462 protein-coding genes, 4 tRNA genes, 4 pseudogenes, 2 riboswitches and 1 other annotated feature (2 of these 473 cut by a window edge) are annotated in these 461,373 nt (G+C 47.1%); of the genes and pseudogenes, 432 read left to right on the top strand and 38 right to left on the bottom strand.

Translation table 11 applies throughout. The features are described from left to right. The 27 genes and pseudogenes from rsmH to RQP50_RS11890 all read left to right on the top strand — a co-directional run. Positions 1-857: the 3' portion of a 16S rRNA (cytosine(1402)-N(4))-methyltransferase RsmH gene (gene rsmH, locus RQP50_RS12020; protein WP_138184891.1), read on the top strand. Its footprint begins 97 nt before the window's first position; the window shows 857 of its 954 coding nt (coding positions 98-954); the start codon falls outside the window, past its left edge; it ends in the stop codon at positions 855-857. A 14-nt stretch (positions 858-871) separates the two neighbouring features. Further along, entirely contained in the window at positions 872-1,261 is a 390-nt protein-coding gene (gene ftsL2 / locus RQP50_RS12015) for a cell division protein FtsL (protein WP_065290514.1), read from the top strand. A gap of 13 nt (positions 1,262-1,274) precedes the next feature. Next, positions 1,275-3,458: a penicillin-binding transpeptidase domain-containing protein gene (locus tag RQP50_RS12010; RefSeq protein ID WP_315745613.1), complete on the top strand. Its 2,184-nt coding sequence runs from the start codon at positions 1,275-1,277 to the stop codon at positions 3,456-3,458. A 129-nt stretch (positions 3,459-3,587) separates the two neighbouring features. After that, positions 3,588-5,522 (top strand): stage V sporulation protein D, encoded by a 1,935-nt coding sequence (locus RQP50_RS12005; protein WP_065290516.1) that lies wholly within the window; start codon positions 3,588-3,590, stop codon positions 5,520-5,522. Positions 5,523-5,534: 12 nt separating this feature from the next. Beyond that, a complete protein-coding gene (locus tag RQP50_RS12000; RefSeq protein WP_394358394.1) occupies positions 5,535-7,022 on the top strand; it encodes a UDP-N-acetylmuramoyl-L-alanyl-D-glutamate--2,6-diaminopimelate ligase in 1,488 nt (495 codons plus the stop codon). Then, positions 7,019-8,425 carry a UDP-N-acetylmuramoyl-tripeptide--D-alanyl-D-alanine ligase gene (locus tag RQP50_RS11995; RefSeq protein ID WP_315745611.1) on the top strand — a complete coding sequence of 469 codons (1,407 nt, stop codon included), beginning with the start codon at positions 7,019-7,021 and terminating at the stop codon, positions 8,423-8,425. Before RQP50_RS12000 ends, RQP50_RS11995 begins: the two co-directional genes overlap by 4 nt. Positions 8,426-8,452: 27 nt before the next feature. Further along, positions 8,453-9,415, top strand: a complete 963-nt coding sequence (mraY, locus tag RQP50_RS11990; RefSeq protein WP_021256756.1) for a phospho-N-acetylmuramoyl-pentapeptide-transferase — start codon at positions 8,453-8,455, stop codon at positions 9,413-9,415. A 3-nt stretch (positions 9,416-9,418) separates the two neighbouring features. Next, positions 9,419-10,837: a UDP-N-acetylmuramoyl-L-alanine--D-glutamate ligase gene (murD, locus tag RQP50_RS11985; protein WP_072728871.1), complete on the top strand. Its 1,419-nt coding sequence runs from the start codon at positions 9,419-9,421 to the stop codon at positions 10,835-10,837. A 47-nt stretch (positions 10,838-10,884) separates the two neighbouring features. After that, positions 10,885-11,982 (top strand): stage V sporulation protein E, encoded by a 1,098-nt coding sequence (gene spoVE, locus RQP50_RS11980; protein ID WP_021256754.1) that lies wholly within the window; start codon positions 10,885-10,887, stop codon positions 11,980-11,982. 5 nt (positions 11,983-11,987) lie between these two features. Further along, positions 11,988-13,094 carry an undecaprenyldiphospho-muramoylpentapeptide beta-N-acetylglucosaminyltransferase gene (gene murG / locus RQP50_RS11975; protein WP_065292690.1) on the top strand — a complete coding sequence of 369 codons (1,107 nt, stop codon included), beginning with the start codon at positions 11,988-11,990 and terminating at the stop codon, positions 13,092-13,094. Between the two features lie 744 nt (positions 13,095-13,838). Continuing rightward, positions 13,839-15,122, top strand: a complete 1,284-nt coding sequence (gene murA / locus RQP50_RS11970) for a UDP-N-acetylglucosamine 1-carboxyvinyltransferase (protein ID WP_065292689.1) — start codon at positions 13,839-13,841, stop codon at positions 15,120-15,122. Between the two features lie 113 nt (positions 15,123-15,235). Beyond that, the gene (locus tag RQP50_RS11965) at positions 15,236-16,168 is read left to right on the top strand and encodes a cell division protein FtsQ/DivIB (protein ID WP_072728870.1); all 933 of its coding nucleotides are present in this window, start codon (positions 15,236-15,238) and stop codon (positions 16,166-16,168) included. Positions 16,169-16,447: 279 nt separating this feature from the next. Beyond that, complete coding sequence (gene ftsA / locus RQP50_RS11960) at positions 16,448-17,692, top strand: cell division protein FtsA (RefSeq protein ID WP_021256750.1); 1,245 nt, start codon at positions 16,448-16,450, stop codon at positions 17,690-17,692. Positions 17,693-17,744: 52 nt separating this feature from the next. Further along, positions 17,745-18,878, top strand: coding sequence for a cell division protein FtsZ (gene ftsZ, locus RQP50_RS11955; protein WP_315745610.1), 1,134 nt, complete (start codon positions 17,745-17,747; stop codon positions 18,876-18,878). A gap of 238 nt (positions 18,879-19,116) precedes the next feature. Further along, positions 19,117-20,106 carry a sigma-E processing peptidase SpoIIGA gene (spoIIGA, locus tag RQP50_RS11950; protein WP_072728868.1) on the top strand — a complete coding sequence of 330 codons (990 nt, stop codon included), beginning with the start codon at positions 19,117-19,119 and terminating at the stop codon, positions 20,104-20,106. Positions 20,107-20,203: 97 nt separating this feature from the next. Beyond that, positions 20,204-20,926, top strand: a complete 723-nt coding sequence (gene sigE, locus RQP50_RS11945; RefSeq protein WP_028531271.1) for an RNA polymerase sporulation sigma factor SigE — start codon at positions 20,204-20,206, stop codon at positions 20,924-20,926. 130 nt (positions 20,927-21,056) lie between these two features. Then, positions 21,057-21,839 (top strand): RNA polymerase sporulation sigma factor SigG, encoded by a 783-nt coding sequence (gene sigG, locus RQP50_RS11940; RefSeq protein WP_005548072.1) that lies wholly within the window; start codon positions 21,057-21,059, stop codon positions 21,837-21,839. A gap of 141 nt (positions 21,840-21,980) precedes the next feature. After that, on the top strand, positions 21,981-22,268 hold the full coding sequence (locus tag RQP50_RS11935) for a YlmC/YmxH family sporulation protein (protein WP_036592529.1): 288 nt from the start codon (positions 21,981-21,983) through the stop codon (positions 22,266-22,268). Between the two features lie 49 nt (positions 22,269-22,317). Continuing rightward, complete coding sequence (pgeF, locus tag RQP50_RS11930; protein WP_072728867.1) at positions 22,318-23,175, top strand: peptidoglycan editing factor PgeF; 858 nt, start codon at positions 22,318-22,320, stop codon at positions 23,173-23,175. Further along, positions 23,174-23,564 (top strand): annotated as a pseudogene (locus RQP50_RS11925) (alanine racemase); the annotation flags it as partial. The gene pgeF and the pseudogene RQP50_RS11925, both read left to right, overlap by 2 nt. Beyond that, positions 23,564-24,016, top strand: a complete 453-nt coding sequence (locus tag RQP50_RS11920) for a cell division protein SepF (RefSeq protein WP_021256744.1) — start codon at positions 23,564-23,566, stop codon at positions 24,014-24,016. The pseudogene RQP50_RS11925 and the gene RQP50_RS11920, both read left to right, overlap by 1 nt. A 2-nt stretch (positions 24,017-24,018) precedes the next feature. After that, the gene (locus RQP50_RS11915; protein ID WP_036592436.1) at positions 24,019-24,291 is read left to right on the top strand and encodes a YggT family protein; all 273 of its coding nucleotides are present in this window, start codon (positions 24,019-24,021) and stop codon (positions 24,289-24,291) included. A 19-nt stretch (positions 24,292-24,310) separates the two neighbouring features. Next, positions 24,311-25,102, top strand: a complete 792-nt coding sequence (locus RQP50_RS11910; protein WP_315745609.1) for a YlmH family RNA-binding protein — start codon at positions 24,311-24,313, stop codon at positions 25,100-25,102. Positions 25,103-25,191: 89 nt separating this feature from the next. Then, positions 25,192-25,683: a DivIVA domain-containing protein gene (locus RQP50_RS11905; RefSeq protein WP_021256741.1), complete on the top strand. Its 492-nt coding sequence runs from the start codon at positions 25,192-25,194 to the stop codon at positions 25,681-25,683. Between the two features lie 120 nt (positions 25,684-25,803). Beyond that, positions 25,804-26,004: a hypothetical protein gene (locus RQP50_RS11900; RefSeq protein ID WP_139070715.1), complete on the top strand. Its 201-nt coding sequence runs from the start codon at positions 25,804-25,806 to the stop codon at positions 26,002-26,004. An 80-nt stretch (positions 26,005-26,084) separates the two neighbouring features. After that, the gene (gene ileS / locus RQP50_RS11895) at positions 26,085-29,177 is read left to right on the top strand and encodes an isoleucine--tRNA ligase (protein ID WP_315745608.1); all 3,093 of its coding nucleotides are present in this window, start codon (positions 26,085-26,087) and stop codon (positions 29,175-29,177) included. Positions 29,178-29,538: 361 nt separating this feature from the next. Continuing rightward, a complete protein-coding gene (locus RQP50_RS11890) occupies positions 29,539-29,826 on the top strand; it encodes a DUF5665 domain-containing protein (protein ID WP_051250047.1) in 288 nt (95 codons plus the stop codon). On the opposite strand, the gene RQP50_RS11885 is transcribed toward RQP50_RS11890, so the two are convergent. Then, on the bottom strand, positions 29,820-30,566 hold the full coding sequence (locus tag RQP50_RS11885; RefSeq protein WP_315745607.1) for a TraR/DksA C4-type zinc finger protein: 747 nt from the start codon (positions 30,564-30,566) through the stop codon (positions 29,820-29,822). The genes RQP50_RS11890 and RQP50_RS11885 overlap by 7 nt on opposite strands. 182 nt (positions 30,567-30,748) lie before the next feature. On the opposite strand from RQP50_RS11885, the gene lspA reads away from it, so the two are divergent. From lspA to RQP50_RS11795, 18 genes are all read left to right on the top strand, one after another. Beyond that, complete coding sequence (gene lspA, locus RQP50_RS11880; protein WP_072728863.1) at positions 30,749-31,261, top strand: signal peptidase II; 513 nt, start codon at positions 30,749-30,751, stop codon at positions 31,259-31,261. A 26-nt stretch (positions 31,262-31,287) separates the two neighbouring features. Continuing rightward, positions 31,288-32,250 (top strand): RluA family pseudouridine synthase, encoded by a 963-nt coding sequence (locus RQP50_RS11875; RefSeq protein WP_174807528.1) that lies wholly within the window; start codon positions 31,288-31,290, stop codon positions 32,248-32,250. 198 nt (positions 32,251-32,448) lie between these two features. Continuing rightward, positions 32,449-33,702 (top strand): LL-diaminopimelate aminotransferase, encoded by a 1,254-nt coding sequence (locus RQP50_RS11870; RefSeq protein ID WP_028531265.1) that lies wholly within the window; start codon positions 32,449-32,451, stop codon positions 33,700-33,702. Between the two features lie 26 nt (positions 33,703-33,728). After that, complete coding sequence (locus RQP50_RS11865) at positions 33,729-34,061, top strand: hypothetical protein (RefSeq protein WP_315745606.1); 333 nt, start codon at positions 33,729-33,731, stop codon at positions 34,059-34,061. After that, positions 34,058-34,600 (top strand): bifunctional pyr operon transcriptional regulator/uracil phosphoribosyltransferase PyrR, encoded by a 543-nt coding sequence (gene pyrR, locus RQP50_RS11860; RefSeq protein ID WP_021256733.1) that lies wholly within the window; start codon positions 34,058-34,060, stop codon positions 34,598-34,600. The genes RQP50_RS11865 and pyrR overlap by 4 nt, the downstream gene beginning before the upstream one ends. A 5-nt stretch (positions 34,601-34,605) precedes the next feature. Continuing rightward, positions 34,606-35,514 (top strand): aspartate carbamoyltransferase catalytic subunit, encoded by a 909-nt coding sequence (locus RQP50_RS11855; protein ID WP_315745605.1) that lies wholly within the window; start codon positions 34,606-34,608, stop codon positions 35,512-35,514. Between the two features lie 110 nt (positions 35,515-35,624). After that, the gene (locus tag RQP50_RS11850) at positions 35,625-36,899 is read left to right on the top strand and encodes a dihydroorotase (RefSeq protein WP_315745604.1); all 1,275 of its coding nucleotides are present in this window, start codon (positions 35,625-35,627) and stop codon (positions 36,897-36,899) included. A gap of 81 nt (positions 36,900-36,980) precedes the next feature. After that, on the top strand, positions 36,981-38,111 hold the full coding sequence (gene carA, locus RQP50_RS11845; RefSeq protein WP_072728858.1) for a glutamine-hydrolyzing carbamoyl-phosphate synthase small subunit: 1,131 nt from the start codon (positions 36,981-36,983) through the stop codon (positions 38,109-38,111). Between the two features lies 1 nt (position 38,112). Continuing rightward, complete coding sequence (gene carB, locus RQP50_RS11840) at positions 38,113-41,331, top strand: carbamoyl-phosphate synthase large subunit (protein WP_072728857.1); 3,219 nt, start codon at positions 38,113-38,115, stop codon at positions 41,329-41,331. 134 nt (positions 41,332-41,465) lie between these two features. Further along, positions 41,466-42,206, top strand: coding sequence for an orotidine-5'-phosphate decarboxylase (pyrF, locus tag RQP50_RS11835; protein ID WP_072728856.1), 741 nt, complete (start codon positions 41,466-41,468; stop codon positions 42,204-42,206). Beyond that, entirely contained in the window at positions 42,206-42,844 is a 639-nt protein-coding gene (gene pyrE / locus RQP50_RS11830) for an orotate phosphoribosyltransferase (RefSeq protein WP_315745603.1), read from the top strand. Before pyrF ends, pyrE begins: the two co-directional genes overlap by 1 nt. A gap of 232 nt (positions 42,845-43,076) precedes the next feature. After that, positions 43,077-43,949: an ABC transporter ATP-binding protein gene (locus RQP50_RS11825; protein WP_021256726.1), complete on the top strand. Its 873-nt coding sequence runs from the start codon at positions 43,077-43,079 to the stop codon at positions 43,947-43,949. Then, entirely contained in the window at positions 43,912-45,033 is a 1,122-nt protein-coding gene (locus RQP50_RS11820) for an efflux RND transporter periplasmic adaptor subunit (RefSeq protein ID WP_021256725.1), read from the top strand. Before RQP50_RS11825 ends, RQP50_RS11820 begins: the two co-directional genes overlap by 38 nt. Beyond that, a complete protein-coding gene (locus tag RQP50_RS11815) occupies positions 45,033-47,888 on the top strand; it encodes an FtsX-like permease family protein (RefSeq protein ID WP_315745602.1) in 2,856 nt (951 codons plus the stop codon). Before RQP50_RS11820 ends, RQP50_RS11815 begins: the two co-directional genes overlap by 1 nt. 3 nt (positions 47,889-47,891) lie before the next feature. Beyond that, the gene (locus RQP50_RS11810) at positions 47,892-48,767 is read left to right on the top strand and encodes an ABC transporter ATP-binding protein (RefSeq protein ID WP_021256723.1); all 876 of its coding nucleotides are present in this window, start codon (positions 47,892-47,894) and stop codon (positions 48,765-48,767) included. Between the two features lie 4 nt (positions 48,768-48,771). Then, positions 48,772-50,250, top strand: a complete 1,479-nt coding sequence (locus RQP50_RS11805; protein WP_315745601.1) for an ABC transporter substrate-binding protein — start codon at positions 48,772-48,774, stop codon at positions 50,248-50,250. 394 nt (positions 50,251-50,644) lie between these two features. Further along, positions 50,645-50,721, top strand: a tRNA-Met gene (locus RQP50_RS11800). Positions 50,722-50,745: 24 nt separating this feature from the next. Continuing rightward, positions 50,746-50,822 (top strand) — tRNA-Ile (locus RQP50_RS11795). Positions 50,823-50,979: 157 nt separating this feature from the next. Here the strand turns inward: RQP50_RS11795 and RQP50_RS11790 are convergent. Further along, complete coding sequence (locus RQP50_RS11790; protein ID WP_315745600.1) at positions 50,980-51,858, bottom strand: hypothetical protein; 879 nt, start codon at positions 51,856-51,858, stop codon at positions 50,980-50,982. A 298-nt stretch (positions 51,859-52,156) separates the two neighbouring features. Here RQP50_RS11790 and RQP50_RS11785 point away from each other — a divergent pair. From RQP50_RS11785 to RQP50_RS11765, 5 genes are all read left to right on the top strand, one after another. Continuing rightward, positions 52,157-52,245 (top strand) — tRNA-Leu (locus RQP50_RS11785). Positions 52,246-52,407: 162 nt separating this feature from the next. Further along, on the top strand, positions 52,408-53,079 hold the full coding sequence (locus tag RQP50_RS11780) for a uracil-DNA glycosylase (RefSeq protein WP_394358393.1): 672 nt from the start codon (positions 52,408-52,410) through the stop codon (positions 53,077-53,079). Between the two features lie 181 nt (positions 53,080-53,260). Then, a tRNA-Val gene (locus RQP50_RS11775) sits at positions 53,261-53,336 on the top strand. A gap of 440 nt (positions 53,337-53,776) precedes the next feature. Further along, entirely contained in the window at positions 53,777-53,935 is a 159-nt protein-coding gene (locus tag RQP50_RS11770) for a hypothetical protein (RefSeq protein ID WP_161627341.1), read from the top strand. Between the two features lie 99 nt (positions 53,936-54,034). Further along, positions 54,035-54,229 carry a hypothetical protein gene (locus tag RQP50_RS11765; RefSeq protein ID WP_021256718.1) on the top strand — a complete coding sequence of 65 codons (195 nt, stop codon included), beginning with the start codon at positions 54,035-54,037 and terminating at the stop codon, positions 54,227-54,229. Positions 54,230-54,317: 88 nt separating this feature from the next. On the opposite strand, the gene RQP50_RS11760 is transcribed toward RQP50_RS11765, so the two are convergent. Continuing rightward, on the bottom strand, positions 54,318-54,482 hold the full coding sequence (locus tag RQP50_RS11760; RefSeq protein WP_162833935.1) for a hypothetical protein: 165 nt from the start codon (positions 54,480-54,482) through the stop codon (positions 54,318-54,320). Positions 54,483-54,626: 144 nt separating this feature from the next. Here RQP50_RS11760 and RQP50_RS11755 point away from each other — a divergent pair, with 144 nt between their 5' ends. Beyond that, positions 54,627-55,070, top strand: a complete 444-nt coding sequence (locus tag RQP50_RS11755) for a GNAT family N-acetyltransferase (protein WP_021256717.1) — start codon at positions 54,627-54,629, stop codon at positions 55,068-55,070. A 104-nt stretch (positions 55,071-55,174) separates the two neighbouring features. After that, positions 55,175-55,408 (top strand): DUF3892 domain-containing protein, encoded by a 234-nt coding sequence (locus RQP50_RS11750; RefSeq protein WP_021256716.1) that lies wholly within the window; start codon positions 55,175-55,177, stop codon positions 55,406-55,408. A gap of 72 nt (positions 55,409-55,480) precedes the next feature. On the opposite strand, the gene RQP50_RS11745 is transcribed toward RQP50_RS11750, so the two are convergent. Beyond that, positions 55,481-56,218: an MBL fold metallo-hydrolase gene (locus RQP50_RS11745; RefSeq protein WP_315745598.1), complete on the bottom strand. Its 738-nt coding sequence runs from the start codon at positions 56,216-56,218 to the stop codon at positions 55,481-55,483. 161 nt (positions 56,219-56,379) lie between these two features. Between RQP50_RS11745 and RQP50_RS11740 the strand changes: the two genes are divergently transcribed. From RQP50_RS11740 to RQP50_RS11725, 4 genes are all read left to right on the top strand, one after another. Further along, positions 56,380-56,583: a hypothetical protein gene (locus RQP50_RS11740; protein ID WP_315745753.1), complete on the top strand. Its 204-nt coding sequence runs from the start codon at positions 56,380-56,382 to the stop codon at positions 56,581-56,583. 145 nt (positions 56,584-56,728) lie between these two features. Next, positions 56,729-57,274, top strand: a complete 546-nt coding sequence (locus tag RQP50_RS11735; protein WP_072728848.1) for an N-acetylmuramoyl-L-alanine amidase — start codon at positions 56,729-56,731, stop codon at positions 57,272-57,274. Positions 57,275-57,431: 157 nt separating this feature from the next. Next, on the top strand, positions 57,432-58,031 hold the full coding sequence (locus tag RQP50_RS11730; RefSeq protein WP_021256712.1) for a stalk domain-containing protein: 600 nt from the start codon (positions 57,432-57,434) through the stop codon (positions 58,029-58,031). Positions 58,032-58,141: 110 nt separating this feature from the next. Beyond that, on the top strand, positions 58,142-58,453 hold the full coding sequence (locus tag RQP50_RS11725; RefSeq protein ID WP_021256711.1) for a DUF1292 domain-containing protein: 312 nt from the start codon (positions 58,142-58,144) through the stop codon (positions 58,451-58,453). A 119-nt stretch (positions 58,454-58,572) separates the two neighbouring features. Here RQP50_RS11725 and RQP50_RS11720 read toward each other — a convergent pair whose 3' ends face one another. Further along, complete coding sequence (locus RQP50_RS11720) at positions 58,573-58,983, bottom strand: DUF1885 family protein (RefSeq protein ID WP_065290247.1); 411 nt, start codon at positions 58,981-58,983, stop codon at positions 58,573-58,575. A 200-nt stretch (positions 58,984-59,183) separates the two neighbouring features. Between RQP50_RS11720 and RQP50_RS11715 the strand changes: the two genes are divergently transcribed. Further along, positions 59,184-59,471: a DUF3055 domain-containing protein gene (locus tag RQP50_RS11715; RefSeq protein WP_021256709.1), complete on the top strand. Its 288-nt coding sequence runs from the start codon at positions 59,184-59,186 to the stop codon at positions 59,469-59,471. A gap of 58 nt (positions 59,472-59,529) precedes the next feature. Here the strand turns inward: RQP50_RS11715 and RQP50_RS11710 are convergent, their stop codons facing one another. Then, positions 59,530-61,005: an aminotransferase class I/II-fold pyridoxal phosphate-dependent enzyme gene (locus tag RQP50_RS11710; RefSeq protein ID WP_065290248.1), complete on the bottom strand. Its 1,476-nt coding sequence runs from the start codon at positions 61,003-61,005 to the stop codon at positions 59,530-59,532. A 208-nt stretch (positions 61,006-61,213) separates the two neighbouring features. Between RQP50_RS11710 and RQP50_RS11705 the strand changes: the two genes are divergently transcribed. Continuing rightward, positions 61,214-62,392: an MFS transporter gene (locus RQP50_RS11705; protein ID WP_072728847.1), complete on the top strand. Its 1,179-nt coding sequence runs from the start codon at positions 61,214-61,216 to the stop codon at positions 62,390-62,392. 286 nt (positions 62,393-62,678) lie between these two features. Here RQP50_RS11705 and RQP50_RS11700 read toward each other — a convergent pair whose 3' ends face one another. Further along, positions 62,679-63,308: a YktB family protein gene (locus RQP50_RS11700; RefSeq protein ID WP_315745597.1), complete on the bottom strand. Its 630-nt coding sequence runs from the start codon at positions 63,306-63,308 to the stop codon at positions 62,679-62,681. Between the two features lie 286 nt (positions 63,309-63,594). Between RQP50_RS11700 and RQP50_RS11695 the strand changes: the two genes are divergently transcribed. Continuing rightward, positions 63,595-64,191, top strand: coding sequence for a hypothetical protein (locus tag RQP50_RS11695; protein WP_021256705.1), 597 nt, complete (start codon positions 63,595-63,597; stop codon positions 64,189-64,191). 146 nt (positions 64,192-64,337) lie between these two features. Further along, complete coding sequence (gene gndA, locus RQP50_RS11690) at positions 64,338-65,747, top strand: NADP-dependent phosphogluconate dehydrogenase (RefSeq protein ID WP_072728845.1); 1,410 nt, start codon at positions 64,338-64,340, stop codon at positions 65,745-65,747. 72 nt (positions 65,748-65,819) lie between these two features. On the opposite strand, the gene RQP50_RS11685 is transcribed toward gndA, so the two are convergent. Next, positions 65,820-66,137, bottom strand: coding sequence for a methyltransferase (locus RQP50_RS11685; RefSeq protein WP_174808896.1), 318 nt, complete (start codon positions 66,135-66,137; stop codon positions 65,820-65,822). Positions 66,138-66,364: 227 nt separating this feature from the next. On the opposite strand from RQP50_RS11685, the gene RQP50_RS11680 reads away from it, so the two are divergent. Next, positions 66,365-66,880 carry a shikimate kinase gene (locus tag RQP50_RS11680; protein WP_268624482.1) on the top strand — a complete coding sequence of 172 codons (516 nt, stop codon included), beginning with the start codon at positions 66,365-66,367 and terminating at the stop codon, positions 66,878-66,880. Between the two features lie 39 nt (positions 66,881-66,919). On the opposite strand, the gene RQP50_RS11675 is transcribed toward RQP50_RS11680, so the two are convergent. After that, positions 66,920-67,237 carry a rhodanese-like domain-containing protein gene (locus tag RQP50_RS11675; protein ID WP_021256701.1) on the bottom strand — a complete coding sequence of 106 codons (318 nt, stop codon included), beginning with the start codon at positions 67,235-67,237 and terminating at the stop codon, positions 66,920-66,922. An 81-nt stretch (positions 67,238-67,318) separates the two neighbouring features. On the opposite strand from RQP50_RS11675, the gene aroA reads away from it, so the two are divergent. From aroA to ptsP, 4 genes are all read left to right on the top strand, one after another. Beyond that, positions 67,319-68,626 carry a 3-phosphoshikimate 1-carboxyvinyltransferase gene (gene aroA / locus RQP50_RS11670; RefSeq protein ID WP_072728844.1) on the top strand — a complete coding sequence of 436 codons (1,308 nt, stop codon included), beginning with the start codon at positions 67,319-67,321 and terminating at the stop codon, positions 68,624-68,626. Between the two features lie 115 nt (positions 68,627-68,741). Further along, positions 68,742-69,185, top strand: a complete 444-nt coding sequence (locus RQP50_RS11665; RefSeq protein WP_315745596.1) for a CoA-binding protein — start codon at positions 68,742-68,744, stop codon at positions 69,183-69,185. 167 nt (positions 69,186-69,352) lie between these two features. After that, positions 69,353-71,233, top strand: a complete 1,881-nt coding sequence (locus RQP50_RS11660; protein ID WP_174808893.1) for a glucose PTS transporter subunit IIA — start codon at positions 69,353-69,355, stop codon at positions 71,231-71,233. Next, complete coding sequence (gene ptsP, locus RQP50_RS11655) at positions 71,230-72,948, top strand: phosphoenolpyruvate--protein phosphotransferase (protein ID WP_021256697.1); 1,719 nt, start codon at positions 71,230-71,232, stop codon at positions 72,946-72,948. Before RQP50_RS11660 ends, ptsP begins: the two co-directional genes overlap by 4 nt. A gap of 96 nt (positions 72,949-73,044) precedes the next feature. On the opposite strand, the gene RQP50_RS11650 is transcribed toward ptsP, so the two are convergent. After that, positions 73,045-73,569, bottom strand: coding sequence for a type 1 glutamine amidotransferase domain-containing protein (locus RQP50_RS11650; protein WP_315745595.1), 525 nt, complete (start codon positions 73,567-73,569; stop codon positions 73,045-73,047). Positions 73,570-74,015: 446 nt separating this feature from the next. Here RQP50_RS11650 and RQP50_RS11645 point away from each other — a divergent pair, with 446 nt between their 5' ends. From RQP50_RS11645 to RQP50_RS11630, 4 genes are all read left to right on the top strand, one after another. Further along, complete coding sequence (locus tag RQP50_RS11645; protein WP_021256695.1) at positions 74,016-74,477, top strand: hypothetical protein; 462 nt, start codon at positions 74,016-74,018, stop codon at positions 74,475-74,477. Between the two features lie 87 nt (positions 74,478-74,564). Next, positions 74,565-74,900: a bacillithiol system redox-active protein YtxJ gene (ytxJ, locus tag RQP50_RS11640; protein WP_028531252.1), complete on the top strand. Its 336-nt coding sequence runs from the start codon at positions 74,565-74,567 to the stop codon at positions 74,898-74,900. Positions 74,901-75,023: 123 nt separating this feature from the next. Continuing rightward, positions 75,024-76,028, top strand: coding sequence for a catabolite control protein A (ccpA, locus tag RQP50_RS11635; protein ID WP_021256693.1), 1,005 nt, complete (start codon positions 75,024-75,026; stop codon positions 76,026-76,028). A gap of 120 nt (positions 76,029-76,148) precedes the next feature. Continuing rightward, a complete protein-coding gene (locus tag RQP50_RS11630) occupies positions 76,149-76,868 on the top strand; it encodes a 5'-methylthioadenosine/adenosylhomocysteine nucleosidase (RefSeq protein ID WP_315745594.1) in 720 nt (239 codons plus the stop codon). A gap of 82 nt (positions 76,869-76,950) precedes the next feature. Here the strand turns inward: RQP50_RS11630 and RQP50_RS11625 are convergent, their stop codons facing one another. Then, complete coding sequence (locus RQP50_RS11625; RefSeq protein WP_065290259.1) at positions 76,951-78,138, bottom strand: acetoin utilization protein AcuC; 1,188 nt, start codon at positions 78,136-78,138, stop codon at positions 76,951-76,953. Positions 78,139-78,161: 23 nt separating this feature from the next. Further along, a complete protein-coding gene (locus RQP50_RS11620) occupies positions 78,162-78,800 on the bottom strand; it encodes a GNAT family N-acetyltransferase (protein ID WP_021262588.1) in 639 nt (212 codons plus the stop codon). A gap of 252 nt (positions 78,801-79,052) precedes the next feature. On the opposite strand from RQP50_RS11620, the gene acsA reads away from it, so the two are divergent. From acsA to RQP50_RS11590, 6 genes are all read left to right on the top strand, one after another. Beyond that, positions 79,053-80,777: an acetate--CoA ligase gene (gene acsA / locus RQP50_RS11615; protein WP_072728839.1), complete on the top strand. Its 1,725-nt coding sequence runs from the start codon at positions 79,053-79,055 to the stop codon at positions 80,775-80,777. Positions 80,778-81,005: 228 nt separating this feature from the next. After that, complete coding sequence (locus RQP50_RS11610; protein ID WP_083189027.1) at positions 81,006-82,403, top strand: extracellular solute-binding protein; 1,398 nt, start codon at positions 81,006-81,008, stop codon at positions 82,401-82,403. A 110-nt stretch (positions 82,404-82,513) separates the two neighbouring features. Further along, positions 82,514-83,461: a carbohydrate ABC transporter permease gene (locus tag RQP50_RS11605; RefSeq protein ID WP_315745752.1), complete on the top strand. Its 948-nt coding sequence runs from the start codon at positions 82,514-82,516 to the stop codon at positions 83,459-83,461. A 40-nt stretch (positions 83,462-83,501) separates the two neighbouring features. Further along, entirely contained in the window at positions 83,502-84,356 is an 855-nt protein-coding gene (locus RQP50_RS11600) for a carbohydrate ABC transporter permease (protein ID WP_072728988.1), read from the top strand. A gap of 41 nt (positions 84,357-84,397) precedes the next feature. Then, a complete protein-coding gene (locus RQP50_RS11595) occupies positions 84,398-85,837 on the top strand; it encodes a PTS transporter subunit EIIC (RefSeq protein ID WP_315745593.1) in 1,440 nt (479 codons plus the stop codon). 59 nt (positions 85,838-85,896) lie between these two features. Continuing rightward, on the top strand, positions 85,897-86,736 hold the full coding sequence (locus RQP50_RS11590) for a PRD domain-containing protein (RefSeq protein ID WP_072728837.1): 840 nt from the start codon (positions 85,897-85,899) through the stop codon (positions 86,734-86,736). Positions 86,737-86,840: 104 nt separating this feature from the next. Here RQP50_RS11590 and RQP50_RS11585 read toward each other — a convergent pair whose 3' ends face one another. Together RQP50_RS11585 and rpsD are read right to left on the bottom strand one after the other, a co-directional pair. After that, complete coding sequence (locus RQP50_RS11585; protein ID WP_072728836.1) at positions 86,841-89,987, bottom strand: penicillin-binding protein 1A; 3,147 nt, start codon at positions 89,985-89,987, stop codon at positions 86,841-86,843. A gap of 171 nt (positions 89,988-90,158) precedes the next feature. After that, positions 90,159-90,758: a 30S ribosomal protein S4 gene (rpsD, locus tag RQP50_RS11580; RefSeq protein ID WP_021256682.1), complete on the bottom strand. Its 600-nt coding sequence runs from the start codon at positions 90,756-90,758 to the stop codon at positions 90,159-90,161. Positions 90,759-91,129: 371 nt separating this feature from the next. On the opposite strand from rpsD, the gene RQP50_RS11575 reads away from it, so the two are divergent. The 5 genes from RQP50_RS11575 to RQP50_RS11555 all read left to right on the top strand — a co-directional run bounded on the left by RQP50_RS11575 (position 91,130) and on the right by RQP50_RS11555 (position 96,190). Next, positions 91,130-93,094 carry a GGDEF domain-containing protein gene (locus RQP50_RS11575; RefSeq protein ID WP_315745592.1) on the top strand — a complete coding sequence of 655 codons (1,965 nt, stop codon included), beginning with the start codon at positions 91,130-91,132 and terminating at the stop codon, positions 93,092-93,094. A gap of 110 nt (positions 93,095-93,204) precedes the next feature. After that, complete coding sequence (locus tag RQP50_RS11570) at positions 93,205-94,029, top strand: hypothetical protein (RefSeq protein WP_021256680.1); 825 nt, start codon at positions 93,205-93,207, stop codon at positions 94,027-94,029. A 100-nt stretch (positions 94,030-94,129) separates the two neighbouring features. After that, on the top strand, positions 94,130-95,245 hold the full coding sequence (locus RQP50_RS11565; protein ID WP_315745591.1) for an aminopeptidase: 1,116 nt from the start codon (positions 94,130-94,132) through the stop codon (positions 95,243-95,245). A 111-nt stretch (positions 95,246-95,356) separates the two neighbouring features. Further along, positions 95,357-95,599: an HPr family phosphocarrier protein gene (locus tag RQP50_RS11560; RefSeq protein ID WP_021256678.1), complete on the top strand. Its 243-nt coding sequence runs from the start codon at positions 95,357-95,359 to the stop codon at positions 95,597-95,599. A gap of 300 nt (positions 95,600-95,899) precedes the next feature. Continuing rightward, positions 95,900-96,190, top strand: a complete 291-nt coding sequence (locus RQP50_RS11555) for a YlaN family protein (protein ID WP_065290268.1) — start codon at positions 95,900-95,902, stop codon at positions 96,188-96,190. 143 nt (positions 96,191-96,333) lie between these two features. Here the strand turns inward: RQP50_RS11555 and cax are convergent, their stop codons facing one another. Beyond that, positions 96,334-97,398, bottom strand: a complete 1,065-nt coding sequence (cax, locus tag RQP50_RS11550; protein ID WP_315745590.1) for a calcium/proton exchanger — start codon at positions 97,396-97,398, stop codon at positions 96,334-96,336. 198 nt (positions 97,399-97,596) lie between these two features. Between cax and RQP50_RS11545 the strand changes: the two genes are divergently transcribed. Next, the gene (locus RQP50_RS11545; RefSeq protein ID WP_021256675.1) at positions 97,597-97,986 is read left to right on the top strand and encodes an Asp23/Gls24 family envelope stress response protein; all 390 of its coding nucleotides are present in this window, start codon (positions 97,597-97,599) and stop codon (positions 97,984-97,986) included. 36 nt (positions 97,987-98,022) lie between these two features. Here RQP50_RS11545 and ftsW read toward each other — a convergent pair whose 3' ends face one another. Both ftsW and RQP50_RS11535 read right to left on the bottom strand, forming a co-directional pair. Beyond that, entirely contained in the window at positions 98,023-99,264 is a 1,242-nt protein-coding gene (gene ftsW / locus RQP50_RS11540; protein ID WP_072728832.1) for a putative lipid II flippase FtsW, read from the bottom strand. A gap of 34 nt (positions 99,265-99,298) precedes the next feature. After that, entirely contained in the window at positions 99,299-99,640 is a 342-nt protein-coding gene (locus RQP50_RS11535; RefSeq protein WP_021256673.1) for a YugN family protein, read from the bottom strand. 212 nt (positions 99,641-99,852) lie between these two features. On the opposite strand from RQP50_RS11535, the gene RQP50_RS11530 reads away from it, so the two are divergent. From RQP50_RS11530 to RQP50_RS11490, 9 genes are all read left to right on the top strand, one after another. Continuing rightward, entirely contained in the window at positions 99,853-101,043 is a 1,191-nt protein-coding gene (locus RQP50_RS11530; protein ID WP_072728831.1) for a M20 metallopeptidase family protein, read from the top strand. Positions 101,044-101,260: 217 nt separating this feature from the next. Next, on the top strand, positions 101,261-101,686 hold the full coding sequence (locus RQP50_RS11525) for a CBS domain-containing protein (protein ID WP_021256671.1): 426 nt from the start codon (positions 101,261-101,263) through the stop codon (positions 101,684-101,686). Between the two features lie 137 nt (positions 101,687-101,823). Next, on the top strand, positions 101,824-103,530 hold the full coding sequence (locus RQP50_RS11520) for a DNA repair helicase XPB (RefSeq protein ID WP_072728830.1): 1,707 nt from the start codon (positions 101,824-101,826) through the stop codon (positions 103,528-103,530). After that, positions 103,490-105,469 (top strand): helicase-associated domain-containing protein, encoded by a 1,980-nt coding sequence (locus RQP50_RS11515; protein WP_315745589.1) that lies wholly within the window; start codon positions 103,490-103,492, stop codon positions 105,467-105,469. The genes RQP50_RS11520 and RQP50_RS11515 overlap by 41 nt, the downstream gene beginning before the upstream one ends. Before the next feature lie 91 nt (positions 105,470-105,560). Continuing rightward, on the top strand, positions 105,561-105,980 hold the full coding sequence (locus tag RQP50_RS11510; protein WP_021262570.1) for a YlbF family regulator: 420 nt from the start codon (positions 105,561-105,563) through the stop codon (positions 105,978-105,980). Positions 105,981-106,010: 30 nt separating this feature from the next. Further along, positions 106,011-106,274: a YlbG family protein gene (locus tag RQP50_RS11505; RefSeq protein ID WP_021256667.1), complete on the top strand. Its 264-nt coding sequence runs from the start codon at positions 106,011-106,013 to the stop codon at positions 106,272-106,274. 207 nt (positions 106,275-106,481) lie between these two features. Next, positions 106,482-106,919, top strand: coding sequence for a hypothetical protein (locus tag RQP50_RS11500; protein ID WP_021256666.1), 438 nt, complete (start codon positions 106,482-106,484; stop codon positions 106,917-106,919). Between the two features lie 186 nt (positions 106,920-107,105). Further along, entirely contained in the window at positions 107,106-108,020 is a 915-nt protein-coding gene (locus RQP50_RS11495) for a selenium metabolism-associated LysR family transcriptional regulator (protein ID WP_315745588.1), read from the top strand. Then, entirely contained in the window at positions 108,017-108,964 is a 948-nt protein-coding gene (locus RQP50_RS11490) for a PHP domain-containing protein (RefSeq protein ID WP_394358386.1), read from the top strand. Before RQP50_RS11495 ends, RQP50_RS11490 begins: the two co-directional genes overlap by 4 nt. 137 nt (positions 108,965-109,101) lie before the next feature. Here the strand turns inward: RQP50_RS11490 and RQP50_RS11485 are convergent, their stop codons facing one another. Continuing rightward, positions 109,102-110,919 carry an Rqc2 family fibronectin-binding protein gene (locus tag RQP50_RS11485; protein WP_315745587.1) on the bottom strand — a complete coding sequence of 606 codons (1,818 nt, stop codon included), beginning with the start codon at positions 110,917-110,919 and terminating at the stop codon, positions 109,102-109,104. 330 nt (positions 110,920-111,249) lie between these two features. Here RQP50_RS11485 and RQP50_RS11480 point away from each other — a divergent pair, with 330 nt between their 5' ends. From RQP50_RS11480 to spoVM, 19 genes are all read left to right on the top strand, one after another. Next, on the top strand, positions 111,250-114,084 hold the full coding sequence (locus tag RQP50_RS11480) for a cation-translocating P-type ATPase (protein ID WP_315745586.1): 2,835 nt from the start codon (positions 111,250-111,252) through the stop codon (positions 114,082-114,084). A 163-nt stretch (positions 114,085-114,247) separates the two neighbouring features. Next, positions 114,248-115,078, top strand: coding sequence for a diaminopimelate epimerase (gene dapF, locus RQP50_RS11475; protein ID WP_315745585.1), 831 nt, complete (start codon positions 114,248-114,250; stop codon positions 115,076-115,078). 252 nt (positions 115,079-115,330) lie between these two features. Then, complete coding sequence (locus RQP50_RS11470; protein ID WP_072728825.1) at positions 115,331-117,235, top strand: bifunctional homocysteine S-methyltransferase/methylenetetrahydrofolate reductase; 1,905 nt, start codon at positions 115,331-115,333, stop codon at positions 117,233-117,235. Between the two features lie 32 nt (positions 117,236-117,267). Then, the gene (locus RQP50_RS11465) at positions 117,268-118,152 is read left to right on the top strand and encodes a YicC/YloC family endoribonuclease (RefSeq protein WP_028531238.1); all 885 of its coding nucleotides are present in this window, start codon (positions 117,268-117,270) and stop codon (positions 118,150-118,152) included. Between the two features lie 36 nt (positions 118,153-118,188). After that, positions 118,189-118,449, top strand: a complete 261-nt coding sequence (gene remA / locus RQP50_RS11460) for an extracellular matrix/biofilm regulator RemA (protein WP_005548256.1) — start codon at positions 118,189-118,191, stop codon at positions 118,447-118,449. 13 nt (positions 118,450-118,462) lie between these two features. Further along, positions 118,463-119,041 carry a guanylate kinase gene (gmk, locus tag RQP50_RS11455; RefSeq protein WP_174808851.1) on the top strand — a complete coding sequence of 193 codons (579 nt, stop codon included), beginning with the start codon at positions 118,463-118,465 and terminating at the stop codon, positions 119,039-119,041. 145 nt (positions 119,042-119,186) lie between these two features. After that, positions 119,187-119,405: a DNA-directed RNA polymerase subunit omega gene (gene rpoZ / locus RQP50_RS11450; protein ID WP_315745584.1), complete on the top strand. Its 219-nt coding sequence runs from the start codon at positions 119,187-119,189 to the stop codon at positions 119,403-119,405. 290 nt (positions 119,406-119,695) lie between these two features. After that, on the top strand, positions 119,696-121,030 hold the full coding sequence (gene coaBC / locus RQP50_RS11445) for a bifunctional phosphopantothenoylcysteine decarboxylase/phosphopantothenate--cysteine ligase CoaBC (RefSeq protein WP_315745583.1): 1,335 nt from the start codon (positions 119,696-119,698) through the stop codon (positions 121,028-121,030). Beyond that, the gene (priA, locus tag RQP50_RS11440; RefSeq protein ID WP_315745582.1) at positions 121,023-123,704 is read left to right on the top strand and encodes a primosomal protein N'; all 2,682 of its coding nucleotides are present in this window, start codon (positions 121,023-121,025) and stop codon (positions 123,702-123,704) included. The genes coaBC and priA overlap by 8 nt, the downstream gene beginning before the upstream one ends. Positions 123,705-123,792: 88 nt before the next feature. Continuing rightward, positions 123,793-124,269, top strand: coding sequence for a peptide deformylase (gene def, locus RQP50_RS11435; RefSeq protein ID WP_021256654.1), 477 nt, complete (start codon positions 123,793-123,795; stop codon positions 124,267-124,269). Positions 124,270-124,272: 3 nt separating this feature from the next. Further along, positions 124,273-125,223, top strand: a complete 951-nt coding sequence (gene fmt / locus RQP50_RS11430; RefSeq protein ID WP_090511587.1) for a methionyl-tRNA formyltransferase — start codon at positions 124,273-124,275, stop codon at positions 125,221-125,223. After that, on the top strand, positions 125,220-126,617 hold the full coding sequence (gene rsmB, locus RQP50_RS11425) for a 16S rRNA (cytosine(967)-C(5))-methyltransferase RsmB (protein WP_315745581.1): 1,398 nt from the start codon (positions 125,220-125,222) through the stop codon (positions 126,615-126,617). The genes fmt and rsmB overlap by 4 nt, the downstream gene beginning before the upstream one ends. A gap of 213 nt (positions 126,618-126,830) precedes the next feature. Then, the gene (rlmN, locus tag RQP50_RS11420; RefSeq protein ID WP_028531234.1) at positions 126,831-127,883 is read left to right on the top strand and encodes a 23S rRNA (adenine(2503)-C(2))-methyltransferase RlmN; all 1,053 of its coding nucleotides are present in this window, start codon (positions 126,831-126,833) and stop codon (positions 127,881-127,883) included. Between the two features lie 6 nt (positions 127,884-127,889). Then, positions 127,890-128,663, top strand: coding sequence for a Stp1/IreP family PP2C-type Ser/Thr phosphatase (locus tag RQP50_RS11415; RefSeq protein WP_072728822.1), 774 nt, complete (start codon positions 127,890-127,892; stop codon positions 128,661-128,663). Next, positions 128,660-130,810, top strand: a complete 2,151-nt coding sequence (gene pknB / locus RQP50_RS11410) for a Stk1 family PASTA domain-containing Ser/Thr kinase (RefSeq protein WP_021256649.1) — start codon at positions 128,660-128,662, stop codon at positions 130,808-130,810. Before RQP50_RS11415 ends, pknB begins: the two co-directional genes overlap by 4 nt. A 60-nt stretch (positions 130,811-130,870) precedes the next feature. Further along, positions 130,871-131,788, top strand: coding sequence for a ribosome small subunit-dependent GTPase A (gene rsgA, locus RQP50_RS11405; RefSeq protein WP_028531233.1), 918 nt, complete (start codon positions 130,871-130,873; stop codon positions 131,786-131,788). 1 nt (position 131,789) lies between these two features. Continuing rightward, positions 131,790-132,467 carry a ribulose-phosphate 3-epimerase gene (rpe, locus tag RQP50_RS11400; protein WP_315745580.1) on the top strand — a complete coding sequence of 226 codons (678 nt, stop codon included), beginning with the start codon at positions 131,790-131,792 and terminating at the stop codon, positions 132,465-132,467. After that, the gene (locus tag RQP50_RS11395) at positions 132,421-132,816 is read left to right on the top strand and encodes a hypothetical protein (RefSeq protein WP_315745579.1); all 396 of its coding nucleotides are present in this window, start codon (positions 132,421-132,423) and stop codon (positions 132,814-132,816) included. The genes rpe and RQP50_RS11395 overlap by 47 nt, the downstream gene beginning before the upstream one ends. 167 nt (positions 132,817-132,983) lie before the next feature. Further along, positions 132,984-133,064: a stage V sporulation protein SpoVM gene (gene spoVM, locus RQP50_RS11390; protein ID WP_019424875.1), complete on the top strand. Its 81-nt coding sequence runs from the start codon at positions 132,984-132,986 to the stop codon at positions 133,062-133,064. A 327-nt stretch (positions 133,065-133,391) separates the two neighbouring features. Here spoVM and rpmB read toward each other — a convergent pair whose 3' ends face one another. After that, entirely contained in the window at positions 133,392-133,580 is a 189-nt protein-coding gene (gene rpmB / locus RQP50_RS11385) for a 50S ribosomal protein L28 (RefSeq protein ID WP_005548278.1), read from the bottom strand. A 170-nt stretch (positions 133,581-133,750) separates the two neighbouring features. On the opposite strand from rpmB, the gene RQP50_RS11380 reads away from it, so the two are divergent. The 8 genes from RQP50_RS11380 (at position 133,751) to RQP50_RS11345 (ending at position 141,592) form a co-directional block, all read left to right on the top strand. Continuing rightward, positions 133,751-134,110, top strand: coding sequence for an Asp23/Gls24 family envelope stress response protein (locus RQP50_RS11380; RefSeq protein WP_021256645.1), 360 nt, complete (start codon positions 133,751-133,753; stop codon positions 134,108-134,110). Between the two features lie 54 nt (positions 134,111-134,164). Then, positions 134,165-135,871 carry a DAK2 domain-containing protein gene (locus RQP50_RS11375; protein ID WP_036592511.1) on the top strand — a complete coding sequence of 569 codons (1,707 nt, stop codon included), beginning with the start codon at positions 134,165-134,167 and terminating at the stop codon, positions 135,869-135,871. A gap of 23 nt (positions 135,872-135,894) precedes the next feature. After that, positions 135,895-136,773 carry a DegV family protein gene (locus RQP50_RS11370; RefSeq protein WP_072728820.1) on the top strand — a complete coding sequence of 293 codons (879 nt, stop codon included), beginning with the start codon at positions 135,895-135,897 and terminating at the stop codon, positions 136,771-136,773. An 18-nt stretch (positions 136,774-136,791) separates the two neighbouring features. Beyond that, positions 136,792-138,840 (top strand): ATP-dependent DNA helicase RecG, encoded by a 2,049-nt coding sequence (gene recG / locus RQP50_RS11365; protein ID WP_315745578.1) that lies wholly within the window; start codon positions 136,792-136,794, stop codon positions 138,838-138,840. A 169-nt stretch (positions 138,841-139,009) separates the two neighbouring features. Beyond that, the gene (locus tag RQP50_RS11360) at positions 139,010-139,297 is read left to right on the top strand and encodes a stage VI sporulation protein F (RefSeq protein ID WP_072728818.1); all 288 of its coding nucleotides are present in this window, start codon (positions 139,010-139,012) and stop codon (positions 139,295-139,297) included. Positions 139,298-139,625: 328 nt separating this feature from the next. Further along, positions 139,626-140,018, top strand: a complete 393-nt coding sequence (locus RQP50_RS11355) for a cupredoxin domain-containing protein (protein ID WP_021256640.1) — start codon at positions 139,626-139,628, stop codon at positions 140,016-140,018. An 8-nt stretch (positions 140,019-140,026) separates the two neighbouring features. After that, complete coding sequence (locus RQP50_RS11350; RefSeq protein WP_315745577.1) at positions 140,027-140,965, top strand: helix-turn-helix transcriptional regulator; 939 nt, start codon at positions 140,027-140,029, stop codon at positions 140,963-140,965. 63 nt (positions 140,966-141,028) lie between these two features. Then, positions 141,029-141,592, top strand: a complete 564-nt coding sequence (locus RQP50_RS11345; protein WP_315745576.1) for a DinB family protein — start codon at positions 141,029-141,031, stop codon at positions 141,590-141,592. 87 nt (positions 141,593-141,679) lie between these two features. On the opposite strand, the gene RQP50_RS11340 is transcribed toward RQP50_RS11345, so the two are convergent. Further along, positions 141,680-142,411, bottom strand: a complete 732-nt coding sequence (locus tag RQP50_RS11340; RefSeq protein ID WP_072728816.1) for an SOS response-associated peptidase — start codon at positions 142,409-142,411, stop codon at positions 141,680-141,682. Between the two features lie 311 nt (positions 142,412-142,722). Here RQP50_RS11340 and RQP50_RS11335 point away from each other — a divergent pair, with 311 nt between their 5' ends. From RQP50_RS11335 to RQP50_RS11320, 4 genes are all read left to right on the top strand, one after another. After that, entirely contained in the window at positions 142,723-142,908 is a 186-nt protein-coding gene (locus tag RQP50_RS11335; RefSeq protein WP_394358385.1) for a hypothetical protein, read from the top strand. Next, complete coding sequence (locus RQP50_RS11330) at positions 142,893-143,015, top strand: hypothetical protein (protein ID WP_315745758.1); 123 nt, start codon at positions 142,893-142,895, stop codon at positions 143,013-143,015. Before RQP50_RS11335 ends, RQP50_RS11330 begins: the two co-directional genes overlap by 16 nt. Before the next feature lie 65 nt (positions 143,016-143,080). Further along, positions 143,081-144,349: a DNA polymerase IV gene (locus tag RQP50_RS11325; RefSeq protein ID WP_315745575.1), complete on the top strand. Its 1,269-nt coding sequence runs from the start codon at positions 143,081-143,083 to the stop codon at positions 144,347-144,349. Beyond that, entirely contained in the window at positions 144,346-144,849 is a 504-nt protein-coding gene (locus RQP50_RS11320; RefSeq protein WP_021256634.1) for a hypothetical protein, read from the top strand. Before RQP50_RS11325 ends, RQP50_RS11320 begins: the two co-directional genes overlap by 4 nt. A 366-nt stretch (positions 144,850-145,215) precedes the next feature. Here the strand turns inward: RQP50_RS11320 and RQP50_RS11315 are convergent, their stop codons facing one another. Further along, the gene (locus RQP50_RS11315) at positions 145,216-145,653 is read right to left on the bottom strand and encodes a hypothetical protein (protein ID WP_051613960.1); all 438 of its coding nucleotides are present in this window, start codon (positions 145,651-145,653) and stop codon (positions 145,216-145,218) included. A gap of 253 nt (positions 145,654-145,906) precedes the next feature. On the opposite strand from RQP50_RS11315, the gene RQP50_RS11310 reads away from it, so the two are divergent. The 5 genes from RQP50_RS11310 to RQP50_RS11290 all read left to right on the top strand — a co-directional run bounded on the left by RQP50_RS11310 (position 145,907) and on the right by RQP50_RS11290 (position 148,530). Beyond that, positions 145,907-146,419: a Crp/Fnr family transcriptional regulator gene (locus tag RQP50_RS11310; RefSeq protein WP_072728815.1), complete on the top strand. Its 513-nt coding sequence runs from the start codon at positions 145,907-145,909 to the stop codon at positions 146,417-146,419. 169 nt (positions 146,420-146,588) lie between these two features. After that, the gene (locus RQP50_RS11305; RefSeq protein ID WP_315745574.1) at positions 146,589-147,122 is read left to right on the top strand and encodes a GNAT family N-acetyltransferase; all 534 of its coding nucleotides are present in this window, start codon (positions 146,589-146,591) and stop codon (positions 147,120-147,122) included. 197 nt (positions 147,123-147,319) lie between these two features. Then, entirely contained in the window at positions 147,320-147,637 is a 318-nt protein-coding gene (locus RQP50_RS11300; RefSeq protein WP_081677085.1) for a spore coat associated protein CotJA, read from the top strand. A gap of 2 nt (positions 147,638-147,639) precedes the next feature. Next, positions 147,640-147,909 (top strand): spore coat protein CotJB, encoded by a 270-nt coding sequence (locus tag RQP50_RS11295; RefSeq protein ID WP_065290343.1) that lies wholly within the window; start codon positions 147,640-147,642, stop codon positions 147,907-147,909. A 51-nt stretch (positions 147,910-147,960) separates the two neighbouring features. Further along, complete coding sequence (locus tag RQP50_RS11290) at positions 147,961-148,530, top strand: manganese catalase family protein (protein WP_021256628.1); 570 nt, start codon at positions 147,961-147,963, stop codon at positions 148,528-148,530. A 105-nt stretch (positions 148,531-148,635) separates the two neighbouring features. Here RQP50_RS11290 and hmpA read toward each other — a convergent pair whose 3' ends face one another. Further along, positions 148,636-149,850, bottom strand: a complete 1,215-nt coding sequence (hmpA, locus tag RQP50_RS11285) for an NO-inducible flavohemoprotein (RefSeq protein WP_315745573.1) — start codon at positions 149,848-149,850, stop codon at positions 148,636-148,638. 649 nt (positions 149,851-150,499) lie between these two features. Here hmpA and RQP50_RS11280 point away from each other — a divergent pair. The 19 genes from RQP50_RS11280 to coaD all read left to right on the top strand — a co-directional run bounded on the left by RQP50_RS11280 (position 150,500) and on the right by coaD (position 163,876). Further along, positions 150,500-151,141: a YitT family protein gene (locus RQP50_RS11280; protein WP_028531224.1), complete on the top strand. Its 642-nt coding sequence runs from the start codon at positions 150,500-150,502 to the stop codon at positions 151,139-151,141. 165 nt (positions 151,142-151,306) lie between these two features. After that, on the top strand, positions 151,307-152,098 hold the full coding sequence (locus RQP50_RS11275) for a hypothetical protein (RefSeq protein WP_021256625.1): 792 nt from the start codon (positions 151,307-151,309) through the stop codon (positions 152,096-152,098). 132 nt (positions 152,099-152,230) lie between these two features. Then, positions 152,231-152,548, top strand: coding sequence for a hypothetical protein (locus RQP50_RS11270; RefSeq protein ID WP_021256624.1), 318 nt, complete (start codon positions 152,231-152,233; stop codon positions 152,546-152,548). A 423-nt stretch (positions 152,549-152,971) separates the two neighbouring features. Beyond that, complete coding sequence (locus RQP50_RS11265; RefSeq protein WP_315745572.1) at positions 152,972-153,751, top strand: SDR family oxidoreductase; 780 nt, start codon at positions 152,972-152,974, stop codon at positions 153,749-153,751. Between the two features lie 90 nt (positions 153,752-153,841). After that, a complete protein-coding gene (locus RQP50_RS11260; RefSeq protein ID WP_315745567.1) occupies positions 153,842-154,090 on the top strand; it encodes a DUF3951 domain-containing protein in 249 nt (82 codons plus the stop codon). Positions 154,091-154,222: 132 nt separating this feature from the next. Further along, the gene (locus RQP50_RS11255; protein ID WP_021256621.1) at positions 154,223-154,582 is read left to right on the top strand and encodes a hypothetical protein; all 360 of its coding nucleotides are present in this window, start codon (positions 154,223-154,225) and stop codon (positions 154,580-154,582) included. Positions 154,583-154,780: 198 nt separating this feature from the next. After that, on the top strand, positions 154,781-155,266 hold the full coding sequence (locus RQP50_RS11250) for a cation:proton antiporter regulatory subunit (protein ID WP_065290344.1): 486 nt from the start codon (positions 154,781-154,783) through the stop codon (positions 155,264-155,266). 19 nt (positions 155,267-155,285) lie between these two features. Then, the gene (locus RQP50_RS11245) at positions 155,286-156,536 is read left to right on the top strand and encodes a cation:proton antiporter (protein WP_072728810.1); all 1,251 of its coding nucleotides are present in this window, start codon (positions 155,286-155,288) and stop codon (positions 156,534-156,536) included. Positions 156,537-156,630: 94 nt separating this feature from the next. After that, a complete protein-coding gene (locus RQP50_RS11240; protein WP_021256618.1) occupies positions 156,631-156,873 on the top strand; it encodes a hypothetical protein in 243 nt (80 codons plus the stop codon). Positions 156,874-157,025: 152 nt separating this feature from the next. Further along, on the top strand, positions 157,026-157,799 hold the full coding sequence (locus tag RQP50_RS11235; RefSeq protein WP_315745563.1) for an endonuclease/exonuclease/phosphatase family protein: 774 nt from the start codon (positions 157,026-157,028) through the stop codon (positions 157,797-157,799). Positions 157,800-158,096: 297 nt separating this feature from the next. Next, positions 158,097-158,558: a phage holin family protein gene (locus RQP50_RS11230; RefSeq protein WP_072728808.1), complete on the top strand. Its 462-nt coding sequence runs from the start codon at positions 158,097-158,099 to the stop codon at positions 158,556-158,558. Between the two features lie 323 nt (positions 158,559-158,881). Further along, entirely contained in the window at positions 158,882-159,166 is a 285-nt protein-coding gene (locus tag RQP50_RS11225; RefSeq protein WP_021262518.1) for a DUF4183 domain-containing protein, read from the top strand. Positions 159,167-159,374: 208 nt separating this feature from the next. Continuing rightward, a complete protein-coding gene (locus tag RQP50_RS11220; protein WP_072728807.1) occupies positions 159,375-159,815 on the top strand; it encodes a DUF4183 domain-containing protein in 441 nt (146 codons plus the stop codon). 251 nt (positions 159,816-160,066) lie between these two features. Next, positions 160,067-160,783, top strand: coding sequence for a hypothetical protein (locus tag RQP50_RS11215; protein WP_315745556.1), 717 nt, complete (start codon positions 160,067-160,069; stop codon positions 160,781-160,783). Beyond that, positions 160,728-161,258: an accessory gene regulator ArgB-like protein gene (locus RQP50_RS11210; protein WP_315745554.1), complete on the top strand. Its 531-nt coding sequence runs from the start codon at positions 160,728-160,730 to the stop codon at positions 161,256-161,258. Before RQP50_RS11215 ends, RQP50_RS11210 begins: the two co-directional genes overlap by 56 nt. After that, positions 161,242-161,376: a hypothetical protein gene (locus RQP50_RS11205; RefSeq protein WP_265332081.1), complete on the top strand. Its 135-nt coding sequence runs from the start codon at positions 161,242-161,244 to the stop codon at positions 161,374-161,376. Before RQP50_RS11210 ends, RQP50_RS11205 begins: the two co-directional genes overlap by 17 nt. A gap of 494 nt (positions 161,377-161,870) precedes the next feature. Next, positions 161,871-162,455 (top strand): NAD(P)H-dependent oxidoreductase, encoded by a 585-nt coding sequence (locus tag RQP50_RS11200; protein ID WP_021256609.1) that lies wholly within the window; start codon positions 161,871-161,873, stop codon positions 162,453-162,455. A 238-nt stretch (positions 162,456-162,693) separates the two neighbouring features. After that, the gene (rsmD, locus tag RQP50_RS11195) at positions 162,694-163,284 is read left to right on the top strand and encodes a 16S rRNA (guanine(966)-N(2))-methyltransferase RsmD (protein ID WP_072728804.1); all 591 of its coding nucleotides are present in this window, start codon (positions 162,694-162,696) and stop codon (positions 163,282-163,284) included. A 76-nt stretch (positions 163,285-163,360) separates the two neighbouring features. Further along, on the top strand, positions 163,361-163,876 hold the full coding sequence (gene coaD, locus RQP50_RS11190; RefSeq protein WP_021256607.1) for a pantetheine-phosphate adenylyltransferase: 516 nt from the start codon (positions 163,361-163,363) through the stop codon (positions 163,874-163,876). A 53-nt stretch (positions 163,877-163,929) separates the two neighbouring features. On the opposite strand, the gene RQP50_RS11185 is transcribed toward coaD, so the two are convergent. Further along, entirely contained in the window at positions 163,930-165,198 is a 1,269-nt protein-coding gene (locus tag RQP50_RS11185; protein ID WP_072728803.1) for a nucleoside recognition domain-containing protein, read from the bottom strand. A 46-nt stretch (positions 165,199-165,244) separates the two neighbouring features. On the opposite strand from RQP50_RS11185, the gene RQP50_RS11180 reads away from it, so the two are divergent. Then, positions 165,245-166,399 (top strand): YlbL family protein, encoded by a 1,155-nt coding sequence (locus RQP50_RS11180; protein ID WP_251486805.1) that lies wholly within the window; start codon positions 165,245-165,247, stop codon positions 166,397-166,399. A gap of 220 nt (positions 166,400-166,619) precedes the next feature. Here the strand turns inward: RQP50_RS11180 and RQP50_RS11175 are convergent, their stop codons facing one another. Beyond that, on the bottom strand, positions 166,620-167,888 hold the full coding sequence (locus tag RQP50_RS11175; RefSeq protein WP_072728801.1) for a nucleotidyltransferase: 1,269 nt from the start codon (positions 167,886-167,888) through the stop codon (positions 166,620-166,622). Between the two features lie 257 nt (positions 167,889-168,145). Between RQP50_RS11175 and RQP50_RS11170 the strand changes: the two genes are divergently transcribed. The 12 genes from RQP50_RS11170 (at position 168,146) to ftsY (ending at position 180,955) form a co-directional block, all read left to right on the top strand. After that, a complete protein-coding gene (locus RQP50_RS11170) occupies positions 168,146-168,661 on the top strand; it encodes a YceD family protein (RefSeq protein ID WP_072728800.1) in 516 nt (171 codons plus the stop codon). Positions 168,662-168,709: 48 nt separating this feature from the next. Beyond that, the gene (gene rpmF / locus RQP50_RS11165; RefSeq protein WP_019424932.1) at positions 168,710-168,883 is read left to right on the top strand and encodes a 50S ribosomal protein L32; all 174 of its coding nucleotides are present in this window, start codon (positions 168,710-168,712) and stop codon (positions 168,881-168,883) included. A 267-nt stretch (positions 168,884-169,150) separates the two neighbouring features. Continuing rightward, the gene (gene fapR, locus RQP50_RS11160; RefSeq protein WP_028531217.1) at positions 169,151-169,771 is read left to right on the top strand and encodes a transcription factor FapR; all 621 of its coding nucleotides are present in this window, start codon (positions 169,151-169,153) and stop codon (positions 169,769-169,771) included. Next, positions 169,755-170,753, top strand: coding sequence for a phosphate acyltransferase PlsX (gene plsX, locus RQP50_RS11155; protein ID WP_065290312.1), 999 nt, complete (start codon positions 169,755-169,757; stop codon positions 170,751-170,753). Before fapR ends, plsX begins: the two co-directional genes overlap by 17 nt. Before the next feature lie 10 nt (positions 170,754-170,763). Further along, positions 170,764-171,750 carry a beta-ketoacyl-ACP synthase III gene (locus RQP50_RS11150; RefSeq protein ID WP_268624568.1) on the top strand — a complete coding sequence of 329 codons (987 nt, stop codon included), beginning with the start codon at positions 170,764-170,766 and terminating at the stop codon, positions 171,748-171,750. Between the two features lie 80 nt (positions 171,751-171,830). Continuing rightward, on the top strand, positions 171,831-172,760 hold the full coding sequence (gene fabD / locus RQP50_RS11145) for an ACP S-malonyltransferase (RefSeq protein ID WP_315745540.1): 930 nt from the start codon (positions 171,831-171,833) through the stop codon (positions 172,758-172,760). Positions 172,761-172,881: 121 nt separating this feature from the next. Further along, entirely contained in the window at positions 172,882-173,628 is a 747-nt protein-coding gene (gene fabG, locus RQP50_RS11140; RefSeq protein WP_315745538.1) for a 3-oxoacyl-[acyl-carrier-protein] reductase, read from the top strand. Between the two features lie 203 nt (positions 173,629-173,831). Next, positions 173,832-174,068: an acyl carrier protein gene (acpP, locus tag RQP50_RS11135; RefSeq protein WP_005551886.1), complete on the top strand. Its 237-nt coding sequence runs from the start codon at positions 173,832-173,834 to the stop codon at positions 174,066-174,068. Between the two features lie 122 nt (positions 174,069-174,190). Next, positions 174,191-175,429: a beta-ketoacyl-ACP synthase II gene (fabF, locus tag RQP50_RS11130; RefSeq protein ID WP_315745535.1), complete on the top strand. Its 1,239-nt coding sequence runs from the start codon at positions 174,191-174,193 to the stop codon at positions 175,427-175,429. Positions 175,430-175,441: 12 nt separating this feature from the next. Continuing rightward, the gene (rnc, locus tag RQP50_RS11125; protein ID WP_021256596.1) at positions 175,442-176,140 is read left to right on the top strand and encodes a ribonuclease III; all 699 of its coding nucleotides are present in this window, start codon (positions 175,442-175,444) and stop codon (positions 176,138-176,140) included. A gap of 210 nt (positions 176,141-176,350) precedes the next feature. Beyond that, entirely contained in the window at positions 176,351-179,923 is a 3,573-nt protein-coding gene (smc, locus tag RQP50_RS11120) for a chromosome segregation protein SMC (protein WP_315745532.1), read from the top strand. Between the two features lie 15 nt (positions 179,924-179,938). Continuing rightward, positions 179,939-180,955, top strand: a complete 1,017-nt coding sequence (ftsY, locus tag RQP50_RS11115) for a signal recognition particle-docking protein FtsY (protein WP_028531216.1) — start codon at positions 179,939-179,941, stop codon at positions 180,953-180,955. Between the two features lie 141 nt (positions 180,956-181,096). On the opposite strand, the gene RQP50_RS11110 is transcribed toward ftsY, so the two are convergent. Next, positions 181,097-182,866 carry a SulP family inorganic anion transporter gene (locus tag RQP50_RS11110; protein ID WP_315745530.1) on the bottom strand — a complete coding sequence of 590 codons (1,770 nt, stop codon included), beginning with the start codon at positions 182,864-182,866 and terminating at the stop codon, positions 181,097-181,099. Positions 182,867-183,022: 156 nt separating this feature from the next. Then, the gene (locus RQP50_RS11105; RefSeq protein WP_021256592.1) at positions 183,023-183,358 is read right to left on the bottom strand and encodes an ArsR/SmtB family transcription factor; all 336 of its coding nucleotides are present in this window, start codon (positions 183,356-183,358) and stop codon (positions 183,023-183,025) included. 223 nt (positions 183,359-183,581) lie between these two features. On the opposite strand from RQP50_RS11105, the gene RQP50_RS11100 reads away from it, so the two are divergent. The 4 genes from RQP50_RS11100 to RQP50_RS11085 all read left to right on the top strand — a co-directional run bounded on the left by RQP50_RS11100 (position 183,582) and on the right by RQP50_RS11085 (position 187,347). Next, positions 183,582-184,625: an ABC transporter substrate-binding protein gene (locus RQP50_RS11100; protein WP_315745528.1), complete on the top strand. Its 1,044-nt coding sequence runs from the start codon at positions 183,582-183,584 to the stop codon at positions 184,623-184,625. 93 nt (positions 184,626-184,718) lie between these two features. Next, positions 184,719-185,732 (top strand): FecCD family ABC transporter permease, encoded by a 1,014-nt coding sequence (locus RQP50_RS11095; RefSeq protein WP_315745526.1) that lies wholly within the window; start codon positions 184,719-184,721, stop codon positions 185,730-185,732. After that, complete coding sequence (locus RQP50_RS11090) at positions 185,725-186,729, top strand: FecCD family ABC transporter permease (RefSeq protein WP_315745524.1); 1,005 nt, start codon at positions 185,725-185,727, stop codon at positions 186,727-186,729. The genes RQP50_RS11095 and RQP50_RS11090 overlap by 8 nt, the downstream gene beginning before the upstream one ends. 81 nt (positions 186,730-186,810) lie before the next feature. After that, on the top strand, positions 186,811-187,347 hold the full coding sequence (locus RQP50_RS11085; RefSeq protein WP_315745522.1) for an RNA 2'-phosphotransferase: 537 nt from the start codon (positions 186,811-186,813) through the stop codon (positions 187,345-187,347). A 75-nt stretch (positions 187,348-187,422) separates the two neighbouring features. Here the strand turns inward: RQP50_RS11085 and RQP50_RS11080 are convergent, their stop codons facing one another. Then, a complete protein-coding gene (locus RQP50_RS11080) occupies positions 187,423-188,658 on the bottom strand; it encodes an MFS transporter (RefSeq protein WP_315745520.1) in 1,236 nt (411 codons plus the stop codon). 341 nt (positions 188,659-188,999) lie between these two features. After that, entirely contained in the window at positions 189,000-189,686 is a 687-nt protein-coding gene (locus RQP50_RS11075) for a FadR/GntR family transcriptional regulator (protein ID WP_315745518.1), read from the bottom strand. Positions 189,687-189,901: 215 nt separating this feature from the next. Here RQP50_RS11075 and RQP50_RS11070 point away from each other — a divergent pair, with 215 nt between their 5' ends. From RQP50_RS11070 to RQP50_RS10980, 19 genes and pseudogenes are all read left to right on the top strand, one after another. Beyond that, positions 189,902-191,317 carry an FAD-binding oxidoreductase gene (locus RQP50_RS11070; RefSeq protein WP_315745516.1) on the top strand — a complete coding sequence of 472 codons (1,416 nt, stop codon included), beginning with the start codon at positions 189,902-189,904 and terminating at the stop codon, positions 191,315-191,317. Beyond that, a complete protein-coding gene (locus tag RQP50_RS11065; protein WP_315745514.1) occupies positions 191,314-192,681 on the top strand; it encodes a (Fe-S)-binding protein in 1,368 nt (455 codons plus the stop codon). The genes RQP50_RS11070 and RQP50_RS11065 overlap by 4 nt, the downstream gene beginning before the upstream one ends. Positions 192,682-192,792: 111 nt before the next feature. Next, a complete protein-coding gene (locus RQP50_RS11060) occupies positions 192,793-193,749 on the top strand; it encodes a GNAT family N-acetyltransferase (RefSeq protein WP_094183116.1) in 957 nt (318 codons plus the stop codon). Between the two features lie 561 nt (positions 193,750-194,310). Further along, positions 194,311-194,946 carry a PAQR family membrane homeostasis protein TrhA gene (trhA, locus tag RQP50_RS11055; RefSeq protein ID WP_072728785.1) on the top strand — a complete coding sequence of 212 codons (636 nt, stop codon included), beginning with the start codon at positions 194,311-194,313 and terminating at the stop codon, positions 194,944-194,946. Positions 194,947-195,099: 153 nt separating this feature from the next. Then, positions 195,100-195,459 carry a putative DNA-binding protein gene (locus RQP50_RS11050; RefSeq protein WP_021256580.1) on the top strand — a complete coding sequence of 120 codons (360 nt, stop codon included), beginning with the start codon at positions 195,100-195,102 and terminating at the stop codon, positions 195,457-195,459. A 19-nt stretch (positions 195,460-195,478) separates the two neighbouring features. Next, complete coding sequence (gene ffh, locus RQP50_RS11045; protein ID WP_021256579.1) at positions 195,479-196,861, top strand: signal recognition particle protein; 1,383 nt, start codon at positions 195,479-195,481, stop codon at positions 196,859-196,861. Positions 196,862-196,930: 69 nt separating this feature from the next. Further along, positions 196,931-197,203: a 30S ribosomal protein S16 gene (gene rpsP / locus RQP50_RS11040; protein ID WP_021256578.1), complete on the top strand. Its 273-nt coding sequence runs from the start codon at positions 196,931-196,933 to the stop codon at positions 197,201-197,203. 23 nt (positions 197,204-197,226) lie between these two features. After that, positions 197,227-197,457: a KH domain-containing protein gene (locus RQP50_RS11035; RefSeq protein ID WP_005551913.1), complete on the top strand. Its 231-nt coding sequence runs from the start codon at positions 197,227-197,229 to the stop codon at positions 197,455-197,457. 153 nt (positions 197,458-197,610) lie between these two features. Then, positions 197,611-198,129: a ribosome maturation factor RimM gene (gene rimM / locus RQP50_RS11030; RefSeq protein WP_065290326.1), complete on the top strand. Its 519-nt coding sequence runs from the start codon at positions 197,611-197,613 to the stop codon at positions 198,127-198,129. 1 nt (position 198,130) lies between these two features. Further along, complete coding sequence (gene trmD / locus RQP50_RS11025) at positions 198,131-198,931, top strand: tRNA (guanosine(37)-N1)-methyltransferase TrmD (RefSeq protein WP_315745507.1); 801 nt, start codon at positions 198,131-198,133, stop codon at positions 198,929-198,931. 239 nt (positions 198,932-199,170) lie between these two features. Continuing rightward, positions 199,171-199,752, top strand: a complete 582-nt coding sequence (gene thpR, locus RQP50_RS11020; RefSeq protein WP_315745505.1) for an RNA 2',3'-cyclic phosphodiesterase — start codon at positions 199,171-199,173, stop codon at positions 199,750-199,752. Between the two features lie 173 nt (positions 199,753-199,925). Beyond that, positions 199,926-201,737, top strand: coding sequence for a hypothetical protein (locus RQP50_RS11015; protein WP_315745503.1), 1,812 nt, complete (start codon positions 199,926-199,928; stop codon positions 201,735-201,737). A 140-nt stretch (positions 201,738-201,877) separates the two neighbouring features. Further along, complete coding sequence (gene rplS / locus RQP50_RS11010) at positions 201,878-202,219, top strand: 50S ribosomal protein L19 (protein WP_005551919.1); 342 nt, start codon at positions 201,878-201,880, stop codon at positions 202,217-202,219. Between the two features lie 121 nt (positions 202,220-202,340). Continuing rightward, positions 202,341-202,967, top strand: coding sequence for a signal peptidase I (gene lepB / locus RQP50_RS11005; RefSeq protein WP_021256573.1), 627 nt, complete (start codon positions 202,341-202,343; stop codon positions 202,965-202,967). A 32-nt stretch (positions 202,968-202,999) separates the two neighbouring features. Beyond that, positions 203,000-203,878 carry a ribosome biogenesis GTPase YlqF gene (gene ylqF / locus RQP50_RS11000; protein ID WP_315745497.1) on the top strand — a complete coding sequence of 293 codons (879 nt, stop codon included), beginning with the start codon at positions 203,000-203,002 and terminating at the stop codon, positions 203,876-203,878. Positions 203,879-204,021: 143 nt separating this feature from the next. Further along, on the top strand, positions 204,022-204,681 hold the full coding sequence (locus RQP50_RS10995) for a ribonuclease HII (RefSeq protein WP_021256571.1): 660 nt from the start codon (positions 204,022-204,024) through the stop codon (positions 204,679-204,681). A gap of 139 nt (positions 204,682-204,820) precedes the next feature. Then, positions 204,821-206,845, top strand: coding sequence for a DNA ligase (locus tag RQP50_RS10990; RefSeq protein WP_315745495.1), 2,025 nt, complete (start codon positions 204,821-204,823; stop codon positions 206,843-206,845). A gap of 143 nt (positions 206,846-206,988) precedes the next feature. After that, a pseudogene (locus RQP50_RS10985) lies at positions 206,989-207,273 on the top strand (EscU/YscU/HrcU family type III secretion system export apparatus switch protein); the annotation flags it as partial. 100 nt (positions 207,274-207,373) lie between these two features. Continuing rightward, positions 207,374-207,742: a YraN family protein gene (locus RQP50_RS10980; RefSeq protein WP_072728779.1), complete on the top strand. Its 369-nt coding sequence runs from the start codon at positions 207,374-207,376 to the stop codon at positions 207,740-207,742. 9 nt (positions 207,743-207,751) lie between these two features. On the opposite strand, the gene RQP50_RS10975 is transcribed toward RQP50_RS10980, so the two are convergent. Beyond that, positions 207,752-209,299: a YifB family Mg chelatase-like AAA ATPase gene (locus RQP50_RS10975; RefSeq protein ID WP_315745492.1), complete on the bottom strand. Its 1,548-nt coding sequence runs from the start codon at positions 209,297-209,299 to the stop codon at positions 207,752-207,754. Positions 209,300-209,849: 550 nt separating this feature from the next. On the opposite strand from RQP50_RS10975, the gene sucC reads away from it, so the two are divergent. From sucC to RQP50_RS10475, 100 genes and pseudogenes are all read left to right on the top strand, one after another. Beyond that, a complete protein-coding gene (gene sucC, locus RQP50_RS10970; protein WP_315745490.1) occupies positions 209,850-211,010 on the top strand; it encodes an ADP-forming succinate--CoA ligase subunit beta in 1,161 nt (386 codons plus the stop codon). 25 nt (positions 211,011-211,035) lie between these two features. Beyond that, positions 211,036-211,977: a succinate--CoA ligase subunit alpha gene (sucD, locus tag RQP50_RS10965; protein WP_044358057.1), complete on the top strand. Its 942-nt coding sequence runs from the start codon at positions 211,036-211,038 to the stop codon at positions 211,975-211,977. A 184-nt stretch (positions 211,978-212,161) separates the two neighbouring features. After that, positions 212,162-213,277 carry a DNA-processing protein DprA gene (dprA, locus tag RQP50_RS10960; RefSeq protein ID WP_315745486.1) on the top strand — a complete coding sequence of 372 codons (1,116 nt, stop codon included), beginning with the start codon at positions 212,162-212,164 and terminating at the stop codon, positions 213,275-213,277. Positions 213,278-213,309: 32 nt separating this feature from the next. Next, positions 213,310-215,403, top strand: coding sequence for a type I DNA topoisomerase (gene topA / locus RQP50_RS10955; protein WP_315745484.1), 2,094 nt, complete (start codon positions 213,310-213,312; stop codon positions 215,401-215,403). 192 nt (positions 215,404-215,595) lie between these two features. Beyond that, entirely contained in the window at positions 215,596-216,921 is a 1,326-nt protein-coding gene (gene trmFO / locus RQP50_RS10950; RefSeq protein WP_315745482.1) for an FADH(2)-oxidizing methylenetetrahydrofolate--tRNA-(uracil(54)-C(5))-methyltransferase TrmFO, read from the top strand. Between the two features lie 81 nt (positions 216,922-217,002). Then, complete coding sequence (gene hslV / locus RQP50_RS10945) at positions 217,003-217,545, top strand: ATP-dependent protease subunit HslV (RefSeq protein WP_021256561.1); 543 nt, start codon at positions 217,003-217,005, stop codon at positions 217,543-217,545. A 33-nt stretch (positions 217,546-217,578) separates the two neighbouring features. Then, a complete protein-coding gene (gene hslU, locus RQP50_RS10940) occupies positions 217,579-218,982 on the top strand; it encodes an ATP-dependent protease ATPase subunit HslU (protein WP_315745480.1) in 1,404 nt (467 codons plus the stop codon). A gap of 332 nt (positions 218,983-219,314) precedes the next feature. Beyond that, positions 219,315-219,719: a flagellar basal body rod protein FlgB gene (gene flgB, locus RQP50_RS10935; RefSeq protein ID WP_021256559.1), complete on the top strand. Its 405-nt coding sequence runs from the start codon at positions 219,315-219,317 to the stop codon at positions 219,717-219,719. Between the two features lie 9 nt (positions 219,720-219,728). Beyond that, positions 219,729-220,181: a flagellar basal body rod protein FlgC gene (flgC, locus tag RQP50_RS10930; RefSeq protein WP_021256558.1), complete on the top strand. Its 453-nt coding sequence runs from the start codon at positions 219,729-219,731 to the stop codon at positions 220,179-220,181. Positions 220,182-220,236: 55 nt separating this feature from the next. Further along, positions 220,237-220,551 (top strand): flagellar hook-basal body complex protein FliE, encoded by a 315-nt coding sequence (gene fliE / locus RQP50_RS10925; protein ID WP_021256557.1) that lies wholly within the window; start codon positions 220,237-220,239, stop codon positions 220,549-220,551. Between the two features lie 40 nt (positions 220,552-220,591). Beyond that, positions 220,592-222,178, top strand: coding sequence for a flagellar basal-body MS-ring/collar protein FliF (fliF, locus tag RQP50_RS10920; protein ID WP_021256556.1), 1,587 nt, complete (start codon positions 220,592-220,594; stop codon positions 222,176-222,178). A gap of 5 nt (positions 222,179-222,183) precedes the next feature. Continuing rightward, positions 222,184-223,191, top strand: a complete 1,008-nt coding sequence (gene fliG, locus RQP50_RS10915) for a flagellar motor switch protein FliG (RefSeq protein ID WP_005550597.1) — start codon at positions 222,184-222,186, stop codon at positions 223,189-223,191. Further along, positions 223,184-224,029 carry a FliH/SctL family protein gene (locus tag RQP50_RS10910; RefSeq protein WP_021256555.1) on the top strand — a complete coding sequence of 282 codons (846 nt, stop codon included), beginning with the start codon at positions 223,184-223,186 and terminating at the stop codon, positions 224,027-224,029. The genes fliG and RQP50_RS10910 overlap by 8 nt, the downstream gene beginning before the upstream one ends. After that, positions 224,019-225,347, top strand: coding sequence for a flagellar protein export ATPase FliI (gene fliI / locus RQP50_RS10905; protein WP_021256554.1), 1,329 nt, complete (start codon positions 224,019-224,021; stop codon positions 225,345-225,347). Before RQP50_RS10910 ends, fliI begins: the two co-directional genes overlap by 11 nt. A gap of 7 nt (positions 225,348-225,354) precedes the next feature. Further along, complete coding sequence (gene fliJ, locus RQP50_RS10900) at positions 225,355-225,801, top strand: flagellar export protein FliJ (RefSeq protein ID WP_021256553.1); 447 nt, start codon at positions 225,355-225,357, stop codon at positions 225,799-225,801. 54 nt (positions 225,802-225,855) lie between these two features. Continuing rightward, complete coding sequence (locus tag RQP50_RS10895) at positions 225,856-226,764, top strand: MotE family protein (protein WP_072728979.1); 909 nt, start codon at positions 225,856-225,858, stop codon at positions 226,762-226,764. Between the two features lie 27 nt (positions 226,765-226,791). Further along, positions 226,792-228,111: a flagellar hook-length control protein FliK gene (locus tag RQP50_RS10890; protein WP_315745471.1), complete on the top strand. Its 1,320-nt coding sequence runs from the start codon at positions 226,792-226,794 to the stop codon at positions 228,109-228,111. Between the two features lie 47 nt (positions 228,112-228,158). Continuing rightward, positions 228,159-228,698 (top strand): flagellar hook capping FlgD N-terminal domain-containing protein, encoded by a 540-nt coding sequence (locus tag RQP50_RS10885; protein ID WP_072728771.1) that lies wholly within the window; start codon positions 228,159-228,161, stop codon positions 228,696-228,698. Further along, positions 228,695-229,093, top strand: a complete 399-nt coding sequence (locus RQP50_RS10880) for a TIGR02530 family flagellar biosynthesis protein (RefSeq protein ID WP_065291895.1) — start codon at positions 228,695-228,697, stop codon at positions 229,091-229,093. Before RQP50_RS10885 ends, RQP50_RS10880 begins: the two co-directional genes overlap by 4 nt. Positions 229,094-229,234: 141 nt before the next feature. Beyond that, on the top strand, positions 229,235-230,056 hold the full coding sequence (gene flgG, locus RQP50_RS10875) for a flagellar basal body rod protein FlgG (RefSeq protein ID WP_021262460.1): 822 nt from the start codon (positions 229,235-229,237) through the stop codon (positions 230,054-230,056). A 94-nt stretch (positions 230,057-230,150) separates the two neighbouring features. Next, complete coding sequence (locus RQP50_RS10870; RefSeq protein ID WP_021256547.1) at positions 230,151-230,375, top strand: flagellar FlbD family protein; 225 nt, start codon at positions 230,151-230,153, stop codon at positions 230,373-230,375. Further along, positions 230,372-230,827 carry a flagellar basal body-associated FliL family protein gene (locus RQP50_RS10865; RefSeq protein ID WP_021256546.1) on the top strand — a complete coding sequence of 152 codons (456 nt, stop codon included), beginning with the start codon at positions 230,372-230,374 and terminating at the stop codon, positions 230,825-230,827. The genes RQP50_RS10870 and RQP50_RS10865 overlap by 4 nt, the downstream gene beginning before the upstream one ends. A 50-nt stretch (positions 230,828-230,877) precedes the next feature. After that, positions 230,878-231,876: a flagellar motor switch protein FliM gene (gene fliM / locus RQP50_RS10860; protein WP_021256545.1), complete on the top strand. Its 999-nt coding sequence runs from the start codon at positions 230,878-230,880 to the stop codon at positions 231,874-231,876. Beyond that, on the top strand, positions 231,866-233,131 hold the full coding sequence (gene fliY, locus RQP50_RS10855) for a flagellar motor switch phosphatase FliY (protein ID WP_072728770.1): 1,266 nt from the start codon (positions 231,866-231,868) through the stop codon (positions 233,129-233,131). Before fliM ends, fliY begins: the two co-directional genes overlap by 11 nt. A gap of 22 nt (positions 233,132-233,153) precedes the next feature. Further along, positions 233,154-233,516 (top strand): response regulator, encoded by a 363-nt coding sequence (locus RQP50_RS10850; protein WP_005550576.1) that lies wholly within the window; start codon positions 233,154-233,156, stop codon positions 233,514-233,516. Positions 233,517-233,520: 4 nt separating this feature from the next. Then, positions 233,521-234,060 carry a flagellar biosynthetic protein FliO gene (locus tag RQP50_RS10845; RefSeq protein ID WP_021256543.1) on the top strand — a complete coding sequence of 180 codons (540 nt, stop codon included), beginning with the start codon at positions 233,521-233,523 and terminating at the stop codon, positions 234,058-234,060. Between the two features lie 8 nt (positions 234,061-234,068). Continuing rightward, complete coding sequence (gene fliP, locus RQP50_RS10840; protein ID WP_021256542.1) at positions 234,069-234,821, top strand: flagellar type III secretion system pore protein FliP; 753 nt, start codon at positions 234,069-234,071, stop codon at positions 234,819-234,821. Positions 234,822-234,855: 34 nt separating this feature from the next. Further along, positions 234,856-235,125 (top strand): flagellar biosynthesis protein FliQ, encoded by a 270-nt coding sequence (fliQ, locus tag RQP50_RS10835; RefSeq protein WP_021256541.1) that lies wholly within the window; start codon positions 234,856-234,858, stop codon positions 235,123-235,125. Positions 235,126-235,136: 11 nt separating this feature from the next. Next, entirely contained in the window at positions 235,137-235,925 is a 789-nt protein-coding gene (fliR, locus tag RQP50_RS10830) for a flagellar biosynthetic protein FliR (protein WP_315745457.1), read from the top strand. Next, complete coding sequence (gene flhB / locus RQP50_RS10825; RefSeq protein WP_021256539.1) at positions 235,925-237,061, top strand: flagellar biosynthesis protein FlhB; 1,137 nt, start codon at positions 235,925-235,927, stop codon at positions 237,059-237,061. Before fliR ends, flhB begins: the two co-directional genes overlap by 1 nt. 32 nt (positions 237,062-237,093) lie before the next feature. Next, complete coding sequence (gene flhA, locus RQP50_RS10820; RefSeq protein WP_021256538.1) at positions 237,094-239,127, top strand: flagellar biosynthesis protein FlhA; 2,034 nt, start codon at positions 237,094-237,096, stop codon at positions 239,125-239,127. Beyond that, positions 239,124-240,509, top strand: coding sequence for a flagellar biosynthesis protein FlhF (gene flhF, locus RQP50_RS10815; protein WP_072728768.1), 1,386 nt, complete (start codon positions 239,124-239,126; stop codon positions 240,507-240,509). The genes flhA and flhF overlap by 4 nt, the downstream gene beginning before the upstream one ends. Before the next feature lie 4 nt (positions 240,510-240,513). Further along, complete coding sequence (locus tag RQP50_RS10810; RefSeq protein WP_072728767.1) at positions 240,514-241,428, top strand: MinD/ParA family protein; 915 nt, start codon at positions 240,514-240,516, stop codon at positions 241,426-241,428. A 67-nt stretch (positions 241,429-241,495) separates the two neighbouring features. After that, positions 241,496-242,854, top strand: a complete 1,359-nt coding sequence (locus RQP50_RS10805; protein WP_315745453.1) for a protein-glutamate methylesterase/protein-glutamine glutaminase — start codon at positions 241,496-241,498, stop codon at positions 242,852-242,854. A 41-nt stretch (positions 242,855-242,895) separates the two neighbouring features. Continuing rightward, on the top strand, positions 242,896-244,980 hold the full coding sequence (locus RQP50_RS10800) for a chemotaxis protein CheA (RefSeq protein ID WP_315745451.1): 2,085 nt from the start codon (positions 242,896-242,898) through the stop codon (positions 244,978-244,980). 58 nt (positions 244,981-245,038) lie between these two features. Next, positions 245,039-245,500, top strand: a complete 462-nt coding sequence (locus RQP50_RS10795) for a chemotaxis protein CheW (RefSeq protein WP_044356881.1) — start codon at positions 245,039-245,041, stop codon at positions 245,498-245,500. A gap of 4 nt (positions 245,501-245,504) precedes the next feature. Continuing rightward, complete coding sequence (locus tag RQP50_RS10790) at positions 245,505-246,125, top strand: chemotaxis protein CheC (RefSeq protein ID WP_021256533.1); 621 nt, start codon at positions 245,505-245,507, stop codon at positions 246,123-246,125. Then, positions 246,122-246,616 (top strand): chemotaxis protein CheD, encoded by a 495-nt coding sequence (locus tag RQP50_RS10785; RefSeq protein ID WP_021256532.1) that lies wholly within the window; start codon positions 246,122-246,124, stop codon positions 246,614-246,616. Before RQP50_RS10790 ends, RQP50_RS10785 begins: the two co-directional genes overlap by 4 nt. Position 246,617: 1 nt before the next feature. After that, positions 246,618-247,049: a hypothetical protein gene (locus RQP50_RS10780; protein WP_021256531.1), complete on the top strand. Its 432-nt coding sequence runs from the start codon at positions 246,618-246,620 to the stop codon at positions 247,047-247,049. A 15-nt stretch (positions 247,050-247,064) separates the two neighbouring features. Further along, on the top strand, positions 247,065-247,850 hold the full coding sequence (locus RQP50_RS10775) for a FliA/WhiG family RNA polymerase sigma factor (protein WP_021256530.1): 786 nt from the start codon (positions 247,065-247,067) through the stop codon (positions 247,848-247,850). A gap of 64 nt (positions 247,851-247,914) precedes the next feature. Continuing rightward, positions 247,915-249,321, top strand: a complete 1,407-nt coding sequence (locus RQP50_RS10770) for a DUF342 domain-containing protein (RefSeq protein ID WP_028531193.1) — start codon at positions 247,915-247,917, stop codon at positions 249,319-249,321. A 33-nt stretch (positions 249,322-249,354) separates the two neighbouring features. After that, positions 249,355-249,687, top strand: a complete 333-nt coding sequence (locus RQP50_RS10765) for a hypothetical protein (RefSeq protein WP_065291889.1) — start codon at positions 249,355-249,357, stop codon at positions 249,685-249,687. Between the two features lie 81 nt (positions 249,688-249,768). Then, positions 249,769-250,440, top strand: coding sequence for a DUF6115 domain-containing protein (locus RQP50_RS10760; protein WP_315745443.1), 672 nt, complete (start codon positions 249,769-249,771; stop codon positions 250,438-250,440). Continuing rightward, positions 250,433-250,621 (top strand): hypothetical protein, encoded by a 189-nt coding sequence (locus tag RQP50_RS10755; protein WP_072728762.1) that lies wholly within the window; start codon positions 250,433-250,435, stop codon positions 250,619-250,621. Before RQP50_RS10760 ends, RQP50_RS10755 begins: the two co-directional genes overlap by 8 nt. Positions 250,622-250,812: 191 nt before the next feature. Then, entirely contained in the window at positions 250,813-251,511 is a 699-nt protein-coding gene (gene rpsB / locus RQP50_RS10750) for a 30S ribosomal protein S2 (protein ID WP_065291886.1), read from the top strand. 143 nt (positions 251,512-251,654) lie between these two features. Further along, positions 251,655-252,308: a translation elongation factor Ts gene (gene tsf / locus RQP50_RS10745; RefSeq protein WP_021256524.1), complete on the top strand. Its 654-nt coding sequence runs from the start codon at positions 251,655-251,657 to the stop codon at positions 252,306-252,308. Positions 252,309-252,434: 126 nt separating this feature from the next. After that, positions 252,435-253,163, top strand: a complete 729-nt coding sequence (gene pyrH / locus RQP50_RS10740) for a UMP kinase (protein WP_021256523.1) — start codon at positions 252,435-252,437, stop codon at positions 253,161-253,163. Next, on the top strand, positions 253,163-253,717 hold the full coding sequence (gene frr / locus RQP50_RS10735) for a ribosome recycling factor (protein ID WP_021256522.1): 555 nt from the start codon (positions 253,163-253,165) through the stop codon (positions 253,715-253,717). Before pyrH ends, frr begins: the two co-directional genes overlap by 1 nt. 98 nt (positions 253,718-253,815) lie before the next feature. Continuing rightward, positions 253,816-254,583 carry an isoprenyl transferase gene (locus RQP50_RS10730; protein ID WP_021256521.1) on the top strand — a complete coding sequence of 256 codons (768 nt, stop codon included), beginning with the start codon at positions 253,816-253,818 and terminating at the stop codon, positions 254,581-254,583. A gap of 18 nt (positions 254,584-254,601) precedes the next feature. Continuing rightward, positions 254,602-255,402, top strand: coding sequence for a phosphatidate cytidylyltransferase (locus tag RQP50_RS10725; RefSeq protein WP_315745438.1), 801 nt, complete (start codon positions 254,602-254,604; stop codon positions 255,400-255,402). Between the two features lie 75 nt (positions 255,403-255,477). Next, a complete protein-coding gene (locus RQP50_RS10720; RefSeq protein ID WP_315745436.1) occupies positions 255,478-256,620 on the top strand; it encodes a 1-deoxy-D-xylulose-5-phosphate reductoisomerase in 1,143 nt (380 codons plus the stop codon). Positions 256,621-256,774: 154 nt separating this feature from the next. Next, complete coding sequence (gene rseP / locus RQP50_RS10715; RefSeq protein WP_072728758.1) at positions 256,775-258,052, top strand: RIP metalloprotease RseP; 1,278 nt, start codon at positions 256,775-256,777, stop codon at positions 258,050-258,052. A 74-nt stretch (positions 258,053-258,126) separates the two neighbouring features. Beyond that, positions 258,127-259,575, top strand: coding sequence for a proline--tRNA ligase (proS, locus tag RQP50_RS10710; protein WP_028531191.1), 1,449 nt, complete (start codon positions 258,127-258,129; stop codon positions 259,573-259,575). Positions 259,576-259,727: 152 nt separating this feature from the next. Beyond that, complete coding sequence (locus tag RQP50_RS10705; RefSeq protein WP_072728978.1) at positions 259,728-264,053, top strand: PolC-type DNA polymerase III; 4,326 nt, start codon at positions 259,728-259,730, stop codon at positions 264,051-264,053. A gap of 174 nt (positions 264,054-264,227) precedes the next feature. Further along, positions 264,228-264,689: a ribosome maturation factor RimP gene (gene rimP / locus RQP50_RS10700; RefSeq protein ID WP_072728756.1), complete on the top strand. Its 462-nt coding sequence runs from the start codon at positions 264,228-264,230 to the stop codon at positions 264,687-264,689. Between the two features lie 90 nt (positions 264,690-264,779). Then, complete coding sequence (gene nusA / locus RQP50_RS10695; protein ID WP_021256514.1) at positions 264,780-265,877, top strand: transcription termination factor NusA; 1,098 nt, start codon at positions 264,780-264,782, stop codon at positions 265,875-265,877. Positions 265,878-265,963: 86 nt separating this feature from the next. Continuing rightward, positions 265,964-266,275: an RNase P modulator RnpM gene (rnpM, locus tag RQP50_RS10690; RefSeq protein ID WP_021256513.1), complete on the top strand. Its 312-nt coding sequence runs from the start codon at positions 265,964-265,966 to the stop codon at positions 266,273-266,275. After that, on the top strand, positions 266,268-266,606 hold the full coding sequence (locus tag RQP50_RS10685) for a L7Ae/L30e/S12e/Gadd45 family ribosomal protein (protein WP_021256512.1): 339 nt from the start codon (positions 266,268-266,270) through the stop codon (positions 266,604-266,606). The genes rnpM and RQP50_RS10685 overlap by 8 nt, the downstream gene beginning before the upstream one ends. Continuing rightward, on the top strand, positions 266,584-269,457 hold the full coding sequence (infB, locus tag RQP50_RS10680) for a translation initiation factor IF-2 (RefSeq protein ID WP_315745429.1): 2,874 nt from the start codon (positions 266,584-266,586) through the stop codon (positions 269,455-269,457). Before RQP50_RS10685 ends, infB begins: the two co-directional genes overlap by 23 nt. Positions 269,458-269,511: 54 nt before the next feature. Then, positions 269,512-269,865, top strand: coding sequence for a 30S ribosome-binding factor RbfA (gene rbfA / locus RQP50_RS10675; protein ID WP_072728754.1), 354 nt, complete (start codon positions 269,512-269,514; stop codon positions 269,863-269,865). 70 nt (positions 269,866-269,935) lie between these two features. Next, positions 269,936-270,934: a DHH family phosphoesterase gene (locus RQP50_RS10670; protein ID WP_072728753.1), complete on the top strand. Its 999-nt coding sequence runs from the start codon at positions 269,936-269,938 to the stop codon at positions 270,932-270,934. After that, positions 270,931-271,851: a tRNA pseudouridine(55) synthase TruB gene (truB, locus tag RQP50_RS10665; RefSeq protein WP_315745427.1), complete on the top strand. Its 921-nt coding sequence runs from the start codon at positions 270,931-270,933 to the stop codon at positions 271,849-271,851. The genes RQP50_RS10670 and truB overlap by 4 nt, the downstream gene beginning before the upstream one ends. Positions 271,852-272,024: 173 nt before the next feature. Continuing rightward, positions 272,025-273,002: a bifunctional riboflavin kinase/FAD synthetase gene (locus RQP50_RS10660; protein ID WP_315745426.1), complete on the top strand. Its 978-nt coding sequence runs from the start codon at positions 272,025-272,027 to the stop codon at positions 273,000-273,002. A 195-nt stretch (positions 273,003-273,197) separates the two neighbouring features. Then, the gene (rpsO, locus tag RQP50_RS10655; protein WP_065292596.1) at positions 273,198-273,467 is read left to right on the top strand and encodes a 30S ribosomal protein S15; all 270 of its coding nucleotides are present in this window, start codon (positions 273,198-273,200) and stop codon (positions 273,465-273,467) included. Positions 273,468-273,668: 201 nt separating this feature from the next. Next, positions 273,669-275,873: a polyribonucleotide nucleotidyltransferase gene (gene pnp / locus RQP50_RS10650; protein ID WP_072728751.1), complete on the top strand. Its 2,205-nt coding sequence runs from the start codon at positions 273,669-273,671 to the stop codon at positions 275,871-275,873. 205 nt (positions 275,874-276,078) lie between these two features. Then, positions 276,079-277,071, top strand: coding sequence for a polysaccharide deacetylase family protein (locus RQP50_RS10645; protein WP_315745422.1), 993 nt, complete (start codon positions 276,079-276,081; stop codon positions 277,069-277,071). A 63-nt stretch (positions 277,072-277,134) separates the two neighbouring features. Beyond that, positions 277,135-278,409 (top strand): M16 family metallopeptidase, encoded by a 1,275-nt coding sequence (locus RQP50_RS10640; RefSeq protein WP_315745420.1) that lies wholly within the window; start codon positions 277,135-277,137, stop codon positions 278,407-278,409. After that, a complete protein-coding gene (gene dut / locus RQP50_RS10635) occupies positions 278,378-278,836 on the top strand; it encodes a dUTP diphosphatase (protein WP_072728750.1) in 459 nt (152 codons plus the stop codon). Before RQP50_RS10640 ends, dut begins: the two co-directional genes overlap by 32 nt. Positions 278,837-278,998: 162 nt before the next feature. Next, the gene (dpsA, locus tag RQP50_RS10630) at positions 278,999-279,898 is read left to right on the top strand and encodes a dipicolinate synthase subunit DpsA (RefSeq protein ID WP_021256501.1); all 900 of its coding nucleotides are present in this window, start codon (positions 278,999-279,001) and stop codon (positions 279,896-279,898) included. Further along, positions 279,895-280,488: a dipicolinate synthase subunit B gene (locus tag RQP50_RS10625; protein ID WP_021256500.1), complete on the top strand. Its 594-nt coding sequence runs from the start codon at positions 279,895-279,897 to the stop codon at positions 280,486-280,488. Before dpsA ends, RQP50_RS10625 begins: the two co-directional genes overlap by 4 nt. A 73-nt stretch (positions 280,489-280,561) precedes the next feature. Then, entirely contained in the window at positions 280,562-281,602 is a 1,041-nt protein-coding gene (locus tag RQP50_RS10620; protein WP_021256499.1) for an aspartate-semialdehyde dehydrogenase, read from the top strand. 128 nt (positions 281,603-281,730) lie between these two features. Further along, positions 281,731-282,948, top strand: a complete 1,218-nt coding sequence (gene dapG, locus RQP50_RS10615; protein ID WP_021256498.1) for an aspartate kinase — start codon at positions 281,731-281,733, stop codon at positions 282,946-282,948. 59 nt (positions 282,949-283,007) lie between these two features. After that, on the top strand, positions 283,008-283,883 hold the full coding sequence (dapA, locus tag RQP50_RS10610; protein WP_315745414.1) for a 4-hydroxy-tetrahydrodipicolinate synthase: 876 nt from the start codon (positions 283,008-283,010) through the stop codon (positions 283,881-283,883). 231 nt (positions 283,884-284,114) lie between these two features. Continuing rightward, positions 284,115-285,791 (top strand): ribonuclease J, encoded by a 1,677-nt coding sequence (locus RQP50_RS10605; RefSeq protein ID WP_021256496.1) that lies wholly within the window; start codon positions 284,115-284,117, stop codon positions 285,789-285,791. A 175-nt stretch (positions 285,792-285,966) separates the two neighbouring features. Beyond that, a pseudogene (locus RQP50_RS10600) lies at positions 285,967-286,677 on the top strand (ClpP family protease); the annotation flags it as partial. A gap of 296 nt (positions 286,678-286,973) precedes the next feature. Then, a complete protein-coding gene (locus RQP50_RS10595; RefSeq protein ID WP_021256494.1) occupies positions 286,974-287,183 on the top strand; it encodes a YlzJ-like family protein in 210 nt (69 codons plus the stop codon). Positions 287,184-287,354: 171 nt separating this feature from the next. Next, positions 287,355-290,105: an FtsK/SpoIIIE family DNA translocase gene (locus RQP50_RS10590; RefSeq protein ID WP_315745410.1), complete on the top strand. Its 2,751-nt coding sequence runs from the start codon at positions 287,355-287,357 to the stop codon at positions 290,103-290,105. 142 nt (positions 290,106-290,247) lie between these two features. Continuing rightward, positions 290,248-291,003, top strand: a complete 756-nt coding sequence (gene sleB, locus RQP50_RS10585; protein WP_021256492.1) for a spore cortex-lytic enzyme — start codon at positions 290,248-290,250, stop codon at positions 291,001-291,003. A gap of 246 nt (positions 291,004-291,249) precedes the next feature. Beyond that, on the top strand, positions 291,250-292,530 hold the full coding sequence (gene yfmF, locus RQP50_RS10580) for an EF-P 5-aminopentanol modification-associated protein YfmF (protein ID WP_315745750.1): 1,281 nt from the start codon (positions 291,250-291,252) through the stop codon (positions 292,528-292,530). A 3-nt stretch (positions 292,531-292,533) separates the two neighbouring features. Continuing rightward, entirely contained in the window at positions 292,534-293,814 is a 1,281-nt protein-coding gene (gene yfmH / locus RQP50_RS10575) for an EF-P 5-aminopentanol modification-associated protein YfmH (RefSeq protein WP_072728743.1), read from the top strand. A gap of 80 nt (positions 293,815-293,894) precedes the next feature. Continuing rightward, positions 293,895-294,641 carry an elongation factor P 5-aminopentanone reductase gene (ymfI, locus tag RQP50_RS10570; protein ID WP_315745409.1) on the top strand — a complete coding sequence of 249 codons (747 nt, stop codon included), beginning with the start codon at positions 293,895-293,897 and terminating at the stop codon, positions 294,639-294,641. Positions 294,642-294,734: 93 nt separating this feature from the next. After that, entirely contained in the window at positions 294,735-294,989 is a 255-nt protein-coding gene (locus RQP50_RS10565; RefSeq protein ID WP_021256488.1) for a DUF3243 domain-containing protein, read from the top strand. A 241-nt stretch (positions 294,990-295,230) separates the two neighbouring features. Next, complete coding sequence (locus RQP50_RS10560) at positions 295,231-295,995, top strand: DUF3388 domain-containing protein (RefSeq protein ID WP_021256487.1); 765 nt, start codon at positions 295,231-295,233, stop codon at positions 295,993-295,995. Between the two features lie 50 nt (positions 295,996-296,045). Beyond that, positions 296,046-297,011 carry a helix-turn-helix domain-containing protein gene (locus tag RQP50_RS10555; protein ID WP_072728742.1) on the top strand — a complete coding sequence of 322 codons (966 nt, stop codon included), beginning with the start codon at positions 296,046-296,048 and terminating at the stop codon, positions 297,009-297,011. A gap of 133 nt (positions 297,012-297,144) precedes the next feature. After that, a complete protein-coding gene (locus RQP50_RS10550; RefSeq protein WP_021256485.1) occupies positions 297,145-297,309 on the top strand; it encodes a hypothetical protein in 165 nt (54 codons plus the stop codon). A 128-nt stretch (positions 297,310-297,437) separates the two neighbouring features. Then, positions 297,438-297,929, top strand: a complete 492-nt coding sequence (locus RQP50_RS10545; RefSeq protein WP_036592415.1) for a YajQ family cyclic di-GMP-binding protein — start codon at positions 297,438-297,440, stop codon at positions 297,927-297,929. A 157-nt stretch (positions 297,930-298,086) separates the two neighbouring features. Beyond that, on the top strand, positions 298,087-299,415 hold the full coding sequence (gene rimO / locus RQP50_RS10540) for a 30S ribosomal protein S12 methylthiotransferase RimO (protein ID WP_021262408.1): 1,329 nt from the start codon (positions 298,087-298,089) through the stop codon (positions 299,413-299,415). Beyond that, on the top strand, positions 299,412-299,993 hold the full coding sequence (gene pgsA, locus RQP50_RS10535) for a CDP-diacylglycerol--glycerol-3-phosphate 3-phosphatidyltransferase (protein WP_021256482.1): 582 nt from the start codon (positions 299,412-299,414) through the stop codon (positions 299,991-299,993). The genes rimO and pgsA overlap by 4 nt, the downstream gene beginning before the upstream one ends. A gap of 127 nt (positions 299,994-300,120) precedes the next feature. Continuing rightward, positions 300,121-301,389 (top strand): competence/damage-inducible protein A, encoded by a 1,269-nt coding sequence (locus RQP50_RS10530; protein WP_315745403.1) that lies wholly within the window; start codon positions 300,121-300,123, stop codon positions 301,387-301,389. 252 nt (positions 301,390-301,641) lie between these two features. After that, positions 301,642-302,700 (top strand): recombinase RecA, encoded by a 1,059-nt coding sequence (gene recA, locus RQP50_RS10525; protein WP_036592478.1) that lies wholly within the window; start codon positions 301,642-301,644, stop codon positions 302,698-302,700. A 70-nt stretch (positions 302,701-302,770) separates the two neighbouring features. Continuing rightward, the gene (locus RQP50_RS10520) at positions 302,771-303,451 is read left to right on the top strand and encodes a regulatory protein RecX (RefSeq protein WP_142543640.1); all 681 of its coding nucleotides are present in this window, start codon (positions 302,771-302,773) and stop codon (positions 303,449-303,451) included. A gap of 303 nt (positions 303,452-303,754) precedes the next feature. Then, positions 303,755-305,302, top strand: coding sequence for a ribonuclease Y (gene rny / locus RQP50_RS10515; protein ID WP_021256478.1), 1,548 nt, complete (start codon positions 303,755-303,757; stop codon positions 305,300-305,302). A 133-nt stretch (positions 305,303-305,435) separates the two neighbouring features. Further along, complete coding sequence (locus RQP50_RS10510; protein WP_021256477.1) at positions 305,436-306,230, top strand: TIGR00282 family metallophosphoesterase; 795 nt, start codon at positions 305,436-305,438, stop codon at positions 306,228-306,230. Between the two features lie 251 nt (positions 306,231-306,481). Continuing rightward, positions 306,482-306,742: a stage V sporulation protein S gene (locus RQP50_RS10505; RefSeq protein WP_005550495.1), complete on the top strand. Its 261-nt coding sequence runs from the start codon at positions 306,482-306,484 to the stop codon at positions 306,740-306,742. Between the two features lie 205 nt (positions 306,743-306,947). Continuing rightward, on the top strand, positions 306,948-307,907 hold the full coding sequence (locus RQP50_RS10500) for a dipeptidase (protein WP_315745373.1): 960 nt from the start codon (positions 306,948-306,950) through the stop codon (positions 307,905-307,907). Between the two features lie 204 nt (positions 307,908-308,111). Further along, positions 308,112-309,845 (top strand): 2-oxoacid:acceptor oxidoreductase subunit alpha, encoded by a 1,734-nt coding sequence (locus RQP50_RS10495; protein WP_044357684.1) that lies wholly within the window; start codon positions 308,112-308,114, stop codon positions 309,843-309,845. Position 309,846: 1 nt separating this feature from the next. After that, positions 309,847-310,713, top strand: a complete 867-nt coding sequence (locus RQP50_RS10490) for a 2-oxoacid:ferredoxin oxidoreductase subunit beta (protein WP_021256474.1) — start codon at positions 309,847-309,849, stop codon at positions 310,711-310,713. Between the two features lie 104 nt (positions 310,714-310,817). After that, entirely contained in the window at positions 310,818-311,387 is a 570-nt protein-coding gene (gene pduL, locus RQP50_RS10485) for a phosphate propanoyltransferase (protein ID WP_021256473.1), read from the top strand. 214 nt (positions 311,388-311,601) lie between these two features. Beyond that, complete coding sequence (gene miaB / locus RQP50_RS10480; RefSeq protein ID WP_227774546.1) at positions 311,602-313,155, top strand: tRNA (N6-isopentenyl adenosine(37)-C2)-methylthiotransferase MiaB; 1,554 nt, start codon at positions 311,602-311,604, stop codon at positions 313,153-313,155. Between the two features lie 86 nt (positions 313,156-313,241). Next, on the top strand, positions 313,242-313,745 hold the full coding sequence (locus RQP50_RS10475; protein ID WP_065294129.1) for a RicAFT regulatory complex protein RicA family protein: 504 nt from the start codon (positions 313,242-313,244) through the stop codon (positions 313,743-313,745). A gap of 188 nt (positions 313,746-313,933) precedes the next feature. On the opposite strand, the gene RQP50_RS10470 is transcribed toward RQP50_RS10475, so the two are convergent. Together RQP50_RS10470 and RQP50_RS10465 are read right to left on the bottom strand one after the other, a co-directional pair. Further along, complete coding sequence (locus tag RQP50_RS10470; protein WP_072728732.1) at positions 313,934-314,941, bottom strand: electron transfer flavoprotein subunit alpha/FixB family protein; 1,008 nt, start codon at positions 314,939-314,941, stop codon at positions 313,934-313,936. 101 nt (positions 314,942-315,042) lie between these two features. Continuing rightward, positions 315,043-315,819 (bottom strand): electron transfer flavoprotein subunit beta/FixA family protein, encoded by a 777-nt coding sequence (locus tag RQP50_RS10465; protein WP_315745368.1) that lies wholly within the window; start codon positions 315,817-315,819, stop codon positions 315,043-315,045. 220 nt (positions 315,820-316,039) lie between these two features. On the opposite strand from RQP50_RS10465, the gene RQP50_RS10460 reads away from it, so the two are divergent. The 11 genes and pseudogenes from RQP50_RS10460 to RQP50_RS10405 all read left to right on the top strand — a co-directional run bounded on the left by RQP50_RS10460 (position 316,040) and on the right by RQP50_RS10405 (position 332,184). After that, entirely contained in the window at positions 316,040-318,247 is a 2,208-nt protein-coding gene (locus tag RQP50_RS10460) for a (Fe-S)-binding protein (protein ID WP_315745366.1), read from the top strand. A 212-nt stretch (positions 318,248-318,459) separates the two neighbouring features. After that, the gene (locus tag RQP50_RS10455) at positions 318,460-320,880 is read left to right on the top strand and encodes a 3-hydroxyacyl-CoA dehydrogenase/enoyl-CoA hydratase family protein (RefSeq protein WP_315745364.1); all 2,421 of its coding nucleotides are present in this window, start codon (positions 318,460-318,462) and stop codon (positions 320,878-320,880) included. 318 nt (positions 320,881-321,198) lie between these two features. Further along, a pseudogene (locus tag RQP50_RS10445) lies at positions 321,199-322,465 on the top strand (acetyl-CoA C-acyltransferase). A gap of 83 nt (positions 322,466-322,548) precedes the next feature. Beyond that, entirely contained in the window at positions 322,549-324,366 is a 1,818-nt protein-coding gene (locus RQP50_RS10440) for an acyl-CoA dehydrogenase family protein (protein ID WP_315745360.1), read from the top strand. 80 nt (positions 324,367-324,446) lie between these two features. Next, the gene (locus RQP50_RS10435; RefSeq protein WP_315745358.1) at positions 324,447-326,189 is read left to right on the top strand and encodes a long-chain-fatty-acid--CoA ligase; all 1,743 of its coding nucleotides are present in this window, start codon (positions 324,447-324,449) and stop codon (positions 326,187-326,189) included. Positions 326,190-326,350: 161 nt separating this feature from the next. Then, the gene (locus RQP50_RS10430) at positions 326,351-326,776 is read left to right on the top strand and encodes a PaaI family thioesterase (RefSeq protein WP_072728726.1); all 426 of its coding nucleotides are present in this window, start codon (positions 326,351-326,353) and stop codon (positions 326,774-326,776) included. 77 nt (positions 326,777-326,853) lie between these two features. Continuing rightward, positions 326,854-327,405, top strand: coding sequence for a cysteine hydrolase family protein (locus RQP50_RS10425; protein WP_028531167.1), 552 nt, complete (start codon positions 326,854-326,856; stop codon positions 327,403-327,405). A 51-nt stretch (positions 327,406-327,456) separates the two neighbouring features. Next, positions 327,457-328,953, top strand: a complete 1,497-nt coding sequence (locus RQP50_RS10420) for a nicotinate phosphoribosyltransferase (RefSeq protein ID WP_021256460.1) — start codon at positions 327,457-327,459, stop codon at positions 328,951-328,953. A gap of 224 nt (positions 328,954-329,177) precedes the next feature. Beyond that, the gene (locus RQP50_RS10415) at positions 329,178-330,041 is read left to right on the top strand and encodes an SMP-30/gluconolactonase/LRE family protein (RefSeq protein ID WP_315745354.1); all 864 of its coding nucleotides are present in this window, start codon (positions 329,178-329,180) and stop codon (positions 330,039-330,041) included. A gap of 303 nt (positions 330,042-330,344) precedes the next feature. Beyond that, complete coding sequence (locus RQP50_RS10410; RefSeq protein WP_315745749.1) at positions 330,345-331,364, top strand: P1 family peptidase; 1,020 nt, start codon at positions 330,345-330,347, stop codon at positions 331,362-331,364. A 106-nt stretch (positions 331,365-331,470) separates the two neighbouring features. After that, positions 331,471-332,184, top strand: a complete 714-nt coding sequence (locus RQP50_RS10405; protein ID WP_028531164.1) for a lysophospholipid acyltransferase family protein — start codon at positions 331,471-331,473, stop codon at positions 332,182-332,184. Positions 332,185-332,245: 61 nt separating this feature from the next. Here the strand turns inward: RQP50_RS10405 and RQP50_RS10400 are convergent, their stop codons facing one another. Then, positions 332,246-333,199, bottom strand: a complete 954-nt coding sequence (locus tag RQP50_RS10400) for an L-lactate dehydrogenase (protein ID WP_065292260.1) — start codon at positions 333,197-333,199, stop codon at positions 332,246-332,248. Between the two features lie 223 nt (positions 333,200-333,422). Here RQP50_RS10400 and RQP50_RS10395 point away from each other — a divergent pair, with 223 nt between their 5' ends. From RQP50_RS10395 to RQP50_RS10355, 9 genes are all read left to right on the top strand, one after another. After that, positions 333,423-333,815 (top strand): metal-sensitive transcriptional regulator, encoded by a 393-nt coding sequence (locus tag RQP50_RS10395; protein WP_083189303.1) that lies wholly within the window; start codon positions 333,423-333,425, stop codon positions 333,813-333,815. A 48-nt stretch (positions 333,816-333,863) separates the two neighbouring features. Continuing rightward, on the top strand, positions 333,864-334,064 hold the full coding sequence (locus RQP50_RS10390; RefSeq protein ID WP_021262381.1) for a cation transporter: 201 nt from the start codon (positions 333,864-333,866) through the stop codon (positions 334,062-334,064). A 137-nt stretch (positions 334,065-334,201) separates the two neighbouring features. Then, a complete protein-coding gene (locus RQP50_RS10385; RefSeq protein ID WP_315745346.1) occupies positions 334,202-336,616 on the top strand; it encodes a heavy metal translocating P-type ATPase in 2,415 nt (804 codons plus the stop codon). Positions 336,617-336,806: 190 nt separating this feature from the next. Next, positions 336,807-337,097, top strand: a complete 291-nt coding sequence (locus tag RQP50_RS10380; RefSeq protein ID WP_021256452.1) for a HesB/YadR/YfhF family protein — start codon at positions 336,807-336,809, stop codon at positions 337,095-337,097. Positions 337,098-337,309: 212 nt separating this feature from the next. Further along, a riboswitch (cobalamin riboswitch) is annotated at positions 337,310-337,500 on the top strand. A gap of 321 nt (positions 337,501-337,821) precedes the next feature. Then, entirely contained in the window at positions 337,822-340,146 is a 2,325-nt protein-coding gene (gene metE / locus RQP50_RS10375; protein WP_315745748.1) for a 5-methyltetrahydropteroyltriglutamate--homocysteine S-methyltransferase, read from the top strand. 349 nt (positions 340,147-340,495) lie between these two features. Beyond that, positions 340,496-341,002 (top strand): DUF3939 domain-containing protein, encoded by a 507-nt coding sequence (locus RQP50_RS10370; RefSeq protein ID WP_315745344.1) that lies wholly within the window; start codon positions 340,496-340,498, stop codon positions 341,000-341,002. Positions 341,003-341,149: 147 nt separating this feature from the next. Beyond that, positions 341,150-341,554, top strand: a complete 405-nt coding sequence (locus RQP50_RS10365) for a DnaJ family domain-containing protein (protein ID WP_021256449.1) — start codon at positions 341,150-341,152, stop codon at positions 341,552-341,554. Positions 341,555-341,696: 142 nt separating this feature from the next. Beyond that, complete coding sequence (glsA, locus tag RQP50_RS10360; RefSeq protein ID WP_072728720.1) at positions 341,697-342,635, top strand: glutaminase A; 939 nt, start codon at positions 341,697-341,699, stop codon at positions 342,633-342,635. A 103-nt stretch (positions 342,636-342,738) separates the two neighbouring features. Beyond that, positions 342,739-343,149, top strand: a complete 411-nt coding sequence (locus RQP50_RS10355; protein WP_315745341.1) for a hypothetical protein — start codon at positions 342,739-342,741, stop codon at positions 343,147-343,149. A gap of 82 nt (positions 343,150-343,231) precedes the next feature. On the opposite strand, the gene RQP50_RS10350 is transcribed toward RQP50_RS10355, so the two are convergent. Next, entirely contained in the window at positions 343,232-343,870 is a 639-nt protein-coding gene (locus tag RQP50_RS10350) for a nitroreductase family protein (RefSeq protein ID WP_072728719.1), read from the bottom strand. A 358-nt stretch (positions 343,871-344,228) separates the two neighbouring features. Between RQP50_RS10350 and RQP50_RS10345 the strand changes: the two genes are divergently transcribed. From RQP50_RS10345 to RQP50_RS10330, 4 genes are all read left to right on the top strand, one after another. After that, on the top strand, positions 344,229-345,089 hold the full coding sequence (locus tag RQP50_RS10345) for a DUF72 domain-containing protein (RefSeq protein ID WP_315745339.1): 861 nt from the start codon (positions 344,229-344,231) through the stop codon (positions 345,087-345,089). A gap of 72 nt (positions 345,090-345,161) precedes the next feature. Continuing rightward, positions 345,162-345,261, top strand: a riboswitch (purine riboswitch). A gap of 273 nt (positions 345,262-345,534) precedes the next feature. After that, positions 345,535-346,143 carry a xanthine phosphoribosyltransferase gene (locus RQP50_RS10340; protein ID WP_315745337.1) on the top strand — a complete coding sequence of 203 codons (609 nt, stop codon included), beginning with the start codon at positions 345,535-345,537 and terminating at the stop codon, positions 346,141-346,143. Continuing rightward, a complete protein-coding gene (locus tag RQP50_RS10335) occupies positions 346,140-347,489 on the top strand; it encodes a nucleobase:cation symporter-2 family protein (RefSeq protein ID WP_072728716.1) in 1,350 nt (449 codons plus the stop codon). The genes RQP50_RS10340 and RQP50_RS10335 overlap by 4 nt, the downstream gene beginning before the upstream one ends. A 331-nt stretch (positions 347,490-347,820) precedes the next feature. Further along, complete coding sequence (locus RQP50_RS10330; protein WP_315745335.1) at positions 347,821-348,273, top strand: DnaJ family domain-containing protein; 453 nt, start codon at positions 347,821-347,823, stop codon at positions 348,271-348,273. Between the two features lie 136 nt (positions 348,274-348,409). On the opposite strand, the gene RQP50_RS10325 is transcribed toward RQP50_RS10330, so the two are convergent. After that, positions 348,410-349,276, bottom strand: coding sequence for a DegV family protein (locus RQP50_RS10325; RefSeq protein ID WP_142543661.1), 867 nt, complete (start codon positions 349,274-349,276; stop codon positions 348,410-348,412). Positions 349,277-349,492: 216 nt separating this feature from the next. Between RQP50_RS10325 and RQP50_RS10320 the strand changes: the two genes are divergently transcribed. The 14 genes from RQP50_RS10320 to RQP50_RS10255 all read left to right on the top strand — a co-directional run bounded on the left by RQP50_RS10320 (position 349,493) and on the right by RQP50_RS10255 (position 364,316). After that, complete coding sequence (locus RQP50_RS10320; protein WP_021256440.1) at positions 349,493-349,675, top strand: hypothetical protein; 183 nt, start codon at positions 349,493-349,495, stop codon at positions 349,673-349,675. A 238-nt stretch (positions 349,676-349,913) separates the two neighbouring features. After that, positions 349,914-350,855, top strand: coding sequence for a DUF3895 domain-containing protein (locus RQP50_RS10315; protein ID WP_315745331.1), 942 nt, complete (start codon positions 349,914-349,916; stop codon positions 350,853-350,855). Positions 350,856-351,030: 175 nt separating this feature from the next. Continuing rightward, positions 351,031-351,274: a binding site (T-box leader), on the top strand. 60 nt (positions 351,275-351,334) lie between these two features. Then, complete coding sequence (gene argS, locus RQP50_RS10310; RefSeq protein WP_315745329.1) at positions 351,335-353,095, top strand: arginine--tRNA ligase; 1,761 nt, start codon at positions 351,335-351,337, stop codon at positions 353,093-353,095. A gap of 681 nt (positions 353,096-353,776) precedes the next feature. Further along, the gene (locus tag RQP50_RS10305; RefSeq protein WP_021254939.1) at positions 353,777-354,355 is read left to right on the top strand and encodes a TetR/AcrR family transcriptional regulator; all 579 of its coding nucleotides are present in this window, start codon (positions 353,777-353,779) and stop codon (positions 354,353-354,355) included. A gap of 140 nt (positions 354,356-354,495) precedes the next feature. Further along, a complete protein-coding gene (locus RQP50_RS10300; protein ID WP_315745326.1) occupies positions 354,496-354,837 on the top strand; it encodes a DMT family transporter in 342 nt (113 codons plus the stop codon). Beyond that, positions 354,837-355,151: a DMT family transporter gene (locus tag RQP50_RS10295; RefSeq protein ID WP_021257753.1), complete on the top strand. Its 315-nt coding sequence runs from the start codon at positions 354,837-354,839 to the stop codon at positions 355,149-355,151. The genes RQP50_RS10300 and RQP50_RS10295 overlap by 1 nt, the downstream gene beginning before the upstream one ends. Before the next feature lie 269 nt (positions 355,152-355,420). After that, positions 355,421-356,398, top strand: a complete 978-nt coding sequence (locus tag RQP50_RS10290) for a serine hydrolase domain-containing protein (RefSeq protein WP_315745323.1) — start codon at positions 355,421-355,423, stop codon at positions 356,396-356,398. A 132-nt stretch (positions 356,399-356,530) separates the two neighbouring features. Then, positions 356,531-356,998 (top strand): zinc ribbon domain-containing protein, encoded by a 468-nt coding sequence (locus tag RQP50_RS10285; protein ID WP_072728707.1) that lies wholly within the window; start codon positions 356,531-356,533, stop codon positions 356,996-356,998. A 333-nt stretch (positions 356,999-357,331) separates the two neighbouring features. Further along, positions 357,332-359,131 (top strand): proline--tRNA ligase, encoded by a 1,800-nt coding sequence (locus tag RQP50_RS10280; RefSeq protein WP_315745747.1) that lies wholly within the window; start codon positions 357,332-357,334, stop codon positions 359,129-359,131. Positions 359,132-359,194: 63 nt separating this feature from the next. Then, positions 359,195-359,533 carry a hypothetical protein gene (locus tag RQP50_RS10275; protein WP_021254933.1) on the top strand — a complete coding sequence of 113 codons (339 nt, stop codon included), beginning with the start codon at positions 359,195-359,197 and terminating at the stop codon, positions 359,531-359,533. 145 nt (positions 359,534-359,678) lie between these two features. After that, on the top strand, positions 359,679-360,275 hold the full coding sequence (locus RQP50_RS10270; protein ID WP_315745319.1) for a TetR/AcrR family transcriptional regulator: 597 nt from the start codon (positions 359,679-359,681) through the stop codon (positions 360,273-360,275). Positions 360,276-360,339: 64 nt separating this feature from the next. Continuing rightward, positions 360,340-362,286 (top strand): alpha/beta fold hydrolase, encoded by a 1,947-nt coding sequence (locus tag RQP50_RS10265; RefSeq protein WP_315745317.1) that lies wholly within the window; start codon positions 360,340-360,342, stop codon positions 362,284-362,286. A 104-nt stretch (positions 362,287-362,390) separates the two neighbouring features. Further along, positions 362,391-363,413 carry an FUSC family protein gene (locus RQP50_RS10260; RefSeq protein ID WP_315745316.1) on the top strand — a complete coding sequence of 341 codons (1,023 nt, stop codon included), beginning with the start codon at positions 362,391-362,393 and terminating at the stop codon, positions 363,411-363,413. 414 nt (positions 363,414-363,827) lie between these two features. After that, a complete protein-coding gene (locus tag RQP50_RS10255; protein WP_315745314.1) occupies positions 363,828-364,316 on the top strand; it encodes a DinB family protein in 489 nt (162 codons plus the stop codon). Positions 364,317-364,472: 156 nt separating this feature from the next. On the opposite strand, the gene RQP50_RS10250 is transcribed toward RQP50_RS10255, so the two are convergent. Continuing rightward, positions 364,473-364,742 carry a hypothetical protein gene (locus RQP50_RS10250; protein ID WP_315745312.1) on the bottom strand — a complete coding sequence of 90 codons (270 nt, stop codon included), beginning with the start codon at positions 364,740-364,742 and terminating at the stop codon, positions 364,473-364,475. Positions 364,743-364,979: 237 nt separating this feature from the next. On the opposite strand from RQP50_RS10250, the gene RQP50_RS10245 reads away from it, so the two are divergent. The 21 genes from RQP50_RS10245 to RQP50_RS10145 all read left to right on the top strand — a co-directional run bounded on the left by RQP50_RS10245 (position 364,980) and on the right by RQP50_RS10145 (position 380,978). Beyond that, complete coding sequence (locus tag RQP50_RS10245; protein ID WP_315745310.1) at positions 364,980-365,990, top strand: alpha/beta fold hydrolase; 1,011 nt, start codon at positions 364,980-364,982, stop codon at positions 365,988-365,990. A 305-nt stretch (positions 365,991-366,295) separates the two neighbouring features. After that, positions 366,296-368,881 (top strand): alpha-L-rhamnosidase, encoded by a 2,586-nt coding sequence (locus RQP50_RS10240; RefSeq protein ID WP_315745308.1) that lies wholly within the window; start codon positions 366,296-366,298, stop codon positions 368,879-368,881. Positions 368,882-369,017: 136 nt separating this feature from the next. Beyond that, positions 369,018-369,506, top strand: coding sequence for a GNAT family N-acetyltransferase (locus RQP50_RS10235; RefSeq protein WP_315745306.1), 489 nt, complete (start codon positions 369,018-369,020; stop codon positions 369,504-369,506). A 168-nt stretch (positions 369,507-369,674) separates the two neighbouring features. Further along, complete coding sequence (locus tag RQP50_RS10230; RefSeq protein ID WP_315745304.1) at positions 369,675-370,196, top strand: GNAT family N-acetyltransferase; 522 nt, start codon at positions 369,675-369,677, stop codon at positions 370,194-370,196. Between the two features lie 252 nt (positions 370,197-370,448). Beyond that, complete coding sequence (locus RQP50_RS10225; protein WP_315745303.1) at positions 370,449-370,793, top strand: hypothetical protein; 345 nt, start codon at positions 370,449-370,451, stop codon at positions 370,791-370,793. 245 nt (positions 370,794-371,038) lie between these two features. Next, complete coding sequence (locus RQP50_RS10220) at positions 371,039-371,443, top strand: hypothetical protein (protein ID WP_315745301.1); 405 nt, start codon at positions 371,039-371,041, stop codon at positions 371,441-371,443. Between the two features lie 66 nt (positions 371,444-371,509). Next, positions 371,510-372,022: a hypothetical protein gene (locus RQP50_RS10215; RefSeq protein ID WP_315745299.1), complete on the top strand. Its 513-nt coding sequence runs from the start codon at positions 371,510-371,512 to the stop codon at positions 372,020-372,022. 44 nt (positions 372,023-372,066) lie between these two features. Then, positions 372,067-372,282: a hypothetical protein gene (locus RQP50_RS10210; RefSeq protein WP_315745297.1), complete on the top strand. Its 216-nt coding sequence runs from the start codon at positions 372,067-372,069 to the stop codon at positions 372,280-372,282. A 391-nt stretch (positions 372,283-372,673) separates the two neighbouring features. Next, on the top strand, positions 372,674-373,246 hold the full coding sequence (locus tag RQP50_RS10205) for a DUF6933 domain-containing protein (RefSeq protein ID WP_315745295.1): 573 nt from the start codon (positions 372,674-372,676) through the stop codon (positions 373,244-373,246). Between the two features lie 159 nt (positions 373,247-373,405). Continuing rightward, positions 373,406-373,954 (top strand): GNAT family N-acetyltransferase, encoded by a 549-nt coding sequence (locus tag RQP50_RS10200; protein ID WP_315745293.1) that lies wholly within the window; start codon positions 373,406-373,408, stop codon positions 373,952-373,954. 321 nt (positions 373,955-374,275) lie between these two features. Then, on the top strand, positions 374,276-374,659 hold the full coding sequence (locus RQP50_RS10195) for a VOC family protein (protein WP_072728694.1): 384 nt from the start codon (positions 374,276-374,278) through the stop codon (positions 374,657-374,659). A 238-nt stretch (positions 374,660-374,897) separates the two neighbouring features. Further along, complete coding sequence (locus RQP50_RS10190; RefSeq protein ID WP_315745292.1) at positions 374,898-375,134, top strand: hypothetical protein; 237 nt, start codon at positions 374,898-374,900, stop codon at positions 375,132-375,134. 121 nt (positions 375,135-375,255) lie between these two features. Continuing rightward, positions 375,256-375,720 (top strand): GNAT family N-acetyltransferase, encoded by a 465-nt coding sequence (locus RQP50_RS10185; RefSeq protein ID WP_315745290.1) that lies wholly within the window; start codon positions 375,256-375,258, stop codon positions 375,718-375,720. A 23-nt stretch (positions 375,721-375,743) separates the two neighbouring features. Beyond that, complete coding sequence (locus RQP50_RS10180) at positions 375,744-376,142, top strand: VOC family protein (RefSeq protein WP_315745288.1); 399 nt, start codon at positions 375,744-375,746, stop codon at positions 376,140-376,142. 173 nt (positions 376,143-376,315) lie between these two features. Beyond that, a complete protein-coding gene (locus tag RQP50_RS10175) occupies positions 376,316-377,182 on the top strand; it encodes an alpha/beta hydrolase (protein ID WP_315745286.1) in 867 nt (288 codons plus the stop codon). Between the two features lie 8 nt (positions 377,183-377,190). Continuing rightward, positions 377,191-377,859, top strand: coding sequence for an HAD family hydrolase (locus RQP50_RS10170; RefSeq protein WP_315745284.1), 669 nt, complete (start codon positions 377,191-377,193; stop codon positions 377,857-377,859). Positions 377,860-377,883: 24 nt separating this feature from the next. Further along, on the top strand, positions 377,884-378,438 hold the full coding sequence (locus RQP50_RS10165) for a GNAT family N-acetyltransferase (RefSeq protein WP_315745282.1): 555 nt from the start codon (positions 377,884-377,886) through the stop codon (positions 378,436-378,438). A gap of 152 nt (positions 378,439-378,590) precedes the next feature. Then, positions 378,591-379,064 carry a GNAT family N-acetyltransferase gene (locus RQP50_RS10160; RefSeq protein ID WP_315745280.1) on the top strand — a complete coding sequence of 158 codons (474 nt, stop codon included), beginning with the start codon at positions 378,591-378,593 and terminating at the stop codon, positions 379,062-379,064. 197 nt (positions 379,065-379,261) lie between these two features. Next, on the top strand, positions 379,262-379,840 hold the full coding sequence (locus RQP50_RS10155; protein ID WP_268627713.1) for a TetR/AcrR family transcriptional regulator: 579 nt from the start codon (positions 379,262-379,264) through the stop codon (positions 379,838-379,840). Then, the gene (locus tag RQP50_RS10150) at positions 379,837-380,340 is read left to right on the top strand and encodes a flavodoxin family protein (protein ID WP_268627710.1); all 504 of its coding nucleotides are present in this window, start codon (positions 379,837-379,839) and stop codon (positions 380,338-380,340) included. Before RQP50_RS10155 ends, RQP50_RS10150 begins: the two co-directional genes overlap by 4 nt. Next, complete coding sequence (locus RQP50_RS10145; RefSeq protein ID WP_083545071.1) at positions 380,340-380,978, top strand: hypothetical protein; 639 nt, start codon at positions 380,340-380,342, stop codon at positions 380,976-380,978. Before RQP50_RS10150 ends, RQP50_RS10145 begins: the two co-directional genes overlap by 1 nt. Before the next feature lie 107 nt (positions 380,979-381,085). On the opposite strand, the gene RQP50_RS10140 is transcribed toward RQP50_RS10145, so the two are convergent. Further along, positions 381,086-381,790, bottom strand: a complete 705-nt coding sequence (locus RQP50_RS10140) for an SMI1/KNR4 family protein (RefSeq protein ID WP_315745275.1) — start codon at positions 381,788-381,790, stop codon at positions 381,086-381,088. A gap of 325 nt (positions 381,791-382,115) precedes the next feature. Between RQP50_RS10140 and RQP50_RS10135 the strand changes: the two genes are divergently transcribed. The 57 genes from RQP50_RS10135 to RQP50_RS09860 all read left to right on the top strand — a co-directional run bounded on the left by RQP50_RS10135 (position 382,116) and on the right by RQP50_RS09860 (position 426,826). Continuing rightward, positions 382,116-382,439: a hypothetical protein gene (locus RQP50_RS10135; protein ID WP_315745273.1), complete on the top strand. Its 324-nt coding sequence runs from the start codon at positions 382,116-382,118 to the stop codon at positions 382,437-382,439. 28 nt (positions 382,440-382,467) lie between these two features. Next, the gene (locus RQP50_RS10130) at positions 382,468-382,791 is read left to right on the top strand and encodes a hypothetical protein (RefSeq protein ID WP_315745271.1); all 324 of its coding nucleotides are present in this window, start codon (positions 382,468-382,470) and stop codon (positions 382,789-382,791) included. Between the two features lie 147 nt (positions 382,792-382,938). Beyond that, positions 382,939-383,214 carry a hypothetical protein gene (locus tag RQP50_RS10125; RefSeq protein WP_315745270.1) on the top strand — a complete coding sequence of 92 codons (276 nt, stop codon included), beginning with the start codon at positions 382,939-382,941 and terminating at the stop codon, positions 383,212-383,214. Between the two features lie 399 nt (positions 383,215-383,613). Then, positions 383,614-384,165, top strand: a complete 552-nt coding sequence (locus RQP50_RS10120) for a hypothetical protein (protein WP_072728681.1) — start codon at positions 383,614-383,616, stop codon at positions 384,163-384,165. Beyond that, the gene (locus RQP50_RS10115) at positions 384,155-385,633 is read left to right on the top strand and encodes a methyl-accepting chemotaxis protein (RefSeq protein ID WP_315745267.1); all 1,479 of its coding nucleotides are present in this window, start codon (positions 384,155-384,157) and stop codon (positions 385,631-385,633) included. Before RQP50_RS10120 ends, RQP50_RS10115 begins: the two co-directional genes overlap by 11 nt. Positions 385,634-385,907: 274 nt before the next feature. Continuing rightward, positions 385,908-386,498: a GDSL-type esterase/lipase family protein gene (locus tag RQP50_RS10110; RefSeq protein WP_315745265.1), complete on the top strand. Its 591-nt coding sequence runs from the start codon at positions 385,908-385,910 to the stop codon at positions 386,496-386,498. Positions 386,499-386,821: 323 nt separating this feature from the next. After that, positions 386,822-387,256: a GNAT family N-acetyltransferase gene (locus RQP50_RS10105; RefSeq protein WP_268627692.1), complete on the top strand. Its 435-nt coding sequence runs from the start codon at positions 386,822-386,824 to the stop codon at positions 387,254-387,256. A gap of 75 nt (positions 387,257-387,331) precedes the next feature. Further along, positions 387,332-387,754 (top strand): hypothetical protein, encoded by a 423-nt coding sequence (locus tag RQP50_RS10100; protein WP_315745261.1) that lies wholly within the window; start codon positions 387,332-387,334, stop codon positions 387,752-387,754. A 70-nt stretch (positions 387,755-387,824) separates the two neighbouring features. Beyond that, a complete protein-coding gene (locus RQP50_RS10095) occupies positions 387,825-388,367 on the top strand; it encodes a GrpB family protein (RefSeq protein WP_315745259.1) in 543 nt (180 codons plus the stop codon). Positions 388,368-388,767: 400 nt separating this feature from the next. Beyond that, positions 388,768-389,400, top strand: a complete 633-nt coding sequence (locus RQP50_RS10090) for a hypothetical protein (RefSeq protein ID WP_315745258.1) — start codon at positions 388,768-388,770, stop codon at positions 389,398-389,400. A gap of 86 nt (positions 389,401-389,486) precedes the next feature. Continuing rightward, positions 389,487-390,086: a hypothetical protein gene (locus RQP50_RS10085; protein ID WP_315745256.1), complete on the top strand. Its 600-nt coding sequence runs from the start codon at positions 389,487-389,489 to the stop codon at positions 390,084-390,086. 16 nt (positions 390,087-390,102) lie between these two features. Next, positions 390,103-390,957, top strand: coding sequence for a phosphotransferase (locus tag RQP50_RS10080; RefSeq protein WP_315745254.1), 855 nt, complete (start codon positions 390,103-390,105; stop codon positions 390,955-390,957). Between the two features lie 461 nt (positions 390,958-391,418). After that, the gene (locus RQP50_RS10075; RefSeq protein WP_315745252.1) at positions 391,419-391,895 is read left to right on the top strand and encodes a hypothetical protein; all 477 of its coding nucleotides are present in this window, start codon (positions 391,419-391,421) and stop codon (positions 391,893-391,895) included. A 56-nt stretch (positions 391,896-391,951) separates the two neighbouring features. Beyond that, positions 391,952-392,926: a phosphotransferase family protein gene (locus tag RQP50_RS10070; protein ID WP_315745250.1), complete on the top strand. Its 975-nt coding sequence runs from the start codon at positions 391,952-391,954 to the stop codon at positions 392,924-392,926. Positions 392,927-392,997: 71 nt separating this feature from the next. Next, the gene (locus RQP50_RS10065) at positions 392,998-393,201 is read left to right on the top strand and encodes a hypothetical protein (protein WP_315745248.1); all 204 of its coding nucleotides are present in this window, start codon (positions 392,998-393,000) and stop codon (positions 393,199-393,201) included. Positions 393,202-394,099: 898 nt separating this feature from the next. After that, positions 394,100-395,011 carry a serine hydrolase domain-containing protein gene (locus RQP50_RS10060; RefSeq protein ID WP_315745246.1) on the top strand — a complete coding sequence of 304 codons (912 nt, stop codon included), beginning with the start codon at positions 394,100-394,102 and terminating at the stop codon, positions 395,009-395,011. 22 nt (positions 395,012-395,033) lie between these two features. Beyond that, a complete protein-coding gene (locus RQP50_RS10055; RefSeq protein WP_315745244.1) occupies positions 395,034-395,957 on the top strand; it encodes a DUF7638 domain-containing protein in 924 nt (307 codons plus the stop codon). Between the two features lie 76 nt (positions 395,958-396,033). Continuing rightward, positions 396,034-396,741 (top strand): hypothetical protein, encoded by a 708-nt coding sequence (locus RQP50_RS10050; RefSeq protein ID WP_315745242.1) that lies wholly within the window; start codon positions 396,034-396,036, stop codon positions 396,739-396,741. Between the two features lie 13 nt (positions 396,742-396,754). After that, positions 396,755-397,177 (top strand): NUDIX hydrolase, encoded by a 423-nt coding sequence (locus tag RQP50_RS10045; RefSeq protein WP_315745240.1) that lies wholly within the window; start codon positions 396,755-396,757, stop codon positions 397,175-397,177. A 217-nt stretch (positions 397,178-397,394) separates the two neighbouring features. Then, positions 397,395-397,883 (top strand): cysteine hydrolase family protein, encoded by a 489-nt coding sequence (locus tag RQP50_RS10040; protein WP_315745238.1) that lies wholly within the window; start codon positions 397,395-397,397, stop codon positions 397,881-397,883. 454 nt (positions 397,884-398,337) lie between these two features. After that, positions 398,338-398,805 carry a VOC family protein gene (locus RQP50_RS10035; RefSeq protein WP_315745236.1) on the top strand — a complete coding sequence of 156 codons (468 nt, stop codon included), beginning with the start codon at positions 398,338-398,340 and terminating at the stop codon, positions 398,803-398,805. A 147-nt stretch (positions 398,806-398,952) separates the two neighbouring features. Beyond that, complete coding sequence (locus tag RQP50_RS10030; RefSeq protein WP_315745234.1) at positions 398,953-399,336, top strand: hypothetical protein; 384 nt, start codon at positions 398,953-398,955, stop codon at positions 399,334-399,336. After that, on the top strand, positions 399,267-399,677 hold the full coding sequence (locus RQP50_RS10025; RefSeq protein WP_315745232.1) for a GNAT family N-acetyltransferase: 411 nt from the start codon (positions 399,267-399,269) through the stop codon (positions 399,675-399,677). The genes RQP50_RS10030 and RQP50_RS10025 overlap by 70 nt, the downstream gene beginning before the upstream one ends. A 46-nt stretch (positions 399,678-399,723) precedes the next feature. Next, the gene (locus RQP50_RS10020; protein WP_315745230.1) at positions 399,724-400,380 is read left to right on the top strand and encodes a hypothetical protein; all 657 of its coding nucleotides are present in this window, start codon (positions 399,724-399,726) and stop codon (positions 400,378-400,380) included. Between the two features lie 5 nt (positions 400,381-400,385). After that, on the top strand, positions 400,386-400,802 hold the full coding sequence (locus RQP50_RS10015; protein ID WP_315745228.1) for a VOC family protein: 417 nt from the start codon (positions 400,386-400,388) through the stop codon (positions 400,800-400,802). Between the two features lie 11 nt (positions 400,803-400,813). Beyond that, the gene (locus tag RQP50_RS10010; protein WP_315745226.1) at positions 400,814-401,287 is read left to right on the top strand and encodes a GNAT family N-acetyltransferase; all 474 of its coding nucleotides are present in this window, start codon (positions 400,814-400,816) and stop codon (positions 401,285-401,287) included. Between the two features lie 116 nt (positions 401,288-401,403). Continuing rightward, positions 401,404-401,919: a GNAT family N-acetyltransferase gene (locus RQP50_RS10005; RefSeq protein WP_315745224.1), complete on the top strand. Its 516-nt coding sequence runs from the start codon at positions 401,404-401,406 to the stop codon at positions 401,917-401,919. Between the two features lie 50 nt (positions 401,920-401,969). Next, positions 401,970-402,209, top strand: coding sequence for a GNAT family N-acetyltransferase (locus tag RQP50_RS29330; protein WP_394358384.1), 240 nt, complete (start codon positions 401,970-401,972; stop codon positions 402,207-402,209). Beyond that, positions 402,148-402,669 carry a GrpB family protein gene (locus tag RQP50_RS10000; RefSeq protein WP_315745222.1) on the top strand — a complete coding sequence of 174 codons (522 nt, stop codon included), beginning with the start codon at positions 402,148-402,150 and terminating at the stop codon, positions 402,667-402,669. The genes RQP50_RS29330 and RQP50_RS10000 overlap by 62 nt, the downstream gene beginning before the upstream one ends. Positions 402,670-403,023: 354 nt before the next feature. Continuing rightward, positions 403,024-403,539: a CPBP family intramembrane glutamic endopeptidase gene (locus RQP50_RS09995; protein ID WP_315745221.1), complete on the top strand. Its 516-nt coding sequence runs from the start codon at positions 403,024-403,026 to the stop codon at positions 403,537-403,539. Between the two features lie 15 nt (positions 403,540-403,554). Then, positions 403,555-404,070, top strand: coding sequence for a GNAT family N-acetyltransferase (locus RQP50_RS09990; RefSeq protein ID WP_315745220.1), 516 nt, complete (start codon positions 403,555-403,557; stop codon positions 404,068-404,070). A 58-nt stretch (positions 404,071-404,128) separates the two neighbouring features. Beyond that, positions 404,129-404,662 carry a YfiT family bacillithiol transferase gene (locus RQP50_RS09985; RefSeq protein ID WP_394358383.1) on the top strand — a complete coding sequence of 178 codons (534 nt, stop codon included), beginning with the start codon at positions 404,129-404,131 and terminating at the stop codon, positions 404,660-404,662. Positions 404,663-404,831: 169 nt separating this feature from the next. Then, complete coding sequence (locus RQP50_RS09980) at positions 404,832-405,110, top strand: hypothetical protein (protein ID WP_315745218.1); 279 nt, start codon at positions 404,832-404,834, stop codon at positions 405,108-405,110. Between the two features lie 10 nt (positions 405,111-405,120). Continuing rightward, positions 405,121-405,930 carry a class I SAM-dependent methyltransferase gene (locus tag RQP50_RS09975; RefSeq protein WP_315745216.1) on the top strand — a complete coding sequence of 270 codons (810 nt, stop codon included), beginning with the start codon at positions 405,121-405,123 and terminating at the stop codon, positions 405,928-405,930. Between the two features lie 320 nt (positions 405,931-406,250). Beyond that, a complete protein-coding gene (locus tag RQP50_RS09970; RefSeq protein ID WP_021256424.1) occupies positions 406,251-407,489 on the top strand; it encodes a collagen-like triple helix repeat-containing protein in 1,239 nt (412 codons plus the stop codon). A gap of 93 nt (positions 407,490-407,582) precedes the next feature. Further along, positions 407,583-408,818, top strand: a complete 1,236-nt coding sequence (locus tag RQP50_RS09965) for a collagen-like domain-containing protein (RefSeq protein ID WP_315745213.1) — start codon at positions 407,583-407,585, stop codon at positions 408,816-408,818. Between the two features lie 34 nt (positions 408,819-408,852). Further along, a complete protein-coding gene (locus RQP50_RS09960; RefSeq protein WP_315745211.1) occupies positions 408,853-410,097 on the top strand; it encodes a hypothetical protein in 1,245 nt (414 codons plus the stop codon). A gap of 19 nt (positions 410,098-410,116) precedes the next feature. Continuing rightward, positions 410,117-410,986, top strand: coding sequence for a hypothetical protein (locus tag RQP50_RS09955; RefSeq protein WP_315745209.1), 870 nt, complete (start codon positions 410,117-410,119; stop codon positions 410,984-410,986). A 279-nt stretch (positions 410,987-411,265) separates the two neighbouring features. Continuing rightward, complete coding sequence (locus tag RQP50_RS09950) at positions 411,266-411,721, top strand: hypothetical protein (RefSeq protein ID WP_315745207.1); 456 nt, start codon at positions 411,266-411,268, stop codon at positions 411,719-411,721. 40 nt (positions 411,722-411,761) lie between these two features. Then, positions 411,762-411,977, top strand: a complete 216-nt coding sequence (locus tag RQP50_RS09945; protein ID WP_315745205.1) for a hypothetical protein — start codon at positions 411,762-411,764, stop codon at positions 411,975-411,977. Between the two features lie 103 nt (positions 411,978-412,080). Beyond that, positions 412,081-412,569 (top strand): DinB family protein, encoded by a 489-nt coding sequence (locus RQP50_RS09940; protein WP_315745203.1) that lies wholly within the window; start codon positions 412,081-412,083, stop codon positions 412,567-412,569. Positions 412,570-412,618: 49 nt separating this feature from the next. After that, positions 412,619-413,296: a formylglycine-generating enzyme family protein gene (locus RQP50_RS09935; protein ID WP_315745201.1), complete on the top strand. Its 678-nt coding sequence runs from the start codon at positions 412,619-412,621 to the stop codon at positions 413,294-413,296. An 89-nt stretch (positions 413,297-413,385) separates the two neighbouring features. Beyond that, the gene (locus RQP50_RS09930; RefSeq protein WP_315745199.1) at positions 413,386-414,237 is read left to right on the top strand and encodes an SMR family transporter; all 852 of its coding nucleotides are present in this window, start codon (positions 413,386-413,388) and stop codon (positions 414,235-414,237) included. A gap of 39 nt (positions 414,238-414,276) precedes the next feature. After that, positions 414,277-414,870, top strand: a complete 594-nt coding sequence (locus RQP50_RS09925; RefSeq protein WP_315745197.1) for a histidine phosphatase family protein — start codon at positions 414,277-414,279, stop codon at positions 414,868-414,870. Positions 414,871-415,006: 136 nt separating this feature from the next. Beyond that, positions 415,007-415,657 carry a TetR/AcrR family transcriptional regulator gene (locus RQP50_RS09920; RefSeq protein ID WP_175560666.1) on the top strand — a complete coding sequence of 217 codons (651 nt, stop codon included), beginning with the start codon at positions 415,007-415,009 and terminating at the stop codon, positions 415,655-415,657. 186 nt (positions 415,658-415,843) lie between these two features. Then, entirely contained in the window at positions 415,844-417,913 is a 2,070-nt protein-coding gene (locus RQP50_RS09915; RefSeq protein WP_315745194.1) for a fumarylacetoacetate hydrolase family protein, read from the top strand. Positions 417,914-418,168: 255 nt separating this feature from the next. Continuing rightward, positions 418,169-418,579 (top strand): GNAT family N-acetyltransferase, encoded by a 411-nt coding sequence (locus RQP50_RS09910; RefSeq protein ID WP_315745192.1) that lies wholly within the window; start codon positions 418,169-418,171, stop codon positions 418,577-418,579. 212 nt (positions 418,580-418,791) lie between these two features. Continuing rightward, a complete protein-coding gene (locus RQP50_RS09905) occupies positions 418,792-419,229 on the top strand; it encodes a GNAT family N-acetyltransferase (protein ID WP_315745190.1) in 438 nt (145 codons plus the stop codon). Between the two features lie 400 nt (positions 419,230-419,629). Further along, entirely contained in the window at positions 419,630-420,031 is a 402-nt protein-coding gene (locus tag RQP50_RS09900) for an NUDIX hydrolase (RefSeq protein ID WP_315745188.1), read from the top strand. 118 nt (positions 420,032-420,149) lie between these two features. Then, on the top strand, positions 420,150-420,644 hold the full coding sequence (locus tag RQP50_RS09895; protein ID WP_315745186.1) for a GNAT family N-acetyltransferase: 495 nt from the start codon (positions 420,150-420,152) through the stop codon (positions 420,642-420,644). Between the two features lie 98 nt (positions 420,645-420,742). Beyond that, entirely contained in the window at positions 420,743-421,219 is a 477-nt protein-coding gene (locus tag RQP50_RS09890) for a GyrI-like domain-containing protein (RefSeq protein ID WP_315745184.1), read from the top strand. A gap of 86 nt (positions 421,220-421,305) precedes the next feature. Continuing rightward, positions 421,306-422,127, top strand: coding sequence for a Cof-type HAD-IIB family hydrolase (locus tag RQP50_RS09885; protein ID WP_315745182.1), 822 nt, complete (start codon positions 421,306-421,308; stop codon positions 422,125-422,127). Positions 422,128-422,326: 199 nt separating this feature from the next. Beyond that, positions 422,327-423,871 (top strand): tetratricopeptide repeat protein, encoded by a 1,545-nt coding sequence (locus tag RQP50_RS09880; protein ID WP_315745180.1) that lies wholly within the window; start codon positions 422,327-422,329, stop codon positions 423,869-423,871. 237 nt (positions 423,872-424,108) lie between these two features. Further along, positions 424,109-424,765 carry a 3'-5' exonuclease gene (locus RQP50_RS09875; RefSeq protein WP_072728645.1) on the top strand — a complete coding sequence of 219 codons (657 nt, stop codon included), beginning with the start codon at positions 424,109-424,111 and terminating at the stop codon, positions 424,763-424,765. Positions 424,766-424,838: 73 nt separating this feature from the next. Continuing rightward, entirely contained in the window at positions 424,839-425,294 is a 456-nt protein-coding gene (locus RQP50_RS09870; RefSeq protein WP_021256409.1) for an 8-oxo-dGTP diphosphatase, read from the top strand. Between the two features lie 201 nt (positions 425,295-425,495). Next, complete coding sequence (locus RQP50_RS09865) at positions 425,496-426,044, top strand: histidine phosphatase family protein (RefSeq protein ID WP_315745177.1); 549 nt, start codon at positions 425,496-425,498, stop codon at positions 426,042-426,044. A gap of 398 nt (positions 426,045-426,442) precedes the next feature. Next, on the top strand, positions 426,443-426,826 hold the full coding sequence (locus RQP50_RS09860; protein WP_072728643.1) for an MFS transporter: 384 nt from the start codon (positions 426,443-426,445) through the stop codon (positions 426,824-426,826). A 123-nt stretch (positions 426,827-426,949) separates the two neighbouring features. On the opposite strand, the gene RQP50_RS09855 is transcribed toward RQP50_RS09860, so the two are convergent. After that, complete coding sequence (locus tag RQP50_RS09855; protein ID WP_072728642.1) at positions 426,950-427,747, bottom strand: CPBP family intramembrane glutamic endopeptidase; 798 nt, start codon at positions 427,745-427,747, stop codon at positions 426,950-426,952. Positions 427,748-427,975: 228 nt separating this feature from the next. On the opposite strand from RQP50_RS09855, the gene RQP50_RS09850 reads away from it, so the two are divergent. The 9 genes from RQP50_RS09850 (at position 427,976) to RQP50_RS09810 (ending at position 435,769) form a co-directional block, all read left to right on the top strand. After that, complete coding sequence (locus RQP50_RS09850) at positions 427,976-428,701, top strand: GNAT family N-acetyltransferase (protein ID WP_315745172.1); 726 nt, start codon at positions 427,976-427,978, stop codon at positions 428,699-428,701. Between the two features lie 26 nt (positions 428,702-428,727). Further along, a complete protein-coding gene (locus RQP50_RS09845) occupies positions 428,728-429,024 on the top strand; it encodes an antibiotic biosynthesis monooxygenase family protein (RefSeq protein WP_315745170.1) in 297 nt (98 codons plus the stop codon). A gap of 77 nt (positions 429,025-429,101) precedes the next feature. After that, on the top strand, positions 429,102-429,275 hold the full coding sequence (locus tag RQP50_RS09840) for a hypothetical protein (RefSeq protein WP_227774526.1): 174 nt from the start codon (positions 429,102-429,104) through the stop codon (positions 429,273-429,275). A gap of 16 nt (positions 429,276-429,291) precedes the next feature. Further along, positions 429,292-429,753 (top strand): GNAT family N-acetyltransferase, encoded by a 462-nt coding sequence (locus RQP50_RS09835; RefSeq protein ID WP_072728640.1) that lies wholly within the window; start codon positions 429,292-429,294, stop codon positions 429,751-429,753. Between the two features lie 121 nt (positions 429,754-429,874). Continuing rightward, positions 429,875-430,258: a nuclear transport factor 2 family protein gene (locus tag RQP50_RS09830; RefSeq protein ID WP_394358382.1), complete on the top strand. Its 384-nt coding sequence runs from the start codon at positions 429,875-429,877 to the stop codon at positions 430,256-430,258. 391 nt (positions 430,259-430,649) lie between these two features. After that, the gene (locus RQP50_RS09825) at positions 430,650-433,550 is read left to right on the top strand and encodes a polysaccharide lyase family 8 super-sandwich domain-containing protein (RefSeq protein WP_315745167.1); all 2,901 of its coding nucleotides are present in this window, start codon (positions 430,650-430,652) and stop codon (positions 433,548-433,550) included. 365 nt (positions 433,551-433,915) lie between these two features. Continuing rightward, entirely contained in the window at positions 433,916-434,482 is a 567-nt protein-coding gene (locus RQP50_RS09820) for a GNAT family N-acetyltransferase (protein ID WP_315745165.1), read from the top strand. 173 nt (positions 434,483-434,655) lie between these two features. Next, positions 434,656-435,081 carry a GNAT family N-acetyltransferase gene (locus tag RQP50_RS09815; RefSeq protein WP_072728638.1) on the top strand — a complete coding sequence of 142 codons (426 nt, stop codon included), beginning with the start codon at positions 434,656-434,658 and terminating at the stop codon, positions 435,079-435,081. A 151-nt stretch (positions 435,082-435,232) separates the two neighbouring features. After that, complete coding sequence (locus RQP50_RS09810; protein ID WP_315745163.1) at positions 435,233-435,769, top strand: GNAT family N-acetyltransferase; 537 nt, start codon at positions 435,233-435,235, stop codon at positions 435,767-435,769. A gap of 431 nt (positions 435,770-436,200) precedes the next feature. Here RQP50_RS09810 and RQP50_RS09805 read toward each other — a convergent pair whose 3' ends face one another. Further along, the gene (locus RQP50_RS09805) at positions 436,201-436,620 is read right to left on the bottom strand and encodes an exosporium protein C (RefSeq protein ID WP_315745162.1); all 420 of its coding nucleotides are present in this window, start codon (positions 436,618-436,620) and stop codon (positions 436,201-436,203) included. Positions 436,621-436,764: 144 nt separating this feature from the next. Here RQP50_RS09805 and RQP50_RS09800 point away from each other — a divergent pair, with 144 nt between their 5' ends. From RQP50_RS09800 to RQP50_RS09675, 26 genes are all read left to right on the top strand, one after another. Next, on the top strand, positions 436,765-437,877 hold the full coding sequence (locus RQP50_RS09800; RefSeq protein ID WP_315745160.1) for a Gfo/Idh/MocA family protein: 1,113 nt from the start codon (positions 436,765-436,767) through the stop codon (positions 437,875-437,877). An 82-nt stretch (positions 437,878-437,959) separates the two neighbouring features. Continuing rightward, the gene (locus RQP50_RS09795) at positions 437,960-438,484 is read left to right on the top strand and encodes a DinB family protein (protein ID WP_315745744.1); all 525 of its coding nucleotides are present in this window, start codon (positions 437,960-437,962) and stop codon (positions 438,482-438,484) included. A gap of 72 nt (positions 438,485-438,556) precedes the next feature. Beyond that, positions 438,557-438,985, top strand: a complete 429-nt coding sequence (locus RQP50_RS09790) for a GNAT family N-acetyltransferase (RefSeq protein WP_315745158.1) — start codon at positions 438,557-438,559, stop codon at positions 438,983-438,985. Between the two features lie 247 nt (positions 438,986-439,232). Further along, on the top strand, positions 439,233-439,634 hold the full coding sequence (locus tag RQP50_RS09785; protein WP_315745156.1) for a DUF5360 family protein: 402 nt from the start codon (positions 439,233-439,235) through the stop codon (positions 439,632-439,634). Further along, positions 439,627-440,181, top strand: coding sequence for a TetR/AcrR family transcriptional regulator (locus tag RQP50_RS09780; protein ID WP_315745154.1), 555 nt, complete (start codon positions 439,627-439,629; stop codon positions 440,179-440,181). The genes RQP50_RS09785 and RQP50_RS09780 overlap by 8 nt, the downstream gene beginning before the upstream one ends. Before the next feature lie 686 nt (positions 440,182-440,867). After that, on the top strand, positions 440,868-441,422 hold the full coding sequence (locus tag RQP50_RS09775; protein ID WP_072728631.1) for a GNAT family N-acetyltransferase: 555 nt from the start codon (positions 440,868-440,870) through the stop codon (positions 441,420-441,422). Between the two features lie 3 nt (positions 441,423-441,425). Beyond that, positions 441,426-441,965, top strand: a complete 540-nt coding sequence (locus tag RQP50_RS09770) for a histidine phosphatase family protein (protein WP_315745151.1) — start codon at positions 441,426-441,428, stop codon at positions 441,963-441,965. A gap of 142 nt (positions 441,966-442,107) precedes the next feature. Beyond that, complete coding sequence (locus tag RQP50_RS09765) at positions 442,108-442,674, top strand: hypothetical protein (protein WP_315745149.1); 567 nt, start codon at positions 442,108-442,110, stop codon at positions 442,672-442,674. 127 nt (positions 442,675-442,801) lie between these two features. Next, entirely contained in the window at positions 442,802-443,299 is a 498-nt protein-coding gene (locus RQP50_RS09760) for a DinB family protein (RefSeq protein ID WP_315745743.1), read from the top strand. Between the two features lie 268 nt (positions 443,300-443,567). Continuing rightward, a complete protein-coding gene (locus RQP50_RS09755; RefSeq protein WP_315745147.1) occupies positions 443,568-444,182 on the top strand; it encodes a superoxide dismutase in 615 nt (204 codons plus the stop codon). Positions 444,183-444,301: 119 nt separating this feature from the next. Beyond that, positions 444,302-444,964, top strand: coding sequence for a helix-turn-helix transcriptional regulator (locus RQP50_RS09750; RefSeq protein WP_175560663.1), 663 nt, complete (start codon positions 444,302-444,304; stop codon positions 444,962-444,964). A 406-nt stretch (positions 444,965-445,370) separates the two neighbouring features. Further along, on the top strand, positions 445,371-445,898 hold the full coding sequence (locus RQP50_RS09745) for a GNAT family N-acetyltransferase (RefSeq protein WP_072728627.1): 528 nt from the start codon (positions 445,371-445,373) through the stop codon (positions 445,896-445,898). Positions 445,899-446,164: 266 nt separating this feature from the next. Further along, positions 446,165-448,942 carry an S-layer homology domain-containing protein gene (locus tag RQP50_RS09740; protein WP_315745142.1) on the top strand — a complete coding sequence of 926 codons (2,778 nt, stop codon included), beginning with the start codon at positions 446,165-446,167 and terminating at the stop codon, positions 448,940-448,942. 323 nt (positions 448,943-449,265) lie between these two features. Then, positions 449,266-450,246, top strand: a complete 981-nt coding sequence (locus tag RQP50_RS09735) for an iron-siderophore ABC transporter substrate-binding protein (protein WP_315745140.1) — start codon at positions 449,266-449,268, stop codon at positions 450,244-450,246. An 80-nt stretch (positions 450,247-450,326) separates the two neighbouring features. Beyond that, entirely contained in the window at positions 450,327-452,102 is a 1,776-nt protein-coding gene (locus RQP50_RS09730) for an ABC transporter ATP-binding protein (RefSeq protein WP_315745138.1), read from the top strand. After that, positions 452,095-453,855 (top strand): ABC transporter ATP-binding protein, encoded by a 1,761-nt coding sequence (locus RQP50_RS09725; protein ID WP_315745137.1) that lies wholly within the window; start codon positions 452,095-452,097, stop codon positions 453,853-453,855. Before RQP50_RS09730 ends, RQP50_RS09725 begins: the two co-directional genes overlap by 8 nt. A gap of 340 nt (positions 453,856-454,195) precedes the next feature. Beyond that, a complete protein-coding gene (locus tag RQP50_RS09720; RefSeq protein ID WP_028532274.1) occupies positions 454,196-454,405 on the top strand; it encodes a hypothetical protein in 210 nt (69 codons plus the stop codon). A 28-nt stretch (positions 454,406-454,433) separates the two neighbouring features. Further along, positions 454,434-455,132, top strand: a complete 699-nt coding sequence (locus tag RQP50_RS09715) for a hypothetical protein (protein ID WP_072728624.1) — start codon at positions 454,434-454,436, stop codon at positions 455,130-455,132. After that, on the top strand, positions 455,132-456,322 hold the full coding sequence (locus RQP50_RS09710; RefSeq protein ID WP_315745131.1) for a glutathionylspermidine synthase family protein: 1,191 nt from the start codon (positions 455,132-455,134) through the stop codon (positions 456,320-456,322). Before RQP50_RS09715 ends, RQP50_RS09710 begins: the two co-directional genes overlap by 1 nt. Then, positions 456,322-456,996 carry a hypothetical protein gene (locus RQP50_RS09705; RefSeq protein WP_072728622.1) on the top strand — a complete coding sequence of 225 codons (675 nt, stop codon included), beginning with the start codon at positions 456,322-456,324 and terminating at the stop codon, positions 456,994-456,996. The genes RQP50_RS09710 and RQP50_RS09705 overlap by 1 nt, the downstream gene beginning before the upstream one ends. Then, on the top strand, positions 456,993-457,382 hold the full coding sequence (locus RQP50_RS09700) for a DUF350 domain-containing protein (protein WP_072728621.1): 390 nt from the start codon (positions 456,993-456,995) through the stop codon (positions 457,380-457,382). The genes RQP50_RS09705 and RQP50_RS09700 overlap by 4 nt, the downstream gene beginning before the upstream one ends. 296 nt (positions 457,383-457,678) lie before the next feature. After that, the gene (locus RQP50_RS09695; protein ID WP_315745128.1) at positions 457,679-458,494 is read left to right on the top strand and encodes an inositol monophosphatase family protein; all 816 of its coding nucleotides are present in this window, start codon (positions 457,679-457,681) and stop codon (positions 458,492-458,494) included. A gap of 57 nt (positions 458,495-458,551) precedes the next feature. Next, positions 458,552-459,268 (top strand): thioesterase II family protein, encoded by a 717-nt coding sequence (locus RQP50_RS09690; RefSeq protein WP_315745126.1) that lies wholly within the window; start codon positions 458,552-458,554, stop codon positions 459,266-459,268. Positions 459,269-459,624: 356 nt separating this feature from the next. Next, complete coding sequence (locus tag RQP50_RS09685) at positions 459,625-459,834, top strand: hypothetical protein (RefSeq protein ID WP_315745124.1); 210 nt, start codon at positions 459,625-459,627, stop codon at positions 459,832-459,834. 27 nt (positions 459,835-459,861) lie between these two features. After that, positions 459,862-460,884 carry a hypothetical protein gene (locus RQP50_RS09680; protein WP_315745122.1) on the top strand — a complete coding sequence of 341 codons (1,023 nt, stop codon included), beginning with the start codon at positions 459,862-459,864 and terminating at the stop codon, positions 460,882-460,884. Continuing rightward, a protein-coding gene (locus RQP50_RS09675; RefSeq protein ID WP_072728618.1) for a glutathionylspermidine synthase family protein crosses the window boundary here: on the top strand, positions 460,884-461,373 show its beginning. It continues 701 nt past the right edge of the window; the window shows 490 of its 1,191 coding nt (coding positions 1-490); its start codon is at positions 460,884-460,886; its stop codon lies beyond the right edge, outside the window. The genes RQP50_RS09680 and RQP50_RS09675 overlap by 1 nt, the downstream gene beginning before the upstream one ends.

Below are 461,373 nucleotides of genomic sequence, written 5' to 3'. Positions count from 1 at the left end.
GACACAGCGAGCGAATTGTTTCTCAGCTGTCATCTGCCGGAAGACTAATTGCGCTGGATCAGGACGATTGGGCGTTGGATAATGCGAAGGTTCGTCTTGCGTCTTATTTGGATCGGGTAACGCTTGTCAAAACCAACTTCCGCCATTTGGAGGAAGCATTGATTCAAGCGGGTGTGCCGCAGGTTGATGGAGTTCCGCAAGTGGATGGGATCCTATTCGATCTTGGCGTATCATCGCCTCAGCTTGATGAAGGAGAGCGCGGATTCAGCTATAACCATGACGCGCCGCTGGATATGCGTATGGATCAGAATGGCGAATTGACAGCTTACGATATTATCAATGGCTGGTCAGAAGCCGATATCGCGAAAATTCTATATCAATACGGAGAAGAGAAATTCTCGAAGCGGATTGCCAGAGAAATTGGGGCAGCTCGTGCTAAGCAGCCCATTCAGACAACCGGAGAACTCGCAGAGCTGGTGAAGGCAGGTATTCCTGCTGCTGCAAGACGAACAGGCGGACATCCTGCGAAGCGAAGCTTCCAGGCGCTACGAATTGCTGTTAATGACGAGCTTGGCGCTTTTGAAGATGCCTTGCATCAAGCGGTACGCTGCTTGAAGCCGGAAGGAAGAGTGGCTGTAATTACGTTCCACTCGCTGGAAGATCGGATCTGTAAGCATATTATGAATGAGTATGTTGGAAGATGCACCTGTCCACCGGGTTTGCCAATGTGTGCATGTGGCCACAAAAGTGTATTGTCGTTAGTGAATCGCAAACCAATTGCTCCGAATGATAACGAGTTGGCAGACAACCCGCGGTCGCGTTCGGCTAAGTTGCGTGTTGCTCAAAAATTGGGATGAGGGGGAGCAGATAAATGGCCTATGTGCGCGGCAACCTGGCGATGCGTCCAGAGAGACAGACACAACAGAAGCCTCGATATCGTCAAACGAAGAAGAAGGTAACCCGGAAATCTACTCTACCTACTCGAGAGAAGCTGCTTTATTTGGGCACAATCGGTTTCTGCGCGGGCGTAGCTCTGTTCATTATTAGTGGGTATGCCAATATTTACAACATGAATCTGAAGGTTCAAGAAACGAAACGGGCAACGGTTGCACTGACGAATGAAGTGTCGGAGCTAACGGTGGAGAAGGAGAAGCTGTCCGATTGGAATCGGATTGAACGCGAAGCAAGAAAGAATGGTTTGCGCTTCCCTGAGACATTATCTGAAATTGAAGTATACAAACAACAAGTAGGAAACGATTAAACGAGGGATGAAGATGGTCAAACGAATTAAGTTGCGCACGTTGACGATCGGGGGCTTATTCACCCTCTTTTTTATTGTCATTATTGGGAGACTGTTTTGGTATCAAGTTATTAATCAGCCATTTTGGATGGCGGAAGCCAAGCAGTCTTGGGCTGTGAAGAAGGAGATTACCCCAGTTCGAGGCACGATATATGACATGAATGGTGAAGTGCTTGCAATGGATGCACCTGCATACACAGTAGCGGTCGGCCCTAAGATCATTCAGGAACTGCGCACCTCGAAGAAGTTAGTTGAGAAGAATATTGATGTAGAGCGGCTTATCGTAGAAAAACTGAGCGTCATACTGAAGAAACCTGAGAACGAATTGTATGAGCTCGTCCGTAAGAAGAAAGACAAGGATGAGTTCTATGCGCAGGTAGAAGTTCGCAGTGAAGGCTGGAAGGTGAACGATGAGACTGCACAGAAGCTGAGAGACTTCACAGAAGAGTTGAAGAAGACGACAGAATTGAGAGATGTCGGACTCTACCTCTTGCCTGAGGTGAAGCGCTTCTACGCGAAAGAATCATTGGCGTCGCATGTGCTAGGTTATACAGATAAGCAGGGCAATCCGATCGGCGGAATTGAGAAGCTGTATGACGAGCAGCTGCGCGGAGCGGCAGGGATGCTCCAATATGAGAAAGATCGGATGGGGAATAAGCTGCCGAAGGCTTCGGAAGTATACAAGCCATCTAAGGATGGAGACAACATATACCTCACTATCGATCGTAATATTCAGCAATATATTCAAGATGCAATGCGTGAGGTGTACAATAAATACTCTCCTCATAGTATGACGGTAATAGCAGCAGATCCGAAGACCGGCGATATATTGGGGCTTGCGAATATGCCGGATTTCAATCCGAATTCATATTGGAATGCCAAGGACATTGCAGCTTTTTACAATCATGCGGTGCAGTCTCGATATGAGCCGGGTTCAACATTCAAAATTGTTACACTGGCTGCGGCTGTGCAGGAAGGCATCTTTGATCCGAATGCGAAATTTGTCTCTGGTCGGATCTATGCGGGAGGACGTCCCATCCATGACGTTAACCGAGATGGATGGGGAACAATTACGTACTTGGAGGGTCTCAAGCGTTCCAGTAACGTTGCCTTCGTTAAGCTTGGATTTGAGCAATTGAAGGAAGAGCGCTTGAAGATGTACATCGAGAAATTTGGCTTTGGCAAACCGACAGGCATTGAACTTCCCGGAGAGAATAGTGGTCTTATCCGATTTGAATATCCGGCAGACGTGGCTGCGGCTTCGTATGGACATGGTAAGGTACTGGTAACGCCTATCCAGCAAATTATGGCCGTTGCAGCTGTAGCCAATGGCGGCAAGCTTATGAAGCCGCATATTGTTCGGAAGGTTCATGATCCCGTTACAGGTGAAGTGACCGAGCGCAAGCCAGAGGTAGTGCGTCAGGTCATTGAACCAGGCGTTGCTAAACAGGTAAGCGAATATTTGGAACAGGTTGTGGCGGATCAGCAGATTGGTACAGGTAAAAATGCATACATCGAAGGATATCGCGTTGCCGGCAAGACTGGTACAGCATTGAAGGTCATTAATGGTGATTATGCCTCGACTCGTGCGATGGTATCTTTCGTCGGCTATGCTCCTGTTGAGGATCCGCGTATTGTACTTCTGGTTGTTGTGGATGATCCGCAGGATTATTGGGAAGGTGGAGGCTTTGTAGCGCCGCTCATGTTCAAGAAGATCGTATCGCAGTCGCTGCGTTACATGGGTGTTCCTTCTTCGATCTCCGGACAAGACAAGGACAATGAGAAGAAGACGGGGGCGCCAATAACCGTGAAAGCACCTGATATTCAGGGCTTGAAGCCTTACGATGCCAAACAGCGTTTGGCTGAGCAAGGCATCGTCTTCGAGACGGTTGGAGCAGGGGAGAAAGTGAAGCGTCAATATCCGGCGCCAGGCGAGCCATTGGCAATTGGCCAACGGATATACCTGCTTACTGACGAGCCTGATAAGCTGCCTTTGCCGAACTTTAAGGGCAAATCGCTGCGTGATGTCATGGAGATCACCTCCATGCTCGGTTGGGAAGTTCGAGTTGATGGAGAAGGCTACGTTACCGAACAAAAAGAAACCAATGAAAATGGGGCGCGTATCGTTCATATTAAATTGGAGCCGAAACATCCGTAAGGTGTGAGATAGAGAAGGAAAAAAGTGGTCTTGTGTAGGCTTGCGGATCATCCTCTTGAAGCTTGTTCTATCCGCTGGTTGTCCCGAATAGGTTGTTTATGAACCGATGTCGGACGAGGGAGGGTATATATGAAGGTTACAGGGGTGACGATCCGTAAGAGGTTAATCGTTGGAATGGTGCTCATATCGATTGGATTTATCGCGCTCATTGTCCGCTTGGCGTATGTGCAGCTGTGGGAGGGCAAAGAACTGGCGAATCTGGCAGAAGATTCGTGGCGGAGGGAGATTCCCATTTCCCAGAAGCGCGGTGAGATACTGGATCGCAAAGGCGAAAGAATCGCCTACAATATCAGTTCTCCAACGATATGGGCTATTCCTGTGCAAATTGAAGACCAGAAAGCCACTGCAGCACAAATAGCACCTCTCCTTGGGATGAAAACGGAAGTTGTAGAGCGCATGATTGCGAAAGGGCAGTCTGTGAAGCAGATTAAGGGCGGCGGTCGTAAAATATCGCTTGAAACAGCGGAAAAAGTGCGGGAGTTGAACTTGCCGGGGATCGTCGTGGCAGAGGATAATAAAAGATATTATCCTTATGGCGATTTGGCGGCTCATATACTCGGCTTCACCGGTATAGACAATCAAGGGTTGACAGGTATTGAACAGAGGTATGATTCTGCATTAACCGGCTTGCGAGGGAACATCGCTTATTTGTCTGATGCAAGCGGCAATCAGATGCCGAATTCCTCAGAAAAGTACATCGTTCCTCGAGATGGATTAAATTTGCAATTGACGATTGACAAGCAGATACAGACAATTATGGAGCGGGAACTTGATCGTGCGATGGAGGAATTGAAGCCGAATCAGGCGCTGGCGATTGCCATGGATCCGAATACGGGTGAAATTTTGGCAATGGCAAGCAAGCCAAGCTACGATCCGGCTCATTACAAGGACTTCCCCTCTGATGTATATGATCGCAACCTGCCCATTTGGATGACTTATGAGCCGGGTTCTACGTTCAAGATCATCACGCTTGCTGCTGCGATACAGGAGGGCAAGGTTGATCTGTACAATGAACATTTTTTTGACCCTGGACGTGTAGAAGTCGGTGGAGCGAAGCTGCGCTGCTGGAAACGCGGGGGTCATGGCAGTCAGACCTTCTTGGAAGTCGTCCAAAATTCGTGCAATCCGGGCTTTGTTGCACTTGGTAATCGACTGGGTAAAGAGACATTGTTCGATTACATACGCAACTTTGGTTTCGGACAGAAGACAGGCATTGACCTGAGTGGAGAAGCAAGCGGGATTTTGTTCAAGCTGAGCCGGGTAGGCCCTGTTGAGCTTGCCACTACTGCGTTCGGACAAGGGGTATCTGTCACGCCTATTCAGCAAATTACGGCAGTGTCAGCGGCCATCAATGGAGGCAAGCTGTTCAAGCCTCATGTGGCGAAGTCATTCATTCAGCCGGAGACAGGGATGGTTGTTGAAGATATTAAGCCGGAATTGGTCAGACAAGTCATCAGTCCAGAGACCTCAAGCAAGGTGCGTGATGCTCTTGAACATGTGGTTGCTCAAGGCACGGGGAGAAATGCTTTTATCGATGGTTATCGCGTTGGTGGCAAAACAGGTACCGCACAGAAGGTTATCAATGGCAGATATTCGCCGAACGAGCATATTGTATCGTTCGTTGGCTTCGCACCTGCTGATGACCCGAAGGTTGTTATCTATACAGCAGTTGATAATCCGCAAGGCATACAATTCGGTGGTCTTGTAGCCGCACCGATTGTGAAGCGGATTATGGAAGATACGCTCCATTATATGGGCGTTGAACCGCGGAAGGAACAAGTTTCTCGCAAGTATCGTTTCGATGAGACGCCGGTTGTTGTCGTTCCTAACTTAGTAGGGAAGACCTTGACTGATATCTACGAAGATATGAATATGAATTTTCAATTAGCCAAATCCGGTACGGGCAACACCATTATTCATCAGGCGCCTAAGCCCGGAACCCGTGTAGATCGAGGATCTACGATTCGAATCTATATGGGAGAAGAGAAAGAGACGGAGGAATAATTCATGCAACAGATGCAATTGGCTGAAGCTTGCTCACGAATGCTGACAGCGAAGTGCAAGGGAGACGAACATACAGTCGTAACAGGACTCGCGATGGATTCACGCCATGTGGCGCAGGGGGATCTGTTCTTCTGTATTTCTGGTACGGCCGAAGACGGTCATCGTTATGCAGAGCAGGCGGTTCAAGCTGGTGCAGCTGCGCTTGTGGTAGAACGTGAATTGGAACTGCCAGTTCCTCAATTGATTGTGAAGAGTGCTAGACATGCACTTGCAGTACTGTCAGATGCGTTCTATGGTTCACCTAGCCGCAGTATGAATCTAATTGGCATTACGGGAACGAACGGTAAGACAACAACCACGTATTTGATTGAAAAAATCTTGAATGATGCGAAACGAAATGCAGGTGTCATCGGAACGATTCAAATGCGTTATGCAGGCAAGGTGTTCCCAATGTCGCGTACAACTCCGAATGCCTTCGAACTGCAAAAGTCGCTTCATGACATGGTGAACGAGGGTGTAGATGCCGTGGCTATGGAGGTATCTTCCCACGCACTCGTACAGGGACGTGTACAAGGCTGCCGTTTCCGTACGGCTGTCTTCACGAACTTAACACAAGATCATCTGGACTATCACGAGACGATGGAAGCATATCGTGAAGCCAAAGGCCTGTTGTTCTCACGGCTAGGCAATATATTCTCTGACGCTGAGGAAGATCGCTCCTATGCGGTGCTCAACGCAGATGACCCGGCTTCTGAATACTTCGCAAGCATGACAACCGCTGAGACGATCATGTATGGCATGACAGAGCAGGCGGATGTTCGTGCCGAGAATATTCGGATTACGGCAAAAGGAACGAGCTTCACAGTTCATACATTCAGAGGCTCGGCAGACATTCAGCTGCGCATGGTTGGTAAGTTCAATGTATACAATGCATTAGCAGCGATTGCCGTAGGACTCATTGAAGGCATCGAACTGGATGCGATTCGTGTGAGCCTTGAAAGTGTTGCTGGAGTTGACGGGCGTGTAGAAGCTGTTGAGGCAGGACAATCCTTTGCCGTGATCGTGGACTACGCGCATACACCGGATGGACTGGAGAATGTGCTGCAGACGGTGAAGGAGTTCGCTGAAGGACGTGTCATCAGTGTATTTGGCTGTGGTGGAGACCGAGATCGTACGAAGCGTCCGCTGATGGCCAAAATCTCGGCGAAATACGCGGATTATTCCATCGTAACTTCCGATAACCCTCGTACGGAAGACCCTGATTTGATTATTAAGGATATTGTAGCGGGCCTTCATGAAGTGAACTTGGATCCAAGCCGTTATGAATGCATCGTTGATCGCCGTGCTGCCATCACGAAAGCTATTGAAATGGCAAGCCCGCACGATGTAGTATTGATTGCGGGGAAAGGCCATGAAACTTACCAAATCATCGGCAAGGAAACATTTGACTTCGATGACCGCTTGGTGGCCAAAGAAGCGATAAGGGGCAAAGTTCAGTGATTGAAACGACGTTACGAGAAGTAGCGGACTTGTGTGGAGGGACACTCTCTGATCCCTCCTATGGAGACCGCACGGTAAAAGGGGTTAGCACGAACTCGCGCAAGATCGATTCTGGTGTATTGTTCGTGCCGCTTCAAGGGGAACGATTCGACGGACATCTGTATGTGGATCAAGCCTTGAAGGATGGGGCAGCGGCTGCGATGTGGCAGTCCAATCATGATGATATGCCGCAAGGCTATCCGCTCATTATGGTGGACAATACATTAGAGGCGCTTCAGCGGCTGGCACAAGCTTATTTAGCCCAGCAGGAGGTTAGGGTTGTAGCCATTACAGGTAGCAATGGCAAGACGACCACGAAGGATATGATTGCTTCTGTTCTTGCGGAACGTTATCGTGTTCACAAGACGGATGGCAATTTCAATAATCATATTGGCCTTCCGTTAACGATATTGTCCATGCCGAAAGATACGGAAATTGCAGTTCTCGAAATGGGGATGAGCGGAAGAGGTGAAATTGAACTTCTGTCTTCCATCGCTCAGCCTGACGCAGCAGTCATTACAAATATCGGGGAAGCGCATCTGCTGCAGCTTGGTTCCCGGGAAGAGATTGCGCGTGCTAAGCTAGAAATTACTAGCGGACTACGAGAAAATGGAGTGCTCATCTGTCATGGAGACGAACCACTCGTTGACATGGCACTTTCAGAAGAAGCGACGAAGCGGCCTGAGCATATGTCAGTTATTCGCTTCGGTGCAGGTATGCAATGTGATGTTCGACCAGAGCATATCGATCTTCATGAGGCGGGGACAACATTCACAGTTGCGGCATCAGGCAGTCAGAAGGCGTTGACTGTCGAGCTTCCGCTCTTAGGCAAGCACAATGTCATTAACGCGTTGGCTGCTATTGCAATAGGCCGTTTGTTCGGTCTGGCTGACGAGCAGATTGCGCATGGTCTTGGCAATGCACAAATAAGCGGGATGCGATTTGAACGGACGATTACGTCTGGCGGATGGGTGTTGTTAAATGATGCCTATAATGCAAGTCCGACTGCGACGAAGGCGGCGCTTGACGTGCTTGCTGGACTGCAGGGCGGCAAGCGGATTGCGATTCTCGGCGATATGCTAGAGCTAGGCCCTGATGAGGCGAGGCTCCACTATGAAGTAGGAGCATCCATACGCCCGGGCAGCTTGGATCTATTGCTCACGTATGGCGAACTGGGCCGTGAAATTGGAACGGGTGCCCTGCAACATTTTGCAGAGAACGCCGTTTATTCATTTGATGATAAGGCAGCATTGAAGGCTTGCCTGCTGCAGCATGTTCAGGCGGGCGATACCGTGCTTGTGAAGGCATCCAGAGGAATGAAACTAGAAGAAGTTGTTAATGAATGGACTAGTGTCCATCATTAATGGGTTGTGTAACGGGAGGTGTAAGGATTGGACTTCAAGTTGATGTTAATGACAATCGGTGTATCTTTTCTCCTAGCCGTCATATTGGGCCCGTTAACGATACCGCTTCTTCGTAGGTTGAAGTTTGGTCAGCAGGTTCGTGACGATGGTCCGAAGGCTCATTTGAAAAAAGCAGGAACGCCAACGATGGGTGGCGCAATTATCTTACTTGCGTTTGCTCTCTCTTTCCTTAAATTTTCGGTGATGGATACCGATTTCTATGTGCTGCTTATCGCAACACTTGGATTTGGCTTAATTGGATTTTTAGATGACTATATTAAAATTATTTTTAAACGTTCGCTCGGTTTAACTGCAAAGCAGAAGCTGATTGGACAGCTCATTTGTTCAGGACTCATTTGCTTCCTGTTGTGGCAGTCCGGTCACAGTACAGTTATTTCGATACCAGGGACGTCTCTAGGGCTTGATTTCGGATGGTTCTACTATCCGTTCATCGTCCTGATGATGCTTGCCGTGAGCAACGCGGTCAACTTCACAGATGGCTTGGATGGCTTGCTTGCCGGTACAAGTGCGATTGCCTTCTCGGCATTTGCAATCATCGCGATGCAGGCATCGGAAATATCGGCTGCGGTCAGCGCAGCAGCTATGGTTGGCGCAGTACTCGGGTTCCTCGTGTTCAATGCGCATCCAGCTAAGGTATTCATGGGCGACACAGGCTCGCTCGGGATTGGTGGAGCCATTGCAGCGGTAGCGATTCTAACGAAGACAGAACTGCTCATCATTATTATTGGCGGTATCTTCGTCATTGAAATGCTGTCGGTAATTATTCAGGTCGTATCCTTCAAGACACGCGGCAAGCGCGTGTTCAAGATGAGCCCGATCCATCATCACTTTGAACTGTGCGGATGGTCGGAATGGCGAGTAGTTATTACGTTCTGGCTTGCGGGAATCGTATTGGCCGGACTTGGATTATGGATCAACAAGGGGATGTAACGAATGAATCACCCAGAAACGTATCAAGGGAAGCGCGTCGTCGTACTTGGCTTAGCCAAGAGCGGCGTCAGCGCAGCGCAATTGTTCCACAAGTTCGGTGCGATTGTCACCGTCAATGATAAGAAGGATCGCGACAAGTGCCCCGAAGCTTCGGTATTAGAAGCTTTGGGCATTTGTGTTGTATGCGGGCATCATCCAGATAACTTGATCGATGAGCAGGTAGCGCTTGTAGTCAAAAATCCGGGAATCCCCTATACGGCTCCTCCAGTAGCCCGTGCTGTGGAACTCGGCATCGAGGTCGTAACGGAGGTAGAGGTTGCGTATCAGCTGAGTCCAGCTCCGATTATCGGGATTACGGGAAGCAATGGGAAGACGACAACGACAACATGGGTAGGCAAGACGTTGGAAGCTGCAGGAATGAAGCCGATTGTTGCAGGCAACATAGGCACTCCGCTTTGTCAGGCGGCTCAGGATGCGAATGAGGACAATACACTGGTTGTGGAACTCAGCAGCTTCCAGTTGAAGGGGACAAGCGCTTTTCGCCCTCACATTGCATGCTTGCTTAACATTGCTGAGACACATCTTGACTATCATGGCTCGATGGAGGATTACGTCAATTCGAAGGCACGATTATTCGCCAATATGGGAAGCGAAGATATTGCGGTGCTGAACGCAGATGATGAGACTTGCTGTAGTCTTGCATCCGATATTCAAGCGACGAAGTGGTGGGTATCTTCGATGAAGCGCGTGGAGCGCGGCGTATTCGTAGAGCCATCCTATGAGGTTGAGGCGAAGGAAGAGGAGCGAATGATCGTCTATGCAGATGGCACAGGCCAAATGCATCGGATTCTTTCTGTCGTGGAACTCGGCATTCCAGGAAGATATAACGTGGACAACGCCTTGGCAGCGTGTGCCATTTCGATTGCTGCGGGTGCAGAGCCTTCAGCACTTGCAGAGCCTCTGCGTTCGTTCCAAGGGGTAGAGCATCGTCTTGAATTCGTATGCGAGCAGGACGGTGTGAAGTACTACAATAACTCCAAGGCTACGAATACGAAGGCTACTCTGATGGCATTGGGCGCATTTGAACGCAATATTATTCTTATTGCGGGTGGACTTGACCGAGGGCTGGACTTCCATGAGCTGATCCCCATTATGGGAGAGCGAGTGAAGGCAGTTGTTACGATGGGCCAAACGCGTCACATTATGAAACAAGTTGCCGAGAAGGCAGGTTTAACGGATATATCTGTCGTCGACAATGTAGATCATGCAGCCGACGCAGTGAAGGAAGCTGTCGATATGGCGCACGCTTATGCGAAGCCAGGCGATATCATTCTCTTGTCACCAGCATGTGCAAGCTGGGACATGTTCCCGTCTTATGAAGATCGGGGACGCATGTTTAAAGCGGCGGTGCATAGTCTGTAGTAGGGGGGTGTTCAAGCCCCTACATTGTCCTAATAGAGGTGTACCGCATGGTCAAAGCACGCACTGCGCCCGATTTGTGGCTAATCGTCTCGGTACTGTCCCTGCTATCGATCGGTATGATTATGGTATACAGCGCCGGTGCTGTTCTCGCCTTCCGGGAATATGGAGATTCGTTCTACTTCGTTAAGCGTCAATTGCTGTTTGCTCTGCTGGGGATTGCTGCGATGTTCGTTACGATGAATACGGACTATCGCGTATGGAAGCGATATGCGAAGATTGGACTTCTTATTTGCTTCGTGCTCCTGATTGTTGTTCTCATTCCGGGAATCGGCAATGTTCGGGGTGGGGCGCGAAGCTGGCTAGGCATCGGTTCGTTTGGCATACAGCCGTCCGAGTTTATGAAGCTCGGGATGATTCTGTTCATGGCCAAAATGCTCTCCGAGGAGCAAACGAGCATTACGAGCTTTACAAAGGGGTTGCTGCCGCCGCTTGCGATTATGGGAACGGCGTTCGGACTTATCATGCTGCAGCCGGATCTCGGTACAGGAACGGTCATGGTTGGTGCGGTGCTGCTTGTTATTTTTGTGGCGGGAGCTCAAATGAAGCATTTGCTGTCGCTTGCTGCAGTTGGGGTAGCTGGGTTCGTTGGACTCGTGCTCGCTGCGCCCTATCGGCTTCTGCGGATTACCGCATTTCTTGATCCTTGGCAGGATCCGCTGGGGGCTGGATACCAATCGATTCAGTCGTTATTTGCTATAGGGCCAGGCGGTCTTATGGGACTTGGCCTCGGTGCAAGCCGCCAGAAATACAGCTATGTGCCTGAGCCGCAAACTGATTTTATCTTCTCGATTTTAGCAGAGGAACTAGGATTTTTAGGTGCAGTTACGGTTTTGATTTTATTTCTTATCTTAGTGTGGCGAGGTATGCGAACTGCTCTGACGGCGCCTGATAAATTCGGCAGCCTGCTGGCGGCAGGCATTGTTGGAATTGTGGCAGTTCAAGTGATCATCAATATTGGTGTCGTAATTGGACTCATGCCAGTTACGGGAATAACGCTTCCATTAATTAGTTATGGTGGCTCGTCGCTGACCTTAATGCTGACTGCACTAGGAATTTTACTGAATATATCACGTTATGCGAGGTGAAAGTCATGCGCGTCGTGCTCAGCGGTGGCGGGACAGGTGGACATATCTACCCGGCAGTTGCCATTGCAAGGGAATGCGAGAAGCAGTATCCCGGCAGCGCTTTTTTATATATCGGAACAGAGAAGGGATTGGAGAGCCGTCTCGTTCCTGAAGAGGGCTTGGATTTTCGGGCGATTGAAATTACAGGATTTCGCCGCAAGCTTTCAATGGAAAACTTCAAGACGATCATGCGTTTCATTCGCGGTGTAGGCAAGGCCAAAGAAATGCTGCGAGAATTCAAGCCTGATGTAGTCGTTGGAACGGGTGGATATGTGTGCGGTCCCGTTGTATACGCTGCAGCGAAGCTTGGAATTCCGACCGTCATTCATGAACAGAATGTGATTCCAGGCTTGACGAATACGTTTCTAAGCCGATATACGAGTACAGTTGCGGTTAGCTTCGAGCAATCTGCTCCGTATTTCAAGAAAGCAAAAAACGTAGTCTATTGTGGGAATCCGCGAGCAACGGCAGTGATGGAAGCGGAGAAAGCACGCGGCTTCGCGACTCTCGGATTGCCGAGCGACAGCCGAATTGTCCTTATCGTAGGCGGTAGCCGAGGTGCAAAGGCAGTGAACGAAGCGATGATCGGCATGGTGCCATTACTGAAGCAATTGCCGGATGTACACTTCGTGTATGTGACGGGGCAGAACTATTATGAAAATACACGGAAGGCTGTGCTGCAGACGAGTGATGCAGTTCGCAATCATCTGCATGTCCTGCCTTACATCAGCAACATGCCTGAAGTGCTTGCGGCAACAACGCTCGCTGTCAGTCGAGCGGGAGCTTCTTCACTTGCAGAGATGACTGCTCTCGGAATTCCTTCCATCTTGATCCCGTCGCCAAATGTGACGAACAATCACCAGGAAGCGAATGCGCGCTCCTTGCAGGATGAGGGAGCAGCCATTATGATTACCGAGAAAGAACTGTCGACAGAAGCTTTGTTCGGCCATATCAAGTCGTTGATGACTGATGAAGCGAAGCGAAAAAACATGTCTGACGCTGCCAAGTCTTTTGGACAGCCAGACGCAGCTGCAAGAGTAGTAGCTGAATTACAACGATTATCGGGCAAGTAAGCTTGCCCGATTTTTTTGTGCCTAATTTACGAGCTTAAGGGGTTTGATGCAGCTATTGTCCTGAAATTGTCAGGACGTCATATAGTAGAAGAATCGGGAATGGGCTCCTGTCACACAACGTTTCGCCCGAACATAATATACTCTATACATCGTGACAGATTCCCCCAGACCGCTGCCTCGTCGTACACTCTTCAAGATTGCACGGCTTGTGAATATGAACCTAAGTATAGCTGGCGGCAGCTCACAATCCTTGTGAGATGGTGTGGCGTGGCTTTGCCACGGAAGCGAGGAAGGCAAATTGGTATGCTGGAGCGACCCTCCATTCATGAAGATGGAGCTATCCACACACAGTGTAGAGCTGTCGAGGCTTGAATATGCTGAGCGCATTCATGAACGGTCTGAAGCGCCGTATCCATGAGTGCAGGAGCGAAGGGGTCGGATGTGTCACGAATAATTGATACTGCTGAGATTGAACTGGGATAGGGAAATTGGTGAGTGAAATGACGGAACCTGTGCATTTTTCGCATACGGCCCTCTGCGCTGCTTAACAGGTTTGTCGGAAATGCGACGCTAAGCTCTTCAGCATAGGGGATGCCAATTTCATTGTTATCACCGGTCAAGCAACAGCGTCAGACGTGCTTGCCCTTATAGCGTGCATTCAACAGATGATACAAGAGATACAATCATGCAGCGTTGGTGCCGAAAATCGAGTAGTGGGTGAGCGGTAATCTCGGAGGTGACACATTGGACAAATTGGTGATTGAGGGTGGAAGGCCTCTATCTGGTACGATTCGTATCCAAGGAGCTAAAAATGCCGCTTTACCAATTATGGCAGCCTCGATTCTAACCGATGGCATCGTTAGGCTAGAGAACGTTCCGCAATTGCTAGACATCGAGGTCATGCAGCACATTATGCGAAGTCTGGGCTGCAGGACGATCCAAGATGGAGGGACGGTCTCCATTGATACGTCAGGCGCCCATTCCACGCATGTGCCGGAGGATTTGATGCGCCAGATGCGTTCTTCTATTTTCTTGATGGGGCCGCTGCTTGCAAGGTTTAAGGAGGTTCACATCTATCAGCCAGGTGGCTGTGCAATCGGTGAGAGGAAGATTGATCTGCATCTGCGTGGACTGCAGTCATTAGGCGCAGAGCTGGAGCATTGCGGCAATCGAATCACATGCCGTGCAGAACGGCTCATTGGGACAGATATTCATCTTGATTTTCCAAGTGTTGGTGCTACGGAGAATGTGATGATGGCAGCCGTTCTCGCAGAAGGAACGAGTGTTATAACGAATGCAGCAAGAGAACCGGAAATTGTTGACTTGCAGCATTTTCTGAACAGCATGGGTGCACAGGTGTCAGGAGCCGGTACAGACACAATTGTCGTTGAAGGCGTTACGAAGCTAAGAGGAAGCCAATATGAAGTGATGCCTGATCGCATTGTAGCGGGTACGCTCATGATAGCCGCTGCGGCAACCCGAGGAGCAGTAACGCTGACCAATGCGCATGCGAGCCACTTGACTTCGCTAATCCATATCCTGCGCCGCGCCGGTGTTCAGATCGCAACGAGTGATGGTATAATCAACGTAACTAGCTTTGGTAGAGCGAAGGCTGTAGAGCGAATTGTAACGTCGCCATATCCTGCGTTCCCGACTGATTTGCAATCTCAGCTGATGGTGTTACTGTCACTTGCTGATGGGGTAAGTGTGATGAAGGAGACGGTATTTGAAGGCCGTTTCCGGCATGTCGAGGAACTCGCCAGAATGGGAGCAGATATTCGGGTTGATCTGAGTAATGCATTTATCAAAGGTGTGCCAGAATTGTATGGTTCGACAGTCGAGGCAACCGACCTGCGCGCAGGAGCGGCGCTCGTTATTGCTGGGCTTGCCGCAAGCGGTCGTACCGTCGTAGAGAATGTTCATCACATTGATCGCGGATACGATAGTATCGAGCATATGTTTACTAGGCTCGGCGCGAAGATTGAACGAATCACGTCTGTGCCTAAGCTTGATATTGCCAACGGATAATGCAATAATTTATACTCGGTCCCCTTCTTTGATACGGAAGGGGACTGTAGTAATTCTCGTATTGATGTTTCTAGTTACTTTGAAATGTGTATTGATAGAAGGGGATGAATCCAGTGTCATTGAGAACGATACCCCCGCTGCCTGATAAGCCGGTGAGGAAGAAACGGATAGGTGTCAGAGTGAAATGGCTGCTCCTCTTCCTTCTAGTTGTGCTGCTTGTTGTCCTGTTCTTCAGGTCATCAATCAGTAAAATAAAAGAAGTTCGCTGGATTGGGAATCACCTCGTCAGTTATGAACAATTAAGCAGCAGCAGTGGTGTGAAGCCGGGTGAACCGTATTTCGGAACGAGTGAAAGTTCTGTTGCGGAACGAATCAAGGCGGAGTTCCCATTTGTCAAATCGGTTCAAGTGGACAAGCAGTTCCCAAGTGTCATTGAAATTTATATTCAAGAATATGCTCCAGTTGCTTATGAGTTGACGGAAGATGGGAGCATCCAAGCATGCTTGGAGAATGGTGCGGTGATCTCGCTGAAGGACAAGCAGAAGCTTGTACTGGAGAAGCCGGTTCTTACACAGTGGGAAGGTCAAGCCGAATTGAAGACCGAGCTAAGCAAGGCACTTGCGGCTACGCCAAGAGGGCTGCTGGCTGATATTTCGGAGATCCGCTACTACCCGTCCTCTTCTTATCCTGATCGGATTAAGATGTATACACGTTCTGGGTTCGAAGTGGTTACGACTGTGCCTCTACTTCCTGATAAGATAGCTTACTTGAGCGGTGTCGTGGAATCTCAGTCTCCTGGACGGATAACGATGCTGAAGGCAGACTCGTATATTCCGTATTCCAGCCTGCCAAATGACATCGAGGCTCTCGAGGGAGCCAAAGAGGACAAGGGAGAAGCTGAAAGCTCAGAGCAGAATAAGGAAGGCACCGGCTCAGAGAATACAAATGAGAAAGTACGTGGATCTGAGCAGGAAAAAGGAGCTGACGCAGAGAATGATATAAAGGAACCTGAGAAAGGCCAAGAAACAAACAAGGAAACGGAATAAGACAATGGTTCATCCATGAATGAGCAAAATATGGAGAGATAAAAAAACTCTACTCAATAAACGGAAAAAATGCTAGAATAAAACTTATGGGTATTTCCGTTCTCTCCTTCTTTTTTCTTCACGTTTTTAAGAAAGAAGACGGTTACTGCTTATATGGAAGGAATTTGTCTTCAAAAAATTTGTAGAAAAAAGAGGGAATGACTAAACTTTGTTGAATACATACAAAGTGTCCGGGGATACAAACATACCAATTGATTGGGAACTAGGAGGTGCCACGGGTTGAGCAGCAATGACATCATTGTGAGTTTGGACATCGGTACATCCAAAGTGCGCGCTATCATCGGGGAAATTAACAACGGAACGCTGCAAATTATCGGCGTTGGATCTGCTGACTCAGAAGGTATTCGCAAAGGTGCGATTGTAGATATTGATCAGACTGTCCAGTCAATTCGTAATGCGGTAGAGCATGCGGAGCGAATGGTCGGCATTGAAATTACGGAAGTGTACGTAGGCATATCAGGCAATCATATCGGCTTGCAATCCAGCCATGGAGTTGTCGCGGTATCGAATGAAGACCGTGAGATTGGCGAAGAGGATATTGAGCGTGTGCTCAAAGCAGCAGAAGTTATTGCTTTGCCACCAGAACGTGAAATCATCGACGTGGTTGCAAAGCAATATGTTGTTGATGGACTGGAGGATATTCATGATCCTCGAGGCATGATAGGTGTTCGCTTGGAAGTCGATGCCACGATTATAACTGGGGCGAAGACAGCTGTACATAACTTGTTGCGTTGTGTGGAGAAGGCTGGCTTGCATGTCAAGGATCTAATATTAATGTCTCTTGCCGGAGGGCAGTTGGCATTGTCTAAAGATGAGAAGATGATGGGCTCCGTCCTTGTAGATGTCGGTGCAGGTGCTACAACTATTGCTGTGTTCCAAGATGGAACGCTTGCTGCTACGTCTACATTGCCTATTGGCGGGGACTTCGTTACGAACGATATCGCATATGGTCTTCGAACCATGTCTGACCATGCAGAGAAAGTAAAGCTGAAGTTCGGCTGTGCATGGATTGAGGACGCGCTAGAGGATCATGTGTTCAAAGTAACGCGTATCGGCAGCAATGTGGAGAAGGAATTCAATCAAGTATTCCTTGCCAACATCATCGAACCGCGTATGGAAGAAATATTCCAGCTTGTCAAAAATGAAGTGAAGCGACTAGGCTTCACGGAGCTGCCAGGTGGGTATATTCTGTCTGGAGGCACAGTCTCTATGCCTGGAGTTCTGAAGTCCGCCCAAGCTGCCATGCAGACTTCGGTACGAATTGCGGTACCTGACTTTATTGGTGTACGCGATCCAGGATTCGTAAGCGGTGTTGGGGTATTGCATCATGTGTTGCGCTCCGTTCGTCCACGCAGTGCAGGTGGCGCCAAGAAAGCGGCAACTCGGAAGCCAACTCCAATGGAATCATCAAACAAACCTAGCTTCATTGATCGGTTAAAAAATATGTTTAGTGAATTCATTTAATAAAAGTTGACTTCAGGCCATCGGTGCACAATGAAGAGGAGATGGAGGACTCATGTTGGAATTTGAATTTGAAATGGAACAGTTGGCCCAAATTAAAGTTATTGGTGTCGGTGGCGGCGGTAGCAACGCGGTTAACCGAATGATTGATAATGGCGTTCAGGGCGTTGAATTTATTACAGTAAATACGGATGCGCAGGCGCTTCACTTTGCGAAGTCCGAGCACAAGCTGCAGATCGGCGACAAATTGACGCGCGGTCTTGGTGCAGGTGCGAACCCAGAAGTAGGGAAGAAGGCTGCGGAAGAATCCCGCGAGTTGATCAGCAATACACTGAAAGGTGCGGACATGGTATTCGTTACTGCCGGTATGGGAGGCGGAACAGGTACTGGTGCTGCTCCTGTAATTGCTGAGATCGCGAAGGAATGCGGCGCATTGACTGTTGGTGTCGTTACGCGTCCATTCACATTCGAAGGCCGCAAGCGTTTTTCGCAAGCAGAAATCGGTATCGAAGCATTGAAGGAAAAGGTAGATACGCTTATCGTAATCCCGAATGACCGTTTGCTAGAAATCGTAGACAAGAAGACACCAATGCTGGAAGCTTTCCGCGAGGTTGATAACGTACTCCGTCAAGCTGTGCAAGGTATTTCTGACTTGATCCAGGTACCAGGTCTTATCAACTTGGACTTCGCGGACGTGAAGACGATTATGACTGAGCGTGGTTCTGCCTTGATGGGGATTGGTGTTGCGAACGGTGAGAACCGTGCTGCTGAAGCTGCACGCAAGGCGATCATGAGCCCATTGCTCGAGACTTCCATTGATGGTGCTCGTGGTGTTATCATGAACATTACAGGTGGCGCAAATCTGTCCTTGTATGAAGTCAATGAAGCAGCAGAAATCGTTACGGAAGCTTCCGATGTGGAAGTAAATATGATCTTCGGTGCGATCATCGATGAGAATATGAAGGACGATATTAAAGTTACGGTTATTGCGACAGGATTCGAGAGCAAGGCGGCTGCGCCAATTCCAGGACGTCGTCCAGCTACTGGCTCGACTAGTTCAAGCTCTGGCGAATCTCAGGAATCTCGTTCCTCGTCTACATTACGCCCGTTCGGCAATCAACCAGCGTCTGATCAGCTGGATATTCCGACGTTTTTGCGTAACCGTCCACGCAGCACAAATAACGAATAATACGTACTACTTTACTATAAGCGTTTGCCCGTTAAGGGCAGACGCTTTTTGCATTTTCCATAACTGCCTCCGACGGCGACTAGCGCTGTTATCTAATGATCCTTCCCGATGAAGATTGGAATGATCGACAAAAAAAGTGCCATTCCACACCCATCATTAGACAGACTTCGAATACATCACTCTTTATACTAATTAATAACTTCCCAATAGTTGGCGGCAGAAAAAGGAGGGAAGCGCATTGACCGTCATCTATGCCGATCTTCTATTCGGCCTAAACTTAGTATTGGATTGGACGCTGCTGCGAATGACTGCGAAGATCCGCGGAATCCCGTTTTCGCGCTGGCGGATCGTTGCCGCAGCAGGCTTGGGTACTGCGTATGCAGCAGTGCTCTTTATTCCTTCTTATCCGATCCTCTATACGTATGTTGGCAAATTACTCTTATCTATACTTATGATCATCTTGGCGTTTGGATTTCAGAATGCCGGATATTTTCTTAAAAATATTGCTGTCTTTTATTTTTCGGCCTTTGTCATTGCTGGCGGGGCATTTGGGCTGCAATATTTGCTGCAGGATGCGCGGGCTTGGACAATATCCGATCGTGCGACACAATGGATGGATGCTCATCGCACTACCTTTCAAGCTGGAATCGGCTTTCTCGTAGTAGCTCTTCCTGCCTCTTACGCATTATTCCGTCTCGTATGGCGACATAGTGCAAGACAGCAGCAGGTAGTGAAGCAGCTGGTGCAATTGGATATCTATATAGGCGATACAGTTCGACATTGTACAGGACTCGTAGATACGGGAAATCATCTGCGAGACCCACTAGGAGGAGCGCCTGTAGTAGTAACGGAGTCGAGGCTGTGGGAGGGCGTTCTGCCTTCTGAATGGTTGAAGAGGCTTCGGTCAGAGCAGCCATTTGATATGCTTCAGTCTTGGAAGGGAACAAGTGAAGACGGAGGAATGCTGGACGAATCCCGGCTGCGGCTCATCCCTTATCGTGGGGTGAATCGTGACATGCAGTGGATGATGGGACTGCGTCCGGATTCGGTTCGGATACGCACAGAGAACGAGACTTATCTATGTACGAAAGTAATTATCGGGTTGGATGGCGGGACATTGTCACATGATGGTGCCTTCCAAGCTATCGTGCATCCAGATTTGCTGCAAACTTCAGAGAATGAGTCTGCCTATCATGCTATGCCGGATTCTACTCACCGCGCTTCGTAAGCGGCCTGCTAGGATGAACATTGCTATTATTCTATCGATTATACTGATGTACCTATACGAACGACCCTGTCATCACTAAGTTGTAGGAGGATTGGCGATGCGTTTGCAATGGAAACTGAGGATGCAGCTTCACTATTATCGGCTGTTATTCTGGCTAGGACTGAAGCGGGATGAGATTTATTATATTGGCGGAAGCGAGGCTCTGCCTCCACCATTAACCAGGGAAGAAGAGGAATTTTTGCTGTCACGGCTGTCGACCGGGGAGTCAGCAGTACGAGCAATGTTGATTGAGCGTAATTTGCGTCTCGTTGTTTATATTGCGCGCAAATTTGAAAATACAGGCATCCATATTGAAGATTTGGTCTCGATTGGTGCTATTGGACTGATTAAGGCTGTTAACACCTTTGATCCAGAAAAGAAAATCAAGCTTGCTACGTACGCATCGCGCTGTATCGAAAATGAAATTTTGATGTATTTGCGACGTAACAGCAAGACAAGAACGGAAGTATCCTTCGACGAGCCGCTCAATATTGATTGGGATGGCAACGAATTGCTGTTATCGGATGTGCTCGGCACAGAGAACGATACAATTTATAAAAATATTGAAGAGCAGGTTGACCGCAAACTGCTGCACAAAGCCTTGGATAAGCTAAGTGATCGGGAACGAATGATCATGGAGCTGCGCTTCGGATTGACAGATGGAGAAGAGAAGACACAGAAGGATGTGGCCGATATGCTGGGCATATCCCAGTCGTATATTTCCCGGCTTGAGAAACGGATTATTAAGCGTTTGCGCAAAGAATTTAATAAGATGGTGTAAACGTTTCACTGCTTGAACGGGTGCGGAATACGGCTCAATCGGAACTAATCAGGCGGAGGAAACGCAGGAATAAAAAAGCACCCCGGGGAGATAATGTACATTAATGTTTCATCCCTGGGAGGTAATACGAATGACCCGAAACAAAGTCGAAATTTGCGGTGTCGATACATCGAAGTTGCCCGTCCTCACGAACGCCGAAATGAGGGAATTGTTCGTGTCATTACAGGAGCGAAATGAGCTATCGGCTCGGGAGAAGCTGGTAAACGGTAATTTGAGGCTCGTATTGAGTGTGATCCAGCGATTTAACAACCGAGGCGAATTCGTTGATGACTTATTCCAAGTTGGCTGTATTGGATTAATGAAAGCCATTGACAACTTCGACCTTGGTCAGAATGTTAAATTCTCTACATATGCGGTTCCGATGATTATCGGAGAAATTCGCAGATACTTGCGGGACAATAACCCAATCCGGGTGTCCAGAAGCTTGCGGGACATCGCGTATAAAGCATTGCAAGTGCGTGACTCCTTAACCAATCAGAATTCTCGTGAACCGACGATTCACGAAATCTCGGAGGCGTTGAATGTTCCGAAGGAAGATGTCGTGTTCGCACTTGATGCGATTCAAGATCCTGTGTCCTTGTTCGAGCCAATTTATCATGATGGCGGCGATCCGATTTATGTGATGGATCAAATTAGCGATGAGAAGAATAAGGACGTGTCATGGATCGAAGAGATCGTGCTGCGTGAGGCAATGCGGAAGTTGAACGAACGTGAGAAGATGATTTTATCGATGCGTTTTTTCGAAGGCAAAACCCAAATGGAAGTTGCAGACGAGATTGGCATTTCACAAGCGCAAGTATCTAGGCTAGAGAAATCCGCAATCAATCAGATGCAGAAGCATGTTCGCACGTAAATACCTAGTTTGAACAGATAAGCCGTCCGCGGTTATGCGGCGGCTTTTTTTTATGTCTGTCAGGGCATTTTGCCCAATGCATTCATATACTAAGGTATGTACGCTGGCTACGGTCAAATTCCTGGTGGAATGGTGATTGCGATGAAAATTTCTGATTTTCAAACGAAGGATGTAATCAACATTATCGACGGCAAGAAATTAGGTCAAGTAAGCGATGTAGAGCTCGATATGAAACAGGGAAGAATTGAATCCATCGTTGTTCCCAATTACAGTAAGTTCATGGGGTTGTTCGGTGGCGGAAGCGAGTTGATCATTCCTTGGCGAAATATTGTGAAGATCGGCGCTGATGTCGTTCTGGTGAAAATGGAGGAAATGAAGCAGGCGCGAACTGAAGAATATGACAGCACTGCCTTTGTACAGAAACAATAGGCTTCACCGTACGGTTTGTGGTAAACTGTACGGTGAGGTGATTATCGTCATGGAACCATTTCAATTACAGAAGCCTGAGGCAGCAGAAGGGCCTGTCCTATTGAATGTCAAGAAATGGACAGAGGCTTATCCAGAGTTGACGGCTGGTTTCACAACAAGAAATGGCGGCGTGAGCAGTGAGCATTTTAACTCATTGAATTGTGCGCTGCATGTACACGATAATGAGGCAGATGTCATCCATAATCGCGAGCTTGTCGCCAAAGCGTGCGGCATGCCATTTGAAGCATGGACATGTGGTGAGCAGGTGCATGGAAGTCATGTTCATGTCGTTACAGAGGAAGAACGAGGAAAAGGAAGGCTGAATCGTGAAGATGCGATTCAAAATACGGATTCTTTGGTTACTGATGTTACGGGAGTTCTATTGACTTCATTTTATGCCGACTGTGTTCCATTGATGTTCTTAGATCCGATCCAGCGCGTGGTCGGTCTTGCACATGCAGGGTGGAAAGGAACCGTCAGCAATATTGGCGCTGCAACGGTACATAAGATGCAGGAGCAGTTTGGCTGCCGTATTGAGCATATTCAAGCAGCGATTGGACCATCGATTGGCTCCTGCTGCTATGAGGTGGACGAGCGCGTAATTGGCGAAGTGCGGCGTGTGCTCGCAGGCGATCCACAAGCGGAGCAAGTTCAGAATGATATCATCCGTCCGACAACATCTGGGCATGCTATGCTTGATTTGCGTGAATTGAATCGACATTTGTTGATCCAAGCAGGAATTTTGGCAACAAATATCGAATGTACTACACTGTGCACCGGCTGCAATATAGATATGTTCTATTCCCACCGAATGGAGGGCGGGACGACCGGTCGCATGATGAGTTGGATTGGCTGGAAGAAGGGATGACAGAATGACGCTGCAGCAACGAATCGAAGCTATAGGGCGGAACATTCGCTGCTTCATCCAGGTGAATATCTAGGGTGAGGAATCCAAGCATGGATTAGAACCGGAACAAGCCGCGGCATTTGTGGAGCAATTGCGCGCGTTTCCTCATATTGAGCCGATTGGACTAATGACGATGGCTCCATACGAAGCTGAACCGGAACAGACGAGACCCGTATTTCGCAGATTACGGCATATTACGTGAGTTGCGAGACGAATTTGGATCATCGTTGTCCATATCATTGCCGCACTTATCGATGGGGATGCCCAATGATTTTGAAGTCGCTGTGGAAGAGAGGGCGACATGGCTGAGATTTGGATCCGTCCTAGTTGGGAAGGAAGGGGAAACGTAATGGGTGTAATGAACCGATTTATGAATTTTCTAGGACTTCAAGAAGAAGAAGAAATCATTGAGCGTGAGAAAGTAGTAACGGATATGAACGAGCAAGAGGTAGAAGCGCCGAATTTTGACCAGCGCAAATCCTCTAAGGCTGCTAATGTAGTGAGCATACACTCACAGAAGTCCTCCAAGATGGTGCTATATGAGCCGCGTTCTTATGATGAGGCCCAAGAGATTGCGGATCACTTGCGTTCACGTCGCTCGGTTATCGTGAATTTGCAAAGAGTTCGGAAGGATCAAGCTTTTCGGATTATTGATTTCTTGAGTGGCACGGTCTATGCATTAAGCGGAAACATATCCAAGGTTGGTGGAAATATATTCGTGTGTACCCCCGAGCAGGTTGAAATTCAAGGTTCCATCACAGAAATCCTACACGACGATTACGAAAACATGCAAACGAGGTGACCTTGTTGGAGTATCAGATTGCTGAATACGTGTATTACCTGTTCAACATATACAGATGGTTAATTATTGTTTATATTTTGATGTCTTGGGTACCTAATGTACGCGAGAGCTTTATCGGCGAGATTCTAGGCAAGATTGTTGAGCCTTATTTGGCTCCGTTCCGCCGTATTATTCCGCCAATCGGCGGAATGCTGGACATTTCCCCAATCGTGGCATTGTTCACGCTTGAGTTCGTGTACAGAGGTGTAATTGCTGTACTTCAGTATTTTATTTAGCAATAGGTGAGTGCTAGTGATGACAGCAAATGAAAATATTTATACGCACTTTCACCCTGATGAGCGTGTGTTTGTCGATCGCGCTGCGGAGTGGGTGGAACGTGCGGCGCAAGTCCACGAGATCCGTCGTACTGATTTTTTGGATCCGAGACAAGCTTTTATTGTGGCTACATTGGTCAATCGGAATGCTGATGTTCAGCTGCGCTTGGATGGAGGGCATGAGCAGGCCGAACGCAAGCGTGCGCTCATTGCTCCCGATTATGTATACACAGACGGAGAAGAAATGGGGATGCAAGTCCTTCAAATTACTTCTTCCGACCGCAATTGGGGGCAGCTTGAGCATGGCGATTTCTTGGGAGCTGTGCTCGGGCTTGGCATAAAGCGAGACAAAATTGGCGATATTCACGTTAACGATGATCGTTGCCACATTGTGATCACAGAAGAAATTGGGGCTTTTCTCGATACACATCTGCGTCAGGTACATCGCGTGAATGTAATGACCGAGATTGTCCCATTATCCGAGCTTCGGACTGCTCATGCAGAGCTGAATATGATGTCCATAAGTGTTGCATCCCTTCGATTGGATGGTATTGCCAGTGATGTATTCAGACTTAGCCGAACGAAGATCGTAACCCCGATCAAGGCGGGGAGATGCAAGGTGAACTGGAAGGTAGAAGAAAATCCGTCCACCCAGCTCCAAGCGGGGGATGTTGTCTCCTTGCAAGGGTTCGGACGATTCAAAGTAATAGAAATTGAAGGCGTATCGAAAAAAGGCCGCATGCGTATTTCGGTAGGTACTTATACACGTTGAGCTCGCTGTAGTTTGTACGTTTGCAGCTAAGAGGGTTCGAAAAGACATGATTTGCCGCATGCTTTTGTAATTTTGAGGAGGTGCACACGATGCCATTGACACCACTAGACATACATAACAAGGAATTTAGCCGCAAGCTGCGCGGTTATGATGAGGACGCTGTTAACGAGTTCCTCGATCAGATTATTAAAGATTATGAAGCGCTAATTCGCGAGAACAAGGAACTGCAAAACCATGCAAACTCCTTGCAGGACAAGCTTGACCATTTCGCGAATCTTGAGGAAACCTTGAGCAAAACGATCATCGTTGCACAAGAAGCTGCGGATGAAGTGAAGAGCAATGCGAAGAAGGAAGCACAGCTTATCGTCAAAGAAGCTGAGAAAAATGCAGATCGCATCGTGAACGATGCACTGGCGAAGTCGCGCAAAGTTGCGTTGGAAGTTGAGGAGCTTAAGAAGCAATCCTCGATCTATCGTGCACGCTTCCGCACATTGGTTGAGGCTCAGATGGAGCTGCTCAATCAAGACGGCTGGGATGCGCTTGAGCGTGAAGAAGTGAAGGAAGTTAAAGAATTGTATTAGTCGTAGGGGCGGCTGATTGACATTTGCCGCAAAACACGATATAAATATGTATTAATAACGTGATATTCAATGACGGGAACGCACTGACACGCCCATCCGTTCTTCAGAGAGTCGGAGCAGGTGAGAACCGACGAACGAATCGTGTTCAGACATCATCCCAGAGAAGATATGCCGAATGCAGTTGGTTGGATTAAGGCTGGCGTAGTAAGCATATCCGGATCCCCTCCGTTATTGGGGGCTTGTATGCTTGGAGAAGCATGCATGATGAAGGTGCCGTACGACAATGTTGTAAGTCATTGTTGGACGGAACAAGGGTGGTAACGCGAGCAGAACCTCGTCCCTTTTTGGGAGGAGGTTTTTTTTGTTTCCTCAATTATGTATCGAAGAAAGGAAGTATCACTGTGAGAAAAGTTGATGTCAAAGAACGCGCCCGGGAACGGGAGCTGCGTGTATTGGCGAAATGGAACGCGGAAGATACATTTGCCAAGTCCATCGAGCATCGCGCAGACAAACCTAATTTCGTATTTTATGAAGGACCGCCTACAGCAAACGGAAAGCCTCATATTGGGCACGTGCTCGGACGTGTAATTAAGGACTTTATTTGCCGCTACAAGACAATGTCCGGCTATCGTGTCGTGCGTAAAGCGGGCTGGGATACACATGGTCTACCTGTAGAACTTGGTGTTGAGAAGCAGCTTGGCATTTCTGGCAAACAGGAAATTGAGAACTATGGGGTAGAAGCATTCGTTAAAAAATGTAAAGCGAGTGTATTCGAATATGAGAAGCAGTGGCGTGAGCTTACGGAAGCGATCGGGTACTGGACGAATCTCGATGATCCATACATCACGCTTGATAACAACTATATTGAAAGTGTGTGGCACATCCTGTCCACGATTCATAAAAAAGGATTGTTGTACCGTGGGCACCGTGTAAGTCCATATTGCCCATGCTGCCAAACGACACTCAGTTCGCATGAGGTAGCACAAGGTTATGAAACGGTGAAGGATTTGTCTGCAACTGTGAAGTTCAAGCTGCATGACAATGGCGAATATGTGCTTGCTTGGACAACCACACCGTGGACATTGCCAGCACACGCTGCACTTGCCATGAATCCGAACATGGATTATGTTCGCGTTCAGCAAGAAGACGGTGTATATATCGTTGCGAAAAATCTGGTTGAAGATGTGATGCAGGGCGAGTACACGATCTTGTCTGAGCATAAAGGCTCTGAGTTCATTGGCAAGACGTATGCTGCTCCATTCCCATATGTTGTGCCCGAGAAGGGACATCTTATCGTCGCTGCTGATTTCGTAACAGATTCCAGCGGTACGGGTATCGTTCATATGGCCCCGGCTCACGGTGAAGACGACTACAAGAGCTGCCGTGAGAATGGAATCAGCTTCATCAGTGTTGTGAATGCCCAAGGCCGCTATAACGATGAGATTACTGATTTTGCAGGACGCTTCGTGAAGGATTGCGATATCGACATCGTGAAGAAGCTGTCTGAGAACGGAACCTTGTACTCCAAGGAAAAATACGAGCACAGCTATCCATTCTGCTGGCGCTGCAAAACGCCGCTTCTCTACTATGCGACAGAATCGTGGTTCATTGAGACGACAGCGGTTAAAGATCAATTAATAGCAAATAACAGTAAGGTCGACTGGTACCCTGGTCATATTCGCGAAGGCCGCTTCGGCAACTTCTTGGAAGACTTGGTGGACTGGAATATTAGCCGTAACCGTTACTGGGGCACACCGCTAAACGTATGGGTATGCGGATCCTGTAAAGGTGAATACTCGCCAGACAGCCATCAAGACTTGCGCGATCGTGCGACGTCGCCGGTAGATGAGAACCTGGAGCTGCATAAGCCATATGTGGATGAAGTTAAGCTGCACTGTCCACATTGCGAACACGGTGTAATGGAACGTACGTCAGAAGTTATTGACGTATGGTTCGATAGTGGTTCGATGCCATTCGCTCAGCACCATCATCCGTTCGGAGATGAGAAGAAGTTCGAAGAACAGTTCCCTGCAGACATCATCTGTGAAGGAATTGACCAGACTCGCGGCTGGTTCTTCAGCTTGCTCGCCGTTGCAACGCTGTATAAAGGCATAGCGCCATACAAGGCCGTTATCTCAACGGGTCACGTGCTCGATGAAAATGGACAGAAAATGTCCAAATCGAAGGGCAATGTTATCGATCCATGGGATATTATCAATGAGTACGGTACAGATGCATTCCGCTGGGCATTGCTGTCGGATAGTGCACCTTGGAACTCGAAGCGCTTCTCGAAGCAAATCGTAGCAGAAGCGAAATCCAAAGTAATTGATACGCTTGTGAACACGCATGCCTTCTATGCGCTGTATGCTTCCATTGATCAATATGATGCTAGTGCATATGAAGAGCGTCCATCGAACAACAAGCTGGATCGTTGGATCTTGTCTCGCTTGCATACGCTGATCGCAAGTGTAAGCAAAGGACTGCAAGCGAATGATTTCTTGAATCCGGCAAAAGCTATCGAGTCTTACATCGATGAGTTGAGCAACTGGTACATCCGCCGTTCCCGTGACCGCTTCTGGGGCAGCGAGATGACAGAGGACAAATTGTCCGCCTACCAAACGCTTCGCCGTGTTCTGCTCACGTTGTCCAAACTTATCGCGCCATATGCTCCGATGATTGCAGAAGACATCTACATGAATCTTGGCGGCACAAGCGAGAGTGTGCATTTAGCTGACTATCCTGTTGCAGATCAAGCCTTGATAGATGCCGAATTGGAACGCGATATGGAAACAGCTCGTGAAATCGTTGAGCTGGCACGCAACGTACGTAATGAAACAGGCATCAAAACGCGTCAACCGCTGTCTGAACTTATCGTGTCCATGGATCGAGAGTTCCATCTGGAGGCTTATGAAGAAGTCATCAAGGAAGAGATCAATGTGAAGGAGATTCGCCTCGAGACAAGCGACTCCGGCTTTGTTGATTTTACATTGAAGCTTAACCTCAAAGTAGCCGGCAAGAAATACGGCAAAAATGTCGGTGTCCTGCAAGGCGCTTTGAAGTCGATGGCTGCTGAGGACACTCGTCGTATCGTCGAATCCGGTGTATGGAACTTCACGAACCAAGACGGTGAAAGCTTCGAGGTGACACGTGAGGAGCTTCTGATTGAGAAGCAAGCGAAATCTGGCTTCGCATCAGCATCAGGTTATCAAATTACAGTCGCATTGAATACGGAGATTACGCCGGAACTCGAGCAAGAGGGCTGGGTTCGCGAAGTTGTTCGCGGTATCCAAGACTTGCGCAAGAAGCTTGATCTGCCAATTGAGAAACGGGTCGATATCGTTCTGGATGTCGATGCGCAATTGCAAGCGGCGATTCAAGCGTTCGAGTCCACACTGCGTGATAACGTACTCGTTGCGAACTTGTCGTTTGGTTCTCAAGAGGGTATGGAATCCGTTGATTTGGGACAGAAGACGATCCGAGTCGCAATTGCGTAGCAGTTTCTGCGTATAGATGTTTCCAATTCAGGGGAGTCTATGACGAATAAGAGGGGGAGAGCGTTGACCTTGCAGATGGTTAATCCATCTGTTCGGTCACGCTCTTTTTGCGATATAAGGGGATCAGTACATCGGCTTTCACAGAGGAGGAAATGTCATGACAGCGCATGATTCGAACAATTCTACAAATCCACAGAACCCAAGTGCCGAGCGTGAACAAATAGTAATTCAACAAGGGGGCAATACTCACACAACCAAGAGTGGGCAGCAATTGACGGATTCGAGTTCATTGGATACCCAAGGAGAATCAAAAGCAGGCGTATCCATCACCACTACGCAAGATGAAGATGATGCTAAAAAAATGATGAAGAGCATTCATGATTATACGCTGCAAATTGCACAAGCGATGGAGAAGTCTAGAATTTCAGAATACAATGAATTGCTGTTCAATCCGCGCAAGCTGATCTGGGTGAACCTCATGGGTGGAGCGGCCCGCGGTGTTGGAATTGCGATTGGATTTACGCTATTTACGGCTATCATTGTCTACATTTTGCAATATTTAGGCGCGCTCAATCTGCCTATCATCGGTGATTTTATCGCTGACATTGTACGAATTGTTCAACATCAGCTTGATGCGAAGTTCTATTGATTCCCATCGTAATCGGCATCATATTCTTGATCAGGCTCGAATAACCCGACGCCCTCTTGGTTATCCATATATTGACGATATTGACGATTGCGAACGATAGTTACATGGCGTCCTGTCATATCCGTAGCGACAAAGCTCTCATAGGCTTCAACACAGCCATCGAGTTCTTCGGATGCTTCGATGTAGAGATTGCCATAATCATCGACGTCACGTTCTTCATGCATGGCAGGTGTATTGGATGTCCCCCAGGACTCGACTATTTGCCAAGCATCTTCACCGTCGAAGCCATTTTGCGTATCTTCGTCAAGGCTAGTCCTCCCGAATGGAGGCATAAGAAACTGTTCTTCGACCGGCCGACGTTCGGACACAATCTGCTCAGGGGAATGCTCGACGCAATACATCGTGGAAGGGACGGCTTCAAGACGTTCATAAGGGATGTCTCTGCCGCATACAACACACTTGCCGTATTGTCCCTTATCCATGCGGGATAGGGCAGTATCAATGCGTTCAAGCAATATTTCATCGTGCTCATTTAGTGCGATGTCCTTACCGCGCTCGAACATCTCAGTACCAACGTCCGCGGGGTGATTGTCCAGTGTAGACAGCTCTCCTGTGTTTTCACGTAAGGAATTGGACAAACCATAATGATCTCCGTGATGAAGACGGCGCTCGATCTGAGCCTTGGATTGCAGCAATTGTTGTTGCAAGCTGTTTAATTGTTCAGAGGATAGTCGATTCATTCGTGCAGAACGCTCCTTTCGCGTTGGCGTAACTTATGTCTAGCATGTGCAAGTTGAAGGACGTTCCTGCGTGGTAAATGGCGTAGGCGTTGGATTGGTTTGGGTTCGGCTCCTGTGATACAATGAGCACAGCTTCAAGTTCTTTCACACTTAATAAAAATTAAATGAGGTGACTGTGGCACGTGTGGTACTATATTATCGCCTTTATTGTTTTGCTGATTGATCAAGTAAGCAAATGGATGATCGCTACGAATTTGCAACTGAGAGAAAAAATTTCGGTAATTGGTGACTTTTTCTTGATTACGTCGCATCGGAATACGGGGGCGGCCTTCAGTATTTTAGAAAATCAACGCTGGTTCTTCATTGTCGTTACGACAGTGGTAGTAATCGGACTTGTATGGTATATGCAGAAGATTAAACATCAGAGTGGAGTCATATTGCCACTGGGACTCAGCTTGATCTTAGGTGGGGCGATCGGCAATTTTATCGACCGTCTGCTTACAGGGGAAGTTGTTGATTTCCTGCAGTTCAATTTCGGGTCGTACACGTTCCCAATATTCAATGTAGCAGATATGGGAATCTGTATCGGCGTAGGACTGGTACTGCTTGATGCGCTCGTTACCGTGAAGCGGGAGAATCAATCCGGCACGGGTACACCTGCAGAACAACAAGATCATTCATCGAACCAAGCATAGGATTAGCATAGAGGGGATTGTAAGTAATGACAGAAGAACATCGATTGCAAGAACAAGCAGGGGACGAAGGTCGAGAGCCATACATATGGACGGTCGAGTCGGCTAATGCCAAAGATCGGATCGACAAATTTATTACAGAGTCAATTGAAGAAGAGGTTTCTCGGTCACAAGTCCAACTATGGATACGTGATCAGCATGTGCTCGTGAATGGTAATCCAGTGAAGCCGAACTATAAAGTAGCAGCCGAAGATGTCATCACACTGACAATGCCTGAGCCGGAGTCTGCTGATATTGTAGCTGAGGATATTCCACTGGATGTATATTTTGAAGATAAGGACGTTATTGTAATTAATAAGCCGCGTGGAATGGTTGTCCATCCAGCACCAGGACATACCTCGGGGACGGTTGTTAATGCATTGATGTTCCATTGTCGTGATTTGTCTGGTATTAACGGCGAACTTCGGCCTGGAATTGTTCACCGCATTGATAAGGATACATCAGGCTTGCTGATGGCGGCCAAGCATGATCGCGCACATGTTCACCTAGCAGCACAGCTGAAAGAACATTCGGTTACACGGAAATATGTGGCGCTTGTGCACGGGAATGTGCCTCATGATCAAGGAACAATCGACGCCCCAATTGGGCGTGATACCCATGATCGGAAGATGTACACCGTAACCGAGAATAACAGCAAGCATGCAGTGACACATTTTAAAGTAATGGAGCGGTTCGGAGACGCGACCCTTGTTGAATTGCAATTGGAGACAGGTCGTACACATCAGATCCGTGTGCATATGAAATTCATTGGTCATCCTCTTGTCGGGGATCCAATGTACAGTCGAGGGACGCGCGGTCTGACTATGAATGGACAGGCATTACATGCCATGACGCTGGGATTCGTACATCCTGCAAGCGGGGAGACTGTGGAACTTCATGCTCCGCTTCCGGAAGACATGGAGAACTTGCTTCATTCCATTCGCAATAGATAGTTGCTGTGTAGTCGTAATTATGCAAATTAAACCATGATATTTAGTTGTAAAATAGTGTGTATTCTGATATTCGTGTGAAAAAAGTGCAAATTGTATTGGAGATCGTTCATTCCTTTCGTCGTCATTATCAAGCATAGTTAATACATTGGCATCATAACCGATGATATAAGACTGGTGCAGGAGAAGGGGCTGGATAAGATGACGACAGAATTTTATCAAAACACATATATTCAACATACATTTGCAGAGCGAATTGGTGGAGCCAATTACGGAAAAGACACGAATATCTACAAATTTGAAAAGATCAAACGAGCTAAGGCTGCTGCCAAATTACAGTTCCCTGATGTGGAATTGATCGATATGGGTGTCGGTGAACCGGATGAAATGGCTGACGCAGGTATCGTGGCTGCATTGGCAGAAGAAGCGTCCAAGCCCGAAAACCGCGGTTACGCTGATAATGGCATTGCAGAGTTTAAGCATGCTGCGGCAACCTACTTGAAAGAAGTATTTCAGGTCGAAGGAATTGATCCAGACACTGAGGTGCTTCATTCCATTGGTACGAAGCCAGCGCTTGCGATGCTGCCTTCCTGCTTCATCAATCCAGGGGACATTACGATTATGACGGTTCCTGGCTATCCGGTAATGGGTACGCACACGAAATATTTAGGAGGAGAAGTGTATAACATTCCGCTTACGGCTGACAATAACTTCTTGCCTGATTTGGATGCTATCCCTGAAGAGGTGTGCCAACGGGCCAAGCTGCTCTATTTGAACTATCCGAACAATCCAACTGGAGCAGTAGCGAGTGTTGAGTTCTTCACCAAGGCCATTGCTTGGGCGAAGCAGCATAAGGTCATCATTGTACATGATGCCCCTTACGCAGCGTTGACCTATGACGGCAACAAGCCGCTAAGCTTCTTGAGCGTACCTGGGGCGAAGGACGTTGGGGTTGAGCTCCATTCCTTGTCCAAGTCGTACAACATGACGGGATGGCGCATTGGCTTTATTGCCGGCAATCCGCTCATAGTGAAGGCATTCGGTGACGTCAAGGACAATAACGATTCCGGCCAGTTCATCGCGATCCAGAAGGCAGCTGCATACGGCCTGGCTCATCCAGAGATTACGGAAGCGATCGCTGACAAATACTCTCGCCGTCATGACCTGCTAGTTGCAGCACTTAATGAAGCGGGATTCCGTGCCGTTAAGCCGCAAGGTTCCTTCTTCCTCTATGTTGAAGCACCAAAGGCGGTACAGGGAGGGCCAGAATTCAGAACGGCTGAGGACTTCTCCCAATATTTAATTCGAGAGAAGTTAATCTCGACAGTGCCTTGGGATGATGCAGGACGCTTTATTCGGTTTTCAGTTACGTTCCAAGCCCGGGGCGAGGCGGAAGAGAAGCGTGTAATGAGTGAGCTCAAGCGCAGACTTACCGACGTTGAATATATTTTCTAAAATTTATATGAGTAGTATTACTTGACATGGATCGTGAGAAGTGGGATAATCCAGTTAATCAAATAAGACCTTTAAATCAGTCCCGTGAGACTGGCAAGGTAACGCTCGTTTACGAGAAAGAACACGTGAAGAGCGGAAGGAAGAAGCATGTCCGTCAGATGCCGAGAGCTATGATGGATCGCGAAGAGCTTCTACTTCTGCGCTGTAGCTTCATGCAGCTTCTTTCCGCGCATATCGTGAATGCAAAACTCCTTGCCTACGGGCAAGGAGTTTTTTTGTATCTGCGCACACTATCGATAAACAGCCCAGTCCTTACTCGTGTAAGGGTGGGAAAACGGAAGGAGACAAAATCCAAATGAGCACGACCGAATTCAACATCATTATGGATGAAGCAGCGATTCGACGAGCACTAACACGGATCGCACACGAAATTCTCGAACGAAATAAAGGCATTGAAAACTGTGTACTTGTCGGAATCCGGACAAGAGGGATCTTCTTCGCAAGGCGCATTGCCGAACGAATCCAACTGATTGAGAATGTGAACATTCAAGTCGGAGAGTTGGATATCACGAGATATCGCGATGACAAGAAGCGGGAAGAGCGGGAGGCGGCAGACATTAGTGAGCCATTCCCAATACAGGATAAGAAAATTATCTTGTGCGACGATGTGCTCTATACAGGGCGGACGATTCGTGCAGCAATGGATGCACTAATGGATCAGGGCCGACCGCAAATGATTCAGCTGGCGGTACTGGCAGATAGAGGGCATCGGGAATTGCCGATTCGACCTGATTATGTCGGTAAAAACGTACCGACTTCACGCACCGAAGAGATTGAAGTTGCCTTGAAGGAATTAGACGGCATCGATGAAGTGAAAATCGTACACCACAGGGGGTAGCAGTAATGACAATACAGTTGGAACGTACGGTAAAAGACCGCAGCTTACTGGGCTTAAAGTCACTAAGCAGATTCGAAATCGAATCCATTTTGAATCGAGCCGCACATTGGGATGGGCAGGATGTTAAAGTACAAGATGCATTAAAAAATAAATTTGTAGCCAACATGTTTTTCGAGAACAGCACGCGCACCCGCTGTTCGTTCGAAGTAGCCGAGAAGCGTCTGGGTGCAGAGGTTATCAACTTCTCTGCATCCTCCTCGAGTGTAGAGAAGGGCGAATCAATCTACGATACGGTTCGAACACTCGAATCTATGGGCATGGATGCAGGGGTTATCCGCTTGAAGCCGATTGGGCTCTTGGAACAAATTGCGGAACGCGTCAAGATGCCGCTGATCAACGCAGGCGACGGGAATAATGAGCATCCTACACAGGCACTCCTAGACCTGTACACAATGCGCAAGCATTTTGGACAGCTAGATGGACTGAATGTCACGATAGTCGGAGATATTGAGCACAGCCGAGTGGCACGCTCTAATTTATACGCGCTTCGCAAGTTCGGAGCGAACGTAAGCTTCTGTGCACCGGACAATATGCGTGCTCATGATTTGGATGCACCGTTTGTGACGATGGATGAGGCGCTGCAGTCAGATGTGGTCATGATGCTTCGCGTACAACTTGAGCGTCATGAATCAGAAGTGATGCACTCGACAGCGGCGTACCGGTCAGAGTACGGCATGACGCTTGAACGCGTCGCATTGATGAAGAAACATGCGATTGTTATGCATCCAGCTCCTGTCAATCGCAATGTAGAAATCGATGACGAGGTCGTTGAAGCAGAACAGTCGCGAATCTTCGAGCAAATGGCAAACGGGGTTCCCGTACGGATGGCAGTACTGGAGCGAGCACTCTCATAGGAATCACATCTTATATAGAAGAAATCGATAGATTGAAATTGAATGAAATTGAAAAATACCAACCAAACGGACGAAAACTTCACAATGGCACCGTAAGGAGAGAGAAACCGATGATCGTATTAACAAATGCAAAGATATTAAATACCGAAGGCGAATTGGTTGACGCTAACATTTGGATGGAAGAAGGCGTCATCCGTCGGATTACGAATCGCGAAGAAGCTGCTCCAGCGGGAGCAGAAGTTCATGACATCGAAGGAAAATTCGTATCGGCAGGCTTCATCGACATGCACGTTCATTTGAGAGAGCCTGGCTTTGAACATAAAGAAACGATTGCAACAGGTACTCACTCCGCGGCAAAGGGTGGATTTACAACAATCGCATGTATGCCAAATACACGTCCAGTCACAGACACACCAGAAACGGTACAACTTATACTCGATAAGGCTAAGCAAGAAGGCTATGTGAAGGTCTTGCCTTATGGCTCGATTACGAAGAGTGAGCTGGGAAGAGAGCTTACAGACTTTGTAGCCTTGAAAAATGCAGGTGTTGTCGGCTTCACAGACGATGGGGTTGGCGTACAGAATGCCCAAATGATGAAGGATGCGATGAACTGGGCCAAGGAACTGGGCATGCCGGTTATCGCACACTGTGAAGATGATTCGCTAGTTAAAGGTGCGGCAGTAACAGATGGAGAGTTCGCCCGCAAGCATGGATTGAAGGGGATTCCGAATGAATCGGAAGCGATTCATGTAGGCCGGGATGTGCTGCTGGCAGAAGCGACAGGCGTACATTATCATGTGTGCCACGTTAGCACAGAACAGTCCGTTCGGCTTATCCGTCAAGCGAAGCAGTTCGGTGTGAAGGTGACTGCAGAGATATGTCCACATCACCTGCTTCTCTCAGATGAAGATATCCCGGGATTGGATGCAGACTGGAAGATGAATCCACCGCTTCGCTCGCCTCGCGATGTAGAAGCCTGCATTGAGGCGCTGGTAGATGGCACAATCGACATTGTCGTAACAGACCATGCACCACATAGTGAAGAAGAGAAAGCCAAAGGGATGGAGCTTGCACCGTTCGGTATTGTCGGATTGGAAACTGCATTCCCTCTCCTTTATACGAAATTTGTAGCGACAGGCAAATGGCCGCTATCTCTGCTCGTCAATCGCATGACAAGCGACCCGGCAAGAACGTTCGGCTTGAATACAGGACGTCTTGAAGAAGGAGCGCCGGCTGATATTACGGTTATTGACTTGGAGACCGAGCATAAGGTGAATCCGGACGAATTCTTGACTAAGGGACGGAATACGCCGTTCACAGATTGGAGCTTGAAGGGATGGCCAGTGAAGACATTCGTAGACGGCCGTCTTGTATGGAGCAAGTAACAAGATTGATAGATAGTCCATTATAGATAGATAAGAATAGCAACGTGAAGTGCATAAGATAGAGAGCGAGGAGTGACGGACATGCAAGCAAGATTGTTGTTGGAAGATGGTACCCTCTTTACAGGAACGGGGTTCGGTGCAGACGGTGAGTCTGTAGGTGAGGTTGTATTTAATACAGGGATTACAGGATATCAAGAGGTATTATCCGACCCATCTTATTGCGGACAAATTGTAACGATGACGTACCCGCTGATTGGCAACTACGGCATTACGCGCGATGACTTCGAATCCATTCGTCCCTACGTAAACGGGTTCGTCGTGCGCAGACATGAAGAAGTTCCTAGCAACTGGCGCGCTGAGTATTCGGTAGACCGTCTTCTGAAAGAATACGGCATCGTAGGCATCAGCGGCATCGATACGCGCATGCTGACTCGCAAGCTTCGTCACTTTGGTACGATGAAGGGATTGCTGACAACGGGCAACCAATCAATAGAAGAATTGAAGGAAATGCTAGGTGTTGCGGAATTGATGCGGGATCAAGTAGCACGCACTTCAACGAAGCAGATGTTCTCCAGCCCTGGTGACAAAGAACGCATCGTACTTGTCGACTTCGGCGCGAAGAGCGGTATCGTGCGCGAGCTGACAAAGCGCGGCTGTGATGTAGTCGTCGTTCCTCATGACACAACAGCAGACGAAATTCGGCGCTTGCGCCCTGATGGAATTCAATTGTCCAACGGCCCTGGGGATCCGAAGGATGTGCCGCATGCTGTGAAGATGCTGCAAGAGCTTCTTGGAGAGTATCCAATCTTCGGTATCTGCTTGGGACACCAATTGTTCGCACTCGCTTGCGGAGCTGACACTGGGAAATTGAAGTTCGGCCATCGCGGTGGAAACCATCCGGTTAAAGAGCTCGCAACGAATCGCTGCTATATTACTTCTCAGAACCATGGATATACAGTTCTGGAGGATTCGGTACAAGGTACGGAATTGAAAGTAACTCATATCAACAATAACGATAAAACAATTGAAGGACTTGCACATGCGAAGTACCCAGCCTTCTCGGTACAATATCACCCAGAAGCGGCTCCTGGTCCGCATGACAGCAGCTACTTGTTCGACCAATTCATTGATATGATTCGAGAGCATAAACGCAATCAACCTAAGACTCCGCGCCAAGCGGAGCTCGTAGCACAGCTGAAAGGGGAACTATAAAATGCCGAAAAATAACAACCTCAAGAAAATCCTTGTTATCGGATCAGGCCCGATCGTAATCGGTCAGGCAGCCGAGTTCGACTATGCAGGAACACAAGCATGTGAAGCACTGAAAGAAGAAGGCATGGAAGTCGTTCTCATCAACAGCAACCCAGCTACGATTATGACAGATACAAATATGGCCGATAAGGTGTATATCGAGCCGATTACTCTGGAGTTTGTAACACAGATTATCCGCCAAGAGCGCCCAGATGGATTGCTTCCGACACTGGGTGGCCAGACTGGCTTGAATATGGCTATGGAACTTGCTCGTGCAGGTGTGCTTGAGCAAGAGAACGTGAAGCTTCTCGGGACGCAGCTAGATTCCATTGAGCGCGCAGAAGACCGTGACTTGTTCCGCGACCTGATGCGTGAACTGGAGCAGCCGGTACCGGAAAGTGTTATTGTCAACTCGGTACAGGAAGCAGTTGACTTCGCAAATACGATTGGGTACCCAATCATCGTCCGTCCTGCTTATACGCTTGGGGGTACAGGCGGCGGTATTTGCGCGAACGAAGAAGAGTTGCGCGATACGGTTGCATCAGGTATCCGCTACAGTCCAATCGGACAGTGCTTGATTGAGAAGAGCATCGCAGGCATGAAGGAAGTCGAGTACGAAGTTATGCGTGACGCGAACGACAACTGTATCGTAGTCTGCAACATGGAGAACTTCGACCCGGTAGGTGTCCATACAGGCGACAGTATTGTCGTAGCACCGAGCCAAACGCTGTCGGATCGCGAGTATCAAATGCTGCGCTCCGCATCGCTTAAAATTATCCGCGCGCTCAACATCGAGGGTGGATGTAACGTTCAGTTCGCGCTGGATCCACACAGCTATCAATACTACGTCATCGAGGTTAACCCTCGTGTCAGCCGCTCTTCTGCACTCGCTTCGAAAGCAACAGGCTATCCGATTGCGAAGATGGCAGCAAAAATCGCGGTCGGCTACACACTTGACGAAATCGTGAATCCAGTTACGGGGCAAACATACGCATGCTTCGAGCCTACACTCGATTACATCGTATCGAAGATTCCACGCTGGCCGTTCGATAAATTCACACAAGCGAACCGTAAGCTCGGTACGCAAATGAAAGCAACTGGCGAAGTCATGGCTATCGGACGTACATTCGAAGAGTCCATGCACAAGGCAATCCGCTCCCTGGAAATCGGCGTACATCGCTTGATGTTGAAAGGTACGGAAGAGCTGGACAAAGAAACACTGGAATATCGTCTGCAAACACCAGATGATGAGCGCATGTTCTTGCTGGCAGAAGCATTCCGCCGCGGATACACACTGCAGCAGTTGCAGGATCTCACGAAAATCGACTGGTGGTTCCTCGACAAGCTGGAAGGCATGGTCAAGTTTGAGGATCGCATTCGTGAAGAAGAAACACTGACTGAGCAAACGCTCTACGAAGCGAAGCGCATGGGCTTCACAGACCGCGCGATTGCTGAACTGCGCAGTGAAGGCCAGCCTGGCGGCACTTACACGAAGGAGGCCGAGGTTCGTGACTATCGGGTACAACAAGGCTTGAAGCCTGTCTATAAAATGGTCGATACATGTGCGGCAGAGTTCGAAGCGACAACACCGTACTACTACTCGACCTATGAAGTAGAAAATGAAGTTATTGAATCCAATAAAGAAAAAATCTTAGTACTTGGCTCTGGTCCAATTCGCATCGGTCAAGGTATCGAATTCGACTACTCGACTGTACATGCGGTATGGGCGATTCAAGATGCAGGGTATGAAGCAGTAATCATCAACAACAATCCTGAGACCGTATCAACGGACTTCAACACATCAGACCGCTTGTACTTCGAGCCGCTCTTCTTCGAAGACGTAATGAATGTTATTGAGCAGGAGAAGCCGGTAGGGGTTATCGTCCAATTCGGTGGACAAACGGCTATCAACCTTGCAGCACCGCTGGCAGCCGCTGGTGTGCGGATTCTCGGTTCGAGCTTGGAGAGCATCGATGAAGCGGAAGACCGGAAGAAATTCGAAGCTTTGCTGTCGCGCCTTCATATTGCACAGCCGCAAGGCAGCACGGTAACATCTGTTGACGAGGCAGTAGGTACGGCACAATCACTCGGCTACCCGGTACTTGTTCGTCCATCCTACGTTCTGGGCGGACGCGCAATGGAAATCGTGTACTCTGACCAAGAACTGTTGACCTACATGGAGCAAGCAGTGAAAATCAACCCTGAGCATCCGGTTCTCATCGACCGCTACATGCTTGGCAAAGAGGTTGAAGTCGATGCCATCTGTGATGGCGAGACGGTGCTTATCCCTGGTATCATGGAGCATGTTGAGCGCGCAGGGGTACACTCCGGTGACTCGATTGCGGTATATCCACCACAGCACTTGTCCGAAGAGCTGAAGCAGCAAATCGTGGATGTTACGATTCGCATCGCAAAGGAACTGAAGACGGTCGGCTTGATTAACATCCAGTTCGTCATCTACCATGACCAAGTATATGTGATTGAAGTGAATCCACGCTCCTCGCGTACGGTTCCATTCTTAAGTAAAGTGACGAACATTCCAATGGCGAATGTGGCAACGAAGCTTATCTTGGGTACGAAGCTGAGTGACCTTGGCTATCAAGAGGGCTTGTGGCCAGAAGATGACCATGTATCGGTTAAAGTTCCTGTGTTCTCGTTCGCGAAGCTGCGCCGCGTTGAACCGACACTCGGTCCTGAGATGAAATCAACAGGTGAAGTTATGGGACGCGACAAGCAATATGCGAAGGCATTGTACAAAGGCCTTATCGGTTCCGGTATGAAGATTCCTTCAACTGGCGCCATCATCTGTACAGTAGCAGATAAGGATAAGGAAGAAGCAGTTGAATTGATGCGCGGTTTCGTGGGCCTTGGCTACAAGATCATTGCGACTGGTGGAACAGCGGTTGCGCTTGAAAATGCAGGTCTGAGCGTGACAAATGTCAAGAAACTGACAGAAGGCTCGCCTAACATTCTGGATCTCATCCGCGGAGGAGAGGCGCACTTCGTTGTCAACACCTTGACGAAGGGCAAAACGCCAGAACGCGATGGCTTCCGCATTCGCCGCGAAGCAGTAGAGAACGGCGTAGTCTGCATGACATCGCTGGATACTGTACACGCGCTGCTGGGCATGCTGGAGCAAATCAACTTCTCATCCCGCGCAATGCCGGTTGTTCAGAAGTAATCACAGAAGTAATAGACGAGTATCGTCTCACAATAGAAGCAGAATCGAGGAGGCCGCAAGGCCTCCTCGGAGTATGAATAGGCTATGGACGAAGCTTGGGGCAAGGTACGAGAAAAATACGAAGAGGTGTCACGATGAACAAACGATGGAGCGAGGCAGAAGCGGCGGGCAGAATTATGGTCGCACTGGATTATCCGAATGCAGACGCAGCGAGAGAGCTGCTGCAGCAGCTGCAAGGAATCCCTTGTTATATGAAGGTAGGCATGCAGTTGTTCTATGCGGCGGGCCCAGCGTTTGTTCGCGAGCTGAAGGATAAAGGCTACAAAGTTTTTCTTGATGTAAAGATGCATGATATCCCGAACACAGTTAAGGGTGGAGCGAACAGCATCACGAAGCTAGGCGTTGATATGTTCAATGTCCATGCCGGCGGCGGTGCAGCGATGATGGCTTCTGCTATGGAGGGTGTTGAAGCGGCACTGGCTGAAAATGCGGAATTGAAGCGACCCGTCGTGATTGCAGTCACGCAATTAACGAGCACGAATGAAACGGTCATGAATGAGGAACTCGGAATTCCTGGCAAGATAGCTGACACTGTCGTACGTTATGCGAAGCTGACGAAGCTAGCAGGGCTTGACGGAGTTGTGGCATCGCCTCAGGAAGTAACTGCAATTAAGGCTGCTTGCGGAGAAGAATTCCAGACGATTACGCCTGGGATTCGTCCAGCAGGCAGTGCAAAGGGTGACCAATCCCGTGTCATGACTCCAGCACAAGCATTTGAGCAAGGAACAGATTATATTGTGGTCGGCCGCCCGATAACTGCTGCACCGAATCCACGCAACGCGATTCTATCTATTATGAAGGAGCTGTTGAACTAATGACTACAACGAACCTGGAACGCACAATTGCACAGCATCTATTAAATATCCAAGCGGTAGCGCTTCGTCCAAATGAACCATTTACGTGGACGTCAGGCATGAAATCTCCAATCTACTGCGACAATCGCTTGACGATGTCCTACCCAGAGATTCGAGATGCAATTGCAGAAGGATTTGCTTCCTTGGTGAAACAATACGCTCCTGATGCAGAAGTTATCGCAGGCACAGCTACAGCAGGCATTCCGCATGCTGCTTGGGTAGCGGACAAGCTTGGCTTGCCAATGGCTTATATTCGCGACAAGGCAAAAGGCCACGGAAAGCAAAATCAAATTGAGGGAATCATTCGTCCTGGACAGAAGGTTGTTGTCATAGAGGATTTGATTTCTACAGGTGGAAGCTCCTTGAAAGCCGCACTTGCCGTCAAGGAAGCAGGAGCTGAGCCATTGGCAGTACTGGCGATCTTCAGCTACCAATTGGAAAAAGCAACTTCTGCATTCGAGGAAGCAGGGATTCCACTTCGCACGCTGTCGAACTATACAGCACTGACGCAGACGGCACTGGATCATGGTGTTATTCAAGCCGAAGATTTGGATGTGCTCCAAGCATGGCGTCATGATCCAACGACATGGGGCAACTAAGAAGAAAAGAAGGCGAATTTAAATTTGATTTTGAATTCTATTTCTATAGATAACATTTCTTGAAGACCTTTCCTGCATCATGAGGAAGGGTCTCTTTTTTGCTAGAGTCATGAACTGACAAAAGACTACCAAAAAATAATCAGAATATTTGTCATTTTTACAGAAAAACGGTTAAGATCATTGTAACTTTTCACGCAAAACTTTCGTTTATACTTGAGGAGAGTTTGACGTCATGTCCGAGAAAGGGGCAGATATAAGGATGAAATGGCTTCGCAAACGGAAGCAGGCTGACGAGGTCGAGGCTAACGAGGCAACCCCAAATCTCGCAGTGCATAATCAGGACGAGACAGTTGCGAATAATGAGGCGAAATACATAGACGACAAAAAAACATCTTCAGAATGGCCTGAACGTGCGGTTCCTGTCGCTACAGATGAACCTATCCTCGAAGTTCGCGGTGTGGAACGAACCTTCCAAGTGGGCAGTGAGAAGCTTCATGTCCTGAAAGGCATCAATATGCAGGTTAACCCAGGTCAGTTGGTAATGCTGAAAGGTCGTTCCGGTTCAGGGAAAACGACTCTTCTTAACATGCTCGGCGGTCTGGACCTGCCTACAAAAGGCGAGATTTATTTTCGAGGAGAGGAGCTCTCATCTTGGAGCGATAACAAGCGCACCTTTACAAGACGCAATGATATCGGATTCATATTTCAGGCGTTTGCTTTGATGCCGTTGTTATCTGCATATGAGAATGTCGAGCTGTCGCTGCGTATGGCGAACATTCCGCGTCATTTATGGAAGGAACGCGTACAGCATTGTTTGGAATTGGTTGGTCTCGGAAAGCGAATGAAGCACCGTCCGTTCGAAATGTCCGGCGGTGAGCAGCAGCGTGTTGCGATTGCGAAGTCGATCGCGCATAAGCCTCTGTTGCTGCTTGCAGATGAACCTACAGCAGAACTTGATTCACAGATGGGTGCACAGGTCATGGGAGTATTCCGGCAAATTATACGTTCTGAGAAGATCGCAATCTGTATGACAACCCACGATCCTACAATTTTGGAGGTAGCTGATCATGTTTATGAAATGGTCGACGGAAAATTCATCTCATAAGGCAGTAGATAAAAGGAAGAAATGGCGCCGCTCCGCGCTGATATTGATGTGCGGGGTCATGATGCTTACCTCTGCATGTTCCTTGCTTCCAGATGAGGAACAAGAAGAGACGCTGCCGACAATTACGCCGCCAGCAATCTCGAAGAAGCCCGAATATGATGTTATGAAGGGCGAATGGATATCTGATGTGAAGGCAACAGGGAAGGTAATGTCGGAGCAGGAAGAGACGTTCTTCTTCACGCTTGATAATAAACCTGTCAAGGATGTAAAGGTCAAGAACGGCGACAACGTAAAGGCAGGTCAGGTATTGGCAGTACTTGATGTTGAAGAAATGCAAAGGGACCTGCGTTCGAAGCGGAGAGAGCTTCGCAAGTTGGAAGTGAAGATGAAAGAAACGCTCCGCCAGAAGGATGAGATGGATCCAATTCTATTCGAAGATGAGCAAATCGCATACGAAGAGGCTCTCGAAAAGATTGCGGAAGTAGAAAACGATATCGCAAAAGGATTGGTTACTGCTCCATTCGCTGGAACGGTCGTTAACGTCGCTGCGAAGAAAGGGAATATGACGAAGAAGTATGACCCTGTCGCGACAATCGCCAATACATCCCGATTGGTTGTTACGGTGGATGTACCGAAGGATGATTTGAAGAAAATTGCCCCTGGAATGGATGTTGAACTAAGCATTAATTCGACAGGCAAAATTTTAAAAGGAAAGGTTAAGGCGCTTCCTGCTCCTACATCAGACAAGGACAACGGAGGGAACAACAACAACAACAATCCGGGCGGGGGCAATATGCCTGAACAGGATCGGATTGATAAATATGTAACGGTGACATTGAATGATAAGCTGCCTTCTACAGTAACGCGTGGATCCATGCTTGGTGCGACCATTATTACGAAGAAACGGAGCAATGTTGTCTATATCCCGCCATCCGCACTTCGCACGCTTGGTGCTAGAACCTATGTTCAAGTCGTTGATGACAATGGAAAACGTGAGGTTGACGTGGAAATCGGTGAACAGGATGCAACGAGATTGGAAATCAAAAAAGGACTTGAGCCTGGACAGAAAGTAGTGGGTCGCTAATGGGCATTCCTTTGTTGCGGTTTCTATTCCGGAAAATGTGGAATACCCGCTGGCTTACGTTCAGCACACTTCTAGGGCTCATTGTGGCTGTATCCTTTACAGTCAGCATTCCGATGTATGCTGATGGCGCCTTGAAGCGGGTTGTCTCGAAGACATTGGAGGACAATAGTGCAGCGATGCCAGCCGGCTCGTTGTCAATCAAGTACCAGGCGACAGGTGGAACCAAGACGGATCCGAAAGAATTAAAGGAAGTTGATCGTTACATACGTGGGGATGTGAAGGCGCAGGTTGGGTTTCCAGCTCAAATCTTTGTCAATGCGCGTTCGCTCCGAGGAACAGAAGTTTACCCTGTAGATCCGAGCAAGGTTGATGCCAGCCGGGTTCGAACGATGACGCTTGGCTCTTTATCCGATTTGAACGACCGAGTAGAGTGGACACTGGGTAAGGAATATGAAGATGGCGAGCAGAATGGGACATTGCAGGTTGTCATGATGGAGGAAGCCATGTACCGCAATGATCTCCATATTGGTGACGAGCTTGAATACCCAGTAACCGGCACGGATACCGTGCTGAAGGTTAAGTTGGTAGGTACTTTTAAGCCGAAAGAAGATACGAGTGCTTATTGGTTCCAGGGCTTAGAAGGAATGATGAATTCCTTGTACGTCTCACCGGCAACGTTCGATCATTTGATGGAACAGAAAAAGCTGCCGATCTCTGTATCCAGCTGGTATTATGCGTTTGATCTGCGCGAGGTAAAGACAAGTCAGTTGTCCTCACTTAGCTCTATGCTGGAACGCTTGAATATTGATTTGTACCAGAAGCTGAAGGGAACGCAAGTGGAGATCTCCTTCGCGAAGGTATTGAATGAATTCCGCAGTCAGAGCGTACAGTTGCAAATGATGCTGTTCACGCTTGCTGCACCGATGATTGCAATGGTGTTCTATTATATTGCGATGAATGCAAGTCAATCGCTAGAGAAGCAGCAAAGTGATATTGCTGTGCTGCGAAGCCGTGGAGCAAGTACGCGGCAGATTATATGGCTTTATCTATTGGAAGGAATCATTCTCGGCTTGTTGGCTCTGGCATTGGCCCCTATATTCGGCTGGTTTATGGCGAAGTCAATAGGCTCAGCGAACGGCTTCCTGGAGTTCGTAAATCGGAAGTCTATTCCGGTAGGATTTACGACAGATGCTGTTTTGTTTGGCGTGGCTGCAGTTGTCATTGCCTTGTTCGCAAGCATTATACCAGCAGTAGTCTTCGCTCGTTCATCTATCGTGAACTTGAAGCAGAAGATGGCACGATCAGACCGCAAGCCTGTATGGCAGCGCTGGTTCCTTGATGTCCTGCTGCTGGGCTTGGCGGGTTATGGCTATTACCTGCTTAATGAGAGACAGTTGTTGACATTCCAATCAGGAGTGAGCTCTGATCAGCTGCAAGTACAGCCATTTCTATTTTTTGTGCCGGCACTCGCGATTTTTGCGTGCGGACTGTTCTTTTTACGATTGTTCCCGCTTATTCTTAAAATCGTGCAGTGGATTGGCGGAAAGCTGCTGCCAGTTCCGCTATATTTGACGCTTACGCAGTTGTCCCGTTCTGCCAAGACGTATTATCCGCTTATGATTCTGCTTATTCTTACACTTGGTCTTGGCGTATACAATGCGTCGGCAGCTCGCACGATTGACATTAACTCGACAGAACGCACCTTGTACAAATATGGTACGGATGTCATTGTCCAAACGGTATGGGAATCTGAACAAGAGATTATTAGAGATAAGGATAAAGGCAAAGGAAACAATGGAGGCGGCAATCCAGGGCAAGGTGGTGGTGGCAACCAACCGCCGAAGGCGGGCAAGACGATTTATACGGAGCCGCCGTTCGAGCTCTTCAAAAAGATGCCGGGTGTTGAAGGAGCCGCACGAGTGCTGAAGACGAAGGGGAATGTTATCATTTCCGGACGTTCAATCGGTCAAGGTGAGATTATGGGAATCGACAATGTCGACTTCTCGAAGGTTGCCTGGTTCCGTCAGGACTTGTTCCCAAACCATCCGTTCCGCTATTTGGATGCACTAGGGAAGTATACGGAATCCGCTGTGATTATCCCGAGCAATGTCGCGAAGCAGTATCAATTGAAGGAAGGCGACATCATCTCCATCGGATTTGGGGAGCAGTTGGTTGAATTCGTAATTGTTGGGGTACTCCCATATTGGCCGAGTATGTATCCAGACGAGAAACCGTTCTTTATTGCGAACTTAGATTATATTTATGATCAAGTACCAATCACACCGTATGAAGTATGGTTGAAAATGAAGGACAAAGCACCGCTAGGCCCTGTCATTACAGAACTGCAAAAGAAAGGGATAGAAATATTCAGCGTGACGGATGTACGAAGCGAGCTTGCAACACAGAGCAAGCATCCTACCCGGGGCGGCGTATTTGGCATTCTGAGTATGGGCTTCTTAATATCCGTCATTATCTCCTTGATTGGATATTTGTTGTTCTGGTTCTTTAACTTGACAAGACGTGTGCTTCAGTTCGGGATTTTGCGCGCAATGGGGTTGTCGCGCAGACAACTAACCGGTATGCTGCTGCTGGAACAGCTATTTACAGCAGGGCTTTCTATCCTGCTTGGCATTTTGCTTGGGAAGGTGGCGAGCCGCTTGTTCCTGCCATTCCTACAGACGGCAGAAAGCTCCAAGATGCAGGTGCCGCCATTCCGGATTGTATTTGAATCACGAGATACGATCCAACTGTACATCGTCGTTGGCGTGATGATCTTTACTGGGGCGACCTTGTTGTTCATGCATATTCGTCGTCTACGTGTCCATCAAGCCGTGAAGATGGGAGAGGAGCGTTAATCGGTGATACATTGTGAAGGGCTAGTTAAAATTTTCAAAACAGATGATATTGAAGTTGTTGCCTTGCAAGGGCTGAACTTGTCTGTTAAGCAAGGCGAGCTGATGGCGATTATCGGCAACAGCGGCAGCGGGAAATCGACACTTCTGAACATACTCGGCGGGTTGGATCGGCCATCCGCCGGCTCCGTTCAGGTAGGGAAGTGGGATCTGCTTAAAATTTCGGATAAAGAGCTTGTTGAATACAAGCGGGATACTGTCGGATTTATCTGGCAGAACAATGCGCGCAACTTGCTTCCTTATTTGACAGCGTTGGAGAATGTTGAAGTGCCAATGATGCTGGCCGGCAAGATGGATCGCAAATATGCGAAGGAACTGCTTGAATGGGTTGGGCTAAGTCATCGCATGCACAATAAGCTGCAACAGCTATCAGGCGGTGAGCAGCAGCGGGTGGCCATTGCGATTTCACTTGCGAATCGTCCACAAATGCTGCTTGCCGACGAACCTACTGGATCTGTGGATACGCAGACATCAGATATGATCATGAATATTTTCCGCCGTATGAGTAGGGAATTAGGGGTAACAGTGGTCATCGTAACCCATGATTTGTCGCTTGCAGGGAAGGTGGATCGTGTCGTTGCCATACGTGACGGCTTAACTAGCACAGAATTCATCAAGCGTAATCCGAATTTGGATGCTGGTGGAGGTGAGGAAGGATTCGGGCTTCAGGATCATCATGAAGCCTACGTGGTAGTTGATCGAGTCGGTCGATTGCAAGTGCCAAAGGAGTATTTGGAAGCTCTCGATATTCAAGACAAGGCATCTATGGAATTAGACGGAGACAAAATTATTATCCGCACACCTAAGGAATTGGAGGAGTAACCAGATGAAAAAAAACTGGGTACGTAAATTATTGACGATTACACTGGTATTGACGATGATTATCCCAATGCTGGCTGCTTGTACGAACAAAGATGAGGTTGTTCCAGGACAAGAGCGAGTATTGCGTATTGGAATGCAGTATGGAGGATACGACGACACCTATTTCCGTCAGCAATGGACTGATACATTTGAAATTACACATAAAGGAATCCGTATTGAGCTTGTTCCAGCACTTGATGGTGCAGATATGCGTTATGATAATTCCGGAGATCCGAAGAAACAGCCGGATCGCTATGAAGCGATGAAAAAACTGCTGAATTCTGCTAATCCAGTTGACATCATCGTCACGGATTCGTTCCAGTTCCGTAAGCTCGTGGAAGATGGAATGTTGAAGCAGCTTGATCCGCTTGTACAGAAGGACAGTATTGATTTGTCCGACTTTGTCCCAACGGTTATTGATGGGATAAAAGCAATGGGAGACAACAGCTTGTATGGTCTTGCGCCTACATTCTCCTCGAATGCACTGTTCTTCAACAAGAAGCTCTTCAGTGATGCAGGCATTGCACCGCCGACTGATAATATGACATGGGATCAAGTATTTACGCTCGCGGCTAACCTATCGAAAGGTGACGGAGCAGATCGCAAATATGGTTTCAGCTTCAATCGTTATAATGGCTCCGATGTGTTTAGCGATATGATGAACTTATATATTCCGCCATTAAATCTTCGTATGTTCGATGAAAAAGGCGAGAAGATGACGGTAAACACGCCGCAATGGGAAAAAGTATGGACAACGGTAAGTGATCTGGCGATCAAGAAAATCGTCCCACCTGCCAACAGTACTGAAATGCCTGTTCAAACGCCGGAAAATGAAAATCCGTTCGGACATGATAACTTCCTGTCCGGGAAGGTTGCTATGGCGATCGGAGACTATAATTACATTAATACGGAATTGTCAGATGCCATGAAGAATGCTGACAAAATCAAAGGCTTTACGAAGTTTGATTGGGATGTTGTAACCATTCCGTCACATCCAGAATCTCCTGGAGTATCTGGCGGTTCTCAGCTGTATAATATTTTTGCAATCAATCAAAAAGCAGCTAACCCAGACGATGCTTGGGAATTCATGAAGTTTATTAATAGTGAAGATTGGGCTAAGCTTCGTTCCCGCAGCAGTTGGGAAATGGTATCTCGTCAAAAGTACATTAAGCCTAAGGATGGCACTAACATTAACGTAAGTGCGTTCTACAAAACAAAGCCGGTTCCTCCTACAAAGACAGATATGGAGAAGTTCATGATGGACGGAAGCTACTGGCAGATCAATCAGCTTGGTACGGAGTTGATGCAACAAGTGATCGAGAAGAAGAAATCCGTTTCGGATGCCTTGAAGGAATGGGAAACAAAAGGGAACCAAATTTTAATTCAAGCGAAAAAGAATCCGAACGGTAATGATACTCCTCCAGGAAACGTATACAAGGGCTAATCATCGTAATGCAGGAAGAATCGGTGGCTCCAAGTGAGCTTGCCGGTTCTTTTTTGCACGATTGGGGAATAGTAGGGGGAAGGGGAGGATGCTGATGACAAGAAAAGGGTGATAAAGTGCATTGGGTCTATTGGGGCAAGTTGTACGATTCCAGATTTCAAGCTCGTTGTTTGCAGCAGCGGCTTGAGCATGATGCTTGGATTTATGGATATGAGGCAATGAAGGAGATTGAAGTATATCGATCACGTAGAGGAAAATACGGGGTGCGATTTCTTCCTTAGCCCATTATGTACAATAAATTCAAACTATTTTAATTTTTCTCTTGACTGAACATATGCAACTATTGTATAGTAATACTTGTCGCTGCTGAAGAAGTTCAGCTGTTGAATCATATCGCGGGGTGGAGCAGTCTGGTAGCTCGTCGGGCTCATAACCCGAAGGTCGTAGGTTCAAATCCTGCCCCCGCAACCAAACCTCATGAAATTGCAATGGTGAGGGCCCTTAGCTCAGTTGGTTAGAGCGGTCGGCTCATAACCGATTGGTCGGGGGTTCGAGTCCCTCAGGGCCCACCAATTCTAATTTCATAGATACATAGTTTTGTAAAGTGCATCTTTCATCATCAGTTCTAGCAGTTTGCTAGATTTGCATGAGATAGGTGTTTTTTTATTATTTAGGATCTAAGGAAGCCCACTTTGCAACGTTTCGCGGAGGGCTTCCTTTTTTGTGTCGCTATTTTCTTTTTTGCAACGCATCGTAGGCATCGAGGACATTTTGAAGTGCGGTTTTTTCTTTTTTTGTTATCGTACGGTCATCATAATAGGTATCGCCTTCATGGCGAATGATGGTTTTCTTTGATTTAATAATGGCGCGAATCATTGAGATATCTGATTCAGATGGAGAGACGTCGGCCCATTCCCAGATTCGGGTATTATTATCTCGGATGATCTCATCGCTATTTGGGTAGATGGTATAGGTCTTATCATCGACTTTCAGTGTGTATTTCTCGATGAACAGCCAATTTTCAGCTTCGTATTGAATACGCAACCGCAGCCAAGATATATTTGCTTCTTCCCCTATATATAAGAAGAAACTGTTCTCATTCGCATAGTGAGGTGAAGTTTTGTCATAATACCAGGTAATACTTTTGACTTCATCTACACTTTTTCTCATCTTAGATAGTGCTTGCGCCAAGCGCTTTTCTTCCGCCGCTTGTTTACGTTTTTTCTCCAACTGCTCGGCCTCGATCTTCTTACGCTCTTTTTCTTCAATTTGCGAAATCAATGTTTTGGCGATGCCTGCTTCCTTGCTTCCGGGATGTTTCATCATTAAAGCATTTAGTTTGTCCTTTGCGTTGCCTAATGCCCCTTTAGTAAGACTATCCTTCGCTCCGGCAAGCATGCGGTCAGCTCCATTTTTGATATCATCGATTTCTTTCTTTAACTCGTTAATTGTACCTTTCAATTGTGTATTTTCCTGTTGCAGATTTCTTACTTTAGCGGTCAGGTTCTCGTTCGCAGATACCACATCGTCATATGAGGATTGCGAGATGCTAGAACAGCCTGAAAGGAGTAAGAAAGAAACACATAGTAGGGTAGTCATTCGCTTCACTGCCCGGATCCTCCTAGATGGTAGTAGTTCTATTGTACGACAAATGCCAAATATTCCAATGAAAATAATGGTAACAAAGTTGGTGTGGAGATAATTCAATAGGAGGAAAAAGGCCAGATGATGAATGTTCAATTGCGAACATTCACATTGATAAATTTAGTGTTGACATCATATGAAGGCGTATGATATATTATATCTTGTCGGTTGCGATGTACAGTGTTTTGAAGCGAAAGTGGATGAGCAGCCTGTAGTGCGCAATGATGCAGCATATTGAACCACATGACGATGTGGCAAATATGCCGGGGTGGCGGAATTGGCAGACGCACAGGACTTAAAATCCTGCGGTAGGTGACTACCGTACCGGTTCGATCCCGGTCCTCGGCACCACGTATTGATGATGAGAACTCCTTTCCTGTTCAAGCCTTGAACAAGTGAGGAGTTTTTTGCTTTATACTCTTTTTTAATATGAAATGTGAAATGATTTGAGGATTACATAATAATCGTAATAGACTGATAGATACCAACATGGAAGGGGAATGTACAGTGGGAATGCATGTACAGAATGATTGGGCGGAATTGCTTCATGAGGAAGTTAGACAGCCATATTTCAAGCAGCTGTGGGGCTGGCTTCGAGAAGAATACGAGTGTGCAGTCATTTATCCGCCATATGAACTTATATTTTCTGCGTTGAATGCGACGTCCTATGCGGATACGAAGATTGTCATCGTTGGGCAAGATCCTTATCATGGGCCAGGACAAGCTCATGGATTAAGCTTTTCCGTTCAACCGGGTGTTAAGCTGCCGCCTTCACTTCAGAACATGTTCAAAGAGGGCGCAGCAGATGTTGGTCTGAAGATGCCGAACAACGGAAGCTTGCTGCACTGGGCCAAGCAAGGCGTCCTTATGCTTAACACAGTACTGACCGTCGAACAAGGACAAGCAGCATCACATCGGGGGAAGGGCTGGGAGAAGTTCACCGATCGTATCATTCAATTGTTGAATGAAAGAGATCGCCCAATCATATTTGTTCTATGGGGAAGCCATGCACAAGCGAAGGCGAGCATGATTGATTTGTCAAAGCATTATATTGTACAAGCGCCGCATCCAAGTCCATTGTCTGCACATCGTGGGTTCTTTGGGAGCAAGCCGTACTCGAAAATTAATAATAAGCTGCGCGAATGGGGCGAGCAGGAGATCGACTGGCAAGTCCCTAATATCTAAATAAGGAATAGGCGTCATCGTGAACTGCTTTCATGGAATAGTAAGTTGTTGTATGCTTGTAAGAAGGTGTGAGCGATAACTGTGAAAGTGGTTCATGTGGCTGCCGATCATTTTGGAAAAGTTAGCTCTAGTAATTGACATGGTAATATATTGATGTTATATTAAATTTGTTAATAAACATGATCTGTTAGCTCAGCTGGGAGAGCACCATCTTGACAGGGTGGGGGTCAGTGGTTCGAGCCCACTACAGATCACCATACTTTTAACATCAAAAGCCTTGATTCTCAAGGCTTTTTCTATTTCTATTCCTTTGAACAGTGCAAACCTGCAGCAGAATCCTCTTTGCTCAATGAAAGTGATGCGACAGATGATACAAAACCACTATATTTGTCAACATCATGCATTAAGAAAAATAAGATCAATGATATAGTTTAATATAACTCATTCACTGCCTATTTTCATTGATTTCTCTGAGGTGATCAAGTCCGTCATGCCTTGTTTGCAGGGGAAGCGAGTGTGTGTGCCTCCAAATATATATTATTACAAGACCAAGCATCTTTCATTCGTATCTAACGGGTGATGGATGCTTTTTTATTTTGTTCGTAATTGCAAGAACTAAACTTGCAACTGCTTTCATATAGTGAAGGTATAACGAATGTTTCGCTATTGAATGGGGACAAGCGGAGGAGGTTGGGTTATGGGAGCCGAATTGAGTGTATGGATAATCGGTGTGTTCGGGATCGTAGCGGTTGTCTGTTGGTTTTTATCCAAGCTTCTCATCTTTGATAGTACAAAGCATGATGAGCAATTTGTATGGCTTCGCTCAGTTGAAGAGGATACCAGCAAGAAGGAATGAAGTCATGAGCAAGGGCATGAGATGTTTAAGGGATTAACTTTACGGTGAGAATAGGGGCTATATCGTGAAGTTATTAGTGTTGTTAGCGGGGGTAGCAGCATGCGTAGACGATGGAACGTAATAGGCGTGGTAATGTTGGCCGGAATCATCACGGGCGTCCTGCTTGTTGGGCTTAGTATGAACGCTGTCGACGCAAGTCGCTTCTATCCTGGGATTGATCCTGTAGAGAAGAAGATACCGATCTATGAGGATGTGTATGGCAAGCCAATTATTGAGGAAGTGTATGAGCCCTAGAGTATAACCATACAAGTGGCCGACAGCCCTAGAGATCCTAAGGATCTCCAGGGCTGTTTTCTTCATAAATGTCGTTCATTATGCTTCATTAATCTGTGTTGGATGAATGATTGGGCTGCCTAGCTGTGCTGTCTATAGGCTCTTCTGCATCCCATTTACGTGCGTAGGCTTTCTTCGTCACGTAGAGAAGCAGAAGCACCATGCCTACTACCATGACAACAACTGCGATTACTGTAGCCAGTATCGGATCCATCGTGTACCCCCTTGCTAATGTAAGCGTGTCCGTTATTGCAACTATACATGAAATTCATTTTTTTGTATAATATAAATTCGTTTGCAGCAGCTAAGATATTATACATAATCGCTGTTGCAACATTTCATTCGGAGGTGATCGGGAGTGGCTGCTGAAATCATTGAGGTTAAGACACAGGAACAATTGGACGAGTGTATTGCGATACGAAAGGAAGTATTCGTTGCTGAGCAACATGTACCGGAAGAAGAAGAATGTGACGAGTACGATAACTTGGATGCTCCGGCCTTTCACGTCCTGCTGATGTCAGACGGACAGTACGCTGCAACAGGACGAGTGAAGCTGTTGGATGAATTCACTGCTAAGATGCAGCGTATTGCAGTAAGAAAGCCATTCCGCGGGAAAGGGATTGGAAGAGTTTTAATGGTAGGTCTGGAGCAAATCGCCCGGAAACACGGTGTGGAGAAATGCGTGCTGGACGGTCAGTGCCAAGCGGAAGGGTTCTATCATTCTTTAGGGTATGAGACAGTGTCAGAGGAGCCATTCTTGGATGCGGGTATTCCTCATATTCGCATGGAGAAGAAGCTGTAATTCGTTGTACCGATTTTCGGTTCATAAAAGTTGTGGGTTATGGACACTCTACCTAACAAACGCATCTAATGTAGGATGTATATAGTTAGGAGGATGATGTTCGCATGTCACAGCGAGAATCCATTGTAGCTGTTCAGAAGAATGGGGACGGGGATCTAACGGCGTTCCAAACGAATACAGGCCGAATCTTAAATTACGAGCAGGCTCTTCAAGCCGTGCAAAATGGAGAAATTGCGGGTGTGAATGCCTTCAAGGGAAGAGACGGCGGTACTTATCTTCGTGGAGATGCTGATGGTGATCCTAGCAACAATCTGGATAATTTGCCGACTTTCCAATAACGGTATAGAAGACATAACGAAAGAGCACTTGCAGCGGCCAAATTGGGTCGTTGTAAAGTGCTCTTTGGTGTATTATTCGATTGTATAGAGCTGGTGTTGATCGACAAAGGACATGGCGCCAGTATGCCCTTCGTACTGCGGCCGTCCATCTCCATAGTGCATGAGGAAGGTAAGCTTCTGCAGTGTATCTGGAAGCGTCAAGAGCTCTGCCAATGTCGCATGAACCTCTCCATTCCCACCTAATTGACAGTCATGGAAGATGGTGGTTACTCCACGCTGTTCAACTAAGTGGTGAAGCAGTTCCGGCTGGAACTGCATATCAGCGCTGTAGAAAAAATGATTGTTGATAAGAAGAGAGAAGCTGCGCTTGCCTTCAATATGTGGAGTCTCTAATAATTCGACGGTAAGACCCGCTGCAATGTCATATGGCTGCCCTGGCTCTATTGCATGTACATCGAATACATCCTCTAAGCAGCTTATTCCCTCTTGGGTTAGTCCACCCTTTAATGTATGCTCCCATAATACGGATACGAGTGGAGAAGCTATGTACAGTTTTGGCTTACGTCCATATTTGAACTTCATCTGGAAGGCCAATTCTTCTAATCCCCCAACATGATCAGCATGAATATGAGAGATAAGAACACCATCGATGTCAGAGAATGACTTATTCAAATGGTGTAGAGCCATCGGTGCCGTAATTCCACAATCGATGAGCAGTGTGAATCCACCAGAGTAAAGTAATCCGTTGTTATTGAAGTATGATTTGGCAAATGCACTGCCTGTCCCTAACATTTGTATGTGAAGGTTCATCTTCATCCTCCTATTGGCTGACAAGGCTAGAATTACGCCTATACTGTACCATGTCTGGGATAAATGCACAAGCAAGGCAGCGCAATCTGCATAATGTGCAATAATCAGGTTCGGCCGGAAGCGGCAGGCAACGTGAAATGCACATGAAGCGGGTGAAGGGCATGACGAAGGGGAAGGGCAAAAAGAAGACGAGTTTACAGCCTGGTCGTGAACAGTTCACGATGAAAATAGTAACTTCAGATCGGTGTGAAGTGTGTAAGACACCCTGCATGCGCGGGATGGATTATGTGGAGCGGATGTCTCAGCCAGGCGCAGTTGGAAATGGCGTTCCCTGTATATTAACCCGTACCAAACTGGGCGGCTAATTGTCTCTACCCTACAATAGGGTACATGTTCCCGGGGTGATAACATGTCTGTTGCACACCCAATCATTTCCCGGGACATAATGGATTTCCGGATCGCGCGAATCACTTACAATCGTCTTACCTATTGAACAATGGGGGGATCGTGATGCAGTTGGAGATTGTATGGAAGGGAAATGAGCATACCAATTCGAGTGATCGCAAGGGGGAGATCCCTGCAATTATTGTGAATCATATTTCTGCTCAGAGCTTAACGAGTCTAGATGCATGGTACACATGTCCTGACAACAAGATTTCTTCAGCTCATTTTGCAGTGTCCAAGAATGGGACAATTCATCAATATGTATCCATTGAGCGAATGGCATTCTCACAAGGACTAGAAGGAGAACGAATTGCCTTAGCGCCTGCTTTTGTTGTACGTGAAAAAGGAATGAATCCTAATCGATATGCGGTATCAATCGAGCATGAAGGAATGGACGGGCTGCTGACAGACGAACAGTATCAGGCATGTCTTCGTTTGCATCGTTATATACAACGATATGTAATGGAGAAGTGGGGACATTGGATCTCCTTGGATTATGAACATGTGTTGGGACATTTTCAGATCGATGCCATAAGAAAAGCGAACTGTCCAGGCCCTAACTTTCCATGGAGCCGGTTATATGAGGATTTGCGGCATATGAAGGAAGGGTGAGAGCATTGCTGGGATACCACAAGTTTTTGCGGGCGAAATAGTTCATGGCTTTGTTCATGATAGTATGAATGCACATGAGAGTTATTTGCGAATTAGGCGCAACTCTAAAGCATGATTGGAGTATAACTTTACAACAAAGAAATTTGGGGGTAACGAGATGAAATGCAGGAGACTTGCAGCATTCGTTCTGCTTGGTTCTATTGTGGGTGGAGCGTATGCATCGGCACAGACAGATGTCGCACCTAGTTCTGCGCAAGCCGCTCCAGTGGCTGAGAAGATTGATGTTGTTCTGAATGGGAATGCGGTAAATGAAGGCGGGTATATGATAGATGGACGTGCTTATTTGTCTGTACGACAAATACAAGAAGCACTTCAGGCATTTATATTCTGGGATGATGCCAATAAGAAGGTTGTAATTGACAAGCCTAATGTGGACTTGCTGCTGTTCAAGGACAATAAAACATTTGGCAAAGTCGAGACGGGGAAGACCTCCTTTACAGTATTCGTCCAAGTTGACAGTTTGCAGTCGACAGTTGATGCGATCAAGATTACGATCACAGATCCGAAAGGGAAGACAACGGAGCTTCAGGAATCGAGTGTTCCAACAAATGAAGATAATTTCTGGTTCCGTACGAATGAGCATAAGTATGATTTCAAGGCCAAGGGCGACTATATGATCTCTTGTTATTTGAGACAGAAGAATGGTGAATTCACCCTTATATCGCAGAAAAAGTTGCCTGCAATATCTAAACTTTAGCTTTTGGTTATTATACATACTGAAGCGAGTAGGCGTTCGTTGACCTCTTTCGCAGAAAGTGGTACGATACGTGAGTATAACCACTACCTGAACATAAAGGAGATTTACTCATGAGCGAACATAACCATGATTGCGGATGTGGACACGATCATGATCACGACCACGATCACGATCATGAATTGATTATTACAATGGTAGACGAAGACGGCAACGAAATCGACATGACGATGGTCGAGACGTTCAACGTCGACGAGCAGCTATATGCACTTCTTCTCCAACGCAACGATCCAGAAGCGGACGGCATTATCGTACGTCTGGAAGAGCAAGGCGAAGAAATGGCAATGCTTCCTATCGAAGATGACGCTGAGTGGGAACGCGTACAGCAAGCATACAACGAATTGGTAGCTGAGCAAGGCGAGTAATTCATTCGCTCTGCCAATATACAGGTATGGAACAAGCTCCGGAGAATTCCGGGGCTTGTTCTTTTTTAGAGCATGATTCCGTTCGGAGCGGATCAATTGGGATATTCTTATAGATGCTCTTATTTGCGTGGATTGTAATACATAATTCTACCGTTGAACAGCGTAAGTTCCGCTTTCCACTTTTTCGCCAAATATTTGCACAACTCGTTCCCTTTGGCCTTGTCTCCGTGAGTGGCATCGTCAGGCAGAACCATTTGGACGTAGCGGCGGGAATCCTCTTTCTCGCCAACACCAAATACGATATGTCGATATAATGGATTGGAACCTTTTAAATAGAACCATTCCTGCTCTTGCCCGGGCTTTGTTTCAATTGTATATGGAAAGGCAGCCTCGGCATAATCCCAGCCTAATTGTTCTCCGGTTAATTGGGTTTGTTCCCGGTAATGGAGAAGTTGGCCCTTCAATTCATCTAATGTAATGGACGCAACCTCCGAACCATCGACAAACGTAATGAATGCGCTTTGACTCATCGAATCTATCCTCCCCTTGGGACATCTTCTACTTATAGCACGAATCGCTTACATCATACCATTTGACTGAATGTGATGGCAATATTTACATGGAATGAAAGTTCGAATCTTGTTCTAGGAACGCGATTTATGTTATACTCGATCGTATAACCATTAAATGGTTTGTGTTCTTGGAAAAGGATATCCCGAGGAGGTGTGCGATGTTTGACCATTTGTATGAAGTTTCGGAGCAAGCAAATGTTACCTTTGTCGGTTGGGCCACAGAACAGATTCGTTATGATTTCGCACTCATTTATTCCGATCATTTTATCGGCAAGACATTAGTTGTATGTATGCAGACTGGTCGCTCGACATTATTATGCGCGGATGATTTGCGTCCAGAAATTCTCCAAGTCAAATTCAATTTGCCTCATGCTGAGGCGGCAAGTGAAGCGGCGCAGCTGTTGCTTACGCGAATACATCCACTCGAGGTGCAGGATCAATACTGAATGATCCTGCAGAGAATGAATACAGGGTGCCCCATATCGGGGCACCCTGTATTGTGTATTAGAAGATCGCGCGTTCCTCACGAATAACCTTAACAAATTCAATATTGCGATCTTCTGGTCCCTTGACCGGAAGCCCAATATCGACGTGATCACGAATATAGTTGATGTTTTCTTGCGAGATGACTTCGCCTGGAAGCAAGATCGGAATGCCAGGCGGATAAACGTATATAAATTCTGCAATAATTCGTCCTGCAGACTCCTTAAAAGGTATGACCTCAGTATCCGCATAGAAGGCATCGCGCGGTATGAGGGACAACTGCGGAATCTCCGGAATTTTGACGACGAGCTCCTGTACTTCATTGCGTTCATGGTGAAGACTGGACAAGTCGCGCAATGCGCGGAGCAGAATGTTGATCGTCTCCTTGGAGTCGCCCGGCGTGACGAGACAGAGAATATTGTACATATCGCTCAGTTCGACTTCGATGTTGTAGTGCTCCCGCAGCCAGTTCTCCGTTTCATAACCGGTTATCCCCAAATGGCGGACATGAATGGTCAGTTTCGTCGGATCATAGCTGTAAGTCGCTTCTCCGCCGAGAATCTCTTCGCCAAAACAGTACAGGCTAGGAATTTCATTAATTTGCTGGCGGGCAAATTCGGCCAGCTCAATGGTGTGTTCCGCCATTTCATGACCGTTAAGAGCCAAGTTGCGACGGGATGTATCCAAAGATGCCAGCAATATATAGGAAGTGGAAGTCGTTGTCAGCATGCTGAATATGGTTTGTACACGCTGATGATTCACGAGTCCATTTTTCGTATTTACATTAAGCACAGAACTCTGGGTTAGGGAACCGCCCAGCTTATGCACACTTGTCGCAGCCATATCGGCACCGGCCTGCATGGCTGACATCGGCAGCTTTTCGTGGAAATGAATAAGAACACCATGTGCTTCATCAACAAGTACAGGAATATCGTAAGAATGTGCTAAGTCGACAATCTCCTTCAAGTTCGCGCAAATCCCAAAGTACGTTGGATTAATGACGAGCACTGCTTTCGTATCTGGGTGTTTCTCCAAGGCTCTGCGTACCGAGCTGGTTGTGATGCCGTGATCGATTCCTAAATTCGCATCGCGCGCTGGCGAGACGAATACAGGCTTTGCACCGGCGAAAATAATGGCGGACATGATCGATTTATGAACATTGCGTGGAACCAGGATTTTATCTCCTGGAGAGCATACGGACATAATCATTGTCATGATTGCGCTGCTTGTGCCTTGTACGCTGAAGAGCGTATAATCGGCACCTAGTGCGTCAGCAGCAAGTTGCTGCGCCTCGGCGATGACGCTCGTAGGCTGGTGCAAGTCATCAAGCGGAGCAATGTTAATCAGATCTATAGAGAGCGCCTGATCTCCGATAAAGCTTCGGAATTCTGCATCTGTCCCTGCGCCTTTTTTATGACCTGGAATGTGGAACTGCACCGGATTATTGGAGGCATGTTCCGTAAGTGCGGTAAATAAGGGCGTCCGATGATGGTTCATCGCCGTATCACAACCTTTCATGTTGGCAATCTACTAAGCTGCGCATGGCGTGTCCTGCGCAAACAAGGTTTAGTTTAACAAAAACGACCCGGAATGCAAGATCTTTTTCCTCTATAGTAAGGGGGGGAGCATGAATAAGTATTCGCACTTTATTCATTTTCGTTTCAAGGTATGGTGTGATAGGATGTACATATCGGAGGGAATTGTCATGAAAAAGAAAATGTCCGTTGTCATGTTCATGCTGATGATGGTGTTCATTGGCTTCGGTATCGTGATTCCGGTTCTGCCTCGAATGATAACGAATGCAGGCGCCAATGAATTTCATTTGGGGCTTATGCTCTCGATCTATTCATTAATTGCGTTCGTGGTGTCTCCAATATGGGGAGCATTGTCGGAGAAGGTTGGTCGGCGTCCCATCATCCTTATCGGGACTCTCGGGTTCAGTATAAGTTATCTGCTGTTCGGATTAGCGAATGGTGAGCTTTGGATGATGTATGTTTCCCGCGCATTGGGAGGCATCTTCTCTGGTGCTGTAGCTTCAGTTATTGTTGCCTACGTCGCCGATATCACGACACCTGAGCAACGCACGAAGGGTATGGCCTTTGTTGGAATGTCGATTGGGCTAGGTTTTACATTTGGGCCAGCCTTTGGCGGTATTTTAAGCAGATACGGTTATAATACGCCCTTTTTTGCAGCTTCAGCATTGACATTTATCACATGCGTGCTAGGCTTCGTATTACTTAAGGAATCGCTGACTCCTGAGGAGCGCAAGGGAAGCCTCGAATCGGCTCCTTCACGCTGGACAGCCTTTACGGGACGAATGAAGTATTTGTATGTATTGTCCTTCTTTGTTACCTTTACGCTGGCAGGATTGGAAGCGACACTATTGTATTTTGAAGCAGCTAGAATCCCAGGAATTACAGAGGAGCAGATCGGATACATGTTCTTCTTCTGTGGCCTTTCAGGTGCGCTTGTTCAAGGTGGGGTTGTAAGACGCTACATCAAGAGTGGAGGAGAGAAGAAGGCGATTGCGGTAGGTCTGATTATATCTGCTGCAGGATTTTTGCTGCTCTTGTTGTCCTCAAGTGTTGTCGACGCAACCATTTACTTATGCGTGTTCGGTATCGGCAATGCCTTGATCCGCCCGTGTGTAACTTCATTGATCACACAGAAGACGACGGTTAGCCAGGGTGTTGCTTCAGGTTTGAATTCTTCGATGGACAGCTTTGGCCGTATTACAGGGCCGCTGCTTGCCACGGGTCTGTTCGGATGGAACATGAATCTTCCTTACATAATCGGAGCAGTCTTATGTGTTGCTGCGATTTGGCTTCTCATCCGCTTTGCTGTGCTGGATCGAAATCAGACGGCCGCGAACACAACTGCATAAACAAGAACATGTGCAAAAACTGCGCTTGGCGATTGCTGGTTACGTAATCGCTGAGCGCAGTTTTTTGTTGAGTGTCACTATATGACGTTGTATGTGCGTGTTCAAAAAGGTCGGTTTTCAGCACCGAGAAAGTTGGATGAAGCTAGGGCCTGAGGAGCGGAGCGTACGTTTTGGGTACGTGAGCACCGGAAGGCCCGGCTGAATTCAAGTTTCGATGCCGAGTCCACTTCATGATTTACTTCGTGATCAAAAGTGGACTTTTTGAACAACCTCTATATGACGTTAATTAAGCTTCGACAGCCAACCGGTACAGTGGCATTAACGTCGTGAACGTCTGCCTAGCAAGCTCCATAAAGGCCTCACCGTTCTGCAGCAGTGGATCATTCATCGGAACGTGGCGTCCAACCAGCCATTCTGCCGACTTGATATCCCGGAAGCGGGTAAGCTTGTCGGCCATCTCCATCTCACTCAGATCTCCGATTTGGTCGGCGTCTTTCTTCATATGATCCATGGACAATACATAATTATTAGGGATGATGCTTCTAAGTTGTTTTTGGTCATCAAGCATCGCCTGCGCAATGTTGCGCTTGTTCGCCACCTCATAAATGAAAGCCAGCCAAATAAAGACATGATCATCGAACAAGCCAACCTGGAAATGGGGAAGGGATTTGTATCCGCGTTTGTTCGGCCCAATGGCAAGCCATGTATCCTTCGGCGGATTAACCGTACGACGAGCATGCTTCGCAATATGGAGGAACATTTCAATTCCGCTTTGCATCGCTACATCACTAATTAGCTGTTCTCCAATGGTGCGGAATTTCGGTTGAATACGATCACGAATGGCCTCCATACGGGCATCAAGCCCCTCAATTGTAAAGGTTTCAAAATCTGAAGGAGAAAATCCAGAAAACGTCATTCATCTCTTCCTTTCTAAGCTGTTGTCATCTATACACGAGCTGGTACAGAAGTTATCGAAACTCACTTACTTACTCGCTCGGGAATTTAAACATCAAGTAATCCGTGCATGTTGCCTGTGTCGAACAAGCAGTCACCCACTCAGTATATCATAATATATTGAGAATGTTTATCAAATTATAATTATTATATTTTGATGGAACAAGCCTCTTGTTTGGAAATCCAGTCAATAATCCAAGTTGATGAATCATATGATGGAGTATACGACAAGGTAAGGAGGGATTGCCGTGAATCGCAGCGACGAGGTGGAATACTGCAACCTGGAGCTACGCTTTGACCGTCGGCAAATCCAGAACCTCATCCGTGATCTTATACAAGAAGGTTATTCCTTGTATTGGAGTGAAAATGAATCGCTATTTATCGTATCTATCCGAACAGGAAGGAAGTTGGTCAAACTTCGGTTCCAACGTATGGAGCAGCGCTACAAAATTGTCGGCGACTATACGATTCGGGATGAGAAGCTGGCTGACTTTATGGAAAAACTGATCGGCGATTCACGCGGGCATGCGGTCGTCAAACGGTTCAAAGATAGACAGATTTTTATCGAGAATATTTTGTTCGGCGAACGAATTCGTCTGGTTGAGGTCATAGGGCCGAAGCAGCGCGTATTGTATCAGAAGAGGCCTATTGTAACTACTGAGGAGATGATGCAGGCATTCTTATCCAATCGGGCAGAGCAGCGTATGCGTGTGCTGCGGCTCGAAATGGATTATGTGCTCGCGGAGCTGTTTGAGGCGATGAATGAGCAAAAAATAGCTGTTATAGAGAGATGCAAAGAGAAGCTGAATGAGCTTCGTTCCGAGATGATTCAGCTGGAATGGTAATTGTTATTCATGGTTTAATCACCCTCCCATCCGCCAAATGTATGGATGAATTGCAAGGGCGAGATGGTTGCAGGGTGTTTTGCTGTGCTGTACAATAAGCGTAATGCAAACTATATAAATTTATGGATAAAGGGTGGAACAACCATATGGCTAACAATCAAATCGGTGTCATTGGCCTTGCCGTAATGGGTAAGAACCTGGCGCTTAACATCGAGAGCCGCGGCTTCACAGTATCGGTATACAACCGTTCCCGCGAGAAGACAGATGCACTCATTGCCGAAGCAGAAGGCAAGAACCTGACTGGTACATATTCCATTGAGGAATTCGTACAATCTCTTGAAGCACCACGTAAAATTTTGATTATGGTACAAGCTGGACAAGCTACAGATGCAACGATTGAGCAGTTGCTTCCACACTTGGATCAAGGCGATATTATTATTGATGGCGGTAACGCTCATTTCCCTGATACACAGCGTCGCAGCAAGTACTTGGAAGAGAAGGGCTTCCGCTTCATCGGAACAGGCGTATCCGGCGGTGAAGAGGGCGCATTGAAAGGCCCTGCAATCATGCCTGGCGGCCAAGAGAGTGCTTATCGCTTGGTTGAGCCAATTTTGACAAGCATTTCAGCAAAAGTAGGCGGCGACCCTTGCTGTACATATATTGGGCCGGACGGTGCTGGCCACTATGTTAAGATGGTTCACAACGGCATCGAGTATGGCGACATGCAATTGATTTGTGAAGCTTATCATTTGCTTACGAATGTATTGGGTGTAAGTGCTGAGGAGCTTCACTCCATCTTCGGTGAATGGAACAAAGGCGAGCTTGACAGCTATCTGATTGAAATTACAACAGATATCTTCTCTAAGTACGATGAGGAAACAGGCCAGCCAATGGTTGATGTCATTCTTGACTCTGCCGGTCAAAAAGGTACGGGCAAATGGACAAGCCAAAGCGCGCTTGATCTTGGCGTGCCATTGTCTATGATTACGGAATCCGTATTCTCCCGCTTCTTGTCCGCATTGAAGGACGAGCGCGTTGTAGCGAGCAAAGTGTTGAAAGGGCCGAAGACCCCTGCATTCACTGGAGACAAGGAGGCATTCATCGAGAGCATCCGCAAGGCTTTGTACGCGTCCAAGATCGTATCTTACGCGCAAGGCTTCGCACAGATGCGTGCGGCTTCCGAAGAGTTCGACTGGAACCTTCGCTATGGTGAGATCGCAATGATCTTCCGCGGCGGCTGCATTATCCGTTCCCGCTTCTTGCAGAACATCAAAGAAGCTTACGACCGCGAACCAGAGCTGAAGAATCTGCTGCTTGATCCATATTTCCAAAATATCGTGGAAACGTACCAAGACGCTTGGCGCGAAGTCATCAGCACTGCGGTTGCATACGGCGTTCCTGTTCCAGGATTCGCAAGTGCACTTGCTTACTTCGACAGCTATCGTACAGAGCGCTTGCCAGCGAACTTGCTGCAAGCACAACGCGACTACTTCGGTGCGCATACATTCAAGCGTGTAGACAAAGAAGGAACATTCCATTACAACTGGATGTCATAATAGAGATCAAAAAACAACGCCGAGCCTGCTTAGGACTCGGCGTTGTTTTTGCGTACGGTTGATTATTCGCATTCATTCATATAAACCGGATACAAGTTCAGCCAAATATTTGCGAATCCGATCCGATTCTTGCCCGTAACTGCTGCTGTGCACGAGCAGAGAAGAGATTTCGGCATAGCTATGAAAGCGGCGAACCAATTGATTCGGCTCAAGCATAGCCCACTTGTCAGGATGATCTGTGAGCTGCTGCTTAACTACATTCAGCGCCCATACGATGTCTTCCCTGCACAATGGGTGATTCGAATCCATAATACGAGCCAGGCGAACAGATGTGGAGCGCTGGATGGTCGATTTGGATGGATGCGGTTCTGGGACAGGCAATTGGGGCATGTCTCATTCACTCCTACATAAAAAATGGCACTAGACGATTACTTAATTTCATTGACGATGGCAGGGCTATTATTCATCTTTATGTTGAACTTCTTCATTTTATACCTATCACCATTGTCGAATAAAAGAAACGTGTGGTATCATGTGGGAAGTTTACCGTCATATTGGTCATCATCTGACCTACTCGTTCACGATGAGCCATTTGATTTAGAGAAGCGAGGCTGGAAATGATGCAGCATATTATTTTAATCGGATTTATGGGCACCGGGAAATCGACGGTTGGGCAAGAAGTTGCCAAGAAGCTGGGCTGCAGCTTTGCAGACTTGGATGCTGCTGTGGTCGCGCTAGAGGGTCGTACGATTCCTGATATCTTTGCCTCTGATGGAGAAGCTTATTTTCGAGAACAAGAAAGTCATGTTCTAGCTGGAATATTGAACAGTCCGACAAGGCACGTCATTGCAACGGGCGGTGGCATTGTCCTCCAGGAGAGCAATCGAGAGCTGATGCGGGATGGAGGCTTCATCGTGCATTTAGCAGCAAGCAAGGAGACGATACTGTCGCGTGTGAAGCGGGATCGCAATCGTCCTCTGCTTCAAGGCGATGTGGAAGCACAGGTGTCTAAGCTCATGCAGCAGCGCGAGGGACTGTATGACTTTGCACATACAACAGTTCTGACCGACCATGAGACAGCTGTGCAATTGGCTGCTCGCATATGTAAGCTGGTCGAAGGCAAGTGTGAATAAAAGCCCCTAGCAGGAGGGGCGTGCAGATTATTTGAGGCGTTATTTAGAGGTGTGCTCCAATTGACTCCAGGCGAGCATTCCGCCTTCCATATTCACACAGCCCTCCAAGCCGATATGCTGCAAGTATTCGCATACTCGTTCGCTGCGATATCCGCTTCGACAAATGAAAATGATTTCTTCCGTCCGCTCGATTTCGTCGAGACGATCTGGGATTTCATTCATGGGGATATGCTTGGCACCGGGAATCATCCCGTGAGCGACTTCCTCATCTTCCCGTACATCTATTAAATTTAGTGCTTCGCCGCGTTCTAGGCGTTGTTTCAGCACAGCCACATCAATTTGAGCAATTGGATTCATAACGATTAGGCATCCTTTCTTATCTGGAATTCATTCGAGATAAGAGTTATTATACGTTGAAAGATAAAGGAGTGGAAGCGCATGGACGTAATCGTTCGATCAACACCAAAACTGCAAGGAGATATTCAGGCCTTATCCTCGAAAAACTATACGACACGCTATCTTCTTGCAGCTGCACTGGCAGAGGGGACAAGCACGATTTATTATCCAGCTCACAGTGAAGACAGCGATGCGATGCGCCGCTGCCTCCGTGATTTGGGTGCCCAGCTGGTTGAGGACGAAGAGAAGATTGTCATTACCGGCTTCGGTAAGCATCCAACATTGAGTAATTCCCATGAGCTGAATGTAGGGAATGCAGGAGCGGTATTGCGCTTCTTGATGGGCACAGCCTCTCTGCTGGAGGAAGTGAAGTTTGTTAATACGTATCCGGATTCCTTAGGGAAGCGTCCACACGACGACTTGATTACTGCACTTGAACAAATGGGCGTAGCGATTGAGCATCGGGAAGGCAAACTTCCGATTACGATCCGCGGTGGGAAACCACGTGGAGGAAAAATCAAGGTATCCGGCAATGTGAGTTCGCAGTATTTAAGCTCGCTGTTGTTCTTGGCTCCATTGCTGGAGGAAGACAGTGAAATTGAAGTAGTAGATGATTTGAAATCGAAGGTTGTCGTTGGACAGACGCTTGAAGTGCTTGCGGAAGCGGGCATTCGGATCGAGGCGAGAGAAGATCTGATGTATTTCAAGATTGCCGGCAACCAACAATATGAAGCGAAGACCTATACGGTGCAAGGCGACTATCCGGGCTCTGCAGCGGTTCTTGCTGCAGCGGCTGTCGTTGATTCTGATGTGATCATTCGCGGATTGACTGAGGACAGCAAGCAAGGAGAACGAGCCATAGTCGATGTGCTGCGCATGATGGAAGTTCCACTTCAGCATGAGCATTCCGTTGTTCGAGTCCAAGGGAATCGCAAGCTGAAGGCCGTTGAGATTGATGGTGACGTGGCAACGGATGCAGTCCTCGCTATGGTGGCTGCTGCGGTGTTCGCAGAAGGTACATCCCGCTTCTATAATGTAGAGAATTTACGATACAAAGAATGTGATCGGATTACCGATTATCTCACTGAACTTCGCAAGGCTGGAGCGAATGTGGAGGAGCGTCAAGCGGAGATTATTGTTCATGGACGCCCAGAAGGCGTTACAGGAGGCGTAGAAATTAACGCTCATTATGATCATCGTGTTATTATGGCATTGACGGTAGTTGGCTTGCGCGCAGAGCAGCCGATTCGAATTAAGGATGCTCACCATGTTGCCAAGTCGTATCCGCAGTATTTCGATCACCTGCGTGCGCTGGGAGCGCAAGTAGAATGGGTCGAAGAAAATGCGTAATGCATGATACTTTTGCTTGACATGTACAGCATAATGTATTGCATGATATGTAATGTATGATACACAATGATTGATAAACCAGCAGTATGCTGTCCATTGGAAGGGAGTTGTTACGATGAGTTATCAGCATCCATCGCAAGAGGCGATCAAGGAGCTGCTGCAAAGCAGCACAAACATTGCAGTCGTCGGACTATCTGACGATCCAACTCGCGTGTCCTATATGGTGGCGGAGGCAATGCAGCGCAAGGGATACCGCATCATTCCGGTCAATCCGAAGGCGGAGAGCATCCTTGGAGAACAATGCTATGCTTCGCTGCGTGATGTACCGGATCATATCGACATTGTTAATGTGTTCCGACGCAGTGAATACTGTGCGGATGTTGCTCGTGAAGCTGCGGCTGTTAACGCAGGGGCAATTTGGCTGCAGCAGGGGATCGTTAGTGAAGAAGCGGCTGCCATTGCAGAAGAGCACGGAATGACTGTCGTGATGGATTTGTGCATTAAGGTACTGGACTCGATTTTATTGCCGCATGGCAAGGGTGAGTCTGCTTCCACATAAAGTGTAAAGACGAAAGCCGGGCATTCCTAGTTGCTGCTGCGATGAAGGGGTCCGGTTTTTCGTGTGATAGGAGATAGAAGTGGCTACGAGAGAGGGACGCGGCTGTAAAATGCTTTGACAACAAAGCGTGATGCCCTTACCATTCTTGGTAGAAGGGAGGATGTGCATTGAATCAATTAGGGCGATTGCAGCAATTGTCGCGTGCGCTCATGCAGCCGCTAATCGCACTCCCCGCCGCCGCGCTTGCGATAGCAATCGGCAATTTGCTTCACAGCGCAGGCTTGACGGATACTGCGGTACTATTTGAACTGACAGGGAAGACGGTGTTTGCTGTTCTTCCTTATATTTTCGCAGTCGGGGTTGCACTTGGACTGTCTAATAATGCCGGGGTAGCTGCACTATCGTCCCTGCTCGGTATGTTTATTTTCAGGCAGCTGCTCGTCCAATGGCAAGCTACATTCGAGCCAACGATCCTCAACGGCATCCTGTTTGGGGTAATGGCAGGCTTCTTGCATGAACGGTTCAAAAACATAAAAATGCCAGAATATTTACAGTTTTTTGGCGGCCCGAGATTCGTCATTGCGATTACGATTATGGCTTCAATCCTGCTTTCATGGCTGATGAAGCTGTTCTCGCCAATTTTACAGCAAGGGGTCATGTTTATTGGCCAGGAGCTGCTTGCGATGGGGGGATTTGGGGTATTTTTATACGGGGTTCTGCATCGGGTGTTAGTGGCATTTGGATTGCATCATCTGCTTAATAACGTATACTGGTTCCAAATCGGCTCCTATACGAATAGTGAAGGAATGACCTTCACGGGAGATTTGCCGCGGTTTTTCGCTGGAGATCCGAATGCTGGCATCTATATGGCAGGCATGTATCCCATTATGATGTTTGCACTTCCGGCAGTCGCACTGGCCATCGTGCATGAATCACGAGAGGACTTGCGCCCGAAGGTGCGCAAAACCTACTTTACGGCTGCCTGTGTGTCATTGTTGACCGGGATTACCGAGCCGATTGAGTTTGCCTTTTTGTTCGCAGCGCCGTATCTATTCGTTGTCCATGCGCTGTTAACCGGAGCTGCGATGTGGCTGACCGCTGAGATTGGTGTGAGACACGGCTTCTCCTTCTCAGCAGGAGCGATTGATTATGTGATTAACTTCCACCAAGCAACGAAGGCGCTATGGATTATCCCGATTGGAATCGCATTCGGATTCATTTATTATGTGGTGTTCCGCTTTGCCATTCAGCGATTCCAAATTCCGACGCCAGGCAGAGTTGACGGTTCATTGCTTGATGATATGGCAGGAGATTTGCTGCCGAGGGTGCCGCTTATTATTCGGGCGCTTGGGGGTAAAGATAACATCATTGATCTGCAGGCTTGTATTACGAGATTGAGATTAAGGGTTAAGAACGATAAGTTGGTAGATCGTCACGCGCTTCGTGTTATCGGTGCAGCAGGGGTCATTCGTCTTGGGGGCGGGCATATTCAGGTCGTATTTGGAACCTACTCGGAGCTGATTAAGGACGAAATGGCGAAGCGCCTGCAGCGTGATCCGAATCAAATCTGGTTCGTGGCACCCGTACAGGGGCGGATGATACCAATCGAAGAAGTGCCGGATACGATATTTGCCAAGAAGCTCGTTGGCCATGGCGTAGCTTTTTATCCGGATAAGGGAGAGCTTGTATCGCCTGTGCGCGGACGCATCCGCCACATTTACCCTACGATGCATGCGATCGGCATTGAAACGCCGGAAGGGTTAGAAGTGTTGTTACATATTGGAATTGAGACGTCATCATTGAATGGCGCCGGTTTTCAAGCAGTAGTACAGGAAGGTGATGAAGTGAAACCGGGACAGCTGCTCATAAAATTCGATTTGCCGGAAGTGAAGAAGCGCTGTAAATCGCTCGCGACACCGATGGTGATTACGAACTCAGACACTGTCGCTTCGTGGAGTATAGCGCCATATGCGCCTGTTCGGAAGGGACAGACTTCAGTCATGTCAGTCATTATGCATGAACACGCGGTTGGAGGTGCAAGCCGATGACACAGAAAGTCCAAGGTATCGGTGCATCCGCAGGCATTGCCATAGGCAAGGCATTCGTATTGCCGACTTGGGAGTGGGATGTTCCTGAGGAAAAGATGGATCCAGCCGACTTAGCGCGTGAATTCGAACGATTGTATGACGGAATCCGCTCCTCGAAGCATGAGATAGAATTTATTAAGAGTGAAATTAAAGAAATGGTTGGCAGTGAAGAATCCAGCATCTTTGATGCGCACCTGGCCATTCTGGAAGATCCGATCTTCATGAATGAGATTCAAGGGATCATTCAGCGGCAGTATAAAGCTGCCGAGGTGGCGGTCAAGGAAGCGATCGATCATTTCGTAACGATGTTCGATCTGCTCGATGATGAATATATGAAGGAGCGGGCGTTGGATATCAAGGATGTCGGCAACCGACTGCTCAAGCATTTGCTGGGTGCACCGGAAATTACACTTCCGACGGACACACAGCCGTATATTCTTGTTGCGAAGGAGCTGTCTCCGTCACAGTTGGTTCATTTAAATCCGAAGAATGTGCTTGGCATTGTGATGCTTCAAGGCGGGAAAACCTCGCATTCGGCCATTATGGCTAGAGCGCTGGGCATTCCGCTTGTGCTTGGACTGGAAGGGAAAGTTGCGAAGCCGATTCAGACCGGGGATACCGTCATTGTCGATGGGGAATATGGCATCGTACATATTGCTCCGCCGCAAGATGTGATCACTTGCTATGAAGCGCGGCGTGATGCCTATGTACAGGAAGCAGACGAGCTGCAGAAGATTGTATCCCTGCCAGCTGTCACACTCGATGACTTCGTTGTTCAGCTGGGGGCGAATATCAGCTCCACACGTGAGCTGAATATTGCCGATCAGAATGGGGCGGAGGGGGTTGGTCTCTTCCGTACCGAGTTCATGTACATGGATCGTTCATATCCGCCTTCAGAAGCGGAGCAGTTTACGGTTTATCTGGAGGCGGCAGAGCATTGTAAGGATAATTCGGTGATTATCCGCACATTGGATGTAGGCGGAGACAAACCAATGGATTATTTGAATCTGCCGGAAGAGGATAATCCATTCCTTGGGTATCGGGCGATTCGCATTTGTCTCGATCGGCAGGATCTGTTCAAGACGCAGCTGCGGGCGATCTTGCGGGCAAGCGCACATGGCCCGATTATGGTCATGTTCCCGATGATTACATCGGTGAATGAGGTGCAAGCGGCTAAGTCCATATTGGAACAGGCCAAGGCAGAGCTGCGGGAAGAAGGACTTCCATTCAATGAAGGGCTGCCGGTAGGCATTATGATTGAGGTTCCTGCCGCTGCGATGATTGCCGATCAGCTGGCGAAGGAAGTTGACTTCTTCAGTATCGGAACGAATGACTTGGTTCAGTATACACTAGCCGTGGATCGGATGAACGAGCAGATTGCACATATGTATGATCCTTTCCATCCAGCGGTGCTGCGCTTGATTCGTTATACGGTTCAGGCGGCGAAGCAGGCAGGCATTATGGTCGGTGTATGCGGTGAAATGGCAGGGGATCCGCGGGCGGTTCCGATTTGGCTTGCACTTGGCGTGAATAAACTAAGTATGTCCTCACGCTCCATTCCACGCGTGAAGGCGGCAGTTCGCCGTTCGACGGTGGAGCAGTGCAAGCGTATTGCAGATAGTGTGTTCGAGTCCGGAACGAAAGAAGAGATTGAGATGGTGCTTGAACAGCGTTAATAGGAGATCCTTTCAAGGAGAAATACCATATACAAAAAGGCATGCCTTAGTACCGAAACTAAGGCATGCCTTTTTCGCATGAAGCGGGATATCCATTTACTTCTCTGCAAGCTTGTCGCAGAAAGCTTTGCCGTAGGCAGGCAAGTCAGGCGGTCTTCGTGCAGATACGAGGTTGCCGTCTACAACAACTTCTTCGTCAAGCCATGTGGCGCCTGCATTTTCCATGTCGTCGCGAATTCCCGGTGTTGACGTCACTGTGCGACCGTTCAAGATTTTTGCAGAGATAAGCACCCAGCCAGCGTGACAGATTTGTCCGACAGGTTTGCCGGCTGCATCCATTTCCTTCACTATGCGAAGGGCGTCAGCGTAACGACGGATCTTATCCGGTGCCCATCCGCCAGGGACGAGTACGCCATCATATTGAGTTGTATCAATATCTGCATAAGCATAGTCTGCGGTTGCAGGAACGCCATATTTGCCGATATAGGTCTTGCCGCGCTCTAGACCTACCAGATGCACTTCAGCGCCTTCTTCGCGCACACGGTGTACCGGATACCACAATTCTAAATCTTCAAATTCTTTATCTACAAATGCAACAATTCGCTTGCCACTTAAACGCATGAATGTTGTCCCTCCTTCGTATGGTTATAGCAGAGCTTCTCACGGAGCCTCTCCTATTTCTTGCAGTTCTCTCAGAGAATTGGGGTTTTTCCCATACAATGTCCATTGTCTCTTTTGCCATTATGACCTACGATCATAGACAACAGAATATCGCGTGTTGTCCACCTATTATTTAACCATATTGCCTGCAAAAAGCATACATGGGCATGTACGATTTGTCTTGGAAACGTGATATTCCTCATTGAAAAATGAAAAATGACAATCTGTCCGCTGTTAAAAGTGTAAAAAAATACATATCCACGCATGGAAGGAGATTGTAGAGCGTAGTCGAATATTAGGATAACCCAAAATCGAAATACAGAAAACTGCACAAATTTGCAGCAAGAAGTCATAAGGTTTATCTAGAGATATGGTAAGACTACCTTGTATGTTCAGGGGTGAATGATATGTATACAAGATGCATTTGTGATCATTACATGGATATTACCGTTCGTACCGTTGTACATGCGCGGACAATTCATATCCACCGCGTTCCGGTGGTGACTTGTGTGAGTTGTGGGCGTTCGGAACTGCTTGCTTTTGTCAAAAAAGATGTAGCCGCTCTCATACACAGCCGCATGGATATGATTGCTGAGAATCCACTTGCACTTGGGAAAGCTCCTCTGCATGTGTCCTTTGATGAGCAAAATGAGCTGGCCAGTGTCATCGTATCCTTGCTGGATGAAGAAGAAAGCGATGATATGCTGTCTCGATTGGAATGCCGCATTGCAGAGCGTGTCAATCAATTGCTTGACTTGTATTTATTTGCTCGAACATGCAATGACACGTTATGGATGGATGAGCTGCAATGTAGATTAAAGCAGATTTCCGGTTTTAGTTTTGAGTCATATCGGGTTAAAATAAGTTAAAGCGCATTTTCATAGATCATTGCTTTGAATATGAATGATCTTCTCATACATGACAGGGAATATATATCGAAGCATAGGAGGCATATGATGGAAGCAGTTACGACGATGGAAGCATTGGAATCACTAATTGAACGGTCGAAGGAGCAGACAGTTATTCTATTCAAGCACAGCACACGCTGTCCAATTAGCGCACATGCGGATGAAGAGATGGTGAAGGTAGCTGAGGATTTCGAGCCGCAAGGGATTGCTATAGGCCGAATACTGGTTGTGGAAAATCGTGATGTCTCGCTCGCGTGTGCGGATATGCTCGGCATTCAGCACGAATCCCCTCAGGTCATCGTATTGCGGGATGGGGAGCCAGCATGGAATGAATCGCATCATGCGATACGATACGACAAGCTGGAGAGCGTCCTTGGACAATAAACGGTAAATAATGACAAACGGTAGCTGATTTGCTCGTGACATTGCGAATTTTCTGAAAATAGCGTATCATTAACATAATATCAATGGTCGCAACAAATTTATCGTTAATTGGAGAGAAGGATCGTGACGGTAACTATTTATGATGTAGCAAGAGAAGCGGGCGTCTCGATGGCCACCGTTTCCCGGGTTGTCAATAACAACCCGAACGTGAAGCCGCAAACGCGTAAAAAGGTATACGAAGCGATTGAACGTTTAGGTTATCGCCCGAATGCAGTTGCACGCGGACTTGCGAGTAAGAAGACGACAACCGTTGGGGTTGTCATTCCTGATATTTCGAATTCTATCTTTGCCGAAGTAGCGCGCGGTATTGAAGATATTGCCAATATGTATCATTACAATATCATCCTGTGCAATGCGGACAAGAAGAAGGAGAAAGAAATTCGGGTTATTAATACACTGCTGGAGAAGCAGGTGGACGGACTGTTGTTCATGGGCGGAGTTGTTACGGAGGATCATGTTCAAGCATTCCGTACCGCTTCGGTGCCGATTGTTCTCTGTGCAACTACAGATGAGCATGGCATTATCCCATCGGTTGATATCGATCACGAGGCAGCAGCATTTGATGCCGTAAATACGCTTATTCGCCATGGACATCGCGATATTGCGATGATCAGCGGTACGCTTCAAGATCCTGCGAACGGGTTTGCTCGTTTCCAAGGATATAAGCGTGCATTGGAAGGCGCGGGCATCGAATACAAGGAGGACTTGGTTCGAATCGGCAACTACCGCTATGAGTCCGGCGTAGAGGCGATGAAGTACTTCCTCGGCTTGAAGAAGCGTCCGACGGCAATCTTTGCCGCAACGGATGAGATGGCTATCGGTGCAATCCACTGCATTCAAGATGCTGGCTTGAAGGTGCCAGATGACTTCTCTGTCATCAGTGTTGATAATATCCGTATGGCGTCTATGGTTCGTCCGCAATTGACAACAGTAGCTCAGCCAATGTATGACATTGGTGCGGTTGCGATGCGCTTGCTGACGAAGCTGATGAAGAAGGAAAATGTAGAACATTCACGTGTTATTTTGCCGCATGAGACAATACTTCGTTTGTCTGTAAGTGAAGTATAGGGCTATCGGTTGGTGCATGTGAATCAATAAAGATACCGTGTTGGTATATACGCAAGGCCCCATGTATTGGGGCCTTTTGTATGATTATGAAGATGATATACATACAGGAGGTAGGTCTCGATGACAAATGCGCATGAAGCGGTTATTGGTATAATTGGGGCGATGGATGAGGAAATCGAATTGCTGCTTCAGGCAGCTCAGCCTGTAGAGCAAGTAGATGTAGCGGGATTGCGTTATTACAAAGGCTCACTTCACGGCAAGTATATCGTGATCTGCAAGTCTGGAGTCGGCAAGGTGAATGCTGCTGTCACCACGCAGGTGCTCATTGACCGCTTCCATGTATCGAAGGTGATATTCACGGGTGTAGCAGGTGCGGTTCATCCAGAGCTGAACATTGGTGATATTGTCATCTCGACATCGTGCATGCATCACGATATGGATGTCACAGCGTTAGGCTTTGCTCCAGGGATCATTCCATTTCAAGAGACTTCGCAGTTTATGGCGGATACGGGTCTTATTGAACTGGCAGAACGCGCGTGTGAACAGCTTGTTCCAGGCCGTTATCGCAAAGGTGTCGTGCTATCAGGTGATCAATTTGTTGCAGATCGGGACAAAGTGCGTCAACTGCATGAGACGTTCGCCGGATCGGCTTGCACAGAGATGGAGGGGGCTGCAGTAGCGCAAGCATGCTTCATTAATGAGATTCCGTTCGTCGTTATCCGCTCAATGTCGGATAAGGCAGACGGCTCTGCTCATGTGAACTTTGCTGAATTCACGGTGGAAGCGTCGCATCGTTCCCATCAAATTGTAGACAGCATGCTGCAAGGACTCACGGTCTAATTGCGAAATCATAGCCTCCAACAGATAAATAGAGCGGCGCAAGCAGTCCCATACATCGGACCTGCCTGCGCCGCTGCTCGTTCTATCGGATATATTCAAGTGCGAGCTCTTTGGCACGTGCATTACGATCTTCGATAATGCTGCGCCTCGGCATTGGCGCCCACTCTGTGGCATCATCGTGCCAGGTATGCGGGAGAGGCACAGGCGATTGCATCGACCACTTCGCTAACCACTGCTGCGGCAATGGCTGCTGGGGGTGGTTCTGTAACGAATGAGCCAGTGGATGCTCACTCATCTCCAGCCACAGCATGCTCCAAGCCCGCGGTACGACACGCCAGATGTCATAGCCGCCGCCGCCAACGGCAACCCACTTGCCATCGCAGTATTGATGAGCAAGCCGATGAATGATACGCGGCATTTCACTGTAGATACGGGTACTGCAATGCATATGAGATAGTGGATCGAGTGCATGAGCATCACAGCCATGCTGGCTGATAATAATGTCTGGCTTGAATGCCGCGGCCGCACTTTGCACGGTTTCAGTGAAGCATTCCAGCCAAGATTCATCCTCCGTATACGGCTCCAGAGGAACATTGACACACGCGCCGAACCCTTCGCCGCCGCCACGTTCATGAACGAAGCCGGTACCAGGGAACAGAAACTTCCCTGTCTCGTGGATGGAATAAGTGAACACATCCGGGTTCGTATAGAAGCACCATTGAACGCCATCTCCGTGATGGACATCGGTATCCACATAGAGTACACGTGCTTGGTACGTTTGCTGCAGCCATGCAATTGCAACAGCTGCATCATTATAGACGCAGAAGCCCGCTCCCTTATCGCCGAACGCATGATGAAGGCCGCCGCCTAAATGCAGGGCATGCTGTGATTTTCCAGACATGACAGCCTCGCATGCAGCGATGGAGCCAGCAACTATCGCACATGCCGCTGTATGCATCCCTGTGAAGTAAGGGGTATCCTCGGTATGCAGGCCGTATTGTGCAGCACGGGCTACCCATTCGGTTGATGGGTTTGGATCGCTGAGATGCTTCACTGCGTCGATATAGTCAGCGCGATGAATGAGGGGCAGCCAGCGTTCGGTATCAGAGGCTTGCGTCTGAAGGCGAATGACAGCGCCTTCATCTATTGCTTCGGCGTACTCTAGCAGGTCATGCGTCATGGCAAGCCGCTGCTGATCGAATGGGTGATCTGCATTAAATCGATAACGGAGGGCTTCCTCATGCATGAAGTATAGGGCCTTACCTGACATGTCCAACATCCCTCTCTACAATACTAGTACATGAACCGCTGGCGGAATCGGACGCGATCGAATTGCTCCTCTGACGCTAACGGGACGTCCTTGCCGATGCGGACCATAAGGCAGTTGGCAGGGTGGGAACAAATTTCAGGATCATCCGTTGCATACCAGATCATGCCTACGGATTCCATCAATTTCTCCATCATCTTCCGATAGTCCCATACATTCATCCGGGTGCCGTCTAAATCCCAATGCCAATAATATTCAGTCGTAAATACAATATAGCGTTCCATCTGTTCATCTTCAAAAGCCGTCGATACCATGCTTCTGCCAAGGCCCAGCGAGCGATAATCCTTGGCTACCTCGATGGCGCCAAGCTCAATGAGATCATCCATTCCCCCATCTGACCAGCGCTCTAGTTCATCAGGGTAATGGAAGGTGACATATCCGACGATGGTAGAGCCTTCCCTAGCAATAATAATGCGTCCTTCCGGCAAATCCGCAATCTCGATAAGTGCTTGTTGCTGTTCTGCTGGCCTGCGGAATGCCTTCAGATCGGTGTGCATAGTCAAGGTGCGAAGAATATCGGAACGTACGGGGCCTTCGACGACGACAACTCGTTCTCGTTCCGTATGAGGAATAACATGAGCGTAGTATCTCTTCGGATGTTCCACACCGAGCAGCTCCTTTCGTCTCTTCCATTCCGTTATAGCAAAAAAAGGTTGATTTGAAAAGGAAAAGAATAGGCGAAAAAGAAAACGTATGCTATAATGATTTTGCCTTAAAGTTCATGATTTTTTCCCTTGACACCACGAACTGCATCATCGTCCTTTAGTACGGTTCTTCATGAAAGCGATTTATTGCGCTTAGGCGTGAATAGTGAAGCATGAATAAAGAATGAGAAAGACATAGGAGGATGGAACAATATGGGTAATGTGCAGGGAGAAATTATTGCTGCTATAGCAAGCAATCCGAACATGAGTGACTATGAACAATGGTCGGCCGATTTCAAATGGGAAGACGTAGAGAAGCAATTCTCATGGTATGAGACAGGTAAAGTGAATATGGCTTATGAAGCGATTGATCGGCATGTTGCGAACGGGCGTGGTGATAAGGTAGCGCTCTATTACAGCGATGCTGCGCGTGATGAGTCGTATACGTTTGCAGACTTGAGCCGCAAGACGAATCAGTTCGCGAACGTGCTGCGCAAGCTTGGCATTCAGAAGGGAGATCGTATCTTCATCTTCATGCCGCGTACGCCTGAATTGTACGTCAGCTTGCTGGGAGCATTGAAGGTCGGTGCGGTCGTAGGTCCGCTGTTCGAAGCATTTATGGAGACAGCGGTTCGGGATCGTCTGGACGACAGCGGGGCGGTTGCGATCGTGACGACGCCATCGCTCGTTCATCGTGTTCCTCGCTCCGAGCTGCCAGCATTGAAGAATATCGTTCTTGTTGGCGAGGGTGTAGAACAAGAAGAAGGTATAGTGGATTTTCATGCAGAAATGTCTACAGCTTCCGAGGAAGCTGAAATCGAATGGCTGCAGCGCGAGGATGGACTCCTTATTCACTATACATCTGGTTCGACAGGGAAGCCGAAGGGTGTATTCCATGTTCACAATGCTATGTTGCAACATTATCATACTGGCAATGTTGTACTAGATTTAAAAGAAGACGACGTATATTGGTGTACGGCAGATCCGGGCTGGGTAACGGGGACTTCGTATGGAATTTTCGCACCATGGCTGCATGGGGCTACGAACGTTATTCGCGGCGGACGCTTCAGTCCACAAGACTGGTATGCGACGATTGAGAAATATAAGGTATCGGTATGGTACAGCGCTCCGACTGCATTCCGCATGTTGATGGGTGCTGGAGATGACGTGATTGCGAACTTTAATTTATCGAGCTTGCGCCACGTCTTGTCCGTCGGTGAACCACTTAATCCAGAAGTTGTTCGCTGGGGAATGAAAGTATACAATCATCGGATTCATGATACTTGGTGGATGACAGAGACAGGCGGGCAGCTGATTTGCAACTACCCAGCAATGGCCATTAAGCCTGGTTCCATGGGCCGCCCTGTTCCAGGTATAGAAGCCGCAATTATTGATGATCAAGGCAACGTGCTGCCTCCGTTCCGTATGGGGAACTTGGCAATTCGTACGCCGTGGCCTTCGATGATGCGCAAGGTGTGGAACAACCCTGCCAAGTATGAGGAATACTTCCGTCTGACTGGTTGGTATGTGTCAGGTGATTCTGCCTATATGGATGATGAGGGCTACTTCTGGTTCCAAGGCCGTATTGACGATGTCATTAATACTTCAGGTGAGCGCGTTGGGCCTTTCGAGGTAGAGAGCAAGCTGGTAGAGCATCCGGCAGTTGCTGAAGCAGGTGTTATCGGCAAGCCTGATCCAATGCGCGGTGAGATTATAAAGGCTTTCATTTCTTTGCGGGAAGGCTATACGCCGTCAGACGAATTGAAGGCGGATATAGCGCGGTTCGTTAAGGAAGGATTGTCTGCACATGCGTCTCCTCGCGAGATTGAGTTCAAGGATAAATTGCCGAAGACACGCTCAGGCAAGATTATGCGGCGTGTGCTTAAGGCTTGGGAACTGAACCTGCCAACAGGTGATTTATCAACGATCGAGGACTAATCCCTGAAATCTTGTTGACAAATCCATAATCGTGGGATATTATCCCAATAGCGAAGCGAATCTGCAACGCGAAACGACAAGTACAATAGAATGGACATAACATGTTACCGCAAGGGCATTCGTTATGGAAGTTCAGTCGCTATGTGACTGCCTTCTTAACGTATGCCTTTTTTTGTCGTTGCACCGTTATCGCGAATTCAATCCATGTTGACGGAGAGGGGTATATCCATGAACGGAATGCATCACAAGTGGGGCAGATCCTTACTGCTGCTTATCATTAGTGCACTTGTCTTAATGACGGCAGCAGGTTGCAGCTCGGGCAGTCAGAAGAATGGGGAATCGAATAACGGAAGCAGTGGAAAGACAACGGAACAAGCACAAAACAACAACAGCGATGCTGGCAAGACAGATTCATCTGGCGGTGAGGTGTCCGGTGATTTTGAAATTCAGTATTTCGTCGGCGGATATGGGGATCAGGGCTGGAAGAAGATTATCGCTGAGTTTCAGAAGAAGTACCCAAATGTAAATGTGAAAGAGTCAGCAGGCCCGAAAATCAATGATCAGATGAAGCCGCGCTGGATTCAAGGCAATCCTCCTGACTTCGTCTACATTGACGGTGCGGGCTCAAATGCAACCCAAATGGTGCAAGATGATCAACTGATGGATTTGACTGATTACTTTAAAGAGGCCAAGAACGCAGACGGCAACAAGATTTCAGATGAACTGCTGCTGAAGCCAATCGATTACAGCGGCAAAACGTATACGATTCCATTTGTTTTCGGTTCCTGGGGAATTTTCTACGATAAGAAATTCTTTGCAGACAATGGCTGGGCGGAACCGAAGGATTTCGACACTTTTATGAGCGAAGCGAAGAAAATCAAGGAGTCTGGCAAGGTCAATGCACCATTTATATTTACAGGCAAGTATCCATACTATTTCCAAAGTGGTGTGATGGATTCCGCATTCGTCGTGAACAACAACAACGATACTTCGATTCTGCTGGACATGTTCGCTTTGAAGGAAGGCGTATTCAAGAGCGAGCCTGTGAAGAAGGCATTGGAGCAAATGGTGCAAATGCGTGATGCAGGTCTTATTGATCCTGCTTCAGCCCCAATTAACCATATCGATTCGCAAATGCTATTCTTGCAACATAAAAATGCGTTTATCCCGAATGGACTCTGGCTCGAAAATGAAATGAAGAAAGATGTTCCGCAAGGTTTTGAATTCGGTTTCATTCCATCTATAACTCAAAAGCCGGGCGGGAAATTTGTAGCCATTCCATTTACGGCTACGGTTGGCATAGCGAAGAAGGCGAAAAATCCAGCAGCCGCTAAAGCTTTTCTTGAATTTTTGTTCACGAAGCAATCCGCCATTACATGGGCGGAAGAGACAGGCGCACTGGGCAACTTGAAAGCGGATTTGGAAAAATCCAATGCGAGTGGGCTGTCCAAGACAGCTATGAAATTTTATAGCTCAGACAATACCATTGTCGCCCCTTACATTGAATTGAATGCGGATGTGGATAAGGTGCGATCAGACTCCACACTCGCGCTTATGATGGGCAGCATTACTCCAGATGAATGGATGGAGCGTATGGAGAAGGCTGCTGCGAAGGCAAGGAAGTAAAGTGTACAGCGGTTAAGAGAGGGATGCATGCGTGAACAGACGTGTGCATCCTAATCCGCATCGACAAATTGATGAATGGAGAGCGATAAGGAGGGGGCTGGTTGAACAAGATGGTGCCTGCACAAAAGACTCCTGTTAAGGGGGATGTGAGCGGACGGGTCGGCCTTTCATGGAAGCGTAAGCGCCAGATCTTCATGTTCGTATTTACCGTACCTACGTTGTTATTTTTCTGTTTATTTATGATATATCCGATTTTTCACGGGCTATATTTCAGCTTCACAGATTGGTCGGGAGGATCGGAGACGAAGAACCTAATCGGTATTGATAATTATCGCGAATTAGCGAAAGATCCGATTATCGGGAAGGCTATTCTGAATGACTATTTCTTCGTATTCTGGAAAGTAGTTGGCATTGTTGGGCTGGGGGTCTTATTCGCGGTGCTGATGACTCGCTTTCGGATCCGTGGGAGCGGGTTTTTCCGCTCGGTGTTCTTTATCCCGAATATTCTGTCTGTCGTTGTCATTGGAGTGTTATGGAATTATATATATAACCCAAGCATCGGATTCTTGAATTCATTTTTGTCATTGTTCACGGCGGATAAGGTTCAGACGCCATGGCTTGGAGACCCAAATCTTGCGATGTGGATGCTGCTTCCTCCAGCAATATGGGCGGGTGTAGGATTCGTTATGATTCTAGTTATCGCAGGAATCTTGAACATTCCGAAGGATTTATATGAAGCGGCCAGCATCGATGGCGCTCAGGAATGGCAGCAGTTCTGGCGCATTACGATGCCGCTTACGTGGGAACAAATTAAAGTATCGATTTTATGGGTTGTGATGACGACGTTAAATGGATCATTTGTTATCGTATGGATGATGACCGAAGGTGGCCCGGATAATGCGACACAGGTCATGGGCTCGTACTTGTATCAGATGGGATTCCGCCAATTCCATTTCGGCTATGCTTCTGCGATAGGCGTACTTATTCTAATTCTGTCGCTCATTACGACGTTGGCGCTTCAACGGCTATTGCGCAGAGATGCAATTGAAATGGCTTAACTATTTCGACTGGAAAAGGAGAGGGCGGCCTATGGAATCCATGCAGCAATATCCTCGTAAGCGTTCTTATATGATGGTTAGAGCTTTGATGTATGCATTACTAGGGATATGGACGTTACTCGTCATTTATCCGCTGCTGTGGTCCATCCTTGGCTCGTTCAAGACGAATCAGCAGTTCCTGCTAAATGCGCCATGGAGCTTGCCGGAGTGGCCGTTTGAATGGGCTAATTTTACAACAGTATGGAACAACTATCACCTAGGAACGTACTTCATGAACTCGTTAATTGTTACGGTTGTAAGCACAGTGTTGGCTTTACTGCTTTCTTCAACGACATCATATATTATCGCTAGATTTCCGTTTCGCGGCAGCATGGCACTGTATAATCTATATTTGTCCAGCATGATGATTCCTCTTATTCTTGGATTGATACCGCTGTTTTTTCTACTTTCCAATCTGCATCTAGATAATTCTCTCCTTGGACTGATTCTTGTTTATACGGTGACTAATTTGCCTTTTGGTGTATTTGTACTCGTGGGATTTTTCCGTTCAATGCCTAAGGAATTGGATGAGGCAGCTTCCATCGATGGAAGCTCGCATTATGGGGTCTTCTTCCGTATTATGCTTCCACTTGCCAAGCCTGGACTCATCTCTGTCGGCATGATGAACGTGTTGAACATTTGGAACGAATATATTATTGGTACAGTGCTGGTGAACGATCCTGAGAAGTATACAATTCCTGTCGGCATCGCAATCATGCAGGCAGAGATGCAGTATCGGACAGAATGGGGGCCGTTATTCGCGGGATTGTTGCTCTCAATCATCCCTGTGCTGGTTTTATATATGATCTTCCAGAAGCAGATTACAAGCGGCATGATGGCCGGAGCGATAAAATAATGCAGCATCCTAGCAGCTAGGTAAGGGGAGCGGTGTTGCGAATGAAAATGATGACGTATATGCAGCAAATTGGTCGATCGCTGATGATTCCCATTGCAGTGCTTCCTGCAGCATCAATATTAGTGCGGATTGGAGATATCAAATCCAGTATTCCGTGGGTGGACGCAGCAGCAAGTGTATGTAAATTAGGCGGGAACGCCATTTTTGATCATATGCCGTTATTTTTTGCGATTGGGGTAGCGATCGGATTAACTTCAGGCCAAGGGGTTGCCGCTTTGGCTGCTGCTGTTGGATACTTCGTATTTACCAATGTCATGAAGCATTTCGAGAATGAAATTGCCCTCGATACCGGAGTGCTTGGCGGGATGCTGTGCGGCGCAATTGTAGCAATATTGTATAAGCGCTATCATGGCATTCGGCTGCCGGCAGCACTCGGCTTCTTCGGAGGCAAGCGCTTCATTCCGATCATCTCTTCACTGGTTATGGTCATTGTAGGAGTTGGAGCTGGTCTTATTTGGCCCGCGATTCAAGAGGCCATCCGTGATACAGGTACCAGTATCATGACCGCGAAGGGCTGGGGAGCGGGCTTGTATGGCTTGTTGAACCGATTGCTCATACCTACAGGATTGCATCATATACTGAACAATATTGCATGGTTTCAAATTGGAGAATATGTAACAGATGCAGGGGCGATAGTACGAGGGGATTTGTGGCGGTTCCATGCTGGCGATCCGACGGCGGGAACCTTTATGGCAGGTTTTTTCCCTGTTATGATGTTTGGATTGCCGGCTTACGCACTTGCAATCGTCCGCTCATCTCAATTGCAGGAACGCAAGCGTATCGCTTCGATTATGCTAACAGCTTCACTGACAAGCTTCCTGACCGGAATTACGGAACCGCTTGAATTCACGCTTATGCTGACGGCGCCTGTCCTCTACGGGATACATGCGTTGTACACTGGTTTAGCGCTCATGCTTGCAGATCTCATGGCCATACGAGCAGGGTTTGGATTTTCAGCGGGCTTTATCGATATGTTCATATCGTGGACGAGCGTAAAGGATACTTTGCTCTTACTGCTGCTTGGCGTCCTCTATTTTGGATTGTATTATGCGACTGCGACTATCGCCATCCGGATGTTTCATGTCCACGCACCTGGCCGAGAGGAGGATCGGGCGAGCGGGGCAACAAGCCCGAGCCCGACTGCTAGAACGCAAGATGATGCAGATGCTCTATTGGAACGGTTGCTTGGCTATATAGGAGGAATGGGGAATATTCGCTCTGTTGATGCGTGCATTACTCGACTACGGCTGCAGCTTGAAGATGAATCCAAGGTAGATGAAGTAGGAATTATGTGTCTTGGTGCATATGGTATGATGCGTGTAGCCAAGGGTCACATTCATATTGTGATGGGGACGGATTCGGAGCTGTTGCGGGAGAAGATTGAGCGAAGATTAAGTGTATCGGCATTTATTAACGGTTAGCGGGCACATTCTCAGTTATCCATCAGCTGGGCAGTTCGATTCTTGGAAGGGGAGAGCGGATGATTGAACGAAAGATTGTTCATGTCCTGTCGCATAATGTGGTAATGGCCAAACTATCCAATGGGAAGAACTCCATTGCCTTTGGCAAAGGGATAGGCTTTCAAAAAAAGCCTGGGATGGAGGTAGATGCAGCTGATATTAAACAGGAATTTTTGCTGCACACAACGGATGTGCTGGAGCATTACGAGCATATTCTGCATGCGGTTGATTTCAAGATTATTGGTGTGGTCGAAGAGGTCATCGCTTTCGCTCAGGGGCATTTAGAAGGGGATTTCTCGGAGACGATTCACTCTGCACTCGTTGATCATATTAATTTAGCGATTGAACGCTGCAAGCGCGGGCTTGTCATCAGCAACCCGTTTATGTTCGAAATTCAGCACTTGTATCGAGATGAATACCGAGTGGCAGAACGAGCGATTGACTATTTGAATGATCAGCTGAAAGTGAACTTGCCTCAAGATGAGGTTGCCTTTTTGGCTATGCATTTCCACGGTGCACGAAGGGGCGGTAAGGGCAATAAGTCAGTTGCAGAATTGAAGATGATATCGAGGGTACTGGAGGAAGGAAAGAATTTTGGGATAGACTTTGACGAATCACTTTCTACAGTCCTGTTCATCGGACATCTGAAGGGACTCATAGATCGGGTACGGGCAGGGAAGACACTAAATAATCCGCTTCTCGTTCAGATTCGTGAAGAATATGAAGAAGCCTACGAGAAGGCTGTGTTATTAGCAGGTTGGATTGCAGAAGGGCTGGAGAAGACGGTTCCACCCGAAGAAATCGGATTTCTTACAATGCATTTGGAACGGCTTGTTCAACGGAAAAATGTAAGTATATGAAATGTGATTTTGCTTGCAGCGATGACAAGAACATACAGAATGAAAAAAGGGGGGCGTCCCAAGTCTTTTTAGACTTTTGGGACACCCCCTTCTGTATAAATTTCTCAGTTATTGACCTGGACGGCAGGAGAGGAAGTAGATTCTCCTGCACTATTTGTAGCAGTCACGTAATACCATCCGCCTGGTGTCAAGGTAATCAACTCAAAGTCCGTTGACGTTGACGAGCCGATGCGTTCGTAAGAGCCGTTCTGGCTCGCACTATAATAGATATAATATTCACTTGGATTGTTGGACGCAGCCTTCCAAGAGAGACGCACGCCCATGTCCGTTAGTGCCGTCTTCAGTCCATTTGGTGCATCAGGTACTTGAGCAGCAGCCCGTTGCGGTTCCTGTTCGCTGCCGTTGTCGACTTCATGACTGCTCTCCTCTCTACCTGAATTGCTGCTCCCTGATTCTGTTGGATCATTGGAACCCGGCGTAGGCGTTACCTCTGTGCCAGCTCCTGAACCATTAGAGCCCCACTGTACAATCTCCGATGGGATCGATTCATGACCGCCCACGTCGACAGCTGTTACATAGAAGCTGTACTGCTTGTTACCTGATACATAGCCAGTGAAACTCGTCTCTTCTCCGGTCAGAACGGTTCCGCTCTGTTGTTGGTAAGCGCCGCCGCCCATTGATCGATACAGACGGTATCCTACAACATCGGATTCTGGATTGCGCGAGAAGGTGATGCGAACGGCATCGCTCTTCAAGGCAGCGATTCGAACGCTCCGTGGTGCAGAAGGTGCCTTGCCGTCATCCTTGCGCGGATCGACCTTCGCAGGCGCGTCGTTGTTAGCATCTTCTGGCAAGTAATCCGAAAAAGAGCGTCGATTGCTGCTGGATGAGAGATGCCCCAGCGCTTTCTTCAATTCCTCCACGAGCACTTGAATCGGCTTCTCGCGTTTCAGCACTACTTTCTCACCGATCATATCGGCAGGAGTGCTGTCCTGTGGAATATAGTTGACGCCGTCATAGGTGATGTACTTCATGTGAACAAGCGCGTCTTCCTCGGTTTTCGGCACATATTTACGGTTAAAAATGTCCGTGACGAATTTGCCGCCGAGTCTCGTTAACTCATTCGGAAGCTTGCCGCTATAACCAGACACAGTCATGCTCACGATACCGTCAGGGCGTGTGAACTCCTTCGTGTGGAGCAAATTAGGCTTGGCCTTGTTCACCTCATTCATCACCTTCGACCAGATCTCTGTTGAGCGTGAACGAGCGTCGCGGTTCAGTACATGAATCGGCTTGTCGTAACCGACCCATACACCCATCGTGACATCTGGTGTCGAGCCGATGAACCACGTATCCGCATAGTTCTGGGTTGATCCGGTCTTGGCCGCAACCTCAACTTTCCCGTAGAGATCAAATTCGCCTCTCACGCGGCGCCCGGTACCTCTGGAATCCGTAATGACGGATTTCATCATATCAGTCATCAGGTATGCGCTTTGCTTCGAGACAACTGCTTGCGGATCTTCCTTGTGTTGATACACGATATTGCCATTGGAATCTACAATCTTGCTAATTAAGTACGCATCGTTGAATACGCCCTGATTGGCAATTGCTCCGAACGCGTTCGTAATTTCTTCAACCGTTACTCCATACCGCAAGCCGCCGATGACGCCAGTCTGCGCGTAATAATCTTCAGGCTGAATGGTCGTGATGCCGAGCTTCTGTACGAAGTCCAGTGCCTTCTTCACACCGAGCTTCTCAATATAGATCTTGAGCGCCGGCAAGTTGAGCGATTGACTTAATGCGCTCCGAGCAGTAACAAGACCTTGATAGCGTCCGTTGGCGTTGCCTGGAATGTGGTAACCCTTGGAGCCATCCTTGAGTACAATTGGAGCATCGTCCAATATGGATGCGGGTTGAATTAACCCTTGATCCAGTGCCGGCAAGTAAGCTGCGAGCGGCTTCATTGTCGAGCCAGGCTGCTTCAGCATCTGCGTGGCGAAGTTCATCTGCTCGATCTTGAAGTCGCGACCTTCGATCATGCCAAGAATGGCACCTGTTCTATGGTCGACCATCAGCGATGCTACCTGTTCAACACCCTTCGTCTTGCTGTCAGGGGAGAAGTTATCAGGATTAGCAGAGACTCGCTTCATTGCATCATATATTTTCTTATCAATGGTGGTATACACGAGATAACCGCCGCGAAGCAGCTGCTCGCGTGCCGACTGCAGCATTTCGTTGTTCTCGCGCTTGCGCAAGTCTGCCTTCGTAAGTCCAGGATTCTGCTGAAGTACGAGTACTTCTGCTGCGGCACGTTCTGTTTCCATCATCAGATATGGATATGTAGCGTATGCCTTCTCCCGAGGCTGGGCAATTGATTTGCGAATATCAAACGCCAGCGCTTCATTATATTGCTGCATCGTAATTTTATTTTCTTCAAGCATTCGCTTGAGAACAAGCTTCTGCCGTTCAATTGCGCGTGCAATCCCTTTTTCATTGACTTCACCTTTACCGGTAAAGGCCGAGTAAGCGGATGGAAGCTGTGGAAGGCCTGCAAGATACGCTGATTGGGCGATGTTCAACTTGCTCAGATTATCAATATTAAAAATACCTTTTGCTGCTGCTTTAATTCCGTATAAGTTGTAGCCTGTTGAACCGTTGCCGAAAGGAACCTTATTCAAGTATGCAACAATAATTTCATCTTTGGACAATACACGCTCCATACGCATGGAGAGCAGTATTTCCTTCGCTTTACGACTGTCGGTACGATCCAAATTCAAAAATACACGTCTTGCCAATTGCTGAGTAAGCGTACTGCCGCCTGTCTGCACAGATTGATTCATTACTTTCTGTACAACAGCCCGAGACAGTCCGCGAATATCAACGCCCATATGCTCATAGAATCGATTGTCTTCAATCGCAACAAGGGCATCAATGACGGATTGGGGGATATCTTTTAATGAGACGGGACGACGATCCTCTTCGGTTCGAAGCTGTCCGATCGGATTGCCGTCATTAAAAAAAGCGAATCCGGTTATGGCATTCTCCTGAATCTTCTGCTGAATCATTTCTCGTGGGCGAACCGGTTCGTCCTTGACTAAGGACGTTACATAACCGAGACCAGCGCCACCAGCAAATAAGCCGCATAGCAGGCCGAACAGCATGAGCCACTTCATAACGGACCATATCGTACGGCCAATCGACCTCTTGCGTGCTGGTCTTTTGCCGCTTTCCGTCACTTTCTCCTCAACCATGCATTATTTCCTCCTTAGTAATTGCAGCGCTTTCCATTATACCATAAAAGTGAGAGGAAAAAGAGCGTCCGTTATCGCATTTCCTGATGATAATATAGCAGGAAAAATAAAAAAATCGCCTCCCGCTAGGGAAGGCGATTGTGGTGTCGCTTCTATGCGATAGAGCGAATCTTATCGGCTGTAGAACTCGACGATTTGCTTTTCATCGATGTCTTGGGACAACTCGCCGCGCTCAGGCAAACGTACGAATTTACCTTCCATAGCAGCTTCGTTGAACTCCATGTATCCTGCCAAGTGATGACGGCCTTCAAGAGCTTCCTTGATCACTTTCAAGTTACGGCTTCTTTCGCGCAAGCCGATTACATCACCAGGAGATACGAGGTAAGACGCGATGTCTACTTTCTTGCCGTTTACAGTCACGTGACCGTGAGCTACCAATTGGCGAGCACCTGCACGGGAGTTGGAAAAGCCAAGACGGTATACCAAGTTGTCCAAGCGGCTTTCGAGCAAGAACATGAAGTTCTCACCAGCGATACCTGGCAATTTGGATGCGCGGTTGAACAGTGTGCGGAATTGCTTCTCGCCCAAACCGTACATGTGGCGCAATTTTTGTTTTTCTTGCAATTGAACACCGTAGCCGCTCAATTTTTTGCGTTGTCCTGGACCATGTTGTCCTGGAGGATACGCGCGCTTCAATTCTTTACCAGTACCGCTCAAGGAAATTCCAAGACGACGGCTCAATTTAAATTTAGGACCTGTGTAACGTGCCATGTTATATTGACTCCTTCTCAATCAAAATTATCGTTAGATTGTGGGGTGTCATTGCGTCGAAATCATCCTATGCTTTCCGATAATTCGGTCAGCTCCGACTCAGGTTTTCAGCCGCTGCCTAGTCGGTGATGATTATCGTGAGGGTGACACAACAGTTTCGCCCATATACATCACATAATATTATAAGATAGAGTACGCTCCTGTCAAGCTATATAATCAAATTGAGTTAGAATTTGATTTCTAGTTAGATCTTTTGGCATGGTTCAAATGGACCAAAAAAATAGAATTGGTTTTCGGGATATAGTACATTTTAATTGCAAAATCATGTATGATAGAAATTGAACAACCTTTCGAAAATGAAGGAGAAGAGGATGACGGAACGTCAACTTCCACAATACACAACTGAATTTGAACCCATAAAGACAGAGACAGAGGATTGCCAAGATCCTGCTCCTGTCGACGAAGAATTGGCATTAGAAGGATGGCTGCTTCAGCGTGACGTGACGACGCATGATTTCCCTTATATTGGCTCGCAATTGCAATCCGCATATCGCGCATGGCTGAAGGATATGCCGTATGAAGCCATTTCTATAATTGGAAGCAGTGCGATTTACGATTATGCTGGAGGATGGTTGGCAGGGGATGAGTCACTGCATGCGGATAGCAGGATAAGTATAGCGTTGAATGAATGCTTGCAAGAACGAACCAAGACAACAGCAGCTATAGACAATGGACAGTTGGTTATCTGCCCGCTGCAGACACGCGAGGGGCAAAATGTATTCGCAGCCGTTGCTTACAAGCTGTCGGCAGCTATGTCGAGTGGAGCCATGACAGCGCTGGAGGCGTGGACACACGCGCTTCGCTCGCAGTTCTACCTTGCATTCGAATATACATTTATTAAGGAACTTATGTACACTCAGCGCATTGTTGAACGAGAATACAAACGCAGAGATGTTCTATATAATGTGGTGCGTCACATGCATGATCGAATTGATGTTGATGCGGTGCTGACGCAAATAATGGAAAGTGTAGAGCGGCTTGTGCCGGAATCGAGCATTGAAGTGTATCTATCACAGGATCACCATAGTGTGAACCCGAAGGTGAAGACACTCGTGTTCAAGTCTTGGGGCGATCCGATTGTCATGCAGGCATTTATGAAGGGAGAGCTGTGCTACGGCCGGACGCAAGAGGGTCACACCGAAGTTGCTTTTGCGCTTTGCGGCAAGCAGGGCTCGTACGGCGTACTGAAAGTCTGCTTCCCATACGAGGAACCAGATCCTTCTGACGTACAGCTCATTCAACTCGTGGTCGAGACAGCAGGTACGGCATTTGAAAATGCGCGCCTTCATGAACAGGCCAATGAGGTCATTCAAGAGCTTCGCTTCATTAATGACTTGACGAAACGAATTAATCAGAGCTTGAGGTTGCGGGACGTATTCCGGGATGCGACGCACGAATTGCTCCGAGTATTCGGGGCTGAGTTCTGTGTACTGCTGCAGCTCAATGCTGAGAAGAACCGCTTTGAGGTTGTATCCTGCAACCTCGAAGAATTTGATGGTGCTCATATGCCAGCGGATGAAGGATTGTTCGGCTACATGATCTCATTGCGCGAGCCAATTATTGTCTCAGACAGCAAGGAACAGAGCCCTACATCCATGCACTTCTTTGAAAAGCTTGGACTGCGCTCTGTGATTGCTGCACCGTTATTTGGCGGAGGTGAGCTGGTTGGAATTGTCGTGCTGGCAGACAAGCGGCCGCAGTTCTTTACGTATGAGAATTTGAAACTGTTGCAAATGCTTGCCACTCATATCGGCCTTGCGATTGCCAATGCCACCTTGCATGCTAGGGTAAAGCATCTTGCCAACAAAGATCAGCTGACTGGTCTCTATGCTCGGCATTATTTGGATAAGCAGATTGATCGGTTGCAAAAAAACGACTTTTGCGGTTCATTGATTGTAGCGGATATCGATTACTTTAAACAGATTAACGACTCGTATGGCCATCAAATTGGCGATAAAATCTTGAACCAAGTCAGCCGGATTATTCGTACTTCAATTCGGGAGACTGATATTGCAGCTCGTTGGGGCGGTGAAGAGCTTGCAATTTATTTGCCGCAGTTGACCCTGCCCCAAACACTACGGGTGGCTGAACGCATACGAGCCCGGGTTGCGAACGAGACAGACCCGCGGGTAACAGTCTCATGCGGCATCGCGGACTGGAACTGGCAGGATGAGAAGATCAGTGTTGAATCCCTGTTCTACCGTGCGGATGTCGCCTTATATGAAGCGAAGCATGGCGGCCGCAATCAGATTCAAATGAGCAAGAAGGAGCAGTAAGCATCATTTTGATGCGCCGCATAATTCCAAAACAGACGTGACACGCTAAAAGAGGCAGGAATGCAAATTCCGACCTCTTTTTTTTGTTCATTTACAGTGGAGGTGACTTAATGACCATAGCACGATCAACATTACGGGAGAAGCGGCGCCGTGTCATATGGATGGCAACTTTGCTGATTGTTGCCCTTATTGCTCATGGATGTTCGATTGCAGACCATACTCCTCCTGATGTATTGCTCGATAGAGCGCTCAATGGAATGGTAGGCAAGGATCAGTTCCGCTTTCAGGGCATGGCCGAAATCCGAACAGGCAAAGATAAACTGCTAGCCAAGCAGCTGCGATACGAGGGAGAAATTCAACAGCATAAGGGTACCCATATGCGAATCAGTCCTCAAGCGGAGCAGACAACGACCGAGAGCAGATGGAATCCTCTGCGACAATTGGAAGAGCTTCGAATCGATGGGGCGAAGCGGGTGAAGCTGCTGACGGATTCTGATCCAGTTGTTCAGACGCATGCTGGGTTGCCCAACCAAATGCGTGTAATGAGCATCGATGCGAAGCAGCGGGCAGACCTGATTCCATTGCAAATCGTAATCGGTGCAGATCAGGCAAAGCGTCTGTATACCAAACAATTGGTTGAAGATTACGAACGGCTGATTACACCGAACGTGCAGCTGCAACAAATGAAGGGCAGCATGTCGCAGGCTGATGAGCAGAAGCTTCAGAAGGAGTTAGCAGTTCTTGCTGCCCAAGGCCGCAAGGAGCTCCATGCAAGACTGGAGGATGCAGCGGTGCAGGCGAAGTATGTCGTGTGGGTGAATAAGCGAGATTCACTCCCTGCCTATGTCGAAGGTTGGATAACGTCATCCTATAAGGAGCAAGGGGAACCGAGAGAGGAATTGGTTCACATGCAGTCTCAATTTATTTATGAGTAGAAGTCTGCTGTACCGTGCAGGAACACGCTGACTCTGCATGATCATCGTGATACAATGATAATCGTAAGTTCATGTTAACCGATCGAGGAGGAACCATAGGATGAAAGACCCAAGAATAGAACAGCTTGCGAAAAACTTGGTTGGATACTCAGTTGATGTACAGCCAGGGGAAAATATCCTTGTAGAGATGATTGGATCTGAGCGTGAATTGGTTAAGTGTATAGTGGATGAGATTGCTAAGCGCGGCGGTCGTCCATTTGTACAGCTGACGGATCGTTCTGTACTGCGTTCGCTTCTCTTGAATGCAACGAAAGAGCAGATGGAGACATGGAAAGAGTATGATCTGCTTCGGATGCAGAATATGCAGGGATACATTGGAATCCGTGCTGGTGAGAATGCGAACGAATTGGCCGATGTGCCAAAAGATAAGATGGCGTTGTACGAATCGATCTATTCCCATCCAGTACATATGGAAGAACGCGTTAAACGTACGAAATGGGTCGTGCTTCGCTATCCGAATGCCTCCATGGCTCAGCTGGCGAACACGTCGACAGAAGCATTTGAGGACTTCTACTTCAATGTTTGCAACTTGGACTACTCCAAGATGGATGCTGCGATGGATTCCTTGAAAAACTTGATGGATCGTACAGACAAGGTGCGCTTGGTCGGGCCAGGAACAGATCTCAGCTTCTCCATCAAGAACATTGGTTCTGTCAAATGCTCCGGACAACGGAACATTCCAGACGGAGAAGTGTACACGGCTCCAATGCGTGATTCGGTGAATGGCACTTTGTCCTACAACACACCGTCCATCTATAACGGGTTCACATTCGAGAACGTGAAATTCCGTTTTGAGAACGGTAAAATTGTGGAGGCAACAAGCAATGATACGGATCGCTTGAACGAAATCTTGGATTCGGATGAAGGTGCTCGCCACATCGGTGAATTTGCAATTGGCGTCAATCCGTATATTTTACACCCGATGAAGGACATTCTGTTCGATGAGAAGATTGCAGGCAGCATTCATTTCACACCGGGGCAAGCCTACGATACTGCTGATAACGGCAATCGCTCATCCATCCACTGGGACCTGGTTCTGATCCAGCGTCCAGAGTACGGCGGCGGCGAAATGTACTTTGACGATGTGCTTGTTCGCAAAGACGGCCGCTTTGTTATTCCAGAGCTGGAATGCTTGAACCCTGAACATTTGAAGTAGTCTATATTTGCCTGCTTCATCTGATGGATTTCACCTTGCGCCCAGCCTCTTATTCACGGTATGATGGAAGCGTATAAATTAGATGTGATTTACTGAGACGGAGGGATTTCAATGTCTAATAACACGGCAATTGTGGAAATCTCGCAAACAGCGAACAAATTCAGATCTTCGATTGTGTTACAAGCCGACAACAAATACATTGACGTAAAAAGTATTCTTGGTTTGTTCACGACACTCGTTGGCAATCAAGCGTATGAACTGCATGTTCATGGACCGGATGTAGACGAAGCGAAAGTAGCTATGTCTGAAGTATTCGAGAAGCATGGTCTGAATGTAACTGTTGTAGCCGAATAATTCGGATCGAGAATTGGGGGGTCGGGACGTATTGTCTCGGCTCTTCTTTCTTTTGGACAAGCACTTTCTGCTTAATATTGAAATACGCTGTTATTTTTTTGCTCTCTCAAGTTTTTCTCTATGAGATGGCAATTATGCTGACCATGCAAGGCGTCGCTTCACTTTGGTACAGGGAATTGCAGGTGGAAAAGTGCGCATTGTCACACAGAAGTTCGCGGTGCATCTTGTGTTACAGGTCATGATCGTCTAATATTAGAAATAGAACAAACGTGACTTCGGGTCATAGGGGGGAAATCAGGCATGTCTTCGTCGGATGTGGTACAACAGATCAATGATAAAGCGCTCGCTCTGCTTGAAGATGATGCGCATCAAATAGAGAAACTCATTCAAGTTCAAATGGAGAACTTGGCGACGCGTTACTGCCCTCTCTATGAGGAAGTGCTAGATACGCAAATGTATGGTTTTTCTAGACAGGTGGATTTTGCAGTTAGAGCGGGATTGGTAGAAGAGACTGTCGGACGTATGCTGGTCAGCAGATTAGAGCGGAATCTTGCTGTACTGTATGAAGCATTGAACAAAGAAGAGAAATAAGATGAATGAAATTGCTCAGTGCGTTAACGACTGAATACAAAGAAAGCTTGGGACAAGTCCCAAGCTTTTTGTGTTTTGTTGGCAAATGGAAGGAAGGGGACAACGGCAAGCTGTTTCCATACACGAATCATGAATCAGAACGCCTATACGAGGTAAAAAGATACGCCAAGAATAATATACACAGCGAGCAGCAGCAGTCCTTCGTACCAATTTGTACGTCCATCCTGAGAAATCGACTTCGCAATAAAGACAGAGACCGCAATGGCCACCATTTCAATGGTTGTAAATACGATGTCCATCGTTTGCCCGAAGAGAGCACTGACAAATACGAGTACTGGTGCTACGAACAGAGCAATTTGCAAGCTGCTGCCGATTGCAATCTCGACAGCTGCGCCGATTTTATTCTTCATCGCCATCATGACTGCTGCGCTATGCTCTGCGGCGTTACCGACGATTGCAATAACGAATGCGCCCACGAACAGTTCGGATAAGCCGAATTGTGCGGTGAACGAATCAAGGGTGCCAACCAGCCATTCACTCACGAATGCGACCATAACCGTAGCTAGGAGCAGGAATGCGATAGACTTTGATTTTGACCAAGCTGGCTCTTCTTCTGCCTGTTCCTCGCCAACCGCTGATTCATCGGTGAGCAGGTCCTTATGGGTAATCATAGAGAACACGAGCCAGAGCAAGTAAGCAGCGATCAATACGCCGGCAACAATGAGACTGAGCGTCTTCGTGCCTTCTGCACTAATCGAATGAGTGGTGAAAAATGCGGCAGGCACGAATAAGGCAATCACAGCAAGCAGCATCAGAGAACCGTTCATGCCTGCAAGCTCGATGTTGAACCGCTGCACCTTGTATTTTAAGCCCCCTACAAATAAGCTAAGCCCCAATACAAGCAGTAAGTTGCCGATAATCGCACCAGTCAAGCTGGCCTTGACCATGTCGAACAATCCTTCCCGAACAAGGAAGATTGCGATGATGAGCTCAGCTGCATTGCCGAAGGTTGCATTAAGGAAGCCACCGAGCCGCTGGCCTGCGTAGTGGGATACACTCTCTGTGGCCCGTCCAAGAAAGCCGGCGACGAAAATAATCGCGACTGCGGAGATGACGAATTGCAATGTCATATTCCAGTGAAGGTAATGACCTACCCCGCTAAGGACGAATGTGGTGCACAAAAGCGCAAAAAACAATCGGTTGCGCAAACCGATCACTCCTAACGTTCATAAGGTATGGGGCAAAACATCTGATATTTAATATAGCGAACTGATTTTCGTTTGTAAACTATGCCAATTGATCCATATCGTCGGTGCGAATTGAATCTGATTCGAGTTGAATAACACTGTTTGCTTTCATGTTCAAAAATCGACTACAATATAAGGGAGACAGAAAGGAGGATGACGATGGCTGAGGAACAATTGAACACGCAGGAAGGTAACATTCGGATATCCGACGATGTCGTCGCCACAATCGCTGGTCTTGCTGCGCTTGAAACTCCAGGTATTGCTGCTATGTCAGGCGGACTGTCCGAAGGCTGGGCGAAGCGATTGAGCGGCAAGAATGTACAAAAGGGTGTATCTGTAGAGGTAGGCCAAGTGGAAGCCGCTATAGATCTACGAGTGATTGTCATGTATGGCATGCCAATTCAGGAAGTGTGCCGCCAGTTGCAATTAAACGTCCGCGAAGCGGTTCAGAATATGACCGGACTAGGCGTCGTTGAAATTAATGTTAAGGTTGAGGGCGTCGCATTTAAAGATGAGGAACTGGAAGAGATCCAGCGAATCAGTAAATAGGCACTTATGCTTGCATGCACACCACGAAAAAAAAGACTACACGGACCTAAGAGGCCGGTAGTCTTTTTTGGTTGTTCGCTCGCGGGAATTCGGCAAGCTCCCAATTGGCTTCTTATCATGATTCATCCGATTCGCCTCGCGTGACACACTGAGCAATATGCCGATACTCGCCATCGTAATGAGCAGCGAGGAACCGCCATAACTGATGAGTGGAAGCGTGACACCGGTTATCGGGATCGTTCTCGTTACGCCTCCGATGTTAATGAAGGCTTGAACGGCGATAATCCCAACGATGCCGACACTAACAAGTGTCCCGTACGTATCTGGACACCGGAGAGCGATCATGATGCCGCGCCAGATGAACATCAAATAAACGATCAGGAATATGCTTGTTCCGATAAAGCCCCATTCCTCGGCGATGATAGCGAAGATGAAGTCATTATACGGGTAGGGCAGATAGAGCAGCTTCTGGATGCTCTGACCGAACCCAGCGCCAGTCCATCCGCCATGAGCGATCGCCTTCAACGATTGCAGGAGATTATAACTGGTATTCTGCGAATCGTGAAAAGGGTCGAGCCAGGACTGGATGCGGGCGAATTGATATCCGTCCGTCAGCTTCCCGGGCGATAACAAAAAATGCAATCCTAGAACGACAATCACACCTGTCAGTCCTACCAACAGGCAATTCATGATGTGCTTCAGGTTGGCTCCGCCTGCAATGACGATTACACCGGCGCAGAAGGCTAGAATCATGGCAGACCCAAAGTCGGGCTGCAGCATGATCAGGCCGACAACGAAGCCGACGATAATCATGACAGGGAAGAGCCCTTTTTTGAAATCTCGAAATTTCTCGCCCTTCTTGGTAATTAAGGCGGCCAGGTACAGAACAATTGATATCTTAGCCAGCTCTGCCGGCTGTACCCCAATGGTACTTCCGATGCCGAACCAGCTTCGCGCCCCGTTTCGTTCTTGTCCTATATAAGGAACGAGCATTAGCATTATAATCGTAACAATAAATAAAGGGATAAATAACTTTTTATACATCCTGTACGGGATATTCATTGCAATGAGCATTGCGATGAATCCAAGTCCAGCCCACATGAGCTGACGCTTGCCGAAGTAAAGTGCATCATGGTTGTATAAAGCAGAAACGGCAGCCAGACTAGAACTCGCACTATATACCATGACGACACCGAATCCTACTAGCAATAACGTAAGCACGAGCAAGGTGAAATCCGGCGTGCCTTTGGCTGGTGGAGACGGGGTATCTCGTTTCATGGGTTTATATGTTGTTCTACTCAAATGAGAACCACTACGCGCTAAGCGCTTCCTTCAATTGATGCAGGCGTTGGGTAGCAGTGTTGAGCTGTGCTTGCGGAATGGGTGTTTCGTAATCCAATCCGTGCGGGAAAGACGCACGTCCCATGTAGACCGCTTCGATTGCCAGAATCGCATCTGGCTTCTCCAGCTTGCCTTCCTTCACCCGTGTGTTAATACGCAAATAATAGTCTTCGCTGCCTGCTTCCAGTTTCAAGTCGTATGTAGCACGGTAATACTCCCATTGGCCGCGAAAGAAACCGAGCTTCTCCATTGCTTCATCAAGATAAGCAAGGTCGGATTCAAGCCCGATCAGGCCAGAATTTTCGATTATCATGTACCACTTTCCTCCTTCGAGTTCTCGTCTACCTTGTAAGTACAACCATCTTTACTCTCTACCATGATAGTATGTTTCCTACGCTTGCGCAAGACACCTCTAGCAGGAGCGGATATGGCTCCATATTTCAGGCAGAATCATGCAAAGATGTCTACGAAAGAATGCATGTTATGGTACAATTATGAAAATGGAAACGTAGGGGGGAGAGAAGGATGAGTGTGTCTCAGGCATCGTCCTTATGGAAGGAAGCTTTGTCAGCGCAGTTTGACCAGATGATTGCATGGCGACGTTACTTGCATCAGAATCCGGAACTGTCCTATGAGGAATCGAAGACATCCGCATTTGTAGCGGAACAGCTGCGCTCCTTCGGAATTGAGGTTGAAACCGGCATTGGTGGCAACGGAGTGGTAGGCCGCATTCGCAATGGTGATGGTGCGGTCGTTGCCCTGCGTGCAGATATAGATGCGCTTCCGATTCAAGATGAGAAGCAGTGTGAATACCGTTCACAGGTTGCCGGCGTGATGCATGCATGTGGTCATGATGGACATACGGCTACGCTGCTGTCGGTAGCTAAGGTGTTGTCAGAGCATCGAAGCCATTGGTCAGGAGAAATACGATTGCTGTTCCAGCCTGCGGAAGAGGTAAGCCCTGGCGGCGCTCAGGCTATGATCCGTGATGGCGCGCTGGAAGGTGTAGATCGGATATACGGCGTTCATCTGTGGACACCGATCCCTACAGGCATCATAGCTACGCGTCAAGGGCCGATGATGGCGGCTGTGGATGACTTCCGCTTGACGATTGCAGGGAAGGGCGGGCATGGAGGAATGCCGCATCTGTGTACAGATGCTGTATTAATCGGAGCCTCGCTTGTGCAGCAGCTGCAATCCATCGTTAGCCGCAACGTATCGCCGCTTCAGCCTGCGGTACTATCCATTGGCTCCATACAGGCGGGTACGACCCAAAATGTGATTGCAGAACGTGCAGAATTGAAGGGGACATTACGCTCGTTTGATCCGGATGTCCGCCAGCTGCTTCGTCAGCGCTTCGAGCGTATCGTAGATCTTACTTGTGCAATGCACGAAGCTGAATATGACTTAGAATTTCGAGTTGGCTATCCGGCACTCGTGAATGACAACAGCGAAGCTGAGCGTGTCTTCCGCATTGCAGCAGAAGTGGTGGGGCAGGATTGCGTTCGGGAAGCAGAGATGATGATGCCAGCCGAAGATTTTGCCTATTACGTGAAGCAGATTCAAGGCTGCTTCGTACTTGTCGGTGCTGGAAACGAGGACTACGCTCGTTATCCACACCATCATCCGAAGTTCGACTTCGACGAGTCTGCCATGTTGCCCGCTGGTCAGATGTTGATCGGATTAGCTATGGATGCATTGGCCGAGAAGAAGTAGCCATTGGCTGCCTGTGATATAGTAGTATAGAATACGTAACAGACTCCATTGGATGAGAATAAATTTGAGCCAGCTAACCTCTTATTCATCATTACATACGTGTTCGGCAATTACATACGTGGCTGAGCATTTGAGCGCACTATGCTGGGAGAATGGTTGATAACCTTGGATAATCTCCTCCATTTAGGGCAACCTATGCCTGAATAGGAGGATGCTGATGTCAACGGTACAAGAGGTAATGACGACAAACTGTGCATCATGTACAGTATTGGATAACATCTACGAGGCAGCCGTCAAGATGAAGCAATACGATACGGGATTTATTCCGATAGTTGACGGAGAACGACTCGTTGGGGCTGTAACGGATCGTGATTTGGTGCTTCGCGGCATTGCAGCCAAGCACCCTGGTTCTACGCGGATTTCGCATATTATGACAGAAGAGATCGTTAGCATATCACCGGATACGACGATTGACGACGCAGCTGCATTGATGGCTGAAGAGCAAGTTAGACGTCTTCCTGTCGTGAAGAACGGCAAGCTCGTAGGGGTCGTGTCCATCGGCGACTTAGCGAAACGGACGCCATTTGCGGATGAAGCAGGCCAGGCGCTCAGCGAGATTTCTGAATCGCCTTACACACATTAGGCAAGACATGTAACATGTATCAGTTCATCTCGTCTTCTGTTATGAGGAGGGATGGACTTTTTTGCATTTTGTGTTAAGGACAGTTCGGGGATTCTTATATAGATAAAAGTAGTAACAAGCGAAGGGAGGTGCGGCAAATGACGAAAGAGATGTTTACGCTCGCAGTTCAGCAGGACATGACGATACTGGTTAATGCGCAGTCCGATGGCTATTCAGTTGTACGCCGAGCTCTGTTAGGATTTGCCGAGTTGGTGAAGAATCCGCACGGGCTGCATACCTTTCGAATGACTCCAATTACGCTATGGAATGCTGCGGCAAGCGGCAAGACTGCGGAGATGGTCTGCTCGGTGCTGGATGCTCATGCAACCTACCCTGTTCCTGTTAAGGCCAAGCAAGAGATCGCGATGTGGATGGGGCGGTATGGCTTATTCGTCCTGCATGGGGAAGAAAAAGAATCCAGCATTACCTTGCATGCTAAGGATGCGAAAGTGTTAGAGCGCATGTTGTCAGACCGAGAGGTCGGCAGATTGTTCACAGGGAAGCCGCAGGATGGCTGTGTGGCTATATTAGCGAAGCATCGTGGACGCTTGAAGCGGGCGCTTGCTAATGCAGGATATCCGGTTGTGGATCGGGTTGGATTCAGAGATGGGGAGCCGCTAGATTTCAGGTTTCGAGATGAAGGAGGCTTCCGAGTACGGGATTATCAGCGGGAAGCCGTACGGGCTTTTATCGGCAGTGAAGAACGTGCTGCGGGAGATGGCGTCATTGTGCTGCCATGCGGAGCGGGCAAGACAATCGTTGGGATTACGGCTATGACTGAGCTGCAAAGCGAGACTTTGATTCTCACATCGAATACAACTTCAGTGAAGCAGTGGAAGCGGGAAATACTGGCGCGAACGACCCTGTTAGATGAACAGATTGGCGAATATACGGGCAGAACGAAGCAGGTACGGCCGGTAACGATATCTACCTACCAAATGATGACTTACCGTCAAGACAAGGATGGGGAGTGCCAGCATATGCACTTATTTCATGAGCGGGATTGGGGGCTTATCGTTTATGACGAAGTGCATTTGCTTCCGGCTCCTGTATTTCGCACAACGGCAGATTTACAGGCAACCAGACGGCTTGGTTTGACGGCCACACTCGTCCGTGAGGATGGATGCGAACGGGATGTATTTTCCTTGATTGGTCCGAAGCGGTATGAGCTCCCTTGGAAGGAGCTGGAGCAGGATGGTTGGATTGCCGAGGTGGATTGTGTAGAGGTTCGTGTACCCTTATCAGAGGCTGGCAGACGGTACTACCTTCAAGCCGGCGAGCGAGACAAGGCAAGAATCGCGGGAGAGAATGAATTGAAGATAGAGGCTGTAAAGCGCCTCCTTCAGCGCCATCCCGGTGTTCCAACTCTGGTTATCGGGCAATATTTGCAGCAGTTGGATCGGTTATCGCAGTCACTGAATGCCCCTGTATTGACTGGGAAGACGCCGCAAGAGGAGCGGGAGCAGTTGTATGCACAGTTCAAGCAAGGAGCGATACAAGTGTTGATTGTCTCCAAGGTTGCTAACTTTGCTGTGGATTTGCCGGATGCTACGGTAGCGATACAAGTGTCTGGCAGCTTCGGATCAAGGCAGGAGGAGGCCCAGCGGTTAGGAAGACTGCTTCGTCCGAAGGCGGATGGGAGACAAGCAAGCTTCTATTCAGTTGTGAGTGAAGATACGAAGGAGCGGGATTACGCCTTGAAGCGACAGCGGTTCCTCGTGGAACAGGGGTACCAATATGCAATTGAGCAACAGGAGGGCAGCCATGAATACGTATCAACTATGGAAGCGGACGGAACAGGATAAGGAGCATCCACCCAGCCAGCAGTGGAGAACATTCAATGACAATCCTGCTCGGATTGCCGAGGCATATGCAGCACTGTCTGAGGAGCATAGAGTCTCGTACGATGTCATGCTCGATCGAACCGCTACTCTCCCTTTCGCATTGGATTCTCTGCGTAAATGGCATGGTCCTCAGGCAACAGGAGCGATGCTGCGCGCTGCTTGCGGATCGTTGTTGAAGTCAGGTCTGTTGGCAAGTGTCCGAACATCATGGGGAGAGCGGCTTTTGTTCATTCCGAAGGACATTTACGAGCATTTGCTTGCAATGCGTCTAAACGATGCGTTCTCGAAGAATGATTACGTACCGGAAGGAGCGGAAATGGAAGATGCGTTCCTGTATTCCCTTCATCCTCTCCCTGGAGGCGGTGTAATCTCGGTAGAAGCTTCCAAGGGGATGCTGACTGATTTGTTCCAAATGCTCGTATACGCCATGAATGAAGGCCTTCCGCTTACGGCTAAAGGGAACCTGCATAAGAGGGCAATCACGCGGCTTGATTCCTTGCTTCGTTTGGATGGACAAGCACTTGCATCTTGGAACATCAAAATTCCGTTTGCAGAGTCGTTGCCCGTGCATGTAGCTATCGTGCTGGATATGGCTCTCCGGCTAGGGCTGCTGCGTAAAGACGCAACTAGCTATACAGTGCAGATTGAACAGTTGAAGTGGTGGCTCAGCTTGCCTTCGCACGAAGCACTTCGAGCTATAGCCGAAGTTGTGATTGAGCACTATTTGCCTAATGAGGCGTTGGCAAGACATATTGCTTATTCCGCACTTTACTATGGAAGTTTGCGCAAGTGGAGCTCAGAAGAGAGTGTTGTGAACGCTTGTCGGCATCTTGGGTGGCTCGAAGAAACTGAACATACATATGAGGCGGTGCGGGGGCAAATTCGGGACTGGCTGAGAACGGCCCACTCCATAGGGTTGTGCGATGTTGGTACGTCGGATGGATGCTGGATGTTCCGCAGCATACAACAGGAAGAAGGTGTACATCAACGCGTTCTATTCGTCCAGCCCGATTTTGAGATTATGGTGCCGCCTCACACCTCATTTCTCATTCGCTTCGAATTGGAGGTCTTTGCCGAACTGTGGAAGTCCGATCAGATGGACACGTATCGCTTGACTCGTGATTCGTTCGAGAACGGATTGGAGCATGGCCGCTCCGTTCAGTCGGTTCTGTCGTTTCTAGAGAACTGCTCGCTGACGGGAGTACCGGGGCATGTACGCGATGCAATCGAAATGTGGGGTCGTCAATACGGAAGAGTTCAGTTCGCAGAAGTCATTCTGCTTCGTTGTACAGATGCGGATACAGCCCAGGCTGTACAGTGCGCAATGGACAGCTCTGAGCCGCTCAAAAGATGGCTTATTCCCGTAGGTGCCCTCGATTATATTGTCGATCGGGAACATGTTGATGAAGTATCCAATCAGCTGACTCGCTTCGAGCTGCCGCCCTTGCAGCGCTGGGGTGGAGAAGAGCGGATGCGCATGCCATGCCTGTGGCAGGATGAGGTACGCGAACAAGAAGAACTGGAAGCAGATCATGAAGGTCCAGTTTACAGTCCATCCTCATTGCAGTATTATGAAATGGATACCGGTTCGATGGCGCAGGATGTTGATGAGAATAGCTACGACGACATTTCCAGCCAATGGACGAAGGCATTGCGGCCCTATCATACTTCAACGAAGCGTGATATGGTGATGGCCGCCATTCGGCATCAGACACAGCTTGAAGTCGAGGAAGAGGGGCGATCGCACGTGATTGTTCCGCTAACCTCGAAGGTGTCCGATGACAAGAGCTGGGCGGTAACAGCTTACGTATTGCCGTGCCTGTCGAGCGACAAGCCTGTCAACCTGTCTCCTGAGAAGTGGGACAAGGTTCGCTTGATCGTACCGGAGGGGCTTCTGTAGGGTTGGACTGCTGTATGCCCTCAATCGCAATACTTTCAAGAGAATTGAGCGTGATAACGTGCCAATAGAAGAAAAGCAAGATGTTGCCGATATGGCCGTTCTGCTCACCAATGCATATGAATTAGGCGACATGATCAACCAGTCGATAGAGGTTGCCGATTATGTGATGTGGAAAGAACGCATGGAAGGCAATGAGCAGGTTAAGCAGCTCGTACGCGAATTTGCCCGTAAGAAGGAACGTTTTGAAGAAGCGGAGCGATTTGGTCATTTCCATCCCGATTATCATAAGGCGAAGGATGAAGTGCTCGCTGTACAGCATGAGCTGGAGTCTATAGAAGAAGTATTTCAATTCAAGCAAGCTGAGGAAGCAGTCGATAAGCTGCTGCACAACTTGTCAGAAACAATTGCTCTTGCAGTATCTGAGACGATCAAGGTACCGAGCAATGATCCACAACCGAAAGGTGGATGTGGGAGCGGCGGTTGCAGCGGCGGCTGCAGCAGTTGTTCATAGCAGCTCGGCTAGGGGAAAGCGAGGAGAGTTATGATTCCTGAACGGACGGGGTATATCATTTGGGTAAACGATGTGAAAGCAGCGCGCAACTTGGATAAATACGGAACGCTTCACTATGTATCGAAGAAGATGCAGTATGCTGTTCTTTATGTAAATGCGGAGAAGGCAGAAGAGACGGTGAAAAATGTGAAACGCTTGAATTACGTGAAGAAGATTGAGCGCTCGTATCGAAATGAGATTAAAACGGAATACAGTAAGGATGTTCCAGACAAAACTCGTTTTTACGGTATGTAAAATCAGATTAGGGCAGAATAGCAGAACTCTCCATTCTATTTGGAGGGGGCTGCTATTTTTTTGTAATTTCTGATTTTATGTTAAAGATTTCCTAAAATGAAGGAAAAAGTTCTGTCTTGAACTTGTGAACAGTTGGCGCATCATGTAATATATTGGGTATATGTACATAGATATAAAGACCTAACATGGTGGAGAGTGGTGAAGCCAATGAGAGACAAGGTAATGAATCGATGGAGCACCTATGAACCTTTCTATGTGTTGTTAGGCGATAAGAAAGTAGCCAATGTTGTCATTACGAATCATGCACGGGCTCGCTGGAATGATCGTATCGCGAAGGAAGAGGCGGATATTGAGTCTATAGCAGCGTTTATATGGGACAGCTTGAAGCAGAATCGGATCATCTCTTACTACCGTAATGAGCAGGATGTGTTCTTAATCGATGATGATTTGGTTGTGGTAGCAGAGTTCGTGGAATCGGACACGGAGTTCGATTTGGCAGGTGATCCATTGTCTAAGATGATTATCGTTACCTTTCTCGGCAAGATGTCGGAGACGATGGAACTGCGTGATTTGAAGACATATTATTCATGGCTGCGGCATTCGCGGCGCATGACGTTGGTGAAGAATAGCCGCAAACATAGATGAATGCTTCTCCGAGTTGCATCGCATATATAATAGGCCAATCAGATTATCTGATTGGTTTTTTTGATTTGGCAACAGCATCGAGCTGAGTTGGTGTCGCAATGATATCAGTGGGAGGAGAAGTTTTATTGCATCTTACGGATTTACGCTATAATAGAGCAGAAGAGTTAGGAAAGAGGGGAAAGGCGTATGGGGTTGAACTTTCATCAGCTGCATATTTTCTATAACGTCGCAACAAGAGGAAGCTTCTCGGCTGCTGCGCAAGCGCTGCATATGACTCAGCCGGCGGTAACGATGCAGATTCAGGCATTGGAAGAGTATTTCGGAACGAAGCTGCTGCACCGTTCTACGAAGAAGCTGCAATTGTCTGAGGCGGGCCATAAGCTGTTCCCTTATGCACAGCGTTGTATGGAGCTTGTTCGTGAAACAGAGGAAATGATGTCAAATTATACACTCGACTTGCATGGCAAGCTTGTGCTTGCAGCGAGTTTGACCATTGGTGAATATATGTTGCCGCCGATCCTCGGTCATTTTGCCAAGCTGCACCCGCATTTGGACATCCATATGCGCGTGATGAACAGCTCGCAAATTGTAGAGGGGATTCGCAGTCAACAGCTGCATCTCGGGCTCGTGGAAGCTCCGGTAGCGGATAATGACATCCATGTCGAGCCGATTATGGAGGATGAGCTGCTGCTGGTTGTGCCGCGGGATCACTCGCTGGCAGCGGTCAGTGAAGTGAAGCTTGAGGATGTGCTGTCTTATCCATTTGTGCTGCGGGAAATGGGCTCGGGTACGCGCATTGTGATGGAGGAAGCGCTTCGCCAGCAGGGAGTTGACCCAGAGAAGCTCCATGTTGTGATGGAGCTAGGAAGCACGGGAGCGGTGAAATCTGCTGTAGAGGCAGGAATTGGCGTAACGATGCTGTCGCCGTATGTTGTACGGCATGAAGAAGCGCTCGGGCTGCTGAAGACTATTCGTATTCAGCAGGTGAACATGAAGCGACAATTTTATGCGGTTCATGCCCAAGCGGATCTGCTGTCGCTGCCTGCGACGGCACTGCTGACGATGCTGCGCAATCGACATGATAAGGAGCTATTACGATGAATAAGCATGAGGATGACATTCAAGTGGATGAGACGATGTTGTTTGCAAGACACGGAATGGGCGGTTCTAGTGCCGAGCCAGGCGGGGCGGATCTGCATACCCATACGATAGCTTCCGATGGGATGACATCGCCTGCCTATAATGTGCGGCTCGCTCATTTAGCGGGTCTGAAGGCTCTAGCGATTACCGATCATGACACGGTGCTTGGTGTGCCTGAAGCGATTGAGGCCGGCGCACAGTATGGCATTCACATCGTACCGGGGGTTGAGATAAGTACGGTGGAAGAAGGAATTGATATTCATGTGCTTGGTTATTTCTTAGATATTGAGGATGCGGGATTGCTGGAGCGGTTGGCTGATTTGAGAGCTGTGCGGGATCGGCGCAATGAAATGCTTGTAGCGAAGCTGACGGAGCTGGGAATTCCACTGACGATGGAGGAAGTGGTGTCCGAGCTTGGGCGGCCGCTGTCTCCAGGCGAGACGGTAGGACGCCCCCATATCGCGGATGCCTTGGTTCGCCGAGGCGTTGTTCGTAATATGAAGGAGGCTTTCGATGAGTATTTGGGTGCTGGCGGCAAGGCTTATGTGAACCCGCCGCGCATACGGCCACAAGAGGCAGTGCGGTGGATTCATGAAGCGGGCGGTGCTGCAGTTATGGCACATCCGGGCATCTACCATCGTGATGATCTGGTTATTCAGTTGCTGGATACGGCGCCATGGGATGGCATAGAGGTATGGCATTCGGATCATTCGGAAGAGGACGCGAAGCGTTATGGCGAGATGGCAAGTGCAAGAGACTTGCTGCAAACGGCAGGCTCTGACTTCCACGGTGCGCGCAAGGGGGATGTATTCCATGGGGCTTTGGGCGGACGTAGGGTTCATGAGCAAATGGTTCAGCAGCTACAAGAGCGGGCAGAGCAATATCAAGCGGAGCGAAGAAGCTAAATGAAAATAAAATAAGACCTAGCCAATTCGGGATACTCCTTAACAGGATCAACATGAACGAATAGAGAAGAAGACCTGCTGATTAGCAGGTCTTCTTCGTATGTGAGCGGGTTGGAGCATACTGTGCAAGACTGCGGTTAGCCGCCCTGCTTCACGGTCAGGCTCATGCCCTCAATGCGTTTTGCATCAGGGGTAATGAATAACGTTTTCTGACGTTCGTAGATGACGAACCCAGGTTTGGCTCCGTTAGGCTTCCGCACATGGCGGATAAGTGTATAGTCAACAGGCACCTGGCTGGAATGCTTCGCCTGACTGAAATAAGCGGCAAGCTGGGCTGCTTCCTCTAATGTCGCATCTCCGAACTGTTCGCTGCGTATGACAACATGTGATCCAGGGATATCCTTGGTGTGCAGCCAAGTATCGTTTGGCTTGCCGAGGCGATTGGTTACATATTCATTTTGCAAATTATTTTTGCCTACGTAGATTGGAATGTCTTCCGATGACGTGTAGCAATAGATGGTTGGACGTCCATCCTTCTTCTTCCGCTTGTCCTTGCGGCCCCGGTCACGTAAGTAGCCTTGGCCAACAAGCTCCTCTCGAATTTCCTGCGCATCTTGCACCGTTGCATCCTCCAACTGCTGCATAAGCGTTTCAAAATAGCGATTTTCCTCTTTGGCAGCAGACATTTGTTCTTGGACGACGGCGATGCTGTTTTTAGCTTTATTATATTTTTTGAAATAACGCTGTGCATTGTCTGAAGGAGTGAGCAGCGGATCAAGCGGTATCGTCATGGACGCACCGTTCTCATCGTAATAATTGATGAGTGTGATATCTCTATCACCCTTCGTAATCATATGCAGGGATGCAAATAACAGCTCACCCATAATGCGTAATCGATCCGCATCCTGTGCTTCATTAAGCGTTTCCTCTAATTTGTCGAGTTTCTTCGCATTCTTCGTATGCTCCTGTTGCAGGAAGCGGAACAAATCGCCAACACGCTGCTTAATCATGTCGCGCTCGGCCTTGTCCCCATAAAAGTGCTCCATACAGTCACTCATTGCATCGAAGTATCGAGCTTCCCCGTGAATGTGGGTTATATTCAGCGCTGAAAAATACGTTTTGCCGCGTTCATCTGCAAGCAGGGTAGGCTTGTACCGCTGATTAGCGACATCGTCCATTGCTTGGAGAAAGGCTTCGCTCAGGTGCTGGGCTAATGTTTCCGGTGTACGCGTCTCCTCGGTGGATTCCGTGGCGGTTGGTACAGCGTACAATCCTGTACGCCATACGATCTCATCGGCCAATCGTGGGCTTACACCCGAGAAGTGCTGGACAAGCCATTTGGACAAAAATTTGGAGTCGATGCGTTGTTCCGGTTGTTCCGCTGACTCTTCCGCCTGCTCCACAAACATGGATAGGAAGGTAGCGGGTTCCACGCTCAGCGGATCCAGTTTGTGCTGTTCAGGCGGTGCAGTATATGTGAATCCAGGCATGACGATGCGGAAGCTGCTGATGGCAGGAGTGACATGATGAATGCCGTCAATAATGGTGAATGATGACGGTTCAACAATGATAATGTTACTGTGTCTGCCTGTAAGCTCAATGATGATCTTCTTCAGTGATTCATCTCCAAGCTCATCCCGCGAACGAACGGTAATATGTACAATACGTTCCCGGCCAATCTGCTCGATCTTCTCAATAACGCCGCCCTCGCAATGTTTGCGCATGAGCATGCAGAACATTGGCGGTTCCGGCGGGTTCATGTACAAATGCTCTGTAAAATGAATGCGCGGATACGTTGGGTTGGCGGAGAGCAGCAGTTTGCGATTTTTGCCTCCCGTTCGGATATGCAGAATCAAGTCGTGTTCGGTAGGTTGATATAATTTAAGAATGCGAGCGCCTACCGTCTGTTGCAGTTCATCGACGAGGGCACGGGTTACAATTCCATCTAATGACATTATGAACTAACTCCTGTCTATCGAAATTCAATTCCTCGGCAAGCCTGCCGCAGCAAGCGGTATATCTGAGCATATGCTCTACATATACCGTGCTTCGTTCTAGTAGCGGGAACTGATCATCCTTCATTTGTGAACAAAAGCGCATATGACGGACGTCAATATGCTGTATCTCCTATCATGCCATATTTTTAATGAAAACTTAAGTGTCTCTTGGATCGTTGGGATATTTTTGGACTCGTCCGAATACCTATAGCGTAGAGGCTGTCTGCTTGGACACTTTTGCAAGGCTATCATACGGAACAATAACGGGAATGGAAAGGGGTACGAACCATGGATCAAATGAAGTGGCACCAGGCATCTTCGGAGCAATTGCTTCAAGCGCTGGGAGTCCACAGGGAAGAAGGGCTCTCTGATGAAGAAGCGGCGTCTCGCCAAACGCGTTTCGGGCATAATGAGCTGTCTGAAGGAGCGCGCATCTCGCCGATCACCTTGTTTTTAAACCAATTTAAAGATTTCATGGTACTGGTTCTTGCCGGTGCTACGCTCGTATCTGGGATACTCGGAGAGTATCTTGATGCCATAACGATTATTGCGATTATTTCACTGAATGCTGTACTCGGATTCATTCAAGAGTTTCGAGCGGAACGATCGCTTCATGCATTAAAGCAGATGTCTGCGCCTACGGCCAATGTGCTTCGCAACAAGCAAGTGCGCAGTGTGCCCGCGAGTGAGCTTGTACCCGGGGACATCGTGCTTCTGGAGAGCGGAGATCGTGTGCCTGCCGACATCCGTTGGTTTGAGACGAACAGCTTGTATGCTGAGGAATCTGCCTTGACCGGAGAGTCGGTACCTGTTGGCAAGCATGCCAAGCCGATAGATAAGGAAGATATCCCATTAGGAGATATGAAAAATATCGGATTCATGGGCACGATGGTTACCCGCGGCTCCGGCAAAGGCGTTGTTATCCGAACAGGTATGGACACCGAGATGGGGAAAATCGCCGATCTAATCGAAAACACCGAATCGATGGATACTCCGCTGCAGCATCGGCTTGAGCAACTAGGCAAAATTCTAATTATCGTCGCACTTCTGGTGACGGTAGTGGTTGTGGCTGCTGGTATTATGCATGGACAACCCGCGATGACGATGTTTTTGGCGGGTGTCAGCTTGGCCGTTGCTGCAATTCCCGAAGGATTGCCAGCGATCGTTACGATTGCGCTGGCCCTAGGGGTTCAGCGCATGATTAAGCGCAAGGCTATCGTTCGCAAGTTGCCGTCAGTGGAGACGTTAGGGTGCGCCTCTGTCATATGCTCGGACAAAACAGGAACACTTACGCAGAATAAGATGACGGTAACCCGCATATGGACAGGTGGTCGTTCACTTGAAGTTAGCGGGGAAGGATTTGAGCCGACTGGACAAATTACAGAACTAGGCAAGCAGTTGGATTTGAAGCACGATCAGTCTCTGCGCCGAGTGCTGCAGATCAGTGCATTGTGCAATAATGCTACCCTTATCGAATCTTATCCGACCGAACAACAAGCCGCTCCGTCTGAACGTAAAAAAGGGAAGAACGGTAAGCAAGCTGCGGGCAAAGAAAAGGAAGAGCTGAGGCCGATCTGGGACATTAAGGGTGATCCAACAGAAGGAGCACTGGTTGTACTGGCTGCGAAGTTAGGGATGACGCCGCAGTCATTGTCCGCCGTGTATGAACGCGTTGGAGAAATTTCCTTTGACTCGGATCGCAAGCGGATGTCTGTCATTGTGAAGCATCAGGGTGGTCGTCTCGCTTTGGTGAAGGGTGCGCCTGATGTGCTGCTGGAACGGTGCAGCTATGCACTGTGGGATGGCAAGGTCGTTCCATTCACGGCGACATTGAAGCAGAAGGCATTAGCAGCGAACGAAGCTATGGCGAAGCAGGCGCTCCGTGTACTGGGGCTTGCCTATCGTGAAATGAAACCCAGTGAAGATGCGGAGAATGAATCTGCAGTGGAATCCCAGCTCGTGTTCGCAGGATTAGCGGGTATGATTGATCCGCCGCGCCGCGAGGCAAGAGAAGCCATTGCTATCTGCAGACGTGCTGGAATTAAGACGGTAATGATTACGGGTGATCATCAATTGACTGCAGAAGCGATCGCCAATCAGCTCGGCATCATCCCGCGCGGCGGATTAACGATGAGCGGAGTGCAGCTTGCTATGATGGATGATGATGCACTGGATAAGGTCGTGGACAATGCCTATGTATATGCGAGGGTTTCGCCAGAGCATAAGCTAAGAATCGTTAAGGCATTACAGCGCAAGGGTCATGTTGTGGCGATGACAGGGGACGGTGTTAATGATGCTCCTGCCATTAAGGCTGCAGATATCGGCATTGCGATGGGGAAAACAGGTACCGATGTAACCAAAGAAGCCTCATCGCTCATCCTGAGCGATGATAATTTTGCAACGATCGTAGCGGCTATTGAGGAAGGACGCGGCATTTACGAGAATATTCGCAAATTTATACGATACTTACTAGCTTCGAACGTAGGGGAAATATTAGTCATGTTCCTTGCCATGATACTAGGACTTCCCTTGCCGCTTGTACCGATACAAATTTTATGGGTGAATCTGGTGACTGACGGGCTGCCTGCAATGGCGCTCGGCGTCGATCAGCCTGAGAAGGATTTAATGGAGCATCGGCCGAGGTCTGCAAAGGAAAGTATCTTCTCACGGAGATTGGGTTGGAAAATTATTAGCCGAGGCATCTTGATTGGGGTATGTACGTTAATCGCATTTTGGCTTACATGGAGTACGGATCCAGACAGTGCTGCACAGCTTACGAAGGCTCAATCCGTTGCATTTGCGACACTCGTACTAGCCCAGCTTATCCATGTGTTTGATTGCCGAAGCTCTCGTTCGATTTTCCATCGGAATTTCTTCCAGAACCGCTACTTGGTGCTGGCAGTTGCCTCCTCGGTTGTGCTTCTGCTTGGTGTGCTCTATATCGAGTCGTTGCAGCCAATATTCAAGACGGTTCCGCTCAACTTCAGAGATTGGGCGATTACATTTGTTATGGCTGGCATTCCAACCTTCTTGATGGGGATCGGATCAGTCCTGACCGGCAAGAAGTCGGGACGGCCAAGTGGGGCGAATCCCGCCTATACCTCCAATCGAAGAGCGGCTTGAAGTTGGTAAATGTTGAAGAATGTATTTATGCAAAAAGTGCAAATATTACTCCACTAGGTTTATAGATTAATAAGCCTTGATTCGGTAAACTTTGAGTTGTTATGAATGACTAAAATGTGGTCAATAATGCAAACTGAGTTTGCCGTATGAAAGGTTGATTGCGATGGAATTTACAAAGATGCATGGACTCGGCAATGACTTCGTTATTGTTCATGGAGAGCAGGAGCTTCCAGCTAACGTATCTGAGTTGGCGGTTGCAGTCTGTAATCGCCATTTCGGTATTGGTGCTGACGGTCTTGTATATATATTGCCTTCTGAATCTGCTGATGTGAGAATGCGAATTATTAATTCGGATGGGTCAGAAGCTGAACAGTGCGGTAATGCGATTCGATGTGTCTCGACCTATGTCGTGGAGCATGGATATGTGAAGCGAGATGAGCTTACGATCGAGACTCAGGCTGGTGTGCAGCATGTTCAGATCATTCGTGAGGACGGATGCGTCCATGCCGTGCGTGTAGATATGGGAGAGCCAGTGCTTGAAGGGCTGCAGGTACCGACGGTATTTGATAAGCCTGCTGTCATTGACCAGCCAATTGAAGCAGGCGGCCACGCTTTTACGTTTACTGCAGTATCTATGGGTAATCCACACTGTGTCATCTATGTGGATGATGCAGCAACGTTCGATATCCATGGATGGGGGCCGCTGTTGGAGAGTCACTCTTATTTTCCGCGGAACATCAATGTAGAGTTTGTCTCTATTCATACACGCGATCATGTCACGATGCGAGTATGGGAGCGGGGAGCAGGGGCTACCCTAGCATGTGGAACAGGCGCTTGCGCGACGCTCGTATCGAGTGTGCTTAATGGGTTGACGGACAGAGCGGCAACCGTATCGCTTGCAGGAGGAGACTTATTTATTGAATGGAATGTTGCGGATAATCATGTCTACATGACAGGACCTGCAACATTTGTATTTGATGGTGTATGGGAGTAAGAAACTTATAAACTGGATGAGATAAGAACATGAGGGGTCACCTGTAGTCGATGCAGCTGGCCTCTTTTTTATGCTGTGATGTACGTATAACACAGTATTTTGGTGGAAATTCTATGAGTTTTTCAAAAAAAGACGAACAAAATGGGCGATTTTACTTGATGAACCGCGGTTTCTTGATAGAATGTTTACTAAGCAAGTTACTACTATATACAGAGGATTCACCAACGATGGGAGATTGGGGTGCGAGACAGGATGAAGAACTTTCGGGAAGCACTGCACGAGCAAATCATAATTGGCGATGGTGCAATGGGGACGTATTTGTATCAACTTGGGTATCCTGTTGGTATCTCATATGAAATACTGAATGTTACCGATCCAGAGGTGATCCGCAATATCCATAAGCAGTATGTGGATGCAGGTGCGGGCCTGCTAGAGACGAATACATTCACTGCGAATCGGGAGAAGCTCTACAGACATGGCAAAGAGCATCTCGTTAAGGATATTAATAGAGCGGCTGTCCGCCTTGCCCGTGAAGCAGCAGGAAATCAAGCTTATGTGATAGGTGCGCTTGGTTCTATTCGAGCAGGTAAACGTGAGAATGTTCATACCAACCAAGTCATTCGAGATTATCATGAACAGATGTCGGCCATGCTGGAAGAAGGCGTTGACGGCATTATGTTTGAGACCTTCTACGATCTGGAAGAAATGCGTCTTGCCTTGCAAGTGGTACGTGAACTGGATCAAGATGTTCCTGTAATCTGTCAATTCGCCGTGGAGGAATCTCGGAGAACGAAGGATGGCAAGAGCTTGCTGGAAGCATTCCGCGTCTTGCGTGACGATGGAGCGGATGTAGTAGGCTTGAACTGCCATATGGGTCCGAATGGCGTGCTGCGTGCGCTAGAGGGTGTTCAAGGGCGTATCGACCTGCCGTTGTCTGCATTCCCAAATGCAGGTCTGCCTGATTATGTCGATGGACGCTACAACTTCGTTGCATCCGCAGAATATATGGCGCAAAGCGCGGTTAAATTCGTGCAGATGGGTGCTCGGATTGTCGGCGGCTGCTGCGGAACGACACCTGAACATGTTGCGGCAATCGTAGAAGCTCTTCGGGACGTGGAAGTTCCTGAGCTCCCTGTGCAGCCTGTGGAAAGCATCATTATTGAAGAGGAATCAGAATCTATGCTTTGGCATGACGGTGCTGCTTGCTACGACGGCTGTGATCATGGACACGATGCTGAGGAATCAATAGTCGATATGGTGCGATCCCGTCATACAGTCATCGTGGAGCTGGATCCGCCTCGTGATCTGGACGTATCGAAGTTCATGAAGGGTGCGCAGGTATTGAAGGAGGCGGGGGTTGACGCCCTGACGTTGGCAGATAATTCGCTTGCCGTTACCAGAATGAGCAACTTGGCTCTTGGTTACATGGCACTTGATAAAGTCGGCATTCGCCCGCTTGTCCATATTGCATGCCGAGATCGCAATCTGATAGGAACTCAGTCCCACATGATGGGCCTTCATGCACTTGGCATTGACCATGTGCTCGCTGTAACGGGAGATCCAGCCCGATTCGGTGATCTTCCTGACTCGAGCTCGGTATACGACATGACCTCTTTCGAGATCATTCGGATGATTAAGCAGTTGAATAGCGGTCTCGCATTCTCAGGCAAGCCGCTCAAGCAGAAGGCGAAGTTCGTCGTTGGCGGCGCATTCAATCCGAATGTGAAGCATCTGGATAAAGCGATTGCGCGTTTGGAACGGAAAATCGAGGCCGGCGCGGATTACATTATGACGCAGCCCGTCTATGATAAAGAGTTAATTGTACGGATAGCAGAAGGTACGAAACATCTTAATGTACCAGTCTTTATCGGGATTATGCCGCTTGCGAGCGGACGCAATGCTGAATATCTCCACAATGAGGTTCCCGGTATCGAACTGTCCGATGAAGTACGTAGTAGAATGAGCGGATTAGAAGGGGAAGCTGGGCGCAAGGAAGGGGTCGCCATCGCGAAGGAACTGCTGGATGTCGCGCTTACCCATTTTAAGGGCATCTACTTCATGACACCGTTCATGTTCTATGAAATGACAGCCGAATTGACCCAGTATGTATGGGAAAAAGCGGAACGCCAGGCAGACCCCTTGTATCGTCTGACATAATCAATTAAAATAGGGTAATGGATGTGGTGCCCGTGGTCTATAGTATGACTGGTTACGGTCAGTCTACCCGCGAGATTGGCGGGTACAAGATAACGATTGAAGCGAAGTCTGTTAACCATCGTTACTGCGAAGCTGTGCTTCGCTTGCCGAGAGAATGGACATGCTATGAGGATCGTCTTCGGCGCATCGTTCAGCAGAAGGTTAGTCGCGGCCGAATCGATGTGTTTATGAATAAGGAGCGGAACGGCGAGGTTAAGTCGGTTGTGGAATTGAATCGGCAAACGCTCGAAGCGTATCTTCAAGCTTCTGCGAAAGTTCAAAGTGAGTATGGTGTAGCGGGAGATTTGTCGGTTACCGACTTGCTCTCGCTTCCTGATTTGTTCACGGTTAGAGAGTTAACCTCTTGGTCGGAGGAGGAGCTTGCTGCTTCTCTTGAATCGGGATTGCTGGAAGCAATGGATGGATTGTGCAGGATGCGCGCCATGGAAGGCAGCCACCTCAACCGAGATTTGGCGGAACGACTGAGCCGGTTGGAATTGCTCCATTCGGAACTCACAGAATGGGCTCCGGTCGTTGTGACCGATTATCGAGCGAAACTGAATCAACGTATCGAACAACTGTTGGATGCCAGTTTTCCAATGGACGAGCATAAGCTTGCACTGGAAGTGGCACTGTTTGCGGAACGCTCCAACATTGATGAAGAACTGACGCGGCTGAAGAGCCATTTCGAACAGTTCAGACGACTGCTCGAAAGTAATGAAGCGATAGGACGCAAGCTTGATTTTCTTGTACAAGAAATGAACCGCGAAACGAACACCATCGGCTCCAAGGCGAATCATTTGGAAATAACGAACCGCGTCGTTGAAATGAAAGCGGAGCTGGAGAAAATTCGCGAACAAGCAGCGAATATTGAATAAATTGTGGAGCGCTCGAAAGTAGAGGGAGGACCTGTAATGGCGATTAAGCTAATCAATATCGGATTTGGTAATATCGTATCTGCCAACCGGATCATTTCGATTGTGAGCCCGGAATCGGCTCCAATTAAACGAATCATTCAAGAGGCTCGAGACCGTCATATGCTGATTGACGCTACATACGGCCGACGTACGCGTGCCGTAATTATTACGGACAGTGACCATGTCATTTTGTCCGCTGTGCAGCCTGAAACGGTAGCTCACCGTCTATCTACAAAGGATGACGACAACGACGAATAAGATGGAGACGAAGATGAAGAAGGGGTTATTGATTGTGCTGTCCGGCCCATCTGGCGTCGGTAAGGGCACAGTATGCAAAGCTTTACTGAAGAAAACCAACGATCTTACTTATTCCGTGTCTGCAACGACACGCGAGCCGCGTGCCGGCGAAGTAGACGGTGTGAATTATTTCTTCAAATCACGCGAGGAATTCATGCAGATGATCGAGGAAGATCGTTTGCTTGAATATGCGGAATACGTAGGTAACTATTACGGAACACCATGTGACTTCGTTGAACAGAAGTTGACTGAAGGCCGTGATGTTATTTTGGAAATCGAAGTGCAGGGTGCAATGAAGGTGAAGGAGAAATTCCCGAACGGAATTTTCATCTTCTTGCTCCCGCCGTCGCTCGACGAGCTGAAGGATCGCATTCGTGGTCGCGGTACAGAGCAGGAGCACGTAATCGATTCCCGGATGAATGTAGCCGTTGAAGAGATTGCGTTAATGGAGAACTATGATTACGCGGTCGTTAACGACGAGATTGATCTTGCGTGCAAGCGTATAGAGAGCATCATCATTGCCGAACATTGTAAGATTGGGTCTCAAGAATAAGCTGCAGCAAGGCGCACTTTCATTGGAAGTGTGCCTTGTCACGGTTGTTAGAAGAGAGCGGCTTCTACAACGTAGATAAACGGCATATATTGTCTGCTGGGCGTCTGCGTCAGAAGCGAGGATACGAAAAAAGGAGTGCTGAACCATGCTTTATCCTTCCATTGATGAATTGATGAAAAAGGTTGACAGTAAATATTCTTTGGTAGTTGCAGCTTCACGCCGTGCGCGCCAATTGCGTGAAGGCGGTCGTACGGAATTGAAAAGCCCAAAATCCCATAAACAAGTGGGCGTGGCTTTGGAAGAAATTTATGGCGATTACATTCACACAGAGCAAGACCACAGTCAGCTTCAACCAGGTGAATAAACACAACTGCAAATGCGAGCTGGAAGGCTCTTGGTCAGAGAATGAGGCACGAGTTGACCAGTGGCGCATAGCAGGACGGAAGTTCATACAAGTTTGAAAAAGGATAACAACCGCAAGGTTGTTATTTTTTTCAAGAAGAAGGAACAAGGAAGTACTGTAATAGCAATAATTCCTAAAGAATGATACGTTCGGCGGCATATTGGGCCGATTAATCGCCATGCAGTATGGTCATGAATCGCTAGCGGCTAAGGGGATTTCGGTATGTCGGCTGAACGGAAAGGCGGGATACAATGTTGCAAGGGAAAACGATAGTGCTCGGAGTTACTGGAGGCATTGCCGCTTATAAAGCTGCTGCCTTGTGCAGCAAGCTGAAGCAGGAAGGTGCAGAGGTTCACGTCATTATGACAAAATCGGCAACGGAATTCATTACCGAGTTGACTTTCCAAACGCTATCTCGTCATCTCGTATATACAGATACGTTTGACGAGAGGGATGCATCTGTCGTCTCTCATATTGACTTGGCGGATCGGGCTGATCTGATTCTGGTAGCACCTGCAACAGCGAATGTAATTGGGAAGATGGCACACGGGCTTGCGGATGATATGCTGACGACAACGCTGCTTGCAACGACGGCTCCTGTCATTGTTGCGCCAGCGATGAATGTACATATGTATGTCCATCCTGCAGTTCAGCATAACATGGGGATGCTGCGCGAGCGTGGAGTCCACTTCATAGAGCCAGAAGAGGGCCTCCTCGCCTGCGGTTATACAGGCAAGGGAAGAATGGCAGAGCCCGAGCATATCATCGAGCAGCTCAAACAGTGGATGGCTTCCAACAAGCTGCCTGAGAGATTCGGGCCGAGCAATGTGATGACAAGTGTCAAGGCGAATGGCTCTGGTGTACCGCCAGAAGCTGCTGCACAAGAAGAACTGCTTCTATATGGCAAAATGGTACTTGTCACAGCAGGTGGAACTGTTGAACGCATTGACCCCGTTCGCTATATAACGAATGATTCCTCAGGCAAGATGGGATTTGCTATCGCAGAGGCGGCGCGAAATATGGGGGCTCAGGTGGTCGTAGTAGCAGGACAAACGCAAGTATGCCCGCCAGAAGGGGTAACCATTGTCCGCGTGGAATCCACACAGGATATGTACGAGGAAGTCATGAGCCGCTATCCAGAGATTGATCTGGTTGTGAAGACAGCAGCAGTTGCGGACTATCGCCCGGTCGCACGGGCACCTCAAAAGTTGAAAAAGACTGGGGAACGTCTCATCATTGAGTTGGAACGGAACCCGGATATTTTAGAAGAGCTTGGGCGCCAAAAGTCGAAGCAATTCCTCGTTGGCTTTGCCGCAGAGACGGAGCATGTTGACCAATACGCGGCAGATAAGCTGCGCCGCAAACGGCTTGATCTCATCGTTGCGAATGATGTATCGCGATCAGAAGGTGGATTTGGATCTGATAACAATGAGGTATCGATTTATGACGCGGAAGGTCTTGTAGAACGAATTCCGCTTATGGCGAAGAGTGGGGTTGCGAAGCGTATATTGCAGTTGGCTGCATCGAGAATGAAGGATCCGACCCGGGTGCTGGCAGGTGCTGAAGAGGTGCATCCGATTGAGTAGTGAACATGACTGGATGCCTGCACATGAGCCTTTGTTCCATGCGGTGGGGGCCACAGTCTTGGATGAAGGAACTCGCTGCAACGTGGCTCAGGTCATTGTTGATGTATCTAGCAAGGCAACGAATCGCCCATTTGATTATGCAGTGCCGCAGGATATGGAGGCATGGCTCGAAATTGGCAGCAGAGTTGGGGTTCCTTTTGGCGGGAGAACCGTACAAGGATTCGTCATCGGACTGTCGGATACGACGGATGTGCCGAAGTCTAGATTGAAGCCCATCCAGCAGCTGCTCGACATTGTCCCTCCTCTGCGTCCTGATTTGGTGCAGCTTGCGAAGTGGATGAGTGACCGCTATGTATGTACTTTGACGGCAGCGCTGCAGGTTATGATTCCCGGCGCAATGAAGGGCAAACGGGAGAAGGCCGTTCAACTTGGGGAAGATGCGGTGTTGTATATGCATCACACACGCCTTCATGAAGAGCAGATGAAGGCTGACGATCCTTCAATTGTGGACACGCAGCTTCCCGATCAACTTGAGCTTATGCCGCATAAACTGCTTGCGGACAGCCTCACCGCTGAACTGCTTGCTTATGTAGAACGGAACGAGCCAATCGCTGCCGATAAGCTGCTGCAGGCATTCCCAGCCGGAGCCGCCCTAATCAAAGAGGCGATGCAGCACGGGTGGCTCGTGGAGACGGAGCGAATTAAAGATCGTATAGGCGTGAAGAAGCTGAAGCGTGTTCGCCTTGCTGTGGAACCGGATCAGGCTGAGCAAGCAGCGGTGGAGATTGGCGCTCGCGCTCGCCGTCAGCAGGAATTGCTTCGGCAGCTTCTTGAATTCGGCGGGGAACTTCCGCTTCGCTCGCTCAATGCTTCTGCGGTGAAAGCCTTGGAAGGCAAAGGATTGATCGTCGTCGACGAGGTTGAGGTTATGCGTGATCCATACGCCGACCGGCGCTTCAAGCCGACTCAGCCGCTGCCTCTAACAGAAGAGCAGCAGGGCGTTCTAAGCCGAATTACCGAAATGCTGGATGAGGGCTGTGCACAATCATTTCTTCTCCACGGCGTGACCGGAAGCGGCAAGACAGAAGTATACTTGCAGGCAATCGACCGCTGTCTCCGTTCCGGCAGACAAGCGATCGTGCTGGTACCGGAAATATCACTGACCCCTCAAATGGTAGAGCGGTTCAAGGGACGATTCGGCTCAAAGGTGGCTGTTATGCACAGTCGCCTGTCCCAAGGGGAGCGTTACGATGAGTGGAGGAAAATACGAGAGCGGCGCGTTCAGGTCGCGATTGGAGCGCGTTCTGCCATATTTGCTCCATTTGAGCATATCGGTCTTATCATTATGGATGAAGAACATGAAACCTCTTATAAGCAGGAGGAGACACCGAAGTATCATGCCCGCGATGTCGCCGTAGAGCGAGCTAGACTACATGACGCCGTTGTTGTGCTTGGATCAGCGACGCCCTCTATGGAGACGTATTACGCGGCCAAGCTTCATGGATATGAAGCTCCGCCGTCAGGGCTGGAGCCGCCTGCTTGGGATTTGGCTCCGCTGGCCATGCCAACCCGCGTTGGTGGCAGAGCGCTTCCGCCCGTGACGATTGTGGATATGCGTGAGCAGCTGAAGATAGGCAATCGCTCGATGTTCAGCGCTCCGCTGGAGAAGGCGCTGGAGGAGCGGATCGAACGGGGAGAGCAGACAGTTCTGCTGTTGAATAGACGTGGTTACTCCACATTCGTGATGTGCCGGACATGTGGGTATGTTGCCCAATGTCCTGAATGTGATATTTCGCTGACTTATCATATGAAGTCTGGGCATATGCGCTGTCATTATTGTGGGTACGCGGAACGGGCACCAGTCGTCTGTCCCTCATGCGAAAGCGAGCATATACGCTACTTTGGCACAGGGACACAGCGTGTTGAAGAGCAGCTAGCCAAGCGTTTTCCGGGCATACGTGTCATTCGGATGGACGTGGACACGACGACGGAGAAGGGATCGCATGAACGTCTGCTTGCCCAGTTCGGTGAACGCAAGGCTGATGTACTGCTGGGGACGCAGATGGTCGCGAAGGGACTTGATTTTCCTTATGTGACATTGGTAGGTGTTATCGCTGCGGATTCTGCGCTGCACATGCCGGACTTCCGAGCGGCGGAGAAGACATTCCAGCTTCTTACGCAGGTCGCAGGCCGTGCAGGCAGACATCAGCTGCCAGGCGAAGTAATTGTGCAGACGTATGCACCGGAACATTACTCTATTACCCATGCTGCCCAGCATGATTACTCGGCTTTCGCCTCAGATGAGCTAAGGCATAGAAGGCAGCAGATGGTTCCGCCTTTTTGTCGATTGGCCTTGCTCTCTATGACACATGAACAGCTGCCGCTGCTCGTGCGTGTCGCAGAGAACGCTGCCCTGCGGCTGAAGGAGCTGGCTGAGCAGCGAGGATGGCTTCATGGGCTGAACGAAGCAGCCAATGCGGTTGAAATTTTGGGGCCAGTTGCTTCTCCAATTCCGCGAATTAAGAACCGCTACCGGTTCCAATGCATTATCAAGAGCAGAGGAAATGTTGATTTGTCCTCTTTGATGGCAGATGCGATGAAGGAGTTCGACATGGTATCCAAAGAGCAGGATGTATGGTTCAATGTAGATATCGACCCGCAAATGATGATGTAGAGATGAATATAAAGCACTGGAGCATTCGTCATCAGCGTATATGGTGAATAAACTATAAATAAACGATTCAAAAAGGAAGGTGTGCCCGATGGCATTACGAATTATTGTACACGAACCAGATGAGGTTCTACATCAAATAGCAAAGGAAGTTCCTAAGATTACGCCGAATATTCAGAAGCTGCTGACAGATATGGCAGATACGATGTACCATGCTGAAGGTGTCGGACTTGCTGCACCGCAGATCGGTATCTTGAAGCGTGTCATTGTTGTAGATGTCGGCGATGAGCATGGATTGATCGAGATGGTGAACCCTGTTATCCTGTCTGCGGAAGGAGAACAGCTTGGCCCGGAAGGCTGCTTGAGCATTCCAGGAATCAATGGCGACGTACTCCGCCATCAGAAAATCACGGTAAAAGGGCTTGACCGCAATGGTCGTGAAATTACGGTTGAAGCTGAAGATTTCTTGGCTCGTGCATTCCAGCATGAGATCGACCATTTGAACGGTGTATTGTTCACCGAGATTGCAGAACGGGTATATGAGGTGCCCCGCGAAGGCAGGGAATAAATGATGACGAAGATTGTATTTATGGGGACGCCTGAGTTCGCGGTCCCTTGCTTGGAGAATTTGTTAAAGGAAGGGTACGAAGTTGCAGCGGTGGTTACTCAGCCGGATCGTCCGGTAGGGCGTAAACGTGTGCTGACGCCTACACCAGTGAAGGCTGCTGCGCTGGAGCATGGGATTCCTGTATGGCAGCCTGAGAAGCTTCGTACCTCTACCACGATAGAGGATATTCGCGCTTTGGAGCCGGATCTTATTGTTACTGCAGCTTATGGACAGATTCTGCCGAAGTCTGTGCTTGATATTCCGCGTCTCGGCTGTATTAATGTACACGGTTCACTTCTGCCGAAGTACCGTGGAGGTGCGCCAATTCAGCGTTCGATCATGAATGGCGAGCCGGTGACTGGTGTAACGATTATGTATATGGCGGAAGGCATGGATACAGGCGATATGATCAGACCGATTGAAGTGCCGATTACGGATGAGGACAATGCCGGCACGATGTTCCAGAAGTTAAGCGCTGCAGGAGCACAGCTTCTGATCGATACGCTGCCGGATCTAATCGCAGGTCGTATCCAGGCGATACCGCAGCCTCATGAGGAAGCAACTTACGCCCCTAACTTGAAGCGCGAGGATGAGAAGATCGATTGGTCACACTCTGCGCGTGAGATTTTCAATCAGGTTCGCGGCCTTGTACCGTTCTCTGGCGGATTTACGTTGTGGAACGATGAGGTATTCAAGGTGTGGGCTTGTGAGGCGCCGAGCAAGGCAGAGGCTGATGCATCCAAGGGATCGCAGGAGCCGGGAACTGTGTTGACACTTAGCCCACGCGGCATTGAGGTTCAGACAGGTGCAGGCACATTGTGGCTGACCGAGGTTCAGCCTGCTGGCAAGAAGGCAATGGCTGCTAGCGAATTCGTTCGCGGCGGCAAGATGATGCAAGGGATGGTGCTGAAGTGAGCGAGCAGCATTCGGGAGGCGCGAAGAAGCGCAAGACAGCACGCGATGTTGCGCTCGAGGTGCTTGTTCAAGTGGAGAAGGAGCACTCCTACAGCAATTTGCAATTGAACCAGGCACTCCAAGGAGCGAATTTACCGCGAGTTGACGCAGGTCTGGCGACAGAACTTGTATACGGAACGATTCAGCGATTGAATACGATTGATGGTGTGCTGGAGCAGAAGGTGCAGCGTGGTTTGTCCAAGCTTAAGCCGTGGATGCGCAATCTGCTGCGCATGACAGCCTATCAGCTGCATTATCTGGATCGCATTCCTGCCCATGCCGCCATCAATGAAGCGGTTACGATTGCGAAGCGACGCGGTGGACAGTCCATGGGCGGCTTCGCCAATGGAGTGCTGCGAGCGATTATGCGCGAGCCGAATTTATGGGATACTCCTGCTGGTTCAGATCCGGTCTCACGAATTGTATGGGAGCATTCGCATCCGGCTTGGCTTGTCTCCGACTGGGTCGATGCTTACGGGGAAGCAGACACAGCAGCGATGTGTGAGGCGAACAATCGTACTCCGCACGGTAGCGTACGTGTAAATGCGCTGCGAACGAATCGTGAGAAGCTGCTTGCCGATATGAAGGAGGAAGGCTTGAATGCAATGCCTTCTTCACTTTCGAAGGATGGAATCGTAGCTGAGGGTGCAGGGAATCTGGCGTTAAGCAAGTGGTATCGCAATGGCGAACTGTCTGTGCAGGATGAGAGCTCCATGCTCGTCGTTGAGGCGCTTCGTCCTGAGGCTGGCATGCGAGTGCTGGACTGCTGTGCAGCTCCTGGAGGCAAGACGACACATATTGCGGAGCGAATGGGCAATACGGGTGAGGTAGTGGCTAATGATGTTCATGCTCATAAGGTGGCGCTCATCGCAGATCAGGCTGAACGTCTTGGCTTGACATCAGTAGCGATGATGAATGTGGATGCGTCCACACTAAGCCGCGAACTTCCTTCTGGCAGCTTTGATGCAGTGCTGCTCGATGCACCGTGCACAGGCTTCGGTGTCATTCGACGCAAGCCGGACATTAAGTGGGCCAAGCGTCCTGAGGACGTAGCATCTATTGCTTCCCTTCAAGCTGAGCTGCTTGATCAGGCAGCCCAATTGGTTCGCCCAGGCGGACGCCTCGTCTATTCAACTTGTACGGTTGAGCGTGCGGAAAATGAGGATGTGGTTCGCCGCTTCCTAGCATACGCTGCTGAGGAAGGTTGGGAACTGGATGATACGTGGAAGGCGGCTCTTCCAGCGGAGCCCCTCGCTGCGGCACTGAAGCGGAGCCCGGAAGGCATGCTGCAGGTACTGCCGCATGATGCGGAATCGGATGGCTTCTTCATCGCTTGCCTGAAGAAGCGCAAGTAAGCATATCATCGTGCGAATCGCATGATGTTGATACCTGCATAGGGTGTGAAGCATACGCCGCAACGCTCAAGACGAGGCTTCTTGAACGTTGCGGTTTTCTTTTTCAAGCAGGGAAGATCTGCTGCTTGCAACACGCGCTTTTAGCATTTCGCCCATTTGTGGTAAAATAAATCGAACTGCATGATTGAGGAAAGGTAGAGGTTGAACAAACGAATGAAACCATTTATATACGATCTAACATTTGAACAGCTTCAAGAATGGTTGAAGGAGCAAGGAGAGCCGGCATTCCGTGCCGGACAAATTTTTGATTGGCTATACGTGAAGCGTGTGGATGACTTCCAAGGGATGTCAAACTTGTCCAAGTCGCTTCGTGAGAAGTTGGAGAACAGCTTCCAATTTGTAACACTGAAAGAAATTACACACATGAAATCGCAGGATGGAACGTATAAATTCCTATTCGGACTACACGATGATCATGCGATTGAGACTGTCATTATGAAGCATAGTTATGGGAACAGCATCTGTGTAACGACCCAAGTCGGATGCCGTGTAGGCTGTACCTTCTGTGCCTCTACGCTTGGCGGGTTGAAGCGGAACCTGACAGCGGGCGAGATTGTAGCCCAAGTCGTCGCTGCGCAGAAAATTCTGGACGAATCCGAAGAGCGCGTGAGCAGCATCGTTATTATGGGGACGGGAGAGCCGTTTGAAAATTATGATGCGACGATGGCGTTTCTGCGCATTATGATCCATGAGAAGGGGCTGCACATCGGACAACGTCATATTACGGTATCAACGAGCGGCATTGTGCCAAGCATTTACAAATTTGCTGACGAGAATACGCAAATCAACTTGGCGATTTCAATTCATGCGCCGAATGATGCTCTGCGTTCGAAGCTTATGCCCGTTAACCGCAGATTCCCATTCGAGGAAGTGATGAAGGCGCTCAAGCATTATCAAGTGAAGACTGGACGCCGTATAACCTTCGAATACGCGCTTATTGGCGGTGTGAACGATAAGGTTGAGCATGCGGAAGAACTTGCAGATGTATTGAAACGTATGGAAATGCTCGCACATGTCAACTTGATTCCGGTCAACTATGTACCGGAGCGGAATTATGTACGTACCCCTCGCAACGATATTTTTGCATTCCACCGTGCGCTTCAGGATCGAGGTATTAATTCGACGATACGCCGGGAGCAGGGGCATGACATTGCTGCAGCGTGTGGACAATTGCGAGCGAAGCATATGGAGTCTAATGCGAGGTGAACGAAAATGAGAGCTGTACAACGTTCTGATGTAGGACGCGTCCGTGCGGTCAATGAAGACCGTGCTTTCCTGTCCGAGTTGTCGAACGGCTATTACGCAGCTATCGTAGCCGATGGAATGGGTGGACATCAGGCGGGAGATATTGCAAGCCGACTTGCTGTCGAGACGGTTATATCTGAATTGTCAGCATTGCCAGGTGAGTTGGATCAGGAGATGCTGGGCAGTGCGCTTGAACAGGCGATTATCCGAGCGAACCAAACGATTTTTCATATTGCCTCTCAAGATGAGAAGTATCATCACATGGGAACGACAATTGTCGCAGCCCTCTTCGATAAATCTGATTGGAAAGGATTTATCGGGTATATCGGCGACAGTCGAGCCTATGTGATTAATCGCAGTGGAATTAAGCAGCTGACGGATGATCATACACTAGTCAATGAGCTGGTGAAGCGCGGTCAGATCGAACCACAGGAGGCAGAGCGTCATCCGCGGCGCAATGTACTTATTCGTGCGCTCGGAACGGACGAGCAGGTGGAAGTGGATCTGCTATCTGTTGAAATTTGTGCTGGAGATGTGCTGCTTCTATGCAGTGATGGATTGACGAATATGCTGAATGCTGAACAAATATGGGGAGTTGTCATTGATCCTTCGCTCCCGCTGCCTGTCAAGGCGGATCGTCTGCTCGGACAAGCGCTTGATGCCGGGGGGGATGACAACATCACGATTGTCCTTCTGGATCGTTTGGAGAACAGCGTTGTGGAAGAGGGGGGTAGCTCATGATTGGCACCATACTGTCTGGTCGCTATGAGATCATTACGCGGATTGGTGGAGGCGGCATGGCGCTTGTGTACAAGGCGCTTGACAATTTGCTGAACCGCTATGTAGCAGTCAAAGTATTGCGCCAGCAGTTCGTTCATGATGAAGAGTTTATCCGCCGATTCCGCCGGGAGGCTCAGTCTGCTGCATCGTTGTCTCATCCAAATGTAGTCAGCATTTATGATGTTGGACAGGAAGAAGATACTCACTTTATCGTTATGGAGTATGTGGAAGGGCATAATCTGAACGAGATTATTCTGGAGCGGGCTCCCCTGCAGGTTGACGAGTCGGTGCGAATCACTACGCAAATCTGTGACGCGCTAGATCATGCCCATCAGAATCATATTATTCACCGCGACATTAAACCGCATAACATCTTAATTGGCCTGAACGGCCGCGTCAAGGTGACAGACTTCGGGATTGCACGCGCGGTTACTTCATCGACGATCACACAGACTGGATCTGTGGTCGGCTCGGTTCATTATTTTTCTCCAGAGCACGCGAAGGGCGTGTCGACAGGAGAGAAGTCTGACTTATACTCGCTCGGGATTGTGTTATATCAGATGCTTACCGGCAAGCTTCCGTTCCTCGGGGAGAGCCCGATCAGCGTGGCGCTGAAGCATCTGCAGGAGCCGTTCGATGAACCAAGAGTGGTTAATCCGCATATTCCTCAGAGCGTGGAGAACGTCATTCTGAAATCGATGCGCAAAAATCCTGCTGAACGATATCAATCCGCAGCCGAGATGATGCGTGATCTGGAGACATGCTTGCTGCCTGAACGTCTGCATGAGCCCAAAATTACATTCAAGCCGCGGCCTGTCTATGATGACGATCAAGAAACGCGGGTGATGCCTGCAATTCGCTCCACGACGTCAGATCATGCAGCTAGCCCTCAGGGAAGGACGGGAAAGCCTCCTGAGCGCTCGGCATCATCTGCTGCAGCTGGAGCAAGCAAGCGCAAGTCTTGGGTAAAGCCTGCGATTTGGGCAAGTGTGACAGTTGTATTCCTAGCGATTTTAATCGGTGTAGTGTATTACGTGAAGAGTGTGCTTGTTGTGAAGGATGTTGAAGTTCCGAAACTGATCAACATGACGTTACAAGAGGCCCAGAAGGAACTGGGCGCTCTCAAGATTGAGATTGAGGATCCTGTAATTGAGGAATATAAGGAAGGCTTCGAGGCGGGGAAAATCTTCGACCAGAGCAAGCCCCCTGGATCGATGGTGAAGGAAGGCTCGACCATTCGCTTATATGTGAGCAAAGGCACCCCGCTTGTGAAGCTTGCTGATTACAAGGGGAAGTCGGTCGACAATGTCGTACAGCAGCTGTTAGATCTAGGCTTCGACAATTCACAGATTGAGAAGAAGCTCGTCTATGATGATGAGTTGGAAGAAGGTCTGGTCGTCAGCATGTCTCCTAGCCCGAATACGGAGGTCGATCCAAAGAAGACAACGATTCAGCTTATGGTCAGCAAGGGCAAGGAATCGTTCGGCATGCCGAACTTGAAAGGCATGACCAAGGAAGCGGCCATTGCCGCGATTGAATCGAGTGGACTGAAGCTGGCTAGGGACGGGGTTGTGGAAGAGCCTAGTTATGAAGAACAAGGCAAGGTAATTAAGCAGCAGCCGTACGAGGCAAATGATCCGGTGACGAAGGGTGCGGAAGTTCGTATCTACATTAGCTCAGGCTATCCGCCTGAGGCATTGCGATATACGTTCCCGTTAACGGTGTATCCGGAAGTGGAAGGCAAGTCGAGCAAGATTCGGATCTATTATACGGATGCACGCGGAGAGAAGAGGGAATGGGGAACAGAGACCATTTCGACGGCCAAAACGTTCAATGTGGAGCTTATTCTTGCACCAAATAAGGATGGAGCTGTGTCCTTTGAGCGTGACGGCAAATTCGTAGATGCTTATCCTGTCTCTTATACCGATGCGAAGCAGGGAACGGTACACATCCCACCACCTCCTGATATTCCGGCTACTACACCGCCAGGAGGCACTCCAGAACAGGGAGGCGGCCAAGGCAATGGCGAAGGGGTCACACCTCCTGCGGATGGAACAGATGGACAGAACGGAGAGGCAGGGGCAGGCGGTGAGGAAACTGGGAACTAACAGTTGGCCTCGCTGCCGTGCAATGAACAGCAGGAACGTGAAGAGCTTGGAGGAACATATATGCCAGAAGGTTTAATTGTAAAGGCGCTGAGCGGCTTCTATTATGTTCGGCCCGATGAGTCTACAGATGAAGAGGTCGTTCAGTGCCGTGCCCGCGGCATTTTCAAGAAGAAAGGCGTGTCCCCGCTTGTCGGGGATCGCGTCACCTTCTCTATGACGGATAATGGAGAAGGTACGGTAGATCAGATTGAGAAGCGGAAGACAGAGCTGATTCGTCCGCCAATTGCGAATGTGGGGCTGGCAGCGCTTGTCTTCTCGGTAGCTGAACCCGTATTGAACCGCCAATTGCTGGACAAGTTCCTTGTACATATCGAGCACGCGGGACTTGATGCGGTTATCGTGTTGACGAAGTGCGACATCATCGAAGGGCTGCCAGAGACAGAGCAGTCGGCTGCACGTCAGGAGATGGAAGAGACAATTCGTCTGTATTCCAATGTCGGTTACGACGTTATTTCTACCAGTGCCCGAGGCGGGTATGGCTATAGTGAAGTGGAGAGCAAGTTGAATCAAGACATCAGTGTATTTGCGGGTCAGTCTGGTGTCGGCAAGTCATCGCTACTTAATGCGATGCTGCCCGGCGTATCGCTGGAGACGAACCAGATCAGCCATCGTCTCGGTCGAGGCAAGCATACGACACGTCATGTGGAGCTGCTTGCATTGCCCCGTGGCGGCTATATTGCGGATACTCCGGGATTCAGCCAGCTGGATTTCTTGGAACTGGGCGTTGATCAGCTTGGAGACTGTTTCCGCGAGTTCAGAGCATATGCAGACGGCTGCAAATTCCGTGGCTGTACGCATATTCATGAACCCGGTTGTCAGGTAAAGATGGCCTTGGAGCAAGGCGATATTGCGAAATCCCGCTATGAGCACTATGTGCTATTTTTCGAGGAAATGAAAGAGAAAAAACGGAGGTACTAACATGACACAGCAGAACGACATCCGAATTGCCCCTTCCATTTTGTCCGCTGACTTTGCGAAGCTTGCGGAGGATATTCGTGACGTAGAGCGAGGTGGCGCCGACTGGATCCACATCGATGCGATGGATGGCCGCTTCGTTCCGAACTTGACGTTTGGTCCGCTCATTGTAGATGCTATCCGTCCGCATACGGAGCTGACATTGGACGCTCACCTCATGATTGTGGAGCCGGAGAAGTACGTTCCTGATTTTGCTAAGGCAGGAGCCGATGTCATCACCGTACATGCGGAAGCTTGCCCGCACCTGCATCGTGTGGTGCATCAAATTAAGGAATGTGGTGCCAAGGCAGGCGTCGCGTTGAATCCTGGCACCTCGCTGTCGGCTGTTGAGGAGCTGCTCGGTGATGTGGATTTGATCCTCATCATGACGGTCAATCCAGGGTTCGGCGGACAGAAATTCATTTCTTCGATGACGGATAAAATCAAGCGTCTGCGTACAATGCTGAACGAACGTGGCAGACAGGACGTCCATATTGAAGTGGATGGAGGAATATCGGCAGCAACAGCTGGCCTCGTTACAGCAGCGGGAGCGGATGTACTCGTGGCAGGCAGCGCGGTGTATGGGGCACCGGATCGTGCAGAAGCGATTCGTGTGCTTCGCGAAGCAGCAAGAAGAGGGTGACACGGCAACTAGATTGTGCAGCGGCATCATGGAATATGCGTGTGGGAGAACGCGCGTGATGCTGCTGAGTGGCAAAGGGGAGAAAAGCATGTGGGTAACAGCGCTAATGCTGACGCTGTACAGCTTTGTGTGCGGATCACTAATAGGATTGTATGCATTTTTGACCTTTCCGATTAACTTGGTATGCTCGGTGGGGGCTTTGTTTCTTGGATACAAGTTCTTCAAGCGGTATCAGACCAAGAGCATTCGGATCTGGTTTGTATCCTTGTCCGTATTGTTTTACTTCATCTTTTTATTCATGATGTCAGTTGTCACATATTTGAAGCAATTGCCTACGCCTGCTGCCTGAATCCTTCAGAATCGGGCTTGCTCTCCATGCATAGAGCTTGTGGGGTCGGCATATAGTGGTTACATGAGCACAGATCTCATGTAACCTTTTTTCTTATCATGACGGGTCTTTCGGACATGTCGGCGAATAGAAGTGTAGGGTAGATGAGATGACGAGGAGGGTGGAGTATGAAGTTCTATACGTTTAAGCTGCCTAAGTTCTTGGGAGGTTTCGTCAAGGCCATCTTAAATACGTTTCAAAAAAACTGACGTTCCTGGCGGCCATGATGCTGAATCCGTATCCATCATCCACCACCCGAACGTAATTGCATATAAGCTACAGCGGGAACGGGGCAAAAGGCTCAGCACAAATATGAACTTACGGCGGGTTCCGGCATGAAGCAGAAACGGTTGTTCCGTCCCGTCCGGAGGGCCGACCGTTCTCTGCAAGATGGCATAAATTCATGTCATTTCATGCAAATAAGGCAGAATCGAAAAAAAAGACTCCCCATTGAACAATGTCAATGAGGAGTTCCATTCCCATATGAAAAAAGCACCTGATCGCGTCAAGGTGCTTTTTGTATATCTTACATGGGATTAGACGCGAGTCACTTTACCTGCTTTCAAAGCGCGTGTGCTCACGTAGACGCGTTTAGGTTTGCCATCTACCAAGATGCGAACCTTCTGAACGTTAACGCCCCAAGTGCGGCGGTTTTTGTTATTCGCGTGCGACACGTGATTACCGGATCCAGGTTTCTTCCCCGTTACATAACATTTGCGAGCCATGCCTTACACCTCCTTATCCCAAAACAACCCTCATACAATTAAATACTCAAATATGATATCATATATGAAAAAGCCTCGTCAACTGAATCAAAAACTTTGTTTATTTCTGTTTTCTATTATAGTACAATGTTGATTAGTCCATAATACTCACAAAAAGGGGTGGAACAACCATGGCCATTCAATTGGATACCAATCTCGGAGCTGTGAATATTTCCGAAGGGGTCGTAGCAGTCATCGCCGGATCAGCGGCAATGGAATGTTATGGACTTGTGGGCATGGCCTCGCGCAAGCAGTTGAAGGACGGCATTGCTGAGCTGCTTGGTCGCGAAAATCTGACGCGTGGTGTCGAAGTGCGCCGGGAGCAAGATGCGCTACATATCGATTTATATATTATTGTTAGCTACGGAACGAAAATATCCGAAGTGGCGCACAACATTCAACAGAAAGTGAAATATGTATTGAATGATGTAGCTGGCCTGTCAGTCGAGCAAGTCAACATCTTTGTCCAAGACGTACGCGTATTAAGCTAGGAAGGGGAATATTCGTTGAATATACGTTCTTTAAATGGAACACAATTTGCCAATATGGTGCTAAGTGGTGCGGACAGTCTGAATCGCCACGCAGAGCATGTCAATTCATTAAATGTCTTTCCGGTACCTGATGGGGATACGGGAACGAATATGAATTTGACGATGACAGCAGGCGTTACTGAACTGAAAGCGAAGATGTCTGCATCCATCGCCAAGTCGGCAGAAGTTTTGTCCAAAGGATTGCTAATGGGAGCCCGGGGTAACTCGGGTGTTATTTTGTCTCAATTATTCCGCGGCTTTAGCCGTGGTGTTGCTGGTTTGGATGAGGTGAACTCGGTTCAGTTCGCCCATGCGATGCAGAGTGGTGTTGATACCGCTTATAAGGCTGTCGTCAAGCCGGTTGAAGGGACGATTTTGACAGTTGCGAAGGAAACAGCCAAGTACGCTGTTCAAATTGCTCGTCGTACTCCGGATTTGACGGAGTTTATGCGTGAGGTATTGGCGAAGTCCAAGGAAGCATTAGCGAAGACGCCGGATATGCTGCCCGTGCTCAAGCAAGTAGGCGTTGTAGACTCCGGTGGACAAGGCCTCGTATACATTTATGAAGGTTTCTTGGCTGTTCTGGAATCCGCAGATGGTTCTTTCCATGAGTCGACTGCGTCGTCTGCAGCCGTTCATATACCATCCGGAGCAGCGACTCCGCATGTGAATGCTTCTGCACAAGCGAAGCTGCATACGGAAGATATTGAGTTCTTGTATGATATGGAATTTTTCATTGATCGTACGCGCGGAGTATCTAAGCCGTTCGATGAAGACAATTTCAGGAAAGCGCTTGCCAAAAATGGGGATTCGATCATTGTGATTCCAGATGATGAGATCATTAAGGTTCACGTTCATTCCCGCAAGCCAGGTGAAGTATTCGATCTGGCCATGGAGTATGGCGAGCTGACGCAAATGCACATCTTGAATATGCGCGAGCAGCACCGTGAGATCATTCATGGCGAACACGGCGATGTGTCTGCTATGCCTGAATTATTCGCAGAAATTCCTGTACAGGAAGTAGCTGTAGAATCCACTTTGGTAGAGCCGCCAGCTGAAGAACTTGCACCTTATGGCTTTATCGCTGTAGCAATGGGCGATGGCATCCGGGATATTTTCAGCAGCTTGGGCGTAGACGTTGTGCTTTCTGGTGGACAAACGATGAACCCAAGTACACAAGATTTCATCGACGCTATTGAGTCGATCTCGGCACAGCATATCTTCATCTTGCCGAACAACTCTAACATCGTGATGGCTGCGAAGCAGGCTGCAGAAATCGTGGAACGTGATGTAACAGTACTTGTTAGCAAGACAATTCCACAAGGGATTGCAGCGGCATTCGCCTTCCAAGAAGACGAGAGCTTGGAAGTGAACCGCTGTGCGATGGAGGACGCTATCGCTCATATTACGTCTGGTCAAGTGACGTACGCGGTGCGTGATACGACGTTGGATGGTCTGGAAATTAAGGCCGGACATTATATGGGTATTGTAAACGGGAAGATCGTAACGACGACGGAATCGGTTGCGGATACGCTGCAGCAGCTGATGACGAAGATGTTGGAGAATAATGGGGAAGTCGTGACGCTTCTTACAGGAGAAGAAGCGAAGGACGAGGATACGGAAGCGATTGTTGCATGGCTCAGCGAGCAATATCCGAACGCTGAAGTAGAAGTGCATCAAGGCGGTCAACCGATCTATTCCTATATCATTTCCGTAGAGTAGGACAATGTGGAGGGGGATTCTGTATGAGTCATATTCGTATCGTAACGGACAGTACAGCGGATATTCCGCAAGATGTGCGTGAACGCTACGGAATCGAGATGGTTCCGCTCAAGGTGCATTTCGGTCAGGATATGTTCAAAGATTCTGTAACGATTACCGCGGAACAGTTTTATGAGAAGCTGGTGCAGGCTGACAAGCTTCCTACAACATCTCAGCCTTCGCCAGTTGAGTTTTTGGATGTATATAAGCGTTTGACTACAGAATCAGACACCCAAGTTATTTCGATACATTTGTCCGCAGCGCTCAGCGGAACGTATCAATCAGCGGTTCTCGCCAAGAGTATGATCGAGGATGAGGCGGATATTACAATTATTGATTCGATGTCAGCCTCTTATGGATTTGGATTGATTGTCGTTGAGGCAGCACGCATGGCGGAAGCAGGTCAATCCAAGGACGAGATACTGGCCATGATTGAACGTTATCAAGCGGAGCGCTCTTTATACTTTTTAGTGGATTCATTGGAATTTTTGCATAAAGGCGGACGTATCGGCAAAGCTGCTGCTATGTTCGGTACTCTGCTAAACATTAAGCCTATCTTGTCTGTAGATCGTGCAGGTGAAGTATGTGCAGTGGACAAGGTTCGCGGTCATAAGCGTGCTGTTGCACGCATCGTTGAACTGCTGGAGCGGGATCACGGAGGCCATCCAGTTCATGTCGTGATGGGCTACACGAGTGACCAATCTGCAACAGATGAACTAATGGGAGCGATTAAGGAGCGGTTTGATATTCGCTCCTTGTCATATACGGCCATTGGAGCCGTTATCGGCACCCACGTCGGAACAGGCGTAGGCGCTGTGTTCATGTGGCGCGCTGATACGGATACTGCCGAATCTATGCAATAGGGTAAGTGTGGTGCAATTATGATTGAACTTAAACAATGTCCGGTTACGATGATCAAAGGCGTGAGCGCTTCGAAACAACAAGAGCTTCACGCCTTTGGCATCTCTACCGTTGCTGATTTGCTTGATTATTTTCCATATCGTTATGATGATTTTCATCTTCGTCCGCTTAGCGAACTGAAGGATGGAGAGAAAGTAACTGTTGAGGGACGGGTGATGAGTGCTCCTGTCCTTCAGCGATTTGGGGGCAAGTCTCGCTTGTCCTGCAAGGTGATGGTAGAAGATTGGCTCATTACGGCCACCTGGTTCAACCGCCATTACTTGCGCGAGCAGCTGACACAAGGCCGGGAGATTGTATTGACAGGGAAGTGGGATCAACGCCGGCTGCAAATGACGGTGTCGACATCCGAATTCTCTGACCGTGGGGGAGGGCGTAAGAATACCTTGCAGCCGGTCTATTCGGTTGGCAGCAAGATTACGCAGACATGGATGCGCAAGACGATCACCCAAGCGCTCCAACAGTTCGGAGAAGCAATTCCTGAGCTAATGCCCCCGGAATTGATGCGGCGCTATCGGCTGATGCCGCGCAAGCAGGCAGTACGAGCGATGCATATGCCGCAAGATGCGGAGGAAGGCAAGCAAGCACGAAGACGAATGGTCTACGAGGAGCTGCTGCTATTCCAGTTGAAGCTGCATGTATTCCGTGCGGTGACTCGCGAGCGTGCCGACGGCGTTGCACATGAGGTGGATAATGCGACAATTCGCGAGTTCGTCCGCAGTCTTCCCTTCGAGCTTACAGATGGCCAGAAGAAGGCTGTAACCGATATTTTACGTGATATGCGGGCCAACACCTGCATGAACCGTCTGCTTCAGGGTGATGTTGGTTCTGGTAAGACGGTTGTTGCCGCTGTTGCCCTGTACGCTACCGTACGTGCAGGCTATCAGGGAGCGCTCATGGTGCCAACAGAAATATTAGCCGAGCAGCATATGCGTTCGCTAACGAAGCTGTTCGAACCGCATGGCATTGAGGTTGGGCTGTTAACCGGCAGCTTGACTGGACGGAAACGGAAGGATCTGCTTGCTTCCTTGCAGATGGGCATGATCGATATCTTGGTTGGGACGCATGCGCTTATCCAGGATGACGTTCATTATCGGAAGCTCGGCCTTGTCGTAACAGATGAGCAGCATCGGTTCGGTGTCAATCAGCGGAGTATATTACGGCGCAAGGGGATGAATCCAGATGTGCTTCTGATGACGGCGACGCCAATTCCGCGCACGCTGGCGATTACGGCATTTGGCGATATGGATGTATCCTCAATCCGTGAACGTCCTGCAGGACGCAAAGTCATTAAGTCATACTGGGTGAAGCATGACATGATGGATCGAGTGCTTGGCTTCATCCGTCGTGAGGTATCCGCTGGTCGCCAAGCCTATATTATTTGTCCACTTATTGAAGAGTCGGACAAGCTGGATGTGCAAAATGCGATTGATGTGCATGTGCAAATGCAGCAAGCCTTTCCGGATTTGCAGGTTGGCTTGCTTCATGGCCGCATGACGCCATCAGAGAAAGACGAGGTCATGCGCACATTCAGTACAGGAGAAACTCATGTACTTGTATCGACGACTGTAATCGAGGTTGGTGTTGATGTACCGAACTCTACGCTCATGATCGTGATGGATGCAGAGCGCTTCGGCTTGTCTCAGCTTCATCAGCTGCGTGGACGTGTCGGACGCGGCGAGCATCAGTCTTATTGCGTACTCATTGCGGATCCGAAGTCGGAGGTTGGGCAAGAACGTATGCGCATTATGACGGAAACAGACGATGGCTTCGAATTGTCAGAGCGCGATCTGGAGCTGCGCGGTCCTGGCGACTTCTTCGGAACGAAGCAGAGCGGGATGCCAGACTTCAAGGTCGCGGATATGTCGAGCGACTTCGCTGTGCTGGAACAGGCGCGGGATGATGCAGCAGAGCTTATCCGATCTGAGGCGTATTGGACATCGCTTGAATACGCTCCGCTCCGCGATGCTGCCCAGCAGGAGCAGCTATTCCAAGGGGAGCTTCTCGATTAGTCGATGGTAGTAGTGCGGATAGAATGAAAACGGGCGGATAGTAGACAAGCGGGCAAGCATATATTGGAACAGTATTCCGTTTAGAGGTTGTTCAAAACGCATGATTTTGATAACCAACCTTTTTGAACTTGCATGGATTTGCAGGATATGTTCTGGAGGTGCTGCCCGCATGAGTTATGTAAAATACGGCATTAGCCCACAGCTGGTGGAGCGAATAAAGCAGAAATTGAAAAATCCGGTGACGAAAGATCGTGTGAAAAAGCTTGTCGAGGGATTGAGCAAGGCAGATTTGCAAAATCGCCCGACAATTAAGCGCTTGATGAAGCAAATCGCGAAGGTGCTCAATGAGCCGCTAACGAGTCAGCAGGAGGATCAGTTCGCTGATTTTATCATTGCGCAGAAGATCGATCCGAACAATACGTTCCATTTATTGAAGCTATGGGGGATGTTCCGCTGATACACGCCCTTTTCTTGAAGCCTTGGTTCTATAGTTATACGCAGAAGCTCAGTTCTCTTAGGAGGACTGGGCTTCTTGTGCGTTATGCCGGATTTATGCTGGTTAATAGGGTTTGGCTTCATTGCAGCAATATAGGTCTAGGGAGGATTCTGAATAGTAGAGAATGATGATCATCGAGTACATTGCTCACGAAATGGCCTTGCAATGGTGACGAATTCGGCACACTTCGATATTTTTGCGATCCGTACATGCAAAATATGCTTATATAGGGGTATAACGTTTGTAGATGATTGACATTTCTTAATCAATTTATATGGAGGCGAATGACATGAAGAAGATGAAAATAGGCGCAGCTGCATTAGCTGCCATGCTGCTGGCTGTATCTCTTGCTGGCTGCGGCTCGGCGAAAGATTCCGCCAAAGAGTTGGAGGGGACGGCTACTTCCTCTGAAGGGACAGGTGCGGTAACCATTAAGGCAACAAATTACAAATTTGAACCTGGAACCATTAAGGTGAAGAAGGGCGATAAGGTGAAGCTGACGCTGAGCAATAAGCAGGGTCTGCACGGTTTGAAGCTGGAGGACTACAACGTAGAACTGCAGGAAGACGGCGCAACTGCCGAGTTCACAGCAGATAAGGCGGGTACATTTGAGTTCCATTGTTCGATTATGTGCGGTTCTGGTCATGATGGAATGAAGGGCGAGCTTGTTGTTGAAGAGTAAAGCTAGCGATGAATAAGACGGATCGCATGATGGCGATTGTACTGGAGCTGCAGCGCAGAGGTACGCTGCGTGCAGAAGATCTGGCATCTGTATTCGAGACGAGTGTCCGTACAATCTATCGCGATATTCAGGCGCTCTGTGAAGCAGGGGTTGCGATTATCGGAGCTCCCGGCCAAGGATACTCGCTTATGGATGGCTATTTTCTGCCGCCTGTTCATTTTACAGCGGAGGAAGCAGAGGCGATTTTGCTTGGCGTAGATTATATGGAGCAGCAGTTCGGAAGAGCTCATGAAGATACGATACAGGCCGTTCGGCGCAAGCTTGAATCAGTCATGCCACAATCGGTACGGCAGGATACGGAACGGATGCGCTCTTCCTTGAAGCTCATTGCCCATTCTGCGCATGCAGAAGGACTTGCTCTGCTGCGGCGTGCTGTAATGGAGGAGCGAAGTGTGCGCTTCCGCTATGTGAAGCCTTTTCAAGGGGACGATGGTCGTAGAGAACATGTTCGCAAGGTAGATCCCTACGGGATTGTGCATATCCAAGGAACATGGTCGATGGTGGCTTATTGTCATCTTAGACAGGGACTTAGACATTTCCGACTTAGTCGCATACAGGATTTAGAACTGCTCGATGAATCATTCACTCGTCCGCCCGACTTCTCCCTACAGTCTTATCAGCCGACAGATGATCGCCAGCTCCTTGTACGTGTGCTTCTGCACGCCGCTGCCGCTGAGCGTGTGAAGGAGCAGGGATATTTCTTTATCGATACCATGGAGGAACAACCAGAAGGGGCACTTGTGACATTGCGAGTGAGACAACCTGAAGATGTGCTTGGTTGGATTCTAGGGTGGGGTTCGGCAGCTGTTGTATTGGAACCGGAGTCGCTTACAGCCCTTGTCCGCTTTGAGGCAGAAAAAATATTGCAGCAGTTAAAACGCTACTGACATACTGTTGTCAGTAGCGTTCGCGTATAGTAGGGGTATATTCGTTCGAAGGGAGCTTTACTAATGACAAATATGACCCCGCATCAGTCACTGTTAAGCCTAGAGGAATCAGTGAAGCAGGTTGTGCAAGAGCTTGATCTTTACAGTATGGAGGAGATTACACGCAAGCCAAGCGAGGAGGAGTGGTCGCTCGGACAGGTCTATATGCATTTGATCCGCTCTGCGCTCTTTATGCAGCTTCGTCAGGTGGAAGTATGCCGCGACATGACTGCAGATGCAGCTAGCAGTGACCAGTTGGAGAAGACGCAGCAGGGCAGTATGGTCTTCGCGGCTGGGAGCATCCCTCCTATTCGTGTGAAGGTGCCAGCCTCTCCAGAATATACGCCACCTCAACCTGCCAGCAAGGAGGAGATTGTAGAAGGCATGCAGGCAGTACTGCGGCGCATGAACGAGCTTGAACCTGTTATTGCTTCGATTCCAGAGAATCGCAGAACGATGCATCCAGGCTTCGGTTACTTGAGTGCGATGGAATGGTACTTGCTTGTGGATATGCACTTCCGCCACCATGCTCTACAGCGGGGACGCCTGGCGGAATTTCTTCGGGGAACTCCATCAGCCTCGTATTGAATGAGCATCGGAGTATCGGATGCTCCAAGGTGCGCGATTGCGAGATGAAGGAGCATGGCGTGATACTGCTATATGCTAGCGATAGGTTTATAGCGTAAATAAGGTAGGGGGGACGCTGTCTGGTGTCTCCTCTTGGTGCTGCTCGCTTATCTGCTCGATACAGGAGGGATCGTCCACTCGTGTATTCCCCACCTTAGCGCTGACAGGGTAGACCTCCATTAGCTTAGACGGATAGGGAAGGAGAACGGATTGAAGCTTCCCAGTGTCGGTCATTCGGCGATCAAGCCAGAATGACAGCTGATCCTCTGGTAAAATAACCGGCATTCGATCATGAATCGGCTCCATCAGCTCGTTCGGAGTCGTCGTGATGATCGTGCAGGTGCTGATTTTCTCCCCATTGGGATTGACCCATGTGTCATATAATCCTGCCATATTGAAAATACCGCCATCAGTGCGTCTAATACGCATAGGCTGCTTCGTTCCATCTGGATTTCGTTTCCATTCATAGAAGCTGTCTGCTGGTATAATGCACCGCTTCCGCTGGAATGGGAGGCGGAAGGCGGGCTTGTCCCGAACGGTTTCGGCGCGCGCATTAATTGTTCGTGCAGCGAACTTCTCGTCCTTCGCCCAAGCTGGAATGAGGCCCCACTTAAGCGGTCCAAGCCGCAGCTTCGTACCATCATGAATCAGAGCAGGTACTTGCTGGCTCGGCGCAATATTGTAGCGCGGCTCATGGAAGGGCACGAGGGCTCCTGAATCAAGCAGATAGTGCGCCATTAGCTGTTCAATGGTCACGGTTAATGTATATCGTCCACACACGTTACGTCTTCCTCTCTTGTCCGTTCTATCCTATGGTGATCTCATCATATCACATTCTCTTCCTTCCCGTGAGGTGATCCCTCAGTCACATGAAACGACTTAAACTTTACATACATTCAGCGTGAATTTGGAGTTATACGCCATCCGCAGTAGATCCTTACCTGCTCGACGCTATTCGATCCGAATTTTCAAAATCTCCCTGTTGAAAAGAGAATGTATGTTCGGTATTCTGGATATATAAGAACAAACGTTCTCGGTGGGGTGAAGGGTGTATGGATGGCAAACCGAATAAATCATGAGAACGAGTTATTATGTTGGCAGATTGTCAACCGTTCTATGCGAGTGTGGGGAAGGTTTCACACCCTGAATACAAGGATCGTCTGCTAGTTGTAGTAGGCGATCCTGCTCGTCGTGCTGGTATCGCACTGGCAGCTGGCCCTATAACTAAGAAACATGGTGTCATACAGCGGAGTGGCTCGGCTTGGCGAAGTCATTAGTAAATGTGCAGACCTTATTGTTGTTCCGCCCCGTATGGATGAACAGCATTTGGATGTGGCGGGCAGCCTATTACTTGCATAACGAATGTACGTTCGGCATACAATAGGAATATACGTTCTTATTTTGTGATTGTGTATGTAATATGATTTATAACTATTGGAGGGCTTTAATGTGAGTCAGAAAAGGGAAAGGGTAATATTTTTGGCCGATTGCGAAAGCTTCTACGCAAGTGTAGAAAAAGCAGATCATCCAGAATATCAAAATAAAGCAGTAGCAGTAGCTGGTGACCCTACACGTCGTTCAGGGATTATTCTGGCCGCGTGCCCGATCGCTAAAAGTTTTGGTGTGACATCAGCCGAACGGTTGGGTGAAGCACTCAAGAAATGCCCCGATCTCATCATTATGCGTCCTCGTATGCAGCATTATATCGATGTTTCATTGATGATTACTCAGATTTATGAAGAGTTTACGGATCTGGTTGAAGTGTTTAGTATTGACGAACAATTTTTGGATGTGACAGCCAGTCAATCCATTTTTGGTGATCCAATCACCATTGCGAAGGAAATCCAGAAACGGGTAATGCTCCAGACAGGGGTGCGGATTCGAATCGGGATCGGTACCAATAAAATATTGGCTAAGACGGCAACGGATATTTGGGCCAAAAAAAATAAAAGCGGTATTTTTACTTTGCATCCATCCGACGTTCCGACCATGCTGTGGAAAGAGCCCGTTCATAAAATGTTCGGTGTTGGATCTCGAATGTGCAAGCATTTTACGAAACTAGGGATAGTTACGATTGGGGATATTGCGAGAACTCCATTGCCCCAGCTCAAAAATAAATTTCGAGCTCGATTCGGCAAACAGTCGGATATTCATGCCGAGGTGATGTGGCGAACTGCGAACGGCTTGGATGATAGTCCGGTAACACCGGGTACATTTCAAACACCTCCCAAATCGATTGGTCACATGATGACCCTGCCCAGGGATTATGTGCATTCTACGGAGATCGATACTATCCTGTTGGAGTTGACGGAGGAAGTCTGCCGAGATTGTCGAATAAAAGGGTACATGGGCTGGGTCGTAACCGTAAGCTGCATGTGCAGCCCGTATGAAGCGCCCACAGGATTCTCACGCCAAATGAAAATGCCGGATCCGACGAATCATACCAATAAAGTATTTGATATGGTCAAGCGAATTTTTTATCAATATTGGGATCGAATGCCCGTACGTCGTGTAGGTGTTATGCTAAGCACATTGGAAGATGACCAGCAGTATCAACTAACGCTCTTTGAAGATCAAGTCAGAGCTAGAGCGCTGGATAAGGTGACGGATATGATTAAGGATCGATATGGCAATGCGGCAATTATCAGAGCTTCTTCTCTTACCTATGCAGGTCAAGCGGTAGAGAGATCCCTGAAAATCGGGGGGCATTATAAATGAGTAAAAAGCTCGAGAAGAATGGTCTTTGGGAGTCCAGCCGGATGATGTTGCCGCAACATCGGGAGGCTCTGTTGAGAAGGCATAGTGATACGTCAAGCGGGGAGTTAAACCAGCCAAAGAGGGAAGATATTGAATTAATGCGCGATTATGTTCTACTTTCGGTGATGTGTACGATGGTAACTAAGAAAATTCACGAAATGAAGGGATCCTCTGAGACATTGAAATCTCTGTATACCAAGGCTGCTCAAATTCTTGCAAATGATATCTCTACCGACCTGTCCAAAAGAAGACAGGAGATGTTGAAAAAAGAAATTCGTATTGTAGATGAAGAGAAGCATGATAGTACAATGATATTACACTATGCGTACCATGGCTATGAGGATAGTTTTCATATAACGAAAGAGTACATGAAGATGGAGATAAGCAGAAGGTTAGCTCGATACACGGACAGACTTACCACTAAATTAAGCAACTTAGTTGAAATAGAGCCGCGTTATTAATCGAGTCAAGAGAAGAAGAAAGAGAGCACCTGAGCCTAATTTGACTTCTAAGCCTGACAAAGCCATAACGAAGAATGCCAATTTCCCCAACTCGGGACTGGTTAGCCTGTTGAGAAATCCTCAACAGGTTTTTATCTTTTCCATTGTGTATTTATCCACAGCGTTAAATAGAGAATAGACTCCAACAATCGAAAGTTCGAGGATGCAGTGAATTCTGCGGGCTGTCTCATTGACGATGCTAGGAAAGCACATGATCAGAAATGCCCCTTAGCAAGCATCAGAAGAGCGGCTGCTCCGTCCTTGCCAAGGGGCATTGTTCTGAGGAAGTGGATAAGATGAGGCAGCGGTGAATATGGGGTTGTAAACCTATTGGTGCCGAGTAAGGGGACTGCCCATACTTGTGTCTGGATTCGAAGCTTGGGAGGCGGCAATGTTCAAGTAAGCCTGCATGCGGTTCTTCACCTCTGCACGAATCAAGCCGCGCAGCATGTAGAACGAATGTTGATAGCCTCGGCATACGTATTGGACACGAATCCCATGTTCAAGCCGTTCCTCCTCATACACTTTAATGCCGCGGTTGCGAAACTGTTTGCGTAGGCGGTACAAATCGAGAGAAACATTATCTTGTGCTTGTCTTAGACATTGTGTGTAGATGTCGGCCATCTTCAAATTAGAGGCTCCAATCCGTTCAATGTCGCGTTCCAGCACATCCAAGATTAGCGTTTGAATAATATATTGCTTGACGATGTAGGCATCTTCTCCGTTGTGGGGGGGAGAGCCGTTCGATGCGAATGGTGTGCCCATGCGCGTTCTTCCTCCTTGTATATATCGCGTGTGTGCCATATGCATGGCCTCATGTCGTGTGAGGCATGAGATATCTATTTAAAAGAGCGTATAGGGAACTCTTGTTCTTATTATATCCATAATACCGAACAAATATTCGCATTTCAACAACCAAACGTGGTCAAAAGGGTGAGAAATCGGTACAATAGGTACAACATACGTGCGAATGCGGCAGCATTCATAGACGGAACGGCAATTAGGGGGGGCAGCAAAAATGATTATGACACTGCATCGGGGAGAAGTTTTATTTCGACAAGGAGATCCAGGAACGTATTTGTACCGCATTATAAGCGGGCTGTGCAAGGTTACACGCTTGCATGAGAACGGCAATATTATTTTGTTCAACCTCGTATACACGGGCGAAATCGTCCCGCATCATTCCTTAATCACGCCGAAGGAATGTCACGGAACAGCGATCGCGATGGTTAAGACGGTCGTGGAACGGATTCCGGCTGAGGAGTGGTATGAAGGCTTGAGGCAGCAGCCGGACAAGGCGCTGGATGTTGCGAAGCTGCTTCAAGATAAGCTGCGTTTCATGCAGCAGCGCATTGATCATTTGACTATCGGGACACCGAGTGAACGACTAGAGCTGTTGTCAGCATGGCTGAGAAGCTATGCGGATACGATGCCTATTACCGAATTATTGACACAAGAAGAAATCGGCCAATTTATTGGTGTGCGGCGGGAAACAGTAAATCGGCTTCTTCGTCAGGGTCAACACGGGTAGAATGGATAACACGCATGCTTAGGAATTACATAAACATGCGCGAGCTATTTGAAGCTGACAAGCGCTGTGCCGTGAGGGCTCGTGCCGGTGTAGATATAGATCTATGTAAATAAAGATATAGGATGGGATTTCAAATGCCGCCCAAGTGTGCTTTAATAGGAGGATCATTTTGAATCCTGTAATCATATCGGAGGGCTATATGTTGCTTGAGACGAAACGTTGTACACTTACCAAGCTGCAAGCAAGTGACTATGATAACGTAAGACGGCTGTATGTGAACGAGGAGGTACGCAAATATCTGGGTGGGGCATGGACAGAGGAAGAGGCGATTACAGGCAGCTTCCGCAGAATGCTTGCTTCTCAGGAAGGAGCCTCGTTCTGGATCATTAGAGAAAAGCAAACGAATGCGTTTATCGGGTTGATTTCTCTGGATACGCACCATGATGGCGTCAGTACGGAGGTATCTTATGAGCTGCTGCCTGAATGGTGGGGCTCTGGATATGCGGCAGAGACAGTTACAGCAGTGATTGATTACGCATTTCGCGAACTAGGATTGCCTGAAGTGATCGCCGAAACACAAGCTGCGAACAAGGCCTCATGCAGGCTCTTGGAACGAATCGGCATGAGCTTCCAGGATACGGTGCAAAGATTTGGCGAACAGCAAGCGATATACGGCATCACCAATAGGGAGATCGTATCGTAAGCGACAGAAATGAAGCTCAACACTCTTTCTTTATCATTTGACATTCATTCCTATACCGCCAACAAAGCCAAGGTGTACAGAGAATCAGATCTGTCACATCTTGGCTTAAATTATGTACATGGGACATTCCTACTCTCACATACAAGTAAGAGATCGAGTAAATGCGAACATGAATGCAAGGAGGCGTAAAGAGTGTCATGGAACACGAATTACAGCGAAATTTAGCTTCAGAGGATCTGCCTCCGGTTGGACAGCAAGAGAGAAGCGGCTGTTGTCCGACGGAACAGGCTGTGCCGCAGGAGCGTGTATTTTTCCCGTTCCGAAGTCCGTGTGACCCCTGTCCGCCACTGCCTTATTCCGTCTTTGTCGTACCCATCAACCAGTTCATCACGTTCCAGCCGCCTAATCTCCCACAGTTCCCACCTGCGCAGGCACTACGCTGTGGAACCTTATGGCCTGCCCTATACAGCCCGTACCATTCCCGCAGAAACCAGCGAGGGGAGGAAGAAGCTTGACGATGAGTGTACATCCTTATCAAACCGAGGAATACCGCAGAAGCTTGGAACAGCTGCAAGTAATCGACTTCGTATTATTGGAGCTGAATCTGTACTTGGACACTCATCCGGGAGATCTGCAGGCGATTCAGCAGTTCAATTACTACGTCAGTGAGCGAATGAAGGTTGCCCATCAGTTCCAAGAGCAGTATGGCCCGCTTATGAACTTCGGCCATTCTTATTCGGGCTGTCCATTTACATGGGCTACCACGCCTTGGCCATGGCAGATTTAGCAGTGCGTCGTCAGGCGGCAAATAACTTGATGGACAGGAGGGGACGCGGAATTGTGGATCTATGAGAAGAAGCTGCAATATCCAGTACGTGTCAGCAAGTGTGATCCTCGCATGGCAAAGCTGTTGATGGAGCAATATGGGGGGGCGGATGGAGAGCTGGCAGCGGCGCTGCGCTACTTGAACCAACGGTATACGATACCAGATAAAGTAATTGGGTTGTTGACGGATATTGGAACCGAGGAATTTGCTCACCTCGAAATGATCGCCACGATGGTATATAAGCTGACGAAGGATGCAACACCGCGGCAACTGGAGGATGCAGGGCTGGGGCCACATTTTGTAGCGCATGAGAAGGCGCTGTTCTACAGCAATGCGGCTGGTGATCCATGGACGGCGACCTACATACAGGCCAAGGGCGACCCGATCGCGGATCTGTATGAGGATATTGCGGCAGAAGAGAAGGCGCGTGCTACGTATCAATGGTTAATCGACATGACGGATGATGTCGACTTGCAGGATGGATTGAAGTTCCTGCGTGAGAGGGAAGTCGTGCACTCCTTGCGCTTCCGGGAGGCTGTCGAGATTTTGAAGGAAGAGCGGGAACTGAAAAAAGTATTCTAATTCCCGCAGTTGTATATAGAGAATGTTGAGAGATTCGGATAACGAACATGAAGAAGGGACACCCTTGCTGAGCGCAAGAAGTGTCCCTTCTGTCGTCATTGCGGTTTAAACTTCTAAGGAACCTGCTGGGCCAAAGTATTCGTAGTGAATACGCTCAGGAGAAACCCCAAGCTGTTTCACTGCTCGGTAGATGGCCTTCATGAATGGTTCTGGGCCGCAGAAGTAAATGTCCGCATCCTCCCATACGGAAGCGGGAACGATAGAGCTAAGCCACTGCGCGTCCACGAAGCCGGTGTGAACAGAAGCTTCTGCCTCGCTGCCTTTCTCATAACAGAAGAAAGTGTGGATATGGCTGTACTGAGCGGCTAGATCATTCATTTCTTGACCAAAAGCATGCGCCGCTTGATTGCGCGAAGCATGAATCGAATAGACATCCCGCTTCGGTTCTGCTGCCGCCAGCGTGTGCAGCATGCTGAGAAGAGGTGTCTGCCCAACACCGCCGCCAATCAGCACAACTGGGGCCGTATCTGGCTTCAATGTAAAGTCGCCAGCAGGTGCAGTCGCTTCGATGACATCACCTACTTGCACCTCGTCATGCAGATAGGTGGAGACGATGCCGGCAGGTGCATGTTCGCCGCCGCTCTCGCGCTTTACGCTAATGCGGTAAGTATCGGATTGAGGGGCTTGGGACAAGCTGTAATGGCGATAATGGGTATTTTCATGTCCCTCCGGCTGAACCCGAACCGTTAAATATTGGCCAGGAAGGAAGGAGGAGATTGGCTGTCCATCCTCGGGCTTCAAGTAGAAGGAGGTGATCATGTCGCTTTCCTCCACTTTGCGGACAACGAGGAAGCGTCGCACATCTGACCAGCCGCCGATTTGCTGTTCGGCTTCCTGGTACATTTCTGCCTCTACCTGAATAAATACGTCGGCAATAACGCCATATGCTTCTGCCCAGGCTTCAATAATGTCATCAGTAGCAGCTTCGCCTAGTACATCCTTGATAGCAAGCAGAAGATGCTTGCCGACAATTGGATAGTGCTCTGGCTTGATGTTAAGTGCCCGGTGCTTCTGGGCAATTTGGCGTACGACTGGCAAGATTGTCTCCAATCGGTCAATATTCGCTGCAGCGGCATAGACCGCATTGGCAAGTGCCATCTGCTGTTTGCCATGTCGTTGATTGGCATGGTTGAATACATTAAGCAGCTCTGGATGATTGCTGAACAAGAGCTGATAGAAGCGTGTTGTAATTTGAGAGCCGTGCTCAGCTAATACAGGAACTGTAGATTTCACAATTTCAATCGTGCGAGGTTGTAACATAAGAGTTTCCTCCTTTTAATGACGATCATATGATGCGCAGTAGATTTTGAACGAATGCATGCGGCATCACAGTGTTTATGCTGCTATTTTATAGATGTGATATTCGTCACAATGTGATCTCGCGCACACGAAATATGATAGCTTTATGAACATGATGAAAAAATAGAGGAGTAACAGAAGAGGAACACAACAACGAATAGGACAAAATTGAAAAATGAAATGTAAAAGTGTCCAATTTGTGAGTAATTCGGAGGAAATCAGGGAGGATATCGATCTTAACTAGGACTATGCCAAGCTCGGAGCAGTTCATTGCAAATAAATCCGAACGACAGCGATATTTGCAGAATGGGATTGGTTTAGAGGGAATATACATTATGGTATAATACAATCAGTAAAGCAATACAAAAGACAAAACAAGAAAGGATCAGGATACCAATGCGTCCCCGAAGGATGAAACCCCAAAGGACAGTCTGGAAACGTTATGATCTTTCTTACATCTAGCTTCTTCTCGTTGATTTGTCAATTGTCGCTATGACGGAGACTGACACGAGAAGGATGCGTGAATTATGATGGTTCGAAGGATAGGAACCCCTATCCGTCTCCTCTCGGTTAGTCGAAGGGCTACATTACGAAACGAGAGGTTACGAAGATGGGGAACGAACAATTACGTAAGATTTTTTGGATGATGGTAGGATCAATGTTGTTGGCTTTCAGTTATTATCACATTAATTTTCAGAATCATTTGGCTGAAGGCGGGTTTGTTGGTTTAGCGCTGCTTGGCAAGTATACGTTTAATTGGTCGCCGGCGCTGACCGTGTTATGCATGGATGTTCCGGTATTTATTGCTGCCTGGTTTTTGAAAGGGCGGACATTCATTATGAATACGGCAATTGCAACAGGAGTGTTCTCGTTAACGTACGAGATGTGCGAGCGCTTTTCGCCATGGAATATGAATCTAGGCGGTAATATGGTGCTTGCAGCTGTTCTATCTGGATTGTTGACAGGACTTGGGGCAGGTCTCGTGCTGCGTCATGGAGGCGCTTCAGGCGGTGATGACATTCTGGCATTATTTATGAGCCGTAAGATGAACTTAAGCATAGGTACAGTATTTATTATTTTTGATATAGCGGTATTGCTGCTGTCCTTATTCTTCCTGCCGCTTGTCGACACGCTGTATACGATACTAGCTGTCAGCATAGCAGGCAAGGTAATTACGTGGACGGTACAGATTGGCACGACACGCAGTCGTTCCATCCCGGTACGACCAGCAGTTCGGCATCAACACGGGTAATCAAGCACGAGTTTGGGATACAGAGAACCGTTCGGTTGCTTCCTGATCAGGGAGGACTGAACGGTTCTTTCTTGTTATATTCGAAAAAAATCAAAGGCAGAATGCATGTTCGCTCATTCTCCGTCATATTCTTGATCCAAGGACAGGTAAGAGAGGAGGGACGATATGGAAGCGATCATTAAAGCGATGCTTGACAAGCTGCCGGCATGGTCATATCAGCTCTTTGCTGTTGTGATTGCGGCAGGATTGGTGTTTTATTTCATTAAGACACTCTATATTAACAAGAAGTTTACCGAAGTTATTCATGAGGTGCTCAATCGGGAGGATCGAATGAAGCTGCTGCAGGATAAGGTGGACAATTTGCAAGTGACAGGAGGCCTCACGGAGCACGCATCTTCTCAAATGCTGTCCGCGCTGCGCAATATGAAGCCGTTCGCTGATGCGCTTAATGGGTTGCGGGGAATGGCAGACCCGTATGCTGTTCTTCACGAATCGAACTTCCTGCTGCAGCGGATGTTGGATATGCTCGCCGTAGATATGAAGTGCGCTCCAGGCGGTCATCATCGCTGCGGCATTTGGAAGTATGAGGAGCCCATACTAATTCTACAGCTTGCTTCGGTTGGCTTCCCGAACCATTATGTTGGACAGCGCCATCTTCATATCGATCGCTCTGTAGCGGGACGTTCCTTCCGTAAGCAGGTTACTGTCCAATGTGCAGATGTGCTGAAAGATGAGGATTGGGAACGCAATCAAGAATCGAAGAGTCCCTATCGCTCATTGATTTGCATTTCACTTGGAACGTACGGTGTATTGACGATGGATGGCTTGGAGCCGTTCAATGAATCCAGTGCGGTCATCGGTGAATTGTATGCAGCGATTATGACAGGAATTCTTGCCGAGCAGCAGGCGGTATTAGAACTTGGCGAACCTGCCCAGATTGACTCTGCCCAAGGATAAACATCAGGAACTTAGTATAAGCACCGTAGTCATTGATAAGGTGAGGTACATGAGTGCCTATGTTATAATGAAGGCAAACGCTGATGGAGCAAAGGCGGTATGTGCACCGAGTCAGTCAGAAGGGAAATTGGTATGAAAAAATGGATGTGGATTGTCCTAACTGTAATCGTACTTATTGGTGGAACCGCTGCATTTACGATTGGCTTCGTGAATTCCACGATGATCGAGCCAGGCAAGGCGGCTGTAGTCGTTCAAGAATATGAAGGCAGTGTCAAGGCAATAGAAGCAGAGCGGCTTACGATTCATTCGGGGGATCGTGAGGAAGTATTCCGCTTGACTGGATCCACTGATCTTCAGGGGGAGGAGTTCCGGAGTATTCAGCCTGGAGCAAACGTGCGCATTGGGGTCAATGAAGGAAGAGATATTGTATGGCTGCGATTTGTTCGCTAGTGGAAAATGGCGCATGATGTAATGACACAAGCATGAGAAAGAGGAGCTCGGCATTCTGCCGGGCTTCTTTTTTTGACAGTGCGCTCATCCCAAGCACAGTACGTGCAGCCCGCGGCGGATGATGGCGAGAAAACCTTGATATATTACGAATGTAGGCATACAATAGGGCATAGGAGATGTATGAGAGGGGATTCATATTTAATATGTGGACTTTGTAATGGAGCTGTAACTGAATAGATCGTACCATTCCGAACGAGATTCGATGACGGGATAGGTGTGTCTATTTATACCCATTACAAGGAACGCAAGGTTAAGTGTTATGAACTGACCAAGCAGACGCCATGGGTGTCTGCTTTTTTTGGTACATTGGCATCTCCGATAAACTTGCGATTGCCGTTCCTTACCCATAAGGAGACGATAAATATGTACAACGAGAATAGACGTAATATTGCAATTGTAACTGGAGCAAGCCGCTCCAAAGGAATTGGCGCAGCTATTTGCAGAGAGCTTGCAGCGAAAGGCGTCGATGTGTTCTTTACACACTTGTGCCACTACGATAAGGCGACCGGCTATGAGGACGCGAACGGCAGCTGGCCAGAGCGATTTGCACAGGAGATTAGGGAATACGGGGTTCGGGTAGAGCATATGGAGCTCGACTATTTCGATGCCAATTCTGCTGTTCGGCTGTTGGATGAAGTCGAGAATCGCTTAGGTAGACCCACGATCCTCATTAACAATGCTACACATTGTGTAGAGGTCGACCATCATCATGTAACGGCACAGATTATCGATCATCATTGTATCGTGAACGTAAGAGGAACGATGATGCTATCTGTGGAATTCGCGAAGCGGCTTGAGGCTGCGGAGGAGTGCGGCAGAATCGTGAACTTCGTGTCTGGGCAGGACAAGGAACCGCAGCCTGGCAACTTGGCCTACGCTGCTTCGAAGGGGGCAATATCCGCCTTCACTACTTCGTTGGCTGCGGAACTGGCCTCTCATCGAATTACGGTGAATGCGATCGATCCTGGTCCGACCGATTCCGGAATGGAAGCATTCGTGCAGGACTTCTTAAGACCGAAGTTCCCAACGGGGCGCATTGGTACACCAGAGGATGCAGCGCGCTTAGTGTCATTCCTGGTGAGTGACGAAGCAGAATGGATTACGGGGCAGATTATCCATTCAGATGGGGGCTTCCGTAATTAGACGAATGAATGATTATGAAAAAAATGAAACGTTTCCACTTGTACTGCGTAGTATCTAGTAACGCTCATTTCTGCGACTGAGGAGGATGCAATGATCTATTTCACAGTTATGATCGGCATGATTAGTTTATTTCTGATGATGATCGTAGGATGGGTTGGTTACAAGCAATTCGTGAAGCGGGAGCCGGTCGAGGTTCATTATACGCCCTTCGATTATATTACAGCGCAATCGAGCGTGGAATTTCATGATGAGAAGGAAGATCATGAAGAACAGGACGGTCATGGTGATGATAAGGATCCACAATCATCTGGCGCAATGTCGACTCGATCGTTGAAGTGAACCATTGCAGTTGAGCGGAATCGCGTTCATCCAGAGAATGGATGTTCGATCTTTCTTGCTTGATACAGATCTGCATGATAATCTTATTTCTATTAAAAAAATGTACGATTAACTAACGACAGGGGGTGCGATATGACAAGATTGAGTGTGCAGTGGGAGAAAAACAGCATACTTGGTGTTGTGTGTGTTGCCCTCCTGCTTTTGTGTTCGGTATTTTCCACGTTTATGGTCGAGGAAGATCGCGTCAACTGGAACAATCCTTCCAAGCTGACGAAGTCTTTTCATGAGCAGCAGTTTATACCGGTTTCACGGCATACCTCTGCCATGAAGCAGCTATTTGTGAAGAAGATTGTAGTGATGTTTATTCTCTTCTTCAAGGAATTCACCTTTAGTATGCCCCCTGTTATTAGGTATCTCCACAGTTGTTTCTTCGTTATACGGAAGCGTTTATTTCTCATGCCTATCAAATTCACCTCTACGTTCGTAGTGTAAATCTCTTACATTCATAAGGCCGTACTTGAAATTGAATAAGGAATAGCAGTGCAAGATGTTCTCTATGGCATTAAAAATCGTTATTTACATGGATTATTTTGTGCTGCATGAAAGATGTGTTTGACATGTATATAAAGTTCCTTATTTCACAATGTGAGAAAATAAACCTATGGACGGTTGGAGGGATTTCATTTGAATATGAAAGAAACGGAATTGCCAGGAATCGGTCGTAAATATCAGTTGGAAGCTCGCAATGGAGATCAATTGGTCATCATTGTACATGATGATGGACGCCGAGAGATGTATCATTTTGATCAGCAGGATCAAGAAGAGAGTATTTCGATGGTGACATTGGATGATGATGAGGCGCGCGCAGTTGCTGCTATCGTTGGCGGGCTTATCTATAAGCCGAAGGCGCTGGAGACGGTCAATGTTGCCTTGGATGACCTCATGATTGAATGGTACAAGGTGGAGCCTCATGCAGCCTGCGTTGGCAAGAGCATCGGAGAAATTAAAGTACGCGAAACGACAGGGGCAACGATTATAGCGATTCTTGAAAAGGATAAGAAAATAATCAATCCAGGACCTGATGTCGTGTTATCTGCTCATACAACGCTTGTCGTTGCAGGGGAAAGACAACATATTAAGCTGCTTAAGCCTTGGCTGTTAAGTGGAAGCGAATAAGCAGAAAACGGGGTGAACTATGGATACGATTATTTTCGAGGTAGGATTAGCTATTGCTTTAATTGGACTAGTGGGCGTTATTGCAACGAAGCTTCGCTTCTCTGTCATTCCATTCTATATTCTTATCGGGATGGCGGTAGGGCCGCACGCGCCGCACTTTTGGATATTTGATTTCCGTTTCATTGAGAGTTCCGTCTTTATTGATTTTATGGGTCGTATTGGGGTACTGTTCCTATTGTTCTATTTAGGACTGGAGTTCTCCGTTGGCCGCTTGCTCAAATCAGGGAAATCCATCGTGGTTGGAGGAATTTCCTATATTGCGATTAACTTCGTCTCCGGCTTGCTGATAGGTTGGCTGATGGGAATGCCGCTTGCGGAGACATTGGTCATTTGCGGGATTATGACAAGTTCCTCAACCGCGATAGTAGCGAAAGTGTTGGTCGATTTAAAACGGACGGCGAATCCGGAAACTGAAGTGATTATGGGCATGATTATGTTTGACGATTTATTCATCGCCATTCATATGTCCATTTTGTCCGGTCTTGTACTTAGCGGGGGCGCATCCCTCGGAACGGTACTGATGACAACGGGCTCTGCACTTGTATTCATTTTGTTATTCATTATTTTGGGCCGCAAGGCGATGCCGTTCATTGATCGAATCTTGAACGGGAAATCATCAGAACTGTTCCTTATTTTGGTGATGGCAACACTGTTCCTTGTAGCTGGATTTTCGGAAACACTGCATGTGGCAGAGGCGATTGGAGCTCTATTAGTAGGACTTGTACTTGCTGATTCCCAGCATGTGAAGCGGATTGAACATTATGTGATTAACTTCCGTGATTTCTTTGGAGCTGTGTTCTTCTTCAGCTTCGGCTTAACGATTGACCCGATGACATTAGGCGGAGCAGTTGGTATGGCGATTGTCGCTGTGATCTTGACAATAATCGGGAATGTCATCGCAGGGATGCTGGCAGGGCGCGCAGCAGGCTTATCGAGCCGTGCTTCCATTAACATTGGTTTCACATTGGCCTCAAGAGGAGAGTTCTCCATTATTATGGCGAATATCGGCAAGGCAGGAGGGCTGCTTCCGGTAGTCCAATCTTTTGCCGTGCTATATGTATTGTTGCTGGCGATTTTAGGCCCGCTCTTAACGAAGGAGTCCAAGCGCATATACAACCTGGTCGATAAGGGGATTCAAGGGAGTAAAGGGCTATTCGGGAAGAAGCGAGTTCGTGGCAAGGAACAGAGCGCGAACTCAGATGGTGTATAATCGGGCGGCTCATCTCTAAAAAATGGGTACGTTTTGAGAAAAATAGGTTATATTATATATTGTAAGGCATACCCATTCAAGGGAGGGATAGCGTATGAATATCACTATCGATCTCACGCAGATTGGGAGCGCTTATGAACACAAGGATTGGAAACGGGTGGATACAATCTATAGACATGCAAGGGAACGCATGATGGCGGGCGATACTGTCATCTTGCAGCGAGATGTACCTAACCGTGCTCCTATTGCGGTACGAACCTTCGAACAGCTGGATGAGCTGGAAGAATGGATTCGCCATATGGAGGACGAGTACTGTCTAGCAGAACCCTATGCGTAATGGAACATTCCATCTATGATGGTTACGAATTTGAGCCGCTGAGCATTCAGCGGCTTTTGTTTTTCTCTTAGAGGACAAGAGGGGGAATCGAGCGTTATGGAGAATGTCAGTGATAGAACGATACATCTTGTCATGTTCATCCGTAGCGGTTCATGCACGTTATGAGAGTTCGTAACCTGGGTTACTGGCTGAACTTTTACTATGATGAGGGGCACAGTATTTTGAGCCGGTATCCAATTCATCAATCGGCGCATAAGGAGTTCATTTGGGTAGAGGTTGCGCCGGACGAGGTGGCTGCCATGAGCAATGTTCACCTGTGCCACGAGCCGTATGGACCCTATGACATACGGGATGGGCTGGATGCTGCAGCTGCGTTGGCGAACGAGAACCGAATTCATATGCAAGAGATGAACAGTCGGTTCCATCTGCTCGGACAATTGGCAAGTCAAGGCGTTCCCGTGTTTCTCACAGGCGATTTCAATGCTCCATCCCATCTGGATTGGACAGATGAAGCGAAGAGCATGCACTTTGGCGTAGCTGTCGAATGGCCGGTATCCATACGATTGGAGCAGCTACAGTTTCGAGATTCCTATCGGGAAGTGCACTCGGATCCGCTCACGAAGCCGGTCGTGACTTGGACGCCAGGAGGGAATGGACATATTGAACCGGATGAAGTCCATGATCGAATTGATTTTGTTTATGCGGGAGGGCCGTCTGCTACGATTGACAGCCGTATTGTAGGCGAGAGAGGTCCCTATACTGATATTGCGATTACACCATGGCCGTCCGATCATCGGGCAGTTGTCTCTACCTTCGAACTCATTCCTGCAAGGATTTCGATGGACATTGGATCATCCATTCAAGTGAGCCATGAACGGATAGTCCAAGGTAAAGGGACAATTGAAGCGAGCCGGAATATTGAATAAGGAATAGGGGCATAGGGATACGGTACTCCGTGGGGTACCGTATTTTTCTGTTGATCAAGTGCGGGGGGAAGCGGAGGTTAGTCCATTGACTGAGTGCAAATCTTTCATTCTAGTAGATCAAAATCATCCTGTCCATTGTTGCAATGAAAGCGAGTTAGGAGGCTTGCCTTTGTCGGGCAACGAGCATGCTGCATAACATATAGTCAGGGTCTGCGAGTGCTTCGTCAATACTCTAGCAGAGGCATTGAAAGTGCTAGATACAGGCCGAAGTGTATACGACTGCAGAGGAGGGCAAGCATGGACCGATTCAATCTTCTACTCAAAACGGGTGCTGCAGCTGTTGGGGGGACGTTTTCGTTTGTATTTGGAGGATGGCCTGCGTTAGTTCAGGTTCTGTTAACGATGGTAATATTAGATTATGTGACAGGGATGTTAGCTTCCGCTGTGGAAGGGAAATTGCTAAGCCGGGTCGGTCTTATCGGGATAGCGCGCAAAGTATTCGTTTTCTTCATTATTGCACTCGCTCATCAGATCGATATCGCGTTTGACAGCAAAGAGATGATTCGAGATGCGACAACCTATTTTTATATGGCTAATGAAGTGCTGTCGATTGTTGAGAATGGAGGCCGACTCGGTGTGCCAGTCCCAAATGTAATCAAAAAGGCGATCTTTGTATTGAAGGATAAGGGCGGAAATGAAGAGGGTATCCCGAAGAAAGAATCTAAGAAAGACGATGAACAGGAAGAGGAGAAGAAATAGCATTTGCTTACAAGAAGCAAGCGTTTACTGCAGTATGGACGAGCTGTAGGTTATGCTGTCAGATAGATTGAGAAAAGGTGGTACAGAGCTTCCCGCTAGTGAAATACTAGGAAGCTCTCTTTGCATATAAAAATGTCTCATCCGGCCGGTGTCTCGTGAGGATCTATAGGTTACAAATAGGGAAGTATACGCTGTTAAATACCGTTTCATTCATAGATTTCTCGCATTTAATATAAAGAGAGAATTGCTCTACGCAGTCTCTTGAGCTATGGTGTTGTTCCACATAAGCCTGAATGATGATTTGTAATGGGAGGTGCAAGCAATTGGCAATTATTAAACCTTTTCTCGCGAGCAGAAGATTTGCGGCTACGTTATCTGCGGGTACTGGAACTGGTGCTGCGTTTGCGGTAGCAGCCACTAGCTTCACGAATGATACAGGTGCAGCTGCTACAGCGTTTCCTTCATCGTTTGCGTACTACAATCTGTATATTAATGGCGTGCTTCAAACAGGAGATACGTCTACGATCACGACAACGAATGTGACGATTCCAGGAGGAGACGCGCTTGATGGTGCAACTCCAATCTTGATTGAATTTGTTATTACGTAAGTATACTATCTTGAGAATGATGTGAGTCGCGTGCAGGTTCCCTCTATGGAGATTGATTTTTGCCTAGGGGGAGCCATTTTGTGTTGCAAAATTTAGGAGAGGAGGATGTACAGATGGCCATGAGCAGAAGGGATGTGCTTGAATAACATAATAAAAAGTGTTCCAAGGCCGGACGACAACAGATAAAGAGGACGGGTGACATAGAGTGATGAATGACGGTAATGGTGTAATTCGCCTAACAGCCAAACCATGGATTATTAAAATTGAACATCCTTACGCGGCAAGCAGTGCAACATCAAGCACCATTATGCCGCCCCAGAGCTGTGCTTCTATTTTCCCAGCTCTTCCCCCTCAGCCGCCTCCGCCAGAGAATGACAGAATACTTAAGGTTGATACTTTCCAATATGTTGCAATTTGCGATGGGTTGAAATATGAATATACGAATGCCGAGGCACAGCCTCAGTATGGAAGCTCAGACATTCTGAATCCGTTGACGGTATCTTATACGAACCTATTTCTTAATGGCATGCTTCAGCCGCTTAATGTTTACAAGGTAGAAACGGGACTACTAACGTTGAACGAGGTGCCAGTGGAGGGGACTCCGCTAACTTTGCAGTTTGTTAAAATTTATCATGTGGAGATCAGTTAATATATGAGACATACAGTATGCAACAGTGGTGTACACCTATGGGATAAGGAAAACGCACTAGTGGTGCGAAGCATTAGGGATGGAGTTATTCATGCACCCTATATGAAGGTGAAAGCAATGGGTGAGTATTAGGGTTATCTTACATGTGCTATGAAGCAAGTAAAACTTCGGATTTTTCCAGGGCTTTTTAATTCCTTTTACCACATCAAATAGTATAATAGTCATATATTATTCTAAAAGGGTGGTGCAAAGTGAGTCAGTCTTTAACTTACATATTATTTAGTACCCTCGATGCTGCAGTTGTTAATGCTTTGATCCTAAAGATATATAAGCAGCCTTTATTAAGGTACAAGTATAAAATACTTGTTTTATCCGTAGCATTAGTAATATGTTCATTTTTAATGAGGACTGTAATTAATTTACCTGCTTTGGATTTGCCCTTGCAATATATCATATTTGTAATGTTTTACTATTCCGTATTGGAATACAGGCTGCATTATGCAGCATTTATTATCGGATCAGGATTATCGGCATACATATCGATCCAAATGATTGTATACTACTGTTTGGCCACCATAGGGATAGCTGATAAATCAGTAATATTTGCATATACGGGATTCCCTGTTAACGCTATTCAATTATGTTCTATTGTTGTTGGTGCGGCCATTGCCTTATTCCTATGGATGACGGGAAGAGGATTTTCATTCATCATCGTGCCGCCTCATGATACATTCAGAATTAAGTATTCAGAGTATAGTCATCGAATTGTTGTTATTTCAGGAATGATATCGGCAGTAACGATATTCCTGACTTTATTAATAATCCTGTCTCAGAATTACATATTGCTCATGATACTTTCATTATCAAGCTTTGGCATTGCTTACTATTACTCGGATCGGGGAGATTACGAAAGTGTTAGAAGCGATATCGAGAAACATTGCAATAAAATTGAAGAAGAACAACCCTGAGAGTGATGTTGATGTAGAGGTTTTAGAATATGGAATTGCAATGAAATTAAATAAATATGGAGTAATCTTGATTACAGTTACTTTAGGGACTATCTTCGGACATCTATATGAATCTATACTAGCATTAGTGGCATTAGCTGCTATTAGAAGGTTCTCTGGAGGGGCACATTTTTCTTCACTAACTGCGTGTATGATCATATCCTCATTATTTTGTGTGATAACGCCTATGATACTCCTATCGAAAACGACTGCTGTTGTTTTGACTTTGGTATCCGTTTGTATCTATTATTTTCGAGCCCCAAATTGGTTTGAGGAACTTACTGTCCAAAAAAATGATATACTGTATAAGTACATAGCAATGTTGATAGCAAGTGGTAACTTAATCCTGCAATCTAGTGTTATAGCGATTGTTTTCTTTGTACAAGCCTTAACATTATTACCGAAAGGAGGTGTCAAGGATGAAAAAGAACATTGAAATGTTTCTAATGAAACAATTGGAGAAAAGTGCTGAAAAGGAAGCGAAAAAAGCAAAGATCGTTTTCGGTGCTAAGAAACTCCCAACAGCTTTGAAGAACGTAAAGCATGAGAATTAAAATGGTGCTTTGAAAAGTTCATCCATCCGGCAATATAATGCTTTAGCAACCGTATCATCACTTCAGTGAAATTAGAACGGTTAAGAGCATAGTTGGATATTGCTTGGACAGAGTATCCTGTTTTTGGCTAAGTCCCCATTAAGTCCTCACCAAGATAATCTCGCTGAATAAAACAACATCTAAAGAACGTTTGAAATCTTATGTATAAGGGTTTGGAGTAAATTAAAACGGGTGCCCTATTGCTAGGACACCCTCATGGGAGAGGAGAAACCGGACGAAGAGCTTATGGGGAAACGTAAGTCTTCTCCGCGGTTGTCTACGACATTCGATGATGTCGATACTTTAATGATTGCCCGATTGGGCAGAAATATACATGTCGAAAAAAATTTGTAGGGCTCGATAAATGATGCCGCTTTCTCACATCCTATAACCAAAATGAACTTGCCCAGCTGTATAAGCAGGGGTGATGGTCATATATGTAGGAGGAGATCGAGTTGAGGCATCTGATTATATACGCACATCCCAATCCGAACAGCTTCAATCATGCCATTATGGAAATGGTACAAGCTGAATTGGAGGATCAGGGACATGCCGCATTGGTTCGCAACTTGTATGAAATGGAGTTCAATCCGGTGCTGTCGGCCAAAGACTTCGAATTATTCGGACAGCATGAGCTGCCTCCTGATATTGAGGAGGAGCAGGGTCATATTACGTGGGCAGATCATATCATCATGATTTATCCAATCTGGTGGGCAAGTATGCCTGCCATTATGAAGGGGTACATCGACCGTGTGTTTTCATATGGCTTCGCCTACAAATATGGTGCAGACGGCATAGAGAAGCTGCTGTTAGGGAAGTCGGCGCTGCTCTTGTCCACACATGGCAACACACATGAGCAATATGAGCAGAGCGGCATGTATGAGGCCATGCAGAAGACGACTGATAGCGGCATTTTTGAATTTGTCGGCATGAAAGTGCTTGTACATCGGTTCTTTGCCTCCGTGACGACAATTGACGATGAAGCGCGCAAGCAGATGCTTGTTAGTGTGAAGGAACTGCTGCAGAAGCTGCATCGATAAGTTGACGTTGATAGATAAGGCTTCTTATCGGGAACCCTATTTCCGGATAAGGAGCTTTTCTTTTTATAGAGGGATTGTGCGATGAAGAAGCTAACTCTGAATGAGGACACGTTTTCCTTTTTCAAATTAGGAGAAAATGTGATACGATAAACGTCGAAATACAAGAAGTTTACCGTTACATACCATCATGATTATACGGATAAGCTGCGCTGAGGCGCATAAGAATGGGTGGAGTGAATTGAGAGTTATTTCAGGAACAGCAAGAGGTCGCTCGTTGAAGCCGGTACCCGGCATGGGGACGCGGCCGACGACAGATAAAGTCAAGGAAGCCTTGTTCAGCATGATCGGGCCGTATTTTGACGGCGGCTGTGTGCTGGATCTGTTCGCAGGAACAGGTGGACTTGGCATCGAGGCACTAAGCCGTGGTGCGGAACAAGCGATATTCGTGGACAAGGATCCCAGGGCTGTCGAAGTTGTGAAGCACAACGTTCAGGCGGCAGGGGTCGCGGAGCAGAGTGAAGTATACCGCAATGATGCCAAGCGGGCGATTAAGGCATTAACGAAGCGTGATATTTCATTTGAACTTATTTTTCTTGATCCGCCATATCGATTGAAGGATGCGGACGAACTGCTAGAAGGCATGTGGAATGACGGGTTAATCTCGGAGGATGCGACGATTGTCGTTGAGCATGACTCGAAGCATGAATATCCCGAAGAGATCGGTCCTCTCTACGTATGGAAGAAAACAGAGTACGGAGAAATTGGAATTACGGTATATCGGGTCAAGGAACAGACAGAGAAGGAAGCTGAGCTTGAACAGGACGCATAAGCTTCTAAACTATATGAGGAAATGAAACGTGCAGAAGAATTTAATCTGCTGTAGGGCATAAGGAGGATCCATTGTCATGACGGAACATACAGAGCAAGTGCATGAGCCGCGCATTGCGGTGTATCCGGGAAGCTTCGATCCGGTTACACTTGGGCATCTTGATATTATACAACGAGCGGCTAAGCAATTTGATAAGCTCATCGTAGCGGTGTTGAACAATTTGTCGAAGCAGCCGACGTTCAGTGTAGAGGAACGGAAGGAACTTCTTGGGCAGATTACTCAGCATATCCCGAATGTGGAAATTGACAGTTTCCGTGATTTGCTGGTCAATTATATGGAGCAGAAGCAGGGCCATGTGATCGTGCGCGGCATTCGCTCTGTCACAGACTTCGAATATGAGCTGCAGATGGCTTCCACGAATCAGAAGCTTAACCCACGAGTGGAGACGATCTTTATGATGACGAATCCGAAATATTCCTATCTAAGCTCAAGCATGGTCAAGGAAATTGCGAAATTCAATGGTGACGTCAGCGAATTGGTGGCACCTGAAGTAGAATTGGCACTGCGTGATAAATACAAAGATACGAAGTAAGCAGCAGGTCCATGTCGCCAGTATGAATCAACGGTCGATATGGACTTTTTTGTTTAGCCTCGGGTGAACAGCCGTCCAACGGTTTGTGCCAGTATGAATAAAGTGAATAGGAATAGACAGGCTACGGGAATGAGCATGGAAGCTTGAGCCCATATTGGCAAATGACTAATGAAAGTCAATAACGGAAGCAGGCTGCTTGAATCCGCGATCACAGGCGCATCATAGGCATTGGATGGGTTGGTTGCTAGCGTACATAATGCTGACATTGCTGAATCTGATGATTGGAGCAGGGAATGAAGTGGCGACCATAGCATATAAGTAAGCAGAAATGCACATAAGGCATGAAGCAGACGGGATAGTATAAAATGGCCGAAGCGTAGATCCGTCGTCTTCATAATGCTGTGAACTTGAAGAAGAGCACTGATGCCGCTCCAGGCAATAACGGAACTGAGCAGCGCTGCTTGAAATACAGGAGATGAGAACGCTGCTGAACCAAGCGTATACGCCGCTAAATTTACTTCAAGCAATCCGTTCAAGATATATTTGCCAAGCTCCTGCGGAATTGCGATGCGCAGCACTTGAATGATAACGGAGAATATCATCATATAGCCGCCAACCATCATTAAGGTTTGGACAGCTGAAGTAACGGACTCGCCCAGCATTCTGCCGAAGGGACGGCCATCCTGACGATGGGCGCCCTCCATCTGCCCAATGATCCGTTGGTAGAATTTCTGGTGAGATTTCGATAGTGAAGCAGATGTGCGTAATGGTTGCGACTCAGGGCGCATGCGGTGAATGAACCGCATTAGAAGTGTAGTTAGGATAGAGGAAGCCCAGTGAATAATTGCGATGATTAGCCCAAGCTCAGGCTTCTGCATAAACCCAACACCTACGACTGCTATAATAAAAAGGGGACTGCTCGTATGGGACAGACAGAGCAGCCGCTCAGCTTCCTGACGAGATAGAACCTGTTGATTGCGCAGTTGGGCAACAGCCTTAGCTCCTGCTGGATAGCCGGCCGTCCAGCCGACCGCCCACGCCCAGCCGCCAACTCCAGGCAGACGGAACAACAAACGCATCAGGGGGTCCAACAAGGAACCAAGTCCATGGACGAATCCATAAGCATAGAGCATTTCAGACAATACTAAGAACGGCAGCAATGCCGGGAATATAATGTTCCACCATATTTTCAAGCCTTGAAGTGATGCTTGGAATGCTTGATCCGGATACGATACAATGCAAATAACGAGAAGAACTGCCATACTTCCCATCAACAGCGTCGTTAACGGGTGTTGGGAAAGCGGCGTTCGAAATGAAAACATGATGTTCACCTCTTGCAACAGTATTGGAAGTAGGGTACTTCCACATATGTACGTACCAAAGACAGGCTTTAGACCAGTTTGTACAACGAAGCAGGGGCGAGCGGAAGCAGCAGGAGGGAATGCAATAATGGAAGAAGAAGCAGTACGTGACAGCCAAGGCTCGAAGCGTTGGCGATTAGGCAGTTGGAAATGGTTCTTTGCAGCACTCTTGTTCTTGTATGTGATGGTGTATATGCCAACACCATATGTGATATATACGCCGGGCAGTGCCGAGCAGGTGAAGCCAATGGTAAGTGTCCAAGCTGGAGACGACACAGAAGAAGGGACATTTATGCTTACCACGGTGCGCCGCACATATGCGAATCTTGCATTGCTATTATGGAAATCATTTGACCCGCATGCCGAGTTTGGGAAGAAGGCGGATTCCCTACAAGGAAGAAGCGAACAGGAATATGTGACTGAGCAATTGTTCAACATGAGTGATTCCCAGCTAGGCGCGGTACTGGCTGCCTATAACCAGTTGAAGATCCCGTACCAATTGAAATCCGAAGGCGTGTATGTTATTTACAACTACCCGAACCTTGCGCACAATGAGTTCGAGACCAATGATCGGATCATCGAAGTCGATGGTAAGCCGGTTAATGATTTCGAAGCATTACAAGCAGTTATGAAGGGCCGCAAAGCTGGAGAAACGGTGCAGGTCAAGGTTGAGCGTGACAAGAAAGAGAAACTTGTAAAGGCGACATTGGTGGAACTGACGGATCCGAATAAGAAAGAGGAGAAGCGAGTTGGCTTTGGTCTTCGGTACGGACAACGCAAGGAAGCTATACCTGAGGATAAAGGAAAAACCATAACCTTCAAAGACAGTGACATTGGCGGTCCATCCGCTGGGCTTATGTTTACCTTGGAGCTGATAAACCGCTTAACCCCAGGGGACTTAACTGAAGGCTATCGGATAGCAGGAACAGGAACGATTGAACCTGGCGGGAATGTAGGCGTGATTGGTGGCATTCAATTTAAGGTTGTGGCTGCTGATCGTGAGAAGGCGGCGCTGTTCCTTGCTCCAGAAGGCAATTATGCGGAAGCGAAGGCGAAGCTCGAAACGATGAATACGAAAATGAAGCTGGTATCGGTACGTACAGTGGGCGATGCACTGAACGCAATTCAGAAGTTTGGCGCCGAGCAGAAGGCTGCTCAGTAAACGTATAGAGTAAAGCGAAGGGCTCGTGGAATAAGTAGCGGCGAGCTTTAATAGCATGAAGCACAGCTTGTCTGATCATGGAGTGGGCAACTATCGTGATGCAGATATGAGGGAATACAGGCTGATATATCTTCTCAATATGAAATAAGGGCTAGATAGACAAAAGATCGAGGTGAGGGCGAGATGCTCCCATGCTCGATCTTTTGTGCTTATTCTTCCCTCAGTTTGATTGATGTCGCCGAGGTGACTCGTAATAGTCCCGATAAGCATCACGAGCATTCCAACGCCCAAAGGCGTTCGCATACAGCGATGTTGCTCGGATATCAGCTTCCAGGCCGCAATAACCTCCGAGATTGTAGTTATCGCGATTCACGCTTAACACAATCGGCAGTTCTGCGCTTTGCTTCATTCGCTTCAGCAGGGCGCGTCCTGTGTCCGTGAACCCAAGAACTCTAATGTACCAGGGCCCTTTCTTCAAGCCATCGGATCCAAAATGGAATTTGTCATGGTGAAGCAAAATATGCGCGAGCATCCGCTGCAGCTTCGTTCGGGTATAGCGCTTCGTCTTGAGCTGCTCAAGCAGGGATTCCACGCGTTGTGCTGTCATTTGGCCGAGTGCCTGTTTCACCCGGTACTCGAGCCCTTCCGTAACCTCTAGATGACGCGCAATGGATTCAGGGGACAACTGATGTAGCCGATATATCAGCTCACGCGTATAACAATCCCAGCTCATTGGTGCTCTGCCGAAGCGATGCTCCTGCTCAAGAATACGCAGTGTGCTTGGCGGCAAATATTGTGCGCATGTCTCGAGAGTGCCTTCTTCCGTCCATAATCGTCTAATGGCGGTTGCGCTCGCGATTGAGCCTTCTGGTGCTTCCGTATCATGGTAGCCGGCCTGTGTGCGAGCAATCGTGTGCGGTTTGATTGCGCTATTCAATCGGCGGAGCGCCATTACATAGTGCAGGCCAAGGGAATTGTTGGGCTGCGCCATCCAGTCTGCAGCCTCGGATGAAGAAGGGCTGGTGCGGCTTGCCGTCATTGCTTGTCCCGCTGCTGCGGCATAAGCAGCAGGGTAGGTTAAACCTGCCTTCAGATACTCCTGCAGCTGATCTGTGAAGCCCGAAGGCTCGTTAACGAGGATATCTGCTGCACGTAAGAACGGTTCAACATCACCAAGCTCGCTGCCGAAGCAGAGAGCGTCAACTACGCCTGTCGCTTGCAGGGTGGCAACAGCGCCGTAGGCGAACCATTCCGCAGGCTGAACAGCATAGGCAACAGGCAATTCGAGGACAAGGTCGACGCCATTTGCAAGTGCCATATCCGTTCGCGACCATTTATCGGTCAAGGCTGGTTCGCCACGCTGTAGGAAATGTCCGCTCATGACAGCGACCACTGCGTCGCAATTTGAAACTTTTTTCGATTGCTGGAGATGATATACATGACCGTTATGCATCGGATTGTATTCAACGACGATTCCGAGCGTTCTCATTCACGTCTCTTCCTTTCAGGCGCTGAATGCGGTAATATGGTATCTCAATAGTATCTAAAGTAGATGCATTGAATGCTTATTGACGGATCTCTTTCCCAGACAATCCGCGGGTATTGATAATCAAATCATACCATGATTGAATGGTTTTCCATAGGAAGGGGAATCGCGCTCCGGCTCTGGCAAACTGTCAAACGAATTTGGTTGACAAAGCATGACGTTAATCGCTATAATTAATTTTGTTTGTTTGGAGTGATAGTATGGAATTTCGATTTCGAGACATAGTTGCTGGTAGAGGGGAAACGCAGATTGATACGGCATTTCGTGCCGACGAGGTAGCGCGTGAGCGCTCTGATGTTGCCATTTCTGAACCGGTTCATGTCGAACTGTCGGTAAAGGCGGAAGGTGATGGGTTCGCTCGAGCTCATGGCAAGCTGACCGCTAAGATGGAACTGCAATGCTCGCGTTGTTTAACATCGTTTACCGAGACGTACGTTATTCCGTTTGATGAGCAGTTCAAGCTGAAGGACTCTACTGATCTTCCCGCTGAAGGAGAGGAGGAGGACGTCATTACGGTGGCGGACGACCTTGTCGACTTAAAGCCTTACGTGGAAGAGGCGCTCTTAATGAACTTGCCGTATGCGCCGCTATGCGACGAGACGTGCAAGGGTTTGTGCCCGACTTGCGGCACGAACCGCAACGAACATCCATGCGGATGCTCGACTGAGCGAATCGACCCGAGACTGGCGGGGTTACAAGATTTCTTTAAGAAATAGAAAGCTGACAGTAGAAATAACACGTAACTTGGGTAAGGAGGTGTAAACATGGCAGTACCTCAAAGAAGAACGTCGAAAACACGTCGTGACAAGCGCCGTACGCACTTCAAATTGTCCGTGCCGGGCATGGTAAAATGCGAACAATGCGGTGAGTTGAAATTGGCGCACCATGTATGCAAAGTGTGCGGAACATACAAAGCTAGAGAGATTATCAAACAATAATCGGATATCTATGCAGGAAAAGTAGTACTTCGTGATCTCACGGGTGCTACTTTTTTTGTTCTCTTACCCTGGATAATATTAGGGGGAAAAGAGGGGATATAAAAACTGGTGCTTTCCTTTAGACCCATTTTTATATATACTACTCTTAGTACCAGGTTCTAAATACCTTTTTTCAAATCGATGAAAATGATCTATGATATACATAAGGGTTGGACAGTCAGCTTATGCGGCAAGCCAAGCCTTTAGCATATTGGGCAAAGAGCAAAGGTGGTGCGGGACATCGAGCGTTTACCTAAGAGACAGCGTCAGCAGCAGCTGGCCGCAATCATTGAAGAGAATCCATTCGTGACTGATCAGGAATTAACCCGCAAGTTGAAGGTGAGTATCCAGACGATTCGGCTTGACCGGATGGAGCTCGGGATTCCTGAATTAAGGGAACGATTGAAGCTAATGGCAGAGCAATCCTACGATCAAGTAAGATCCTTGCCGCTACATGAAGTTATTGGTGATATTGTTGACCTGCAGCTGGATCGCAGCGGGATATCGATATTTGAAATCCGTGATGAACACGTCTTCTCAAGAACACATATCGCACGCGGTCATCATCTGTTCGCGCAAGCGAACTCGCTTGCGGTTGCGGTCATTAATGACGAGATTGCATTAACGTCATCAGCGGATATTCGCTTTCTTCGTTCCGTGAAGCTGGGAGAGAAGTGTATCGCGAAAGCGTATGTACGCTCAATTTCAGGCGAGCGAAGCAAGGCGAAGGTGGAAGTGTTTAGTTATGTGGGAGAAGAAATGGTGTTCCAAGGGAACTTTGTCATTTATCGTTCGGCAGGAACGGTGATTAGCAGCGAAGGAGGAGAACTGCATGAGAATCGCCATTGATGCGATGGGTGGAGATCATGCGCCGAAGAGCAATGTAGAAGGTGCATTGGCGGCAGCGAAGGAATGGTCGGATGTTGAACTGCTGCTTGTGGGAGACGAAGCAAAGCTCACTCCGTATATGACCACTTCCCCATCGAATGTGCGCATCATTCATGCGCCAGATACAATTGAAGCGGATGACGAACCGGTTAAGGCAGTTCGTCGCAAGAAGGAAGCCTCGATGGTTGTTGCGGGACGTATGGTTCGTGAAGGTGAAGCGGATTGCATGATATCGGCAGGCAATACGGGAGCGTTGATGACGACAGGGCTTCTCATTGTAGGCCGTATGAATGGTGTGGAGCGGCCTGCACTGGCTCCAATGATCCCGACGATGGATGGCAGAGGCGTGCTAGCGCTGGACTTGGGTGCGAACATGGATGCCAAGCCTGAGCATCTTGCGCAGTATGCCTTGATGGGCAGTATTTATCGCGAGAAGGTACATGGCATGGCGAAGCCGCGCGTCGGACTGCTGAACGTAGGTACAGAGGCGATGAAGGGCAATGAATTGACGAAGCAGGTCTATCCGCTGCTCGCGGAGCTGCCGATTCAATTCGTAGGCAATGTCGAAGCCAGAGACGTATTGGAGAGTACTTGTGACGTACTCGTGTGCGATGGATTTGCTGGCAATGTCATGTTGAAATCGTTGGAAGGAACGGCAAGCTCATTATTTGGCGTGTTGAAGCGGGAGTTCACGCGTACATGGTATACGAAGCTTGCGGCAGCGATGTTGATGCCAGCACTCAAGGGCTTGCGCAAGACGATGGATTACAAGGAACATGGCGGAGCACCGCTGTTAGGTTTGAATGGACTTGTAATTAAGGCGCACGGCTCTTCAGATGCGCGAGCCGTCCATAATGCGGTTCGGCAAGCACGTTTAGCGTTGCAAAATGATTTGATTGAGACGATTTCTATGGGAGTCGGCGGAACTAACAGTGGGAAGTGAGTGATGCGTGATGAGCTTACGGTCAGTAGGAATCATTGGGACAGGTAAGTACGTACCCGAACGTGTGTTGACTAATGCGGACATGGAAAAAATGGTCGATACAAACGATGAGTGGATTGTATCACGAACGGGAATTAAGGAGCGCCGGATCGCGGCAGAGCATGAGGCAACCTCTGACTTGGCTTTTTATGCAGCGGAGAAGGCACTGCAAGCGGCAGGCATCTCAGCAGAAGAATTGGACTTGATTGTCGTAGCTACCGTGACGCCAGATATGTCATTCCCGGCCACAGCTTGTCTTGTTCAGAAGCGGCTTGGGGCGACGAAGGCGGCAGCATTCGATTTGTCAGCAGCATGCTCTGGATTTGTATATGGACTTGCTAACGCAAGCAACTTTATTGCAATGGGCACATATAAGTACGCACTTGTAATCGGTGCAGAATGCTTGTCGCGCATTACGGATTACACGGATCGCAATACTTGCATCCTGTTCGGAGATGGTGCGGGTGCAGCGGTGCTTGGTCCAGTACCGGAAGGCCGAGGATTCCAATCCTTCGTGCTTGGCGCGGACGGCAATGGCGGTGAACTTCTGAAAATTGAAGCCGGTGGTTCGCGTATGCCTGCGTCGGCGGAGACGGTTGAAAACAAGCGCCATTATCTTTATATGAACGGTCGCGAAGTATTCAAGTTCGCTGTTCGCATTATGGGGAATGCGGCAGAAGAAGCGATTGAGAAGGCAGGCAAGAAGAAGGAAGATATTAGCTTGATGGTTCCACACCAGGCGAATACACGGATTATCCATGCAGCTCTGGAGCGGCTGAACCTGTCGGAGGACAAATGCGTTATTAATTTGCCTTACTATGCGAATACGTCGGCAGCTTCCATCCCGCTTGCACTTGCAGAGGCTGCAGAGCAAGGCCGCATTCAAGAGGGAGACACGATCCTGCTCGTTGGCTTCGGCGGCGGCTTGACATGGGGAGCTTCGGTTATCGTTTGGTAGAGGGATGTCCTTCTCCGTGATTAAGGAAAGCACAGTTCTGATTTATACTCATTCATGGATAAATTAAGGAGTGGACAATCTTGGGTAAAATTGCATTCGTTTTTCCTGGACAAGGTGCTCAAGCGGTTGGTATGGGCAAGGACGTCTATGAGGCCGTTCCTGCTGCACAGGAGGCTTTCGATACAGCTGAGCAGGTACTTGGATTCCCTCTGAAGGAGCTCGTATTCAATGGGCCGGAGGAAGACTTGAAGCAGACAGCAAACACGCAGCCAGCGCTTCTTGTTACGAGCTATGCACTGTATCGCGCGTTTGAAGCGTCTGGTGTTCGTCCAGACTTCGTCGCAGGACACAGCTTGGGTGAATATAGTGCGCTTGTTGTAGCGGGGGTTCTATCCTTCGAGGATGCAGTCGGAATTGTGCGGCAGCGCGGACAATTCATGGAGCAGGCTGTTCCGCATGGACAAGGTGCCATGGCGGCTGTATTAGGTGCAGAGCGCGAGCAGTTGGGAGCGCTCTGTGATGATATTAGCCGAACAACAGGTTCAGTAGAGATGGCGAACGTAAACTGTCCTGGCCAAATCGTTGTATCAGGTACAGCGGAGGGTGTAGCGGCGGTTGTCGAACGTGGGAAAGAGGCTGGCGCTAAACGTGTAAAACAACTGGAGGTTAGCGGGCCATTCCATTCGCTGTTAATGAAGCCAGCAGCAGAACGACTGGGCGAAGTCTTGAAGACCGTTGCCTTCCAAGATGCTTCTGTACCGGTTGTGGCCAATGTATCTGCACGTCCAGAGGAAGCGGGCGAGCGACTTCGCGATCTGCTCGTAGAGCAAGTGTTCTCGCCAGTATTGTGGGAAGACAGTGTGCGCTATATGATTGAGCAGGGCGTTGATACATTCATTGAGCTGGGTTCAGGCTCCGTTCTTGCTGGACTGATTAAGAAGATAGACCGTTCGGTGAAGATTGTATCAATCAATAGCTTGGCAGCCATAGAAGCGTATCTTGCAGAATAATAGCAGTATTCATGTAATGGATATCCTTTATCTATCTTATGTCTGCAATTATCATTCTAGTGATGCTGGGCGTAACCCGCTGCGGAATACGCCCGGGCAAGTATAAGGGAGGAACATGACCATGTCGAGCTTTGAAGGCAGAGTGGCGGTTGTCACAGGCGCTTCTCGCGGAATAGGACGAGCAATTGCGCTAAGTCTGGCTGAGGCTGGTGCAGATGTTGTTGTGAACTATGCAGGCAGCGAAGCGGCAGCTAAGGATACTGCAGCTGCGATCGAGGCAATGGGACGCAAAGCCATCACCGTTCAAGCAAATGTGGGCAAGACAGAAGAGGCGGATCTTCTTGTAAAGACAGCGTTGGATCAATTTGGCCGTATTGACATATTGGTGAATAATGCCGGAATTACAAGAGATAATTTAATTATGCGGATGAAGGAAGAAGAGTTTGATCAAGTCATTGAGACGAATTTGAAGGGTGTATTCAATTGCGTAAAGGCAGTGACTCGCCCGATGATGAAACAGCGCTCTGGCCGCATTATTAATATCTCGTCCGTCGTAGGTGTAATTGGCAATCCGGGTCAAGCCAACTATGTAGCAGCTAAAGCTGGTGTAATCGGCCTTACTAAGGCGTCTGCGCGCGAACTTGCATCCCGTGGCATTACCGTCAACTGTGTGGCGCCAGGCTTTATTGAGACAGATATGACAGATGCACTGTCTGAAGAGATGAAGGGGCAGCTGCTTAGTCAGATCCCGCTTAATCGTCTAGGTCAGCCAGAGCATATTGCGAAGGCAGTTCGCTTCTTGGCATCTGATGATGCGGAATATATGACAGGCCAGACGATCCATGTGGATGGCGGCATGTACATGTAGGAGGCTTCTCCGTTCATGGCAGCATGAACGTTAAGCGATATAATGGGTGGGTGTGCATAAGTGTTGAGCGATCAGCAATAAAGCATCTTTTCCCTAATAAGTGGAAACGACTGTGAGAGATCAGGTCGTTTCTACCAGCAAGCCGTTTTGATATGGCAATTTACAATGTTTTTTCGTATAATACCAAAGAGGAGGTGAACCGGATGTCAGCAGAAGTGTTGGAGCGTGTAAAGCGCATCATCGTTGAACGCCTTGGCGTTGATGAGGCAGAAGTAACGCTTGAAGCATCTTTCAAGGAGGATCTTGGCGCTGATTCCCTCGATGTTGTGGAATTGGTGATGGAATTGGAAGATGAGTTTGATATGGAAATCTCTGATGAAGACGCGGAGAAAATTACTTCGGTTGGAGAAGTAGTGAATTACATACAATCTCATACCTAAGTTACTGAGTCCCGTTCTTCGTTAACGGGACTTCTCCTCATTATTGCAATATCTGAATGCGGCGCTATGCCGCATTCTCCATCATATAGAAGCTTGAACTGCAGAAGTAGAGGTGATTCTGATTGAAGCACAGGGTTGTAGTGACCGGCATGGGTGTCGTGACCGCTCTCGGCTCGGATATTGAGACATTCTGGAATAACCTGTTGGAAGGGAAGTCTGGAGTATCTCACATAGAAGCGTTTGATGTTACCGATTATCCGACGCAAATTGCCGCTTCCGTGAAGGATTTCAATCCAGAAGATTTCATGGATAAAAAAGAAACAAGGCGTATGGATCGATTTGTTCAATTCGCAGTAGCTGCAAGTAAGAACGCCTTGGAAGACGCGAAGCTGGACGTAAGAGAACAGACGAATCCAGATCGTGTTGGCGTTATCGTCGGATCCGGTATTGGTGGTCTTGGCACATGGGAAGATCAGCATACGATATTGATGGAGAAAGGCGTTAAGCGCGTTAGTCCATTCTTCATTCCGATGATGATTGCGAACATGGCATCTGGCCAAGTCTCCATCACTGTTGGAGCTCGCGGACCGAATACAGCAGCTGTATCCGCATGTGCGACGGGGACGCATTCCATTGGCGACGCATACAAGATTATTCAGCGCGGCGACGCGGATGTAATGATCTGTGGCGGAGCAGAAGCGACGATCCGTCCGATCGGTATGGCAGGCTTCTGCGCGATGCGTGCGATGTCGACTCGCAACGATGAGCCAGAGCGCGCTAGCCGCCCATTCGATGTAGACCGTGACGGTTTCGTTATGGGCGAAGGAGCAGGCGTACTTGTTCTGGAGTCGCTGGAGCATGCTCTAGCACGCGGCGCTCGTATCTATGGGGAAGTGGCTGGCTATGGGATGAGCGGTGACGCTCATCATATGACAGAGCCTGACCCGACAGGAGCAGCATTGTGCATGACTCGTGCGCTGGCGGATGGCGAATTGGCACCAGAGCAGATTGATTACATCAACGCACATGGTACCTCGACTCCAGTAGGAGATCGTTCGGAGACGAAAGCGATTAAGTCAGCGCTAGGCGACCATGCTTATAAGACAGCAGTGAATTCAACGAAATCCATGACAGGGCATCTTCTCGGTGCAGCAGGCGGCGTAGAGGCAGTCATTTGCAGCTTGGTACTGCAGCATGGCATGATTCCACCGACGATCAACCTGGAAAATCAGGATCCGGAATGTGACCTCGATTACGTTCCGAACGTAGCTCGTAAAGCTGATGTACAAGTAGCGATGTCCAACTCATTTGGCTTCGGCGGACATAACGCTACAATTGTCTTGAAGAAATACGAAGCATAAGGAGTCAGACAGTTGAGTGTAGAATTGAAGCAGTTACAACAGAAACTGAACATTCATTTTCGGAACAGACAGCTGTTGAAACAAGCGTTCACCCATGCTTCCTATGTGAACGAACACCGCTTCGGCCAGCACCAAGACAACGAACGCCTTGAATTTTTGGGCGATGCTGTGTTGGAGCTGACGGTGTCAGAATTTTTGTATCACCGATGTCCGACACGGCCCGAAGGGGAGTTGACCAAGATGCGTGCTTCCATCGTCTGTGAGCCATCTCTTGTCAAATTTGCTAACCAGCTTGGTTTCGGCAAGTATGTTCTGTTAGGCAAGGGAGAGGAGCTGACGGGAGGACGTACGCGTCCCGCATTGTTGGCGGATGTTTTTGAATCGTTCATCGGCGCGCTCTATTTGGATCAAGGCTTAGAGGTGGTGCGGGATTTTCTGCGTGAGCATATCTTCCCGCAAATCACGCTTGACGGCAAGCTGCAGACGAATGATTACAAGACACAGCTGCAGGAATTGACGCAGCATCACAATTTGGGTTCGCTCGAATATCGAATTATCGAAGAGCGCGGCCCAGCACATGAACGTGAATTCGTATCTGAAGTATGTATGGGTGACGAATGTTTAGGTCGCGGAGTTGGCCGCTCGAAGAAAGAAGCGGAACAACAAGCCGCGGCACAGGCGCTCGAGCAATTAGTCATTCCGAAATCATAACGTACTGTAAGGCCGGCGCGTGCGTCGGCCAGTTTCGCAGAAAGAGCAAAGAACAGCGCGCGAAGCGAGCGGAATTGGAGCTGCTTACAGGCTGGTTTTTGCTCTTTCTTTGTCCGAAGCTACGTTACCGCGCGGAAATTTGACAGCATGTCCATGCGACGATTCGGATTCGCGATATGGTACAATAATCGTTGAGGTGATCGTAGAACGATGTTCTTAAAAAGGTTAGAACTGGCGGGCTTTAAATCGTTCGCGGATCGGACGGAATTAGAGTTCGTCCAGGGAATCACCGGCGTTGTCGGCCCAAACGGCAGCGGAAAGAGTAATATCTCTGACGCAATCCGTTGGGTGCTCGGGGAACAGAGCGCCAAGTCACTTCGCGGCGGCAAGATGGAAGACATTATCTTTGCAGGCAGTGATGCGCGCAAAGCAGTGAACTATGGAGAAGTGTCCTTAACGCTCGATAACAGCGATGAGACACTTCCGCTTGATTTCAATGAAGTGACGGTGACACGTCGTGTGCATCGAAGCGGCGACAGTGAATATTTTATTAATAAGCAAGCTTGTCGATTGAAGGATATCACCGAACTGTTCATGGACACAGGAATCGGGAAAGAAGCATATTCCATTATCGGACAAGGCCGAATTGAAGAAATCCTCAGTACTCGTTCAGAAGATCGTCGTGGGATATTCGAAGAGGCGTCTGGGATTGTGAAATACAAGTCTCGGAAGCGAGACGCGAAGAAGAAGCTGGATGAGACCGAGCAGAACTTGCTCCGCATTCACGATCTTGTGGTGGAATTAGAGGATCAGATCGGGCCGCTTAAGGAGCAGTCTGAGAAGGCTAGACACTATAAGCAGCTTCGTGAATGGTTGAAGAACAAAGAAATTGCAGTTTACGTTCATCAAATAGAGGAGCTTCACATCACTTGGCAACAGGCAAACGAGAAGCTAGGACAGTTGAAGGAACGTGAATTGTCCTTGTCAACGGTAGTAAGCGAGCATGATGCCAAGCTGGAAGTGCACCGCATTGAGCTTCGCAAGCTGGAAGAGGAGCTGGAGAAGCTCCAGGCAACGCTTCTTCATTACAGTGAGGAGTATGAGAAGTGTGAAGGACAAGGCGAGGTTCTGAGGGAGCGCAAGCGGAATCTGACGTCCAATGAGCAGCAGATGAAGACAACGCTGACGACGACTTCGGAACGAATGCGTGCGAAGCAGTTGGAAGTGCAATCTGTTCGCGAGAAGCTGTTGGCCTTGCAGACTGAACTGGCTGAAATTCGCGGACTTATCGTTGCCGAAGAGACACGGCTTGCTGGCGTAGCTGGCGGGACAAGCTCAGACGCGGAAGAGAGCTTGAAGGGTCAGCTGCTCGAAGTAATGAATCAAATGGCGCAGCAGCGCAATGATATTCGCTACTATGACCAGCAGAAGGAATCCCTGCAAAAGCGTCTCGATAAAATGAATACAGCACGCAACAAGCGCGAGCAGGAGCAGAGGGATCTTCAGAAGAAGGTCGAAGATGCCAAGCGCCGCAGTGAAACGCTAACAGGAGATTTGGCGTACATTCGTAATCGTTATCTTACAGAGAGTGAGCAGTTGAAGCAGGATGAGTTGCTTCTCTCCGAGACGGAGCAGGCTGTGCGCAAATGGCAGCAAAAAGCCGATGCAATGGTGTCTCGTCGTGATACGATGCAGGAGCTGCAAAATGACTTTGACGGCTTCATGCTCGGCGTACGGGAAGTGCTTAAGGCTGCACGTCGACCGAATGGATTGCAGGGCGTACATGGTGCGGTTGCGGAATTGATCCGTGTGCCAGAGCAATTGGAGACGGCGATTGAGACTGCACTTGGCGCAGCCTTACAGCATATCGTTATGGAGAATGAGTCGGTATCGCGGAATGCCATCATGTTCCTGAAGCAGCGTCAATTAGGACGTGCGACATTCTTGCCGCTGGATGTTATTCGACCACGCTCCTTACATGAGACAGACCGTCGAATTGTGAATGGTACGGAAGGCTTTGTAGGTGTAGCGGCGGATTTGGTAAAGTCGGACGACATGTATGCAAGTATTGTCGGCAGCTTGCTCGGCAATGTGGTCATTGCGAAATCGCTGGAAGATGCGAACCGAATTGCGGCGAAGCTGCAGTACCGTTATCGTGTGGTGACGCTTGAAGGCGATGTTGTCAATGCCGGCGGCTCAATGACAGGCGGAAGCTTGAATAAGAAGAGCGCGAACCTGCTCGGACGCCAGCGTCAATTGGAACAGCTGGAAGCAGATATTAAGGAAGCTGATAAGCAGCTTGCCAAGCTGACGGAGACGTATACGGAGCTGAAGCAGCGCACAACGACAGGACTGAAGCGGCTCGATGACCTTCGCGAGCAAGGCGAAACGAAGCGCATCAATGAACAGCAGCTGACGAGCGAGATTGCGCAGCTGGAGAAGGAAGAACGCCAGTTGGCAGAAGCGCTCGAGGTGGAGCAGCAGGAGCTTACACACGCTGTGGAGGAGATGTCCACGCTAGACGCTGGGCGGCGTACCGCGGAGGCTCGGCTCGACGAGTTGAAGATTGATGAGGATCGTCTGCATGTCTCGATTGAGACAGCGGAATCTGCACGCAAGGCGAACGAGTCAGAGAAGGAAGTGCTGCAATCACAGCTTACGGACTTGAAGGTTCGCCAAGGGAAGCTCGATCAGGAATCTTTCTCGCTGCAGGAGCAGCTGACACGCTCTGAGCAGGAAGCCAAGGCGTACGAACAAGAGTATACGCAGTTGACGCAAGGGTTGATTCAGGTACAGATTGATCTGGAGACCGCTGAGCGTGAGACGATGAAGCAGACTGAAGACTTGAACCATTTCCATGTGAAGAAACAAGAAACGGGCAAGCAGATTGAGTTCAAACGTGCGGATCGTGCGCAATGTGTGGCAAGACTGGAGCTTGCAGAAAGCGATACGAAGGAGCAGCGTACGGAGCTGAAGCAAGTGGAGGAGTCGATGCGTCAGACGGAGATTCAAGCGAATCGCCTTGATGTTGAACTGGATAACTTGCTGCGCAAACTCAGTGAAGAGTACGAGATTAGCTTTGAACTGGCGAAGCATCGATACGTAGTACCTGAGAACATTGAGGAAGCGAAGCTGGAAGTGCGCGATCTGAAGAAACAGATTGCAGCACTTGGCGAAGTAAACCTTGGTGCGATCGATGAGTTTGAACGTGTGAATGAGCGCTATCAGTTCCTAAGTGAACAGAAGAATGATCTAATTGAAGCGAAGACGACGCTATATCAAGTTATCCGTGAGATGGATGACGAGATGTCGAAGCGTTTCAAAGCCACATTCGATGCGATCCGCAAGCAGTTCGTTGTCGTGTTCTCCAAGCTGTTCGGCGGTGGACGGGCTGATCTCGTTCTGATTGATCCGGAACATATACTGGAAACGGGGATTGACATTGTGGCGCAGCCACCAGGCAAGAAGCTGCAAAATTTACAGCTGCTGTCCGGCGGTGAGCGTGCCTTGACAGCAATGGCGCTGCTATTTGCGATATTGCATGTGAAGCCAGTGCCGTTCTGCGTGCTTGATGAGGTTGAAGCGGCACTCGATGAAGCGAATGTTACGCGCTTCGCCCAATATTTGCGTGAATTCTCCGAGCAGACTCAGTTTATCGTCGTCACACATCGCAAAGGGACGATGGAAGAAGCTGATGTACTGTACGGTGTCACGATGGAAGAGGGCGGCGTATCGAAGCTCGTATCCGTAAAGTTGGAAGATGACGAAGCAATCATTGCATAAGGGGCGGGGAAGGACATGAGTTTTTTTAAGAAGCTGAAGGAAAGCATCGCGGCAAAGACCGAGTCCGTAACGAATATTTTCAAGGAAGGCTTGGAGAAAACTCGCAAAGGGCTCGTGGAGAAAGTAACAGAACTTATTACGCGGCGCAAAAAGATTGATGAAGCTTTCTATGAAGAACTTGAAGAAATCTTAATCGGTGCCGATGTTGGCGTGACAACGGTTATGAACTTGATTGACGAGCTTCGCGATGAGGTGAAGAAGCGCAAAATCGAGGAAGCAGCTGAGCTGCAGCCGGTATTGTCTGAGAAGCTTGTCGGGCTTCTGCGTGGCGATGATACAAGCAAGCTGAATATGAATCCGAATGGCATGACGGTGATTTTGTTCGTCGGTGTCAACGGTGTCGGCAAGACAACTACGATCGGGAAGTTGGCACATCGGTTCAAGCAGGAAGGCAAATCGGTTCTGCTTGCGGCTGGAGACACATTCCGTGCTGGTGCAATTGAACAGTTGGAAGTATGGGGACAGCGTGCTGGTGTCGATGTTATTAAGCAGCAGGCAGGCTCTGATCCTGCTGCGGTCATGTTCGATGCAGTGCAGGCTGCGAAGCAGCGCAATGTTGATGTGCTGCTCTGCGATACGGCGGGCCGGTTGCAGAACAAGTCGAACCTGATGGAAGAGCTGAACAAGATCTTCCGTGTCATTCAGCGTGAAGTACCTGACGCTCCACATGAGGTGTTGATGGTGCTTGATGCAACCACAGGGCAGAATGCTCTCAATCAAGCGAAGCTGTTCGGCGAGAAGAGTGGGGTTACCGGTTTGGTGCTCACGAAGCTTGACGGTACAGCGAAGGGCGGTATCGTCATAGCAATCCGTCAAGAATTGAACTTGCCTGTGAAGCTGGTCGGACTCGGCGAGAAGATGGGGGATTTGCAGGAATTCGATTCCGAGCAGTTCGTCCATGCCTTGTTCGCAGGATTGATTGCAGAAGCAGAGCAAGCAGAAGATGAGCAAGCGGATGATCAGCAAGCTTAAATCGAATCTGAATACGGATAGAAGGCGTCCCATTTTGGGACGCCTTTTTTTTGCAAGATGATGCTGGTTGAAAAGAAGGAATGGTTTCTCTTACCTCTTGTTATCACAGGTATTTTGAATATGAGCTTGTATATGACGAATTCAAGTTTGTAGGGTGCTGCGCTGCGAAAGCGGCTGATTGGACAAATCAGGCAGAGCCTGAGCGTTTGATAATTGCCTGCATTCCCGAAAAGCAAAATGCGTACAGCCCTGGCATTGAACGTTAACAATACGAGTCAGTGCATAATCTATGGCAATTCCAGTACGCTGGAAGAAATGCTCAGTCCCGATCATCGTTGCCAGACCCGTTTTGTTCATGATCCCTTCAGGTTGGGGAGCAATGCCGGTTATCAGCACGATGCCTCCATGCTGGCGGATGCGACTGACGAATGTAGATAGATGCGCAGCGGCTGTTGTATCCATATACGGCACGCGCCCCATTCGCAAGATTAGTACACGAGGAGTTTCCTCGAATTGTGAGGACAGTGATTGCTCCAGCATATGAGCAGCACCAAAAAACAGCGTTCCTTCGATGCTTACGATACTAATTTGCGGGCACTTTCGTCCATCATTTACGACTCTCGCAGATACTTTGGCTTTTTGATCCTGCGGATCAGGAAGAACTTTATTCACTTTCACTTCTTCACTTATTCGTTTGATGAACAAAATAATGGACACCGCGAGCCCTGCTTGAACGGCGACTGTCAGGTTCGTGAACACAGTGAGCAAAAAGGTAATACATAAAATAAGTGAATCTGCCGTTTTGGTACGTGCAATCTTCGCAAATGTTTTACGCTCGCTCATGTTCCAGGCAACCATCATCAATATGGGTGCCATTGCAGCGAGTGGGATTGCCGAAGCATAAGGAGCAAGGAATAGCAGCACGAGCAGTACGACGATGGCATGCACCATCCCGGAAATCGGAGAAGCGGCTCCGCTGCGTATATTGGTTGCCGTACGAGCAATTGCACCGGTTGCAGGAATTCCCCCGAACAATGGTGCGATCATATTCGCAATGCCTTGCCCGATCAGCTCGCGATTGCTGTTGTGTCTTTCACCTGTCATGCTGTCGGCAACAAGCGCGGATAACAGAGATTCCACTCCGCCGAGCAGTGCAATGACGAATGCTGGCTGAAGCAGCAGAATGATACGATCCCAGCTTAGCGCTGGCCAGTGGAAAGCTGGAATGCCGCTAGGTATCGTACCGAACGTCGTTCCAATCGTAGCAACCTGATCAGGATACAACCAGGCTGCTGCCAAGCTGGCTAAGAGTAGACCGACTAGAGAAGCCGGGATCTTCGGCATAAACTTCGGCACGAGAAGGAGGGCAGCAAGACAAATACAGGATGTCAGAACACTGTAGATGTTGAACGCTGGGATATGATTGATCAGCTCGTGCATGTTGGCGATGAAGCTGTCCTGCTTCTCTAGATGAAGCCCTAAAAAATCGGCAATTTGACCTGTAAAAATAATGACGGCAATCCCTGAGGTAAAACCGATGGTTACAGGCCGCGGTATGAAACGTATCACGGCTCCTAAGCGCAGCAATCCCATCAATACAAGCATAATACCTGCAAGGAAGCCAGCGATTAGCAGGTTCTCAAATCCATATTGCATGACAATGGCGAACAAAATCGGAATAAATGCGCCGGTTGGGCCTCCGATTTGAAACTTGGATCCACCAAGCAACGAGATAAAAAATCCGGCGATAATCGTCGTATATAAGCCATATTCAGGCTTGACGCCGGAGGCTATGGCAAATGCCATGCCTAATGGGATGGCAACCACACCGACAATTAAGCCTGCAATCATATCTTTCTTGAATGATTGGAAGCTGTAGTTGGCATAGCGTCCGCACCACAACGGTTTCATGTATAATACCCACCATTTCTAAATATTTGATTATTTGAATATTTAAAATGATAAAGGTGTTTCGCATACCTGTCAAAGCGTATAGGAAGGGGTGTGGCATGCTTTTATACAAAAAAGAGAGGAAACAGGAGTCACGGACTCATATTCCTCTCTTTTTTAGGATGATTCTTGGTTTTTCATGTTTTTCAACATGGATATGGAATTGACTAAGTGATTGTTAAATATTTGCTTCGCGACTTCAAGTAAATCCTTGATCATTGGGTCACGCAAGGAATAAATGACAGAGGTTCCATCCTTAACGCCGTACACCACGTTTTTATTGCGCAGAACAGCCAACTGCTGCGATACAGAAGATCCCTCCGTGCCAAGTATGGCTTGTATCTCGTTAACCGTTTTATCCCCTTCACATAAGATCTCAAGTATCTTAATTCGCAAAGGATGCGCTAAAGCTTTGAAAAACTCCGCCTTAAAATGCTGAATATCCGGATACATGATGGCTTTCTCCCTTATTCACAATAAAAGAATTCAAAATAGGTTAGTGTTAGTTTACCACAAAACGAACGTTCGCGAAAAAGGGATTGCAAAATCAAGTTCAAATGGAGTTTATTTTAGAAAGAAATGTAAGCAAAATTCAATATACCATAAAATACTATAATTTATATTTTCAGATTTTATTGACAGTTAGATCAAATCTCAATATGATGTACAAGTGATAATGATTCTCAATATTGAAATGAAGAGTATTCAGCTTCATGTTGTACACCAGGGGGTAGTAACTTTGAAAAAGAAATATCAAGCGATACTGGCGATAGTATTCACCGTACTTCTTGTCGTGGGATGTGGATCTCAAGCAAGTGAGCGCAGTCAAGCCGGCGGAAGTCAATCAGCCGCTAAGGAGATAGAAGCCGCGCGAGAAATTAAGCACGAGCTCGGTACGACAGAGGTGAAAGGATCGCCGAAGCGGGTCGTCGTGCTCGAATTTTCCTTTGTCGATGCGCTTGCATCACTTGATTTGAAGCCTGTCGGCATTGCCGATGACGGCAATAAAGATCGAATCCTGAAGACGCTGGCAGATAAGATTGGAGATTATACGTCAGTTGGAACGCGCAAGCAGCCAAGCCTAGAGGTAATTAGCTCTCTGCAGCCGGATTTGATTATCGCAGATTGGAAACGTCATAAAGCGATTTATGAAGACTTGAAGCAAATTGCTCCTACAATCGTGCTGAAGAGTCTAGAAGCAAGCTATGAAGACAATTTGGCTTCCTTCCGGACGATAGCGGATGCCCTGAACATGAGTGAGGAAGGGAAAAAGCGGTTGGAGCAGCATAAGGATAAAATCAATGCTTTGAAGGCTCAAGTGCCGCCATCAGACGAGAAGCAGACCGTCATGTCGGCTGCTTTGCGCAAAGAAAGCTTCAAGGCGCATACATCATCCTCTTATGATGGCGCTGTATTGGAAAAGGTCAGTCTGATGAATGCGATACAGGATCCGAAGGAACCCTATGCGGAGCTAACATTGGAGCAATTGCTGAATATCAATCCCGATATTTTGTTCTTGATGAAGACAGACGGAGAGCAGACGATCTTGGACGAGTGGTCTGCAAATCCATTGTGGCAGGAACTGAAGGCCGTGAAGAACAAAAAGGTCATTGAAGTGGATCGCAATTTATGGACACGCTGGCGCGGCATTGTTGCCGGGGAATTAATGATGGAAGAAGCAATTTCGAAACTGTACGGCAGCGGGCAAGCGGCGAAATAATTTGTTCGACAGGAAGCGAGCGAGGTAGGCGTTACTTGTTAACGCCTACTTTTTGTCTGCCTAGGAACGAGAAAGAAGGAGGCATTGTAACGCATGACGGGATTACATCGCGGCGGAAGGCGCAAGGCGCTCGGCCTGTCACTGCTGCTTGGCTTCGTATTATTATTGATAGGGGTCATGATCAATGTGTCACTGGGCTCCTCCTCGATTTCATTTCCTACTTTGTTGAAAGCTTTGTTCTTCGTGGACAGAACGAAGGAGATGCTTATCGTGCAGGAGATTCGATTGCCCCGTGTGCTGATCGCAATTTTAATCGGTGCCAGTTTGGCAGTCGCAGGTACGATCATGCAGGCGATGACACGCAACCCGCTTGCTAATCCACAGGTGTTTGGCGTCAATGCGGGCGCTTCGCTCATAGTGGTAACGTCAACGGTATTCCTGCCGGAGCTGACGCAGCAGCAGCTTGTTTATTCCGCATTTGCGGGGGCGGCTCTGGGCGGCTTTATCGTGTATTTCATCAGCGCTGGTGGGGATTTGAAGCCGGCCCGACTCGCCATTGCCGGAATGACCGTCCATTTTTTTCTTTCGTCCATAACACAAGGATTGATCTTGTTTCACGAGAACACGACAGACAGCATTCTCTATTGGCTGGTCGGCGCGATAGGTAATCGGAACTGGCATCATGTCGGTGTGCTTCTTCCATGGGCAAGCATTGGCTTGTTGGGCGCTTTGGCTCTGTCGAAGCCGTTAACGATGCTGAGCATGGGGGATGATGTGGCAAGGGGGCTCGGGGCAAGAATCGAGGCAACGCGATTCGCCGGCGGTCTGCTCGTCATTATTTTGGCGGGAGGATCGGTGTCTGTTGCCGGCCCGATTGGCTTCGTAGGTCTACTGGTACCGCATATCGTCCGGCTGATGGTCGGCGTTGATCTGCGTTATGTGCTGCCTTGCTCCGCCCTGTATGGATCAGTTCTGTTGGTGTATGCGGATATTGTTTCGCGCTATATATCGTATCCGTATGAGGCGCCAATCGGGATTGTTACTGCCATGCTGGGGACACCATTCTTCTTGTACTTGGCATATGCAGGAGGGAAGCACAATGAATAGATCTGCAAATATGGCGCGCCGCCATCGGCTCGTCGTGCTCGCATTAGTTGTGCTGCTTCTCATCATGGGTCTGATCAGTCTTGGAGTGGGGGCGGTCTATATAACGCCGAACCAAGTGATCGAGACGATGTTGGGGCATAGCACAGACCATGCGTTCATCCTAGGCAAATACCGTTCGCCCCGAATCGTCTTGTCCGTTCTGGTGGGTGCCGGACTTGCTATATCGGGGGCTGTTCTGCAGGGCGTACTGCGGAACCCGCTGGCTTCTCCGGACGTCATCGGAATTACGAAGGGGGCAGGCCTAGCGGCTTGTGTAACCATTATTTTATTTCCCGAGTCATCGGCAGTCGCACTACCTTTATCCGCGTTTGCCGGAGCGGCTCTGGTAGCCCTGCTTCTATTTGCATTCGTATATAGGCGCGGAGCTCGTCCCACGACGCTGGCACTGACGGGCATAGTGCTTGGAGCGATGTGCGATGCAGGAATCCAGTACTTCATGTTCAAATATCCGGTCAGCGTCAATGCAGCACTTATTTGGCTTACCGGAAGCATATGGGGCAGAGGCTGGGACGAAGTGATGGGCGTGCTGCCGTGGATGCTTGCACTCATCCCGCTTGCGCTGCTGCTGTCTTCGAAGCTGGATGTACTGAGCTTGGGTGATGATGTAGCGACAGGCCTGGGAGAACAGGTGAAGTGGCTGCGCCTTGCGCTGGTGGCTGTTTCGGTAGCCTTGGCAGGCGCATCGGTGGCGGTTGTCGGCGCGATTGGCTTCGTGGGCTTGATCGCTCCGCATATGGCGCGCCGGCTTGTTGGCGCCAAGCATGGCATTCTCCTGCCCGTATCGGGCTTGTTAGGCGCCATCTTGGTGTTGACGGCTGACACGCTCGGACGCGCCATTGTTCCGCCAATCGAGTTCCCGGCAGGGTTAGTGACTGCTGTAATCGGTGCTCCGTATTTCCTCTACTTATTGCGCAGAGAGCGCAAGATTCGTTCCTAGCTCTCGTCGACTTTCATAGGTGAGATGTGGAATCTAATGATATAATAGCAAGTATATCGTTCCAGATAGGATGGTGAGCCTGTGGAATATGCGAGATTAAGTAAAGAGGTTTCTTACGCGCTTCGTCATGCACCATGGGAGTACGAGTTGGAGATGGATGAAGAGGGTTGGGTGGGGGTAGAACAACTTTCCCATGCACTTCATTTCAGCCATCCAGAGCGAAGTTTGCTGGAGACAGACTTTGTAAGGATGGTTGAGCTGTCAGACAAGAAAAGGTTCGAGGTGCTGGATGGAAGGATTCGAGCATTGTATGGCCATTCGATACCGCACAAAATAAAGAAAAGCGCAGCTCACCCGCCAGCCTTGCTGTATCATGGAACGTCTCGGCGCATCGTAGACCAAATACGCAGGGAAGGACTGCGTCCTATGGCGAGGCAGTATGTTCACATGTCTGCGGATCAAGAGACGGCCATGGTTGTAGGAAGACGTAAGGACAGCAGTCCTGTAATGCTTGTCATTGACGCGTCGAGAGCCGCGCATGAAGGAACTTTGTTCTATCATGGCAATCATACGATCTGGCTAGCTGATTTCATTGCACCGCAATATATAAGTGAATAAATGTGGATGAAGCAAAGACGGGGAGCCTGAAGTGGCCCTCCGTCTTGTTCATTATTACCAGGTTTCTTTTGCGAGTCAGGTGGAGTAAGGGGCATTGTCCTCCGAAATTGCAGCCCCTTGCTTGCGCCGTAATAAAAATCCTGTAACGGAAGACAACAGATACATCGTGCCGCCAACGATATATACAGCCTGTGCTCCCCAAATATCGGAGATTGTTCCAGCGAACAGTACAGAAACTCCGAACAATATGTATGAGATGGTGCTTTGAGCGGCAAAAACATGCGGCTGCTCATCAAGTGGGGTGATGTGCTGCACATAGGTACGCTGGGCAATATCTCGCAGCTGGTAAAATGGACCCATCAGAACTACGATAGCTAAAGCGACGAATGCTTGCGTATTCCATGCATACCCGTATACAAGCAAGCTAACTCCAAATGATCCGATCAGAATCGTGCCGACTAGATGTTTATGAATTCGTGCAGACAGTTTGAGTGTAAGGAGTCCGCCGATAATTGTTCCCGCATAATAGGCAGCATTAATATATCCCCACCAGGCTTCATCCTTATGAAGCACCTCTTGCGCGAAGACGAGTGTCACACCGCCAATCCATATTCCGCCTGCCACTCCTTCTAGAATGTCCATCCATGTAATGACGCGAAGCTTCGGATGTGTGAATAGGTAGGCCCAGCCGGCCATAATGGAATGAGATTTCTTATCTGTGCCTATACTTGATTCTTGATTATGCGACAATCGCAAGATACAGAGACAACCAAGAAAGAGAAGGCCTGCAGACAATTGAAGAACAAGGGAATGTCCAAGCTTAGCGACAAGAATTCCCCCCATAGTCCATCCAAGCAGAGACAGCATTTGCATGCTGGTTGATACAAGGCTATTGGCATGAACTCTCTTATCCTCTTCAACTAAGCGTGGATATAAAGCGTTTGCCGCTGCAGAAGCGCAGCCTTCCACGTATCCGATGCAGACTATGGCACAGAAAGAATAGGCGAGAAATAGTGTTGTCGATAACATTGATGCAAGTGGCGAGATAGAGAAGGCGACAACGGCTGATAATGCGAATTGCAAAAGCAAAAACAATCGCGTAACATGAGCGATACTCATGCGGCGGTACCAGATTGGCAGCATGAAGCTGCTCGCCAGAATCGCCATTGAACGGACAAAGGACACGGCTCCGGCAAAGGCAGCCGAATCCGTCATTTGGTAGACTGCTGCAATCAATGTCATCATATACAGAGAGCCTGCAAGATTAGCGAAGGATCTGCTGGATAGAAGCGAGTAGAAAGAGCGATTCAATGCGTCTCACATCCTATGCAATTTCATAATTTTAACATTATAGCACGGATGAACTTTCTTTTTAATAACTATTTTAAAAAAATAATAATACTAGACTAGAAAAATTGAAGCTATCATCATTCCGTTTTGTTTCTCTTATAATGGAAGGTCGCTTTCAATAACACATTAACGTCCTTCGATGCTTTCAGAATGCCAAACACTTCCACCTTGCTAAACGCTCCCTGTTAAACTTCAATACGCCCATCACTGAATATGTAATGTGCTCTTCATCTCTTTCCTATCACTAGCATGGCTGTCTAGCTGATTGCGTATGACAATATGATTGTACCGCCCTCTTGCCTTCAATCCAGTCGTGCTTCGATTTTGGATAAATGCTCGAGCATGCGGTGAGACGCGAGTTTGTCATCCTGCGCGTCAATTGCCTCGTAGATTCGCCGATGCTCTTCCAGAAGCTGAGTGGTGGAGGAACGCTCTCCGAACAACCACATCCGTCTAGTCTCGCCCATATGCTCAGCACATTTCTGATGGAACATTTGCAGCATCGGAATAAGCACTTCATTGTGACTGGCCTCAGCCAGCCGAACATGGAACAGGAAGTCATCATGCTGACTAGCTTCTTCATCCTCCAGATGCTTCTCCATACGATGCAGACACGCAGCCATAGCCTGCAAATCAGCGGATGTACGTCTTTTGGCTGCGAGTCCGGCTGATCCAACCTCTATCATTTTACGAACCTCGATCAGTGACTTCACAGACTCCACATCGGTTAGCCATCCTTGGAGCTGCTCAGATGGTGTTTGCTCATACTTACGTACAAAGGTTCCGCCGCCGTGACGGATATCAAGCCAGCCCATTGCCTTGAGTGCGCTGAGGGCTTCACGTATGGTAGAACGACCTACTGCATATTGTTGAGCAAGTGCTTCGACAGAAGGCAGCTTGTCGCCGGGCATATATATTCCTCCACGCAGCTGCTCTAGTAAATGTTCTTGAATAAGCTCCGAGCCTTTTTTTAATCGAAATTCGCTCATGTTGCTGTAAACCTCTCTTTCTGAAATATTAAATCAAAAATAATAAATATTATAAAATTATTTTTCGAAATCGAGTGACATTTGTCTCAATCATACGTTATAATATGCCAAAAGTCATCAGATGACCTGAACAATTCAGCAGATGTGGAGGAGAGTGTTGAATCGTTCACTTCAGATGTTGACTTGGATCCAAGACACCAAGGAGGAGTTCATTCATGATAACGATTGAAGCACGCGAGCGGCTGCTCAAGCTGCTTGGGCCAGAGCGGTATCGCGATGATAAGGAGAGCTTGGTCACGCATTCTTATGATGCCACACCGATGATGCAGTCTCTGCCTGATGCTGTTGTATATCCGGAATCGACAGCAGATGTGCAGGAGATCTTGCGCACGGCGAACGAATACCGTATTCCCATTGTTCCTAGGGGCGCTGCAAGCAACCTGTGCGGCGGAACTGTCCCTGTAGCAGGGGGAATCGTCGTAGCCATGACTCGTATGAATAAGCTCATTGAAATGGACACCGAGAACCTTACAGCAACCTTCCAGCCTGGCTTGAACACGAAGACGTTCCATCGGGAAGTGGAGAAGCGTGGACTGTTCTATCCGCCTGACCCAAGCAGCATGTCCATCTCAACCTTGGGCGGCAATATCATGGAAGGGGCCGGCGGTCTGCGCGGTTTGAAATACGGAACGACGAAGGATTATGTGATTGCACTCGAGGCGGTACTGCCGAATGGCGAAGTGATCCGCACGGGAGGCAAGTTGTACAAGGATGTAGCAGGCTATGATCTAACGAAGCTGTTAGTAGGCTCCGAAGGAACGCTTGCGTTGATTACAGAGGCAACGGTTAAATTGCTGCCCGCACCGGGTATCCGCAAGACAATGCTCGTATCCTATAAAGATATTTATGCTGCTGCCCGCAGCGTGTCACGGATTGTAGGCGCAGGCATCATCCCAGCAACACTTGAATTCATGGATCAGCCGACGATTCGCGTAGTTGAGGAGTATAATCATATCGGGCTTCCAATAGACATGCAGGCAGTTCTGCTTATTGAACAGGACGGTCAAGATGAGAACGTTGTCATGCGCGATATGGAAGCGATTGCGAAGATATGCAGTGAGGAAGGTGCAGATCGCGTTCAGACTGCGAAGGATGAAATCGAGGCTGAACAGCTGATGAAGGCACGCCGCAGCGCATTGTCCACATTGGCGCGTATTCGCCCAACGACAATTTTGGAGGATGCGACCGTACCGCGCTCGAAGATTGCGGAAATGGTACTGGCCATCAATCGTATTGCAGAGCAATATGGGGTGAATATTTGTACGTTTGGTCATGCGGGAGACGGCAATCTTCATCCAACCTGCCCGACAGATGCACGGAATGAGGATGAGATCCACCGTGTTGAGCAAGCGTTCGCGGACATTTTCGAGGAAGCGATTCGCTTGGGCGGCACGATTACCGGTGAGCACGGAGTTGGAACGGTAAAGGCTCCATATCTTGAATGGAAGGTTGGACCTACAGGCATCGATGTGATGAAAGGCATTAAGCAAGTGTTCGATCCGAATGGAATTATGAATCCAGGCAAGATATTTGCTAAGGCTGCTCGCAAAAGGCTGGTGGTTTCCCGATGAGTCAACAACAACTAGAGAAGACAAACAATCCGCTGCAGAAAGAACTCGTGAAGACGCTCGATTATGAGCAGTTGATGAACTGTATGCGCTGTGGATTTTGTCAGCCGACTTGCCCGACTTATCAAGAGACTGGATTGGAAGCTGCTTCCCCTCGTGGACGAATCGCACTCATGAAGGCAGTAGCAGATGGCATTATGGAACCGGATGAATCTTTCCAGAAACAGATGAACTTGTGCTTGGGCTGTAGAGCCTGCGAGCCTGTATGTCCGTCGGATGTGAAATACGGTCAGCTGCTTGAGCAGACGAAAGAAGCCATGCATGCGCACAATAAGCCGCCGGTTGCAGTGAAGGGATTGAATCGCATCGCGCGACCTGTATTTATGAAGCACAATCGTCTGTTGCGGATGAGTAAGCTTCTGCAAACGTATCAGCGTTCGGGATTGCAGGGTTTTGCACGGAAGAAGAACTTGCTGCGCTGGCTTCCTCCACAAATGCAAATGATGGAGCGCATCCTGCCTGAAGCGGACAGCCAAGGTGTAGTGAATCGGGCTGGTGGCCGTCACTTCCTGGCCAAAGGCGAAAAGCTCGGCACAGTAGGGTTATTCCGTGGGTGTATTATGGACGTCTTGTTCACTGAAACGAATGTGAATACAATCCGATTGCTAACCGAATCCGGCTATGATGTCATCATTCCGGAATCCCAAGGCTGCTGTGGAGCTTTGTTCGCTCATGGCGGAAGTGATACGGCTACAGCTAGGGATTTGGCGAAGCAAAATATTGAGGCGTTCCGTGATGCGGGTGTTGATTATATTGCCTCAAATGCAGGCGGATGTGGAGCGTTGCTTGTAGAGTATGATCATTTGCTGAAAGAAGAGTCGGAGTGGGTAGAGCCAGCTAAGAAATTTGCCAAGCAAGTGAAAGATATCAGTGATTTGCTTATGCGTTCACAGCGTTGGAGCAATCTTCCGGTAATGCCGCAAGGCAACTGTGGGACTGCTGAATCATCCGAACCATCTGAAACGGTAACCTATCAGGATTCCTGCCATTTGCGGAACGTTATGCGGGCTTCCAATGGGCCAAGACAGCTTATTCGCCGCATTCCTGGCATCCGATACAAAGAGCTGGAAGGCGCGGATGTATGCTGTGGATCCGCTGGTATTTACAACATTGTACAGCCAGACATGGCTAACTCGATTGTTGATCGGAAGATGGATGCTGTTCGCGAGACACAGGCTTCGATTATCCTGACAAGCAACCCGGGCTGCTTAATGCAAATGAAAGTAGGCGTAGAACGGGATGGCGTAGCTGAGCAAGTGAAGGTCATGCACGTCGTAGACTATTTTGCGGAAAAGATGTTGAAGTAATATTTCAGATTATCTATAATAATCTTGTAATTATATTTTAATGACATACTAACAGACATCCATGTAGTCAATTGGCGGGGACGATTGACTTCATCGTAGGAGGGGTTAAATGTGAACGTCATTCCACTTAATGAAGCATGGGCGGAGCCGATGTGCGAGTTGTGGAACCGTGAACTGGGCGACCTGTTCCCAATGAGACAACAGCTGTTCGTGCAAAATAGTTTTCGAGATGTAAACGTTTACTTGCCTGGCTCCTGGATCGCCCAAGATTCAGATGGCAGACTTCTAGGATTTATCATCGCGAAGAAATGGCAGGAAACAGAGCGCGAGATGAAGCTAGGAGAAGGAGGAGGCTGGATTCAGGCACTTGTCGTTCGTTCCGAAGCAAGGGGGAAGGGGATAGGTTCTGAATTGCTCGGACGGGCTGAAGAGGCATTGCGTGAAGCTGGCGCGTCTCAAGTATTCATCGGACGTGATCCGTGGCATTATGTTCCGGGCCTCCCGAAAGCGTTGTCAATGCACCGTCAATGGCTAGAGAAGAGAGGATTCAAGCAGCTCTATGAGGTTAGCGACATGCTGTCCTCAGATGAGACCGATCTGATAGTGACTCCAGAATTTGCAGATGGAGCGATCGTGAAGTTGCTCACGCCTGAGGACGAGGAAGAAATGTTGACATTTTTCCGTCGCTGCTTCCCAGGCAGATGGCTGTATGAGGCACAATGCTATTGGGAACGTGGAGGACAGGGAAGAGAATTCATCGGATTGTTCCAAGGCAGTGAAATGATCGGCTTCTGCCGGGTCAATGACGAGCATTCTCCGCTGATTGCGCAGAATACGTATTGGGCGCCATTGTTCGAAGAGCCGCTTGGCGGTATTGGGCCGCTTGGTGTTGATGATCAGTATCGCGGCAAGGGATACGGTCTTGGTCTGGTCAAGGCGGGAATCGCTGAATTGCAGCAGCGCGGCATGCGCCAGCTAGTCATTGACTGGACGGAACTGGTCGACTTCTATGCGAAGCTTGGATTCCATACGTGGAAGAGCTATGACCTTATGAGCAAGGCCTTGTAAATTGTGAGTTCAAAACGACGAACCGAACGATAGTGCGGTGAACAATGAAACGCGTGGAAGACGGATTGAAAGATATGGATAAGAATCTTTGATCATTGAGCCTCCACTAGATCAACTTTGCTCAGAACGAGGTTGAGTAAGTCTTTGGAACAACGATAAGGAACCCCGGCAGAACCATACGTGCTGGGGTTTTTGTCTATAATGGGATGATAAATGTTACATATTACGTAATCCTTGCGGGCTCTTCTCCCTTTCTCACTCTTTATTTCTAGCCAATTCCAAGCAGGCAGGGCAGCTTCATCTTCGCGGCTTGTGCAGCTGCACATTATTGACGTATTGTTCATTTATGTGGCGTCCAATCAATATGATGCGGCCGTTCAGTATTTAAATGATACAAGAGAAAGCATTCGATTTATGAAGAGTCAGCGCAAATAAAATAGGTAAACTCGCTTAAGTCCTTCCTTCTCACCGACACTATCTGATGTGCATATAATGTGATCCGCCGTGAAATATGGGCGTATGCACAGCAGGCAGCTAGGAATGCCGCGGGGAGGGATGACTATGAAGTGGAGCCGTAATATATCCAGTGAGGAGTGGGCAAGCGTAATTACCCACGCAGTTGGATTATTGTTCAGTGTGTGGGCATTAGGCGTGCTTATCAGTGCCGCGTGGGAGCGCGGGACGTCGGCGCATATCATCGGAGCTTCAATATATGGGATTACTTTGATTATGATGTTTACAACCTCGACGATTATGCACGGCTTGCCGGAGGGCAGATCGAAGTACAGATTTACAATCCTTGATCATATGGCAATCTACTTATTTATTGCGGGAACGTACACTCCCTTCCTGCTCGTCGTGCTGCATGATGAGTTCAGCCAACAGCTGCTAGGATTAATATGGGGGACTGCGATCGCAGGAATTATATACAAAGCATTCTATACAGGACGTCATATGTGGTTCTCTACGATTGCCTATGCAATTATGGGGTGGCTGATGATAACGGTATGGGACAGCTTGGTGCAGGCGATTCCTTTTGAAGGTGTTATGCTGCTGGTGATTGGGGGAGTATGCTATACGGCAGGCATCCCATTCTTTGTGTGGCACCGGCTTCCTTATCATCATGCGATTTGGCATCTGTTCGTATTAGCAGGCTCTGTCCTGCACTTTGTATGCATTTACCGTTATGTAATCTAGGTTAGAGGCGGGCAGAAACACTGAGATCTGGGTCTCAAAAAAAAAATTCCACCATGTTAAGGTTCATCCCTTGACATGGCGTTGTGAATTCGGTAAGATAAGAAACGTCGATGGGCTGTAAAGTGTTTTTCCTTTACGAAAGGAGTGGCCCGTATGAACGAGGAACAGGTACTGGCTAAGACGAACCGAATTAATATGCTGTTCGACTTCTATGAACCACTGCTCACAGAGAAGCAGCAGACGTTCCTGAAATGTTACTTTCAAGATGATTTTTCACTAGGCGAGATTGCAGCCGAATTCGGTATCAGCCGCCAAGCGGTGTATGAACATATTAAGCGGGCGGAGCAGACGCTCGAATCTTATGAGAGCAAGCTCGGCTTGCTGTCGAAGTTCGAACGTCGGACAGAGATCGTAATGGCGCTGCAACGTGCAATGGACGATATGGATAGCATACCCGACCCGCAGCGCGCGGAACTGCAGACGATTGTCCGTGAACTGCAGGCGTTGGATTAAGGGAACGGGGTGAGATAATATGGCATTTGAAGGATTAACGAACCGATTACAGAATGTATTCAGCAAGCTGCGCGGCAAAGGCAAGGTTGGTGAAGATGACGTCAACGAAGCGATGCGCGAGGTACGCCTGGCGCTGCTCGAAGCGGATGTTAACTTCAAAGTCGTTAAGGAATTCATTGGCAAGGTGAAAGAGAAGGCCGTAGGTCAGGAAGTGATGAATAGCTTCACACCGGGCATGGTCATTATCGACATCGTCAATAAGGAATTGACGGAATTGATGGGTGGTACAGCTGCGAAGCTGGCCAAGGCCAACAAGCCGCCAACTGTCATTATGATGGTCGGTCTCCAAGGTGCTGGTAAGACGACTACTTCAGGCAAGCTTGCGAAGATGCTGCAGAAGCAGAATCATAAGCCGCTTCTTGTCGCTGCCGATATTTATCGACCAGCTGCGATTAAGCAGCTTCAAGTGGTTGGCGAGCAGATTAAGGTTCCGGTATTTGCACTTGGTGACCAAGTGAGTCCGGTAGAAATCGCTCGTCGCGGTTTGGAGCATGCGAAGGAGAATAACCTTGATTATGTCATTATCGATACTGCAGGTCGCCTGCATATCGATGAAGCATTGATGGAAGAGCTGAAGCAAGTTCATGCTACAGCGAAGCCAGATGAAGTGCTGCTCGTCGTTGACGCGATGACAGGTCAAGATGCGGTCAACGTTGCAGAGAGCTTCAACCAACAGCTTGAGCTTACGGGTGTTGTGCTGACCAAGCTCGATGGCGATACGCGTGGTGGTGCAGCCTTGTCTGTTAAGGCAGTTACGGGTTGCCCAATCAAATTCGCTACACTCGGTGAGAAGATGGACGCGCTTGAACCGTTCCATCCAGAGCGGATGGCATCACGGATTCTCGGCATGGGGGACATGCTCTCCTTGATCGAGAAGGCGCAAATGAACATCGACACAGAGAAAGCCAAGGAAATGGAAATGAAGATGCGCAACGCAGCCTTCACATTCGATGATTTCCTTGAGCAGATGCAACAAGTAAAGAAGCTCGGTCCTATCGATCAGATTCTGGATATGATTCCAGGGATGAATAAGGTGAAGCAAAATGCGAACCTGAAGGTGGATGAGCGTCAAATGGGTCGAATCGAAGCGATTGTCCGTTCGATGACGAACGAAGAACGCCAAGATCCAGATCTAATTAATCACAGCCGTCGTAAGCGGATTGCAGCGGGCAGCGGAACTCAGTTGGCTGATGTGAACCGTCTTATCAAGCAATTTGATGAGATGCGCCGGATGATGAAACAGTTCTCCGACATGATGGGTCCGAAAGGCCCTAAGATGATGAAGAACTTGAAGAGTAAAGCAGGCAAGGCTGGTAAAGGAATGAGATTTCCTTTCCGTTAATGCATAGACGAGCGCAGTTTTTATAATCGCTCGATTGATTATTCGAATTCCGTTAAGGAGGTGAATTTCGTGGCAGTACGTATCCGTTTGAAACGCATGGGTGCTCATAAAGCACCATTCTATCGTGTAGTTGTATCCGATTCCCGTTCCCCGCGTGACGGTCGTTTTATCGAGGAAATCGGTCATTACAATCCGGTAGCACAACCAGCAGTCGTTAACATCGACGAGGAAAAAGCTTTGAAATGGTTGCAAACTGGTGCTCAAGCATCTGACACGGTTCGCAACTTGCTCAGCCAAGCTGGCGTAATGAAGAAGTTCCATGAACTGAAACACCAGAAGTAATCTAACCGTTCGGAGGGTCGCGAATGGAAGAGTTAGTGTCAGTAATTGCACGCGCTTTGGTCGATCATCCGGAGGAGGTCCGTGTGGACGTCGTGGAGAAGGACCATGTCATCGTGTATGAGCTTCACGTTCATCCTGACGATGTCGGAATGGTTATCGGGAAGCAAGGTCGTATCGCTAAGGCGCTTCGCACGGTCGTCACGTCGGCAGCTGTTAAAGTTCCAAAACGAGTTGCCGTGGACATTATTTCATAATTGCACGCAAGAGGGTTAGGATGAAATCCTAGCCCTTTTTCGTATGCATGAGGCTGAATGTGTTACACTAGAAAGAAGATATTCGAGGTTGGACCTCCGAATATTTACGATAGATTGAATGAATGGTGATTATCAACGGCAGGAGGATAAGTCATGGCTCAAAGAATGTTTAATGTCGGCAAATTGGTCAATACGCACGGCATTCGGGGTGAAGTAAAAATTATCCCAACAACAGATTTCCCGGAGGAACGCTTCGCTCAAAAGAGCGAGTTAGTTCTGCAGCAACCGAACTCCAATAACAGTGTATCCGTTACCGTTGAGCGGTCGCGTTTACATAAAAATATGTACATCATTAAATTTGTGCAATTCGACAATATCAATGAGGTTGAGAAATATAAAGGTTGGATGCTGAAAGTAAGCGAAGAGCAGCTGGATGAGCTCGATGAAGACGAATATTACTACCATGAGATTATTGGTTGTAAAGTCGTGACAGACGAAGGCGAAGACCTTGGAATCATTGACGAGATACTGTCTCCAGGCGCGAATGATGTCTGGGTTGTGAAGCCTGCGAAAGGAAAATCAATCTTGATTCCGGTCATTGATGAAGTTGTGCTTACGGTTGATGTGCAGGAGAAGGTCGTAACGGTTCATATTATGGAAGGACTTATTTAATATGCGTATCGATGTGTTGACCCTTTTCCCAGAGATGTGCGAAGGGGTATTCGGATCCAGTATATTAGGGAAAGCGCGTGAGAATGGACATGTTGTTATTAACACGGTCAACTTCCGCGATTATTCCGATAATAAGCATCAAACTGTTGACGATTATCCGTATGGCGGTGGCGGTGGTATGGTGTTAAAACCGCAGCCGATCTTTGCGGCGGTCGAAGATTTAATGGTGAAGGCAGCCGAAGAACGGGCTTCAAGAATAGCAGAACCGATGGGTAGTCACGAGAAAGCTGCAAAACCACGCGTTATTTTAATGTGCCCGCAAGGAGAGCGTTTCACGCAGAAGAAAGCAGAGGAGCTTTCACAGGAGTCCCATTTAATATTCGTGTGTGGCCATTACGAAGGATATGATGAGCGCATTCGCGAGCACTTGGTGACGGATGAACTATCTATAGGGGACTATGTATTGACAGGCGGTGAATTGCCCGCAATGACCGTGGTTGATTCTGTTGTTCGTCTGCTTCCTGGCGTGCTGGGCAATGAGATGTCTGCGGTAACGGATTCGTTCAGTACAGGACTGCTTGAATATCCGCATTATACCCGTCCTGCACAGTTCCGCGATTGGAAGGTTCCTGATGTACTCATCAGTGGCCATCATGCCAATATAGAGATATGGAGACGCGAACAGGCTCTGAAGCGGACGCTGGAACGGCGTCCTGATTTGCTGGAGCATGTGGAGCTGAGTAAGGACGACCTGAAAATAGTACAACGCTTGAAAAGTGATGCCGAGCGAAGCAACGCTTAATGAGAGCTAACCGGTTCAATGAGTGGATTGGTGAATAGACTGCTCCACCATAAATGACTGAGATTCTATGTACGATGGACATAAAATCTCAGTCTTTTTTTATTGGATTCATTCGTTACGCGTATAAGCCCAATTTGCATAACCGTTGTTTACGAAAATAATAAATAATGGGGACAATATTGTTCATAGGTCGCATGTAACATGGGACATCATGAATTCCAATGAAGTGAGGCAAAGTTATGAGTAAAAATGAGATTCGTAAGAATGGATTGCGGTTGTTTATTGCGATGCCACTGCCGAAGTCTGCTGTTCAAGTATTGGAAGATTGGTGCACAGCAGGGAAGCAGCACTGGCAATTTGCGAAATGGGTACACCCGCAGGATCTTCATATTACGCTCCAATTCCTTGGGGCGGTAGATGAGCATGTTATTGAGCGGATTGCACATGTATTGAAGGAGGTGTCCAGAGGGGGCGCTCCAATTGATCTGCAATTCGATGGCGTGGGAAGCTTTGGGACAAAAGAAGCGCCCCGTGTTCTATGGGCTGGTCTAGGAGGGGCAATCGACAAACTGCGACAATTGCACCATAGCGTTACAGCCGCTACTTCGCCTTTAGGATTCGAACCGGAGGAACGCCCTTATCGCCCGCATATTACGCTGGCCCGCAAGTATCGCGGAGGGGAAGGTCAGCCCTTCACCATGAACAGCGAACCACTTCCTCCGAATCAATGGACGGGTGAAGAGATCGTGCTGTTCCAGACACATATGAATCAAAGTCCTATGTATGAGCGTTTGCATACTTTTACTCTGGGTCAAGGATAGTCTAATGTACATGTGCTGCAATCATTGGGTCAGGCCTCGTTAATACGACGTCTTGAAAAACAGGTCTATCCTCACGTATATTTTCCAATCTTACACATTTATAATGGAGTCACCATTTTAAGCATGTCGAAAATGGTTGAAAAAGCAATATAAATTGTGAATGGAGGGATATCGTGGAGAGATATGCTTCGCGTATCGGAACGCTGCTGCTTCTGATTACGACCATGCTTTTGGTCGGTTTTTCAAAGCCGGATGATACGCGAAAGGCGACGTGGATATGGCAGGCGGAGAGAATAGAGACAGAATCGGAGCAACTGATTGATTTTGCCAAAAAGAATCGCATTAATGTAATGTATCTGCATATGGATATGACGATTCCAGAAGCATCATATCGGCGCTTTCTGAAGCAGGCAAGTCAAGCAGGAGTTGAAGTGCATGGCTTGGCAGGGCATCCCTTATGGGCTTTGCGTGAATATCGGGACAAGATGATGAAGTTGACAGAGTGGGTTAGCGCTTATAATCAGCATTCTGCTGCGGATGAGCGTTTCAAGGGGCTGCATTTGGATGTTGAGCCCTACGTGCTTCCAGATTGGGGAGATGATCAGCCATCGATCATTCGCTCTTGGACGGCGAATATGAGCGATTGGCTGAATGCTGTCAAGAGCCGCAGCGATTTAGAGCTCAGCGTCGACATGCCGGTATGGTTTGACTCGATCACGGTTCCAGATGCACAAGAGACATCGTTGTCGGAATGGATCATTCGCCGTTTCGATCATGTAACGTTAATGGCGTACCGTCAGCAGATAGAAGGCGGGAACGGAATTTTGGAGCTTGTCCAGAATGAAATAGAGATCGCAGACCGTGTCGGGACACCGATATGGATTGGGGTCAACACGAAGCCAATGAAGGAAGCTCACACTACCTTCTATGATGCGGGTGTGCAGGAAATGGAGTCGGTGTTGAATCAGGTTCAGGAGCGGCTGCGGCATCATTCCTCCTTCACAGGAGTTGCCATCCATGATTATCGTTATTGGAATCATATGCTGGAGAGAGATGGTCAACCAGGGGATCCCCCAGGGCCAGAGCCTGACCCAGTTCCAGAACCAAAACCAGATCCAAAGCCAGATCCGAATCCTGATCCAGGGGAGATTACGGTTCCGATGCCGCCTCCAATTGATCGTACTGGAACCATTATTGGAACCTATGTATGGCAAGCGGAGTTAGCGATAAATCAGTCTGATGACATCATTGAATTTGCGAGGGAAAAGGGAATCAACTTTTTGTATGTTCGCTTGGATCTTCAGCAACCGTTTGAAGCGTATCGTGAATTTGTGAAGAAAGCGCATGATGCTGGAATCGAGATGCATGCTATGGGTGGACATCCAGGCTGGGCGTTGACAGAGAGCAGACAGCGGATATCGAAGCTCGTTGATTATGTCAAACGCTACAATCGCGCTGCTGCGCCTGAAGAGCGCTTCTATGGCATTCATTTGGATGTAGAGCCTTATGTACTTCCGCAATGGCGCAGTGATAAGGACGAGGTCATTGCACAGTGGGTGGACAATATGGCGTTTTTTGTCGAATCGACCAAGTCTGATTCTCAGCTTGAGACGAGTGTCGATCTCGCAGTGTGGCTGGATCGAACCTTTATTCCGGGGAAGTCGGAAATGTCGGTTAGTGAATGGATGATAGGGCGTATGGATCATGTGGCATTGATGGCGTTCCGTAATATGGCTGGGGGCAGCAATGGAATTGTTGCTGTGGTGAAGCAGGAGATGCAGATGGCGGATCGGTTAGGCAAACGTCTCGTAGTTGCAGTGGAAATGAAGGAGAGTTTTGAAGGCGCGCATGTTTCTTTTTATGAGAAGGGTGCTGAAGAGATGCTGAAGCAGTTGGACAAGCTTCCAGAGATGCTTGCAGATCACCATTCTTATACCGGTTATGCGGTGCATGCCTATGATTATTGGAAAGAAGCCATGCCTTGAAAAGGCGCTTGTGTTCTATTCGCTCATATGCTACAATTAATTTCGTTGTTTGGAATACGGTGGTCCTCTGCATACGATGAGGCGAATGCACTAGGCATGCTGAGATGCAAGAACACCTGTGTGGAAGGAGGGAGTCCTAGATGAATATCGTACAAGCGATTACGCAAGAACAGCTTCGCAAGGATATTCCAAGCTTTCGTCCCGGCGATACTTTGAAGGTTTATGTTAAAGTTATCGAGGGATCTCGCGAGCGTATCCAGTTGTTCGAAGGTGTTGTTATTAAGCGTCGTGGTGGCGGAATCAGTGAAACGTTTACTGTTCGTAAAATTTCCTACGGTGTAGGTGTTGAGCGTACGTTCCCGCTTCATACTCCGAAAATCGATAAAATCGAAGTGGCTCGCCGTGGTAAAGTGCGTCGTGCGAAGCTGTACTATCTTCGCAATCTTCGCGGTAAAGCAGCGAGAATCAAAGAAATCCGTTAAGGAACAACCGGGGGGCTTGCTTGACTGCAAGCTCCCTTTTGCTATTTGTATGGATTGGAGTGCGCAATGCGCATGACGTGAACTTCAAATACGCATCCTAGGAGAAAGCGGGGCACAGCGAATGGATCAAAACGACCAATTGATGGAACCGAATACGCCGGAAGAAACGGCTGAAAAGCCGGCCAGCCCGAAGAAAAACGAATTGTTGGAATGGATTAAAGCGATTGCGATAGCTGTTGTCCTTGTCGTTGTCGTAAGATGGTTGCTGTTCGCTCCGTTTATAGTTGATGGTCCTTCGATGGAACCTAACTTCTGGACGGGTGAGAGGCTCATCGTGAATAAGATCTTGTATGAGTTCAGACAGCCTAAGACAGGAGAAGTTGTTGTATTTCACGTTCCACAAGAGAACCGCGATTTAATTAAGCGTGTAATTGGTGTTGCCGGTGATACGATCGAATATCGCGGTGATGATTTGTACGTTAACGGCAAGAAGGTAGAAGAGACGTACATACAAGAAGCAATAGATCAAGCTCATAAAAATGATATGTTATATAATGACCGTAATTTCCCAAGTGATTCGACTCAGCCGAACAAAGTTCCAGAAGGACATATCTTCGTCATGGGTGACCATCGGAGCAACAGTACCGATAGCCGCATGCTCGGATTTATTCCGTTGAAAGATGTCATTGGACGCGCAGACGTCATCTTCTGGCCAATCTCGCATGTTAAGTTGATTCAACATCATTAGTTGAGTTACGGCTGCCAAGGAGGTGGATAGCGATGTCAATCCAATGGTTTCCGGGTCATATGACGCGAGCGCGACGTCAGATCCAGGAGAAGTTAAAACTGATAGATGTAGCGATCGAACTGTTGGACGCGCGCCTGCCTGTGTCGAGCCGCAATCCAATGATTAACGATATACTCAGCAATAAGCCGCGCCTTATTATTCTGAACAAAAGCGATCTTGCAGATCCAGACGTAACGGCGAAGTGGATGAAATATTTCCGCAATGAAGGTCACGCTGTAATTGCTGTCGATGCGTCAACAGGAAGCAATGTATCGCAGATTCCTGAGGCAGCGCGCAAGTTGCTCGAAGAGAAGTTCCAGAAACAAATTGCAAAGGGAATGAAGCCGCGTCCAGTACGTGCATTGATTGTTGGAATTCCAAACGTAGGGAAGTCTACACTCATCAACAAGCTGGCTGGTAGATCGGTAGCTGCAACTGGCGATCGTCCTGGCGTTACTAAGGGTCAGCAATGGATTCGTGTAGGCTCCGAAATGGAACTACTCGATACACCAGGGATTTTATGGCCTAAGTTCGAGGATCAGGAAGTAGGTTACCGATTGGCGACAACCGGAGCAATTCGCGAAGAAATATTGAATGTGGAAGATATCGCGTTTTACGCGCTGAAATATGTTGCATCCCATTACTGGGATCGACTGTCTGAGCGGTTCGGCATTACAGACGAAGTCATAGATGTGGACAATCCAGACGAAGTTGTGCGTTTGATGGAGGACATTGGACGCAAGCGCGGGTGCATGATGGGTGGCGGAAGAGTCGACTTAGAGAAGGCATCTGGCATTATTTTGCGTGAGCTGCGCTCTGGCAAGTTGGGGCGTCTTACGTTCGAAGAGCCTTATTCATTTATGGTGAAATAGCTGTTCGGTAGATATAGGTAGGATGTTTGGAGGATGAGGATAGCGCCGTTAACGCCGGAGTGGTGTACGGCGCTATTTCTTTAGGTACAGCCGTTACTAATATGGCAGTGAAGTAAAGACAGGTTGGGGAGGAACATGTTCGCATGGGGAGAAAGAAGCAGGAGGCAACAGCAGAGCCCGTTGACTTATTAGCTTGGGAACGAGAATATTGGGAACGCAGCGTTCAGCATATCGCAGGTATTGATGAGGTCGGCCGCGGCTGTCTATTTGGTGATGTTGTTGCAGCAGCTGTCATATTGCCGCAAGGTCTTATTATTGATGGGATCAATGATTCGAAGAAGCTGTCGGAGAAGAAGCGGAATGAGCTGTATGACATTATTATAGCAGAAGCGATAGCATGGTCAGTTGCACATGTAGATGCCGCTACTATCGATCAGATTAATATTAAGCAGGCGGCTCGTCGTGCTATGAAAGAAGCAGTTGAAGGGTTGGTGACTCAGCCTGAAGTGCTGTTGGTCGATGCGGAGAAGATAGATTTGCCATATGCACAAGAGGCGATTATTAAAGGTGATGCCAATAGTCAATCGATCGCAGCTGCTTCGATCGTCGCTAAGGTAACGCGTGACCGTCTATGTATTGGTGAGTGGAATGACCGATATCCAGAGTATGGCATAGCCGTTCATAAAGGGTATGGAACGAAGCTGCATCGGGAACAGCTGCTCCTTCATGGGCCAACGCCGATGCATCGCAAGAGCTTCTTGTCCTCCTTATTTCCTGAAGAGGAGCAGTTGACGCTGTTCTAGCACCATCTGATAAACGGTAAGTAATTATCTATTATTCTGTTTTCTGTTCTAGTGAACGATAGGTGCGGATAAATACTCATTATTCGTCTGCTCTATGCCGATATATAAGATAGCTATTTGCAGAGGACGTGGGATGGACATGAATATATCACAATTGGTACGAAGTTTGGCTGGGGAGGCGAGACCCGGCGAGCAGCGTTCATTGGAACTAAAAACGGGCCAGGTCGTTCGTGCGACAGTAACGGAAGTGTCTGAAAACGGGCGCGAGGCCGTCGTATCCGTAAATGGTGTTCCTGTACGTGCAGTGCTGGATGCGCCGATGCAGCCAGGGCAAACGACGTGGATGCAGGTACAGGGACAGCAATCGGATGGATTGGTTATATTGAAGCAGACAGAGGGCCCTTCTGTCGGCACATTGCCATCAATGGAAGAAGCGCTTAAGCAATCCGGATTGCCGGATGAAGCATGGGCACGCCGCTTGCTGCAAGATTTACAGCGGGCTGGTTTGCCGCTAACGAAGGAGCTTGCAGCCAAGCTAAGCCAAGCGATGGCCTCGAAACCTCCTGGAGTGGCAGCATCGGAATGGATGCAAGCAGCAGGTCTGGCGCTTCGACGGCAATTGCCGCTCACAGCAGATACGTTAAGCGGTCTGCGGCAAGCACTGTTCGGCAAGCCACTGACGGATATGCTTGCAGGATTTATGCGCGCAGGGGATGAGTCTCTGGTCTTGGGCAGTGGCTCGCTTGGCAGCAGCGGGGCCAATACTGGCAACACAAGTACACTGTGGACACAACCGCTGCGTGAGGCACAAACACTCATACGTGCACTGCTTGCAGAGGGGCTACAAACATCAGGTCAGCAGGCTAACGGAGGAGCGGGGGCGGCTGCAAGTGCGAATGGTGGCGCCACAAGTGCTCCTAGTGGTCAGTCTTCTGCCTCTCCTATGCCTGAGACACTTAATAGGAGTATTAGCGGCGCGAGTATGGATTCGACATCAGCTGTGGGCAGAGGTGTCCAAAATGGAGAACAAGTACGATCTATCTCCCTTCAGAATGGCAATTTTGGCGGAAACGGTGCTTCAGGGACTGCTGGAGCTTCTGGAACATCATCTTCTCCTCAACCGATGGTTCAGAGTGGTGCATGGATTGGTAAAGTCCTTCAATTGCTCGGCGTGTCGCATGAACAGCAGGCTCATCGAGCTGCAGTCATGGAGCTGACGTCTCAGCAGCCGCAGCAGACAGTGGGTGAAAATGGACAGCCTGCTGTTGGCGGCGGTGGTAGCACTGCTGCGGCATCAGGCAACTCAAGCGCATCAGGAAGTAGTGGACTAATGGGAAGCGGCAGCGGAAACACAGTACCGCAATTCGAGACTCCCGCACAATCTGCAGCGGCAACTGTGCATGCTTCAGCATTGGCTGCGGATGATGCAGCAGCGGACAAAGCATCTGTTATGAATGGAGGAACGGGGCGTAGTGCACCTTCTCCTTCTCCAGAAGTAATGTCTAACGGGGCAGCAGCGAAGGCAGGGACGGCAGTGGCACCAGTTGTATCAGGGATGGCGCAGCTGGATATGAACCACCTGACAGCCAGTGCAACACAGCAGGGAGCGGCAGTTGGAGAGTCGCTGAAGAGTGCCCTCCTTCAATTGCTGCAAGCTGATGGAGTCCCGCATGCACTCCGTGAGGCAGCCCAACAGCTTGTACAGCATGTCACCGGCCAACAGCTGCTGCTCGCGTCTGATCGCCAAGCTCCATTCTCCCATATTACATTGTTTGTCCCGCTTGTAACGCCGGAAGGCAAGCAAACTGCGGCCGTTCACATTCAATCCCGTCAGAGCAAGCGAGGAGAGCTTGATGCGGGCAATTGCCGACTCTGGTTCGATTTGAATATGAAGGTGCTCGGGCGTACGCTCGTAGATGTTCAAGTTGTAGATAATGCGGTTGCATTGCATATCCATCATGCTGATGAACGGCTCGGTGAATGGATGGATGGGTTGCGTGATGAAGCGGAAGAAGCGCTGGAGCAAATCGGTTACCAGCTGTCCGCTTTCCGAACACTACCGCTCCCTGAGAAGCATTCTGATGCGGCGTCAGTGCCATCTCCAGAAATCAGCATGGACGATTATGCCGCGAAGCCTTACAAGGGGGTGGACATGAAGATATGAATAACAAACAGTCTATCCCTCGACCAGCTTCCGTCGAGCCTGTACAGCCATCACCTAACTCGGGAACGAGTTATTGGAATCAGCAAGAAGCACGTCACGGTGTTAGAGAAGAGACGCATGCGTCTGCGAAGGCAGGTGGCGCCACACCACGCAAAAAGGCAGTTGCACTTACTTATAATCCCGAACAAGGGGAAGCCCCAGTTGTTGTAGCTAAGGGACATGGTCAAATAGCTGATCGCATTCTCGAAAAGGCGAAGGAGAGCGGAGTCCCTATTCAAGAGGACGCTTCCTTAGTTGAAGTATTGTCTAAACTAGATATCGATCAGCAAATCCCACCAGCCCTTTATCAATTGGTTGCAGAGGTGCTCTCCTTTGTATATAAAGCGGATCAGCGAGCGGATAAGGGGTGGATCAATCGTGGAACGTAATCATCATGGGAAGGCATCACATAGGAACAATCAACAGATGTCATCAGCTGATGCGGGTTCTCCACCTCATATGTCAGGTAGTTGGAAGAGGAGTGTGCCGATGAAGCTTAATCGTCGTGCGCGGGGAACTGAGGCAGAGCAGCTTGCGATTGTTTATTTAGAACGTAGAGGCTACCGCATTATTGATGTGAATTGGCGTTGTAAGTTAGGTGAGATTGACATTGTTGCGAACGATGGCGATGTGTGGGTGTTTGTCGAGGTTAGAAGCCGCACCGCGGGATTGCGTTATGGCGGTGCGGCAGAGGCAATCGATTGGCGCAAGCAGCGCAAGGTGCGAGCAGTGGCAACGGCGTATATGCATCGACATCGCTTAGATGAGGTTCATATACGCTTCGATGCAGTAGCGATTACCTACTCGACTGATCATGGAACTCCACCCGACATTGAACTATTTCAGGGAGCATTCTAATCCGTTCATTCAGGCATGATTCCGCTTGTCCAATGTACGGTACTGGATCGCTTCCGCTACGTGTGCAACCTCGATAACTTCACTTCCTTCGATATCCGCGATCGTTCGGGATAGCTTCAAGAGGCGATCATGTGCTCGTGCACTCATGCCTAGCTGATCATAAGCCTGCTGCAGCATATTCTTCGCGCTGTCCGACAAGCAGCAGTATGTCTTCAGATAAGAGCCTGAGAGCTCGCTGTTGAATTGGATATTCAGTCCTTCATAGCGCTGAGCTTGTACCCGTTGTGCTCGCATAACCTGCTTGCGCATTTCCTCGGAGCTTAGATTGTTGCTGGACCAATCGGAAATAGGGGAACGAGGTACTTCAACCTGAACATCAATCCGATCGAGCAGGGGGCCTGACAGCTTGCTTCGATATTGCTCAAGTCGTCCATGTGAACAACGACATTCTTCTGTACGGGAACCGGCATATCCACAAGGACATGGATTCATGGAGGCTGCCAGCATGAAGTGAGCAGGGAAACGGAAGACGGCGCGTGCTCTGCCGATGGTAACGCTTCGTTCTTCGAGTGGTTGGCGGAGCACTTCAAGCACTTGGCGCGGGAACTCGGGCAGCTCATCCAAAAAGAGGACGCCGCGGTGAGCCAAGCTGATTTCACCTGGTTTCGGGATCGCACCTCCACCAATAAGTCCAGCAGCAGAGATGGAATGATGGGGGGAGCGGAAGGGGCGTGTCATCATTAGACCTATACCATAGTGGCTCCATTTCCCCGATACACTATAGATCTTGGATACCTCGAGCGCTTCAGCTTCATTCATAGGCGGTAAGATTGTAGGAAGTCTCTTGATAAGCATTGTCTTGCCGGTGCCCGGAGGGCCGCTCAGCAGTACATTATGCATCCCTGCTGCTGCAACGATTAACGCACGTTTGACATGCAGTTGACCGTTTACGTCGGCGTAATCCTCCAAATTCCTTGCTACCGTTTCCTCCTCTTTCATTTCACTACTATCTCTGTCTCTCGCTTCTCGTGAAGCAATCGGCAAGTCATATACACTGTGGATTTCCCGCAGCTCACTTAGATGGCGGAGCGGGAATACTTGGATTCCTTCTACCAGTAATGCTTCAGCAACATTGTCTGCAGGAACCATAACACGGGTGAACTTTCTTCGGCGCGCTTCGTCAACAAGAGACAGCACGCCTGGAACCGCACGGGTAGAACCATCGAGTGCCAGCTCTCCAATGAGGAGCATCTCCTCAAATGGCTGGTTTGGAATCTGTCCGCTCGTACATAACAGCCCTATCGCCATGGCGATGTCGAATGATGTCCCTTCCTTGCGCAGATCAGCAGGTGCCAAATTAATCGTGATCCGCTCTAGTGGGAACTTCCAGCCGCAATTGCGAACAGCGGCTCGCACTCGTTCAATGGATTCGCGAATGGCGGCATCGGGGAGGCCAACAATCGTCACCTGAGGCAGACCGGGCGAAATATCAATTTCCACATGAATGAGTCTTCCTTCTACGCCGTACACAGAAGCACCCCATAAATTTCCGTACACAAAAAACACCTCTCAATCGTTATTCTCAGCCGAAAACTGGAATACGAGGGAAAGGTGCTTCCTTATCTACACTCGTTATATAACTATAGCGTCTACGATAGCATTTATCAAAAAATTCGTAATTGCAATCTCCTCAATCTACTAATCCCCTTAATCTACCTAATATATTGGAATAGGCTTCTTGCAAGCAGATTAGGTGCAGGTAATAATTATTATAGCTGTAGGCAGTACTTACGTCAATTTCGGCGGCGATATCGAAGAGTTGTTCCCTATTAATCTCAAAATGAGATGATATCAATATCAAAAAAATGTACGTTCTTGACGAAAATGAGAGGAAAGCGTTTTAAAATCATGATACAATGTGTTCGGATTGTATATATTTTCCGTTATTGTGAGTAGCGGTGGCGAAGCGGCGGAAGCGGTTCCCCAATTTCACGGACGCGCCGCGAGGTGTAGTAACAGGAGCTAACTCATTATGCTTCTGCCCTACAACCTCGGCTTCGAATCGGAATAAGCCCATGAGGCTAACGATCGGATAGGGGGATGCACGATGAATATTCATGAGTATCAAGGCAAAAGTGTATTGAAGCAATATGGCGTTGCTGTTCCAGAAGGGAAGGTTGCTTTTACGGTGGATGAAGCCGTCCAGGCAGCTGAAGAATTGGGCACTCCCATTGTTGTCGTCAAGGCGCAAATTCATGCAGGCGGCCGTGGTAAAGCGGGCGGAGTGAAGATAGCGAAGAGCTTAGATGACGTGCGTACATATGCGACGGAATTGCTTGGCAAAGTGCTCGTGACGCATCAAACAGGTCCGGAAGGCAAGGAAGTAAAGCGTCTGTTGATTGAACAGGGCTGCGACATTAAGAAGGAATATTACATTGGTGTAGTTGTTGATCGTGGTACAGGTCGCGTCGTGATGATGGCGTCTGAAGAAGGCGGCACGGAAATTGAAGAGGTTGCTGCAGCAACGCCGGAGAAGATCGTGAAGGAAGTTATCGATCCTGCGGTCGGTCTGCAAGTCTTCCAAGCGCGCAAGCTTGCATATGCAATCAATATTCCTGCTGAGCTGGTCAACAAGGCTGTTAAATTTATGGTTGCCCTGTACCAAGCATTCGTTGAGAAGGATTGCTCGATTGCAGAAATCAACCCACTCGTTATAACAGGTGAAGGTGAAGTTATGGCTTTGGATGCGAAGCTGAACTTTGACTCCAATGCACTGTATCGCCATAGGGACATTCAAGCGCTGCGCGATTTGGATGAAGAAGACGAGAAGGAAATCGAAGCATCCAAGTTCGATTTGAGCTATATCGCCCTCGACGGCAACATCGGCTGTATGGTTAACGGTGCAGGTCTTGCGATGTCCACGATGGATATCATTAAATATTACGGTGGAGAGCCGGCTAACTTCCTAGATGTAGGGGGCGGCGCTACAACGGAGAAAGTAACAGAAGCATTCAAGATCATTTTGTCAGATGAAAATGTAAAAGGCATATTTGTAAATATCTTCGGCGGTATTATGCGTTGTGATGTCATTGCAAACGGTGTTGTTGAAGCTGCGAAGCAAATTGGTCTTGATCGGCCGCTCGTCGTCCGTCTGGAAGGTACGAACGTGGAGATCGGCAAGCGCATTCTGAATGAATCCGGATTGAACATTGTTGCAGCCGATTCGATGGCAGACGGTGCGCAGAAAATTGTCGCTTTGGTTCAATAATTCACGGACGAGAGGATGAGAGTCAATGAGTATCTTAATTGATAAACATACCAAGATTATTACACAAAATATGACGGGTGCTACAGGCATGTTCCATACAAAGGGCGGGCTTGAGTATGGCTCACAGATGGTGGCAGGCGCTGTCCCTGGCAAAGGCGGAACTACGGTTGACATTACGCTTGATAACGGTGAAGTGGTTACACTTCCTGTTTACAATACGGTAGTGGAAGCTAAGAATGCAACAGACGCAACAGCGAGTGTTATTTATGTGCCGCCAGCATTTGCAGCAGATGCGATTATGGAAGCAGTAGATGCCGATCTAGATCTGGTTATCTGTATTACAGAGGGTATTCCTGTATTGGATATGGTCAAGGTTAAGCGCTACATGGAAGGCAAGCGCACACGTCTTATCGGTCCGAACTGCCCAGGTGTCATCACACCAGGACAATGCAAGATCGGTATTATGCCGGGATATATTCATGCACCAGGTCATGTAGGCGTCGTATCCCGAAGTGGAACACTCACATATGAGGCTGTTCATCAATTAACAACGCGCGGCATCGGCCAATCTACTGCAGTTGGCATTGGCGGTGACCCGGTCAAAGGCTCTGAATTCATTGATATCTTGCATCTGTTCAATGAAGATCCAGATACACATGCTGTTATCATGATCGGTGAGATCGGTGGTACAGCTGAAGAAGAAGCAGCAGAGTGGATTCGTGATAATATGAAGAAGCCGGTAGTAGGTTTCATCGGCGGAGCGACAGCACCTGCAGGCAAACGTATGGGTCACGCAGGCGCCATTATTTCAGGAGGCAAGGGAACTGCTGCTGAGAAGATTGCTACGCTGGAGGCTTGTGGTGTAAGAGTTGCGCCTACTCCTTCGGAAATGGGCAGCACGCTTGTTGCTGTACTTGAAGAGCGTGGGATTCTTGAGTCCTGCACGACGCATGTTGTGAATTCCTAATATTCAAAAGGTAAGCAACCTTTATTGCACGGAAACGTGTATAAAGGTTGCTTTTTTTTATTTTGTTAGCAAATTAAAGTTCTATGAATTTCAAAAACAATGGGTTGACACTTGCAATCTGTTAATATCTCAAGCAAAATAAGGGAAGCGGATTCGCGCTTCTCTAATGAAGGGAAAGAATGCGATGAGCAGATGGACTGAACGTCAGGTTTTATTTGCACTACATGAAGCAGAAGGAATTGGATGGCACACTATTCGTGATTTAATGGATAGAATAGGGCTATTGGGGCTGCCATGCTGGTTGGATCGACCTTCCTCACAGTGGCAGGATTCTGGATTGAAGCCGAATGTGGCTGCCAAGCTAGCTGCACAGTTTCGTTCCGACCGTCTCGAGCAGCGACTTGAGTTCACGAAGCGCAGCGGCATTGAATGGATAACGGCGCTTGATGAACATTACCCATTATTATTGAAGGAAATCCCTCAATATCCTTGGGTGTTATATGGTAGAGGAGATTGGAAATGCCTCGGGGAAGCTTCCGTTAGTATCGTAGGTACACGAACGCCTACGTCATATGGCAAGAAGGTCGCAGCTACACTAGGGGAGCAGCTAGGACATATAGGGCTGCATGTGGTTAGCGGGCTAGCGAGAGGGATAGATGCATTCAGTCATGAAGGCGCTCTCAAGTATGGCAGAACGGTTGCAGTCATGGGGACGTCATTTGACCGAGTGTATCCACCCGAGAATCGAAGCTTGGCAGGAAGAATTGAAGAGAACGGAATTGTCATTACCGAGTATCCGCTCGGCATGAAGACGCACCCGGGAATGTTCCCACTTCGGAATCGAATTATTGCGGGGTTGTCCCTGGGAACAGTTGTTGTAGAGGCCAATTTGCGCAGTGGCGCCTTAATTACGGCGGACATGGCGTTAGAGTCGAATCGCGAAGTATTTGCCGTTCCTGGTCCGATTACATCTCCGAAGTCGGCAGGGACGTTGAAATTGCTGTACGAAGGCTCGGCTAAATTAGTTCGTTCGGCTAGTGATATTGTGGAAGAATTCAAAGGTTGGTTGACAACAATCCCTTCGCCGTACAATAATGAAACGGTCGACGCTATTGGGGAACAACCCCTAACTGATGAAGAGAAGCGCATTTATAAGCTCATTTGTGATCAAGACAGTACAATCGATGACTTAATGCAGCACAGCAGTTCGACATTTGCGCAACTCCATGAAGTTTTGTTATCCTTACAATTAAAAAAACGAATCCGAGAAGGCCCGGGGGCCGTATATAGCTCGGAATGATAGTGCAGTATGCTGGAGAGGAGGATGCGCCTGTGGCGGATTCACTAGTAATTGTCGAGTCACCTGCGAAGGCCAAGACAATTGGAAAGTATTTAGGAAGCAAGTATATAGTGAAAGCATCAATGGGGCATGTTCGCGATTTGCCGAAGAGTCAAATTGGCGTTGAGATCGAGGACAATTTTGCACCCAAGTATATAACGATTCGCGGTAAAGGCAGCGTCCTGAAAGAATTGAAGGATGCTCGGAAAAAAGTAAAGAAAGTGTATCTCGCTGCTGACCCCGATCGTGAAGGAGAAGCGATTGCTTGGCATTTAGCACACGCTCTCGAATTGGATCAGTCAGAAGCTTGCCGAGTCGTATTTAATGAAATTACGAAGCAAGCGGTGAAGGATGCGTTCAAAACCCCGCGTCAAATCAATATGGACCTCGTTCATGCACAGCAAGCGAGACGTATCCTTGACCGTTTGGTCGGTTATAAGATAAGTCCGCTTTTGTGGAAGAAGGTGAAGAAAGGATTGTCGGCCGGACGCGTGCAGTCCGTGTCCGTCAAACTGATCATCGACCGGGAAAATGAAATTAGCTCGTTCATTCCGGAAGAGTATTGGACGATTACAGCACGCTTGAACATGGGCAAGTCTTCATTCGATGCGAAGTTCTACAGTATCAATGGGGAGAAGAGAGAGCTTACGAGCGAAGCTGAAGTAAATGAAATTCTTCATGCGATTAAGGGCAATTCATTTGTCGTCAGCGAAGTGAAAGAGAGAGAGCGTCTACGTCATCCTTCGCCTCCGTTTACGACAAGCTCCTTGCAGCAGGAGGCTGCCCGCAAATTGAATTTCCGTGCGGCGAAGACGATGTCTGTTGCACAGCAATTATATGAAGGGGTCGACCTTGGCAAAGAGGGAACGGTAGGTCTCATTACGTATATGCGTACGGACTCTACGCGTATTTCCCAGACAGCACAGGAAGAAGCGGGAGAGTTCATTAAGGGTCATTACGGCGACGAGTATATGCCTGAGACTCCGCGTCAATATGTGAAGAAAAATGCGAATGCGCAGGATGCGCATGAAGCGATCAGACCTACATCCATAATGCGAACTCCTGACGAGATGAAGTCCTTCTTGAGCCGGGATCAGTTCCGCCTATACAAGCTGGTATGGGAACGGTTCGTGGCAAGCCAGATGACATCTGCCATTATGGATACGATGACCGTAGATATTAAGGTTGGAGAAACGATGTTCCGTGCGAACGGATCCAAAATCCGCTTCCCTGGCTTTATGAAGGTGTATGTGGAGGGCAACGACGATGGCACGGTTGAGGATGACAAGTTTCTGCCACCGCTCACTGTTGGAGACAGCATGCAGACCGAACAGATTGAGCCGAAGCAGCATTTTACACAGCCGCCACCGCGTTATACAGAAGCTCGACTGGTCAAGACGCTAGAGGAGCTTGGAATCGGACGGCCGAGTACATACGCGCCAACACTGGAAACAATTCAGAAGCGCGGATATGTAGCGATTGAAGAGAAGAAGTTTGTCCCAACAGAATTGGGCGAGCTGATCATTCAACTCATGGAAGAGTTCTTCCCAGAAATTTTGGATGTCGAATTTACCGCTCACATGGAAGAGGATTTAGACCATGTCGGTGAAGGACAGCAGGATTGGGTCAAGGTACTTGCAGATTTCTATGAATCCTTCGAGAAACGACTGCTTGTAGCGGAAGAGGAAATGAAGGAAATCGAAATCGAGGATGAAGTGTCCGATGAGATTTGTGAGAAATGCGGACGTCATTTTGTATACAAGATGGGTCGGTTCGGTAAATTCCTGGCATGCTCAGGCTTCCCGGATTGCCGCAATACACGCCCGATTGTAAAAGATACCGGTGTTACTTGTCCGAAGTGCCACGAAGGCAAGCTCGTTGAGCGCCGCAGTAAGAAGGGACGTGTCTTCTATGGATGCGACCGCTACCCAGAATGCGATAATGTGATGTGGGATCGCCCTTCTGCTAAGCCTTGTCCTTCGTGCGGAAGCTTGATGATTGAGAAACGGAGCAAGCAAGGAACGAAGCTAATCTGCACAAGCTGTGATCATAATGAGCAGGTGCAAGAAGATTCAGATGATGAATAAGGAGCTGCTGGCATACACATAAATGAACGAGACCATGCTGTGGGATGTCAGGCTTCGCTGCTGTAATTCTCGTGCTATCTTCACAAGTTTACAGTCTGAATTACGATAATAAAGGTTAGCTCTGCATCGCGGCTGCTTATTCAAGGAGCCGCGATCAGTGCTTTTGCATACAACTGAGGGGGATATCAACAAATGAATCAGCCTAGAGTAACCGTCATTGGTGCAGGATTGGCGGGGAGTGAGGCGGCATGGCAAATTGCACAGCAAGGCGTGCCTGTCACACTATATGAAATGAGACCTGTCAAACAGACTCCAGCTCACCATAGCGGACGGTTTGCTGAACTGGTGTGCAGCAACTCGCTGCGAGCAAATGGATTGAGCAATGCAGTAGGTGTACTGAAGGAAGAAATGCGCTACATGAACTCATTGATCATGAGCGCAGCTGATAAACATGCTGTACCAGCAGGTGGAGCATTGGCGGTTGACCGTGAAGGATTCTCGGATGAGATTACGAACACGCTGAAGGAGCATCCGCTAGTTGAGGTGCGCAACGAGGAAGTTGTGGATATTCCTGAAGATGGTATTACCGTCATTGCGACAGGTCCTTTGACATCCGAATCGTTATCCGCACGTATTAAAGAATTGATGGGTGAGGAGTACTTCTACTTCTACGATGCGGCGGCGCCTATCATTGATAAAGATACAATTGATATGAACAAGGTATATTTGGCTTCTCGTTATGATAAGGGTGAAGCTGCATATTTGAATTGCCCAATGAATGAAGAAGAGTTCAATGCGTTCTACGAGGCGATTATTACAGCAGAGAAAGCTGAACTGAAAACATTCGAGAAGGAAGTTTACTTCGAGGGCTGCATGCCGATTGAGGTAATGATGAGCCGCGGCAAGCAGACAGCTCTGTTCGGGCCAATGAAGCCAGTAGGTTTGGTTGATCCGAATACAGGCAAGACGCCGTATGCTGTTATTCAGCTTCGTCAGGATAATGCAGCAGGCACACTATACAACATGGTCGGTTTCCAGACTCACTTGAAATGGGGAGAACAGAAGCGGGTGTTCCGCATGATCCCTGGTTTGGAACAAGCCGAATTTGTACGTTATGGCGTTATGCACCGCAATACGTTCGTTAACTCACCGAAGCTGCTTGAGCCAACTTATCAATTCAAGGGCCGACCATCCTTGTTCTTTGCTGGTCAGATGACAGGGGTAGAAGGTTATGTGGAATCTGCAGCATCGGGATTGATTGCAGGACTGAATGCAGCACGGTATGCAGCGGGCAATTCATGTCTTGTATTGCCGCAGCAAACGACATTAGGAAGTATGGCGAATTACATTACAACTGCGGACTTTAAGCATTTTCAACCTATGAATGCGAACTTTGGCTTGTTCCCGCCGCTGGAGACTCGTATTCGCAACAAAAAAGAAAAGAACGAAGCCATCGCAAATCGTGCGCTTGATACGCTGCGTGCATTTCAGGAAGAGCATGGCATCCACATCAAATAATTGGTGAAGCGTAAGGAAGCAGCGGCCGTTTTGTGCATGTCTGGTTCCTTTGCGCGTTCATGAGGCAGGAGGCTTGGTAGAGTGGAATATTCATTTCATGCAACAACGATTTGTGCGGTAAGACATAATGGTGCAGCTGCGATTGCAGGCGACGGTCAGGTGACCTTCGGCAACAACATGGTGATGAAGCAGCACGCACGCAAGGTTCGACGCTTATATCGCGGTCAGGTAGTCGCTGGATTTGCAGGTTCGGTAGCGGATGCGATTACATTGTTCGAGAAGTTCGAAGGCAAGCTGGAGGAGCATCACGGCAATCTGCAGCGCGCAGCAGTCGAACTTGCGAAGGACTGGCGTCAAGATCGTGTGCTTCGCAAATTAGAAGCATTGATGATTGTAATGGATGCGACCCATATGCTGCTTATTTCGGGCGGAGGAGAGATTATTGAGCCTGATGACGATGTCATCGCAATCGGATCTGGTGGATCATTTGCACTCGCTGCTGGACGCGCTTTGAAACGACATTCTCCGAATATGACAGCCAAAGAAATGGCGGAAGCTTCACTTCAGATTGCAAGTGAAATCTGTGTATACACAAATGACAATATTGTGGTTGAACAAATTTAGTAGCCGTATGGCAGCCGGAGCGGAGGGATAGTAATGAATCAGCAAGCGTGGACACCTCGACAAATCGTTACTGAATTGGATAAGTATATTGTTGGTCAGAAGAATGCGAAGCGTGCCGTTGCGATTGCACTGCGCAACCGATATCGCCGTGGACTGCTTGATGAGAGCATCCAAGATGAGATCGTTCCGAAAAATATCTTAATGATCGGGCCTACAGGTGTGGGTAAGACGGAAATTGCCCGTCGCCTGGCGAAGCTTGTTCATGCGCCATTTGTTAAAGTGGAGGCGACGAAATTCACCGAAGTAGGTTATGTCGGTCGAGATGTCGAATCCATGGTTCGAGATCTAGTAGAAACATCGATTCGAATGGTGAAGCTGGAGCGTACAGAGAAGGTGAAGGACAAAGCAGAGGAAATGGCAAACGAGCGTATTGTTGAATTGCTAGTGCCTACACCTCAATCGAATAAGAATGGCCGTAACCCGTTTGAGTTGTTGTTCGGCCAGAACAACAACCAGGAACAGTCATCTCCTGAGAAAGAGCCAGACCCGGGCATCCAAGAGAAGCGCCGCAAAGTACGTTTCGAATTGTTGTCTGGACAGCTCGAGAACGATATGATTGAAATCGACGTGGAAGAGAATACGCCGAGCATGCTTGATTTCCTGTCTGGCCAAGGTAATGAGCAGATGGGCATGAACATGCAGGAGATGTTCGGTAATCTGCTGCCTAAGCGCATGAAGAAGCGCAAGCTGACGATTAAGGAAGCACGCAAAGTTTTAACACAAGAAGAAGCGGGTAAGTTAATTGATATGGACGATGTTACTCAGGAGTCCATTCGACGTGCAGAGCAATCCGGCATCATCTTCATTGATGAGATCGACAAGATTGCTTCCAGCGGGCGGGGAGGTTCTGGCCCGGATGTATCCAGAGAAGGGGTACAGCGAGACATTCTGCCGATCGTAGAAGGCTCAACCATTATGACCAAGTATGGGCCTGTAAAAACAGACTATGTGTTGTTTATTTCAGCAGGTGCCTTCCATATCGCCAAGCCGTCTGATCTTATTCCCGAATTGCAGGGACGATTCCCGATTCGTGTCGAATTGAACAATCTGTCGCTGGATGACTTCGTGTCCATCTTGACGGAGCCGAAAAACGCATTGACGAAGCAATATGTCGAATTATTGAAGACAGAGAACATTGAAATACAATTTTCGGATGAAGCAATCCGGGAAATTGCCAATATTGCTGCAACGGTGAATCAGAACATGGAGAATATCGGGGCAAGACGCCTTCATACGATCATGGAGAAGCTGCTCGAAGACTTGTCTTTCGAGGCGCCAGAGCTGACATTGGAGACATTTCAGATTACACCGGAATATGTACGTGAAAAACTAGCAGATATTTCTCAGAACCGGGACTTGAGCCAATATATTTTGTAGTATAATCCGACAAAGTGTGACAATTGTTATTGAGATATAGACCAGTCAAAATGTTCGACAAACTATTTAGAAAAAGCCCTGACTTTCGGACGAAAGATAGGGCTTTTTTCTTATTGTGTTATAACCCAAAGTTTAAGATGATAGGTATGGCGTTAATTATCTTCTTCTGTCATAAAATTAACAAATTGAATGAATAATCGCGAATCATGCACATGCGTCCTTCGACTTATGCACAAAAACAAATATTTTGTCGAAAAAAAGAAGGAGAAACGTCAAAGTAAATGGTATAGTAATATAGTCAAAATTTTAAACAACGAAAAGGAGGGGTTATTGTGGATCTATTGAATGGCGTTCATATGTCGCGCCTGGAAGGTGCCATTCAAACTTCTGTAGCGAGGCAGAATGCGATTTCAAATAATATTGCGAATGTCGATACGCCATATTTTAAGCGTTCGGAAGTGCAATTTGAATCTCTCCTGAGAGATCAGATGGAGGGCGGGTCTCTGGTAGGTCGCCGAACGAATGAAAAGCACTTTTATATTGGGCCTTCTCAATCAACGCCGTCCATGCAGGTGATTCGCGACCAAGCTACCGTGATGGGCAATAATCGCAACAACGTCGACATGGATCGTGAAATGACGATGCAGGCGGAAAACCAGTTGCGCTACAACACCTTTATACAGCAGCTTAACCATCATATTAATATGATGCGAACATCAATGGATGTTAGGAGGTAATCGATAGTTATGAAGATTAGCAACAGTTTTCAAATTAGCTCGTCCGGTTTAACCGCTCAAAGATTGCGCATGGATGTCATCTCCTCCAATATCGCGAATGCGGAGACGACGCGTGCACAGTATGTGAACGGGAAGTTCGTACCTTACACTCGCAAGGTTGTCGTCATGTCACCGACAGAGCCGACTTTTCAACAATCCTTTGAAGCTGCTATGAAGGGTGAGCCGACATCAAGAGGGGTTAAGGTATCCCAAATTAAAGCGGATAATTCGGCCTTCAAGATCGCATACAATCCGACACATCCGGATGCAGATGAGAATGGTTATGTAACGATGCCTAACGTCGACATAGCGAAGGAAATGGTCGATATGATCTCAGCAACTCGATCATATGAGGCGAATGTGACAGCACTAAATGCTTCCAAATCGATGGTTATGAAGGCGCTCGAGATCGGCAAGGGATAATTTCGCTATTTTTCGACAAAAATCTGCCGAACCATTCGGATAAGGAGGGAAAAGAGTGATTCAGAATACAATGCTCCCAATACATATGGCTCAGCCGGCCACGTCTTCTACGGCCGCAGCAGGGCTGAAGCAGAATTCACCAGCAGAAGTGACAAAGTCTTTCGGCACTTTCTTTGCAGATGCACTCCAGCAACTTGAAGGACAAGAGCAGCAAGTCCAGACGATGAATGACAAGTTTATACTGGGTGAAGTTGATGTCGATCAACTCATGATCGCCTCAGAGCGTGCGCTACTCGGCATGCAGCTGACTACTCAAGTGCGCAATAAGGTCGTTGAAGCGTATCAGGATATTATGCGCATGCAGTTATAACAGCGTGATGTCTTACATAGTTTGGGTGGGGTGACGTGAAGTGAATGAAAAAGTGACCCAATATCGTGATAAAGCGTCTCGATATTGGAATCAATTCAGCAAGAAACAAAAGGCATTGCTGTTGTCGACAATTGGCCTTGTACTCGTAGCTGCAGTTATCATGACGTATTTATTTTCGAAAACCGAGTATGAACTCGCATTTCGCGATTTGAACGCAAATGATGCGGCTGGCATCATTGAGTATCTAAATTCAAACAACATTCCGTATCAATTAAGTTCCAATGGAAGCCAAATATCTGTCCCAAGCACCTCAGCTGCAAAAGTTAAGGTGGATGTTGGTGCGCAAGGGATTGTGAAGAATGGCTCGATCGGCTTCGAATCATTCGGCGCTGACGGGCTAATGAGCGGAATGACCGACAATGTATTTGACGTGCGTTATAAGAACGCATTGAACGGAGAAGTCGAACGGTTACTGCGTCAAATGCAAGGCGTTCAGGATGCAAAAGTAATCGTCAATTTGCCTAAAGAGACGGTATTTGCTACACCGGATCAAGAACAAGCATCGGCATCCATCGTGCTTAGCTTTAAAGGCGGCTATCAGCCGAACCAAGCAGAAGTTGATGGATATTTCAATTTGGTGAAGACAGCTGTGCCGCATTTGCCGATTGAAAATATTACGATTTCTAGCAATGAAAGTATGTTCTTCGCTTCGGGTTCAGTCGGCGGTAATGGCAAAAACGCGCTCGGTGAAGTCGATGAGCAACTCAAAATTCAGCGTAAGTATGAAAACGATATTCGCATGACCGTTCAGCAGTTCCTTAATGGCCAATTTCCGGCTGACAAGGTTCATATCCTTGTCTCTGCCAAATTGAATTTCGACAAAATCCACAAGAAAGAAGATCTTGTCGAGCCTGTAAATAAGGAAGAGATGAAAGGAATTGAAATTAGCGTACAGGAAATGCAGGAATCCCATACAGGTAAAGGTTCACCTGAAAGTGGTGTTGCTGGCGTTGGCGATGGAGAAGTAACGAATTATCCTTCTGCATCTAACGGCGGAGAGACGAACTCCGAGAAATCCCAACGAACGACCAATTACGATGTGAATCGGATATCGAACACGATTGAAGCAAGTCCATATGCTGTTAAAGATTTAACCATTCATGCAGCAATCGACTCAGATCAAATGCAACAAGATCGAGTGCAGCAAGTCGAAAAGGTGCTGCGCAGTATTGTTGCCACTCAATTAAGAGATTCAGGTGTTACATATACAGACGTTGATCTGACGCAAAAAGTTTCTGTTATGACTCAAAATGGTTCTAAAGATGGAGTCGTGTCGGACAATCAGTCGATTCCGAACTGGGTATGGTATGGCGCGGGTGCGCTTGGATTACTAGCTGTGGCAGGAGGAATTACCTACGCGGTCGTCCGCAAACGCAGACAAGAAGAGGAAGAAGAATATTACGAGACCGAAATGTCTGGTCCGTCTCAACTCGAACTTCCTTCTATTGACTTAGAGAATTTGACTGGCGAGCATCAGGTACGTAAACAGCTGGAATCGCTAGCGAAGAAGAAACCGGATGAATTTGTTAAATTGCTGCGCACATGGCTAGTAGAGGAATCGAGGTGAGCGGAATGGTCAAAGGCGGATTAACAGGCAGACAGAAGGCGGCGATTTTGCTCATAACGCTCGGGCCGGAAGTGTCAGCTCAAATATTCAAGCATCTTAGGGATGAAGAAATTGAGCAGCTTACGCTCGAAATTGCAAATGTCCGCAAAGTAGATGCAGCGGAAAAAGAAGCGGTAATGAGCGAATTTCACCAAATTTGCCTAGCACAGGAATATATATCGCAAGGCGGTATTACATACGCAAAAGAAATTTTGGAGAAGGCACTAGGACAGCAGAAGGCGCTGGATATTATTAATCGCCTGACAGCAACGCTGCAGGTGAGACCGTTTGACTTCGCACGCAAGGCAGACGCACAGCAGATCTTCAACTTTATACAGAACGAGAATGTTCAAACGATTGCGCTGGTTCTCTCTTACTTGCAGACCGAACAAGCTTCGGTCATCCTATCCTCGCTTCCTCCTGAGAAGCAGGCAGAGGTGGCGAGAAGAGTTGCGTTGATGGACAGCACTTCGCCGGAAGTTATTAGTCAGGTGGAGCAGGTGCTTGAACAGAAGCTTTCGTCGACGGTTACCCAAGATTACACAAGCGCAGGCGGCATCGAATCGATCGTCAATATCTTGAATGGTGTCGATCGAGGAACAGAGCGGACGATTCTGGACTCTCTCGAAATTCAGGATCCGGAATTGGCCGAAGAAATCAAAAAGAGAATGTTCGTATTCGAGGATATCGTCAATATCGACAACCGTTCGATTCAACGCATTATCCGCGACATCGACAACAGCGATTTGCAGCTTGCACTCAAAGTTGCAAGCGAAGAGGTACGCGAGTCGATATTCCGGAATATGTCCAAGCGTATGGCGGATACATTCAAGGAAGAAATGGAATTTATGGGGCCTGTACGGCTTCGTGATGTGGAAGAAGCACAGACTCGAATCGTGTCGACTATCCGTCGCTTAGAAGAAGCGGGTGAAGTGATCATCGCTCGCGGCGGAGGAGATGATATCGTTGTCTAATGTCATCAAATCAACCGAGTATGTTCCTGTCGAGCAGCTGAGAATGCTGGAGGCGGTGCGCCGCCATCTCAGACAGGACGCGGCACCGGTAGAAGATCAAGCTGAGCCGTTGACTGCGGAACATGTCTTGAATAAGGATGAGCAGCTTGCAAGCTTGCGGCAGTCCATTCTCGATGATGCAGAATCGTTCGCTGAAGAGCATGTACGCAATGCAGCAGACGAGGCTGAGACGATGTTAAGCGAAACTCGTGAACAGATCGATGCCTGGTGGACAGAGCGAAGAGAACAAGATGAGCAGCTTGTCGAGTCACTGAAGCAGCAAGGATATGACGAAGGCTATCAGCAAGGGATGGCACAAGCGGAGCAGGAAATACAGCAGGCATATGAGCGCAAGATTGCTGAAGCTCAAGCCGTTTTGCAGCAAGCGTATCAGGCTAAAGAGCAAATCCTCCAGGAGGCGGAGCCTTTCGTCGTTACGCTTAGCTGTGCCGTTGCTGAGAAGGTAATTCAGCAGCAGCTCACGGTTGACCCGGACATTATACTTGAAATCGCACGAAGAACACTTGCCCGCAAGCGTGAGAGCGGCACAATTACACTGTGTGTGTCGCCTGAGCAGTTCTCCTTCGTCCATGCAGCACGTGAGGAGCTTGGATTTGCAATAGACTCTCAAGCAGAACTTGAGATTATTCCAGATACAAGCGTGAACGATGGAGGTTGTGTTGTACGGTCATCCCTTGGAAGCATCGACGCCCGCATAGACACACAGTTGTCTGAAATCAAGAAGGCACTTCTGCAGGTGGCGATTCAGCAAGAGGAGCGTATAGACGATGGCGCTTAATTACAAATGGAATGCGAATAAATATATGGATCATTTACGGCAAATAGATCCAGTTCGTGTTAATGGTAAGGTAACGCAAGTAATCGGGCTGATGGTTGAATCTGAGGGGCCGGATGCAAGTGTTGGGGAAGTATGTTATATCTACCCGACGAAGGGCTGCGAGCCGTTGATGGCGGAAGTGGTAGGCTTCCGTGACAATAAGGTGCTTCTTATGCCGCTTGGCGAGCTGCAATCCATTGGCCCTGGCTGTGATGTTGTAGGCACAGGAAAGCCATTGAGTGTATCGGTTGGCTCAGAACTGCTTGGCAAGGTGTTAGACGGGCTAGGAAGACCGCTCGACGGATCTTTCTTGCCGACACGAATGTCGCAGTATTCGACAAATAATATTCCGTCCAACCCGCTTAAGCGTCAGCGTGTAAGCGAACCGATTGGAGTAGGAGTAAGGGCAATTGATGGTTTGCTAACGATTGGGAACGGGCAGCGGGTTGGTATTTTTGCCGGATCTGGTGTCGGGAAGAGTACACTTCTTGGCATGATTGCACGCAATACAGATGCGGATGTAAACGTCATCGCCCTGATTGGGGAACGCGGACGCGAGGTGCTCGAATTTATCGAACGGGATTTAGGGCCTGAAGGGCTTGCTCGTTCGGTTGTTATTGTTGCAACCTCGGATCAGCCTGCGCTCGTTCGGATTAAGGGCGCGCTTATTGCGACAACGATAGCAGAGTATTTCCGAGATCGTGGGATGAATGTGATGCTGATGATGGATTCAGTAACTCGTTATGCAATGGCAATGCGTGAGGTTGGACTTGCCGTTGGGGAGCCTCCGGCGACACGCGGTTATACACCGTCCGTGTTTGCAAGCTTACCGAAGCTGCTGGAGCGTTCAGGAACGGGAACAAGCGGTTCAATTACTGCGTTCTATACGGTTTTAGTAGATGGTGACGATATGAACGAACCAATTGCCGATGCGGTTCGGGGGATACTGGATGGACACATTGTATTGAATCGGAACATCGCCAATAAGGGACATTTTCCTGCAATTGATATATTGGCCAGCGTCAGTCGGGTTATGAAGGATATTGTGCCGAAGGATCACCAATTGTCAGCAGAGCAGTTGAAGCGGCTGCTGGCAGTCTACCGTGAATCGGAAGATTTGATTAACATCGGCGCTTATCAGCAAGGCAGCAATCCTGCTATCGATGAAGCGATTGCCTATATCGAGCAGATCGAAACCTTTACAAAGCAGCGTATTGAAGAGGAAGCTTCCTATGAGGATACGGTGGAACAATTAATGATGCAATTTCCAGGGAGTTGAATGAGCAGTGCGAGCTTTTCATTATTCATTCCAGAAGGTTCTGGATCTGAGGACGAATGAGAAGAAACAAGCGGAATGGATGCTGTCAGAGGCTGTTGGACATCTGCATGCGGAAGAGAACAGCCTGCAAGAATGTCTTCGGGAATTCGAGACAGCAAGGCAGCAGCTGCAGAGTAGTGTGGACAGCTGTGCGCCAGCAGCTGAAGTTCAAGCTTGGCAGCAGTACATCTCCCATGTGGAACAGCAAATCCAACATGCGAGGACACGGGTACGGTCAGCAGAAATCCATGTTCAGGACAAGCAGGGTGAGCTTGCAGAACGAATGACGGATGAAAAGGTATGGACCAAAGCCCGTGAAAAAGCAGAAGAGGAGTTCAAGCGGCAGATGGCATTGTGGGAGCAAAGTGAGATGGACGAGCTCGCAACGGTCCGCTATCACATGGCCGCCCGCTAACATGGATACCGGTTCGAACCCGCCGCACAAGCAGGAGGGATAGCAGTGTCAGAGATGACGACAGAAGAAAAAGAAAGCAATTATTCAGGTTTTGAGCGTTTTTTGTTCTTTGTGACACCAATCATTTTTGCGATTATTTTAATCGGTGTGTTGTTGACACTCTTTAATGCGAATTGGCGCAGCCAGCTCGTGTCGATTGCCAGTGAGATTCCTATCGTGAACAAGTGGGTGACTCCAGAGGAAGCTCCGAAGGATAAAGCGAAGGAAGAAAAGAAGGCACAGAAGGAAGAAACCAAGGCGCAATCTGAACAAATTACAGAATTAAAGGCGCTGCTTGCTTCTAAAGATCAGGATTTGCGAGTCTTGGCCGACAAACGGAAAAGTCTTGAGGGGGAAGTTTCTGAGTTGAAGCACCAGCTTCAAAGTCTGAAAAGCAATCATCAGGAGCAGCAAGCGAATCAAGAGCAATATGATCGTCAAATTAAGGATTTGGCGAACGTGTATGCCAAGATGATGCCGAGTAAAGCAGCTCCGATCTTAGAGAATATGGCAACGGAAGAGATTGTGCTCGTACTGAATGCAATGAAACAAGACAACCGGGTCAAAGTTCTCGAGAAGATGAATCCCAAGGTGGCAGCTGAAGCATCCATGATGTTGAAGGATATTAAGCCGTCCGACAATTTGGAAATTCGCGCGCTGCAAGCGAGACTCAAGAAAAACGAGAACAGCAAAGAGGCGCAAACAGGGCTGGATCGTTCGCAGCTCAGTAAAACGTTCTCGAGCATGACACCGAAGAGCGGAGCAAGCTTCCTGCTTGAAACCGCGAAAATAAATCCGGACAAAGCACTGACAGTACTGAGTTCGGTTGACGATGCGACACGCTCGAAATTGATTAATGCCATGACAGACATAGACAAGACGAAGACAGCTAAGTTAGTTGCCAAATTATTGCCGAACCAATAACCGTATGTAACGGAAGGAGGTGAAAACATGTCAGGAACGATTACGAACGTATCTGCTGGTAATGCGGCATCGTTTTTCGGTGGAGTTCAATCGAAAGGCGATACAGGAGCTTCTGGTTTCTGGGCTACACTTGCTCAGTGCATGAGCGGTGCTGGAGCAGAAGGAGACGCATTGATGTCCTCATCACTCGGTTCAATGATGTCTGCAAATGAAATATTGGCATCACTGGGTTCGGAAGGAGAGGAATCATTGACTGAGGCGATTGGGCAATGGTTCGATGACCCGCTAAAGCAGCTGGATGAGCAGCTTGCAGCAGATCCGGACCCTGCTCTTATGGCTGCGCTGCAGCAATGGCTAATGCAAGCTCATCAGTGGCTGCAAGAACAGCAGCCAGGGCAGCAAGGCGATTCCGTACAATTTCAAAATCTGATTGCACAGCCTGAGACAATCACCATTGCAGTGCGCGATATTATGGCTCAGTTAGCGTCATACTTGGATGCGCCAAAAGGCACGGGGGAATCGGATAACTTCGCACATATGCTGCGTGCTGCCCTTCAATCGAAGGGGGATGGGCTTGAAACTGATGCAGATGGGTCTCAAGAACTAATGCGTCTTCTTAACGGCAGTGGATCGAATCAGGCGGCATTGACAAGTGGTAATGATCAAGAAGCGGGACAAGTGCTTGGTGCTATGAAGAAGCTTACTGAATTAAACACACTGCTTCGTCCGGCAGCTACTTCCGCTGCGGCAGGAGCGGTTGTAGAATCGACTACGATTGATAGCACAGAAGCTCAGCCAACGCAGCAGGTCATGCTGGCAGGTCAATGGGCGATGAGACAGGAAGGATTGAATACAACGAAATCTATACCTGTTGTTCATGCGGATCGATTTGCGGATGAAATGTCCGGCTTCATCGTGAAGCAGCTTCGCTTTAGCAAGCTGGGTCCAGTATCAGAAGCGAAAATATCGTTGTACCCTGAGCATTTGGGGCAGGTCGATATTCGCTTGACAATACATAACGGACAATTGACAGCTCGCTTTATGACGGAGCATGGAATAGCGAAAGAGATGCTGGAACAGCAGATGTCAATGCTTAGAGGAGCATTACAGACGCAGGGCATTCAAGTCGAGAAGATTGAAGTTGCCCAGCAGCCATCTTCGTCAATGGCTTCATCGATGTTCCAGGAACAGCGGCAATCCAATGCCAATCGTCAACAATCATCGGAGCGTCAATCGAAGCAGCGTTCAGCAGCTATTGAAGATACAGCAGCACTGAAGCAGGACGAAGAGCAGGTGAAGGAAGCACTGCGTGCTCATGGTCAATCCACCTTCTCAGCATCTGTATAATTGATGCGCATTTGGTAGCAGCAAGCAAGGAGAAGGGAGGGGCGGAAGTGCCAGGAGAAGTTAATAATGTAAAGAGCAATAACTTCCAAAAGGTCGTGACTTTCCCGAACTATCACAAGGACAATATGGCGTTGGCCGGTCGTGTGGAAGAGAAGAAGCTCGGGAAGGATGAATTTCTTAAAATTCTGATCACGCAATTGCAAAATCAGGATCCAATGCAGCCAATGCAAGATCGTGATTTTATCGCACAAATGGCGCAATTTAGCTCTGTCGAACAATTAATGAACATTTCGACGCAGATGAACACGATGCAGCAGACACTCGGAATGTCCTCCAATATGATCGGCAAGGAGATTACATGGATTGCGCAGAAAGATGCGGCAAGTACGGACGGTCAGGAAAGCACAACCCAAATCAAGACGGGCATCGTGGATTCCATTCTAGTTCGTGACAATCAGATGTACGCCAAAGTAGGCAAGGACGAAGTCGAAATGAAGTACATTTCTGAAATTCGCATGCCTTCAAGCGGACAAATGGATGGGAATGCGACAAGCAAGCCGGAACAAGTCGTGGGCGGCAATTCATGAATATCCAAGGCTCACTAGGGCATTTGCCGCCAATTCGTCCTGTGCAGACAAGTTCTTTATCGAGGGCGACATCAAGCGGAAAGACAAGCGCTGCCCTCCAGTTTCAGCAGCTGCTGAATCAAGAGCTGCATAAGCAGGAAGACGTACGGTTCAGTCACCATGCGCAACTTCGGATGAAGGAGCGCGGGATGTCCATGACACCGGATTTGATGCAAAAGATGAAGCAGGCTATTTCACAAGCGGAATCCAAAGGAGCTAAGCAATCACTGGTTGTTGTTAACAAGCAGGCGTTCATTGTGAATGTTCACTCTCGAACGGTAATCACGGCTCTCGATGAAGCTTCTCAGCAGGATCACATCTTTACGCAAATAGACAGTGCCGTCCTTATGAATTAATGTTCATTGGCAGTTACATTGATGAGGTTGAGAAATGTGTAAATGGCAGGGCACGGTATGAAATGGCTGGACCGTTAAGGAGGCCATCGCTCATGGAACGACAGAAGTGAGCGGAATAACGAATAGTCGGAGGTAAAAAGAATGATTCGATCCATGTACTCTGGTGTATCCGGAATGCGCGGCTTTCAGACGAAGCTGGATGTAATCGGCAATAACATTGCGAACGTAAATACAGCAGGCTTCAAGGCTGGACGCGTAACCTTTAAGGATATTATGAGCCAAACGGTATCAGGAACGACTGCACCAGGCGATGGTGGTATGGGGGGCGTCAATGCTAAGCAGATCGGACTTGGTGCTGTTGTTGCTTCCATAGACAATGTGCATACAGGCGGCAGTGCGATGACGACGAACCGCCCGCTCGATTTGCGCATTGATGGAGATGGATTCTTTGCAGTAAAAATGGGTGATGATGGTGCGACCTTCTATACTCGCGCTGGTGATTTCCATCTCGATGCAATGCGTCAATTGGTAACTTCCGATGGTTTGCGAGTGCTGGACGCTGGCGGTGGCGGAATTCAATTGGATGAAGAGATCGTTGCCTTCACTATTGCACAAAATGGCGAAATTATCGCGAAGAGAGATGATGGTACGACTGAAGCAACAGGCATCAAAATTGGTGTTGCGAAGATCCCGAATCCAGAAGGCTTGGAGAAGGTGGGAGGCAACTTGTACCGATTGACTCCGAATGCGATTGAGGGCGGCGCTCTTGATGAATTGTCGGAAGCAAACAGTCCAGAAGCTGGTACAGGCGCGATCATTTCCGGACAGCTGGAAATGTCGAACGTTGATTTGACTTCTGAATTTACCGAAATGATCGTTGCGCAACGCGGCTTCCAAGCGAACTCTCGCATCATCACAACTTCCGATGAAGTGCTGCAAGAGGTTGTTAACTTGAAGCGATAAGCGGTAGGTAATCCTGCTTCCTTAATCCCGCAGGCTGTGGGGGCATAATCCCCAGTCTGCGGGATGACGGACGGCGCTCGAAAGGAGGAATAGAATGATATCTGTTACGAGATTGAATGGATCGCCTGTATGGGTGAACGCCCTTCTTATCGAGTCTGTAGAGGAGACACCCGACACGTATATTACCCTGACGACAGGCAAGAAGTTTATTGTGCTGGAGAAAGGGCAGGAAGTCATTAGTTGCATTGAACAATACATACGTTCTGTAGGCATTATTGCCGGAACGAAGAAGACAGAATTATCGGAGGGACAACCATGAAACGAATGCTGCCGTGGATGATTACGGTGCTGCTAGCGCTCACGTTAATTGCACTGGTAGTTATTATGATGTCGAACTCAACACCAGGGAAACAAGCTAACCCGACTGGGAACATTGCTGTGCCTAGACTGTCTGCCGATGAAATTGTAGAAATGACGTCCAGTATGAATGAAATCAAGACGAACCTGGCAGATCACGACTATATCGTACTGACAGGATTCGCATTTCAATTGGACAGCAAGAAGACCAAGGAGCAGTTTGACAAGATCAAAGACATGCGTATTAAACCATTGATCTTACGCACGCTCGCAGACATGAAGCCGGAGGAACTGCAAGGCATGAAGGGACAAGATCAGTTATGTTCCAAGCTGCTCGAATTGATTAACAAGCAGTTGCCAGAGGGCAAGGTCATTCAAATCGACTTGACCGATTTCATTATGCAACGCCTCTAACAAGGGCGGTTACATCTGTTGTAGTTGATTCCTGTAAGGGGGTGAAACGATTGGTTGACGTGCTGTCACAGAACGAGATTGACGCCTTGCTGGCGGCGTTGTCCTCAGGTGAGATGGATGCAGAAGAGCTGAAGAAAGAGGAGACGCAGCGTAAAATCCGCTCCTATGATTTTAAGCGGGCTGTTCGATTTTCTAAGGATCATATCCGCAGCTTAACACGCATCCATGAGAATTTTGCCAGATATTTAACGACATATTTTTCTGCGCAACTCAGGACATTTGTACAAATCAATGTCGTACAGGTAGAACAGCTGCCGTATGACGAATTTATTCGGTCTATTCCGAAGATGACGATTCTGAATATTTTCGAGGCTGAGCCGTTCAAGGGGCGAATGGTACTCGAAGTAAATCCTAACGTAGCCTTTGCGATGCTGGATCGCATGTTGGGCGGTACGGGTATGGCTCCATCGAAAATCAATGCGTTAACAGAGATTGAGACGACGGTTATGGAGCGAATATTCAGCCGTGCGTTCGACAGTTTGCAAGAAGCTTGGAAAAATGTCCTTGATATTGAACCAAGACTTGAAGCATTGGAGACGAATCCACAGTTCATGCAGATCGTATCGCCGAATGAAACGATAGCGCTCATCTCCTTGAGCACGAAAATCGGGGATACGACGGGGATGATCAACTTGTGTATCCCGCATGTCGTCATTGAGCCGATCATGCCGAAGCTCTCTGTGCACCATTGGTTCGTATCAGAGAAGAAGACAAGAGAGCCGATTGAAGTTGAAAAATTACGCCAGCGCGTAACAAAGGCGAAGCTGCCGATATCGGTGGAGCTGGGGACATCTAATATTACGGTGCATGAGCTAATGCAGCTCGCGGTTGGCGATGTGATCGCGTTGAATAAGCCGGTTGACAGTGGATTGTCAATTCGGGTCGGCGAACGCGAGAAATATATAGGAACACCTGGTGTGTATAAGGATCGAGTCTCAGTACAAATCGATCACGTTGTAGATGAAGGAGTGGAAGAGCATGACGAGTAAGGACTACTTGTCACAGGAGGAAATTGACGCGTTGTTGAAGAGATCATCAGATGAACCGTCTGCCGAAGAAGCCGGTACTCCTTCCATTGAAAAGTTTTTGGACCCGATTCAAATTGATGCATTGGGCGAAATTGGCAACATCACATTCGGCAGTGCAGCAACAGCATTGTCCACGCTGCTTGGCAAGAAAGTAGAGATTACAACGCCTCGCATTTCGCTGCTTCAGCGTGAGAACTTGGAGAATGAGTTTCCAAAGCCGCACGTGGCCGTACACGTTCGCTATGTAGAGGGCTTTGAGGGTGTAAACTCACTCGTTATCAAAACATCGGATGCCCAGGTAATTGCAGACTTGATGCTTGGCGGAGATGGCACGAACACGAGTCATGATTTGACTGAAATTCATATTAGTGCCGTTCAAGAAGCTATGAACCAAATGATGGGATCTTCAGCGACTTCGATGTCTACCATCTTCAATCGCTTAGTGAATATCTCTCCTCCTGGAATTGGCATCTTGGATATGTCTAATGGAACAGGCGTAGATACATTGCCTGAAGATAATGTACTCGTTAAGGTTTCGTTCCGATTGACGATTAGTGATCTGATCGATTCAACGATCATGCAAATATTAACAGTTCCGTTTGCGCGGAATATGGTCTCACTGCTGCTTGGCTCAGCTTCAGATGAACCTGCGGCTGCTGCAGAAACTCCGGTTGCAGAAATGCAGCCTGAAGCCAAATCAGCTTATGAACCATCTATGACAGCACCAGTTCAACCGGCAATGGAATCCCATATGCCGCCGATGCAGGGCTATCATGATCCAATGGGAGGAGGGCATGCTATGCAGCAACCTTATACAAATGCTCCAATGCATACACCTGGTATGGATATGCGTGGAGATCACGCTGCAGCATTTGGGACTGCACCGAATCGGAATGTGAACGTGCAGCCTGTGCAATTCGCAAGTTTCCAATCGGCTCCATACCAACAAACGGATGAATCTAATCTAAATTTATTGTTGGACATCCCACTCAAAGTCACAGTAGAATTAGGTAGGACACACAAACAGATCAAGGACATCTTGGAGCTTTCCCAGGGCTCCATTATCGAGCTGGACAAGCTGGCAGGCGAGCCTGTCGATATTCTTGTCAATAACAAGCTTATCGCGAAGGGCGAGGTTGTTGTAATCGACGAGAACTTCGGCGTGCGTGTCACAGATATTATCAATCAGTGGGATCGAATTCAAAAACTACAATAAGATTTGGGGAGGATTCTCAACGATGGCAAACCGTATTTTGATCGTAGATGACGCAGCGTTTATGCGAATGATGATTCGCGACATTTTAACTAAAAATGGTTATGATGTTGTCGCGGAAGCATCGGACGGTGCACAGGCGATCGAAAAGTACAAAGAACATAAACCAGACCTGATTACAATGGATATTACAATGCCGGAAATGGATGGAATTACAGCGCTTAAAGAAATTCGCAAATCCGATCCGAATGCCAAAGTCATTATGTGTTCCGCGATGGGACAGCAGGCAATGGTTATTGATGCGATTCAAGCAGGAGCGAAGGACTTCATCGTGAAGCCGTTCCAAGCGGATCGCGTAATCGAAGCAATCAAGAAGACATTAGGTTAATTGTATGAAAACTGACAGCGGTCAACTGATGCAATCATCTGGTGTCGATGGATATTTATCGAGCTTATTGACCGTGTTGTTGTCACTTGCCGTCATCATCGTACTTATCGTGCTGTTCATCAAGCTGTTAAGCCGCAAAAACCGAATGTGGCAAATGAACCAAAGTATCCGAACGTTGGGCGGCACCGGCCTCGGACCAAACAAGTCGATGCAAATCGTAGAAGTTGGCGATGTCGTCTATGTATTGGGCATTGGGGAAGATATTACGCTTATCGATAAAATATCCGATCCGGCCCAAGCGGCACGCTTTACCGCGGCGCTTGAACGCGAGCAGCCGACAGCGGCATGGCCAACATCCTGGTCGGAGTGGAAACAACGTCTGCGAGTTGGACGCAATGGACGAACTATTGACAGTAACACGAAGCCAGAAGAGACGGAGTCTGTCTCATTCCATGAAATGTTTCATGAGAAGCTTGAGCGCATGCCGAAGCGCAGCGAGCAAGTGGAGCAGTTATTGAAGGAAGATAATAAAGAAGATCGGTAGATGGATTCATGAACAAAAAATTGTTACTATCTGTAACCGTCGCACTGTTTGTATCCAGCATGTCAGCTCATTGGGCTATGGCATCTCCCATTATTCCGGACATCGACATTAAGGTCGGGGGCGGAGGACAACCGGGAGCATCATCAATTTCGATATTGCTGCTTATTACGATATTGAGCATAGCTCCAGCAATTCTGGTGCTGATGACCTCCTTCACACGAATTGTGGTTGTCCTTGGGTTCGTGCGGACGTCCCTAGGGACGCAGCAGATGCCGCCCAATCAGGTGTTGATTGGTCTGGCGCTCTTTCTAACTTTGTTTGTGATGTCCCCGACAATTGGCGAAGTGAATCAATCAGCCCTACAGCCGTATTTAAAGGGTGAGTTGAACCAGACCCAAGCGCTCGAGAAGGCATCTGTTCCGATGAAGAAGTTTATGTTCTCACATACACGTGAGAAAGATTTGCTCTTATTTATGAAATACACCAAAACGGATAAACCGAAAACATACGAAGATATTCCGTTAACCGTACTCGTGCCTGCTTTCGCGATCAGTGAGTTGAAGACGGCGTTCCAAATGGGATTTATGATCTTTATTCCATTCTTGGTCATTGATATGGTTGTGGCCAGTACGCTTATGGCCATGGGGATGATGATGCTGCCTCCGGTTATGATATCGCTGCCGTTCAAGATTTTATTGTTCGTGCTCGTAGATGGCTGGTATCTTGTAGTGAAATCGCTGCTCATGAGCTTCAATACATGACGCGAGTCAGACATGGCGAACGGGAGGAATGAACATGAGTGCAGAATTTATTATGGGTCTGGCAGGACAGGCTGTGTTCACTGTTCTTAAAGTGAGCGCACCGATGTTGGTAGTTGCCTTGGTCGTCGGATTGTTAATAAGCGTTTTTCAAGCGACGACACAAATTCAGGAGCAGACGCTTGCGTTCGTACCGAAAATTGTGGCAGTTATGATCGTTGTGCTGTTGTTCGGACCCTGGATTTTAACGACACTCGTGGATTTTACGCACAATATTTTAAATAATTTGCATCATTATATCGGTTAGGCAGTGAAGCCATGGAAATGCTCGTACAAGCTTTCCCTGTTTTTTTGCTCTCGATGTGTCGAATCACGGCGTTCTTTGTCGCTGTTCCTGTCTTTTCTTCCCGAGGCGTGCCGATTAAGTTCAAGATCGGACTAGCATTCTTTGTCAGCTTAATCGCTTATTTATTGTTTGGGCTTGGTAAGAGTGTACCGACAGATGGAACTTATATCATTTATATTGTCCGGGAAATAATGATAGGTCTGCTCATCGGATATTTAGCACAGCTGTTCTTCTCTATCGTGCAGACAGCAGGTTCGTTCATCGATATGCAGATTGGGTTCGGCATGGCCAATGTCATTGACCCGTTGACCGGGGCAAGTTCGCCTGTGATGGGCAACTTTAAATACATATTTGTTGTTCTATTGTTTCTTGGAATGAATGGCCACCATTACTTTATCGACGGAATTATGCAAAGTTTTAAGTGGCTGCCGTTAGATGAGAATGCTTTTTTTGCTCAAATCGCAAATGGGAATATTACAGATTTCATTGTTAAGTCATTCACTGAAGCATTCATCATTGCTTTCCAAGTGTCTGCACCGCTTATCGTCGCTCTATTTTTAACGGACGTAGCACTTGGATTTCTAGCGCGAACGGCGCCGCAATTCAATATTTTCGTCGTTGGGATTCCGCTTAAGCTAATTGTTGGTCTTCTTATGCTGCTGCTAGTCGTACCAGGTCTTGTTTACGTACTGCAGCAATTGTTCTCTACGCTGTTCGAAGCGCTCGATCAGCTGCTACGCATGATGCAGGGGGCGAGATGATGAAGCAGCTTCACGATGTACACAGAGATGAGTCGAATCGCCACGCATATGTACTGCGTTATCCTCTTGATTTGCAGCTGTTCTCGCAAGAGAAGACAGAGAAAGCAACGCCGAAAAAGAGGCAAGAAACCCGCAAGAAAGGGCAAGTTGCCAAAAGTATGGATCTCTCAGGAGCGTTCATTCTCTTGGCGGGGTTCTCTTGCTTGTTCGTGCTCGGCGGTTTTATGAAGGATCGGATCGTCGAGCTGTTCCAAGATGTGCTGCAGAATCGGCTTACTATGGATGTGACGGCGAACAATGTGCTGGACTACTTCAGTTCCATATTTCTTAAACTGATGGTTATACTGGCACCGTTGTTTATTTCAGCAATCGTTATTGCGCTCGTCGTCAACTACATGCAGGTGGGCTTCTTATTTACTGGTGAGCCGCTGAAGATGAAGCTGGAGAAGATTGATCCGGTAAAAGGTTTCAAAAATATTTTTTCCATGCGTTCTGTAGTTGAATTTCTGAAATCCATTATGAAGCTCACGACGATCGGTGTAATCGTCTACACCTCATTGTGGGGGGAGCGAGATACGATCGTCATGCTGTCCCATGTTCCTTTGAATGACATCATGTCATTTACAGGGCATTTGACACTTATGCTTGGCATGAAGATTGGAGTGGCGTTATGTGTACTTGCCGCTCTGGATTACATGTATCAACGATATGAATACGAGAAAAGCTTACGGATGTCAAAACAGGACATTAAGGACGAATTCAAGAAGACCGAAGGTGACCCTCTCATTAAGGGTAAAATTCGTGAACGACAGCGACGTATGGCACTCATGCGTATGATGCAGGAGGTTCCGAAAGCAGACGTCGTCATTACAAACCCGACGCACTTCGCAATTGCACTGAAATATGATGGTGGTGCGATGGAAGCACCGGAGATTGTAGCCAAGGGACAGGATTACGTCGCGCTCCGTATTAAACAGATTGCCAAGGAACACGGCGTCATAACGATGGAAAACAAGCCGCTCGCCCGTGCTTTGTATCAGAGGGCCGATATTGGCGATACCGTTCCGGCCGATTTGTTCCAAGCCGTGGCTGAGGTACTGGCATACGTATACAAAGTAAAAGGCAAAGGCAATTGATTAATTTTGATCAAGGATGGAGGGTGCATTCCGTGAAAACGAGAGATTTATTCGTCTTGGTCGGTATTATCGGTATCGTACTCATGATGGTTTTACCTATACCGACCTGGTTGCTTGACATTTTACTCGTAATCAATATATCGATCGCGCTCATGATTTTGCTCATTGCCATGAATACGAGGGAAGCGTTGAACTTCTCGATTTTCCCGGCTATGCTGCTCATTACGACATTGTTCCGACTCGCATTGAACATATCCACTACGAAGCAAATCCTTACGAATGGCGAAGCTGGTGACGTTGTTGCCACATTCGGTGAGTGGATAACCCAGGGAAATATTGCGGTTGGTCTTGTCGTCTTCCTCATTCTTGTCATCGTACAGTTTATTGTTATTACGAAAGGCTCTGAGCGGGTCGCTGAAGTATCAGCACGCTTTACGCTCGATGCGATGCCGGGTAAGCAAATGGCAATTGACGCAGACTTGAATGCAGGACTTATCAACGAACAGCAGGCCCGTGATCGCCGCGATAAGATTAGCCGAGAAGCGGATTTCTATGGCGCCATGGACGGTGCCAGTAAATTCGTAAAAGGGGATGCGATTGCAAGTATCATCATCCTGCTTATTAACTTGATCGGCGGCTTCATTATCGGAATGGCGATGCATGGAAAATCATTTGGCGATGCAGCATCTACTTATTCGATATTGTCGATCGGTGATGGACTTGTCAGCCAGATTCCAGCGCTTCTTATTTCGACCGCAGCAGGTCTTATCGTAACAAGGGCGGCATCTGATGGAAACTTGGCAGAAGATTTGCGAGCGCAGATGTTTGCTTATCCGAAGCTGCTCTATATCGTATCAGGCACGATCGCGTTACTTGGATTACTTACGCCAATTGGAATTGGATCTACGATTCCATTTGCTGTCATTCTTGGGATTGCCGGATATCGGATGCAGAAGAACATCGATGAGCGGCAAATCGAAGAAGAGCAGCTTGAGGAAGAACTGCAGATTGAAGAAGTGCGCAGTCCAGAGAGTGTAATCAATTTGCTGCAGGTTGATCCGATTGAATTTGAGTTCGGTTATGGACTCATTCCGCTTGCGGATACACAGCAAGGCGGGGATTTGCTTGACCGTATTATTATGATTCGACGCCAATGCGCGTTAGAGCTCGGCTTGGTCGTTCCTGTCATCCGCATTCGAGACAATATCCAATTGAAGCCGAATGAATATGTCATCAAGATTAAGGGCAATGCGGTAGCCCGAGGGGAGCTTCTGCTCAATCATTATCTGGCGATGAATCCCGGTTATGATGATGAATCGGTATCAGGAATTGAAACGGTAGAGCCGGCATTCGGACTACCAGCATTATGGGTGGATGATGCGATGAAGGAGCGTGCCGAATTGGCAGGATACACGGTAGTAGATCCGCCTTCTGTTGTGGCTACGCATCTGACTGAAATCGTTAAAAAGCATGCACACGAGCTTATTGGACGTCAGGAGACGAAATCGCTTGTTGAAACGGTTAAGGAACAATATTCTGCTCTTGTGGATGAACTGATTCCAAATGTATTGACGATCGGGGATGTTCAGAAAGTTCTGGCGAAGCTTCTGCGAGAGAAGATCTCGATTCGCGATCTGGTAACCATATTCGAAACACTGGCAGATTACGGTACATATACGAAGGATCCGGATGTATTAACTGAATATGTGCGTCAAGCGCTTGCTCGCCAGATTACACAGCAATATTCAACTCCAGGCGAGACGCTGCGTGTGATCACAATTGGACCTAGCTTGGAAAAGAAAATTTCGGACAATGTGCAGCAGAACGAGCATGGTTCTTACCTTGTTCTAGATCCGAATACGACACAGCAGGTATATCAGCGCATGAGTGAACAGATTCAGAAGCTGTTACAGACCGGACATTCGCCGATCATGCTGGCATCTCCGAACATTCGCATGTACTTGCGGCAGCTTATGGAGCGTGCGATGCAGGATGTTCCGGTTCTGTCCTACAATGAGCTTGAACCAAATGTTGAAATTCAAAGCGTCGGAGTGGTGAATGTATGAGGGTGAAAAAATACCTCGTCGAAACGATGCCGGAGGCCATGAGTCAAATCAGGCAAGAACTTGGAAAAGATGCGGTCATTGTCAGTACCAAAGAAGTTAAGACAGGCGGTATTCTTGGCATGTTCCGTAAGCGAGCTATTGAAGTAGTGGCGGCGGTCGACGAACAAGCTAAGCCTACAGCCAAGTCTTCCACAGAACCCAGTACTCCTCCTGTCAATGGGACGATGCAATCGTATGTTCCTTCATCGGTTGCTCGCTCCATGTATGGGGGAGGCGGCAGCAATGGTCAGTCTGCAAAAAATGTGGAACGTGGAACCGCCCAACCGCAGGCAGATGCAGCTGGTCGCATGCCGCAGTCAATGAGCTCTAATAGGGCGGTTCAGCCTCCAAATTCCATGCAGACGATGTCGGCTGATTTAGAAGAAGAGAGTACTGCTGTGCCTTGGACGCAGCTTCCATTTGCACGGTCTGAACGGGCCGTTATGCCGATGACATCGATTGAACAAGATCCGACTGACCCGCATTTACAGAAAGAATTGGCTGAAATGAAACGGATGATGCGTAAAGTAATGGAGCGCGTCAACTATGATTCATGGTCAGAGAGCGCACAGGAGGTAGAGCGTCATCTCAGGCTTCAAGGACTGTCGCAAGAGGCTGCATATGGATACGTGCAGCAGGCTTGGGAGCAATGCAAGTTGAACCGTGAGGAAGAGCCTGATTCTGATGTGCTGAGGGGCTATGTGAAAGATATCGTAGAAGAGAAGCTTCAGTCGCATGTTGTCCATGGATTGACACCTGCTACCCGCATTTTGTATGTCGTTGGGCCGACTGGTGTAGGTAAGACGACGACGATTGCGAAGCTGGCTGCAGATCAAATGTTCCATCATCAACGCAAGGTAGGTCTAATTGCTTCTGACACCTATCGAATTGCAGCTGTTGAACAACTCAGAACATATGCATCGATATTGAACGTTCCGATGGAGGTTGTGACCTCGCCCAATGACACGGAACGGGCATTGCGGGCGCTTCAAGGCTGTGATCTGATCATTATGGATACAGCAGGGCGCAATTTCCGCAACGATATGTATGTGAATGAGTTGAATACGATGCTTAAGCCGTTCCCAGACAGTGAGACATTCCTCGTTTTGAGCTTAACTTCCAAGACGGAAGATATGATCGCTATACTGGAGCGTTTCTCAAGACAGCGCATCGATCGGATCATATTCACGAAGGCGGATGAGACAGATACATTCGGTGCGGTGCTTGAACTTGCAGATCGAACGACGATTCCGTTCAGTTACATAACTACAGGACAGAATGTCCCGGACGATATCGAGCCGTTCCAGGTGGATGAAGCGGTAAGACGAATAGTAGGTGCATGACGAAATGAGCTACGATCAAGCAGAAGGACTAAGACAGTTGGTAGAATCCCGTCATGAAAGAGTTGGTTCCACGGTGTCATCTCGGATGGCGCAGGGAAGCTCTGAAGTTCGAGCTGCACGTATTATTGCCGTTACGAGCGGTAAGGGCGGCGTTGGAAAATCCAATTTTACGTTGAACTTCGCGCTCTCCCTCCAAGATGCGGGGTATCGAACACTTGTATTCGATGCGGATATCGGCATGGGGAACATTGATGTTCTGCTCGGTGCGACATCAGGTGTGAGCCTCATGCACGTCTTGCGAGACGGGCACTCCCTGCAGGATATTATTCAGGTAGGTCCTCGAGGAATGCACTACATTCCAGGGGGCTCCGGGTTCCAAGAATTATTGGATATGCCTTCCGTTCATATTGAACACTTCATCCAAGAAATGGAGAAATGGTCATCACAGTATGATGTCATCTTGTTTGATACGGGAGCGGGCCTGAGTAAGGAGACGATGCAATTTCTCTCAGCAGCGGATGAGACGCTTGTTGTAACAACACCTGAGCCAACGTCCATTGCGGATGCCTATGCACTGATTAAGGTCGTTTCCGCTGCGAGACCTGATCATTCGTTCCGTCTTGTCATCAACCGAGCTTCAGATTGGAAAGAGGGAAGCCAGACGGCTGAGCGATTATCAACGGTAGCGGAACGATTCTTGAATCATCCGATTCCGACGCTGGGGATTTTATATGATGATCCCCATGTGATGCAGGCCGTAAAGAGGCAAATTCCATTCGCTATTTTGTATCCACAATGTATAGTTGCCAAGCAGCTTCGTGAACTAGCCAATGCTTACATTCACGGAATCGGGCAGACTGGACAAGCTGGAGGGGTTAAGCAATTTTTGCGGAAATGGCTGGGCAGATGGTCCTCCTAAATGTAAGGCATGAAGAAATGGAGGACGCAGCATTCACAAATGGCTGCTTAGGGAGCGTGATGAGAAATTGACAACCAAGAAAGTGCTTGTCGTGGACGACTCGGCCTTCATGCGAACGATTATATCTGATTTAATTATCCAGGATCATTCCTTTGAGATTATCGGTACTGCCTCTAATGGCGTAGATGCTGTACACAAAGTGATGGAACTGAAGCCAGATGCAGTGACGCTGGATGTTGAGATGCCGATTCAGAATGGCCTCGTAGCACTTCAGAGCATAATGACAGATTGCCCTACCCCGGTCATTATGCTGTCAAGTTTAACAGAAGAAGGGCGCTCGGAGACATTATCCGCACTTGAATATGGAGCTTTTGACTTCGTATGTAAACCAAGCCCTGCGGGTGGGACGAAAGATATACATAAGGTTGGAGAAATGCTGCGGGAGAAGCTGCATACTGCAATTGCTTCTCAAGAAAGAAAGCGTCAGCTGGAACGACTGCGGGAACAAGGGGAGCGGCTAAAGCGGGAGTACGCAGCTGCTTTACCGACAGAAGAGCTCGTCCCAAGGCCTCCGCATCAATCCGGTTTAAAGTCTCGTACAGATGATGGGAATAAGCTGAGAGCGAAGAGCCCGATTACTTCTAGAGCGGCTGCAAAATTGGCAGCGAAGGAAATGCAGACACAACGCAGCATGGAGGATACGCCGATTATTGGCCGTACTCGTGCCGGGAAGCCAGTTGCTCCGAATGCGAACGAGGAATTGCATCCTAATCACGAAGAGCACCTAGATGTCACGCATCTGAATGCCTCAGAATTCGTTGGAACAGCGAATGCAGCCAACTCAACGAGATTTGAGCAAATTGTTGCCATTGGGACATCGACGGGCGGTCCGCGTGCATTGAAAGAGCTGTTGTCAGCATTACCTAAACATATTCCCGCACCAATATTGGTGGTTCAGCATATGCCGCCTAATTTCACAAAATCATTAGCTGAACGTTTGAACAATTACAGTGATATTGAAGTAAGGGAAGCGCAGCATGGCGATGTGCTGCAGACTGGGGTAGCTTACATTGCACCAGGTGGCATGCATATGATGGCCGTGCGCAATGCAGAGGGGAATTATTCGATTGCTTTATCCAAAGGTGAGCCCCGCAACGGACATCGTCCATCAGTAGATTCCCTGTTCGAATCACTACTGCCGTTGAAGGGACTGAAACGGCATATCGTGCTGTTGACGGGAATGGGTAGTGACGGTGCGAAAATGATGAAACGGTTGGCCGACGAGGGCGTAACTTCAACCTTTGTCGAAAGTGAAGAAAGCTGCGTCGTCTTCGGCATGCCGCGCGCGGCAATCGAGTTGGGATGCGTATCGCAAGTCATTCCACTACATCAGATGGCAAAGTCCATTACACATGCAATGAAATGATCAGATACTGTTGTGCAAATCGTTAAAGGAGGTGTTCGAGCATGGATTTGAATCAATATTTGTCCATGTTTATTGACGAAGCGAACGACCATTTGCAAGCGTTGAACGAGCACATGCTAGAGTTGGAGAACCAGCCGGACGATGTTGGGATCGTGCAAGTCATTTTCAGGTCGGCCCACACCTTAAAAGGGATGTCGGCGACAATGGGGTTTGAGGATTTGGCCTCATTAACACACCAGATGGAAAATGTATTGGATCTTGTAAGAAACCAACAGCTCGCGATGGACTCCTTCATTTTTGATACGTTATTCCGAAGCTTGGATGCTTTGGAAGCTATGGTCTCCGATATTACTAACGGTGGAGAAGGCAAGGCAGATGTGACGGCAATTGTTGCAGCTCTCCAATCGATTGTCAAAGGCGATTACAAGAAGGAAGCTTCTTCCGCAGACGGAAGCTCCGCAGATGATGCTGAAGAGCAAAATGAGCGGCTTGATGAATTCCAGAGAAGTATCTTGGAACAATCGGTGGAAGCAGGCATGCATGTGTACTACATCCACATCCAATTGCGTGAAGATTGCGTACTAAAGGCAGCTAGAGCCTATATGGTATTTCAGGTGCTTGGTCAGTACGGTGAAGTAGTGAAGTCGAATCCTCCTGCACAGGACATAGAGCAGGATAAGTTCGACAATGGCTTTACCGTATTCTTTGTCAGCGGTGAAGATGCCGAGCGATTGCAGCAAGAGATTGGACAAGTCTCAGAGCTGGACAGCGTACAAGTACAGCCATTCACGCTTGAAGACATCCGCAATTGGAATAGTCAAATCGAAGAAGTACAAGCAGGCAGACAAGAAGCAGCAGCAACTGCAGCGCCAGCCAAGCCAGAAGTGAAGACAGAGCAGCCAGCGGCATCCGAAGCTTCGCCTGTGCCTGCACGCAAACCAAGCAGCACGCCAGCAACTGGAAAAGCAGTTGGAAACCGGACGATTCGCGTAGATATTGAACGGCTCGATGTACTGATGAATCTACTAAGCGAAATGCTCATTGATCGCGTACGGCTCGAGCAATTGTCAGGTGATCTCAAGCATCATGATTTGACAGATACGGTGGAGCATTTGTCACGAGTAAGCTCTGATTTGCAAAATATTGTGCTTAAGCTGCGCATGGTTCCTGTTGATACGGTATTCAGCAGATTCCCGCGGATGATGCGTGACTTAGCCAAATCACTTGATAAGAAGATAGACTTTATTATAACCGGTGCTGAGACAGAGCTTGACCGCACCGTAATTGATGAGATCGGAGATCCACTTGTTCACTTGCTGCGCAATGCAGTTGACCACGGTATTGAATCTATTGAGGATCGTATCGCAGCCGGCAAGCCAGAAACAGGGACTGTTCATTTGCGGGCTTTCCACAGCGGCAATCATGTCTTCATCGAAATTGAAGAAGATGGTCACGGAATCGACCGTGCGATGGTATTGAAGAAAGCCATCAAGAATGGCGTTGTCACTGCGGAGAGAGCAGCTCAAATGAGTGATGAGCAGGTATATATGCTGCTATTCGCATCTGGATTCAGTACGGCAGAGAAGGTCTCGGATATATCTGGCAGGGGTGTTGGACTGGATGTAGTAAGATCCAAGATTACATCTTTAGGTGGACACGTCATTGTTGAGTCTAAGCTGGGACAAGGAACGAAGTTTATCGTGCAGCTCCCGCTTACATTGTCCATATTATCGGCAATGCTCTTCCGTTTGGGAAGTGAGAAGTATGCGATTCCGCTTAGCTCTATTGTGGAGACAAGCATGGTCAAGAAAGAAAAAATACGCCGGGTTCATGGTGGTATCCGGATGGTTGATTACCGAGAGAGTGTAATCCCTCTTCTATCACTCAGCACACTTTTCGATTGCCCGAATTACTCGGATATGGAGGAAGAAGAGGTTGAGATCATCATCGTACGCAAAGGTGAACGTATAGCAGCATTGGCTATCGATGACTTTATCGGTCAAAGCGAAATTGTTTTGAAGCCATTAGGAAGCTATTTAAAAAATGCGCCAGGCTTCTCAGGAGCAACGATTCTCGGTGATGGACAAGTTGCATTGATCATTGATCCGAATGCGTTGCTGAAGTAATCCTCAATGTCTATTTATGATTGCAGAATAGTCATATTCAAATGAAGGAGGACGTGACATGGCAGAAGAGTTAAAGGTCGTTGTCTTTACGTTAGGGGAAGAAGAATACGGAATCGAAGTTGAAAAGGTAAAAACGATAGAGCGTATGCTCCCTATCACACGGGTTCCGAAAACATACGACTTCATTAAAGGTGTTATTAACTTGCGCGGGGTTGTTGTTCCGGTCATCGAGCTTCGTGGTCGATTCGGATTGCCGTCTGCGGAAGTGACGGAACAATCTCGTATTATTATCGTAGCTTATGAAGATTTGGAAGTTGGCTTTATCGTGGATAGTGCCAATGATGTTATTGATATTATGGACGAAGATATCGAACCGGCCCCAGAGGTTGTGGGCGGCATTCAAGCCAAATACTTGCGCGGCGTAGCTAAGATTGGGGATGACCGTTTACTTATTATGCTCCATTTGGCCGAAGTGCTGAATAAGAGTGAAATTATTCGATTAGAACAGCTTGAGGCATAACAGCGTGCACTTATTCGAACGACTCGGAGAGTTCAAGCTGGATGTTCTGAAGGAAGTCGGGAATATTGGTGCTGGCAACGCCGCAACGGCACTATCCCGGCTGCTCAACCGACCGATTGACATGGCTGTACCGAAGGTGCGGCTTCTGCCGTTCGAGGAAATTGCGGACGAGGTTGGTGGCGCAGAACATGTTGTGATTGCAATATATTTTCGTGTCGAAGGAGATGCGCCAAGTCATTTGTTCTTTATGTTCGATACGGATGCCGCTAAGCGTCTTTTGTCGCACTTGGAAGCATTGCCTTCAGATACGAGTCAATGTTTCAATGACATGGAATTGTCCGCCTTGTCGGAGATCGGCAACATTTTAGCAGGTTCTTACTTGTCTTCCTTGGCAGATTTCACTCATATGGCGATGTCGCCAACGGTTCCTCAGCTTGCTATCGATATGGCGGGCGCAGTGCTCAACTACGGAATACTGCAATACGGGGAAATGGGAGACAGTGCGTTGCTAATTGATACGAAGTTTTTGCAAGACTGTGATGAAGTGCAAGGAACCTTTTTCTTAATACCTGACCCGGACTCTTTTGACAAAATATTTGCTGCATTGGGAGTGCCATTCGAATGATAGAAGAGTCGACGGTTGTAAAAGTCGGAATGGCTGATTTGCAGGTATGCCGTTTCGGTTCCTTACGAACGACCGGTCTCGGATCGTGCGTTGGATTGACGTTATATGACCCGGTTGCCAAAATTGCCGGAATGGCGCATGTTATGCTGCCGTCTTCGGATATTGCTAGAGAGGGGAATCGCAACATCGCCAAGTATGCGGATACTGCCATTCCAGAATTGATACGCCGTATGACAGAAGCGGGTGCTTCTCTGTCCCGGGTTCATGCGAAGATGGCTGGAGGCGCCCAGATGTTTGCTTTTGCTTCGAATAACGATATGATGCGTATCGGACCACGGAATGTAGATTCCTGCAAATCGATGTTGGAGCAATACAGTATCCCGCTTCATGCCGAAGACACAGGCGCCAATTATGGGAGAACGATAGAACTGTTCTGTGATGACGGGAGACTTCACATTCGCAGCGTGCAGATGGGTGAAAAGGATATATAGCATGAGAGGAACAATACGTTGGAATTACATATTCGGTGCTGTTGGATCTATCTTTGCCTTAATGGTGTCATGGAGCAATAATGTATGGACGACGAGTCTTCTCCGAGCAATTATTGCGTTTGTAATATGGTTCGGACTCGCATATGGGGTCAGATTTGCCTTGGGCGTGCTGCTATCTGACGATGAAGGCAAGCAGCCTGAGGCCGGCGCATCTAAGAATCCAAACGCAGGGACGATGTTGGACATGACAACTCCGGATGAAGAGGATGTTCTTCGAGATTTACTGCGGCCGAACGGTGCAGATTCGAAGTCAAATCCGGTAGAAGATGAAGGCGGCTCGTTCCAACCGCTGCAACCACCCAAGCTCGTGACCAAAGCGCAACCAGATGCGGAGGAATTGGCACAGGCTGTTCGTCACTTCGTACAAAAGTAAGGAGGTTGACTGTCGGTGAGCGTACAGAAATTACAACCTGGCTCGCAAGAGGGACTGTGGGAACGCTGGAAGGATCATGGTGATCAGGATGCGAAGCGGCAATTGATAGAAAATCATCTATCGATCGTCGACTTCGTATCGAATCGACTTGCTGCAGGTCTGCCTCGCAATGTAAGTAAGGACGATCTGGCAAGCCATGGTGTGATTGGCCTGATAGATGCTGTTGAGAAATTCGATTACCACAGAGGGCTGCAATTTGAAACCTATGCCTCATGGCGGGTTCGTGGAGCCATCCTAGACGGACTGCGTTCTGGAGATTGGGTACCTCGCTCGGTAAGAGAGAAGGCGAAGAAAATTGAAGAGGCTTATCAGCAATTGGAGCAGCAATACTTGCGTACAGTTACGGATGAAGAGATGAGCTCCTATTTGCAAGTCAGTGAGAAGGACTTCCAAGGGATGCTTCAAGACGTATCGATCATGTCGATTTGTTCATTGGAAGATCCGATTCGTGAGGACGACTCTGAGACGCGAATATCGCTTCTTATCGATGAGACGGCGAAGAATCCGGAGTATAAGGTAAATGAGTACTATTTAAAGGAAGCACTTGTTCAGGGAATTGATAAATTAACCGATAAAGAGAGAACAGTGATCTCCTTGTTCTATTATGAGGATTTGTCACTAAGTGAGATAGCGGAAGTGATGTCACTATCACCATCTCGAATTTCGCAGCTGCACTCTAAGGCGATACTGAGACTTCGAACCGTATTGGAGAAGCAGAAGCCAATGCTGATGGAAAATTGATGGGATACGGAATAGTTGAGAAGAAACTACGCTGAATAAAGAGAAAAAGAAAGGGGGGTTTTTCGTGAGTATGACATTGGCATTGGAAGAGTATTTGGAAGTAACCGTATCTGAAGATAAATTGCAGGCGCATCTCCATTTTAAGAAGGCTGTTGAAGGGCTCACGTGCACGATTGAAGAGCTGGACGAATTGCTGCGTTCCTACGGCATTCGATATGGAGTACAGTCTCAGGTATTGAAGGATATCGCTGCGAATCCGAACAATTTTGCTCGAGGTGCGACGATGGTCGCTCATGGAAAAGCACCCGTACACGGTGTAGATGGTCGAATAGAGCTTCTGCTTCCGCAGAACGGGAAGGAGTCCAAGCCGGCTGAACGGGAAGACGGAACGGTTAATTTCCGTGAAGTGAAGCAGTTGGACAATGTGAAGAAGGGTCAAATGATAGCCAAGCGAATTCCGAGCCAAGAAGGGATACCCGGCATGTCCGTTCTTGGTGAGGAGATGAAGGCCATCACTGGGCGTGAGGCACGATTCAAGCAAGGGAAGAATGTTGTTCTAGATGAGGCGGAAAATGCGCTTTATTCGGCGATTGACGGACTCATCTCCCGTATTGAGCCGGAACGAATCAGTGTGTTCCCTGTGTATGAAGTAAACGGAGATGTGGACTATCGCACTGGTAATATTGATTTTGTCGGTACGATTGTCATTCGCGGCAATGTGCTGACAGGCTTTACTGTGAAAGCTTCAGGAGATATTCGCGTATATGGCGGCGTGGAAGGTGCAACGCTTACTGCGGAAGGCTGCATTGAGGTAAGCGGAGGCATTATTGCCGGCAATAAAGGGATGGTCAAGGCCGGAACCCATGTGAAATGTTCGTTCATTCAGGAGGCCACCGTCGTTGCGGGCACTGAGGTCAATGTATCGCAGAGTATTATGCACTCCAATATTCGAGCAGGCAAGCGGGTTGTATGCCAAGGCACCAAGGGACTTATTGTGGGCGGGATTGTACAAGCAGGTGAGCGAGTGATTGCACGTACAATTGGCAATACGATGTCCACGGCCACCGTAATTGAAGTAGGGGTGCTGCCGGATTTGCGCAATGAATTGACGGATTTACGGACTAAGCTTAAATATAATATTGAGAACGTAGAAAAAACCGAAAAGGCACTTCGCATACTCGATCAGCTTGCCGCTACTGGGCAGTTGACAGGGGAGAAGCTAGGCATGCGCATTAAGCTGAATTCTACGAAAAAGCAGCTTGTTGGAGAGCAGACTGAAATGCGAGAGCGTATGCTGGAGATTGAGAAGTTGCTTGAGGACACAGCTGTGTCTTCCATAGATGTGTCTCATACGATATACGGTGGAGCTAAGCTGGTTATTGGACGCAATGTTCGTTTCATCAAAGATATGGCACAGCGTATTTCCTTCCGGATCGTTGACGGCGATATCATGATGACAACTTACCGTTAAGGTGAAGGACAATAGCCTAACCGGGGTGATTCGATGAATTGGAAGCCTGTAGAAATGCAAATCGCGATACCACGAACGCAAGAGTCGTCGACATTGCAGCATCAACAGCAACAGCGTCCTGTAACAGAACAAGCGATACTGAACGACCAAGCCCAAAGGTTGATGGAAAAGTCGCGGGAACGAAATGCACAGGTGGAGTCATCACAGGATGCTCGCATTCGCAATCAACATCATGAAGGTGGGAACCATGCAGAACGGGATGGAAGCGATAACAGCCATTCGGAGCAAAAACAAGATGAAACTGAGCAAGTCATGGTTCCGGCTCAACATCCTTTCAAAGGAAAGCATATCGATTTCATGTGTTAAATGGTGGCGCCGGGTTCCCGCATAACGTGAGGATCGCGGCGCTTGCATTTAGGAAGCGTGACAACATAAGGAGGTGCATACATGGAACCTTGGATCTACATTGTGCTGTTAGGTGGTGTCATCGTTGTCATTGGATGGCTTCGTCCTCGCACTCAGGCAACAATGGACACCACAGAAATACGACGTAATATGGAAGATACACTTGAGCATTATATGACAGAACTTGAAGATGAAAATGAGAAGCTCTTAAAAGTCATTGAGCGGATGAAGCAAGAGGGAGAGTACCGGGATGAGGCGCTGCGCAAGCGAATGGACAAGCTTGAACAAGCATGGGAGAGCAAATGGAGCAGCTTAGAGCAGGCAACTGCACAACCTGTAGATACGGAATTAGAAGCAGGTCATCCCTCCGCACTGTCTGAACGCGAGCAGGAGCTTCTGCAGCGCACAGCCAATACGCAAGACTCAGAATTACAAGAGACGGTTCCCTCGCAGATGGCATCGTTATCCGTTCCGAGCGGACATAGATCTGCCTCGTCTCGTAAGGAAGAACTTCATGCTGCAGATGAAGCTGATTCTCATGAAGAACTTCATGAAGAACAGTCTAGCGCTCCCATTCAAACACGATACGCGGAGATCTTCAGACTCTTTCAGAACGGATGGACAGAGCAGGCTATTGCAGACCATCTGGGGATGCCAATTGGTGAGCTCCAGTTAATTATCCGGTTGGGGCAGCAGGAGGGATCACATGATTAAGGATCGCCGCTTTCTTATCGGGTTAGGCGCCGGAATTGTGCTAGGGGGTCTCCTTCTTCAGCTGTGTCTTATCGGTCAGCGTTCGATAGAACCGATATCGGATACGGAGCTTCGTCGAGCTGCCGAGCAGGCTGGATATAAGCTTGTGCCGCAGCAGCCCGCGAGTTCGAATAACAAGTAGTATAGCTTGACCCGAACAGTGGATAAAGTGGTTGCAACTGGGTAGGCGTTATGGTATATTAAATGACGGTGTTAAGAACACACGTCAGTGTATTTCAGTGAGGGTGCTTTCTGTCGGGTTGACTGCGGGAAGTCTCAACGAAAGAGGATACTGGCGGAGGATAAATAACCATATTAGGAGGTGTAGTGAAGATGGCAGTTATCTCCATGAAACAGCTTTTGGAAGCTGGGGTACACTTCGGTCACCAAACACGTCGTTGGAATCCGAAGATGGACAGATATATCTTCACAGAACGTAACGGTATTTACATCATTGACTTGCAAAAGACAGTGAAAAAGGTCGAGGAAGCTTACAATTTTGTAAAATCCGTCGGCGAAGAAAATGGAACAATCTTGTTCGTAGGTACGAAAAAGCAAGCTCAAGATTCCGTTAAGGAAGAAGCTGAGCGTTGCGGCATGTACTACATCAACCAACGTTGGTTGGGTGGTACTTTGACTAACTTCGAAACAATCCAAAAACGTATCGATCGCTTGAAGCTACTCGAAACGATGGAAGAAGATGGAACATTCGAAGTTCTTCCGAAGAAAGAAGTTATCATTCTTCGCAAAGAAAAAGATCGTCTCGAGAAGTTCTTGGGCGGTATCAAAAATATGAAAGGTTTGCCTAGCGCGTTGTTCGTAATCGATCCACGCAAAGAGCGTATCGCAGTTGCGGAAGCTCGTAAACTGGGTATCCCAATCGTAGGTATCGTTGATACAAACTGTGATCCGGACGAAATCGACTACGTTATCCCTGGTAACGACGATGCAATCCGTGCAGTTAAATTGTTGACTGCTAAGATGGCTGATGCAATTGTTGAAGCTCATCAAGGCGAAGAAACAACAGCGTAATTTTGGAATACTAATTGGATGAACAAAAGGGTGGTTGGCAGGTGGTTCACCTCTCGCCGCCCTTTTTTTAAGCTGTATAACGTTCGGTGCCGTTAATCGTACATATACGTGGGTGCCAATTTATTGATGGAGGGAAATACGACATGGCAGTAAATGCGAGTGCAGTAAAAGAATTGCGCGAAAAAACAGGCGCAGGTATGCTGGATTGCAAAAAAGCATTGGAAGAGGCTAACGGCGATTTGACGAAAGCAGCTGAATTGCTTCGTGAGAAAGGCCTTGCAGCAGCAGCTAAGAAATCCGATCGTATCGCAACGGAAGGTGTGGTTGAGTCTTACATCCACGCTGGCGGACGTATCGGCGTATTGGTTGAAATCAACTGCGAAACAGACTTCGTAGCAAAAACGGACAACTTCAAAGATTTCGCTCGTGATGTAGCTATGCAAATCGCAGCGACTGCTCCAAAATATGTTCGCCGCGAAGAAGTTTCTCAAGAGGAAATCGAGAAAGAAAAAGAAATCTTGAAAGCACAAGCATTGAACGAAGGCAAGCCTGAAAAAATCGTTGAAAAAATGGTTGAAGGCCGCATCGGTAAATACTATGAAGAGTATTGCTTGATGGAGCAATCCTTCATTAAAGACCCAGACAAAACAATCGAAACGTTGCTGAAAGAAAAAATCGCAACAATCGGTGAAAACATTTCTATCCGTCGCTTCGCTCGCTTCGAGCTTGGTGAAGGCTTGGAGAAAAAAGAAGATAATTTTGTTGAAGAAGTTATGGCTCAAGCGAACCTGAAGTAATCTTTTCTTTTTGAAAAGAGAGCATTCGAACGCGGCTACTACGTAATCAACAGACGCGCTTAAAAGTTGGAACACATCGTGTTCCTTCTTTTTTAGCGGCCGTTATGGAAAAGTGGAGGGTATACATTGAAACAACCGGTTTATAAACGTATCGTACTTAAAGTAAGCGGAGAGTCGTTGTCCGGGCAAGCTGGATACGGCATCGAATCCGAAATGATCAACTCCATTGCCGAGCAAGTGAAAGAAGTTGTAGAGCTTGGCGTAGAGGTCGCAATCGTCTGCGGAGGCGGCAACATTTGGCGCGGTATTGCGGGAAGTGAAAAAGGAATCGACCGCGGAACAGCAGACTACATGGGGATGCTTGCAACGGTTATGAACTCGCTTGCCTTACAGGATGCCCTCGAACAAATTGGCGTGCCGACTCGTGTACAAACTTCGATTGCGATGCAACAAATCGCAGAACCATATATTCGCCGTCGTGCAATACGTCATTTGGAAAAGGGACGTGTTGTTATTTTTGCAGCAGGAACCGGGAATCCATTCTTCTCGACGGATACGACAGCTGCGCTTCGTGCCGCTGAAATCGAAGCTGATGTGATCTTGATGGCGAAGAATAAAGTCGATGGTGTATACTCGGCTGACCCATTCAAGGATGAGACAGCTGAGAAGTTTGAGCAATTGACATATATGGAAGTATTGAACCGCAACTTGGGTGTAATGGATTCAACGGCATCCTCGCTGTGCATGGACAATAACATTCCGCTTATTGTATTTGCAATTACGGAGTCTGGCAATATCAAGCGCGTCGTGCTCGGCGAGAAGATTGGAACGATTGTAAAAGGGAGTGTAGAATAGTGCCACAAGCAGTGAAGAAAAACGCAGAAGAACGCATGGAAAAGGCGATTGCCGCTCTAAAACGGGAACTGGCAACATTGCGCGCTGGACGCGCAACACCTGCATTGCTTGATCGTGTTCAAGTAGAATACTATGGCGCGATGACGCCGGTAAACCAATTGGCGAACATCAGCACGCCAGATCCGCGCACGCTTATGATCCAGCCTTGGGACAAATCCTCATTGTCTGATATTGAGCGCGCAATTATGAAGTCGGATCTTGGACTGACTCCAGCTAACGATGGATCAATGATTCGTCTTGCGATTCCAGCGTTGACAGAAGAACGTCGTGCAGAGCTCGTGAAGCACACGAAGAAGTTCGGTGAAGAAGCGAAAGTTGCTGTCCGCAACATTCGTCGTGATGCGAATGATGACATCAAGAAGCTTGAGAAAACGGACATTTCAGAAGATGAGTCCCGTCGTCATCAAGAAGATATCCAGAAGACGACTGACAAATACATCGCTGAAGTTGATAAAGTATTAGTTGCTAAAGAAAAAGAAATTATGGAAGTATAAAAGTTAGACACGATAGAACCTATTCTTTTTGTTCTTCATGCCCCTCCGAACGGTGGGGTTTATTGTCTTTTTTTCATCACCGGGTTGGAGGAGACCGAATGATTAAGCGATTCCAAACATGGTTACAGCAGCGTGGAGGCCACAAGCAGCTGGAACTGATGCCGGATAATATCCCACAACATGTGGCGATCATTATGGACGGTAACGGTCGCTGGGCTAAAAAAAGGGGCTTGCCGCGCGTTGCCGGCCACCATTCAGGAATGAAAGCCGTTAAGCGCGTAACCATCGCAGCGAATGATATGGGCGTAAAAGTGCTTACGATGTACGCTTTTTCGACCGAAAACTGGAAACGCCCAAAGGACGAAGTCGATTTTCTCATGAAATTGCCACAGGAATTTTTGGCGATCGAACTCGAAGAATTGATTGAGAAAAATGTTCAAGTGCGTATGATGGGCTATCGTGACCGATTGCCTAAACATACGATTCTGGCACTTGAGGAAGCCATTGAAAAGACGAAGCACAATACAGGACTTATTTTGAATTTTGCTTTGAATTATGGTAGTCAGCGTGAAATCGTAGAAGGTGTTCGTGATATTGTACGTAAAGTGAAAACAGGTGAGATTGAAGTTGGTTCGATTGATGAGAGCATGATCCACGATCATCTCTTATCCAGCAGCTTGCCTGATCCTGATCTGCTCATTCGTACAAGCGGAGAAATGAGATTAAGTAACTTCATGCTCTGGCAAATCGCGTACAGCGAATTGTGGTTCACCAATGATTACTGGCCAGAGTTCACTGAGCGACATCTAATGGAGGCCGTTATGGAGTATCAGCGCAGAACGCGAAGATACGGTGGATTACAATAAGTTGGAGGAACAGTCTATATGAAACAGCGCATCGTTACAGGGCTTATAGCAGGACTATTGTTCGGCGCATTATGCATAATTGGCGGTCTGCCATATGAACTGCTGCTCCTCGCACTTGCCTTTGTAGGCTATTATGAATTTGCTCGAATGCATCATGTATCACCGTTCGATCTGGCATCGTTGATTGGCTACGCAACGATGTCCTTGAATGCGATTCCGTGGACAAGCTTATCAATTGGATGGAATCCGTCATTGGAGGCTATTGTATGGATCAGCCTGCTGCTGATGCTGGGTGTGACCGTATTATCCAAAAACAAAGTGTCCATTGAAGCAGTGTCACAATTGTGGCTGGGAGCATTCTATATTGGCATTGGCTTCAAATATATGATGCTAACGCGTACTTCAATGGGAGATGACGGCTTATTCTGGACGCTTATGCTGTTTGCAGCCATTTGGTCATCGGACATTGGTGCTTACTTCATTGGGCGTGCGATCGGCAAGAACAAGCTCTGGCCGTCGATTAGTCCTAATAAAACGATTGAAGGAGCAATTGGCGGTGTACTGACATCAATTATTGTGGCGCTATTATTTGCTGTCGGACGACCGGATATTGTCAGCTTGCCGCTTGCATTTGGCATTGGGATATCTGCTGCTGTTGTCGGTCAGTTCGGTGATTTGATTCAATCAGCATATAAGCGAGTCCGTGGTGTGAAGGACTCAGGTACATTGCTGCCTGGGCATGGCGGTGTTCTGGATCGATGCGACAGCTGGCTTGTCGTATTTCCATTTGTGCATTTGATCGGATTATTAACGTTGTAAATTGAACGTCATCGGCAGAACAGCGATGATGTTATCATGTAATAGATATAGCTTAATAGATGAAGAGGTGAGGTCATGAAGCGGATATCCATACTTGGATCGACCGGCTCCATCGGGACACAGACACTCGACATCATCAGACAGCATCCTGAGCAGTTTAAGGTAGAAGCGTTAGCAGCTGGGAACAATACAACATTGCTGCTTGAGCAGATACGAGAGTTCAAGCCCAGCATTGTATCGGTTCACGATAAGGCTGCAGCAGATCGCCTGCGGGAACAACTGCCCCAGGGTGTTGAACTGTATTATGGTGAAGATGGATTGGTCGAAGTGGCAGCGGGGACTGACGCCGATACGGTCGTTACAGCTGTTGTAGGAAGTGTCGGTCTGAAGTCAACGCTCGCGGCTATCGATGAAGGCAAGACGATTGCCATTGCGAACAAAGAAACGCTGGTAACAGCTGGTCATCTGGTAACAGAACGTGCACAAGCGAAAGGCGTCAAGCTGATGCCAGTTGACAGTGAGCACTCCGCTATCTTCCAATGCTTGAACGGAGAGCCGATGCGCGGAGTTCGTGCCATTACATTGACAGCATCAGGCGGCAGCTTCCGCGATCGTACGAGGGACGAGCTGGCGAATGTTACCGTTGAGGATGCACTTAAGCATCCGAATTGGTCTATGGGCGCGAAGGTGACGATCGATTCAGCAACAATGGCTAATAAAGGACTTGAAGTGATTGAAGCTCGCTGGCTGTTCGATTTGCCTTATGATCAAATTCATGTACTTATCCATCCTGAAAGTATTATTCATTCTTTTGTCGAATATTTGGATGGAAGCATTATTGCGCAATTGGGGGTTCCTGATATGCGCGTACCTATCCAGTATGCATTGGCGTATCCGGAAAGACTTCCGAATACATCGGCTTCGCTTAATTTAGCTGAGGTGGCGAAGCTTCATTTCCGTGAGATGGATACAGAGAGATTCCCTATGGTTCGTTATGCTTATGAGTGCGGCAGAACAGGAGGTACAGCTACTACCGTGTTTAATGCGGCGAACGAAGTGGCTGTAGCGAGATTCCTGCGAGGTGAAATTTCCTTCTTGGATATTGAACGTATCGTGAGTACCTTAATATCGAAACATACTGCGATTCGGCATCCGTCCTTGGAAGCTATTCAGGAGACAGATATGCGAACGCGTTCGGAGGCTCTCTCCATTTTATAATCGCCATTCACTAGATATGGATTCTCTTGTGCGGGATTGGAGAATAATGATAATCTATATAGACAAACCGCTGTCCGATTGTTATTGGGCCGTTCTTGAAGCCTAGGGTTGTACTAGGACGATTGAACACGCACACAAAGGAGGATTCTACGCAGTGCAGATGGTGCAAATCGTATTTTTAACCGTGCTCGTCTTTTTCGTTATCGTAACGATTCATGAATGGGGACATTTTATTTTCGCTAAACGCGCGGGGATTCTCGTTAGAGAGTTCGCTATCGGATTCGGTCCGAAAGTATTCTCCTATACTCGTGGGGAAACCAAATATACACTCCGGTTATTGCCAGTTGGCGGCTTTGTACGGATGGCAGGCGAAGATCCTGAAATTGTAGAGGTCAGTCCAGGGCAGACGATAGCGATACGTGTGTCCAGTGATAACAAGGTGACGAAGCTGTATCTGGATCAATTAGACATGCGCAAGCAGGTTGTGCGTGGCGAAGTGAAGACGATTGATCTGGAGCATACGTTGAAGCTGACGCTGGATGTTGAGGATGAAGAAGTTACGTACGATATTCATCCGCAAGCTAAAATGATTGTGAAGGGCGACGAAATTCAGATCGCGCCTCATGATCGTCAGTTTGGCAGCAAGACAGTGGGCCAACGGGCGCTAGCTATTTTTGCAGGGCCTTTTATGAACTTTGTGCTCGCTTTTATTTTGTTCGGCGTATCGGTATCCATTTCGGGCGTTCCGGTCGAGAACCCGACGTCTGTGAAGATTGGAGACGTATCACCAGGACTTCCTGCTGCGCAGGCACAACTGCAAAAAGGAGATATTATCGAGGAAGTGAACGGCAAGCAAATTGGCGGCAATCGTGACATGTTGATTAAGCTGATTGCTGACTCTGAAGGCAAGCCGATGACATTCCTTATTGTGCGTGGTGAAGAACGCTTCACTGCAACACTGACTCCACAGAAGGTGGAAGGTCAAGAAGGCGGCAAGGTTGGTATCGTACCGGTACTGCCAACACGAACGGCTTCATTCGGTGAGACGATGTCGTTCGCATCAACATCTATGGTGAATACGACGGAGAAGATTTTTGAAGGATTCCGCATGCTTATCTTCGGTCAATTTAAACTGGACGACTTGGGCGGTCCGGTTCGGACGTTCGAAGTAACAGGACAGATTGCGAAGAAAGGGATCGAACAGCTTACATTATGGACGGCGATTTTGAGCTTGTATTTGGGAATCTTCAATTTGCTTCCAATCCCGGCGTTGGATGGAAGCCGTCTCGTATTCCTTGGGCTGGAGGCTGTCAGAGGTAAGCCTGTTGATCCGAGCAGGGAGAGCATGGTTCATTTTGTAGGTTTTGCAATGCTCATGCTATTGATGCTTGCTGTAACCTACAATGATATATTACGATTGGTTAAAGGTTAACATTTATATCACGGTTCATTTCATTTATACTAGAATACGAATAACCGTGTTTATCGGGAGGAACGTATACCGTTATGTCGAAAGAGAAGCAGTTTGTTACGGAGATTACCCCACAGCAGGAGGACTTCTCCCGTTGGTATATTGATGTGATTAAGAAGGCGGATTTAATGGATTATTCTCCAGTCCGAGGATGTATCGTATTCCGCCCAGATGGCTACGAAATCTGGGAACATATTCGTGACGAGCTGGATCGCCGCTTCAAGGCTACTGGCCATCGTAATGCTTACTTCCCAATGTTCATACCAGAGAGCTTTTTCCAGAAGGAAAAAGAACACGTTGAAGGCTTCAATCCTGAGCTGCCTTGGGTAACCGAAGCAGGCGGCGAACAATTAGAGGAGAAGCTGGCGATTCGTCCGACATCCGAGACAATGATTGGCCATATGTACTCCAAATGGATTCAATCGTACCGTGACCTGCCTGTGTTGATTAACCAATGGGCGAACGTTGTTCGTTGGGAGAAGCGCACATTGCCGTTCTTGCGTACAAGTGAGTTCTTGTGGCAGGAAGGCCATACTGCGCACGAGACTGAGCAGGAAGCACGCGAAGAAACGATGCTCATGTTGAAAACATATCGTGAATTTGTGGAAGATTATCTCGCAATTCCTGTCATTGAAGGTCAGAAGACTCCTTCTGAAAAATTTGCCGGCGCAGTAGATACGTTCTCCATTGAAGCGATGATGAAAGACGGCAGAGCCGTTCAAGCTGGAACATCGCATTACTTGGGAACGAATTTTGCGGTTGCTTTTGATATTAAATTCTTGGGGCGTGAGAATGAACAGGAATTTGTTCATACTACCTCATGGGGGGTCAGCACCCGCCTGATCGGTTCCATGATTATGGTGCACGGTGATGACAGAGGTCTTGTATTGCCTCCGAAGGTAGCTCCTACACAGGTTATTATGATTCCAATCGGGCCAGCGAAGATGCGCGAGCAAGTTGTGGGACGAGCTAACGAGTTGTTCAGCGAATTGAAGCAAGCAGGCGTACGTGTTCGCATGGATGATCGCTCTGATATTAGCCCAGGTTGGAAATTCAATGAGTATGAAATGCGCGGCGTGCCTGTTCGCCTTGAAATTGGCCCGCGTGATATGGAGAATGGTGTTTGCGTATTGGTATCCCGCGTAACAGGCGAGAAGCGCATTGTACAGCAGGCGGATTTGGTTGAAGAAGTGAACCGCATGCTTGCTGACGTCCATCAAGAAATGTTCGAGCGTGCACGTTCCTTCCGTGATGAGCACTTCTACTCGGTAGAGACAATTGACGAGATGAAGGCACAAATGGAAGAAAAACGTGGATTTACACTTGCTGGCTGGTGTGGATCGGAAGCGTGCGAGAAGCATGTTAAGGATGAGACTGGTGCAACAAGCCGCAACATTCCATTCGAACCGCAAACGACAAAGACGAAGTGCCTTGTCTGCGGAGAAGATGCCAAGCATACGGTCGTATTTGCACGAGCGTATTAATTAGATACATGCTCCTCGTAGAAGGGGCGCAATGAAGGGAAGCTTCCATCATTGGAACATCCAACGGAACACCGGACGATGGCTCGATTGAGGGGGGCTTCTCTTTGTTCACACACTGCCACTTTGCCAATAGGTACGGCAGCAGTATGGGGTTGGGAGGTGCTTCAGTCTATATGACAGATAAACGGAAGCGATTTGAATTGTTGATGAGACAGGCGGAGGTTCCTGTTGAACTGTTAGATAGCTTTTTCCATGATGGATGGATTGATAGAGTGGAGTGCAGCCGCTCCAATAAAGAGTGGACGATTTATATAGGCAAGTCAACTGTCGTTCCGGCAGAAGCTTACCGTACGTTTTGCCTGCGTGTACAGGACAAGTTGTCCCACATTGCCAAGATTAAGATCATATTCCACTATGAAGAGCAGCTTCCAAATAAGGAGATCGTAGATGCCTATTGGAGTTTGTTCATGGAATGGGTCAAGCGAGAGGTTGCTTCAGTTAACGGTTGGCTGCACAAAGGGCAGTATGAAGTTGAGAAAGATTTGATCAAGCTTTTTTTGCCGGATGCGACATCATTAGAGCTGGCGAAGAAGAAGCAGATTGATAAATATTGCACGACGTTCTTTGAGACGTATTTCACACGCACACTTCGTGTAACGATGCAGCAGGGCAGCCATGATACGGAAGCCTATGAAGCATTCCAGCAGAAGCTGATGGAAGAAGAGCGCCAAGTTATTCAGCAAATGATGGAAGAATCAGCACGTGAAGTCGAGGAAGAAGAAGGAGAAGCGCCAGAGCGTCTGCATGTCGGATACGACATTAAGGATGAGCCGACTCCAATCATGAATGTACAGGATGAAGAGAAACGTGTCACGATTCAAGGTGCAGTATTTGGCGTTGAGATGAAGGAACTTCGCAATGGTAGTACCTTATTCACATTCAACCTAACTGATTTTTCTGACTCTATGGCGATGAAAATGTTCGCGAAGACGAAGGAAGACGTTAAAATGCTGAGCCTCATCTCGAATGGTCAATGGCTCAAAGCTCGTGGACGTGTTGAGTACGATCGCTTCATGCAAGTCCCTGAGCTTGTCATGATGCCAAATGATCTGAATGAAGTAAAGGCACCGGCAGAACGCAAGGATACTGCTGAGGAGAAGCGCGTGGAATTCCATCTTCATTCTACGATGAGTGCAATGGATGCAGTTACGTCTATCAGCGATTATGTGAAGCAGGCGGCGAAGTGGGGCCATAAGGCGATCGCGGTAACGGATCACGGCAACGTTCAGTGTTATCCAGAGGCAGCGAAGGCAGCCAAGAAAAATGGCATTAAAATGCTTTATGGCTTAGAAGCGAATGTCGTGAATGACAATATGGAAGTTGTTCTAAATGCGGACAATCGTCCGGTGAAAGATGCCATCTATACCGTATTCGATATCGAGACAACCGGTTTGTCTGTAACAAACAATAAAATCATCGAGATTGCAGCTGTCAAAATGCAAGAAGGCAAAGAAATTGATAGGTACAGCACTTTCGTCAATCCGCATGTACGAATTCCTTATAACATTCAACAGCTTACTAATATTACGGATGAAATGGTAGCTGATGCACCAGATATCGAAGAAGTGCTTCCGAAGTTTGTGGAATTTGCCCAAGATACCATTCTTGTTGCGCATAACGCGAGGTTCGATATTGGCTTTATCCAGCATAACTTGAAGCTAATGAATCTGCCAGATATGATGAATCCGGTACTCGATACCTTGGAGCTAGCGCGTTTGCTGCATCCGACACTCAAAAATCACCGACTCAATACGTTGGCAGCTAAATATAAAGTATCACTTGAGAACCATCACCGTGCGATTGACGATACGATTGCACTAGGCGGCATTCTTACGGGACTACTTCAGGACGCTCAGCAGCTTATCGGAATCGAGACGCTGGAACGCATGAATGATTATGTAGGGCAGAACCTACAAAATGCCCGTCCATTTCACTGCGGCATTTATGCGCTTAATGCAGTAGGCAAGAAAAATCTGTATAAGCTTGTGTCCATGTCTCATACAGAATATTTCAAGCGGGTAGCCTGCATTCCGAAGAGTAAACTGGTGGGGATGCGCGAAGGCTTGCTCATTATGTCCGGCTGTGAGAAAGGCGAATTCTTCGAGACCGTACTTAACAAGTCGGTGGAGGAAGCCGAGCAAGTAGCAGAGTTTTATGACGTCCTTGAAATTCAGCCTTTGACGATGTATATGCATTTGGTAGAGAAGGGTTTGGTTGGATCGACGGCCGAGATCGAAGGCGCTATTCGCAAAATTGTTCAGATTGGCGAGAAGCAGAATAAGCTCGTCGTCGCAACAGGCAATGTGCATTACCTGCATCCACGAGACAAGATGTTCCGTGATATTACCATTCATGGAATTACGGGCTTCAGTCCACTGAAGGATATTCGCAAACCGGATGCGCATTTCCGCACGACGAATGAAATGCTTCAAGAATTTGAATTTTTGGGTAAGGAACAAGCTTACAAGTTTGTTGTGGAGAATACGAACACGCTGTTGGAACGATTTGAAGATTTCGATCTGTTCCCGAAGGAATTATTCACACCGAACATCGAGGGTGCAGATCAGGAAATTCGTGATAAGTGCTACAATAAGGCAATGAGCATTTACGGGGAACCGTTGAACGATATTATTGTGCAGCGTCTGGAGAAGGAACTGGTACCAATCATTAAATTCGGATTCTCCGCGAACTATCTGATCTCAGAGCGTCTTGTGAAGAAGTCCAATGAAGATGGTTACTTGGTTGGTTCACGGGGATCCGTAGGTTCTTCCGTCGTTGCGATGTTCCTTGGTATCTCAGAAGTTAATCCGCTGCCACCGCATTATTCGTGTCGCAATCCGGAATGCAAGCACAGCGAATGGTTCACGGACGGCAGTGTGCCGAGTGGATTTGACCTGCCGAACAAGGATTGTCCGGAGTGTGGCCAGCCAATGAAGGGCGATGGACAAGATATTCCGTTCGAGACGTTCCTTGGATTTAAGGGGGATAAGGTTCCCGATATCGACTTGAACTTCTCGGGGGACTATCAGCCTGTCGCACACAACTACACGAAGGTGCTGTTCGGTGAAAAGAGTGTATTTCGTGCGGGAACGATTGGTACGGTAGCGGAGAAGACGGCTTATGGATTCGCGAAGAAATATGAAGAAGACCACGGCAAGCGATGGCGCGGAGCAGAGCTTAACCGTCTAGCAGCAGGATGTACCGGCGTAAAACGCAGCACAGGTCAGCATCCGGGCGGTATCGTCGTTGTGCCAGACTATATTGAAGTGGAAGACGTAACACCCGTTCAATATCCGGCGGATGATACAACGGCTGAATGGAAGACGACGCACTTCGATTATCATGCCTTCGAAGATAACCTGTTGAAGCTTGATATTCTGGGTCACGATGATCCGACGATGATGCGGATGCTGCAGGATTTGACAGGCGTTGATCCGACGACGATTCCGATGAATGATCCGAAGGTCATGAGTATGTTCAACTCCGTTGACGCACTCGGCGTAACGCCGCAGCAGATCCGGACACCGGTTGCGACCTTTGGCGTACCGGAGATGGGAACACGTTTCGTGCGCCAGATGCTTGTGGAAGCACAGCCAAGCACGTTCGCCGATTTGCTGCAGATCTCTGGGTTGTCCCATGGCACGGGCGTATGGCTCGGTAATGCACAGGAACTGATTAAGAATGGGATCTGTACGATTAAGACCGTAATCGGTTGTCGTGACGAGATCATGTTGTACTTAATCTACAAAGCCGGTATGGACGCTGGGCTTGCATTTAAAATTACGGAGAGCGTTCGTAAGGGCCGAGGTCTTAGTGATGAATGGATTCAAGAGATGAAAAACTGCAATGTGCCGCAATGGTACATTGATTCCTGCTTGAAGATTCAATACATGTTCCCGAAAGCCCATGCTGCTGCTTATGTTATTTCCGCGGTACGTACAGCTTACTTCAAGCTGTACCATCCAATCGAGTTCTATGCGACTTACTTTACTGTTCGTGCGGAGGACTTCGATATCGAACTATGCTGCCAAGGTTATGATGCGATCAATAAGAAGATCGATGAGATCGAGGCAAAGGGCTTCCAAGCAACAACGAAAGAGAAGGCCATGATCTCGATCTTGGAGATGGCGGTTGAAATGACAGCCCGTGGGTTCTCATTCAAGCCAATCGATCTATATCGATCAGATGCAACGAAATTCCTTGTTGATGGCAACTCGCTCATCCCGCCATTCTCTGCAGTACAAGGGATCGGGGATAATGCGGCACGCAATATTGCGGCTTCTCGCGATGGGGTGGAGTACTTGTCCATCGAGGATTTCCAGATGCGTTCCAAGGCAACGAAGACGATTGTCGAGCTCCTGAATCAGATGGGGTGCTTCCGGGGACTGCCGGAGACGAACCAATTGTCTCTGTTTTAGTGCATGATCGGAGACACCCTTGCCATATTGTAGATGGCTATGATATAATTTTTTTGGTAATCATGTGGATAAATCCGTTACGTAAAGAGTGGGGAAACCCACTCTTTCATGTTTAGTATCGGGTTCTAACATAGAGGAACATCATTATTCCTAACATTCAGGAGGTTCTTGAATTTGAGCTCAGCCAATATCAAATCGACAGTTGAGGATATGATCACACCCTATTTGGAAGAGAACAACTTCGAACTTGTCGATGTGGAATATGTGAAGGAAGGCAGCAGTTGGTTTCTTCGCGTATTTGTGGACAAGGAAGGCGGCATTGACATTGAGGATTGCGGCCGTATTAGTGAAGTATTAAGCCAGAAGCTGGACGAAAACGATCCGATTACAGACGCGTACTTCTTGGAAGTATCGTCTCCAGGTGCGGAACGCCCGCTGAAGAAGACGAAGGATTTCGTTAAGGCGGTAGGCAAGCATGTGTATGTGACTACATACGAACCCATTGGCGCATTGAAGGAGTTCGAAGGGGTTCTCACTTCCTTCGATGAACAGACGGTTGTCGTTCAAGTCGGCAAGAAGGAACATGCAATTCCGTATGAGAAGGTAGCGAGCGCACGTCTTGCTATCGTTTTTTAGGACGATTGTAATCAACGATTGGATATCGTTCTGCTGAATGTAACATTATTGGAATGAAGCCGGATTCGGCTGAAAGGGGGAACTCACCAAATGAGTATGGATTTTATTGACGCGTTGTCGGAAATCGAAAGAGAAAAAGGAATTAGCAAGGAAGTACTCATTGATGCGATTGAAGCGGCTCTGATCTCGAGCTATAAGCGCAACTTCAATACTGCACAAAATGTACGTGTAGACATCAATCGGGCAACTGGAGTAATTAAAGTATATGCACGCAAGAACGTAGTGGACGAGGTGTTGGACCCACGTCTTGAAATTTCACTTCATGCTGCTCGCGAACATAATCCGAACTACCAAATGGATGATATTTGTGAGATTGAGGTTACACCACGTGATTTTGGCCGTATCGCTGCGCAAACAGCGAAACAAGTTGTGACACAGCGTATTCGGGAAGCTGAGCGTGGTCTTATCTATAACGCGTTCATCGACAAGTCGGATGATATCGTAACAGGTATTGTACAACGTCAGGACATGCGTAATGTGTATGTAGATTTGGGTAAAGTGGAAGCAGTTCTTCCATTGAATGAGTTGATGCCGAATGAAAAGTTCAAGCACGGCGATCGCACCAAAGCATACATTACGAAAGTGGAGAACACGACCAAGGGGCCGCAAATTATTTTGTCCCGCACGCATCCTGGACTGCTAAAGCGCTTGTTCGAGCTGGAAGTGCCTGAAATCTTCGACGGCGTCGTTGAAATCAAATCGGTAGCTCGTGAAGCGGGTCAACGTTCTAAAATTGCGGTATACTCCCGCAACGAGGAAGTTGATCCAGTTGGTTCATGCGTTGGCCCTAAAGGTATGCGTGTCCAGACAATTGTTAATGAGCTGCGCGGCGAGAAAATTGATATCGTGCGCTGGTCAGAAGATGTAAGTGAGTATGTAGCGAATGCACTGAGCCCATCCAAAGTTGTTGATGTGGAAGTTCGTGAAGCTGAGAAAATGGCTCGTGTCATCGTGCCTGATTATCAGTTGTCACTGGCAATTGGGATTAAGGGTCAGAACGCTCGACTTGCTGCAAAATTGACTGGCTGGAAAATTGATATTAAAAGCGAGACTCAAGCTGATGAAGAAGGGCTTCCAATGTCTTCTGATGAGCACACACCAGATGACAGCATGGAAGTAAGCGAATAAACACTGAAGGCGCGACCAACGCCATATGAAGCGGTCGTCTCCTTCAATCAGGGATGTATGACCGAATCGTAAGGGGGGATTGAGTCATGAGAACAAGGAAAGTTCCACTTCGCAAGTGTGTCGCATGTCAAGAAATGATGCCGAAGAAAGAGCTAATCCGTGTTGTGAAGACACCACAGGACGAGGTTCTAATCGATTTGACAGGGAAGAAGTCTGGACGCGGCGCATACCTATGTGGGAAGTTGTCCTGCTTCAGACTTGCACATAAGTCTCGTGCGCTTGATCGGGCTTTGAAGCATCAGGTGAACTCTGCCATCTATGAACAGCTTGCTCAAGACTTCATCAAGGTGGAGGATGAATTCCACGCCTTGAAGGAGCAGGAGGACGATCATGAGTAAGGTCAAGTCGCAGCTAGGTCTTGCCCAGCGGGCAGGGAAGCTTGCGACTGGTGATGAGATAGTCCTCAAGGCGATTCGCAATAAGCAAGCACGCTTGGTGATTGTTGCGGCGGACGCTTCTGACAACACGAAGAAGAAGTTTCGAGATAAATGTAAGTCGTACGGGGTGCCACTTGCTATCGGATTTACGCGAACCGAACTCGGTGAGAGCATCGGGAAATTGCAACGGGTAGTATTGGCGGTAACGGATGATGGATTTGCGACCATGATGACGAACGGGCTGAAAACGATGTCGGAGGTGGAGTATATTGAGCAAACAAGAGAACACTAAGGACAAAACAAGAGTTTACGAATATGCCAAATCGCTTAATATGAGCAGCAAAGAAATTATTACGATACTCAAACGTCTTAACATACCAGTTAACAATCATATGAGCGTAATGGAGAATGATGCCGTGGGGAAAGTCGAATCGTACATGCGCACGATTAAGGAGAATGCGCAGGCGAAGCGGGAAAGCAATAGCACCCCACACCCGAAAGTGAACATCAGCCAGTCAAAAACAACAGAAGTACCAGATAGAACAGCTGGCCAATCGGCAGGAAATTCAAGTCAGGGCCAGTCGGATCAGCGCGACTCACGTGCTGGACAGCAGCAAATGCAACGTGACGGTCGCGACCATCAGCGCGAAGATAACCGAGGCGGGCGTGATGAACGTCAGGATCGCAGTAATCGCGGTGAAGGTCGTGACGGTCAAAAAGACCATAATAGACAGGGCGAGATAAACATTAATATGGATAATAGACAAGGAAACCAACAGGGGAATATGAACGGACAAGAACAACGTCGATCAGGTGAACAACAGCAAAACCAAGGTAACAGATCTAACGGCCAGCAAAGATCAGGCCAAGGCGCACCGCGTCAAGGCGGCGGCCCGCGTCAAGGTCAGGGCGGATCACGTCCAGGTCAAGGTGGCGGCCCTCGCCAAGGTGGTCAAGGTGGCGGCTCGCGTCCAGGCCAAGGCGGACAACAACGTCCGGGTCAAGGTGGCGGCTCGCGCCCAGGCCAAGGCGGACAACAACGTCCAGGTCAAGGCGGCGGCTCACGTCCAGGCCAAGGTGGCGGATCACGTCCAGGTCAAGGCAGCCAACAAAGCAGTGGTCAAGCGCGCTTTGCACAAGGCGGCCAGCAGCGTCAAGGTGATCAAGCACGTACGGGGGGCCAAGGCGCTCAGCAACGTCCGAACAGAAACTTCGGTGAGCGTAGCGATGATTTCTCCGGTGGAAGAAATCAATCAAGAAATAACAACAATAATAATAAGAGACGCTTCGATGACAACCGTAATGGCGGAGGCATGCGAGGCCGCGGCGGCAAGAACAGAGGCAGAAATAATCAACAGCAGGTACAGCGTGAGAAGATTGACAATACGCCGAAAAAGATTATTGTACGCGGTGCAATGACAGTAGGTGAATTGGCAAAATTGCTTCATAAAGACGCTTCCGAGGTTATTAAGAAGTTCTTGCTCATGGGCGTTATGGCAACAATCAACCAAGAAGTTGATTTGGATACAATCCAATTGATTGCAGACGAATTCAAGGTTGAAGTTGATTTGAAGCTGCCTGTATCCGAAGATCCGTTCGAGGAAACAGAAGAAAAAGAAGAAGATGCAGCAGACTTGGTTGAACGTCCAGCAGTTGTTACGATTATGGGTCACGTTGACCATGGTAAAACGACATTGCTTGATTCGATCCGCAAGACGAACGTTACGGGTGGAGAAGCAGGCGGTATTACGCAGCATATTGGTGCATACCAAGTTGAGTTCAACTCGAAGAAGATAACATTCCTGGATACACCAGGCCACGAAGCGTTTACGCTGATGCGTGCCCGCGGTGCTCAAGTAACGGACATTACGATTATCGTCGTTGCTGCTGATGATGGTGTTATGCCGCAAACGGTTGAGGCAATCAGCCACGCAAAGGCGGCGAACTGCCCAATTATCGTAGCTGTTAACAAGGTCGATAAGCCAGAAGCCAATGTCGATCGCGTGAAGCAGGAATTGACAGAATATGAATTGGTTCCAGAAGAGTGGGGCGGAGATACTATCTTCGTTAACGTTTCTGCGAAGCAGCGTACGGGCTTAGAAGAATTGCTCGAAATGATTCTGCTCGTGTCCGAAGTAAATGAGTTCAAGGCCAACCCGAACAAGGAAGCTCGCGGTACTGTACTCGAGGCTGAGTTGGACAAAGGCCGTGGACCTGTTGCACGTATACTCGTTCAACAAGGTACATTGAAAGTCGGAGATCCATTCGTTGCTGGCACATGCTTCGGCCGTGTTCGCGCAATGGTGAACGACCGGGGTCGTCGCTTGAAAGAAGCCGGTCCATCTACACCGATCGAAATTACAGGTCTTACAGATGTTCCACAAGCTGGCGATATGTTTGTCGCGTTCGATGATGAGCGTAAGGCTCGTTCCATTGCTGAGAAGCGTTCGACAACTTATAGAGAGAGCCAATTGGGTGCGAATACTCGTGTAACGTTGGATGACTTGTTCAAGCACATTAAAGACGGCGAGATGAAAGAATTGAACGTAATCATCAAGGGTGACGTTCAAGGTTCTGTTGAAGCACTTCGCGGCTCGCTCGAGAAGATTGAAGTTGAAGGAGTTCGCGTTAAGATTATTCACTCCGGCGCTGGTGCAATTACAGAGTCGGACATCATCTTGGCAACAGCGTCCAACGCTATCGTTATCGGCTTTAACGTTCGTCCAGACGCACAAGCGAAGATTACTGCTGATCAAGAGAAGGTTGATGTTCGCTTGCATCGTGTCATCTACTCGATTGTTGAAGAAATCGAGCAGGCGATGAAGGGTATGCTTGATCCAGAATATAAAGAAGTTGTGATCGGTCATGCTGAAGTACGCAATACGTTCAAAATCAGCAAAGTCGGTACAATCGCAGGATGTATGGTTACAGAAGGTAAGATTTCCCGCTCTGCAGAAGTACGCCTTGTTCGTGAGGGCATTGTTGTTCACGAAGGCAAAATCGACTCGCTCAAGCGCTTCAAGGATGATGCGAAGGAAGTTGCGCAAGGCTACGAGTGCGGTATTATGCTTGAGAAGTACAATGACATGAAGGAAGGCGACATCATCGAAGCCTTTGTCATGGAAACCATCGAACGCAAATAGAATGGTTTCAACTCAGATGATGTTGTAAGCTATATATGAAATGAGGTGTTTCCCATGGCGAACTTTCGCTCCGGACGTGTTGGCGAGCAGATGAAGAAGGAACTTAGCCAGTTGATCCAAACCGAGATTAAGGATCCTCGAATCGGCTTCATTACGGTGACAGGCGTTGATGTAACGAACGATTTGTCACAAGCCAAAGTGTACTTGAGTGTCATGGGCAATGAAGAACAAAAGGAACAATCCATAAAAGCATTGGAGAAGGCGAGCGGATTCCTTCGTTCCGAGATTGGCAAGCGAATTCGTCTTCGTCATACTCCAGAGCTGCTGTTCAAGATCGATTCTTCAATCGAATACGGTAGCCATATTGAAAAGCTGCTTGGTGAAATTCGCGATCGCGACAATAACTAAGTCAGCAGCATAAGAACGCACAAGTGAATCGGGCCAAGGCTCGATTCACTTGTCTGTATGGAGGTTATTAATGACTGGACTAACGACGCAATCTTATGCACAGCAGATCGAGAGAGCTAGAAACTTTATTCAAGAGGGCAATCATTTTCTTGTGGTTGCACATGTTCAGCCTGACGGAGATGCAATAAGCTCAACGTTGGCGGTAGGCTGGCTGCTTCGTCAATGGAACAAATCCTATGTCATGGTGAATGAGAATGGAGTTCCTAATAAGCTAAATTATTTGCCGGGCTCTGATCAAATCAACGTACATGCAGAACTTGAAAACATTGCTGCCAAGCCATTTGATACCGTAATTTGTGTGGATTGTGCGGACTATGCGCGCATCGGAAAAATAGCAGAATGGATCGATAAGGATGCTCGTATTTTAAATATTGATCATCATCCAACGAATGACCACTATGGGGAAGTTGCAGTCATCCGCGAGGATGCTGCGGCGACCGTTGAGATATTATTCGATATGATTGCTTCCTACGGGCTTACACTCGATTTAGAGGTAGCGACAGTACTGTATACTGGCTTGCTAACTGACACGGGGGGATTCCGGTACAGCAACACGACACCACATGTGATGACGATCGCATCTGAGCTGCTTAAGCAGGGTGTTAACGGCAATGACATTGCGGATCGATTGCTTGAGAAGATGTCGATGGCACAGATGCAGCTTATACAACGCGGCCTGTCGAGATTGGCATTTAGCGAGGATCATCGAATTGCCTGGTTGTACGTGACTCCTCAGGATATGCAAGAGACCGGGGCGCTTAATGAAGATCTGGAAGGCTTGGTCAATTATCCACGCAATATCGATGGTGTAGAAGTTGGTCTCTTATTTAAGCAAGTAGATGACACAGGAGTAAAAGTGAGTATGCGTTCCGCAGGGCTTGCTAATGTGGCTGAGATTGCTCAATCCTTTAGTGGAGGCGGTCATGTCCGTGCAGCAGGCTGCAAGCTTACTGGTACTTTAGAAGAAGTCATTACCATTGTAATAGAACGGGTGAAGCAAGCTTTATGAGTAACTATCATGGTGTATTACCCGTATGGAAGCCTGAGGACTGGACGTCCCATGACGTAGTTGCCAAAGTACGCCGCCTTATTTGGGAGAAGCGTATCGGGCATACGGGAACATTGGATCCGAAGGTTGTTGGAGTGCTGCCGCTATGTATAGGCAAGGCGACACGGATCGTTGAGTATTTGCAGGAGATGCCTAAGCAGTATGAGGCAACCCTCCGATTCGGTGTATCAACAGATACCGAGGATCTAAGTGGAGAGGTACTGGAGCGCTCGGACGCTTCGCATTTGACGGAAGAGATGATTCGTGAGACGATTCTATCCTTTATCGGGGATATCGAACAAGTGCCTCCGATGTACTCCGCTGTTAAGGTAGACGGAAAGCGACTGTATGATCTAGCGCGTGAGGGGAAGACGGTGGAGCGTAAAGCGCGCCAAGTTACGATCCATAACATTGATCTTCTAGATATACAGTTAGGCACCTCTGAACCGGAAGTACGATTCCTAGTTGAGTGTTCCAAAGGAACTTATATCCGAACACTATGTGTTGATATCGGTCGTAAGCTTGGCGTTCCATCTACAATGGCGAAGCTGATGCGTACGGTATCTGCCGGGTTTGTTCCTTCACAATGTGTAACCTTCGATCAGATTGAGCAGGCTGTCGCGGATGGAACATTTGAAACGATGCTTCTATCTGTGGAGGATGCAATCTCAGATATGCCTAGAATTCAGGTCTCTGAGAAGTTTGCCCACTATGCATTGACCGGCCGATCAATTCCTTTGCACGCTTTACAGCCGAAACCTTTGACGAATGGTACGATTCGATTGTATGATGAACAAGGAACGTTCTATGGGATATTCCAAGTTCCACAGGGGCAATCGGTATTGCGTCCTGTGAAGGTATTTCTTCCGAACGAGTAATGTATATAATGCTGTGCGCGATTCGAGCAGGCAATTGACTCGACTTGCGCTAGCTTTTGTCTACTCTTGTGAAAGGGAGAACATACTAGTAGGTAGGAACTTTGGTTTACTGTCCGTGTAACTGGATTGGGAGTTTAACCACAAATCGATAATACGCAGGGGCTCTGATTACAATGGAAACGATAGCATTACATGCAGCGCTCGATGATTCGAGCTGGCGACTGCAGGAGCAGCCGCAAGTATTAATATTAGGACATTTTGACGGTATTCATGAGGGACATGTACAGGTCATTCGGCATGCGTTGGACTACGGGAAGCAACATCAATTGCCCGTAGGTCTGATGACTTTCCATCCACATCCCAAGGGAGTATTCGGCAAGCCGGAGTATGAACGATTCATTACGCCATTGTCGGAGAAAAAACGGATTTTGAGTCAGCTTGGGCTTGACCGTTTGTATGTTGTACATTTTGATTTGTCATTCGCTAAGGTTACCGCGCAGCAGTTCGCAGAAGCGATCTGCCGTATGAAGGTAAAACACGTCGTTGTCGGCTTCGACTATCGCTTTGGTCATGGTGGAGAAGGCACTGCGCAATTGCTGCAGGAATGGGGCAAGGGCTGCTTTACTGTGGATATCATACCGGCACATAATGATGTTGAGACCGCAGTGAAGGTGAGCAGCACTCGGATTCGCGAGAGTCTGCTGCAAGGTGATGTTGTCAATGCGAATCGACTGCTAGGCCGAACGTATATCATTCGCGGCGAGGTTGTTCACGGTGACGCCCGTGGTCGTACGATGGGCTTCCCAACTGCGAATGTCCGGGCAGAAGAAGCATATGTCATCCCAGCGAATGGCGTATATGCAGTGAAGGTGCTGGTTCACGGGACGTGGCATGATGGGGTGCTGAATATTGGCTTGAAGCCGACATTCAAGACGGGAGAAACCGTTCAATCGGTTGAAGCGCATCTGTTTGATTTTGATCAAGATATATACGGGGAGACCGTAACGGTTGCCCTGATGAGCTACATTCGTCCAGAGCGCAAGTTCAGCTCCATACAAGAGCTGATCGCACAGATTACTGCGGATTCAGAGGAAGCGCGCCAACGTCTAAGCACGATGAATAAGGCGCCTGCAGTAACAATTGGCGTCTAATATTGTGCACAATATTCTTAGCCTTCTATCTTTGTACGAATTGATTGCTAAGACTTGTTTTACTTTTGTAGATGGAGATGCTATACTAATAACGTTGTCGTGAAAAACGACCTGTCCATAGCTTGGTTATTCGATCTCACCGTCGATGACGAGGCTAATGGCGTAAACTAACACATATTTTAGGAGGTGAATAGGATGGCTATGACTCAAGAGCGTAAACAACAGCTTATTGAAGAACATAAGACGCACGCTACGGATACAGGTTCTCCGGAGGTGCAAGTCGCTATCCTTACTGAAAACATCGTAAACTTGACGGACCATCTTCGTACACACAAGAAGGATCATCATTCCCGTCGTGGTTTGATGAAAATGGTAGGTCAACGCCGTAAGTTGTTGGCTTATGTGAAGAACAAAGATGTTAAACGCTACAGCGCATTGATCGCAAAACTCGGTCTTCGCCGTTAATAGCACGAACCAAAGCAGCCTGGTTGTTCATTGCCGCTTCTTATCGCGGCATGCAACCGGGTTGCTTTTTAGTGATTGCATATGATGCTACATATTGTGATAGTAGACAAGCTTCCATCAGGACGGTATTTCAAATGAAATGCAGGAAATAATGGGAGTAGTAACGAAGAATATAAACTGAACCACTTAAGGAGGGATCCGATGAACCGCATCGAGATGGAACTTGGCGGCAGAACGCTTGTCCTGGAAACGGGTCGTTTGGCTAAGCAAGCAAATGCCGCAGTCAAAGTCGAGTACGGTGATACAGTCGTATTGTGTACCGTTACCGCATCGAAGGAACCTAAAGATCTAGATTTCTTCCCATTGACTGTCAATTACGAAGAACGATTATATGCTGTAGGTAAAATTCCTGGAGGATTCATCAAGCGCGAAGGTCGTCCAAGTGAGAAAGCGATTCTTGCCAGCCGCCTTATTGACCGCCCAATCCGCCCATTGTTCCCGGAAGGTTTCCGCAATGATGTGCAGATCGTGGATTTGGTTATGAGCGTGGATCAAGACTGCCCACCAGAAATCGCGGCAATGATCGGAACATCCGCTGCATTGACGATATCTGATGTGCCATTTAATGGCCCTATCGGCGGCGTGATTGTAGGTCGTATTGACGGTCAATTTATTATCAACCCAACCGTTGAACAAGAGGAAAAGAGCGATATTCACCTTGTTGTATCGGGTACAAAAGACGCGATCATGATGGTTGAAGCAGAAGCGAACGAAGTACCAGAATCGGTTATGCTTGAAGCAATCATGTTCGGTCACGATGAAATTAAGAAAATTGTAGCGAAGATTGAAGAATTCGCTGCGATCGCAGCTAAACCGAAGATGGAAGTGAAGCTTCATGCAGTTGATACAGATGTGAATACTGCTGTTCGTGCGTTCGCGCAGGAACGTCTCGTTGAAGCGATTCGTATTCCTGAGAAGCATGCGCGTCAAGATGCGATTGATGCAATCAATCAGGAAGCAGCTGCACACTTCGAACAATTGTATGTGGAAACGCCTGAGAATATGAGCGATGTGAGCGAAACCTTGTACGATATCGTGAAGGAAGAAGTTCGACGCTTGATTACACATGACAAAGTTCGTCCAGACGGCAGACAGCTTGAGGAGATTCGTCCGATCGATTGTGATACAGGACTCTTGCCCCGTACTCACGGATCTGGCTTGTTCACACGTGGACAAACGCAAGCACTCAGCATCTGTACGCTAGGCGCGCTTGGAGATGTGCAAATTTTGGATGGTCTTGGCTTGGAAGAGTCGAAACGCTTCATGCATCACTACAACTTCCCTCCATTCTCCGTAGGGGAAGCTCGTCCACTTCGTGCTCCTGGACGCCGCGAGATTGGTCACGGTGCACTCGGTGAACGTGCCTTGTCCAAGGTGATTCCGCCAGAGAGCGAATTCCCGTATACAATCCGACTTGTATCCGAGGTCATAGAATCTAACGGTTCTACTTCCCAAGCAAGTATTTGTGCAAGCACACTTGCGATGATGGATGCAGGGGTTCCGATCAAGGCACCAGTTGCAGGTATTGCAATGGGTCTGATCAAAGACGGGGAACACTTCTCCATCTTGTCCGATATTCAAGGTATGGAAGACCACCTCGGCGACATGGACTTCAAGGTTGCTGGTACAGCTGAAGGTGTTACAGCCATTCAAATGGATATCAAAATTGATGGTATCGACCGCAGCATCTTGACACAAGCGTTGGATCAAGCACGTGCAGGACGTATGCACATCTTGGGTAAAATGAATGAAGTTATCCAAACTCCACGTGAATCCTTGTCACAGTATGCGCCTAAGATCTTGACGATGCATATTAATCCAGATAAGATCCGTGATGTTATTGGTGCCGGCGGTAAAGTCGTCAACAAAATCATCGAGGAAACAGGCGTCAAAATTGACATCGAGCAGGATGGCCGCATCTTCATCGCATCTACAAATGCAGAGTCCAATGAGCGTGCCCGTGAAATTATCGAGGGTATCGTGAAGGAAGTTGTCGTTGGTGAAGTATACACAGGAACAGTGAAACGCGTTGAGAAGTTCGGTGCATTTGTTGAAGTGCTTCCAGGCAAGGAAGGACTTGTGCATATTTCTCAATTGTCAACTGAGCGTGTAGAGAAAGTTGAAGATGTCGTGAAAATTGGCGATAAGCTTGAGGTTAAGGTTGTCGAGATTGACCAACAGGGACGCATCAATTTGTCCCACAAAGTGCTGCTTCAGCCTGCACAGACAGAAGGAACTGCAAGCTCCGAAGCTGCAGCTACAGAACGTCCACGCAGCAGCAGACCACCACAAGGGGGCGGCAATCGTCCACCTCGCGGACCGCGTCCGTCTAAGCCGCAAAGCTAAGTCGGATACAGCGAGCAAGACAAGCCTGAGAAGGCAACATACGTAGCAAGGAAAGAGGCAGACTGGTTTCTGGCTCTTTTTTTGATGCAAAAAATAGGTATTGATGGCATGATAGGCATTGATTGCTTCCAGACCGAATAACTCGTCCCGAAATCGCATAGAATCAAAAGGACTATCTTGGAAGGGAATGGACTGGATGCAGCCAATGTTGAAGAAATGGTTCGCCGTAACAGCAGGAGTTGTCATCGTGCTGGCAGCAGTAGCGCAGCCCGATGTGAGAAGCTATTTGCAGGAGAAGAAGGCAGAGCTCGCCGTGAGCTATGCTTACCAATCGGGGGTAGAGGATAAGGCTGCGAATGATCCATTAATGGCTCGAATCAAGGAGGAAGCAGCCAAACGATATATTGCTCCAATTAATGCCCGCATTGATCGGGTGTGGAAGGCAATACCCGGATACAATGGGCAGGAAGTAGATATTGAGCGAACGTACACTGCCAATTCGGGGAAAGATCGTTCGGCTGAATTGAAAATGGTCATGCGCGAGGTGAAGCCGGAGGTCTCCTTGACGAGTCTAGATCCACAGCCGATCTATCGAGGGAATCCGAATAAGCCGATGGCAGCGCTTATGATCAATGTCGCTTGGGGGAACGAGTACATCGATCCAATGCTGAAAGTGCTAGCAGATGAGAAGGTGCATGCGACATTTTTCTTAGACGGCAGCTGGTTGAAGAAAAATCCTGACATTGCGAAGCGGATTCAGGCGGCGGGACATGAGATGGAGAATCATGCATACTCTCATCCGAATATGAGCGAGCTAAGCGAGGGGCACCAGACGCAGCAAATTGAGAAGACGAAGCAATTGCTGAAGCAAACGCTTGGCGTAGAGAATAAATGGTTCGCTCCACCATCAGGAGATTTCAATATGTTGACGGTACGTACAGCACATGCACTCGGATTGAAGACAGTGCTGTGGACCTTTGATACGAGAGACTGGATGAAGCCCCCTGTGGCAACGATACTGCGTAGATTTCAAGAGAAGACAGAACCGGGATCACTGATCCTCATGCATCCAACGGAGCCATCCAGTACAGCCTTGAAGGAAATGATTCGGATATTGAAGCAAAAGGGCATTGTACCAGGTACGGTAGGAGAAACGCTTTCTGAGAAGCGGGTGCCTCCGATTGAAGTTGAGAGGTGATCAGATTTCTGGTAGGATTAGAAAGGCATACTTGGAATGTACTTGGACGAGGAGGAATTGCCGGTGGAAAAAGTGCAGCTGTCTAACGGCCTTCGTGTCGTGATGGAGAAAATACCAACCTGCCGTTCCGTTTCATTTGGGATATGGGTTAAGACAGGTTCACGCAATGAGGATGAAACGACCAACGGGATTTCCCATTTTATCGAACATATGATGTTCAAAGGAACAGAACGGTTTGATGCGAAAGCAATCGCAGACTCCTTCGATGCGATCGGAGGAAGTGTTAATGCGTTCACTTCCAAAGAATATACCTGTTATTATGCAAAAGTATTGGATGAGCATTTGCCGATAGCGGTTGATGTGCTGTCCGATATGTTTTTCCGGTCATCCATGCTGGACGAGGAATTGCAGAAAGAGAAAAATGTAATCCTTGAAGAAATTGCGATGTATGAGGATACACCGGATGATACGGTGCATGATCTGGTTACTCGTGCTGCCTTTGGCACGCACCCGCTCGCATATCCGATATTAGGAACGAAGGAACGCCTGACACCAATGGGGCCTGATCATCTCCGCGCATATATGAAGAATCATTATACGGTCTCGAATACGGTCATTGCAGTAGCAGGTAACTTTAATGACTCGATCATCGAATTGCTGGAGAAGCACTTCGGACAATTCACGAATGATGAGCCTGCGGCCATATTAACGGAACCAAGCTTCCATAGTGAATTCATATATCATAAGAAGAAGACAGAACAGAATCATATTTGTCTCAGCCTGCCAGGATGTTCGATGACAGATCCGCGCCTTTACGCTATGATATTGCTCAACAACTTGATCGGTGGCGGCATGAGCTCTCGCCTGTTCCAGGAAATTCGCGAGAAGCGTGGACTTGCCTATTCTGTTTACTCCTATCATTCGTCACATGCAGATAGCGGTCTATTCACGCTCTATGCAGGAACCGCACCGAAGCAGACGAAGGAAGTGCTTGATTTAACCTTGGATATGTTAGGTGAACTGGCAGTGAAGGGCTTGTCTGAGGAAGAGCTTCACAAAGGCAAGGAGCAGTTGAAGGGAAGCCTTATCCTCGGCCTTGAGAGCACAGGCAGCCGAATGAATCGATTAGGGAAAAATGAGCTGATGCTAGGCAAGCATTTCACGCTGGATGAGATCATCGCTCGAATTGAATCGATTAAGCTAGAAGACGTTACCTTTGTATTGAACCGTATGCTTTCCCATCCATTCGCAGGTTCAATGGTCGGAGCAAATGATAAAGCAATATCGGCTTTCAGGAGGGATCAACTTGTTACAACAATCACACCAAGTTCAAATTAAACGCCTGCCAGGCAATGAGGATGTACCGCTCCCTCAAAAAATGTCCGAACTCGCAGCAGGCTTCGATCTATATGCAGCGGTAGAAGAGCCGCTTACATTAGCACCCGGCCATCGCGCACTCGTGCCTACTGGATTTTGCATGGCAATGCCTGGATACTTAGAGGCCCAGATTCGTCCACGCAGCGGACTTGCCTATAAGCATGGCATTACTTGCTTGAATTCACCAGGAACGATTGATGCCGATTACCGCGGCGAGGTGAAGGTCTTGCTAGCCAACCTTGGACAGACTCACTTCACGATTGAGCGCAATGAGCGTATTGCGCAAATGGTGATTCAATTCGTTCCTTCTATTCAACTTGTCGAGGTAGACGAGTTGACTGATACGGAACGCGGAGATGGCGGCTTCGGTCATACCGGTACGAAGTAAAATAATGATCAAATAGGACGCAGTTGAATTACCGTTTTGGTAAATCAGCTGCGTTTTTTTGCGTCTTGAGATGGGCTTGCACATGGCTGCACCCTTTTTAGGCGTGCGCATAAGATGTTTTATACGCTGTGTGCACGTTTGTGAAAGGAGTGATCAGCGAGGATGTTGACTGGAGTTCAGGTCGTGTTTATTGGCGGAGATGCTCGCCAGCTTGAGATCATCCATAAGCTGACTGAATTAGATGCCAGTGTCACGATCGTTGGGTACGATCAACTGCAAAACCCATATCATGGCGTACAGCGCCAATCCCTCTCTATCGAGCTGTTGAAGCAGGCGGATGCTCTTGTGCTTCCTGCTGTAGGAACTGATGACAGTGGGAAGGTTCATGCCATCTTTACATCGGATGAATTGGTGCTGACGGAAGAGCATATTGCGGTGCTGCCGGAGCATTGTGTTGTCTTTACGGGGATGGCCAAACCATATTTAAGCAAGCTGTGTGCGAAATACCGCCTCTCGCTTGTTGAATTGTTCGATCGGGATGATGTTGCAATATACAATTCCATTCCGACGGCCGAAGGCGCGATTATGATGGCGATTCAGAACACCGATATCACCCTTCATGGTTCTGAATCGGTCGTTCTTGGGATGGGGAGAACAGGGTTCACATTGGCACGCACCCTTCTTGGCTTAGGGGCTAATGTGCGGATTGGGGTGCGCAGAGATGAACATTTTGCCAGAGCGACAGAAATGGGTTTCAAGCCTTTTTTCATAGCAGATCTCGCGCGTCAGGCGGCAAATATCGACTTGCTTTTTAATACGATACCGACTATGATAGTCACAGCGCAGGTCATAGCGCAAATCCCTAACCGTGCCGTGATTATCGACCTTGCTTCCCTGCCGGGTGGCGTGGATTTCCGATTCGCGGAGAAGCGGGGGATCAAGGCTATGCTGGCACCAGGATTGCCAGGCATTGTCGCACCGAAGTCTGCTGGACGAATATTGGCACAGAGTATCACGCAGCTGTTGCTTGAGGACATGCGGAATCGGGGGAATGGACAATGAACTTCACGGGGAAGACAGTTGGCTATGCACTAACAGGCTCACACTGCACATTAGAAGAAGTAATGCCTCAGGTGAAACGCTTTGTAGATGCTGGAGCGCGCGTTATCCCGATTGCATCACATTCGGTCATGACGACCGATACACGCTTCGGGGAATCCGATCACTGGCAGAAACAGTTGAAAGAGATTACTGGTAATGATATCATTTCTACAATTGTGGACGCAGAACCGCTCGGGCCATCCAAATTGCTGGATGTGATGGTGATCGCGCCTTGCACAGGCAATACGACGAGTAAGCTGGCAAATGCATTGACAGAAAGCCCTGTCCTAATGGCAGCCAAAGCACAAATGCGCAACCAGCGCCCTCTTGTGCTTGCGATTTCGACTAATGATGGACTCGGTTTAAACGCAGCCAATATAGCCAAACTCCTTGTAGCCAAGAACATATACTTCGTTCCGTTCGGCCAAGATAATCCACAGCAGAAGCCGAATTCATTGGTGGCGCGCATGGACTTGGTACCAGAGGCATGCTATGCAGCATTAGAAGGCAAGCAGCTTCAACCGGTATTAATTGAACGGTTCTTATACTGAACATAGCATACCACGCAAATTATCATAATATAGATGTTTGAAAGATTGTGGGTATAGAGGGGAGAAACGACAGATGACGAATCAGAAGCGGTATAATGTTGCTGTAGTCGGTGCTACGGGTGCAGTAGGGGAACAAATCATTGCATTATTGGAACAACGTCAATTCCCCATTCAATCTTTGAAGTTGTTGTCTTCGGCACGTTCAGCCGGTAAGAAGATCGTATTTGACGGTCAAGAAATTACGGTTGAGGAAGCGAAACCGGAGAGCTTCGAAGGCGTTGATATTGCCCTGTTCAGCGCAGGCGGCGACGTTAGTAAAGAGTTGGCTCCAGCAGCTGTAGAACGCGGAGCGGTATGTATTGACAATACCAATGCATTCCGTATGGATCCCAACACACCACTCGTAGTTCCAGAAGTGAACATCGAGAAAGTGAAGGAACACCAAGGCATTATTGCCAATCCGAACTGTTCCACGATTCAAATGGTAGCAGCCTTGAAGCCGCTCTATGATCGCTACGGTATTTCCCGCATCATCGTGTCTACGTATCAAGCAGTGTCAGGCGCTGGCAGCAAAGCGATTAGCGAGCTGTTGCGTCAATCTACAGAAGTGCTTGCAGGCAATGAAGTTGAGCCGGACATTCTTCCAGTTGGTTCTTTGCCCGTGAAGCATCAAATCGCATTCAATGCTATTCCTCAAATCGATAAGTTCCAAGATAATGGATTCACGCTCGAGGAAATGAAAATGATCCGTGAAACCAAGAAGATCATGAATGATGATAGCCTTCAAGTGACGGCAACATGCGTCCGAATTCCGGTCGTATATGGCCACTCTGAATCTGTATATGTTGAGTTGAAGGACGACTTCCAAATGGAGGATGTGCGCGAGCTGTTGGCAAACGCGCCAGGATTGACGCTCGTCGATGAGCCTTCTGAACAGAAGTACCCGCTTGCTACCGAATCTGCAGGCAAGCCAGATGTTTTCGTTGGCCGTTTGCGTCGTGATCTGTCTCAGCCACGCGCATTGAATATGTGGGTCGTATCCGACAATTTAATGAAAGGCGCTGCATGGAACGCGGTACAAATCGCAGAGTACATCGCTTCGGAGCGGCAGTAATTGGCAGGCCGCTCCTGCCTTTTTGTCTTACTTGACAAGGTGTGTTCAGCTTGGTCACTGCGTGATTCGTTGAATAGCCTTTTATTTCGTTCTGGCAGTCAGTCTTCATTAGTTGGGGGAAATAACACATGCGAATATTAGTACAAAAATTTGGTGGAACTTCCTTGTCTACACCCGAAGCCAGAGAAAGAGTCATACACCATATCCGTCGGGAACTGGCGCAGGGTTACCAATTAGCTGTGGTTGTATCAGCAATGGGAAGACGAGGAGAACCATATGCAACCGATACATTACTTGATTGGGCCGGTCAGAACGGGGACAGTTTGCCAGCACGTGAGAAGGATATGCTATTGTGCTGCGGCGAGATTATCTCGGCTACAACCCTGTGCAGCTTGTTGAACAGTGAGGGGATTACATCTACTGTGCTAACAGGTGCTCAAGCTGGTTTCAAGACAGATAGCCACTTCAATAATGCCCGTATTCTGGATGTTACTCCGGATCGGGTCGTTGATGCGTGGAAAGATGTACAGGTTGTAATTGTAACAGGATTCCAAGGCCAAACAGAAACAGGTGACTTTACGACTCTTGGCCGTGGTGGCAGTGATACATCTGCAACAGCATTGGGTGCGGCGCTGCACGCAGAAATTGTCGATATTTATACGGATGTTAACGGCATCCTAACGGCAGATCCTCGACTGGTAGAGGACGCGAAGCCGCTTACGATCGTTAGTTATGCAGAAATATGCAACATGGCACATCACGGCGCCAAAGTTATTCATCCGCGCGCGGTGGAAATTGCGATGCAAGCGCAGGTGCCTGTTCGCGTTCGTTCTACATTCAGCGATGAAGAAGGAACGCTCGTTACGAATCCGGAAGGGTTCCGAGATATGCAGCCTGACATCGTTGATCGCTTTGTAACGGGAATTGCCTATGTCGGCAATGTAACGCAAATCACGGTGGAATCGCGCGAAGGCGTATATGATTTGCAATTAAAAGTGTTCAAGGCAATGGCACAAAATCAAATTAGCGTTGATTTTATTAATGTAACCCCTTCTGGCGCGGTTTATACGGTATTTGATAGCGATGCGCCGCGGGCACTGCATGTGCTCAAAGAGATGGGATTCGAGCCAAAATCGTTATCGGGTTGTGCGAAAGTATCTGTAATCGGTGGAGGCATCAATGGCGTGCCAGGTATTATGGCACACATCGTAGAAGCCTTGACAGAGCAAGAAATTCAGATTCTTCAATCCGCCGACTCCAATACAACGATTTGGGTTCTTGTACGCAAGGAAGATATGGTTCGGGCTTTGCGAGCGCTGCATGCGAAGTTCCATCTGAATCGATAGCACGCAGCGCTAGGGATGTCCGGGTCTTGTGCATATTGTCGCAGGAGGAGGAGTCTTTAGTGGATTTTGGTAGATTAATTACGGCGATGGTGACGCCGTTCAATGAACATAATGAGGTAAACTGGTCTGAGTTCGAGCGTTTGCTGAATGCTTTGATCGAAGAACAGAAGAGCGACAGTATCGTTGTGTGTGGGACGACAGGGGAATCTCCTACATTGACAGACGACGAGAAGATCGCGCTATTCCGTTTTGCAGCTCAGAAGGCAAAAGGACGTGCACGCATTATTGCTGGTACAGGTAGCAATAATACAGCTCATTCCATTCATTTAACGAAGGCAGCAGAGGAAGCGGGGGTTGATGGCATCCTCCTTGTCGCTCCTTACTATAATCGTCCGACACAAGAAGGCATGTATCGACATTTTGAGGCCATTGCGAACTCTACCTCTTTGCCAATCATGCTGTACAATGTTCCAGGACGGACTGCATCGAGCATTTCTGTCGAGACGACGCTACGTTTGGCTGAACTGCCGAATGTAGTTGCTACGAAGGAGTGTGCTGGTCTTGAGCAAACATCGCTGATCGTTGCTGGTGCGCCCGCTTCATTTAGAGTGTACAGCGGCGAGGATTTTTTGACATTGCCTACTTTGTCCGTTGGTGCGTATGGAGTTGTCAGTGTTGCTAGCCATCTCGTAGGTGCACAGATGAAAGCGATGATTGAACATTATCTAGCTGGTCAGCATGAAGAAGCAGCTAGACTGCATCATGAACTGTTCCCTGTATTTAAGGGACTGTTCTTATGCCCGAATCCAGTTGGAGTGAAGTATGCTCTCCAGTTAGCTGGTTTCGAGGTAGGGAGCGTCCGTTTGCCGCTTGTTGAGGCAACTTCGGATGAGGCTGCAGCGATTCGTGAGCTTGTTCAATCCATTAAGAAATAATAGGAAAATAGAACTTTTACAATGTGCATAATAGCGCACTTACGAAGCCGATGCTGAGAACCAGCATCGGTTTTGTGTTTTTCGGCAACAATAGGAGGACAAATCGCCGACTTGTGTTTTTTACTTTTGTTCATGTATAATGGATATCAAGTGACTGGGTGCGGTATATTTTTCAAAAGAAGGATGTTCATTGGTACGACGGCCAATTGAATATAGGAGGTTAAGATCCAATTGTCGAAGAAAAACAACGTTGATAAATTGTCCATCTTCGCATTGGGCGGCGTAGGTGAAATCGGAAAAAATATGTACGTCGTCCAATACGGTAACGATATCGTCGTCGTAGACGCAGGGTTGAAGTTCCCGGAAGAAGACATGCTCGGAATAGATATTGTCATCCCGGATATTTCATACCTCACGGAGAATCGAGATAAAGTAAGAGCAATCTTGATTACGCACGGACATGAAGATCATATTGGCGGGTTGCCATATGTACTGAAGCATTTGAACGTTCCAGTGTACGGAACAAGATTAACGCTCGGATTGATTGAGAGCAAATTGCGGGAAGCGAATTTGCTAGGTGAAACGAAGCGAATTCTAATTACAGCTGACTCGGAAATTCAGCTCGGAGCTATTCGTGCAAGCTTTTTCAAGACGAACCACTCCATCCCGGATTCGGTTGGTGTATGTCTTGATACACCCGAAGGATGCGTCGTTCATACAGGAGACTTTAAGTTTGACCATACGCCGGTCAACGGTCAGTATGCTGACCTGCAGCGTATGGCGGAAATTGGCCAGAGAGGAGTTCTTGCACTGCTGTCCGACAGTACGAATGCAGAACGCCCAGGCTTTACACCATCAGAAAGTAGTGTGGGTGTCGTTCTGGAAGATATCTTCCGGAAGGCAGAGCAGCGTGTAGTTGTTGCGACATTCGCTTCAAATATTCACCGTATTCAACAAGTCATTGATGCAGCATATGCAACAAACCGTAAATTAACAGTCATTGGTCGGAGCATGGTGAACGTCGTCACGATCGCTTCCGAACTTGGCTACTTGAACATACCTGATGGAATGCTGATCGAACCTGAAGAAGTGAACAAGATGGCTGCTGACCGGGTAGTAATCCTGTCCACAGGCTCCCAAGGCGAGCCGATGTCAGCCTTGACGCGCATGGCGCGTTCTACGCACCGCAAGGTTGATATTCTGCCAGGTGATACCGTAGTTATCGCAGCTACACCAATTCCAGGAAACGAAAAATACGTAGGTAGAACTGTCGATGAATTGTGCCGACTAGGCGCACATGTCATCTATGGCGGATCGAAGACTGGCGTCCATGTATCTGGTCACGGCAGTCAAGAAGAATTGAAACTGATGTTGAATCTGATGAGACCGAAGTACTTTATTCCGATTCACGGTGAATACCGTATGTTGCGCAACCACGCTGATTTGGCGGAAGCAGTCGGAATTGAGCGCGAGAATATCTTCATTACAGATATCGGTGATACTGTTGAAATTACAAATGGTGTTGCACGCCGTGGCTCTAAGGTTCAATCCGGTTATGTACTTATCGATGGTCTTGGTGTCGGCGATGTCGGCAATATCGTATTGCGCGATCGGAAGCTGCTTTCCCAAGACGGGATTTTGGTTGTTGTTGTTACACTCAGCAAGCAGGAAGGTACGATTTTGTCAGGACCAGACATCATCTCTCGCGGATTTGTCTATGTTCGGGAATCGGAAGGACTGCTTGATGAAGCGAACCGCATCGTCACTTCAACACTGCATAAGCTAATGAATGAAAATGTGAACGAATGGGCATCACTGAAGACGAATGTGAAGGATGCGCTTGGACGTTTCTTGTACGAACAAACGCGCCGTCGTCCGATGATTTTGCCAATCATTATGGAAGTATAGAACGAAGTGAGCGAGAATCCCAGTCACCAGTCATTCTCGCTCACGAACGTTATCAGCCGCCGTTCCTGCCGTAAGGTAGGGACGGCGGCTTTTTACGTTCCCGCTGCTGTATAAAACATCGCAGGGTGAAGCATGCTATGACGGCATTGTACCGGTCAATTGGAGGTAATGGAACATGATGAACGAACAGCCTTTAGATCCACAGGGACAGCCGCAGCAGCTACCCAAGGGTCCGCCAACGGTAGAAACGATCCAACAGCTGGGGACGGCATCGATTCCGTCAACTGGTGAGTCAAATATTTATTGCTTGAATATCATCGGTCAGATTGAGGGGCATATCGTATTGCCTCCACAGAACAAGACGACGAAATACGAACATGTCATTCCTCAGCTTATCGCAGTGGAGCAAAATCATAAAATTGAGGGTGTACTTATCGTATTAAACACGGTTGGTGGTGATGTAGAGGCAGGTCTGGCTATCGCAGAGATGATATCCTCCCTGTCCAAGCCGTCGGTGACCTTGGTACTTGGAGGAGGGCACAGTATAGGAGTGCCGATTGCTGTGTCTGCCAATGTGAGTGTAATCGCGGAGACAGCGACGATGACGATTCATCCGATTCGATTAACGGGTCTTGTCATTGGCGTTCCGCAAACCTTTGAGTACTTAGAGAAAATGCAGGAACGTGTCGTTCGTTTCGTTAAAGCTCATTCGAATATTTCGGAACACAAATTCAAGGACTTAATGTTCACAACTGGCGAGCTGACCCGCGACATTGGGACGACGGTAATCGGACAGGATGCTGTCAAGCATGGCCTAATTGATGAAGTCGGCGGAATTGGGACTGCATTGGAGCATTTGAATCGCTTGATTGAAGAGAAGCGTGCAGAGAGATGTTCGAAGGAGGGGCGCCATGATCAAGGCCAACATAATCAAGGTCATCATGAGCACGTCCAGCCTGAACAAGCACAACATAATCAAGGTCATCATGAGCATGCCCAGCATGAACAAATACAACATGATCAAGGCCATCATGAGCATGCCCAGCATGGAGCACATTCGAATCATTGTGAACATCAGGCCAACACGTCTGAGCAGCCAATGCTATTAGGTGGACAGTGTGGGGCTAATCCGCAGCATACTGGTACACAGGCAATGTATGTGCCAGCAAAGGAGCGAGGATAATGCTGCACACAATTATTCCGATGGAGCAAGTGCTGCAAGGGATTGACAAGGAGCCGTCTTTTTTTGAAATGCAGTGGCAGGGACGCACCTTGCTTGTACAGCAGGTTGACAATACGACGGTTCGTATCGAACGATTGCTGAAAGACACAAGTATGCATGATTTTCTGGATCCGGGGTTTTCACCCGGTACGATTATTCCTCTACGCTAAGTGTTATCTTGTGCGATGTGAGGTCACGTGATCCACACTGATCCATATTTCTCATTTAGACAGATCCTACCCGGCTCTGTCTTTTTTATTTTTCTCAATTCCCTTGTTATGGAATGGTCATAGGAAGAACGGTTGTTCTGTGTTATAATGAGGGATGGAGGTGACGGCATTTTGGCCCGTAAGAAGAAGAAAAAGCAATCCTTCAGCAAGAGCCTGAAATACGAAATCTATGGCATATTGCTGATTACCTGTTCCGTCATTGCGCTGGCTGGCGGGGCGGCGTTCGGGCGCTCCTTATCTAAAATATCAGGCTTGCTGCTTGGTAAATGGTACTTTTTCATACCGCTCGTGTTCATATATATTGGATTGTCGGTAATGATTAAACGCCAGTGGCCTTCAGGCTGGAACTCCCGCAAGAGCGGCATCATGGTCATTATTCTTGCTTTGACGATGATAAGTACCGTGCACGCGGTAGAACAACGTATTTTGCCAACTGCAACGGATGAAGTAAGTGCTGGATACATATTGAAAGACATACATAATGCTTTGAACTTAGAACTCGTGCAAGCAACCGATACAGGCACGGCTGGAACGATGCTGCAGAAAGACATTAGCGGCGGATATATAGGTGCAATTCTTTATTGTACCTTATTTATATTATTTGGTGCATTGGGAACAAAACTGCTCACCATCGTCATGCTCTTCATTGGTTTCATGCTGGCTACACAGCTTTCCTATGTTGAGCTTGTGAGGCTGATTCGCACCCAAGTGAAGAAATTCGCGGCTGTCATGAAGAAGAAGCGCAAAGCGCGTATCAATGAGCGCAAACGAATGGAAAGCAAGCAGCGTAAATCGGCGAAGAAGGATGCAGACGACGATTACATGCTCGATGATGCGCTTGATGATGAAGAAGATGATGGGAATTTACAAGGCCGCACACCTGTATTTATGCAGATATTCGGCAAAATCAGTGAGGCAAGCAAGAAGCGATTCCTCTCCACCAAAGAAGATGATGAAGAATACAATGAAGGTTCTGCTGTATATACAAGCAAGCCGCACGCAGCTAGATTGAATGAAGAGCACACTATACAGCCAGAGGCTGGAGCCGCTGCAATGAATACGGTAAGCAAAGCTTCGAAGCTGAACGCACTCCTTGCTCGTATTGAACAGGATGACGAACAATCCCATGCTCCATTGTTCCGTGATTTTACAGCAACTGCGGACGTCGATCATATTGATGATTCGGATTCCCAAGAGGATGTAGCAATCAGTGGATTTACCAAGCCGCACACTTCTCCTATTGATGGGGCAGCAGACGACATTGAAGATGATTGGAACAATGAGAATCAAGCTAAGTCGGAAGACATGAAGCACAGGCAGATTGAACATAACCATGCGGATACAGGTGATGAGGGTGATATCCATCTGGAGACAGATGGATTGCTCAGTGACGGTGAAGGCTCAGAGCAGGCAGTCGTTGTCCAAAAGCCGCCTCCGAAGCCGTACAAGATGCCTCCATTCAACCTGCTTGCGAAGCAGCAGGGAAATGGGAAGGGCGGCGATCAAGCCGACTTCATGCAGACAGCTCGCAAGCTGGAAGCTACGTTGGAGAGCTTCGGCGTTCGAGCGAAGGTACTGGAGGTCGTTCGAGGGCCGGCAGTTACCCGCTATGAAATCCAACCTGACATCGGGGTTAAGGTTAGCCGCATTGTCAGCCTGTCTGATGATATCGCACTTGCCTTAGCAGCGAAGGACATTCGGATGGAAGCGCCCATACCAGGGAAATCCGCGATTGGGATCGAGGTTCCGAACAATGAAGTATCAATCGTTACGATGCGAGAGGTCATGGAGACACCAACTTTCATTGATGCTCCGTCACGGTTGTCCATTACATTAGGCCGTGATATTGCCGGGACGCCGATTGTAGGCAACCTTGCTCGAATGCCTCACTTGCTCGTTGCAGGTGCTACAGGTTCGGGGAAATCGGTATGTATCAACGGGATTATTACGAGTATCTTGTATAAGGCGAAGCCGGATGAAGTGAAGTTCCTCATGGTCGACCCGAAAATGGTGGAACTGAATGTATACAATGGCATCCCGCATCTTCTTGCGCCAGTCGTTACTGATCCAAGACGCGCTTCGCTTGCTTTGAAGAAAATCGTTGTTGAAATGGAAAAGCGTTATGAGTTGTTCTCCAAATCGGCGACTCGGAATATTGAAGGGTATAACAAGCTGGTTGCAGATGAGCCGGACAAGGTACTTCCTTATATCGTCATTATTGTCGATGAGCTCGCGGACTTGATGATGGTCGCTGCCAATGATGTAGAGGATTCAATATGCCGATTAGCTCAAATGGCGCGTGCAGCTGGTATCCATCTGATTATCGCGACCCAGCGCCCATCGGTTGACGTTATTACCGGGGTTATTAAAGCTAATATTCCGTCTCGTATCGCGTTCGGTGTATCGTCCCAGGTGGATTCACGAACGATTCTGGATATGGCAGGCGCCGAGAAGCTGCTCGGACGTGGGGACATGCTATTCCTACCGATGGGTTCATCCAAGCCGATTCGTGTGCAGGGCGCATTCCTGTCCGACCAAGAGGTCGAGGCAGTCGTTGGATTCGTAAGCGGTCAAGCGCAAGCGGAATACAACGAAGAGCTGGTGCCGGAAATCGATGAGAGTGGACACGCTTCTGATGAACCGGTCGATGAGTTGTATGATCAAGCGATTCAAATCGTGCTCGAAGCGCAGCAAGCCTCGGCATCGCTGCTGCAGCGCCGGATGCGCATCGGATATAACCGCGCCAGTCGTCTGATTGATCATATGCATATGCAGGGCTTGATTGGCGCGCATGAGGGCAGTAAGCCGCGTGAAGTGCTGATCACATTGGAACAATATCAACAAAGCAAAATTTCATCCTAAATAGGATACAGAAAGAGAGCGCCCTGCGCTCTCTTTTGCTTATGCAGTAGGTGTTGGCTGTAAGTGCATAGATCTCTATCCGTTATCTCATAATAAAGTTGCCAATCCTGTTAAATTCACAAGAGAGAGGTAGACGTTAGGCATGAGAAAACGGATGATTTGGATCACGATATGTATTGTATTCATGCTAATTGGAGCGTTCCAGTACAAGCATATGGGCAAGACGGAAGCCACATTTAGCAATGCAACACTGCAGCAAGGCTCCCAAGGCCAAGATGTGAAGGAGTTACAAGGTCGATTGAAATTCCTTGGTTACTATGATGGCAAGACAGATGGAATCTTTGGTCCCGCGACGAAGAATGCAGTGACCTGGTTCCAATGGAAGTTCGGCATGAAGTCAGACGGAATCGTTGGATCGAAAACCAAAGAAATGCTAGTAAAAGCTACGAAAAATTGGAAGCCTGAAACTTCGGGCGGAACGGCACCTAACAAGCCATCTGGCTCAACAAATAATAATGTTAGCGGCTCCAACAATTTAGGGTTGTCGGAGAATGATTTAAAATTTATGGCCAATGCCGTGTATGGCGAAGCGCGCGGTGAGCCTTATGAGGGACAAGTAGCTGTAGCCGCGGTAATATTGAACCGTGTGAAGTCGCCAAGCTTTCCGAAGACAGCATATGGCGTAATTTTTCAACCAGGGGCATTTACTGCAGTAGCGGATGGACAGATTTGGCTGGAACCGAACGAGAATGCCAAACGAGCGGTGAAGGATGCCATCAATGGCTGGGATCCTTCTGGTGGCTGTCTGTACTATTTCAACCCTGAGACGGCAACTTCGAAGTGGATTTGGACTCGACCTCAAGTCAAAACAATTGGCAAACATATCTTCTGTATGTAATCAAGTGACCGAAAAGCGACGGTTGAGATGAGACGGTACGGGATGCTACATACAGAAGCGGGATGAAGAAGCAGTGGCGTTCAGTCCATTTGCTTCTTTGTTTCCATTTCGGTATGTTAGGGATGTTGAACGATTGATCATATGTGTACGGAAGCGAGAAGGTATACATTGGATTATCACTGAATATAACATGCAACATGGTTGCAATTCACCGTGACGATCACGGAAGAAATGGGGTTAGATATGGTGAGCAAACCGACATTTGAACGGGGAAAGGTTAAAGGCATGCGTGTTCATGTTATGCCGACAAAGCGCTTCAAAACGTTCGCCATCTCTGTGTATGTGGGCATTCCTCTTCAAGAGGATACCGTAACGAGTACGGCACTTACGCCTTTTGTATTACGGAGAGGGACGGCTTCTTATCCAGAGACGATTCGGTTCCGCGAGCGACTTGATGAGCTGTATGGAGCGGGCTTCGGCTTCGATGTGTTCAAGCGAGCAGATTATCAAATTATACAGTTCCGCATGGACGTTATTAATGATGCATTTGTAAGTTCATCTGAGTCTTTGCTTGCCCAAGCATTTCAGTTTTTGGGTGAAGCCATTACAGCACCAGTTATGGACAATGGAACATTGCGCAATAAGTATGTAGAAGAAGAGAAGCAGACAGTGCGTCAGCGGATTGAATCTATTGTCAACGATAAAATTCGCTACGCAGCAGAACGCTGTGTGGAAGAAATGTGCAAGAATGAACCGTATCGACTGCATGCGCTTGGTAATCGGGACGATTTGGATGGAATTGATGCAGCGACCTTAACCGATAAGTATCGCTGGCTGCTTGAGCATGCGGCGATTGACGTATATGTTGTTGGAGATACGTCCTATGAAGAAGTAGAACGCTGTGTCGAGGCTTCATTCCGTATCGATCGAAACGTGGAGACACCATATGCACGTTCTATTCCAGTACCACGTATTGGTGAACCGAACACCGTCATTGAACGTTTGGAGGTAAGCCAGGGCAAATTGAATATGGGGCTTCGATCTACGATTACGTATGCGGACGATGCTTACCCTGCCGTGCTTATGTACAATGGCATATTAGGCGGTTACCCGCATTCAAAGCTGTTTATAAATGTACGGGAGAAAAACAGCCTTGCATACTATGCAGCTTCTCGCTTTGAAGGCCACAAGGGTATTTGTACCATTCAGTCAGGTATTGAATTCGAGAACTTCGACAAAGCCCGTCTAATTATTATCGAGCAGCTGGATGCGATGAAGGCTGGGCAGCTGAAATCGCTTGAAATTAGTCAGACGAAGGCCATGATTGCGAATCAATTGCGGGAGATTGATGATTCTTCGTTTGAGATGATTGGCTTTGATTTCAATCGAGTGTTATCGGGAAGAGAGCGCACAACATCCCAGCTCATTGATGAGGTAGAGCATATTGAAGCTGCACATATTCAAGAAGTCGCGCAGACCTTCCACTTGGATACCATTTATTTCTTGCGCAATAAGGAGGAGGCCTAATCGATGGAACAACGTCAATACTCCAATTTGCAAGAAACTATATATTATGAGCGGATGGACAATGGTCTAGATGTGTATGTTCTGCCAAAAGCGGGATTCCAGAAAACATACGCAACATTCTCTACAAAATATGGCTCCATCGACAATCACTTTCAAGTAGAAGGACAAGAAGAGGTTCAAGTCCCCGATGGGATTGCCCATTTTTTAGAACATAAAATGTTCGAAGAGCCAGAAGGGGATATATTCGCGAAGTTCGCTGAACAGGGGGCATCTGCGAATGCCTTCACTTCATTTGATCGTACGGTCTATTTGTTCTCTTCCACTTCACACATTGAAGAGAGCCTGCAGACATTGATTGATTTCGTGCAGAGACCTTATTTTACAGATGAAAATGTAGAAAAAGAAAAAGGCATTATCGGCCAAGAGATTAACATGTATCGCGACAATGCAGCGTGGCGAGTGTACTTCGGCCTCATTGAGGCAATGTACCACATCCATCCTGTACATATCGACATAGCAGGCACAATCGAATCGATTGGAACCATTACGAAGGAGACGCTCTATACGTGCTACCATACCTTCTATCATCCTTCCAATATGCTGCTGTTCGTTGTAGGCGGTGTTGATCCGAAGGGCATCTTCGAACTTGTTCGGAGCAATCAAGCGGCCAAATCATTCGAGCCACAGGGCGACATTCGCCGGATCTTTGAAGAGGAGCCTGTTGAGGTTAAGGAAGCAAGACGTGTGGCGAAGCTGCCCGTTTCTCTGCCGCGTTGTCTATTTGGCTGCAAGGAACCGCGTCCGGGCTTAGAGGGCAGAGCGCTTTTGGAATACGAAGTGACAACCCGCCTCATGCTGGACTTGATGATGGGCAGTAGTTCGCCGTTGTATCAGACCCTGTATGAGGAGGGTTTGACGACGGATTCATTTGGCAGCGAATACACCTGCAGTCCGGACTATGCATTCTCCATTATCGGCGGTGAATCAAAAGACCCTGATGGCCTAGTGAAGCGGGTGCAGGAGCTAATTGATGAACGCAAGGCGTCGGGCTTTGAGCAGGCAGCATTTGAGCGTATTCGCAACAAATCGATTGGCTCATACTTGCGCATGCTTAATTCACCTGAAGCAATTGCCAATGAATTTACGAAGTATAAGTTCCGTGATACCGATTTATTTGATATACTTTCGGTATACGAGACGCTAACGTTAGAACAAGTTCATCAACGGTTGAAAGATCATTTTGATTGGAATCGGCTGGCAGTATCTATTGTCGAACAACCGTAACATACGAAGGCGTGCCTATCAATAGGTGCGTCTTCTTTTTTTATCTAAAGAGAATACTTGTCCATAGGGGGAGAACATGTATGAAAGCATTGTCAGATACTTCTGTTCTTATTACCGGAGCAAGCCGAGGAATTGGGGCTGCGATTGCGGAGCGCTTCGCCCAAGTCGGCATGAAAATTGTTATTCATTATTTGCATTCACATGAAGCAGCAAATGAGGTAGCCCGTAAATGCATCAATCACGGGGCGCAAGTAATGACGATTTCAGCTGATCTAAGAGATATGGAACAGCTAGATCGAATGAAGGACAAGCTTGATGAACTGGGGTTTACACCCGACATCTTGGTTAACAATGCTGGGGTTGCCTATTACGGATTGTTCACGGATGTGACGGAACAAGAATGGACGGACTGCATGGATATCAATCTGAAGGGGATGTTTATGTGCACCCAGCGGTTCGCTTCTCACATGATTACGCAGAAGTACGGTCGAATCATCAACGTATCTTCAATCTGGGGAATCACTGGAGCATCTTGTGAAGTCATGTATTCGATGGCCAAAGGCGGGGTTAATGCGTTTACGAAAGCATTGGCCAAAGAGCTGGCTCCTTCTGGTGTAACCGTAAATGCAGTAGCTCCAGGGGTAGTGGATACCGATATGGTGAAGCATCTGGATAAACAAGAGCGAATGGCATTGCAAGAAGATATTCCGTTAGGACGGCTTGGAACCCCTGAAGAAATAGCCTCCCTTATCTACTATTTGGCATTGCCGGAATCCGGTTATATTACAGGACAGATTATTAGTCCCAACGGTGGATGGCAGATGTAAGCAATCTGTTTGCAGACAGAACGTATAATTCCGGTGGCAGAGGCACATATTACGACTGATGAATTCACACTAGGCCACAAGGAGGGCGTTCTCATGTCATCAGTACTTGAAAACTTCGACTCGTGGAAAAAGTTTCTTGGTGAGCGTGTCAAGCAAGCAAAAGGGCTAGGCATGTCTGAAGAAACAATTTCCAAGCTTGCTTTTGAGATCGGATCATTTCTGGAAGAAAAGGTTGATCCTAAAAATGCAGAAGAAAGTGCATTGAGGGAGTTATGGAATGTAGGCTCTGATGAAGAGCGGCAAACGATTGCTCGTTTGATGGTAAAATTGGCTGATCAAAACGGGTAATTCGTCATTTTGTCCATATATCTAAAGAAAGGAAGTTCTGGTACGAACTTTCTTTCTTTTCATACCCATAACCAGGCGCAAACGACATGAATACATGCTCAGAACCTGCTATAATGGTACTTAATCGGAGAAAATAAGAAAGTATTGCGTTTTTTCTCGTTTTTTAGCCATACTCCGGTGGAATTTGTGTCCCATGTATTGTAGAATGGAAAACGGCGGATAACCGTGGATGAGGTGTGTCATGGAGTACAAACAGTGGTATATGGAATATAAGATACATAAGAACCGACCTGGTCTTCTTGGAGACATTGCTTCGCTGCTTGGTATGCTTGAAGTGAATATCTTGACGATTAATGGTGTGGAAGACAAGACAAGAGGAATGCTTCTGCAAACCGATGATGATGAGAAGATCGAAATCATGGGACAGATGCTGAAAAAGGTTGACAATATTACAGTGTCCGCACTACGGCAGCCGAAGTTGGTTGATATTCTCGCTGTACGCCATGGCAGATATATTGAACGCGATTCTGATGATCGGAAGACGTTCCGCTTTACAAGGGATGAGCTTGGCTTGCTGGTTGATTTTCTGGGGGAAATATTCAAGCGGGATGGCCATCAGGTGATCGGACTTCGAGGAATGCCCCGGGTTGGCAAGACAGAGTCCATCATTGCTGGAAGTGTGTGTGCGATGAAGCGCTGGACGTTTGTATCTTCGACGCTGCTCAGGCAGACCGTACGAAGCCAAATGTCGGATGAAGAATTGAATCCAAACAATATCTTTATTATCGATGGTATTGTCAGTACAATTCGTTCAAATGAGAAGCATGCTGGATTGCTAGATGAAATTATCAACATGCCATCCACGAAGGTCATAGAGCATCCAGACATATTTGTTCAAGAAACCGGCTATAGTTATGATTTCTTCGATTATATTATTGAATTGCGCAGTAACCCGGATGAGGAAATTACGTATGAATCGTTTACGATAAATTATAACGAAATTTAACATAAAGCAGTACGCAAGTGCAGCTTGGATTAAGGACAGGAGGTGAAGTTGTGTCAGAATTAGGGCAATTATTGAAAAAAGCAAGAGTGGAGAAGAATCTCTCTCTGGATGATGTGCAAGAAGCAACGAAGATACGTAAACGTTACTTGGAAGCGATTGAAGAAGGGGACTATAAGGTTCTGCCGGGTTCGTTCTATGTACGTGCTTTCGTGAAGACGTATGCAGAGACGGTAGGCTTGAATCCTGATGAAGTATTGCAGTATTACCGCAATGACATCCCAACGCCGGAACCAGAGCCAACAATTGAACCGCTAATGCGTACGAAGAAACGTAGTGTACAAGCTCCGTCTGATCGATTCGGACGCTGGGCATCGACGCTGCTTCTATGGGCATTCATCATTCTTATTGGTGTCATAGTATATTTCTTCGTCGTGATGAAAGTGAATCCGAGCACAACGGATAACACTTCTGATGATACGAATATTACAGAGACACAAAATCCATCAACAGGCTCAGATGGAGCGGCGAATGGCGACAAAGCAGGACAAAACAATGCAGGTGGAGCGGTTCAGCAGCCGGTTAAGCCTGCTACGCCGGAACCTCCAAAACAGGTGGAGAAGCCAATCGTCATGTTGGAATCCTCCAAGCGTTCTGAGGATGTATACACCGTATCGGCTCCAGCAAACACGCCAGTGAAGGTAGAGATTAAAGCGGCAGGCGACAGAAGCTGGCTGGCTGTTCATGAGAAGAGCAGCAGCGGGAAGAAGCTTCATTATGCAACATTGGAGAAAGATCAGACCGTTACGTTCGATATGACCGAACAAGGTATGTTCATTCGTGCAGGCTATGCCAAAGCAATTGAAGTGACAGTTGCTGGCGAAGCATTGACGAAATCCGATAACGAAGGCTCCAAAAATATTCGTCTGCAGTGGGTATCTTATGAGGAAGCTCAGAAGCTGCAAACGGAGAAGCAAGGTCAAGCCTCAACGAACAATGCGAACCAAGGCTCACGTTAAGTAAGCGGTCTTTCCTTAGGTACTTGGTGTGAATTTCATCATGATACATGACATATTCACTTTGCGAGAGGAGACAATAATAGCTGCGGCGATCATTGTTATTCTCCAATAAAATAAAGTGAGGTGTCGAGCGATGGCAACCAGTTGGATCGTTACCGGAGCAGGTATTGTGGTCAGCTTGTTAGGGTATTACTTGACGCCAAGTGTTTGGGGGTACGGTGTGTTAGGCTTCGGACTGGCTCATATTTTGCTGGGCATTATTGATATGTTCCGAGCGCCAGCACGTGTCCGTTTTTAGACAATCGCATGCTACTGGGGCATTCTTTTGCAGGCTTAGGTCTGTGTAAGAATGCCTTTGTGTATATACATAACTATGATCATACAAAGGGTTTGATTTGACAGCAGTATTTTGTAAAGGGGGAGCTAATGATGGCGGACAGTTCATTTGATATTGTATCCAAGTTGGATCTACAGGAAATGAATAACGCGATTACACAAGCAATGAAGGAGATCGAATCTCGATACGATTTCAAAGGGAGCAAAAGTAAAATTACACTTGAGAAGGATGAAGTGATAATTGTCTCGGATGACGAGTACAAACTGAAAAATGTCATTGATATTTTACAGTCCAAAATGGCCAAGCGCGGCGTAGCCATTAAAAATATGGAGTTCGGCAAAATTGAACCTGCAGCTTCTGCTGCGGTACGGCAGCGAGCGAAATGCAAACAAGGAATCGACCAGGATGTAGCAAAGAAAATTAACATTATGATCCGTGATTCGAAGTTAAAAGTAAAGAGTCAAATCCAAGGTGATCAGATTCGGGTTACTGGGAAAAGTAAAGATGATTTGCAAGCTGTTATGACGCTGTTACGAGGTGCAAATCTGCCGCTAGATCTACAGTTTACGAATTATCGCTAAACGATAGCCCATCATCACTAAGCTGCAAGAGGGAAGGATGCTGGGCTCTTTTTGTTTTTTTGACTCCAAAGTCATGCCTGTATTATACTTGATGAGGTACATAGACATACGGATGTGAAAATACTCCAATGGGAGTCTGCCTTATGGGGGATGTAAAATGACAGAAAAGATTAAAATCGTAACGTTGGGCTGCGACAAAAACTTGGTTGATTCCGAGATTATGTCCGGCTTAATTTATGAGCGTGGATATGAACTGGTGGAAAACGAAGAAGAAGCAACGGTAATCATCGTCAACACATGTGGATTCATTGATGCTGCTAAGGAAGAATCGGTTAATACGATCTTAAGACTAGCAGATTTGAAGGAAACTGCTGACTTGAAGGCACTTATTGTATCCGGATGCTTAACGCAGCGATACAAGGAGCAGCTGCTTGATGAAATGCCGGAGATTGACGGTATCGTTGGTACCGGTGATTTTGACAAAATCAATGATATTGTTGATGAAGCCCTGCAAGGAAGCAGGCCGATTCGTGTAGGCAATCCCGTATTCGATTATGATCGCATCCTTCCACGCAAAGTGGCGACTCCGCGCTATACGGCATATGTCAAAATAGCCGAAGGCTGCGACAATAACTGCACATTTTGCAGTATACCAATCATGAGAGGCAAGTTCCGCAGCCGTACAATGGAATCCATTCTTGCTGAGGTAGCTCAGCTTGCAGGACAAGGGGTCAAGGAGATTAGCCTAATTGCCCAAGATTCCACGAATTATGGTGTAGATTTATACGACGGTTTCAAGCTGCCGGAGTTAATGAATAAAGTAAGCGAAATTCCGGGTGTGGAATGGGTTCGTCTGCACTATGCGTACCCTGGATTTTTTACTGAGGAGCTTATGGATGCGATTGCGAGCAATCCGAAGATTTGCAAGTATATCGACATGCCATTGCAGCATAGTGAAGATAGCATTTTGAAGCGCATGAGACGTCCTGGTCGCCAGCGTGATTCCCGAGAGCTGGTGAACAAAATTCGTGAACGAATTCCTGGTGTAGCGTTGCGTACGTCTATTATCGTAGGGTTCCCTGGAGAAACAGACGAAGACTTTGACAGACTATGCGACTTCATCAGGGAGATGAAGTTCGATCGGCTTGGCGTATTTACCTATTCTTCCGAAGAGGACACGCCTGCAACGAGGCTGCCAGACCATGTGCCTGATGATGTTAAGGAGTGGCGTGCGAATACCCTTATGGAAATTCAGCGCCAAGTATCTAAAGAAGTAAGTGAAAAGCGTATTGGTGATATATTGGAAGTCCTTGTTGAGCGTTACGATGGCCGCAATGATGTGTTCATTGGCCGCTCGCAATTCGACGCCCCTGAAATTGACGGGGAAGTATTTATTTCCGGCCAGCCATTGAGTATTGGGGAAATTGCCAAGGTAAGGATTACTCATGCGCTTGAATTTGACTTAGCCGGGGAGGGTCTCGCGTGAATCTGGCGAACAAGATAACGTTAGTCCGTATTTTTCTTGTGCCAATAATGATGTTCTTCCTATTGGTGAACTTTGATTATTTGCCTGCGATTGAACTAGAGGGTTTCTCGATTACTTACAACCAGATTATTGCGGCCTTGATCTTCATTATTGCTGCAAGTACCGATGGATTGGATGGTTATATCGCCCGTAAACGCAAAATGGTTACAAATTTAGGAAAGCTTCTTGATCCACTTGCAGACAAGCTGCTCGTAGCGGCGGTTCTTATCTCACTTGTTGAGATGCAAAAATGTGATGCGTGGATTGCGGTTGTTATTATTAGCCGTGAATTTGCGGTTACTGGCCTAAGGCAAGTTGCCTTGCTCGAAGGAACTGTTGTTGCTGCAAGCAAGTGGGGGAAATGGAAAACAGCAACCCAAATTACGGCGATTGCAGCGATGCTGCTGAACAATTTCCCATTTGCGTTCGTTCATTTCCGGTTTGACATCTTGGCGACTTGGGTCGCTGCGTTAATTACCGTATACTCGGGAATTGACTACTTTGTAAAAAATAAAAATGTGCTTCACCTTTCGGATTGATAACGGAAGCTGATAGGTCAATAGGTGCTTTTTCCATAGTTCCGGCTCTCCGGGCAGGAAGGGGCACCTATTCGCATGTATAGACTAGTAAAATGCTTGATAACGACTTATAGGGATGGTGGTTGGCATGAAAGCAGAGATCATTGCAGTTGGGACAGAACTGCTGCTGGGACAAATCGTCAATACGAATGCGCAATATATTTCGCAGCGACTGGCAGTGGTTGGTGTAGATGTGTTCTATCATACGGTTGTTGGGGATAATGCTGTGCGGATTCGACAATGTATTGAAACGGCATGCAAGCGTTCCGATCTGCTTATCTTCACGGGTGGTCTAGGACCGACGATGGATGATCTGACGAAGGATGTGCTAGCGGAGATGTTGGGCCGCAAGATGACCTATGATGAGCCCGCAATGACCAAGATGACCGAGATGTTTGCGGGGCGCGGCATACAAATGGTCGAAAGCAATAAGCGTCAGGCGAATGTGATAGACGGCGCTGATGTGCTGAAGAACTCGACTGGGCTTGCTGTAGGAAATGCCCTGCGGCATGATGGTACTACATATGTACTGCTTCCTGGACCACCTCGTGAAATGAAGCCGATGCTCGATGATGAGGCGATTCCGTGGTTGAAGAGACAGCAGCTCATTGATCAATCTTCATTATATACACGGATGCTGAAATTCGCAGGCATCGGTGAATCTGGGCTTGAGAATGCTCTTCTAGATCTCATTGAACAGCAGACGGACACAACGATTGCCACCTATGCTAAGGAAGGCGAGGTTCTCGTTCGATTAGCCGTCAAAGGGACAGATCAGCACGAGGCAGATGTGAAGCTTGATCAGGTTGAACGGGAAATTCACAACCGATTGGGGATGCATTTATATGCTGCCAAGGATGTATCTTTGCCAGAGGTGTTGGTGGAGCAGTTATCGCAGCTTGGCCTGACCTTGGCCGCAGCAGAGAGCTGTACGGGCGGGATGTTCGCGGACATGATCACAGCTGTTCCGGGAAGCTCGCAAGTATTTGCGGGCGGGGCGGTAACCTATTCGAATGAGATGAAAGAGCGCATTCTAGGCGTGCCTCATGAACTGCTCGAGGGTGAAAATGCGCCTGGTGCGGTCAGTGAGCCAACAGCCAAGGCAATGGCTGAAGGGATGCGTGATATTGCAGATACGGATTTCACGGTTGCCATAACAGGCGTAGCAGGACCAGCTCACTCCGAGCGGAAGCCTGTAGGCCTCGTTTATATTGCGATTGCGGAGAAGGGCCGGGAAATCGTAGTGGAGGAGCTTCGTTTGAACGGAGATCGAGAAGGAATCCGCCGCCGTACTGTATATGCTATTATGTATCGATTGTGGAGAAGGCTGCAGGATCGAACTGTACATATCCATTAACAAATGTTGACAAATGTAGTGGTGGAGGATACAATCGAATCATAAGATACGGAAGAACCGTAACGAAGTGTATATACACGCTTTGTTGCGGTTTTTTTTGTTGTCGCATCAGATGTTGGTATGTGGATAATGTGTAAATAAAAGTAATAAACGTTCGTAAAAAACGAATGTATGTTCGAAAAAATGCTTGGCAAACTGAATAAAACACGTTATGATGTATATATCAAACGAATCAGTGAAGGAAGTGAGTTTGTGTCAGATCGTCGCGCTGCGTTAGAAATGGCTTTGCGTCAAATTGAGAAACAATTCGGTAAAGGTTCGATCATGAAACTTGGCGAATCCAATCACATGCAAGTGGAGATTGTGCCAAGTGGATCGCTTGCATTAGATATAGCTCTAGGAATCGGTGGTTTGCCGAGAGGTCGTATTATTGAAGTATATGGACCGGAATCTTCCGGTAAGACAACGGTTGCACTTCATGCGATCGCAGAAGTACAGAAGACAGGTGGACAAGCTGCATTTATTGATGCGGAGCACGCATTGGATCCAGCATATGCGAACAAGCTTGGCGTTAATATCGATGAGCTCCTGTTATCCCAACCGGACACAGGGGAGCAGGCGCTTGAAATCGCGGAAGCATTGGTACGAAGTGGTGCAGTAGACATTATCGTTATTGACTCTGTTGCTGCACTTGTGCCGAAAGCGGAGATTGAAGGCGAGATGGGTGATTCCCATGTCGGCCTGCAAGCACGTCTAATGTCGCAGGCTTTGCGTAAATTGTCTGGTGCAATCAGCAAGTCGAAGACGATTGCGATCTTCATTAACCAGCTTCGCGAGAAGGTTGGCGTTATGTTCGGTAACCCTGAGACGACTCCTGGTGGCCGTGCCTTGAAGTTCTATTCCAGCGTTCGTCTTGATGTGCGTCGTGTTGAGACCATTAAGCAAGGTACGGACATGATTGGTAACCGCACTCGGATTAAGGTCGTTAAGAATAAGGTTGCGCCTCCATTCAAACAGGCGGACATCGATATTATGTATGGTGAAGGTATTTCTCGTGAGGGAAGCATCGTCGATATTGGTACAGAGATGGATATCGTGCAGAAGAGCGGTGCATGGTACTCCTTCGAAGGTGAGCGTCTGGGTCAAGGCCGCGAGAATGCCAAGCAATTCTTGAAGGAACATTCGGAGATTGCCCTTACAATCGAAAATCAAATTCGTGCAGCAAGCAATCTGACTACAACAATCCCTGATAAGGGTGTCAGTGAAGATGACGATGATGCATTTGAATTGGAATTAGGTGACGACGAATAATTTGTTGTTAGCTCAAGCACCTTCGCGTTAAGCGAAGGTGCTTCTATGTATTTGTATGGAGGAGAGTCGTTTGAAGGATAGCGAACGCATCGTAACGATTACTCGTGTAGAGCGAATCGAGAGGCAGGCAGGCCGTTATAAGATTCATTTCGATGGAGCGGAACCGCTAGAAGTGCATGAAGATGTGATGGTAAAGTTTCGGTTATTGAAAGGTACTGAGTTGTCTCTGGACTCGCTCACGGAGATATTGCGCGCAGACGAAGGGAATAAGGCCTACGTGCAGGCGATCAAGTATTTGCAACGCAAACCACGTACTCGCATTGAACTCGCCCGTAACCTAGCTCAGAAGGGCTATGAGGATGGGATTGTGCAAGAGGTGCTTGATCGTCTGGAACGTGAGTGGCTTGTCGATGATAAATCATATGCGATGCAATGGGCGCATCAGCGCTTGAATCGACATATGAAGGGGCGCCGATGGATTCAGCATGAGCTGAAGCAGAAGGGAGTACAAGAGCGGCATATTGAGACAGCTCTTCATTCGATAGACCCAGATGAAGAGTGGAACAGTGCATTGTCCGCAGCTCGCAAAAAATGGCGGCAGACAAAGGGAGAGCTGCATCTGCGCAAGCAGAAGGTCGCCGCATTCCTTGCACGTAGAGGCTATCCAATGGATATGGCTAGGCGCGCAGCTTACACTGCAGCAGATGAGCGCAGTGAAGAAGAGGAAGTTTCCCCCGACATCGAGGAATAATAAAATGACCACTCACGTCATTTGCTTGACAATATCTTTTCTTGAATAATAAAATGAACATGTATCTTTATTTTCACGAGATCAATCTCCTCTTCCAGAGATTGATTTCTAATGATTCATTTCGCCAATTTACTGATTTCCGATTGTCGCCTCAAGGCGACGCCCGTGTATGCGCAATGCATACACATAAGCTGGCGTATTCGCGCCAGTCCATTGAGTTAATTGATGAATAGGGAAACTTGAAAACCACAAATGTAACCTGTCCCAAGCAGTGCTTGGAGGAACCAACGGGGAGGTGAGGCAATGAACGTTCAACTTTGGCTCGCGATCGTTCTCGTTGTGGCCGCATTGTTCTTGGGGTTTGGAATCGGATACCTGATTCGCAAATCGCTTGCCGAAGCGAAGATAACGAGTGCTGAACACGCCGCGGAACAAATTATGGATGGCGCACGCAAGGAAGCTGAAGCACTGAAGAAAGAAACGGTGCTTGAAGCAAAAGACGAAATCCATAAGCTTCGCAATGAAGCGGAGAAGGACATCCGCGAACGACGGAACGAAGTTCAACGACTCGAAAGACGCTTATTGCAAAAAGAAGAGTCGTTGGATAAAAAGTTAGAAGCGCTGGAACGTAAAGAAGAACAAGTAGCTGCTAAAGAGAGACGAATCGAAGAAACACAAGAACAGGTCGATCAAATTTGTCAGCAGCAAGTTACAGAATTGGAACGCATTTCGAATCTGACGATGGAAGATGCGCGTACAATTATTTTGACGAATGTAGAGCAAGAAGTGCGTCATGAAACGGCACAAATGATTAAAGAAATCGAGCAGCAGGCTCGTGAGGAATCGGACAAGCGCTCTCGTGAGATTATTACGATGGCTATCCAACGTTGCGCTGCAGATCATGTCGCAGAAACGACGGTATCCGTTGTTGCATTGCCGAACGAAGAGATGAAGGGCCGCATCATCGGACGCGAAGGACGCAATATCCGCGCGCTTGAGACATTGACAGGAATCGATCTCATCATTGACGATACACCTGAAGCGGTTATTCTGTCCGGATTCGACCCGATTCGCCGTGAAATTGCAAGAACATCTCTTGAGAAGCTCGTTGCGGATGGACGTATTCATCCAGCACGCATCGAGGAAATGGTGGAGAAATCGCGCAAGGAAGTGGACGAGCGTATTCGCGAATACGGAGAACAAGCTACGTTCGAAGTCGGTGTGCACGGATTGCATCCTGATTTGATCAAAATATTGGGACGTTTGAAGTTCCGTACAAGCTACGGACAAAACGTACTGAAGCATTCTATGGAAGTGGCTTATCTTGCCGGTTTGATGGCAGGAGAGCTCGGAGTGGATGTAACGTTAGCCAAACGTGCCGGGCTGTTGCATGACATCGGAAAAGCGTTAGATCATGAAGTGGAAGGATCTCACGTCGAAATTGGCGTAGAGTTGGCGAAGAAGTATAAAGAACATCCTGTAGTCATTAACAGTATCGCATCCCACCATGGCGATTGTGAAGCAACATCCGTTATCGCTATGCTGGTCGCTGCGGCTGATGCCTTGTCAGCAGCTAGACCGGGAGCTCGTAGGGAAACGCTTGAAACATACATCAAACGACTTGAAAAACTGGAAGAGATTTCGGAGTCGTTCGAAGGCGTTGAGAAATCATACGCGATTCAGGCGGGACGTGAGGTTCGCGTAATGGTACAGCCGGATAAGATTGATGATGCGGAAGCGTATCGCCTCGCTCGCGAGATTACGAAGACAATTGAGGGCGAATTGGATTATCCGGGGCATATTAAAGTTACGGTCATTCGCGAAACCCGAGCGGTTGAATATGCGAAGTAAGATGCACATATAGGATTTGGAGAAGTGGCCTTATTAGGCCACTTCTCCCTTTTAGGAGATATAAAGCGGCCTCTGCGATCGATCGTACCGATCAGACTCGAATAGAGGTTGCTGCAAGGAGGACTCAGGCTAGATGAAAGTAATGTTTATCGGTGATATCGTCGGAAATACAGGACGCAAGGCTTTGAAGCAGCTTCTTCCGTCGCTCAAGCAAAAGCATAACCCACATATTATCATTGCGAATGCTGAAAATGCAGCAGGAGGCAGAGGCGTTACGGCGGCCATTGTCAAGGAATTCGCTGATTTAGGCGTGCATGGTTTTACGATGGGAAACCATACATGGGACAACAAGGATATATTCGAATGGATTGACGACGAGAAGCGCATGATTCGCCCTGCGAACTTCCCGCCAGGAACACCAGGTCAAGGCCATGCGGTCATTAAGGCCAACGGCAAGGAGCTGGTGATTGTCAACGTGCAAGGGCGCACATTCCTGCCGGCGATTGATTGCCCCTTCCGCAAGACTGACGAGATCCTTGAGTCACTCGGCAAGAAGCCGCGTGCCATTCTTGTTGACTTCCACGCTGAGGCTACATCGGAGAAAATCGCGATGGGATGGCATCTGGATGGCCGTGCATCACTCGTTGTAGGAACGCACACGCATGTTCAGACGAATGATGATACAATCCTGCCAGGTGGAACGGCATACTTAACAGATGTCGGCATGGTTGGATCCAAGGAAGGCGTACTCGGCATGGAACGGGAAGCTGTACTGCGCAAGTTCAAGACACAGCTGCCTGTCCGCTTCGTTGTTGACGAAGGGAAATGGCAGTTCCATGGACTTGTCGTCGAGATCGATGAGACAACCGGCAAGGCAGTTAAGCTTGAGAAGATCCGCGTCCGTGAAGACGACTGGATCATGGAATAGGAATACGAATACGAAAGCGTAAGCGAGGTGAGTGCGTTAGCACTGGGCCTCGCTTTTTTATGTACAGAACCTGTTTCGTTATCTGAACGGACTATGTCGCTGACTTGATGATTTGCCGATTACTTAGATGGGAATTTGCTGATTATCGCTAGGAAGTGAAGGAATCTGCATTGTGAAGGAATTTTTAGGACTTTCACGAATATGTTTTAATAATGGAGTCTAACCTTAACAATCCCGAGGAGGTACTTTCCATGGAAGTATTAAAAGTTTCAGCAAAGTCCAATCCTAATTCGGTAGCTGGAGCGTTAGCAGGGGTTTTGCGTGAACGGGGAGCAGCCGAACTGCAAGCAATTGGCGCAGGTGCCTTGAATCAGGCGATTAAAGCCGTTGCCATTGCACGGGGATTCGTTGCGCCGAGCGGTGTGGATCTGATTTGTGTTCCCGCTTTCACGGATATTGTCATCGATGGAGAAGATCGGACTGCAATCAAACTGATAGTTGAACCCAGATAATATACGTCGACAGTGGTGCGTAAGTAATGAATTTATTCAGCCTGTTTACAACGTAAGCAGGTTTTTTGCTTTGTTCTACCTCGGGAGCAGATCGGTTAGAGATGAGATGCAATGGGACAAGCGCAGCTTGGTAACTAGAACTAGAACATAAACAGCTGCCTTCACCGGATTACGAATAAAGAAGCTGAGAAGGGGACGTAGAATTATGAGCCAACGGATTATTGATTTTCATTGTGATGTTCTGTACAAGATGCTGTATGAAGGCAAGTTGGATTTTATGAGCAAGGATGCATTAGATATTACGCTGCCGCGCATGCAGGCCGGTCAGGTAAGCATGCAAGTATTTGCGGTATTTCTGGAAGAAGCATTAATTAGCGGTCAGCCACAATTTTCTCAAATCTTGCGCTGTATTGACCTGCTGCGTGAACGGATATGCTCGCTGCCTGATGTGTCCCTCATTCGATGGCGTGAAGATGTAGAGCATTGGGAGCGTTCGCCACAGTTAACGGGTGCTCTACTGTCTATAGAAGGCGCTGATGGGCTGGAAGGCGACATGGTGTATGTGCGGACTGCATATGAGCTTGGGGTTCGCTTTCTTGGCTTGACATGGAATCATTCGAACTGGGCTGTGGACGGAACAATGGAGCCAAGGCAGGCTGGGTTTACGAACAAAGGGCGGCAGCTTATTCGCGAATGCGACAAGCTGGGGATACTCGTTGATGTATCCCATTTGAATGAAAGAGCATTCTGGGAACTGCTAGAGCTTACTGAGCGTCCAGTGTTCGCTTCCCATTCCAATTCGGCACATGTGCGTAAGCACCCAAGAAATCTAAGTGATGAACAGATCAAAGCCATAATCGATCGGAATGGTAGAATCGGAATCACCTTTGTACCTGCCTTTATTGCAGATAGCCAGCAAGTGACTATTGAGCATCTGCTTAGCCATATTGATCGGATCTGCGAGCTCGGCGGTGAACAGCATATTATGTTCGGCTCGGACTTCGATGGCATTGATGACAAAGTTCAAGGTCTGGAGCATGCTGGACAGTACGGAAATTTGCTGGAAGCAATAGAGCGTAGATATTCGTCGGAATTTGTCAATCGAATTGCTCATAGCAATGCTCTGCAATTTCTGAAGACGAACCTTCCTGCCCGAGAAGGATAATTGTCCATTCATCTCATGAAGGTATCATATCCATCGAATCTTGCTATCGTGGACATCGGCGAAAACGCTTGCTTTTTCCAACCTCTGCACATAGAATGAGAGTGACTCAACCATTACAATATTTTACTTGTTACAATTTAGCGAATTTTGGTGGCATCCGTCGTGGTGCATATGCGAGTCACCTTTCAAAAGGAGTGGGCGAGCTTGATTAGTCAATTGTCTTGGAAAATCGGGGGTCAGCAAGGGGAAGGCGTAGAAAGTACGGACCGTATTTTCTCGACGGCATTGAATCGTCTTGGATACTATTTATATGGGTACCGTCATTTTTCTTCTCGTATTAAGGGTGGTCATACGAACAACAAGATTCGAATCAGCACGAAGCCAATTCGCGCAATTTCGGATGACTTGGACATTTTGGTTGCATTCGATCAGGAATCCATTGATTTGAACGTTGGTGAACTTCGTCCAGGCGGCGTTATCGTCGCAGATGCCAAGTTCAATCCATCCGTTCCAGAAGGTGTGGATGCACGTCTCTTCGCGGTTCCTTTCACATCGATTGCTGAGGAACTCGGTGCTTCTCTCATGAAGAACATGGTTGCTTCGGGCGCATCTTGGGCATTGCTTGGATTGCCGCTGGAAGTCTTCAACAAAGCTCTTGAAGAGGAATTCAGCCGCAAGGGTCCAGCAGTTGTGGAGAAGAACGTTGAAGCTGCACGTAGAGGTGCGGAGTTCGTACTGGAGCAAGCAGGCGGTCCGCTTGACGATTTCAAGCTGGAGCCGGCTGACGGCAAGCAGAAGCTGTTCATGATTGGTAACGATGCAATTGGCTTGGGTGCGGTAGCGGCAGGATGCCGTCTGATGGCAGCATATCCGATTACGCCTGCATCCGAGATTATGGAATATTTGATTAAGCGTCTGCCGAAGTTCGGCGGCACGGTTATTCAGACAGAGGATGAGATTGCGGCAGTTACGATGGCGATTGGCGCCAACTATGGCGGCGTACGCGCACTGACTGCATCCGCAGGTCCTGGTCTTTCCCTGAAGACGGAAGCAATCGGTCTTGCTGGCATGACGGAGACTCCGATTGTTATCGTGAATACACAGCGCGGCGGTCCAAGTACTGGACTTCCGACGAAGCAGGAACAAAGTGATATGAACGCGATGATCTACGGAACGCATGGTGAGATTCCTAAGATTGTAATTGCGCCAAGTTCAATAGAAGAGTGCTTCTTCGATACAGTAGAGGCATTCAACCTGGCTGAGCAGTACCAATGTCCGGTTATCGTCTTGACGGATTTGCAGTTGTCTCTCGGTAAGCAAACTTGTGAGATGCTTGATTATGAGCAAATTACAATCGATCGAGGTAAGCTGATGAGCGATGTTCCTCCATTAGAGGCGAATCAACAGTTTAAGCGCTATGAACTTACGGAAGACGGAATTTCTCCACGTGTTGTTCCGGGGGAGAAAGGCGGACTTCACCACGTAACTGGCGTTGAGCACGACGAGATCGGCAGACCGTCTGAGAGTGCAGTGAACCGCAAGAAGATGATGGACAAACGGTTGAACAAACTAAATGGACTGCAGGTGACGAATGCGATTCACGCAGATGTGCCGCATGAAGAACCAGATCTACTTATCGTAGGCATGGGCTCCACTGGCGGTACAATTGATGAAGCACGCAGACACTTGGAAGCGGATGGGGTAAAGACCAACCATATTACGGTTCGTCAAATTTATCCATTCCCAACAGAGCTGTTCACACCGCATGCGCAGAAGGCGAAGCAAATCGTCGTTGTTGAGAACAATGCTACCGGCCAACTGGCTGATCAAGTAAAATTGAACGTTGGATTCGGAGAGAAGCTTCGCCGAATTAATAAATATGATGGAACTCCGTTCCTGCCTTTGGAATTGTACAAACAAAGCAAGGAGTTGGTCTAGTATGGCAACGTTCAAAGAGTTTCGCAACAATGTGAAGCCGAACTGGTGCCCTGGCTGCGGCGACTTCTCGATTCAGGCAGCCATTCAACGCGCAGCAGCCAACGTCGGACTGGAACCTGAGAATTTGGCTGTTGTATCCGGGATTGGATGTTCTGGCCGGATTTCCGGTTATATCAATGCATATGGCTTCCACAGCATTCACGGCCGTGCGCTGCCAATTGCACAAGGGTTGAAGCTAGCTAACCGTGACCTGACTGTTATTGCATCCGGTGGAGATGGAGACGGCTTCGCAATCGGGATGGGACATACCGTACATGCGATTCGCCGGAACATCAACGTTACTTATATCGTCATGGATAACCAAATCTATGGATTGACGAAAGGTCAGACTTCGCCACGTAGTGCGGTTGGGTTCAAGACGAAGAGTACACCAGATGGCGCAATCGAGAACACATTAAGTCCGCTTGAGATTGCACTGTCTGCGGGAGCTACCTTCGTAGCACAGTCGTTCTCTAGTGATTTGAAGCAGTTGACTTCTCTGATTGAGGAAGGCATTAAGCACGAAGGCTTCTCTTTAATCAACGTATTCAGCCCTTGCGTAACATTCAACAAGATCAATACGTATGACTGGTTCAAGGAAAACATCATCAATCTGGAATCCGTAGAAGGCTATGATCCGTCCAATCGGATCGCAGCAATGACGAAGTTAATGGAAACAGATGGAATGATAACAGGTCTTATCTATCAAGATAAATCGAAGAAGAGCTACGAGAATCTTGTATCTGGATTCCGTGATGAACCGTTAGCGAAGCAAAATATTCGCCTTTCTTCTGAAGAATTTGACAAATTGGTGGCAGAATTCAAATAATTGTTGAAAAGGCATGCGTCTTTAGGCGCATGCCTTGTTGCATTTCGTAGTATAATATGATTTGGTACTAGCTAGAGAGAACACATACGTGAGGTGGAAGAGAAATGAAAAACGTACCTGTCGGCGTATCCGCTCGCCATATTCATTTGACTCAAGAACATATCGAGATTTTGTTCGGTAAAGGTTATCAATTGACGGAGTTCAAGCCATTGTCCCAACCAGGACAATTTGCTGCGAACGAAACAGTTGAAGTTGTAGGCTCCAAAGGATCCTTCAATAAAGTTCGTATTTTGGGACCAGCACGTCCTGCATCCCAATTGGAAATTTCTCGCACTGACTCCTTCGCAATTGGTGTAAAAGCACCTGTTCGCGAATCTGGAGATATCGAAGGTACACCAGGCGTTCTTGTAAAAGGACCTGCAGGTGAAGTTGAATTGCAAGACGGCGTTATCGTAGCTGCTCGTCACATTCACTTCCATACTTCTGATGCAGAAAAATGGGGGATTCAAGACAAGCAAAAGCTTCGCGTACGTGTAGGTGGAGAGCGCGGTGTTGTATTTGAACACGTGGTTGCACGCGTATCTGAGAATTTTGCATTGGACATGCATATCGACACAGACGAAGCGAATGCTTCTGGCGTGAAAAACGGCGATACTGCTGAGATCATTGATTAATTATTGAATCATACTTTTCGAAATGAAAGGTGCAGTCCTTATAGGGCTGCGCCTTTTTTGCATAGATACCGCTTCGTAAGAACAGAGTTAATACTAAATCTGGAAGTTCATTCTTGGCTCTCCACTTCGGATGATGGTATAATTTGAAGTAATGTTCATGTACATAGATAACCTACAGACTACAGAATCGAATGAGAAGAAGGAGTGCCGACCAATGAACAAAGAGTCGAAAGATTACTCCAAATATTTTGATTTCTCGAATGCCAAAGTCATTTCCGAGGATGAACAAGGTAAACGGATTCGTATAAATGGTCGTGAAATCAACATTATTTCGGAGCCTAACCAACGTCAGGAGAAGCAGAGGGGCAAGCAGGATATTCAGGTACACTATGATCAGGCCGTGCCTGAGGAGCTGCAGGGACTAGGCGTTGGGAAGAAATATATTATTTATACATTTGGCTGCCAAATGAACGAGCATGATTCCGAGACGATGAGCGGCTTGCTTGAACAGATGGGCTATGAAAAAACGGAAGACCGAAAACAAGCAGATATTATCTTATTAAATACATGCGCGATTCGTGAAAATGCAGAAGATAAAGTATTTGGTGAGCTTGGACATTTGAAGACATTGAAGCTGCAAAGACCGGGGCTTATTCTTGGCGTGTGCGGTTGTATGTCCCAAGAAGAAAATGTCGTGAATCGCATTATGCAGAAGCATCAATTTGTTGATATCGTATTCGGTACGCATAATATTCACCGCTTGCCGATCTTGGTGCGCGATGCCTTGTTCAACAAGGAAATGGTCGTGGAAGTGTGGTCTAAGGAAGGCGACATCATCGAGAATTTGCCGAAGAAGCGGGAAGGGATGCGAGCATGGGTCAACATTATGTATGGTTGTGATAAGTTCTGTACATATTGCATCGTTCCTTATACCCGTGGCAAAGAACGCAGCCGCCGTCCGGAAGATGTAATTGCCGAAGTAAGAGACTTGGCTCGTCAAGGATTCAAGGAAATTACACTGCTTGGTCAAAACGTCAACGCTTACGGCAAAGACTTTACGGACATCGATTACTCGTTCGGCGATCTGATGGACGAAATTCGAACGATTGATGTGCCGCGTATCCGCTTCACTACTTCACATCCAAGAGACTTTGACGATCGATTAATTGAAGTGCTCGCGAAGCGCGGCAACCTGGTTGAGCATATTCATCTTCCTGTACAATCGGGAAGCACGGAAATATTGAAGAAGATGAGCCGCAAGTATGATCGGGAGCGCTTCCTGGAGCTGGCATTTAAAATCAAACAGGCGATACCGGATGTTGTCTTTACAACGGATATTATTGTAGGGTTCCCTGGCGAGACGGACGAACAGTTCGAAGAAACGATGTCACTTGTACGGGAGGTAGAGTTCGACTTTGCCTATACATTCATCTATTCCCCGCGCGAAGGCACACCGGCGGCAGGGATGGAAGACAATGTTCCGATGGAAGTGAAGAAGGAGCGCCTGCAGCGCCTGAACGCCCTGCTGCAGGATCAGAGCCGTCGAAGCAATGAAAGGCTGCAAGATCAAGTGGTGGAGGTGCTAGTGGAAGGGGAGAGCAAGAATAACCCGGACATTTTATCCGCTCGGACGCGCACGAATAAGCTTGTCCATTTTGCAGGATCGGCGTCGTTGATCGGTCAAATTGTTCATGTTAAGATTACAGATGTGATGTCCTATTACATCAAGGGTGTGCTTGTCACACAACCGATGCAAATGACTTCTTAACCTTTTCTTTATTTTCGGATACAATAAACGAGAAGAGATAGATTTTACCAATATAATTCAGGCCGAATAGATGGGAGAGGTTCTCATTGACGCAACAATCACAATCTTCGAAGGTGAATTCGGAACACGCAGAACACTCGGAGCATGAGGAGCACGTCCATCGATCGGGATGCGGTATACCGAAGTTCAATACGCGGGATTTGTTAGTACGAGAAGATATTATGGCGAAGGCGAAGCAGTTGTCTGAACTCATCATTACAACGGATGAGGTTCGGCAATATCAGCAAGCTGAGAAGCAAATTCAAACGCATACTAGGGTACAAGAGCTGATCTCAACGATTAAGAAGAAGCAGAAGGAACTGGTTGCGTTCCAATCGTTCCAAAACGCGAAGATGGTAGATAAAATCGAGAATGAGATTAGTGAGCTCCAGGATGAACTGGACAATATTCCACTCGTTGTGGAATTCCAGCAGAGTCAGAGCGATGTGAATTACATGCTGCAACTGGTTATGTCGGTTATTCGTGATACGGTATCTGATAAGATTGAAGTAGAAGCAGCAACCCCTGAAGCGCCAGAATCATGCGACTAAGCACGGATGAATAGAAGAAGGTTTCCTACAGATGATGTGGGAAACCTTCTTTTTCTTATGCACGGAGAGGGGATCATAGATTATCTTTCATAGTAGGCAGCATTGCTCCAAGGTACACAGACGACGTATGCGGCATAGGAGCAGTATAGTCGTCAGCGAGATAGAGCCGTTGGCAGCCTGCGAAACAATCAGGAGAGCAGCTTGCGGAATTGTTCGGTAAGCAGCGGCACCACCTCGAATAAATCACCGACGATCCCGTAATTCGCTACTTTAAAGATAGGGGCTTCCGGATCGATATTAATGGCAACAATGATTCGAGCTTGACTCATTCCTGCGATATGCTGGATGGCTCCACTAATCCCGCAGGCAAAATAAATCTCAGGTGTAACAACCTTACCCGTCTGTCCGATCTGCAACGAGTAGTCGCAATAGCCCGCATCACAAGCTCCGCGCGAAGCGCCGACTGCTCCATTCAGCACACGTGCCAGCTGTTCCAGGGGCTTGAACCCTTCGGCACTTTTCACACCTCGACCGCCAGAAATAATAATTTTGGCCTCTGACAAATCAACAGAGCCGCTCATCTTCGTGACGACTTCGTGGACAACCGTCCGTAGGGATGGGGCGGGGGCAAGCAAGGAATCAACTTGCGGCTGCTGAATGCTCTCGTGAGTCGGAAGTAAACCCGCTTGTTGAGTAACAGGAGTGAAGTTGTTAGGTCTAACCGTGATGATCCAAGGTCGTGCTTGATTGGCGAAGCGTCTAGTTTCGAATGCTTTGCCTGCATAGACAGGCCTTAGGAAGGTCGTGTCGGAGTCATCCGCACGAATCGATACGACATCGGATATTTGACCTGTATGGAGCTGAGCTGCTAGCATCGGCGCGAGATCACGTCCCATCGCTGTATGCCCAAGCAGCACGACGTCCGGCGATTGCTGCTCTGTAAAGGCATGCAGTGCTGCGAAATACGTCTCCGCCTCGTAATATTTATACCTCTCATCATCTGCGCAGCTAACTTGCGCAATTCCTGGAATCATCAAGGACTGGATTGTGTCCTCTGCAAGTTGAAACCCAATGACAAGCACAATAATTCGATCATCAGGCTTCGCCATTTGCGCGGCAGCACCAAGCGCTTCGAATGTAACCTGGCGCAATCGATCTCCGCGTATTTCAGCAATAACAGCATATGTGCGGCTCATAGCAGCACTCCTTTCCAGTCGATAGCACGCTTGCGGCTTCATGTTAAGGCTCAATCGTTACAAGTAAGTGCATGTTCAATTTGCAACCTAGTTAGAAAGAGTTAGAAGAGAGAGGAAGTATCGCGTAGCGATTGAACCAATTGCTCTACTTGCTCCGATACAGTGCCCTTCAATATCTGCCCCTCCTGTCTTGGGGGAGGAAGCTCGAGGGCTACTCGCTCTGTGGCAGGAGCATAAGATTCATTCTGAAGCTGTTCGGTAGCCGACCGCTTTTCAATAGGCTTCCGCTTCGCCTTCATAATGCCTGGTAGAGTCGGATATCTGGGCTCGTTCAATCCTTGCTGTGCCGTAAATAATGCAGGCAAGGTCACTTTGAGATTCTCGTTATCACCTTCTGCGTCACGACTGACCGTTACCTGCGAATCATCGATACGCTCGATCGAAGTGATCGCAGCGACATGTGGCAGGTCGAGCAGGCTGGCGACACGGACAGCAACCTGGGCACTGCCTTGATCAACAGAGAAGTGACCAGAGAAGATTAGATCCGGCTGTTTCTCCTGCAATGTCTTTGCGAGCAAGTGAGAGATTGTGAATTCATCCATCTTCCCTGTTTCACTTGGCGACAGAACAAGATGTACGGCTTCGTCTGCTCCCATTGCGAGCGCTATGCGAAGCGCTTCCTCGGAACGATCAGGACCGGCAGTCACTACGGTGATTACGCCGCCATGATTTTCTTTCCATCGTACGGCTTCTTCGATGGCATATTCATCATAGGGATTTATTATCCATTTTACTCCGTCTTCAGAGAGCAGACCATCTGTAATTATGACTTTTTCTTCTGTGTCGAACGTTTGCTTCATAAGCACAACTAAATTCAAGGTCATCACCCCAAGTTCCGGCTTCATTACGATTATTGTATGGAGAGATCTTCGGACTTATCTCTACTACTTTTATTCGAATTTCATTAACCAGTGGTCATAAAAGGCAAGAACGTATTTTTTCATGTCCCAACTCATATCCATCAAACATAGTTCATTACGAACAGCTATGTTGAGCAAAACGAGATCAGGCATGTATCACCCAAAAGGGAGGGGAGGTATGGTGCTGATTTATGTAAAATGGCTTGTCTTTCTCTTCGTTGTTGCGATAGGCATCGGCTTGACCGCTGCTGCAATTCGACGACGAGTCAGCTACATAGGCTTGGGGCTGGCAGGCACGAAGCCAACCGAGCAGGCGAGGCGAACCATGCGTGCCATAGGACAGACGTTCGGTCAAGGCAAGCTGTGGAAGGATCCGCGAAGTGGGTTTATGCATGCAGTAATGTTCTACGGATTCCTCCATTTGCAGGTCGGAGCACTAGATTTGATTTGGAAGGGGTTGACTGGCCACTCACTGCCCCTGCCAGCCCATCATGTCTTCATCGTGGCTCAGGAATGGACAGTGCTCATGGTGCTCGCAGCAGTATTGTTTGCAGTCTATCGACGCTACGTGGAGAGGCTGCCACGCTTGAAGCGGGGGTGGAAGCCCTCCATTGTACTGTTCTTCATCGGCGGATTGATGGTGACTGTCATTGGCACCATGACATTCGATTATGCGCTAGAGGCCATGAATGGAGTTGGAGGGCCTAATGGTTCGATTTCGGCAGGAATTGCATCGGCTATCGTAATGCCCTTGTCAGTTGGCGCACATGCAGAACTGTGGCTCACCGTCGGATATGAATTATTTTGGTGGTTACATTTGCTGATTTTGTTTTCATTTCTCATATATGTGCCACAATCGAAGCATTTCCACTTGATAACTGCACCGATCAATCTCTGGCTGAAGCGTCCAGAGGAAGAGACAGGGAAGTTGAAAATGATCAATTTGGAAGACGAGGAGGCAGAATCATTCGGGGTTGGAGCAATCGAGCAATTCGAGCGGAAGCAGCTGCTTGATCTGTATGCCTGCGTGGAATGTGGGCGCTGTACGAATGTGTGTCCTGCATCGCATACGGGCAAGCTGCTCTCTCCTATGCATCTCATCTCGAAGCTGCGTGATCACTTAACCGAGAAAGGGGCAGCCGTAACTTCGACCAACCCGTGGGTACCAAGCTTGGCAGCACCTGGGTCGCTGCCGTTCCATCGCATGGCGGAGGAAGGTGAGCAGCAGGCCGGAGGCGCATTTGACGAGCCAGCTGCGTTGCAGCGATTTCAGTCAGGGATGCAGGGGACGATGGCTAAGCAGCAGGAGAGATGGCAGAGAAACATGCCTGATGGGCGGCAACAGTCTGCTCAGTCAATCGAGTTGATCGGTGATGTTATTACCGAGGAAGAACTGTGGGCATGTACAACATGCCGCAACTGCGAGGATCAGTGCCCAGTCGGAAATGAGCATGTCGATAAAATTGTAGACATGAGGCGCTATCTGGTGCTGACACAAGGGAAAATGCCTGTGGACGGACAACGAGCGCTGCAAAATATTGAGCGTCAGGGTAACCCATGGGGGATCAGTCGCAATGACAGATTCAAATGGGCCGCAGAGTGGACGAAGGAAACAGGCATAACTGTGCCGACGGTTAAGGAGCGTCCAGATTTCGAGGTGCTGCTGTTCGTGGGAGCTATGGGTTCCTATGATATGCGTACACAGCACGTAACGAAGGCACTAATTCGTCTTTTCCATGCAGCTGATGTGGCATTTGCTGTTCTTGGCAATGAAGAGCGGAGCTCAGGAGATACCGCGCGGCGTATGGGCAATGAATTTTTGTTTCAGCAGATGTGCGCAGAGAATATTGCAACGTTCCACAAATATGGTGTCCGAAGGATCGTTACCGCTTGTCCGCATACGTATCACACATTGAAGAAAGAGTATCCGGATTTTGGGTTGGATTCAGAAGTGCAGGTATATCATCACACAGAATGGCTGTATCAGTTGTGGCAGGCGGGGCGTATTCGCTTCATTCATCCGGTTCACGAGAGCGTCGCTTGGCATGACTCCTGCTATTTGGCACGTTACAACGGGATTATTGACGTCCCTAGAGAACTGCTGCGTGCAGTGCCGGAACTAACGGTGCTTGAATTGGAACGAAGTGGGGCTAATGCGATGTGCTGCGGGGCAGGCGGTGGTCAGATGTGGATGGAGGAAACGTCTGGGACGCGCGTCAATGTGGCGCGGGTAGAGCAGGCGCTTCAGGTTCAGCCTTCTGTGATTGGGTCTGCATGTCCATATTGCCTCGCGATGATGGAGGATGGTGTCAAGGCGAAAGAGCGAAGCGATGTGCGCAGTGCCGATATTGCTGAGCTGCTCGTCAAGTCTGTATGTGGAACCTAATGTTCAGGGAGGTGGAGTGAAGCATGGCATGCTTGTATGGCCGTTCTTCTACGCTGCGTTAGCTGATTAACATACGAGGCTTGCTTATGGTGGCCTGGGGTGCGTCTGAGAAGGAGTGAGGCATATAGAAGGACAGATTGCGGGGAAGTGTGTCCGTGCAAATGAAAGGCAGCTAGGCTATATCATGCATATGCAGTAGGAGGGGTACCGAGGTGAAACGATGGAATGAGGTTCAACGGGCAGCTGTTATTGGCTCAGGGGTAATGGGAGCCGCCATCGCAGCTCATTTGGCGAATGCAGGCATACGATGTCTGTTATTAGATATCGTGCCAGAAGAGCTGACGGAGGACGAAGTGGAGGCAGGCAAGACTCTGGAGCATCCGGATGTCCGCAGCCGCCACGCTAATCAAGCGATTGCGCGATTGAAGAAGTCGAGCCCAGCACCGCTCTATATGGAAGCGTTCGCAGAGCGTATCATACCGGGTAATACAGCGGATCATTTGCAGGAACTTGCGCAGGTAGATTGGATTATTGAGGCGGTCACGGAACGAGTGGACGTGAAGCGCACGGTGCTGGCGCAAATAGAGCGCCACTGGCAAGAAGGGACGCTGATCAGCTCGAATACGTCAGGCATTTCCCTTGAATCCATGTTGGAAGGGCGATCAGAAGCATTTAGGCGTTCATTTGTCGGCACTCATTTCTTTAATCCGCCACGATACATGCATCTGGTGGAGCTTATACCGAATGCATTGTCGAATCAGTCGGTATTAGAAGGGGCCAAGGAATGGTGTGAGCGCAGACTGGGCAAGGGAGTAGTCATTGCCAAAGACACGCCTAACTTCATTGCCAATCGAATTGGGACGTACGGCTTGGTGATCACGCTTCAAGAAATGGAACGGTGCGGTCTTACCATCGAGGAGGTCGATGCCTTAACAGGGCCGATTATCGGGCGGCCGAAGAGTGCTACATTCCGAACGCTGGATATCGTCGGACTAGATACATTCCTCCATGTAGCGAACAATGTGGCTGAGCATGCTGAGACAGAAGCGGAGCGGAATGCGTTTGCTCTGCCGCCTTGGTTCAAAGAAATGGTAGAACGAGGCTGGCTAGGAGAGAAGAGCGGCCAAGGATTCTATCGCAAGGTACGCAGCGGTTCACCTGGAGAAGATCCGATCCATGCACTGCGTTGGCAGGATTGGACGTATGGGCCGAGGCAGCAGGTTGCTTCGTTGACGCTGCAGCAGGCGAAGCGGGAGAAGGGGACGGCAGCCAAGCTGAGAGCTGCAATCAGCGGCCGTGACCAAGGTTCACAGTTCATCTGGAGCATGATGAAGCAGGTATTGTGCTATGCAGCTTCCAAGGTAGGGGAAATTGCAGATCATATCGAGGATATTGATAAAGCAATGCGATGGGGCTTCAATTGGGAGCTGGGCCCATTTGAATGCTGGGATGCGATTGGTCTTCGGGATAGTGTCGCACGCATGAGGGCGGAGGACACAGAAATTCCGGACTGGGTGGAGGCATGGCTGGAACAAGGTCACGAGCGGTTCTATGAGCAGCGAAGCAGCGGATTGTTCTTCGCCGCGGCAGGAGAATGGCAGCAAGCCGTGGAGAGTGAACAATCGATATTGCTTCGCTCTTTGAAGGAACAGGGAAGGACAATCGCACGCAATAGCGGTGCGAGTCTTATTGATGTCGGCGATGATGTGGCCTGTCTGGAATTCCATTCTCCGAACAATGCCATCGGGGAAGATATTTTATCCATGATCGAGAAGAGCGTAGATATCGTAGCGCGTGACTACCGAGGTCTTATTGTTGCGAATGAGGGACGCAACTTCTGCGTTGGGGCAAATGTGATGCTTCTGCTCGGCGAGGCTCAGGCCGAGGAATGGGACGAAATCGACTTCATTATCCGCCAATTCCAGCGAGCGATGATGAAGCTGAAGGGCTTACAGCGGCCCGTCGTTGCTGCACCGCACCGAATGACACTTGGCGGAGGTGTGGAGGCATGCCTGCCGGCCGATATGATTGTGTTCAGTCCAGAGACATACTTCGGACTAGTGGAGACCGGAGTTGGACTGATTCCTGGTGGGGGAGGCTGCAAGGAAACGGCGATTGCGCTCTCACATCGGCTGCCGCATCCCGATGATGATCTGAACGCATCACTTGTGCGCGCATTCGAGACGATCGCCATGGCCAAAGTGTCGAACAGTGGTCATGATGCACTGCGACTCGCCTATGTACGATCCCAAGATCGTGTGCTATTCGCGGAGCAGCGCCGCATCTATGAAGCGAAGCAGGCCGTTCTTGCTATGGAATCGACAGGGTATGTAGGGCAAGTGCAGGAAGCTGGTCGACCATCTATACGCGTAGCTGGACGGGAAGGCTTTGGCGTTCTGCAGTTAGCCGTATCCAATATGCTGGAGGGCGGCTACATAAGTGAGCACGATGCGTTAATTGCTCGCAAGCTCGCACGTGTACTTACAGGTGGAGACGTGCCTGCCAATCGCCTCGTATCTGAATCGCATCTGCTCGACTTGGAGCGGGAAGCTTTCTTATCTCTTTGCGGAGAACGGAAAACACAGCAGCGGATGCAGCACATGCTGAGCAAGGGGAAGCCGCTGCGCAATTAGGGCATATCGAATTAGACATCATACTGGCAAGCAGGGTCGGAGCAGTGTTTGGATAGCAGCAAAGAAACAAAGAAGCAACCAGTAATGGAACAACAGAACAGTAGAACAACAGAACAGTAGAACAACAGAACAGTAGAACAACAGAACAGTAGAACAACAGAACAGTAGAACAACAGAACAGTAGAACAACAGAACAACAGAACAGCAAAACAGCAAAACAGCAAAACAGCAAAACAGCAAAACAGCAGAACAGCAGAACAGCGAGAGATGGCATTGGTTTCTGTTGCTGGAAGGCAATTGGGTGAGAGGGGGATATGCATGGTAGCGGATACGCCTGCAAAAGCATTAAGAGAAGTGGTCATCGTTGCGGCAGCAAGAACAGCAGTAGGCAAGGGAAAGCGTGGAGCACTGGCTGACACGAGAGCGGAGGATTTGGGACGAACCGTCATTGAGGCGGTGCTGGAGCGAACCCCAGGACTAGAGAAGCATGACATAGATGATGTCATTCTAGGTTGTGCGATGCCGGAGGGGGAGCAGGGGCTGAATGTAGCGAGGACAATCGCGCTTTATGCAGGGGCTGCCCCATACGGTTCCCGGGGTCACCATCAATCGATTCTGCTCATCCGGATTGCAGGCAATTGCCTATGCAGCGGAGCGGATTATGACAGGAGCTGCGGATGTCATTATCGCCGGAGGCGTAGAGAGCATGTCACATGTTCCAATGACAGGCTTCAAGCTGTCTCCTCATCCGGTTATCTCTGAAGAACGTCCTGAGATCTATATCAGTATGGGTCACACAGCGGAACGGGTCGCCAAGCAATTTGGCATAACCCGCGAGATGCAGGATGCATATGCGGTAAGAAGCCATCAACGTGCTGTTCAAGCCTATGCGGACGGGAAATTCAACGATGAAGTGGTGACCGTTCAGGCTAAGCGAACTTGGGAGGAAGCAGGCGGCAAACTGAAGAGTACGACCATCGATTTTCGAATAGATGAATGCATTCGCCCAGAGACAAATGAGGATACGCTGCGCAAGCTGAAGCCGTCTTTTGCCGCACAGGGCTCTGTAACAGCTGGCAATTCCTCGCCGTATAGCGATGGAGCGGCCGCGGTCATGGTAATGAGCCGGGAGCGGGCAGAAGAACTAGGGTTGGAACCGCTCGCGGTATACCGTTCGTTTGCCGTTGCGGGCGTCCCGCCTGAAGTGATGGGCATCGGACCAGTTGAAGCTATCCCGAAGGCGCTTCGCCTTGCAGGAATCACGAAGGAAGAGGTAGCGCTCTATGAGGTAAATGAGGCATTTGCCGCACAGTGCCTTGCGGTCATTCAGGAGCTGGGACTTGATGACAGCATTGTGAATGTAAATGGTGGAGCGATTGCGCTTGGTCATCCGCTTGGCTGCACGGGCGCGAAGCTGACCACAAGTCTCATTTATGAGCTGCGCCGCAGAGGTGGTGGTCTTGGTGTTGTGTCCATGTGCATCGGCGGCGGGATGGGGGCTGCAGGCGTATTTGAGGTTCTGCCGCCGCGTGAAGAGAACGGTGAGGATCTTGCAGTCGCATCGAAAGATTCAGATGAGGATTAACGGCACATAGACTTGTCTGCATGAATCGTACCAGACGGGAAGATGGCGGGTACAAGAATGAGGATGGATCGGAGGAATGAAGCATGGAAGCTGCGTCTACGACGCGTGTAAGAGGCGGTGGCTTCGTCATTGACGAGCCGAATCTGGAGTGGGTAGTAACACCAGAGGATTTCACTTCGGAGCAGCGATTGTTCGCGGACACGACCCAGGCATTTGTTGAGGGAGATGTGCTGCCGCATGATGAGGATATTGAACATCTTAATTATGAGCTGACTGTTCAATTGATGCGCAAGGCAGGAGAGCTTGGACTGTTAGCGACAGATATCCCAGAAGCCTATGGGGGGCTTGGTCTCGATAAGGTAAGTTCTACGATTGTCAATGAGAACTTGGCTCGTGCATCTTCCTTCGCATTGTCCATTGGCGCTCATGTTGGCATCGGCACTCTGCCGATTGTGTACTTTGGAACGGATCAGCAGAAGCGCACGTATTTGCCTGAATTGGCGACAGGCGCTAAGATCGCTGCCTATTGTCTAACAGAACCAGCATCCGGTTCTGATGCGCTCGGCGCACGAACATCGGCTAAGCTGTCTGATGATGGTACTCATTACATTCTGAGCGGATCGAAGTTGTATATTACGAATGCAGGTTTTGCAGATATTTTCATTGTGTATGCCAAGGTAGATGGTGTGAAATTTACAGCATTTATTGTGGAGCGAAGCATGGAAGGATTTACGGTTGGGCCGGAAGAGAAAAAGATGGGGATCAAGGGCTCATCCACCTGCCCGATTTACTTCGATCATGTCCGTGTTCCGATTGAAAATGTGCTTGGCGAAATCGGCAAGGGGCATCTGATCGCATTTAATATTTTGAACATAGGCAGATTCAAGCTGGGGGCAGGTTGTTTGGGTGCGGCGAAGGAGACGATCCAGTTGGCTTCCGCATATGCGAATGCTCGCACACAGTTCGGCAAGCCAATCAGCAGTTTCCCGCTTATTGGGAAGAAGCTCGCGGAGATGAATACGCTGACCTATGTGTTAGAGAGCATGGTATATCGAACATCAGGATATATTGATGCGATGCTGCAAGACGTCAATGATGGCTCTTCTAGTACGGGAGCGCAAGATTCAGCCCATGCAGGCGTATCTCCGGCCAAAGCAATCGCGGAGTTTGCGCTTGAATGCTCCATTATTAAGGTATTTGGCAGTGAAGCACTGAACACGATTGCGGATGAGGGCGTGCAAATCCATGGCGGTTATGGCTACATCCAAGAATACAAGGTCGAGCGGATCTATCGTGATGCACGCATTAATCGGATATTCGAGGGCACGAATGAGATTAATCGACTGCTTATCCCTGGCACCTTGCTGAAAAAAGCATTAAAGGGTGAGCTTCCGTTAATGGAGCGCCTAGAGCAGCTGCAGGAAGAGGTTCTGGCATTCAGCCCTTCACTTGGCGATGAAGAAGATGGCCCAATGGCTGAACTTTATAAGTTGTTGAACCAAATGAAAACTGCCTTTCTCGTTGTGGGCGGAACGGCGGTTCAGAAGTATGGTACGCGCATCGAGCAAGAGCAGGAGGTTCTTTCCGCACTCGCAGACATGATGATTTATATTTACGCAGCAGAAAGCGCGATTCTACGAACGGATAAGCTGGTTAGCCGCTTAGGTGAAGAGAAGGCTGCGCTTGCTCTGCAAATGACACAGGTGTTCGTTCGTGATGCGCTTCAGGTAATTGAACAGAGAGCCAAAGAAACGCTTCAAGAAGCAGCATCAGGAGATATCCTTCGCACGCAGTTATCGCTGCTCAAGAAATTCAGCCGCACTTCTCCATTATCCCTGACCTCGCGGAAGCGGGCTATCGCTGCACGCATTATTGCGAACGAGCGTTACACCGTTGTCTAGATTAACAATGAGCAGCAATGCAATCAATATGCGCTGATGCATGCTGAAGCGCAACTAGAACGAGGAAGGGGAGTAGCATCATGAATGCCTATTCTGATGAAAGGCCATGGCTGCGCCATTATCCCGAAGAAGTAGCACCGTCGTTCGACTATCCGAAGCATAATGTGGCCCACCTTCTAGAGAAGGCTGCGGCAGAATTCCCCGAGCGCGCAGCTATTGAGTTTATGGGAAAGACGCTTACGTATCGTGAACTACTCGCTTCTGTCTATCAATTTGCTGGAGGCCTGCGCTCACTTGGTGTGAGTGCAGGAGAGCGGGTTGCCATCATGCTGCCGAATTGCCCGCAAATGATCATAGCCTATTACGGCACATTGATGATGGGTGGAATTGCGGTGATGACGAGTCCGCTGTACATGGAGGGAGAATTGGCCCACCAACTGGAGGATTCCGGAGCAACCGCGATCATTACATTGGATTTGCTGTTTGCTCGTGTACTTCATGTGAGGCAGAAGACGAAGCTGAATCACATGATTGTTACTTCTATTCGGGATTATTTGCCATTCCCAAAAAATTGGTTGTATCCATTGAAGATGAAGAAGGATGGCCAATCGCTCGCAATTCCTGATGTTCCGGGTGTTGTTCGCTATAAGCGATGGCTCGCATCAAGTGCGCCCCTAACGAAGGCGCATTCTGTGGATGCCGAACAGGATGTCGCCATGATTCAATATACAGGAGGCACAACCGGAAGAGCGAAGGGAGTGATGCTGACGCATTATAATTTGATTGCCAATACGGTGCAGACGTCAAATTGGTTCTATCGCGCGCAGCGCGGCAAGGAAACGTTCCTTGCGGCACTCCCATGCTTCCATGTGTTCGGCTTGACGGTACTGCTCAATTTAGGAATACATCTGGCAAGCAAGCTTATTCTGCTGCCTCGGTTCGATACGATGCAGGTGCTCGAGTGCATTCATAAGGAAAGAGCAACGATCTTCCCGGGAGCTCCGACGATGTACATTGCAATTAACCACCATAAGGAGGTAGCACAGTACGACCTTTCGTCTGTGCAGGCGTGCGTGTCTGGCTCTGCACCACTCCCATTGGAGGTGCAAGAGCGGTTCGAAGCCATTACAGGAGGCCGGTTGATTGAAGGTTATGGCTTAACGGAAGCTTCACCGGTTACACATGCGAATCCGCTCTGGGGATATCGGAAGATCGGAACCATTGGCATTCCATTTCCCGATACAGATGCTAAGATCGTCAATCCAGACACTGGAGAGTCGATGCCAGTCGGCGCCATTGGCGAACTGGCTGTACGAGGGCCGCAGATCATGAAGGGATACTGGAATCGACCTGAGGAGACGGCAGATGTGTTGAAAGAGGGGTGGCTGCATACTGGCGACATGGCCAAGATGGATGCCGACGGGTTCTTCTCAATCGTCGATCGGATGAAGGAAATGATCAATGCAAGCGGATTTAAAGTGTTCCCGCGCGATGTGGAAGAAGTGCTGTTCGAGCACCCGCAGGTAAAAGAGGCAGCTGTCATCGGTGTGCCGGATCCTTATCGGGGGGAGACAGTCAAGGCCTTCATCGTGCCAGTGGAAGGAGCTGCGATTACAGAGAAGGAACTGGAAGGATGGTGCCGGGCTAAGCTCGCTGCATTCAAGATTCCGCGGCAAATTGAATTCCGAGCGGAGCTGCCTAAAACAATGGTTGGCAAGGTGCTAAGGCGCAAGCTAGTGGAGGAAGAGGCCCAGCGCCGGCTGCAGCGCGATGGCCATCGGGATGGGATCGCATCAGATGATACAGACAAGGACAAAGAGTAGATGCTGCGCAATATGCATGCATTGTGATAAGATAGAAGGGGAAGGCCGGTCGTTGATAGAGATCGGCCTTCTCTACTTTTAACATTTTGTTAGTGAAGTAAGGGCATAATGTTAGTATACTATTAGGTAAATAATGGCGGAAGAATCGAGAGGTGGCTAACATGAGCAATGAGCAGAATCTGCAGTGGGATGAATTAGAGGCACGTGCGCAGTCTTCGTTCTGGGGATATTTGGGTTGTGAGCTCGTTCAAGCGGATGAGAAGGAAGTGATCCTCCGGCTAGATGCGAAGGCTCACCATTTGAATATGATAGGCATTGTACATGGGGGCGTGTTGTCCTCCCTGCTTGATAATGCGATGGGAATCGCCGCTTCCGCATACAAGCAAGATCCGAATATTGTTACCGGAAGCCTGAATGTGAACTTTCTGCGACCAATGAAGGCAGGCATATTGGAAGTAAGGGCGCATGTCGTTCATGCAACGAAGCGCGTGCTCACGCTTCAAGGCACGGTAGTGAATGAGCAAGGGGAGCTTGGCACGATGGCAACGGGGACTTTCCACGTGAGAGGTCAACGCGCGGGAGGTTGACATTTAGCACCGATTTGTCATAATGACGTTAAGCTAACTATCGGATATCAGGTCTCGGAGAGGAGATGGATTCGGAATTGAAGGCATTGATTGTCATAGATTATACGTATGATTTTGTATTGGGCCGACTTCCATGCGGGGAACCGGCCGTACATATTGAGAATCGTGTTGCGGAGTTGGTAGATTCCTTCGTGAATGCTGGAGATTTCGTGACGATGGCGGTTGATCTGCACGAAGAACAAGATCCCTACCATCCTGAAACGGCTCTGTTCCCGCCGCATAATATTAGGGGCACGGATGGGCGCAATCTATACGGTCAAGTAGCTGAAGTATACGAACGCCATCAATCCGAAGTATACTGGATGGATAAGACCAGATACAGCTCATTCTGCGGCACGGATCTTGATATGAGACTGCGAGCAAGACAGATTGAAGAAGTCCATTTAGTTGGAGTATGTACGGACATCTGCGTGCTTCATACAGCTGTAGATGCTTATAATATGGGATATAAGATTATTGTCCATGAGGATGCTGTCGCCACCTTCAATGAGCATGCGCATGAATGGGCGCTACAGCACTTCCGCAATTCACTCGGTGCTCAGATTATAAGTGGGTACCGCACAGAATAGTTAATGCCGCATACTGTATGACTGGTAAGTGGTAGAAAGAGAGATGACCTGATGAATACATCAATGGCCCTACACACAGATAAATATCAAATTAATATGATGTATGCACACTGGAAAAATGGCACTCACAATCAGCAGACTGTGTTCGAAGCTTTTTTCCGCAAGCTGCCCTTCCATAACGGGTATGCTGTGTTCGCTGGCCTTGAGCGCATCGTTGAATATATTGAACGCTTGCATTTTACAACAGAAGATATTGAGTATCTCGGCATGCAGGAGGAGCAGTACGAGGAAGCATTTCTGGAGGAACTGCGCAACTTCCGCTTTACGGGACAGATCGATGCGGTTCGGGAAGGTACGCTTGTATTTGCGAATGAACCGCTTATTCGCGTTGAAGGACGCGTGTTCGAGACTCAGCTGATTGAGACGGCACTGCTGAACTTCATGAACTTCCAGACACTCATTGCAACGAAGGCATCGCGCATCAAGCATGTTGCTTCCACTGATATTCTGATGGAATTCGGCACACGTCGTGCACAGGAAGCCGACGCAGCTCTATGGGGGGCACGCGCCGCTTACTTGGCTGGCTTCCATGCAACGTCCAACATGCTGGCAGGCCGCAGATTCGGCATTCCGACAAAAGGTACGCATGCACACGCATGGGTGCAGAGCTTCGAGAGCGAGGAAGAGGCATTCCAAGTGTTCGCTGAAGCATTGCCTGATCAGGTGACGCTGCTCGTTGATACGTATGATACGCTGCACAGTGGAATACCGAATGCCATTCAGATTGGTATGGAGTTGGAGAAGAAAGGGAAGAAGCTGCAAGCCATCCGACTCGATAGCGGCGATATTGCCTATTTGTCGATTCAAGCCCGCAAGTTGTTGGATGATGCTGGTTTGAAGGATGTACAAATATGTGCGTCCAATGACCTGGATGAATATACCATCTCAGACTTGAAATCACAGGGTGCCCGCGTGGATATGTGGGGAGTTGGTACGCAGCTTATTACTGCAGCGGATCAGCCATCTCTTGGCGGAGTGTACAAGCTCGTATCGCGTGAAGTGAACGGCGAGATGAAGCCGACAATCAAGATTTCGGCTAATCCTGAGAAGGTAACGACACCAGGCAAGAAAGATGTATACCGCATAATTCATAAGAAGAAGAAAAAAGCAATTGCGGATTACATTTGCCTCTCTGAAGAAGATGAGGTAAAACGTCGGGCAAAGATTAAGTTGTTCGATCCGATCCATCCATATTTGCACAAGTATGTAGAGCACTATGAAGCAGAACTGCTGCTTCAACCTGTATATCGGGACGGCAAACTAGTCTATGAGCGTCCGAATCTGGAAGAAATCCGTAATTACCATAAGGAGCAGCTTCAGCTGTTCTGGCCGGAATATTTGCGCAAGTCGAATCCGGAGCAGTATCATGTTGACGTAAGCACGAAGGCTTGGGAACTGAAGCGCGACATGATTGAATCACATGTTCAAGAGAAGGAAAAATGGCGTACATTCCAAATGGATGCCGGTGATATGGAAGATCATGATTAATTAGCGGGAACAATTGTTGGACAAGTATCATTCATTGATTCATTTATACAAGCTTCCAGAAGTTCGTGTTGAGAGTAATGTAGATTCAGGCTAGGAAGCGGGGATAGAATCGCTGTCATGCTGCAAGGGCAACTGTGATAGCATTTGTCTCTGTTCAGTCCTATCACTTGCAAGATCGTTAACGTTGTAAATGATGTACATGCGAATAGGGAGAGTGAGATTGCATGAATCAGACGTTTGATGGATCCGGAATTCAGATGCGAAGCAGTGAGATATTTACGCCACAGCATGGATTTACACAAGGCATAGAGGGACCTGCTTGCGATAAGGAAGGCAACTTGTATGCTGTCAATTACGAACGGCAGGGCACGATTGGCAAGGTAACGCCAGAAGGCGAATGCTCCGTATTCTTGGAGCTGCCTGAGGGATGCATTGGCAATGGTATACGCTTTACTCGCAATGGAGACATGTGCATTGCGGATTATGCAGGGCATCACGTATTCCGCTATTCCTTCGTGACGAAGGAACTGCACGTTCTGGCACATGATCCAACGATGAATCAACCGAACGATATTGCGATCATGGGAAATGATATTGTGTTTGCCAGCGATCCGAAGTGGGCCGATGATACAGGGCAAATCTGGCGTATTCGTCCAGATGGAGAAATGACGCTCCTGGAATCAGGGATGGGTACGACCAATGGCATCGAGGTTAGCCCAGATGAACGCTTGCTCTATGTCAATGAATCGGTTCAACGACGGATCTGGGTATATGATCTCCAGGAGGATGGCAGCATCTCGAAAAAGCGTCTGTTCCATCAGTTCCCCGATTTTGGATTGGATGGCATGCGATGTGATGTTGACGGCAACCTGTATGTCGCACGCTTCGGCAAAGGAACAGTCGCGGTTCTTGCTCCAGACGGAACCGTGATAGAGGAGATCCGCCTCCATGGAAGCAACTGCACGAATGTAACATTCGGCGGCGAAGACGGCTGTACGGTATACGTCACGATCATGGATCAAGGTAATGTCGAGCGATTCCGAGCGAATCGTCCTGGCCGCTGCCGACGTCTATTCGGACTCGTATAATTAATAATAAGAGGAGCCCTAGCAGCGGGCTCCTCTCTCTTCTTGATGAACGGAATGGGGCTTGGGTTAAATTATAGATAATAGATGCGCTTGGACAGAACTCGAGGAGTACAGCCTATTATTTCTCGGGAAAGCGCAGAATTAGGCATGAATCGGCATGAATGTACAAAGTTCGACGAGTCACCTGCGAGGTACGGGCATCATGTATGTCGTATGATTCTCACAGCGGGTCGCTTCATGCATCATCGAATCATGAGAACCGGATATAGACATCTAACAACGGTGACAGAAAAGGGTGCGAATATGCAATCTTCCCATTGGAATATCAAACCTGGGGGCAAGCTTGCTCGCTATCCTGGCGCAATCACGGATGTACCAGGTATTGTTGTCGGGCATGCGCATGATAATGAGGCACATACAGGCTGTACAGTCATTGTAGCAGAACAAGGGGCTGTATGCGGCGTTGATGTCAGGGGATCAGCGCCTGGCACCCGTGAAACGGAGTTACTGCAGCCAACCGCTCTCGTTCAGCATATTCATGCATTGTGTCTCAGCGGCGGAAGCGCATTTGGACTCGCTGCTGCACAAGGGGTTATGCAGCGCTTGCAGGAGCAGGGGATTGGGCTTGATGTCGGCGTTGCCAAGGTGCCAATTGTTCCATCAGCTATTTTATTTGACTTGGCGATAGGCAATCCGACAGTCGTACCAACTGCAGAGATGGGTTATTCGGCTGTTGAGAATGCGACGTCTGAAGCGATTGCCGAAGGCAATGTAGGTGCTGGCGCAGGTGCAACGCTTGGCAAGTTCGCGGGAGTGGAACGAGCAATGAAGGGCGGATTTGGTACGGCTTCTGTACAATTGCCAAATGGTCTTGTTATTGGTGCGGCTGTTGCTGTCAATGCAGTTGGCGAAGTGAGACATCCGAAGCATGGTATAACATTAGCTGGGGCAAGAGCGGATGAGAAGGGACAGTTCATTGATCCGTTGTCTTTCCTAACGCAATTGGCTAATCCCTTCCAAGCGACGATGAAGCCGGGGACAAATACGACAATTGCCGCAGTCGCTTGCAATGGAACATTCACAAAGACCGAAATGACGAAAATTGCACAAATGGCGCATAATGGCTTGGCTCGTACCATTTATCCTGTCCATACGATGTATGACGGAGATACAGTGTTCGCGATGACAACAGGCGGAATAGACGCCTCTGTTGATCTGGCGGGCATGTGGGCAGCAGAGGTGCTCGCTTATGCCGTCCATAATGCCATCATTGCAGCGAACTCCGTTGAGGGTGTGCCTTGCTCACAAGAGTGGCTTGATTGACTGGTTTGATAGAATAGCTTGATAGTCTAGCTTGATGTGCATAACAGGAATGATTTAATAATGGCATTTTACATCGATACGTTGTAGAGGGGAATTACATCACATCATGAAATTCATACGAACATTGATTTGGTTTATTTATTTTTGGCTTTATTTACTTTTCATTATTCCTGGGATGTGGAAGGCCAATCGACTATACAAGCAAGGTCGGTATGAAGAACTGGATGCGTACACGGCCAAGCAGGTCGGAAAATGGGCGCGGTCATTGCTGCGTGTAGCCGGTGCGAAGGTAACGGTTCGTGGATTGGAGCATATCCCAGAAGGCGGAGCCGTCTTTATCTCAAATCATCAAGGGAATTTCGATGTGCCGATCATGCTTGGGCATGTTGGCAAGCCGAAGGCGCTGATGGCCAAGGCAGAGCTGGCGAAGCTGCCGTTCATTCGTGTGTGGATGAAGTACTTGCGCTGCATTTTCGTTGACCGCAGCAACGTACGCCAAGCCATGAACAGTCTGAATGAGGCGGGCAAGCTCGTAGAAAGCGGGCATCCGATCGTCATCTTCCCTGAAGGAACACGAAGCAAGAGTGAACACATCGGTGAGTTCAAAAATGGCGGCTTCCGCGTCGCTACGAAGACAGGGTTCCCTATTGTGCCTGTTCGGATATCTGGTTCTTACAAGCTGATGGAGGCGAATGGGAATTGGATTAGTCCTGCCCATGTGGAGGTAACCGTTCTTCCTCCAGTATCGACAGCTGGCCTGTCGAAGGAGGAGGCTGCGGAGCTTCCAGAGCAAGTACGTACAATGATTGTGAATGCGTAATAGAAAGGCGCACCGTCTACGGACAGTGCGCCTTTCGTTTATTCAGAATCAACAACCAACACTATTTCGGGAATACCGATGATATTGCTTGCTTAAGCACGCCTGCGGAATGATGAAGCTTCTGCATCTCGTCTTCAGACAGGTGAAGCTCGTATATATCGCGGATTCCTTGGCGATTTACGACGGCAGGAACGCCGATGTACACATCATCCAGACCATATTGTCCGGTCAGCAAGGCAGATACGGACAGCACAGAGTTCTCATTCTTCAGAATAGCCTTTGTCAAGCGAGCCAAGCCCATTGCGATTCCGTAGTAGGTAGCCCCTTTACGCTCGATGATGTGATAAGCAGCATCGCGTACATTCAGGAAGATATCATCCAATTCTTCCTGTGTCGGCTCTCCATGCGTCTTGCGATAGTGCTCGAGCGGCTGGCCGCCAATGCTGACATTGCTCCACGCAGGGAGCTCAGTGTCTCCATGTTCGCCCATAATGTAGGCATGGACGTTGCGCGGATCAACGCCGATTTTTTCGCCGAGCAAATAACGCAGACGTGCGGTATCCAAAATTGTACCAGAGCCGATGACGCGATGAGCAGGCAGACCTGAGTATTTCCAGGTTGCATATGTAAGAACATCGACTGGATTTGTTGCAACCAGGAACAATCCATCAAAGCCGCTCTCCATGACGGAAGTAACGATCGATTTGAAGATGTTCGCATTCTTGCCGATTAGATCAAGACGTGTTTCTCCTGGTGCTTGGTTCGCACCTGCTGTAATGACAACGAGGTCAGCATCCTTGCAATCGCTATAGTCTCCAGCCCATATGCGCATATTGGATGCGAACGGAAGACCATGATTCAAGTCCATCGCATCTCCTTCTGCTTTTTTGCGGTTAGCGTCGATAATGACTAGCTCAGCGGCCAACCCTTGATTGAACAACGCGAACGCGTAACTGGAGCCAACAAAGCCCGATCCGATCAACGCGACGCGGGACACTTTTGTCATTTGGGTCATAATAAGTGTGCCTCCTCGAAAGTAATAACAATAAGTTCATCTGTTAGACAATGGGCCTGAAGCCAGACTAACACTTAAATTTTAACCATTTTCCGAAGAAATAACCAACCCTAATTTACCATAGCGAGAAATTTGAGTTAGCTGAAGAAGCAACCTTCAAAAAAAGGGCTTGCATAGGGTAGGGGGGTATAGTATAGTTAATGCATGAGGTGGTGATACACAAATGTCAAACGAACGTATCGATGAACAAGTCGATGACGTGATGACCGCTGCTTTTGGTACAGAAGATGCTTGCCATGCAAGTGAAGAAGGGTGCGAGCACCACACTCCAGACGGGAAGCGGAAGAGTCATCACTCGGATGAGATGAAGAAGAAGCTGGTTCACCGCTTGAATCGCATTGAAGGTCAGGTGCGAGGCGTGAAATCCATGATTGAAAAAGATACCTACTGTGACGATGTGCTGAATCAAATCGCATCCATCCAGTCTGCACTTCATTCAGTTGGCAAATTGCTGCTCGAAGGGCATATGAAGAGTTGTGTCGTTGAGCGATTGCAAGACGGGGAGCCGGAAGTCATTGACGAGCTGCTAACAACGATTCATAAATTACTAAAATAAGAACATGGCCTGTTCCCTTAAGGAATGGACGACAGAGGAGGAAGTATGATGGTTAACGAAACATGGACAGTAGAAGGGATGACATGCGGGCACTGCAAGCAAGCAGTAGAACGTGCAGTAGAAGGTACAGGTGCAACTGCACAGGTTGATTTGGCTGCGAAGCAAGTAACCGTATCTTATGATGAGTCCAAAGTAAAGCCGGAACAAATCCGTGAGGCAATTGAGGATCAAGGTTATGACGTCGTTTAATGATTAGGCGCCGATTCTCATATTATGCTGAATACGCTGATTGATTACTGCAAAGAACACTCCTTCAGAGGAGTTTTCTTTTGGAATCAAATATAGGGTATAGGGGTATGTTTGAGAAGGATAAGGAGGACATGACAATGGCAGAAAAGCAAGCAACGTTGCCGATTGAAGGAATGACCTGTGCCGCATGTGCAACACGAATTGAAAAAGGCTTGAATCGTATGGACGGCATCGCAGAAGCATCTGTCAATCTTGCTTCAGAACGAGCGGCCGTGCAATATGACGGTGATGCAGTAACCTTGCAGCAAGTCGTTGATAAGATCGAGCATCTCGGATACAAGGTTCCGGTAGAAACGTTGGATTTGCAAATTGAAGGAATGACTTGTGCCGCTTGCTCCACTCGCATTGAGAAGGGGCTGAGCCGTATGCAGGGAATACAGACGGCAGCAGTCAATTTAGCAACGGAGACGGCGAAGGTCACCTATATCGGACTGAAGCAAGAAGATATATTGAATAAGATCTCCCAGCTAGGTTATACGGGGCGGCTGAAGAAGGAAGAAGGCGAGAGTGAACAGGAATCGCCAACACAGCGGAATATGCGTCGATTGCGTAATACGTTCCTCGTCTCTGCCCTATTGTCCATTCCACTACTGTGGTCCATGGTGGGACATTTTTCTTTCACTTCATGGATTTGGGTGCCGGAATGGTTCATGCACCCTTGGGTGCAAATGGTACTGGCAGCGCCGGTTCAATTTATTATAGGGGCACGCTTCTACGTTGGGGCATTTAAGGCACTCCGCAGTGGGAGCGCCAATATGGATGTGCTTGTTGCGCTCGGTACGACCTCAGCCTATGTGTACAGTGTGTACTTGGCGTGGCAATGGCAGATTGGCGAGCTTCACCATCCTGAGATGTATTTTGAGACGAGTGCTGTTCTCATTACGCTCATTCTTCTGGGGAAATGGCTGGAGGCTTCAGCTAAAGGGCGGTCTTCTCAAGCGATCCGAGCTTTGATGGGGCTGCGTGCCAAAACGGCAACCGTTGTGCGCGACGGTGAACAAGTGGAAGTGCCTGTGGAAGATGTGGCAAGTGGGGATCTCGTACTTGTTCGCCCAGGTGAGAAAGTACCGGTAGACGGCATTGTAGTTAGCGGGACATCGACCGTGGATGAATCCATGCTTACCGGTGAAAGCGTCCCTGTTGAGAAGCAAGCTGGCGATAATGTATATGGGGCTACCGTGAATGCGCAGGGGGCATTTACGATGAGAGCGACTCAGGTCGGCTCCGAGACGGCGCTCTCGCAAATTATTAAAATCGTTGAGGAGGCGCAGGGCTCCAAGGCTCCGATTCAGCGGATCGCTGATAAAATATCAGGCATCTTCGTGCCGATAGTCGTTGGAATTGCGGTGCTTGTATTCTTAATTTGGTATTTCGCTGTTGAACCAGGCAACTTCGGTGTAGCCTTGTCTCGTACCATTGCCGTACTCGTAATTGCTTGCCCGTGTGCGCTCGGCTTGGCAACGCCAACGTCGATTATGGCGGGAACCGGACGTGCTGCGGAATATGGTGTACTATTCCGTGGCGGCGAACATCTGGAAGGTGCCTATCGGGTGCAGACGGTTGTGCTCGACAAGACAGGAACCGTAACAGAAGGAGCTCCTTCGCTTACAGATGTTGTACTGCATGATGGGAATGAAGACGAGAAGACAGAACTCTTGACCTTACTGGCATCTGCTGAGAAGCAGTCCGAGCATCCATTGGCACAGGCGATTGTGAAGGGATTGTCGGAGCAAGGAATCAGCACGGTTGAACCGGATTCATTCCGAGCTGAACCTGGATATGGAATAGCGGCTGAGGTGAATGGGCATCAGATCATTGTCGGCACACGCAGATGGATGGAGAAGAACGGGGTAGCAAGCGGCGATGCGGAGGAAGCATTGCAAGACATGGAGCAGGCAGGCAAGACGGCAATGCTCATTGCTGTTGATGGCAGCTGGAAAGGCATAGTTGCCGTTGCCGATCAAGTGAAGGCTTCCTCGAAGAAGGCCATCGAGCGGCTGCATCAAATGGGGATACGCGTTGTTATGATGACAGGAGACAACACCCGCACGGCCAGAGCAATCGCGTCACAAGTAGGGATTGATGATGTATTTGCAGAGGTGCTGCCTGAACAGAAGGCACAGCATGTGCGCGAGCTGCAGCAGAGAGGCAGTGTCGTCGCCATGGTAGGCGATGGAATTAATGATGCGCCAGCTCTGGCAGCAGCGGACATTGGGTTCGCGATCGGTACAGGTACGGATGTAGCAATGGAGACGGCAGGCGTAACCTTAATGCGTGGCGACTTGAACGGCATTGCGGATGCGATGGAGATGAGCCGCCGTACCATGCGCAACATTAAGCAGAACTTGTTCTGGGCACTCGTATACAATACGATAGGCATCCCGATTGCAGCAATCGGATTGCTTGCCCCGTGGCTTGCAGGAGCGGCTATGGCCTTCAGCTCGGTATCCGTTGTACTGAATGCACTGCGGCTTCAACGCATCAAGCTGTAACCTGGCACAATTTCTCGGTAGAGATCGTGATGTTCCTAAACAGAAGGTAGCATATAAACATATCGCCGAACGTATTATGCGGTAATGATGATGCGGATCATTGACGAACTGTCAACTTTGGTGTTAACAAAAGTGGCGGCCACATGGTATGATCAAATCGGATGAAAGGTATGATTAAGGAGGTCTGAACATGCAATTACGCGTTACAGCGAAGGCAGTCGAGCGTTTTTTGGCTGATTGGGGATTCACAGCAGGAGACTCAGTACGCATATTCGTCCGCTACAGCGGATTCAGTGCTTCAGGACCTTATTCATTCGGCATCATGAAAGACAGTCCGCAATATCCAGCAGTGACGGAAGTTGTGAACGGCATTACGTTCTTTATGGAGCAAAATGATGTATGGTTCTTGGATAATCGTGAATTGACGCTAGATGAGAAAGGTGAAGATATTGTCTTTCTGCATGAAGGAATGGTCATCTAGCGCATCAACCCGTAATCATCAATAGGCGAGCCGAGAGGCTCGCCTATTGTGCATGGATAGAAGCTTAGTGAATCGGAGTTTAATGAAGATAATGTGACAGCTCCGGGATTTGTTTATTTTGGTTAGAGATGAGAAAAAATCCTTGTCATTCGTTCTGGTTAGATATATAATCGTTCTCAATTGGGGGAAGCGTGACTGCGACTTTCAATGCAATTGAATAGGAGGAAACAGGTGCTTCGGGTAACGTCGAAGCTTAATAGGGAAGCCGGTTGAAAATCCGGCGCGGTCCCGCCACTGTGACAGTTGAGGTATTGCGAGAGAGCCACTGGTCGTAATCGATCGGGAAGGCTGCAAAGGCCAATGAAGCTGAAGCCAGGAGACCTGCCTGTTTTGACAACACTGTTCGTACCTACGGGAGATAGGGAAGTGTTCGTAAGCATGGATATCGGTTTTCGATTCCTCTTAGCATGAGGGCAGTCTGCTAATGAGACGGAAGGATCGATCTATTCCACTATGACTTCATGGACGTTTACGAGACATTTCTGTTGTTGGACAGGAATGTCTTTTTTGCATATTGGGATGCAATGAAATTCTGAAGTCTGAGTGATAAAGTCACATATGGTGGGATAGAGCGCTCAACTGCAATCTTAATTCCGTGTTAAGCGATAGAAATTGTCCAATTATATCCCGTACGGCAAAATGACTCATGGAGAGGGGCAGTATGATGACAGTTCATTCAATCAAGACAAGCACAGCAGGTTACCCTCGGATCGGATACGACCGGGAATGGAAGAAGGCATTGGAGCAATATTGGGCTGGGAATAGTTCTGTTCAGCAGCTGGAAGAAGAATTGGCGCGCATCAATGATGTTCGGCTGAAGACGATGCAGGACGCTGGCATTGACCTGATTCCAGTAAATGATTACTCCTGGTATGATCATGTGCTTGATATGACGGCCACATTCGGATTGATTCCGTCACGGTTTGCATATGATGGTGGAGAAGTTAACGCAGATTTGCTGTTCGCCTTGGCTCGCGGTACACAGGATGCGGTAGCTTGCGAGATGACGAAGTGGTTTAATACGAACTATCACTACATTGTGCCGGAATGGGAAGGCAAGGCGCCGCAGCTTACGGTCAATCGCCCGCTGCAAGCCTATCGCCAAGCGAAGCAGATTCATGGCATTGAAGGTAAGCCAGTCATCATCGGGCCATATACTTATGTCCGCTTTATTAAAGGGATTAAACCGGAAGAGCGCCTGAACGTTCTTCGCCAATTCGTAGGGGTATACGGACAGTTGCTTAGCGAGTTGGAGGGTGAAGGTGTGCAGGCTGTGCAATTGGATGAACCTGCATTCGTGCTGGAAATGCCAAGTGAGCATTGGGCTGCTGTGAAGGAAGTCTATGCCGAATTGCGCAAGGCAGCACCAAGCTTATCGTTCTGGGTTCAGACCTACTTCGATGCGGTGTCCGACTACGAAGCGTTCGTATCGCTTCCGGTGGATACGCTCGGATTAGACTTTGTTCATGATAAAGGGAGAAATGAAGCAGCGCTTCGTCAATTCGGATTCCCTGCGCAGAAGCAGCTTGCTGTCGGCATTATTGATGGCCGCAATATTTGGCGTACGGACTTGGCGGCTGCTGCAGTATGGCTGGAGTCTGTGGAAGAGATTGTACCGAAGGAACGCTGGATTATTCAGCCATCATGCAGCCTGCTTCATGTACCACTCACGGCGGAGCGGGAAACTGAGCTGCCAGCACCAGTGCGCGAGGCATTGGCATTCGCGGATGAGAAACTGGATGAGACTGCTCTGCTTGCGCGCCATTTCTCAAGCCCGAGTGAAGAGACACGTGCAGCGTTAGCAGAGAGCGGTGCTCGTGTTCAAGCATGGCGGACGGAGCCGTCAAGACAGCGTCCGCAAGTCGTTCAAGCGTTGGAAGAACTGCTTCGTACGGAGAAGGAAAAAGGAATTGAACGTCTTCCATTCGAGGAACGCAAGGAGCTTCAGCGCAAGCGCTGGCCATCGCTTCCGCTGCTGCCGACCACAACGATTGGCAGTATGCCGCAATCGGCGGATATCCGGCGCGCGCGCCTTCGCTTCCGCAAGGGAGAATGGGATGCGAAGACGTATGAAACCTATTTGGAAGAGGAAATGACACGCTGGATTCGCATTCAGGAAGAGATCGGCATTGACGTGCTGGTACATGGTGAATTCGAACGCACGGACATGGTCGAATACTTTGGCGAGAAGCTGGACGGATTCGCATTCACGAAGTTCGGCTGGGTTCAATCCTATGGCTCGCGCTGTGTAAAACCACCGGTTCTGTACGGAGATGTGGCGTTCACAGAGGCGATGACGGTGAAGGAAACGGCATTTGCACAGTCCTTGACGTCTCAGCCGGTTAAGGGGATGCTTACGGGCCCTGTAACGATCTTGAACTGGTCGTTCGTTCGTGACGACATTCCTCGCGAGCAGGCGGCATTCCAGCTGGCGTACGCGCTTCGCCAAGAGATTGCAGCACTGGAGAATGCAGGCATTGGCATGATCCAGGTCGATGAGCCCGCAGTGAAGGAAGGTATGCCGCTTAAGGCGGAGGATGCTGTCTATTATACGGATTGGGCAGTGCTTGCTTTCCGGCTTGCAACATGCGGAGCAGCGCCTGAGACGCAAGTACACACGCATATGTGCTATTGCGACTTCTCCGACATGGTCGATACGATCCGCAAGATGGATGCGGACGTGATCTCGCTCGAAACGGCACGCAGCGGCGGCGATATGATTGCTACTCTGGAGGAGCAGAGCTATGAGCTTGGCATTGGTCTGGGTGTATATGATATTCACAGTCCACGTGTGCCTGCTGTAGACGAGATTGATCGGATCATCGAGCAGGCGCTTCGTGTCCTGCCGGTTGAGACGTTCTGGATTAACCCAGACTGTGGTCTGAAGACGCGCCGCGAGCCGGAGACGGTAGCTGCACTGCGCAACATGGTAGAAGCAACGAAGCTTGCTCGCGCACGCCATGAAGCGGCAGTATCGACTGAAGCATAAGAACTGATCCTCGCTAGTTTTCATCGCGCGCACAGAGACCTTCCATATTTCTTCATTATCATAGGGAAAGGCCATCTCTTGCAGTCATCGCGACTGCCATGCAGAGATGGTCTTTTTTTATAACGTGAAACCTTCAAATTTAAAATACGTAATATATGGTAAATCGACATTTTTCTTTTCCTGCACGTGAGTGAATGAGATGAACATTGGTTATTCATATGTTAAAGGAATACCGGAGCAACCAAACATGTCGATTAATGAAAATTATGTTATAATAGAGATGTAAGCGGATACATGATTCCTGCTTCCATCTTCCTTATCATACGGAGGCAGAAAGGTGGGATCTGATATGCGTTGGTTCACACAATGGTTCAAACGGGATAAGAAAAACTCTAAGGCAGCTCTTGAAGCGGTGCATGTAACGTTAGAAGATGTCCGCAGAGCGGTGCTTCAATACGAGAAAGATATGCCAAAAGAGATTAAACGAACGACCCTGCTCCTAGGGGATCAAAGCATTGATTTGAAACGCCTGCGCCGTTATTTAGGTGGAGAATCGGATCAGAAGTTCTATATGTCCCATTACACGTACGAAATATTTGAAGAGAAAGACAAGCACATTCCGATATATCTAGATATGGTTCAGGCGGCGGTCGATGATTATTTGGATGAACATGATGATCTTCCCGTACTCACGGGAACACGCAACCGCCAAGTCCATTATGACCTGCTCATGCAGCGCCATTATTTAAAAGAGAAGCCGCCTATCTCTTTCTACTTAACGACAGAGCAATTTTTACTGACTCACGAAGAGGATTGGCATAAATCACAAGCAGCGATTCCAATTGATTTTAATTGAATTGGCACGAATAACAAGAGCTTGCCCTCATTGGCTGAGGGTGAGTTCTTTTTGTTTATTTTCCAGTTAAAATTCTGGGGTGATTAGTGGTATCCTATTACAGGGTATGTCTACATTAGATGTAGTCGAATAGCGAGGTGTGCAATCATGGATATTATCGGATGGATGGCAGAGCAGAAGATTCAAGAGGCAATGAATGAAGGTGGATTCGATGAGCTGCCAGGCAAGGGGAAGCCTCTGGTGCTCAAAGACTTGTCGCATGTTCCTGAGGAATTGAGACCAGCTTATTTGATGATGCAGAATGCGGGCCTGTTGCCGGAAGAGCTGCATGTAGGACGCGAAGTCGTTCGCTTGGAACAGCTTCTCGCTGCATGCACTCCCGAAGATGAACAGAAGATTGGTGACACACGCAGGCAGCTGAATGAACGGAAGCTGCGGCTGCAAATGATGATGGAGGAGCGGGGATGGGCTGTTGTACCTGCGTTCGCCCAGTATGAATCACAGATTGTGAACAAGGTGTCGCGTGTTACGGAGCCTCAGCGTGAGGACTAGAGTACAGGCTGGACAGCATAACATGCTGACGCATGTGAACCCGCTAACCAAGAAACGATAGATATAACCATATATCTCATCAGCGAGATGCTGATATGTTCATCGCAATGTTGGTTGAAGGAAGGAAAGGTGTACATTACGTATGACGACCTATTGGCAGCAACTTAGAAGAGAGCTCCCTCATTGGGTAGAGGAGAGCCGGACAGTATCACAAGATGGAGAGGTCGCTTCATATATACCTGGGCTTGCAAATGCTCCGAAGGATGGGCTGTGCATATCCTTGTTCGGTATTCAAGGTGAACAGGTGCATGCAGGCGATTGCAAGTTCAAATTTACAATGCAAAGCATATCCAAGGTCTTCTCACTGCTCTTGGCCTTGCTCGATAGCGGCGAGGCAGTTGTATTTAATAAGGTAGGGATGGAGCCCACTGGTGATGATTTCAACTCGATCTTGAAGCTTGAGCTCGTTGACCCTGGGAAGCCGTTCAATCCCTTTATCAATGCAGGGGCGATTACTATCGCCTCGTTAATTGAGGGGGGAACGCCTGAGGAAAAATCAATGCGCATGCTTGAATTCATTCGAGAATTGGCGGATGACCCTACCATCACGTGGAATGAGGAAGTATACCAATCCGAGAAGGATACGGCACATCGGAATCGTTCATTGGCTTATTTCTTGAAGGATAATGGTGTACTTGAAGCGGATGTAGAGGATACGCTGGAGGTGTATTTCCGCCAATGCGCAATTGAGGTAAATACCGATCATCTTGCGCGTATGGCTCTTGTATTGGCAAATGGCGGCTGCAATCCACAGACAGGACGCTGCTACATTCCGAAGCATTATGTGCAAATTGCGAATTCGTTCATGGTGACGTGCGGCATGTACAATGCCTCGGGAGAATTTGCGATTCAAGTGGGCATCCCGGCCAAGAGCGGTGTGTCTGGCGGTATTCTTGCAGTCATTCCTGGCAAGATGGGAATCGGTGTCGTTGGGCCTTCCCTGAATAAGAAAGGCAATAGTGTAGCAGGGGTACATCTGCTTGGCGCTTTGTCCGAACGATACGATTGGAGCATTTTTTAGCACGCCGCTAAGCCGCAATGAAGAACACGAAATGTGCTCCTCTTACATAGGCTGACATAGTACCTTCTTCGTACGGACTACTTAGAAACGAGGGATGTGTAAGATGTCGTCTAATGAACCAGGGATTACGTGTCGGGTAGGATCATTGCAATCCATCATACGAGTGCCTTCTGTCCGACCGGTATCGGGTAAGCGGGATCGTATTCCAGAAACCTATCCGCCTATGGATTCGAGCCTATTTGTAACCTCAGCAGCCAGTACCTATTCCCTAGCGGAGCAGGCGGTACGTGTGCTTGATCGACTGAGGAGCTCGCATTCTCTGGCGACTGCCGTTATGGACGCAGCGCAGCGGGGCAACAAGGCTGAGGTGATACGGCTTATACGCGAGATTGGGGTACAGTCGAGGTTGGATGTGAAATTTACGCCAGATGGTATCCAAATCATTTTTAATACGGATCCTGCGGCGGGACGATGCTGCGAGCTGGAAGTGAAGATGCGTTGGAATCCGAGCTAATCCTAAGCAATAGAGAAAAGCGCCACATCCATGGGATGGGCGCTTTTGTATTTCATTGTGCTCAAAAAATAAGGATCATATCTTATTGATTCGCTGGGAATGATTCATGGAACACCGTACGCTGCAATGGCAAGCGGCTTGTTGCATGTGCAGGTGCAGCTGCTTTGCCAAGTGTAATAAGCATCACCGGCACATAGCGGGACGGGATGTTGAATTCCGTAACGAACTGCTCCTTGCTAAAGCCGCCCATTGAGCAAGTGTCCCAGCCTTTAGCTTTGGCAGCAAGCATCAATTGCATGGCAGCAAGTGAACTGTTGAGGATCGCTGCTTCGGTGCCAACCTGCTCGGAAGATGCATAGGCGCGGTTAATGTTGCCTACCAGTGTATCATGCACTTGCTGCGAGATGTTGCCTGCTTGCAGCTGCTCGCCATACAATTCTGACGCCATCAGGTTCGCTTGTGTGTCGCCAAGCACGGCAATGACAGCCGAGCAGTCAACAACCTGCTGCTGATTATAGGCGATGGGCAGTAGCTTCTGCTTCGTATCTTCCTGTTGGAAGACGAGGAAGCGCCAATGCTGCAAGTTCCAAGCAGATGGTGCGGATCCGGCAAGCTCCAAGATCTCGTTCAATTCGGAAGAGGCAATTGGTGTATGTGGAACATATTTGCGAACAGAGTGGCGCGACAGCATAGCTTCGCTTGCATTCATTGATGTAGTCATCGTATTTGGTCATCCTTTCAAGGCGATTTTCGCATCTAGGGTATAATATTCTATTTCTAGCTTTTGCTAACAAATATATAGTAGCATAATTATCGTTATTGAAGCAACGATCAAGATGTTGAATGAGGAGTTCGCTTATCTCACTTATAGCGTGTACATTTGTTATCTTGTTATGAGTATATTTTTCAGAAAAAGGTTGGTTTGGTACGAAGGGGCGCAATGTACATAAGTTGCAGAACTGAAATTGATATGTATCATGATGAGTAAGGAAATATTGTCCGATGATTCAACGTTTATGAAGAAGACATGAGTATGGCGTGTACATAAGAGCAAATACAAGGTGTGGAAGGAGTCGAGAATGGAGCATCATCAGATTGAAGTTGGTCTAGCGGGCTGGGGGGATCAAGATGCGCTGTATGGGCCGGGGACAAGAGCTGCTGAGAAGTTAAGTGAATATGCACGGCATTTTTCCATCGTGGAATTGGACAGTTCTTTCTATGCTATTCCTTCTCCTGAGCGAATGCTGGGTTGGTGCGAACAGACACCTGAGCACTTCGGATTTATCGTTAAGGCGTATCAGGGGATGACAGGGCATTCTCGCGGGAAGCATCCTTATACGAGTACGAAGGAGATGTTTCACGTGTTCCGTCAATCCGTCGAGGCGCTTCAAGAAGCGGGCAAGCTTAGAACAGTGCTGTTTCAGTATCCTCCCTGGTTCCATTGCGACCGCAGAAATGTAGACATCTTACGGCGTACGCGGGAATGGATGGAGGGAGTGCCCGTTGCTCTTGAATTCAGACATCAGAGCTGGTTTGTGGAACCAGTGCGTGAGCGGACGCTTGCATTTATGCGCGAGGAAGGCTGGATTCATAGTATTTGCGATGAACCACAGGCAGGTGAAGGAAGTGTACCAACGGTACTTGTACCGACACAGGCAGAGGCTACCATGATTCGGATGCACGGCCGCAATGAATCTGGCTGGAATGCAAGCGGTCAGCCGAATTGGCGAGATGTTCGTTATTTGTACCGTTATGATGAGCAAGAGCTTACAGAGTGGAAGGGACATATCCAATCCCTCTTGATGAATACGAACCGCTGCTGGATGATCTTCAACAATAATTCGGGAGGCGATGCAGCGCACAATGGGAAGCAGTTCAAGCGTATGCTTGGACTGGAAGATCCGCCGCTCCCAGCTGAGCAGCTGACATTATTTGATTAAGAAGATAGGAACAGTTATTTTCAGAAATTGTTACTTCCTTTCAGTAAAAAAATGAGGTATACTTACCGCTACAATCATAAAGCAGCGTCTTCTCGTATAGGTGCAGGAATTGGCCTGCATGTTTCTACCCAATCACCGGAATGATTGGACTACGGGGAACCAGCGTGCCGCACATTATGTCGTGGATTTGGGTGAATACGTCCGTATTCGTAATATTGCAGCGCGGCCGTTTCTTTCAGTGATTCTGCTGGGAAACGAGGTTCACAGTCGATAGCTTGCATGTTTGTTAGGCTGACGATTCGAATCGTACAAGCACTAACCAGCATTCAGGTTTCGTACAACCCGATTCCAATCACCTTCCTGCAGCGGAGGGGATTGGAATCGGGTTGTTGTCGTATTAGAGAAGAGAGACGTTCAACTGTATACGTCGAAAGGGGAACTGGACATGAAACAGCTTCAGGATAAGATTACTCAAGAGGGATTAGTGCTCGGCAACAATGTATTGAAGGTGGACTCGTTCCTTAATCATCAGATGGATCCAGCGCTTATGCAAGCGATTGGTCAAGAATTCGTGCGTCGTTATGCAGGTGAACGTATTACGAAGGTACTTACCATTGAATCTTCCGGAATCGCCCCAGGTTTGATGACAGCACTGGAGTTGAATGTACCGCTCATCTTCGCTCGCAAGCAGAAGTCATTGACACTGCGCGAAGACATTATTGTGGAGAAGGTATACTCCTTCACGAAGCAAGAGACGAATGAGGTAACGGTGTCGAAGCGCTTCTTGTCCGCTGATGATCGTGTACTGATCATTGATGATTTCCTTGCAAATGGTGAAGCGGCTTCTGGCCTGGCTCGCATTGTGGAGCAGGTAGGAGCAAGTGTAGCTGGTTTTGGAATCGTTATTGAGAAGTCGTTCCAACCAGGTCGCCAAATGCTGCTCGATGCAGGATACCGTGTTGAATCCTTGGCTCGCATTGCTTCTCTGTCAAGTGAGGGCGTAACATTCGTGGATGAAACTGCGGAAACGACATCGGAAGCGGTGCAGCAATGAGCCGAGTCGATAACCGTATTTTTGTAAAAAATCGGCATCCGCTGCAAACCTTCTCGCTCGGCTTGCAGCATGTGCTCGCTATGTATGCCGGAGCGGTTATCGTTCCGCTCATCGTGGGCGGCAATTTAGGATTCAATCAAGAGCAAATTACGTACTTGGTTGCTATTGATTTATTTATGTGCGGGATCGCCACGCTGCTGCAAGTATTTGCGAATCGGTGGTTCGGCATCGGGATGCCTGTCGTGTTAGGCTGTGCGTTCCAAGCCGTCACGCCAATGATCGCAATCGGGAAGGATTTTGGCATTTCGTATATTTACGGAGCCATCATTGCAATGGGCATATTCGTCATCTTGTTCGGGGGCTTATTCGGCAAGTTAATTCGTCTATTTCCGCCTGTCGTAACGGGCTCTGTAGTAACGATTATCGGTGTAACGCTAATTCCTGTTGCATTCACGGATTTAGGAGGAGGCCAAGGCAATCCGGACTTCGGCAGTCCAACGAACTTGCTGCTTGGCTTCGGTGTACTCATATTTATCGTTATTATGAACAAGCTGTCCGCTGGATTTATCCGTGCGGTATCAATCTTATTAGGGCTTGTCATCGGCACAACGATCGCAGCTCTCATGGGTCAGGTTGATTTCACTCCCGTAGCGGAGGCTTCCTGGTTCCATGCAGTACAGCCATTTTATTTCGGCGTTCCGAAATTTAATATGACGGCTATCCTGACTATGATTATTGTAGCAATGGTCGGCATTGCTGAATCCACAGGCGTATTCATGGCTCTAGGAAAAATTATAGACCGTGACGTGGATTCGAAGGATCTGGCACGCGGTTATCGGGCAGAGGGTCTAGCCATAACGATTGGCGGTATTTTCAATGCTTTTCCATATACAACGTATTCGCAAAATGTCGGGCTTATCCAAATGAGCCGTGTGAAAACACGTGATGTGATCGTGGTCGCGGGCGGATTGCTGATGCTGCTTGGACTTGTACCGAAAATTGCTGCATTAACGACGTTGATTCCGAGTTCAGTGCTCGGCGGCGCCATGGTTGCCATGTTCGGTATGGTTGTGTCGAGCGGTCTGCGGATGCTCGGCTCTCAAGTAGATATGAATCGTCATGAGAATCTGCTCATTATTGCCTGCTCGGTAGGGATGGGGCTTGGTGTAACGGTAGTGCCTCAATTGTTCGCGAGCCTGCCGTCAACGGTTCGAATCTTAACGGATAACGGAATCGTAGCAGGAACTTTTACCGCGCTGGTTATGAACCTGCTCTTCAACGGTACGAAGCAGCAATCTGATGGAACGCAGAGCGAGGAAGAAACTGAACATTCTGTAGCTTCTTAGGCTCTGAACAAGCTAGTCTGACAATAACCAATAGTGACGGCCCATTGGATGAATTCCAATGGGTTTTTTGCTATGCGGTATGTGTGCTCAATCATCGCCACAAGGCTCGAGCCTTTGGTTTCATGCAGGTCATTAACAATGATATTCAATAAAGCAATTCATAAAGCTGTGTAATTAAGACATGCAATTAAGCTATTCATCACAAGCATTTTACATAAGCCACTCAAACCGTACTCGCACGAAATTGTCACATTTAAAGGGTGGTGCATACTAGACAAAATTGTGAAGAAAATTGGATAATTATGTTATTCGTGTGATTGGGGGGATCGCAATGGGTTGGTTCCGAAAGGAAAGTAAGCAGTCAGCAGAAGTTAAGCCGATCAAATCAGAAATCGCAGAGGACGCACCGCAAACGATAGCAACGGAACGAATGATGAGCAATTGGTTGGATGATGTCTTTACCCAATATGAGAAGAAGGGCGGATTGGAAGATTTGCCTGGCAAGGGCAAGCCGCTAGAGGTACGAGGCGGAGATCCGTTGAATGGGGTGCTGCACAACGCGAATGTTGTCCCTTCCTGGCTTGCGCTTCAGCATGAGATTAGAGATGAACTGCAGCGTATTATGAAGCTGAGGAAGGATCAGCCCCAAGCCGACGTATCGGCTGCGATGTTCGATGTGAATCAGAAAATCGTGAAATATAACGCGAGCGTGCCATCTACATTATTCCAGAAATCCAAGGTTACATTAGATACGATAGAGGATCAATTGGCGAAATGGATGTAACAATAGTCCAGAAGCTGACATAAGAAGCAGATGCCCGCAGGATCGGTTAGCGCCGATTGTGCGGGCATCTTTATTGTTCAAGGAGCGAGTGGATTCGTCTCCTGCATCTTCAATTCCAGGGCAGCTGTTGAAACCTTTATGCGGAATAGGATTTATTCGGGAAGAAGAGCGCTAATGTTCCTGGGCCTGAATGAGCGCCAACTGCGCAGCCAATGGAACTAATCAGGAAGTTCGTCATCCCGAAGCGTTCAGTAATCATCGACTTCAACTGCTCCATCGCTTCTGCGTCATCACCATGGGCGATGCCGATGACCTGCTGCTTATCTTCGAGATTCGCTCGCTCCTCCATCAGCTCGACAAGGCGCTGAATGGATTTCTTTCTGCCTCTTACTTTATCGACGGGAATGAGTTTTCCATCCTCAACATGAAGCACGGGCTTAATATTGAGCAGTCCGCCAATGATGGCTGATGACTTGCTGACACGTCCGCCGCGATACAAATATTGCAGGTCATCGACCGTGAACACATGCTCCATTTGCCGGGCAAGCGATTGTGTGCGTGTAATAATCTCTTCCCTAGGCAATCCCTCACGCGCCCAGAGCGCAGCCTGTCTAACAACAAGGCCAAACCCGAGTGAAGCGCATTTGGAATCGATAATACTGCAAGTGAAGGACGGGAAGTCATCTTGTACCATATCATGCATAATGCGGGAAGAGGCATACGTTCCTGACAGTTCCGACGAGAACGCAATATAGATAGCTTCCTCGTTCGCTTCGGCAATCGATTGGAAGGTTGTCTGCAGTACCTCCATCGAGAGTTGAGAAGTCTTATATACATTGCCTTCGCGCATGCCATCGAGCATGGCTTTCGGCGTAATAGTTACTCCGTCCTCATATTGTTCATTGTCTATAGTAACGATTAGCGGCATGACCGTAATCCCCAACTCGTCAATGACGGATTGAGGGAGGTCAACAGCGCTGTCGGTAAGAATGCGAATTGCCATAATCATTCTCCTTTTCTTCTTTCATGTTCATACCGAAGTACTTATCTCCATCATACCATGAGTTGAAGGGAAAGCGGTGAAGGAATGTGTTTATCAAGTGTTGTGATTTAGTGGAATTTAATGGAAATTATGAAGCTAAATCATACAGTCATATTTCCCCTCCTTCATACATAAGGGTAGGAGAACGAATGAATTGACAGGAAATGAGGGGATAGAATGGCGAAGAACAAACGCGGTAAATCATTATGGAATCTGCCTTCACGTGGCCGAGGTACATGTCCGGTCTGCGCCAGCACTCGCATTAAGCTGCTGTATAATCGGACAAGAGGGAATGGCGTACAGATTAAGGTATGCAAGAAATGCTTTCAAGCACCGCAGGAACGAATTGATGCTTCATAATGGCAAGTCCAGATCCGATAGTAAAATGCCATTGATTAAGAATAAATATTCTTCATTTAGCTTCGCTTCTTAGGGATCACCGTTCTTATCGATGTGGCTACAATAGGTTGCCGCCCAGCGGGGGAGTGATTGACTGCCTGCGCTAGGGCGGCTTCTTCATGTGAGGCATGCCTTCACTTCCATGCTCTACTTCCTGTACAATAGACAGTAATGGAGCAAAGCGCGAGGAGGAGAAGATATGATATTAACTATCCAGGAACGGGATGAGATGTTATCGCAGCTCAATGACAACCAACGTGAGTTCCTGAATCACTATCTCGTTCGCTCTCGCCGCACGGCGTTCGCCAATGCGATGGCGAAGGAGAAGGGGCATCATGTTCCAGATCATGCGGCACCAGAGGACATCGAGGCGCTGTTAGATGATTGGATTTATACGGGGTATAAAGATGCGGGGACGATAAATCCAGAGCTGCGATGCGAATGCGGCCGTTCTCTTCGATATCAGCATGAGGTGAAAAACAGGAAAACAGGCGAGATCAAAAAATTCGGCATTGAGCACTTGAAGGAGCACTTAGGGATTGATGCTGAAATCGTGGCGACAATTAAGAAGGGATTCGAGGCTATTGATTATGAGCTTGATGAAATCTTATTAAAAATAGCCAACGATTGGCGACCTGCTCCAGATGCCTATTCTGTGGCAGATTTGCCTGAACAGCTACAACGGCAAATGTCGCTTGGACTGCCCTTGTTGGACAAGCAGATCAATATGCTGCGACGCAAGCCGGTGGTGAGGAATGCATCACCTTCGCCTAAGATAAGCGAATCGAGCGCTGCACCTGCTCCTGAACCTGAACCTGCTCCTGCACCAATTCTAGAGGAGTTCGACTTATGGTCATGGACGGAGCCCGAGCCTGCTGCTGCGGTTCAAGAAGGTAGTAATGCTGAGAATGGGCTTACTGCTGCTGAACAGGCGGCCGTGAAGCAATATGTGGAGAACGGTGTTGGCAGTGCGAGAGTAATCAGTGAATTGTTAATACGTGATCATGGTACGCCAGATCGCCGGTATATAACAGGCAAGCCCCAAATCTATCCGGATGTGTGCCAATTTATTGAGCAATCTTATCTAGACATTTCGGTCGAATTGAATGGAACTGAGGATCGCAAGTATACAATGCGGTAATCGAAGCTGGACGGATAGTAGTAGAATGAGTCTCGGATTTGATGTGAATCTCAACTGGTTATGACGTAAATACTCGGATGGTGGCATAGTAAGGAATATTTTTTCTGAAAATATGCATGTGATAGGTTGATTTTTCCTAATTGTTCTGGATATAATGTGTAAAATGAAAATCGACGCAACAACGATGAACGGGAGAGTACTCTGCACAATCCGTGCTGCAGCGAATCGGGATGGTGGAAGCCGATACGGAATGGAGAGGAAGCGGACCCGGGAGTTGGTTCTGTGAACTGCCTCATATGAGGCCGTAGGAGAGCCCGGCGACAGCCGTTATTTATCGAGTGGACTCTTTTCGGAGCAGCAAGTTTCCGGGTAGGGTCAAGTAGAGTGGTACCACGGGGATTCAAGCCTCCGTCTCTTTGTAGACGGGGGCTTTTTGACGTGTTGCGAACCGTAACCAACAACAGGAGGAGAACGAACTTATGCTAAAAGAAATTGCCGCGCAAGTACTAGAACCTATTATGAACATGAACGGGGCAGACATCGAACGTGCCTTGGAAGTACCTCCGCAGAGCGAGCTCGGCGACTTGGCGTTCCCTTGCTTTCCATTGGCGAAGCAGTGGAGACGTTCTCCACAGCAGATTGCGGTGGAGCTTGCAGAACGCATCAATCAAGAGAGCGATAACATTCGGATACGAGCGGAAGCCTCTGGCGGATATGTGAATGTATGTTTTGATCAAGATTACTATGGCGAGGCTTGTCTTGCTCGCATGCAGGAGCCGTTGTTCGGCAAGTTGTCGATCGGAGAGGGGCAGCGTGTCGTTATTGATATGTCGTCCCCGAATATTGCGAAGCCGTTCAGTGTCGGTCATCTGCGTTCTACGATGATTGGAAATGCGCTCGCTCACCTGTACGAAGCCGCAGGATACGAAGTGTTGAAGGTGAATCACCTTGGGGATTGGGGGACCCAATTCGGCAAGTTGATTACGGCCTATAAGCTGTGGGGGGATGATGTCACGCTGCGCCAAGATCCAATCCGTGAAAGCCTGAAGCTGTATGTAAGATTCCACGAGGAGGCGGTTCAGCGGCCGGAGCTGGAAGACGAGGCGCGCGAATGGTTCCGCAAACTTGAAGCGGGCGATGCAGAGACCGTACAGCTGTGGACGTATTTCGTTAACGCAAGTATGGTCGAATTCAACCGCATGTACGAACGACTCGGCGTTCACTTTGACCACGTTCTTGGCGAGAGCTTCTACAATGACAAGATGGATGCGGTTGTCGCTCATTTGCAGCAGCTTCAATTGCTCGAAGAAAGTGATGGGGCGATGGTCGTTCGTTTGGATGATGAGGGTATGCCGCCATGCTTGATTTTGAAATCAAACGGCACAACGATTTACCCGACACGTGATTTGGCAACGGCGATCTATCGTAAGGAAGTCATGAAGGCTGACAAGCTGATTTATGTAGTTGGCGCGGAGCAGCAGCTGCACTTTCAGCAGGTATTCGCCGTGCTTGGCAAGATGGGATATGAGTGGGCACAGGAATGTACTCATGTTCCGTTCGGCTTAATGACATTTGAAGGGAAGAAGATGTCTACGCGCAAGGGCAAGGTTATCTTCCTTGATGAGGTATTGAATGAGGCAGAGAATCGCGCGCTGCAAATTATCGAAGACAAGAATCCATCTCTGCAAGAGAAAGGCAAGGTGGCATCGAAGGTTGGGATTGGTGCGATCATCTTCGGTGACCTGAAGAGCAGCCGTATGCTGTCTGTTGACTTCAACCTGGAGGATGCGCTGCGCTATGAAGGCGAAACCGGCCCTTATGTACAGTTCACACTCGTTAGAGCGAAGAGCTTGCTCGTCAAAGGGGGATGGACGTCATACTCTGATTGTCCAGCGGATACCGCGGTGCTTGGCAAGGATGCAGCGGAGTGCGAAGGTGAGCTGCTGGGCAAGAAATCAATTGCAACAGGAGGAGTAAGTCAAGAAGCATGGATCTGCTTGAAGTCTCTCAGCAAGTATGAGCGTGCTCTTCAGATGGCGGTGGCCAGCAATGAGCCGTCCATCTTCGCTAGGTATTTGCTTGATGCAGCCAAGCAGTTCAACCGTTATTACCATCAGGAGCAGATTCTCGTGGAGAATGAGATCGAGCGCCGCCATAAATTGCGTATCGTCGCAGCGGTAGCACATGTGCTTGAAGCGGGGTTGAACCTGCTTGGCATTAAAGCGCCGGAACATATGTAGGGCGTTATATCGATGTGAGTTGTGAAAAAGAGAATCGCATCATCTGTATCACTTCATTGATTATGCGTATGTAAAGCATGAATTTCGTAGGGGTGGTGGGTTGGTTTGTACTCGCAATCTGAACCTGTCTATCTGTAGACGACAGAAGAGCCGCGGAGATAGCGTCTCCCGGCTCACGCACAGGTCCACATACAGGGGTCATGTACAGGTCACGTACAGATCATTTACAGGTCACTTACAGATTAGGCTTGATGCTACTGTCATTATCGCAATTTTGCCAAATTCCGGAGTGATAAGCGGGAGGTTCATCTGTTCAATGGCTGCTTTTGTATCCTATATAGCGTTCAGTCCCTTTTTATCGGAGAATGGGATCAGGTTTTGCTTCGCATTTTTGGATGTCATTAGGATAAACATTTGAAATTTCTGTTCGTCATTTCTAGGAAGAGATGCTTTATTCATTTCACGGTATGCCTTGTGAAGCTCTGATAGAGAAGATGTATCGTATTTAAAATATATAAAAGGATATTTAACTATCGAACTCGTGATTGACAAAGGAGAAGAGATGTGAAAAGATGTACCTAACGAATATTAGTTAGGGGGAGATGTGTCATCGTATTATATGTGTGGAATGTTGCATGCATTGCCTAACGAATATTAGTTAGTCTGAAGGAGATGAGTAGAATGACAGCTAACCGAATTATTGAGGTCGCGTTGAATCATTTTGCAGAACATGGCTATGAAGGGGCTTCCCTTGCGAATATCGCGGAACAGGTAGGCATCAAGACGCCATCTATTTACGCTCATTTCAAAAATAAAGATGATCTGTTCGTTAGCGTAATCCGCCGTGCAGTACAAGAGGAAATGGGACACTTGCAGCGGTACATTCAGACTCACCGTGAGCATCCGATTAAGGATGTGCTGTACGGATTGATTCAACAGTATGAGGCACGCTATGAAACGAGCAATCAATTGAAATTCTTGCTGCGGGTGATGTTCTTTCCGCCTGTTATCATGCAGGAGCGGGTTATGGAACTGGTCAACGCCCATCTGGATCAGATGGAACGGGAACTTATGGCCGTGTTCAAGTTAGGTGTGGAGCGAGCGGAGATTGATCAGCTGGATATGGAGATGATGACTGCTTCTTATATGTGTCTTGTTGATGGCATTCTCGTTGAAATGCTGCTTGGCGGCCCGGACAGATTCCGACGCCGCTTCGATGCTTCATGGCGCATATATTGGCGCAGCCTGACACGAGACTAGTTCGTGAAGTGGTATGAACAATGAATCTCTTGATTGAGAAGAGATATAGGAAATTTAAGAGTGGAGTAAGCCGCATCTGGGGGATGCAGTCATGGAATCGTGCTCGTTATAGAGATAGCAAGGAAGGGAGAGAGCAACAAATGAATAAGCATTGGATCTACGTATTTATCGCCGCCTTCTTTGAGGTCTTCTGGGTGATCGGATTGAAGCACGCGAACAATGTATGGGAATGGGGAGGTACGGCCATTTCAATTATTGTCAGCTTCTATGTGATGATTATGGCAGGCAAGAAGCTCCCTGTAGGGACGGTATATGCCGTATTCGTTGGACTTGGAACTGCTGGAACTGTATTCACAGAAATGGCTTTCTTTGGAGAACCGTTCAAGATGATCAAGGTGCTGCTTATCCTTGTGATGCTAGCAGGTGTGATGGGATTAAAGCTGGTGACGAATGAGAACGAAGCGAAGGGAGCTGAATCCTAATGGCTTGGATAAGTCTCATTGCAGCAGGATTATGTGAAATGCTTGGCGTGGCGATGATTAGTAAGCTGAACAAGGATCGCAACTGGCAATCCTTCGTCTTTATGTCGACAGCATTCAGCGCTAGCTTCATTTGTCTGTCTATTGCGATGAAGTCGCTCCCGATGGGGACGGCGTATGCGATATGGACGGGAATTGGCGCATCTGGGGGTGCCATCCTCGGGATGCTCTTCTACGGGGAGTCCCGCGATTGGAAGAGAATCTTATTCATCTCCATGGTACTCGGAGCAGCAATTGGGCTGAAGCTAGTTTCTTAATGTTGAAGCTGACAGGGCATCGTCGGGGCATTTGTGCAATTGGAATAGTCAGATCGTGATCCGTCACAAATGAGGAACAACTCCATACCTTAATTAATCTTGTAAAGCGCCTCTCGCTATCAGCATGGGAGGCGTTTTTGTGACGTTGATTAGAAAATGAAGGAAACCCTGCCATAGATATCGAAGTCAGTAACGACGTAGTACTCACTAGTAGAGTTCATCTTCAGAGCAGCAAGCTGTGAAGAACATGGGAAGGGGATAAGACCGTTATGGAGTTGGCAGCTTGGGTGGATCAATTGTTAGAGAAGCAGGGATATAACGGATCGATCTTGCTGGCGTCACAGGGTGAGATTGTCATAAGTAAAGGGTACGGCCTAGCGAACGTGGAAGAGAGGCAGCCCATTAATAAGGATACAGTATTCAAAATTGCATCAATTGCCAAGCAATTTACGGCAACAGCCATTATGAAGCTGCAGGAGCAAGGGCTGCTTCGTGTAGAAGATAAGCTTGCGAAGTATGTACCTGAGTGTACAAGGCTTGCAGATGTTACGCTCCATGAGCTGCTCACTCACTCCTCTGGATTGGACGAAGATGCGTTAATTGATTGGAATGTACATGAGGATCTAAGGCCATTGCATATGCTGGCGCTCGATACCGTCACGCCATCCGGTGAAAAAGGGGCGTATCGTTATAGCAACTTCGGTTATGCGCTGCTTGGACTGATTGTAGAGAGACTGTCGGATCAACCGTATGAAGCGTATATCGAGAAGGAATTCTTCGAGCCATTCGGTATGACAAGAACAGGTGGACGTATGGATATACTTCGCAGTGAGCCGAACATGGGGATCGGCTATAGAGGGGGAGAACTCGCTTGGAAGGAAGATATACCAAGCCATAACAGTGCAGGAAGCATTGTCTTCTCCACTACCGAAGACCTGTTCCGCTGGGATCGTGCCCTTCGCTCAGGCCAAGTGGCGAATGCGGAGTCAATCGATTCGATCTTCACGCCGCAAGCTCGAATTGATGAGGAACGCAGTTATGGCTACGGATGGGTCGTATATCCGGATCGACCGCATATCTCGTATCATAATGGGGGATTATCGGGCTACAGCTGTACGATGATTCGGGATGCGAAGTCGGATTCGGTGCTTATTGCCTTGAGTAATTTAGCGGATATCGGCATGCAGCCTATTGATGTACTGAAGCAGGGCTTGCAGGAGCATTTCCCAGCGTTCATGCAGCTGTAGCAGTAGCAGTAGCCTAGCTGCTAAAGGAGCGTACAGGTTATTCGGAACGGATTGTGTCAATTTGCAATTGCTTTACAACGGAATCAGTGCGTATTCAAGATTTGGCTGGGTAACGGAAGGAGTGCATCGCGCATGGCGATCCAAATATGCAGCAACTGTGGGTATTCGAACGAAAAGTCCGCATCAGTATGCATCGTCTGCAGTCACTCCCTGAAGGACGCCTCCTTACAGGGAACGCCAGAGGAAGATAAGCAATACAACGGCATCTTGGCTGTGAAGCAAGTGGAGCTTACATGCTCTGAGTGTAATGGAAATGTAGAGCAAGGCTCCACGGAGTGTAAAAATTGTGGTTCCATGATTTCGAATCAGATTGCCAGTGAGAAGTCAGATGATCAACCTAGCGAAGAGCAAGCGTCAGAGCGCAATATAGGCTGCACTTCACTCTTGATCGTACTCATAGCCACCGCTATTTATCCAATTGTCGGAATCTTAGTGGGAGGCGTATATGCCTTCAACAACGACAAAGAGAAGCGGGGAGTCGGTATCGCGTTATTGGTACTGGGTTTATTGTTGAAGTTGGGCTACTGGGTGATGCGGTAATCGGGTATCAGTGGATGAGATACTTGACACCGAGTAACAGAACATGTAATTTATTTAGAAAATATAACCGCGAAAAGCGACGACCAAAGACATGAGAGTGAACGAGATGCACGTACAGAGAGGAGTCAACTTGGTGCAATGATTCCCTTGCAGCTTCATTCTTCCTACTTTGCAGCTGCAGATTCGATCTGCCGGGCGCAAGCCCGTTATGGAACATGTGAGAGCTGTCGGTATATGCCGACTGCTGAATTAGGGTGGTACCACGACAACGCATTCGTCCCTTATGGGATGGGTGCGTTGTTTTATTATGGAGAGAAGAAGAGGGGGATTGAGATGAAACAGAGTGAATTGTTCCTATCTACGATGCGGGATATGCCTTCAGATGCGGAGACTGCCAGTCATCGGCTGCTGCTGAGAGGCGGTTACATGCGGCAAGTTGCGGCGGGCGTATACTCGTATTTGCCGCTTGGATGGAAGGTGCTTCGGAATTTACAGGAGCTGATTCGAGAAGAGATGGAGCGGGCAGGTGCTCAGGAGATGCTCATGCCAGCGATGCAGCCTGCAGAACTGTGGCGGCAATCGGAACGGTATGAGGTATATGGTGAAGAGCTAATGCGGCTGTGTGATCGCCATGAACGTGAGTTCGTACTCGGCCCGACACATGAAGAAGTCGTTACGGCACTGGTGCGAGATGAAGTCAATTCGTATAAGAGACTGCCGCTTACACTGTATCAAATTCAGACGAAATATCGTGACGAACGACGGCCTAGACATGGCTTATTACGATGCAGGGAATTCATCATGAAGGATGCTTACTCCTTCCATCTGGATGCAGATTCGCTTCAAGCTCAATATGATCGAATGGTTGACGCATACCATCGGGTGATGCAGCGTCTGAATCTAACGTATTGTGCAGTGGAGGCAGATGCAGGAGCGATTGGCGGAAGCGGACGAACACATGAATTTATGGCACTGACCAATATTGGTGAAGATACGATTGTGTCATGTGGGCATTGCGGATACGCCGCGAACCTTGAGAAGGCTGTTAGTCAGTCTGACTCTGCATCTGCGGCGAATATCGAAGCTCCCGATTCGGTCGAAGCTGGACATACGAAGGATGTCGACACGAAGGCTGTCCAAATTGAGGAAGCACGTTTAACAGGAGAGGCATCGACAGCAAATATGCCTGCACGTATCCATACCCCTGGGGTGAAGACAATTGATGAGTTGACAGCCTATTTGCAAGTGGAACCGTCCCAAACGATAAAGACATTGTTATATGTGGCAGATGGTGAGCCAGTTGCAGTGCTCGTTCGCGGGGATCATGAAGTAAATGAAACGAAAGTCATGCGAGCATTGACAGCCAATCAGCTGGAACTCGCAGATGCCGAGACGGTAATGCGATTAACAGGCGCTCCCACAGGATTTGCAGGGCCAGTTGGTTTGACGATCAAGTGCATAGTCGATAAGGATGCGGCTCATGTGGAAGACGCGATTGTGGGAGCGAATGAGCAGGATTACCATCTGATGCATGTGATGGCTGGGAGAGATTATGAACTCACTATGGTAGGCGATTATCGGAATATCGTGGAGGGAGAACGGTGCGTACATTGTGGTCATGTACTGTCGTTCCATCTTGGAATTGAGCTAGGACATGTCTTCGAGCTCGGAACGAAGTATACGGATAAGCTGGGCGCACAGGTGATGAACAAGTCGGGTCAAATGCAGACACTTCTGATGGGTTGCTATGGTATTGGCGTTTCCCGCATGATGAGCGCAATGGTGGAGCAGATGCAGCATGAACGAGGGCTGCGCTGGCCGGTGTCTATCGCGCCATACTTGGTGCATGTCATTCCAGTATCAATGAAGGATGCGGCACAAGCTGAAGCAGCATTGAGATTGGCTGAGGATATGAGCAGCTTCGGTGCGACTGTGCTGTGGGATGATCGCGATGAGCGGTTCGGTGTGAAACTGGCCGATGCGGATCTAATTGGCTGTCCAATTCGTATCGTTATCGGCAAGCATATTGCGGAAGGGAAGGTAGAACTTGTACATCCAGACGCCAGCACATCAGCTCTGGTAACGATGGAGCAGGCGGTTCATACGGTGAGAATGTATGCAAATCGGTCATGATCGGACGGTATGAGACATAAGGTGGAAGTGTGTGACATTCGAACAGAATGGAGGTCGTATGCTATGAATGCTTCGAAGCCATCATCCGATCAGTCGCTTCCGTCTCAAACCGAGCCGCAAGTTATATATCAAGCGGATGGCTCTCACTTGCAGTGCTTGCGAGATACTCGTGAAAAGTTGCATCATATATGCCATTCGTATATGAATCGACCCGTCCGTATTCAGACAATAGACGGATTTATCTGTGATGGTGTTATTGTAAATGTGGATCGGGGAATTGTGTACGTACAGACGCAGCAGCCGGTTATGCAGCGAGGATTATACAATGCTTACATGTATAATAACGTTATCTTGCCGCTGGTGCTGTATGAATTATTGGTCATTACGCTGATGGTTACATAAGTCCACTTGCGCTTAACAGGCTGTCTGCATCCGTGAACAATTACAATTAGCCCTTGCTGTCGAAGCAAGGGCTGTTCGTGTATGGAAAGATAAAAACCGTGAATAGAGGTTGTAAATATTGGTTTAGTACTGTATAGTACTAATTATGAATGAGAGAAAACGAATACCACCATTATCGAATCGAGATCGAGTCATTGGCACGGCTGCAGCGCTATTTTTGCGCCAAGGGTATGCCTATACGAGCATGGATGAGATTATGCATGCGAGCAATGTGTCTAAGTCGAACATCTATTACCATTTCAAAAGCAAGGAGGAACTACTTGGTTCAGTGCTCGTCTATTGGATGGGACAATATGAACAGCTGTTAGGAAGCCTGCTTGAACGAACCGATCTAACCGTAGAGGAGCGAGTGGTGGCATTCGTGGATGCTGTTTCGCAGCAGCATGAGCAGTGTGATGTTCAAGTGGGATGCCCCTTCATGTCGTTGTTCATGCAGAGTCCGCTTGATGCGATCCAGGTTCGGCAGCAGATCGGACAATTCTTCGCTCAGCAGCTGCCTCTGTTCGAGCGGATGTTCGAGCAGGCAAGAGCAAGCGGAGAGATTGCAAGCCATCATCATCCGTATGGATTGGCAGTTGTACTGCTATCCGCGATAGAAGGGGCACTGCTGCTAGGTGATACAGAACCAAGCCTGCCGCGTGTCCGGCATACGGTTGCACATTTTTTTCAACTGCTTCGCTGAGGCGAGGCTTTTTTTTGACGTGAATTAGAACTGAGTAGTACTAATTATCAGAGGGGGCAATAACATGATGTACAACAAGGAAACGATCTTGATTACGGGGGCAACGGGGTTTATTGGGAGAGAGGTAATTCGGCAGTTGAAGGATGGTGATGAAAGGCTGCTTCTTCTCGTACGTTCCGCGACACGAGCAGAGAAGCTATTCCAGCAGTACTCAGAATCGGTAAGAAGCCGTATTGTGTTCATCGAGGGGGATTTGGAGCAGGAATGTCTGGGATTGAAGAAGGAGGATTGGCAATTAGCGAGGCAATCTGATGTATTGATCCATGCCGGTGGAGCGATGCAGATTACTCAATCAAGTTCAACAGCAGAGCGAACCTTCCTTCACGGTGCTCAGGCAATAAGTCGGTTAGCGGAAGAGATTCATGGTAGCAAGGGACTTCGACGCTTCATTCATGTAGTTGGCTATATGAGCCCCTTTCAACAAGACACGAATGTTAGCGGGCTTTCCATTGATGATGTGAGTCGGTTCGTGCCGCCCGATGCTGCCCCTTACGAACGTATGAAGTTCATGGCGGATCTGTGGATTCGTCAAGAGGCTGCTCGCGTTGGCTATTCGCTATCTGTTGTCAATCCTAGCACCGTTATTGGTGCTAGGCCAACTGGAAGTACGCCGCAGCTGGATGGCCTTGGGATCTTAGTGAAGGCGGTTCGCAGCAGATTGATGCCGGTCGTTCCAGGAGGGAAGCATTATTGGCTGCCTCTTGTAACGAATGACGAGGTCGCAGAAACTATTGTGTTGCTGGCTAGGGATCAGGCGAATTCAACTCATCAATCAGCAACATATAACCTTGTTGGTGATAAGGCCGAACAACCAAATATGAAGGAGCTATTACACGAAATTGCTCGGCAGCTTCATGTAGGAGCGCCAGTGATGTCTATGCCAACCCGATTGCTATTGGCCGTGATGAGATATGGTGGGGAGAAACTAACAGGCATTCCGACGCAATCATTGGCGTTCGTAACAGATCGCAGCTTCAATAATGATTCGGCGAAGCAACTGCTGCGTCAGAGCTCGATGCGTCTGGGCTCGAATCGTACACCGCTGGATTGCAGAGACATATTACCGTTTGCTATTGCAGATATGGATTATCGTCTCACATTTCCGGAAGACAAAGGGGAGAGAAGCTTCGCCAGAGGTCGCTTCGGTTCGATGGCTGCGTGGATAAGGGAAGGATGCGGAGTGCCGATTGTACTGCTGCATGGCTGGCTTAGTCAAGCAGACGATCTGCTTCCGTTGGCAGCTGAACTGTATCAGCGAACGGGCCGTCCACTAATTGTTCCTGACTTGCCGGGGTTCGGTCGCTCACCTTCAATTGGTGGGGATGACCGAAATCTGGCTGCGGGCATTGTGGACAGCGTTGCGGCGGCCATTCAGCTTCAAGAGCCCGTAACCCTGATTGGTCATTCTTATGGTGCGTGGGTAGCGAATGAATGTGCCATTCGGTTACATGGCAGTGTGGAGGAGCTGATTATGCTGCAGCCTGTGCTGCAGCGGCCGCGTGGTGCTGTAAGGGCGTTTATCAGCCGCGGACGCACACTTGCAGCTTTTATGCTGAAGCACATGCCTGCTTCGTTAATGAATAAGGCAATGCTACGCGAGGGAGTGTTCGAACATGCATCATCAATTCCACACGGGTATGTGTCAAGAATGAAGGCTAGTTTTCGTTCTCCTCGGATTGCTAATGCGAATGCTTCTATCATGCAAGCCATCTATCATCAATTGCCGAAAACGATGACTTCGGTCAAAGAAGTAAAGCTGGCTAGTTCGCTCGTAGGAATCGTATGGGGGGAGAAGGAGAGGCTGCATCAGCTGCCTGTCTTACTCGAGGGAGATGAGCGTCTAGTTCGCTTGCCGTACGGGCATCATTTTCCCTTATCGCATTCAGAAGCAACTGCGTCGACTATCGCTGCGGTGCTGGGCGAAAAAACAACAACAGAGCAGAATATTTAGGCGTGATCCATTTTATTAGCCACCTACCTTGTCTTGAAGCTGGATGGATTCGTGTATACAATAAGGGAGTGTGAGTGCCGTCTAGCAGAATGGAGGGATTGAGGATGGCATTCGGAGCCAGAGTGCTGAAGACAGGGATTGCGGTTACGCTAGCGTTGTTCATTAGTCAAATATTCCAGTTCAAAACCCCGGTCATCGCCGCCGTTGCCGCGATATTTGCGATGCAGCCTTCGATTTATCGTTCATGGAGGTATTTTCTTGAACAGCTCCAGACGAATACATTGGGCGCTGCAATCGCCTTATTGGCAGGGATGTATTTCTCGCATGAGCCGATTGCCGTCGGTATTGTATGTGTACTGGTCATTATGATTTGTCTGAAAATGAAAATGGAAGAGACAGTAGGGTTGACGCTCGTGACCGTCATTGCCGTTATGGAAGCATCAGGTCAATGGGATTTCTCCCTGCTTCGCTTCGCGCAGATATTGATCGGGATTGGTTCTGCTTGTCTTATTAATATTTTGTTCTTCCCGCCGAATCCGAAGGCACAGTTCATTACGTTGATTGAATCATGCTTTAGTCGAATGTCGCTGCTGCTGAGAACCGTCATCTCGGATGAAATGAAGGAATCCGTGTTCCAGGAAGAGAAGCAAAGTCTGGTGGATTCATTGAAGGTACTCGCCGATAAGTATAAGCTGTTCGAAGAAGAGACGAAGAAGCTGAAGCGAGCGAAGTATAGCCGCTCACGCGAGTTGGTTGTATATAAGCAGCTGCTGCATACGCTCCGCAGCGGAATTGAGGTGCTGGAAGCTATCGATGAACATTACTTCCAAGCAGCCCGTGAGCCGGAGACGAATCAAATGTTCGATCAACACTTGGAAATGCTGATTAAATGTCATGAGCATGTACTGTTGAAGTTCGAAGACAAGGTAAAGCCGAACAGCTTGGAACTGGATAAGATGGAGGAAGATAATGAGCAGTTCATGCAGATCACGATGAAGCTATGTTCCCAAGATGGCAGTGAGATGCTAAGGTTGTCCATTGTTGCCGCGGCTATGTATGAATACGGCTTTCAAATTGCAAGATTGGATCGCCTTGTCGGCCACGTCGAGAAAGATTCAGATGCGTAGCGGCAGATGGTGTGCAGCGTATTGAATCTTTTCGCACCGCGCGTGCTCCCAGCACGCGGTGTTCCGCTGCATGACGGCGGTCGGTCAACCACAAGGTTCACAGGAGTAGCAGAATAAATAACCGATGATCGTACCAAGGGGGAAGACGGCTGATGACAGCTGTCTTCTTTCTTTTTTCATCAGCAGGATCCAATAAAGCTGTACTCCCATGCTTTTGTGCTGCGCGAATGAATTTCACGCAGGACAGCTTGGATATACAGATGTGAGACACAAGGGTGGAACAGGCGATCGATTTTAGGAAAGCTTAGGAAAGAATTCGTTGGAAATTCATAATTTTAGGCATTGAACTGATGGCAAGAGCGATATATGTAAGGAGAAGGGTTGACTCTTTCATTCAGATTGGAGTGAAGTGTAGTGGAATCGGTTCATTTGGAGCATGAGGTGCTAAATAGTTTCCAAACTTGGAGAGGATGGGTAATCGAAGTTTTGAATAAGGTAGACGTGGAAATTGTCGATACGATCCCAGCAGGGTGCAATAACTCTATCCGTTGGCATGCGGGTCACCTTGCTGTGGCATGGGATCAAGGAATTTTCCAGAATGTCTTTAAGGAAAAGCACTTGCCTGAACATTATGTGGGCTATTTCGCCAATGGAACAAGTCCTTCGCAATGGAATGGGGATGCTCCTGCACTGGCGGAGATCATCACCCATTTGGAGGCACAGCGTCATATGATCGGTGAGCGAATTGTGGGAAACTGGGATCTCGACTTGGTCAATCCTTTTCTTCAATTTACGAAGGCTAGCCAAATGTTCTTCTTCTTGTTAAGTCATGAAGCCATGCATTTCGGCCAGATTAGGTCATTTATCAAGACGCTTGAAGCATCCCAGCCGAATCCAATCTAAGTACTTCGTCGATAAAAGCATATACCGATGGGCAATGTCATTATGCATGTCAGAAAGGGATCAAAGAAAAAAGAGCCGTGTATCGGCTCTTTTGACAATAAACCTGTCAAATAGGAAGATGCGTAGTTAGGTAGTTAGGTGATTCCGATTGTAATGTTATTTGCGCTTTGTTTTTGGACGAACGCCGCGAGTGCCAACAGTACGCTTGCCATTTTTCACGCTTCTGATTTCTACAGGGCCTATAACTTCCTCTCTTTCGACAACCGTGAATACATGCTTAGGGATCGGGCAGCAATGATGACGGTTGATCACTTCGATCGGATGAATGATAGGCAGTATTTGAGGATGGAAGAAATCACGAATTACTGGTCTTGGCGGACATACGATTGGTTCTGCTGGCGGGCAGAACGGACGAGGACATGTCATGAATAACAACTCCTTCTGTTAAGATGGTACATTATATTGGGGAACTTGGAATTGAGTCTGTACACCTGTACTGTCTCGTGAGAAAAATGCACAAATATGGGTGGGAGACCAGCAGTGCATTTGTGCATGTCGGCTCGCTTTGAGCGTGTTATTGAACAGCGGGTAAACGTGCAAATGTGCATAGATCGAGCGGAGAAAGGGTATCTTTACCTCTATATTCGTTACGAGGTGAGACTGATGCCCAAGAGGCTTATTAATGGAATTCATCTGCACTACCATACGTATGGCACAGGTACACCCATATTGTTTATTCATCCGCCACTGTTGACCTCGGCCAACTTTCGATATCAAGCGGCGCAATTATCGTCTACTCATCAAGTCATCACCTTCGATATTCGCGGCCATGGGGAGAGTGATGCTTCCAAGGAACCCATTACGTATCCGCTCATTGTCCAAGATATGGTGAAGCTGCTTGACGAGCTTGGCATTAAGCAGACCTATATTTGTGGATACTCGACTGGCGGAGCCGTAGCGCTTCAGGCGCTATTATCACATCCGCATCGATTCAAGGGCGGCATTCTTGTGAGTACGATGGCGGAAGCAAGCGATTACTGGCTAAGAGGAAGAATTGCGCTTGCGATCGCACTGACGGCGATGAGGGCCAAGTCATTGCTTGCGTGGGCTATTTCGTTTGGAAATGCAGATAGTCGGACGACTTACCGGAACTTGAAACGGACGGCGATGCGTGGGGATGTATCGAATTGGAAGCAATATTATCAAGCGTCATTGAAGCATCGCTGCACAGAGCAGTTGAAGAGCATTCAGGCGCCTATGCTGCTGATTTATGGCGAGAAGGACAAAGGTTTCCATCGTTATGCGGTCAAGCTCCAGCGATATTTGTCGCATTATCATTTGTATTGGCTGAAGGGGGCCAAGCACCAAATTCCGACGAAGCAAGCGCGTAAGATGAACGGGATTATTGCACGGTGGGTGCGGAATCAAGAGCTGGCATCGGAAGTGAAGGAGGAGCTTCTTGCGAAGCGGACTGTGAAATCAATGCCGAAGCAGGAGGATACGAGTACTCAGTCTGAATGGGATGGAGCCGCAAGCGAGGCGATCTCTGCAATTGCGGTGGAACCGCCCTGGTACATGGAGGAAGAAGACTTACGTACAGCTGATGCACTGCATGTTCTAACTGCAGCGGAAGCAGGTGAAGTAGATGATCATCATGCGGATGAGCTGCATTGATCGGCGAGCTTAAGTTGGAGATCGAGCAATGGGAAATAGAAGTGAGATATGGACTGCGACTGGATCATGGCTTATACAAATAAATGTTGGAGAAGACGCGCAGCTGTGCTTGGGGCATTGGCGCGTCTTTTTTGCTGCATATGGAAGGTCAGAGCACGAGAAAAGGATGAATGGCAGATAGGCACATTCCTTCAATAATAGATTTCTTTTAATAGTTATTCCAAGTATAGTGACTTGAAGGTATAATTTATGGAAATATGCAGCAGTACTATGTTTCTATTACTCCATGAAATCAGGTGACGACTATGATTGCAGTGAAGAAGGTACGATGTGAGAACAAAGAGAATCCCATTGGGATTGGACTAGGATTGGTGTCGATAAGCTGGCAGTTAGATTCAGATCGTAGAAAGGTGCTGCAGGCTGCTTATCATATTCAGGTCGCGTTGGATGATAGTTTTGCAGTTATTTTGCTGGATACAGGGAAGGTAGAGTCTGAACAGTGTCTGTGTATTCCATTAGAAGAACTGCAGCTAGAGCCAGTGACACGTTACTATTACCGGGTAAGCGTGTGGGATCAATATGGTGAATCATCAGCTTGGTCTGATTTGGCTTATTGGGAGACAGGATTGGAAGCTGAAGAAGGCTGGGTTGCCGACTGGATTGCGTCTCCACAGGAACAGACGCAGGTAATGTCATTTGAGAAAGATATTGCTGTTCATAAGCCGATACGGCAGGCACGTCTCTATATAAGTAGTCTAGGAGTATATGAAGCTTCATTAAATGGGGAGCGTATCGGAGACAGCTACTTCACGCCAGGCTGGACAAGCTACGATCGTCATTTGCAATATCAGACCTATGAAGTGACGCAGCAGTTGGGGCAAAATAATAGATTGCACGTACTGATCGGCAATGGTTGGTACAAAGGGCGACTCACGGTGCGCAGCGGCCGCAACAATTATGGGGAACGGCGGGCATTGATCGCACAGCTTCATATTTGGTACGAGGATGGAACTGAAGAAATCATTGTTACGGATGAGAGCTGGACAGTTGCGGAATCACCGATATTGATGTCGGAAATCTATGATGGGGAAGTATATGATGCGCGACTAGAACAGCAGGTTCATCGATCCTCTGCGTGTGTAGAAGTAATTGACCATGCCAAACACATATTAACGCCCCAAGTGAATGAGCCGATTCGCGTCACGAAACGGCTGAAGCCTGTTACAATCACGAAGCTGCCGAACCATGAATGGTTAATTGATATGGGTCAGAATATGGTGGGTTGGGTTCGTTTCACAGTTCGCCATGTTTATGCTGGCGCTCGCATTGTACTACAGCATGCTGAGATATTGGACAACAACGGAGTATTCTATACAGGCAATCTTCGGAAGGCGAGACAACAGATCGTCTATATCGCCAAGGGGGTAGAGGAGGAAACCTTTGAGCCGCATTTTACGTATCAAGGCTTTCGTTATGTGAAGGTCAGCGGCTTGTTCCAGCCTCCGAAGCTTGAGGATTTCGAAGGGGTGGTGCTGCATTCGGATATGCCTGTGGCCACTGCTTTCGAGACATCGAATCCGCTGCTGAATCAGCTCCATCATAATGTGGAATGGTCGCAGCGGGGAAACTTCTTCGATGTGCCAACAGACTGCCCGCAGCGGGATGATCGGCTTGGCTGGACGGGGGATGCTCAAGTCTTCATCGGTACAGGCGCACATCTGATGGATGTTAAATTGTTCTTTGCGAAATGGTTTAAGGATGTTCGTCTGGAGCAGCGTGAGAATGGCGCCGTTCCGGTTACGATACCGGATATTTTCAGCAAGTGGGAGGATTTCGATTGGGATACTTCAGCTGGCTGGGGAGATGCCGTAGTTATTATTCCATGGGTGCACTATTTGCACTATGGAGACAAGTCCGTACTGAAGCAGAACTATCATAGTATGAAAAGGTATATCGACTACATACGCGAGCAAGGAGACAACGAGTATATATGGGATACCGGCTATCATTTGGGAGATTGGCTTGCACTGGATGCGAAGCCCGATACTTATGATGGCGCCACGGATAAGAGTTTTATCGCGACTGCTTACTATGCATATTCGACCTCCTTGGTGCAGCGGATTGCGGTTATTCTGGGCGAGGTGGAGGATGCTCAGTACTATAGGAGCTTGCACGGGTATATTCTTCAAGCGCTTCAGGATGAGTTCATCACGCCGAATGGCAGACTGGCGTCTGATACGCAGACCGCACATGTACTGGTATTGATGTTCAATCTAGCTGGTGAGCACGTAAAGGAACGCGCTGTGAAACGCTTGGTGGAATTGTTGAAGCTAGAGAGGGATCATTTGACGACCGGATTTCTAGGGACACCGTACTTGAACCTCGTCTTGAGTCAATGGGGACATCAAGAGCTTGCGTGCAAGCTCTTATTCCAAGAGGATTATCCGTCATGGTTCTATCAGGTTAAGAAAGGCGCAACCACCATATGGGAGCATTGGGACGGCATTAAGGAGGATGGCTCGCTATGGAATGACAGTATGAATTCCTACAACCATTACGCCTACGGTTCCATTATCGAGTGGGTGTACCGCTATGTCGTCGGCTTGGAAATCGATGAGGAGCAGCCTGCGTATAAGCATTTCTTTTTGCAGCCGCATTTTGGTTATGGCCTAGATTGGCTGCGAGTGAAGCGGGAGACAGCATACGGTGAGATTGCAATCGAGTGGAAGCTGGAGGATGGTATGGTCGAACTGACAGTGAGCATTCCAGCCAATACGACTGCGACACTGCGAATCGACAACCAGATCTGGGAGCCTGTTGAAGAATATGAAACGACGCTCGGTTCAGGGACGCATCGGTTGCAGTACCGTCATCTAGATGACCGGATTTGATCGAGGAAGTTATGTATATTGGGGGTAGGTGGATGTGCCCTTTTGTTCTGTGAGGATTATATTTCCAATAAGAGGTTTCGAAGTTATACTTAGAAGAAGGAAATTCTTGAAGTCCTATTATTGAGGTGAATCTGAGATGTCAGTAGTCAAAGTTGAGTTGAATCAGAAAATAATTTTAAAACACCTGATGACATTGTTTCTTCATGACTTATCGGAATTTAACGAAGAACAGGAATTTAATCAAGAGAGTGGTTTATTTGAATTTGATGCTTTTGAATGGTTTTTTGAGAAGGAAGGTTTATTTCCATTTTTTATTAAGCATGAGGATGATATTATCGGTTTCATTTTACTTCAAAGCTCTCCATATACGAATCCAGAACGATATGATTATTTGATTAATTCGTTTTTCATTTTAAAGAAATATCGTAGGAAAGGCTTAGGGAAACAGGCTGTTCAAGATTTATTTCAACAATGTCCTGGAAGGTATGCAATAGGCCAACTATCTAATAATATTCCCGCAATTCAATTTTGGAGAAAAATTTATGAATATATGAATGTCGAATTTCAAGAAAAAGAAGAGATGGAAGAAGGTCTTAAGATAAGATATCAATATTTTGAGATCTGATTTTGTAAAAAAGATTATTACGAATATCAGGAAGGCATAGATGCCAAAAGGTTATAAGAAATCATCGTAAATAAATTTCAACAGAAGAGATGTTACTACTCATTATATATAGTTATGGATAAGTGTTTGTAATATCTGCATTAATTAATCCTAAGAGGTGATGATATTATGCGAATAAGAAAAGCAACGATAAACGATGCAGAAGGAATTGCAAAAGTTCATGTGGATAGTTGGAGAACAACTTACAAAGGTATTATCCCAGATGAGTTCTTGTCTAAATTATCATATATAAAAAGAACTGATTTATGGATCAAAAATATTGAAAAAGAAGATAATTTTGTAGTTCTAGCAGAGAACCCAGAAGGAGAAATTATTGGATTTGCAGCTTGTGGTAAGAGAGAAACAAATACAGTTCCTAATGCAGGTAACTTAACATCTATATACATACTTAAGGAATATCACGGAAGAAGTTTAGGAAAAGAACTACTCAGACAACTGTTTCTACAGTTTAAATTTTTAGGATATCACAACATTTATGTTGATGTTCTAGAAGATAACAAGACCCGTTATTTTTATGAACATTATGGTGCTAAATTATGTGATTCAACTCAGATAATAATTGGGGGAAAAGTTCTGAATGAATTAATTTATGAATGGGATAACATTGACGAGGTTATAGCGAAGTTATAACCTTACTACACTTAAAAACAACAATTAATAATTTGTATTTCAATGGAGTCGATGACTTCACTTAACACCGTATTCACGCTGCAAACCTTTCGCTCCTTGGTCTGCAAGAGAGGATTCGAAGAAGTGGATCAGCAGACAATCCTGAGAGGCTAAGTTTTCGACCCAGCTGCTGTCGCTCCTTTATCGTGAAAACTGAGGACGTTAGACGGAAATACTGTAGTGAATTAAATAAGAAAACAAAAGGATTAAACCATGAAAAACTCAATAAATAAATATCTATATTATTTGGGATCAGGCTTATTCGTATGTTTTGTTGTTTATATGATCGCAACTTATTCCTTTCAAAAGACTCAATATACACTTTTTGTCTATGAGTATCCAGCAAGTAATAGCAATAAGGTTAAAGGGTTGGAAGATCCAGGAAATAGAATAAGTGTCTACAGTTTCGGAGTACCAGGTATCGGAATCCCAGATAAGAGAATAAACGTAATAAGCACACCATTATATGTATTAATAAAACAAGAGAATCAAGAAATTGAATATGTAACTGACAATGTTAAGAAATTAAATGAGTATCTAAAGGAAGAAATAAAATAACTTGTAAGTGGATTTCGAAGAAGTCAGCAACTTCACCTAACACTGTATTTACACTTCGGGGCTTACGCCCATTGATTCGCTCAAGGAAATTCCGAGAAGTTGGATCAGGCGGACACATCCTCACCGACAAACCGCATCGCGCCCAGGGACTTTGTCGTCTCAAGTCGGTGGGGTCGTGAATACAAGAACGTTATAAGTAATTGCCTAATGCAAAGCATGATAAAAGAAGAAAGGAACATAAACGTATGTGGGTTCCTTATGAGACATTAAGAAAACATCCTCCAGATTTTCTTGTTAAGTATCGATTTTTTATACCTGAAGAAGGTGGAAGACAAAATCTTCCTTATCAAGGTTATCGAAGTGATTTTGCTATAGAATCGGATTTTATGAATAATACAATAGATTTAAGGGTGATACACCCTGAATTTGAAGATGAGTTTGGAAATCTTATTATGGACGAATCAAAGCAAGTAAATATAAGTGGAACAGCAAGGATGTGGATTCTATTTCCTAGTTCTAGAGCACGTCATAGAAAAACATTAGAAGTAGGAATGAAGGGATATTTTATGGAAGGACCTAAAAAGGTAGCAGAAGCAGAAATAGTTCAAATCATCGGACTACTAACAAATTCTTGTATTGAAGATCATTGAATTTTGGAAGCTTGATTTACGAACACATCTGACTTCATCGGACGTCCTGAATACAGGAACGTTAGTATGAATTGGGGGGGATATGCAATTAAGATCCCATTGAATAGTCTAAAAGCAATTATTATTCCCATTGTTCTATTAGGGGGAATATATCTCTGGTTTGTTGATTCGGACAATGTCACAAAGGAGATTCAAATAAAACAAATCGCAAGTACTGAGATGTCCAAGGCGGTATATACAAAAGAAGGATCTGGTGCATTCATCAATTGGGTAGATATTAAATTAGGGCAAGACGAAGTTGAAAATATTGCAAACTGGATTAATTCCGTACCTGAATCAGAAATTATAGAGTTGAACCAAATACCTTCAAATAAAAGCATTAATGCAGGGATTGTGTTTAAATTAAAGATCAATAAAGAGATACGAATTCAATACGATCTTGAAAAGATATATATAACGAGAACAGATCTGAAAAAAAGCCACGTTGTTTATGCAATCAATCAGGAAGAGTTGAAAAATTTTTTTGATACACAGCTTAAGGGTTTTTATTTTGGGGAAGACAAAGTAAAGGATTTCTGAAAGAATATCACCCAATAGAGAACTTTTTATTTGAGAGGTAAAGAATGAACAAAAAACTAAGTAGAGATGAATTGATTATTCTCGTAAGAAAAATTATGAATTGTGAAGGATCAGAGCACGAAATAGATGAGATGATGAATTTACTTGAAAGTAATGTGCCAGATCCTCATGTCTCAGATTTAATATTTTGGAGTGATATCGAATATAGCCCAGAAGAGATAGTCGATAAAGCAATGAGGTACAAACCTATTATTTTGTAAAGTATATATTATTTTGCGATACTAGAAGTAATTGATGGCTATAGTAACATAAGTTTCGAAATAGATTTGATTGATAAAGATACCAAAGCTCAATAAGAGAGGGTATCGAACTGCATGATAAATATATGGAAATGACTTAACGGGGTATCTTACACATTTCGTGATTTCTTAAATGAGCCAGCGTTTGTATTTGAAGAAACAACATGTATTATTTGGACTCAATATGAGAAAGAACAGTGGTTGGGTAGTAAGGATTATAGTGAAGAATATTGTGGCTTATTACAGATCTTGTTAGGTTGGGCCGAATATTTATGCAGCGGCTCCTAACGGAGCCTTGGTCTGCAGAACTGGATTTCGGAGAGGTTTTCGGCAGGCAACCCCGTCGGGGTTCATGAATACAGAGACGTTAGACGAAACCACTGCAAAGAGTTTATTAAAACCAAAAATAGAGGTGATTTTTGTGCTTGTGATCCGAGGGACTAAAAAATTATTACAAGACTTGAAAATTGAAAGAACAATAACAAAAATAGACAGTTCTGATTCTTTTTTTAGCTGGCATGCGAATGTAGTTGTAGTAAATAGGAGAAAGCACCTTATCTTTATGAATGATTTATCAAGACTTAGTTTGACGATAGTAGGAGTAAGGAGTACTCAATATAAAAACCTAAAAAATATCTTTTTGAAAGAATTAACCGACTATTTAATTAGTGAAAACCTTGATGAGGCAAGAATAAATCAATATATAAATGATTGTGCAGATATTATATTTACAACCACAAATAACAGAAGTGTAATAAGCACAATGAATGACGTAGTGTTAATAATGCAGAATATAAGTTTCGATTTTGCAAATTATATTGAGCTAAATAAATGGAATAATGATAGTTTTTATAAACCGATTAATTACTCCAAGCCAATAGAAGTATTTAAACAAGAGATCGAAAATCGATATTCGAGGGAATGATAGAGTTGGATTGGTTTTTTATTTCCAATATAGGAACACTTGTACGCAGATGTGAAAAAAGGTAAAATATAACTACAGTTGAATCTTAGGTGGGCGTGGCTTTACTTCGGATAATTGTGGGCTAAAATATGTACCAATCCAGGTACACGGAGGGGAAATATGCTATACGGACAACGAGTAACATTAAGGCCTGTTGTTGAAGAGGATTGGGAACAACGATATGCATGGCTGTCTGATCCTGTAGTTAACCGAACGTTACCATCAGGGAGTGGTATGCCCCTAACACCTGAAGTGGTCAGAGAACGAACACGGAGGTTCACACAAACAGATCTATCCGCTGTCTATTTTACCATAATAAAGAAAGACTGCATCGCGATTGGCAGTACCCAATTGTTTAACATCCATCCTTGGTCCAAGCATGCTGAATTTGGTATTTGGATTGGGGACAAAACGGTATGGGGGCAAGGTTACGCTACAGAAGTGACAGGTGTTCTCCTGGGTTTTGCGTTCGAGCGTTTAAACCTTCATAAGGTGTATTTGACGGTAGATGCTGATAATCCTGGTGCTATTCGGACTTATGAAAAGGCTGGTTTCAAGAAGGATGGCATACTAAGAGACGAAGTCTATAAAAATGGCCAATATGTAGATCGTATAATGATGAGTATTTTGAAGCATGAATATTTAAAGCTATCTAATTGTTCCAAGTAACAAAGCGTTCAGGATACTTAAAAAGGATATACAGGAATATGAATTATAATGAGTAGAATAAAAGCAATCATTATTCCCATTTTTCTATGAGTTGTAATATATCTCTACTAAAAAAAGCCAAGTTTTTTATTGAAAGAATATCACCCACATCATATAGCACTGTATTCACATTGCAGGGCTATCGCCCTTCGGTTATCAGATGTATAATCATGGAAGTCGGTCAGACAACAAACGCCCCACCCTAAGATATGAGCTTTCTAGGGCTGGGGCGTTTCGTGAATACAAAACGTTAGATAAAACCACATTTTAGGAGTGAAGAGGATGAGCGATGCTTTTCTAACAAAATTAGAACACATGCAAATTCCAGTCAAAGACTTGGATGAATCAATTGAGTGGTATGTATCGCACCTTGGATTCAAATTATCAGGGAAATCTAAAGAGCATCATCATGCCTTTTTAACATTGCAAGAAGGGCCAATGTTAATGTTGTGGGAAACCAATGAGATAACAAGTGCTAACTTCATATTTAATGGACAAGAGATGCCTGTATTGCTCTACAACACCAAGCAAATTCATCAGTTCCATGATTATCTGAAAGAAATTGGAGCTGAAATTACTTTTTATAAAGATGAAGGATTCGGATGGGTTCTTAAATTCGTAGATCTCAATGGGAACATGTGGGGAGCAATTCAATTAAATGAATAGCAAATGAAATTGAAAGCGGAGTCTGAGTGGGGTCGTCTAACACAATATTCATGCTTTTGACCATTCGCCCCTTGGTTCACCCGGAGTTAGATGCGGATTCGGATGTAGTTGGCAAGGAAGCGTAATTAGCGGCACCTTTCGCTCCACCTAACCGCATCGCGGTTAAGGTGAAGGAACGTCGTGAATACAACGTTATCTGAAAGCCCCAAGAGCGAATTGCTAACGAAAGGAGATTCATATGAAACAAACTAGAATTATTCTTTCTATAGTTTCAATATTCTTAGGAATCATTATTATTTCAATTTCAAAGATTGTTGAAGAATTCGTAATCAAACTCGGTCGAGTTGCATACCAAGCAGCAGCCGCAGGATCATACAATCCGCAAGACTATGAAATAAATCTAACTATCAATTATTGGTTAGGATTTTTTTGTATTATTGTTGGATTAATATTTCTTTTTAAGGAATCAATCTAGAAATATTTTAATAAAGTTCGAGAGTCTTCGGAGCCGTAAGGTAGTGAGGCGTCGTGAATACAAGAACGTTATCTGAAATCTGTTAATTCCAATTTAAGCAATTCAAGGATGGAGATATCAATTGAAAGAAGTATATCAAACTATTGTAATCGAAGAAGTAAGTAAAGACACACAAGAAGATGCTAAACGTATTGTTTTAGCTGGACTAAGGGAGAGGTTTGGAGCGTTGGATGAATCATTAAATCAAGATCTCAATGAAATCGTCCTTAATTATAGTAGTAGGGGAAATCACTTTTTGGTTGGCAGAATAAATACAAAAGTTATTTGCACTGGTGCATTAATTCGTGAAGAGGTTGATACAGGGAGAATTGTTAGAATGTCGGTACAAAAAGAATATCGAAGACATGGATTAGCTCAAAAAATGTTAAAAGAGCTTGAAAGAAGAGCACAAGCTAAAGGATTCAAGAGAATTGTGTTAGAAACGACAAATTCCTGGCACGATGCAATTTCTTTTTATAAGAAAAATGAGTATAAAGAATTTGATAGAAATGAATATGACGTACATATGATAAAAAAATTATTTTAATAGTATTTGGGAGGGAGATAATAATGATTTTTGAAATGACTACTCAATTTCGGGTATCAAATATCGAAGAAGGACAGATGTGGTATGAAACACTCTTACATAGAAAGCCTGATTTTATTCCACATGAAGGGTTTGCGGAGTGGGAACTGATTCCCGGATGTTGGCTGCAGATTGCAGAAGGAACACCTACTGAAGGTAATGGGCCATTACGTTTGGGAACAACGAATATTGAAGCTGAAAAAGATAGACTTGCTGAAGTGTTAGAAATAGATGATTTTGAAATTTACTCAAGATCAGAGGTTCCAGTCAAATGGGGAACCTTTACAGATCCTTGGGGAAATCGCCTTGGATTTTTTGAGTACTTGGATAAGAATGAAGAACGAGAACGTATAAAGATGATCATTGGAACGAAAGATTCTTAATCAAAGAATATGGGACAGTGACGTCTCTTGGTTGTTAGATGTATAATCATGGAAGAGCTCAGACGACAAACGCCCTAGCCTAAGATAAGAGCTATCTAAGGCTGGGGTGTTTTCGTGAATACAAGAACGGTAGATAGCTGAATGCGGCGTAAAATCGAAAGGAGGAATAAGTCGTGAAGGATACGAAGGTTTATAAAGAAGTAAATAATTGTTCTATAAGTGCAGATATTTATTATCAGGGTAGAAATTCTCCTGTGATCTTGTATATCCATGGAGGAGCGTTAATTTTTGGAGCAAGATCATGGTTATCCTCCGATCAGATTGAATATTTCAGACGATCTGGCTTTAGTATAGTCAGCGTTGATTACCGACTTGCTCCTGAAACTGGGTTTGAGGAGATCATAGAAGACATAAAAGACGCAATTAATTGGGTAAGAACGAAAGCAATCGAATGGTTTGATTTCGATGTAAGTAATATTGCAGTTATGGGTAGCTCAGCTGGTGGCTATCTTAGTTTATTAATTGGAACAATGGATATTAGACCTAAAGTGATTGTTTCACTTTATGGTTATGGGGATGTTCTTGGGGAATGGCTTTCTAAACCGAGTGAATACTACTGTCAGAAACCGACTATAAATAAGGAGACAGCTTGTCAGCATGTCGGGGATCGTGTAGTTACGAATGGCCAATGGGAACGATTTAATTATTATTTATATTGCCGACAGCATGGTGTCTGGTTAAAAGAAGTAACGGGAATCAACAATGAACATGATCATACTAAATTAATTCAATATAACCCAATCAATAATATAACGGTAGATTTTCCCCCAACATTATTGCTTCATGGTGATCAAGATACAGATGTTCCCTACGAACAATCAGTATTAATGCACAAGAAGTTAAAGGAAAAGGGAGTAGCTACAAAGTTAATAACTATAAAAGGAGCGGATCATGTTTTTGATCAGAACTTTAGTGACCTACAAGTTCAAAGCGCCTTTGAAAATGTGATTGATTTTTTAAGAACACATCTTTGTAAATGAGGTATCCTATGAGGCATCAATTAAAAGGCATTGTATTTGATATGGATAATACGATTTTAAGCTCAAAAATTGACTTCCAAGCCATGAAGTATGAAACCTATCAATTTCTCGTATCGAAAGAGATCCTACCCGCTGGATATAATCTTGATTACCATACAACATCAACAATTGTTGAGGAAGCAATACAAACGAATCGAATGACTGAAGAGTTACTGAAAGAAATGTGGGATATTGCGAAGAAGCATGAAGTGTGTGGAATGCAGGGGGCAGATTTGGAGCCCGGTGCAGTGGAGATCCTTAATAAACTTCAAGGTAGATATCACCTTGCAATTGTAACAAATAATTCTGTTGAAGCTGCAGAAATCGCATTAAGAGATAATGGTATTTATGAATATTTTGATTTCATTATTGGTAGGGAGTTAATGAAATCATTGAAGCCTTCACCGGATGGATATTTGCGAGTGTTGGATGAATTTAAGAACTCAGCGAATGAATGGCTCTCTATAGGCGATTCATGGATAGATGGTATGGCATCTATTAGCGCAGGGATAAGGTTTATAGCTTATCGATCCGATAAAGAAATGTTGAAGCAGATGAAGGTGAACCCGACTGCAGAACTGTCCGATCTCTTGGAATTGATGAGTCTGATTGAGCAAATCGAAGAAGGCTCAGTGTGAAAACTTGTGCAAGAGCTACTAAATATGATAGGAGGAGGATATGGTTTGACCTTAGAGTACTTAATGAGATCGAAAAACATTCAATTTAGGAGAGCCAAAATAGAGGACTTAGACTTCATTATCTCATTAGAAAAACATCCAGATAGCAAGAAATATATTATTTCTTGGACCAGGGATAAACACCAGGATGCATTGGGAAGCGATGATTTTATATATATGATTGTAGAGAACTCAAATAGTCAGAAGATTGGGTATTTCATATTATCAGGACTATCAAATCAAAATGGTTGTATTGAATTAGTTAGAATTAATATAGGTGAAAAGGGTAAAGGTTATGGGAAGGAAACAATGAAGCTGGTACAAGAATACGTGTTTAATCATCTTAAAGCGCATAGGCTTTGGTTGGATGTTAAAGAACATAATAATAGAGCAAGACACGTATATGAGTGGGCCGGATTTAAGGTAGAAGGCTTGTTGAGGGAATGTATTAAATCAGAAGAAAATTATGAGTCCTTGATAATAATGGGAATGTTGAAGAATGAATATAGAGGAAGACTTTCGGCTTCGATCCTTAGTTAGTTTCATTATAATGTGTGGAGGTATTTTATCTCCGACAGGACTTGCGCCTTTATGGATATATTCTATTACGTTTTTACTAGGTAGTATCTTATTCTTGATAATATGTTGGTATGAATTCAAAAAATATAAAGATATCTGGAGGGAGTAATAAAATGGACATCACGTTAATCAAATCAGGCCTTAATGAAGCATCGATGATTCACGAAATGCAAATTAAATCATTTATGCCGCTGTTAAATACATATCAGGATTTAGAAACCAGCCCTGCTAATGAATCTGTAGAACGAATAATAGATCGATTAAATCAATCGTTTACGGATTACTACATTATAAAAAGTTCAAATATTTCAATAGGTGCAATTAGAATTGTAAGGAAAGAGAATAAAATCTATCGCGTCAGCCCAATATTTATTTTGCCTGAACATCAAGGGAAAGGAATTGCACAAAAGGTATTTTCTATAATCGAAGATATATATAACGATGCGCAAATTTGGGAATTGGATACCATATTACAGGAGCAGGGGAATTGTTATCTCTATGAAAAATTAGGTTATCAAAAGACCGGGGACTTAGTGCAAATTAACGATAAAATGACAATTGTGTTTTACGAAAAACGTTTGATTTAGCATTAAGACGCAACATCAACAAAAGCCCCAGCCTGAAGAGCTATCTAAGGCTGGGGTTTTTCGTGAATAGATGTACATTATCGGAAATTAATACGTGAGGAAGTGAAAGAGGGATTCGAAAGTTCAACTTGACACTGTAAAGATTGTTTATTATGATCTTTACAGTGTCAAGTTATATGAAAGGAAGTATATATCAAATGAAAGAAAAACCATATCATCATGGTGATTTGCGAAATAAACTTATCGAAGCTGGAATAGGACTTATTAATGAAGATGGTTTAAAAGGTTTTTCCCTGCGTAAGGTCGCAGCGAAATGCAACGTCAGTCATGCCGCACCATACAGTCATTTTAAAGATATAGACGAGTTAATTTATGCTATGGGCGAGCATGTAACGGAGCGATTTATGGATAAGATGCGTACATCAATTCGTGGACAGGAAAACAGTCTCGAAGCGACTTCGCTGCTAGGGCAGGCTTATATTTCTTTTTTTATTGAAAATCCGCAATATTTTCAGTTCCTTTTCTATCACTCAGGATTAACCATTGATTTGGACAATGATAACGCCAATGATTATCCGCCATTTGCTTTATTCAGGACAACGGCGTATCAAATGTTTCGCAGTCTAGGGTTGCCAGAGGAAGCTTTTTCAGAAAAACTGATTGCCCTTTGGTCAATGGTACACGGCATAGCCTCGCTGCTTACCAATCAGGGTATCCGATATTCCGGGGACTGGATTCATGTTTTTATAAACAATTGTATTAAGGAGATAGAATGATGAAAATGATTATCCATGATTTAAATCAACAAGAATTCATGGCGTTGTATGATAACCCAAATACAGACGTAACGGTTATATCAGACAATGGCACAATCCGTAAATGCATTGGTTGCTTTGGATGCTGGATCAGAACACCGGGAGAATGCGTTATAAAGGATGGTTATGACAATATGGGCGAGCTTCTTTCAAAATGTCATGAGCTGGTTATTATCAGTAAATGTGTTTATGGGAGCTACAGCCCCTTTGTGTGCAATATTGTGGATAGAAGCTTGCCATATCTCCTGCCTTATTTTGTAATCAAAAATGGAGAAACCCATCATCGATTCCGATATGATAACAAATTCACTCTATCGGTACATTTTTATGGAAATGACATAACCAAAGCAGAAAAGGAAACCGCACAAGCTCTGGTTGCGGCGAATAGCGTGAACTTAAATTCCATTGGAAACAAGATATATTTCCATAACAGCTTACAAACAATTAAGGAGGTTATATAGTGAGAATTGCTATGATAAATGGAAGCCCCAAGTTAGGAAAGAGCAATTCGGGCAGGATGCTCAAAGCACTCGAACCCCTGATAAACTCTGAGTATGAAATATCACACTATAACATGAATAAAAAACCGCTTACCGATGAGCAATACATCGAGCTTTGCCACATGGATACACTGATTATTGCATTTCCTCTATACTTCGATGCAATACCGTCGCATTTATTAAGGATGCTGACTACGCTTGAAGGGTATATGAAGGCAGAACGGAAAAAGGAAATTTACGTTTATGCCCTTGTAAACAATGGATTTTATGAGGGGAAGCAAACTTGCATTGCTCTTGAAATCATCAAAAATTGGTGTATACGATCCGGCCTTCATTTTGGACAAGGAATCGGACAAGGCGCTGGTGAAATGATGGGTTTTATCGAAAAGGTACCACTTGGCCAGGGCCCTTTAAAAAATCTAGGAAGGGCAATGGAGAGTCTGGCAAAAAATATACATTCGCAGGGAAGTGATGAATCCTTGCTGTTCAGCCCCAATTTCCCACGCTTTGCCTGGCGATTTGCAGCGACACACTCTTTTTGGCATGCAAAAGCTAAAAAGAATGGTCTAAAGAAGAAGGATATTATGAAAAGGCTTTAAGAAGGCACAGTTCTCCCTGCGTTATCGATTTGGAACAGCTTTTCTTAGAAATCGGAAAGACAAAGCGAAGACGTCAGCCCGTAGATGGTCTGACGTCTTGTGCGTGTCTATGAATTGCAATACTCAAACTCGTTGTCGAGCGCGTCGAAATTAATCTCCTGTTTTAACACCTGTTCTAATTCATCGTTTGAGATTAACCCTTCCAGTTGCAACTCAAGCCCTGTTGAGGTCGTTTCTATGTATTCAAGAACATCTCTACCATATATTTCTTCCAACTTTTCAACTTGACTATGCTTCAAATACTTTCGGTGTGTTCTTAATATGTTGGCAGAATTGACTTTCAAATCGCCACTTGCTGTATGGGAATACTTCATACTCGTTAAATCTTCAAGCAAGTCCCGAAAAATAAAATCCTGTAAATTTTTCGCCAAAACAACAGCGGTAATATCATCGTGGTAAACCAACGTAACAGGTACATCCTCACCGTTTTGTCTATCAAATTGGAACACATACAAATCTCCGTTTTTTTGTCGACCAAATGGAACAAACTGAAACTCTGGTTTCGTCTGACGATAATCGTTAGGGTCTTTGAATGCTTCGATTTCTTCAACGATACTGTTCCATTTCAGCAACTCAAAGTCAAAGCCGAAAAACAGCATAGGCGGGTTTTGGGCTAATTTGGCATAATACTTTGCGTTCCAATCCTGCCCATATTCTCCGCCCGAATCCAACATACCGTCTAAATACAACTGTCTATATAGTTTCGGGTACGTAAAATTGTACTTATGTTCAATCTGCTCTAATTCGTTCATACTATCCTCCCAAAACCACGATATTTGCTATCAGTATAGCAAACGCGAACTTGTTATTAAATACCACAGAAAAACATTGTGCCGATTGCATGGAAAGGAGCGCGAACGTGGCTATCAGCCATCACAGTATGATAATCATCAGCCGAGGCAACGTTATCCGAAATTAAAGTCTCGTTACCAAACGAAGTAATAATTGACGTTCAAGGAGTCTAAGGATTAAGTGCTATTTCGAGCTCAGAGTCCCTTTGAATTCTAAAGGAAGATCAACGCTCGCTGTGGGTTTTCGTTAGATTCAAATCGTCTTTCAAGTGAGGTGGGGTTGAAAATGATGAAGGCTAATCAAGAACAGCACATTCCTTATGCAGTTTTCGAGAATGAAACTCAATTTCCTATACTGGATATTACTCACCCTCTTTTCAACGCAAGTATTGATGAACAGGCGTATCATTTGAACTGTCTCAAGTCAGCCCGGAGTATTGAATCATTAAAGAAGATGCCTCGCTTTATTCAGAACATATTTGTGAAAATGTCGAGTGTTGACAATTCATATCTTAGCGGCATGCGTACCCTGGTGTACAAACTTGGTCCCGAGTTAAGCCGGGGAACGCTTCTATGGTCTGGACATTACCCTCAATATCATTCATTATGACTGGAGCCAACCAGAGGAACTGTTGAAGTTGAGTTTGGAACGAGCCGGATGGATTCAGATCTGTTCATCGGAGGGCGGGCTATTTGAGTACGGTTCGGATTCAGATATCATTGAGAATCTAAACCATTTGTTTACCACCTCCCCAGCAGATGCCCGGGTCACGGGTTCCTTAATTTTCGATCGGGCGCATGTAAATCCGGGATACCTTGGATTTACAGAGTTTATTGGCGTGCAAATCCGCTATCTTGGGCTGGAGGGGTTGCAGCGAATTTTAACTAAAACCTCGTGGGTTTTGGAAGAATTCCATGAAATTGAATCGATCTATATTCTATTTTCATTGAGGAAAGCGTGACTCACGATTGCCCCTCGATCCGGTTGGCGGTTGAAGAGTATCCGACTGGCAACTGAGATGCAGAGAAGCGAGAGCAGCTGGACACATTGATTTTCCTAAGATAGAAGCGCTATCCAAGGGAGATTGATGTCATGAATACTGATACCAGTGCAGGTGAAACATCCGGACTATTTAGGATTTAATGAACAATCCATTATTTATGGAGAAGGAAGAAATAAGAAAGAAATCATCGAAGAAACAATTAAGAATCGCCAAATAATGATAAATAATTTAATGAAGCTGGAAGACAATCAATTTTCTGTAGTTTACCCAGGAGAGCGAGGATTCACTATTGGAACATACTTAACAGAATTCTTTATATCTCATGAAAGATATCATATGAAACAAATTCAAGATCTTTTGATGACGAAACAGATAATGTAAGATCTTTCAAAGTCGATCCGAAGAAGGCACTAGCTTCTTTATTGGGGAGGAACCTCAAACAATGGCACATCAGCCTTGTTCGAGGTTCTTTATTGTTTCTAAAAGAATTTCAATTACACGGGATTTGTATGCACGGGAAATCCAAGCAGCGGCATTGATTTATCGAACGTTGGAACTCTTAAATATTTCGAGTAGGGCTTCTATTAAAAAAGCCAATTTTTAATACTACATTATAATGTTATCAATTGAAATGTAAATGAAAGAAACACGTGAAAATAGGACGATTTTTTCATTAATTCCCTAAAAATTAAAAAGAATTGAGCCGATAAATGGAGAGGTTACACTTTTATGGACATCTGTCCATATTTTCTTGGCAGCTAAGAGTAACAGGAGGGCAATATGTATAAAAAGGTTAGGTCAGAAGAAGATTTGTATGAATGGCATCGAATCAAAAAGATTTCTTGGGACGAAAAAGGTTTTGACATGGAGTATGCAAAACCAAATTCAGATCAGTACCTATTCTTCATTGACGGGAAAGCAGGCGGGACTTTTGAGTTTACACCTTATGAATATGTTTCAGATTATATAAGAGGCATATTTGATGATGTATTAACGCCTAATATGAGAGTTGTTGAGACAGATAGTTTTGCTGTATTACCAGAGTTTAGAGGGAGACTAGGGCGTGAAATCATTTGCATGATGGTAGCTTACGCGGGGTGGCATGGATTTACGCACTCAATAGGACTTTCTGATCCTGGAGTGTTTCATTCTTTTAACAACAGCTATCATATTGAAGCAGAGCGCGTAGGGGAAAACTTGTTTTACAAAGGTGCCACGGCAATACCGACTGTATTCCATTTGGGAAAGGCGTATTCAAATCTATCATTGTCTCAATATTCCTGGTACACACAACCTAAAGAATTACAAGGAGACTTACTTCATGCTAAATAAAACAGAATTAGTTAGAAAGAGAAACAACTGGGTTGGTTTAGTATTTGCTCTGATTATTACATTTAACCAAGTTGTAAATTTAATCATAGGGATACCACCTTCATTTGTATTTTCAGTTCTAGGTATCATATATTTACTTATGCTACCCGTTCTATATATAGCGAATCGGCCGCGTTTTAGAGGGAAAATAGAGAGCTATGTTACTTATTATATTCTCGCAGTAATCGGTGGCTTTATGTTCTATATCAATAAATTAGATCCACATATGATTAATATAATGACGATATTCTTTTTTGTTGCTGTCATGGGGATTTATCAAAGCAAGCGCATTAATTTTTTGACTATATTTATTACTCTATCTATTGTAAGTTATTACTTTGTGACGCAAGGTGAATTCATTTTTCATTCAACGGCCTATTTAGATTTATATTTCTACTTAATAACATTTTGTTTTGTTGCTATCACAAATCTCTTGCAAGCAAGATTCAATAATACACTTCAAAAAACTGCAGATGAAAAGGCACAAGAAGCAATAAAGAGTAGGGAAGAAACGGTAGAGGTACTCAGACTTATCAATGATTCTATTAACACATTAAAAGAGTACCAAACTGAATTGAACCAAACCACCGGCAACGCAAACACGCGATCAATAGAGTTAGTATCCAGCATTGAAAATATGTTGGCTTCATTTGAGATGCTGAACAAACAGGCCTTAAACTTGCGCACCGAAATGAATGAGACTACCGATAATATCGATAATGCTACACAGTCTGTAGTTGAAATGCATACATATGTCGTTTCTACAAAAGAGGCAACTGCAGAGAGTGGAAAGTGGATTGGCTATTTGGAGAATGACCTTGTTGAATACAATAGCAACATCGAGAGTACCTCACAAATCATGGACAAATTAAATTCTGAAACTGAGGAGATTGAAAGAATACTCTCTGTTATTGGAGAATTGGCCAATCAGACAAATCTTTTGGCCCTTAATGCTGGTATTGAAGCAGCTCGAGCTGGAGAGCAAGGTAAAGGTTTTTCAGTAGTGGCCCAAGAAGTTAAAAAGCTCGCAGAACAGACTAAGGTGTCGTCGGAATCTATTACTGGTGTTCTTCTTCGAATAAGAGAGTATGTTGGGTCTGCAACAGACAAGGTTCGAAGTTCGCAAGGGGCTATATCCAAAAATCGTGATGGTATGCGTGAAGTTAAAACCATCTTCTTAGAAATCGAGCAATATATAAATAACTTCTCTGACCGAACAAAAGTCCTTCAGAACTTTATGGAGAATGTTCGAGGAATGGTGCAGGAGACTGGCGCATCGGTTGAAGAAAGTGCTGAAATTACTGAGAAGAATACTGAGAATCTTAAGGAAATACTATCACTAGTGACAACACAACAAGCGGAGATAGAAGGAATATCAGAAGGGTTTGAAGTGTTGGAAAAACAGGTATCTGCTATAGCGAGAAACTAAAACAATGAATAATTCCTCTCATGGAGATGTCAGCTTGGACTAGCTTACTCAGGAGCCCATGCAATATCTCAATGAGGGGATTTTTTGATTCAGGCTCATCTAAGGAATGAGTCTTTCATTTATCCATCCCCTCAATAATTTTCTAAATGATTCCTCTAGTATCCACAAGAGGGTACTGCTAGTAAATGAAGAAGCATGCTAGAATGAAAGGTGTGTTCAACAAGAAAATAACAGATTTTATAAGACATAACTGCTGAAGAAAGGAATCAATAAAATGAAATTAGTCCTATTTGGTGACAGCATTACTGCTAGGACGGAAGGTCATGAACGTCCCCTAATATCAATAAAACTGGAAGATAAATTAAGAGGAAATTGGGAAATCATTAACGCTGGGGTACCAGGTAACACTACGTCCGATGCTCTCGAAAGAATTGAGAAAGATGTGTTAATCTATGATCCAGATTTCGTGACGGTTTTATTCGGAGCGAACGATGCTGCATCCCACACCATGGTTCCGCTGAATGACTTTGAAAGGAACCTGACTAATATTGTAACGGCGATAACTCCTCAAAAAACGATACTTATTAGTCCAGCACCAGTTGACGAAGGATTACAGCATACGAGAACCAATGCCGTACTTAAGCAGTATGCAGAGGTCGTGAGAGCAATCAGTCTAGCAACTGGCAGTCATCATATAGATTTGTTCACAAGCATGGTCAGTCTTCAAAATTTGTCAGAAATTTTGAGAGGACTTTTGAATGATGGACTTCATTTTGGTGAGCTTGGTTATGACTATTTATCCAATCTAATAAGTGACGAGTTACTGATAATTTCTGGGAAATCATCAGCTAGCGGGATACAATAAATTAATAACACATCTTGTTGAGCAGGCTACCGCAGCCTGCTCATTTTACTAGCTTACGGACAGTTTAGTTATAAATTGTTTACTACCTTCTATATCATTTGTGAGATGCTATAATTGTAAAATATAAGTAAATGCGTGGGGTTTTTAATGAGTTATTGAATCCCAACATAGTTAATGTCACAGATTTGGATAGGGGCGTATGTAGGTTAAATGGTGGAAAAATTTTGATTTCCGTGTAATTATGAAAGTGGAGAACATTCTTCTAGCAGCCGGAGGAGCGTATATTATCCAAGATTAAGAGAATGAAGAAAAGGGGAGCATTTATGATAGCACTTAAGGAAATAGATCGTAGTAATTTTTTTGATGTCATTAAGTTGAGTGTCGCTGATGAACAAAGTGACTTTGTAGCGACAAATTTGTTTTCGCTCGCACAGGCTAAGGCATTCCCAGAGTGTGTCTGCTTGGCTATTTATCATGATGAAGTTCTAGTGGGATTTACGATGTATTGTATAGATGAAGAAGATCATGAATATTGGATTTATCGGTTAATGATAGATACTAAGTATCAATCAAAAGGTTATGGGAAGGCTGCTATGGAGCTGCTCATTGAAAGGATTAAAGAAGACATACAGCATCGGGTTATATACATAAGCTTTGAACCAGAGAATACTTGGGCAAAACAGCTATATGAAAAATTAGGATTTGAAGAAGATGGCCGAGTAATAGATGGGGAAATCGTTTATAAACTGGAGTATTAAGCAGAATCAAGAGATAGACCAATAGGGTTAGCAAGAGCGCAATTTGAAACTGTAATAATTTTTATGGGTGATTTAATGAAGTATTCAAAATTCTATTTGGACCAATTTTTCAATTCAATAAATGAATATCAGTCAAAAGTTGAATTATTAATCTTAGCAAATTCATTTATGCAAAAGACTGATAACATTAGATGGGTTATGGCGTTAAACCAATTAATGAATTGGCAATCGATGTCTGAAAGATCTGGGGTTTGGACTTACTATGAAGTGTTACAAATTGAATCGGCAAATGTGCTGATACGTATTCTTCGAGAATACGATGAAAGAATTATTTTAGAGAATTATTGTAAAGGTATAGATAGTTATCTTAATGAAGAGATAATGAACGAAGTTGATAATTGGATTGGATGTAATGAAACAGAAATCGATAGATTTATTGAACATATATTTCTAATGCATAGAGATTGGTTTTATAACTATTCGGCGGTCACTCCGTGATTCTAGGAGGTGGGGCGTCACGTTATCGGATATCTTCGTAAAGGCATATTAAAGGGGATGGCTATTTAAGATGAGTTCGAGACCAGTGATTATTGAAGATTATAATGATGCATGGCCTGTGATGTTTAATGAATTGAAAAATATATTAGGAATTAAATTAGGAGAGTTAGCTTTAACCATAGAGCATGTTGGAAGCACCTCTGTTCCTGGCCTTTCTGCCAAACCAATTCTTGATATAGATATTGTAATAGACTCTATGACATTACTTCCTCAGGTAATTGGAAAGTTGAGTGAATTAGGTTACTTTCATGAGGGTAATTTAGGGGTAGAGAACAGGGAGGCTTTTGCAAGAACTGATGACATAGTTCCCCATAATGAAGAGATGAATCAAAAACCGAAACATCATCTTTATGTCTGCAACAAGGAAAGTGATGCATTACAGAAGCACATAACATTCAGAGATATATTAAGACAACAGCCGGATTTAGTAGCCGCTTACTCATCTTTAAAGAAAGAACTCGCAGAGAGATTTACTAATAACCGTACGGCATATACGGATGGAAAAACCCATTTTGTAAATACTGTTTTGGACAAATACAAGAGTATTTTGTAGGTGACTAAACCAGGAACTTCTCATAACACCGGGTTCACATATTGGGACTACTGTGCATTGGTTGTCAGATGTATAATCATGGAAGAGGCTCAGACAACAAACGACCCAGCCTAAGATAAGAGCTATCTAAGGCTGGGTCGTTTTGTGAACACTCGAACATTATTAGATATTGCCACGAACCATAAATGAAAGGATGAAGGGGATGAAAAGATATGCCTAGAGAGACCCAACAGGGTTAACAAGGCAATCTGTCTTGCGGGACGAATCCCTTCTTGTCAATTTGAAGTAATTTCAAAAATGATCATAGCTTTTTTACTGAGGCATTATTTCCATCAAAAAGGGTTCGTAGATACCAGAACGATAGGCGAAATCATTTTAGAAGGAAAGGAAAACCAAGTCAATGAACATTAGAGGAGTAATTCTTGAAGGATATTCAAATGCTGGTAAGACATCGCTACTCAAAGCGATAAAACAATCTCAAGCACTCGATGAATCCGCGGAGTTGAGTGTCGTAATACTTGGGGAACATTACTCTCAGATTCTGAATAATGTTCAAGGCGAATTTGTTCGATTATCAAGAGGCCAGCATCTCGAACTTCTGCGAAATAGAGTTGGTATGCTAAAGAATCTAAATGAATGGGCAGCCTATTTAGGTCCAGGGAAAAGAAAATCAAGAGGCCTTTTCTTTATCTTAGAGCGGTTCCATCTAAATTACCGAGTCGCATTCTCGGATTCAGACGATGCAGAAATAACAAGTATAGAGCATGATTTAATCAAATTAGGAGCTAGGTGTCTATTGCTGACTATTTCCGACGATATAGTCGAGGAAAGAATAAAAAGTAGAAACCCTGAGGTTTGGATTAACAAATCAAGGGAAGAAATCGATCTGGCATGCAAAGAATTGATTGATACGCAAAATAGTCTTAGGATTCAAGCGTCTAAATCAATGGTACCGACAATCGAAATAAATACGGATAATAAAGAATGGGACAAATATGCAGGAGTAATCATGAAAGATAATGACTTCACCTAACAAAGTAGTCTCAAATACAAAGGAGAGTTAATGAATGAATCGTTGGTCTTCTTGGGACTATTCATAATGAAGAAATTAGACACCGAGTGAATTGTACATTAAACCTCTATAAGGACATTATTATTGAATTTAACCCTGAAATAATCTGTGGAGAAGTACATCCTCAGAGCTGGATGAAATATCAAAATGATAAGTCATTGAGAGGATATTGGGGTGAACCTGCTAGTGAATACTGGGATCTCATCTTTCCTTTATGTGAGCAACATAATATTGAATTTGTTCCAATCGACTGGTTTGAGTTAGATGTTTGGAACAATTTCGATCCCTTTGCTTTATGTAATGAGATTGAAAGGGAAAAGTACGAGAGGATTGAAGAAGAATGGTTTGAAAAACAACTGAAGACTCATTCTGTTGGAACAATACCGTTTAACTCGGATGTGTATGATCTCGTAACAAGAGAAAAGTATGAATGGATTAGCAACATTAATCCGAGGGCACATAACTTTAGATGGACAATTCGGAATCAGATTATGATTGAACGATTAAAAAATACGATTAAAGCAAATCCTCACAAAAAGATATTATGCATTGTCGGTGCAGACCATAATTATTGTTTTAAAGAAGAACTAGAAAATGAGCCAATTAAACTCGTTTATCCATTAATAAATGGCCAAAAGAATATATAAGAAAGGATGATCTATCATGACAATCACATTGGGTAACAAGATCGGGGAAGGAGGCTGCTCTGAGGTTTTTGATATAGGGAACAATCAAATCATTAAACTTGCCAAGGAAAATACGAGTATTGAAGGTGCAAAAAGGGAATATCTCAATAATTTCATCGCTTGGGAATGTGGTCTCCCTGTGCCTCAACCTTTTGATGTAATAGAAGTGGATGGCAGACCAGGGATTATAGTTGAACGTATTTTAGGTGAAACAATTATGGAACGTATTATTAAACAAGCTATCTATAACGAGGGAATTATTCTGGATGATATTCGACTGACAGCTCAACAATTATATAACGTACACAAAACTCTATTTGCTGGGCACGAATTGCCGAATCAAAAAAGCGTTATTAAAACGCACATTTTGAGTGTGAACTACTTAGCAGCTCATGAGAAAGAGAGCGTAATCTCATTAGTTGATTCTTTGCCAACCAGACAATGTATGTGTCATGGCGATCCGAATCCAGGGAATATAATGATTAAGATCGATGGGAAGGCTGTCTTGATAGACTGGAGTAATGCCACAGTTGGAAATCCTGAAGCTGATATAGCTGAATATATTCTTATGATTCGTTATGCAATTTTACCTCCTCATTTTCCAGAGACGATAATTCATGAATTTGAATTCATCCGAGAGAAATTAATTACTTTTTTTATGGATGAATACACAAAATTATCAGGAATTAATTATGATGATGTAGTTCCTTGGTTAACACCGATTGCTGCTAGAAAATTATCTGCAGATGCTGTATCCGATTTGGAAAAAGAGAAGCTTCTTGAAGAGATTAGAAGGACTTTAATGGAGATAAATGGGTATCTTACTAAATAAAGGTGCGATCAGCTAAGACAGTATTCACGCTGCAGAGTCATACGTCTCCTTGGCCTCCCCGAGAATTACTTTGAGCACTACATTGTTGCTTTTCAACTACTGGTTGCACACTTGATAAAAAAGGATTCGAAAAAATAGCAAGGCTATACATAGAAATAGAAGGTATTGATGGATTTATTCATTTGATCAAAGAGATACAGGTTGTTAAGGATAATAACGATTGGGCTTACTTTGAAAGTATTGCTGGAGATTTTGTTATAAAGGCTGTAATACTATCAATTTGCAAGTGATGGCTGAAGTTGCAATGAATGTGTATCACAATATATCTGCAGCGGATGACGATTGATAATAACGCCTATCAAGGTTGGTATGTCGAATAAGGTGCTGACATTCTATAACCAACGTATTTACGTCGTGATCACAAGATTTTTCTAAGAAATATAATAACAGGAGTAGAGCATATGGCTATTTATTTTCCACCATTATACTGTGGGTATGATGCCAGGTTGAAGTTAATTAAAGATCTTATTTGGAATGATTTATTTATACCTAGGGATAAGGAATGCAGAGTTGTTGATATTATCGGCTGGACGTATATTATTTGTCCATTAGGAAGTAATGGAACTATTGAACATCGAATGAAAAATAGCATTATGAGTGATTATTTTGAAATAATTGAAGATGGAATAAAACCGTGGATCGAGGAAAATAAACTTTCCATAAGTGAAAAAACACTGAAGAGTATATTAGTTAAAGATATTAAGATACATATCAATAAGAAAGAAACCATTTGTATAGAGAAAGGAAAAACATATTATTGTTTGAAAGATCAAGCATCAGATGGAAGAATATTTTGGAATCTGATTGAAGAAAAAACCTATGACAAAACGTTAAGATTAAAGAATGAAGAATTTATAGAGCATATGGAGATTCTTTAAGCAGCACTTCGAATAATACTGGATCCGGGCAACTAAGTGATCAGGAGTGATACAAGGTGAAAGAAGAATGGGAAAGATCAAGTAAGAGTAGTATGCACATCGAATATGAGACTCTTAATAGTATGATTAGCCAAGTTTTCGATGGCAAACGACTCATAAAAGCTGAACGAACACAAACGGGACTTAGTAATGGTACCTATAAAGTGGAGATTGAAGGAACTACTACACCCTACTTTTTAAGGATCTTTGCTAGAGGTTCAGACGTAGCTTCAAAAGAAAAAGCAATCGCTGAGAGATTGCGCGGCGTCGTGCCAGTTGCCGATTATATATATCTGGATGCGAGCAGAAAGCTAATTGAATATGATTGGGCAATAATAGAGTGGAAAGAGGGAGTGTTGCTGCGTGATCTTCTACAAAGAGGAGATGAACGCCAGATTGCAAAAGTTGCGGAATCTGTCGGCAGTGTACTAGCTCGTGTTCACAGTCATGCATTTGGATATCCAGGTTTTTTTGCAGGGGATCTTACCATCTCCACCCCATTTAACATGGATGAGAACGAATTTATCTCTTTTATTTCCGAAAGCTTGGATAAGGGGAAAACTGGGGAATGGCTGGGAGCGGAAGCAACGGAGAAGGTTCGATTATTCTGTGAGTCGCACCGTTCACTAATATCCGAAATTCATGAACCGCCAGTCCTCGTTCATTCGGACTTCAATGGTCTAAATCTTTTGGTGATTGAAAGGCCAGATGGGTTCGAAGTATCGGCGGTATTGGATTGGGAGTTCGCCTTCTCAGGAAGACGCTATGTTGATATCGGGAACATGCTTCGGTATGAAGACGACAATTCCTTGTTCGAACGTCATTTTATAAAGGCATACCGGGGTTCAGGTGGATTCCTGCATGAGAATTGGGTTCTATTATCTAAGCTGGAGGATTTGATTGCCTTGTGTGATTTACTGAATCGTTCGACTCCAGAAATGCCGAACAGAATCGCGGATTTAAGACAGCTTATCATACGGACGATACAGTAAATGATAATAACTTCCTTGTAAGCCGAAGTACATTGGAAATTATCGAATTGAACAGAAATAGGTGATGACAAGTGAGAAAAGCAACGGATGAAGAAGTTTCAAATCTGATAGAAACTTTTAGTGTATTGGAAGTTGAAGAAATTGAAAATCCAAATTCTTTATTTACAAACGTGGGGATTCTAGATGTGTACCCTAAATGCTTATCGATTGAAGATGCGGCCATGTTGCTTGGTGCAGAACATAATGCTAGATATGAGCATAGACTGCAATTATAGGGAGCTTTGATTTATCTTGGCCAATATATAGCAACTCAGATAATTATAATATATTCAATGAAGTAGCCAGAGATGTAAATTTATATATTAGAACTAGTTGAAGAGTTTATTAAAGGAGGGTTTAGCAGCTCGTTTTATGAGAATATTACATATTCATAAATTTAATATTATAGTACTACTCGTTTCAATGCTCGTATTATTATATGTAACTTATACTGTTGTACCTTATGCCGATAATAATGGATTTTTCAATGAGAATGAAATACCAAGGAATAAAGAAGTTTTTTTGTACGTAATATTATACTTCTCAATATTAATCAGCTATATTGTATTTGTAATTCAGATTTTTCGTAAGATTACATTCTTGATGAGTCTGAATTATCCCATAATCTTCGTTAATCTATATATTGGCCTGTTTCTAGGCTTACTAGTTATGGGTGGTGCAATATTATGGTTGATGGTATTTGCTTCTATTTTTGCACTGGTAGCACTATTCATACTTTTTGTATATGGCCTGTATAAAGATTATAAGTACATTAAGAAATATAGAGATGAACTTAATAGATACAATTGAGGGAATCGAAGATGTCTTATATAAAAGAACTGTGTAAGTAGCCGTTCACAGCCTCTTGGCGTAGTGAATGCTTGAGACGGTAAATTGTTGAAGAGATCAGAATATTAATACCTGGATGATGGATATGTATATTGTCAAAGCATCGAACCAGCGGCATCAATGGATATCAGGAATATTCAAAGAGGAACAAGAAGAATGATTTTATTGGATGGTACAAGAGAAAGGGAAATAGTTTCTTAATACAAAGAGGTATCTTGTAAGTTGATAAGTGAATATGTGGAAGATCGAACCCCTCAAATTTGAACATAATTGGAGGTCACCGTTATGACAGCAACAACATTAATTGATAGCAAGTTTTTACCTTTAATTTCATATACAGAAGAAGCGGGAAAAAAGTTTGGATCATCCGCTGCTTCGATTGTGATTATTCAGGACAACAAAGTGTTAGTAGAATGGTATGCGGGACAGCATCACTTTAAGAAGGGAGCTCTCGCCGTAGCAACTGATTCTATGTTTAACTTATATTCACTAAGAAAGACATATGTCGGACTTGCTACAGCAATCGCGGTTGTAGAAGGCAAGTTGTTCGTGGACTGTAAGGTTTCTGAAGCTCTCAAGAATACACCTGAATACGAGTTGGGCAGTACGACAATAAGAGATTTAGCAACCAAGTCAGGCGCTAAATATTTTGGGCCAAACCGTATTGAGCGTGAGGAAGTAGCTTGCGACCTCATAAGAGAACTGACGGGATGTAATATTGCGGAACTGCTTACAGAACGTATATTCAAACCGATGGAGTTAACGGATACGGAATGGGCTTCGGTACCGAAGGAGAAATTAGTTTGTGATTTTCAAGCTGGAGACGGCTATGCGTCTGTTCGAATTGAGTCCAATGAGGGTCATGAAAGAAATCTGTATTCAAGTGCGAGAGACCTGGCACAGTGGGGGAATTTACATCTTAATAGAGGTTTCATCAATCATAGTCAGTTAATACCTGCTGACGTATTCACGCTCATTGAACGATTGCGGATGGATACGGAGGATAAGAAGCGTATTTTTGGATGGTACTATCAGGATAAGTGGTATTATGCATCGGGTGCAGCAGGTTGTCACTGTGTAGTTGTGCCAGAGTTTCAAGCGGTAGCGGTTCGAATGTTCAATAGATATACGGAGGACTACACGGAAGATCAGAATTCATTTAATGAAATATTCTATAATTGCCTTCAAGGAGTCTAAACGAAATTGAGGTGTGAATCATATGCAGAAAATACGAAGAACAAAAGTGGTAGAAGGTGTAACAGTTCCAGGGATCATTAATAATGGTGGTTCTTATTTCTATATTAATGTTGATGTGTATGAGGATGGGATGTCAAATTGCTGGGAGCTTGTAGATTTGAATGGGCTTCAAGAAAAGCTTCGTTCTGATTGGTTAACTCCAACAATCCCAGAACAGGAAGAACTCTCTATACATGGTCTAGGAATGTATACCGTTCAAGAAGCCGAATGGAAATTTGATAAGCCCGCATACTACAAGCACATAGAAAGCAAAATTAGAACGATTAATCCTAACTTCGAAAATATCTATGAAATCACTTCTTGGCAAAAAGAATTGGCGGAGAAACGACGAATTACATATTCGCCTACAGCTATTAATTATTATGTTGTTCGTGAAATGTTCTATGAAACAATAACTGGCGATGAGTTCTCTATCTTCATGAAGTACGAAGATAATAATCATTTGGTAAATCTAGTTATTTACGAAAATGGGGTAGTGGTTTGCTATTTCCAGGAGAATGAACTGACTTATCGTTTAGAGGAGATTGCTGAACTTTTTAGAAATGGCACCTTCTTCACTGACTTTAATGAACCAACAAAAGTTATATTATCTGATTTAGGTGAAGTAACCTTCTCACAAGCCATCTATCCAACAAATATTGAGGATAAATATAACGAGCTGATCGATATGTATAAAAAAGCTAAAGGCGAGAAGACATCTTTAGAAGAGTGTAGAGAAGCATATTACCAATATCTAGAGGATCCGATTGAGTTTTACCGCCAAAATCTAAAAGTAAAATATGAGCTTGTACCAGAGCATGAGAGAATGTACTTAGGTGATATGGACAGTAAGGATTGGGATTATCGGAGAATCATCTACAGACCCGATGAGAAGCGTGAAGTATAATTGAACCGGTAGAGTCCCATAGTACATAGTACGGAGGCGACGTATCAAACAATTCGTACAAGGAGGTTTCATATAGGTGGATTGGTTATCCAAAGTTGAACCAATCAAATTCGATCCAGAAGAAATAATGCGAATACAAGAAATGCAATTGAAACCTTTTCGAATAGAACGGATAGAACTCGCATCCGTTGATAAAATAAGCGAGCTTGCAATACTATTTGTGGCTGGTTGCGTTTTGGGATCTGAAAGCACGATGGTTAGCCTGCCAACAAGGAATGACTGTTCAAGAACGAAAATACTAGAAGAAGTAGCTCCGCACTTTACAGATATCAAATTAATCTGGCGGGACAATCAACTTGATAACATAAATATGCAGCATATGAAGGAAGAATCGAAACAATTATTTTTGAATAGTGACGTGGAAATGATCGAAATCGTCAGAGACTTATATCGAACAACTGATTTGACCAATCCGATGCATTCATTACATCGTCCAATTCAGCATTACCATATAGATGAAGCAGCTATCGAAACATTGCAAGTGAATCATACGGAGAGTATGAAGGAGTACATATGTAGGGAGTTTATGCATGAGAATGAGGAGCTCGTATTCCTTCCTTCTGGATGGTATTTGAGCGATGCGTTAAAAGAATCTATTTTTTTGAGGTTCATTGCAGGATTTGTTCCTACGGTGCATTTATTAGCGGATCAAGACAACAAGGTAATAGCAATCGAATGCAAGAATCTAACTAATAGGTGTTGGAACATACAATCATGTAAATAAGGCGCTGAGTGATATGGATAAAGAAATGGCATATGGAGGAATTGTATTTAATACAGAAGGTAAAGTGCTCATGCGAAGCCCGAAGAATCATTGGGGTGGATATGTATGGACATTTGCAAAGGGAGGCCCGGATGTAGAAGATATGACTCCCGAAGAAACAGCAAGAAGAGAGGTGCAAGAAGAAACGGGGTATGCATGTAATATTATAGCTTCAGTTCCTGGGGAATATGAATCGGATACGTGTAGGACAAAATATTTCATGATGGAACCAACAGGCATGGTGACTGAGCATGATACTGAGACTCAAGAGGTACGCTGGGTTGATGTAGAAGAAGCATTTGAGATGATTCATCTGACAAAATCCATTAAAGGAAGAAACAGAGATAAGAGTGCTTTAGAAAGTGCAATAAGAGTAAGAGATGCTTTGAAAAGATAAAGGGATTTTTGTATCGTGATTCCCTGTGGTGAAGTGGTAGTAGGGCTACGTGTTTGGGTCTATCCTCCTTTGGATTTAGGATGTATAATCATGGAAGCAGCGCAGAGAAACAGCGCCTCAGCCTAAGATAAAAGCTATCTAGGGTTGGGGCGTTTCGCAAATTCAAACGTTTTATGAATGTATTGCTCCATAAATATACTTCGAAGGAGTGTCTTCGATGAAAATTGGATTTCTAGTCATTGATATGCAAGCCATTCACCTGCAAGACGTTGAAGAGAAAGTTGTAAACAGAGCATGCGAGTATATCAATTATGTAGCTGATATGATTCGTTCTCATGATCATGTTGTCATACATATTCAGGACATCGAAGGAATCACTGAAGCAAACACTGAAGTATATCGTACGATTCCGGAAATTGAAATTCAAGATCAGGATATCATTTTGACAAAAGAGAATCCCAATGCTTTTTGGGACACAGAACTTGAGCATATTCTCAAGAATCATGATATTGAATTCATTGTCCTGGCAGGGTATGCTGCAGAACATTGCGTATTGTTTACCTATAATGGCGCTCGTGAAAGAGGCTTTAATGCGGTGATATTACAAAATGGAATTGTAAGCAGACATCAGGATGTAATCACATCAACGTATAGAGATCGGGATATCATTTCGTACCCCGTAATTCAATATATGATCAATAAATGAAATAAGGGTATTTAATGAATCCCCCGACTTTGGACAGATTGATGGATACAACTACTCTAGGAAAAAACGGCTATTAAGAAACCTAAGAAAGACGGTAATGTTATGGCATTCTGTATTGAATTCAAATTACTTGAAATGAATGATAACAAAGCCATCTATGTGTATGGGGATTGTTCAGAGAATTTTGAGGGGATATTTGAATTAGAGTTAGAAAAGTTATTCACTGGTGAGATTCCTAGTGATACGAGCATGACACAAGTAGTGAAGGTAGTTCGACCCTGTCTAAGTGACGGAGCTTATCAGCATAAAGCAAACAGGGCATTTAGTAAGATCTATAAGCATTATAAAGAGACAGGAACCTATTTAATAGATGGTGGCTATTATGCATAGCATAGAAGTAGGAAATTACTAATTTCACAAATTAGTACATCATAAGCCTAAGGAGATCATCATTATGATTCAGAACTTATATGAGACACATTTACAAGTAAAGAACCTGGATAGAGCGATTGAATTCTATAAGAATCTAGGTCTTGAACTATCTTTACTCGATGGAGAAAGAAGAGTTGCCTTTTTTTATATCGGGAAGGATCGCCAATTGCTTGGGCTATGGGAAGTTCCGGAGAGTAATGAGGTGCAAAGAAGACATTTTGCATTCGGAACAGATGTGGAGTTATTAACAACAGCAATTGACTGGTTAAAGGAAAAAGGGATAGAGCCGATTCAAGCTTTTGGCAAAGAGCCAACGGAACCGATCGTACATACATGGATGCCAGCGGCAGCCATTTATTTCAATGATCCTGATCATAATGAACTTGAACTGATTGCATGGCTGCCAGATCAGCCCCAAGATATCGGATATGTACCTTATTTAAGTGAGTGGAATGAAATCGTGAAAGCAAGCAAGAGTAGTGGGAACTAGCTGTAGTGCAATAAAGGTTCGTTCTGGATGAACTTAGACCAGTACCTTATATAAAAATAACGCCCCAGTCCGAGATAACAGCTATCAAAGGCTGGGTCGTGTTGTATTTACAGCACCGATATAGTCAATTAAGAAGTGAGGATGCTAATGGAAATAGTAGGGGCAGAAACTAGAGAAGATATACTGAGATTAGTCGGTCACATATCTCCTCAAGCTAGAGAATTTGTGAACGAATCAACCCTCATCCTAGGGTTAATTGCTGAAACAATCCGGACGTTCTTGGCGAGAGTCGATGGTAAGGAACTTTACTTTAATGTATATGGGGAAAATGAAGAGGTCATTGCGTTTATAAGAAGCATCGGATTTCAATCGGATATGGAAGGATATCATCTCATATATACCAAGACAGGAGTACCAGATGTACCGCCGTCACAATTGATTGAAAAGCAGTTTGAACCCTCATGCTGCAAGCTTTTATTGAATTATTTGATCGGGGATACTTCCAATTACAGCTGGAAGAGGGTCAGATAACGGATTGGCATAGCTCTAATCAGGTAGAGTTCCTAAGCATGCTTCAAGATAAGACACGCAGCGATGAACTTCGTTCATTTTGGCTAGAGAATCAATTGATCGGTACTTATCTCATCCATAACAATTACATTCAAGACTTGGTAGTGAATCCGGATTACCAGAATTGTGGGTATGGCGGTGTGATATTGGCACACTGTGTTGCGCATATGAGAGCGAACAAGGGGATAGATAGTGTTTGTCTGCGTGTGGCGAAATCCAACTGGAGAGCTAAACGATTCTATGAACGAAATCACTTCGAAGAACTGGCCAGTTTTGCAGAGCATACTTACATTCCAGGTTAAGCAGAAACAATGTGCAAAGTGATAAATTCTAGCTGAGGGAGCGTGTATGATGGCGACTTGGGTTACACATTTTAGAATTGCTGAAGCATTAATCAGTAGAGATCTACCGGTATCAAAAATTGATTTTCTAGTAGGGAATATCGGCCCAGACTGTGGGCTCATTGGTGAGGATGGAAAACCTACGCCCCCGAAGGAAATTACTCATTTTATGATGAATCGAGTCATAACCGCAGAATCATTTTATGAGCAGTATCTACTAGATCCTATTGATATCTCTTCCCCCAAGGGCTCCTATTATTTAGGGTATTATTTTCACTTGGTGACGGATGAAGAGTGGATCAAACTCGCCAATCGAAAGAAAAAGGAGGAGGTATTTCAATCGATATTAAATACACCAGAGTATACTCCATTAGTTAAGAAAGATTGGTACGGCCATGACTTCGTATATCTCAAAGAGAATAAAGAGAGTATTTTTTGGACTGAATTTCAGCATATAGATGAATATCCTGAGTTTTTGAGCTTTTTCCCTGCAGGTCAAACGAGTCAGCAGATCAGAAATATAACGGAGTTTTACCATGAAAGTTCAATTGCAGAAGATCATGAGTTTATCTATCTGACACGAGAAGATATTGATGGGTTTGTGAATCATACCGTTCATTTGTTATGCGAAATTGTGAGTCAGAGGATGAATATGGGAGGCTGAATGTTATGAATAAGACATGGTCGAAGAATATGCCCGCTGTTCAATTTCGAGTGGCAAGGCCCACCCATCAATTACAGAAGATTGTTGAATTCTACTCGGAAGGTCTTGGTCTCGAAGTTGTAGGTTCATTTGTAAATCATAATGGCTACGATGGCGTAATGATCGGTCTTCCGGATGTTCACTATCATTTGGAGTTTACGCAGGAAGTACATGCAGTGCCTGTACCGCCCCCCTCTTCAGATAATTTGCTGGTGTTCTATATACCAGACGTACAGGAACGGGATGATATCGTTTCTAGATTAGTCACCATGGGCTACCCTATTGTGGAACCAGAAAATCCTTACTGGAAGCAAAATGGGATAACCATTTGTGACCCAGATGGATGGAGAATTGTGTTGCAAAATACGACAGGGCTTTCATAAGGCGGATGGAGATGAGTGATGTACTGATGATCAGATTAATTCCGACTACACGTGAGAATTGGAAAGATGCATTAAACTTGCAAGTTCAAGCACATCAAAACCATTTTGTCCCATCAGTAGCAGTGTCTTTAGCCAAGGTACATATCCGCCCAGATGGCGATGAATATCAATATCTACCATTTTGTGTGTATAATGCAGAGGGTCGATTAGTGGGCTTTGTCATGATTACGGTAGATGATACAACAACCCAATCCTATTGGCTAAATGGATTGATCATTGATAAAAATGAACAAGGTAAGGGATATGGAAAGGAAACGATCAATTCTGCAATTCGTTACATAAGAGAAAATTACTCGCAAAGCGTGTGTGTGAATCTAACAGTATGTGTAGATAATGTAGCAGCTAGAAAGCTATATGAAAAGCTCGGGTTTTGTGAGACTAGGGTTGTATATGAGGATGAGATTGTTTATCGATTTACTTTTTAATTACATCGATAGATTAATGAAGAAAACGTTGAACGAATCTAAGATGCGCTTAGAAATTGTGACGAAGTGAACAGTTAAATAGACTAGTGACATTTCGAGAGAAATGGGGCAGGAGAATGAATATACGAGTTCTTCAAGAGAGTGATGCACAGGCTTATCAGGAGCTTAGATTAATAGGGTTGCGGACAAATCCTGAAGCATTTGGTTCTACTTATGAGCGGGAAGCGAAATTCACACTGGAAACGGTAATGGAGCGAGTTAAACCGAGTAATGACAAATTTGTGATGGGTGCGTTTGATGACGAAGGAATGTTACTAGGAATAGCTGCGTTTGTACGAGAGAATGGGATGAAAACTGCCCACAAAGGAAATTTGTTCGGGATGTATGTGAGAGAAGAAATGCGTGGGAGCGGGGTTTCGAAAAACCTGCTGCTTGCCTTAATTGCGAGGGCGAGCGAAATCGATGGCGTAGAGCAGATCAATTTAACAGTGGTATCAAGCAATGAACCAGCTAAGAGGCTGTATTCCACGGTCGGATTCCAGACCTATGGCATTGAGCGCCGTGCCTTAAAATATAATGGGCAATATTTCGATGAAGACTGGATGGTCTTGCGACTTACTGGCAGTGTATGAATCGATGATCAGAAGGGCATAAATAAAAGATTTGAATGATATGATTCAAATTGATTTGCAAGTTATGGGTGGCTCCTGCTTACAGACGGTATGGCATTTCGACGAAGCTGAAGCGAAAACTTGAAGAGCTGGCACAGACAATAGATGTGAATGTGATCTACACGCATACCGAGGCGGCGCATTCCCATAGGACATTATCTATTCGCTCCACTTCAAAGGAGGATATACATGCTTGGACTGCCAACTGGTCAAGTCTTTCTCATTCCTTGGACGGAACAATGGACGATTGAATTTAAGGAAGAAGAGCGAAGAATAAGACGTGAAATCCGTGAAAGCATCGTGGCAATTCATCATATTGGTAGTACTGCCGTACGAGGATTATCTGCCAAGCCGATCATAGATATAGCTATCGAGATACCGTCATTTGATGAGGGGAATCATTGTGTTCCGGGTTTAGAGAAGCTGGGGTATTCATACAAAGGCACGGATGTACTGCCTGATCGCCATTACTTCAATAAAGGTGAGCCAAGAACACATCAAATCCATATGTATGAGAGTGGAAGTGAATATTTATATAAACAAGTAACACTTCGAGATTATTTAAATGCAAACGAAGAAGCAAGAATTGAGTATCAACTCCTGAAAGAAAGATTGGTGAAGGAGTACTCTACCAATAAGTTTGCTTATTCTGAAGCAAAGACAAATTTTATCAATACAATCATTCGGAAAGCAGAACGTACTAACAAATAGCAGCCTTGCTAACCACATCGTTGGTGATTTTTACGATTGGGAAAACAAGAGGTCAGAACTTTTTGAAAATTAGTCAGGCTTACTGAAGAAATACTAGAGTCGAAAGATGAATATAAACTGCTGCTGGCAGCAAACGGAGGTTATGAGTAAATAGCAGTCGCTGTGAAAGGTTAACGCATATTGTTTCTCATGTCGAGCAGATTTTGACTATAACTTAAATTAAAGGTGTGAAGAGCATTGTTATTGGCGATTGGCATATCTCTGTTATTGACGTTCTCTTTCATAATCGTTCAAAGCATATTAAAAGTAGTAACTCGAGTTGATGTCGAGAAATCAACAATCATTTTTTGGGGAATGACCGTAATTGTAGTATCCGTACTATCTCTATGGTATGGGGAGCAGTATATTTACAAAATACCAGAACGCGTCATGCCAGTGATGACATTATTCTTCATTGTTGCAATCGTAAATGTATTCTTGGCTCAAAGATCAGGATATCGTCCGATCGGGATTTACGATACCATTCACTTTTGTTTAACTTACCCTCTGCTTGAAGAGATGGTGTTTCGAGGTTTAGTGCTTCCGCTATTAAGCAGCAGCTTGCCCTCAAGCTCATCCTTAACCATAATGGGGTTATCTGTTACCCCTGCTGTTCTGATATCAGCCTTTCTTTTTGCAATCAGCCACCTTCAGTATTATAGGTTGTCACGCATGAGTATCCGATTTATGTTATTTGCATTCTTTGGCGGTATTTTCTTCGGCATAATCGCTGATCATACCCATTCCATATGGTTGCCTCTTATGCTGCATATCGAGTTTAATGTACTAAGTGTCTATTTTAGCAGAAGAAGAATGTCGGTAGGCAGTTGAAAAGGAGTATGATAGATGATATACCCAGAACTTGAAACGGAAAGATTGAGTATGTGGGAATTAACTTTGGAAGATGCGGATGCCGTATATAGACACTTTTCCATCCCAGAAGTTACGAGATTTATGGATATCGAGGTGTGCACGGAGTTAACAGAAGCAGAAGAGATTATTGCTTTTCATATTCATGATTCAGGTTGTCGATATGGGCTTTTTAGCAAAGAGAACAACGAACTAGTTGGGACATGTGGCTATCATTGCTGGTCTACGGTGGAACACGAAAGTAAAGCTGAAATCGGTTTTGATTTGTCGCCGAAGTACTGGGGAAGAGGACTGATGCAGGAAGCTTTGCTGCCGATTATTCGAGTGGGATTTGATATCATGAAACTAGATTATATAGAAGCGACAACGGAAGTAGATAATATTCAATCGCAGAGGCTGCTTAAGAAAATGGGATTTGATCAAGCGAGTCAATTGAAGGACAATCTCATGTACTTTACATTAAGAGCAGCTATGGATTCATCCAAGGCGTAAGCTGTTGAAGTTCACATACGATTTGAGTAATATGCAGTGAAAATAGGAGTGATCCCTGATGAATCAGTTGGATAAGCGATACCCCATTGGTAGATTTGAGCACACCGGAGAGATTTTGTCTTCGCAACGCGATCTTTGGATCAACGAGATTGAAGAGTTCCCTGTCAGACTGAAGGATGCCGTAAGAGACTTATCTGAAGAGCAGTTAGACCTGGAATATCGCGAAGGTGGATGGACAATACGCCAAGTTGTACACCATCTTGCAGATAGTCATATGAATAGTTTTATCAGATTCAAGCTTGCTCTAACGGAAGATACCCCTGAGATTAAGCCCTATTATGAAGAACGATGGGCTGAACTGCCGGACTCGGTACATACAAATATCCAATTATCGATTCAGTTGCTCGAAGCATTGCATCAGAGATGGGTTGTGTTATTGCGATCGTTATCTGAGGCTGATTTTCAAAAACAGTTTTACCACCCGGGTTCCAAAGAAGTCATTCGATTAGATTATAATGTGGGATTGTACGCTTGGCATGGCAATCATCATATTGCCCATATTACCGCGTTAAGAAAAACACAGAATATATAAGTGCACATGATGCAAGAAGATGAAACGTATCCAAGTAACTGTACTATCGGGTTATCGGGGTACGTTTTCTATTTGATAGAGGAAAATGAGAGTGAGGATCGAACATGTTATATAGGAATATAATGGGTATCGATGGCCAGTGAGTGTTGCTACTTCATGGAGGACGAATATGGAACTGTTGGTTGTAGGTGATGTGCATGGTTCTCATCCAGACAGCGTGTTGTGGAATCGAGGGAAACTCAAGAATATTGGTAAAATGCAAATTATCGGACACACGCCTTGCGAGTCAGGGAAAGCGGAATTTGATCGTATAAGCAGCACGTTGATCGATACAGGGGCATATCGACCTGTTGGGCTTACAGCAGTCAAAGAGGATCAAGATGGCGAAATCGAAGAAATCATATTCGAACCAACGCTCTTGATTGATGTGATGAGCGAGAAAGGCTGAAGGTGTAATCATGAATAGAACTGTAATGTTTCCCGATCCATCGCTGCATCCTGAGTGGATACAACCGCATAGCCCTGAGTGGTATGCAGAGCTGAATGATATCGTAGGAGAATACCAGTATCCGTGGAAATCTACCTTTGAAGAGCCAACAGCGGAAATGATTTATGAAAAGGAGATAATGTCGCATCTCACTAGTGATTCACGGATATTAGATGTTGGATGTGGGCACGGTGAATTTACTAGACGTTGGAATCATAGAGTGAAGGAAGCTGTTGGGATCGATAATCGAGAGAATTTTATCCGACAAGCGCGGCAGCTTAATGAAAGTGAATCGGTACATTTCATGCTCGTAAATGTGGAGGATGCATTGCTGCCCTTTGGAGACAACACGTTCGACCTCGTTTATACGAAGAAGGGGCCTTGGTTATACGAGGAGGCATCTCGAATTCTAAAGCCGAATGGGATGATGATGGGTTTATATCATGGAGGGACAGATGGTGGGCTTAGAAGCCTGTTCCCTGGATTGTTTACCCCGCTATCTTATGATCCTTACGATTTGGATGATTTGGTCACGAGATATCAGTTTCAGCGAACAGCCGGATTGACCGATTTTCAGGTTCAACTGGTTGAGGAAGTAGAGTATTTGACAAGGACGGAAGATGTGCTCATAAAGAAGTGCTTTGGACAGAGGAAGGAAGTTCGTGAATATGTCTGGTCAGCTTGTCTTCGGGGCGTTGAACAGGTATTTGCAGACCATGCAACTGACAAAGGATTAAGAGTAATCAATTTTCATTATGTAGTTAAGGCAAGGAAGTCGTGATTGGTAACTTCGTTTACATGAATGGCAGGTATCATGACCAGCTGTTAGTTTGACTGACTAAAGAGGAGTCTCGAGAGCGAAGCTAGATGAAGAGTTTTATATATATCATGTGCATGGAAAATGCATGGCAAACTCTTATTTTTAATCGATTCGTGAGAATCGATTTTTTTTGTTCTATTTTGTCCCACGCAATAAAAATCGATTTACATAAAATAAAAGGAGCGATAGCGATATTGTTCAATCGCTAGGTAGTAGATTCCTATTACATGGTACGTTTTCACAATCTATCAGGAACTACTTTCCTGAGGGAGGGAAGCTGGATGTCAAATCCCAATATACCGAACATTACACCCCAAATAAGTATTACTAGAGACGATGCAATCAATTTATTGCTTATTTCAATGGCTATGGAAGAACTCTCGCTTAGTCATCTAGTGAACGCGGAGGCAGAGAAAATTCAATATGTCCTTGGGACGCTTCCTGGGTTAGAAGCTCCTGCAACGATTAGCGATGTATTGCAAACCAATGCCAGCGTTCGCAGCGTGTTGGCGGCGACGATTCAAAAGGAATTGATTATTGAGGACAAACTGGAGCAGGTACTGAATGCGGCAGCCTCACCGCCAACGGGGGGAACGGGGGCTACTGGCCCAACAGGGCCAACCGGCTTATCGCCTACCGGAGCTACCGGAAGCACTGGAGCTTCTGGAAGCACGGGGGCAACAGGCGAGACTGGTTCAGCGGGGGCATTGGGCCCGACAGGGCCAACTGGGCTGACCGGAGTAACAGGGGCAACTGGATTAACAGGTGGAACTGGAGCCACCGGGGCTGCGGGTACGGCTGGATCAACAGGCGAGACTGGCCCTACAGGGGCCATCGGAGCGACTGGTGCAGCTGGAGCAACGGGAACGACCGGGCCAACAGGTGTTACTGGAGCAACGGGCGATACGGGTGCAACAGGAGCAACAGGAGTCGCCGGTGCAACCGGAGAAACGGGAATTACCGGGCCGTGTCCGGTTTGTCCACCAGGGCCGACCGGAGCGACGGGTCCTAATGGGGTTGGCGCTACAGGAGCAACGGGAGCGGCAGGTGTGACTGGAGCAGTCGGTGCGACTGGAAGCACCGGAGCCACCGGAGTAGCTGGAGCCACCGGAGGCTTGATTACGGTGAACAACGCCGACTTTGTCACTGTCGGAACACAAACGGTAGCGGACGGCGCTCCGCTTATATTAGAAACGAATTTAACTGTAAATGGTACATTAATCACACATGTACCTTTGACACCCACAATCGTACTTGCTCCAAATCATACGTACTTCGTTGATTACGAGACGCAGGCTACGACTGCTGGAACGACAGCATCCGCGACTCTGCAATTCAATGGAATTAATGTCATCGTCACGACTGCAAGTTACGATACCGTTGCAGGTGTAATCGTAGAGCTGTCCTCACACACGATCATTCAAACTGGGGGGACTCCAGGTACGTTAGAGCTTATCAATACGTCAGGTGTGGCAACGGATTTCACGAATGTGTCGATATCGGTAATTGCTATATTGTGATTTATAGATGAGGCTCAGTATTTTCCCATATGGCGAGCACATCAGCTATGATGCTAGGTCTCTTATTATGGCACTTCATAAGGGGTGAGTGAAATGTCGCAAGCAAACATACCCAATATTACACCTACTATTTCGATTTCCAGGGATCAAATAATTCCTCTATTGCTCTCTTCGATCGCATTGGAGGAATTAGGGCTAAGTCATATTCTTAACGCTGAAGGCGAGAAAATTCAATTTGCATTGGGAACAATTCCAGGCTTGACCACAGTGCCTACAATTCCAGAACTGCTAGCGCTGAACAGCAGTACACTAGATACATTAAAAGTGGTCGTGCAGCAGGAAATTGTGTCACAGATGAAACTCGATAGAATTGTAGAGGGGCTTGTTCCCTTGCTAAGCTCTGGTGCTACGGGATCAATAGGACCCACAGGGGTTAATGGACCGACTGGTGCAACTGGGGTTACAGGTCCATCTGGAGCAACTGGGCTTACTGGCATCACAGGGCCTGTCGGTGCGACTGGAGCAACTGGAGCAACCGGTTCTTCTGGTGTAACCGGAGCAATCGGCACGATAGGTGCTACTGGGCCAACAGGTCCAACGGGAGCGACCGGAGCAACGGGCTCGATCGGAGCAACCGGCACTACAGGCGTGACAGGTGCAACTGGCTCTACTGGTCTAGCCGGATCAATCGGGCTCACTGGTAATACAGGAGCTGCAGGTCCGGTCGGTCCTACTGGCCCTACCGGTATAACAGGCAACGCCGGCCCTGTGGGACCTACAGGTGTCTGCCCTACTGGCTGCCCAACGGGAGCGACAGGGGCAACAGGAATACCGGGTTCAACCGGAGCAACGGGAGCAACGGGTGTGACCGGAGCAGTGGGTTCCACTGGAGCCACCGGAGCGACAGGGGCAACTGGGGTAACTGGGGCGATGGCGCTAGCTACGGCGAATTTCGCGAGTATCATTACACCTGGACCTGCTGGAACGTTAGGATTTTTGGAGTTCGCTACGGCAAGATTGCTGAGCGGCAGCTTAATATCGTTCACTCCGGGTTCGAGCACGATATTGCTTCAACCCGATCATACGTACTATATCGTGGCACAAGTTGATATCGATGCGAGCAACCCTTCAGGAGGACTCGATGTGATTCTGACTTTTAATGGGGAAAGCATCCTAACGATATTTATGAGTACCGTTGCGGGGGATTTCGCAACGTTAAAGGGGAGCGTTATCGTGAATGCACCATCCGGAGCACCGTCCAGCATCATGCTGTTCTCACGCTCCAACAGCAATCGAAACGTAAATATAAGCATTATTGCGCTAAATTAGCAATCTGATGATGTCAGCAAGGGAGTGAGAAATCGTGTCGCAAGCCAATATCCCTAATATTACGCCGAATATTTCTGTGTCGACGAACGAAGCGGTGAATTTGCTGTTAGCCTCAATAGCGTTAGAGGAGTTAGGACTAAGCCACATTGTTAATGCGGAGGCAGAAAAGCTCCAATTCACGCTAGGAACGCTGCCGGGATTAACTACGCCTGCTACAGTGAGTGATGTACTGGCAGTAAACGACAGTATCGTGAATACGTTGCGAGAAGCGATTAAGCTCGAATTCGTGCTTAATAACAAGCTGGAAGAGGTGCTGCAGATACCAGTCGGTACAAGAGGGCCAACCGGAGCAACCGGAGCAGCGGGCGCGACGGGTTCAACTGGCGCAACCGGAGCAACTGGTTCGACTGGGTCAATTGGAGTGCCCGGAGCGACGGGAGCAACGGGCGATACCGGAGCAGCTGGCATTGCTGGCTCGACAGGCTCAACTGGAGCTACTGGCAGTACGGGGGCGGGAGGCGCTGCAGGAGCAGCTGGTTCTACTGGGGTAACCGGAGCAACTGGACTTCCTGGCAGCACAGGCTCAACGGGGCCAACCGGAGCAACCGGAGCAACTGGCGCACAAGGTGCCGTAGGTATCACAGGTAGTACAGGCCCAACTGGCGGTACAGGCCCGATTGGAGCGACAGGCTCAACTGGGCCAACTGGAGTATGCCCTTGTGTTACTGGGCCAACCGGAGCGACTGGGGCAAGTGTGACTGGAGCAACAGGAGCTACAGGGGCGACCGGAGCAACCGGAAGTACCGGGGCAACAGGAGCGACTGGAGCAGCCGGAGTGACTGGAGCAACCGGAGTGCAGATCACGGCGAACAACGCATTCATCCGTTCTCCTGGTTCTATTCTGGTTGCGTCTGGCAGCGCAATCCCATTCGAAGAGAATTTCACGTTGAACGGCACCTCCATTACGCATACTCCTGCCTCGCCGGATATCGTGTTGGCACCGAATCAAACCTATTATATCGCCTACCGGACGAAGGCAGAGCTGCTCACAGCGGGTAACATTACCGCACATGTTGCTCTGCAATTGGACGGAACGACGATTCCAGGAACAGATTCACAGATGCAGTCCTTGCCAGGAGCTTCTCAAGCCATTACGTCATTGTTATCGAATACGATCATTAATACAGGAGCTAGTTCAAGTATTCTGACTTTAGTTAATCTTGAACCCAATGATAGAACCTTCGACCAGACGTCGATTACGATCATTAAGCTACAATAGCAGCTGGGGGCGAATAGAGATGGGAAGCAGTGCGAATTTCGGTTGTTCGGCCGGCTGTGGATCGATTCCGGTCAATGGCGCCCCTGCGATGTTATCAGTCATTGTCCAGAACGGTACCTCCATACGGCTGCAAGGAATGACAAACATTCTTCTTGATGCGAGTAAAGCGTATTTAGTCGAATATAATGCTGATTTTACCACGGCATCGAGCAACCACATCATCGCTACAGAGCTTAGATTGAACGGAAAGCTAATACCAGGGTCGCAAAGCTTCTCATTTCCTACCACAATTCCATTTGGACAAAATACGCCTACTGCGAATGCGACCGGAGGAGCTATATTCAACACTTCTTCCAGTCCGAACCCGAGTATTTTGCAGCTGATCGGCTTTTCACCAGTTGAAGCTTCTGGATCGAATTTTAGCGGCGTTAACATACGTGTGACGGAAATCGACAATTTTGCATCTGCAGGGGTGACAAGGAATAACGCTGCAATTTTTAGCTATGGCTATGAGAATGTAGGGCCGGTTTCACCGGTTCCCTTCTTAGCGGCGAAGGTGACGAATGGCAGCGGCATAACGTTCTCTACGAACAATCGGACAGTGATTGATTTGGCTCCGAATGCAACCTACTTTGCATCCTATAGCTTCATCGAGAGTCCATTAATGGCTAACTTGTCTGTCCTTGTTCAGTTGACATTGAACGGGATTCCATTGGATCAGAGCTTATCGGTCGCTCCATCATTAGCGGACGGAGTGTCCCGATCAGGTGGAGCGGGCAGCGCCGTGTTCAATACAGGGCCAGGAACTAATAAACTGCAGCTTATGAATATGAATGTACAGGAGATTAAGTTTGTCTCTGCAAATGTAAATATTATCCAAATTGATTGAACAAATTGCAAGTGCTACATCAGTAGTAGTTTTTATTACACTTGTGGGATGATTTCTGGAATAGAACAAGGTCGAGTTTAAGGGGTATGTACCCTCTGAGCTCGCCCTTGTTTTTTTTATTGCCGCATGCGTATACCTCTTATTTTTGACAGGAGATCGAGGTCGTGGAAGCGATTGGTCTCCCGCAGCAAGTATGCTCATAACGGTACACTGTTGGCGAATATTGGCAAGGCAAATATAATAGAGACAAGGATATTCGTTGATGAGAGGAGGGGAAGAATGCGCACGATAAAAATCATCTTTGTTGCGGCTATGTTCCTCGTCATTACCTCATGCACCTTTCTGAAATATGATCAGCTCTTTATTGTTCAGCAAGGCGATACAGCAGACGTTCCATTTCAGGAAAAGAAGAATGGCAGAGTTACCGTTGTTTACAATGCATCTACCGTAGATTTTGTTGTGTCGGCTAGAGGACTTCAGGCAGGGAAGGGATATAACATATCGGTAGCAGATGCCAATGGGAAAGGGGTAATGTTTGGCCCGAAAGAAAATGTAGTGATACGGCTAGGAACCATCGAAGATGAAACGATATTTAAGTCGAATGGAAAAGGGAATCTGTTTGTTTCCATGATCAATCCCGTTCGAATTGCTGAGGCCCGAGAAATGGTGCTGCAGATTAAGGCTGCAGATGGAACAGAAATCATAAAGTCCCGCCCATTTCGGTTGGAAAATTGAGTGACTACAGCTCAGGATAGTTGAGGCGGAGGATTGAAAATTGTTTGTTATGCGTAAGTTTAGACGTACGGGAGTAGGTCGGATTGCAGCGAAGTGTATATTTCAGCAATATGGCGGCGAGTGGGAACTGCATCAATTAGAGAATAACGTTCCCGCGCAGAGATTCTGGGATAAAGTTATCGACGAGATCTCTGATGGCACAGTAATGGTAAAAATGGAGAACGGAAGAAGATATCAACGCTTTGCCTGCAAGTAGTTGTACAAGTTGTGCTGGTTCGTGTTGGCTATATGACGTAGCAGAGAATACGCTTGGAATGCGGGGAACATGTGGACAAAAATCTTAGTGAGGTGGGATGTTGATGGCAGCGAACATAGTGCAGCTCATTGATTATCATGTATGGGCGAATGCTAGAATCATGAATCATCTTGCCGGATTACCTAGTGAAGCTTTTATCAAACCAGTGGATCTTGGATTCGCAACGATTGCAGCTGTAATCCATCATATGATGTCTGCTGATGCCCTCTGGTTTGCCCGGATTAGGGGAGATCGCACATCTCCTGAGGAGGGTAACCAATTTGCTTCGCTTCAGGAAGCAATTGATTACATGAATAACATATACACTCAAATGCGTGCATATGTAGGTTCGATTCCTGATCCAGAGAAGATCATGACCTACCGAACACGGAGGGGAGTAGAGGTTCACAACACGATTTCCGACATCGTGTACCAAATCGTGAATCACGGTTCTTACCATAGAGGCAACATTTCTATCATGCTAAGACTGTTGGGACACGAAGGGGTATTGACTGATTACATTGCTTACATCCATTCTAGCGAACAGATGTAGAAACGTAAACGTATGTTGATATATTAGATTGAACATTGAGGAGAGAGATATGTACAAACTTTATTCGATGGTGCAAATTCCAGGCGGAGAGGAAGATTTGCGAGATAATCGCAAAAAGCTTCAATGGAAAGTAACCATTCCACCCTTTCTTCTTGGAGCTTATCCGGTTACGAACGGGTTATATGAGGCGGTTGTTGGAGAATCGGATACCGCTGCTAATTCTTCACATTCTCATCACATGCCCGTAGTGAATATTTCGTGGAAGGACGCTGTTGTCTTTTGTAATCTACTATCACAAAGATCCGGATTGACGCCATGCTACTCGATAGGGAGCGATGGGGAGACGGTTCAATGGAATGTGGAGGCAGACGGCTATCGCTTACCGAACGAAGCAGAGTGGCAATATGCATGTAAAGCAGGGAATTCTAGCTACCAGTATGGCGAGCTGGATCAGATTGCTTGGTACAATGATAATTCACAAGGCATGCTCCATGAGGTTGGGAACAAGGAGCCGAATGCATGGGGATTGTACGATATGCTCGGCAATGTATGGGAATGGTGCTGGGATATTTATGATGAGCAGGTGTACGGCTCTTATCGAGTCTTTCGAGGTGGAAGCTGGGCTGAAGAAGCAAGAGGATGTGGAGCAACCTGCCGTCGGCGCAGCCATCCCGCATTCCGTATCGAGGATCTTGGATTCCGCCTAGCAAGGTCGTTGAACCGTTAGCACCCCTGTGTGATGCAAGCGTATGATGGCAGCTGTATTCAGCATGAATGAGAAGGAATAGCGGATTGAGCGAACATGTGGAGGTTCAAATGGGAAATTACTGGTTGCTGCTGGTGATTATTGCTTCATTATCGCATGCATTCTGGAACATCATGTTGAAGCAAAGTGAGGACAAAACGATATTTCTGTGGTCGCTACGGGTATGGTCTGTCATCTTATTTCTACCCGTTAGTATAGTGCTGTGGCCTATGGACGAACACATAACTTGGGAATGGGTACTTATGGGGCTCGGTAGTATCATGCTCCATAGCTTCTATGCCCTTATCCTCTCTAAGGCATACGAGAAGAATGACTTTACCTTAACATATCCCATAGCTAGGGGGCTAGGCCCGCTAATCGTTGTGGCAGTTGGGGTTACGCTGCTCAAAGAACCTTTTACATGGATGAGTATTGTAGGAAGTGTACTTATTTTTACAGGGATCTTTGTGTTGTACACTGGTCTTGGCCGCGGGGGACAGTCGATTCGTTCCATGTTCACTTCGCCCTATCCGCTATTAGTCGGCCTTTCCATTGCTGGTTACACCTTATTCGATAAGCTGGCGGTCTCTATCATACACCCGGTATCCTTAAATGTAATCGAAAATATGGGACAGGTGCTCTTACTAGGGAGTCTGCAAGTGAGAGGGTGGGAAAGAGTTCGTACACATTGGAAAAAATACTGGGGCAGTATGGCGATTGCAGGGGGATTAGCTGGATTATCGTATGTTCTCGTATTGATCGTTCTGACTGAAATTCCTGTTAGTTATGTAGCGCCAGTGCGAGAAACCAGCATTGTTATCGGCTCCTTCCTTGGCATTTATTTCTTGAAGGAACGATTTCAATCGCAGAAAATATGGGGGGCCGTTCTTATTTTTGCTGGTGTAGTGTGTATTGTGATGTGAGAAAGCTTATTTTCATTAATGACACGACTGGGAGGAGTTATGGAGGAAGTAATTACAACGATATACATGGTTCGTCATGGAGAATCGCCTAAGACGGAAGGAACTGAAAGATCGCGTGGCTTGACAGAGAAAGGCAAGGAAGATGCTCGTATTGTCGCGGATATCCTACAAGAAGAGGGGATAGATACGTTCGTATCTAGTCCATATTCGAGAGCAGTCCTCACTTTGGAAGGTCTGGCGAAGTCCCAAGGGAAAGAGATTCACGTCTTTGAAGATTTGAGAGAAATGGTGTTTGTCCCTGGTGATCGCATTGTAGCGAACGATGAGCTGTATCCTGTGGTCAGAAGGATGTTTGCGGATGCCGCTTATTCGCTGCCTGGAGGAGAAACGATTGCGGTTTGTCAGGAGCGGGCTATGCGTGTATTACAACAAATCGTACATACCCATAGAGGCAAAAAGATTGCGATTGGCACGCATGGAGCTATCATGACATTGATGATGGGCGGCTTCGATAGTCGATATGATGTAGATTTTCTGTTCCAGACTTCTAAGCCCGACATTTACAGAATGGAATTGAATGAGAAAGATGAGTGTATAGGTGTTCAGAGAATGTGGAAGGTTGCTGCACGTTGAGCTATGAAGTAGAGCAGTATTAACAATCACTTAATCAAAACGAGTTCCTTGAACATGTTAAAATAATATGTTGACACGGATTATCTGGAGCGATAGAATCGATTTGAACATGTTAAACAATAGAGGGGAGGTGTTTATGATGGACAAAACAAAATCTGCAATACTTCATTCCGCGCTGACCCTCTTTCTTGAAAATGGATATAAAAAAACCACAATACGGGAAATTGTAAATCACTCAGGTGTATTGATTGGCAGCATCTACTATTACTTTAAAAACAAGGATGATATATTTCGCTCATTGATTGTGGATCTTTTTAGTTTAGTTGATGAATATACAAATATATATATATCGCCTATCAATAGCCCTGTATGCAAATATGCCGTTTCCTGCACTCTGGAGTTGTATATCGTTGATATGAACGAGCGCGCTGCAGAATTAATATTTGAAGGGTATAATTCTCCTAGCATATTAGATAGTTTGGTGAAGCACGCAGCAATGCGTTCGGAAAAGATATTTGAGGAATACAACCCTGCATTTAACTCTTCCGATTATCGCCGTCTGACATTGGCTATTAAAGGTGTAACCCGCAACTTTGTCGAAAATCGGTGGAGCAATGATTCATTTTCACTGGAATCCGTTATTGATACTTTGTTGGATATTAGCCTTCGTGCATATAACGTTCCGGCGGATGAAATAGTGCAGACCAAGCAATACATAAAAAACAATGAAGAACAAATTAGGAAGGCGGCAAATGCCTTGATCCACCAAGCCTTGCCGAGCAAATAATGAGGGTCTAACTGCACATCAGCGTTATACAACGCCTTGGGCAGTTTTTTTACCATAAAATTTGAACATGTTCAACGATCGTTATTCCGAAAGGATGGCGGCTGGTCTAATGACGAAATAAAACAGATGGGCGTACATGCCGTCACTCATGCCTGAAACGATGATAATAAGAAGGGAGCAGTTGATATGAAGCTAGTAACTTTTGTCCTTAAAAATGACCCTACACAAACAGAAATCGTTGGCGCTTTGACCCAAGACGAACAGCAAATTGTTGAATTGCAAAAGGCATGTAAGATTCATACGGGCAAGCTGAGCAAGTATTTTGATAATATGATTGAATTTCTGACCGGTGCTGAGGAAGCGCGCGCTTTGGCTGCTGAATTTTTGGAAGATGCTGGTGCTGACTACAAGGTGAGTATGGAGGATGTGCAGTTATTGGCTCCGGTTCCACGGCCTCGTGTAATGCGGGACTGTGCCTGTTTTGAGGAACATCTTATTGGGTGTAATCGCCGTGGACGCCTGATGCAGGGTGAGGATCCCGCAAGTATTGACCCTGAAAGCGTTAAGCCGGATGCCGGCTGGTATGCCGAACCTCGTTTTTACAAAGTGAATGTCAATTCCATTGTCGGCCCCGGTGTGGACATCGCTTTCCCGGGCGGAGAGATGTTTAAGGACTATGAACTGGAACTGGCCTTCTATATTTGTAAGGAGGGCAAAAATATCAGCCACCACAACGCCATGGATTATGTTGGCGGCTACACCATATTTAATGATTTTTCGGCAAGAATGATTCAAATGAACGAAATGGCTCCAAATAGTTTCAATGTTGGACCCGGCATCGGCAAGGATTTTGCTAATGCAATGGGGCCTTGTATGGTGACGCCAGATGCTTTTGACTATACCGATGCAAAGATGACTGTTCGAGTGAATGGTGAGGTGCGTGGTGGCGGAAACCATGGTGCAGCTTACCACAAAATCCCTGATGTCATTGAATACATCTCAAACGCGACAACCTTATATCCTGGCGATGTCATTGCGACAGGAACGGTGGGAACAGGGGCTGGCATTGAAACAGGTATTCCATTGAAAATTGATGATGTTGTTGAATTGGAGATTGAAGGGATTGGCAAGTTAGCGAACCGGATTATTATTCCAGAGGCCACCAAACAAAGGAATAAGGGCGAGGCGTTCAAACGCTTGGTGTGCGGGCCAGTTGATGGTAAGTCATCCTTTGTTATTGACGATTATCCCGACAAATGGAGAGGCGGCGCTTCTAAGAAGCCGACGGTTGATGTCTGGAGGATAAATGAAATGCCTGCGAAAGAATCGGCTACTGCCAATGTGGATATGGGGAACCTGCCTATTGAACATGAACCACAGGCCGGCAGGGGTCAATCCATTTTCCGACATGTTCCTCTTGATATTCCGCAAGGTCCTAGATTTGAGAATTTGCCACCTAATGTTCGGAATTTGCATAGAGGGATGTGGGTGGAGGCACACAAAACCATTGGCACTAAGTATATTCCCACCGAAGAAGATATGAAAAAACATGCGTCCATGCATTGGACTGAGACAATAAATATGTTCTTCTGTGCTGATGCAGAACTCGAATTGGTATCACTTAATGATTTGGATGATGCGCCCCTGAAAACGGGGGATGCACTTGTGCAGATGGCTTGTATGCATGGTTGGACAGGCACCGGGGTTATTGGTGGTATTCTGGCTTCTGCTGACATGAGCACCCACACACAACTGATTGACAAGCCCAAGCCAGCATTGGTATCCAAACTTAACCGCTTCAAGCGATATGTAGCTGCAAACATGAAGAGCAGTGAAAAAGAAATTGGGATGTCGGATGTTGTGATAGACGACTATTCTCCGAATGAGAGTGAGATTTTCGACAAGGAGGGAAAACAGATCGGCTATGCGGGTGACATTTGGCGCATGTTAGACCCCAATGCAGATGTATCGGCAAGTGCGGATACGATTGTTGGTCCTATGGAGCCAACACCCCCAAAAAACGGCATTACTTTCCGAATGGTGGATTTGTTGCCCGGTTGCACATTTGAAACTGACGCCAGTTTCATGAGTTACTACTCGGTCATCATCGGCCAGCTGGAGGCTGTTTGTGATGAAGGCTTCGCCACGGTGCCGACTACGGGTGATTTGGTGCAGTTGAAAAACGCAAGTCTGAAACTGGTAAACACGACCGATGAAATTGTGCGCTTTGCATACTACATGATCGATACCGAATAGCCGAAAGATGTAAAAATCGTTTTTGGTCTGTTTATTATCTCCCACCGGCTAGTAATGAGGGTTACAATCCATATGCGGATGCAATTTTCCAGCATTCCACTTAGAAAATAGAGCAGCATGTGTGAGGGATGACAAGGAGCATCGCAAGTATATAAAGGATTTGTAAAACATGATCAGAGTGAAAATATTCTTGCGTGTTCCATTGCAAATATCGAACATCATTCCGTGCTCCCGGCGGGCATTACGCTCAAAAGTTTGGATGCAGAAACAGACGTATATAAGCACAAGACCGTGCTGTGGAAAGGCTTCGATCACGATGGCCCAGTTCCCATAGATGATGTAACCATACAGAAGCAGAAAGCGATGCTGTCTGCAACTCATATGAACCCATCCTTGCATATTGTTGCCGTTAATGAGGACGGGGAATTTGTGGCTTATTGCGGATTATGGTATAGTCCCCAAACCGATTATGCGTATGTCGAACCAGTAGTCACTATTCCGAGTTATCGGGGGAAGGGGCTTGGTGCTGCGGTTGTAGTAGAAGCGCTAAAGCGCAGCAGTGTATTAGGAGCGAACAAAGCGTATGTCATTTCGGATCATCCCTTTTACAAGGCGATAGGATTTGTCCAGCATTCACGGTACTCCTTCTATTGGCACAAAGACTAACGGACAGCGATACGTAATCGTTTCATGCGGGTTTAGCAGTACAGATGAATGGGCTGGGCATATCATACATATTCATGACATGAAGGGAAGGGTTGCGGTTTCTAGGACGGAGAACAGATGCGGTGAGCAGTGATTATCATTGTGTGCTACAACGACAGTAAGGAGATCGCATTGAAAAAATATATGGGAATCGGTAGGAAAGAAGGATAACGATGATTACAATAAGGTCAATTACGGAAAATGATTTGCTGGCATTAAGCCGGCTCTATCAAGAGCTAATGGGGCAGCAGACGAACCAAGCGAAGCTGGAGCAGGTATACCGAACGATTCAGCATAATGAACAATACATCATTCTGGGAGCATTTGACGAGGAGCAGTTAGTAGGTTCCTTGATGGGCATTATTTGTCATGATCTTGTGGGAGATTGTAAGCCATTCATGGTAATTGAGAATGTGATTGTATCCCCATTGGTTCGCAGACAAGGTGTCGGTAAGAAGCTGATGCAGGAAATTGAAAATATGGCAAGACAGCGTGATTGTTACTACATCATCTTTGTATCTGGCGAGCAGCGCAAAGAGGCGCATCAATTCTATGAACGGCTCGGCTTCAAGGATGAGAAGGTAGAAGGGTATCGAAAGCATCTAACTTAGAGCGCTGATATCGTACATGAGAGAATGTTTTGGCAAATAAAGTGCGTTATTGTTACGATCTCACAAGGTAAGAGGAAGAAGCGACTCATGGTTGACTATCTGAAGATTGATATTCACGTATTAATCATGAAACAGGAGTGATCTGGTATGGGTATAGCTATGTTTTTTTTCTTTTTTATCTTTTGTCTTCTACATAGGAGCATTTGTCATCTCAATCTATTGTCTTGTTCTCTTTATTAAGCTAGCACGGCGGGGAATCAGAGCATTGGATCTGTACATTCAGGAAAAGGAAAACGGGATCGAATGAAAGGACAAATGAGTCCGCGAAGAGAATGGTGATGGGATTGCAAAACACAGCAGCTCTATATGGTGGAACAGAGCGGAAAGGAGCGATTCACAGATGAATGCATCACCTAGGCATACACTTGTTGCAGCCGTGATTGTAAGGAACAGCAATCATGACATTTTGCTCATTCGTGGTGCGAAGCGGGGATGGGAGATTCCAGCTGGACGGGTGGAAGAAGGGGAATCTATTACAGCTGCAGCCGTTCGCGAAGCTAGGGAAGAAACAGGCATCGACATTGAGATCATCAAGTACTGTGGACTATTTCAACATGTAAGGGATTCCGTGTGCACAGCGCTGTTTATCGCGAAGCCTATTGGAGGAATGCCCCAAATGTCCGAGGAAAGTGACGAGGTCGGTTACTATTCTGTAGAGGAAGCGCGAAGCAAGATCACTTGGCCAGGGTTTCGAGAACAGATTGATCTCTGCTTGAATCAAGAGGAGCCATTCATGATATAGTTTCATCGTTGATATTGAATTGATATGCATACCGATTCCTACGCACCATTTTACATCACGAAATGAGCAGGCGTATGAATGGAAAAATAAATTGGCTAAGAGAGAGGATTGATTCAACATGACAACTTATCATTTCCACCCAATGACGAAGGAGCAGGCATCTATCATTTGTACATGGAAATATGAGGGTATCTATTCCTTGTACAGTATGGATGGGGATGACGAGTCCATCAATGAGATGCTAGAAGAAGAATTCTATTATACCGTCGATGACGAGAATGAACTAATCGGCTACATCTGTATTGGCAACTCTGCCCGTGTTCCGGGAGGCTATGCGGCTGGTATCTATGAAGATGAGCAAGCAATTGATATCGGACTCGGACTTCGACCCGACTATACAGGGCGGGGAAAAGGGGGGGAGTTCCTAGCTCAGGTTATGGACTACATTCGGAAGCTGAATCGAGGAGAGAAGATTCAATTGGTTGTCGCTGCCTTCAACGAAAGAGCGATTAAAGTGTATGAGCGTACTGGGTTTGTTAGGGGAATCTCGTTCACAAGTAAAATAGGGGAGCAGGACACTGAATTTGTAGTGATGAGATATTCTCTTGCATAGTAAAGCCAAATAGAGCGAGTGAAGGAATGATACAGCTTTTATGATTGAAGATTCGCTGCATGTCAACTGGCAATAGAATCGCAACTGGAGGGGATGCAATGCAAGCTACAGTGGTTACACTACAGGCCATGCAACTTATAGGATATCAGATTGAGGCCACGATAGAGGAGTTCGAATCGGGTCTTGGCAGGCGTACCTCTCAAAAGCTAGTGACACAAAAAGATGAAATTCAATATCGCAACAATGATGATGTGCTTATGGTGCAGATCTATCCTGAGAAATCCGACTTTGATCCACTCAAGGATCGGTTTATTCAAATTTTTGGATATGAAGTGGCGAGTCTGGGAACGATTCCTCCGCAAATGATAAGCCATAACATCCCTGAGAGTAAGTATGTGACTTGCACACACTATGGTCTCGAATCCGAATTAAGTCGGACGTATGAGTTCTTATATGGCGAATGGATGCGTGAGACAGGCAATGCAGCGCGCTTCTATGATTTTGAGAAATGGGATGAACGTTACAAGCCTAACAGTCAGGACAATGAAATTGATATCTTTATCGCATTGGTATGATCTGTTCCTTCGCAGATTCGCCATCTGCTTCGTGAAAATGGTATAGTAGAGATACTAATCTATTCGACGAAAAGGAATGCTGACAGATGAACTATAAAATGATCGTACTTGATTTGGATGATACATTGCTGCGTGATGATCGGACGATATCCCCGCGCACGAAGCAAGCGCTTCTTGATGCGCAAGCCGCCGGGGTGAAGGTAGTGCTGGCCTCAGGGCGACCAACCTATGCCATGATCGCCATTGCAGAGGAATTGGAGCTGGATCGATTCGGCAGCTTTATTTTATCGTTTAACGGTGCCAAGATTACGAATTTCTCGACGAAAGAAGAACTGTTCAGCAGTACACTGCCAGTAGAAACGGTTCGTGATATATACGCGCTTAGCCAGCAAGAGGAAATGTCTGTCTTGACCTATGTGGGCGATGATATTGTAACGGAAGCTTGCAATGAATTCGTAGAGAAGGAATCCGAAATTACTGGCATGCCGATCTTGGAAGTGGATAGCTTCGTAGATGCAGTCCAACAGCCTGTTGTAAAGGTGTTGATGGTCGGGAATGCGGACAAGCTTGCCATTATCGAGAAGAAACTGCAGAAGCAGCTGGAGGGGCAATTAAGTGTCATGCGCTCTAAACCGTTCTTCTTGGAATTCACCGAGCATGGTGTGGACAAGGGCACGAGCCTTCATGAGCTGATTCACAAATTAGGAATTCGGCAGGAGGAAGTCATTGCAATGGGTGACAGTTATAACGATGTTGCCATGATTAAGTTTGCTGGTCTCGGTGTAGCCATGGGAAATGCTCCGGCAGATATTCAAGCGTTAGCGGATTATGTAACGGATACGAATATGAACGATGGCGTCGCCAAGGTTGTTGAGAAGTATGTGCTTGGCGAGCTTGTTGCGAAGTAAGGGTCAGCGTATCGGAGGAGAACCGTGTGGGGTTCTCCTTTTTTTATCGTGGTTAAACTAAAAACTGTGATTTTGGTTCTGGTGGTAATTATGGTACCATTCATAAGATAGATTCGGTTACGATTGCCGTGCCAACAAGGAGTAAGTTATAGATGATGGGCACGGTCACTATGACATATAGAGAGCAGGGTTGCAAGGAATGGAAGATAGACAACAACGATACCGCTTTAGCGAAGCACCAATATGGGATTTGCAGCGTGCATACTATGAACGCAAAGGGCTCAAGGCATGGAATAATGATCAAGTCCCCCAATACATCACAAGCAATCCGATGATTGCTACTGGATATGCGGACATTATATTCGGTTTTCTTCGGGATCGGGCTGAACGAGGAGAGCGCTCGGAACCCGTTTTCATTATGGAACTGGGAGCGGGAGCAGGAAGGCTTGCCTTTCATATTCTTCACAAGCTGTGTGAACTTCGTGATGATGCAGGAATCTCGCTGCCCCCATTCCGGTATGTAATGACGGATTTGGCTGCCAAGAATGTGGAAGGATGGCGGGAGCATCCTCAATTGAAGCGCTTCGTGGAACAGGGGATACTCGACTTTGCCGCATTCGACGCAGTTCATGATAAGGAACTGAATCTCACTATTGCTCAAGAAACGATTCGTCCAGGCGATTTGACACAGCCGCTGCTTATTTTGGCGAACTATTTCTTTGACAGTATCCCGCAAGAGCTGATTTATGTAGGAAATGGCGAGATCTATGAATGTGATGTTCTTGTTGAGTTCAAGGAAGAGGACGATGCTGCTCAAGTAGATCCGCTTAGAAATATGACGCTGACCTATGAGCATCGTCGTGCTCCGGCATATGAAGATGACGCCTATCCCTATCGAGAAGTAATCGCGCTGTACCAGCAGGAGCTTGAGGATTCTCATGTCTTGTTCCCAGAGGTAGGATTGAGATGCTTGGATAGACTAAATAAGTTGTCCCAGCAGGGATTTGTATTGCTTACTGCGGATAAAGGCGATCATAGACTGGATAACTGGAAGTTTAATGATCCGCCTGAAATTGTTCACCACGGGGGCAGCTTCTCACTGACAGCGAACTATCATGCGTTCCAGTATGCATTTGAGCAGAGAGGCGGTCTGGCACTGTTCCCTCCGAACCATTATAAGGATATTAATGTCGGTTGTATCTTTATGCTGGAGGATCCCCACAATTATGTGAATACCCGATTAGCGTATCGCCAAGGAATTGAACGATTTGGGCCGGATGATTTCTTCAGTCTGAAGGTGTGGGTGGATCGGCATCTGGATACGATGGACTTGCAGCATATTTTAGCCTTCTGGAGACTAGGCGGCTATGACGCAGAATTCTTCATACAGAGCGCGAAGCAAATTTCAAGCTTGCTCCCTGATGCAAATGATGAGGAGATGCTCGATATTCAGCAGGGTATTCACATCATGTGGTCCGCTTTTTATTTCATGGAACAGAAGTATGACGTGGCTCTGGATTCAGGACTGATCCTCTTTGAAATGGGGATGTATGAGGATGCGAAGCAGTTCTTGGAGACGTCTGTAGCAAGTGATGATGATCCTGTTGCGACTGTAATATTCTGCTTGGCGATTTGCTGCTATGAGCTCGGTCAGGAGGACACAGCGCTGAAGTACACTCGCGAAGCACTGGTACTGGAGCCAGATCATGAAGAAGCTCTGGAACTGCTGAGATGCTTCGAGTAAGGAAAGCTTGCTTCATGAATAGAGTATACGTAAGGTGAAGTAGCAGTGCATGATAGTAAGATGGGAAGAATTCCATGTACCATTTGAGGATAAAGGGAAAACGTTTATGATGAGCCGGATCAGTCGCTCCGTTGGAGGAGTGGACTGATCCGGTTATTTGGTTAGGACTTCTAGTAAGCGATTGCATATCGAGTGTATAATATTGTTAATTCGATAGAGAGGCAAGGGTGGTCACCGATGAACATATCTAACATTTCCAATGAAGAATATGAGTTAAGTGGATTAACGTTTAAGGGTCTTATGAATCAGCAGTATTGTGTGTTTGATTTTGAAGGAACCGGCATCGACCATCATCTCGACCATATTACTCAAATAGGTGCATTGAAGATGGATGCAAGGGGGATTCAGGAGGAGGAACCCTTTGTAACACTTGTGCGTTCGCCGAAGCCAATCCCTGAGCATATTGCAGAACTTACGGGAATCACGAATGAGGCGATTCATGAAGCGCCAGATTTTGCTCAGGTCTATGAGGCATTTACGCAGTTCATTGGCGAACGAATTCTCGTGACGCAGGCGGGTTATGAATACGATATTCCTCTGTTGCGCAAGGAATGTGAACTAGCCGGATTACCGATGATTAACAATGTCGTATTGGATACGAAGGCCATGTTCACGAACATTCATGCAGAGCTTGCCGATATCCCCTCAACTGATTTCCTCATCCAGTACTATCAGATTGACGATACGGACATAGCCAGACATGATGCAGTGGGAGACAGCGTTCTAATCAGTCGACTCTTCGTAAAGATTCTTGAAGAGTATAAGGAACGAGGACTGGATGATTTGATTATAGAAGATGCTCTGCGAGTGAAGAGGTTTAGGAGACCGTATTAAGGTCACTAGGGTTATATACATATCTATCATTGAGTAGTAAATTGCTGCATACGAGAAAGAGGAGATTGTAAGTATGTCCAAGGTTAAGTTGACGAATATGTGCATGATCTATAATCCTGACACAAATCAGGTGTTGGTGCAGGAACGTGTGAAATCGTGGAAAGGCCTTTCGTTTCCAGGAGGACATGTGGAAGAAGGCGAGAGTCTGGTAGATTCCACGATTCGAGAAGTGAGAGAAGAGACAGGACTTACGGTATCCGACTTGAAACTATGTGGAATCGTCTATTGGTACAACAATGAAACAGGCGATAAATACTTCGTCTTCAGCTATCGGACGAGTGTGTATGAAGGACAACTGATAGAGCGGACGGAGGAAGGCCCTATATATTGGGTGGACAAGGATGAACTGCCGAATTTGCCGCTGTCAGAAGGGTTGAAGGAGAGGCTCCCGATGTTTTGGGATGATAACCTCTCTGAGGCATTCGGGGTGTGGAATGAGCAGGATGCAGGAGTATTGAAGCTGCGATAAGAAGCTGCGATAAAGCAGATTCGAGCGAATCGTTGATAGCAGGTGCAGCCCGGTTAGATATTGCAGAACTTGTCAATGAATAGGATTGAACCTGATAAGAGTTAACAGGGTAGTCAGTCTCTGCAGAAATGATTTATTTATTGGTGTGCGGGTGTGTTATGACGAATCTGTGGGATGGGTATGCATAAAGGAGGCGGTAGAATGATTTACGTAGTTCGGCATGGTCAAACGGATGCTAATAAACATGGAAGAATTCAGGGGAGAATGGGACTCCCGTTAAATGAAATTGGGGTGAGACAAGCGGAAGAGCTGCGAGACATTCTTCAACCGATTACATTTGATTACGTATTCTCCTCGCCGCAAGAGAGAGCTGTGCAGACCGCAGAGATTGCGACAGGGATAAATCCCACAATTGATTCAAGACTGGATGTGTATGATTTAGGGGAAGCCGATGGTCTGCTAAAGAATGAGGTAAAGCTGCTAGGGGGGATTCCTGATCCCAATGTATATGGAGGAGTCGAAGAACCACGCAGTTATGCGAAGAGGGTATTTGCATTCATGAATGAGCTGATGGAGGACGAAAGTCTCCAAGAAGTGAATATTCTAATTGCTGGTCATCGCTGTACGACTGGATGCATTGGCGCGTATTACAATGGGGTGCCTGATGATTGGAACATCTTGAAATATTCATCTGGTAATGGAGAGTACAAGATATATCCGTTTCAGGCTAAGCGGAAGGTGCAGATATAAATGAACGCGCAGCCCATACTTGTTAAGGGCTGCCGTCACTTGAAGCAAGCGATGTTGAGAACAAACCATTTATGTCGATTGGAACGGACATCATATGAAGCTGACGTGGATTCCTTATGAAGAAGCACCGGATATTACGAAGTTCATCCGTTCTCTAGAGAGAATGAAACGACAACACGAATCTGGGTGAGCCGACCGAAGTTCCCTTCGCCATTCAGGAGTATGAATGAGCCTTGCTCGTGCTTCAAGAGGCTCTAGCAATTGATGCGTCTGTAAACTGAATAATAAGCATCAAAACGTGATCAAGAACATAATCAAGGACGTAATCTAGAACGTGATCAAGAACTTTATTAAGCATGTAATCGAACCCAAGCGTTGCGCAGTCTGCAAGATTGCAAATGCTTGGGTTTAATCATGTAAGCAGCTCCCAATCGCTTATTGCGGGACTGATTAGTATTTCATTCATTGGATTAGCGATGTACACCATGACCTCAACGATCCAGCTGTACTTTATTGATCTGGCTAATCAACAATTTCCGTCTGCTAAAGATTTCGCATCATCGTTAGCTCCCGTATCTGTGAATGTCGGGATCGCAATCGGATCGGCATTGGGTGGCTTCGTTTCGACGAACATGAAGCTTATCGATGTCTCATGGGTTGGCGGAATTGTTGCAATCGCTGCCTCACTTCTCGCCTTTATTAGCTACTCGCTTGATCATAAAGCGTTATCGATGCGTGCGAAAAGCCTTCCTGTGCAGGGCCATTGTGATTCAAAATGTTAATGAAATGAATCGGCTGAAGGTTATTTTCATAACTAGTCAATAAAATAAGGACTATCCACAGAAGCGGGATTTGTAATCCTAACGCTTGAGGGGTAGTCCCTTTCGAATTTTACTAATTTTCAATTATAGGAATCGCGTAGGATGTTGAACGTTCGATCTCTTGTTGTTGTCGAACATGATGATCGATATCGAAACAACTGCCATTACAACAGCAGTGATGATCGCTGCCATTACGGATGATTTTACGATAAATACATTCGCTAAGGCGTTGGAACAGCTATGGAATAACACACAGAGCCAGACGCTATTGCTTATCTTTCGAATACATGCCAATGCGAAGCTTAGACCGATGATTTGAAAAGTAAATACAAGAAAACTTTTTCCGTATTGTCCTGTTCCTACGATAAAAAAGAGTGGCAAATGCCATACCGCCCAGATCACACTAGTTACAAGCGTTGCAGGAATAAAGGACATCCTCTTCTCGAGTGCGGGCTGCAAAATATATCTCCATCCGGCTTCTTCCAAGCCACCTCCAATCACCATCGCAGGTATCAAAAGCATGACATAATACCAAGGCATCACGATATCAACATCTGAAAGAAATCCTCGAATACCGAAATGGAGAAGCAAAAATAATGGCAGCAGTAAATACAACTTTAGACTATGCTTAACGTCAAAAAGATTGCGCAGCCATTCTCTCAAGGAAGAGACTTGCCCGTCTCGTTTTAAAACATAATACGAGACGATCGTAGGAGACCATCCTCCGATAAGAATAAATAGATACATCCACGAAGCTGTTTTGGTCGTGAACCCCGAGTAACCGAGAGCAATTGCGAGTCCGCCTGCAAGTGCCATCAGCATATAGGTGAAGAGAACAAACTTTACGTATGTCTCACTGCCTTTTATTCTGGTAGGTAACACATCATCCCTCCGTAGTCATTCATTCGAATTGTCCAAAATCAATTGCATTTGTTGAAATAGGAAAAATTTGCGCACTTAATCAAGTATATGAATATCTATCAATATTTCAAGGTCTATCTGCAAGTGTGCGCAGAAGGAGATTTAGAATAAGGGTCGAATGGAAGAAGATAGAATAAGGAAGCTGGTAAGCTGGAATCCTCTCATCAAGAGTAGAAAGGTAGAAATGAAATGACTGAAATCAATGAAATATTGAAACAGCTAAAAGCGGTTGGTGTGCATCATCTGAAAAGCGATGCTGCTGTCATGCTGGAAATGTTACATGACACACAGGATGGTGCTACAATCGATACTCTGATCAATAAGCTATTGTCTAGCATGACAAGCAATAAACTGCAATCCATATTGCTTGAATGTCCTCACACTTTATTACATGAGCTGCCCATCGTTAAGCAAAAAATGAGCGTCATTGGTGAACGAGCGATGTATACTAGGGAACTTAGAGAACAGTTAGGCATATCTATTCCCGCCTATGAAGTTTGGTCCATAACTGAACCTAAGGCTATCGCTTTTCTCGCTGAAGTCATGAATAAGAGTAAGTACGATGCAGCAAAATACCTTGATACTATGAAGATTGAATTGGCATCTCAAGTAGATAACATGTATACCGTTTACATGTTCAATAACGAGCCCGTAGGCGTCGTGTTTCCTCATATCGAACCAGATACGAATCAAGAAGGACGCCTATTTTGGATAGGCTTTCATCCTGCGTATAAAGGGAAGGGATTGGGGAGAGGGTTACATACAATCGGGCTGTATCGCTTGCAGCATGACTTTCAAGCAAAATCGTATCTCGGGGCAACGGAAATCGAAAATGCTCCGATGCGAAAGATTATGGAAGCCAATGGATGCGTGCAGCAAGCAACGGTGGTCTCGCTGAAGTATTCCATTGCATAACTCAAAGCGAGAAGGTGGAAATAAATATGATTCTCGAAATGGCCGCTTTACATATCATTCCGGGGCAAGACTCAGCGTTTGAGCAAAGCTTTAAACAGGCTTCCAAGATCATCTCTCGTATGAAGGGATACATCGATCATGAGCTGCAGAAGTGTATGGAGCAAGAGAATAAATATATATTGCTAGTCAGATGGGAGACGCTTGAGGATCATACGGTCGGATTTAGAGGCTCTGAGGAATATCAGGAATGGAAGTCTCTCTTGCATCATTATTATGATCCATTCCCGGTAGTCGAGCATTACGAGAAGATCGAGCTCGGATAACGTTTACGCACATTGAGAATAAAGAACAGGCCTTTCGGAATATATATGCTTCACTAAAACTCGGCGGATATTTGATTTTGTCGGTAAGCAAGGATTCGGAATGGTTTGAGTTCAACGATAGGAAATTGCAGCTCTATCCTGCTAGCGTTGATACGTACAGGCAGTTGTATGAGCAGACAGGGTTCCTACTAGAGATGGTAGAAGAGACAGAGAGCAAGTATGCAACTATAATGAAGGGCAAGAAGATATAGAAAGGAATGGACGAACATGACCGCATACGCTGTAAAGCTAGCCACAATCGAAGATTTGCATGAGCTTGCGGAGATATTTAATTTGTATCGCGTTTTCTATGGTCAGGACTCAAATGTAGAGCAAGCCAGTCGTTTTTTATTCGAGCGGTTTGAGCATCGGGAATCGGTTGTTTTTATAGCCCGAGATCATGATACGAAGGAAATAGCTGGTTTCACGCAATTATATCCCTCCTTCTCATCGATTTCGATGGAGAGAACTTATATTCTGAATGATCTATTTGTGCGGTCTGAACATCGGAAGCAAGGGATTGGACAACTCCTGTTGAAGGCAGCGGAGAAGTATGCACAACAGATGTATGCCAAAGGACTTGGACTGTCGACAGCCATTGATAATGAACAGGCACAGAGATTGTATGAGCGTAATGGGTTCGAGAGAGATGAAGAGTATTTTCATTATTTTCTGCGAGTTAGGAAATAAAGGGAAAGCGAACAGATCGCGGCCTAGAATGAACAGGGGTTCCACCAAATAAAATGGCTGTATGACATAAAGATCAGCAAGACTCAAACGGAGTTAGTCTTTAATGAAGAGAGGGATGTCGGTGAATAGGAAAGAAGAAGTTGCTTCTATTGAGGAATATGTGAGAGCTTATAATTCATTCGATATAGAAGGGATAGTCGAGCTGCTGCATCCAGACATCGTATTCCGGAATGTTGCCAATGGAGAAGTAACCGTAGAGACACATGGAATCGAACCCTTCCAACAGCTCGCGCAACAATCAGCGGGATTATTTTCGAGTCGCCGACAAACCATTTTACAGTATATAGAGAGTGATGGCAGCATTGAAATAGAGATTGACTACGAAGGCACCTTGGCTCTTGATCTTCCGAACGGATTGAAGGCTGGAGATAAGATTCAGCTAACAGGGAAAACCATTTTTACATTCACAAACGGGAAAATATCAAGTATTGAAGATCATAGTTGACGATGGTATACGGGGAATTAATCGCATATATCTTTGAAAAAGTCGTCTCTTTCAAGTTGTGCTGTGTAAACGTGCAGCCGATTTCGGAAAGGCGGCTTTTATGTGTGTAAGTCAAAAAAATGCATATAGGGGTCAGAATTATATCCTGCGCCAAGGCATGTTCTCTCCTATAGTAGAAGAAATCAATATGCTTAGTAATCAGTGACGGAGGTTGGCGTACATGAGGCAGAAATGCTTTATGTGTGCTGATCTATTTCTCATTGGGCAAAATTATGCACAATGAAGTCAAAATAAGACACACACTCCTTTTGGTCGGATCGCTTATAGTTGAGCTATCTATTCATGATAACGCTTACAAATAAATCATCAAACCATTGGGAGGAAATACATAATGAAACAATGGCCACATCGCGTTATTCGTGTCACGTTAGCGGTGTTCTTGCTGTGCTCTCTTATTCCCGTTATGGGACTGCCAAATGCTAGAGCGGAAGCAGGCAATCTGCTTAACGGCAGCTTTGAAGCGGGACAGCCTCCAGGGGGACCTTGGAGCGCATTGCAGCCCAGCTACTGGAGTGAGTGGGTTCCATCCGGAAAGCCGATCCTGTCCTTAGATTCGGATATCTATTATGAAGGGGAGCGGTCGCTTACTATCAGCAGTGCTGAATCTGCGCGGGCAGACGTTCTGCAAACCGTTGACGTAACGCCAGGCGAATCGTACACACTTACGGGGTGGCTGCGGACTAAGGACTTGCAGTCGAGTGTTACTTACGGCGGAGCCTTTATTCGCACGCAATATTTGAACAGCTCGAATGATAAAATCAGTTCGGGTCCATCTTCATCGCCGCTGCTCGGAACGCATGATTGGACGGAGCAGCGTTTGGAGCTGTCCATTCCGCAGCAGGCAACCCGCTTGAAGGTGGAGCTGTTCTATGAGAGTGCGGCTGGGGAGGCATGGTATGATGCGATTCACCTAAGCAATAACGGCAGCGAAGCTGCCAATCCTCCAGCAGATGCAGCACAATTCAAGGCTGTGCGCGACAAGCGCATTCAGCAATTGACCGGCAATGCCAGTTATCATTCGGCGGATTCGGATATGAACGCGGCGATTGCTTCTTTAGTGGAGAATGTAAGCAATGGCAGCGGCACTGGATTCTGGAATACGATGAACAAGCAGGCAGATCGCAGCTCGCTATGGAGTGATCTGTCCAGCCGCACCGAATCGTCTCATGTAACGGGCGCATTTCAACGCCTGCGGCAAATGGCGCTGGCATACGCGACACAAGGCTCATCGCTGTATCACGATCCGCAGCTGCGAGCCGATCTCATAAGCGGACTCGATTGGATGTATGCCAATCGCTACAATGAGCGTGTCGCTCCTTATAAAAACTGGTGGGATTGGGAGATCGGCTCTCCACAATATTTGAACGATATTACGGTGTTGCTGTTCGATGATCTGTCTGCCGCTCAAATCAACAGCTACAATCGCGCGATTGATGCGTTTGTCCCAGACCCGACAAGAAGAACGGTGCAGCCCAGCCTTATCGAAACGGGCGCTAACCTAGTAGACAAGGCCTTCGTTGTGATCCTAAGAGGAGCGACGGGTGCTTCGGATGCGAAGCTGATGCAAGGCCGAGACGCGATAAATCCGGTATTCCCATATGTAACTCGGGGGGACGGTTTCTATGCGGATGGCTCATTCGTGCAGCACGATGTCATTGCATATACAGGCAGCTATGGGACGGTATTGCTGGATCGGCTGTCCGAGATGCTCTATTTGCTGAATGGATCGCCATGGCAGGTTATCGATCCGCAGGCGGCGAACATATTCCGCTGGATTGAGAATTCCTTCGAGCCGCTTATATACAAGGGCGCTATGATGGATATGGTACGCGGCCGTGCAATATCCCGCGAACTGTCGACCGATCACACTGCCGGCCGCGGCGCGATCAAGAGCATCCTGCGGCTGTCCGAGGCCGCTCCTGCTGCGGAGTCTACTCGCATGAAGTCTGCCGTCAAGGCATGGCTTCAGCAGGATGTCTCCTTCGACAATTACTATGTTGGCCTAGGAACATACGATATCGCTTTAATGAAGAACCTGCTGCAAGATTCCTCCATTTCACCAGCGGAAGATCTGGTCAAGCATCAGGTTTTTGCGGGCATGGATAGAGTCATTCATTTGCGGCCAGACTTTGGCTTCGGTATCAGTATGTCTTCCAAGCGAATAGCGAGCTATGAGTACGGCAATGGAGAGAACAAGAAAGCATGGCATACGGGGAACGGTATGACCTACTTATATAATGATGACATTACCCAATACAGCGACGGTTACTGGGCTACTGCAGACATGCTGCGATTGCCGGGCACGACCACAGACGGTTCATCCAGTGCCTTGCGCGACTGGAAATATTACCTTAGTTCGAAATCATGGGTAGGCGGAGCCTCCCTCGATGGTCAGTATGGGGCAACCGGGATGGAGTTTGCTGTGGAGAACAGTTCTTTAACGGGGAAAAAGTCATGGTTTGCCTTCGACAATGAAATCGTGGCGCTTGGTACAGGCATTACGGGCGGGGATGGACGTCAAGTCGAGACGATTGTCGATAACCGCAAAGTAAGTGAAGGTAGTGGGGCGCTAACTGTAAATGGTACCGTTCTACCCGTACAACCAGGGTGGTCGGAGAAGTTTTCTGATGTGTCATGGGCGCATCTAGACGGCAACGGCAAGGGGGATATCGGATACTATTTCCCGAAAGCAGCAATGCTTCAAGGCAAGCGCGAGGCTCGTACGGGAGCGTGGAAGGACGTCAATAACGGCGGCTCCGCATCACCGATTACAAGAGAGTATGTCTCTCTTGCCTTCGATCATGGCACGAATCCGAATCTCGGCTCCTATTCGTATGTGCTGCTGCCGAATTATGATGCGCAAGCAACCCTTCGCTACAGCCAAGCACCGGACATTACCGTGCTGAGCAATGGCACGAGCGTGCAGTCAGTTCGCGAGAATAAGCTGGGTATAACTGCGATCAATTATTGGTTGCCTGCGGTTGTGGACGGAATAGCGTCCAAGCAACCGGCCTCCGCACTGGTGAAGGAGACGGATTCGGAGCTGGTCATTGCCGTATCCGATCCAACCCAGAACCAATCGCAAGTCGTGATGGAATTGAATCGCAAGGGATGGAGGCTGGCATCGGCGGATTCAACGATTACGGTGCAGCAGACAGAGCCTGCGATTAAACTGATGGTGAATACTGCGGGAGCCAAGGGACGTACACATACTGTTCGTTTTACGAAATAGTGACCGGTTCGGTAGTGTCAACCGCCAACATCCATAGAGCAAGTTGTTGTAAGCAGCAACGAAGGTAACGTCGTATGCGCAAATCCAAAAGTCCTTACGTACATCAAGCATCGCTGATGTGTGTAGGGACTTTTTTCAATGCACCAAGGTGATAGGCAAAGCATTATTGCGTTCTATTACAAATTGGGGTGCACGGAAGCAGAAGAAATTAACATGAAGCTTTATGTATCTGCCTTTTATATGCTTGACCTTAACGCTGGGATAAAGTGTATGTTGTAAACAAGAAATATCGTCGGCAATTGGAAGGAATGAGGGGACGAAATTTCTTAGTATGTAATGACATCCTATTAATGAGGTGAGAGGGAATGAATGAAAAGCAGGTTGTTCGAATCGGAAGTAGAGTTCGTTTACGCAATATTACATTAGACGATATACATCAATTATACTCGTTCATATACGGTGAAGCAGCGCCGGAATGGAAGAAGTGGGACGCTCCGTACTATCCTCTTGAGAGCAAGAGTTATGAAGAATATCAAGAAGAGATGACGAGATTTTTAGATATGGATCCGAAGCCTACGCCTGAAATGTTAATAGAAGTGAACGGCGAGATAATCGGCTTTGTGAGCTATTACTGGGAACACAAGCCATCCAATTGGCTGGAGATCGGCATTGTAATCTATAATCCACAGTATTGGAATGGAGGATACGGAACAGAAGCATTGCGTTTATGGATCGATCATTTATTTGCCGAACTGCCGCTCGTAAGAATCGGTCTGACGACCTGGTCCGGGAACGAGAGGATGATAAAGGTCGCCGAAAAGCTTGGCATGACATGCGAAGGGAGACTTCGAAAGTGCCGGTTATACAATGGGTTATATTACGATTCTATTCGTATGGGCATGCTGCGGGAAGAGTGGGAGCAACAGGGCTGAGCTCAGAATCGATCATTTTCTATAATGACATGGAAGGATTCAGGGTCAATGTCATTTTTGAATCGAAGTATGCACTTTGTTTTGGATAATACTCGTGTATACTCAAGATATATGCTGTTTGAGCTTATGCAGAAATGTAGGCACTAATCTATGAAAGATGGGGGCTATGAGATATGCCAGATAACTACAGTGTTTCACATGGTACAACCGAGGAAGCTGAATATGTACGAAATAAACTGATCGAGTTCAATAAAAAGATTGTCCCAAATGTTAGATTTGAAGAGGTTCATCTTTGTGTCAAAAATGATACAGGCGAAATTATCGCCGGACTTAACGGTATCGTATGTTGGAATTGGATGGAGATCGATATTTTGTGGGTGGATGAAGGACATCGTGGTGAGGGCCACGGCGCACAATTGCTGCAGGAAGCAGATCGCATCGCCAGAGAAAAGAACTGCACCTTCATAACCTTGAATACGTTCAGCTTTCAGGCGCCGGAATTTTACAAAAAGTATGGTTATGAAGCACTTGCAATTATTGAGGACGCGCCGATTGGCTATCGGCACCACTTCTATAAGAAGGATTTGTTAGCAAAATGAGAGGGCGTTAACGACAGAACCCTGATGCAAAGGACAAATCATAATGGAGCATGCGAAATACCTGATAATTCCATTCGTTCATCGATTGCGAACATGCGGCACTACTAACTACGGTGTAACAATAAATCGACGATAGATTGGAGAATGGAACATGTCTTACATATATCGCAGTTTAACGATTGATGAGTGTGAACGAATCCAAGAAATTAATCCGTCTCAGTACATCAAAAGGGCATGGTGGGAAGTTGATGGTGTACGACAATTAATCGAAATCAATTATCAAGAGAATGATTGGCCTGATGGCTATGAGCACTACCTCTCGAAATTGAAACAAACTATCAATCAGGATGGCTGTGCGGTTGGCGTATTTGAGGATACTGGGAAGTTGGTCGGATTCGGAACGATTAATCGAGAAATGTTTGGGCAAGCATACAAGTATGTACTGCTAGACTCTTTATTTATTTCTTTAGAGTATCGCAATAAGGGGATCGGCAAAGAATTATTCCGGACTTGTGCAGAAACAGCGAGAGAATGGGGAGCGGATAAAATTTATATTTGTGCCGGCTCTGCAGAGGATACAATCGCTTTCTACTTTGCATTGGGATGTAAGGAAGCAGCGGAAGTAAATGAAAAGCTGTATGAGAGCGATCCGAGAGATATGCAACTGGAGTATCATCTATCATCATAAATACGAATCCCTCCCGAGCTAGGGTTGCGGATATGAATGCAAGGTTGGCAGCATTACGAATTGAGCTGAGAGCGGACTCCTTTCGTTCCGTCTGTTCGGCCATTCGCATCAAGTTATGGTGCATCTCCTAATGGGTGGATTTTCGACATGCTTACATTAGAGCAATCTGAAACGGCAATCTGTCTCTCTGTTTCATGAGAGCAGATTGCCGCTTTTTTTATGATAAGAGTACAAGGCCATGGTCACTATTCAATTTACCCTGTTCGCTATGCTAGCCTGTGAGTTCTTATAAGATTGATTGAATAGGATTGAGTGCTGGAATCATGCATTTGCTAGTGTAGATCATGATGCGGTATGCTTTAGATTAGAAATAAGATCCAAATACAACCCTAGGAATATAACGATCCTATTGAAGATATAGAAAATATCTATTAGTTTCTTGTTTTAACAGCTAGACCACTAAACGATATTGGCCCAACGATATCGGCTCTCGTATTTGCAGTACGGTTTTCTGCTGTGACCGTATAAACGTGTGTGCCTGTTCTTACATTTCTATCTTCGGCCTGGAAGGTAACTACGTAATTTTGTTCAGAACCGGCGGATTCGATTCCTTGCTGCGTATTGAAAATTTCTCTACCATCGCGGAATATGCGAAACAGGATTTGCGCAATTCCAGTCACACCTTTAACCCCTACGGTTGCTACCAAGTCTACGCGATTCGGTTGAGCGTTCATTGGAATTCGTATCGAGATTGTAGCGAGTCGAGTTCTTGTTCTTCGGATCGTAACTGCGTTTGCTGGGTTGAATCTACTGCGTGGCTGAACCGCAGCTTTATCGAGAATACGTGCCAAACCTATCAACTCCTTTTGTTTGATAGTAGTAAGATATGCTGAATTAAGAGAGAATGCTTGGACAATTTTGTGTGCGGTTTTTGAAGAATAAGAGGAATTCATGTCAAGGATTTGGTGAAATGATATCATTTGAGGAGATATCACATGAGAACAATTAAGCTAGGCATGATTGGCAGCGGGCATGTGAGCAACCGCTATTTTGAACAAGCAGCTGGGCTGGAAGGCGTGCAATTTGTCGCTACTTATTCCAGAAATCTGTACAATGCAGAGAGAAAAGCAGACGAATATGGAGTTCCTAGCTGGTATGATGATTATCGTGAAATGATGGACAAGGAGCAGTTGGATGGCGTTGTCGTCACAACCCCTCATTCGGTACATGCGGAACCCGTGCTCGCTGCACTTGAAAGAGGGCTCCATGTGCTCAATGAGAAGCCAATGGCAACCTCGCTGGAAGAATGTCGGCGTATGGTTGCTCTAGCTGTAGAGAAACAAGTGATATTGATGAACTTGCCGTATGATTTGCATCCCGTCTATCTGACGGCTGCCGATTATGTGAATGAACGATATATTGGGAAGATCACTGGTGCGGAGGCGCAGTTGTCTCTGCCGGGGCCATGGAGAGACAACTGGTATTATGATAAATCTGTCGCGCATGGCGGAGCGGTTCTGGATTGTTTGGTATATCCACTTAGCCGTCTAATCGGCCTATTAGGCCCTGCCGTCAGTGTTATGGCAGAAGTGAATACACTGATACCAAATCGAATCGTTGGTGGTGGCAAGAAGGTGTCCAGCGATGTAGATGACAATGTGACGCTGATCCTGCAATTTGCCGAAGGACAGCATGCGGTTATTCGCTCCTTATGGGGGATGGCATTTAAGCAGAACAATACGATCATTTACGGCCGCAAGGGGACGATAGCATTGAATGATAGTGGCTATCCGCTTGTGATTCATTCGCCTGATCAAGTAATTGCGGGGGCGGAACAAGTATGCTGGCGAGGTCTTGAGAATTGCTATCTCCCACGAGACGAATTCGCACTGCATCAAAGTGAAAGTGTAATCGGTTACTTTGCTCATTGCCTTCGTACAGGAGAACAGCCTATTCAATCCGCGAAGCAGCAGTTGCATGTCCACGAGATTATGTTCGGGGCTTATCGTTCTGCAGAATCCGGACTGCGGTATCCGTTGACTACAACCTTTACTCCGTGGAGTCAATTGGATTCTGCAATATTCGATACTCGCAGCGGTTATTTATAAATATACATATAGAAGCAAAGGTTGAATTAGCATCATGTGTAGCGGCCTGTATACCAATAAAAGGGGGAAGAAGACAATGGATATGGAAAAGTTATTTCTGATCACTGATATTGATGGTTTTACTCCAGAAATCAGCAGGCTCGTTTCGATGATGAATTATGCGCGCTACACAACGATGAATACGGTAGAGGGATTAAGTCAGGCGCAATTGGATTATGTGATGGATCCACACAGCAATTCCATTGGAGCGCTGCTATACCATATGGCTGCTGTTGAATTTGCGTATCAAGCATTTACATTCGAGCATCGTGAATTAACCGAGCAGGAACTGCTAACGTGGGGAGCCGTATTAGAGTTAGGGGAGAAAGGCCAGCAGTTGATTAAGGGGCATGATCTGAACTTCTATTTAACGTTGTTGGACGAAGTTAGACAGCGTACACTCGATGGATTCAAGAGCAGAAATGATGAGTGGCTGCATGAAGAAGCTCCCTTCTGGCATGGTAAACCTACGAACAACTTTTTCAAATGGTTCCATGTGTTTGAGGATGAAATTAATCACCGAGGCCAGATGAGAATTATCAAAAAGAAACTCCCTCAGAGCTTGTAGCTGATTGAAAACACATGATTGTGAAGTAAATCTTCTGTATTCAGGGAGATCTAGTAGATTGGAGAATGGTAAATGAGCAGAAACTATACAATAGAGACGAGAATTCCGACTGTAATTGAATATGAGAAAATATGCAGTGCAGTCGGATGGAAAGAGTACATGAACTTTGATGTTGTTGGAGAATCGCTCCGCAATTCATTGTTCGGCGTCGTTGTGCATGATCAAGAAGAAATTGTGGGAATGGGAAGAGTTGTAGGGGACGGACAGATTTATTTCTATATCCAGGATATTGCTGTAGCTCCAGAGCATCAGGGTAATGGAGTCGGCAAACTGATTATGGAGACGATCAAAGCCTATCTGGAAGAAACGGCACCAGATAAATCGTTCGTTGGTTTATTTGCTTCGAAAGGGAAAGAGGATTTCTATGAGCAATACGGGTTCCATAACCATGATGGAATGACTGGGATGTTCAGCGTGATTCACGATCGAAAGTTGCAATAATATCAGACAAACATGCCCTGGAGCGAGGGCATGTTTTTTTTATGCGCATTCCTATCCGCACCTCAACTTCCGGTTTATGAGTATAAGAGCCAGGTGTAGTTCATACTCTCTTCGGATATTTTTGTTCGTTTCTTCTTGATACATGACGCAGAGAAGGGTATGATGGAAATTAAGGAAAACAAATTGTTTTAAATGTTTTCCGAGGCGTTTTTCTTTTTCTTTACATCATTTTCAAGGAGAGAGTAGAATGGGGAAAACATTGAAAGGTCTTATGCTGTTCACTGATATTGGGTTTATTGTCTATTGGACGATTACGTTCATGGGATGGATTCCGAAGGAGTATCTCTATCAAGATTACAAGAATGAACTGCTCGTAGCATGGAATATGTCTTTCATTCCGTTGGACTTGTTCATATCAGTGACGGGGATTTTAAGTATTTACTACTTTCACAAGAAGAAGCCAGTTTGGTCAGCGCTATGCTTCACCTCGTTGCTGCTTACTTCCTGTTCGGGGTTACAAGCCATCGCATTCTGGTCCATTCGGCAAGATTTCGATATGATGTGGTGGACACCGAACCTGTTTCTTCTCATCTATCCACTATTCTTTTTGGCGAAAGTAATGAAAAGGGAGCGCAATTGTTATGCATGATCGTATCGCAGGAGCTGCGATTGAAGAGATTAAAATTCGAGGCATGAAGTTTGCCATCCGCGATGTAGCAAGCCGGCTCGGAATTAGCACGAAGACATTGTATCAGCATTTTGAATCCAAGGAACAACTCATTACGTGTTTAATTGAGCGATCGATTCAAGAGATGAGAGATTCTGAAGCGCGCATGATGCGAGACGAATCCTTATCGATTGTGCAAAAGCTTGAGCAAGCCCTGATGATGCTTCCGAGCGCGTTTGCGTTTACAGACATTCGTACACTGGACGAGTTGAAGAAGCTGTATCCTGAACAATGGAAGCTTGTAGATGCCTATGTCCAAGAAGGCTGGGACAATATTCGATTATTGATAGAAGAGGGCATCCAAGCGCAAATCATTCGCCCATTCGATATGGAGTTATTCATTGACATGTACATAGGCGCGTTATATCAATTGATGGATCGTAGGACAAGGGAAGGAAATCAGTTGTCATTAGAGGAAGCGCTGCGAAGAACCGTAAAAATGCTCATGTACGGAGTAATAGAGAAATAGAGTGGAGAGCAGGCAGCTCTTGCAGGAGAACGTTGAACACGTGAACTGTGAGCGGCTGCTTTTTTTATAAGCTGCTTCACTCATACCCAGTTGCTTAATACTAGTTAGTTTGAGAAAAGGAGCGGCTTGGACAGTCGTTTCCAATATTATGAATTTGCGTTATACTTAATGGTAATGTGAGTTAGCTATTCTCCGACCGTATTATGATGTGATAGGACAGCAGCAGCTATGACTGCATATGATGCTCAGCATGCTTATTCATGTAAAATACGATACGAGGAGTTGAGAGCAGTGAGCAATATGTATGGCGGATATACACTTGGATGGGGAACATTAGCCCTAATTAATGCAGGATTGGCACAAAAATAGAAGCGGGCTGAATTCTGATCTCCTTGTTGATTGGGCCTTTGGCAACATTCTTTATCGTCATATCCGATAAAAAGAGTTCTTAGACGCCTTTATGTGATTCGATCGTGAATACGAAACTACGAAATCTCAGCGCATATAGAGAACTATTTTCCTCTCAATTATACATATCTTATTTCGTTTCGAATAACTAGCAGCCTTCATGAATGGGAACAGAAGCCATTGTCTCTACTCGTGAAGGCTTGCTTTTTTCATAACCCAACATACTTCATATCAAGCAGCAGAGAAAGTACGAATCAAGATGGAAATGGAGGCGTGAGATGTCAACCATTTTTCAAACCGAGAGATTAGTCATGAAGCAAATTGATGAAGTCCATGCCAAACAAGTGTTGGACTACATGGTACGAAATCAGGAATTTTTGTCAGCGTGGGAGATTAAGAGAGAGCCCGCCTTTTATACGATGGAGTGGCAAACAAAAGTGCTGCGAGAAGAACGCATTCAATATGAGAGAGGGTGTTTGTTCAAACTATGGATATATGAATTAGACGATACGGAGCGAATTATTGGCTCTATAGCACTTAGTAATATCATTAGAGGGGCATTTCAATCCTGCCATCTAGGTTATAAGCTGGATAAGGATTTGCAAGGAAGAGGGTACATATCCGAAGCGTTGACCGTGATGATTGAAATTGCATTTCGTGATTTGAAGCTCCATCGTATCGAAGCCAACATCATGCCGCATAACAAGGCTTCACTCAGAGTGGTGGAGAAGCAGGGATTTCAATTCGAGGGATTAGCCAAGAAATATCTTAAAATTAATGGGAAATGGGAAGACCACATCCATATGGTGTTGTTGAATGAGGAGATGGAGTAGGGAATGAAGATTGGGCTAGTGAGACATTTTCCCGTTCAGTGCAAACCGGAGAAGAAGTGGATGAGCTCCGCGGATTTCAATCATTGGGTTGAGCAGTATGATCAAGCAGAGGTCATCCTTGCTGATCCTCCAAATGACACCACAGTGTGGGATCTCTGTGTGTCTAGTGATTTATCAAGAGCAGTGACAACCGCTGAACATATTTATACAGGCAGGATTATCACAACCCATCGTCTTCGAGAGATTGGAATGCGTTCCGTGTTTCAATCGAACGTCAAGCTGCTGCACATTGTATGGATGATCTTGTCACGATTGGCATGGCTATGCTCTCATTCTTCACAAGAGGAGACGAAGCAGCAAACATTATCAAGGGTTAAAGAAGTTATCGATTGGATTGAAGCGGAAAATCAGTCGAATGTCCTTATCGTATGTCATGGGGCATTGATGAAGGTTGTGCATAAAGAACTTGTCCGAAGGGATTACAAAGGGAAAGCGGAATGGAAGCCCCAAAACGGGAAACTGTATGTATATGTGAAAGGTTAGGGCGGATTGGAGGCGTAGAAGAGGCAGTTATCCTTGAAATGCAATAACGAAGATAAATGTAAGATTAGAAAAAGAGTGATCAATAAGAAACTAGGCTTTCTTTGATAAGGATGAAAGTACCACAATAATAAGGGGATACGCTGTGTCGAATGAGAAAGTTACCTTAAGAGATCTCGTTTTGGATAAAGCATTTGCATATAAATTAAGTGTGATGTTGGAAAGTAGATTAATCGGGTATAAGCATTTTTATCTGTTCTGTGATGAAATCATTGACGTCTATACGAAGCCGCCATATTGGATCATTCAATTAGCAGTAACAAAGTATCAGGCAAGTGCGATTAGTATTGTGAATCATTACCTTTATTCCGAACCATTTATAGAAAACGATCCCAAGCTCTATGATCAGTACATTGCATGTTTATATCTCAGATATGCAAGAAATGAATTATCATGGGCTTCTTTCTTGTGGAAATCAGGAGCGTATTCGGATGGGACAGGAAGCGTGAAGGAACCTTGTGAGTATTTTTATGACTTATTGAATGAATTGGAAGAATCGGAATATAGTAGTGAATTGGAGAAACGCCAATTGTGTGAAGTAGTTGAGAAATTCAGAAGCGACATTGATGCAATGAATCCAATTTATCAGATGTTCAAGGGATATTATAAAAAATATGTGAATCGTAATCTTTGCTTATTACCTAGGAAATAAACGCTAGAAATGACCTAGCATGACTGTCTTTGGATTGTAATCGAATCAACAATTGTTACAATGAAACAGGACAGATCGTAAATGTCTGTGTTCCAAATGACCTAACATTGAATATGGAGGGATCGCCCTGCAGACCTTTTTTCGTTATAACTGGACGATTCGAGAACAATGGTATCGATGGTGTGAAGATATCCCCTACGAGGAACTGGTTCGTCCGCGAATAGGTGGTGTCGGCGGGATCCTGCCCACGCTGTTTCATGTTGTTGACGTGGAGTGGAGCTGGATTCGTGTATTGCAAGGAAAGAAGGACTTCGAAGAAGGATTCGAGAAGTACAATACGCTTGAGAAGCTCATTCAACTAGATGAACAGTTTCGGCCTGAAGTAGAAGAATTTGTTCGCTCATGGAATGACAGCATGGAGACGCGTCCTTTTTATGATCATCGTCCAGACGGCACTGTACTTGTGTATGCTTGGGGAGAAGTGATGCGGCATGCCATAGCCCATCACATTCACCATATCGGTCAGTTATCGGTCTGGGCAAGAGAAGTCGGGAAGCAGCCAGTGTCGGCTAATATGATTCGAAAAAAACTTATTCAACCAAACGTGATCGCAGATCATTTGTAATAGATATGTTACCTACAGCAATGGTACGAAGAAAGAACAGCCAGTTATATTGTACGAAGCTATTGCATGTCAACAAAATAGGTAGTTGAGTGAAGACAATCCATTCGAGGCGTTCGAAGGGTGCGTCTTTTTTTATTGAAATACGTGAACCATGTATCTCTCCTCAAGTGTTTCCCTAAGGAAAAATAATTTACTATATACAAAAGTTTTGGGTAAATATATAATTAGAGGTATATCCGGATATACGAACCAAGAAGGAGATGATTACATGAGCGTATTTACTTTGCCCGAACTTCCGTATGCATACGATGAGCTGGAGCCTCATCTGGATGCAAGAACGATGGAGATCCACCATGGGAAGCATCATGCCACTTATGTGGCTAATTTAAATAAGGCGTTGGAAGGCCGTACGCAATTTGCAAATGCTTCGGTTGAAGAATTGATCAGCAGCTTGAACGATGTACCGGAAGAAATACGTGCTGCGGTTCGCAACCAAGGCGGGGGACATTACGGGCACAGCTTATATTGGTCGATTATGAGCCCGACTGGCGGTGGTAATCCTTACGGAGACATCGCGAAGGGCATTGAGAAGCACTTCGGCAGCTTCGAACAGATGAAGGATGAGCTGACGAAGGCGGCAATCAGCCGATTCGGATCTGGCTGGGGCTGGCTCGTCGTGAACGGAGATAAGCTTGAGGTGATGAGTACACCGAATCAGGACACACCACTAATGGAGAACAAAACGCCAATTCTGGTGGTGGATGTGTGGGAGCATGCTTACTATTTGCAATATCAGAATCGGAGACCGGACTTCGTGTCCTCCTGGTGGAATGTAGTGGATTGGGAAGAAGTGAACCGTCGCTACAATGAAGCCGTACGTTAACAACGATGTGCGTAAACGTTGCGGAAGCAGGACGCTGCTTCTGCAAGGTGTGGGCTGCATCACAGCGATGGAATACACGGCGCTTGGAGCATTGAATGATTAGGAAAAGGAGCATGCGCATGAGTATGAGCCTAAAGAGGAGTGTAGTAAATCTTTCCGGCCAAGACAGCACCTCCAGAGAACAAGTATTGTTCTGGCTGAAAAAGCTCGGTACAGTCACAGTTCAGGATCTGATTGATCGGATGGATGTGACAGGCGTTGCAATTCGGCGATATCTAACGGAACTGCAAGAAGAGGGGCACATCGTAACGAAGGTGCAGCGCCATCAGGTTGGCAGACCGACACATTATTATCAACTGACTGATTCTGCATTAGAGCTGTATCCACGTCAATATGATGAACTAGCGACTGAACTGTTCGATGAGCTTGAGGCGCTGTACGGGGAAACGGGTGTGGCTTTGTTCTTCGAACAGAGAAGCACTAAGCTGAAACGACGATATGAAGATACAGTTACTGGAGAAACGCTAGAGGATCGGTTGGAGGCGCTCGTTCGAGTGCAAAATGAACAAGGCTACATGGCAAACGTGCATCCGAATGCAGATGGCTCCTTTTCCTTCGAAGAGAAGAACTGTCCGATTGCCAAAGTGGCGTGCAGGTACGGCCATGCCTGCCGCTGCGAGCTGCAATTATTTCGTTCCTTGCTCCAAGTCCAAGTAGAGCGTACAGCATGCATGGCTGAAGGTGGAAGTGTGTGCAGTTATCACATTATGCAAGATTCGTAAATGTAAAATCAATATTGGAGCATGTTCAATAAAGCTTCCCTAACAGGCTTTTCGAGCATGCTTTTTTGTTATCTTCATATTTAACTCATAACATCGGCATGTTTCGAATTATGACACTATCGTTAGCGCATGAATGGATGTATAATAATGGATGATGTTTTGCGGAAACCTTTTGCGGCCAATCTGCATCCAAGTAGTAGAACAATTGCATTAATAGCGCATTGCAATAATAGATTAGCATCTAAGAGGGAGGTGAAAGGGTAATCCATAATTGTAGAATCAGGATTCTAATGGCTGCCCGTCCTGCATTTTGCCTGAATGCCGCATGATAAGTCGCAGTTGGTTATACCAGCTGATGAAAAGCGGTTTGGAATGACACATTCACGCAAAAATAGGAGGAAGTACAATGATAAACTATCAAGTAATGACGGAAGCTCAAGTGGACAAATTGAAGGAAATCGATCGCTCGGAGCATATTGAGCTGATTTATGAGATGCATGACGGCAAGATGACGGAAATCCATGCGAACCACGAATGTCCGAATTGGGACATCGAGCAGCTGCAGGAGATGGAAGAACGATATGTATACGAACTGCAGAACGGCGGTATGGCCGTAGGTGCTTTCGATGGAGACACCTTAGTAGGCTTCGGCGTACTGGCTCATCAATGGCGCGGGGAGCAGCACGACCAGCTTCAGGTTGATCTCATGTATGTATCTCGGACTCATCGCAGACAAGGGATCGGATCGCGCATTATGAATGAGTTGGCGGAAGAAGCGAGAAGAAGGGGCGCAAAGCACCTCTATGTTTCTTCAACGGAAACTCGCTCGGCGGTATCCTTTTACAAGAGCAATGGCAGCCAGTTGACGGATGAAGTAGATCCTGAGCTCTTCCAAAAAGAGCCGAAGGATATCCATATGCTGATTACGCTTTAGAAGTTATGTTACTTCGATAGGATTGTACGATGAAGTGCTGGCGCAATTTGCCAGCACTTTTGTGTTTGTAAGTTTTCGTATTTATATGAACAATGTAGCCGAAAGTGAAATCGAAGCAGCTTTTAACCGATGAAAGGATAGTAAGAAATATATAGAAAAAAGAGGGGGAAACGAAATTGAAAAAGATGGACAGGCAATCGGCTTACTGTTGGGAATCCAGAAGGCAGCATGGAGAGGAACAATCACATTTCTAATGGAGGTCGACAATGAAACGATTAATGTCAGCGTTGCTATGCCTTATGTTAGTCCTTACAGCTCATTCAGGTTCGGTTCAAGCCAAAGGGAATGATGTAAGTGCCGTTAGCGAACAGCAATATACACGTATCGGCGAGGATTACGACATTCTTGACGACAATGTGCTGCTGGAGAAAAAGAACGGCAGCGTTTGGACTTGGGTCTTGAACAAAGATTATTTAAAAACTTTAGATTTCTATGTAGGTGAAATGTACCACATTCCGGGCTTGCAGGATGTAAAGCAATTTAGGTACAAATCGCGTGAGATGGACGGTAGAGATATTATTAACTATGTTGCGTTAAAAAAGGACGGAACCGTATGGTATTGGGACTCCAAAACTGGCGAAGCCGACGCCACTATTATACATAGCCCTATGAATACTCCGTCGCCCATCAAAGATTTGGATAACGTAACTTCACTCGTCGCTGATTTTTTCGACAGTTCTAACTTCAAGACCTTGTTCGTATTAAAATCAGACGGTTCGGTGTGGAGTTGGGGAAGGGAAATGGGCAATGCCTCTTCGATTCCAATTCAATCCAAGTTGCTTGATGATGTCGCATCCATAAATTCTGCGAACGGTTTCGCATATGCGGTTAAGAAAGACGGTACGGTATGGAGATGGAGTACAAGTTCGTACCTTCCGGATTATATCTCGAAAAACAAAGGTCCCGAGCAGATCAAAGGACTTGTCAATATCGTCAACATACAGATAAGCAGTTATAAAAACTTTGCATTCAAGCAAGATGGAACGGTCTGGTCTTGGCCAGCGTATAATCCTGAAGCGATTCCCAAGCAATTAGCCATAGCAACAGGCGCTCGAGCTATGGCTGAGTTTAGCATGATGTTGCGAGATCAACCATTAATAGATCAATTTATTGACACCATGTATTTTTTGCACACGGATGATCAGCTTTGGTCCGTGTACAACGACGATAAAGTATTCCCTGAGCTTACAGATATCGCTACCATATACCTTAAGCATCGGGACAAATATTCTACATGGTATTATGCTTTAAAAAAGGATCAGACTTTGTGGGCGTGGGATGATTATGATGCTTCCTTGCCAAAGCTTGTTGTGTTCACGAAAGGCATAGCAGCTGACATTCGCTCTGAGACAACAGAAATATCAAAAAGTAAACGTCCAAGCAGAACACAAACCCCGAATGGTGAACGTTCTGGAACAACAGAAATACCAACTGAGAAGCGTCCTGAGGCAGTGGTTCAGCCAGAAAAACAAACATCTCCTGAAATCAGCCTGTATCCGTTCATCACGATGCTGCAGCCTGGCGAGCTACAGCCTATAATCGCAACCAATGTGGTTCCCGGAACTCGGATCATGTATACGATTGAGAATCCGGGCATCGGGACCTTGGCGAATGTAAATGGCGTACCGGTTGTGAAAGGGATCACCCCGGGACAAACCATTGTACGAGCTACCATTAGCAGACCTGGCTTACCGAATGAGACGACTTATGTATTGTTGTATGTCATGGGTGGCAGCATGCAGTCCAATACGTATCTCACAGCAGTCCGTTCACTTCCTGACATTGACAAGCAGAATCCGCAAATGGTAGAAGGCTTGACACAAGCAGGAGAACTTGTGATTACAGCTGCAAGCAGCGAGAAGCTGACTCCTGTTAACGGCCAATTCGTGATAACATCCGAGCTGCTTGCACGTTTAGCTGGAAATGCGTCTAAGCAGAAGTCAGCAATACAGCAGACGCTATCAGAGAATAAGATTACACTTGTGAGAGAACTGATTGTGAATGCGGAAATTGTGACTGTATCCAATCAAAGTGAATATATGTTCAAACTTGATAAGGAAGGTTTAGTCGGCCGAAAGGATATCGACTATATTACCGTACATGCAGGGGATGCGAAACTCGTATTCAATGTTGCGACCGCAGAGCGTCTGTTCCAATCGCAACCAGTTATCGTCATTCGTCTTGTAAAAGAGAGTAACGGCGGATATCGTGTACAGTTTCAAAATGAGCAAGGGCAGGAGCTTTCGGGCATACCAAGTAATATTCAGCTCATTCTGCCTACTAGCCAAATAGATGCGACAAACACAAGTGTGTTCTATGTGAATGGGAAGGCTAGGGAGCCGATCGGCGGGAAGTATAATCCGTCCAAAAACGGCATGGAAGCGGAAATCAATCGTTCTGGAACCTATCTTGTAGAAGAGAATTCAAAATCATTCCCAGATATGAACGGCAGAGATCCAGAGTTGATGCAAGCGGTACAATTTTTAGGCTCCAAAGGAATCGTTTCTGGAAAAGGAAACGGCAATTTTATGCCCGATTCTCTGCTAACCCGTGCAGAGTTCACGACGATGCTGGTCAAAGCGTTTAACGCTATGGATGAAACGGCGAAGGAAAGCTTCTCGGACGTGGAGCCGCCGCAATGGCATTATCCATTTATCTCTTCTTCAGAAAAAAATCATATCGTCGAAGGTTATCCTGACGGCACATTTAAGCCGGATCGTACGATAGAACGTCAAGAAATGACCGCTATCGGCGCAAGATTCCTGCATGAAAGGAAGCATTATTATTATCCTTCGAATCCGGAGGAGTACTTAAATCTATTTGTAGATAAAGAAACGGTATCCAAGTGGGCCAAGCCCACGATGTCCTTGGCGGTGAAGCAGCGCTTGATCGATGTTCCCGCCAATAAACAGATTAAAGCACGCGAGGCTGTTACACGCGGGGAAGCCGCACGAATGCTGTATCGACTTTATTTACAGCTATAATCCTGCATTGACTTACAAGCGATACCAGCTTCGATATAAGTCGTTTATCTAGATAACTTCTAGCAGCTATTAGAGAAAAGAGCAACAAGTTCGTCGTATTTGAATGATTCGATCTCGACTTGCTACCGCTCCATACTGATCGTTCCATACTTACCGCTCCACTAGGAGCGGTTTTTTTATTGCTTGTTTATCCGTACAACCGCCATCTTACTCCGTCTGCTGGTGGTCAGGAAGAAACGGAAGGTAGTAACATGATTCTATTGATAATGATTCTCACTATTATCATTGATCAGTTTAGAACTCGCAAAGGGGAAGTAGAGAAGATGAAAACAATGAAACGATTCACGGTAATGTTATGTGCATGTCTGCTGCTGATTACAGGATGCGGCAATCATGATGCCAAGGAAAATGCAGACAAAGAGAAAGAAGTGGTACAGCAGACAGCTGCGGGCAATAAAGCAGCATCAGCGGCAGCGTACCCGCGAACGATTACACATTTGTCCGGCAAGACGATCGTGGAAGCGAAGCCGCTTAAGATCGCAACGCCTTATATATCCTTTGTCGATTATATGGCCGTATTGGACACGTATCCGATTGCCGGTCAAGGAATTGAGATTATTGAGCGAAATTTCCCCAGCTTGAGCAAGCGAATTGCAGGCAAAGGAATTCAGGACTTGGGTATGGAGACCAATCTCGAGAAGCTGCTGGCGGTTCAGCCGGATTTGATCATAGCGGCAGATGATATGAAGGAGCAGTATGAGCGATTGTCGCAGATCGCCCCGACGGTTATTTTCCCGCAGGCTGGAGAATGGCGAGAAACGCTGAAGCAAATTGCTGAAGTCATTGGCGAGGAGGAGAAGGCTGAGCAGGTGCTCGCGGAATTCGATTACAAGAGCGCGGAGTATAAGGAAAAACTGGCGTTCCGCCAGAATGAGTCCGTTCTATTTACGATGTATAGCGGCAAAGAGATGTTTGTCATGTGGAATGACGGGCGATTTGATCCCTTCTATAAGGGACTTGGATTGAAGCCGGTAGAAGCTGCACAGGCGAACGGACAGATAACGCTAGAAAGCCTTGCTGCCTTGAACCCGGACCACTTGTTCGTCATCAACAACTGGCAGAATCCGATCCAAGACGGTGTTAGGGAAGCGATGAAGATCAGCAAGGTGTGGAACAGCATGAATGCCGCCAAGAACAACCGGGTGTATGAGCTTGCAGACCCTTCACTGCCTGGGCCAATGGCATTGGCGAAGATCGACGGGATCGAAGAGATCATGCAAGCTATGGGGAAAAAGGATCAGTAAGATTAGATGGATCCATAGTTCCAGTTATTCGCTGTTCGTTTTAGATTGACGTTTGGAATAAGGAAGGGAGATGCTGCATCATGGCAACGACACCATTGCCGTTTATGCTGCGGCTGGTACAGAAGCAGCGCGTCAAATTAATCGCCTCCTGTATCTGCTCCGCGGCAGGCGCTGTATTTGCTTTGGTTCCGTACGTGCTTGTGTTCCGCATCACGGGTCTCTTGCTGCGCTCGACTGTGGAGTGGCACGACATACGTTGGCTCATTCTTATGGCCTTTATTTCGATATTGCTGCGCTTCATCTTGATGGGGGCTTCGACGATGCTAGCGCATGCCGCAGCATTTCATGTGCTTTATGATTTGCGTGTGTGCTTGATCGATAAGCTCGGCAAACTGCCGCTTGGCTTTTTCAGTGAACAACACTCAGGACGTGTAAAAAAAATCGTAGCCGATGATGTGGAGCGAATTGAGTCTTTCATCGCTCACCATCTTCCGGATTTGACGGCTTCCCTTGTGGCACCATTGTTAACGATAGCATACTTATTCAGTGTGGACTGGAGGCTTGCGATCGCCGCCTTGCTGCCGATTCCAGCAGCTTATGCGGTTCAGGGCATTATATTTTTGCGTGGAAGACGCTCAGAGGATATGAAACAGATGCATCATTTATCGGAAACGATGAACGGCGCAATTGTTGAGTTTGTCCATGCGATGCCTGTCATTAAATCGTTTAATCAAACCGTACATTCTTTCGCCCGCTATCGCAACTCTGTTGAAAGCTATGCGGCCTTATGGGGCGAGATTGCCCGTAAAAAAACGCCGCTGTATACGCTGTTCCTGCTTCTATTGGAATCGGGATTGCTGTATATTATGCCGCTGGGAGCTTGGTTGTACGGTCAAGGAAGTGTAACCTTCCCTGTGCTTGTATTGTTTCTGCTGCTCGGTGTCGGATTAACTGCACCGCTGCGCCAGATTTCTACCTTGGCTCATATGATGCAGAACAACATGGAAGGGGTTCGGCGTATTCAACAGCTGTTAGCGGAAGAGGAGCTGTCATCCTCCATGACCGTCTGCACGGGGAACATGCCAACCACCCGATTCGATATTTCCTTTCAAAATGTCACGTTTGCGTATGAGAACCGGCAAGTGTTACACGACATTCATTTTACGGCAGAGCATGGTAAGGTGACCGCACTTGTTGGGCCTTCAGGAGCGGGCAAGTCAACGGCAGCTCAATTAATCGCTCGTTTTTACGAGGTTTCAAGTGGAGCAATTCAGGTTGGAGGAATTGATATCCGCTCGATCCCACCAGAGCAATTGATGGATATGGTGTCGTTTGTGTTCCAGGATGTTCCCATCGTGAGCGATACGGTCGCAGCTAATTTGCGAATGGGGAAAGGGGAAGCTCAGGATGATGAGCTGATATCTGCTGCTAAAGCCGCGCAGGCGCATGAGTTCATTATGGCGATGCCAAACGGCTACAATACGTTGATTGGAGAGGGCGGCGTGCACATCAGCGGCGGAGAACGACAGCGCATCGCGATTGCACGTGCCATTTTGAAGGATGCTCCGATACTTATTCTAGATGAAGCCTTTGCATTCGCAGATGCGGAAAATGAAGCGAAAATTCAGGACGCGCTGAGCAGACTGATGCATCAACGGACAGTCATCGTGATTGCGCATCGACTGTCTTCGATAACAGATGCCGATTGTATCGTCGTCTTGGAGGATGGACACATATCCGGCATAGGCACGCATGACGAACTGCTTGCGCACAATCCGCTGTATGCCGGCATGTGGATCGCGCATCGCGAAGCAGACGATTGGTCGCTGGAAGGAAAGGACGGGGCCTATGTTTGACACAATACGCTTCATAACCGGTCGTTCGGGAGCCTTATTCACTCGAGCAACACTTTTCACCATCGTGGAAATGGTCGCAAATGCCGCGCCAATGGGGCTGCTATTCGTGGTATTGATATCCTTGTTCAACGGTACGCCTACGGCCTTGGAAATTGGCTGGTGGCTGGCGATTCTGCTGCTGTTATTTTGCGTCCAAGCGATATTTGCGAGTATGGGCCAGATCGATGCACAGCGAACAGGCGCATTGATCATGAAGGATGTGCGGCTGCGCCTGGGCGAACATTTGCGCAATCTGCCGATGGGGTACTTTTCACGGAAGGATCAAGGGGATATAAGTCACACGCTCTTGGCCAATGTGGATGAAGTAGAAATGATCTTGACGCATCTGTTCAATCAATTCATTGGGGCGATTACACTGCCCATCGTAAGTGCACTGTTCCTGCTGCTTGTCGATTGGCGATTAGCGCTCGCTGTATTTGTATCCGTGCCCTTCGCCTTGCCATTATTATTCTGGTCGCAGCGAGTGATGGCAAAGCGCAGCAAGCTGCGGCAATCAGCCGCAGTGGCTGTGAACTCGCGTCTATTGGAATACGTGCAGACGATCCGACTAATGAAGGCACACAATCAAACTGGCCAGCGCTTTAGGAGATTGGAGCAAGCCATGGCGCGGCTGCGAGATGACAGTATACGAGTGGAGGCGATGACGTCACCTGTTGTCATGCTGTTCTCCATTGTGCTGGAACTTGGGTTTATCCTGCTGCTTATGGTGGGCTGCTACTTGCTGGAAGGCGGGGTTATCGATGTCTCTGTGCTGCTTATTTTTCTGGTTGTCAGCATGAAGTTCTATCAGCCGCTTCGTGTGGCAGGCGCTTCACTGATTCAAATTCGCTATATGACTTCTGCTGGGGAACGGATAAGGGATATTTTTGAAGAGAAGCCATTGGTAGAGTCTGCACAGCCCCAGCTTCCGCAGACATACGGGATTGAATTTGATCATGTATCGTTCAGTCACGGGGATGCTGAAGTGTTACAAGATATTCATTTGCATATCCCTGAAAATAGCCTGACCGCTATCGTTGGGCCTTCCGGTGCAGGCAAGTCTACATTAGCGGGCTTGGTGTCACGCTATTGGGATGTAACGAAAGGTGCTGTAAAAATTGGTGGCGTAGATGTGCGTGCGATAAGAAGCGAGAAACTGTTAAGCCGAATTAGTACGGTGCAGCAGCAGCCATATCTCTTCAATGAAACGATTGCAGCCAATATTCGAATGGGCAAGCTGGATGCATCGGATGAGGAAGTGGTGAAGGCAGCTAAGGAGGCTTATTGCCATGACTTCATTATGAAGCTTCCGCGCGGTTACGCTACGATTGCTGGAGAAGGCGGGGCAATGTTGTCAGGAGGAGAAAAGCAGCGAATTGCGATCGCTAGAGCCATTCTCAAGGACGCACCAATCATCATTTTGGATGAAGCGACGGCCTCGCTGGATCCGGAGAACGAGATGCATTTGCAGCGCGCGATTAAGAAACTGACGCAGCGCAAGACGGTGCTCGTCATCACTCACCGCCTGAAGACGATCCGCGGAGCGGATAACATCGTTGTGCTGGAGCAGGGTCGGGTTGCGGAGCAAGGCACACATGAAGTACTGCTTGCGCATGAAGGCACGTACTATCGCCTATGGCATGAGCAGCAGAAGATTGGCGGCTGGAAGATTGGGAGAGGGGTTGCAGGAAGAAGGGAGAAATTAGAAGAGTAGAGGAGTAGGGGAATGAGGATAGCGATTACTTCATAATGTCCCATTGATTCTTGGGCTTAGCCTTACGCAAGTTATTGATTGTTGATACCAGGATTGGGTCAGAAAGGATAGAGATATTCGATCTAGTAACACAAAGAGCTAGATAACATTTCATTCACGAAAACATCAAATGAACCGTTCTAAAGTAAAATGGACTTGAGTACCCATTTACTTTGGAGCGGTTTTTTTACATGCAAGATGCAGGTTTCTGGAGGTTCTTGTCTACAATTCGTACGCTAAAATGATATACTAGGTAAGCTAAAGAGGATTATTTCATCATTAAAGATGGGAGAAATGTGTCATGCAATCAAATATCCTAATTCTTGAAAAAACGTCTTCAGGAGAACTGGTGAAAATAGACGAGCGTGCATGGACTACCAGTATGGTGCAGCTGCTTGAACATGCGAATTATTTGCTCGTGAATGATGCGGAATATGAGATGCTGGAGGGCCGGCTGAATGTGAACACCGGCAATTTTGAATTGCTCGTCGAGTCAGTTCGAAAGCCTTGAAAATATACCGGAAAGCAGGGAAGGATTAATGGAACGAAATGAACAGGAGCAGAAGACGACAAGTCCAGAGACGACTGAATCCTGTGCGACTTCGGCAAAGCCGCTCAAGGTATTAAGCACATCCCTGGGCGTTGCGCTCGCCGCCAATCTGCTTATGAGTTCGTCTGCGATGGGTCAACAGAGTGCAGCTCCGTCTGATCAGGCGAAGCTGGTTGAGTGGTCGACAGAGGAAGTGAAGCAATATTTCGATGCCAATATGGACTGGAACATTCCACTGCCAGAGGAGAAAGAATCAGAAAGCAGTAGTGTTGGCGGGAGCACTGGCAGCTCATCTGGAGGAGGCAGCTCGTCAGGGGGAGGGTCATCTCATACGACATACGTCCATCACGGAGGATTTGGCTGGGATGACATGCTGCTCTATCACATGATCTTCAATCGAGGAAGCGCGTATTCCTCTACGAGTTGGTCTTCAGGCGGTAGCGTGTATGATACGCGGACGAATTCACCTTATCGTACGAAATCGTTCTCCTCTGATAGTTTCCAGAATCGTCCTGTCGTGAATTCGAGGGTTCGACCTACTACTTCGAACGGCTCGGGTTCCATTATTCGCAGATCGTCGGTTGGATCAAGTAAATCAAGTTCCTCGTCGCCTGGAGGAATCGGTGGTAAATCAAGCAGCTTTAGTTCATCAGGCGGTTCCAAAAGCGGAGGGTGGTTCGGCGGATAATGGGATTTGAAGTCATTGGTCAGCCGCATCCGAATCGAGCAGAACGTGTCGCGCAATTGGCAGAGCTCGGATTCAACTGGGCGAATATCGAAGAGGAACAATATTGGGTAGATCAGGTCATTGCAATCAATGCGGGCATGAGCCAGGAGCTTCATGTGGTGTCGGCGAAGCTGTGGAGCATCTTTGACAAGGCTGCCCGTTTTATTATCGGTCGCAGAGACCTCTATGAACTCCTCTCGATTCCGGAAGTGTTATGGGACGGCTTGGAGCAGATTGAGCCTAATGAAATAGGCAAGCTGAGTCAATATGCTCGGTTTGACTTTGCTATTGATCATAATGGATCGATCAAGCTGTTGGAGTTGAATGCAGATACCCCAACGGGGTATGTAGAAGCAGCAGTCGCTACACCGTGGATGTGCAAGCAGTACGGACTTGAGACACCGAATAGCGAAATGTTAAAGCGAGTGAAGGAAGCTTGGGCGAGTAATCCGCCTGAATATGCTGCATGTGTAGGTTATGGTGAGCATGCAGAAGATTCGGGTACGATTGACATGCTCGTTAAGCATTCAGAGTTGCCGATGCGATGCATCGATTGTCTGGATTTATGGGTGGATCAAGGGGAGCTGAAGGTAGGAGAGCAGACGATACGCAGTCTGTTCGCGCTGTACCCGAAGGAATGGATGGCCATTGACGAAGGTGGAGAAGCACTTGCTTATTCCATTGAAAATGGATATACAACGATACTGAACTCACCGCATGCGATCATTTTGCAATCGAAGGGACTGCAGGCGGTTATTTGGGCGATCCATGAACTGGGCTCAGAAATGTTCACACAGGAAGAGCATGCAGTTATTGCGCATTACATGCTGCCAACGTACAACAAAGCTGTCTTTGACGGTAGCTATGTATCCAAGTCGATGTTCGGCCGCGAAGGTGGTTCTGTGCGGCTATTTGATTCGCAAGGAAATGTAGAAACCGAAGATAAGGATGGATTTGATACAAGTCGATTCTTCAGCAGAGTCTATCAAAAACGTGCCAAAATGGCACAAGTGGATTTGCATCACGGCTCCTTTCATTTATTAACGGGTGTGTTCGTCATCAACGGGGTGCCATGCGGGATACTTGGCAGAGTTGGCGGACTTATTACCGGGAATAACAGCCATTTTATAGCGATTGGAGTGAAAAAATAATGAGCCTGAATCGAAATAGCGGGAGTCGAAATCACGACATTCGTGTTCAGCAGCAAAAAAAGAAACGAATGATCAACAATCTGCTTGTGCTAGGGATATTTGCCTGTCTAATTATTTTCTTCGTGTACATCATTAATCTCGGAGCTGAAGGAAACGACAATTCCATAGATACAGCAACGGTACCTTGGGATTATAAGATTGAGAGCGCTAAGGTAGGAGACATCATCGGAGGAGATATGACAATCCTGCCGGATAATCAACTGCTGCCGAATGACAACAATTATGCGACTGGTGATCAAGTATGGACGCTCAAGTATATGACAGCTAATATGCTCCCTATTAACGAGAAGGGGAACGATATTAATTTGTCGTCATGGGAACCGATTAAATCGTACTCATCCAAGGAAGCGGCCGAGAGAGATTTGAAGGAGCTGAAGCTCAACTTGAAGGCCGAGGTTGAATTAGTGGGTGTGTACAAAACCGAGTACCAGGGTAAACTCCGTCAATTCGCCGTGATCACCCTTCCATCCGGACATACAGTGAAGCAGCCAATTGATGATGTTCGTTATCAGAAGTTCAAAAACAAGAAAAAGGTCAACGTGATGCTGGAAGAAGTTCATGATTTTGTGGACTATGATTTAGCGATGGCCAAATTCCGGGGGTGGGCAGAATGATATTTATGAATATTTTGATCAGTATTCTCACGATCATGGCGTTACAATTTATCGGCATGTATGTGTTCAGTGTGCTGACGCCATTTAATGATTTCGAAGAATTGAAGAAGGGCAATGTTGCAGTAGGGCTTGCGATGGGCGGCAAGTTCATGGGCACGGCAATTGTGCTCGGTGTGTCGGCTTTTACGAACTCATCCATTATCCATATGGCACTATGGTTTGGCGTTGGATACATCTGTTTGATCGCAACGTATTTGCTGTTTGATCTCGTTACTCCGAAGATGAGTGTAGCTGAGCAGTTGCAGAATCGGAATACTGCAGTTGGTATATTATTGTGTTTCCTATACATTGGCATGGGATTCGCTATTAGCAGTTTAATCATATAATCGCTTGTGTACACAAGGACTCCCTGATTAGTAACTTAGGAACATGAACTTTTGTTCTATAGAAGGGAGTCTTTTTTTTCGTGTGGTTGTCTCAAGGCCAAGAATGGCACCTTCCTTTACGTAATGATTATGTTCATGATGTATCTATGAATTGCCTAGTTAACTCGAACCTAGTAAACTGTATACAAGATATGGAAGATGAATCGAGGTAGTTAGTGATCAACTATGCACATCTAGTCGGGAAAATAGTAGTGGTCATGTAGTTATTCATCCTACTAACGGGGGGAGGTTATATCGTGAATCAGCTTATCATTCAGGATGCTAGAGAAGTAGCAATCGAGGCGGCTCGACAAGCTGGACTGGCGATTAAGCAATTGTTCGATCAAGTGGCACACGTGGAAATGAAAGATGAGCATGGAGACGTCGTTACAGAGGCTGATTTATTAGCGGAAGCAATCATTGTAAAGGAAATACAGGCTGCCTTCCCTGATCATCAAATCCATAGTGAGGAAGCTGGGGTTATTGGAGTCAGCAGTGATTGGCAATGGCTCGTAGATCCGCTGGACGGAACAAATAATTTTGCAATTGGTATCCCGCTCTTCTCCTGCTCCATCACCGTTATGTATCAACAAGAACCGGTTGTGGGCGTGGTGTATGAGCCGATGACGGATCGACTATTTCACGCAGCAGTTGGGAATGGAGCCTATTGCAATGACCAGCGAATGCAAGTAAAGAGCTGTCCTAGCTTGCACAAAGGGAATATTGGCTGGATTCAAGGGCATAAGGTACAGCAGGATCCTACCGCAGTTGGCTTGCGCCATTATATTGACACGAGATGCAAGCGAATGATGCGCCTATGGGCTCCAACCTTGCAATGGTGCATGCTTGCCAAGGGAGATTTGGATGGAATCGTTCTGTATAAATCTGAAGGAGATGACTTGTATTCAGGCATTCTGATGGTTAAGGAAGCGGGCGGATCCGTCATTGATTTTAATGGGGAAACGTTTACTGGGATGAATTCAGAGCCATACCTTATCGCTTGTCATCCAGACCATGAACAAGAGCTGTTGCGAATGGTGCGAGCGGGCATATCAGTGCCAGTACGACCGTAACTCCAAGCGATATCAATGCTTTTATAGATATAAAGCTATGTATTTTAGGAGGTAAAGATGAAGCCAGAGATGAAATTATTTTGTTTCCCGTATGCAGGAGCGTCTGCCATGATTTATAACAAATGGAAAGCCCATTTGGCAACGGGTATTGAACTGATTCCCGTAGAATTGGCCGGCAGAGGCAAGTATTTTGGAACCCCGTTCTATGACAGCTTCGAAGACATGATCGAAGACGTGTATGGCAAGATCGAAAGTCAGCTTGATGACGGCCCCTACTCGATATTCGGGCACAGTATGGGAAGCTGGATTGCTTATGATCTCGCGCACAAAATATCGGAGCTGAAGCGACCTGAGCCCAAGCATATCTTTTTCTCCGGGCGTAGAGCACCGCATATCGAAAGCAGACGGACGAAATATTACGATCTCCCGGACGATGAGTTTCTGGATGAGATTATTCGATTAGGGGGAACGCCCAAAGAGCTGCTCGAGAATAAAGAGCTTTTAACGCTGTTTCTTCCCGTATTGCGGACGGATTTCAGACTTGTGGATTTGTATCAATATGAAGAGCGTCTGGGCAAACTTTCCTGTAACATTTCTGTATTAAGCGGGGAGGAGGATGCAATCTCCTTGCCGGATTTGCAAGCTTGGAAGCAGCACAGCTCCGCCGATTGCACCGTACATATGCTTCCAGGCGGCCACTTCTTCCTTAACGAGTACACCACGAAGGTAACCGATATATTAAATCGTACCTTACTTCCTGTTCTCACCGTGTGATAGATAAAAGAACTGTAATGAGTATGACCGACGTCTGATTGAGGACGTCGGTCATCTTTGTTTTTGGATGGAACAAGGAGCGAACATTAAAGAGGAGGAAAAAGATTTTTTCCCATTACTAAAATGAGGGTTCATAGGTTGAAAGTTTATCAATACACATTCGGTTGAAGATGAGGTGAAATTGATGAATAAATGTAAAATATTAACTTAAAATTTGTGCGTAAAGCGAAATTTTATTTGTAAATAGAGTCTAAATAGCAAAAAAAGAAAATATTTACTTAACATTTTTTTGAGAGATGATATACTAATTGAGGAATTTTGGTGGAAGATCCATGATTATGATAGGAGAGAAGAGCATGCAGACCAAAATGATCATATTTGAAAAGACCTCTTCGGGTGAACTAGCCTTGCTCGATGAGCGGGAATGGAACGCTGCGATGATTCAATTGCTGAATCACGCCAACTATTTGCTCGTGAACGACATGGAATATGAGATGCTGGAAGGGCGCTTGAATGTAAATTCAGGTAATTTCGAGCTGCTCGTCGAAGCGGTACATCAACCATGAGTAAGCAGTAATAGGGGGCTGGATGGAATGGAAGAGAAAGAGAAAGAGAAAGAGAAAGAGAAAGAGAAAGAACTGGTACATACGCAGCTAAAAGTATTGAGCACATCGCTTGGCGTTGCCTTGGCCGCAAACCTGCTCATGATTCCGTTCGGAACGGGACAAGCAATTGCCGCGCAGGCGGAAACACCCAAATTGACCGAATGGTCGACGGAGGAAGTCAAGGCCTATTTTAATCCAAGCGCAGACTGGAATATCCCTTTTGTAAAAGAAGAAAAGAAGGTGGGACAAACTGGCGAAAGCGTACCTTCTTCAGGAGGATCGAACAGTGCGTCTGGAACAACTGGATTCAATGGTACTGGCGAATCATCTCAACCGATTGTCATTCGCGATGGAGGATTTGGCTGGGACGATATACTTTTGTACCACATGATTTTCAACAGCGGCAGACCCTATTCCTCGTCCAGCTGGGCGACAAGCGGGAAAGTCTTTGATACTCGCACGAATAAGCCTTATCGAGCAAAATCGTTCTCGAGCGATACTTTCCAAAACCGCCCGGTCGTGAACTCAACCGTACGTCCGTTTACCTCTAAGGGAACGGGAACTGTGACGCGTAGATCGTCGAACGGAAGCGGTACCGATAAAGCGAAGGCCGGCAGCACTTCTGTCAGCAACGGTTTAACGAGCAAGCAGCAAAGCAAGAGCGGTAGCGGCATCGTATCTGGAGGGAATTCGTCGACAAGCAGCAAATCGAAGAGCGGTAGCGGATCAGGAACCAGCAGCAAATCGAAGACTGGCAGCAGCTCGGTGAGCCGAGGTTCAACGAATAATTCATATCGCGTGAGCGGTAGCGGATCAGTATCCAATAGCAAATCGAAGTCCAGCAGCTCTGGCTATAGCAGCTCATCGACTCGTAGCAGTTCATCAAGCCGCAGCAGTTCGTCATTCGGCTCGTCTAAATCAAGATCTACATCTGTTGGTGGCATCGGTGGGAGATCAAGCGGATATAGCTCCTCAAGTCGTTCATCAAGCAGCGGGGGGTTCGGCGGATAATGAAATTCGAAACGATAGGGCAACCGCATACGGATCGAGCGGCGCGCGTAGACCAACTGAAAGAGCTTGGATTCACATGGGCGGATATCGGGGAGGAGCAGTACTGGATCGATCAGGTGATTGCGATAAGTGAAGGCATGGCTCAGGAACTTATGGTCGTATCGGCCAAGCTCTGGAACATCTTCGACAAGACGGCGCGCTTTGTTCTCGGGCGAAGGGACTTATATGCATTATTATCGATACCGGAAGTGCTCTGGGATGGCTTGGATAGCATAGAGCCGAAGGAGTTCGGCAAGCTAAGCAAATATGCGCGCTTCGACTTCGCCATAGATGATGATGGGGCGATAAAGCTGCTGGAATTGAATGCAGACACTCCTACAGGATATGTGGAAGCGGCGGTTGCGACGCCTTGGATGTGCGAGCAATACGGACTCGCTACGCCGAACGTTGGAATGGCAAGACGAATAAAGGAAGCTTGGGCCGATGAGC

Source organism: Paenibacillus suaedae, from assembly GCF_032337355.1.
Classification (GTDB): domain Bacteria; phylum Bacillota; class Bacilli; order Paenibacillales; family Paenibacillaceae; genus Paenibacillus_B; species Paenibacillus_B suaedae.
This window is presented reverse-complemented; position numbering and strand designations above follow the sequence as displayed.

Coding starts and splice junctions, on each gene's coding strand:
- ftsL2 (WP_065290514.1), top strand. CDS start 872: ATGGCCTATGTGCGCGGCAACCTGGCGATGCGTCCAGAGAGACAGACA.
- RQP50_RS12010 (WP_315745613.1), top strand. CDS start 1,275: ATGGTCAAACGAATTAAGTTGCGCACGTTGACGATCGGGGGCTTATTC.
- RQP50_RS12005 (WP_065290516.1), top strand. CDS start 3,588: ATGAAGGTTACAGGGGTGACGATCCGTAAGAGGTTAATCGTTGGAATG.
- RQP50_RS12000 (WP_394358394.1), top strand. CDS start 5,535: ATGCAATTGGCTGAAGCTTGCTCACGAATGCTGACAGCGAAGTGCAAG.
- murD (WP_072728871.1), top strand. CDS start 9,419: ATGAATCACCCAGAAACGTATCAAGGGAAGCGCGTCGTCGTACTTGGC.
- spoVE (WP_021256754.1), top strand. CDS start 10,885: ATGGTCAAAGCACGCACTGCGCCCGATTTGTGGCTAATCGTCTCGGTA.
- murG (WP_065292690.1), top strand. CDS start 11,988: ATGCGCGTCGTGCTCAGCGGTGGCGGGACAGGTGGACATATCTACCCG.
- ftsZ (WP_315745610.1), top strand. CDS start 17,745: ATGTTGGAATTTGAATTTGAAATGGAACAGTTGGCCCAAATTAAAGTT.
- sigE (WP_028531271.1), top strand. CDS start 20,204: ATGCGTTTGCAATGGAAACTGAGGATGCAGCTTCACTATTATCGGCTG.
- sigG (WP_005548072.1), top strand. CDS start 21,057: ATGACCCGAAACAAAGTCGAAATTTGCGGTGTCGATACATCGAAGTTG.
- RQP50_RS11935 (WP_036592529.1), top strand. CDS start 21,981: ATGAAAATTTCTGATTTTCAAACGAAGGATGTAATCAACATTATCGAC.
- pgeF (WP_072728867.1), top strand. CDS start 22,318: ATGGAACCATTTCAATTACAGAAGCCTGAGGCAGCAGAAGGGCCTGTC.
- RQP50_RS11920 (WP_021256744.1), top strand. CDS start 23,564: ATGGGTGTAATGAACCGATTTATGAATTTTCTAGGACTTCAAGAAGAA.
- RQP50_RS11910 (WP_315745609.1), top strand. CDS start 24,311: ATGACAGCAAATGAAAATATTTATACGCACTTTCACCCTGATGAGCGT.
- RQP50_RS11905 (WP_021256741.1), top strand. CDS start 25,192: ATGCCATTGACACCACTAGACATACATAACAAGGAATTTAGCCGCAAG.
- RQP50_RS11890 (WP_051250047.1), top strand. CDS start 29,539: ATGATGAAGAGCATTCATGATTATACGCTGCAAATTGCACAAGCGATG.
- RQP50_RS11885 (WP_315745607.1), bottom strand. CDS start 30,566: ATGAATCGACTATCCTCTGAACAATTAAACAGCTTGCAACAACAATTG.
- RQP50_RS11875 (WP_174807528.1), top strand. CDS start 31,288: ATGACAGAAGAACATCGATTGCAAGAACAAGCAGGGGACGAAGGTCGA.
- RQP50_RS11870 (WP_028531265.1), top strand. CDS start 32,449: ATGACGACAGAATTTTATCAAAACACATATATTCAACATACATTTGCA.
- RQP50_RS11865 (WP_315745606.1), top strand. CDS start 33,729: ATGGATCGTGAGAAGTGGGATAATCCAGTTAATCAAATAAGACCTTTA.
- pyrR (WP_021256733.1), top strand. CDS start 34,058: ATGAGCACGACCGAATTCAACATCATTATGGATGAAGCAGCGATTCGA.
- RQP50_RS11855 (WP_315745605.1), top strand. CDS start 34,606: ATGACAATACAGTTGGAACGTACGGTAAAAGACCGCAGCTTACTGGGC.
- RQP50_RS11850 (WP_315745604.1), top strand. CDS start 35,625: ATGATCGTATTAACAAATGCAAAGATATTAAATACCGAAGGCGAATTG.
- carA (WP_072728858.1), top strand. CDS start 36,981: ATGCAAGCAAGATTGTTGTTGGAAGATGGTACCCTCTTTACAGGAACG.
- carB (WP_072728857.1), top strand. CDS start 38,113: ATGCCGAAAAATAACAACCTCAAGAAAATCCTTGTTATCGGATCAGGC.
- pyrF (WP_072728856.1), top strand. CDS start 41,466: ATGAACAAACGATGGAGCGAGGCAGAAGCGGCGGGCAGAATTATGGTC.
- pyrE (WP_315745603.1), top strand. CDS start 42,206: ATGACTACAACGAACCTGGAACGCACAATTGCACAGCATCTATTAAAT.
- RQP50_RS11825 (WP_021256726.1), top strand. CDS start 43,077: ATGTCCGAGAAAGGGGCAGATATAAGGATGAAATGGCTTCGCAAACGG.
- RQP50_RS11820 (WP_021256725.1), top strand. CDS start 43,912: ATGTTTATGAAATGGTCGACGGAAAATTCATCTCATAAGGCAGTAGAT.
- RQP50_RS11815 (WP_315745602.1), top strand. CDS start 45,033: ATGGGCATTCCTTTGTTGCGGTTTCTATTCCGGAAAATGTGGAATACC.
- RQP50_RS11805 (WP_315745601.1), top strand. CDS start 48,772: ATGAAAAAAAACTGGGTACGTAAATTATTGACGATTACACTGGTATTG.
- RQP50_RS11780 (WP_394358393.1), top strand. CDS start 52,408: ATGCATGTACAGAATGATTGGGCGGAATTGCTTCATGAGGAAGTTAGA.
- RQP50_RS11770 (WP_161627341.1), top strand. CDS start 53,777: ATGGGAGCCGAATTGAGTGTATGGATAATCGGTGTGTTCGGGATCGTA.
- RQP50_RS11765 (WP_021256718.1), top strand. CDS start 54,035: ATGCGTAGACGATGGAACGTAATAGGCGTGGTAATGTTGGCCGGAATC.
- RQP50_RS11760 (WP_162833935.1), bottom strand. CDS start 54,482: ATGGATCCGATACTGGCTACAGTAATCGCAGTTGTTGTCATGGTAGTA.
- RQP50_RS11750 (WP_021256716.1), top strand. CDS start 55,175: ATGTCACAGCGAGAATCCATTGTAGCTGTTCAGAAGAATGGGGACGGG.
- RQP50_RS11745 (WP_315745598.1), bottom strand. CDS start 56,218: ATGAACCTTCACATACAAATGTTAGGGACAGGCAGTGCATTTGCCAAA.
- RQP50_RS11740 (WP_315745753.1), top strand. CDS start 56,380: ATGACGAAGGGGAAGGGCAAAAAGAAGACGAGTTTACAGCCTGGTCGT.
- RQP50_RS11735 (WP_072728848.1), top strand. CDS start 56,729: ATGCAGTTGGAGATTGTATGGAAGGGAAATGAGCATACCAATTCGAGT.
- RQP50_RS11730 (WP_021256712.1), top strand. CDS start 57,432: ATGAAATGCAGGAGACTTGCAGCATTCGTTCTGCTTGGTTCTATTGTG.
- RQP50_RS11725 (WP_021256711.1), top strand. CDS start 58,142: ATGAGCGAACATAACCATGATTGCGGATGTGGACACGATCATGATCAC.
- RQP50_RS11720 (WP_065290247.1), bottom strand. CDS start 58,983: ATGAGTCAAAGCGCATTCATTACGTTTGTCGATGGTTCGGAGGTTGCG.
- RQP50_RS11715 (WP_021256709.1), top strand. CDS start 59,184: ATGTTTGACCATTTGTATGAAGTTTCGGAGCAAGCAAATGTTACCTTT.
- RQP50_RS11710 (WP_065290248.1), bottom strand. CDS start 61,005: ATGAACCATCATCGGACGCCCTTATTTACCGCACTTACGGAACATGCC.
- RQP50_RS11705 (WP_072728847.1), top strand. CDS start 61,214: ATGAAAAAGAAAATGTCCGTTGTCATGTTCATGCTGATGATGGTGTTC.
- RQP50_RS11700 (WP_315745597.1), bottom strand. CDS start 63,308: ATGACGTTTTCTGGATTTTCTCCTTCAGATTTTGAAACCTTTACAATT.
- gndA (WP_072728845.1), top strand. CDS start 64,338: ATGGCTAACAATCAAATCGGTGTCATTGGCCTTGCCGTAATGGGTAAG.
- RQP50_RS11685 (WP_174808896.1), bottom strand. CDS start 66,137: ATGCCCCAATTGCCTGTCCCAGAACCGCATCCATCCAAATCGACCATC.
- RQP50_RS11680 (WP_268624482.1), top strand. CDS start 66,365: ATGATGCAGCATATTATTTTAATCGGATTTATGGGCACCGGGAAATCG.
- RQP50_RS11675 (WP_021256701.1), bottom strand. CDS start 67,237: ATGAATCCAATTGCTCAAATTGATGTGGCTGTGCTGAAACAACGCCTA.
- aroA (WP_072728844.1), top strand. CDS start 67,319: ATGGACGTAATCGTTCGATCAACACCAAAACTGCAAGGAGATATTCAG.
- RQP50_RS11665 (WP_315745596.1), top strand. CDS start 68,742: ATGAGTTATCAGCATCCATCGCAAGAGGCGATCAAGGAGCTGCTGCAA.
- ptsP (WP_021256697.1), top strand. CDS start 71,230: ATGACACAGAAAGTCCAAGGTATCGGTGCATCCGCAGGCATTGCCATA.
- RQP50_RS11650 (WP_315745595.1), bottom strand. CDS start 73,569: ATGCGTTTAAGTGGCAAGCGAATTGTTGCATTTGTAGATAAAGAATTT.
- RQP50_RS11645 (WP_021256695.1), top strand. CDS start 74,016: ATGTATACAAGATGCATTTGTGATCATTACATGGATATTACCGTTCGT.
- ytxJ (WP_028531252.1), top strand. CDS start 74,565: ATGGAAGCAGTTACGACGATGGAAGCATTGGAATCACTAATTGAACGG.
- RQP50_RS11630 (WP_315745594.1), top strand. CDS start 76,149: ATGACAAATGCGCATGAAGCGGTTATTGGTATAATTGGGGCGATGGAT.
- RQP50_RS11625 (WP_065290259.1), bottom strand. CDS start 78,138: ATGTCAGGTAAGGCCCTATACTTCATGCATGAGGAAGCCCTCCGTTAT.
- acsA (WP_072728839.1), top strand. CDS start 79,053: ATGGGTAATGTGCAGGGAGAAATTATTGCTGCTATAGCAAGCAATCCG.
- RQP50_RS11610 (WP_083189027.1), top strand. CDS start 81,006: ATGAACGGAATGCATCACAAGTGGGGCAGATCCTTACTGCTGCTTATC.
- RQP50_RS11605 (WP_315745752.1), top strand. CDS start 82,514: ATGGTGCCTGCACAAAAGACTCCTGTTAAGGGGGATGTGAGCGGACGG.
- RQP50_RS11600 (WP_072728988.1), top strand. CDS start 83,502: ATGCAGCAATATCCTCGTAAGCGTTCTTATATGATGGTTAGAGCTTTG.
- RQP50_RS11595 (WP_315745593.1), top strand. CDS start 84,398: ATGAAAATGATGACGTATATGCAGCAAATTGGTCGATCGCTGATGATT.
- RQP50_RS11590 (WP_072728837.1), top strand. CDS start 85,897: ATGATTGAACGAAAGATTGTTCATGTCCTGTCGCATAATGTGGTAATG.
- RQP50_RS11585 (WP_072728836.1), bottom strand. CDS start 89,987: ATGGTTGAGGAGAAAGTGACGGAAAGCGGCAAAAGACCAGCACGCAAG.
- rpsD (WP_021256682.1), bottom strand. CDS start 90,758: ATGGCACGTTACACAGGTCCTAAATTTAAATTGAGCCGTCGTCTTGGA.
- RQP50_RS11575 (WP_315745592.1), top strand. CDS start 91,130: ATGACGGAACGTCAACTTCCACAATACACAACTGAATTTGAACCCATA.
- RQP50_RS11570 (WP_021256680.1), top strand. CDS start 93,205: ATGACCATAGCACGATCAACATTACGGGAGAAGCGGCGCCGTGTCATA.
- RQP50_RS11565 (WP_315745591.1), top strand. CDS start 94,130: ATGAAAGACCCAAGAATAGAACAGCTTGCGAAAAACTTGGTTGGATAC.
- RQP50_RS11560 (WP_021256678.1), top strand. CDS start 95,357: ATGTCTAATAACACGGCAATTGTGGAAATCTCGCAAACAGCGAACAAA.
- RQP50_RS11555 (WP_065290268.1), top strand. CDS start 95,900: ATGTCTTCGTCGGATGTGGTACAACAGATCAATGATAAAGCGCTCGCT.
- RQP50_RS11545 (WP_021256675.1), top strand. CDS start 97,597: ATGGCTGAGGAACAATTGAACACGCAGGAAGGTAACATTCGGATATCC.
- ftsW (WP_072728832.1), bottom strand. CDS start 99,264: ATGAAACGAGATACCCCGTCTCCACCAGCCAAAGGCACGCCGGATTTC.
- RQP50_RS11535 (WP_021256673.1), bottom strand. CDS start 99,640: ATGATAATCGAAAATTCTGGCCTGATCGGGCTTGAATCCGACCTTGCT.
- RQP50_RS11530 (WP_072728831.1), top strand. CDS start 99,853: ATGAGTGTGTCTCAGGCATCGTCCTTATGGAAGGAAGCTTTGTCAGCG.
- RQP50_RS11525 (WP_021256671.1), top strand. CDS start 101,261: ATGTCAACGGTACAAGAGGTAATGACGACAAACTGTGCATCATGTACA.
- RQP50_RS11520 (WP_072728830.1), top strand. CDS start 101,824: ATGACGAAAGAGATGTTTACGCTCGCAGTTCAGCAGGACATGACGATA.
- RQP50_RS11515 (WP_315745589.1), top strand. CDS start 103,490: ATGAATACGTATCAACTATGGAAGCGGACGGAACAGGATAAGGAGCAT.
- RQP50_RS11510 (WP_021262570.1), top strand. CDS start 105,561: ATGGCCGTTCTGCTCACCAATGCATATGAATTAGGCGACATGATCAAC.
- RQP50_RS11505 (WP_021256667.1), top strand. CDS start 106,011: ATGATTCCTGAACGGACGGGGTATATCATTTGGGTAAACGATGTGAAA.
- RQP50_RS11500 (WP_021256666.1), top strand. CDS start 106,482: ATGAGAGACAAGGTAATGAATCGATGGAGCACCTATGAACCTTTCTAT.
- RQP50_RS11495 (WP_315745588.1), top strand. CDS start 107,106: ATGGGGTTGAACTTTCATCAGCTGCATATTTTCTATAACGTCGCAACA.
- RQP50_RS11490 (WP_394358386.1), top strand. CDS start 108,017: ATGAATAAGCATGAGGATGACATTCAAGTGGATGAGACGATGTTGTTT.
- RQP50_RS11485 (WP_315745587.1), bottom strand. CDS start 110,919: ATGTCATTAGATGGAATTGTAACCCGTGCCCTCGTCGATGAACTGCAA.
- RQP50_RS11480 (WP_315745586.1), top strand. CDS start 111,250: ATGGATCAAATGAAGTGGCACCAGGCATCTTCGGAGCAATTGCTTCAA.
- dapF (WP_315745585.1), top strand. CDS start 114,248: ATGGAATTTACAAAGATGCATGGACTCGGCAATGACTTCGTTATTGTT.
- RQP50_RS11470 (WP_072728825.1), top strand. CDS start 115,331: ATGAAGAACTTTCGGGAAGCACTGCACGAGCAAATCATAATTGGCGAT.
- remA (WP_005548256.1), top strand. CDS start 118,189: ATGGCGATTAAGCTAATCAATATCGGATTTGGTAATATCGTATCTGCC.
- gmk (WP_174808851.1), top strand. CDS start 118,463: ATGAAGAAGGGGTTATTGATTGTGCTGTCCGGCCCATCTGGCGTCGGT.
- rpoZ (WP_315745584.1), top strand. CDS start 119,187: ATGCTTTATCCTTCCATTGATGAATTGATGAAAAAGGTTGACAGTAAA.
- coaBC (WP_315745583.1), top strand. CDS start 119,696: ATGTTGCAAGGGAAAACGATAGTGCTCGGAGTTACTGGAGGCATTGCC.
- def (WP_021256654.1), top strand. CDS start 123,793: ATGGCATTACGAATTATTGTACACGAACCAGATGAGGTTCTACATCAA.
- fmt (WP_090511587.1), top strand. CDS start 124,273: ATGACGAAGATTGTATTTATGGGGACGCCTGAGTTCGCGGTCCCTTGC.
- rlmN (WP_028531234.1), top strand. CDS start 126,831: ATGAAACCATTTATATACGATCTAACATTTGAACAGCTTCAAGAATGG.
- RQP50_RS11415 (WP_072728822.1), top strand. CDS start 127,890: ATGAGAGCTGTACAACGTTCTGATGTAGGACGCGTCCGTGCGGTCAAT.
- pknB (WP_021256649.1), top strand. CDS start 128,660: ATGATTGGCACCATACTGTCTGGTCGCTATGAGATCATTACGCGGATT.
- rsgA (WP_028531233.1), top strand. CDS start 130,871: ATGCCAGAAGGTTTAATTGTAAAGGCGCTGAGCGGCTTCTATTATGTT.
- rpe (WP_315745580.1), top strand. CDS start 131,790: ATGACACAGCAGAACGACATCCGAATTGCCCCTTCCATTTTGTCCGCT.
- spoVM (WP_019424875.1), top strand. CDS start 132,984: ATGAAGTTCTATACGTTTAAGCTGCCTAAGTTCTTGGGAGGTTTCGTC.
- rpmB (WP_005548278.1), bottom strand. CDS start 133,580: ATGGCTCGCAAATGTTATGTAACGGGGAAGAAACCTGGATCCGGTAAT.
- RQP50_RS11380 (WP_021256645.1), top strand. CDS start 133,751: ATGGCCATTCAATTGGATACCAATCTCGGAGCTGTGAATATTTCCGAA.
- RQP50_RS11375 (WP_036592511.1), top strand. CDS start 134,165: ATGGTGCTAAGTGGTGCGGACAGTCTGAATCGCCACGCAGAGCATGTC.
- RQP50_RS11370 (WP_072728820.1), top strand. CDS start 135,895: ATGAGTCATATTCGTATCGTAACGGACAGTACAGCGGATATTCCGCAA.
- recG (WP_315745578.1), top strand. CDS start 136,792: ATGATTGAACTTAAACAATGTCCGGTTACGATGATCAAAGGCGTGAGC.
- RQP50_RS11360 (WP_072728818.1), top strand. CDS start 139,010: ATGAGTTATGTAAAATACGGCATTAGCCCACAGCTGGTGGAGCGAATA.
- RQP50_RS11355 (WP_021256640.1), top strand. CDS start 139,626: ATGAAGAAGATGAAAATAGGCGCAGCTGCATTAGCTGCCATGCTGCTG.
- RQP50_RS11350 (WP_315745577.1), top strand. CDS start 140,027: ATGAATAAGACGGATCGCATGATGGCGATTGTACTGGAGCTGCAGCGC.
- RQP50_RS11345 (WP_315745576.1), top strand. CDS start 141,029: ATGACAAATATGACCCCGCATCAGTCACTGTTAAGCCTAGAGGAATCA.
- RQP50_RS11335 (WP_394358385.1), top strand. CDS start 142,723: ATGTTGGCAGATTGTCAACCGTTCTATGCGAGTGTGGGGAAGGTTTCA.
- RQP50_RS11320 (WP_021256634.1), top strand. CDS start 144,346: ATGAGTAAAAAGCTCGAGAAGAATGGTCTTTGGGAGTCCAGCCGGATG.
- RQP50_RS11315 (WP_051613960.1), bottom strand. CDS start 145,653: ATGGGCACACCATTCGCATCGAACGGCTCTCCCCCCCACAACGGAGAA.
- RQP50_RS11310 (WP_072728815.1), top strand. CDS start 145,907: ATGATTATGACACTGCATCGGGGAGAAGTTTTATTTCGACAAGGAGAT.
- RQP50_RS11300 (WP_081677085.1), top strand. CDS start 147,320: ATGGAACACGAATTACAGCGAAATTTAGCTTCAGAGGATCTGCCTCCG.
- RQP50_RS11295 (WP_065290343.1), top strand. CDS start 147,640: ATGAGTGTACATCCTTATCAAACCGAGGAATACCGCAGAAGCTTGGAA.
- hmpA (WP_315745573.1), bottom strand. CDS start 149,850: ATGTTACAACCTCGCACGATTGAAATTGTGAAATCTACAGTTCCTGTA.
- RQP50_RS11280 (WP_028531224.1), top strand. CDS start 150,500: ATGGGGAACGAACAATTACGTAAGATTTTTTGGATGATGGTAGGATCA.
- RQP50_RS11275 (WP_021256625.1), top strand. CDS start 151,307: ATGGAAGCGATCATTAAAGCGATGCTTGACAAGCTGCCGGCATGGTCA.
- RQP50_RS11270 (WP_021256624.1), top strand. CDS start 152,231: ATGAAAAAATGGATGTGGATTGTCCTAACTGTAATCGTACTTATTGGT.
- RQP50_RS11265 (WP_315745572.1), top strand. CDS start 152,972: ATGTACAACGAGAATAGACGTAATATTGCAATTGTAACTGGAGCAAGC.
- RQP50_RS11260 (WP_315745567.1), top strand. CDS start 153,842: ATGATCTATTTCACAGTTATGATCGGCATGATTAGTTTATTTCTGATG.
- RQP50_RS11255 (WP_021256621.1), top strand. CDS start 154,223: ATGACAAGATTGAGTGTGCAGTGGGAGAAAAACAGCATACTTGGTGTT.
- RQP50_RS11250 (WP_065290344.1), top strand. CDS start 154,781: ATGAAAGAAACGGAATTGCCAGGAATCGGTCGTAAATATCAGTTGGAA.
- RQP50_RS11245 (WP_072728810.1), top strand. CDS start 155,286: ATGGATACGATTATTTTCGAGGTAGGATTAGCTATTGCTTTAATTGGA.
- RQP50_RS11240 (WP_021256618.1), top strand. CDS start 156,631: ATGAATATCACTATCGATCTCACGCAGATTGGGAGCGCTTATGAACAC.
- RQP50_RS11235 (WP_315745563.1), top strand. CDS start 157,026: ATGCACGTTATGAGAGTTCGTAACCTGGGTTACTGGCTGAACTTTTAC.
- RQP50_RS11230 (WP_072728808.1), top strand. CDS start 158,097: ATGGACCGATTCAATCTTCTACTCAAAACGGGTGCTGCAGCTGTTGGG.
- RQP50_RS11220 (WP_072728807.1), top strand. CDS start 159,375: ATGAATGACGGTAATGGTGTAATTCGCCTAACAGCCAAACCATGGATT.
- RQP50_RS11205 (WP_265332081.1), top strand. CDS start 161,242: ATGAAAAAGAACATTGAAATGTTTCTAATGAAACAATTGGAGAAAAGT.
- coaD (WP_021256607.1), top strand. CDS start 163,361: ATGACGGAACATACAGAGCAAGTGCATGAGCCGCGCATTGCGGTGTAT.
- RQP50_RS11185 (WP_072728803.1), bottom strand. CDS start 165,198: ATGTTTTCATTTCGAACGCCGCTTTCCCAACACCCGTTAACGACGCTG.
- RQP50_RS11180 (WP_251486805.1), top strand. CDS start 165,245: ATGTACGTACCAAAGACAGGCTTTAGACCAGTTTGTACAACGAAGCAG.
- RQP50_RS11175 (WP_072728801.1), bottom strand. CDS start 167,888: ATGAGAACGCTCGGAATCGTCGTTGAATACAATCCGATGCATAACGGT.
- RQP50_RS11170 (WP_072728800.1), top strand. CDS start 168,146: ATGGAATTTCGATTTCGAGACATAGTTGCTGGTAGAGGGGAAACGCAG.
- rpmF (WP_019424932.1), top strand. CDS start 168,710: ATGGCAGTACCTCAAAGAAGAACGTCGAAAACACGTCGTGACAAGCGC.
- plsX (WP_065290312.1), top strand. CDS start 169,755: ATGAGAATCGCCATTGATGCGATGGGTGGAGATCATGCGCCGAAGAGC.
- RQP50_RS11150 (WP_268624568.1), top strand. CDS start 170,764: ATGAGCTTACGGTCAGTAGGAATCATTGGGACAGGTAAGTACGTACCC.
- fabG (WP_315745538.1), top strand. CDS start 172,882: ATGTCGAGCTTTGAAGGCAGAGTGGCGGTTGTCACAGGCGCTTCTCGC.
- acpP (WP_005551886.1), top strand. CDS start 173,832: ATGTCAGCAGAAGTGTTGGAGCGTGTAAAGCGCATCATCGTTGAACGC.
- smc (WP_315745532.1), top strand. CDS start 176,351: ATGTTCTTAAAAAGGTTAGAACTGGCGGGCTTTAAATCGTTCGCGGAT.
- ftsY (WP_028531216.1), top strand. CDS start 179,939: ATGAGTTTTTTTAAGAAGCTGAAGGAAAGCATCGCGGCAAAGACCGAG.
- RQP50_RS11110 (WP_315745530.1), bottom strand. CDS start 182,866: ATGAAACCGTTGTGGTGCGGACGCTATGCCAACTACAGCTTCCAATCA.
- RQP50_RS11105 (WP_021256592.1), bottom strand. CDS start 183,358: ATGTATCCGGATATTCAGCATTTTAAGGCGGAGTTTTTCAAAGCTTTA.
- RQP50_RS11100 (WP_315745528.1), top strand. CDS start 183,582: ATGATTCTCAATATTGAAATGAAGAGTATTCAGCTTCATGTTGTACAC.
- RQP50_RS11095 (WP_315745526.1), top strand. CDS start 184,719: ATGACGGGATTACATCGCGGCGGAAGGCGCAAGGCGCTCGGCCTGTCA.
- RQP50_RS11090 (WP_315745524.1), top strand. CDS start 185,725: ATGAATAGATCTGCAAATATGGCGCGCCGCCATCGGCTCGTCGTGCTC.
- RQP50_RS11075 (WP_315745518.1), bottom strand. CDS start 189,686: ATGAGCGAATTTCGATTAAAAAAAGGCTCGGAGCTTATTCAAGAACAT.
- RQP50_RS11070 (WP_315745516.1), top strand. CDS start 189,902: ATGATAACGATTGAAGCACGCGAGCGGCTGCTCAAGCTGCTTGGGCCA.
- RQP50_RS11065 (WP_315745514.1), top strand. CDS start 191,314: ATGAGTCAACAACAACTAGAGAAGACAAACAATCCGCTGCAGAAAGAA.
- trhA (WP_072728785.1), top strand. CDS start 194,311: ATGAAGTGGAGCCGTAATATATCCAGTGAGGAGTGGGCAAGCGTAATT.
- RQP50_RS11050 (WP_021256580.1), top strand. CDS start 195,100: ATGAACGAGGAACAGGTACTGGCTAAGACGAACCGAATTAATATGCTG.
- ffh (WP_021256579.1), top strand. CDS start 195,479: ATGGCATTTGAAGGATTAACGAACCGATTACAGAATGTATTCAGCAAG.
- RQP50_RS11035 (WP_005551913.1), top strand. CDS start 197,227: ATGGAAGAGTTAGTGTCAGTAATTGCACGCGCTTTGGTCGATCATCCG.
- rimM (WP_065290326.1), top strand. CDS start 197,611: ATGGCTCAAAGAATGTTTAATGTCGGCAAATTGGTCAATACGCACGGC.
- trmD (WP_315745507.1), top strand. CDS start 198,131: ATGCGTATCGATGTGTTGACCCTTTTCCCAGAGATGTGCGAAGGGGTA.
- thpR (WP_315745505.1), top strand. CDS start 199,171: ATGAGTAAAAATGAGATTCGTAAGAATGGATTGCGGTTGTTTATTGCG.
- rplS (WP_005551919.1), top strand. CDS start 201,878: ATGAATATCGTACAAGCGATTACGCAAGAACAGCTTCGCAAGGATATT.
- lepB (WP_021256573.1), top strand. CDS start 202,341: ATGGATCAAAACGACCAATTGATGGAACCGAATACGCCGGAAGAAACG.
- ylqF (WP_315745497.1), top strand. CDS start 203,000: ATGTCAATCCAATGGTTTCCGGGTCATATGACGCGAGCGCGACGTCAG.
- RQP50_RS10995 (WP_021256571.1), top strand. CDS start 204,022: ATGGGGAGAAAGAAGCAGGAGGCAACAGCAGAGCCCGTTGACTTATTA.
- RQP50_RS10990 (WP_315745495.1), top strand. CDS start 204,821: ATGAATATATCACAATTGGTACGAAGTTTGGCTGGGGAGGCGAGACCC.
- RQP50_RS10980 (WP_072728779.1), top strand. CDS start 207,374: ATGAAGCTTAATCGTCGTGCGCGGGGAACTGAGGCAGAGCAGCTTGCG.
- sucC (WP_315745490.1), top strand. CDS start 209,850: ATGAATATTCATGAGTATCAAGGCAAAAGTGTATTGAAGCAATATGGC.
- sucD (WP_044358057.1), top strand. CDS start 211,036: ATGAGTATCTTAATTGATAAACATACCAAGATTATTACACAAAATATG.
- dprA (WP_315745486.1), top strand. CDS start 212,162: ATGAGCAGATGGACTGAACGTCAGGTTTTATTTGCACTACATGAAGCA.
- trmFO (WP_315745482.1), top strand. CDS start 215,596: ATGAATCAGCCTAGAGTAACCGTCATTGGTGCAGGATTGGCGGGGAGT.
- hslU (WP_315745480.1), top strand. CDS start 217,579: ATGAATCAGCAAGCGTGGACACCTCGACAAATCGTTACTGAATTGGAT.
- flgC (WP_021256558.1), top strand. CDS start 219,729: ATGAAGATTAGCAACAGTTTTCAAATTAGCTCGTCCGGTTTAACCGCT.
- fliG (WP_005550597.1), top strand. CDS start 222,184: ATGGTCAAAGGCGGATTAACAGGCAGACAGAAGGCGGCGATTTTGCTC.
- fliI (WP_021256554.1), top strand. CDS start 224,019: ATGGCGCTTAATTACAAATGGAATGCGAATAAATATATGGATCATTTA.
- RQP50_RS10895 (WP_072728979.1), top strand. CDS start 225,856: ATGACGACAGAAGAAAAAGAAAGCAATTATTCAGGTTTTGAGCGTTTT.
- RQP50_RS10890 (WP_315745471.1), top strand. CDS start 226,792: ATGTCAGGAACGATTACGAACGTATCTGCTGGTAATGCGGCATCGTTT.
- RQP50_RS10880 (WP_065291895.1), top strand. CDS start 228,695: ATGAATATCCAAGGCTCACTAGGGCATTTGCCGCCAATTCGTCCTGTG.
- flgG (WP_021262460.1), top strand. CDS start 229,235: ATGATTCGATCCATGTACTCTGGTGTATCCGGAATGCGCGGCTTTCAG.
- RQP50_RS10870 (WP_021256547.1), top strand. CDS start 230,151: ATGATATCTGTTACGAGATTGAATGGATCGCCTGTATGGGTGAACGCC.
- RQP50_RS10865 (WP_021256546.1), top strand. CDS start 230,372: ATGAAACGAATGCTGCCGTGGATGATTACGGTGCTGCTAGCGCTCACG.
- fliY (WP_072728770.1), top strand. CDS start 231,866: ATGACGAGTAAGGACTACTTGTCACAGGAGGAAATTGACGCGTTGTTG.
- RQP50_RS10850 (WP_005550576.1), top strand. CDS start 233,154: ATGGCAAACCGTATTTTGATCGTAGATGACGCAGCGTTTATGCGAATG.
- RQP50_RS10845 (WP_021256543.1), top strand. CDS start 233,521: ATGAAAACTGACAGCGGTCAACTGATGCAATCATCTGGTGTCGATGGA.
- fliP (WP_021256542.1), top strand. CDS start 234,069: ATGAACAAAAAATTGTTACTATCTGTAACCGTCGCACTGTTTGTATCC.
- fliQ (WP_021256541.1), top strand. CDS start 234,856: ATGAGTGCAGAATTTATTATGGGTCTGGCAGGACAGGCTGTGTTCACT.
- fliR (WP_315745457.1), top strand. CDS start 235,137: ATGGAAATGCTCGTACAAGCTTTCCCTGTTTTTTTGCTCTCGATGTGT.
- flhB (WP_021256539.1), top strand. CDS start 235,925: ATGAAGCAGCTTCACGATGTACACAGAGATGAGTCGAATCGCCACGCA.
- flhF (WP_072728768.1), top strand. CDS start 239,124: ATGAGGGTGAAAAAATACCTCGTCGAAACGATGCCGGAGGCCATGAGT.
- RQP50_RS10810 (WP_072728767.1), top strand. CDS start 240,514: ATGAGCTACGATCAAGCAGAAGGACTAAGACAGTTGGTAGAATCCCGT.
- RQP50_RS10800 (WP_315745451.1), top strand. CDS start 242,896: ATGGATTTGAATCAATATTTGTCCATGTTTATTGACGAAGCGAACGAC.
- RQP50_RS10795 (WP_044356881.1), top strand. CDS start 245,039: ATGGCAGAAGAGTTAAAGGTCGTTGTCTTTACGTTAGGGGAAGAAGAA.
- RQP50_RS10785 (WP_021256532.1), top strand. CDS start 246,122: ATGATAGAAGAGTCGACGGTTGTAAAAGTCGGAATGGCTGATTTGCAG.
- RQP50_RS10780 (WP_021256531.1), top strand. CDS start 246,618: ATGAGAGGAACAATACGTTGGAATTACATATTCGGTGCTGTTGGATCT.
- RQP50_RS10765 (WP_065291889.1), top strand. CDS start 249,355: ATGAATTGGAAGCCTGTAGAAATGCAAATCGCGATACCACGAACGCAA.
- RQP50_RS10760 (WP_315745443.1), top strand. CDS start 249,769: ATGGAACCTTGGATCTACATTGTGCTGTTAGGTGGTGTCATCGTTGTC.
- RQP50_RS10755 (WP_072728762.1), top strand. CDS start 250,433: ATGATTAAGGATCGCCGCTTTCTTATCGGGTTAGGCGCCGGAATTGTG.
- rpsB (WP_065291886.1), top strand. CDS start 250,813: ATGGCAGTTATCTCCATGAAACAGCTTTTGGAAGCTGGGGTACACTTC.
- tsf (WP_021256524.1), top strand. CDS start 251,655: ATGGCAGTAAATGCGAGTGCAGTAAAAGAATTGCGCGAAAAAACAGGC.
- RQP50_RS10730 (WP_021256521.1), top strand. CDS start 253,816: ATGATTAAGCGATTCCAAACATGGTTACAGCAGCGTGGAGGCCACAAG.
- RQP50_RS10725 (WP_315745438.1), top strand. CDS start 254,602: ATGAAACAGCGCATCGTTACAGGGCTTATAGCAGGACTATTGTTCGGC.
- RQP50_RS10720 (WP_315745436.1), top strand. CDS start 255,478: ATGAAGCGGATATCCATACTTGGATCGACCGGCTCCATCGGGACACAG.
- proS (WP_028531191.1), top strand. CDS start 258,127: ATGTCGAAAGAGAAGCAGTTTGTTACGGAGATTACCCCACAGCAGGAG.
- nusA (WP_021256514.1), top strand. CDS start 264,780: ATGAGTATGGATTTTATTGACGCGTTGTCGGAAATCGAAAGAGAAAAA.
- rnpM (WP_021256513.1), top strand. CDS start 265,964: ATGAGAACAAGGAAAGTTCCACTTCGCAAGTGTGTCGCATGTCAAGAA.
- RQP50_RS10685 (WP_021256512.1), top strand. CDS start 266,268: ATGAGTAAGGTCAAGTCGCAGCTAGGTCTTGCCCAGCGGGCAGGGAAG.
- rbfA (WP_072728754.1), top strand. CDS start 269,512: ATGGCGAACTTTCGCTCCGGACGTGTTGGCGAGCAGATGAAGAAGGAA.
- RQP50_RS10670 (WP_072728753.1), top strand. CDS start 269,936: ATGACTGGACTAACGACGCAATCTTATGCACAGCAGATCGAGAGAGCT.
- truB (WP_315745427.1), top strand. CDS start 270,931: ATGAGTAACTATCATGGTGTATTACCCGTATGGAAGCCTGAGGACTGG.
- RQP50_RS10660 (WP_315745426.1), top strand. CDS start 272,025: ATGGAAACGATAGCATTACATGCAGCGCTCGATGATTCGAGCTGGCGA.
- rpsO (WP_065292596.1), top strand. CDS start 273,198: ATGGCTATGACTCAAGAGCGTAAACAACAGCTTATTGAAGAACATAAG.
- pnp (WP_072728751.1), top strand. CDS start 273,669: ATGAACCGCATCGAGATGGAACTTGGCGGCAGAACGCTTGTCCTGGAA.
- RQP50_RS10645 (WP_315745422.1), top strand. CDS start 276,079: ATGTTGAAGAAATGGTTCGCCGTAACAGCAGGAGTTGTCATCGTGCTG.
- dpsA (WP_021256501.1), top strand. CDS start 278,999: ATGTTGACTGGAGTTCAGGTCGTGTTTATTGGCGGAGATGCTCGCCAG.
- RQP50_RS10625 (WP_021256500.1), top strand. CDS start 279,895: ATGAACTTCACGGGGAAGACAGTTGGCTATGCACTAACAGGCTCACAC.
- RQP50_RS10620 (WP_021256499.1), top strand. CDS start 280,562: ATGACGAATCAGAAGCGGTATAATGTTGCTGTAGTCGGTGCTACGGGT.
- dapG (WP_021256498.1), top strand. CDS start 281,731: ATGCGAATATTAGTACAAAAATTTGGTGGAACTTCCTTGTCTACACCC.
- RQP50_RS10595 (WP_021256494.1), top strand. CDS start 286,974: ATGCTGCACACAATTATTCCGATGGAGCAAGTGCTGCAAGGGATTGAC.
- sleB (WP_021256492.1), top strand. CDS start 290,248: ATGAGAAAACGGATGATTTGGATCACGATATGTATTGTATTCATGCTA.
- yfmH (WP_072728743.1), top strand. CDS start 292,534: ATGGAACAACGTCAATACTCCAATTTGCAAGAAACTATATATTATGAG.
- ymfI (WP_315745409.1), top strand. CDS start 293,895: ATGAAAGCATTGTCAGATACTTCTGTTCTTATTACCGGAGCAAGCCGA.
- RQP50_RS10565 (WP_021256488.1), top strand. CDS start 294,735: ATGTCATCAGTACTTGAAAACTTCGACTCGTGGAAAAAGTTTCTTGGT.
- RQP50_RS10560 (WP_021256487.1), top strand. CDS start 295,231: ATGGAGTACAAACAGTGGTATATGGAATATAAGATACATAAGAACCGA.
- RQP50_RS10550 (WP_021256485.1), top strand. CDS start 297,145: ATGGCAACCAGTTGGATCGTTACCGGAGCAGGTATTGTGGTCAGCTTG.
- RQP50_RS10545 (WP_036592415.1), top strand. CDS start 297,438: ATGATGGCGGACAGTTCATTTGATATTGTATCCAAGTTGGATCTACAG.
- rimO (WP_021262408.1), top strand. CDS start 298,087: ATGACAGAAAAGATTAAAATCGTAACGTTGGGCTGCGACAAAAACTTG.
- RQP50_RS10530 (WP_315745403.1), top strand. CDS start 300,121: ATGAAAGCAGAGATCATTGCAGTTGGGACAGAACTGCTGCTGGGACAA.
- rny (WP_021256478.1), top strand. CDS start 303,755: ATGAACGTTCAACTTTGGCTCGCGATCGTTCTCGTTGTGGCCGCATTG.
- RQP50_RS10510 (WP_021256477.1), top strand. CDS start 305,436: ATGAAAGTAATGTTTATCGGTGATATCGTCGGAAATACAGGACGCAAG.
- RQP50_RS10505 (WP_005550495.1), top strand. CDS start 306,482: ATGGAAGTATTAAAAGTTTCAGCAAAGTCCAATCCTAATTCGGTAGCT.
- RQP50_RS10500 (WP_315745373.1), top strand. CDS start 306,948: ATGAGCCAACGGATTATTGATTTTCATTGTGATGTTCTGTACAAGATG.
- RQP50_RS10490 (WP_021256474.1), top strand. CDS start 309,847: ATGGCAACGTTCAAAGAGTTTCGCAACAATGTGAAGCCGAACTGGTGC.
- pduL (WP_021256473.1), top strand. CDS start 310,818: ATGAAAAACGTACCTGTCGGCGTATCCGCTCGCCATATTCATTTGACT.
- miaB (WP_227774546.1), top strand. CDS start 311,602: ATGAACAAAGAGTCGAAAGATTACTCCAAATATTTTGATTTCTCGAAT.
- RQP50_RS10470 (WP_072728732.1), bottom strand. CDS start 314,941: ATGAGCCGCACATATGCTGTTATTGCTGAAATACGCGGAGATCGATTG.
- RQP50_RS10460 (WP_315745366.1), top strand. CDS start 316,040: ATGGTGCTGATTTATGTAAAATGGCTTGTCTTTCTCTTCGTTGTTGCG.
- RQP50_RS10440 (WP_315745360.1), top strand. CDS start 322,549: ATGGAAGCTGCGTCTACGACGCGTGTAAGAGGCGGTGGCTTCGTCATT.
- RQP50_RS10435 (WP_315745358.1), top strand. CDS start 324,447: ATGAATGCCTATTCTGATGAAAGGCCATGGCTGCGCCATTATCCCGAA.
- RQP50_RS10430 (WP_072728726.1), top strand. CDS start 326,351: ATGAGCAATGAGCAGAATCTGCAGTGGGATGAATTAGAGGCACGTGCG.
- RQP50_RS10420 (WP_021256460.1), top strand. CDS start 327,457: ATGAATACATCAATGGCCCTACACACAGATAAATATCAAATTAATATG.
- RQP50_RS10415 (WP_315745354.1), top strand. CDS start 329,178: ATGAATCAGACGTTTGATGGATCCGGAATTCAGATGCGAAGCAGTGAG.
- RQP50_RS10410 (WP_315745749.1), top strand. CDS start 330,345: ATGCAATCTTCCCATTGGAATATCAAACCTGGGGGCAAGCTTGCTCGC.
- RQP50_RS10405 (WP_028531164.1), top strand. CDS start 331,471: ATGAAATTCATACGAACATTGATTTGGTTTATTTATTTTTGGCTTTAT.
- RQP50_RS10400 (WP_065292260.1), bottom strand. CDS start 333,199: ATGACCCAAATGACAAAAGTGTCCCGCGTCGCGTTGATCGGATCGGGC.
- RQP50_RS10395 (WP_083189303.1), top strand. CDS start 333,423: ATGTCAAACGAACGTATCGATGAACAAGTCGATGACGTGATGACCGCT.
- RQP50_RS10390 (WP_021262381.1), top strand. CDS start 333,864: ATGGTTAACGAAACATGGACAGTAGAAGGGATGACATGCGGGCACTGC.
- RQP50_RS10385 (WP_315745346.1), top strand. CDS start 334,202: ATGGCAGAAAAGCAAGCAACGTTGCCGATTGAAGGAATGACCTGTGCC.
- RQP50_RS10380 (WP_021256452.1), top strand. CDS start 336,807: ATGCAATTACGCGTTACAGCGAAGGCAGTCGAGCGTTTTTTGGCTGAT.
- metE (WP_315745748.1), top strand. CDS start 337,822: ATGACAGTTCATTCAATCAAGACAAGCACAGCAGGTTACCCTCGGATC.
- RQP50_RS10370 (WP_315745344.1), top strand. CDS start 340,496: ATGCGTTGGTTCACACAATGGTTCAAACGGGATAAGAAAAACTCTAAG.
- RQP50_RS10365 (WP_021256449.1), top strand. CDS start 341,150: ATGGATATTATCGGATGGATGGCAGAGCAGAAGATTCAAGAGGCAATG.
- glsA (WP_072728720.1), top strand. CDS start 341,697: ATGACGACCTATTGGCAGCAACTTAGAAGAGAGCTCCCTCATTGGGTA.
- RQP50_RS10355 (WP_315745341.1), top strand. CDS start 342,739: ATGTCGTCTAATGAACCAGGGATTACGTGTCGGGTAGGATCATTGCAA.
- RQP50_RS10350 (WP_072728719.1), bottom strand. CDS start 343,870: ATGACTACATCAATGAATGCAAGCGAAGCTATGCTGTCGCGCCACTCT.
- RQP50_RS10345 (WP_315745339.1), top strand. CDS start 344,229: ATGGAGCATCATCAGATTGAAGTTGGTCTAGCGGGCTGGGGGGATCAA.
- RQP50_RS10340 (WP_315745337.1), top strand. CDS start 345,535: ATGAAACAGCTTCAGGATAAGATTACTCAAGAGGGATTAGTGCTCGGC.
- RQP50_RS10335 (WP_072728716.1), top strand. CDS start 346,140: ATGAGCCGAGTCGATAACCGTATTTTTGTAAAAAATCGGCATCCGCTG.
- RQP50_RS10330 (WP_315745335.1), top strand. CDS start 347,821: ATGGGTTGGTTCCGAAAGGAAAGTAAGCAGTCAGCAGAAGTTAAGCCG.
- RQP50_RS10325 (WP_142543661.1), bottom strand. CDS start 349,276: ATGGCAATTCGCATTCTTACCGACAGCGCTGTTGACCTCCCTCAATCC.
- RQP50_RS10320 (WP_021256440.1), top strand. CDS start 349,493: ATGGCGAAGAACAAACGCGGTAAATCATTATGGAATCTGCCTTCACGT.
- RQP50_RS10315 (WP_315745331.1), top strand. CDS start 349,914: ATGATATTAACTATCCAGGAACGGGATGAGATGTTATCGCAGCTCAAT.
- argS (WP_315745329.1), top strand. CDS start 351,335: ATGCTAAAAGAAATTGCCGCGCAAGTACTAGAACCTATTATGAACATG.
- RQP50_RS10305 (WP_021254939.1), top strand. CDS start 353,777: ATGACAGCTAACCGAATTATTGAGGTCGCGTTGAATCATTTTGCAGAA.
- RQP50_RS10300 (WP_315745326.1), top strand. CDS start 354,496: ATGAATAAGCATTGGATCTACGTATTTATCGCCGCCTTCTTTGAGGTC.
- RQP50_RS10295 (WP_021257753.1), top strand. CDS start 354,837: ATGGCTTGGATAAGTCTCATTGCAGCAGGATTATGTGAAATGCTTGGC.
- RQP50_RS10290 (WP_315745323.1), top strand. CDS start 355,421: ATGGAGTTGGCAGCTTGGGTGGATCAATTGTTAGAGAAGCAGGGATAT.
- RQP50_RS10285 (WP_072728707.1), top strand. CDS start 356,531: ATGGCGATCCAAATATGCAGCAACTGTGGGTATTCGAACGAAAAGTCC.
- RQP50_RS10280 (WP_315745747.1), top strand. CDS start 357,332: ATGAAACAGAGTGAATTGTTCCTATCTACGATGCGGGATATGCCTTCA.
- RQP50_RS10275 (WP_021254933.1), top strand. CDS start 359,195: ATGAATGCTTCGAAGCCATCATCCGATCAGTCGCTTCCGTCTCAAACC.
- RQP50_RS10270 (WP_315745319.1), top strand. CDS start 359,679: ATGAATGAGAGAAAACGAATACCACCATTATCGAATCGAGATCGAGTC.
- RQP50_RS10265 (WP_315745317.1), top strand. CDS start 360,340: ATGATGTACAACAAGGAAACGATCTTGATTACGGGGGCAACGGGGTTT.
- RQP50_RS10260 (WP_315745316.1), top strand. CDS start 362,391: ATGGCATTCGGAGCCAGAGTGCTGAAGACAGGGATTGCGGTTACGCTA.
- RQP50_RS10250 (WP_315745312.1), bottom strand. CDS start 364,742: ATGACATGTCCTCGTCCGTTCTGCCCGCCAGCAGAACCAATCGTATGT.
- RQP50_RS10245 (WP_315745310.1), top strand. CDS start 364,980: ATGCCCAAGAGGCTTATTAATGGAATTCATCTGCACTACCATACGTAT.
- RQP50_RS10240 (WP_315745308.1), top strand. CDS start 366,296: ATGATTGCAGTGAAGAAGGTACGATGTGAGAACAAAGAGAATCCCATT.
- RQP50_RS10235 (WP_315745306.1), top strand. CDS start 369,018: ATGTCAGTAGTCAAAGTTGAGTTGAATCAGAAAATAATTTTAAAACAC.
- RQP50_RS10230 (WP_315745304.1), top strand. CDS start 369,675: ATGCGAATAAGAAAAGCAACGATAAACGATGCAGAAGGAATTGCAAAA.
- RQP50_RS10225 (WP_315745303.1), top strand. CDS start 370,449: ATGAAAAACTCAATAAATAAATATCTATATTATTTGGGATCAGGCTTA.
- RQP50_RS10220 (WP_315745301.1), top strand. CDS start 371,039: ATGTGGGTTCCTTATGAGACATTAAGAAAACATCCTCCAGATTTTCTT.
- RQP50_RS10215 (WP_315745299.1), top strand. CDS start 371,510: ATGAATTGGGGGGGATATGCAATTAAGATCCCATTGAATAGTCTAAAA.
- RQP50_RS10210 (WP_315745297.1), top strand. CDS start 372,067: ATGAACAAAAAACTAAGTAGAGATGAATTGATTATTCTCGTAAGAAAA.
- RQP50_RS10205 (WP_315745295.1), top strand. CDS start 372,674: ATGAATACAGAGACGTTAGACGAAACCACTGCAAAGAGTTTATTAAAA.
- RQP50_RS10200 (WP_315745293.1), top strand. CDS start 373,406: ATGCTATACGGACAACGAGTAACATTAAGGCCTGTTGTTGAAGAGGAT.
- RQP50_RS10195 (WP_072728694.1), top strand. CDS start 374,276: ATGAGCGATGCTTTTCTAACAAAATTAGAACACATGCAAATTCCAGTC.
- RQP50_RS10190 (WP_315745292.1), top strand. CDS start 374,898: ATGAAACAAACTAGAATTATTCTTTCTATAGTTTCAATATTCTTAGGA.
- RQP50_RS10180 (WP_315745288.1), top strand. CDS start 375,744: ATGATTTTTGAAATGACTACTCAATTTCGGGTATCAAATATCGAAGAA.
- RQP50_RS10170 (WP_315745284.1), top strand. CDS start 377,191: ATGAGGCATCAATTAAAAGGCATTGTATTTGATATGGATAATACGATT.
- RQP50_RS10165 (WP_315745282.1), top strand. CDS start 377,884: ATGATAGGAGGAGGATATGGTTTGACCTTAGAGTACTTAATGAGATCG.
- RQP50_RS10160 (WP_315745280.1), top strand. CDS start 378,591: ATGGACATCACGTTAATCAAATCAGGCCTTAATGAAGCATCGATGATT.
- RQP50_RS10155 (WP_268627713.1), top strand. CDS start 379,262: ATGAAAGAAAAACCATATCATCATGGTGATTTGCGAAATAAACTTATC.
- RQP50_RS10150 (WP_268627710.1), top strand. CDS start 379,837: ATGATGAAAATGATTATCCATGATTTAAATCAACAAGAATTCATGGCG.
- RQP50_RS10140 (WP_315745275.1), bottom strand. CDS start 381,790: ATGAACGAATTAGAGCAGATTGAACATAAGTACAATTTTACGTACCCG.
- RQP50_RS10135 (WP_315745273.1), top strand. CDS start 382,116: ATGATGAAGGCTAATCAAGAACAGCACATTCCTTATGCAGTTTTCGAG.
- RQP50_RS10120 (WP_072728681.1), top strand. CDS start 383,614: ATGTATAAAAAGGTTAGGTCAGAAGAAGATTTGTATGAATGGCATCGA.
- RQP50_RS10115 (WP_315745267.1), top strand. CDS start 384,155: ATGCTAAATAAAACAGAATTAGTTAGAAAGAGAAACAACTGGGTTGGT.
- RQP50_RS10110 (WP_315745265.1), top strand. CDS start 385,908: ATGAAATTAGTCCTATTTGGTGACAGCATTACTGCTAGGACGGAAGGT.
- RQP50_RS10105 (WP_268627692.1), top strand. CDS start 386,822: ATGATAGCACTTAAGGAAATAGATCGTAGTAATTTTTTTGATGTCATT.
- RQP50_RS10100 (WP_315745261.1), top strand. CDS start 387,332: ATGAAGTATTCAAAATTCTATTTGGACCAATTTTTCAATTCAATAAAT.
- RQP50_RS10095 (WP_315745259.1), top strand. CDS start 387,825: ATGAGTTCGAGACCAGTGATTATTGAAGATTATAATGATGCATGGCCT.
- RQP50_RS10090 (WP_315745258.1), top strand. CDS start 388,768: ATGAACATTAGAGGAGTAATTCTTGAAGGATATTCAAATGCTGGTAAG.
- RQP50_RS10080 (WP_315745254.1), top strand. CDS start 390,103: ATGACAATCACATTGGGTAACAAGATCGGGGAAGGAGGCTGCTCTGAG.
- RQP50_RS10075 (WP_315745252.1), top strand. CDS start 391,419: ATGGCTATTTATTTTCCACCATTATACTGTGGGTATGATGCCAGGTTG.
- RQP50_RS10060 (WP_315745246.1), top strand. CDS start 394,100: ATGACAGCAACAACATTAATTGATAGCAAGTTTTTACCTTTAATTTCA.
- RQP50_RS10055 (WP_315745244.1), top strand. CDS start 395,034: ATGCAGAAAATACGAAGAACAAAAGTGGTAGAAGGTGTAACAGTTCCA.
- RQP50_RS10045 (WP_315745240.1), top strand. CDS start 396,755: ATGGATAAAGAAATGGCATATGGAGGAATTGTATTTAATACAGAAGGT.
- RQP50_RS10040 (WP_315745238.1), top strand. CDS start 397,395: ATGAAAATTGGATTTCTAGTCATTGATATGCAAGCCATTCACCTGCAA.
- RQP50_RS10035 (WP_315745236.1), top strand. CDS start 398,338: ATGATTCAGAACTTATATGAGACACATTTACAAGTAAAGAACCTGGAT.
- RQP50_RS10030 (WP_315745234.1), top strand. CDS start 398,953: ATGGAAATAGTAGGGGCAGAAACTAGAGAAGATATACTGAGATTAGTC.
- RQP50_RS10025 (WP_315745232.1), top strand. CDS start 399,267: ATGCTGCAAGCTTTTATTGAATTATTTGATCGGGGATACTTCCAATTA.
- RQP50_RS10020 (WP_315745230.1), top strand. CDS start 399,724: ATGATGGCGACTTGGGTTACACATTTTAGAATTGCTGAAGCATTAATC.
- RQP50_RS10015 (WP_315745228.1), top strand. CDS start 400,386: ATGAATAAGACATGGTCGAAGAATATGCCCGCTGTTCAATTTCGAGTG.
- RQP50_RS10010 (WP_315745226.1), top strand. CDS start 400,814: ATGAGTGATGTACTGATGATCAGATTAATTCCGACTACACGTGAGAAT.
- RQP50_RS10005 (WP_315745224.1), top strand. CDS start 401,404: ATGAATATACGAGTTCTTCAAGAGAGTGATGCACAGGCTTATCAGGAG.
- RQP50_RS10000 (WP_315745222.1), top strand. CDS start 402,148: ATGCTTGGACTGCCAACTGGTCAAGTCTTTCTCATTCCTTGGACGGAA.
- RQP50_RS09995 (WP_315745221.1), top strand. CDS start 403,024: ATGACCGTAATTGTAGTATCCGTACTATCTCTATGGTATGGGGAGCAG.
- RQP50_RS09990 (WP_315745220.1), top strand. CDS start 403,555: ATGATATACCCAGAACTTGAAACGGAAAGATTGAGTATGTGGGAATTA.
- RQP50_RS09985 (WP_394358383.1), top strand. CDS start 404,129: ATGAATCAGTTGGATAAGCGATACCCCATTGGTAGATTTGAGCACACC.
- RQP50_RS09980 (WP_315745218.1), top strand. CDS start 404,832: ATGGAACTGTTGGTTGTAGGTGATGTGCATGGTTCTCATCCAGACAGC.
- RQP50_RS09975 (WP_315745216.1), top strand. CDS start 405,121: ATGAATAGAACTGTAATGTTTCCCGATCCATCGCTGCATCCTGAGTGG.
- RQP50_RS09970 (WP_021256424.1), top strand. CDS start 406,251: ATGTCAAATCCCAATATACCGAACATTACACCCCAAATAAGTATTACT.
- RQP50_RS09965 (WP_315745213.1), top strand. CDS start 407,583: ATGTCGCAAGCAAACATACCCAATATTACACCTACTATTTCGATTTCC.
- RQP50_RS09955 (WP_315745209.1), top strand. CDS start 410,117: ATGGGAAGCAGTGCGAATTTCGGTTGTTCGGCCGGCTGTGGATCGATT.
- RQP50_RS09950 (WP_315745207.1), top strand. CDS start 411,266: ATGCGCACGATAAAAATCATCTTTGTTGCGGCTATGTTCCTCGTCATT.
- RQP50_RS09940 (WP_315745203.1), top strand. CDS start 412,081: ATGGCAGCGAACATAGTGCAGCTCATTGATTATCATGTATGGGCGAAT.
- RQP50_RS09935 (WP_315745201.1), top strand. CDS start 412,619: ATGTACAAACTTTATTCGATGGTGCAAATTCCAGGCGGAGAGGAAGAT.
- RQP50_RS09930 (WP_315745199.1), top strand. CDS start 413,386: ATGGGAAATTACTGGTTGCTGCTGGTGATTATTGCTTCATTATCGCAT.
- RQP50_RS09925 (WP_315745197.1), top strand. CDS start 414,277: ATGGAGGAAGTAATTACAACGATATACATGGTTCGTCATGGAGAATCG.
- RQP50_RS09920 (WP_175560666.1), top strand. CDS start 415,007: ATGATGGACAAAACAAAATCTGCAATACTTCATTCCGCGCTGACCCTC.
- RQP50_RS09915 (WP_315745194.1), top strand. CDS start 415,844: ATGAAGCTAGTAACTTTTGTCCTTAAAAATGACCCTACACAAACAGAA.
- RQP50_RS09905 (WP_315745190.1), top strand. CDS start 418,792: ATGATTACAATAAGGTCAATTACGGAAAATGATTTGCTGGCATTAAGC.
- RQP50_RS09900 (WP_315745188.1), top strand. CDS start 419,630: ATGAATGCATCACCTAGGCATACACTTGTTGCAGCCGTGATTGTAAGG.
- RQP50_RS09895 (WP_315745186.1), top strand. CDS start 420,150: ATGACAACTTATCATTTCCACCCAATGACGAAGGAGCAGGCATCTATC.
- RQP50_RS09890 (WP_315745184.1), top strand. CDS start 420,743: ATGCAAGCTACAGTGGTTACACTACAGGCCATGCAACTTATAGGATAT.
- RQP50_RS09885 (WP_315745182.1), top strand. CDS start 421,306: ATGAACTATAAAATGATCGTACTTGATTTGGATGATACATTGCTGCGT.
- RQP50_RS09880 (WP_315745180.1), top strand. CDS start 422,327: ATGGAAGATAGACAACAACGATACCGCTTTAGCGAAGCACCAATATGG.
- RQP50_RS09875 (WP_072728645.1), top strand. CDS start 424,109: ATGAACATATCTAACATTTCCAATGAAGAATATGAGTTAAGTGGATTA.
- RQP50_RS09870 (WP_021256409.1), top strand. CDS start 424,839: ATGTCCAAGGTTAAGTTGACGAATATGTGCATGATCTATAATCCTGAC.
- RQP50_RS09865 (WP_315745177.1), top strand. CDS start 425,496: ATGATTTACGTAGTTCGGCATGGTCAAACGGATGCTAATAAACATGGA.
- RQP50_RS09860 (WP_072728643.1), top strand. CDS start 426,443: ATGCTTGGGTTTAATCATGTAAGCAGCTCCCAATCGCTTATTGCGGGA.
- RQP50_RS09850 (WP_315745172.1), top strand. CDS start 427,976: ATGACTGAAATCAATGAAATATTGAAACAGCTAAAAGCGGTTGGTGTG.
- RQP50_RS09845 (WP_315745170.1), top strand. CDS start 428,728: ATGATTCTCGAAATGGCCGCTTTACATATCATTCCGGGGCAAGACTCA.
- RQP50_RS09835 (WP_072728640.1), top strand. CDS start 429,292: ATGACCGCATACGCTGTAAAGCTAGCCACAATCGAAGATTTGCATGAG.
- RQP50_RS09825 (WP_315745167.1), top strand. CDS start 430,650: ATGAAACAATGGCCACATCGCGTTATTCGTGTCACGTTAGCGGTGTTC.
- RQP50_RS09820 (WP_315745165.1), top strand. CDS start 433,916: ATGAATGAAAAGCAGGTTGTTCGAATCGGAAGTAGAGTTCGTTTACGC.
- RQP50_RS09815 (WP_072728638.1), top strand. CDS start 434,656: ATGCCAGATAACTACAGTGTTTCACATGGTACAACCGAGGAAGCTGAA.
- RQP50_RS09810 (WP_315745163.1), top strand. CDS start 435,233: ATGTCTTACATATATCGCAGTTTAACGATTGATGAGTGTGAACGAATC.
- RQP50_RS09800 (WP_315745160.1), top strand. CDS start 436,765: ATGAGAACAATTAAGCTAGGCATGATTGGCAGCGGGCATGTGAGCAAC.
- RQP50_RS09795 (WP_315745744.1), top strand. CDS start 437,960: ATGGAAAAGTTATTTCTGATCACTGATATTGATGGTTTTACTCCAGAA.
- RQP50_RS09790 (WP_315745158.1), top strand. CDS start 438,557: ATGAGCAGAAACTATACAATAGAGACGAGAATTCCGACTGTAATTGAA.
- RQP50_RS09785 (WP_315745156.1), top strand. CDS start 439,233: ATGGGGAAAACATTGAAAGGTCTTATGCTGTTCACTGATATTGGGTTT.
- RQP50_RS09780 (WP_315745154.1), top strand. CDS start 439,627: ATGCATGATCGTATCGCAGGAGCTGCGATTGAAGAGATTAAAATTCGA.
- RQP50_RS09775 (WP_072728631.1), top strand. CDS start 440,868: ATGTCAACCATTTTTCAAACCGAGAGATTAGTCATGAAGCAAATTGAT.
- RQP50_RS09770 (WP_315745151.1), top strand. CDS start 441,426: ATGAAGATTGGGCTAGTGAGACATTTTCCCGTTCAGTGCAAACCGGAG.
- RQP50_RS09755 (WP_315745147.1), top strand. CDS start 443,568: ATGAGCGTATTTACTTTGCCCGAACTTCCGTATGCATACGATGAGCTG.
- RQP50_RS09750 (WP_175560663.1), top strand. CDS start 444,302: ATGAGTATGAGCCTAAAGAGGAGTGTAGTAAATCTTTCCGGCCAAGAC.
- RQP50_RS09745 (WP_072728627.1), top strand. CDS start 445,371: ATGATAAACTATCAAGTAATGACGGAAGCTCAAGTGGACAAATTGAAG.
- RQP50_RS09740 (WP_315745142.1), top strand. CDS start 446,165: ATGAAACGATTAATGTCAGCGTTGCTATGCCTTATGTTAGTCCTTACA.
- RQP50_RS09735 (WP_315745140.1), top strand. CDS start 449,266: ATGAAAACAATGAAACGATTCACGGTAATGTTATGTGCATGTCTGCTG.
- RQP50_RS09730 (WP_315745138.1), top strand. CDS start 450,327: ATGGCAACGACACCATTGCCGTTTATGCTGCGGCTGGTACAGAAGCAG.
- RQP50_RS09725 (WP_315745137.1), top strand. CDS start 452,095: ATGTTTGACACAATACGCTTCATAACCGGTCGTTCGGGAGCCTTATTC.
- RQP50_RS09720 (WP_028532274.1), top strand. CDS start 454,196: ATGCAATCAAATATCCTAATTCTTGAAAAAACGTCTTCAGGAGAACTG.
- RQP50_RS09715 (WP_072728624.1), top strand. CDS start 454,434: ATGGAACGAAATGAACAGGAGCAGAAGACGACAAGTCCAGAGACGACT.
- RQP50_RS09710 (WP_315745131.1), top strand. CDS start 455,132: ATGGGATTTGAAGTCATTGGTCAGCCGCATCCGAATCGAGCAGAACGT.
- RQP50_RS09705 (WP_072728622.1), top strand. CDS start 456,322: ATGAGCCTGAATCGAAATAGCGGGAGTCGAAATCACGACATTCGTGTT.
- RQP50_RS09700 (WP_072728621.1), top strand. CDS start 456,993: ATGATATTTATGAATATTTTGATCAGTATTCTCACGATCATGGCGTTA.
- RQP50_RS09690 (WP_315745126.1), top strand. CDS start 458,552: ATGAAGCCAGAGATGAAATTATTTTGTTTCCCGTATGCAGGAGCGTCT.
- RQP50_RS09685 (WP_315745124.1), top strand. CDS start 459,625: ATGCAGACCAAAATGATCATATTTGAAAAGACCTCTTCGGGTGAACTA.
- RQP50_RS09680 (WP_315745122.1), top strand. CDS start 459,862: ATGGAAGAGAAAGAGAAAGAGAAAGAGAAAGAGAAAGAGAAAGAACTG.